Genomic DNA, 341966 nt, shown 5'->3' with positions numbered 1-341966 from the left:
ACTCCGCGATAGTATCAAGAATGCTGAAAAAGATCCCCCTGCCGACTACACCCGCCAGCAAGGCTGGGTGCTGATCGCTTTCCACAACGCCCTCTGGCAACTGCGCCATGCTCCCAACCTCGAAGAAGGTGTCGTGGATACCGTGATGCGCGGCGGTGATACCGATACGAATGCCGCGATCTGCGGCGCACTTCTGGGCGCGGTGTACGGCCTCCATGCCGTCCCCCAAACGCTGGGTGATCTGCCTGCTGCAGTGCCGCCCCCTGAGGCAGGCCGCCCAGGAGTACATCACCCCTTACCCGCAGTGTTCTTACCTGTGGATGCGATGGACCTCGCGATGCAACTGGTCTCAGATCAGGTACGGCAGGACCACACTGTACATGGGAGAGAATTCTCTCATGAATCATCTGCTGACCATATTCGAAATACCTGTCACCGTCGTTGCTCTCCCCGTTCTCACCTGAGGGGAAGGTGGAAAACAACAAACGATGGTGGCGTGCGTGTCGACGATCCCGGTCTTGTGGTATTTCGTTTACGCGCCTATACATGAGTTGAGTCACCTGCTCGCCGCGTACCTCGTTGGTGCCTGGATCCTCGATGTCAAACTCATTCCCAGCCGGCTCGGAGAAACTGCCGTGGCATGGATCGGAGCAGAGGGCTTCACGAGCGAATGGACCCGGTTGATCATGACTGCCTCGCCCTACGTTCTCGATCTCGTGAGTATCGCCGCTGGCATGTACATCCTTCAACGGAAACTCTCCCGTAACGCGTTTCGTATCGGGTTCCTGTTCATGGTGCTGTGTCTCAGACCCGCCTTTGACTTGGTATGCGAAACCATGAGCTATGCCTCAGGCTTCCGGGGCGATCTGTATCATATCGCGCTCTCCATCGGGGACCCCGCTACGTGGGCCCTCCTGACACTCTCGCTTGTGTTTTCAGCGTATGCCATTGTCATCGTTCTGGAGAGGTTCAAGGGATTTCCGCCGGCTGACGACCACCGCATCCAAACACCACTGGCCCCGACATTTATGAAGTCGACCGCGCTCCTTCTTCTTACAGCTTTGACAATTGCGCCACTGCATGCGCAAACCACCTCGATCGATTCTCCTGATCGTCACTTCGGGATCTCGCTGCACAACGGGAACAGCGCCGCCGCCGGGTCGTGGTTCCTGACGGTGTGCGACAAACGTTCCGACCGGCAAACCGTCATCATCCCCCGCATCGCCCTTGGCCTCTCGCGTAGCGACGAGGACTTCTCCAAGGACCTTCGCCTCGTGTCCACGACCGCGCCGAAGACGATCACCGAGGATTACACCGCCCTCCACGGCAAACGCTCGCACTGCACGAACGCGGCAACGCAGATCGTGGCGACGTTCGAGAATTCATAGAGGTCGCGCATGGAGGTCCGCATCCGCGCGTACAACGACGGGATCGCCTTCCGCTACGAATTCCGAAAGGAAAGACCACCCCGACCGTTCTCGATGAACTCACGTCCTACGAGATCCCCCTACAACGTCCTCCGCTGGCTGGAACCCTGGACGCAAGCGAACGAGAATCTCTACTCTGCCCTCCACGGCGATTCGGTGCAACGCGACTGGGGCCTCCCCGCTCTCTTCTGCACCGCCGATACGGCATGCTGGTTCCTCATCCACGAAGCGGATGTGGATCGGAACTACTGCGCCACAAAACTGAGCAACGCGGCCGAACGCTCGCGCTACAAGGTGACCTTCCCGGATCCACGGGACGGCAGGGGCGCCTCCACCCCCACGATCACACTCCCATGGCACTCACCCTGGCGCACGGTGATCATGGGCTCGCTCGCGGATGTGACGGCCTCCACGCTCATCGATGATGTATCGAGGCCTTCTCTACTCAAGAAGACGGATTGGATCCGCCCGGGCCTGGCGTCCTGGAACTACTGGTCGCACAACCACGGCACGCGCGATTTCAAGATCGTTTGCGAGTTCGCAGATCTCGCCGTGACGATGGGCTGGCCCTATACGCTCCTCGACTGGGAATGGGACACGATGACCAACGGCGGCACCCTCGAGGATGCGGTGAAGTACATCCGCACGCGCGGGGTGACCCCCCTGATGTGGTACAACTCAGGCGTGGAACCGTGGGCAACGATGACCCCGATCGACCGCATGCTCACGCACGAGAGCCGCATGAAGCGAGTTCGCCCGGTTGAAGAAGCTGGGCGTGGCGGGCGTGAAGGTGGATTTCTTCAGCAGCGAGAAGCAGGAGATGATCCGCTACTACCTGGATATCCTCGAGGATGCCGCGCAGTTCGAGATCATGGTGTATTTCCACGGCTGCCTGGTGCCGCGCGGATGGACACGGACCTATCCGCACCTGATGACCCACGAAGGTGTGCGCGGCGCGGAATGGTATAACAACGGCTCCGATCTTACAGCGACCGCCCCTCAGCACAATGCGATCCTGCCGTTCACACGCAATGTGATCGGCCCCATGGACTATACGCCGGTGACGTTCACGAATTCACAGTACACGCATACGACGTCCTACGGACATGAACTCGCTTTCGGTGTGCTTTTTGAGTCGGGCATCCAGCATATGGCCGACCGTCCGGCGGGCTACCTCGCCCTCCCCGATACCGTCCGGAATTTCCTGAAGTCGCTTCCCAATGCATGGGACGATACGCAACTGCTCGACGGCTTCCCGGGCCGCGACCTCATCATGGCCCGCCGCCACGGAGAGGACTGGTACATCGGCGGTATCAACGCCGAACAATCGGAGAAGACGAAGTCCCTCACGTTCCCATTCCTCCCGGCAAACACGTGCTACACGCTGACCCTCATTGCGGATGGCGCGTATGGGATCCGGTCTTCGATGTTCGTACATTGACGGTCGAGCGGCCCCAGCACCGTGGATGTGCGCCTGCTGCCGGCGGCCGCCGCGCGGCTCACCCCGCTGAAGTGACGATCTCTCCGGAGAATGACACGATGGCCCTCTCAGATACAGTGAAACATCAGGTGGATGCCTTGCTCCGGGCATTCTGCGAGAAACGCATCCCTCCCCACGCCCGGCACCAGGTGCGATTGTCGTATGACTTCCATGACGACAAGGTTGTGCTCTATGAAGACCGCGTCCGCTGGAACGATCCCACGCAATGGACGCATATGCCCATCGCAAAATTCCGCCATGCCGCCAAGACCGGAGAATGGACGCTGTTCTGTGCGGACCGAAACGACCGCTGGCACCGGTATCAGGGGTGCGAACCAACCCGGCGTTTCGAGGCTCTCCTGGATGAGGTCGAGCGTGACCCGACGGGGATATTCTTCGGATGACTGCGGCAGGCACAAGAGGCGATCCCACGTATATGCAGAGTGATAATTTTCCGGCGCGCGTTGTCGTACGCGATGGATCCAGCGGCACGTGGCTGGAGTTCGCATCGCCGCGCCGGATCGTGACGACCCACCGCATCGCGGAAGTACTCCCTTTCATTCGCGACATCGAAGAGACGGTGCAGCGTGAAGGGTGGTACGCGGCCGGCTTCATTTCCTATGAAGCCTCTCCGGCATTCGACCCTTCGCTGCCGGTGAAGGAGGATGGCGCCTTCCCCCTCCTCTGGTTCGGACTCTTCGACCAGCCGAACAAGATATCGCTCCCCGTTGTACCTCCGGAGTCAGGCCCCTCGATAGCATGGCATCCGTCTGTCTCGCGCGAGGAATACGAACGGTGCATCCACGATATCCGCGAGCACATCCGGAACGGTGACACGTATCAGGTGAATTTCACGTACCGGCTCCGGGGAGTGACGGATCGCGATCCGTGGGAGCTGTTCCTCCGGATGGCCGGCGATGGACAGGCGCCGTTCGCGGCGTTCGTCGATACCGGTACATGGGCGATCTGCAGCGCATCGCCTGAACTGTTCCTCCGGATCGACGGCACGCAGATCGCTTCGCGCCCTATGAAGGGGACATCGGCGCGAGGGTTGTGGTTCGAGGACGATCAGGCGAAGAAGGAAGCACTCGTCAGCTCCGGGAAGCAACGGGCGGAGAACGATGATCGTGATTATGGTCCGCAACGATCTCGGCCGCGTGGCGGAGTACGGGAGCGTGCAGGTGCCGCACCTGTTCACGGCGGAGCAGTAACGATTGTGTGGCAGCTGACATCTACCGTGGTGGCACGGACGGATGAGCCGCTGGACCGGATCCTGCAGGCGACGTTCCCGCCGGCCTCCATCACGGGCGCCCCGAAGCGCCGCACGATGGAGATCATCGCGGAGCTTGAAACAGAGCCCAGGCGTATCTACACCGGCACGATCGGATACATCGCTCCCGGCCGTACGGTGCAACTGAATGTCGCCATTCGTACCGTGTTGATGCACCGGCCGACGGGTAGCGTGGAATACGGGGTAGGGGGCGGGGTGGTGTGGGACTCCACGGCGGCGGGCGAGTATGAAGAAAGTCTGACGAAGACGAAAGCGCTTGCACCCCTGCCGCGGGATTTCGATCTTCTGGAGACGCTCCTGTGGTCTCCGGGTACCGGGTATGCGCTTATGGAGCATCACCTGACACGCCTTTCACGGTCGGCAGCGTCCTTCAACTTTGTGTGCGATCCCGTGAAGATACGCGGCGAGCTGGCGGTGTTCGCCGGGGGCCTCGCGCCTGGGCGCCACAGGATCCGGTTGTTGGTCTCGCGTGCAGGGAATATTCGTTGCGAAGCGGTATCGATGGACCAAGCTGCACTCCAATTCGGGGATGTCGCGCTTGCAGCGGGCCCGATCGACAGGAACGATGTCTTTCTTTATCATAAGACCACGCGGCGCGCGGTGTATGAAGCCGCCATCAGGTCGTGCCCGGGCAGCAACGACGTTCTCCTGTTCAATGAGGCCGGCGAGGTCACCGAGACCACGATAGCCAACATCGCTGTAGAGATCGGTGGTGTGCTGTATACGCCACCCGTGCGATGCGGGTTGTTGCCGGGCACGCAGCGCGCCATGATGCTCGAGCAGGGACTTCTGCTTGAGAGGGTCCTGACCGTCGATGAGGTCCTCGCTGGTCCGGAAATTTGTCTGTTGAATTCCGTGAGGGGGATGCAGCGCGTGCAGGTTCGTGGGGGTGATGTCCCAGTATGAATGTGATCGCGATAGACATCTGTTGCAGTAGCAATCCCACATAGTCCTCCCGTTCCCACCAAAGATCATGAACATGACGACAACTATTCGATCCGAATCCACCTCTGATCATGCCGCGATCACCGCTGTTACCATCGCCGCATTCAAAACCATGGAGGTCAGTCAACAGACCGAGCACTTCATTGTTGACGCGCTACGCGCAGCAGGTGCTCTGACCATCTCTCTCGTCGCCGAGCAGGGCGGCGCGTCGTCGGGCACATCGCCTTCTCGCCCCTCACCGTTTCCGACGGCACAACCGACTGGTACGGCCTCGGCCCCGTGTCCGTTCTCCCGAACTTCAACGGCAGGGGATAGGCAAGGCGCTCATCAACGAAGGACTCGCGCAACTCCGGAAGCTCGGCGCAAAAGGATGCTGTCTCGTCGGACATCCGGAGTACTACCGGCAGTTCGGATTTGCGAATACGCCGGACCTCTCGCACGAGGGTGTGCCGCCGGAGGTATTCTTCGCACTCGCGTTCGAAGGGCCGGTGCCCAAAGGGACCGTTCGGTTTCACGATGCCTTCGCTGTCACAGGGCCCCAACCATGAATGACGGTATGACATTCGACCCAAGGCTCGATCCGGCGTACGGCCTCATGCGTATCGCATCGCCACGGTTGGAGCTGATCTCTGCGACGACAGCACTTCTGGAGATGGAGCTGGCATCGCCGCAGAAGCTTGGCGTTGCGCTTGGTGCGCAGGTCCCCGACGGATGGCCGCCGGGGGAATACGATGAGAACGCCATCCGGTGGCTCCTCGACCGGTTGAAGGCTCAGCCGGAAGCGGCCGGATGGTTCGCGTGGTATGCGCTCCTGAAGGCAGAGACCGGTCCCGGTGCGAAGCCGCATCTTGTCGCCGCGGGAGGTTACACTGGCCCGTCCGATGAGAACGGACAGATAGAGATCGGCTATTCGGTCGTACCGGCCTTTGGCAAGCGGGGGATCGCGACCGAGATGGTTGCCGCACTTGTACAGCACGCATTCGCTGATCCGCGCATTACGCGCGTCATCGCGCATACGTTCCCGACGAACGTCGCCTCCATCCGGGTCCTGGAGAAGAACGGGTTCACGCTTGAAGGGCCGGGCGCCGAAGAGGGGACCATACGGTATGCACGCGGACTGAAAGAGAATCGTGCCAACGGAGGATGAATGGAGCTCTTGGAGGGTGGAGAAGGAAAAGACATCGTCACAACGCGCGTTCTGCATGCCCCGCGTGCACTCGTCTTCCGCGCGTGGACAGAGCCGGAGCATCTGGCAAAGTGGTGGGGCCCCAAGGGCTTCACGAACACCTTCTCCGAGTACGATCTGCGTCCCGGCGGGAAATGGGTCTTCGTGATGCATGGCCCGGAGGGCGGCAACTACAACAACGAATGCACCTTCATCCGGATCGAACCGCCCGGCTTCATTGCGTGGGAACACGTCTCGCCGCCGTACTTCCATATCATCGTCCGCTTCGATGAGATCGCCGGCGGGGATACGCAGCTGACCTGGACGATGCGCTTCCGCACCGCAGAAGAATGCGATAAGATCCGCGCATTCGTCACAGGCAAGAATGAAGAGAACCTGGACCGCCTGGAGGTTGAACTGGCGGCGATCCGGTGATGTCCACCCCCATGGCACCTTCATGCTGTGGGAGAATGGAAAGCAATCACACATCTGCAAATGGCCACACATCCTATGAACGGTCGAAAGCTCCGTAGAACGCTCCCCGGAGTGGTTCTGCTGGCTCTGCTGCTGGTCATTTCCTACCAGCTCGTGTGGGGAAAGCTGTTTCCGTACTCTCCGGTCCGGCCAGGATTCACGCGCCACGACCTGGGACGGGCTGTTGTTTCTGTGGAAGAGGGGTCCCCGTTTGACAGGTTCGCAGAGATCGACTCCCTCATCGACGGCGTTGAACAGGCTCATGGGCTTGCCTTCAATGCGCGACCCCATATCCTGATCTTCGCCGACTCGTCGTCCTACCTCCGCCGGTCGACGACCAGGGCAAGGTTCTGTGCGTATCCGAATGGCTCGCTTGTCGTCTCGCCATGGGCCGTGCGTGAGGCGCACGAAGGGACCATCTCGATGGAGATCTACCTCAGCCATGAGCTGTCGCATACCCTCCTCTACCAACACATGGACGCAGTGAATGCGTACTGCTGCTTCCCCTCCTGGTTCATGGAGGGCGTCGCGGTGTACAATGCGCGACAGATGGGGACATCATGGTATCCATCCAGGGATGAAACTTACGCACTTATCCGGAAAGGGAATTTCGTGCCGCCGGACTGGTTCGGCACATCCCGGGAGGACAGCCTGAAGCTCACGGTCCCGTACAGAAGCACGTTCGCCTACTCGGAATTCGCCTGTCCGTCGATCACCTCATCGAACGCCATGGGAAGGAGAAGTTCAGCCGGTATATGACCGACCCTGCGCACGTATCGGCACGATGCAGTGTTCCGGGAAGTCTATGGGATGGAATTCGGGGCGTTCATTGAAGAATCAAGGCGCACGTGAACCACTGAGTTCGATCCGGAAGCGGTACTCCCGCATTGACTTTCTCATACATCTGCATATCATGTAGAGGTCTTCCCCGAACTCTCATCCACAGGATAAGGAGTGCTTCGATGGCATCCGATGCCAGTTTCGCCCAGTTCGTCGTCGATCAGATCAACGGCGCAGGTACGATCTCCATGCGCTTCATGTTCGGCGAATTCGCGATCTACTGCAACGAGAAGGTCGTTGCCCTCATCTCGCGACAACAAAGGTGTACGTAAGCAGTCGGATGCGGGCCGTGCCTATATCGGCACTCCCGTGGAAGCCCCCGCCTATACCGGCGCGAAGCCAAGCTTTGATCGAGGACAAGCTGGAAGATGCGAAGTGGCTGACGGAGCTGATCCGGATCACGGAGCGGGAAGTCGGTGCGCCACCGATCAAGAAGAGCGTGAAGAGAGGCGAAACCAAAGACGCGAAGAGTGCCACACTGGGGAGCGAAGGTCGATGCCCTACCATCGCCAACCCCAAGCCAAACCCTAAGGCCAAAACACGGCCCAAACCCCAGGCTAAAATCAAAGCCGAAACCAAGACACAAGTCCAAGCCAAAGCCAAGACCAAAGCTGGAGCTAAGGCTAAGGCCAAACCGACACCCAGGGCAAAATTGAAAGCCAAGCGGAAGCCCTCAGCACAGGTGACCAGGAAGCCCGTAAGGCCCCAGACGCAGGTGACGGCCGCGAAGAAATCATCGAAGAAATAGACACGTCAACGACCTTCACCATACCCCCGGGCGCATCAGGTCCTGAGCGAACCACGTGAACGCGAACACCCGGCGTCAGCTCCCGCGCTTCATCGCGCTCGGCATCATCGCCGTCCTCCTTGCAGGTACGGCCGTCGCCGTCTGGGTGCAACTGACCCCGGAAGAGCGAACGGTCTTCCGCACGGTGGTGACGGAGCATCCGGCGCTGATCATCTCCGCGGCATTCCTCTTTCCGATCGCCGTGGTCATCGCGGTGAACTGGGTCTTCGGGCACTACATCGAGCCACTCAGGAAGCTGGTGGATGACATCAAGGTGATGGACCTCGTCAACCCGTCGCACCGTCTCACCGTGCAGGGTGGGGGCGACATCGAGCGCCTTGCCGCCGCGGTGAACCAGGTGCTCGACCGTGCGCAATCGCTCCGGGAGCAAGCTCGGGACGCGACACAAGGCCATGGGGCACCTGCCGCGCACGACCATCACGCCGCCGCATCCGGACCATCAGGGCAGAACGATCCCGACACGCCGCTCACCCGGCTCTCATGCACCGCTTTCGATACCGAAGCCACCGGGCTGCAGCCGTCGGCGGGCGACGAGATCATCGCGATCGGGGCCGTGCGCATCGTGAACGGACGCCTTCACCATGAGGAGCGGTTCGACCAGCTTGTGGACCCGCGTCGATCGGTCCCCGAAGAATCCGTGCGCGTGCATGGGATCGATGATGATATGCTCGCCGGAGGCCCAACGATCGATGTAGTGCTTCCCCGGTTCGCCGCGTTCGCCAACGGTACGGTGCTCGTGGCACATAACGCGGCATTCGATATGCGCCTGTTCGAGATCAAACGGGAACTCACGGGGATCACGTTCGCCGGCCCGGTGCTGGATACGATGCTTCTTTCATCGGTCCTGCATCCGCATCACGAGGACCACACGCTGGAGGGACTGGCGAAGAGATTGGGGATACCGGTCGTGGGGCGTCACACGGCGCTGGGTGATGCGCTGATGACGGGTGAGGTGTTCCTGAAGCTTGTGCCGTTGCTCGCCGACAAGGGGATCGTCACGCTCCGTCAGGCGGTGGACGCCTGTGCACGCTCACCGCTCGCGGGGTTGAAGTACTGAACCACTCACCACGATCTTTCAGATGAGGCCGAGCGCATCGAGCTGGTAACGGACGCGCACGACCGTGAGCAGTTCCTTCACCGCCTCGAAGGCATCCAGAAGCCGCTTCGTCTCCTCCCGGTTCAACACCGCGGGGTCGATATACCTTCCTCGTTCATCATCCCGCGTCCCGAACACTACCCGGCAACGGATGAAGGTCTCGTAGGCTGAGAGGAGGTCGGGGCCGAGGGCACGCACCGAAGCATCGGTCTCCGTCAGCGCTATCAGCCGCTCCATCGTTCCCGTTGCGTGCAGCCCACGGTCCAGCGAAAGCACCCGCACAGCGTCCGCGAGAGGTTTGATCGCCCTGAGTTTGAGATCGAACCGGCCCTTGTGAGGGCCGTGCCGTTCCAGTTCGAGATGCTTGAGAAGCCCGGCGGGTGAGGGTGCGCGCAAAGCATTCTTTGCGAGGAGGATCAGGCCGGTCCGGTCCAACGTGAACTCATGCGAGACTTGCTCGCGCAACTCCCGTGCAATGGCCAGAGACCCATATGCAGCACGGAAGTCGAAGAACACCGCGGCGTTCAGCAGCGCCTGTTCATCCGGGACGCGGATCCACTCGTGGACATACGTGTGCCACACGCTGCGGGGCTGGCACCAGTGGGGGTTGGAAGCCATGTTGTTTCCGGAGCAGGGAGCAAACCCGCACGATGAAAGCCCACGCGTCACCTCTTCGGCAAGCCGCTGGAAATACACCGCGGCATTCTCTGTCCGACCCTCTGTCTGACTTTCCGCCCGACTCTCCGCCCGATCCTCAGGCGGGTCATCGTAGATCAACGCAGTGTCCTGATCCGTCCTCAGGAACTGCTCCTTCCTTCCATCGCTCCCGCACGTGAGCCAGCAGAAGTCCAGCCCGGGGTCCGCAACACCGGACGCATGGAGGGCCCTTTGCGCCTGCGCGATCAGTCGCGCAAGCATTGCATCGTTGATATCCGTGATCGCCTCCGACAGGGGCCGGAGCGGGGCACCTTGCCCGATCCACGCGATGGCGAGATGCTCTGCCCGGGCCCGGGCGTCCGCGATCCGGACAACGTCCCCGGCCCCGTGGATCTCTTCCACGAGGACGGCGAAGCGCTTCGCGTTCAACGAAAGCGCTTCGTCCGTGATGCTATCTGCCAGCCCGGAAGGGTGCCGGGGTGGTTGCTGATCCATGATGCATACCGGATTAGTGTTGTGCGTCTGCTCCGAAGTGGATGCGCTCTTCGACGATCGCGAACTTCTCCTCCGCGCTCTTCTCCGGCGTGAGCAGGGAGACCACGATGCCGATCAGGAACGAAGCGGGGATCGTGATCACGCCGGGGTTCTTCAACGGGAAGATCGCGGCATCGTGTTTCAGGATATCGATCTGCACGGTCGGTGAGAGATAGATGAGCAGCACCGTGGACACGGTGCCGAAGACCATGCTCCACAGTGCGCCGGCCGTGGTGAATTTCCGCCAGAAGATGGAGAGGATGAGCGCCGGGAAGTTCGCACTGGCAGCGATGGCGAATGCGAGTCCGACCATGTACGCGACGTTCTGTCCCTTGAACGTGATACCGAGGACCATGGCGAGGATCCCGAGTGCGATGGATGCACCGCGTGCGACGCGGAGCTGTTCCGCTTCCGGCGCATCGCCCTTGCGGACCACATTCACCCAGAGGTCGTGCGACAGTGCCGCAGCGCCGGAGAGCGTCAGGCCCGCCACCACCGCGAGGATCGTTGCGAATGCCACGGCCGCAATGAAGCCGAGGAAGCCGACGCCGCCGAGCGATTCAGCGAGGAGCGGTGCGGCCATGTTCCCGCCCTTGTCGATCGACGAGATGACATCCTGCCCCACGTAGTACATCGCACCAAACCCGAGAATGAACGTGAGCAGGTAGAAGAACCCGATGAAACCCGTTGCGTAGAACACGGAAGTCCGTGCTGCTTTGGAATCGGGCACCGTATAGAAGCGCATGAGGATGTGCGGAGTCCGCCGTCCCCAGCATGAGCGCGAGCCCGAGCGAGATCGCCTCCCAGGGGTTCGACACGAGTTTGCCGGGGGCGAGGACCGACTGTGCCGGGTACTTCGCCGAGGCCGCGGCGAACAGCGCGAGCGGATTCATGTTGAACGACCAGAGGGCGAGGATCGCGAGGATGAGTGCGCCGCCGAGGAGGAGCACGGCCTTGATGATCTGCACCCAGGTCGTCGCCAGCATACCCCCGAAGAGCACGTACGCCAGCATCACCGTCCCGACCACGATCACTGCGATCTCATACTCGAGTCCGAACATGAGCTTGATGAGATTGCCCGCGCCCACCATCTGCGCGATGAGATAGAACGATACCGTGGCCAGTGTGCCGATCGCCGCGGCGATGCGGGCGGGTGTCTGCCGCAGGCGGAATGCCACGACATCGGCGAACGTGTATTTGCCCAGATTGCGGAGCGGCTCGGCCACGAGGAAGACGATGATCGGCCAGCCCACGAGCCAGCCGGTGGAATAGATGAGTCCATCGAAACCGGAAAGCGAGACGAGTCCGGCGATGCCGAGGAAGCTCGCCGCGCTCATGTAGTCGCCCGCGAGGGCAAGCCCGTTCTGAAAGCCGGTGATGCCGTGCCCGGCGGCGTAGTACTGTGCGGTGCTCTTCGTGCGCCGCGGGCCCAGAAGGTGATGCCGAGCGAGATGATGATGAACACAAAGAAGAACACGATGGCTTCAACACTCACCTGTCCGAGGGTGGTCGCAGGGAGAGTGGCGGGGACCTGGGTCGGGTTCATGGGTCACTTCCTCCACTTTGCGATCTTGGTATCGTAGACCTTATTCGCCCAGAGGACATAGATGGAGGTCAGGATCCACGCCGACACGATGACCACGACGCCGAGCAGAATGCCGAGGCTGAGTCCTGAGGAGAGGAGCGTCCCCATCAACGGTTTGGCAAAGGCGATCAGCAGGACGAACCCGAAATAGACGATCAGCATACAGGCGCTCAGCATGAAGGCGATCCGCCATCGCTCCCGGGTGATCTTCCTGATGGCCTCTTCTCGCTCACTCATCACAGTCTCCTGGTGGTGGTTGGTCCTGATGTGTCGTTGTCTATGGTGGATATACCACAATGCGCGTCAGAGCGCCTGCAAGCGCAAAAGGAGGGAAAACAGCGTCCGTCGAACGAGAGGCGCGGTCGGGATGCCGGTGCAGCGTTCACGGTACATCGTCCGGTTGCCAGGGGAACCGGCCGCAGCCTCAAGCGAAGATATCAACAGGGGGAGTTGAATGCAAACAAAAATCCCGCGCCGGTGTCGTGGGGCATAACGATCGCATCTGACCCGCTGGCGATGTCATTCACGTTCACGCGTTCATGCTTATGGCGGCATATTCCCGTGTGAAAAGGATGTGGGTGGGACACCGGCTGCGGCAGGCCTGTCAGTCGTCTCGCCCGGTGGGGGAAGGAACTCTCTGCCGGCGGTTGGGGTTGGAGGGGTATCGCAGGTATGTGCCCCATGTACAGGTGACCACATGATGATCATGGATCTTTCCAAACGAAGCCGAAGAACATCGCCCATAGCCATCATCATCGCGCTTGTTCTGCCTCTTGGCAGTGTGCCGGGGTGTACCGCGCGAACGGCGGAGGGTGGGCCTGGCGGAGGACCGCCCGGGACCGTCGATTCGGCGAACGTCGGCGGGGCCTTCGAGAACGGCGAGTTCATGTATGCCGGCCTCCAGGGGCATATCACGGCCATCGATACCAGTCCCGGCTGGCAGGTGCATGGTCAGAGACTGCTCCTCACCGGAAGAGTCTTTCGATCTGATGGCACGACGCCGGCACCGGGCGTCGTCCTCTATTATTATCAGACGAACACCGAGGGGCAGTATCTGCACAAGACCGATGAGCCGCGGAGCATGGCCCCGAATGCGCAGGGTCAGACCCATGGATACATCCGGGGCTGGGTGAAGAGCGATGCGGAGGGCCGGTACTGGATCTACACGATCAGGCCCGGGACGTATCCGTCGCGGGACTTTCCGGCTCACGTTCATGTCACGGTCAAGGAGCCGAACGGGATCAACGAGTACTATATCGACGATTTCGTCTTTGACGATGATCGGTTGCTCACCTCGGCATACCGGCAACGGCAGGAGTGCCGTGGCGGGAGTGGGGTGGTGCGATTGGTACAGCGCGATGGTCTCCACATCGGCGAGCGGAACATCTTCCTGGGGCTGAACATCCCTGATCATCCCGGGAACGCCGCATCGGGACGGACGTCAGGGAAGAACATCGGCGAAGACGTTTTTTCATTCACGCCGTATCATGCATGGGGCCCGGACAAAGGATCGCGCACGTGTCCCGTGTGCAAGTACGGCTGGTTCCATGGCGTGCTGTACTTTGTCGGCAGCAATCCTGACTGGGCGGAGATCCGGCAGTGGTTGAGGTTCCTTGAAGGTGAGAGCATTACACGGGGAGACCGGCTGAAGGTGTATTTCGTCTACGGCGATCCGAACGGGTACTCCAGGCAGGCGAGGGAACGTGCTCTGGAAAAGGTCGGCAGGGGAACTCCAGCTCACGAAGGTCGCATTGACGTTCGTTCCTTCGTTCGCGGACACAGAGTCCGATGTGCACTTGAACCGGATCGACCCGGACGCGGAGAATACGTTCATCATTTTCCGGCGCAGCATGGTTGTAGGGAAATTTGTTGCTCTGAAGCCAACACAGGAGAATGTCGCGCGTATCACCCGGCGGCTGGACGCAACAACGAACGAGTATGACGATCTCCCCGGGCCGGGACGGTGCTCGCTGATCCGGGAGAGTGACAGATCCCCGGGCGACTTCATGTTCAGACTCACAAAGACAGAGCACGACAACTTGACATCGCAATTTGCGATATCAAAGCGTATGCACGGTGGACGACGCACGATGCCCTCACAGAACCGGATCCTCTTCGCCGCATTAACGCGTCACATGGCCCTTTGATCATCATTTTCTCCCGGATCACCGCATAGAATTCACCCCCATTCCGTACAATATCCTATCGGCATATCCGTCTACCACCATACCAACGCTGGTGCATAAGGCCACTTCCCGGGCAGAGGCGAACGCGGAAACAGCAATTCCACATAGTGGTACGGCAGAACAACTCGGAAGCACCGTTGAGGCGCATCGCCCCCGGCTGCTGGAGTTCATCCGCCGGCGCGTGCGCACCGACGAGGATGCGGAGGATATCCTTCAGGATGTCTTCATGCAACTCGTGGCCAACTGGAGTGTGACCGAACCGATCGACAAGATGGCGGCATGGCTCTTCACCGTTGCCCGGAACCGCATCACCGATTGGTACCGGAAGAAACGGCATGCTCCGATGCCGCGCGACCCGAACGATGAGCTCCTCCCGCTGAATCTGGAGGATGTGCTGCCCGACCCGGCAGGGACGCCTGAGAATGAATTTGTCCGCTCGCTCGTCCGGGATGCGCTGGAAGAGGCGCTGGAGGAGATGCCGCAAAAGCAGCGCGACGTCTTTGTGTGGCACGAGCTGGAAGGACGGCCATTCAAAGAGATCGCGGCGTTGACCGGGGAGCCGGTGAATACACTTATCTCGCGCAAACGGTACGCGGTGCTCTATCTGCGCGAGCGGTTACAGGATGTCTACGACGATATTGACATGGCGTAATACCTAACGAGGGATGACATGAAAACATGGTGGGCAGTACGGATACTCAAAGGACTTTTCATCGGAGCGGTGATCGGTCTCGTGGTAGGATTCGTGGTGATGGGATTGTGGAACGCACTGATACCCGAACTGTTCCATGGGCCTGTGATCACCTTCTGGCAGGCGGTCGGACTCCTGGTCCTCTCGCACATCCTGTTCCGCGGACCGGGTGGCCGGTTCGGCGGGTGGCGGCATGATCGCTGGCGGAAGAAGTTCGAAACGAAGCTCGCCGCGATGACGCCGGAGGAGCGTGAGAAGTTCAGGAACCAGTGGCACCATTGGTGCTATCCGTGGGACGATGGCGGCAAGGAACAGCCTGCCGCAGGCGAGTGATCAGCAGAACATGAGGAACGGTATGGACATCTTCGTATTCCGAACGAACATTCTCTCGGCACAGATCGTGCACCCGGTGGCGAAGCGCCTGGACCATCACCAGAGTGTGGCACGTTGGACCATCGACTACGGCGACCGGGACAAGGTGCTGCGTGTGGAAGCGGAGGGGACAGACCCTGCGGAGATCACGAAGCTCGTGGCCTCCGTGGGTTTTGAATGCGAAGAATTGCTCTAGCCCTGTCAGTTCAGAATGCCCGGAGTTCCGTCAGGATACAAGAGGGATCACATCCACACCAGGATGCAGCTGAAAGGACTCGCCTCCGGCAGTCACGACGATCACGCGGTGTAACCGGAGGTCGCTCATCGCACCGCGCATCGATGGGATGAGCCGTGGCGATCCGAGCATCAGGGCCACCGCATAGGCATTCGTGCGGCCGGGTCGGGGTGTTTGACAATGCAGAATCCCTGGCAGGTCCTTCTGTGGGAAGGCTTGACTCAGGAGCGAAAATATTCTATAGTATATACATGAAACACGTCCGACATCAGATCCTGTGTCATCTCCAGCGCGCGCAGCAGCAGCAACACCAGCAGCAGTGCGTGGTGGCAGGCCACGTTTTCGCACAGGACGGGACGGCATGATCTAAGATCATAACGAATGTTGCAACACCGAACCCTCCGGCGAAGACGCTGGAGGGTTTTTCTATTATGACCATAGACGACGGGATGCGATGACAATGGAACACGACAGGTGCAGGGTACACGAGTGCGGGAGCGGCGTGATCGCGCGGGGCATGTGCTGGAAACACTATCAGAGGCATCGGCGGCATGGGAGTGCGGACACCGCCCACCGGCGCTTTGAGGATTCGCATGAATGCCGGTACTGCGGGACGCGGAACCCGGAGGACTTCTATGCCTCGTACAAGGGGATCTGCAAGACCTGCCGGAAGATCCGGCGCATCCAGGGTGTGCAGCGCGTCCAGCACAAGGCCGCCTGATCCGTATTCCCCCCGGCAGCGGGGAGGTTAATCGACGCGGTTGAAGATATCGACCGTCAGCCGGTAGACCCCGGCGGCGTCGCGCCTCCACACGTTGGTGTACTTCGCTTTGTGCACGACCACCGAGTCCGGTGTGTCTGTTCTGATCACGTTCTGGACGACACCGATCTCGTACAGGACGTCCGGTGTGCCACTGATCTCAAGGGATTCCGAATGCATAGAAACGATCTTCTCGAGTCCATCGCTCCAGAGAGCGATGATGCTGTCGCGTCCGTGGACGGGTGCGAGGCCGGGTGCCATGAACCATGCATCCTCGAGCGTACACTCGCGCAGGAGCGCGAGGTTCTTCGTAGCGGCAACAGCATGGAGCTTCTCGTTCTGCAGGTGAATAAGGGCCTTTGCCTCTTCCAGGGAGGGCGAGTGTGTACAGCCTGTGAGCCAGAGGAGGAAGCCGCATAACAGGCCGGAGGTGATCCTGTGCATATGGATCGTCCTTTCATAAGAATGGGAATGTGCTCACGAGAATGCGTTCACGAGAACGCCTTGATGAGAGTGCCTTCATGAGAATTCGTTCATGGGAACACGCCCATGGCAGCACGATCATGGCAGCAACTTCATAGCACCACGCTCAATGTAGCCTCCTGCCATGCTGATTGCAAGCGCCGGCAAGGTACTGCGGTGACTGCCGATCCATGGTGAAGGCAGACCCGTAGATCCACGGAATTGGTTCGCCGAACCGGGCAGATTGACATTCCCCGGGGTGTACGGTATCTTGAGGTACCGCACATCCGGAAGGGGGCCCATCATGGGATATCTGCTGTTGATTTCACCCGGAACTCTTGCCGTCCATACACGCCGCCGGTCGGGGCGGTCGCTGGTCCCGCTCCACACCATCCTTTCGTATCGTTCCGTTTGTAACTTCTTGATCAATCGAGACTCGCAAAGCAGAAATCCCGTCCTCCTACGTTCGCGACACTGCTTCTCCTTTTGGCGGCACCTTTCGCGGGGATCAATGCCCAGACGGACACAGGTGTCTGGAAGCAGCTTGCCGTCCCGGCATCGCCGGGGCAGCAGTATACGCTCATCGACTTCTCTGATTCCTTGCGCGGATGGGTCATGTCGCCGGACGGTACTTCTCAACGACCACGGACGGAGGGGAGACCTGGCGGGGTCCGCGCATGGTGGGAGACTCGGGAGCCGTGCGTTGGATGAAATGGCTCGGGGGAGACACCGGGGTCGTCGCGGTCGACGTGGGGCCGTCGCTCGATAGCATGTCGCGGCTTCTGCGCACAACGGACCGTGGGCAGAATTGGAACTCCTCGTTGGCAGCTGCGGGCAAGCGGTTCCACAGTCTGGTCTCGCTCGTCAACAGATCCCTGATCGGCTATGTTGCGGTGGGACGTGAATGGGGTGACCTGTGGCTGTGCACATCGACCGATCTCGGCACCACGTGGCGGGTGGACAGTCTTCCGGATGGCAGACTCCGAAAAACGAAGGACTTCGGCATCCTCTCGGCGGGCCGGATGATCTTCTGTTCGGGTGCTGCGGGGATGGAAGGGACGGTATGATCGTTCGCAGTGCGGACTTCGGGAAGAGCTGCTCGAGCATGGTCCCCCGAGCAACCTGACCTCGAGCCGCGGGCGGTTCATGAACATGGAGTTGAGCTATTTCGACTATGGATGGGGGGACGAATATCCGAGGTCCGAATCGTTCGCATACAATGCTGTCCTCGATAGGGCGGTCTCCATCCCTGTATGGAGCATGGGGGCGCTGTTCGCGATCGAACCGTATTCTCGGTGCCGAAAAATGCGAGCATGACCGCGCGGACCATGGATCCTGTGGATTCGACATGCACGGTCGGTCCGTATATCTCCATAAACGATTGCCTGGTGGATCTCTGCATGATCTCGCCGGCGTGCGGATGGCTGTTGGATGGCCGGGGGCGGGTCTTCCGGCGTGCGGACCTGCTCACTGCGGTCCCGGGCCACCGGTCCATTGTGCCGGAGAGGTTCATTCTCTTGCAGAACTATCCCAACCCATTCAACCCGAGCACGACGGTCCGGTATGAGTTGCCCTCGGCAGGTGAGGTGGACCTCCGTGTGACGGATGTGCTGGGGAGGGAGGTGTACCGTAGTGTGGAAGGCCAAACGGCGGGCTGGAAGGCCAGGTCCCTCGACCTTTCAGGGCATGCCTCGGGCATCTATTATTGTACCATCCGGTTCGACGGGGTGGTACAGGCAGTGAAGATGGCTCTTGTCCGGTGACAGCGGTGCCGGCGCCGCAGGGGCGGAGCATGGCCCCCCTGTAGACGCTGGCAACACCATCGAGGGCGGTGCAGGCACCGCCCCTGCAAATGAAAATGCGGTACCCGGCGGCCAACGGTCGCCGGTTCTGCTAGAGCAGATGATCGAGATCGCGTGACGTATGGATGATCCGATGGATCTCGACGTGGGTGGATCGGATCAGGTAGAAGACGAGGTAGGGACCCACGACGAGAACGCGGTATCCCATGGACCTCAGGTGCGGGTGGCGTGGCATGCGCCCCGGGCGTGGTTGACCGCTGAGCGCCCCGATACGGCGATCCAGAACGTTGATGAATGTGTTGGCTCGAGAGGGGCTATCTGAAGCAATGAACTCACAGATATGCAGCAGGTCTTCCTGGGCGATAGGTAGATAGCGGAGGGGCAGTTCAGCGTGCATTGACCTTTGTCGTAATTTTGCCATCATCTGACGATGGCTCGCCCCTTTGCCCCACCGGCTGACTCTCCTGCGCCACGGCGAGCTGTGAGAACATCTCCGCCTGCGCCTTCAACCGCTCGTAGTGCTCGATCGTCGTTACTACCAGTTCCCCTCGCCATTCCGGGTCAGGTAGACAGGGATGTCCTGCTCGCGGCAGATGCGTGCGATCTCGCGGGTACGGTTCCTGAGACTTGAGATGGATTTTATCACGGTCATTGTCCGGCCTCCTTGTCGTGCAGTTCTAATGTACTGAATGTATACCAAATTCTGACACAATCAAGGACGCTCCATCATGTATTCCCAGCAAGGCACCGTTTTTACGATGGCTCGTGCGCATCGGTCAGGATCCCAATCCAGGGAAATGTCGTGTAGGGGCGGGCATGCTGCGCCCCTACAGAAGCTGGCCTCGGCATCATCGAATCCCCATCCCCGCAAGCAGGGTCCAGCGCCACTCATTATCCATTATCCATGGGTCATGGGTAATGGATAATCAAAGTGGGGAATCCGACCTTTTTGCATCCGTTATGGCGAAACCACCCACCCGCAGAATCCCCCAAAACAGCGCGTATGGCGCAAGTATAACTTGACTTTCAACCTCAATTCCGTATCTTAGGTTCCTAGCGTGGGTAAAAGTGGGTAATCGTTGGGAACCGTAGCTTCCCTCTCGCGGGTGACGAGTCGCGCCCGCACCACTATCCCATTCTCCAACTGTTCCACTCCGAACGGAGCATCAGGTGTCGTCCTTCAAAGGATCGTACGCATACTCTGCCGACAGCAAAGGGCGTGTCAACATTCCCGCCCGGCTGCGCAAGTACGTCTCGAGCGAGGCGAATGATACATTCGTCATCACGCGGGGCTTCGAGCAATGCCTGTTCGTGTATCCGCTCGATGAGTGGAACAAACTCGAGGAGAGCATCCGTCAGTTGTCGCCGACGAATGCGCAACACCGTTTCTTCATGCGTGTGCTGCTCGAGCGTGCGACCGAGTCGCAGCTCGACGGCCAGTTCCGCATTTCCATTCCGAAAGAACTCCTTCAGTTCGCAGGGATAGAGAACGAGGTCCTGATCATCGGCGTGCTCGAACACATCGAGATCTGGAACCCGCAGATGTACGAACAGTACCTGAAGACTCAGGCCCAGAGCTACGAGTCCGTCGCACAAACCGTTCTGCAAAAAACATAGCGAGTGAACGGAACGGCCTATCACACCCCGGCCCTGTGCCGGGAAGCAGTTGACCTGCTGATGGCCGATACCGGGGGATCATTTGTCGACGGAACGGTCGGCGGAGGAGGGCACGCGTGGGAGATCTGCTCGCGCCTCCAGGGCCCCGGCCGCCTGCTCTGTCTCGATGCGGACGACGAAGCACTTGCCTCTGCCCGGTCCCGGCTTGCGGGATTCGCGGACCGCACGACGTTCGTCCGGACCAACTTCCGGTTCCTCCGCGCAGCGATGCAGGAAGCGGGGTGGACCGGCGCCAGCGGGATACTCCTGGATCTGGGCATCTCGTCGCATCAGATCGATGCTGTGGAACGCGGGTTCACGTTCCGCGGCGATGAGCGTTTGGATATGCGCATGGACCGGCGTCAGCCGCTCAGCGCATGGGATATCGTGAACACGTACGATGAGCGCAAGCTCGCCGATGTCATCTATCAGTACGGCGAGGAACAGAATGCGCGCCGCATCGCACGGTCGATCGTGGGCCACCGCCCGGTGCATACCACCGGCGAGCTCCGCGATGTGGTGGCGGCGTTCACGCCGGACCGATTTTTGAACAAGTCACTTGCGCGCGTCTTCCAGGCGCTGCGCATCGAAGTGAATGGGGAACTCGACAGCCTCAAGGCTGTCCTCGCAGATGCCCGCGACCTGCTCGCACCGGGTGGCCGGATCGTGGTGATCTCGTACCATTCTCTCGAAGACCGTATCGTGAAGGAATTCTTCCGTGCGGTGTCCACGGTTCCGTTCGACCGTGATGTGCCGGTGATGCCGGGAGAGGAACCCGAACCGGAGTTCCGCCTCATCACCCGTAAACCGGTCGTACCGACAGAGCAGGAGATCAGCGACAATCCGAGGGCACGCAGCGCAAAGATGCGTGCCGCCGAACGACGATATGTGGGAACGCAAGGCATCACATAAGCGGAATGCACCGCCGCCGCCGATGGAACCGACACGGGAGAACCGCTACGTGTACGGCGGTGGGCAGCAGGGCGCCGGCTCCGCGGGGGGGAGCAGCAGCGGCACGGGCACCGGCAATGTGTCCGGCTACGCGGTGCGCCAGAACAAACACGGCGTGCGCAAGCGGATGTCGACGTTCAATTTCATCGTCGGCCTCTTCGCCCTCGGTATCCTGGTCGTCCTCTATATCAATAACACGATCGCGGTGGATGAGCTGACGGGTGAGTGCAACGGACTGCGGCGCAAGAGGCAGCGGCAGCTGGATCTCAATGCTGCGCTGCAGGCCGAAGTGAACAAGAAGTCGTCGCTCGAACGTGTCGGACGCATCGCCGTCGAGAAGCTCGGGATGCAATACCCCCGCGAGCAACCACAGGTGTTCGAAGTACCGTCGGATCTGAAAGACCGCGCCGAGGAAGTGCGTGGGGAGTTCCAGCAGTGATCGGCCAGCCTGCCGGGCCGGCACAGGCCGTTGCGCCGCTCGAGCGGCACCGCCGGCGGACGCTCGGCATCAAGATCGGTCTGCTCCTGCTCTTTGTCATACTTGCCCTGCGCCTGATACAGATCCAGGTGGTCCGGGCGTCGGAGTTCCAGGAGATCGCCCGGAAGCAATACGAAGCACCCATCGTGCTTCCCGCGGCACGCGGAGCCATCATGGACCGCAACGCCAAGGTGTTGGTCTCGAACGCCACGTCCGTGTCGTTCTGCGCCGACCCGAAGGTCGCCGGAAGTGAACGGGATGATATCGCGATCGCCCTTGCGCGGGTGTTCAAGCGGCCGAAGCAGGTGTATCTCGACCTGATGCGCGATCCGCAGAAGCGGTTCGTCGTCCTCGAACGCAATGTCGAGCCCTCGCGTGCAGCGAAGGTGCCGGTCGCCGAACTGCGCGGGCTGATCGTGATGAACGAACCACGGCGCATCTATCATTACGAGCATGTCGCCGGACAGCTCCTGGGTGTGACCGGTGTGGAGCACACGGGGCTCAGCGGACTCGAGATGCAGTACGACCGGTGGCTCCGGGGCGAGCCAGGCAGCGTCATGATGCAGCGCGACGCACTCAACCGCACGCGCGCTTCGGCCGAGTATCCGCGCATCGATCCGAAGGACGGGCTCAATCTCGAACTGACGATCGACGCCGAGTATCAGCAGGTGGCGGAAGAAGAACTCGCCAGGGGCGTGGCGAAGATGCGGGCCGAGGCCGGGCTCGTGGTGATGGTGGACCCGTCCACCGGCGAGATCCTTGCGCTGGCGCATGTGCCGCGTGTGGACCCGAACAATACGGCGACACTCGATCAGGCGACGCTGCGCAACCGATCGATCACCGACATGTTCGAACCGGGCTCCGTCTTCAAGATCGTTACGGCCACCGCCGCCCTCGAGAAGGGTGTCGTGAAGCCGGAGGAACTCTTCAACGGAGAGAAGGGACGGTACAACGCCCCGACCGGTGCCGGACGAACGATCCCGGTGACCGACACGCATCCGCTCGGCACCGTGACGTTCCGCCAGGCCGTGGAGCAGTCCAGCAATGTCGTGATGGCCAAGCTCTCGCCGCGGATCGGCGCACAGACGATGTTCGAGACGGCGCGGCGCTTCGGGTTCGGGACCCTGAGCGGCATCGAACTCCCGGGCGAAACCCCCGGCGCGCTGCCAAGGCCGGTCGATTGGTCCGGTGCAACGCTCCCGACGATGGCCTACGGGTATGGCGTCGGGGTGACGCCGCTGCAATTGGTGATGGCGTATGCAGCCCTCGCCAACAAGGGCGTCCTGATGAAGCCCTTCGTGGTGCGGAAGGTCCCGGATGAGAACGGCGAGATGAATACCATCGTGCAACCATCGGTCGTGCGGCGTGTGATGTCCGAGGAAACGGCCACCCTGCTCACCGGCATGTTTGAAGGGGTGGTACAGAAGGGGACGGCGACGCAGGCGAAAGTGGAAGGATTGCGCATCGCGGGCAAGACCGGCACCGCCCGCAAAGTGGTGAACGGGCGCTACAAGCAGGGCGACTATACGGCATCGTTCGTCGGGTTCTTCCCGGCGGACCATCCGCGGATCGTGTGTCTGGTGATGCTGGACAATCCGCGCGGCGGGTCGTACTTCGGCGGACTCGCAAGCGCTCCGATCTTCAAAGGCATCGCCGAAAAGATCTTCTCGATCGCCGGCAAGTTCCGGGAGATCGCGCCAACCGTGATGGCGAGTGCTACGGGCGTGATCGTGCCCGATGTGCGGAACATGAAGACCGACGACGCGGAAGCGACGCTGGAGGCAGGCGGGCTCGACGCGGATATCGAAGACGATGGCCCCATCGTGATCGGGCAGTCGCCCGCGCCGGGGAGCACCGTCGGGCGCGGAGCAACGGTGACATTGACGACCGTGGTGGGCAGCACGCCGGCCACCGGCGGCTTTGCCCTGGTACCGGATGTGCGCGGATTGACGATCCGCAGGGCCATGAACAGTCTGGCCGTGCAACAACTCGATGTCGTGATCATAGGTTCCGGCTCCGTGGTCGGGCAGACCCCTGCCCCCGGGGAGCGCCTGCGTCGCGGTGCAAGCGTGACGATCCGGTGCGAGGCGCGTCAGGGCGGCACACAGCCTTCATAAAGGAAGTATGGTCCTCACCAAACTCCTTGATGGTGTACGGGTGGCGAAGTTGTTCAGTACCAACTTCGGCGCCATGGCGCAGACGCAGGAGATCCATGTGTCCGCCATCCGGTACGATTCACGGATGGTGAAGCAGAACGATCTGTTCGTTGCGATACCCGGGACGGCGACCAACGGGACGAGGTTCATCAGCGATGCGATCGCCAATGGCGCGAACGTGGTGGTGATGCAGGACGACACCGCGATGCCCGATGCGATGTTCATGCATACCCGGGTCGTGAAGCTGGTGGTGGAGGATGCGCGTGTTGCGCTCGCACAGATGGCGGCGAACTTTCACGGCCAGCCGTCGCAGAAACTCCGCGTGATCGGGGTGACCGGCACCAACGGCAAGACCACCACGACGCACCTGCTGAAAGCGGCGCTCGAGGCGGCCGGCGAAACGGTGGGCATGATCGGCACGATCGCCTACGACCTCGGCAGCGAGGTGGTACCGGCGACGCACACGACACCGGAGTCGGCGGACCTGCAGAAGATGCTCGCGACGATGGTGGAACGCGGTTGCACGTACGCGGTCATGGAAGTGTCATCGCACGCACTCACGATGCGGCGTGTGCACGGGATCAGGTTCGCGGCCGGCGTCTTCACGAATCTCACGCAGGACCATCTGGACTATCATGGTTCGATGGAAGCGTACCGCGATGCGAAGAAGATGCTCTTCACCATGCTGCCGCCCGACGCGGTGGCGGTGATGAACGCGGACGATCCCGCATCGGCGACGCTGGCAGCGGAGACGAAGGCACGTCGCGTGACCTACGGTATGCAGGAAGCCGCGGATGTGACCGCCGCCGATGTGCAGATGACCGTGCGCGGGATGACGTTCTCGATCGTGCGGGGCGGGCAGCAGGTGCCTGTCACCACGCCGCTGACAGGACGGTTCAATGTTGCGAACCTCCTCGCGGCCTATACGACGCTGTGCGAACTCGGCATCGCGCCGGCAATGGCGGCAGAGGGCATCGGTTCGCTGAACGCGGTACGCGGACGGTTCGAACAGATCGCGTCGCCCACCGGGTGGACGGCCATCATCGACTACGCGCACACGCCGGATGCTCTGGAAAATACGCTCACGGCGATCCGCGCACTGCTCCCCCCGAAAGGCCAGCAGCGCATCATCACCGTGTTCGGCTGCGGAGGGAACCGCGACAAGGACAAGCGGCCCAAGATGGGCCGGATCGCATCGTCGCTCAGTACGATCACGATCCTGACGTCGGACAACCCGCGCCAGGAGGACCCGCAGTTGATCCTGAACGCGATCCAGGCGGGCGTGCTGCCGGGGAGCGCGGTGTACATGGAAGCCGACCGCCGGAGGGCCATCATCAAGGGGCTGCTGCTTGCGGAACCGGGCGACGTGGTGCTGATCGCCGGCAAAGGGCATGAGGATTATCAGGTGATCGGGACGGAGAAGACGCATCTCGATGACCGTGAAGAAGTAGAGATGTTCATCAGGAACATGAAATGAAGCTGACACGCACCGACCTGCGGTCTGTACCGCACCGCGCACTGCACGTCCCGCAAGGGCACGAGCGGTGGAGTGCAGTGGGCGTGTCGACGGATTCGCGGACGGTGGCACCCGGACAGCTCTACGTGGCGTTGCGGGGTGACACGTTCGATGGCCACCGGTTCATCGCCGACGTGCTTGCACGCGGCGCGGCAGGCGTGGTCGTGGATGCACAGGGCGCAGCGGATGTCCCGCACGACGCCGTCGCGCTCGTCGTGGAGGATACCTACGTGGCGCTCCGGCAGCTTGCGGCCGTGTACCGTCAGAAATTCACCGGCCCCGTGGTCGCCGTGGGCGGCAGCAACGGCAAGACCACGACCAAGGACATGATCGCGCGCGTGCTGGGGACGACGAAGAACGTCCTCTGCACCGAGGGGAACAACAACAATCATATCGGTGTCCCGCAGACGATCTTCCGGCTCACGAAAGAACATGATGTTGCGGTGGTGGAAGTGGGAACGAATCATCCCGGCGAAGTGGCGATGCTCCGTGATGTGCTGCAACCGACGCACGTCCTCATCACCAACGTCGGCCGCGAGCATCTGGAGTTCTTCGGGACCGTGGAAGGCGTGGCCGCGGAAGAGACATCGCTCTGGGCAAAAGTATCCGGCGGAAAAGAGCCGGTCGCGTTCGTGAACACGGACGACACATTGCTGGCGGGTGCCGCCCGCGGTCGCAAGAAGTGCGTGCGGTATGGGACGCGATCGCGCACGGCAGATGTCCGTGCGTCGCGTATAACACTGACACCCGAAGGCGGGGTGCGGTTCACGCTCGCGGGAAAAGGCATCACGAAACCTGTGGATGTGCGCCTGGGCGTGCCCGGCGAACATGCCGCGGCGAATGCACTCGCGGCGGCGGCGGTCGGACTCGCACTGCGTGTGCCCGTGCAGCGGATCGTGGAAGCGCTGACACAGTTCACCGCGAGCAGCAAGCGCATGGAGGTCGTCCATGCCAACGGCGCGGCGATCCTGAATGATACGTACAACGCCAACCCTGACTCCATGATGGCGGCACTGCGGACGCTGGCCGCGTATCCGTCGAGCGGCAAACGCATCGCCGTGCTGGCGGACATGCTGGAACTGGGTGCTGCGGCAGAGGCCGAGCATGAGAGGATCGGGCAGGCGGTGGCGGCGATGAAGATCGATCATCTGCTGACGTTTGGCCGGCTCGGAGGGCTCATCGCCCGTGCGGCGTCGATCCCCGCGGCGGTACCGTACGATCAGAAGAACATCCTCGCAGAGTATCTCCTCGAACTGCTCACCCCGGGCGATGTGGTGCTGGTGAAGGGATCGCGCGGGATGCGGATGGAGGATGTCGTCATCTTCTTACAAGAACGAGGCGCTGCAGCAGAGCGCCGCAGGAACGAGGTGAACGCGTAACCATGCTGTATATGCTCCTGGAATGGATGGAGCGGGTCTATCACCCGCCGGGATTCGGGATGGTGCGCTATCTGAGCTTTCGCTCGGCCGCGGCCGCGATCACCGCGCTCCTCATCGCGTTCTGGCTCGGGCCGAAGATCATCCGGGCGCTGCGGAAGCATCAGATCGGCGAAGCTGCCAAGGTGGAAGCACCGAAGAACCACCTTGCGAAGGCGGGAACGCCGACGATGGGCGGACTGATCGTGCTGGCGGCGATCCTGATCCCGACGCTGCTCTGGGGGAACCTCACGAACATGTATGTGGTGCTCATCATCTTCGTGACGGTGACGCTGGGTGCGGTCGGGTTCCTGGATGACTATCTGAAAGTGGTGAAGAAGAAGCCCAAGGGGCTCATCGGTCGGTACAAGATCGTCGGGCAGGTATTCGTGGGGCTGGTGGTGGGAGGCGTGATCTACTTCTTCCCGCACTGGATCGACCCGACCCTCGTGCCGCTGAACACGTCCACCACGGTGCCGTTCTTCAAGAACCTTGAACTGAACGTCGGCATCCTGTACATCCCGATGGTCGTGTTCATCATCACGGCCGAATCGAACGGCGTGAACCTGACGGACGGCCTGGACGGACTTGCCATCGGTACGGTGGCGATCGTGGCGCTGACGCTGGGCGTGATGAGCTACATCTCCGGGAATGCGGTGCTCGCGGAGTATCTCACGATCCCGTTCCTCCGCGGCAACGGCGAGCTGGTCGTGTTCTGCGCGGCGATGGCGGGTGCGGCGCTCGGCTTTCTCTGGTTCAACGCCTATCCGGCGCAGGTGTTCATGGGCGACACGGGCTCGCTGGCGCTGGGCGGCGCGATCGGTGCGTTGTGTGTCCTGATCAAGAAGGAACTGCTGCTCCCCACGCTGGGCGGCATCTTCCTCGCGGAGACGCTCTCGGTGATCATCCAGCGCGGCTATTTCAAGTATACCAAACGGAAATACGGCGAAGGGCGGCGCGTGTTCAAGATGGCGCCGCTGCATCATCATTTTGAGCTGCTCGGCTGGCCCGAGCCAAAGATCGTGACACGGTTCTACATTGTCGCCATCCTTCTGATGATCCTGAGCCTGGCGACGTTCAAGGTACGATAGGGACATGAAGCGCGAAGACGTACAGACGAAGCGGTACAGTGTGATCGGTGCGGCACGCAGCGGGCTCGCAGTGGCACGCCTGCTCGCCAGCGCCGGCGCGCGCGTCTTCGTGAGCGAATCCGCTGCACGCCCCGCGGCGGAAGAAGAATTGAAGAAGTTGCAGATCCCGTGCGAATTCGGCGGGCACACCGCGCGCCTCCTGGAAACGGACGTCCTGGTCCTGAGTCCGGGAGTGCCGTCGTCGGCACCCCCTGTACGCGATGCGCTCGCCCACGGGATCGCGGTCGTCAGCGAACTCGAAGCAGCGTCGTGGTTCTCTCCCGGTCCGATCATTGCGATCACCGGGACGAACGGCAAGACCACGACCACCACCCTGGCGGGCCGGATGTTCGAGGACGCGCGCCGGCCGGCAGTGGTCGGCGGCAATATCGGCACGGCATTTTCGGACATCGTGACGGCAATGACCCCGGACCATACGGCGGTGCTCGAAGTGAGCAGTTTCCAATTGGACCACGTGGACTCCTTCCATCCGACGGTGTCCGTGCTGCTCAACATCACACCGGACCATCTGGATCGGTACGAACATTCGATGGACCTCTACATCCGCTCCAAATGCCGGGTGTTCGCGCGGCAGGGTGCGGATGATATGCTCATTTATAATGCCGACGACGAGATCACCAGCACGGCCGTGAAACAGTACGCGCCCGCCGGTGTGACGCTTCTCCCGTTCAGCGCGCATGCGACGCTCAGCAGCGGCGCATGGCTGGCGGACGGGGTGATGACGACGATGATCCATGGCACGCAGACCGCGGTCATCCCGGTGCAGGAGATCAGCATCCGCGGCACGCACAACCTGTACAATGCGATGGCGGCGACGCTGGCGGCGCAGGCAGCGGGCATCAATGCCGGATCGCTCCGTGCGACGATGAAGAATTTCAAGGGCGTGGAGCACCGCCTGGAACACGTGCGGGTGCTGGACGGCGTGGCGTATGTGAACGACTCCAAAGCGACGAACGTCGACTCGGTATGGTATGCCCTGCAGAGCTATGAAGCACCGCTGGTGGTGTTGATCGGCGGGCGCGACAAAGGGAATGACTACAGCCGTTTGAACGATCTCGTGAAGAAGCACTGCCGCGCGGTGATCGCCATCGGCGAATCCGCGGAGAAGGTCGTGGCGGCATTCTCGTCCATCGTGCCGGTGGAGCGAGCCGCCACCATGCCCGATGCGGTACAGAAAGCGCGGGCCCGGGCGGTGAAGGGCGATGTTGTGCTGCTGTCGCCGGCCTGCGCATCGTTCGACTGGTTCGACAACTATGAGCACCGCGGGGAGGTCTTCAAAGAGATCGTCCATGCCCTCTCCGGAGGTGCCGCATGATGATCAGCAAGACACAGAAGAACCACATCGACATCGCCACGCTCGTCGTGGTGCTGATCCTGATGGTCTTCAGTGTCGGCGTGGTGTACAGCGCCAGTTCGAGCTGGGCCCAGCAGCATGTCGGGGCCAGCGGACGGATGCTCGGCAACCACGCGCTCAAGGTGCTGGTCGGGTTCTTCTTCCTGTTCGTGACGATGCAGATCGACTACCGGATACTGAAGAAGGTCTCGAAGTACCTCCTCATCGGCATCGCCGGATTGCTCGTCATCACGCTCGGTGCATCGGTGGTGAAAGGGGCCTCGCGGTGGATCTTCGGCATCCAGCCTTCGGAATTCGCGCGTCTCGCGCTGATCATCCATCTGGCGGCGCTGATCACGAAAAAGAAGGAAAAGGTCCAGGACCTGAAAGAGGGATTCTACCCGCTGATGTTCTGGGTCATGCTGATCACCGGACTGGTGTTCCTGCAGCCGGCATTCAGCACGGGTTCGATGCTCTTCATGGTGAGCATGCTCATGCTGTATGTGGGCGGTGTGCGCGGCAAGCATATCGGCCTGACGCTCGGCGCCGGGATCCCGTTGCTGGCCGGGTACATGATCAGTGCCCCGTACCGTGCGAAGCGCGTGACGGACTACATCGCGAGCGTGCTGTCCGGTAACATGAATATGAACCATCAGGTGTATCAGGGCATCCTCGGGTTCGCCAATGGCGGGATTTTCGGCCTCGGGCCCGGTGGCAGCAAGCAACGCGACCTGTTCCTGCCGGAGCCGTTCGGGGATTTCGTGTTCCCCATCATCGGCGAAGAGTACGGCCTCATCGGCACGGTCCTGGTGCTGCTGATGTTCGTGATCTTCTTCCTGCGCGGACTCGCGATCGCGAAAGCGGCGCGCGACGAGTTTGGCCGGCTCCTTGCGCTCGGGATCACGTTCACGATCACGCTCTATGCCATCATGAACGCCGGCGTGACGCTGGCATTGCTGCCGACGACGGGATTGCCGCTGCCGTTCATCAGCTACGGTGGTTCGTCCATGATCGTCTCATGCATCGCGGTGGGCATATTACTGAATATATCGGCGCAAACGGACATGCATCCGCGTCTGGCCGCCGATGGTGGCGTACGTGCGCAGGCCCCGCAGCAGGGGCCCGCGGTAGGACAGGTGTATTGACCGATGGCAGCACGCATCATGCTGGCCGGCGGCGGGACCGGCGGACATTTGTATCCCGCGATCGCGATCGCGGATGCGGTGCGGTCGATCGACAAGGATGCGGCGGTCCTGTTCATTGGAACAAAGGGAAGGATCGAAGAGCGGGTCGTGCCGGAGCGTGGCTATGACCTCGCACTGATCTGGATCAGCGGCGTGCGGCGCTCGTTCTCGTTCGCCACGGCACTGGTGCCGGTGAAGGTCGTCACCTCGCTCGTGCAGTCGTTCATGCACATCCGCCGGTTCAAACCGGATGTGGTGATCGGGACGGGTGGTTACGTGAGCGGGCCGCCGGTGTATGTGGCGACGCTGCTCGGCATACCAACGGTGTTGCAGGAGCAGAACAGCTATCCGGGCGTGACGACCAGGCTCCTGGCCACGCGCGTGCTCCAGGTGCATGTGATGTTCGAGCGCACGAAGAGATTCCTGAAGCGGCAGGACAACATCCTGATGAGCGGGAACCCGGTGCGCACGACGATCGGCTCGGTGCCGCGGGCGGATGCCGCGGCGAGGCTCGGATTGGATCCGGCGAAGCAGACGTTGCTCGTGACCGGCGGGAGCCAGGGAGCGGCATCGATGAACGCCGCGGTGCTGGAGGTGATGCCGGCGCTGGCGGAAGCGGGTGTGCAGGTGCTCTGGCTGACGGGAGCGAGAGATGCAGAGCATATCAAGGCCGCAATGAAGTCCCTGCCGGCGGCGCCGGCAGGCGTGATCCTTCCGTATCTCGAGCGGATGGAGGATGCATTTGCGGTGGCGGACCTGATGGTGTCGCGGGCGGGTGCAAGCACGCTGGCCGAGATCGCCTGCGCGGGCGTGCCATCGGTGCTGGTGCCGCTGCCGACGGCGGCGGGCGATCATCAGACGGAGAATGCGCGCGCGATGGTGGAAGCGGGTGCAGCGGTGCTGTGCACGGACGCGACCGCACGGACGGCGTTGCGCCCCCTGGTGATGGAATTGTTGAACGATGCAGCACGGCGCACCCGCATGGGCGCGGCCGCGAAGAGCATCGCAAAACCCGATGCAAGTATGACGATCGCCCGGGCGGTCCTGGGCCTTAGACGATAACGCCATGACGGCAGACGAACATGTCTTCAAATATAAGCTCGACTTCTATTACCAGTCGGCCCTGATCTATCTTATCACGCTGATCCTGTACGGCGGGATCCGCGGAAGCTTCGTGGACCAGAAGTTCGAGTATGTGCTGAACGACCCGATCACGTACATCATCATCTTCTTCGTGCTGGTCTCGTTCGTCACTCTCGGGTTGAATATGCTGCGGAACCGGCGGCTGATCATCACACAGGATGCCATCGTCTTCCGTCACCGGTGGCTGGACCGGCGGATCGCCATTGCGGAGATCGAGTGGATGCACATCGGGCGGGAGCTCGGCGTGCGTACGGGAGGGCGGTTCCAGGCGATCGTGTTCAAGATCAAAGGGAAGCGGCGGTTCATCCGCATCCGGGTCGGGCGCTACGAGCGGGAACGCGACCTCCTGCATGAGATGCACGCGATAGCGGCGCGCGTGCCCAAACGCGACAAGCGGGCCTGGCGCAGGCCGCGCATCACGGATCGTTAAGGACAGATCATGTTTCGTTCCATCAAGAAATTGCATTTCGTCGGGATCGGCGGCATCGGCATGAGCGGGATCGCCGAGATCCTCATCGACCAGGGATTCACGATCACCGGGTCCGACCGCGCCGCAAGCGACAATACCGAGCGCCTCGAGCGCATGGGTGCGCATGTGTACATCGGCCACGAAGCGAAGAACGTCGAGCCCGATGTCGACGCCGTCGTGTACTCGTCGGCGGTCAGAACCGATGAGAATCCCGAGACCCTGGAAGCGGCGCAGCGGAAGATCCCGGTCATCCGTCGTGCCGAGATGCTCGCCGAAGTGATGCGCCTCAAGTATGGTATCGGTATTGCCGGTACGCACGGGAAGACAACGACCACATCCATGGTCAGCCTGGTACTCATGGAAGGCGGCGTGGACCCGACGGTGATCGTGGGCGGGCGCCTGCACGGCCTCGCCGGTTCGAATGCGCGTTTGGGCAAAGGCGAGTTCATCGTGGTGGAGGCGGATGAATATGACCGCTCGTTCCTCTCGATCACGCCGACCATCGCCGTGCTGACGACGCTCGAGACGGACCATCTGGATTGCTACCGCGACCTGGAAGATATCAAGGGTGCGTTCATCCAGTTCGCGAACAAGGTGCCGTTCTACGGATTCGTGGTGATGAGCCTGGATGAGCCGGCATTGCAGGACATCATGCCGCGGATCAAGAAGAAGATCATCACGTACGGACTGAATGGCCAGGCCGATCTGCAGGCCGTGGACCTCATCCACAAGCAGAACAAGGTCCGGTTCACGGTGCTGCGCGGCAACACGGAGCTCGGCGAGATCGAGCTGCAGATCCCCGGAAAGCACAATGTACAGAACGCGCTCGCGGCGATCGCCGTCGGACTCGAACTGAACGTGCCGTTCGCCCGGGTGAAGGCGGGGATCGAAAAATTCACCGGCGTCTTCCGGCGCTGGGAAGTGAAGGCCGAGCTGCAGGGACTCACGATCGTGGATGATTATGCGCACCATCCCGACCGAGATCAAGGTGACGCTTGCGGGCGTGAAAGCCGGCTGGCGGCGGCGGGTGATCTGCGTGTTCCAGCCGCATCTCTACTCCCGCACGCGTGATTTCTACGAAGAATTCGGGCGGTCGTTCTTCAATGCGGATATTCTGGTCCTCACGGATGTGTACCCGGCGCGCGAAGAGCCGATCCAGGGCGTGAGCGGCGACATGATCGCGAAAGCAGCACGCGATGTCGGGCACAAGCAGGTCATCTATGAGCCGGACAAGAAGAATGTTCCGGATCTCCTGATGAAGATCAAGCAGGAGGGCGACATCATCATCACCATGGGTGCGGGCGACATCTGGCGTTTCGGGGAGCAGTTCATTGCCCTGCTGAAAGGGAAGGCCTGATCCATGGCGCAGGCACCACAGGGCGTGAGCACAAAGGTCCGGGGCATCGGGAGCATTCTCCTGTTCCTCGGGCTCATCCTGCTCACTGCCACGGTGTCCATCGGTTCGTACGTGTGGAAGTCCGATCTGCCGGCGCGCGTCGCCGCATGCGACGGTAACCTCATCGTCCCGCGTGAAACGATCCTCCGTCAGGCGGCGGTGCCGTTGACCGGGCGGATGATGGATGTCGACCTCGGGGTGATCCGCACGCGCGTGATGAAGAATCCGTACTTCAAGGACGTTTCGGTGCACCGCGATCTGCCGGACCGGATCCTCATCCGCGTCCAGGAGCGTGTGCCGGTCGCGGTGCTGGTTGCGGCAAAGACGATGTACGTGGATTCGGAAGGCGTGATGATGCCGGCCATCCGCTCGGAGCATGCGTTCGACCTGCCGGTGATCACCGGTGCTACCGCGGTGCAGGAATGCCGCCCCGGAAAAAAGGTCGTGCATCCGACGCTGCGTGAAGCGCTGCAGATCGTGCTCGCGTCGCAGAAGCTCGGCAACTCGGTCTCGCGCCGGATCTCCGAGATCCACCTGCAGCCGAATGGAGAATTGGTGTTGTATACCGCAGAATATGGTATCCCGGTGTTGTTCGGCCGGGGGAGCATTGTAGATAAACTGACGCTTCTCGAAGGCTTCTGGACCGGCGTGGTCAGCAGCCGCGGGGGACAATCGTTGCGTGCGGTGGACCTCAGGTTCGCCGACCAGGTTGTTGCACGCTGGGAGCCGTCATCGTCATCAGAATCGCACTGACACCTGTCACGGGAAGGAACGCGTATGGATAACATCATCGTAGGCCTCGATATCGGCACCACCAAGATCTGTGCGGTGGTCGCGGGGACGGATGATAACGGCAAGATCAACATCCTTGGCATCGGGCGGGCGCCGTCGGATGGGATGACGCGCGGTGTGGTGACCCACATCGACCGTACGACCGCCGCCGTATCGCATGCCATCCAGGAAGCGCAGGCCTCCTCCGGCGTCGCGATCCGTTCGGTCATCGTCGGCATCGCAGGCGACCACATCCAGAGCTTCCAGAGCCGTGGCGTGGTCGGCATCAGCGGTCCGGACCATGAGGTGACACGTGCGGACATTGACCGGCTGATCGAAGACACGAAGCGTGTGGCGCTGCCGGCCGACCGGAAGATCATCCATGTGATCCCGCAGGAGTTCATCATCGACGGGCAGGACGGCATCTACGATCCGCTCGGGATGTCGGGCGTGCGCATGGAAGCCAACGTGCACATCATCACCGGGCTCGTGAGCGCCGCGCAGAACATCTACAAATGCGTGCAGCGCGCGGGGCTCGAGATCAGCGACATGGTGCTCGAGCCGCTCGCGTCCAGCTATGCGGTGCTGGACGATGAGGAGAAGGAGGTCGGCATTGCGCTGCTGGACATCGGCGGCGGTACCACGGACCTCGCGGTGTTCGAAGAGCGCACCATCCGTCATACGGCGGTCATCGGTATCGCCGGACGGAAGGTGACGGACGACATCCGGAAGGGCCTCGGCATCCTGAACGAACAGGCCGAACGCCTCAAGAAGGACCACGGATGTGCATATGTGAATGCCGTTGTGGATAACGATCCCCTCGTCCTCCCCGGTGTGGGCGGACGGCCGCCGGTCGAGATCGACAGGCACATCCTTGCACAGATCATCCAACCGCGCATGGAAGAGATCCTCGAGATCGCGGCGCTGGAGATCAAGCGCTCGGGCTACGCGAAGCATCTTGCCGGCGGCGTGGTGCTCACCGGTGGCGGAGCGCTCATCAAGGGGACGGCAGAACTGGCGAAGGAAGTGCTCGGCATGCCGGTGAAGATCGGTATCCCGGCCGGTTTCTCGGGCGGACTCGTCCGCGAGATCGAGAACCCGGCATACGCCACGGCGGTCGGCCTGATCTATCATGGCCTGAAGCATCAAGCGTCGCCGGCAATGGATGGCAGCAACGCTGGCAGCGCATCGTCGCGCAAGGAAAGCAAGTTCACGGGCATCGTGAACAAGGCCCGCGCCTGGTTCGAAGCATTGTAGGAAGAATTCGAGAGAAGTCTGAGAACGTGTCAGTACAGAATAGTCGAGAACCCATAATCACTAAGGAGGTACTCCTGTGATCGAACTGGACAATGGTCCCGATCGTGGTGCTAAAATCCGTGTCGTTGGCGTGGGTGGGGGTGGAGGCAATGCCGTCAACAGCATGATCAAGAAGGGTCTGCACGGCGTGGACTTCTTTGCGGTCAACACCGACGTGCAGGCGCTCCAGCGCAACTCGGCGTCGAACAAGATCCAGATCGGCAAGAACCTGACCCGCGGTCTCGGCGCCGGTGCCGATCCCACGATCGGGTATCGTGCCGTGGAAGAGGACCGCGAAGAGATCGCGCGCGCGCTGACCGGGAGCGACATGGTGTTCGTGACGGCAGGCATGGGCGGCGGTACGGGTACGGGCGGTGCACCGCTCGTGGCCAACATCGCCCGCAGCCTCGGTGCCCTCGTGGTCGGGATCGTCACGCGCCCGTTCCACTGCGAAGGCAAGAAGCGTGCGTCGCATGCCGACCAGGGCCTCGATGAACTGCGCAAGCAGGTCGATACTCTGATCATCATCCCGAATCAGAAGCTGCTGGACATCGTGGAGCGCAACACGCCGCTCACCGAGGCCTTCGATATCGCCAACCAGGTGCTGTATGGCGCCACGCGTGGCATCTCGGAGCTCATCACGGTGCCCGGACTGATCAACGTGGACTTCGCCGATGTGCGCACGGTGATGCGTGAGATGGGTGATGCGGTGATGGGTACGGGCGTCGCCAGCGGCGAACACCGTGCCGTCGAGGCCGCGCACATGGCCATCTCGAGCCCGCTGCTGGAAGATATCTCCATCGCCGGCGCACAGGGTGTGCTCGTGAACATCACCGGCGGCTCGTCCCTGTCCCTTTTCGAGGTTGAGGAAGCCACAAAGATCATCCAGGAAGCATCGGGCGAAGAGGCCAACGTCATCCTTGGCGCCGTGATCGACGACCAGATGACCGACGAGATCATGGTCACCGTGATCGCGACCGGATTCAACCGCCGCGCCACGCCGACCGTCGGCTCGATCCGTCAGCCCAAGCAGGAACCGCGCCTGAACATCGAGAAGATCCCGACCGGCTATCGCGACCTCGTGTCGCTCGACGAGCCCGCATACGTCCGTCATGGCGTGGCCCTCGATACGCCCCAGCAGCGGTCGGCCCAGGCTCCTGTGAAGGAACGCATCGACAAATCGGACCATGAGAAGCCCGCATTCCTCCGGAAGGTGATGGACTGACCGGCAGTCCATCACCCCGCCGGCGCGGGGTGCATCAGGAGGTTGTTTCTTCCTCCCGAGTTTTCTACTTTGACGGTATGCGGACGATGCTCATACTCGGCCTCAGTGCCGTCCTTTGTGCGGGTGTCTGGGCCCAGCCGGAGGCGCCGTCAAGCGCTCTCCGGATCGGGCGGGTGAAGTACGCCGGGGGGGGCGACTGGTACAATGATCCTTCGGCGGAAGTGAATCTGCTGCGGTATGCCCGCACTGCAGCAGGGTTGGATGTCGATCCCGCCTACTCGGCCGTCGAGGCCGGCAGCGAACAGCTTTTCTCCTTCCCGGTGGTCTTCCTCACCGGGCATGGCAACATCGTGTTGTCGGACAGGGATGTCCGCAACCTCCGCACGTATCTGCAGAATGGCGGCTTCCTCTATGCCGATGATGACTACGGCATGGACCGGGCATTCCGCCGGGAGATGAAGAAGGTCTTCCCGGATCAGGAACTCACCGAACTGCCATTCTCCTATGGCCTGTACCACGCGCCGTTCCCCTTCCCCTCGGGCCCTCCCAAGACGCATGCACACGACGACAAACCGCCACGCGGTTACGGCCTCTTTCATAAAGGACGCCTCGTCGTGTACTATACCTTCGAGAGCAATCCGAGCGATGGCTGGGTCGATCCTGAGGTCCACGGCGACCCGGCCGAAAAGCGGGAAGAGGCCCTGCGCTTCGGCACGAACATCCTGGTGTGGGCCCTTTCGAGGTGACGAACATGAGTGAAGCGAGCCATACCGGCATCGGTGAGATCAGCGGGCGCCTGCAGAAGGTGCGCGCGGAAGAGACGCGCGTGCGCCTGCTCCACGGGCTCGTCCAGACCGCCCTCACCATCCTGGCACTGTTCATTCTCCTCCTGGTCATCGAAGCACTCCTGAACGGCTCCGCACAAACGCGTACGGTTCTTGTCGCCGGTGCCACGCTGTGCGCCGCCGCCGCGTTCCTCTTCTTTGCGGGGCGTCCTCTTGCGGAGGTCCTTCATCTTCTCCGGGGCGAGAGCGATGAGCAGACCGCCGGCCGTGTCGGTGCCGCGTTCCCCGACATCAAAGACCGTTTGCTGAATCTCTTTCAGCTCCTCCGCTCGCGGGAAGAATCCAGGAATTACTATTCCCTCGATCTTCTCGATGCATCGTTCGCGGACCTTGCGGATGCGATCCGTGCGCGTGACTTCTCCGTGGTGATCGATCGTGCGTCCCTGCGTACCTCGGCCCGGTTCCTGCCGGTGGCCGTGGCCATGGCTGCGGTCCTGCTCGCCTTGCTCCCGGGAACACTCGGCGGTGCTGCGTACCGTCTGGCGTTCTTCACACGCGAATTCACCCCGCCGCCCCAATACATCATCACCGTAACACCGGGGACCGTCGATGTCGTCAAGGGTGCCACCGTGGAGATCAGCGCGCGCATTCAGGGTGTGCTGCGGCATCCGGTGAGTCTGCTCGTTCGTCCCGAGGGCCAGGCATCGTTCCAGGAGCAACGCATCGACTCTTCCGCTGACGGCGCTTTCCGATTCGCACTCGAGAACGTCAGGTTGTCGACGCACTACGCGGTGAAGGCCGGACCCGTCGAGAGCGAGGAGTATCTTCTCCGGCTCCTCGACCGACCGGTGGTGAACACGCTCCGGCTGCACGTCACGGCACCGGCATATACCGGCATACCCCGGCGGTGGCTGGACGACAACGTCGGTGATCTGGCGGCACTGCCGGGGACGCAGATCCGTTTCGATCTGGAAGCAAGCACGCCCCTCGGTACGGCGGAGCTTGTGTTCGCCGACAGCACGAGGTTGCCGTTGCGTGTGGACGGGAAAGGTGCCGCGGGCACCATGACCCTCAGGAAGCCGGGGACGTACCATGTGCATGTGACCACGCCGCAGGGTGTCGCCAATGCCGACCCGATCGAGTACTCTCTCCGTGTCCTCACGGATGCCTACCCGACGATCGCCATCCTGTCACCAGGTGCGAACCTCGATGTTGCGGGTGATGAAACGTTGCCGTTGTTGTTCCGGCTGACAGATGACTATGGACTGTCGAAGCTGCGGCTAGCGTACAAGCTTGTGCACTCGAGGTATGAACCTGCGGCGGCAGACTTCACGTATGTCGAGATCCCGTTGACCGGAACGGGCCCCGACCGCATCGTGCCGTGGAACTGGCTTCTGAGCACGCTCCGGCTCACCCCTGAGGACGTGATCGAGTATCATGCGGAAGCCTTCGACAACGACATGGTGTCCGGCCCAAAGATGGCGATGAGCGACACCTATACGCTGCGCCTCCCGTCCATCGACGAAGTCTTTGCTGACGTCGACAAGAGCCATGAAGACAGTCACGAGGCATTGAAGGACGCCTTGCGCCAGGCAGAGGAGGCGAAGAAGGACCTGGATGCACTCGCCCGGGACCTGAAGAAGCCGCAGGAGCGGCTCTCGTGGGAGGACAAGAAGAAGGCCGAAGAGATCGCGCGGAAGTATGAAGAGGTCCAGAAGAAGCTGGAGGAGGTGCAGCGGACGATGGACCAGATGATGAACGAGATGCAGAAGAACAACACCGTATCGCGCGAGACCCTGGAGAAGTACCAGGAGCTGCAGCAGATGATGGAGCAGATGAACTCGCCGGAATTCGCTGAGGCGATGAAGAAGATGCAGGAGGCGATGCAGCAGATGACGCCCGATGCGATGAAGCAGGCGATGCAGAAGTTCTCGTTCAACGAGGAGCAGTTCCGGAAGAGCATCGAACGCACCATGAACCTGCTCAAACGCATCCAGATCGAACAGAAGATGGGGGAGGCGGTGAAGCGGGCGGAGGCGATGCAGAAGGCACAGGAGGACCTGCAGAAGCAGACCGCGGAGCAGAAGCAGGACCAGGCGCAGAACGCCGCGGAAGCGGCGAAGAGGCAGGAGGACCTGGCGAAGCAGTATGAGAAGATGCGGGAAGAGCTGAAGGAGCTGCAGAAGAAGATGGAGGAGTTCCCTTCGGAGATGCCGCTGGAAGAGATGCAGAAGATGCAGGAAGCGATGGACCGCAACAACCTGGAGAAGACGCTGGAGCAGAGCGCGCAGTCGCTGCGCCAGCAGCAGATGCAGCAGGCGATGCAGCAACAGCAGCAGGCCGCGCAGATGATGGGTCAGATGTCGCAGGATCTCAAGCAGATGCAGCAGCAGATGGCGCAGAACCAGCAGAAGCAGATCGTGCAGGAGATGCGCCGTGCGGCGAAGGACCTGCTGGAGCTCTCGCGGCGTCAGGAGGGGTTGAAGAACGCCTCGCGCGGACTCGATCCGGGCTCGCAGCAGTTCCGGGAGAACGCGCAGCAGCAGGCGGAGCTCATGAGCGACCTCAGCAATGTCACCAGCCGGCTGTCGGGACTCTCGCAGAAGACGTTCAGCATTTCGCCGGAGATGGGGAAGTCCATCGGCGAGGCGATCCGGAAGATGAGCGATGCCATGCAGTCGCTGGACCAGCGGAACGGCCAGGGGGCGTCGCAGCAACAGGGTGCCGCGATGGGGGCGCTCAACGAGACCGCGCAGCAGCTTCAATCGGCCGCGCAGGGGATGTCGCAGGGTGGTGGCCAGGGGATGGGCATGGCAGGATTCATGCAACGGTTGCAGCAGATGGGCGGACAGCAGCAGGGGATCAACGATCAGACGAAGGGGCTGACGCCGCAGCAGGCAGGAGAGATGGGGCGGCTTGCGGCGGAGCAGGGGGCCGTCCGGAAATCCCTCGAGGAGCTCGCGCGGGAAGCCGCACGTTCCGGCGAGATGAGCAAGATGCTCGGCGACCTCCAGCGCGTGGCGCGCGACATGCGCGAGGTGCAGACCGATCTGGCGGCAGGGAGCGTGGACCGGGAGACGGTGAACAAGCAGGACCGCATTCTCTCGCGGTTGTTGGATGCGCAGCGGTCGATGCGTGAACGGGATTTTGAGAAGCGGCGCAAAGCGGAGAGCGGCACAGCGAAGGCGCGCCAGAGCCCTCCGGCGGTCGACCTGACCACGGTGGAGGGGCGGAACCGGCTGCAGCGCGACCTTCTGCGGGCGATGGAGGAAGGATATGCCCGCGACTATGAGGAACTGATCAAGAAGTATTTCGAGGCATTGCAGGAATGACCCCATCCGCATTCGCAGGGATGATCGCCGATGCGTATCCCTCCTTCCGTCTTCACCATATGTTCCCAGGCAACAGTCAGTACGAACCGGTCCGGCAGGAGCTGAAGGAGCTGGTCGCCCGCAGCGGCGGCCTGTTCACGATGGAGGATGCGGGTACATCCGTGGAGGGGCGCATGCTTTCGATGGTGCGCACAGGGACAGGTCCACGGCGGGTGATGCTCTGGTCGCAGATGCACGGGGATGAACCAACGGCGACGCTGGCGTTGCTGGACATCATGAACGGTATGATCGGGTGGAGATCCGAACCGTGGTGTGCGACGATGCTGCAGGACATCTCGATCGTGATCCTTCCCCTGCTCAATCCTGATGGGGCCGAACGGCGCATGCGGCTCAATGCTGCGGGGATCAACATCAACAGAGATGCGCTTGCACTTGCGTCGCCGGAAGCACAGGTCCTGCATGCCGTGCATGAACAGTTCCGGCCCGATTTTGGGTTCAATCTGCACGACCAGGAACTGAGTTCGGTGGGCGATGCGCCGGTTGCCACGGCACTGGCGCTTCTTGCACCGCCGCCGACCGCGGACAGGCAGACGACGAGCACGCGGTTGCGTGCGATCCGTCTTGCTGCGCATATCGCGCGCACGGTCGGGCCACATGCCGAAGGCAACATCACGCGGTACGATGACGCCTTCGAACCGCGCGCGTTCGGCGATTGGTTCCAGGCGGCGGGCACGAGTACGGTCCTGATCGAGTCCGGGCACCGGGTCCATGATCCGGAGAAGGCCTTCAGCAGGAAGCTCAACGTGCTCGGGATCCTGTCGGCGCTCCGCGCCATCGGCAACCATAGTTACGTGGACACGGAGCTTGACCACTACCACCGGCTTCCCCTGAATGGCAAGAGGGTCTTTGACCTCCTCCTCCGCGGTGTGGAGCTCCAGCATCAGGGAATGTGGAGTCGGGTGGTGGATGTCGGCCTTGCGTTCCAGAAGGACCATGCAAACGTCCTCATCAAGGAGATCGGCGACCTGCACACCCATGGTGGACTCGAGACCATCGAGGTCGCCCGCCGCGCCGTGTCCACCGAGCACCTGCGCGTGAACAGCACTCTTCCGACAAAAGAGCTGTTCGATCTGCTGCAAATGTACGCGAATTTCCCGCCCGTCGCGTTTCGCCCTTGACACTCTGGAGGGAATCTCGTACCATTTTTTCTACACTTTGTCTGTTCTTTCCCCCATAGTGCATTGTCGATGAAAGCCGTCGGAAAAACGCCCAAACAGCACGAGTTTGAAACAGAGGCCCTGCCGCATGCGGACCTGCTGTACAACTATGCGCTGCGTATGACGAACAACGCGGCCGATGCGGATGACCTCGTCCAGGAGACCTTCCTCAAGGCCTTCCGGTTCTGGGACAAGTACGAGAAGGGAACGAATATCCGGGCGTGGCTGTTCCGGATCATGAAAAATTCATACATCAACCGGTACCGGCGCGAAGCGAAGGAGCCCGACACGGTTGATTATGAAGAGATCCAGAATTTTTACAACACGATCCGCGACGAGAGATCCGATTCGCATGACACACCCGAATCGGCGTTCGGGCAACTGCTGGACGATGACCTTGCCGGTGCGATATCCGCGCTCCCCGAGGATTTCCGGACGGTGGTGATCCTGTGCGACATCGAAGGGCTTACCTACGAGGAGATCGCGGAGTTCCTCGATTGTCCGCTGGGCACCGTGCGGTCGCGCCTGCACCGCGGACGCAGTCTCCTGCGGGCGCGGCTTACAAAGTACGCGAAGGACCGTGGGTACGCCGTGGAAGGGTAGTGGGCGGATCGTGTGATCGGGCACCATTTGATGATCGGGATTACGCGCGGTGAACTGCACAGAGTTCGACGAACAGATCACCCCCGCGGCCGATGAGCGGCTGCGGGCGGAAGAGGCGATCGCCTTCAACGATCACGCCAACGTCTGTCCGGGTTGCCGCCGCGCGTACGAAGCAGAACTCTTCACCAGGAACTTCATCAGGCAACGGATGCGTATGGTGCACACCCCCGGCACCGTTGCTGCTGCGATCGTGGACCGGCTCGCGTCCGAACGGACGGCAGGCCCCCCCGCGGTCTTCCGGCGCTGGTCCCCCTCCGTCTACCGCTCCGTCGTTGCTGCCGCAGCCATCATTGCTGCCGTGTACCTCCTCTCCGCACCCCGCTTTGCTGACGATGCCATGTTCCCGTCTATCAACGAGGATGTGTTCGCGCAATCCATCGTGACGTATGCTGGCGTGATGGGGGGACAGATGAAGCCGGATGTCGAGTCGGCGCGTCCCGATGTACTCCAGGCGTTCTTCTCCGGCAAGACCTCGTTCCCCGTCCGTGTACACACAGTACGCGATTTCACTCCCATCGGCGCCATGTTGCATCAGCGCGGCGGTGTGCCGCTGGCTCAGGTGCTGTACAACGGCGCGGGTACGACCGTGTATATGTATCAGACATGCTGGCAGACGGTGCAGGATGGACGGAAGCTCCAGCTTCCCGCGCACATCCTTTCGACGCTCCGTAACGGGATGACGTATGTGGAGGAGAATGCGGATGGCCAGACGATGGTGCTCTGGACCGAGGGGCGGACATTGTGCGGTGCCGTTGCGGATATGCATAAGCAGGACCTTCTCGCCCATCTGGATGTTGCTCCTGTCTCCGCCGTTCAGTGATCCTGTTGTGACACCCCCTCTCTGAAGGTCCTCCTTCCGGGGATCATCCAGAAATTGCACTTTGTCCCACTGATGACTACCTTGCGTGGGGGTAGAGAATCGTTGTCAGGGCACATCCAGATCGGCGCGAACCCGCACTTCCGCGCGAGGATATCGTCATGCAGTCCCCCCAAGATACCGTTCCTTCCGTCCCTTCGGCAGAAGAGCATGCCCGCCTGACAGATACGCGCTCACGCCACGCCGAATCGCTCCTCCGCCTTTCCCGCCGTTTTGAATCGGCGCAAACGTATCCCGAAGTGCTTGAAGCCGCCCGCGAAGAGGTCCGGTCCGCCATCGGCTATACCAATCTCTGGGTGTATCTGATCTCGGACGACCGCAAGTACGCGTACGCCCTCGTGGGTGGCGGGCCGGTGTCGGGCGACGACTGGATGAAGAGCGAGATGGGCCGGTTGACGATCGAAGGCGATGCGATGCTGGAGGAAATAGCGCGTGCCACGCATCCCGTCGTGGTAGAGGATGCGCGGACGGATCCCCGAACCGACAAGAAGGTGGTTGCCGCCCTCGGGAACCGCACGATCATCAATGTGCCCATCATCTTCTCAGAGCAGATACTCGGTACCGTGGGGACGGGGACGTTCGGCGACGAAGGTGTCCGGGCACCCTCGCCCGTGGAACTTGAGTTTCTCCAGTCACTTGCCAGCCACATGGCAGTCTCGCTGGACCGGATCCGCCTGCTCGACCGCCATCGACAGACCGAGCGGGCGCTCCGCCGGCTCAACAGGGAACTCCGCGCGATCTCGGGATGCAATCAGGCGCTCCTCAGAGCGACCGATGAGCAGGAACTCCTGAATGATATCTGCCGGATCATCCGTGATGAGGCAGGATACACGCTGGTGTGGGTTGGCCTTGCTGATCCGAACAAAAGGGATGCGTTGATCCCGGTTGCATGGTCAGGCGAGAGCGAGGAACTCGTTGAGACCGCGCGCACCCGTTGGTCCGATCTGGCCGGACAGGGTCTCGGCCTTTCGGCATCCGTGCTCAGGAGCGGAGAGATCGCGATCGTTCCTGATATCGCCACGGACGAACGGATGGAGTCGTCGCGTGATGATGCCCTGGCCGTCGGCCTGCGGTCCGGGATCGCGATACCATTGAAAGCGAGTGACAACAAAGTGTTCGGGTGCCTGACCGCGTATGCTACAGAGGCCCGCGTGGTCTCTCCGTCAGATCGGATCCTGCTGGAGGGGCTGACAGAGGACCTCGCCTTCGGGATCTCCGTCCTGCGGAACCGGAAGGCGCTCGAACAGGCCGAGCGGGAACAGGCGACCCATCTCTGGTTCCTGGGGAGCCTTGACCGTGTCAACAGGGCCATCCAGGGTGCCGGCGACCTCGACCAGATGATGCGTGACGTGCTGGATGTGCTGATCACGGTCTTTGGGTGTGACCGTGCATGGATGGTCTATCCGTGCGACCCCGATGCAAAGGAATGGCAGACGCCGATGGAACGCACACGGCCCGAGTATCCGGGCGTTCTTCCTCTCGGTGTGAACCTGCCGCTCGATCCCGAGGGGTCCGTGCTGTTCGGGTTGCTCCGGGCATCCGATGGGCCTCTGCAATTCGGCCCCGGACAGGAGCACACAGTCCCCCCTCCGATGGCGAAGGCCTTCGGTGTCCGCTCTCTGGTCGCGATGGCCCTCGATCCCCGTATCGGTGCCCGATGGGCGTTCGGCCTGCATCAATGTTCTCATGAGAGGGTGTGGTCAGACAACGAGATGCGTCTCTTCCAGGAGATCGGCCGGCGGTTGACGGACGCCCTGACGACATTGTTGACGCTGCGCGATCTGCAACGGAGCGGCGAGCAGTACCGGTCACTCGCCGAGGGTTCTCCCGACAACATCATCCGCTATGATGTCGAAGGGCGGATCACGTATCTGAACGAGAATGTGGACCGGAGTCTCGGGTATCCCATGCGTTCATTTCTCGGCATGATACCGCCGGTTGACCCGGCCAGAGAAGAGCAGGTGCGATCCATTGCCTTGATCCGCCAGGTGTGTGAGACCGGCCAACCAGCGGATATCGAAGTCGAGATCATCGATTCCGCCGGGGAGAAGCGCACCCATCATGTCCTCTGCGTTCCCGAGTTTGGCCGCGAAGGAACGATCACGGGGGTGCTTGCATTCGGCCGCGACATCACGGAACGGAAGCGTGATGAAGAAGCGCTGAAGCGTTCGCTGACCGAAAAGGAAGTTCTCCTGAAAGAGATCCACCATCGCGTGAAGAACAACCTGCAGATCATCACGAGCCTGCTGAACCTGCAGGCGCGCGACCTCGGCCCGGGCCCGGCGCGGGCAGCGCTGCAGGAATCACAGGCGCGGGTCCGTTCGATGGCATTGGTGCACGAGACGTTCTACCGTGCATCGGATTTTGCGCATGTCGACCTCCACGTGTACAGCGACACGCTTACCACTCGCATCGCCCAGGCCTCGATCCGTCCCGGCATCACCGTGCACGCGTCCGGCAGCTCCGCCCTTGTGGGCATCGATACGGCGGTTCCTGTCGGGCTGATCCTCAATGAACTTGTGACGAATGCCCTCAAGCACGGCTTCGAAGGGCGCACCGAAGGACACGTCCATGTGGACGTGCGGCGCCGTGATGAGAAGACCGTTGAGCTGACCGTTGAAGACGATGGTATCGGCCTTCCGGCCGGGACGGACGTCCGTGCTATATCATCGATGGGGATGACGCTCGTTGTCGGGCTCGTCGAACAGCTCATGGGGACCATGGCGATCGATCGGAACAACGGCACGAAGTTCACGATCGCCTTTCCTGCCTGATCGCGGCCACCCCGGGGAAACGGGAGACGGGCGAAGGGCCCGTCTGTCATCTCCTTCCTGCCAGTTTCCCTTCCTCCGCTGCGGCGAATTTGACAAACGCCCATTATCTTGGTAACTTGTCATGCTCTACCCACGATGAATGATGATCCATGGCCTCTGAACACACCATAGACCCGTCGCAGGTGACAGGGAATGCCGACAGCATCCCCGGCCGTCTTCCTGTCCTGCCCTTGCGCGATGTGGTCATTTACCCGTACATGATCTTCCCTGTCCTCGTCGGACGCGAATCATCGCTCCGCGCCGTCGGCGATGCCGTGGAACGGGACAAATACATCTTCCTTGTCGCGCAGAAGAGTTCCGTGACCGAGGACCCGGGGATCGACGATGTGTACCAGGAAGGGACCGTCGCGCGGATCATCCAGGTACTGAAGCTGCCGAACGGCTTGATGAAGATCCTTGTGGATGGCGTGATCCAGGGGCGCGTGGAGAAGTTCCTGCCGAACGCCAAGTACCTCGAGGCCGAGGTCAGCACCCTGCCGACCGCCGTACCGGTGGACCCCGAACTGGATGCGTTGCTCCGCCACACGGCGAGCCTCTTCACCGAATATGTGCACCTCAACCGGAACGTACCGAGTGAAGTGCTTGTGGCGTTCGAGAACACCCGCGAGCCGCTCCGGCGCATGTTCTACATCGCCGCGAACATCATGCAGAGCGTGGATGTGAAGCAGCGGATCCTGCAGCTGACCTCGATCCGCGAACAGCTGCATGAGTTGATCCGCATCCTGAACTCCGAGAACGACGTTCTCAAGATCGAGAAGGAGATCGACACCAAGGTCCACGACAACATCGCCAAGTCGCAGCGCAAGTTCTTCATCCAGGAGCAGATCCGCATCCTGCAGGATGAACTGGGCGACGAGGATTCCTCACCGGAGCTGATGAAGCTGCGGGAGGACATCCGGAAGGCGAAGATGCCGAAGGCCGTCGAGGAAAAGGCGCTCGAGGAATTCAACAAGCTGAAGAAGACCCCGCCTCTCTCCCCGGAATCGACGGTCATCCGCGGGTATCTGGAGACGATGGTCGGAGTGCCGTGGCACAAGCGGACGAAGGACAACCTGAACATCGACCATGTAAAGGCGATCCTCGATGAAGACCACTTCGGGTTGGAGAAGCCGAAGGAGCGCGTCCTCGAACATATCGCCGTCCTGAACCTCGTGCGCGAGATGAAGGGGCAGATCCTCTGCTTCGTCGGGCCTCCCGGCGTGGGGAAGACCTCGCTGGCGAAGTCCATTGCCCGCGCACTCGGGCGTCCGCTCGTGCGCATTTCGCTCGGCGGGGTGAGGGATGAAGCGGAGATCCGCGGCCATCGCCGGACCTACATCGGCTCCATGCCGGGCAAGATCATCCAGTCCATGCGCCGCGCCGGCGTCGTGAACCCCCTGATGCTGCTGGATGAGGTCGATAAGATGAGCATGGATTTCCGCGGCGACCCGTCCTCGGCGTTGCTGGAAGTCCTCGACCCGGAACAGAACGTTGCGTTCAACGACCACTATCTGGACGTGGACTACGATCTTTCGCGCGTGATGTTCATCACCACGGCGAACATCCGCTATGCGATCCCGCTGCCGCTGCAGGACCGTATGGAGATCATTGAACTGTCGGGCTATCTGCTTCACGACAAGGTGGAGATCGCGCAGCGGCATATCGTCCCCAAGCAGCTCAAGGAGCACGGGCTCGAGGACCGGCATGTGGACATCACGGCCGAGGCGATCACGAAGGTCATCACCGAGTACACGCGTGAGGCCGGGGTGAGGAATCTGGAGCGGGAGATCGCGTCCGTGTGCCGGAAAGTGGCAAAGGACATTGTCGGGAGGAATGCGAAGCGGGGGAAAGACAAGGACAGGGGCACGAAGATCAGCAAGGATACGGGCGCGAAAGCGGGCAAGCCGTTCATCGTCGATGCCGCACGTGTCGAGAAGTACCTTGGTGTCCCGCGGTTCAGGAACCGCAAGAAGAGCAAAGAGCACCGCGTGGGTTCGGTGACCGGGTTGGCATGGACGAGTGTGGGCGGCGACATTCTGAGCGTGGATGTGAGCGTGATGCGCGGGACGGAGCGGTTGACGCTGACCGGCCAGCTCGGCGACGTCATGAAAGAATCCGCCCAGGCCGCACTGAGCTATCTGCGGTCGCATGCCCGGGCACTCGGGCTTCCGCCGACATTCTTCAAGGGGCAGGAGATCCACATTCATCTTCCCGAAGGTGCGATCCCGAAGGACGGCCCCTCGGCCGGCATCACCATGGCGATGGCGATGTATTCGGCGCTGAGCGGACGGCCAGCACGCAGTGATGTGGCGATGACGGGCGAGATCACGCTGCGGGGCGAGGTGCTTGCCATCGGCGGGCTCAATGAGAAGCTGCTTGCGGCACAGCGGAGCGACATCACCACGGTGCTGATACCGGAAGAGAACGTGAAGGACCTGTCGGAGATCCCCGAACGCGTCAAGGAGGGGCTGAAGCTCATCCCCATCAGCCGGATCGAAGAGGCCCTGCCGCATGTGTTCGGTCCGCAGCGCGGCACACGGAAACGCACAGCACAAGCGTAACGGAAGGTTATGAGCGAGTATATCGTCACCGCCAGAAAATGGCGGCCCATGAAGTTCGAGAGCGTGGCGGGGCAGGAGCATGTGACGCGGACCCTCCGAAATGCGATCAGCTCCGACCGCCTTGCGCACGCGTACCTGTTCAGCGGCCCGCGTGGTGTCGGAAAGACCACCACGGCACGCCTTCTGGCCAAGGCCGTGAACTGCGCCAGGCCGGAGGATGCGAACCCCTGCGGGGTGTGCGAGAACTGCACGGGCATCACCGAGGGGCGGAATTTCGACGTGCAGGAGATCGACGGCGCCTCGAACCGCGGGATCGACGAGATCCGGAACCTCCGTGAGGCGGTGCGCTATCCACCGACCACGTGCACGTACAAAGTGTACATCATCGATGAAGTGCACATGCTCACGAAGGAGGCCTTCAATGCGTTGCTGAAAACGCTCGAAGAGCCGCCGCCGCACGTGCTGTTCATCTTTGCCACGACCGAACTCTCGAAGGTCCCGGCGACCATCCTGTCGCGGTGCCAGCGATTCGATTTCCGCCGCATCCCGCACGCACAGATCATGGCGAACCTGAGCGCGATCGCGCATGAGGAAGGCCTGCAGGTGGAGGACGATGCGCTGTCGCTCATCGCGCGCAAAGGCGACGGATCGCTGCGCGATGCGCAGAGCCTCTTCGACCAGGTGATCGCGTTGTGTGGCACGAACGTGACCATGGCGGGGATGCAGGAAGCGTTGAATATCGTGGGTGTGGATGTCCATTTCCGGGTCACCGATCTGATGCAGCAGCAGGATGCGACGAGCGTGCTGTTGCTGGTGGATGAGCTCATGAGCGGGGGCTTCGACCTGCGCGATTTCCTGGGCGGATTGCTCGAGCATTTGCGCAACCTGCTCATTGCGCGGGTAGTGGGGAATACATCGCTCATTGAAGCATCGGATGTGACGCGCACGCGGTACAGCGAGACCGCTGCGAAGTTCTCGGTGAGCGATCTCCTGCGGGCACAGCGCCTGGTGCACGGCACGGATCAGGCGTTGCGGTTCACCGCGCAGTCGCGTTTCCGCCTGGAGGCCGACATGGTGCAATTGGTGACCATGCCGCGCGCCGTAGACCTTGCAGGGCTGATCGATGGCATTGAAGAGTTGAAAAAGGGCGGCATCGTTGCTGCTCCCGCTCCGCTCCCCGGTCTGCGTCCGTTGCCGCCTGCGCCCGCGCCTGCTGCGCGTGCTGTGGCACCGTCCCCCGCGTCACCGCCTCCGGCTGCCCCTGCACTCTCTGCTGGATCACGCGTGACAACGCCTCCTCCTTCGCGTCCTCCTCTGCGTCCCCCGCAGGCGCCGGCCGAGAAGGCCCCGCAGCCATCGCCGCAGCCGGCCGGACAGGGCCGCACCGTGAACGAGGATGAAGTGCGTTCACGCTGGGCGGAGTTCGCGGCGGAGGTATCGCGCCGGAAGATCACGCTCGGTGCGGTGCTCAGCGGAGCGACGTTTCTGGGCGTGAGCAACGGGACCATCCGCGTCGAATGCGTGGATGAATTCCAGGTATCGTCGATCCAGCACTCCCGCGAAGTGTTGGGTGAGATCATCCAGAGCGTCTTCAGTGCGCGCGGGACGATGCAGGGTGAGCTTGCTGCCGGGCATGGTGCGCCGGCGGTGAAAGAGGAGCATCCCTTCGTTCAGACGCTGAAGCGCGAGTTGGGCGCAGAACCTCTCTAGCCTTCCCATCTTTTCTTTTTCCGGCCTTCGGAATTTTCCCCTCCACACGGTAGTCATGGGAAATAGCCTTTCACGGCCTTTCCATGATGACCCATTGCCATTGCATAACTCACTCTGATCTCACCGGTGCGGCCTCCGGATCTGGTCCGCGTCAACCAAAGGCAGCACGCTGCTGCGTAACGGTTGCGCGCCGGGGAAGAGGCGCATACCGGGGTATGGTCTGCGTCGCACGCCGTAACGGGCCGCGGTGTGGATGGAGCTGGACGGAGGGATTCGGGCGAACTCTCCGCTTCCATCATCATTCATATCCGGTCCGCCGGGCGGCACAACGACACACTGCCACGGCACGCGCTGCCGCACCGGTGGGACGGGTGGGGGAGAACAGATGAAAGTTATCACAGGGATTTCGGCGGCACTGATCAGTGCATTCCTCTTCGTCGGGGTTGCGGACAAGCTCATGCATTGGGACATGTTCGTTTTCGCGCTTGGCAAGAACCCATTGGTTCCGGCGCTCCTGCCGGGGGCGGTGGCCGGTGGTGTGATCGCCATGGAAGCGGTGGTGGCATGTGCGTTGCTGCCACCGGCGACCCGGCGGACGGGACTGTTGCTCGGCATGGTGCTGTTCGGTCTGTTTTCCGTCGTTATCGCCCTGTTGCTGTGGCTCGCTCCGGCGTCGCAATGCGGATGCTCGTTCATTGCGGGGTTCGACAAGCCCACGGTGCGGCACCTGCTTCTGAACATCTTGATCGCCCTCCTGTGCGGGTATCTGTTCGGCACAAGTGACCGACGTTCGCCCACCCTCAACGGGCTGCGTATGCCCGGCGCAGCCACAACCACTCCACCAACCACCTCTCATCAAAGGAGCGTACCATGAACGCCACACATTCCATCGTCGCCCTTGTCCTCCTTGCCGGCATTTGCTGCGTCATGCTGGTCGGCTTCCCGGCCCAGGCCGAAGCCCTGCCGCTCATTTCCTGTCCGAACTTCGGTTGCCCCGGCGGCCCCGACAACTGCATGTCGGCGAGCCTGATCATCCGCGGGGTCGCCCTCCAGATCACGTGTTATGTCAAGGCTGTGCAGGTCCAGTAGTGACCGGACCGTCGTGACACTGACCACCGACCCATCATCATGCACCGGGAGCAGCCATGAAGCGTGAGCGTCGTCTTGCCATCATCACCACGTTGATCATCATCGCCGCTGCGGTGTCTGGTGTCTTCCTGGCTCCGCGCATCGGCCCACCGGCGGTGCTCAATCCCGCCGTTGCCGATCGCGCACAGGAGGGGTCCGAAGAGATCAGGGCGCAGGAAGCCGTTGAGCGTGCGTGGGAGACTCCCGGGTTCGTGCTTGTGCATGAGCTCGGACGGTCGCCCGGAGCGACGATAGGCGATCCGATCGGCGTGCGGGTGGACAGGGAGGGGGCGGTGTACGTGCTCGATTGGGGCGCGCGGTGCGTGCGGAAATTTTCTCCGGCCGGTGATCAGGTGATGGTGTTCGGCGGGCAGGCCGGCCGTGGGCCGGGAGAATTCTCGAACCTCACGGACATCGATGTTGATGAAGAGGGGGCGGTATGGACATGTGATCCGGTGAACGGCCTCGTGACGGTCTTTGCGAACGATGGGAGTGTGCGGACGACGGTGCGGACCGGAAGGCCTCCGCACAGGCTTGCGCTCATCGGCGGAGGTGCCTTCATGGTCATGCCCTCTCCGGCCGGGAAGTACTTGTTCCACAGGTACGACGGCCAGGGAACGGTCGTGGACACCTGTGGGACCGTGGTGCGTGACCAGGAGATGATGAGTGTGATCCTGGATGGCCGCTGTGCGGGCTCGCTTGATGGGCGTTTCGCCTACGCCGGGTACCGTGCGGGGATCCTCGGACTGTTCAACGTTCACCGGACACCCTCGTTGTTCTTCGTGAATACGGTGGAACATCCCGGGCTTCCCAAAGTTGTCGCGCAGCAGGCCGGTGATGTCCGCTATGTCCGGGTCTCTCCCGACGCCCCGATGGTGTCCCGCTCCGTCAGCATCGTTGGTCGGGAGGTGCACGTCCTTGCCGGTTCCATTTCGGCGAGCAGGAATGGTATCATGGACGTGTATGACCATGACACCGGCGCGTATGAGCGTTCGTATGAGATACCGGTGCAGGCCGTGGCGGCATGCCGGACGAAGGGGATGTTGTACGCCGTTGCGGACACGACGGTACGAGTTTGGAGTATCACGGAAGTTCCATCCATACATGCGGGGTTACAATGAGAACGAGGATCGTTGTCGCGGTCATTTTGTTGCTCCTTGCGGGGACGGTAACGGGATGGGAGAGGGTTGCACAGGCAAAGGGGCAGAAGCTCTGCTTCGATTGTGCAATGGATGGCGGTTGTATTCCCGGGCCGGATTGTTGTATCACGATCGAGTGCTCGAATGGGCCTGCGTATTCGTGTCTGGGGGTGGGAAGAAGTAGTGACCCAGCGCGGAATCATTTGTCGGGGTTGTGTCGGGGTCATGTCTGGGTCATGTCTGGGTCGTGTCTGGGTCGTGTCTGGGTCGTGTCTGGGTCGTGTCTGGGTCGTGTCTGGGTCATGTCTGGGTCGTGTCTGGGTCGTGTCTGGGTCGTGTCTGGGTCGTGTCTGGGTCATGACTGGGTTCTTGTGTAGTGGCCGAGCATGCTCGGCCACTACAACGGCCACTACAACGGCCACTACACGAAAATGGCGAAAATCAGCCCCCTACCGGGTCCCGGCGCCGCCCGGACACAGGCCGCCTTGCTTCTCTGTCCGGATTTTGAGATGTTTGTGTTGTAAGTGGTGATATGGAACCGACGCCGGGTGTGCTATGCGCAGAATGAAGATGCTGTGTGTGCTGATGGGGATCCCCGTTCTGATGGCCGTTGCCCAGACCGGGGTCGCGAAATATGCAGGCGAATTCATTTCGCTCGGCGTGGGTGGGAGGGCTCTCGGGCTCGGTGGGGCATACGTCGCCCTTGCGAATGACGTCACTGCCGGCTACTGGAACCCCGCGGGGCTGGCGCGCATCAATTATCCACAGATCGCGCTCATGCATGACGAACAGTTCGGTTCGCTCGTCAACCATGACTACGGTGCCGTCGCATTCCCCGTGGGTGCCTCGACGAGCATCGGCATCAGCCTTATCCGCCTGGGTGTGGATGATATTCCTGACACGCGCAATGCGGGTGTGGACATCAACGGGAACCTGACCTACGACCCGGCACAATTCAGCCGCATCGATCCCAACCGTGTGACGTATTTCAATGCCGCGGACTATGCCCTGTACTTCACCTATGCGCGCCGCCATTCGGACAACTTCACCTACGGGGCCAACGTGAAGCTGATCCGCCGCGATCTTGGCGATGCGAGTGCAACAGGGATCGGGTTCGACCTCGGTGTGTGGTACGCCCCCTTCGAGCGGCTGGTCGTTGGTGCCAACGTGCAGGACATCACCACGACGTTCCTGGCGTGGAGCACCGGGCGCAATGAATTGATCTCACCGACGATGAAAGTGGGGACGGCATATTTCATCGACCTTCTCGGTGGCCGGTTCGCTCCTGCGCTTGATGTGGACATCCGGTTCGAAGGGCGCAAGTATGCTTCCACTGCATCGGTGGGACCGGTGAGCCTGGACCTGCACGGCGGGCTGGAATTCATGTTCAAGGACCTGATCGCGATCCGGGCGGGGTACAGCGATGTGAAGCAGTTGACGATGGGTGTTGGCGTGCATCTGCCGAAGCTGAATATCGACTACTCGCTTGCGAAGTTCGATGGCACCGGCCAGCTCGGGAACACGCACCGGATATCGCTGATGTTCACGTTGGAAACCGAGCAGTTCAAGAGAGCAGAATAGGGAAGAGTCCCTTCTCCCCTTTTATTTTGATTTGAAAACGAACACCCCGTTCCAGTTCTCCGGCGGGGGCGTGTGCTTGAACACCTCGATGCGCTGAAGGTGGAGGAGCGATGGCCGGTCGTCCGGCTGAACGGCCAGAGCCCTCCTGAATGCCTGCTCTGCCTTCACCCACTCCCGCGCGTGGTAGAACCTTTTTCCCTCTTCGTACGCACCGATCATCTCCTGGGTCTCCGGAGGCATCTCGGCAGACCGGACCGCGATGAGCTCGTACGTCGTTACCGGTTCCGAACGCCCCATGACCGCGATCCGGTCCAACTCCCGTCCGAGGATCTCTTCACAGGCAAGATCGTAGGTCCGCTGACTCACCATGACGCCGGTACCATACTCCCGGTTCGCACCCTCGAGCCGGGACGCAAGGTTCACGCTGTCGCCGATAACGGTATAGGCGAATTTTCCGACGGCTCCCATGTTTCCCACGACCATATCGCCGGTATTGATCCCGATCCGGATGCGGATCGGCGGCCGGCCCGCCTCCTGCCAGGCGGCATTCAGCCCGACAAGAGCTTCCTGCATCTCGAGAGCTGCCCTGCACGCCCGTAGCGCGTGGTCCTTCTGAGGGATCGGGGCTCCCCAGAACGCCATCACTGCATCCCCCTCATATTTGTCGAGCGTTCCATCATTCCGGAAGATGATCCCGGACATCACTTCCAGATACTCGTTCAGGATGCTGACGAGCTCTTCCGGCGAGAGGTTCTCGGAGATGGCGGTGAACCCGACGATATCGCTGAAGAGCACCGTGAGCTCTTCCCGCTGGCCGCCGAGGACGAGTTTCTCGGGATGGGCAACGAGTTCATCCACCAGAGAAGGGTTGACGTACGTGCTGAACATGGATTTGATGAGCATGCGCTCTTTGCGCTCGGTCACCATGTGATAGGTGGTACTCATCGAGTAGCCACCGACGATGGCCAGGACCGCATTCACGACGCCCATTACATAGTTGAACTTGCTGAACATGAAGAGGGCAAGCGCGCCGGTGAGGAGGATCATGGAAAGCGCAAAAAGGAACCCCAGAAGTCCGATGACCAGGTGATGCCGCGTCTTCACCTCGCGCAGCTGGGAGGTCACAATGAAGGTGATGAGCACCAGGATGAATGTGGTGGTGGCCGATGCCGCCGGGCTCTCCATGCGCAGGAAATCGCCACGGATCACGTTCTCCACCGCATTGGCGTGGATCTCGACCCCGTACATCATGTTCTCGCGCTTCCGTTCGCCGCGCGCGATGGCCACCGGGAACAGGTCCTTGTATTCGGGAACGGTGACACCGACGAGGACGATCTTGTCCTTGAACGTGCCATCGTGCAGATAGCCGAAGGAGGGATCGCTGAAGGTATTGATCTCTTCGCCGCTCTCGGACTCTTCCCTCGTCTGCAACGTCTCGTCATCCAGCACATCATGGAACCGGATGTGGGGAAAGGTCCCGTCCGGGCCATAGTAATTGATCATCATCGAAGCACGGTCGACCTGGGGGATCACGCGCCCGGCGTAGGTGAAATAGCCGTCCTCCACTTCGGGCACCGCCGTGGGCGGGAGGCCAAAGTACTTGTTCAGCACCGCGAAGGCGAGCGTAGGGATGCGTTGTTCGCCTCCCCCCGCGGAATCCACGGCGTACATGGTATTGTAGGACCGGAACACACCGTCGGCATCGGTGCGTACATTCACGAGTCCCATCGAGTGATCGGTGGCGTAGAAGATGTTGCCGTAGGTCTCGTCGTTGGAGGTCGTGATATACGATTCGTTGTCGGCTTCGCGCTTGCCGGAGAGGACACCGATGCCGGTGGCCGTGAGCGCGGCGCGCAGGGAATCGTCGTGGCGCGGATCGTGGATATCCGACGTGCTGAAGAGAAGATCGATGCCGACCGCGCGTGCGCCGGCGGCTTTGAGGTTGCGCAGAAGGCGGGCATAGAACGACCGCGGCCACGGGAACTGCTCGCGGAGCGAACGGAACGATTCCTCATTGATCTCCACGATGACGACATGCGACGAGTCGCGGAGGCCCGGGTTCACCCCCCGATACTGGAAGCGGTAATCCACCGAAGCCAGTTCGAGGCGCTGCAGGATGCCGAGCCGGAGGATGGACTCCTGGGTGAAGACGATGATGATGAGCGCAACGCCGAATGCCAGCGCGATGCGCATCAGCCAGCTTTGTTGCCCTGACGATAAACGCAGGCGCTGGTTCATGGTCAGATGGTGTACCTGTACCGCAGACTCATGACGCTCTCGTTCGGTACATCGGAGTTCTTGAAGAAACTGAACTGCAGGAGCAGTTGCATATCCGGCCGCGCGGTCCATTCCACCCCGGTGTCGAACGCGATCCGGTGATAGTCGCCGAAGGCCGGCGCGACGGTGGCGGCGACCGTCAGGAGGTTCTTCATGAAGCCATACCGGGCGGCGAACGTCACCACACCGTAGTTCAGGTTCTGTGTCTGGCCGCGGAAGCCGGACAGCGGAAGCGTGTTGAGGAACATCGCCGCAGAGACCGTGGTGCGCAGCGGTGCCTGATACAGGGTCGTGAGTCCGAGCTCCGCGCTGACGTTCTGCACGTCGTAGGCACGGACGGACTCGTCGTCGCGGTTCGATGTCGAAAGGCTCACCGTGGCCGTATGGCGGGCGCCCGCGCTGAATTCGTACGAGCTCTGCATATACAGGCGGAGTGTTGCGTCGCTGATCGCCGCCAGACTGTCGCGCCCGTTCACCGACAGGCCGTTGTCGTTGTCGTACACCGAAAGACCAACGGTGAACGTCGGCAGGTCCGACCGCGACATGTAGGTCGCCGCCACATTCACGTTGTTGAACATCGTGGTGCCGACCTTGGTGGCACTGGTATTATCCTCGAGGCGTTCATATCCCAGCGTCAGGAAGACCTGATTGTCGATCAGGCGGGCCCGGTCGACGATCGAGAAGCCTTTGATGTCGGTCTGCAGGAAGGACTGCCCGAAGGACGTGTAATCGTTCCCGTGGTACAGATAGGTGAACTTGAGATAGTTGTTGAAGTAATTCAGCCCGAGGCCGACCTCATAGGCGATCGTGGGGAGCTTGTCCACGTTCAGGGGACGGAAGTTATCGTTCACCGTGATGTACGGACTGAGGATGTCGCGCACCTTCTTGATACCTTCCGCGCCTGACGCATAGATCCTGTCGATGTCCTCGTCGGTGAAATCGTCCTTGGAGATGTCCATGTTGTACGCACTCGCCGCGGCCGAGCCGGTGACCTCGATGCGGCTGTTATCCATTCGCGCCACGAAGTCCGTCCCGACAACGATGTTCTCTCTCGGTGCAATGCCATAGTGGATGGAATTCTTGTCGTCACCCGCGCTCAACCATGAGAAGCCGACCTCCCAGGTCTCGCGGTCGCCGACGCTCGGGCGGATCGCGAACAGGTCCCGGGAATACGTGCCGTAGTTGAACCGCCCGAAGGTCCCCGGGCTCACCAGTCCATACGCCGCGGTCGAGTCGCGGTGGAATTCAACGCTGAAACTGTCTGCGGAGAACTGGCGGACCAGTTTGCCTTCGACGCTCCGGGTGATCTGGCCAAGGGTCATATCGACCCCGAAGATGCCGTACTGTGCGGAACTCGAGAGGCCGCGGACGCGCTTGCCACTCAGGATCAGTTCGGGGAGGACGGGATAGTGGTCGCCGTAGCCGACCTGCACCCACGGTGTTTCGACCTCTGCGAAGAAGCGGTGCTGCGGCTGCCGGTCGGACCGTTCGTCGGAGGTGAGGAAGATGTTCGAGTTGAAGCCCCAGATCCCGGTCTTGCCCCGGAACGTGGCGCCCGCCCTGTTGTACCACGTACCTTCGCTCCGGATCTGTTCGTGGCGGGATTCCACATTCACATCCAGCTTGTAGTCGAAGCCTCTCACGGGCGTCGGGGTTGCGTAGACATCGCGTCCCACGCTCCGCACCGTGAATGAGAGCTCGGCGGTGCCATGGAGCTGTCCCTTGCGGTTGAAGAGCCCGATCTTCACGGTGTGGACGCCGGGAGACAGGGTCATCCCCTGATTGTCCGGTGCATACACGATGAGGTCCTCGCTGAACACCGCTCCGGTGGTCACGTTGATGTCGTCCAGTTTGATCTGTGTTGCCTTGCGGACCACCGCGGAATCGGCGCGGAGGAGCGAAATCGAGATCAGGACGTCATCCGGTTCGAGAACGGCATCGGGTTCCGGACTGAGAAAGAGCACCTGTTCTTTGTCCTCGTCCACGATCGACACGCGGAGGGGTTGGGCCGGAGGGGCCTTGATGGGGTCATCGCCTGTAGCGGCCGGATAGGAGGTCCGCTTTCCCGACCCTTCCGTCAGGATGAGGTAGTACTCGAAGAACGGCGCGAGGGCATATTCTTTGGTCACCGTGAATCGGGCCGTGTTGCCGCGGAGGTCCATCTCCGCCTTCCGCCAGTTCGATGAACCGAACGGCCGGTAGAGGATCTGGACATCGGTGATCCGGTGTCCCTGCTGGAGTTCCACCGTGACCGGCACCGGTTTGCGCGGTGGTGCGGAAGCCGGGGATGTGGACGACACATAGGTAGACAGCTGCGCGAACATGACCGCCGGAAGAAGCAGCATTCCTCCGGCGGTGCACAGGGTTCGAAGGGTCATGGGGAGCGGCGGCCGTTCGTTAGTCGTTGAATTCGATCTTCAGGCGATTGGTCTTGCCCTGCGGGTCACGCAGTTCGATGTCCAGCCGGCGGCGGGCATCATCCCGGAGAGCATTGAGTGCAGCCTGGCGTTCCTGTTCGGTGGTGGTGCGGCTTACGATGGAGCCATTCTTTCCCGAGATCCCTGTGAAGCCGGCACCGACATCGACGGTGCGTGAGGAGACACGGTTGAACAATTGCACGAGGCCTTCGGTCACGGTCAGCGTATCGGACTGCGCCGAGCTGTTGAAGACCCCGGCGGTTCCGCGGATCGAAGCGACAGAGGTCGGTGATGTGAAGCGGAACTCTTCGCTGGACCGTTGCTTTGCGACGTTGAATCCGACGACGCCGGTCTGGACCTCGACGGACTTCGAGAGGTTATTGCCGTTCTGCGTTCCGGTGATGGTCATGACGGAACGTTCACGCAGGCGGACGAGACTGTTGTCCTTGAACTTGATGATCGCCAGCGCTCCTTCGCCCGTGCGCACCATGTCGCCGGATGCGAGGGTCTGTCCGCGTGTGGCCTTCGCCCACTCCTTGCCGGATTCCTTCTTGAGGACATCGAGGATGACCTTGCTGAGGAGGGCGACCGGGGTGCCGGGAGGCGCGGCGAAGACCGGCGCAGCGATGCTCAGGGTGATCAGGAGACAGACGACGTTTCTGATATGTCGGTTCATGGGGAGCTCCGGAAGGAGGCGCTATTCGAGATCGGTGGAGATGACGTGGCTCGGGTTGGACCGGAACTGATTGATGAGCTTCACGAGGTCGCTCACCGTGATCGTCTTCCCATCCACCCGCATCTGTCCGGTCGGCGACAACAGACTGCTCCGGATCTTGTCGAACACCGGCTTGTGAGCCGGCCCGAGAGCCTTCTCGAGGTCCGCGAGAAGGTTCTCCATCACCATGTTGGACCCGCCCGCGGAGACGGTGAAGGCGCGGAGTTGGCTCTTCACCGTGTTGCTCGGGCCGCTGGTGTTGCCGTAGATCCCTTCCACGAACCAGACGTAGGTCCTTCCTGGCTCGAGGGGGCGCACACCGGCCGACGGGTACAGGAACGAGGTCGTGCTGACCTCGGTGGAGAGGTGCGGCACGCCGTTGACGGCTTCTTCCAGGGATGACTGGTTGGGGAGTTTCTCAAACACCGACAGCCGCGAACGCGGGCCGTCGAACGTCCACTGGAACAGCGGGAATTCGTTCACGGTACGATCGTTCTGCATCGGCATCACCAGATCGAGCCGCGAGGGGTTGGTCAGCACGAAGCGGAATTTCGCGACATAGGTCGTGTTGTAGCGGGCGAGCATGACCTCGATGCTGAAGGTATAGATGCCTGCGGGCATATATCCTGTGGGCAGGGCGAGCTGTTCCATTCTCTTCTTCGCGACGTCATCGATCACATACTCGGCCTTGACCGCCGGGCTGGCGAGGTCGAGATTGCTGAACGAACGGGTTCCGGGTATCTCGAACTGCTTGGTGGAGTATGATGAGACACGCGTGAAGGATTCGCCGGTCGCCATCTGGACGTCGAGCGTGATCGCCATGGATGCATTCACTGATGCAGGAACGCCGCCGCGGATCCGAAGGTCGATGGAGAACAGCCACTTCGGGGACAACGCGTTGATGAAATCGACATCCTGAATGGTGAGGACATCCACGGGCGCTGTCGATGTGCTGATGTCGATGACCGGCGATTGCGCCACTGCTGCGGGCATCGCAACAACAACGATGGCGATGAAGAAGAGAAGAGCTCTCATGGTATCGCCCCGAGGATAAGTGGAAGAACTGCGTGTAGTGAGGTATGATAAGAATTTGGCGGGTGCCAAGCAATACGGTGGGAGGGCGTGTCGGGAGAGTGTAGGGGCGGTGCATGCACCGCCCCTACACAGGCACCTCCCCGGAGGGGTTAGAACTGCCGAATATCGTTATAAAGTACGAACGCCATGAACGCCAGCAACAGGACGAACCCTGCCTTCTGCAGCGCCATGCGCACCTTGACCGGCACTTCGCGCTTGAAGATGGCCTCGTACACAAGGAAGACCATGTGTCCGCCGTCCAACGCCGGGAACGGGAGGAAATTGAGAATGGCCAGGCTCATGCTGAGCAGGGCCATGAAGCCGAGGTAGGTCAGGAGTCCCATCTCCGCCGTCTGCGTCGCCATCTGAGCGATCTTGATGGGGCCGCCCACGGATTGGGCGAACGCCACCTTGCCGACGATGATCTGCCAGACCTGCTTCACGAACAACACGCTCACATCCACGACATTCGTCAGGGCGTGGGGCAGGGCACCGAAGAACGAATACTCCACCTTGCGCGTCGGCCCGGTGTAGCGCAAGCCGAAACCGATCCCGATGCGGCCATCGTCCGTCGGCGTGACCGTCCCTTTCATGATCGCGGCATCGCGGCGCCACTCTATGGCAATGGGCTTGCCGGCATGCTGCTGCACGACCGCTTTCACCTGTGCATCGGTGACGAGCTTCTCGCCGCCGATCGCCGTCAATACGTCACCCGGCTTCAGTCCGATGGCGTCGGCGGGCATGCCCCCCTGCACCGTGCCGACGAGGATCTCGGTCTGGTCGGGGATGATCCCGAATGCCGTCTCGTTCGGTTCGGGGATCGCGGAGCGCGGGATCGTGATGTCCATCTCGGATCCGGCGCGGTTCACCGTGAATTGCACATCCTCACCGGCCTGATCGATGTACACGCTGTTCAGGATCTCATCCCAATGCGTGATCGCGGTACCGTTGATGCGGACGATCCTGTCGCCCCCCAGGAGTCCGCTCTTCTGCGCCACGCTTCCTTCTGCCACCATCCCGATCGTGGTCGTCTCGCGGATGACCGTTCCCTGGACGAAGTTGATGCCCCAGAAGATGACGATTGCGAGGAGGATGTTCATGATCACGCCGCCCGAGATGACGAGCATCTTCTGCCAGACGGGCTTTGCGCGGAATTCCCACGGCTGGGGTGCCTGCGCGAGATAGTCGGTGTCGAAGCTCTCATCGATCATCCCGGCGATCTTCACGTAGCCGCCGATCGGGATCCAGGAGATACAGTAGTCGGTCTCGCCGATCTGCTTGCCGAATGCCCGGGGAGGAAAGCCGATCGAGAAACGGTCCACCTTCATGCCGGAAAGTTTCGCGGTGATGAAGTGCCCGAATTCGTGCACGAAGACCAGCACGCCGAGCGTGAGGATGAAATACATCGCTGTTTGGAGGAACTCCATGGGCCAACCGTCCGTCAGTGTGAGAATACCGCAGCCGCCTGCGCGACGAACGCCCGCGCATCACGATCTGCTCGATCTATCAACTCCAGTGTCACAGCGCCCGACGGTGGAAGTGCATCCATCGTCTGCGCGATCAGTTCGGGGATGGCGGTGAAGCCGATCTTCCCGTCGAGGAAGAGGGCTACCGCTGCTTCATTGGCTGCATTCAGGACCGCCGGTGCCGTGCCGCCTTCACGCATCGCCCGGAAGGCAAGGGAAAGGCAGGGGAACCGTTCGGTGTCGGGGTCCTGGAAGGTCAGCCGCCCGAGCGCCGCAAAATCCACCCGCTTGAAACCGGACGGCGGGCGTTCGGGATAGGTGAGCGCATATTGAATGGGCAACTTCATGTCCGGGATGCCCAGTTGCGCCTTCACCGACCCGTCCACGAATTCCACCATCGAGTGGATGATGGATTGCGGGTGGACGATCACTTCGATCCGTTCTGCCGGGAGCCCGAACAGCCACTGCGCCTCGATCACTTCCAGCCCCTTGTTCATCAGCGTGGCGGAATCGATCGTGATCTTGGCCCCCATCGTCCAGGTCGGATGCTTCAGCGCCCGCGCCGGGGTGATGTCTGCCATCTCCTCGCGCGGCGTGTTCAGGAACGGGCCACCCGACGCGGTGAGGATCAACCGGTTGACGCTGTGAGGGTCCTCGCCCTGCAGGCACTGGAGGATCGCGCTGTGCTCGCTGTCGACCGGGAGGAGGCGGACCTTGTGCTCCCGCACCTTCGCCATGACCAGCTCGCCGCCGACGACAAGGGTTTCCTTGTTCGCGAGGGCGATGTCCTTGCCCGCTTCGATGGCGCGTAACGTGGGATGGAGCCCCGCGAAACCGACAAGCGCGCTGATGACGATATCCACATCCTCCCGTGCCACCACATCGAGGAGGGCACTGTCGCCACTCAACACCTCCGTCGCACCATCCACCCGTGCGCGCAGATCTCCGGCGCGGGAGGGATCGGTCACAACGACCGCCCGGGGCTTGAACCGGCGTACCTGTTCGGCAAGAATGTCGGTATTACGGTGTGCAGTAAGACAGGTAACGCGGAAGCGGTCCGGCATTGCCTCGATCACCTCGAGACTGCTGCGGCCGATCGAGCCAGTGGAGCCGAGTATGGCAATGTTGGTGGGACGTTTCACAGCACTCCAGGAATGTCATCAAGGTACATAAACGGTGCTTGTATATCAAGCCGGAGGAAGGTACATTTCCTTCGTATGCGCAATATCTATGCGGCTTTTTGCCTCATTCTGATGCTGCTCGTCCCGGCTGGCACACGTAGTCAAACGCCGGACCTGCAGGCAAAGTTTCGTTTAGCCCAGGGCCTCGAGCAGGCCGGTGAGCATGAACGGGCGGCGGAAGTGTATCGCGACCTCTTCCGGCGCGATCCGCAGAACTACGCCTTCTTTGACGGTGTCCACCGCACCGCCATGGCCCTGAAGCGGTACGAAGAGGCCGTGGCGGTCATCAAGGCCCGTCTGCAATTCTTTCCCTCCGATGTCGCCCTCCATGCAATGCTCGGTACCGCCTACTATCGGTCCGGCGATGAGCACCTGGCCACCGCGGCATGGGATCAGGCCATGTCGCTTGCCCCGGCGGCACAGCAGACATACCGCACGCTCGCATCGACGTTCGTGGAGAACAGGCTGCTGGACAGGGCAGCAGAAGCCTACCGCAAAGGGCGGATAGGGTGCAAGGATCCCGGGCTTTTCACCCTTGAACTGGCGCAATTGCTCTCGGCGACCATGGAGTACGCCGGGGCGACGCGGGAATACCTCCAGTGGCTCAGCGCGAATCCCTCCCAGATCGCGTTCGTGCAATCACGCATGGGCATGTACAGTTGGAAAGAGGAGGGGCGGAGCGCGTCCATCGCGGCGGTGCGTGAGGCCCTGCGCAATGGGGAGAACCTCCGCCTGTACGAACTCCTGGGCTGGCTCTACCTCGAAGGGAAGGACTTCCCGCAGGCCTTCGATGTCTACCGCCACATCGACGAGCTCTCGTCCGCCCGCGGCGTTGCGATCCTCGATTTTGCGGAGCGCGTGTACCGTGAGCATGCCTACGATGTAGCGTCGAATGCGTACCGCGAGGCGTTGGACCGCGACCTTCCTGCCCCGCGCATCCCGCAGGCCCGGTACGGTGCTGCCTGCGCCGCAATGGAGTTGCAGATCGCGCGCGATAGCCTGCAGGTGACCGGCACGCCGGACCTCCGGCCGGCATCGGAATCGCGGACACGGTTCGCCGGCGCCCTGGCGTCGTTCGACGCGATCGTCACGGAGTTTCCCAACACGGAATTCGCGGCACGGGCCCTCTATCAGAGCGGGACGATCCACCTCCGCCAGTATTTCGATCTGGACCAGTCGCTCCAGACGTTCCAGCGTATCCTCGCCTCGCCCGCGGCGTCCCAGATGCTGCGCACCGACGTGCAACTCCGCCTGGGCGAGATCCAATTATGCCGCGCCGATACCACCGCGGCCGCCACGGCATTCCGGGGCGTAGCGGTTGTGCCCGGCGCCACGCCCGACCAGCTGGACGAAGCGCGGCTCCGCCTTGCCGGAATCGCCTTCTACAACGGCCGTATCCCGGATGCCATGGCCCTGCTGGACAGCATCTCGAGCAACACCGAGCACGATTTCGCCAACGATGCGCTGGACCTTCGCGCGCTGCTCGAAGAGAATGCACAGGCAGCACCGGCCGCTCTCACGCTGTTCGGCAAGGCCGAATTCCTCGCACACCAGAGAAAGAATACCGAAGCGATCGCCGTGCTCGCGGAACTCGTGTCGCGGTATCCGCGCACGCCGATCGTGGATGATGCGGTCCTGCGTTCGGCGACACTGTCTCTGCGTGCTGGCATGGCCAGGGAGGCTGTTGCGGCATGTGACCGGCTCCTCACCGACCTGCGCGAGCAGTGCCGTGTGCCGGACCGTGCACTCTTTCTGAAGGCCACCGTCCAGCAGTTCGGGCTTCATGCCAGGGAGGATGCCATCGCATCATACGAACGGCTCCTGGTGGAGTTCCCGACATCGGTGTTCGCGGGTGAGGCACGCAAACGGATCCGCCAGTTACGGGGGGATGCTCTGTGAGAACCCGCATCCGTACCTCTGCCACCGCAGCGCTCCGGGCGGTCGCGGGAGGACTGCTTCCCCCGCATGCTGTTGCTGCTGCACTGCTCATTCTTGCAGGTGGCATGCTGACCCCGCGTGCCGTTGCCGCCGACAAACTGTTGATCCCGATGGATCTCGAGCAGACCGATCATCTGAAGGCGTACGGCATCGCCTACTGGGCGTTGACGAAGAACATCGAGGTGGACTGGCTGCTGAACTATCGCGGCGGCTCGTTCATGATGGACAGCAACCCGCTGCTGGTCACCGAGTGCCGTGTGCGCGGCATTGCCGCGCAGAGCATTGGCGGTGGGCAGGCGGCCGGGATCTATGAGGAGGTCCAGCGCGACGACAACAATATGGATGTGGTGAGGCTCGAGAAGGCCCCGCGCATTGCGGTGTACGTGCCGCCCGGGTTCCAGCCGTGGGACGATGCCGTAACACTTGCCCTCGAGTATGCGGAGATCACGTATGAGAAGTTGTGGGACACGGAAGTGCTCGGTGGAAAGCTGAACGAGTACGACTGGCTGCATCTGCATCACGAGGACTTCACCGGTCAGTACGGGAAATTCTACGCATCCTTCGCGGGCGCGAGCTGGTATATCGAACAGCAGGTGATGCAGGAAGCAGAAGCGAAGAAGCTCGGCTTCCGGAAGGTGTCGGAGTTGAAGAAGGCCGTGGTGCGGACGATACGCGACTACGTGGCGAACGGAGGGTTCCTCTTCGCGATGTGCTCGGCAGCGGACTCGTACGACATCGCGCTGGCCGCGGAGAACACCGACATCTGCGACGTGATGTATGACGGTGATCCTCCGGACCGTGACGCGCAGTCGAGGCTGGATTACTCCAGGACCTTTGCGTTCACCGATTTCAGCCTTGAGAGGAATCCGCTGCGCTACGAGTACTCCGACATCGACCAGCCGCCGAGCGATGTGCTTGCGCTGCAGGATCCGGAGACGGACTACTTCACACTGTTTGAGTTCTCGGCAAAGTTCGATCCGGTGCCGACCATGCTCACGCAATGCCATGTGAACGTGCTCAAAGGGTTCCTCGGGCAGACGACGAACTTCAAGAAGTCGCTGGTGAAGCGCTCCTGCATCATCCTTGCGGAGCGCGACGGGATGGATCAGGTGCGGTACCTGCACGGGAACGTGGGGCGCGGCACGTTCACGTTCTACGGCGGGCACGATCCGGAGGATTACCAGCATGCGGTCGGCGACCCGCCCACCAACCTTTCCCTGCACAAGAATTCGCCGGGGTACCGGCTGATCCTGAACAACATTCTGTTTCCGGCAGCAAAGAAGAAGCAACAAAAAACATGAACAACATCAACAAGCGGAGGTCCTGTATGAAGAAGTCTCTACTCCTCGTTACGGTGCTCGTGGTGGCTGCATCGATCTCCTTTGCTCAGATGCCGTCGGTAAAGTTCGGGGTCCAGGGCAATATCGGGTCCATCAATGTCGCCGAACCTATGAAGAGTGTCTATGGTTCGGGATTGGGAGGGGGAGCGCACCTTGATATCTCGTTCGCGATCCTTTCCCTGCGGGTCTCCGGCGATTATATCTCGTTCGCGCCGGACAACGGGAAGTATCAGGAAGCGCTTGCGAAGCTGACCGGGTCTGCGGCATCGATGTTCAGCATCGATGGCGGACGCATCAACATCCTGTCGGGTAATGTGAACCTGAAGTGGGCGATCCTTCCGTTGCCGATCGTGACGCCCTACATGACCGGCGGTATCGGGCTGGCGAGCATCTCCGTGAACGATGCGACGATCAAGATGAACGGGATCCAGCAGGGAACGATCGCCGGCGTGAAAGGTGAGACCAAGACCGCATTCAATGTGGGCGCCGGCGTCGATCTGAAGGTCGGCATCACGCTCTTCATCGAAGGCAAGTACACGTGGATCATGACGGAAGGGGAAACGAGCACGTACATCCCGATCTCGATCGGGATCACCTTCTAGGGTAGCAAGGACCACGGACGAAGGAAGAAGGAAGAAGAGTGTTGTGCCTCTTCTTCCTTCTTCTTTGTTGGGGACGCTCCTCATTCGTGCGTCGCCGCTATCTCCCTCTTACGTCCATCTTCTCTCCTCCCGGCTCCGGAGTTCCAGCAGCCCCATTTCCTCCATTGCTGTCAGCTTCATCTCCTTGTTCAGCCCATGCGCGCGTATCTCCCGGATGATCGCCGGTTCATGGGGGGGTGGGATGTCGCGTGCCAATGCGTAGACCTTCCGTGCGAGACGGCGATCATGCGTGACCCGGGCATACGCAAGAGCAGCGGGAACCAGAGCATTCATCATGATGATCGCGATGCGGTCCCGCCCGAGACGTATGCCGCGATCCTTCCACCGGTCCCGGAAATGCAGATGGTGCGACCAGTACCCCTCCGGAGCGATGGCGCAGGCGCACTGCAGCCGGCGCAGCCGCGCACGGACCGGTCCAACCCCGTACACCGCATCACGCATGATGGCGCACAGGCGCCGGTCTGCGAAGAGCACCGGCAGAAGATATGCGACGGCAGCGATCCGCGCGGTGGGGAAGTTCGCCGGCCGCAACCGGAAGAAGACCCAGTCGGCCCCGGTGAGGCGTGAATGGTCCAACGACGCTGCGGCCGTGTGCCAGTGGCGCCGGAGCCGGCGGACACACACGGCAGCATCAGGATCATCCAGTGTTTCCGGGGCCGGCAGCAGTCCTGCTGCGCCGAAGAGCATCCCCATGACCCCATCGACATCGGTGAGTCCACGACCCCGCAGCATGCGCAAGGTGATCGTCCGCGACAGGAGCAGGAACGCGGCACTGTTCCGCGCGTACCCCATCGATTCCATCATGCCTTCGTAGGCGAGTTGCTCCCAGAGGTGCGGCTCGCGCAGCGTGCGTAGTGGCCACGCATATGCCGGGTGCGGACCGATGCGCTCCCGGGTTGCGTAGGAGGGTTCCGGTTCGGCGACGATGCCGTGTTCTTCTGCGACGAGTTGCCGGAGTCGGTGTTCGAACCGGCGTGCCTTCCGCCGGAGCCGTGCCCGGCCAAGGCGGGCAAGCATCGCCCGCGGATCGCCGTTGCTTTGCAGCCGCGTCACACACGAAGTAACGATGCGATCCCTATCGGATGCATGGACGGCTGTATGGGGAACGATGGCGGGGAGGATGAGGACTGGCAGACGCCGTCCGGATGCCGTGCATGCGGCCGGGCTGGTGTCCGGGTCTTCGGCCACGACATGGAGGATCACGCGGTTATACCGCGGGTCGGTATGGTGATGGTGGTGATGCCATCCCGTGGAGGTCGTATGGATCTCCACATCGCCGCGGAACGTCGTAGCGCCGATGCGGAGAACGGCCCCGAGAAAATCGGGGCCGCTGTCGGGGTTCGGTGTGCCGGCGCGGATGATCCTGACCGCGCGGCCATCGCGGGTGCGCAGGCGGGGGAGGAGAACGCTGTGCCGTTCCCAGATCCGGTGGAGGGCCGATTCCGGGAGGCGCGTCATCTACCCGAAGTACTGTTCGCGGTAACGGTTGATCTCATCGCGGAGTGCGTGCGCCGCGGTCCGTGCCGCATCGGCGAAGTCCTCGCCCGCGGAAGCGAACAGGATGCTGCGTGAGGCATTGAGCAGCGCCAGGGCACCCGTGGCATCGCAGCCATACTGCACCGCCTTACGAACATCGCCCCCCTGTGCGCCGATGCCGGGGATGAGCAACGGCATCTTCGGTGCGAGTGCACGGATCTGCTTCAACTGTGCCGGACGCGTGGCGCCTACCACAAGTCCGAAGTTGCCCGCGGTGTTCCACTTCTTCACCTTGCGGACCACGTGTTCATAGAGCGGTGTGCCGGCGATCTTCAGGTACTGCAGGTCCTTTGCGCCCGGGTTCGACGTGAGCGCAAGAACGAAGACCCCCCGGGAAGGATCCTTCGCGAACGGCTCCACCGAATCGAATCCCATGTACGGATGCACCGTGGCGGAATCGAAGCAGAGATCGGTCATGATCGATCGAGCATACATTGCCGAAGAATTGCCGATATCGCCGCGCTTGCCGTCGGCGATCGTGATGGTATCCTTCGGTATCAGTGCGAGCGTCTTCCGGAGCATCTGGGGCCCGGAGTCGCCCATCGCCTCGAAGAAAGCAAGATTCAGCTTGTAGGCGCAGGCCACTTCTTTCGTTGCCTCGATGATGCCGTGGCTGAACCGCAGCATGCCCTCGTCCTTTCCCTGGAGATGGCGGGGGAGTTTCAAGGGATCGGGATCGAGTCCGACACACACCAGTGAGTTATGGTTCTCCTGGCTGAGGCGAAGACGGTCTGTGAAGTTCATGGTCGTGTTCCCGGGGGACTGATGAGTATACACGCGGAAATTCAAAATTGCGAGTTCGGAATTCAGAACTCATATCAGATATCTGAATTCAGATATCAGACATCTGAATTTACTTGAGCCCTAACACTTCATTCATTGCGCCGGTGCGATACCCCTGCAGATCCAATGTTACATAGATGAATCCCAATGCTTTCAGGTGATTCACCAATGCCGACCGCAGCGGCTCGGCAACGAGGCGCGGCAGTTCGAGCGGTCCGACCTCGATGCGCGCCGTGCTCGCATCATGGAACCGCACACGGAACGAACGGAAGCCGTTCTCACGCAGGAACGTCTCGGCCGCATCCACACGGGTGAGGTTCTCCTTCGTGATGCCGGTGCCGTACGGGAAGCGCGACGACAGGCAGGCGAACGACTGCTTGTCCCAGGTGGAGAGCCCGAGCTCGTGCGAGATCTCGCGGACCTCGGCTTTGTTCAATCCGGCCTCGAGGAGCGGGGAACGGACGTTCTTCTCGTCCTTCGCCTTCATGCCCGGCCGGAAATCGCCGAGGTCATCGGTGATCGTGCCATCGGCGATCCACGGGATGTTCTCCTGTTCCGCGATGCCGCCCAGCTTGCCGAACAATTCCGTCTTGCAGTAGTAGCAGCGGTCCGGCGGGTTCTCGCGGAACTTGATCTCGTCCGTCTCTTCGGTCCTGATCACCATGTACCGCGCATGCATCTCCTCGGCGAGGGCCACCGCCTCCTCGAACTCCTTCGTCGGGTAGGTCTCGGACCGCCCGATCACCGCGAGGGCCTTCGCCCCGATCGTGTCGGCTGCCACCCGGAGGAGCAGTGTGCTGTCCACACCGCCCGAGTATCCGATCACCACGCTTCCCATCTCGCGCAGGATCGTCTTCAGCTTCTCATATTTGACCGTCGTCTCTGCTGACAGCATCTCCGCCTCATTGTATGATATGGAACGGCCTCACCCCGCGGGTGCGGAGCAAGGCCGTTCGGCTGACATCCTTCCTGCCCCTACTTGCGCAGCAGGTTCTTGAACTCTTTGATCGACTTCACACCGGGATACTCGCGCTCGAATTCCTTCCGCTTCTGCGGGTCAAGATAGAAAGAACTCTTCAGAGATTCCACCGCCTCATAGTTCCGGTTGAGGACCAGAAGCACCTTCGCCCGGAGGTAGTAGGAGTCGGCGGAGTGCGGATTGGCATCCACCGATCGGTCGAATGCCTTGAGCGCCTGGCGGAAATAGCCGAGCTCGAAGAGGGTCTCGCCATAGTCCAGCCATGCCTCGGCATTCCCGGGTTCGAGACGCGTCACCATCCGGTAGCTGAGGAGTGACTCGCGGACCTTTCCCATATTATAGAGGAGGTCAGCCTTCGCATACCAGAGCTCGGGGTATTCGCCGGCAAGCTCGATCGCCTTGTTGTAATCCGCCAGTGCGTGGCGGTTATCCTCGAGGGCGTCGTAGCAGCTGCCGCGGCCGAAGTACGACTCGTAATGGTTCGGGTCAAGCTTCACCGATTGGGTGAAGCACAGGATGGCTTCCTTGAACTCGCTCAGTTCCTCGTACGCGTTCCCGAGGTTGTGCCAGGCGGGAAGGTCCTTCGGCTCCAGCCGGATGGTTTCCCTGTAGCATTCCACGGCGTCGTGAAGGCGGCCGAGGTTGGCGTACGCGTTCCCCTTGTTATACCAGGCCGCGGGGAAGTTCTCGTTGACGGCAAGCGAGAGGTCGTAACTTTCCAGGGCCCGGTGGTACTGTCCGAGCCGGCTGAGGACGATGCCTCTATTATACCATGCGTTGTGGTTGTACGGATCGCGGTCCAGATGCTCGTCGTAGCACCGGAGCGAATCCTCGAGCTGGTCGAGGTAGTCGTAGCAGTAACCGAGTTCGTACCAGGCTTCGCGGTGGTCCGGGTTCCCCTCGAGGATGAAGCGGAAGATCTGCGCCGACTCTTCGTACTTCTCCATCTTCTCAAGGGTCACGGCCTTGTTGAAAAGTCCGTCCTCATGGGTGGGCTCGATCGACAGGGCCTGTTCAAAAGTGGCCAGCGCCTCTTCAAGGCGTCCGAGGTCGTCAAGGGTGATCCCGCGGTTGACAAGGATATCCGGATCCACGGGGTTGAGCCCGAGGGCCGTCGTGAACGCGGCCAGCGCCTCCTCAAAGCGGTACAAATTGCTCAGGATGAGCCCTTTGCGCTGCCATGCGTCGGCGCTATAGGGGACGAATGTGAGAAGGCGCTCCACCATCTTGAGCGCTTCCTCGAACCGCTCGTGATCGAAGAAGTAGTTGACCAGTTCTTCCAGGGCCTCGATGCTCGTGATCTCCGAGGTACCGTCCCCGTACAGGTCTTTGTACTTCTTCAGCTCATCTTCGAAGCGGTCCTTCTTCCCCTCTTCGCTATCGTCATCTTCAAAACCGTTGAAATCCAGTTTGCTCATTCCCGCTCCGGAAAGACTCCAACCCATGATAAATCAAAAAGGGGGGGAAGTCAAGGGTTTGATTTTGAGGAGGGTAGGACGTATATTTACACCTTACGTTTTTACATGATTTCAGCCAATATTGACAGGGTTCGGGCCGGGATCGCCGCTGCCTGCCGGAGGGTAGCCCGCCGTCCGGAGGATGTAACGCTGATAGCGGTGACCAAGACCTTTCCGGCAGCACAGATACGGGAGGCGGTCCGCGCCGGGGTCGCGGACGTCGGGGAGAATTATGTCCAGGAACTCCTCCCCAAACACGACGAGCTGTCCGGTGAGGCCATCCGATGGCACTTCATCGGACATCTTCAGTCAAATAAGGTGAAGTACCTCGCGCCATGGGTGACGATGGTGCAGGCCCTGGACAACCGCTCGCTCGCGGAGGAGTTGGATCGACGGGCGAAGCAACATGGGCGGGTCATCGACGTTCTTGTCGAGGTGAATACGACGGCGGAGCCATCGAAGTTCGGTGTGAAACCGGAGGACGTGCTCCCGTTCGTGCGGTCGCTGGCCGACCTGCAGGCGATACGGATCAGCGGGTTGATGACGATCGGCCCATTCCTTCCCGACCCGGAAGGATCACGGCCGATGTTCCGGCAGCTCCGGGGACTCCGCGATGAGCTCGGCGGGATCTCGCAGGCGAACCTGCACCCGGTCCATCTGTCGATGGGGATGACCGGCGACTACGAAGTGGCGGTGGAAGAAGGGGCGACATTCATACGGATCGGGACGGCGTTGTTCGGGACCCGACCGAAAAAGCAGTAGGTACGGCCGGACGACCGGAGGGCATGATCATGAAACTGACACCACTCGATATTCGCAAACAAGAGTTCAAGCGCACGATGCGCGGGTACGATCCCGTGGAGATCGATACCTTCCTGGAAATGGTCGCGGCGGAGTTCGAAGAGGTCCTGAAGTCGCAGAAGGACATGCGCGACCGGGCGATCGAGCTGGAGGTGCAGCTCAAGGATTACCGCCAGATCGAGAAGACGCTCCAGCAGACCCTCCTGCAGGCGCAGGAGACCACGGGCAAGACGTACGAGGCGGCGCGCAAGGAAGCGGAACTCATCGTCCGCGAAGCCGAGGTGAGGGCGACCTCGACCCTGACCCAGGCGCAGTCGGACCTTTCGGCGCTGAAGCGCGAGATCGATGAGTTGGGAATGCGGAAGGCATCGCTGATCCAGCAGCTGCGCGTGATCCTGAGCGCGGAGCTGGATCTGCTCAAAACGCTTGAACTCGGTACGGCACGCGGACTCGTCGAGCCTTCCACGGCGGGGACCGGCAAGGCCGCGATCGACCTGGACTCTGTGGCACGGGCATTGAACTATGACGGACCAACGGAAACACATTAACGACGCGCTCGCGTTCCTGCGGACGAAGACCGCGGCAACGCCCGGCGTCGGCATCATCCTCGGCACCGGCCTTGGCGGGCTGGTGAAGGACATCGTGGTGGAGACGGTGATCGATTACAGTGAGATCCCGCACTTCCCGGTGTCGACGGTGGAATCGCACAAGGGCAAACTCATCTTCGGCACGCTCGCGGGCAAGAGCGTCGTCGCGATGCAGGGGCGCTTCCATTATTACGAAGGCTACACCATGCGGCAGGTGACGTTCCCTGTGCGCGTGATGAAGTTTCTCGGCGTGAAGACGCTGCTCATCTCCAACGCCGCGGGCGGGATGAACCCCGGCTTCCACAGGGGAAGCGTCATGCTGATCACGGATCACATCAATCTGCTCGGTGACAACCCGCTGATCGGCGCGAACGATCCGGAGCTCGGGCCGCGGTTCCCCGATATGTCGGAACCGTACAGCAAACGCCTGCAGGCGATCGCGGAGGATGTGGCCCTCGAGAGCAAGATCCGCCTCGAACGCGGTGTGTTCGTTGCGGTGCCGGGCCCGAACCTCGAGACCCGCGCGGAGTACCGGTTCCTCCGCCTGATCGGCGCTGATGCCGTCGGGATGTCCACCGTCCCGGAGAATATCGTGGCCGTGCACATGGGCATGGAAGTGATGGGAATGTCGATCATCACGGACGAATGCTTTCCCGATGCACTCGTACCGGCGAATGTGGAAGAGATCATTGCTGTGGCGGGAGCAACGGAACCGAAACTCACCGCCATCATGAAGGGCGTCGTCGCACGCCTCTGAGAAGGGTTGTCAGGAACACTATGCGCGCATTCAAAGAACTCACGGAACGTATCTCCTATCCTGCGGTCGAACAGGAGATCCTGGCGTATTGGAAAGAGCACAGGATCTTCGAGCAGAGCATCTCGTCGCGTGAAGGGAAACCGGGCTTCACGTTCTACGAGGGGCCGCCGACGGCCAACGGCCGACCGGGCATCCACCATGTGATGAGCCGGACGCTGAAGGACCTCACGTGCCGCTACCAGACGATGCGCGGCAAGCAGGTGCACCGCAAGGCCGGATGGGATACGCACGGCCTGCCGGTGGAGATCGAGGTCGAGAAGGAACTCGGCTTCAAGCACAAAGAGGACATCGTCCGCTACGGCGTAGCGGAGTTCAACAAGAAATGCCGCGAATCCGTATGGAAGTACAAAGCGGACTGGGAGAGGATGACGGAGCTGATGGGGTACTGGGTGGACCTCACCCGCCCCTACGTCACCTTCGAGAACGAGTACATCGAATCCATCTGGTGGGCGCTCAAGCGCTTCTTCGATGAGGGGATGATCTACAAGGGGCACAAGATCCAGCCGTATTGCCCGCGCTGCGAAACGCCGCTCTCCTCACATGAAGTGTCGCTCGGCTATCAGGATGTGAAGGACCAGAGCGTGTACGTCCGGATGCGCCTCACGGACGAGCCGGACACGAGTTTCCTGGTGTGGACGACCACACCGTGGACGCTCATCTCGAACGTTGCCCTTGCCGTTGCCGCGAATGTGACGTACGTGAAGGTCGAGCAGAACGGCGAGAAGCTCATCCTTGCCGAACCGCGGCTGGGCGTGCTCGAAGGCGAGTACACCGTGCTCGAGAAGTTCCCCGGCAGCGCGCTTGCCGGCAAAGAGTATCACCGCATCTACGATTTTCACCCGGTCACCGCGAAAGCATTCTACGTCGTCACGGCGGGCTTCGTCACGACCGGCGACGGTACCGGTATCGTGCATATGGCGCCGGCGTATGGCGAGGACGACAACCAGGTCGGCAAGAAGTACGGCCTCCCGACGATCCATCCGGTGAACCGGAGCGGCGCGTTCGGCCCCGATGTACCTCCGTTCGCGGGCAAGTTCGTGCGCGATGCGGACACGGACATCATCCGCGAGTTGAAAGAGCGGAAGATCCTCTACAAGAAAGAGACCATCACCCACAGCTACCCGCACTGCTGGCGCTGCAAGACCCCGCTGCTGTATTACGCGCGTGAGTCCTGGTACATCAGCACGACGAAGTATGCGGACAGGATGATCGCGCTGAACAAGACGATCAACTGGTATCCGCCGGAAGTGGGCGAGGGGCGTTTCGGCAACTGGCTCGAAGAGAACAAGGACTGGGCGCTGTCGCGCGACCGGTTCTGGGGTACGCCGCTGCCCATCTGGGTCTGTCCCGCCTGCAAGAAGCAGAAATGCGTTGGCAGCGTTGCGGAATTGCGTGAGGGTACGGGGCTGGCCGAGCCGCTGGACCTGCACAAGCCGTTCGTGGATGCCGTCACGTTCCCCTGTTCCTGCGGCGGCACCATGACGCGCACGCCGGAACTCATCGACGTGTGGTTCGATTCGGGCGCGATGTCGTTCGCCCAGTGGCACTACCCGTTCGAGAACAAAGAACTCATCGATTCCGGCGAGCAGTATCCGGCCGATTTCATCTGCGAAGGCGTGGACCAGACGCGCGGGTGGTTCTATTCGCTCCACGCGATCGGCACATTCCTGTTCGGCAAGCCGGCGTACAAGAACCTGCTCGTGAACGACCTGATCCTCGACAAGGACGGACAGAAGATGTCCAAGTCCAAGGGGAACACGGTCAACCCGTTCGACATCATGGCGAAGTACGGCGCCGATGCCACGCGCTGGTACCTCGTCACGAACAGTCCGCCCTGGCGGCCGACGATGTTCGACGAGGAAGGCGTGCTGGAGGTCCAGAGGAAGTTCTTCGGGACGCTGGTGAATACGTATGCGTTCTTCGCGATGTACGCGAACATCGATAAGGTGGATTGGAAGGCTGCGGCGGTGCCTGTTGCCGAGCGGCAGGAGATCGATCGGTGGATCCTGTCGGAATTGCAGTCGCTCATTCAGCGGTACACGGGGTACATGGACGTGTACGACGTGACCAAGGCCGCGCGGAGCATCAGCGAGTTCACGATCGACCAGCTTTCGAACTGGTATGTGCGCCGGAACCGCCGCCGTTTCTGGAAGAGCGAGATGGGGCCGGACAAGCGGGCGGCGTATCAGACGCTGTACGAGTGCCTCGATACGGTCGCGAAGTTGATGGCGCCATTCGCGCCATTCCTTGCCGACGAGATCTACCGGAACCTCAACGCCGTCACCGGGCTCGACCCGGCCGCGTCGGTGCATCTGTCGTATCTGCCCGTGGCGGATGCGTTGCGGATCGAGCCTGCTCTGGAAGCGCGCATGGAGCGGGCACAGAAGATCGTGGTACTCGTGCGTGCGATGCGCATGAAAGCGAACCTGAAGGTGCGTCAGCCGCTACGGCGCATCATCCTGCCGATCGCGGATGAGGCGGGGCGTGCCGACGTGCGCACGATGCAGGACATCATCCTGGACGAGATCAACGTCAAGGAGATCGAGTACGTGAACGATGCTTCGGGCATCGTGCGGAAAAAAGCGAAGGGGAACTTCAAGGCCATCGGGCCGAAGTTCGGCAAATCCGTGCAGCAGGTATCGGCGCGCATCAAGGAGATGACCGGCGCCGAGATCGCCACGATGGAGCAGAACGGCAGCGTCACGGTGACGTCCGGCGATCAGGCGTGGACCATCGCTGTGGAGGATGTCGAGATCATGCGTGAGGACATCCAGGGGTGGTTGGTGGAGACGGATGGCGGGTTGATGGTGGCGTTGGACACCACGCTGGATGATGCGCTGGTCGCCGAAGGGGCAGCGCGCGAGCTTGTGAACCGCATCCAGAACATGCGGAAGGATGCAGGATTCGAGATCACGGACCGTATCGCGATCGTGTACCAGGCGGGTGCCGCGCTTGTCGAGCGTCTGACATCGCAGCAGCGGTACATCGTGACCGAAACACTGGCAGAGAGCTGGACGGCCGGCTCCCCGTCAGGGGAGCATACGGAGACACTGGAACTCAATGGCGAATCCATCACCATCGCCATCACGCGTATGAAGCGCGGTTAACCAACCAACGGACGGAGAGGTAGAAGCATGGCAAAGAAGGCCCCCAAGACCGCTGCGGCAAAGACACCGGCAAAGAAGAAGCCGGCGAAGGCTGTGGCACCGAAGGCAGTGGCACCGAAGAAGACCGCGTCCCGTGCGGCCAAGCCCGCTCCGAAGAAGGCAGTGGAGAAGCAGTTGACCCGTGCAGCCCTCGGGCCGCATGCCTATTCCGAGACCGAGCTCAAGAAGTTCAAAGAGATGATCCTCATCAAGAGGCAGGAGACGCTCGAGGAGCTGGACACGCTCAAAGAGACCATCATGGACACGACCACCGGCGAATATGTGAGCGAGAGTTCGAATTACTCGCTGCACATGGAGCAGGGGACGGACGCGATGGAGCGCGAGAAGACATTCCTGTTCGCTTCGCGCAGCGGGAAGTTCGTGAACCAGCTCGACGAAGCGCTCATGCGCATCGAGAACAAGAGCTACGGTGTGTGCAAGTCGTGCGGCCTGCTCGTTCCCAAGGAGCGCCTTGATGCGGTGCCGACCGCGACCACGTGCGCCGAGTTCAAGAACACCGGCATCCCGTGCGAGCGGGGCCGGGCAGCCCTCGCCCGCCAGAAGCAGGGCAAGTAGCGCGTGCGCGTCCTGTTCCTTACGGCTGCGATCGTCATCGCCGATCAGGTGACGAAGCTGCTTGTCCGCGGCATTCAGATCCCATCGCTGGGCATTGCGTGGGAAGGGATGCCGTATGGGATGAGCCGGCCGCTGATCGGGGACTTCATGCGGCTGACCTACATCGAGAATCCGGGGATGGCGTTCGGCATCGGCACGGGCGGAACGCCATACTTCGCCATCTTCTCGCTGATCGCAAGCATCGCCCTCATCGCCTACCTGTACCATCTGCGCACCGGTCCGCTGGGATTCCGGCTTGCGCTTGCCGCCGTGCTCGGAGGAGCCGTCGGCAACCTGATCGACCGGGTGTTCTACGGGGTCATCTTCGGCTACGGTCCGCTCTTCCGCGGCCGCGTGGTGGACTTCTTCGATATGGATTTCTTCGACTTCACCGTGTTCGGATATCATATGTCGCGTTTCGCGATCTTCAACATCGCGGATGCGAGCGTCACGGTGGGGATCGTCCTTCTCCTGTATATGCAATATGCCGAAAGCCGCGTTGCGGCTCCTCCGCCTCCCCCGGCCCCGCCGGCGGAGCCTTCCTGAGCACATCCTAACATCCCATGCGCCCGCAGATGGAGATCATCGTTCCCTCAGGAAAGAAAAGGGAACGTCTGGACGTCTTCCTCACGCACCATGTGGAGAATGCCACCCGCACGAAAGTACAGGCGGCCATCAAAGCCGGCTGCGTCCTGGTGAACGGCACCGCCGAACGGGTCAGCTATGCGGTGTCACCCCACGATGTGATACACATCACACTTCCTGAATCCCCCGCTCCCGACGTTACTGCTGAAGATATTCCCCTGACCATCATCTATGAAGATGCCCAGCTGCTGGTGGTGAACAAGCCCGCCGGGATGGTGACCCATCCGGCATACGGCAACTACACCGGCACGTTGGTGAATGCCCTGCTGCACCACAGCGCCTCGCTTTCGGCGGTGAACGATCGAACGCGTCCGGGGATCGTGCACCGGCTCGACAAGGATACCTCCGGGCTCCTGGTGGTGGCCAAGACCGATGCGGCACATGCGCATCTGGCGCGGCAGTTCGCGCGCCGGACGATCAGGCGCGAGTATCAGGCGATCGTCTGGGGGGCGTTCCCTGTGGAAAAGGGGATCATTGAAGCGAACCTCGGGCGGAGCAAGTCGGACCGCAAGAAGATGGCGGTCGTCGAGGATGGCAAAGTTGCGGTGACCGAGTATACGGTCATGGAGCGGTTCGCCTGGCTCTCGTTGATCCGGTTGAAGCTGCAGACGGGGCGGACGCATCAGATCCGTGTCCATCTGGCGCATGTGGGCCATCCGGTCTTCGGCGATCCGACCTACAACGGCCGGAGGATCCTGTTCGGGCCGGGGACCCCGCGGCAGAAGGCGGAAGTGCAGCGTATGCTCGATATCCTGACCCGCCAGGCGCTGCATGCCAGGACGATCGGGTTCAAGCACCCGGCGACCGGTGCAGAGATGTCATTCGAGTGCCCTCTCCCCGAAGATATGACCGCGGTTCTGGCGCTGCTGCGGGAGGCATAACGGGTCGTTTCGCTTGTCAGTGAGGGCCTGATGTCGTATATTAACCATGTTGCTACCCACCCACATTCAGGAGAGAGGGATGAACACTTCGCGTGAACGCCTGTTGAAGTTGCTGTGTGTGCTGATGGGAGGCCTCTTCCTGTTCGCACCGGTGACCAACGCCCAGACGGAGCTGGAAAAAGCCATCCAGCAGTATAATGCCACATCCATTGGCGGTTATCTTCAGCCGATCGCCGATCTTGTCGGCGCGAACATGCATGCGGGATATTATCACTCGGCCTACATTCCCCAAAGTGGTTTTTCCATTGGTGTTGATATCATCGCCATGGGCTCGCTGGTGAAGGATGATCAAAAATCGTATATGGCGGCGGCGCCGGCCGGTTTCACGCCGGGCACCTTCCAGACCGCCACGATCTTCGGCGGCAAAGGAGGATCCGTCACCCATCAGACGAATACGAGCCTGCAGTACAAAGGAAGCGATGGTATCTTCAACACATCGATCTTCCCGATGGCAGCACCGCAGCTCCGGATCGGGTCGATCTACGGTACCGAGTTCGTTGTTCGCTTCCTTGCGACACCCTCGCTGGGTGACAACAAGCTTCCGGTGCTCACGTTCTGGGGTGCGGGTGCCCGCCACAGCATCAGCCAGTACATTCCGTACTGTCCGGTGGACATCGCCGCGAGTTTCTTCTACTCGAAATTCTCCTTTGGCGATCTGATCAAAGCCAACGGCGTCGCCTTCGGCGTCCAGGCCAGCAAGAGCATCAAGATCCTCATGCTGTACGGTGGCCTGTCCTATGAGAAGAGCACGATGGATCTGGCATTCAAGACCACGGATCCGACCTCGACACCCCTGGTCGACGTCTCCCTCGACGGCGCGAACAAGTTCCGCGGCACCATCGGCGTTGGCGTGAATTTCGGCATCTTCAAGATCTTCGCTGATGCCAACTTCGGTACGGTGACGAACTATTCGGGCGGTATCGGTTTCGGCCGGTAAGGCCAGCCGGACTCAGAGCATGAGATCGAAATCACTGGAGAGATGAGAATGAAAACGAAAGCGCTGCTCCTGCTCCTTATCGGAATCCTGGCGACGACCGGTTCCACGTGCATCCAGGACGGGTTCCTGGTCTCCGTCAACGTTCCGATCAAGGCCACGTTCCCCATCACTGCCGGCCCGAACCTCGTGTTCTCCGGCTCGCAGGTCATCAAGCTGTCGGATCTTATTGATGCGTCCTATATCGACAATCTGAAGAGCATCCGCTACTTCGATGTCCGCATCAGCACCACGGGCACGTACAACGGTACCGTGTTCGTCACGGGCAGTATCGACGGCAGTGAGCTGATCAAGACGAAGAACACACCGACGCCCTGGAGTGATCTTGCCACCCCGCAGTCGCTCCTCACGGGGACGACCAAGTTCGACTTCCAGACGGCTGGCCTGACCCAGCTCATGACCAAGCTGAATCAGTTCAAGTCGAATCCGAACACCACCGTCACTCTCTCGGCCAACGGTACGCTGAGCGGGCAGACCCCGGTGCCGGACGGGCTCGCCCTGGTCGTTGAGATCTATGCACAGGCTGATTCTGAAGTGAAGTAACAGTTCATTGCTGCATCCGCGGTGGCCACGCAGCAGGACGGCTCGATGATGACGGGGGAACCGGTGAACATCCTCGGCATGAGCCGGGAAGAATTACGGTCGTTCGCAGTTGAACTCGGCGAACGGCCCTACCGCGGTGACCAGGTGTACCAGTGGCTCTACGCCAGAGGTGCCACCGGGTTCGATGTGATGACCGATTGCGGACGGGCATTCAGGGAGACCCTGCATGCCCGTGCGCGTATCGCAGGTGTCGTCCACGTGAAGAACCAACTCTCACCGGCCGACGGCACCACCAAGTTTCTCTTCGCTCTTTCTGATGGCTTGCAGATCGAAAGCGTCCTGATCCCACCCTCCTCGGCCTTCGAGGGGGATGACCCCGGGGATGATGAACCCCGGTCGTCCCGTGAACGCCTCACCCTTTGCGTCTCTACCCAGGTCGGCTGCCCACTTGATTGTGCCTTCTGTGCGACAGGCACCATGGGGTATCTCCGCAATCTGACGTCCGGCGAGATCATCGACCAGGTGCTGACGGTCCGCCGCCTCACCGGCCGCACGATCACCAATGTGGTGTTCATGGGGATGGGTGAACCGATGCTGAACTACGAATCGGTGATGCGGGCCGGGATGTTGATGACCGACGGGGCGGGCATCGCCGCGCGGCGCATCACGATATCGACCGCGGGATGGTCCGATGGCATCCGGCGCATGGCCGATGACGGCACACGCATGAAGCTCGCGGTCTCGCTGCACAGTGCCGTGGCCGCGACACGCGAAGCCCTGATGCCGGTCACGCGCCGTTTCCCGCTGGACGGCCTCCGCGAGGCGCTCCAGTACTATTATACGCGGACCAGGGTCCGCGTGACATACGAGTACATATTCTTCGACGGTATCAACGATACGCCCCTTGAGGTGCGCCGGTTGATCGCTTTTGCGCGCGCGATCCCGTGCAAGCTCAATGTGATCCCGTATCATGCGATCGACTTCGCGGAGCCGGAGGGAATCGGCGCATCGCTGCGCCCCTCGCCCCGCATGCATGAGATCGTCGAAGAACTCCGCCGCGCCAACCTGACGGTCATCGTCCGCAGCAGCGCCGGCGAGGATATCGCCGCAGCCTGCGGGCAACTTGCCGTGCAGGGTCTGCGCCGGTCACGGTCCGGACGTAACGCACAGGGCTCTCCCGATGCGGAACACGGTCCGCGCAGTATCGTCACCCAACACAGAAACGACAGGCGTCCATGAAACTTCTACTCTTCGGTGCCCCGGGCGTGGGGAAGGGCACCCAGGCAAAGCTTCTCGCAGACTACTATTCCATCCCGCATTTTTCCACCGGCGATATGCTCCGCGCCGCCGTCACGGCGCAGACGTATCTCGGCGTGCAGGCGAAGCAGCATATGGACGGCGGACGGCTCGTTCCCGACGAACTGATGATCGCGATGATCCGCGATGCGCTGGTCGGGCCGACCGCGAAGAATGGGTTCATTCTCGACGGTTTCCCGCGCACCGTGCCCCAGGCCGAGACGCTGACGGTGATCTTCCATGACATCGGCGCACAGGTGTTCACGGTCGTGAACATCGATGTCGACCCTGAACTCATCATCCAACGCCTGAGCAGCCGGTTGATGTGCCCGAACGACGGCAAGATCTTCAGCAGCGAATTGACGGATGTGCGCCAGAACGGCCCCTGCCCGGCATGCGGTACCCCGCTCATCCAGCGCGTGGACGACCGGCCCGAGACCGTGCGCGAACGGCTCGAGGTGTACAAGGCCAAGACCGCTCCGGTGCTCACCTTCTATGAGAAGCTCGGTGTCGTGATCTCGGTCGAGGGGAACGACACCGTCGAGGCCGTCAACCAGAATATCCGCAACAAGCTCAGAGCGTTGAAGCGATGATGCTCGTGGCCGCACATCGAGGTGCTTCGGGACATGCGCCCGAGAACACGATGGCGGCGTTTCACGCGGCCGTGGCCGCCGGAGCGGACCTCATAGAGCTCGATGTCCGCTTCACGCTCGACCTTGTCCCCGTTGTGATCCACGACCGAACGCTCGCCCGCACCGCGGGCGGGCGTGGCCCGGTCGCCGCACTCTCCTTCGCTGACCTTTCCCGCCACGATGCCGGCCGATGGTTCCACCCCGGATTCTCCGGCGAACGTGTGCCCTCTCTCGCCGCCGTCCTGCGCGACCTTCCTCCGGATATGGGGATCAACATTGAAGTGAAGCCTGACGGCGACAGGAGGCCTCTTGCGGTACTGGCGGCACGCCTGCGGGAAGTGATCCATGCCGGCCGCGGGGCACGGCAGGTGCTGGTCTCCTCCTTTCACCATCGATTCCTCCATGCCTACCGGCATGGTGCTCCCCGCGATCCCGTCGGGGTGCTTCTGCACCCGGTCCGCGACCTTATCCGGCGCCCCGTGGCCATTGCACGAAGGCTGGATGCGGCGTATATTTTCTGCAGCCGTTCACTTGTCCGCCGATCCATGATCGATGCCGCCCATGAGAAGGGGATCGGCATTGGCGTCTACACCGTGAACCACACGGCCATGATCCCCCGGCTCGGCCGCTACGGGATCGATCTGGTCTTTACGAATTTCCCGGCGGAGATCCGGGCCGCACTGGAGCGCACTTGAGGAGGAGACCATGACCCGACCGATGCTGTTCCCGCTGGTGACCGTCGTGGCCGCTGCGCTGATCCTCGCACTGGGGGGATGTGGCGGAGAGGCCGGGGACACCGCAACGCTGGACAGTGTCATCACGCGCACGGAATCTCTTGTTGAGGCCGGCAAGGACCGCGAAGCGCGGCGATATCTGCGGGCCGCACTGGAAACGAGGCAGGGCATTCGCGAAGGGAAGGCCGTGGCGGCGGGATCGCGGATGCTTGCCGAGTTGTACGCGGCATCGGCATTCTACGACAGTGCGCATGTGTTCTACGACAGAGCAGCGGATGCCTACAGGGGCCTCGCCCAACGCGGAAACGCCTATGACATGGCGATCGCAGCGGGAGAACTGGATATCCGCTCCGGCAGGCCCGGCCGCGCACGGCTGCAGTATGAGGAAGCGTTGCGCCTCGCACAGGTGTTCGGTGATAGTGGGTCCGCACATACCATCCGTCTGGCGCTGATCCCTGTGTATGCGGCGCTGGAAGACCGCGACGCAGAGCGTGACGCGCTGTCGCGATTGTATGCCACGGCACGCGCGCGTCAGGACCGCGCCGGAGAAGCGCAGATCGAATATGCCGCGGGTCTTGCCAGTGCCGGGCGCGGCGCGCATGATGACGCTGCCGCCGCATTCCTCCGTACCGTGACCCTTGCCGATGGGGCAGGGGACTCGCTGCTCGCCACGAAGGCCTTGATGCAGGTGGGCATCACGCTGGACCGGACGGGGCAGACGCGTGAAGCGTTGGCCACGTTCGGCAGCGCGCTCTCCCGCTCCGGCTTGCTGCGCTACCATACCGACCTTGCCACCGAGCTGCTGGTCCGCGTCGGCAATCTGTACCTCCGTACCCGCGACTTCGCGCAGGCAGCGCGCTTCCTCCGGTCGGCCGAGAAGATCGCCAATGCATCGCAGGATGCACTCCTTGAAGCGTATCTGATGGTGCAACTCGGCCATGCCGGATATGCCACGGACAAAGCCGCGGCGATGCAAAGCTACCGTTCGGCATATGATCAGTTCCGGTCATTCCGGTATGCACCCGGGATCGCCTATGCGCTCTCCACCCTTGCCGCCATCGCGGAACAGGAGAACCGGCTCACCGATGCGTTGCAGCTCTTCACGGCGGCCGTTGCCGAACAGGAGAAGTGTCTCACCGTGCGCGCGCCATCGTCACTCTATCGTGATTGTGAGATGTCCGGTGCGTGATCCCGGGGAAGACCCATCGCAGGGGCTCGTTGCGCTTCTCCTCCAGCTCAGCCGTACCGATGAAGCATTCCTGGCACAGCAGCGGCGCACCGTCCGGGCAATGATGCTCCGGCTGAGCCCGGGTGTCTTCAGGATCGGGGAAGCGGACCCGGATTCCGTGCTGTCGTTCTGTGCGGACCAGCAGGCGCTCCATCGCGGGGCGGAATATCAGCAGGAACGTGTGCTGGCGAGAGCGTCCTCGCATGTCCCGGTGCGCGAAGACATCCTTGGCGTGATGGAACGTGCGACCATTGGTATCGCGGAAGCCGCGGAAGACATCGCGCGTCTCGCGCCCGAGTTCCTTCCGCTTGCCCGCTTGCCGGAGGAACTGCCATCCGATGTTCAGAAACGGGTTCCAGCGAACAGCGCACTGCTCACGTTCATTCAGGGAAGGCGTTCGGTCTCGGTTGCGGTCATCACCTCCGCGGGCAGCACGGTCCGTGTATCCGTGCAACCACCGGACAGGATCGCGCAAGCGATCGATGCGTATCTTGCCGCACTGCGTGCGCAGACTGTGGATGGAGAAGAGGGAGGGAAACCCAGGCCTCCGCAGGGTGTTGAGGTTCAGACGCTGACCCGGACGCTGTACGAAGCGTTGCTTCTGCCGGTGGAGCCGCTGCTGAAGCCGGGGATGCGGTTGTTCGTGCTGTTCCCCGAGGGGATGCAGCCGTTCCCGATCCACGCCCTGCGCCGTGCGCCTGTTCCGGGTTCGCCCTATCTTATTGAGCGATCCCCGGTGCAGTACCTCACCGGTCTGCGATTTCCCTCCACGAGTACGCCGGGAGTTCCTGCGTTCGTGACCTGTGCAGGCTTTGCCGGAACGTCGCCGTGGGATGTGGAGTATGAACTCCGTGATATCCGCTTCTTCTTCAAAGATGCACGGATGCTCTTCCACCGGGATGCGACGCTGGATTCTCTCCGTGCGGTCCGGTCGGATGTGCTGCATCTGACGCTGCCGATGGACTTCGGGGTCCGTTCCCCGCTCGCCGGCCGGTTCCTCCTGTCGGATGGAGAATCGCGGGAAGGGAGCCGGTCCATTCCCCTGAGCATGCTGACGACATTCCCTGCGGTGCGGATCGTCGTGGTCTCGTCGCTCAGCACGGGGATCCCGTCGTTCGATGCCCTGGTGCCGTTCGCGCTCGGTGCGAATGGTTCCGGGACGATCGTGATGAACGTGTTCATGCCGACGCGCGGGGCGAAGAAAGCATTCGGGGAGTTGTTCTATACGGCGTTGCTGCAGGGGGTGTCTGCGGAGGTTGCCGTGCAGAAGGCTCAGGTGGAGATGATCAGGGGGAAACAGTTTTCCACGCCGGCGGCGTGGGGAGCGTACATGGCGTGGACCATGAACTAAGAATTACGAACCAAGAATTCTTAGTTCTTAATTCAGCTTTCCTAGCGGCGTCGCACTTTGATGCTGCCGAGTCCGGAGTCGATGTTGATGTTCATCCGGCCCTGGGCCTTGTGGTAGTTCGTGGAGATGTACTGGTTCTCGCCCTCGGGCTGGAAGTCGTGGTCGCAGTCGAGGCGTGACACCCAGCTGTTCTCGTAGATCACCCGGGCACCGATCTCTTCCGGGATGATGATCGTGACCAGCCCCAGCCCCACTTCGATGTCCACATCCACTTCGTTCTTGAGTGCCCCGCCGAAATCCAGCGTGTAGGACCCCATCCCGCCCTGGAATCGCAAATGGCGGAAGTTGGCGTTGCCGAGGTTGCGCGCGTCGAACTTGCTCACCCCCGACTCGATGTTCATGTTCTCGATCGTCCCGCTGTTCTCCTGGTCGAAGGCGAGCGTGACATCACTGGCACCGGTGGAGAGGTTGAAGTCCTTCACCTGCAGGCCGGACAGATTGAAATCGCCACGGCCCACGCCCAGTTCGATATCGAAGGAGATGGGGATCGCATCCGTGAACTTGAGGAACCACTTCCCCTTGTCGAACCGTTCGAGGTTGAAGGAGTAGTGGTTGCCGTTCTTCTCCATCTTCTGCTCGCCGAGCGTCATGTCCAGGAACCCGACCCGGTTCCGTATGGCATATTCCACATCCACGACATTGCTTTCCTCCTTGTCGGAGGACGCCTCGGCGATGAGGATCTTGCCTGATTCCCCGCGTCCGATCAGCACCGTGCCGAAGGCTGAAGAGAGATTGACCTTCAGTTCCTTCTCCGTGGTCCGGCCGATCTCACGGTTGACGCCTCCGTTCTCTCCGGAGGCGGCGGTGGCCGCCGCGACGAGGGCCGTACAGGCCAGCACTATGATGGGTGATGTACGCATGGTCTTCTTTACAATGGTACGGCAGCGTGCCGGGGAATGTTACGTGGTCTGCAGAGCGGGCGCCCGCAGCGGTGATGGCCCGTCAGGAATGCCGCCAGGAGGGCTCGTGCAAACGATGACATGCCGGGGGGCCGGCAGGGTCAATAATGCCTGATCTGGTGGCGGAGTTGCTTGTACAACAGCTCGCGGGCCCGAAAGATGTGGGCTTTGACGGTCCCGATCGGGAGTTTCAGCATATCCGCGATCTCTTCGTACGACCGTTCGTCGCTGTGGCGGAGCATGATCACACGGCGGTACTTCTCGGGGAGCTGGTCGATGGCCGACTTCAGCATCACCGCACGCTGGTCGCTGATCAGCTCCTTGTCTGCTTCGTAGGAATCGTCGGGGAGTTCGAAGGTATAGTCGCTGTCCTTCGATTCTATCGGCTTGTCGATGGAATACATCTGCAGCTTGCGCTTGCGGATGAAATCGATGGAGTTGTTCGTGGCGATCTTGTACAACCACGTGGAGAACGCGAACTCCTCGTTGAAATTCTTGAGCGACCCGAACGCCTTGATGAAGGCCTCCTGGGTCAGGTCCTCCACCTGTTCCCGGTCGTGCACCATGCGGAAGATGAAACTGAAGATCGCGTCGTGGTACTTCTTCATCAGCCGCGTGTACGCCGCATCATCACCCGCGAGGGCATCTTTGATGAGCTGGGAGTCCTCGGAGCGCGAATCCAGCCTTCTCTGTTCCTTGGGATCAATGGACGGAGCGGGTGCCGGACGGGACTTCTGGGATGTGGATCGGGTGCGGGGCATAGTATCGGAAAAAGTTACAGAAAAGGGTCATAAGGTGCAAGGAGACCCGTTGCTTCGCTTGGTGAAAATCCGTACGTTATTTCATGTTTCTGACACTGGAAGGCATAGATTTCTCAGGAAAAAGCACACAGGCGAAGATGCTTGTGGATGCCCTCTCCGGCGAGAGGGCTGTCTGCTTTTTGCGAGAACCCGGGGGGACGCCCATTTCCGAACGCATCCGGGACATCCTCCTCGACAAAAAGAACCTGGAACTGACGGACCGGGCGGAACTGCTCCTTTTTTCGGCCAGCCGCGCGCAGCTTGTCGCAAGCGTCATCAGACCGGCCCTCGCGAAAGGGGAGATCGTCATTTGCGACCGGTATTACGACTCCACGACGGCATACCAGGGTGCCGGGCGGGGGCTTCCGATGGATGCGGTCCGTACCATCAACACGTTCGCAACAGGCGGCCTTGCTCCGGATCTGACGCTCTTCATCGACATTCCCGTGGATGAGATCGAACGGCGCCGTGCGGCGGCAGGCAAAGGCTTCGACCGCATGGAAGCGGCGGGCCGGGAGTTCTTTCAGCGGGTCCGCGATGGGTATTTCGCCCTTGCGGCCGCCGAGCCGGGCCGGTTCGTGCGCATCGACGGCACGCGCCCACCCGAAGACGTGCACGCAGGGGTCATGGCGGCGCTCAGAGCGTCACCACGATATCAGGTACACACTCCATGATGAGGGATCGAATGAAGGTGGCAACGAGGAAGACCGGAGACCAGCGCATCGCAGCGGCAGGCATCATCGCCGCCGTACTCCTCTTCACGGGTTTCATGATGGCACCGGACAGCGACATGCTCCTGAAGATCAGCAAGAGCATCGACGTGTTCGGGCGCGTGTACAAGGAAGTGGCCACAAGCTATGTGGATGAGATCGACCCCGAGAAGTTCATGGAGGCCGGTATTGAAGGGATGCTCGGCACGCTCGATCCCTATACCGTGTACATCGGCAAGGACGACGGCGATGAAGTGGATCTCATGACGAGTGGCAAGTACGGCGGCATCGGCGTGACGATCGGGACACGTGACGGCTTCGTGCGCGTCATCTCGGTGATGGATGGGTACTCCGCGCAGCGGCAGGGGATCGTACCCGGCGACCGGTTCATCGAGATCGGCGGTACGAAGGTCGACGGCCTGAAGCCGGACGAGATCCGCAACCTCACGCGCGGCGATCCGGGCAGCGAGGTGAAGGTGCTGATCGAGCGTGACGGTGAAGCGAAACCTCTGGACTTCGTCCTCATCCGCGAAGAGATCCAGGTGAAGAACGTCACCTACAGCGGGATGCTTGAGAATGGTATCGGCTACGTGCGCCTCGAACGGTTCTCGCGCCGGGCCGGCGATGAGGTGCGTCAGGCGATCAAGGAACTGAAACTGAACGGTGAATTGAAGGGGTTCGTCCTCGACCTGCGTGGGAATCCCGGCGGGCTTCTCGATGCCGCCGTCGATGTCGTGAGCAAATTCGTCCCGCGTGGCAGCCTCGTTGTCAGTACGCACGGACGCCGTCAGGAAGCCGACAAGAAATACGCTTCCACCGAAGAGCCGTTACTGTCCTCGATACCGCTGGTGGTCCTCACGGACCGGAACAGTGCGAGCGCGAGTGAGATCGTGGCCGGCAGCCTGCAGGACCTGGACCGCGCGCTCATCGTTGGGACGCGCTCGTTCGGCAAGGGGCTTGTCCAGACGATCGTGCCGCTGAACTACGGGGCACAGTTGAAGATCACGACCGCACGGTATTACATCCCGAGCGGACGCAGCATCCAGGAGATCGATTACATGCACCGCGACAAGAACGGGGTCTTTGCGGTGACGCCGGACAGTCTGCGCCGCGAATTCAAGACCGTGCACGGGCGGAAGGTGTATGAGCACGGCGGCATCTCTCCCGACTCGACGGTGGAATTCCACCAGGGAGGCCCGATGGTGCGTGAGCTGATCCGCAAGGCGATGGTGTTCAAGTTCGCGAACCGGTATGTGAATGAGCATCCAAAGGATTCCATCACCGCGGTGACGCCGGCGATCCTCGCGGCGTTCAAGGCCTTCCTGGAGAAGGAGAAGTTCGATTTCCAGGAGGACAGCGAGAAACATGTGGGAGAGCTGAAGCGTATCGCGGACAACTCGCACTACCATGCGGACATCCTGCGCGACATCGAACAGCTCCAGAAGGCGCTGCAGAAGGAGAAGGAGCGCGGGTTCGAGCGCTATGAGAAAGAGATCACCGACGAACTGCATATCGAATTGATGGCGCGGAAGAAGGGGGAACGCGGACGCATCGAGGCCTCGTTCCGGACGGATCCGCAGATCACTGCAGCCATCGGATTGCTGCATAACAAGAAGGAATTCTCACGCCGGATCGGCGGATAGGGCCCCGTCCATGGAAATCCTCCACGTGGTCCTCCTGTTGCTCGGCGGTTGTTTCGCCGGATTCCTGGCCGGATTCTTCGGGGTCGGCGGCGGGCTCGTCCTCGTGCCGATCCTTCTGGTGTACTATCAGGCCATCAACGTGACGTCGTTGGTCTCGACGCACATGGCCCTCGCCACAAGCCTGCTGATCGTGGTGTTCGCATCGCTCTCCTCCGCGATCCAGTACCGGCGGAACGGGCATGTGGTGTGGAAGGCCGTGGTGTGGATGGGTGCGACGAGTGTTGTCGGCGGGATCATCGGCGCCATCCTTGCGGGAGGCATGCAGGGGAAGACGCTGCGCCAGATCTTCGCCGGCGTGGTGATCGTCTCGGCGTTGCGCATGCTGATCGACACGCGCAAACAGAAGTTCGAAGAGATGCCCCCGTTACAGGCACCACCTCTGCTGGGGACGGGCTTTCTGGTCGGGCTGCTGTCCGCACTTGCCGGGGTCGGAGGCGGGGTCCTGTCGATCCCCGTGATGCACTCCGTGCTGAAATTCCCGTTGAAGAAGGCCCTGGGCACGTCAAGCGCGACGATCGTCATCACCGCGTTCGCCGCGGGCATTGGCTATGTGATCAGGGGTTGGACGAACACGCTCGTGCCGGCAGGCACGCTGGGGTATGTGGACTGGCTCACGGCGCTGCCGCTCATCGTGGGTTCCATCCCGATGGCCGCCGTTGGTGCGAACGTTGCGAACAAGATGAAGGTCACCCGGCTGACACAGATCTTCGCTCTGTTCCTGCTCGTCATCGCGATGAAACTGCTGTTGTTCTAGCCCCCCGCTATCGCAGAACCACCAGGCTGCGGCTTTCCACGACACCCGCCGCCTGCAACCGGGAGAGGTACGCGCCGCCCGGGAGTCCCCGGGGCATCGAACCATACCATACCTCCCCCGCATCATCACTTTCTCTCCCAAAAAAAACAAACACAAAAAAAATTTCAAATTCCCCCCCCCGAAAAAAAACAAAACCCAAACCTCAAGAAGGAAAGAAAAAAAATCAAAAAATTCCCCCAAAACAAAAACGTCGGGGGGGGCGGGGGGAAACAAAACAACCGGCGAGTCAAAGAAAAACCCCTTACTCTCCCCCAAAGCCCAAAACCAAATCCGGTCCCGCGGGCGGGGGGGAGGCGACGACGTCCTTTCCGGGGAAGCTATTAACAGGGGGAGGAAAGGGGGGGGGAGAAAACGGGGGAGAGCTCCTTCAAAAGAAACCCCACGGAACGGGAGGCAAACCCCGGCCCCCCGGCCGGGGGAAAAGGAGGCGGGGGGAAACAAAGCCCCGGCCCCCCCTCTCCCCGGGAAGCCGGCGGGGCCCCCGCGGGCCGGGGGCGGGGGAAGGGGGGGGCCCCCGGGGGCCCCGGGGAACCGGCCCAGTCTCGACCCGATCATTGCGAGGACCGCTCGAAGGTCCTCCGGTCTGTTCACGAAGTCCAGGCCGTCCGATTCCACCACCAGCAGTTTCCCCTTCGTGTACCGTGCGATCCACGATTCGTAGTGCCCGTTGAGCTGTTCGAGGTATTCGCGGCGGATGGATTTCTCGAAGTCGCGCCCGCGCAGGGAGATCTGATGCAGCAGTGTGTCCACGTTCGCCCGCAGGTACACCAGCAGGTCCGGCGGATGCAGATACTCGGTCATCACATCATAGAGCGCGAGATAATTCTCATAGTCGCGCTTTTCCATGTTCCCGATCTCATACAGGTTCCTGGCGAAGATCTCGGCATCCTCGTAGATCACACGGTCGAGTACGACGGAATTGTTCCCTTCGGTGATCGACTTGTGCGAACGGAAGCGGTTGGAAAGGAAATACACCTGCAACTGGAACGACCACCGTTTCATGTCGGCGTAGAAATCGCTCAGGTACGGATTGTCCTCCACCGATTCGAACATCGGTGTCCATCCGTTCGCCTCGCTCAGCAGGCGGGTGAGTGAGGACTTGCCGGAGCCGATATTCCCGGCTACCGCAATGAAGGCTTTCCCAGTGGTCATGGTCTGTTCCGGTGAATGAATGACGAGAGGATCTGGAGTCCATCCACGGCCCGCGGGCCCGGACGGGAGACGATATCGGCGTCGATGCGGTGGACGCGCCCGTTCCGTACGGCGGAGAGGCGTTTCCATTCGGGGTACATCTGCACAAGGGCTTCGGGGGTCGAGAGCACATCGGACATGACGAAGATGACGTCGGGGTCGTCGTGGACGACCGCCTCGCGGTTCAGGGTCGGATAGGTCATCTTCACGCCGGCAGCGACGTTCTGCGCTCCGGCACGCGTCAGCAACTCGGTGATGAATGTCCGGTCCCCTGCGGCAATGAGCGGCTGAATGGAGACGAGCAGCAACGCACGCGGGGCGTTCGGCGTGTTCGCCCCGGCAATGGCTTTCTCCCGTGCGCGGAGTACACGGATCACCTTCGCCGCACTGTCCGCGTGTCCGCTGAGCGTCCCGAGCATGGTGAGCGAACCGTAAATGCCCTCCAGCGACCGGGGGTTGGTCACGGCAACGGGAACGCCGAGCGCGGTCAGATGGGAGAAGTCCTCCCGCAGGTTCCCTTCCATGCTGACGAGGATCAGGTCGGGCCGGAGCGCGGCGATGGTTTCGATCGATGGCGTCGTCATGCCGCCGACACGGGTCTTCAGTTTCGTTTCGGCCGGATAGTTGCAGTAATCCGTCACGCCCACCACCTGGAACCCGGCGCCGATGGCGAAGAGCGACTCGGTGATGCTGGGGGCCAGCGATACGATGCGCTGGGCGGGCGCGCGCAGGGACACGGTGCGGTGGAGGTCATCGGTGACCGCCACCTGGGCGATTGCCACGGATGAACCGAGAAGGCACAGTGCGAACGCAAGGCGGATCGGAACAGATTGCAGCATGAGGCCTACGATAGGGTGGATCACATTGGAGAGAAAAGATACGGGGAAGGAGAGCAGGAATCAATACAGAAATATCGAGGAATGGATGCTGAAAAATGGAGAACGGATGATGGAGAACGAAGAAGAGAGAATGAAGAGACGAAAAAGGAAGAACCCCAGAACGACATACAGCGGGAAATGAAGGGAGAGAACGCACTCTCCCTTCATTCCCGTTTCGATCATTGGCGTCCGTGCTTGCTAATAGCTATCTCCGGAGATCACCACTTTTCCCTTGAACGCCCTGTAGATGAAGATCGTATAGGCGATCACCAGCGGCATGCCGATGAGCGCGATCACGAGCATCGTGGTCAGGGTCGCCTCGCTCGAGGAAGCGTTATAGATGGTCAGGCTGAGGGACAGATCGTCCAGTGCGGGCACGAGCCGCGGGAAGAGGCTCAGCGCACTCAGGCCGATCATCATCGCAATGGTCACCGACGATGCGGTGAACGCCCGCCCGTACCGCCCTGCCTTCGCCGCGACCGGAATGAAGAGGCAGGCGGCAAGCAGCACGAGAAACAGGACATAGAAGAGCGGGTTCGAGAGCATCCCTTCAAAGAGGAACGGCGACTCGAACATCGTGGCCAGGGTCGCGATAAGATACAGTCCGACGGTCGACATCCACAGCGGGGAGATCCAGCGGATGATCCGGGCCTGAAGTCCGCCTTCGGTCTTCATGGCGAGATAGATCGCTCCGTGCATCGTGAACAGCACGAGGCTCAGCACGCCGATGAGGACGGCATACGGATTCAGCAGGGTGAAGAACGATCCCGTATAGTTGTGTGCGGCATCCAGCGGGATGCCGCGGAGGATGTTCCCGAAGGCGACGCCGAACAGGACGGCGGGGAGGAGACTGCCGATCCCGAAAGCGACGTCCCATGCTTTCTTCCAGCCCGGGGAGTCCACTTTGCCGCGGAACTCCATCGAGACCGCCCGGAAGATCAGCGCAACGAGCAGCAGCATCAGTGCAAGATAGAATCCGCTGAAGACGGTTGCATACACGATCGGGAACGCGGCGAACAATGCGCCGCCGCCCGTGAGCAGCCACACTTCATTCCCATCCCACACCGGGCCAATGGCGTTGATATGCACCCGGCGCTCTTCTTCGGAGCGTGCGAAGAGGTGCAGCACCCCGACGCCCAGATCGAAGCCGTCGAGGATGGCGTAGCCGATGATCAGCACGCCGACGAGGAGGAACCATATCATGTTCAGGTCCATTATGCGACGGCCTCCTTTCCGGTCAGCGGGGCGGGTCCGTGTTTCACCTTCTTCACCAGCAGGTACACATACAGCGTCCCGAGGAGAAGGTACACGGCACCGAACAGAATGATCGAGAAGAGGATCTCGCCGGCGGAGACGGTGATGGAAGCCGCTTCGCTGGTGCGGAGGAGTTTGTAGACGATCCAGGGTTGGCGTCCGACCTCCGCGGTGATCCAACCGAGCTGGCACGCGATCAGGGGAAGAGGGATCGACCAGAGGATGACCTTGAGGAGCTTCGGGCTGTTCCAGAGGGTTCCACGCCAGATCTTGTACGTGGCCACTGCGGTCAGGAGGATGAAGAACATGCCGAGCACCACCATATTGTGGAACGACACGAAGGTCAGCCACAGGGGCGGGATCTCGTCCGGGGGGAACTCGTTGATCCCTTTGATCGGGGCCTTCGGATCGCCGAACGCGAGCCAGCTGAGCAATCCCGGGATCTCGATCGTACCGTGCAGGGTGGGTGGCACCGTGGTCGGAACAGCGAAGAGGACCATGGGTGCACCGTCCGCCGACGTGTAGAGGCCTTCGATGGCAGCGAACTTCTCGGGCTGGGTTTGGGCCACCTGGCGTGCGTGTTCGTGGCCGAGCGGCATCAGTTCCAGGACCGATGCGACGAGTCCGAACACCATGGCGACGGTCATCGCCTTCTTCGCGAACGCCGTCTCGCGGTTCTTCAGCAGGTAATAGGCGGCGATACCCGCCATCATGAACGCGCCGCTGATCAGTGCGGCGTCGACGGTATGGAAGTACCGGATCATGGTGGAGGGATTGAAGACCGCTTCGGCGAAGCTGGTGAGTTCGGCGCGGCCGTTGCGGAGGACGTACCCTGCGGGTGTCTGTTGCCAGGAATTTGCGACGATGATCCAGAAGGCCGACAGGGTGGAGCCGAGGGCGACCATCAGCGCGGAGAACCAGTGCACGCCTTTGGAGACGCGGTTGCGGCCGAACAGATAGAGGCCGAGGAAGCCGGACTCGAGGAAGAACGCGAAGACGCCTTCCGCGGCGAGCGGTGCACCGAAGATATCGCCGACGAACTTGGAATACTGCGCCCAGTTCGTGCCGAACTGGAATTCCATGACGATCCCCGTGGCCACGCCGACGGCGAAGGTCAATCCGAGTACTTTGCCGAAGAAGATGCCGATGCGGGTGTAGACCTCATCTTTCTTCCTCCAGCCAAGGGTCTCCACGACCACGAGGAGCCAGGCAAGGCCGATCGTGATCGGGGGGAACAGAAAATGGAACCCGACCGTCAGTGCGAACTGCAGGCGGGCCAGAAGTACTGCATCCATACAGGGCCTCCTTACGAGGGATTGGGTTAGAAAAGGATGGAGCCGCTGCGGGGAACCGCAGGCGGACATCCGTGTGGCGATGATCCGGCAAGATCGGCCAGCGTTCGAGCGGCCAGGATCTCACGGAGTTTTTGCTGCGCTTCACACCAGACAGAATGAACTGCGCACGTCGGGACGCGATGGCATACCCCGGGATCGGCGATGCATGCGTTGAGTGTAAGGGTCCCCTCGATGCACTCGATCACGTGGAGCAACGTGATGGTGTTCGCCGCCCGTCCGAGAGCGACACCACCGCGATTTCCTCGATACGATGCAACCAGACCACCATGAGAGAGTTGCGAGATGATCTTGCGCAGGAATGTCTCGGGGACTTCCCAGTCGCGGGCAATGTCCGCGATCTGTGCGGTCGCGTCTGGGGGCAGTGTGGCGAGATGGATCATTGCCCGCACTGCATATTCGCCGGTCATCGTGAGCTGGAGCATGGGGATAAGCATGTATAGGCAAATCACATGCCAAACAAGACAATACTTGTCCTATTTGAGGGTCGATCAGAAATCTGTCAATTGCCTTGCCCGGTGGATCGCAAGGAGCAGGAGGGCCCGGTTCATTTTCAAAAATGGGAAACCGCTGCAGAATCGTTCGCACGATTGAGAAATCCCGGCGGGCGGTGACGACCGCTCCTTGACCGCGCGCGGAGGATCGGGTTTTCTGCAATGAACGTCACCCCCGTGCAGACGCGAACCCATGCCACTCTCATCCACTCACCGGATACCATCCGGTGTGCGGTCCCCCGTGTGAGGCCCGCTGCCTCACGTACGTTGCTCTTCGAAGCTGATTCGTTGCCTCAGATGAGTTTCTATTCATCATTTTGGTGATTTGGGCCCCCGCTGGTGGGGAGTGTGGTTGACAATCCCCCACATAATTCCGTACCATTGAACACCCTATGGACAAATTCGTGATCCGGGGCGGCAAGCCCCTTACCGGCACCGTCAGCATCAGCGGCGCCAAGAATTCTACGCTCGCATTGATGCCCGCCGCACTTCTCGCGGGCGGCACATTCCACTTGAAGAACACTCCCGCCCTGCGGGATGTTCATACCATGGCCGCATTGCTGCGGTCGATGGGCGCCCATGCCGAGCTGAAGGACCACCTCCTGACGCTCGACACCACCGGCGTGAACGTGTACGAGGCTCCTTACGAGCACGTGAAGAAGATGCGGGCATCGATCTATGTGCTCGGTCCGCTCATCGCACGGTTCGGCCGCGCGCGCGTCTCGCTCCCCGGCGGCTGCGCCTGGGGCCCCCGCCCTGTGAATCTTCACATCGAAGCGATGAAGAAGCTCGGCGCGGAGATCGATCTGCATGAGGGGTATATCCATGCACGTGCGGGGCGGTTGACCGGCGCGCGCGTCCACTTCGACGTGTCCAGCGTCGGGGCGACGGGCAACACGATGATGGCCGCGGTGCTTGCCCGCGGGACCACGCTCATCGACAATGCTGCCATCGAGCCCGAGATCACCCAGCTTGCGGAATTCCTTGTGTCCATGGGAGCGAAGATCAACGGCGTCGGCACCAGCCGCCTCGAGATCCAGGGCGTGGATGCACTGCACGCTGCCGACATCGAGACGATCCCGGACCGCATCGAGGCCGGCACGTTCCTGGTGGCAGCGGCACTCTGCGGCGGCACCATCACCCTCACGGGCGTCGAACCCCTGCACCTCGATGCCGTCATCGGAAAACTGGAAGATGCCGGTGCCCGTGTCACGATCGAGGGCAGAACCATCACGCTCTCCGCACCGCGTACGCTCACTGCGGTGGATGTGACGGCGAATATCTATCCGGGTTTTCCCACCGATATGCAGGCGCAATGGACCGCGCTCATGGCGCTGACGGACGGGACCTCCGTGGTGACCGACACGATCTATTTCGATCGTTTCAAGCATATCCCTGAAATGATCCGCCTTGGCGCCGACATCGAAGTGAAGGACAACGCGGCCATTGTCCGCGGTGTCCGGCGGCTCACCGGCGCCAAGGTGATGTCCACCGACCTGCGTGCTTCGGCATCGCTCATCCTTGCCGGCCTTGTCGCCGAAGGGACCACCGAGGTCCTGCGCGTGTACCATCTGGATCGAGGCTACGAAACGATCGAGAGGAAACTCCGTGCCCTCGGAGCCGACATCGAACGCGTTGCCGGGGAAGAATTCTGACCCGGCACGCTCCATGACCGCATCACCGCCGCACCGTCGCATCCTGTTCGTTGCGGCAGGGATCTATGCGGCCCTTGCCGTCCTCTGCACGCTGATCCCGCTGTTCGACCATCCCGGCTTCGAGTTCGCCTTCGTGTTCGCGATCGCCGGGCCTCTCGTCGCGGGCTGCATCACCATCATGCGTGCCTCCCGGCGCTACCACGCCGCAGAAGGAGCACTGCCGTTCTCCGTCCTGCGCGAGTTCTCCGCCGCGCTCGGCATCAATCTCGCCCTGCTCATTGTCCCGCTGACGATCATCTTCCTCAACGGACTCCGTGTGCCGCTGTGTGATGTCGGGGAGGGGATCGCATTCTTCTTCCTTCTGCCGGTGGCCGGGGTGTGCTTCGCGGTTGCCCTCGGACTCTTCTGCACCGTCCACTACCGCTGGCCGAAGGCCATGTTCGCCGCGGTGTTCCTCCTCTCGATCGCGTATGCGGGGTATCTCGGGTACGCAACGCCCGCGATCTTCTCCTACAACCTCTTCTACGGCTACTTCCCCGGACTGTCCTACGACGAGCTTCTGCCGCTGGAATGGCCACTCATTGCCTACCGGGTCTTCACTCTCGGCGTGGCAGCGCTGCTGGTATGGCTGACGGCGCTCATCGTCGAGCACAGCCGGCCGGGCGACAGTGTGGTACGCAAGGGATACACGCTGGTGCGCACGTTGTGGAAGGAGTACCTGCACGTGGCGCTGGGCATCCTGGCCCTCCTGTTCCTGCTTGTCGTGTTCCGTTGTGAGCTCCGATGGGAATCCACCGCGGGCGTCATCCGTGCGCGCCTCGGTGGCCTCACAGAGACACAGCATTTTTCGATCTACTACGATGTAGCCACGGTGACCCCTGCTGCTGCCGAGCGGTTGGGGGCCGAACACGAATTCCAGCTTGCGCGCATTCAGGAACAGTTCGTGCTGCCGCACGTCGAACGTATCGCCTCGTATGTGTATCCATCCGCGGAAGCGAAGCGGCGCGCGATCGGTGCAGGCCAGACCGAACTTGCGAAGCCCTGGCTCCGTGAGGTGCATATCACCGCGCAGAGTGTGGACGCAACATTGAAGCACGAACTGGTGCATGTCGTGGCGGCGCCGTTCGGGATGCCGCTCATCCATGCGAGTACCAGCCCGGGGCTCACCGAAGGCCTTGCCATCGCTGTGGAAGGGACATGGGGTGGCAGAACGCTCGCGGAACATGCAGCCCTTCTGCGGCGGGCGGGGTTGATGCCGCCGATGGAACACATGCTCGGCGCAACGGGCTTCATCGCACAATCGTCCTCTGTGAGTTATGTCCTCGCGGGTGCATTCGCGAAGCATCTCATCGACCGCTACGGGATGCGCCGCTTCCTCCTGGTCTACGGCAGGCCCTCCTATGAGGAGATCTATGGCCACGCTCTTCCCGATCTGATCGCCGGCTGGCATCGTTCGTTGGACAGCATCGCGTACGACCCCGCAGATTCGTTGACGGCCGATGTCCTCTTCCGGCGTCCGCCCCTGCTCGGCAAGGTCTGCGTGCGTCTGTACGCACGCCGGTTGCGGGAAGCGCAGCGCCTCGTGGCAGATCACGACTATGACGGTGCGCTGCCCTTGTACCGGGACCTCGCAGCCGTGGGCGGGTACGAGGCCCTTGCCGGACTCATGAACCTGCGTGCGCGCCGGCAGGAGTACAACGCCGTGATCGACCTCTATGACTCCCTGCGGGCGCATGACCGTCGTCCATCGCGGTATCTCCCGCTGGCGATCGTTGCGGGTGATGCAGCATGGGCTCTCGGCGATCCGTTCCGCGCCCGTGCGCTGTATGCAACCGTCCGGACAGCGCATATCACCCCATCGCTCACCGAGACTGCGGCGATCCGGCTGCTTGCGATCGGGGACAGTGCGGCCGGTCCCGGGCTTCGCACGTTCTTCCTGTCCGATGCGTCGGACACCGCCCGTGTCCAGATGCTGATCGCGCCCACGAACACTCCCGGAGATTCGCTCCGGTGGTACCTGCGCGGGCGGCTGCTGTTCCGCATGCAGCGATACGACGAGGCGCGTCATTTCTTTGAGAGCGCCAGCTTCCGGGGCGCCGATCCCGTGCTCGAGAGGGCGCGCTGTGTTGCCCTCGGCGATGCCGAACTCCGTTCGGGCCGTCTGCAGTCCGCGCGTGCATCGTACTGGTCGGCCCTCAATTCTGATAGCCGTGCGGCCGCCGTCCTCGAGATCGACGAGCGGATCGCACGGTGTGAGTTCCTGGAGCACGACCAATGACGGCACCGTTCCGCCCGCAGCGTATCCTCATCACCCGTATGAAGTTCATCGGCGATGTCGTGCTGACGACACCGGTCATCCGTTCGCTCCGCCACGCGATCCCGGATGCCTACATCGCCTATATGGGTGATGCCGGTGCGGTGTCGCTCCTCGAGCAGAACCCCTCTCTCAACGAGATCATCCCGTTCGATTTCTCCGCGCCGACCCTTCGGGAGCAGCCGCGTGTGGCATGGCTCCTGCGCCGGAGGAAGTTCGACATGGTGATCGATCTCTTCGGCAATCCGCGCAGTGCGCTTCTCACGCGGCTTTCGGGTGCGCCCGTGCGGGTGGGGCTCGATCGTCCCGGCCGCGGACGCTTCTATACCGTGCGTGTGCAGGATGCCCCCCGCAGGAAGACCGCGGTGGAATTTCACGAACAGTTCCTGCAGGCGGTGGGCATCGAGCCCGTGTACCACACGCCGGAGATCTTTCTTTCGGATGGCGAGCGGCGTGCGGGCGAGGAAGTGTTGGGCGGAGGCGGACGCGTCGTTCTTCTTCACCCGGGGGCGACATGGCCGGCGAAGAGGTGGACGCCGGAAGGGTTCGCCGGGGTGGCGGCGCGGCTGCAGAAGGAGTTCAACGTTGAGGTCGTGCTGACGGGTGGCCCGAAGGACGTTGAGGTGGTTCAGAAGGTCGGTACGCTGGCGGGTGGCTCACTCCGGACGTTCATCGGGCTTCCGCTCCGGCAGCTTGCCGCCCTGTATGCTGCTGCGGCCGTGGTGGTGTCGAACGATGCCGGTTCGATGCACATCGCAGCGGCGGTTGGCACTCCCACGATCGGGCTTTTTGGCCCCGGGGAGGAGGATATCTGGTTCCCGTACGACCCGGCGTTGGGCCACAAGGCACTCCGCAGGGATGTGCCATGCCACCCATGTCACCTTGATCTCTGCACCCGTGAAGGGGACGGATACATGGAGTGCATGAAGTTGCTCACCGTGGATGAGGTCACGGGTGCGGTGGAAGGGGCGTTGAACCGTTCCATCCGTTGATTTTGTAATGTCTTTTGCCGTTCTTTTCAGGTCATACCATGACGTTCGAACCCAAGGAGAAGAGAAATAATGAAGACTACGATCATTGATGCCATTGCCCGCGAGATCCTGGATTCCCGCGGAAACCCCACCATCGAGGTGGATGTCGAGCTTGAAAGCGGTATCATCGGCCGGGCAGCGGTGCCGAGCGGTGCCTCCACCGGCGAAAATGAGGCCGTGGAGCTGCGTGACGGCGACAAGTCGCGCTACCTCGGCAAGGGCGTGTTGAATGCCGTTGAGAATGTGAACAATATCATTGCCACCGAGATCACCGGCCTCGATGTATTTGACCAGATCGGGATCGACACCCTGATGATCCAGCTGGACGGGACGCCGACCAAGGCCAAACTGGGCGCGAATGCGCTTCTGGGCGTCTCCCTGGCGGTTGCCAAAGCCGGCGCGTTGGCCACGGGCATGCCGCTCTATAAATATATCGGCGGCACGAATGCCAAGACCCTGCCGGTCCCGATGATGAACATCCTGAACGGCGGCAAGCACGCCGACAACAACGTGGACTGCCAGGAATTCATGATCGTGCCGGTAAAGGCCGACCGTTTCTCTGAAGGCCTTCGCATGGGCGTTGAAGTGTTCCATGCCCTGAAGGCTGTGCTCTCGAAGAAGGGTCTCAACACCGCGGTCGGGGACGAAGGCGGGTTCGCACCGACCCTCAAGTCGAACGACGAAGCCATCGAAGTGATCCTCGAAGCCATCACCAAGGCGGGCTACAAGCCGGGCGAGGACCTCTTCATCGCGCTGGACGTGGCCTCGTCGGAAATGATGGACAACGGCAAGTATCTCTTCTATAAGTCCGACAAGTCCACGAAGACCTCCGCCCAGATGGTCGCGTTCTACGAGAACTGGGTGAAGCAGTACCCGATCATCTCGATCGAGGACGGCATGGCCGAGGGCGATTGGGAAGGCTGGAAGCTGCTGACCGAAGCGCTGGGCAAGAAGGTCCAGCTGGTTGGCGACGATCTGTTCGTGACGAACACCCAGTTCCTGAAGAAGGGCATCGATATGGGTGTGGCGAATTCGATCCTGGTGAAGGTGAACCAGATCGGCACGCTCACCGAGACGCTCGATGCGATCGAGATGGCGAAGCGCGCAGGGTACACCACGGTCATCAGCCATCGTTCGGGCGAGACCGAGGATGCGACCATTGCGGACATCGCCGTGGCGACGAATGCCGGACAGATCAAGACCGGCTCGGCGAGCCGCACGGACCGCATCGCGAAGTACAACCAACTCATCCGGATCGAAGAGGCGCTGGGCGACACCGCCATCTATCCGGGTCTTGCTGCATTCACCAAAAAGTAAAAGACGATCATGGCGCAGGTCATCAAGTTTGGAACCGACGGATGGCGAGCGGTCATCGCCGACGATTTCACATTCGCCAATCTCGAGCGTGTGGCCCTGGCAACAGCGCGGTACTACAAGGGGCACAAGAAGATCCGCAACGGCATTGTGATCGGGTATGATGCCCGGTTCATGTCGAGGGAGTTCGCGGAAAAGAGCGCGGAAGTGATCGCCAATGCCGGCATCCTGGTGAAGTTGGCGGACGGTATCGTTACGACCCCGATGATCTCCTTACTGACGAAGATGGAGAACGCCGCGGGCGGCGTGGTCATCACGGCCAGCCACAATCCGTCGCGCTACAACGGCTTCAAGATCAAGGGCGATTTCGGCGGCCCGGCCCATCCGGAGATGATCGCGAAGGTGGAGAAGGAACTCGCGAAGGTCATGAAGTTGAAGACCGTCCCCGCGGGCAAGTTCTCCTTCAAGCAGCTGGTGGAGAAGAAGAAGATCGTTCCCATCAGCATGAAGAAGCGGTACCTTGATGACCTGGCCACGAAGATCAATATCGGTGCGATCCGCAGTGCGGGCATCCGGATCCTCTATGATGCGATGTACGGCGCCGCGCAGTCGGCGGCGCTGGACCTCGTACCCGAGATCACGATGATGCACGAGACATTCAACCCGTCGTTCGAGGGTGTGAACCCCGAACCGCTGGCCCACAACCTGGGCACACTGATGGCACGGGTGAAGAAGGAAGGATTCGGGATCGGCATCGCCACCGACGGCGATGCCGACCGGATCGGCGCGGTGGATGAGAACGGGAACTTCGTGGATTCGCACCGCATCTTCTCACTCCTCCTGAAGTACTTCGTGGAGCAGAAGGGGATGAGGGGCGAAGTGGTGAAGTCGTTCTCGGTCACCCAGATGGTGAATGACCAGTGTGCGAAGTACGGCCTCGTGATGCACGAGACCCCGGTCGGGTTCAAGCACATCTGCCGGCTGATGACGGAGAAGGATGTGTTGATCGGCGGCGAGGAGAGCGGCGGCCTGGGCGTGAAGGGACATATCCCCGAGCGCGATGGGATCTTCCTGGGCCTGATGTTGTGCGAGATGATGGCGGTGCGCAAGAAGCCGCTCGGTGCCCTGGTGCAGGAGCTCATGGACGAGTTCGGCCAGCACGAGTTCAAGCGTATCGACCTGCATACGACCGAGAAGGAAAAGGTCGCGATCATGAAGAAGTACACGCGCGGCGTGAAAGAGATCGCGGGGTATCCGGTGACGGGGCGGCTGGACACCGACGGGTTCAAGTTCTTCGTGGACCACGGATGGGTGTTGGTGCGCGCATCGGGGACCGAGCCGTTGATCCGCTTCTATGCGGAAGCGGACAGTATGGCGAAGGTGGACGCCCTGCTGGCCGCAGCGACGAAGATCTAGAATTCGGAAGACAGTGTGGTTCGGTCTGGTGCCCCCCGCGCCACGAAACCGCCGGGGGAAGCGCATTCATCAGACAGGTTTCGTGGCACAGGGGGCACGGACGGGGCCACACCCCCTGAAAGATCGTCGTGGTGTGCGAGAAGCTTCGGCATAGCGGGGACATGAGAAGGAAGAGTCGATGTCATCCATGATGTACTATACGATCATGCCCGACGGTACCGTGAAGCAGTTGAATCCCTTCACGGGCACCGAGGTGTGGGCTGTTGCCGGCCGGCGCAGCAAGCCGATCACCAATGAAGCCCCGGTGACCGCGAAACCGGTCGAGAAACACTCTCCCGAGGACTATTGCAGTTTCTGTCCGCCCCGGTATTACGAGACCGCCCCCGAAAAATCGCGCCTCATCTGCACCAACGGGCGGTGGGAGCGGATCGATCTGCTGGCGCCGGACCGGTATTTCGAGAGCACCGCCGAGTTCCGCCGCACCGGGAACATGTTCGAGATCGTGACGCTGGACTACTGGCGGAAGAATTATGCGTACAAGATGCCGGCATCGCGCGTGAAGTGGCGCGAGGACTATCTTGCCACCCCTGCCGGCCTGAAGCACATCACGGACATCGTGCATTACAAGCTGCACCGCGAGGGGAAGACCGACGAGCAGATGGAGAAGATGCCGCTGGCGGACAAGCTGGCGATCGCCGATGCGTTCTTCGGCGGCGGGCACGAGATGGTGATCGCGAAGCGGCACTTCAAGGATGATGCGAAGCTGGATTCGGACCTGTACTCTTCCGGCGAGATGACGGAGGATGAGCACTACTGGTATTTCAAGCTGACGATCGATTCGATCCGCGACATCACGATGAACAACCGCTATGTGCGGTACATCAGCGTGTTCCAGAACTGGCTCCGCCCTGCGGGGGCATCGTTCGACCACCTGCACAAGCAGCTGGTGTCGCTGGACGAATGGGGTGCATCGATCGGCGACCAGATCAAGATGGTGCGCGACGATGCGAATGTGTTCAATGAGTTCGGCGTGAACTTCGCCGCCCACCACAATCTGGTGTTCGCCGAGAACGATTATGCGATCGCGTATGCAGGCATCGGCCACCGCTACCCGACCATCGAGATCTACTCGCGGTCGCAGGCCGGGCGGCCGTACGAACATACGGATGAAGAGATCCGCGGGATGAGCAATCTCGTGCATGCCGTGCATGCGGCCATGGGGAGCGGGATCTCGTGCAACGAGGAATGGTACTATACGCCCATCGACGCGGTCTACAAGATGCCATGGCATGTGCTGATCAAGTGGCGCGTGAATGTGCCGGCCGGCTTCGAGGGGGGGACCAGCATCTTCATCAATCCGATGACGCCCATCGACCTGCGCGACAGAATGGTGCCGCGTCTCTACAAGTTGCGTGATGAAGGGAAGATCGGCTGGGCCCGTATCGCCGAAGAGTGCCGCGTCGATCCTAATCCGCTCAAGTACTATCTGAAGTGACCGGAGGCGGCGCATCCCGGCACCTCCTGCGGTTGCCGGCACTGCCTCCGGACTTGCCCTGCGTACACAACCATGATCGCTGCCGTCAATATCGCGCTGCAGTTCGGGGAGCGGTGTCTCCTCGACGACGTGACGTTCCATATCGGACCCCACGACCGTATCGGTCTCGTCGGCTCCAATGGCGCGGGCAAGTCCACGCTCCTCCGTATCCTTCTCGGCGAGAACACCCCTGATACCGGTGTCGTCACACGGGCGAAGTACGTGACGGTGGGGTACCTCCCCCAGGAAGGCCCCGCGCTCACCGGCCGCACGCTGTACACCGAAGTGGAATCCGTCTTCGCGGACATCATTCAGACCCAGCGCGACCTCACCGCGGTGCAGGAGGCGATGGCGAAGGAGCCGCCGGAGAGCGACGCTGCGCGCGAATTGCTCGAGATCTACGGCGAACTGCAGCACAAGCTGGAAGCTTCCGATAGTTTCCGCATCCAGTCGGCGATCGAGAAGGTCCTCATCGGCCTCGGGTTCACCGCTACGGACTTCCCGCGCCTGACCGAGGAGTTCAGTGGCGGCTGGCAGATGCGCATCGCGCTGGCGAAGCTCCTGCTGCAGCAGCCCTCCCTGTTGCTGCTGGATGAGCCCACGAACCATCTGGACCTCGACTCGCTGGAGTGGCTGGAAGAGTATCTCCAGACGTACGAAGGCGCGGTCATGATCGTGTCGCACGACCGCCGCTTCCTCGATACGATGACGAAACGGACGTTCGAACTCACCGGCGGAGAACTCATCGAGTACGCCGGGAACTATACGTTCTCGATGAAGGCGCGCGAGGAGCGCCGCATCCACCTCGAAGCGGCCTGGCGCAATCAGCAACAGCAGATCAAGCAGACCGAGCGGTTCATCGAGCGGTTCCGGTACAAGGCAACGAAGGCACGGCAGGTACAGAGCCGCATCAAGGCGCTCGACAAGATCGAACGCGTCGAGCTGGAAGACGACGAGAACGAGATCCGCTTCTCCTTCCCGCCGGCGCCGTCCTCCGGACGCGTCGTGATGACGCTGAAGGGGATCGTGAAGCATTACGATGCGCTGGAGGTCTTCAACGGGGTGGACTTCGAGGTCGACCGCGGCGACCGGATCGCGTTCGTTGGCGTCAACGGCGCGGGCAAGTCGACGCTCGCACGCATCATCGCCGGCGTGGAGCCGTACGACAGCGGCGAACGCCTGCCCGGCCATAACGTGTCCGTTTCGTACTTCGCCCAGCATCAGGCCGAAGAGCTGAACCCGTCCTTCGATGTGCTGCAGACCGTCGAGTCCGTTGCCACCGGGGATATCCGCACACGCCTCCGCTCGCTCCTCGGGTCGTTCCTGTTCACGGGCGATGATGTGTTCAAAAAGGTGAGCGTCCTGTCCGGCGGCGAGAAGAGCCGCCTGGCCCTTGCCAAGATGCTTCTCGTGCCATCCAATCTGATCGTGCTGGACGAACCGACGAACCATCTGGACATGCGCTCGAAGGCCGTTCTGCAGGAAGCCCTTGCCGCGTTCGAAGGGTGTCTGATCGTCGTGTCGCACGATCGCGATTTTCTGGATCCCCTGGTGACGAAGGTCGTGGAGTTCCGGAGCGGCAGTATCCGCACGTATCTGGGATCGGTGAGCGAGTACCTCGCGTCGCGGCACCGTGAGGCCACCGCGGCAGCATCGTCAGCAGCGGCGCAGCAACCGCAGGCTCTGACGGCGGCCGTCTCGGACCGTGACCGGAAGCGGCGTGAGGCCGAGATCCGGCAGGAGCGTTACAAGAAGGTCGGCCCGCTCCAGAAGAAGCTGGCGGTCGTGGAAAAGGCCATCGCCGCCCTCGAAGCCGAGAAAGCCGTGCTCGAAGAGACCATGGCGGACGTGGATCTGTACAAAGGCCCCGAGAAGATCCGCGAGGTGAATGCCGCGTACAAATCGGTCGGCGACAAACTGCAGGACCGCTATCACGAATGGGGCAAGGTGTCCGAAGAGCTCGAGCGCCTGATGGCACACTACGATGCGGAGATGGCGCGGATATGATGAAACGAGGTGATGCGATCACGCTCACGGTGGAGCGTTTCGGTGCGGAAGGGAAGAGTGTTGCCCGCGTGGAAGGGTTCGTCGTCTTCATCCCGGGAGGCATTCCCGGAGATACCGTGACGGCGCGCATCACGCGTGTCAGCAAGAACTTTGCCGAGGCACAGGTGATGGCGGTCCAGGTGCCGTCAGCGCTCCGCACGCAGCCCCGGTGTGCGTACTACGGGACGTGTGGTGGGTGTTCCTGGCAGCATCTGTCGTATGCCGGGCAGTGCGAGTTCAAGCGCCAGCAGGTCGTGGACGCTCTGGAGCGCATCGGTGGATTCACGGAGCCTGCGGTGCACCCCACGCTCGGCGCGGCGAACGAGTATTACTATCGCAACAAGATGGAGTTCTCGTTCGGCGTGCGGTGGCTCACCGCGGAGGAAATGACGCACCTCAAGGCGGAAGGGACGCAGAGCACGCCGGCCGATCAGTTCGCCCTCGGCCTGCATATCCCGCGGCGGTTCGACAGGGTGTTGGACCTGCGCGAATGTCACCTGCAGTCGGTGGAGAGCGCGACGATCCTGAATGCGGTCCGCGACTGGGCCCTCGCGAAGGAGCTCACGATCTACTCGACGTTCACGCACACCGGCTATCTGCGCAACCTGGTGATCAGGGAAACACGGCACACGGACCAGCGCATGGTGAACCTTGTGACGTCGGAAGAACGGCCCGCGTTGATGGACGAGTTCCGCGCCATGCTCCTCGACCGTTTCCCGTCCACGACCACGATCGTGAACAACATCACCGATCGGAAATCCCAGGTGGCGCTGGGCGACCGGGAGGTCGTGCTGCACGGGCCGGGATGGATCACCGAACGGATCGGAACGCGCTCGTACCGGGTGTCGGCGAATTCCTTCTTCCAGACCAACACCCTGCAGGCCGAGCGGCTCTATGACACGGTCCGTGCCTTTGCCGCGCTGAAGCCGCACGAGACCGCGTTCGATCTGTACTCCGGCACGGGGACCATCGCGCTGCATGTCGCTGATGATGCAGGGCAGGTGATCGGCGTCGAAGCCGTTGCTTCTGCCGTGGAGGATGCGCGCAGGAATGCCGAAACGCATGGCGTCACCAACTGCCGGTTCGTGCTCGGCGACCTGAAGGACCGTGTGCTCGACCGGGGTGTGGAAGCGGAGTTGCATGTGAAGCCGGATGTGGTGATCTGCGACCCGCCGCGTGCCGGAATGCACCCGGGGGTCGTCGCATCGATCCGTGCGCTTGCGCCGGCGCGGATCGTGTACGTCAGCTGCAACCCGGCCACGCAGGCGCGCGATCTGAAGCTCCTGTGCGATGAGGGGCTGTACGATCTGCGGGAATCGCAACCCGTGGACATGTTCCCGCATACCAATCATGTTGAGAACGTCGCGTCTCTGACCCTTCACGGAGGATCCTGATGCGGGTTGCGGGGGCAACGATCGCATTGAGTCTGCTGCTGCTGACGGCCGCTCTGGGGGGGGAAGGCGACCGGAAGATCATCTTTGCCGTGCGTACCACGCTGACCCCCGACGTGGATGGATGGCTGAACGATCCGTGCTGGCGCAAGGCGGTGCCGGTCACCGACTTCATCCAATACGATCCTGTCGAGGGTGAAGAACCTTCCGAACCCACCACCGTCCGCCTCCTCTACGATGACCATGCCCTCTATGTGGGCGTCGAATGCAACGACAGCGAGCCTGCGGGAGTTGTGAAGCGGCTCAGCCGCCGCGACCGCACCACGGAGGCCGATCGCTTCACCGTGATGATCGACTCCTACATGGATCACCAGACGGGTTTCGTTTTCTCCACGAACGTTTCCGGCGTCCAGAGCGACGGGATCCTGTCGCAGGGAGGGAGCGTCTACGATCTGACCTGGGATGCCGTCTGGTCGGTGCAGACCCGCCGCCACCGCAACGGATGGTCCGCGGAGTTCGCCATACCATGGAATGCCCTTCGCTTCGCCAGCAATGCATATCACTGGGGCATCAACTTCCGCCGGTACATCAGCCGCAAGAAGGAGACCCTTGAATGGGCGATGGTGCCCAGGAGCGAAACCTATGCGATCCCCCGCTGGGGGATGGTCCAGGGGCTCGATGGTATCCAGCCACCATTGCATCTTGAAGTGACGCCCTATGTGTCGGCCACCCGCACCATGACGACGGGTCAGACGCCGGGTGGCGCCCCGGCGGGCACCGAGTACGGGTATGGCGCCGACATCAAGTACGGGCTCTCCCGGAACTTCACACTCGACGCGACGTTCAATCCCGATTTCGGTCAGGTGGAAGTGGACCAGTCCGTCCTGAATCTCACCGTCTTTGAGACCCGATTCCCGGAGAAGCGGCCGTTCTTCGTGGAAGGGGCGCAGATGTTCACATTCGGCGGGAGTGTGGACAACACGCCGCTCACGCTCTTCTTCAGCAGGCGCCTCGGGAGGCAGCCCCGCTTCGCGAACACGGTGCCGTTCGCATACGGGAATACGGTTCAGGAGAATCCGCAACTGACAACGATCCTCGGTGCGGTGAAGGTGACAGGCCGGACGGCCGATGGGCTTTCGGTTGCGGCGCTCTCGTCGGTGACCGATGAGGAGTTTGCGCGCATCACCCCTCCGGGGCAGCCGGGGTTCGCGGTTCGCACGGAGCCGCGGGCGACGTATACTGTGGCGCGGGTGAAGCAGGAGTGGCACGATGGCAGTTGGTTGGGGGGCATGGCGACCGTCGCGGCGTTCCACCATGGGCGTCCCGCGCTCTCGGGTGGCGTCGACTGGAATGCCCGGGTGTTCGACGGTTCCTATACGGTGGACGGCTATCTTGCCGGTGTGCGTGCGGCGAGCGGCGACGGAGCGGCAGGCCGTATGCTGGTCTCACGGTTGAATGCGGAACATTGGATCACGACCGCCTCGTACGATTTCTCTGGTAAGCATTTCAATCCGAACGATCTCGGGTTCTTCGCCCAACCCCATGACCACGGGGGGTACGTTCAGGCGGTGTACCGCGAGAATCTTGCGGAGGGGTTGTTCCGGCGATACACCTTCGCCCTGAATCCGGAGATGCGCTGGAATTGGGCCGGCATCCGCACGCATGCGTTGGTGCGCGGCGATGCCGTGGGGGAATTCAGCAATTTCTGGTTCGGCATGGTGACCGTGGAGCGTGCGCTCCCGGCGTTTGATGACGAAGAGCGCGGCATCATCGGCCTGTACCGCAGGCCGGGCAATACGATGGTCTCCGCCACTGTCGAAACAGACGACCGTCATGCGTTGAGTGCGACGGCCGTCGCCGGATACAAGCATGAGGACGACGGCGCGTGGACCTGGTACGGCAGCGCCGCGCTCACGATCCGCCCGTCGGCATGGATGGAGTTGAATCCGGGCATCTCCTATCAACGCACGCGTGATGAACGTGCCTGGGTCTATCCGGATGGGAGCGTGCTCGACGCAGCGGTCGCCCCCGCGCGCTTCAGTGTCTTCGGCACGCGGGACCTGCAGCTCCTGGACCTTTCGCTGCACGGGATCATAACATTCACGCGCACGCTCAGCGTGCAGTTCTTCACGCAGGTATTCCTGACGCGTGGCGGGTACGGGGAATTCTTCCGGCTCCTGCCATCGGGCGTGCTGACGCCCTACGGTTATCGGGGCGATGCGTCCTACTACAGCCATGACTTCAATGCGGTGACGCTCAACGCGAACGTCCTGTTGCGGTGGGAGTATCTTCCTGGCAGCACGGTCTATCTGGTGTGGACCCAGGCGCGATATGGTAACAACGGGTTGTACGGCCTGGGGTTGATGCAGGGGTTCAAAGAGGTGTTGCAGTTGCCGCGTGAAGATGTGCTTCTGCTCAAAGGCAGTTACTGGTTCTCGTTGTAGCCCGTTAAGAAGTATGAACTACGAATTCTAAGTTCTTATTTCTTAAGTGTTCTCTCGAAGAATTCCACGATCCGCCGGAAGTATTCCTCTCCCCCCACCTCCGCCATGTTATTGTGGCGTGCCCCCTGGATGAGCCAGAGTTCCTTCGGTTCGTTCGCGTTCGCGTAGACACGCTCCGTATAGGTGTGCCTGATCAGATTGTCCGTGGTGCCATGCATGAAGAGGATCGGCACCCGCACGTTGCGTACTGCTTCGAGGGGTGACACGGCCGAGGCCTTGAAGTGTGCGATGTGTTCCGAACGCTTGATGACGATGTTGCGGAGGTAATGCCAGGGGACCTTCACGATCCGTTTCTGGTATTCGTCGTACACCGTGCGGAGGGTTGCGAAGCCGCTTTCGGCCAGAACGCTGGACACCCGTGGATCGAGTGCGGCGACCTGAATGGCCACCGCTGCGCCCATCGACGAGCCCATCAGCCCGATCTTGCCGATCTGTATGTCTTTCCTGTCCTCCAGATACGAGATCACGGTCGAGGTGTCGTGCTTCTCGTAGAAGCCGTAGGTACAGAAACGCCCGCCGCTGTCGCCATGCCTGCGCGAATCGTACAGAAAGACATTGAATCCGGCATCGTGGAGACGGCGGGCGACGGGGAGTCCGACGATCACGCATTCGCTCACCCCATGCAGGAAGATCACCGTGCCGCGGGGCGTGCCCCCGGCGGGGATGAACCAGCAGTGCAGCGGGATGCCTTCGGCGCTGGTGATGGTCAGTTCTTCGTGCGCCAGTCCGAGGTCGGAGGGGTGGAGGACCGTTGTGAGCCTCCGGTAGTATTCGATGGTGCGCCGGTGGGGTTGCAGCAGCATCACCGGGCCGATCACCAGGAGCACCATGGAGATGAACACCATGAAGAGGACAACGAACAGCAGTATGGCGGCGAGAACGGTCATACGTCAATATACGTAGCACCCCGTGTCGAAGCAACAAACTCTTTGCTTCTCGGGACTCTCCTTCGTATGTTGACTGCCAGACACTATGAAGACATCGTCCTCTCCCCGCCGTGTCGCGATCGTCCACGAATGGTTCACCTCCATGCGTGGCGGTGAGAAATGCGTTGAAGCCCTCTGTGAGGTCTATCCGGACGCCACGCTCTTCGTCCTCCTGCACACCAGGGGTACGGTATCCCCCATCATCGAACGGATGCCGATCCGTACATCGTGGATAGCGAAGCTCCCGTTCGCGCGTGAGCGCTACCGTCATTACCTCCCGTTGTTTCCCGCTGCTGTCCAGGCACACGACCTGAGCGGATTCGATCTGGTGATCAGTTCGCATCATTGCGTAGCGAAGGGTGTGCGCGTTCCGGCGGGGGCGCTGCACATCTGCTATTGCTATACACCGATGCGGTACATCTGGACGCAGTACGAGGATTATTTCGATCCCGAACGTTCGGGGCTGCTCACGCGGATCGGCATGAGGTTGTTCGTGAACCGGCTTCGTGCGTGGGACCTTGCGACGGCCGGGAACCCCCACAAGTATATCGCGATCTCCCGGAACATCCGGGACCGGATCACAACGATCTATAACCGTGACTCGGATGTGATCTATCCGCCCGTCGAGACCGCTGTGTTGCCGGTGTCGAAGCAGAACGATGGCTTCGCGCTTGTGGTGAGTGCCCTTGTTCCGTACAAACGGGTGGATCTCGCCGTGGAGGCATGCACCAGGCTCGGCCGGCAGCTTGTTGTGATCGGCGATGGGCCGGATCTCGGAAGGTTGCAGCGGCTTGGCGGGCCGACTGTCCGGTTTCTCGGGTGGCAGAACGATGACGTGGTCCGCGACCATTTCGCCCGGTGTTCGTGTGTGCTGTTCCCCGGCGAGGAGGATTTTGGGATCGTCCCCGTTGAAGCCATGGCGTGTGGCAAACCCGTGGTTGCCTATGCCCGGGGAGGGGCGCTGGAGACCGTCCTGGTTGGCTCCGATCGTCGGACAGGGGTTCTGTTCGAGGAGCAGACATCGGTGGCGCTTGCGGCAGCGATCCAGGAGTGCGACGGTCAGCGCTTCGATCCGGATGTCCTGCACGCCTGGGCTCTGGAGTTCGACAGGGAGTTGTACAAGAAGCGTATGGCCGACTTCATCGAGAAGGCGTGGGTGGAATTCAAGGGTGGAAGTCCGCAACCATAAGCCGTGAAACATGTTACCGGAATGGTCGCGTTGACTTTCGGACGGGCTTTTTGTATCTTTCTGTTCATTATAAGAAGAAGGCATGCAGGGACAGGAAGCGAAACGCAAGCATACCACCCGTCTGTATGATGTTCTTGTTGTGCCATCGGGCGACAAGAGCAAGCCGCTGCAGTTCACGGCGGGATGGTGGAAGATCGGCACTGCGGCAGCGGGTGTCTTCGCGGTCTGTGCCGCGATCGTACTGGCGATCCTGATGTTCACGCCTGCCATGGAATATCTGCCCATCCCGAATCCGGCCCTCGAGGCGCGGTACGGGCGGCAGTTGGTTGAAACACAGCAGCAGCTCCACTCGCTCGCAGAGGATGTGATCCTTCTGCGCGAATACAATACGAACCTGCGCCGGGCACTCGGACAGGAGGGGACGGCGGGCCCCGTGGTGGAGTTGCGCGATTCGGCATCGCACAGGCAGAATGTGGCGGGGTCCGATCCCGGGCCGCACAACGGGCCGACGCACACGCTGCCGATGGGTGCGGACGATCTGGTCGATGTCCAGCAGCAGCCGCAGAGTGTGCATCAGGCTCTGCAGGCCGCATCGATGTCCGATCACAGCGTGGCACCGCAGGCGCGGCGGCTTGAACTCCCGCTCCTGCTGCCCGTGGAAGGGTTTGTGTCGCAGGGGTATGATCTTGCCCGGCGGCATTTCGGTCTGGACATCGCGGCGAAGCGCGGCTCTCCCGTGCAGTCGCCCGCGGATGGCCACGTGGTGTATGCAGGTTGGACGTACGAGGATGGGAACACGCTGGTCATCTCGCACGGATCGGGATACCTGACGGTGTTCAAGCACAATCAGACGCTGCTGACATCGGTCGCAAGCCCGGTGAAACGCGGCGAAGTGATCGCGCTTCTCGGGTCATCAGGCAAGACGAGCCAGGGTCCTCATCTGCATTTTGAGGTGTGGAAAGACGGGATCCCGCGCGATCCCAACGAGTTGTTGATGACACCCGCGCGCTTGCAGTAGCGGGTGCTTTCCCGGGAACGGGATCAGGAAATTTCGTACAAGACAGAGGCGGAGTGCCATGGCAGACAAGCAGAGCGGCGGCGAGTTGAGCCTCCTCGGAACGGGGACGGTTGTGGAGGGAAAGATCCGGACGGAAGGAAGCATACGGATCGATGGGAAGCTTGTAGGCGATCTCAATGCGAAGGCGAATGTCGCCGTTGGCCTCGGCGGTGCGGTGGAGGGCAACCTGAGTGGCAAGAATGTCTCGCTCGCAGGAAAGGTCACCGGCACCGTGACGGCTATCGAGAAGCTGGTGCTCGAAAGCAAGTCGGTGGTGAAGGGCGACATCCGTGCGACCCGCCTTGTCGTGGATGAAGGCGCGGCGTTCGACGGTCAGTGTGTGATGACGACGGGTGCAATGCCTGCGCCGAAGCACGGCGCCTGACGGGTGAGCACGCCGGGCTCAAACGGGCCTGAGACCAGCGGGCCCGGTGGGTGGCTTGGTGCCACGGGGCCGTATCTGACCATGGGTATGGAGCTGGCGATCGCGGTCGTCGGCATGTTCTTCATCGGGCGATGGATCGACGCGGCGTGGAACACTGCGCCGTGGGGCATGTTCACCGGCCTTGCGATCGGCGTCGTGGGCGGTTTCATCCGGTTCATCCGCAGGGCATTGGCCCTGGGGCGGGCGGAGGACGATGTCGACGGAACAAAGGGCGGGCAACGGTAACGTGAGTGCGATGAAACGTTTTGCGCTGCAGGTGGCGGTGACGCTCGGAGTGACCGCGTCGATCGCCGTGTGGCCGCTGATGCGGTACGCGTCGGAGGACGTGGTCGTTGCGGTGGTGACCGGGGCGGTGCTGAGCACGGTGAATGTGCTGGCAGGTTTCCTGGCGATCCAGCTCACGTTCCAGGGATCGTACACCCGGTTCCTGAAGGCCGTGCTGGGAGGGATGGGGATCAGGATGGCGGTCATGCTCGGCATGCTGCTCGTGCTGATCCTGGTGGCGCATATGCATGCGGTGGCATTGACCGTGACGCTTGTGGGTTGCTCGATGATCTATCTGGTGCTGGAGATCTTCGCGCTCCAGAAAATGATGGAAGTCAAGAACCAAGGATAACGACACGTGATGTTCACAGGGTCGGAAGCATCAGCAGATACCGTCCACGCCGTGGCGGACACGCTTCATGCGGCGGCAGGACACGCGGCAGCCGGACATGCGGCGGCGGGAGGTGAACATGGCGGCAACCTGTTCACCACGCTGTTGCATCACGTTCAGGATTCACATGTGCTGGAGCTCCCGTTCATACATTATGAGCTCCCCCACCTGCCTTCCTTCACCGTGGCAGGGATCACGTTCGATATGTCGATCACGAAACACGTGGTCTTCATGTGGGTCGCAGCGGTCCTGCTCATTGCGGTGGGAACGATCGTCGCACGCCGCAACAGCACACGCAAGGTGCCGACCGGGTTCGGCAACCTCATCGAGGTCTTCGTGGTGTTCGTCCGGGATGATATCGTTGTCCCGAACATGGGCACGGCCGGCATCACGTACATGCCGTACCTGCTGACCACATTCTTCTACATCCTGTTGATGAATCTGCTCGGGATCATCCCGTACGGCGCATCGTCCACCGGCAACGTGAATGTGACGGCAGGGCTTGCCATCATCGCCTTCGTGATGATCCAGGCGTCCGCCATCCGTGCGCAGGGATTCGGGCATTATCTGAAACACCTCACGGGTGGAGTGCACTGGGCACTCTGGCCGATCATGGTCCCGATCGAGATCCTCGGACTCTTCACCAAGCCGTTCGCGCTCTGCATCCGTCTCTTCGCGAACATGACCGGCGGACACATCGTGATCGTATCGCTCATCGGGTTGATCTTCATCTTCAAGAGTTATGTCATTGCGATAGCCCCTGCCGGGTTCGTGGTGGGGATCACGTTCCTGGAGTTGTTCGTTGCGTTCCTGCAGGCGTATATCTTTACGATGTTAACGTCGTTGTTCATGGGCCTTGGCATGCAGTCGGAAGAGCACGCCCCGGCCGAAGGTCACGGTCACTGATCGCTCACTCACACACTCTCTCTCTGGAGGATTTTCCCATGGAAGCAAATGCACTCGGTTATCTGGCAGCAGGCCTCGGCGCAGCCCTCACCGTCATCGGCGCAGGCCTCGGTATCGGCAAGCTGGCCGCGGCGGCCATGGAAGCAAGCGGTCGCCAGCCGGAAGTCGCGGGCCAGGTCCGGACGTCCATGCTGATCGCCGCCGCCCTCATCGAAGGTGCGACGTTCTTCGCCCTCGCGATCTGCATCATTCTCGCAACCAAGTAACCCGGACGGAACAGACCGATGCTCGATATCAACCCCGGACTCATCCTCTGGACGATCCTGACGTTCGTGATCGTTCTGGTGATCCTGCGACGCACGGCATGGAAGCCGCTGCTCACAGCGCTGAAGGAACGTGAGGACTCGATCCGCACGTCCCTGCACGACGCCGAAGAGGCGCGGAACCAGGCGCAGAAGCTTCTGGACGAGAACAAGAAGCTGATGGCCACCGCCGAAACGCAGTCGCAGAAGATCATCAAGGAAGGTCGTGACATGGCCGAGCGGCTGAAGGCCGAGATCCTGGAGAAAGCCAACGCGTCGTCGCAGCAGATGGTGCTGCAGGCGCGTGAGGAGATCCAGCGTGAGAAGGAAAGCGCCCTGACCCAGCTCCGTTCCGAGGTGGCCGATCTTGCCATCACGGCGGCCGGGAAGATCCTGGACGCGAACCTCGATCCCGCAAAGCAGCGTGCGATCGTGGACGCCGCGATACGCGATATCAACAAAGGATAACACCCGATGCGCTCCACACGCGTGGCCCGACGGTATGCACAGGCACTGATGAGTGCGGCGGAAGAACGCCATATCCTCGAGACGACCACGGCCGATCTGACGAAGATCGCCGGTGTCATCCAGGGGTCGCGTGAGTTCCGCGCGTTCCTCAACAGTCCCGTCGTGTCCGTTCCCCGCAAGAAAGGTGTTATGCGGGAGGTCTTCGGCACGACCGTCGGACCGGAGACGCTCGCGTTCCTGGATATGCTGGTCACGAAGCAGCGCGAAGGTGAACTTGCGGGGATCATTGAACAGTTCCATGCGCTCCATGATATCAAGATGGGGATCGCGAACGTCGATGTGACGGCCGCAGTGGAATTGACGGCACAGCAACAGAAGGCGCTCCAGAAGGAATTGGAGCAGCGGACGGGAAAGTCCGTGCGCCTGCGGGTGGCAGTGGATACTTCCATCCGGGGTGGATTGGTGGTGCGGATCGGCGACACCGTGCTGGATGCGAGCCTCTCGCATCAGCTCGAACGCCTCCGCGAACGATTTGCCCGGGGAGCTGCGCTCCCCCACTGAGAACGATCATCTGAAGGACCTGGCAATGGCAGAAGTACGACCGGAAGAAGTCTCCGCTATCCTGCGGAAACAGCTGGCGGGATTTGAGAAAGAGACCGACATCTATGACGTCGGGACGGTGCTGCAGGTAGGCGACGGCGTTGCGCGCGTCTACGGCCTCACCAAAGCGCTCATGAGCGAACTCGTGGAGTTCCCGCACGGTGTGTTCGGCATGGTGCTGAACCTCGAGGAGGACAACGTCGGTTGCATCCTCTTCGGCGAAAGCTCGGAGATCAAGGAAGGCGACACGGTCAAGCGTACCGGCCGCGTCGCGTCGATGCCCGTCGGGGAACAGATGCTCGGACGCGTGTTCAACGCGCTCGGCCAGCCCACCGATGGCCGTGGGCCGATCCACACCGACAAGTTCCTTCCGATCGAACGCAAGGCACTCGGCGTCATGCAGCGCTCGAAGGTCAACCAGCCTCTCCAGACCGGCATCAAGGCGGTGGATGGCATGATCCCGATCGGATGCGGACAGCGTGAGTTGATCATCGGCGACCGTCAGACCGGCAAGACCGCGGTGGCGCTCGATGCGATCATCAACCAGCGCTTCACCCACACGCCCGAGGCGAAGGCGCTTGGCATCGAGCCGGTGTATTGCATCTACGTTGCCATCGGCCAGAAGAGTTCGACCGTCGCACAGGTGGTGGACAAGTTGCAGCAGGAAGGGGCGATGGCGTACACAGCGGTGATCGCCGCTACGGCCAGTGATCCGGCCCCGTTGCAGTACATCGCCCCGTATTCCGGCGCCACGCTCGGCGAACACTTCCGCGACAGCGGACGCCATGCGCTCGTGGTGTATGATGATCTTACGAAACAGGCACAGGCCTATCGCCAGGTGTCGCTCCTCCTGCGCCGTCCGCCGGGACGCGAAGCGTATCCGGGCGACGTGTTCTATCTCCATTCGCGCCTGCTGGAGCGCTCGTCCAAACTGAACGCCGACCTGGGCGGTGGCAGCCTCACGGCGTTCCCGATCATTGAAACGCAGGCCGGCGACGTGTCCGCCTACATCCCGACGAACGTCATCTCGATCACCGACGGCCAGATCTACCTCGAGCCCGGCATGTTCAACGCCGGTATCCGTCCGGCCATCAACGTCGGTATCTCGGTCTCCCGCGTCGGTGGCACGGCGCAGATCAAGGCCATGCGCAAGGTGGCCGGGCGTCTGCGCCTGGAACTCGCGCAGTATGCGGAACTCGAAGCCTTCGCAAAGTTCGGTTCCGATCTGGACAAGGCGACGTTGCAGCAGCTCCGCCGCGGCGCGCGTCTGGTCGAACTGCTGAAGCAGGGACAGTATGTCCCGATGACGGTCGAGAAGCAGGTGGTCAGCCTCTTCGCCGGCACGAACGGCTATCTGGATGAGATCCCGGTAAGCGAGGTGCAGCGGTTCGAGCGCGAGTTGCTGGAACTGCTCGAGCTGAAGCACCCCGAGGTGCTCACGGGGATCGCGTCGAAGAAGGACCTCACGGACGAGATCACGGCATCGTTGAAGAAGATCCTCGGTGAGTTCACGGCTTCATTCAAGGCATCGGTGAAGGCATAAGGGAGCGACGGCAGTATGCCCACATTGCGAGAGGTACGCAGCCGCATCGTCGGTGTCAAGAAGACGCAGAAGATCACGCGTGCGATGAAGATGGTGGCCGCGGCGAAGTTGCGCCGGGCCCAGGGTGCCGTGATCGCCGCGCGTCCGTACGCCCGCGGCATGAAGGCGCTTCTGCAGCATCTGTTGCCATCGATGGAACCAGGCACCGAACCGCTGCTCACCGCGCGTCCGGTGAAGACGCTGGCGGTCGTGGTGATCACATCGGACCGTGGTATGTGCGGTGCGTTCAACACGAACATCATGCGTGCGGCACAGGCACACATGGCATCGGCGATGCCGGATTTCCGCACGAGCAAGTCGGCGCGGCTCTTCCTGCTTGGCAAGAAGGGGAGCGACTTCTTCTCGAAGCAGCAGCTGCCGATCATTGAGAAGCATCCCGGGTTCTTCAGCCATTTGAACAGTGGCGAAGCGGCGGCGATCGTGCGCAGGTTGATCGACCTCTACCTGCGCGGGGAGGTGGACCGAGTGGACCTCGTGTTCAACGAGTTCAAGTCGGTTGCCCAGCAGCGGGTGGTCATCGAGCAATTCCTGCCGATGGTCCCCGAGGCCGCTCCCGTTGCAGGGTCCGCCCATAGGAGTGTCGATTATATCTACGAACCTTCGCAAAAAGACATACTTTCAGCACTCTTGCCGCGATATCTGAATTTCACGTTCTGGAAGGCACTTCTGGAATCGAATGCAGCGGAGCAGGGGGCGCGGATGTCGGCCATGGAGAATGCCACCGAAAATGCCCGCGAAATGATCGAAACACTCCAGCTCCAGTACAATAAGGCCCGTCAGGCGGCCATTACGAAGGAGTTGCTGGAGGTCGTTTCTGGCGCCGAGGCCCAGAAGGCATAGCCGAAGCGTAGCCTTTGGGCGGCCGGCGTGGCGCCCTGTTCGAATAGTGCGTGTTTTCAGGAGTTGAGTTCGGCGATCTGCTCGTTCCCAATTGACCGGCCCACCCGGGGCGCACACGCGCCCGCCGCTGCCCTGATCCCCGGCGTCCAACCATTCTGTAGTTGCATAACTTCTGTATTTTCAGTATCTTATACATCCTTGCCACAAAACCGCCCGAATTGGGCGGTTGGTGTGCTTATGGATGATCCATGTTCGAAGACCTTAGTAGAAAACTTGACGGTGTCCTGAAGCGCCTGCGCGGGCAGGGGAAGATCTCCGAAGCGAACGTTGCGGAGACCCTGCGTGAGGTGCGGCGTGTGCTATTGGACGCCGACGTGAACTACAAGGTCGCGCGTCAGTTCGTTGATGATGTGTTGCGCCGTGCGGTGGGGCAGGACGTGTTGCAGAGCATCACCCCCGGGCAGCTCATCATCAAGATCATCTTTGATGAACTGAACCGCCTGCTGGGGACGCAGAACGTCGGGATCACGTTCGCCCCGATGCCGCCGACCGTCATCATGGTCGCAGGCCTTCAGGGGTCCGGCAAGACAACTTTTTGCGCGAAACTTGCGTTGCATCTGAAGGGGCAGGGACGCTTCCCGCTCCTCGCGGCAGCGGACGTGCACCGTCCCGCGGCCATCGACCAGCTCGAGGTGCTCGGCAAGCAGATCGGGATCCCGGTGTATGCCGATCGTGGTGCCGGGGCGGTGGATGTTGCGCGTGGAGCGCTGGAGCATGCGCGGCAGAGTGCGCGCGACGTTGTTATCGTCGACACCGCCGGCCGTCTGCATGTGGATGAAGATATGATGCGTGAGGCGGAAGCGGTGAAGACCGCGGTCCAGCCTCACGAGATCCTGTTCGTTGTCGACGCGATGACCGGTCAGGATGCCGTGAACACGGCACTGGCGTTCCATCAGCGATTGCAGTACAGCGGTGCGGTGCTCACCAAGATGGACGGTGATGCACGCGGCGGCGCGGCGATCTCGCTGCGCGCCACCGTCGGTGTCCCGATCAAGTTCATCGGCACCGGCGAGAAGCCGGAGGCGCTCGAGAAATTCCATCCCGACCGTCTCGCATCGCGCATCCTCGGCATGGGCGATATCGTCACGCTCGTCGAGAAGGCGCAGGAGCAGTTCGATGAAGAGAAGGCCGTCGCGCTCGAGTCGAAACTCCGCAAGGCGCAGTTCACCCTGGAAGATTTCATGGATCAGCTCCAGGAAGTGAAGAAGATGGGGCCGCTGAATCAGGTGATGGGCATGTTGCCCGGCATGCAGCGGCTTCCGGAGAACGTGACGGTGGACGAGAAGGCGCTGGGAAGGATCGAAGCGATGATCCGTTCCATGACGCCGGAAGAGCGGCGCAAGCCGCAGATCCTGAACGGCAGCAGGCGCAAGCGCATCGCGGCCGGCAGCGGGTGCACCGTGCAGGACCTGAACAGGTTGATCAAACAGTATGAACAGATGCAGCGCATGATGAAGACCCTGAGCAAGGGCGGCAATTTCGGCCGCATGGCACGGGGGATGCGTATTCACCCATAGCAGCAGAACAAAGGAGAACGACGTTGGCAGTACGACTGCGTTTGCGGCGCATCGGCAAGAAGAAGATGCCGATGTATCAGATCGTGGCGGCGGATTCGCGCACGGCCCGGAACGGGCGGTTCCTCGAAGTGGTCGGCCGGTATGAACCCCGGCATGAGCCGCTGTTGATCGAGACCAAAGAGACGCGGGTCTTCCATTGGCTGAAGAACGGCGCGCGTCCTACGGATACCGTGCGCAGCCTCTTCCAGCGCAACGGGCTCTGGCTCAAGTGGAACCTGACCCGTATCGGCAAGGATGCTGCTACCATCGCTGGTGTGATGGAGAAGTGGCAGGCCCAGCAGGCCGGGCGCCCGGAACGTGATGCGGCCCGCAAGGTCCGTCGCGCCGAGGCCAAGAGGAAGGCAAGCAAGGGTGGAGCCGAGGCTCCGGCACCCGCGGCAGCTGCGGCTCCGGAAGCCGGCGCGTGATCTGCGGTGTCCCGTTCGGCGGGACACCAGGTGGGGAAGGGCGGACCTTGACGGTCCGGGGACAGTGAAGGCGAAGGTGTGCGCGTAGGGTGGACTGTTGTCCCGAGGAGGACGTATGCAGGAGTTACTCGAATTCATCGCCAGACGGCTCGTGGAACGTCCGGAGAGCGTCGTGGTCCATTGTGTGCCCGGTGAAACGAAGATCGTCTTCCGGCTCGAAGTGGCCGAGGAAGACATCGGCAAGGTGATCGGGCGCAACGGGCGGACCGCACAGTCGCTCCGGGTCCTTCTCGCAGCGGTCGCGGCGCGCGAAGGCAAACGGGCGATCCTGGAAATATCGAATTGAGTGTTGGTGTTGAAGGATTGATCGCCATCGGCCGCATCGTGAAGGCCTTTGGCGTGCGCGGTGATCTGATCGTCCGCCCGATGACGGATGAACCGGAACGCTTCTCCGCAACACGCCGGGTGTTCCTTGGAAGACAGGCCGATGTCCTCGCGGGTACAGGGACCGTGGTGGAAGAGACCACGATCGAGGAATCCCAGATCGACGGCCGCGGTGTACGGCTGCACCTGGCCTCCGTCCCCGACCGCACCGCCGCAGAGAAGAGTGTGGGGCTCCTCGTCCTGATCCCGAAGGAGGAGCGCCTTTCTCTCGAGGACGGGCGGTACTATGTGGACGACCTGATCGGGCTGACCGTGCAGAGTGTGTCCGGCGAACGGTTCGGTACCCTCGCCGATGTGATGAGGCTGCCGGGGCACGATGTGTATGTGGTCCGCGACAACGGGACCGAATTCATGATCCCCGCCGTCAAAGAGTTCATCAAAGTCGTGGACCTTGCGGCGCGGACGGTGACGGTGGAGTTGATCGAAGGGATGCGCGGGTGATACGGATCGACGTGGTGACCGGGTTCCCCCGACTCGTCGAAGGCCCGTTGCAGGAAAGCATGCTCAAGCGGGCGCGCGAACTCGGATTCGCGGAGATCGTGGTGCACGATCTGCGCGATGCGACGTCCGACAAGCACCGCACGATCGACGACGCTCCCTTCGGGGGCGGCGCCGGGATGGTGCTGAAGCCCGAACCGATGTTCACCTGCGTGGAGCGGTTGCAGGCGGAGCGGATGTATGATGAAGTGATCTATCTCTCGGCGGACGGTGAGAAGTTGACCCAGCCGCTGGCGAATGCGCTCTCGCTGCGCCACAACATTCTGTTGCTGTGCGGCCACTACAAAGGGATCGACGAGCGTATCCGCGAGCGGCTTGTGACACGGGAGATATCGATCGGCGATTATGTGCTCACGGGAGGCGAACTCCCGGCACTGGTGGTGATCGATGCTGTGGTCCGGCTCATCCCCGGCGTGCTCCACGATGGCACGTCGGCGTTGAACGACTCGTTCCAGGACCCGTTGCTCGATGCCCCGCAGTATACACGGCCCGCAGTGTTCCGGGACATGGCCGTACCCGATGTACTCCTTTCCGGCGACCATGCCGCGATCGAGCGGTGGCGGGAGGAACAGCGTTTGCGGCGCACGGAGCAGCGCCGCCCGGATCTGCTAAACGAACAGTGACACTGTCCATCTTTGGAGATGATCATGGAGAAGATCAAGCTGGTTGAAGCAACACAGTTGAAGAGCGGCATCCCCGCATTCAACTCGGGCGACACGTTGAACGTGCACGTCCGCGTCATCGAAGGCGACAAGGAGCGCATCCAGCAGTTCCAGGGTGTCGTGATCGCCCGCCACGGTGCCGGGATGAACGCCACGTTCACCATCCGCAAGGTCTCCGACGGCGTCGGTGTGGAGCGCATCTTCCCGGTGCATTCCCCGCGCCTCGCGAAGATCGAGAAGGTCAAGGAAGGCTCCGTCCGCCGCGCAAAGCTCTACTACCTGCGGAAGCTGGCAGCCAAGGCCATCCGCCAGAAGACCAACGCATAACACGGACGTCTCTTCCGTGTCGTGCCGGCCTGCTCCCGATCGTCGTCCCGGCGTGTTGCGCACCCGTGCGCCCCACGCCGTGATGCCTCTGCGTCAGCGCAGGGTGCCGCGGAGCGCCCGATGACCCTCCACAGCCTCCGTCTCGGCGTCCCTGTCGATTTCTACACCGCGCCGCTGGTGGTCCCGCTCGCAGCGTCCGAGGCGTTCGTACGTCACGCAGATACCCCTGCGCGCCTTGCCCTCGCATTGCGCGAGAAGAAACTGGATGCCGCCTTCCTGTCGCCCCTGGAGTACGCACGCGACAGCTCCCTGTTCGAGGTCATCCCCGGTGCCGGAGCGAGTTCATCCGTCAGCACCGGGACCGTCTCCCTCATCTTCCGCGACGAACATCTCCATTCGGTCTCGACCATCGCCATCGATCCAGCATTCCCGTCCGAGATCGTCCTCGCCCGTATCATCCTTGCGGAAGAGTACGAACTGTCGCCGAAGTTCGTTCCGGCGACGGGGTCTGTCGACGATATGCTCGCACGCGCCGATGCGGTCCTCCTCGCCGGCGATGCGTCGCTGCGTGCGGTGGATGTGCATCCGAACAGGATCGATCTTGTGGAAGCATGGACCGAGTTGACCGATCTGCCGTATGTCCACGGGATGTGGGTCGTCCCGACCGGCGGAGGCAGCCCGGAGCTCGCACAGATCCTGCAGGACGCGGCGCGGAAAGCCTATGACACCGTGGACACGATCACCGGCAGCGCACCGCCGGCGCTCTTCCCCGGGCAGAATCAAGCATCCCTCGCAGACTACCTCAACGCGTTCGCCTACGACCTCACGGAAGAGGACCTGGACAGCGTTCAGGAGTTCATGCGCTTCGCCTACTATCACGGCGTCCTTCCGGACGTTGGTGACCTCAATATGTACTCGCCCGACACGCCCGATCGCCCGAACGACGACGAATAGCGTCGCGTTGAATCTTTCTCAAAAGATGGGTAGATTGACCGCATGCTTAAGTCGCTGCAGATCAGGAATTACGCCCTCATCGAGGAACTCAGCGTTCCCTTCTCCAGTGGTCTCGTGATCATCACCGGCGAGACCGGTGCAGGCAAATCCATCATTGTTGATGCCCTCGGACTCGTGCTCGGCGAACGCGCGAGCAGTGAAGCCGTGCGCACGGGGTGCGACAAAGCCATCGTGGAGGGCATCTTCGATGTGACGGGCAACGCGCGCGTCACGGAGCTCCTCCAGGCGAATGAACTCGATACCTCCGAGGAAATGATCGTCCGCCGCGAAGTATCCGCCAGAGGCCAGAGCCGCTGCTTCATCAATGATTCTCCGGTCACCCTTGCGCTCCTCAAGCAGGCGGGAGAGATGCTCGTCGACCTCCACGGGCAGCATGAGCATCAGTCCCTCCTGCGCGTCGATACGCATTGTGGCATGGTCGACGATTTTGGCGGGCTGGACGGGATGGTGCGGGAGTATCGTGAATCGTTCCACACGCTGAAAGCGGTCGCCGCCGAGGTCCAGGAATTGCGCGACCGGGAACAGCAACTCCGCGAGAAGCGCGACTTCTGCCTCTTCCAGGCGCAGGAGATCGATGCCGTCTCTCCGCAGGCCGGCGAAGAAGAACGCCTCGAGACCGACCTCCGCATCCTCGAGAACAGCGAGAAGCTGCACACGGCCACCGCCGACCTTCACACGGCGCTCTACGAAGGCGACCGGTCGGCGCACGATCTGCTCGTCATCGCCCGCAATCAACTGCACACCCTGTCCGCCATCGATCCGCAATTCGCGGATGCCGCACGGGAATGCGCTTCCGCCGCGGCGATCGTGAATGAACTCGCGAAGTTCATCCAGGGGTACAATGCCCGGGTCGAGTTCGCCCCGGACAGGCTCGAAGAACTGCGCGACCGGCTCGGCCGCATCGCGTTCCTCAAGAAGAAATATGGCGGATCGATCGAAGCCGTCATCGCCCACCGCGAAGCCATCGGACGTGACCTGGAGCTCGCCGACAACTTCGACGGGGTGCTCCAGAAGATGCAGAAGGACCTGGACGCGGCACGCGCCGAATGCGCCCTCCGGGCCGAGCGGCTTTCGGTGAAGCGGCATGAGGTCGGGAAGAAGATCGACAAAGCCATCGTGCAGGAACTCGCGAAGCTCGGCATCGCCCATGCACGCTTCACCACGCACGTCGATCAGGCGGCGATCGAGAATGGCCGTGGCGCCAGGGCCGTGCTGCCCGATGACGCCGTCCTGCGCGGGAAGACGCCCGTCCGCCTGAATGCCCGCGGCTATGATGATGTGGAGTTCTATATTTCCACGAATGCAGGCGAGGACGAGAAGCCGCTGACGAAGGTCGCCTCCGGCGGTGAGATCTCCCGGATCATGCTTGCGCTCAAGAGCATCCTCGCGCGCACGGACCGTTTGCCCGTGCTGATCTTCGATGAGATCGACGTCGGCGTCAGCGGCCGCATCGCGCAGGCGGTGGGGGCCAGCATGAAGAGCCTTGCAGGCTTCCATCAGGTCATCGCCATCACACACCTTCCGCAGATCGCGGGCTTTGCGGATACGCATTGTGTTGTCACCAAGAAAGAACAGAACGGACGCGCCTCCACGTCGCTCCGCCGCCTCACCCTCGATGAGCAGGTCCGCGAAGTCGCCCGGCTCATGAGCGGTGCCGAGGTGACGGAAGCCGGCCTCGCAGGTGCCCGTGAACTCATGGGGTTACGGTAATGGGCCTTTCCGTCTACAATACACTCTCACGCTCGCTGGAAGAATTTCACCCGCTGGAAGAAGGCACCGTCCGCATGTATGTGTGCGGCCCCACGGTCTATGGCCACTCCCATCTCGGACATGCGAAAAGCTATGTTTCGTTCGATGTGATCGTGCGATGGCTGCGCGTCCTGGGGTATCGCGTCCTGTACGTGCAGAACATCACGGATGTCGGCCATCTCACGGACGATGCGGACGAGGGCGAAGACAAGCTCCTCAGGCAGTCGCAGAAGGATCGTGTCCATCCCATGCAGGTGGCGGAGATGTATACGCGCAGCTACTTTGAGGATATGGACAGGATGCATGTGCTCCGTCCGGACATTGCGCCTCGTGCGACCGGGCACATCACCGAGCAGATCACGCTCGTCGAGAAGCTCATCGCGTTGAAGCTGGCCTATCATGTGAACGGCTCCGTGTATTTCGACGTGAACGCCTTTGCGGAGTATGGCAAGCTCTCGCACCGCGCCACGGACGAGCTCACGGCGGGAGCGCGTGTGGATGTGAATGTGGAGAAGCGGAACCCGGCGGACTTCGCCGTCTGGAAGAAGGCCGGTCCCGGCCACATCATGCGCTGGCCCAGCCCCTGGGGTGAAGGTTTCCCGGGCTGGCATCTGGAGTGCTCGGCAATGTCGATGAAGTACCTCGGCGAGAGCTTCGATATCCATGGGGGAGGCCTCGAGAACCAGTTCCCGCATCACGAATGTGAGATCGCGCAGAGCGAAGGGGCCACGGGCAAGCCGTTCGTGAAGTACTGGCTGCACAATAATATGGTCACGGTCGACGGCCGGAAGATGGGGAAGTCGCTGGGCAATTTCATCACCCTGAAGGATGCCTTCGCGCGATGGTCCCCTGCGATGGTGCGCTTCTTCATTCTCCAGAGCCACTACCGCAGCACCCTGGACTTCAGTGCGGAAGCTGTGGTCGGGGCAGGCAAGGGTCTCGAGAAGTTGCACAACACGATCCGTTCCATCCGCGACCGCATCGCCACCGCGCCCGAAACGGGCGACCCCTCGGGCATCGATCTCGCACCCTTCGAACAGGCATTCCGCGCGGCGATGAACGAAGACTTCAATGCGCCCCAGGCGATCGGCGTCCTCTTCGATCTGTCGCGCGAGGTGAACACGGTGCTGGCACGGCCGGGAACGATCGGGAAGCACGCCCTGCTGGAGATCGAAGCGTTCTACACCAGGTTCGCAGGCGATGCGCTTGGCATCATGCCTGACGAATCGGGTGCGCGCGGTCAGGAAGCGAGTCTCGAACCGGGGCTCATGGACCTGTTGATCTCCTTGCGTGCCGACCTCCGCAAGGAGAAGCTCTGGGCATTGTCGGACAGGATCCGTGACGGGCTCATAGCGACCGGGGTCGTGTTGGAGGACAAGAAGGAAGGGACTTCGTGGAAACGCGCACCGCGCACATGAAGCTCGTGGCCACGGCGTTCCTGCTCCTCACGTGCTTCCAGAACGCCACAGCGCAGGGAGCCGCAGGGTCCGGCGGCGGGCTTGAGCCGCGCTTCCTTGTCGACGTGCCCACGGCGGGCATGCTGGACAAGGGGACCTTCGCGCTTGATGTCGACTTCTACCAGGAAGGCGGGGTCCTGTTCGGGATGAGTGCGGGGATCCTCGAGCGCCTCAGCTTCGGCATCTCGTACGGCGGCATGCGCCTCATCGGTGCGGAGTCGCCCGTCATGAATGACATACCCGGGGTCAATCTCCGGATCCGCATCATCGAAGAGAACATGGCATTCCCCGCGATCGTGATCGGGTTCGATTCGCAGGGGAAGGACGGCTACATCAAGGGACAGGACCGGTACCGCATCAAATCGCCCGGTCTGTTTGCCGTGGCCAGCAAGAACTATTTGTTGCTCGGGTACTTCAGCCTTCATGGCGGCGTGAACTACAGTTTTGAGAGAGCCGACGGCGACCGGGACATCAATCTGTTCATCGGCGCGGAGAAGACGATCGGTCCGATCATCTCCGTCGTTGCGGAGTACAACTTCGGCCTGAATGATAACAGTGGGAGTGCGATCGGGAAGGGGAGGGGATACGTCAATGCAGGGTTGAAGGTCTCGATCGGCAATGGGCTCACGCTCGGCGTGAATATGAAGGACATCATCAAGAACGGCCGCGACATTTCGGTTGCCAACCGGACGGTGCGTTTGGAATATGCCCGGGCGTTCTGATGTGCTGTGTGGTTTAGTGGACGGTGGCCACACGTTTGAGCAGTACCCCCCCCTCCGACCCCTCAATTTCCCCCAATTTCGCCATATCGCTCATCCTTGCACCATGGCACCAATATTGTGATATTGTCTGGTACGTAGAGGAGGAACCATTCATGAAAACCTTGACACTTCGCCTGATGCTGCCTGCGGCAGCGCTCTTGCTGCTGCTGGTACCCGGCTGCTATACGCAGCTCGGAACCGTACACGACGACCATCAGTACGTGTACAACGAAGAAGACGAATACATTCCTGAGGACACCGTCTCACAGGAAGACTACGAAGAAGCACGCTCCCAATTCTATGATGACACGTACGGGTACTACCCGCAGACCGTCATCGGGGTTGGGTACGGAGCACCGTGGGGGTATGGCGGGTATTACGATCCGTTCTGGGGGTGGTGCGGAACGGGGTACTACTCACCCTACCACTATTCCGGCTGGCCGTATTATGGGGGGTATGGATATCTTCCGTACGGTTACTCGCATCATGGTGGCGGAGGCGGGTACGTGACACGCGGCACCAGCCACGGGACGACGCGCAACTTCGGTTCGACGCGTTCCTCGGGTAGCGTGCGCGGTGGTACGGCAGGATCGTACGCTCCGTCGGGTTCCCGCTCTGCTTCAGGCGGGTCGGGTGGTTCAACGGTTCTGCCGACAGGGCGGACGAACACCGGTGCGCGTGGTGCAGCGGTGGGAGGCACCACGTCCCGTAATTCGGGCAATCGCAATGGCTCGGTCGGTGGGGCCACAACGCGCTCTGCCCCGCGTCCCTCAGGCAGCACGCGGTCGGGGCGTCGCGAAGAGCGATATAACCCGCCGCCAAGCTACGGCGGATCGTCAGGCTCTTCGTCATCGGGAAGCAGTGGCAGCAATGGTGGCGGCCGGTCATCGACGCCCGCTCCATCGTCGCCGCCGTCGTCACCTCCGCCCAGCAGCGGTGGCAGTGCTCCGACGAATACGGGCGATCGCGGCGGCAGGAGCCGCTGATATACCAACGAGGAAACTATGAACCAGCATCGGATGAGCATACTTCAACAGTGGACAGCAGCGGTGATGCTGCTGGTGGTTTCGACAGGTGCAATGAGGGCACAATACCCTGAAGATGCATTGCGCCTGGGAATGTCCGGCATCGGCGTTGGCGCACGTGCGATCGCCATGGGAGGGGCCTACACGGGCGTTGCCAGTGATTACAGCGCGATCTATTGGAATCCTGCCGGCCTTGCGCAGATGCAGTACAGTGAGTTCTCTGCTGGCCTCTCCTATCTCAGTATGAAGAACACCAGCACCTTCTTCGGCAGCTCGCAGGGCTATACCAATTCCAGCACCGCACTGAACAGCCTCGGCCTTGTGCACAAAGTGCCGACGCTCCGTGGCAATCTGGTGCTCGGATTCGGGTTCCACCGGCAGGCGAATTTCCTGTCGGGACTGTCGTTCACCGGCTTCAATCCGAACAGCAGTATCATTCAAACGTATGCGCGGAATGGCGCCCAGTACCCATCCGATATCTCCGGCAACATCGCGTATCAATTGTATCTGGCGGACATCGACACGGTGAGCGGTACGTTCGTCAGCCCGATCACGAGCAGGGTCACACAGCTCGCCAGTGTGCTCGAAGCCGGCGGCTTGAACAACTGGTCTGTCAGTGGCGCTCTGGATGTCGCGAAAGAAGTTTCTCTCGGCCTGACCCTCACCTACGTGTCCGGAACGTACCGCTACGATCGCACGTATGACGAGCAGGACCGTGCCAACGTGTATCAGTCGTTCCCGTTTGATTTCGACAGGTATACGCTCGAAGAGTATGTTGATGGTGATATCTCCGGGTTCAATGCCAAGTTCGGCCTCATGTACAGGGTTCCGGACCGGTTCCGGGTGGGCCTGACGGTGAAGACCCCGACGGCCTTCACTGTGAAGGAGAATTTCGGTTCCTATGCCCGTGCATACTACGACAATGGCGACATCAAGCCGAACGACAGGCCGTTCGAAGACCTGGCTTCCGGCGACTACGGTGTCCGTACGCCCTGGGTCTTCAGTGCGGGTGCATCGGTCATGTTCGGCGACCTGGTCCTCTCCGGCGATGTGGAATACACGGATTGGACGCAGATGGAGTTCAAGGATGCCAGCAATGATGTGATGGCCCAGAACAGGGATTTCAAGACCCTGTTCCGTCCTACGGCCGACCTCCGGGCAGGTGCGGAGTATCAGTTCCCGGGCGGGTTGCGTCTCCGTGGCGGGTTCATGATGAACCGTTCGCCGTATGAGGGCGATCCGAGCTCATTCGACCAGAAGTATCTCACCGGCGGTCTCGGTATCCCGCTCGGCGGATCCACGATGCTGGATCTCACCTACGCCCGGGGCTGGTGGGACACGTTCAGGACGAATTACAACAGCACGTCGCGGGTGAACGAAAGCATCACCACCAACACCATCCTGGCGACCTTCTCGCACCGGTTCTAGGGCCGGATTGCATCACTCCCAGCCTTTCAATATATTCGTGTGGCGACGCTCATCATGAGCGTCGCCACACGTCCATGACCCATTTCCCCGTCCCCTTTTCTCTTGCGTGCCCATGACACGGCGCCTGCGCATCCTCGTTGGCATCCTCGTTGTCACCGGTATCTTGATCGTCGCGTTCCTCATTTTCGCACGGTACGAACTCACAGCATCATTCCCGCCGGCCTCCGGCTCTGTTGGGATGCCGGGCCTCATCGATGAGGTCCGTGTCCGACGCGATGCCTACGGCGTCCCCCATATCATTGCCACGAACGAACACGATGCGTTGTACGCGCTGGGGGTCGTCCATGCACAGGACCGCCTCTGGCAGATGGATATGCAGCGGCGGGCCGCGATGGGAGAGCTGTCCGAGGTCGTCGGTGCCCCTACGATCCCCTTCGACAAGATGTTCCGGATCATCGGGCTCCGCAGGACGGCAGAGCGCATTGAGAAGCAACTTCCGGATGATACGCGCCGGAAGCTTCAATGGTACGCCGATGGTGTGAATGCATGGATCCATCACCAGAAGGGTTCGTATCCGGTGGAGTTCGACATCCTCCGGTATGAACCGCGGGATTGGACGCCCTTGCATTCGATCCTGGTGGCGAGGCTCATTGCGTGGGAACTCAATCTCTCATGGTGGACTGACGTTACGTATGGCGCTCTGGAAGAGAAGTTGGGTGCCGATCGTGTCCGGGACATCCTGCCGACATACGAATATGATCCGACGGCCCCGACGGCCCCGGTAGTACCGGCGGCCACCAGCACAGGGGGCACTGCCGCGCTCTCGTATCTTCATACCGCACAGGAGTACCGGGCATTCATGGGCAGGCCTCTGGCGCCCGGAGGCAGCAATGCGTGGGCCGTGGCACCTTCGCGCTCGCTCACCGGTGCCGCGATCCTTGCGAATGATACCCATCTCCATCTCACCTCACCTTCGCAGTGGTACGAAGTGCAGTACGATATCCCCGGCCTCCTGGTCTGCGGCATGTCCATTCCCGGAGTGCCCGGGGTCGTGACCGGGCGGAATGACTCCATTGCGTGGGGGGTGACCAACCTCATGGCCGATGATGCCGATTTCTTCATCGAGGAGATCAATGACTCGGCGAAGACCTACCGGCGCGGCGATGCATGGGTGCCCCTGCAGTTCATCGAAGAAGAGATACCCGTACGCAACGACACGGCCGTGACCATTCAGGTCCGGTTGACATCGCACGGACCCATCGTCACCGACATCGCCACGTCCCTGAACCGCACGCGGCCCCGCTTTACGGCCAGCATGCGTTGGGTGGGATACGAACCCGATGATCAGGTCGGGACCTTCCTGCGTTTGAACCGTGCCCGTTCATGGGGCGAGTTCACGAAAGCGCTGAGCACCTTCAGTGTGCCGGGACAGAATTTCGTGTATGCGGATGTCAAAGGGCACATCGGGTATGTGTGTGCCGCGCGGCTGCCGATCCGCGGGCGTGGACGCGGCCTGCTCCCTGTGCCGGGATGGGAACCGGGTTCTGGGTGGACCGGGTTCGTACCGTTCGAATCGTTGCCGCGCCAGCTGGATCCGGCGGAAGGCTTCATCGCCAGTGCGAACAACAAGATCGGTGCGGATGCCGCTCCCTCTGTGATCGGTGATCTCTGGGAGCCGTCGTCGCGCATACGGCGCCTGCGTGGGGTCCTCGGAGAACCGGGCGCGAAGTTCAGCGTCCGCGCATTCGAAGATCTTCAGAATGATACATACTCGCAGTATGCCCGCGACCTCGCGCCCATGGTGGAAGCAGCATTTGCGGACAGCGTTGTCGGCACTGCGTATGCGGCAAAGGTCGGGCCCTACTTCCGGAACTGGAACCATCGGTTCGACAGATCGGACATTGCGACGGCCATCTATCAGGTCTTCCTCAATCATTTGCTGCGCAACATCTATCTGGACGAGATGGGCGACGACATCTTCCATGACTGGTGCATGCTGGTGAACATTCCTCTGCGCGTGACCGCGCGGCTGCTCCGCGAGAACACGTCACCCTGGTTCGACGATGTGCGCACGGCGCAGTCCGAAACGCGCGACATGATCGTGGCGCGCAGCGCCCGTGAAACGCTCGAGGATCTTACGGCGCGTTTCGGGCCGGCAACGAAGGAATGGCGGTGGGAGGCGCTGCATACGGTGACACTGCACCATCCGTTCGGCATGCAGAAGCCATTGGACCGCCTCTTTGATATCGGCCCGTTCCCGTATCCGGGTGGATCGACGAGCATGATGAGCGGAGAGTACAGTATCACGGAACCGTACGAAGTGACCGTTGGAGCGTCCTATCGGCAGATCTTCGATCTTGGCGACCGGCGGGAGTACCGCTCGGTCCTGCCATCGGGGGAATCCGGCCAGGTGTTACACCGTCACTACGACGATCAGACCCCGCTCTGGCTGTCGGGGCGCTATCGCATCGTGCGGATGGATGCGGCCGGCGATGGGGTTGAGGAGCTGTTGCTCAAGCCTGGAAAGGCCGACTGATGGACATTCCTGATGCATTGCGGAATGCGTTGAAGACCGCTTCGATGGTGACGGCATTCACCGGTGCCGGGATCTCGGCGGAGAGTGGCGTGCCGACATTTCGCAGTGCAGGCGGACTGTGGAAGAAGATGCGGCCGGAGGAACTCGCAAGCATGGATGGGTTTCTCCGCAATCCGGCCCTGGTGTGGGAGTGGTATGCGGAGCGCAAGCGTATCATTGCCGACGTTCAGCCGAACCCGGGACATCGGGCGCTCGCGCAGATGCAGGACCTCTTTCCGCGATTCGAGGTGGTGACGCAGAATATCGACAACCTTCACCGCAGGGCCGGCAGCCGTGTGGTGCATGAGTTGCATGGCAACATCGAGCGGAACTACTGCATGGAGTGCGGCCGCACCTACAGCAACGAATCGGTCCTTGCTATGGAAGGCGTGCCTTCGTGCACCGACTGCAAGGGGCGTATCCGCCCCGATGTCGTCTGGTTCGGCGAGAGCCTGCCCGAGGACGAATGGGAAGCGGGCGTGCACGCCGCGGAATATGCCGATATCTTCTTCTCCATCGGAACCTCCGCCGTGGTCTATCCTGCCGCATCGCTGCCTGTGATGGCGAGACGGGCGGGGGCAGTACTTGTCGAAGTGAATCCCGAGCCAACCCCCCTCACACCGGATGTCGACGTGTTTCTTCAGGGGGCTGCCGGCGCAGTGATGCCGGCAGTGTACGAATGCGCATTGCGTGAACGAAAGGGAAAACGATGAGGATCATTCCGGGCAAAGCCCGCATAGTGTGTACCCTGGGGCCTGCGTCGCACGATGCGGCCGTCCTGATGCGGATGATCGAGGTGGGGATGGACGTTGCACGGTTGAATTTTTCGCATGGATCGCATGCAGACCACGCGAAGCTGATCGCGACGGTCCGCGAGGCCGCGGATCAATGCGGGGCTGCCGTGGCCTTGATGCAGGACCTTCAGGGGCCCAAGATCCGGATCGGTCAACTCTCCACGCCGTCGATCGATGTCCCGTCGGGCAGTACCCTGGTGATCACCACCGAACCTATCGTCGGCGGTCCCGGACGGGTGTCGACCGTTTTCACGCCGCTCCCCTCGGAGGTCCATCAGGGTGACACCATCCTTCTGGATGACGGCAAGATCCGGCTCGCGGTGAACCGTGTCGAGGGGAAAGAGGTCATCTGCGATGTCATTGCCGGCGGCACACTCAGTCCGCGTAAAGGCATGAACCTCCCCGGTGTCGCACTCACCATTCCTGCCTTCACACCGAAAGATCTTGAAGATCTTGCGTTCGGGATCGCGAACGGCGTGGACTATACGGCACTGTCGTTCGTGCGCTCGGCCGAGGACATCCGCGCCCTGCGCGCCGCGATCACGGCCCTGCCAGGCGGGTCCGGCACCCACCCCATCATCGCCAAGATCGAGAAACCACAGGCGCTCCGGAACATCGACAGCATCATTGCAGAGGCTGATGGGATCATGGTGGCGCGTGGCGACCTGGGAGTGGAAGTTCCGCCGGAGGAGGTGCCTCTCCATCAGAAGAGCATCATCAACCGGTGTATCCGGGCCGGTAAGCCCGTCATCGTTGCCACGCAGATGTTCGAATCCATGATCACGAATCCCACGCCGACGCGGGCGGAGGCAAGCGACGTTGCCAACGCGATCCTGGATGGGGCGGATGCCGTGATGCTCAGTGGTGAGACCTCGGTGGGTGCGTATCCGGTGGACGCCGTGGCGATGATGACGCGGATCATCAACAATATTGAGACCCATGCATCGAGTACGCGCATGGACGACCGGTACGTCGTGCACGAAGACCGCGGGCATCAGGCGGCGCTCGGCAGAGCGGCATGCGTCCTTGCGGAGCAGATCGGTGCAGCGGCCATCGTTGCGGTCACCCAGACCGGCTCCACCGCGCGCATCGTTGCCCGGTACCGGCCGCGCACTCCGCTCGTAGCGGTGACCACCTCCGCGGCGACGCTACGGCGTCTGAACCTGGTGTGGGGCGTGCAGGGCGTGATGGCGGACCCTGTGCAACAGGATTCCGACAGGACGTTGCGGGCGGTGGAAGCGAAGTTGCTGGATGAAGGCATCCTGCGGAGCGGCGATCCGTACGTCCTCATCGCCGGCCAGCCGCTGTTCGCGGGGGGGAGTACGAATATGATCAAGGTGGAGAAGATGGGATAGGGGAACAACGGTAGGAGTGGTGCACATGCACAGGGGCGGTCCCGCAAGCGGGACCGCCCCTGTCGTCGTTCATGGACTCTCTCCAGGGTGGGCGCTGGAAGAAGTCCTCCCGCCCTGCTGCGCATGCCTTACTTCTTCTTCGCCGGCGCCTTCGCCGGCTTCTTCTCCGGCTTCTTTTCCGGCGCCTTCTCCGGCTTCTTCGCCGCGGGCTTCGGGGGTTCGGTGAATTCGAAGAGCCGGTCCAGCATGGAGATCTTCAGGAGACTCATCACCTTCTGATTCGCGTTCAGCAAACGCACCGTGCCGCCGTGCTCCTTCATCTTCCTTTCGGCGATGAGGAGTGCGCTCAGCCCGCTGCTATCGCAGAACTCGACCTCCTTGAGATCGATGATCAGGTGGTCGATCTTTGGCTTTGCGATGATCAGGAACTCGCCTTTGAGTTCCGATGCCATGGTGGAATCCAGCTTCTTCTCGTGCAGCGTCAGGGTCACCGACGTGCCATCATTCTGTACTTCGAACTTCATGGTCTCTCTCCTCCGCGGCAAGTCCCGCGCCGCGCGTGCATGCTCAGAACATCTTCAGACAGGATGCGAGACGCTCGTACACGCCGGGTCCGCGCGTGTTGCCGGTCTGCACCTGCAGGTTGTAGAAGGTATCCGCGCCGGGTTTCGTGAAGCCGACACGCACGCGAGCGCCGCTTGCCTTACAAATATACCCCGAGGGGAGAAGGAAGTCAAGATTCAGATCGATCGCGATATCGAAGGGCTTGCCCGCGATCCGTTGCAGCAATGCCCCGGGGGGATGAAAGAATCGCGTCACCTGCTGTGCGCTGATCCGCAGGATCTCGCTATGCGGCATCAACGCCGTGATGCCGTTGTCCAGGGCATCGGCGATGACGGTGATGTGATCGTCACCGTACCGTGACCGCACCAGCTCGATGATAGCAGCCGTGGACTGCTGTGTGGGAGCGAGCGGCAGGACGAGCAGGACGCGCTTCCCGGCCGAGAGGGCACCGGTAAAGGTCATGGCCTGATCGGGTTTGGAACGGAACGAGAATCGTGCAAGGTGCAGGCCAATGGAACGGCGTGTGGATTCGAACATGGGATCTCAGGATATCATGCGCAGCAGTTCGGCTTCGCTGAGCAGCGGGACGCCGAGTTCGCGAGCGCGTGTGAGTTTGGAGCCGGCATCTTCGCCGACCAGGACGTACGAGACGGTCTTGCTGACGCCGGATGCAACCTTTCCCCCGTGGTGTTCAATGAGCTTGCGTGCTTCATCGCGTGCGTAGGTCGGCAGCGTACCGGTGATCACGAAGGTCTTGCCGGTCAGTGTGCCTCCTGACGCGGTTGCGGCACCCGCGAATTGCAGGCCGGCCTTCTTCAGGGCCTTGAGTGTTGCGCGATTGTGGGTATCGCCGAAGAAATGGATGATGCTTGCTGCGATCTTGGGGCCGATGGCCGGCGTCTCGCGCAGCGATGTCTCCGTGGCCGCCTGCAGCGCCTCGATCGATGTGAATGCGTCGGCGAGCGTGCGCGCGACACCCGCGCCGACATGGCGAATGCCGAGAGCGAACAGGACCCGGTGGAACGGCTGGTGTTTGCTGCGTTCGATGGCGTCCAGCAGGTTCCCGGCGCTCTTCTCTCCCCAGCGCTCGAGTGCTGTCAATGCGGCACGGTGCTTCTCCAGGGAGTACAGGTCCCCGATGTTCTTCACGATCCCCTGTGCGACAAGCTGATCCACCGCCGCTTCTCCCAGCCCTTCGATATCCATGGCCCCGCGTGACGCGAAGTGCTCGATGCGCCCGCGCACCTGCGCAGGGCAATCGGCGTTCTCGCAATAGTAGTTCACCTCTTCTTCACCCCGGTAAATGGGTGAGCCACACACGGGGCAGATCCCTGGCATCGTGAACGGTGTGGATCCTCCGGGGCGCCGGGTGAGGACCACGTCGCTGACTTTCGGGATCACATCGCCACCCTTCTCGACCACCACCGTATCGCCGATGCGGATGTCGAGCTCGGTGATGTAGTCCACATTGTGCAGCGTGGCCCGGGACACGGTGGATCCACCGACGAAGACCGGGGTGAGTTCTGCCACAGGAGTGACGGCACCGGTCCTGCCCACCTGGAGCGTGATACCCTGCAGGACCGTCTCCTCCTTGCGCGCGCGGAACTTGAATGCGATCGCCCAGCGGGGGCTCCTGGCGATGGTCCCGAGTTCCTCCTGCTGCGCAAGGGCATCGACCTTGATCACCACGCCATCGATGTCGTAGGGGAGTTCATCGCGATGTTCCTCCCAATGCTGCCAGAAGGCAATGATGTCGTCCACGGACGTGCAGCGCCGGGCGTGTGGATTCACCGGGAAGCCGAATGTTCGCAGTTGCTCCAGGTTCTCGCTATGGGCCCTGAGGCGCGCGGCAGGGGCATACAGAGCGTACATGAAGCAGTGGATCGGACGTTCCGCGACGATCGCCGGGTCCTGCAGTTTCAGCGTTCCTGCCGCGGCATTGCGGGGATTGATGAAGGTCTTTTCGTCCGCCGCGGCACGCTGCTTGTTCAACTCCGCGAAGCCTTCACGCGGCAGGTAGGCCTCACCGCGGACCACAATGTCATCGAATCCCTTTCCCGCTGTGCGCAACCGCAGGGGGAGGGAGCGCACGGTGCGGAGGTTGTTGGTGATGTCGTCGCCTTGAACGCCATCACCGCGTGTCGCTCCCTGTGCGAAGGATCCGTTGCGATACCGCAGGGTGATCGCTACCCCGTCGATCTTGAGTTCCGCCATATAGACCGGGGTTGCCGTGCCCAGAAGCTCGCGCACCCGGCGGTCGAAGTCCCGGATCTCCTCTTCAGAATAGGAATTGGCGAGACTCAACATCGGCGGGTCGTGCACAACCGTTGCGAACTCCTTGCTGGGCGCACCGCCGACACGCTGCGAAGGCGAATCGGGTGTCACCAGTGACGGGTAGGCGGCTTCGAGGTCCTGCAATTCCCGCATCATTGCATCGTACGCCTCATCGGCGATGACCGGTTCTGCGAGGACGTAGTACCGATGATCGTGATCGCGGATCTCCTCGCGGAGGGCCTCGGCGCGCTTCTGCGCTGCAGCGGGAGTGCGCTTCATGGCTGCGGGTCTGTCTGGATGGGCGAGGTGAGGGCCTCGCGTGTGAGTTCAACATCGCGCAGCACGGCACCGCGTTTCCCGAGCGTGCCGAGATCACGTGCATTCAGGTGGAACTGCACACCGCCGGCGTTGCCGAGCGTGATGGTGAAGCGGTCGCGTGCACGCCACTTCCGGCGGCTGCCCGGCGCGAACAAATGGTCCACCGGGGGATTGGCATCGATCGCGATCTGGATCCACACGGAATCGGTGACCGCAGCATGCAAGGTGAGACTGTCGCGTGCGTTGCCCGGCAGTGGTACGGCCACTGCCACGGCACTGTCCTTCGGCATCAGGCGCTGCTCCGTTTCACGCAGGATCGCTCCGATGGGTACTTCGCCGGTGCCGCCTTGTTCCGGGTCCGGCTGTGTGAGATAGATGATCATGGCGATACCGAGGAGGACGACCGCCGTCACACCCCACGAGCGTACGCCGGGGCGGGAAAGGAACGGTGTTGCTTCCGGTTCGGCGTCGGCCGCCGGTGTCGGCCGGACGGGTGCAGGAGGTGGAGGCGGTTCGGGAGTACCGCTCTTGCCTTCGAACCGGCGCATGACATACGCAGGGTCGAGGCCGACGCTGGCCGCGTACGCCCGCAGGAACGCGCGCACGTAGGCAGCGGGAAGAATGTCCGTTTCGCCGGCCTCGATCGCCTTCAGAAAATCGATGTTGATCAGCGTGCTCTGCGCGATGTCGTCCAGCGACATGCCGCGCGCCTCGCGCGCTGCCCGGAGTTCGGTAAAGAGGTCGGCCTTGGTCATGGGGTCGTTGCAGGGTCCTGTTGGAACGTTCGCTGATCGAGAACTTTGCGCACCTTGAAGGCGAGGGTATCGAGCTGGAAGGGCTTCTGCACGAAGCCGTTCACCTCACTGGCGAATCGTGGCGTATCGATGATGCCTTTGCCATACCCTGAAACGATGATGACGCGCAGGTTGGGATTCACGGCGCGGAGGTGTTCGAATGCCTCGATGCCCGACATCACGGGCATATTGATATCCAGCAGCACGAGGTCGATCGAAGCCTGACGCGTCTTGTAGAACTCCAACCCCTCCTGTCCGTTGCTCGCGATGTAGACCGTGTAGCCGAGATTCGTCAGGATATCCCGTGCCACTTCACAGAGGTATGCTTCGTCGTCAATGACAAGGATGTGTTCCGTACCGTGGGGAAGACGGGGCCGCCGTTTGCGCGCCTCGGCCTGAATGCCTGCGGTATGCGGAAGGGAGATGGTGAAGGTGGTACCGACGGCGTCCACGCTCTCGAGATTGATGAACCCCTTGTGATTCTGCACGACGCCATAGACCACCGAAAGGCCGAGTCCGGTGCCGTTATCCTTGGTCGTGAAGAACGGTTCGAAGATCCTGTCCTGGATCTCTTTGGGGATGCCCCGGCCGGTATCGTTCACGCGGATCTCCACGAATGGTCCCGGCCGTGTGGAAGAGAATCTGCTGCCGGTGAGAGTGTCCGCGGTGACGAGTTGTGTCGTCACCGTCAATGTCCCCGCCCCATTCATTGCATCGCGGGCATTCAGGAACAGGTTGAGAAGCGCCTGCTGGATCTGTCCGTCGTCGCCGTTCACGGTGAGCGGTGTATCCGCGAGATTCGTTCGGACCGTGATATCCTTGGACACACTGCGCTGGTAGAGGTCGAGGGTCTCCTGCACAAGGGAGTTGATGTCCACCGGAGCGGTGATCGTCTCCGTCTTCCGTGCGAAGGTCAGGAGTTGACGGGTGAGTGATGAGCCGCGGCGTGCGGAGGATTCGATGATCTCGACATACTTCGTGAGTTTGTTCCGTTCGCTGATGTGGCGGCGCATGATGGAGGCGGAGCCAAGGATCGCCGCGAGGATGTTGTTGAAGTCGTGTGCGATGCCGCCTGCCAGGTTCCCGATGCTGTCGATCTTCTGTGCGTGGAGGAGCGCATCTTCCATACGCTTGCGTTCGGTGATGTCGCGTGCCACGATGCGGGCGGTGACCGTGTGCCCGGTCTCGTCGAAGACCATGGTGGTGTTCAGGAGGACGAAGAATGCGCGGCCTCCGAGCGTCACCATCTGCTCCTCCACCTCCTTCAGCGCCTTGCCTTCCGTGAACATCTGGAGGAGCATGGCATCCACCGAGGGCCGGCGTTCGGGCGAACAGAGTGTACTGAAGGGCCTGCCGATGATCTGCGCCGGTGTCGATTCCAGGAGTGATGCGCCATGACGGTTGCATCCGACAATGATATGCTGCCGGTTCACACTCAGATAGATGTCGGGTGCGTTCTCGAAGAGATCCGCATAGCGGTGTTCGGATTGCCGGACGCGTTCGAACAGGCGGGCATTGTGGATGGCGACGCTGATGTGGTTGCCGAAGGTCTCGGCGAGCTCGGCCTGCTTCGAGCTGAGCATACCGTACGACGGTCCGGCAACGACGAGGACCCCGGCGATGGCGTCCTTGGTGCGCAGAGGCATCGAGGCCCAGAACTGGACCCCCTGGATCTTGAGGGATTCCGGGATGCGGCCCCGTTCGAGGCGGCTTTCCCGTTCCACGCGTGGCTGGTTCAACCACATGCGAGGCGACCGGGGGAAGGGTTCCACCGCTGCGAGGATGTCGATATCGCTCCCTTCGGCGCAGCGCAACGTCAGGAGCGTTCCTTCATCAATGTAGATCCACGCATAGGGGGTGTTGAGGACCTCGGTGATCCTGGTCAGAGCGGTGCGGAGGACGTAGTCGAGGTCAACGACCCTGTTCACCGCTTCAGCAACGGCATTCAGCGCGAGGAGCTGGCGGCGTTGTTCATCGAGCCGGCGGCTATTCAGGAGAGAGAAATAGACGCTGGTGAAGCCGAAGATCCCGACGGTGACGATGCTGACGAAATCCATGAACCGGGGCTGGGCGCCCGTTGCCGCCATCACGCTGATGATCGTTGCCATACTGACGACCACCGCGGTGGAAGCCACCATCTGGGCCTGCTCGACGGGGCCGAGGCTGCTCAGAAAGAACCGGAGGGCTTTAACGGGGTTCAACATGAAGAAATGTACGAAATGCAGGGATGAGTGCAAAGTGCGCGGCATCAGGAAAAAAGAAGTCCCGCCGAGATGCCGGCGGGACTCTTGTCCTACAACCTTGAAATGAAGATCTTAGCGCTTGCTGGAGAGAACGGATTCCTTGCAGGCCTTTGCAACGCGGAACTTCACGACGGTCTTTGCCGGGATCGTGATGGTTTCGCCGGTCTTCGGGTTGCGGCCGAGGCGCTCTTTGCGATGGACAAGCACGAGCTTGCCGATGCCAGGCAGGGTGAACGTGTTCTTTGCTTCTTTGTATGCCAGATTCGCGAGCTCTTCGAACACCGCCACGACATCCTTCTTCTTCATATCAAACTTGTTGGCAAAGTGGGCGATGATCGCCGTCTTGGACATTGCCTTAGCAGTTGCTTTCGCCATTGATCCTCCTTAGAGTGGTTGAAGATACACGTAGGTACGGGGTGAAGATAGCATAATCCCCTGTAAATTCAAACAAAATAATGATCTCCGCGCCGCCGTCATATGTCGCGTTCGAGCGGCCGGGAGTCACCCGATCGCGAGATGAGGTCCACCGGGCACCGTGGCAGCGAATCAAGGAGCATCTTTCCGTATCCTCGCCGGAGAATGCGCGAGTCGAGGATACTCACCACGCCGCGGTCTTCCACCGATCGGATGAGCCGGCCTGCGCCCTGGCGGAGTTTGAGGGCTGCCTCCGGAAGCGAATAGGCGAAAAACGCCCGTTCTCCACGACTTTCAACATCTTCGAGGCGTGCTTCGATCAGCGGATGGGTGGGCACGGAGAACGGCAGGCGGGTGATGATGACATGTTCCAGCGCCTCGCCCGGCACATCCACCCCCATCCAGAAGCTGTCCAACCCGAAGAGCACGGAGTGGATGTCGCGCTTGAACTCATCCAGCAGGTCGTGCCTTGAGTACTCGGACCCCTGTACAAGCAAACGGATGCCATCGCCCGCGAGGTCCTCGCTCACTGCACGTGCTGCGGCCTGCATGGAAGCTGCGCTCGTGAAGAGGACCAGGGCCTTTCCCTGGCTCCGGCGAATGAAGGAGAGCAGTGTCGCGGGAAGTTCGCGCGCATAGTCCGGCGAGTCGGGTTCGGGCATATCCTCCGCGATCCATATGCGCATCTGACGATAGAGGTCGAACGGGGAATCCAGGGTGAGGGTGCGTGCGGACACGCCGCCCAGCCGTTCCTGGACGTACCGCATGTCGCCGTCCACGGAAAGGGTGGCACTCGTGAGGATCACCGGGCCATGCGGTCCGAACAATTGTTCTTCGAGCGAGGGCCCGACGTGGAATGGCACCATGCAGAGCGTGACATTGTCCTGTGGCGGCCTCCGCACCTCCACCCAGTAGGCATGGCGGTCGCTGGCGAAGGTGAGAAAATCTTCGAGCGTGCGGAGATCTTCCTCCAGCGATTCCCGTGCGGCAGCGATCTCCCGCGCCCGGATGGCGTCATCGATACTGGATTCAACGCCAGCGAGCGTCTGCACAAGGTCGGAGAGGGGCATGGAGAGGACGTCGGCGACGAGGCCGGGCGTTTTGATCCGTACCTGAAGCGAATCGCGTGATGCTCCTGCGCGGGATGTCGTGACCGGCGGGAGTGACCTCGCCACGGTATCGAAGAACGCGTCGACAAGTTCTTCCATCCCTTTGAATGCGGTCTTCACATTGCGCTTCGCATCAGAGAGAAGTCCGCGCTTCGAACGGGGGTTGTACAGGCGATGGAGTGTTGCAATGACCCCGCGCCGTGACAGCCGCCGGCCCAGTCCCTCAGCGGCGATCGCCTCGAGCGTGTGGGCCTCATCGAAGATGACAAAATCTCCCGGGAACAGGAACTGGTCTTCGGTACGCAGGTACGGGAGCAACGAAAAGAAGAGCGAATGGTTCACGATCAGCAATTGGGACTTGCGTGCGCGCTCCTTCGCTCGTTGAAAGAAGCACCGTCCGCCGCATGTCTGCGATGTGCACACGCCAGGTTCTGAACACACAGCATTCCATACGGTGGCGGAAGGAATGAATCCGAGTCCGCTGACGTCGCCATCGGGTGTTCCTTCTGCCCAGACCGCGATGCGGCTGAGTTCGTCGGATTCTTCCGGAGGGAACATCGAGCCGCGTGATGCCAGAGCTGCATCGAGCCGCGTCGTGCAGAGATAGTTGCGCCGGCCCTTCAGGAGGACCGCGGAGAATTCCGCCCCGAGCAGCTGCCGGCAGAGCGGGATATCCTTGTAGAGCAATTGTTCCTGAAGGTTCTTGGTGTGCGTCGAGATGATCGCTTTTCGCTCGTTCTGCATCGCGTAGGCGATCGACGGCATCAGATAGGCGAGGGTCTTGCCGACGCCTGTTGGCGCTTCGATGAAGAGGTGGTGCTGCTCCGACAATGCCTCGAGCACCGCATGAGCCATTGCGTGTTGCTGGGGGCGGTGCGCGAACCCCGAGATCTGCTCGAGTGTTCCGTCCTGACCGAGGATCGAGTCTATTGTTGCTGCGGGGTCGTGCATGATGAGCAAGGTACGGAAAACGGTGGCCCCTTGCCACCCATCTGTATTTTCACCCGATTTTGTACTATCATAGAGACATGCGAATTGTCGGAATGCTCCTGGTTGTGGTGATGGTCTGTCACGCGGGCGGTGCTGCTCAGACCGACAGCACGCATACGTCCGGCCGACTGGATGCCACCGTCCTGCAGGATGCCGGTACGTTCTGGAGTGCATTCCTCTTCATCGGAAGTGCGCCCTCACGGTGGAACGGCCAGGACATCGGGCTCGCCGGTGGCATTGTTGCGAGCACCGGAGTGGTTGCCTTCGGTGATGATGCGGTCTCGGGCGGCTTCCGGGCCTTCAAGGGCCGGACAGGCGACCGTCTGGAATCTGTTGTGCGCATGTACGGCGAAGTGTGGGTGCTTGCTGTACTCTGCGGCAGCTCCTACGCCGCGGGTTTGTTCACAGGCGACCGATGGGTGCGGGAGACCGCATTCCTTGCCGGCACAGGGCTCATCCTGACGGCAGGCGCCACACAGGTGTTGAAATACACTGCCGGCCGTGCACGACCGTACACCCTCGAGGGACCCGGGCAGTTCCGGATGCTCTCTCCGGATGATGACCACCACTCCTTCCCCTCCGGCCATACAGCCGCAGCCTTCTCCCTCTCCACGGTACTCGCGCATCAGATCGGCAATGACTGGGCTACCGCCGGCCTCTATACGCTGGCTGCCATGACCTCGCTGTCCAGAGTATACGCGGGTGAGCACTGGTTTTCCGATTGTGTGTTCAGTGCCATACTCTCCACAGCGATCACACATTCGCTGTTGCAGTGGTATGATACCCGCATGGCTCCGGAACGGGAAAGGGGATTGCACATCGTCCCTGGCCCGGCCGGCGTGTCGTTCGTCTATAATTTTTAGAACAGGGAACGCGGGCTTCGCGGATCGTCCGTTCTTCCCGGGGGTGCATTGCCATGGTGGTGCCACACAAGGATCCCTCCGGGGATGTCCGGTGGTGGTCCGGACTCTTCGGGTATGCCGGCGCACCCCCATGGCGTCTGCGATCCTGCATCAGCAGGTCGAGGTGATCCAGCGCCTCACAGCGGACCCTCGAATGGCTCCCTTCTCCGACCAGGTCCGGGCCTGTGGCCTCGGCTCATCCGTATCCCTTCCTGTGCAGGTGTCCGGGATGTTCAACGGGTGTCTGGACGTCTATGCTGCGGAGATCGACTATTTCGATGCTGAGGAGATGGCCGTCCTGCATGAGATCCGCGGCGATCTGATCTTTGCGTTGGGCAATCTGGCGCGCGATGGGCAGCCACGCGCACCTGAATAGCTTCACACCGTATCCGGCGGCCCGGTTCGCTCCTGAACTCCCCCGTGAGGCATGTGGCCATAGTTGTTCACGCGAGATCAGGGATCGATGTGGTGGATCGCGGGTCCTACCTGAGAGTCCTGCTAAAACTTCGTCGCACAATGCATTGGCACCCTCTTCCTGCCGCCCCCCCCGCATCCTCGTGGTATGATGTTTGTTACATCCATTCGTGAGGGGAAAACGCGCTGCTCCGGCGTGCTATGCAGGCATAGAACGCCGGGTCACTCATTGTCTATCCGGCCACCATCGAATGAGGCCCTCTGTGCGACGCTTCTGGAACATTCTTACGCAATCGAGCATCATGTCCAAATTCATCATTCCCACCGCTCTCATCATACTGGGGGCTGTAGGGGTGTGTGCATGGCTCCTCTCGAACTATGTGAGTGAGCAGATACAGACAAGTACGACCGAACTCGTCCATGCGAGGTCGGAACAGGCACTGAACGTTCTCGCATCCACGCATAGCCTGATGAAGCAGCGTGTTGAGGTTGCGATGGGGATCCTCCGTTCCGAAGGGGATCGGCTCGGTACGCCCGGACTCGGTGGGATGACCCGTGTGGGAGCAGAGTCCGTGCCGTCACTCCTCCTGGCGGAAGCAGTCAGGCCAATGCATTCGGTCTCGTTGACCGTGTGAAGTCGTTGACCGGCAGCACGGCAACTCTCTTCGTCCGCAGGGGTGAGAGTTTCATCCGGGTCTCGACGAACGTCCAGAAGCAAGATGGATCACGGGCGATCGGCACATTGCTGGATCCGAACGGAAAGGCCATCGTGGCCATTCGAGAGGGGCGGTCATTTTCCGGCGTGGTGGACATCCTGGGGGAGCCATATTTCACTTCCTATGAACCGATGCGCGCGCGCACCGGAGAAGTCGTCGGCATCTGGTATGTGGGATATCCTATCTCCACACTGAAGGAGCTGGGCAAGGCGATCGAGCAGACCCACATCCTCCAGGGCGGCTTTGTCGCTCTGGTCGACGCAAAGAACAAAACGCGCTTTTCCACGAAAGGGGTTCCGGTTGAGACCATCGAGAAACTTGCTGTCGCCGATGCGTCCCTGTCCACCGATTGGGTCGTCGAGCACAACAAATTCGATCCCTGGGGGTACGGCGTCGTTATCGGCTATCCGCGGACCGATGTTGATGCGATCATCTCATCGGCCCGGACGAGCATTCTCATTGTCGGTGGTGTGATCGCGGTGCTCATCTGCGGTTTGATCGCGATGCTGGTCCGCCGCTCCATCGTCCGCCCGGTCGGGATCCTGGTGCATGCTGCAGATGCGCTTGCACAGGGAGATGTGTCGATCTCGATCCCGGAAATGGGCCATGACGAAATGGGCAGCCTCTCACGGTCGTTCGCCGCTATCGTTGATGCATCGCGTGATCGCGCCGAAGCTGCACGCCGGATCTCCGAAGGGGATCTTTCGATCACCGTAACGCAGAGGACGGACCGCGATGTGCTGGGTCTTGCCCTCGCACGCGCACTCACCGAGTTGCAGAACCTCGTGCGTGAATCGGAACGGCTCTCCGGTGCCGCCATTGCAGGACAACTGTCGGTCCGGAGCGAAGCGGACAAGTTTCAGGGCGGGTATCGTGCGATCCTCAGCGGTTTCAACAACACCCTGGATGCGGTCGTTGGCCCGCTCAACATGGCCGCGGAGTACGTGGACCGCATCTCGAAGGGCGACATCCCGGCGAAGATCACCGACACCTACAACGGTGATTTCAACGAGATCAAGAACAACCTGAACCTGGCCATCGATGCGGTGAACGCCCTCGTGGCCGATGCCGGCATGCTGTCCAGGGCAGCGGTGGAAGGCAAACTCGCTGCGCGCGCCGATGCGACGAAGCACGGCGGTGATTTCCGGAAGATCGTGCAGGGGGTGAATGACACGCTGGATGCGGTGATCGGACCGCTGAATGTGGCCGCCGAGTACGTGGACCGGATCTCCAAGGGTGACGTCCCGGCGAAGATCACGGACAACTACAACGGCGATTTCAACGAGATCAAGAACAACCTGAATCAGGCGATCAACGCCGTGAGCATGCTGGTCGCGGATGCGCATCTGCTGTCGCGTGCCGCCGTGGAAGGCAAACTTGCCACGCGTGCCGATGCCACGAAGCATCAGGGCGACTTCCGGAAGATCGTGCAGGGCGTGAACGAAACGCTCGATTCCGTCATTGGCCCGTTGAACGTTGCGGCGGAGTACGTGGACCGGATCTCCAAGGGCGACATCCCGGCGAAGATCACGGACAGCTACAACGGCGATTTCAACGAGATCAAGAACAACCTGAACCAGGCGATCGGCGCGGTGAACGCGCTGGTGGCCGATGCGGTGCTGCTGTCGCAGGCGGCGGTGGAAGGCCGTCTGGCCACGCGTGCCGATGCGTCGAAGCATCAGGGTGATTTCCGGAAGATCGTCCAGGGGGTGAACGACACGCTGGATGCGGTGATCAAACCGGTGCAGGAAGGGTCGAACACGCTGGCGGTGATGGCGACGGGCGATATGACGGCGCGGATGAACGGGGACTACCGCGGCGATCTGCAGCTCATCAAGGAGAGCATCAACAAGGTGGGCGGCTCCCTGCAGGAAGCCTTGCGGAAGGTGAGCGAGGCCGTGAGCGCGACGGCGAGTGCCTCGAGCCAGATCAGCTCGAGCACGGAGGAGATGGCTGCCGGGGCACAGGAACAGACGAGCCAGGCGGGAGAAGTGGCGAGCGCAGTGGAGGAGATGACCAAGACCATCCTGGAGAACTCCAAGAACGCGAGCGCAGCGGCCGAGACGGCGAAGCTCGCGCGTGTGAGTGCGGAGCATGGTGGCGAGGTCGTTGGTGAGACGGTCGAAGGGATGAAGCGCATCGCCGGCGTGGTGAACAAGAGCGCCGAAACGGTGAAGGAGCTCGGGAAGTCGAGCGATCAGATCGGTGAGATCATCGGCGTGATCGACGACATCGCGGACCAGACGAACCTGCTGGCTCTGAACGCGGCCATTGAAGCAGCCCGCGCAGGGGACCAGGGGCGCGGGTTTGCGGTCGTGGCGGACGAGGTCAGGAAGCTGGCCGAGCGGACGACGAAGGCGACGAAAGAGATCGCCGGGATGATCAAGAAGATCCAGTCGGATACCACGGGTGCTGTCCGGTCGATGGAAGAGGGGACGCACGAGGTGGAACGCGGGATCGAGCTGGCCGACAAGGCAGGCGCGAGCCTGAAGGAGATCGTGGGGGTGAGCCAGAAGGTGACGGACATGGTCACGCAGATCGCGGCCGCAAGCGAGGAGCAGTCGAGTGCGAGCGAGCAGATCTCGAAGAACGTCGAGGGCATCTCGCAAGGTGACGAGCGAAACAGGCGCAGGGGACGCAGCAGATCGCGCGTGCCGCGGAGGATCTCAACCGGCTCACGGAGAATCTGCAACGTCTCATCGGCGACTTCAAGCTCGGCCGCAATGACGGTATGCGGAGCGACGGTGCGCGCAGCGGCGTTGCCGTACGGGAGAACGGCGCGCTGGTGGCCGGATGAATGCCGACATCAGATATCTGAATTGTCTGAATGAACAGCCGGCGCCAGGGAAGGATCGGCGGGCCACGGGCCCCGCCCTTCCCTCGTGACTGGCGCTACAGCCGCTCGCGGATCGCTTTCGAGATCTTGTCGACCGCATCCTGAGCGGCTTTCGTGAGGCCATCGAGGTCCTCGCGGAGTTGCGGCCCGACCGTGTCCTGAAAATGCTGCTTCTCGATCTCGAGAATGAACGTCCCGAGCTTCCGCCGGTCGTCCTTCGATAGTGCCTGTATCTCGGCTTTCAGCTGGTCCAGCGTCATCGTACCCTCTCGTTCGATCTTCGCGTTCTGTCCTTCGGTGAGCTCTTCCTTGATAGGAACGGAAGATCAGGCGGGATGTTGCACGGCCTCTCCGATCCGGTGCCTGTATCCCACCACCCGTACCTTTTCCATTGTCACCAGCCCCTCGGTCACATGCGCGTCGATGAAGGGCATCAGCAGCGCGAGCCGCTCTTCGGTGTCGACGATCTCGATCACCACCGGAAGGTCCACGGACAGGTCAAGGAGTTTTGCGGAGTGGATGCGGCTGCTGGCGCCGTAGCCGAGCACGCCGCGGAGCACCGTGGCGCCGGCCAGATTCAGTTCGCGCGCCCTGGTGACGATGGCCTCGTACAACGGTACGCCATGGTGCTTGTCGTTGATGCCCACGTAGACCCTGAGCAGGAGCGCTTCATCGGGAAGTTTCATCATGCCTCCATGTGTCAGTGAACGATCTTCGAAAGGAGACGGAACCCGTAGATGCCGAGGACGACCGCGAGCAAGCCAACGACAACGCTGAGGAGAATGTTCGCTGCGGCAAGCCGGATCTCGCCGCCGCGCAGCAAATGGAATGATTCGAGCGAAAAGGTCGAGAACGTGGTGTAGGCCCCCAGGAACCCGATCGTCAGGAAGCTGCGCCACTCGGCGGATGCCAGCGATGTTTCGAACAGCTCGGCAAGGAAGCCGATCGCGAACGAACCGGTCAGGTTGATGATCAACGTTCCCCAGGGAAAGGACGTCCCGGTCTGCCCATGGATCCATGTTGCCAGGCCGTAGCGGGCAACAGCTCCGAGGGAGCCACCGAGAGCGATGAGGAGCACATTCTGCATACGTGATGACCTTTCGTGGCCGTTGAGGGTCCGGGCGACACCGGAAGATAGCGATACCGGATGAGAAGCGAAAGCCGCGGGGGGATTTCTGCTTGGATTCCTCATGGTGCGTTCGTACATTGACAGATCACTCCCACGAATGCGGGCGTCCTTTGGGTTTCACTCTCCTCGATTACACTATCGTCATCGTCTATCTTGCGGGTGTCACGGTCGCAGGTATCCTGGTGGCCGGCAAGCAGAAGACCTCGCGGGACTACTTCCTTGGCGGCAAGAGCATGTCGTGGTGGTCTGTCGGTTTTTCGATCGTGGCGAGTGAGACGAGCACCCTGACCTTCATCAGCATACCCGGGCTCGCGTACCGGTCGGATATGCATTTCCTCCAGCTGGTGTTCGGCTATTTCATCGGCCGGTTGCTGGTGAGCGTGTTCTTCATCCCTGCGTATTATGCCGGTGACCTTGAGACGGCATACGACTTTCTCGGGAAGCGTTTCGGCATCCCCCTGCGGAAGTTCACGTCGAGCGTCTTCATCACGACCCGGGTCCTTGCCTCGGGCGTCCGCCTTTTTGCCACGGCGATACCTGTGCACCTCATCACCGGCCTGGATTACGGCACGAGCATCCTGATCATCGGCGTCTTCACGTTGATCTACACGTATCTCGGCGGCCTCAAGGCGGTCGTTGCCATGGATGTCGTGCAAATGGGGATCTATCTGAGCGGTGCCATCGCGTCGATGGTGCTCATTCTGTATGCGTTGCCGAACGGCTGGCAGGATGTGGTGTTCTATGCCACACGGAACGGCCTGAACAAATTTGAGATCATCAATACCGGCGGCGGATCGGATCTGATGTCGTTCCTTGCATCGCCGTACACACTGGCGGGCGGGTTACTGGGCGGCACATTCCTGACCATGGCCTCCCACGGGACGGACCAGTTGCTCGTCCAGCGGTTGCTGGGGTGCCGTACCCGATGGGAAAGCCAGAAAGCATTGATGCTCGACGCCACCTTCATCGTGATCCAGTTCGCATTCTTCCTGACGCTCGGGTTGTGCCTGTACGCCTTCTATCAGGGCGTACCGTTTCAGGACCTGGGGCTCCGATCGTCGGATGAGATCTTCCCGCGCTTCATCGTGACCCAGCTTCCGTCGGGCCTCTCCGGACTTCTCATCGCCGGTGTTCTCGCATCGGCCATGGGGACGCTCTCCTCGTCCATCAGTTCGCTCGCGTCGTCGACCTTCCTGGACATCTTCAAGATGACCGCGAAGGGGCGCTCACTGGACAGCGCGGCAGAGCTGCGGTGGTCGCGGGCCCTGACCCTCGTGTGGGGGATCGTCCTGATCGGTGGAGCGATGCTGTTCACCGACACCACGAATCCGGTCGTGGAGATCGGGCTCAAGATCGCATCGTTCACGTATGGCGGGCTTCTCGGTACGTTCTTCCTCGGTCTCTTGTTCCGCCGGCTCATTGAACGGGATGCGTTCATCGGGTTCATGACGGGGATCGCGGCGATGGTCGCGGTCATGACCTTCACACGGATAGATTACACCTGGCACACCCTCATCGGATGCGGTGCCACGATCGCCGGCGGGAATTGCGCTGCGTACATCCGGAGGTGGATGGCAGGGCCGCCGACCCAGGACACGACAGTACACTAAACATCTTCATCTGTTCACAGCGACGGAGGATCCGACGTGCATATCACACTCCTCGATTGGGTTGTCATCGGTATCACCCTGCTCGTGTGCTTCGGGCCAGCGCTCTTCTTCGGAAAGCGTGCAGGGAAGAGCACGGCGGAGTTCTTCGCCTCGGGGCGTTCCGTGCCGTGGTGGTTGGCGGGGCTCTCGATGGTGGCGACCACCTTCAGCAGCGATACGCCGAACCTCGTCACTGACATCGTCCGCCGGCAGGGTGTTGCGGGCAACTGGGTGTGGTGGGCATTCGTGCTGACGGGTGTTGCGACGGTCTTCTTCTACGCGCGCCTCTGGCGGCGTTCGGGGGTGATGACCGACCTGGAGTTCTATGAGATCCGCTACTCCGGCAAGGCTGCGAGCGTGGTGCGCGGGTTCCGGTCGGTGTATCTCGGCCTCTTCTTCAACTGTATGATCATGGCAACGGTGAACCTTGCCGCGTGCAAGATCGCCGGCATCCTGTTCGGCATGGACCGGTGGCAGACGCTGCTGATCGTCGGGACGCTCAACGTCGTGTTCGCCACGCACTCGGGGTTGTGGGGCGTGCTGGTGATCGACATGATCCAGTTCTTCATCAAGATGACCGCCGTGATCGCCGCGGCGTACTTCGCCCTGCAGCTTCCGCAGGTCGGCGGGCTGTCCGGGCTGGTGGACAAGCTCTCCACGGCGACGGGACCGAACGGCATCAACTATCTGAACATGCTCCCCGATTTCAGCAACAACTGGGACATCGCGGTCGCGATCTTCATCATGCCGATCGCCGTGCAGTGGTGGGCGGTCTGGTATCCGGGTGCGGAGCCGGGCGGCGGCAGTTACATTGCGCAGCGTATGCTCGCCTCGAAGTCGGAACGCGATGCCCTCGGCGCAGTGCTGTTCTTCAATGTGGCACATTACGTCCTCCGCCCCTGGCCGTGGATCCTCGTCGGCCTTGCATCGATCATCGTGTATCCGCAGCTCTCGGACATCCAGGCGGCGTTCCCGAACCTGGATCCGGGTCTTCTCGGGCACGACATCGCATATCCTGCCATGCTCAAGTTCCTGCCGGTCGGCTTCGTCGGTTTGATGGTCGGCGGTCTGATCGCCGCGAATTCGAGCACGATCCTGACCCATCTGAACTGGGGCGCGTCATATCTGGTGCACGATTTCTACCGCAGGTTCATCAAGAAGAACGAGACCGAGCATCACTACGTGACGGCCGGGCGGGTGGTCACGATCATCCTGTTCTTCGCATCGTCGGGGGCGGTCTACCTTCTGGACACTGCGAAAGACGCCTTCGATATCATCCTGCAGGTTGGTGCGGGCACGGGGTTGTTGTATCTCGTGCGTTGGTTCTGGTGGCGGGTGAATGCCTGGAGCGAGATCGTTGCGATGGCGAGTTCGTTCCTGGTCTCGATCGGCTTCCTCATTCTCAAGAAGGAAGACATCGTGTTCAGCACGCATGTGGCGTTGTTGCTCACGATCGGCATTACCACGGTATGCTGGGTGGCGACGGCGCTGTTCGGTCCGGAGACCGAGCGTGAAGTGCTGATCGCGTTCTACAAGAAGGTACGCCCGTTCGGTCCGGGATGGAAGGTGATCCGGGAAGCGGCCGGCCTGCCGGAAGAGACATCGAAGCTGGCGGGTGACAATATTCCCCTCGCGTTGTTGGGATGGGTGGCAGGGTGTTCGCTGGTGTGGTCTGCCCTGTTCACGGTCGGCAATTTCCTGTACGGGCGGATGATGCTTGCGGGGATCCTGTTCGGGGTCTTCCTCGTTGCCGGTGTCGCATTGCTGTACGTCGTGAACAAATTGTGGACGGAGAAGGGGGCGGGGGCGTCGTAGGCGCCGTCGGGGGTTGTCGTGATTGCCCGTGGTTAGGTGGGCAGCACCACCCCCCCTGCCTCCATGGGTCGATGCATTGCTGTTGTAGGGGCCGAGCATGCTCGGCCCCCCTACACGGGTCTTGCACCGCCCCCCGCCTCCGGGCACAATGAAACGAGGCCCCACCGTATGGTGGAGCCTCGTTTTTGCTGTCGGAGCGGGGGGATTTGAACCCCCGACCCCTTGAACCCCATTCAAGTGCGCTACCGGGCTGCGCTACGCTCCGAATGACAGCAAGATAATGTACGGACATCCCTCGAGAAACGCAACCGCGCCCTGCGTACAATTCAGGTGAATTTCAGCGCTGATTTTCCTATCTTCCTCCAAAGAATCCTGTCCCCTGTGCTTCCTTTGTCATGGCAACATCCCGCGGCACATCGCCCGCTCCCGATACAGCCGTCTGCGTCCACTGTGGCGATCCCGTTCGGGGCGAAGGGGTTGTCAGTGGCGACCTGCAGTTCTGCTGCTCCGGTTGCAAGGCCGTCTACGACGTGCTCTCACATGCAGCGTCCTGCCCTGTGCCGGCACCACGACCGGTCGGCGATGACCGCTTTGCGTATCTCGACGACCCCGCAGTCGCCGAACGACTGTGTGATTTCTCCGATGGCTCCATCACCGCAGTGACGTTCTTCGTGCCCCAGATGCACTGCGCATCGTGTATCTGGCTGCTCGAGAACCTCTTCCGGTTCGATCCCGGCATCCTCTATTCGCGTGCGGATTTCCTCGGGAAGTCGATCGTTGTACGCTATGCGAATGAAAAGACCGGCCTGCGCAAGGTCGTGGAACTCCTGACGTCGCTCGGCTACGAGCCAACGATCACGCTGGAGTCCGCACAGCGCACGCCCCGCCGCGAAGCGGACCGCTCCCTGTACGCGCGGATCGGCATCGCCGGGTTCTGTTTCGGGAACACGATGATCCTCGCGTTCCCCGAGTACCTGTCGGGCGGCGACTTCGAGCCGTTCCTGCGCTCGCTGTTCGCGTACGTGAGCCTGGTCCTGTCCCTGCCGGTCACGTTCTACAGCGCCACCGTCTTCTTCCGTGGCGCACTGGCCGGGCTCCGGTCGCGTGTCGTGAACCTGGACCTGCCGATCGCGCTCGGGGTCGCGATCCTGTTCCTGCGCAGCGCGGTGGAGATCCTCACGGGCACGGGGTTCGGGTATGTGGATTCGCTGTGCGGGCTCGTGTTCTTCCTGCTGCTCGGACGGTTGTTCCAGCAGCGGACCTATGACAGCCTGAATTTTGACAGGACCTACGCGTCCTACTTCCCGCTCGCCGTCACGCTGAAGAAGAAGGACGGAGAGTCGACGGTGCCTGTCACGTCGCTCGAACCCGGTGCGAGGGTGATCATCCGGAACAACGAGATCGTTCCGGCCGATGCGATCCTGATGAGCGATGCCGGCGCGATCGATTACAGCTTTGTGACGGGTGAATCCACACCCATCCCTGCGAAGCAGGGTGATCTCGTGCATGCCGGCGGCCGGCAGGTCGGCAGCGCGATCGAACTCGAGGTCGTGAAGACCGTCTCCCAGAGCTATCTCACGCAACTCTGGAACGAAGCGGCATTCAGGACGGACCGGCCCGGCAATCTGACGCGGCTCACGAACATCGCGGGGAAGTATTTCACGGCGGCGCTGTTCGTGGTTGCAGCAGGCGCCGCCGCGTACTGGTTCCCCCGCGACACCGCGATCGCATGGAATGCCCTCACCGCCGTGCTCATCGTCGCCTGTCCATGCGCCCTGTCGCTGTCGACGCCCTTCGCCTTCGGCACGGCACTCCGCGTGTTCGGGCGCGGCAAGTTCTATGCGAAGCATGCGGACGTCGTGGAATGGATGGGCCGCATCCGCACCGTGATCTTTGACAAGACCGGGACACTCACCCATGCCCGGGGATCGGGCGTGCGGTTCGTCGGCGAGCCGCTCTCGCCAACGGAGCGGTCCGCGGTGCGTTCGCTGGTGCGCAATTCGCACCACCCGCTGAGCCGGGCGGTGTTCGATGCCCTGAGCGATGATCCGGTGCTTCCGGTGACGGGTTTCAGCGAAGAGATTGGTGGCGGTATCCAGGGCACTGTGACAGGGATCGCCGTGCGCGCCGGATCGCGCTCGTTCTGCGGCCTGCCCCCCGCAGACGATGCTGAAGCACAGGACGCCGATGGCTCACCGTTGCGGGTCTTCGTTGCCCTGAACGGTGTTCCACGGGGGCAGTTCGCTCTGGCCGGGCAGTATCGCGATGGCGTGGCACCGCTGGTGCGGGAACTCCGGAAACACTACAAGGTCGTGCTCCTTTCGGGCGATAGTGACCGGGAAAAGGGGAAATTGGGACGTCTCTTTGGTGAGGACGTACCGTTGCATTTTCATCAGACCCCGGCGGACAAGCTGGCATTCGTGGCCAGAGTGCAGGCACAGGGTGAAGCCGTGCTCATGGTTGGCGATGGACTGAATGACGCCGGTGCCCTGAAACAGGCGGATGTCGGGGTGGCGCTCACGGATGATACATCGGCCTTCTCACCGGCCTGTGATGTGATCCTGGATGGGAGCCGGTTGGCCTCTCTGGACCGTTTTCTGCGTTTTGCGAGGTCCAGCCGGAGCGTGGTTCTTGTGGCATATGCCATTTCCGTGCTGTATAATGTAGTCGGCCTGTCGTTCGCGGTCCGCGGTGCGCTCTCTCCGGTCATTGCCGCGGTCCTGATGCCCGCCAGTTCCATCACGGTCGTGGCGTTCACATCGCTCAGTCTGCGGCTGCTGGCACGGAAGAGGGGTCTGCTATGAGCGTGATCGCTGTGTTGCTGGGATTCAGTATGCTGCTCGCGGGGCTCTTCCTCGCGGCGTTTCTCTGGGCGGTGCGGTCCGGCCAATTCTCCGACCGTCACACGCCTTCGCTCCGGATGTTACAGGATGACGACCGTCCGGGTCGTCACGGATCGTCCACTCACAAACCAACGTAACTCGAGGCACCATGGAGATACAGACCTTCTCGTACGACAACCGGATCGTGCGTAATTTCGCCATCGCGTCGGTCGGATGGGGTTTCATCGGGATGCTCGTGGGGTTGCTCGTCGCGTTCGACCTCGTCTTCCCGTCCTGGAACCTGTCGCTTCCGTATACGACCTTCGGCCGCATACGTCCCATCCACACGAATGCCGTCATCTTTGCGTTCGTCGGGAATGCGATCTTCATGGGCGTCTACTACTCGCTGCCCCGCCTGTGCAAGACACCGATGTTCAGCCCGCTCCTCAGCAAGATCCACTTCTGGGGGTGGCAATCGATCATCCTGCTTGCTGCCGTCACGCTCGCCCTGGGGATCACGACCTCCAAAGAGTACGCCGAGCTCGAGTGGCCGATCGACATCCTCATTGCGCTGATATGGGTGGTGTTCATCATCAATATGTTCGGCACGATCTTCAAACGCCGTGAACGGCATATGTATGTGGGCATCTGGTTCTACATCGCCACGGTCGTCACGGTCGCCGTTCTGCATATCGTGAACTCCTTCGAGAACCCGGTCTCGCTCTTCAAGAGTTACTCGCTGTACGCCGGTGTCCAGGATGCCCTCGTACAGTGGTGGTATGGCCACAATGCCGTCGCCTTCTTCCTGACGACACCGTACCTCGGACTGATGTACTACTTCCTGCCCAAAGCGGCGAACCGGCCGGTCTATTCGTATCGCCTGTCGATCGTCCACTTCTGGTCGCTGATCTTCCTGTACATATGGGCCGGACCGCACCACCTGCTCTACACATCATTGCCTGATTGGGCACAATCGCTCGGGACGGTCTTCTCTATCATGCTCATCGCTCCGTCCTGGGGCGGCATGATCAACGGCCTTCTGACGCTCCGCGGTGCGTGGGACAAGGTGCGTGAGGATGCGGTGCTCAAGTTCATGGTCGTTGCCGTGACCGCGTACGGCATGGCGACGTTCGAAGGGCCGATGCTCTCCCTGAAGAACGTGAATGCCATCATGCATTACACCGACTGGATCGTCGCCCACGTGCATGTCGGCGCGCTCGGTTGGAATGGGTTCCTCACGTTCGGCATCCTGTACTGGCTGGTCCCGAAGATGTGGAACACGCAACTCTATTCAAAGAAGCTTGCGAACGTCCATTTCTGGATCGCCACCCTCGGCATCGTGTTCTATGCCGTGGCCATGTACACCTCCGGCCTGACCCAGTCGCTGCTCTGGAAACAGTTCACCGCCATCGGCACGTTGCAGTATCCGAACTTCCTGGAGACCGTGCTGCGCATCTCTCCGCTCTATGCCGTCCGGGCGGTCGGCGGGACACTGTACCTCACGGGCTTCGTGATCATGGCGTACAACCTGGTCAAGACCGCGAAGCAGGGTGCCTTCATCGCAGAAGAGCAGGTCCAGGCTCCGGCACTTGCACCCGAGGACCCGCAGCACAAGGAGTCGAAACACCGTTGGATCGAGAAGAAACCGATCCAGTTCGCGGTGCTCGCGCTTGTGCTCGTGCTCATTGGCGGGCTTGTTGAGATCATCCCGACCTTCATCGTGAAGAGCAATGTGCCCACCATCGCGAGTGTGAAGCCATACACACCGCTCGAGGTGGAAGGGCGGGACATCTACATCCGGGAAGGGTGCAACAATTGCCACTCCCAGATGGTCCGGCCGTTCCGTTCCGAAACGGAGCGTTATGGCGAATATTCCAAAGCGGGTGAGTATGTGTACGACCATCCGTTCCTGTGGGGATCCAAGCGCACGGGCCCGGATCTCCACCGTGTGGGGGGCAAGTACCCGCATTTCTGGCATTATCTCCATATGAACGATCCGACGTCGATGTCGCCGGGTTCCCTGATGCCGCCGTATCCATGGCTGCTGACGGACGATCTCGATGTCTCGAGCCTCGAGGCCAAGATCTCGGCATTGCGTGGTGTCGGTGTCCCGTACCCTGCCGGCTACGAACAGCGCGCTCCGGAAGAGTTGCGCCTGCAGGCAGAGCAGATCGCGGCTGAACTCATGAAGTCCGGCGCGCCGGCAGAACCGAACAAAGAGATCATCGCGCTGATCGCATACCTCCAACGGCTGGGGACGGATATCAAAGTCCCCACCAAACAATAGGGAGGGACGCACATGATCGCTGAATATCTGAGATCGTTCGAGGCCGCCGTGCCCATGGGCATCGTGTCGCTGTTCTCGTCCATCGCATTGTTCGTTTACATTCTCTGGCGTGCACTCCGGATGCCGGCCGCTTCGGTCCGTGCCATGGAGCACATGCCGCTCGATCCCCTGGAGCCAGCCACCGGGCAATCCCACGAGGTGACACGATGACACTCACTGTACTTCTCCTGCTGTCCGCGACAGGCACAGAAACCGCGCTGCTGCTGACCGGCATGATCACCGCGCTCGCCGTGTTGATCGTCCTCCTCTCGCTCATCCTGCCCGAGGAGGACCGCGTGATCCTGGGTGCGGCCTATGCCCGGATGCGGCAGTACCTGCTCACGGGCAGCACCGGCGAGGTCGAGGAGTTCGACCACCAGTTCGATGGGATCCGTGAACTTGACAACCGCATTCCCCCGTGGTTCACGACGCTGTTCCTGGCAACCATTGTGTGGGGTGTCGTCTACCTGTTGGATTATCATGTGTTCTCGTCGTCGCCCCTGATGGTGGCCGAGTACAATGCGGAGCTGGCTGCCGCAGATGTCCAACGGCGGGTGTTCCTCGCATCAGAAGGGACCATCGATGAGAATGCCCTGGCCCCGATCAAGGACCCCGAGGTCCTGAAGCATGCCGCCGGGGAGTTTCAGAAGTACTGCGTCTCCTGTCACGGCCCCACCGGCGGAGGTATCGTCGGACCGAACCTCACCGACCAGTACTGGATCAATGGGGGCGGGATCAAGAATGTCTACACGACGATCAAGATGGGCGTCCCTGCCAAAGGGATGATCAGCTGGCAACTGGTGTTCACGCCGAAGCAGATCCAGGAGATCGCCAGTTACGTGCTTTCGTTGGAGGGGACGAATCCCGCCAACGCAAAGAAGCCGGAAGGCACCCTCTATGTGCCGCCGGCCGATACGACCAAAGCGGCATCTGATCCCACCAAAGCTCCCGTATGACATCATCAGAACAGAGCGGTCCCGGACCCGAAGGGAGTTTCCGGGACTCGCTCGGCATCGTCAGTCAGGAGGGCAAACGGCGCTGGTTGTTCCCGAAGGCGCCGTCGGGAAGGTTTCACCGGGCGCGTATCGCGATGAGCGCCCTGCTCCTTCTCATTCTCTTCGGCATTCCTTTCATCAAGATCGGCAACCATCCCTTCTTCCTCTTCAACTTCCTCCAGCGAAAACTCATCCTGTTCGGCACGGTGTTCGGGCCGCACGACTTCTATCTCGTCGGGCTTTCGGTCATCACGGGCATCATCTTCATCATCCTCTTCACCGTGGTGTTCGGACGCCTGTTCTGCGGGTGGATCTGCCCGCAAACCGTGTTCATGGAGATGGTCTTCCGCAAGATCGACTATTTTGTTGAAGGGGATCACCGCGAACAGGCACGCCTTCGCGCCTCGTCCTGGAACGGCAAGAAGCTCTTCCGGAAGTCCGTGAAATATGCCATCTATGCTGCGGTCTCCTTCCTGATCGCGAATACCCTTCTCGCGTATGTCGTGGGGATCGACGAACTCGGCAAGCTGGTCAGCGAGCCTCCGGCGAACAATATCGGCCTCTTCACTGCGGTCGTCGGCTTCTCGGTGGTGTTCTACTGGATATTCTCCTGGTTCCGCGAGCAGGCGTGCATCCTGGTCTGTCCGTATGGCCGGCTGCAGGGGGTGTTGCTCGACCGGAACTCGATCGTTATCGCGTATGACCATGTGCGTGGAGAACCGCGTGGGAAGTTGCGCCGCGATCAGGTGCGTCAGGAGGGCGATTGCATCGATTGCCATCAGTGCGTGGATGTGTGTCCGACGGGCATCGACATCCGGAACGGTACGCAGCTTGAATGCGTCAATTGCACGGCATGCATCGATGCCTGCGACACCATCATGGACGGCATCAAGAAGCCGCGCGGGCTGATACGGTACGCCTCGGCGAACGGGATCACGCAGGGGGCAGGGTTCCGATGGACCGCGCGTGTCATCGGCTACACGGCCGTCCTGGCCGTGCTCATTGCCGTGCTCACGATCCTGCTCATCCGGCGCACGCCGCTGGACGTGACCGTCCTGCGAACGCCGGGGATGATGTTCCAGGAACTTCCCGACGACCGCATCAGCAACGTGTACGACCTGAAGGTACTGAACAAGATGTTCAATGATGTACCGGTCACGCTCCGCCTGCTGGAACCGGCAGGCGAGGTGGAGATCGTCGGTGGGCCGCTGGTGGCACCGTCGCAGGGCGTGATGCAGAGCAAGGTCCTTGTCGTCCTTCCGCAGGACGGGATCCGCAGGATGTCCACGCCCATCACCATCGGTATCTTCGCCGATACGGTGCTTATCCAGAGGATCGCGACAACGTTCCTCGGTCCGGTGAAGCACAAGAAGGATGCTGACCATGAGCATGAAGGCGGTCATGAGTAAGACAACCAAGAACCGCTGGCCGCTCGGCATCGTCCTGGTGATCGCCGTCTTTCTGGTGGTGATGCTCAGCGTGACGGGCTATCTGATGACGCAGGATGTGAATCTGGTGACGGACACGTACTACGAGAAAGAGCTCGGGTACCAGACGCGGATCAAGGCGATGGAGCGGACACGCGCGCTGGGCCGGGATGCCGGTTTCGTCACCACACCCGGAGCGATCATCGTGCAGTATCCCCGCGCTATGGCATCGATGGCGGGGGAAGGGCATGTACTGCTGTACCGTCCTTCCGACCGGTCGGCGGATCGTTCTCTGCCGATCGTGGCCGACAGCGCCGCACAGCAGGCGATGCCGTTCACGCACCTCTCGTCCGGCCTGTGGCGCATCCAGGTCCAGTGGACCATGCGAGGCGAAGAATACTACATGGAACAACCATTCATGGTGCCGTGATGGAGATCCTCGCAGGATTGATGGTGGGCCTTGTTGGCAGTCTGCATTGTGCCGGGATGTGCGGTCCATTGGCGCTGGCATTGCCCGTGCCACCGGACGCGCGGCTACGGTACATCACCGGCCGTCTGCTCTATAATGTCGGGCGCACGGTGACGTACATGGCCCTTGGTGCGATCGCGGGGGCTGTCGGACGGAAGCTCTTCCTGGCGGGTGCGCAGCAGACCGTCTCGATCGTGCTTGGCGTCCTCTTGCTCCTCTTCGCACTGGTGCCGTCGGTCGCACGGTGGATCCCCGGCGGGTCATCCCTTCTCGATCGTCTCACCGGTCCCGTCCGCCGGGCCATCGGCTCGCTTCTTCAACGATCGTCGCTGCTCGCGATGTTTCTGTTGGGGTTGGTGAACGGACTGTTGCCGTGCGGACTGGTGTATATGGCCGTTGCCGCGGCGATGACCACCGGGACGATGATGCAGGGTGTGATGTTCATGGCGGGGTTCGGCATGGGAACCGTGCCGATGATGCTGACGATCTCACTTCTGGGCAAGCAGCTCCAGGGAGGCCTGCGGAAACGGCTTCATGCGGTGCTGCCGGTCTTCAGCGTCGTGGTCGCGGTGTTGATCCTGCTGCGCGGATTGAACCTGGGCATCCCCTATGTGAGCCCGAAGGTCGTGGAGGAGCCGCAGCACGAACGGATGGAGTGTTGCGAACCGGAGTGACGGTCAGTTCAGTTTCTTGAGGAGATCTTCGAGGAACTGCTTTGTTTCGAGGACATCGGCGCGGAGTTGTTCATCCTTGATCTTCGTCCGCTGCTTCGGCGGATCGATCAGCTCGAGTTGCTCACCGGTGTCCACTTCCGGCGTGAACGTCTTCAGGACCTGCTTTGCCCCTTCGATGGTGTACCGCTCATCGCGCAGGAGCTTCTTGATGTAGAGGATAAGCTTGATGTCGCGGTTCGTGTAGATGCGGTTTCCCGCCCGGTTCTTGGCCGGCTTCAGCTGGTCGAACTCCGACTCCCAGTAGCGCAGAACGTACTGCTCCAGATCGGTGATCTTGCTCACCTCACTGATGGAGTAGTACAGCTTTTTTATGCCGAGAGATTTCATATGCGGTCCGTCTGGAGAAAGTATACATAATCCGGCGGAGAGAAGCAACGAACCTACTACCGGGTGCCCCGGGTGCGGGAAAGGTTCTCGTCCAGCTCCTTGAGTTTCTGGACCTGTCCCTTGGCGGCGACGACCTCCCGCTCCATGTCCTGGAGGCGGCGTGTCTGCGACAGGATCGTGCCGGATTGCCGGCGTATCACCCTCTGGAGGCTGTCCACAATAGCCCTGTGGCGGCGCATCTCGGCGGTTTGCAGGGCAAGCCGGTCGATCAGGGCAAGGGGGACTTCGGTCTGGAGGCGCTGGTCGGTGGAGCGTGTCCGCGCCAGGGCCTTCCGGAACCACACTGCGCCGACGGAATCGCTCCGTGCGGGATTGCGCAGGGTCGTCATGACCAGGCCGGCCATCTGGGTTGCCGTTGCCCCTGCAGGGGACAGCGGATTGTCGTCGGCCACCATGGTGTAGATGTGCAGGGCCCGTTTGAAGTCGCCCCCCTGAACGAACGAACTCGCCAGTGCAAGCTGCCGGTCCGCATCCGACACCGCCGGAAGAGCACTCAGACTCGTATCCGTCGGGGGAACGCAGCTTACCGAACACAGGGAGAGGAGGGCGGCGGCTGAAAGGAGAAGGATGCCACGCGTCGACATTGTCATGTACTCCGGGGCTGGACTGTCGCGCCAGCGGCTGCAACCGTGGTGGGTTCGGTGGGGAGTTCCACAGTGAACGTGGATCCCTGGCCGACCGCGCTCGCGGCGAAGACCCTGCCGCCATGGCCATCCACAATGGCTTTGACGAGCGCGAGACCAACGCCGGTGCCTTTGACATTGATCTGTGAGACGTTCTTTGCCTGGAAGAATTTCGTGAAGAGGCGGGGGACATCCTCGGGGTCGATCCCGATCCCCGAGTCCTTCACGGCGATCCGTGCTCCGTCCTCGCATGGACTGAGCGTCACCGTGATGTTCCCGCCCTGGGGCGTGAACTTGACCGCATTGCTCAACAGGTTGTTCAGGACCGTCACCACCTTCTCCGGATCCGCCGAGATCTTGGGTACCGCCTGCGCGGCGAGTCCGATGTTGATCTCCTTCTGTGAAGCGATCAGGCGCGCATTGTTGATGACGGGGGTGATGACCGAGAGGAGGTCGACCGGCTGGCGGTGGAACTGCATCATGCCGGCTTCGATCTTCGCGAGGTCCAGGAACTGATTGCTGAAGGTGGAGAGCAGGTCGATGTTGTCGCGGATCGCGGTGAGCAACGATCTCTGGCGGTCGTTCAGAGGGCCCGCCACCTGTTCCGCCAGCATATAGTAGATGGCGTACATCGCCTGCAGCGGCGTCCGGAGCTCGTGGGAGATCTGCTGCATCACATCGGCCTTGTATTCATCGATCCGGCGCAGGCGTTCGCTCATCGTGTTGAAGGATTGCACCAGCATGCCGAAGTCGTCGCGTGAGCGCACCGGCAACGTATGGAAATCCCCCCGGGCGATCCGTTCGGTACTCTTGCGCAGGCGCGTGAGGGGTCCCGAGATGGAGATGGTAATGAAGAAGGCGACGATGATCGTGATCGCGAGGACGGCGAGGAGCAGGACCGTGCTCTTCTCCAGGATCGTTGCAGTATGCTTTTCCACGGCGGCCACCGATCGGGCGATCGCATTCTGGTTCAGGACCACCAGGAGATCGAGTCCGCTGTGCGCGATGTCGAGGCTGTCCATGATCTGACCGTTGCGCAGCTGCGGGTGCCGGGTGCGGGCAGGGACGGCCACGTCGAGCCAGGAATGCACGCGGCGGATCTCCTCGAGCGTGGCAAACTCGATGGTATCGTTCAGGACCGTCTCAAGGGAATCCAGCCGGTCCAGGGCCAGGAGGCGTGTCCGTGCGTAGATGCGGAGATAGGCCGGGTCGCGCGTGAGGAGGAATTTCTGGGCGTTCCGCTCTTCTTCGTTCAGCAGTTCATGGAGGCCACGTGCCTTATCGATCGTGGCGACGTCCGCGGCAAGCGTCGTGGTGACGGCCGTGGAGACGGAATCGAGGCTGATGAGGAGGAAGCCGGTGACGAGGAGGATGGCTGCGGCGATGAGTCCGAAGCCGAGTGCCATCTTCCAGGAGAGAGAAACCTTCATGGTGTCTCCTCGATGACTGCCATGGCGACCACGTGATTGTCGGCATGGGACAGCGAGATCTGGATACGTGCAGAGCCGATATGCTCACGGAGCTGGCCGTGGAGGGAGATACGGGGTTGCCCGGTCGGGTCGTTCGTAACCTCCACGTCCTTCCATCGAAAATCGCCCGCCCATCCTGTGGCGAGCGCTTTGCTGACCGCTTCCTTTGCGGCGAAACGTGCGGCGAAATGCTGGTGCCGGCGTGCCTTGCCGTTGCAGTACGCGATCTCCGTGCTGGTGAAGACCTTGTTGAGGAACCGATCGCCCTCAGCGTCCACGAGGGCGCGTACACGCTCGATATCGACGATATCCACGCCGATGCCGCGGATCATGCGTCCCTCTCGCGGGCGATGGCATTCTCCCGGTCGATCACGTCCAGCAGCTCCGAAACGTCATTCAATTCATAGCGTGCATGGGAGTCGACCGTTCCGAACGTGTCACCGTACCGTGCGAAGACCGTGGTGATCCCGAGTTGCGCTGCGCCCACCATATCGCGTTCGGCCCAATCGCCCACCATGATCGTTTCTTCCGGCGTGACCTTCAGCATCGTGAGGGCGCGGAGGAAGGGGGCGGGGCTGGGTTTCCGCTCGCCGGTGTCTTCAAAGGTGACAACACCGTCGAACAGGTGATGAAAATCCAGGTAACAGAGCCGGAGCCACGCCTCGCGGCCCGGGGCATCGGACACCACGGCGAGGCGGATGCCGCGCTTGATGAGCGCGACGAGCGTCATGGTCACATGGGGATAGGGGACAAGAGCGGCTTCCCGGGCACGCCGGTAGGCGATGATGCCGGCGGACAGGATCTTGTAGTCCACCTTCTGGAAGATATCATAGAGGAGTTGATCGAAGACGTTCTGGAACTCGATCCCACGCTCTTTGTAGATCGCATCGATGCGTGCCTGGACCTGCGTCATGGACAGGCCGAGTCCTGCGTCGATCATGGCATTGATGGCGGCCGTGACGGCCTGCCGTTTCATGCTCATAAAATCGACGAGCGTGTTGTCGAGATCAAAAATGACCGCTTTGATCATGGTGTTAGTGCGCGATCCGTGCGCTTCTCGCTGCTTCGTCTTCCACGAACTCGCGGACTGCGGGTTTCAGGTAGACGTTATCCAGACCGATACCGTGCAGGGCCGTGGCAAGCACGGCGGCCTTACGGACAGGCATCAACCTCTTGTTGATAAGCAAGATCTTCTGGTCGCGCAGGATACAATACCCGCCTTCGAAATCACCGCGCTCCCAACGCACGGTGATGCCGATCTGCGCGGCCGCTGTCTGCAATTCCTGGATGAGGTCTTCGTGTTTCATGCGGGGCGACCGTGCTGTTTGCGGAACGGTTGCACCGCGGCAAGGATGATGATCGTATAATAACACAGTTGGGCGATCAGTGGTGCACCGGCCAGCGCCTGCATGCGGGCCAGGAAGATCTCCCGGAATTCTCCCAGCTGACCGTTTCCGAAGAACTCCAAGAGCACCATACGGACATCCAGCACCATCGTGAACGCCTCCACCGGGACGAACAGAAAGAGGAGAATGGCGCTCATCATGAGCCATCCGTGCTCCCGGGGCCGGTAGGGTGACCGCGCGAGAAAAACGATGCTGCCCACGAGCACGAGCAGGTATCCCGGGATCATCGGCAGCGCTTGAACCGTGAGCTGATGGTAGATATGACGTTCGACCTCGGGAGTGACCGTCGGGTCCATCTCCAGCGATCCCGGCACAAGGAGATCGTTGGCGATCAGCGCCCGTGCGTGCACCGAGCCGAGCCACAGCACCGCACCCATGGCGATCGCGATGAGTGCTGCGCGCCAGAGGGCCGAAGGCCGTGCGCCCGCCCGTGGACGGGTATCCAGCAACCAGTTCTTGTACCAGCCCAGATCGGAACACAGGGCGAGGATGTTCTGCAGCGCGTCGGGCGTGAGCTGGAAGTACGTCGCCTCAAAATGCTGCCGGTCCCCTTCACTCCCCTCCTGAAGCAACTCCCCCGCCTGCGCCCTGACCTTCTCCAGGCCGTTCTGCATCTCGGCAGCAAGGGCGGAGGCGCCGGTACCTTCCGGGCCGATCCGCTGGAGAGTTCGGGAGGTCCCGGTGACAACCTTGGCATGGAAACTCAGATCGGCAAGAAGATCCTGGCGGCGCGAACGAAGCGCGAGCGCGATCAACGTTTCCGTATCCCGATGCCGGGTCAGCTTGCCGCCGGAAATGGTTTCCAGGGCACGCAGAACATCGGCAGGAGAGTTATAGTGGTCCATGAAGTGGGGGATTCCTCGTGCGGAATATACAAAACCTTAGCGGTATTTTCAATTCATTGCTTCTCTTTTCCAGATTTTGGATATTGAATCACAACCTGTGCTCCGATTCGATCTCACACATGGACATTTCCGGTCCCGCCTGGACCGGGTTCTGGAGTTCCTGAAGATCCCGGGAACCCTGGCGGCGCGGGTCCTGCTTGTCGCAGGGCTCCTGATCGCCCTTGCCCTCATGTTCCCGCGTGGCGAATCGCTGGAGCTTGAGTTCAAGGTCGGCGCCATATGGGCTCAGAAGGACCTGATCGCCCCCTTTGCCTTCCCGATCTTCCGCGATGACCGCGAGTATGGCCGGGATGTTGCCGAAGCGAAGCGGAAGGTCCTTCACGTCTTCGAACGTGACACCCTCGTTGCCACCCGCCAGCTCCAGCGGCTGAACGAATTCTTCCGCCGCACCACCGAGGCCGTGAAGGTCTCCCGGCAATATCAGCAGGATGTCCGCCGCGGCGATGCCGCCGCGATCGAAGACTCCATCCTTTTCGACCGCCTTTCGACCTCGCTGGACATCCCGTTCACCCCCCGGGAATGGGACCTGCTGTCGGCGGTCGATGCCAACGGCGGGCTCGGCCGGATGCACGATCGGATCGCCACGGTGCTCCGCGAACTGTACACCGTGGGCATCGTGGACCGCAGCAAAGGGACCGTCGTTCCGGCGGAGATCGCGCTCCGTCGCGGTACCAGCGAGGAGATCCAGAACGTCGCGCGCCTGTACGATCACAACGATGTGGTCAGTCTGCTGGAGACCCGCCTCCTGCAGCACTATCGTACCAACAACGACTCTCTCAGCCTCTCCTACAAGATCGCCGTCGTGCATGCCATGCCGAACGTCCGCTTCAGCGAGGCGGCGACGGTGCAGGCGATGACGACCGCGATCGACGCGATCCCGCGCACCATCGGGTACGTCCAGGAGAATGAACGCGTCGTCAGCAAGCATGAGCGGATCACCGCCGAGACCCGCCTGAAACTCGAATCCCTCCGGCGCATCAAAGCGGAACGCGGACCGGCGTCGGACAATGTGTTCCAGTTGATCGGCACGACGCTCCACGTCACGATCGTCATCGTCCTGTACGGCATCTATCTGTATCTCTTCCGGAAGCGCATCTTCACCAATAACCGGAAACTCGCCCTGATCGCCCTCCTGATCCTGATGGAGGGGTCGTTCGCCTATCTGTCGCGCGAGCTGGATGTGACGACGCCGATCGAATATCTGATCGCCGTACCGGCGGCAGCGATGCTCCTCACGATCATCTTCGACTCGCGCGTGGGGTTTTACGGCACCGTCATCATCGCCTTCGTCGTCGCCGGCATCCGGGGCAACGATTACTCCATCGCCCTCGCATCGATGGTGGCCGGCGCACTCTCGGTGTACTCGGTGCGCGACATGAAGAACCGGACCCAGCTCTTCCGGTCGCTCGGGTTCATCTTCACCGGCTATGCAACCGCGATCATCGCGCTCGGGATGGAACGGTATGAACCGGCGTCGGTCATCATCGAGCAATTGACGTTCGCGCTGGCGAACGCCGTCGTCTCGCCGGTGCTCACCTACGGGCTCCTTATCTTCCTGGAGCGCGTCTTCAAGGTCACGACCGACCTTACCCTGATGGAACTGGCGCATTTCAACCATCCGCTCCTGCGCATGCTCGCGGAAAAGACCCCGGGGACCTACCATCACTCCATGTCGATCGCCAGTCTGGCGGAGGCCGCCGCGGCGTCGGTGGGCGCGAATGAAGTGCTCGTCCGTGTGGGCGCGTACTTCCACGACATCGGCAAGGTGGAGAAACCGACCTACTTCGTGGAGAATCAGAAGGGGTCGCGCAGCCGGCACGATAAGTTGTCGCCCCGCATGAGCTCGCTCATCATCGCGGCCCACGTGAAGGATGGCATCGCGCTGGGGCGCGAGTACAAGCTTCCCGAGGAGGTGATCGATTTCATCCCGATGCATCATGGGACCACGCGCATCGACTACTTCTATAATAAGGCGCTGAAGCTGGCGGAGAGCTCGGAGGACGAGACCAAGCTCGACGAGATCAACGAGCAGGATTACCGCTACCCCGGCCCGAAGCCGCAGACCCGCGAGACCGGCATCATGATGCTGGCGGATGCGGTCGAAGCGGCGGTCCGCACGATCGAAGAGCCCACACCGCAGCGGCTTGCCGATGCGATCGATGAACTGGTCAAGCGCCGCCTGGATGAAGGCGAACTCGATGAGTGTCCGCTCACTCTCAGCGACCTGACGAAGGTCAAGGCGGCATTCCTCGGCGTCCTCGTCGGTATCTATCATACCCGCGTGAAGTATCCGGAAGCAGCGAAGCCGCCGCGCATTCGGAAGCCCAGGCCCAAACCGCTTCCTCCGGCACCCGAAGAGATGTCGCCTCCGGAGGTTCCCACGCCGGACCGTGGTGGCGAGCAATGACCGGCCGGGTGGGAGAATACCTCCACTACCTTGCGCTCGAAAAGAACGCTTCCCCCAACACCATCGCTTCCTACAGGCGCGACCTCGAACGGTATATGCGTTTCCTGAAGACAGAAGGCATCGCAACGCCTGACGGGATCACCGTGGATGTCACCGCACGCTTCCTGCAGTCGCTGCAGGCCGATGGCCTCGCACCACGTTCCGTGACGCGTTCGCTGTCCGCGCTGCGGGGATTCCACCGGTTCCTGCTTGCCGACGGTATCGTTGCCACCGACCCGACCGAAACGCTGGAGTCGCCGCGGAAGAGCCGGACGCTGCCGGGGGTGCTCACGCGTGAAGAGGTGGAGATGATCCTGGAACAGCCGGCCCCGGCGAAAGGCGACCGGAAGAACCTGTGGGTCCGCGACCGCGCGATCCTTGAAGTGCTGTATGCGACAGGGATCCGGGTCACCGAACTCGTCACCCTGCGACAGGCAGAAGTGTACGCCGGGGACGGCATCATCCGTGTGTTCGGCAAGGGGTCCAAGGAACGGCTCGTGCCCATCGGCCCGTCGGCACTCACGTGGATCGCGCGGTACCGGTCGGAGACGCGCATCCTGCTCGTGCGCCGCACGGCGGCGCAGGATGCCCTCTTCCTGAACATGCGGGGGTCTCCGCTCACGCGCGTCGCCATCTGGAACCTTGTGCAACAGTACGCGCGGAAAGCAGGCGTCACCCGTGAGGTGCATCCGCACACATTCCGGCATTCTTTTGCAACGCACCTGCTCGAGGGAGGAGCGGACCTCCGGGCCGTGCAGGAGATGCTCGGGCACGCGGACATTTCCACGACACAGGTGTACACGCACATCGATCGATCGTACCTGAAACAGGAATACGATAAATATCATCCGCGCAGCGGCGCGGGTGACGGCCCATCCCATAGCAGAAGCAAGAACCATGTTCAGACACATTGACGACACCGCACCGTTGACGCTCGCCGACCTCCGCGCAGATATCGTGGGCATCGATACGCCGGTGCCATTGCTGGACGGGACCGAGCGCCCGTATATCTTCCTGGACAATGCTGCCAGCACGCCATCGTTCCGGCGCGTCCTCCGATGCATCGAGGACTTCCTCCCCTGGTACTCGGGCGTCCATCGTGGCACGGGGTTCAAATCCGTCCTTGCCACAGAGATCTTCGACGCCGCACACGATGCCGTGGGACGGTTCGTGGGGGCCGACCTGGCGACCAACACCGTGATCTTCCTGAAGAACACCACCGAATGTGTGAACAAGCTGGCCAACCGGGCCGGGCTCGGGCCGGACGACATCGTCATCACCACCGCCATGGAGCATCATTCCAACGATCTGCCGTGGCGCAAACATTGCCGTGTCATCCATTGCGGCGTGTTGCCCGACGGCCATCTGGACCTCGCGCAGCTCCGTGCAGCACTGAAGGAGCATCGCGGCCGGGTCAAACTGGTGGCGGTGACCGGTGCATCGAACATCACAGGATTCGTCTCGCCGGTGTACGACATCGCGGTCTGGGCACACGAAGCCGGTGCGCAGATCTTCGTGGATGCCGCGCAGCTTGCCCCCCACCGGAAGGTGGCGATGCTGCCGGAGAGCGATCCGCGGCACATCGATTTCGTTGCGCTCTCGGCCCATAAGATGTATGCGCCGTTCGGTACCGGTGCGCTCATCGGTCCGAAAGCGTTCTTCGCGCAGGGTGAACCGGACATGGTGGGCGGTGGTGTGGTGGAGATCGTGACGCTGGAGAGTGTGCGATGGAACGATCCACCGCATAAGGATGAAGCAGGCACGCCCAACGTCATCGGCGGCGTTGCGCTTGCTGCCGCCATAGGGGTCCTTGAAGCGGTGGGCATGGATACGATCGCGCGCCATGAGACGGAGCTGCTGCGGTATTCCTATGATGCCCTCGAACGGGTGCCGGGGATCATCCTGTACGGCAGACCGGCCGATTTCGGACAGAAGGTCGGGGCCATCACGTTCAATCTGGACGGCAAGCACAACAGCCTGGTGTCCGCCATCCTCGGCATCGAAGGGGGGATCGGGGTCCGCAACGGTTGCTTCTGCGCACATCCGTATGTGAAGCATATGCTGGGGGTGACCGCGGAAGAGGACCGTATCTTCACGGAAGAAGTGATCGCCGGGAACAAGAGCCGCATGCCGGGTATGGTGCGAGCCAGCCTCGGCTGTTATTCGAACGAGGCGGACATCGACGCGCTCGTTGCCATGCTCCAGCGCATCCAGCGTGGCGAGTACCGCGGCACCTACCGGCAGAACATGGCGTCGGGTGCATTCCATGCCGATGGCTATGCACCTGACTTTTCGCGATATTTCCGCTATCATCTCTGAAAAGGAAACAACGACCGTGAGCGTGTACGGATATCGTGACAGGAAGTTCTTCGTCGAGGATGTCTCCTTCGATGCACTTGCCGCGGCATACGGCACGCCGCTGTATGTCTACAGCAGAAAGGCGATCCTCGACGACATCCGGAGGATCGAACAGGCATTCCGTGGCCTCCCGCACCTGACGTACTACGCGGTCAAGGCGAACGCCAACCCCGCGCTGCTGCGTCTGATCGCGGCGGAGGGTCTCGGTGCCGATGTGGGTTCGCGTGGAGAGCTCTGGCGCGCGTTGCAGGAAGGGTTCCCGCCCAACCGGTGCACCTTCAGCGGCGTGGGGAAGCGGGACGATGAGATCCTGTACGCACTCGAGCAGGGCATCCTCGCCTTCAACGTTGAGTCCACGCAGGAGATCGAGGTCATCAACGAGCTCGCCGCGAAGGTCAACCGCCGAGCGCGGATCCTCCTCCGCGTGAACCTGGACATCGATGCGGGTGGACATGCGTACGTTTCGACCAGCCTGCGCCACAACAAGTTCGGCATGCCCCACGCGCGCGCGCTGGAGGTCCTCCGCCATGCGGCAACATTGTCCAACATCGATGTCGGCGGCGTGCATAGCCACATTGGCTCCCAGATCACCAAGCCGGCGGTCTTCGAGAAGGCGGCAGAAGCGATCGCCGGCCTCGTGGGCGATCTGCGTGCCGCGGGTTTGCCTATCCATGATGTGGATTTCGGCGGTGGATTCGGTATCCAGTATCATGGGTTCGTGCATCACCGATCCCTGCCGGCCGAACATGCAGAGGAAGCACACCTCAGCACCGCAGAACTCCTGGAACCGGCGGTGGAGGTCCTGCGCTCGCTCGGATGCACGGTGTCCATCCAGCCCGGGCGTTCGATCGTTGCCCACGGAGGCGTACTGCTGACACGCGTGTTGTACAGGAAGGAGACAGCGGAGAAGATCTTCCTGATCCAGGATGGTGCGATGAACGACCTGATCCGTCCGGCGCTGTATCATTCCCACCATCAGATCGTCCCCGTGGAGCTGGTCGGACCGCCATTCGAGACCGTGGATGTGGTTGGCCCGGTGTGCGAGTCGGGCGACTTCTTCGCGCACGACCGGCGCATCCAGGTGTTGAAGCGCGGCGACCTGATGGCGCTCATGTGCGCGGGTGCATACGGGTTCGTGCAGTCGTCGACCTACAACGCACGTCCGCGCCCTGCCGAAGTGCTGGTCGACGGCAGCACACACACGGTCATCCGGCCACGTCAGTCCGTGGAAGAACTCTAAGAGGATACGCCCATGCCGACCTGCCGCTTCCGGACAGTTGCTGCCCCGCTCCTCGTGCTCGCCGTGCTGATGATCGTTCCCGGCTGCATCCTGATCCGTACGACCGAGCACCGGATCTCGGTGAATGAGGATGGATCGGGTGAGGCCGTCCTCCGGCTCGCCGATCTCCGCTCGGATGAGCTGGCAGACTCCCTGGTGCAACGCGACTTCCGGATCATGATGTCCTCCTATGAAAAGGAGGGAGCGGAGCAGTTCTCCCGTCAGGGCCGGACGATCACGGAGAAGAAGCTGTTCACGATCGCCGACACGTTGTACGCGGAGATCGGGTACACGTTCGGACAGCTTGGTGCCCTTGAAGGGATGCACGTGACCGACGAAGAGATCTATGTGGTGGTGCCGTCTACGCGGCGTGTGGTGCGGACCAACGGCAAGGTGCAGCCCTGGAGCAGTGAGGCTGTTCGCATCGTATGGAAGCGTGATGCACGGCGGTTGCTGTACCAGATCACCGAGAATTCATTGCCGCCCAGCACCTCCCTGGCGCGGTTCTATCGCGCACTGGAATAGGACGTGGCATCCATGGCACAGGGAAGGATCCGCATTGCGGTCATGTTCGGCGGCCGGTCGGGTGAGCATGAGGTTTCACTCGTCTCCGCAGCATCCGTCATCAGCACCCTCGATCCGGCGCGGTACGAGGTCGTGCCTGTGGGCGTGACCCGTGCGGGCCGCTGGTACAGTGCACCGGATGTGCTCATGCAGTTGCGTGAGAACAGGATCCCTGACCCGTCGTGTGAGTGCGTGCTGGTGCCGGAGCCGGGACGGCCGGGCCTGTTGTTCCTTGCGAACGGTGGCCAGCGCATGGAGCCCCTCGACGTGGTATTCCCGTTGATCCATGGCACGTACGGCGAGGACGGCACGCTCCAGGGGCTTCTCGAGCTTGCCGAGGTCCCGTATGTCGGCGCCGGAGTGCTCGGATCATCCGTGGGCATGGACAAGGTCGTGCAGAAGCAATTGTTCGCGCATGCCGGACTGCATATCGCGAAGTACACGTGGGCACTGGCGCAGCGGTGCCAGGAAGCACCCCGGGCCGTCGTTGCGGAGGTTGAGAAGGCGTTGCGCTATCCGGTCTTTGTGAAGCCCGCGAACACGGGATCGAGTGTCGGGATCACGAAAGCGCACACGCGGAAAGAGTTGATCGCCGGTATGGAGCTCGCGGCATCGTACGACCGGAAGGTCGTGTTCGAGCAGGGGATCGCACACGCACGCGAGATCGAGTGCAGCGTGCTCGGAAACGACATGCCGGAGGCATCGTTGCCAGGAGAGATCGTGCCGTCGAATGAGTTCTACGATTACGACGCGAAGTACGTGGACGGGAAGTCGGCGATCTTCATCCCTGCTCCGCTGCCCCGTGCGGCAATAACAGCGATCAAGAAACTTGCCGTGCAGGCCTATCGCGCGATCGACTGCGCCGGCATGGCGCGCGCGGACTTCTTCTATGTTGCGCGGACGAAGAAGGTGTATATCAACGAACTGAACACCATTCCGGGATTCACCTCCATCAGTATGTATCCCAAGATGTGGGAGGCCAGCGGACTGCCATTTTCGGGGCTTCTGGACCGGTTGGTGGATCTTGCGCGGGAGCGGCATGCCGCAAAAATGGCCCTCCGGCGCACGTATGACCCCAGCAAAGAATGGTACCGTCCGTGAACTGAGGACACCCGTCCCGCATTTCTGCATTCCGTCGCACCCCACCACGCATTCATCGCACTTCCCCAACCCCTCACGGAGGTTGTCGTATCAGAAAGCAGATACGACAACCAACGGTTTCACAATCAACGTAGAGGGAGGAAGCAATGAAGACAACAGTCGCTATTCTTGCCGCGGTTGTTCTGGTGCTGATGACCGCTTCCATCGCAACGGCCACCGATACATCGAACGGCCTCACCCCCGGGCAGTATGCGAGTGCGGAGGAGAATCTTCTCATTGGGCTTGCATCGGACAATCAGGGTCTGGTCGAAGGTTCGGCAAACATGCTTGGTGAGTTGAAGAGCAGCAAGGCCGTCATTCCTTTGATGAAGCTGCTCCGTGACGGCGAGCAGGAATCCACGCGGATCGTAGCGGCGCTGGCGCTGTGCCAGATCGGTGACGAGCGCGGGCTGTACGCGGTGAAGCGTGCAACGCAGTTCGACGACAGCGAGCGGGTCGCCCAGCGGTGCGCATGGTTCTACAACTCCTATGCGAAGGCAGGGACGTTCGGATTCGCTTCCGCCGGTGCAGCGGATGGGCCGACGGTTGCAACGAAGTGAACGTCCGTTCCGCGGTGGGTGGAACGGATCTCGCAGTGCAGTGAGCGGGGATAGAGGAAGAGGTGGGCACGACACGGAGCAGCCAGGACGGCTGCTCCGTTGTTTTTGTACGATACAGTCCCGCTGTTCCTCCTGGAGCGGGAATCCCCGATCCAGGTGTTCCTGCTCCTCATCGTAAGAGCATCATCTTTCTGGTCTCGACACGTCTCTCCGTTTGCAGCCGATAGAAGTACACCCCGCTGGATAATGACGATCCATCAAACCTCACCTGATACGTTCCCGGAGCTTTCGTTTCGTTCACCAGCACTGCGACTTCCCGGCCGAGGATGTCGTAGACAGCAAGCACCACATTGCTGTATTCAGAGATCTGATATCTGATATTCGATTCCGGGTTGAATGGATTGGGGTAGTTCTGATCCAGATGAAACGCCGTTGGAACGTACGGAGCACCGCCGACATCCGTCAGGCCGGGTATTTCTGTCCAGGCCAGTCTGCGCAGATCACCGATACCGAGGTAGAAGTGATCGTTGTCCGCAATGATCGACCCGCGCGTGAATCGCATGTCACTTGAGCTGCCGTACGTGACGTTCTGCCACATGCCCGGGCCGTCGACGCAGGCGAACACGGAATCATCGGAGACCGCTGCAAGCCGAGCGCCGGAAGGTGTTCCGTTCAACGAAACAACATCGAAGCCGCGAATGAATGTTGCGTGCAGATTCCCGGTGATGTCTTGCCAGGACAGACCTTCATCCATCGACCGAAAGACCCGCGCGCTGTCATAGATACTGACGGGATCGCCCTCATTCGTATACTCGACCCTGACCCTTCCATTATTGGCAAGGTAGAGGGCATTGCCGGCTTTGCGGATCAGTTTCCGTCCATGGCTCGTAATGCCGGCCATGGATGACGTCCATGTGCTCCCGAGGTCGGTGGAGCGGAAGAGCATGTCGTATGAACCTGAGAAGAGGATCTTCTGTCCGGAACTGCCGGACAGGAGGGTGAGATCGGTGATGCCGGAATCCGAGGGGGCACCCCATTGGGCCTTTGTCCATGAAGTCCCGGCATCCGATGACACGTAGACTCCGGCAACGGTATCTCCCGGGACGGCCTGCAGCATGCCGGAAATCGCGGCCGCGAATACCAGGGAATCGGAGCCGGTCACACTGATACACCTTTCGCCTTCGAACGTGAGGATCCTTTTCCAGTTGGTCCCGCCATCGATCGACCGATGGACCGAAGCGATATTGGTGTATCCAGGGTAGGATCCGGTGAGCAAAAGGTGAGACGATGGGAGGGAGGAGGTTTCGGGGGTGAAGAGACACGCGATCGCGCCCCGCTCATCGTTCGTAAAGATCTTCTGCCATGTACCACCCTTGTCCGTCGAACGGAATAGGGAGCTGTCGATGGCCGTGTACATGGTTTGCCAGTCTGCATTGCCGCCAGATGGATCCCTCCACAGTTCCTGCGCAAAGGTGTTTACGGGGACGGGAATCCAGGTGGCCCCCCGATCGGAGGAAGTGGAGACGACGTACGGGGAGACGGTGATCAAGAGCGAATCGATGGCGGCCAATCCGCTCGAGAAGATGTCGTACGGTGGTGTCCCTTCTTCCCGGATCTTCGTCCACGCGGCTTCTCCGTCGTCGACCCGGTACATACCTCCGCTCCCGTAGGCGAACACGGTCGGTGGTGCACCATCCCGTCTGATGAACGTAAGATTCGCGACCGTCGATGGGGCCGGTGAAGGGCCGACGGCCAGCCATGTGGCCCCGTTGTTCGTGGATCGGAACACAGCGTTGTCACAAGCGGCATACAGCACACGATCGAAAACGGCAAGAAGGGTCACCGTTGTATCGGCAAGTCCGGTGTTGCAGAGTGTCCACGTCGTTCCATGGTCCGAAGTCCTGGCCACACCGCTTCCCGTGGTCCCCGCGAACAAGAACGTATCCGTTGCTGCGGCTGCATTCAACGGGGACGATGGGACCGGTGAACCGGTTGGTACCCACTGCTGGCCGCCATCGGTGGAAATGTATGCGCCCGTGAGGGTTGCTGCAATGAGACAACCGTTGGTGCCGGTTCCGGGTGAGTACGCTATCGCCTTCACTTCCTGTTGATCGAGCCCGATATCGCTGGGTACCCACGTGAAGCCTCCATTGGTAGAGCGAAGGAGCACGGTGCTACCGATACAGGCGGTCATGAACACCGTCGTATCCGGTCCCGCCGGAGCACTGCAGAATCTGTGTGCGCAGCTTCCCACAAGCTGGGGCGTAGAGATCCATGACCGGCCCCGGTCCGTTGACACAGAAAGATGGGTCCAGGTTGGACCTCCACTGGCAAGGTACACGCGTCCGTGCACCACACCCACGGAATTGAAGAACATACCATTGACTCCTCCGACCCATTCCCATTGGCTTACAGCGACGGAGGAAGACAGAAGTAGGAGAGAACCGAGAAGGGAAAACCAGGCGAACGATTTCATCGTAGTGACTTCTCCGGAGATCGTGGCACTCTACACCGGTTTACGCCGGGGGTCAAGAATGAAAAACGCTTCCTGACATGAGAGGTCAAGAAGCGTACGTGCAGATGCCAGACCCCCCGGATCTGGTATCATGATACTGATTCGTTTCTGGAACAGCAAGCCAGGACGGATCAGTTCCGGTGCATGGCACTCTTGTGTGCATCCGGTTCATGTTTCAGGCGCGACTTCGGCGGAGGGCTTACAGGGCGCGCCCGCGTAGTTCTTCGGTTGGGTTCCCGGCGTCGGGTACGGATCGGGTCCTACGACGACCCCGTGTCGCTCGTGCAGGCATTCCAGGGGGGGGCTCCCCCCCGCGGGGTCGCGCGGAACGGCGGGGTCGTCGTTGTGTATACCAGCCGAGGAAAAGCCCCCCCGTGGGAGCTCGCGGCCACCCCCCCCCCCTCGGGGAGGGCCCCGGTGAGCGTTGCGCAGTTCGAAGACCGCTCTGGGGTGGAAGTGACCGGAGAGGTCACACCACGCTTCTGATGCAGTATTGACAAACCCATTCCCCCGAGGTACATTGATATCAGACCGGGGGAGTTGAAGAGCGGCTTCCCGGCCTCTCCGCTGTTCGCGGAGAGGCCGTTGCGTTCCGTGACCCATGGTATGGAGACGCTGTCATGATGGAGAAGGTAGCCGAAGGCCTGTTGTGGTATGTTGCCTTCCTGTTCTCAACGACATTGCACGAGGCATCGCATGCCTTCGTTGCATGGCGGCTCGGTGACTCCACGGCATACGAAGGCGGACAGGTCACCCTGGACCCCATCCCCCACATCCGGCGGGAGCCCATCGGTACCGTGCTCGTGCCGATCGTGTCCTTCGTGCTCGGTGGTTGGATGATCGGGTGGGCCAGCGTGCCGTACGATCCCCGGTGGGCCCATGAGTATCCCCGCTCATCGGCAAAGATGTCCGCCGCCGGGCCCGCAGCCAATCTGCTCCTGGCGCTGCTTGCGGCGCTGGCCATCCGTCTGGGCATCGCTGCCGGCATCTTCAACCCGCCCGACTCCATCGACTTCGCGCACGTGATCGAATCCACCGAGGCCGGCGTCCTGACGACCGTGGCGGCATTCATCAACGTGTTCTTCTCTCTGAACCTGCTCCTGTTCATCTTCAATCTTCTCCCGCTGCCTCCGCTGGACGGCAGCGGCATCATTCCGTTGTTCCTGAGCACGGAGCGCGCCCGGAAGTATCTCGAGGTGGTCCATAGCGGCGCCTTCTCCCTTATCGGGATCCTGGTGGCGTGGAACGTGTTCGACTATATCTACGATCCGCTCCATCTGGTCTTCATCAATATTCTGTTTTATCCGATCGCCCAGTATCACTGATCCCCTGGAGTACACCCTGGCGGGGTTGCGACAAACACGTGCGCAGCATCCTCGTACCAACGTCCACCACGCATGCCGATGGAACCGGAACAACGCAAGCTCTGCCCCAAAGTGATCCTCGAGGGTACACGACTGACCTTCAAGACCGACATCGCTTTCGCGCTGAATGAACATCCGCGCATCGTCGGCCCGCGCAAGTACCGCTATCATTCCCCGATCATCTCCGCCGAATGGTGTGCCTTCACCAACTTCCCCTGGGGGAGGGGGTTGATCAATTTCGAGCCGCACGAAGAAGAGATGGCGATGGAGACGTACCGGACCTGGGTGCGTCTCTTCGAACTCCAGCGGTACTATTCGTGGATCATCGACCGGTTCCATATCTCGACGCAGATGCATCAGTACCTTGCGTACGGGAAGAAGTACGATCTCGGGTGGTTGGAGGACCAGCTGCTCCCCCTGGGCTTCCGCCTCGTCTTCTGCACCCGGTCCGCCGATTCGTTCGGAGCAGCCAGGGCAGAGCGGTTGAAGGTCTCGGGAAATCCGAAACAATACGCTGATCTGAGCGTGTTCAAGCGGGAACAGGAGCTGATGGAGGAATTGGTCGCCGTGTCGCGGCTTCCGGTCCTGGTCCTGGATATATCCGACAATGACGTTCCCCGGGCCGTGGAGTCGATCGCCGATTGGCTGGAGGCGACCGGGGGGTTGTACGCGCCCAACGGGGATCCGGGCCACACCGCCTTTTGAGTTTTCCCCGATTTCCTCGTACATTGATGTATCATGGAAGACCTGTTCTACAGAAAGGCCCGGAAGCAGTTCGCCCCCCGCGAGCTGCTGCGCCGCGCTGTGCGCAACAAGCGCCTCACCGCCGTAGTGATCGTCGGCGCGGTGATCCTCGGATTTGCGCTCTTCGGCAAGCAGGGCGTGCGGGCGCGGTTTCAGCTTGAACAGGAAAAATCCTACCTCGAGCAGGAGATACGCAAGGCGGAGTCCGAGTACAAGGCGCTCCAGCAACGCTCCCGTGACCTCGACTCCAACTACAAAGAGATAGAACGGGCCGCACGTGAGAAGTACGGACTCAGCCGTTCCGGCGAGACCGTGTACAGGACCGCCCCGGCCCGCTGATGGATCTCTTCGGCACGGAAACCCCCGACCAGCGCAGGCGGGACGACGTCCCTCTCGCGGAACGAGTCAGGCCTCGTACCCTCGATGAGTTCGCCGGACAGGAGCATCTCCTCGGCGAAGGGAAACCTCTCCGCGTCCTGATCGGCACCGATCGATTGCCCTCCATGATCCTCTGGGGTCCGCCGGGAAGTGGCAAGACCACGCTCGCGCGCCTCGTTGCCGGTACCACCGAGGGCGCTTTCGTTCAGTTGAGTGCCGTCACCGCGGGTGTCAAGGATGTGCGCGCCGTTCTCGAACAGGCATCACGTCGCACCGGCAAACGCACCGTCCTCTTCATCGATGAGATCCACCGCTTCAACAAGGCGCAGCAGGACGCGCTCCTGCACAGCGTCGAAGAGGGGATCGTCACGCTCATCGGCGCCACCACCGAGAATCCTTCTTTCGAAGTGATCTCGCCGCTGCTCTCCCGCTGTCGCGTGTATACACTGGCCCCGCTGGATGAGGCACACCTCCGGTCGATCCTGGACCATGCTGTAAAGACAGATTCCTGGCTTGCATCGAAGCAGGTGCAGGTCGAGGATGTGCGGCGACTGCTCTTCCTTTCCGGTGGGGATGCCCGCATGTTGCTCAACGGACTTGAGACGGCCGTCCAGCTTGCCGAGGGACGGGGCAGCACCGCGCCGGTGACCGTGTCCACGCAGGACCTCGACGAAGCATTCCAGCGCCGCGGCCAGCGCTACGACCAGGCCGGCGAAGAGCACTACAACATCATCTCCGCATTCATCAAGAGCATGCGCGGGAGCGATCCCGATGCCGCGGTCTACTGGCTCGCACGGATGATCGACGGCGGCGAGGATCCGAAATTCATCGCGCGGCGCATGGTCGTGTTGGCCGCGGAGGATGTGGGCAACGCCGACCCGTACGGACTCACGCTCGCGATCTCGGCGTTCAACGCCATCGATGTGATCGGTATGCCGGAAGGCCGCATCGTTCTGGCGCAGTGCGCCACCTATCTTGCGTGCGCGCCCAAGAGTAATGCCTCCTATCTGGCGATCAGCGAAGCCCAGGAGGATGTGCGCCGCGGGCCCGATACCGTGGTGCCGTTGCATCTCCGCAACGCCCCGACCGGCATGATGAAGAGCATGGGATACGGCGATGGATACAAGTACGTGCATGACTTCGACGGCCACTTCGTGCAGCAGCAATACCTCCCCGATCCCCTGAAGGGGAAGGTCTACTACCGTCCGGCCACCACAGGGCGGGAAAAAGACATCCGTGACCGTCTCCTTCGCATGTGGCCGGGAAAGAAACGCCCGTGACGGCATACGGTGGTGGTCCATATCGCCCGGTGCGGCTTCTCTTCCTCGCTGCCTTCTGCTGCGCCGCCCTGACCATGCTCGGCGTGCAGCCGGCCGGTGCGCAATCGCGGCCCGATACCGTCCGGGCACCCGTCGACAGTCTGCGCCTTGCGGCGGACACACTCCGGGCGATGGCCGACACCCTGGCGCTCAAGTCCGATTCAGCCGCGACCTCCTCCGGCATCGATTCCGTTGTGACGTACACCGCAACAGACTCCATCGTCTATGATGTGGCCCACCGCGTCATGCGGTCGCGCGGCAAAGCCACGATCGACTACAAAGAACTCGGGCTCAAGGCGGACCAGATCGACATTCACTGGACGACCTCCCAGCTCTTCGCCCGCGGTTCCGTGGACACGACGGACACCACCGGGCATGGTATGAAAGGCATACCCGACCTCATCGATGGCGGTGAGACCTACCACGGCAGCGAGATCGCGTACAATTTCAAATCGAAAAAGGGGCGTGTGGATCTCGGGAAGACCGCGATGGAGAACGGCTTCTACTACGGGGATGCCATCAAGAAGGCCGAGCCCGATGTCCTGTATGTGGACCACGGACGGTTCACCACCTGCGACCTCGACCATCCACACTATTACTTTGCCAGTCCCACGATGAAGGTCCAGCTGCGGGACAAGGTCATCGCACGTCCGATCTATCTGTACATCGCCGATGTCCCGGTCTTCGCGCTCCCCTTCGGGGTGTTCCCGAGCGACCGCGGGAGGCGGTCGGGGCTCATCGCTCCGGCGTACGGCCAGAGCGCCCGCGGGCGGTATATGCTCCATCTCGGCTACTACTGGGCGATCAATGACTACATGGACTGGAGTGTCCGGGCGGATGGGTACACGAAAGGGAGTTACACGTTCTACTCGGACCTCCGGTATGCGGTGAGGTATCTGTTCAGCGGATCGATCAGCGGGTCGTACGGGCACGTGGTCGGTGTGAACTCAGAGAAGAACGATCCCACGTACACCGTGCAGGATGTGTTCAATGTCCACATCGGACACGCACAGGATTTCAATCCGACCACACGGTTCACGGTCGACTTCACCTTCATGAGCGGGTCGTACTTCCAGAACACCAGCAACTCACTCAACGACCTGTTGCGGCAGAACGTGGTGTCCAATGCGACCCTGACGAAATACTGGGAAGGGACGCAGAACAGCATGACGGTGAACCTGCACCGTGACCAGAACCTGGTTCCCACGGCGGGGAGTGTGGAGCTGAGTGAGGTCCTTCCCAGCATCAGCTTCAATAGAAGTCAGAGCTTTCCCTTCCGTTCGGCGTCATCCGGCGGGAGTGGGGATCTCAAGTGGTACGAGCTGATCGGGTATTCCTACAGCGGCCAGCTGACCAACAACCGCATCACCACACGGCTCGATACGTCCGGGACCACATCGGTCGACGAGCGACGCGGGGTTCAGCACGTTGTCACGGTCAACGCCTCCCCGAAGGTCGGCTATTTCACCCTTGCGCCGTTCTTCAACTATTATGAGAAGTGGTACGACAAGTCGATCAACCGGCAGTTCAATGCCGCGGACAGCAGCATTGCCACCAATGATGTAAAGTCGTTCCGTGCCGTGCGGTATTTCGACATGGGGATCTCGGCGAGCACGCGGTTCGTCGGCATCTTCCAGCCGAACATGTTCGGCATCAAGGGCATACGCCACCAGGTGCTGCCCAGCGTGTCCTATACGTATCAACCGGACTTCTCGAAAGATTCCTACGGATACTATGGATCGTACGTGGATGCATCGGGCGTGCGGCAGCGGTACAGTAAGTTCGAGAAAGAAGTGTACGGCGGCGCGCCGACAGAAGAGCGGCAGGCGCTCTCCTTCCGCATCGGCAACGTCTTTGAAATGAAGACCGCGGCCGATGATACATCCGACCGGACGAACAAATATACGCTCCTGAACCTGGACATTTCCTCGGGGTACAACTTCGCGCGAGACAGCCTCCGGTTTGACGAGGTCTCGACGTCGTTCCGTACGAACATCGGCCAGTATCTGAACATCGGCGGCAGCGCGCGGTACAACCTGTACAAATTCCAGGCCGACACCAACTCCTTCCTGGGTGGCAGGCGCGTGAACAAGCTTCTGCTTGCGGAGTCCGGGCGTTTTGGCGACCTCACCGGATTCTCGATCAGTCTGGGCACCCGGCTCAGCGGCGAAAAGAAGAAGACCACTGCAGGGCCGGTCCGTTCTGCCGAGGACTCTCTTGCGGAGCGGGAGCGTGCGGGGTTCGTGGGGTTGTACGATCAGCAGGCGCCGGATTTCAGCATTCCGTGGAACCTGGACCTCACGTGGAACTATTCGGAAAGCCGGCCCGGCGACCCGCGGTTGTTGTACAGGAGCTCGACGGTCGGCGGAGCCCTCGGGTTCAACCTGACGGAGTACTGGAAGATCACGATGACGGCGAGTTACGATCTGATCAACAAGACCATCGCCGCGCCACAGATCACGGTGTACCGCGACCTGCATTGCTGGGAGATGGACTTTTCCTGGGTGCCGACCGGATTCTACCGGAATTTCAAGCTCGAGATCCGGCTGAAGGCGCCGCAGCTGCAGGACGTGAAGGTGACGAAGCAGGAGAGTGCGAGGGAGATCTTCTAGGAACGGGGGACGTCAGGGTATCACAGCAGGAACTGGACCAGGAGGCGCGGGCAACCGCGCCTTTCTGCTTTTCAGGGTGTCCACTCGGCAAGACAGGTCGGACGGAAAAGGGGACACCGCGTTAGCCTTTTCACGCTGGAATTGACGGTCTCGTGATGGCACAGGAGATGTACAAGCTGAGGCAAGAACCAGGAGGGATCCATCATGAGAATGCTCGTGCGTAACATCCTGATGCTCTCGGTGGGCATCGCCTGTGTGGTGGGTATGACCGGATGCATCATGGTCATTCCCGCGCAGGAAGAGGAGCGGGTCATCATCTACGAGCCCGTACCTCCTCCGCCGCGTCCACCGCGGCCCCATCCGGGACCCGGACATCCACTACCGCCGCCGGCTCCGGCACCTACACCTCATGACCCTCATCCGGGCCGCGGTCCATCAACACCGCCACCGGCAGAATCACCACGGAGGGAGATGGGAAACCGGCGCGACAGTACGCCACCGCCTCAACCCGCGCAGCCGCCGGCAGGCACACGAACCGAAGGGAGGACGCGATGACCATGCGCCCGGCCGCAAGACTCGCGTGTCTTGTCGTTTGTTTCCTGACCCTTCCTGGATGTGCCGCGATCCAATTGTCGTCAACGTATACGCCGCCGACCCACAACGTGCAGGAGACCCGTCCCCTTGAGGTGGACAAGTCGCTTGACTCGGTGTGGATCCAGTTGATCCGCGGCCTGGCAACCAGTCCCTTTGACATCGTCACGATGGACAGACAGACAGGGTTCGTCAGTGCCACATGCATGGGTGATCCGGAGGAGTATGTTGACGGTGGGACCCTCTCCTACGTTGTGATGCACGGTCCCTCCGTGCTGCGCAGCTACAGGTATCCTGCCACGAAGGCGGATACGGCGTGGACGGAGACATATCTTGGGAGTACCTGTCGCGCTGAACGGCAGGTCTATCTCGACGGAAAGGTGAACATTGTACTGCAAGACGCCGGGCCCCATCGGACGCGCGTGACCGTCAACGTACGCTATACCCTCACCATCAATGAGCACTCCCAGCAACCGGGCGGAGAACCGTCGACATCGCAGGAGGTCATTTCATTCACCACGGGTCAACCAGGGCAGTCCCGATCCGGGACGATCTTCCGGTCGACACGCCGATGGGAGGATGCGATCGCTGCCTTGGTACGGTGAAGATTGAAAAGGGATCACTCAGTATAGGCTTTAGGGGTTTGCTACGCAGGTGGTGGCAGGAGGTGGAGGCTCCCTGGCGAGGTTTCTCCACTCCGTGGACGACTGACAGCAATCGTGGTGTATGCCGCTGATCGAAGAATTTGGAGAAACCGAGACGGGGACCTCCGCCTCCTGCGTTTTTCCCGATGCCTCCTGCGTTCCCGATGCCTTCAAAGGCCCGGAGAGACCGAGACGGGGACCTCCGCCCGCTGCTCTCCGATGACAAAGAGAAACCGCCCGACTCGTATGAGCCGGGCGGTCCATTGAGATGCCTATCTGTGCTGCGTATCAGGCCGACTGCTTCTGCTCCTCGTACTTGTAGAGCGGCTCCTTCTTCTTCAGGATCGTATCCTTGGTGATCGTGCAGCTGCTCACGTTCCGCTTCTCGGGGAGGCCGTACATGATCTCCATCATGACCTCTTCCAGGATCGACCGCAGCGCGCGTGCACCGGTTCCCCGTTCCATCGCCTTTGTCACCACCGCCTTCAGTGCGGGCTCTTCGAAGATCAGCTCCACGCCTTCCATGCGGAAGAGGCGCTTGTACTGCTTCACGATGGCGTTCTTCGGCTCGGTGAGGATGTTCATCAGCGCTTCTTCGCTCAGTGCATGCAGCGAGGAGATGAGCGGCAGGCGGCCGACGAATTCGGGGATGAGCCCGAACTTGATGAGGTCCTCCGGCTGCACGAGCTGCAGGAACTCATCCGGGTGCGAATCCTTCTTTCCCTTGATGTCGGCACCGAACCCGACCGGGTTCTTGTTCACACGCCGTGCGACGATCTTATCCAACCCCTCGAACGCCCCGCCGCAGATGAACAGGATGTTCTTGGTGTTGATGTTGATCAGGCTCTGCTCGGGATGCTTGCGTCCGCCCTTCGGCGGCACGCCGGCGATGGTCCCTTCGAGGATCTTCAGGAGCGCCTGCTGCACGCCTTCGCCCGACACATCGCGCGTGATCGACGCACTCTCGCTCTTGCGGGAGATCTTGTCGATCTCATCGATGTACACGATCCCGCGCTCCGCCTTCTCCACGTTGTACTCGGCGTTCTGCAGGAGGTGCACCAGGATGGTCTCGACGTCGTCGCCCACATACCCCGCTTCGGTCAACGTGGTCGCGTCGGCGATCGCGAAGGGCAGGTCCAGGATCCGCGCCAGCGTCTGCGCCAGCAGCGTCTTGCCAGTGCCCGTCGGACCGATGAGCAAGATGTTCGTCTTCTCGATGTCGACGTCGTCCAGCTCGAACAGATGGTCCTTCGCATCGATGCGCTTGTAGTGATTGTACACGGCCACGGCCAGCGACTTCTTCGCGTGCTCCTGTCCGATCACATACTCATCGAGTGCATTCTTGATCTGCACGGGCGTGAGCCCGGCCTTCTGTCCCCTGCGCGCCGTGAAAGCGGCAAGATTGTTCCGGATGATATCCACGGAACTCGACACGCAGATGTCGCAGATATAAACATCGGGCCCGGCGATGATGCTCTGGACCTCCTCGGGCGTACGGCCGCAGAAGGAACAGTGGATCTTATCGCCGTTCTTGGTGCGCTGGCTCATGTGCAGTACCCGGTGGGTCTCCTACTTCTTGATGTCCCGGTCCTTCTTGACGTACACATTGTCAATGAGACCGTAGGTCTTGGACTCCTCTGACGACATGTAGCGGTCGCGGTCGGTGTCGCGTTCGATGTTCTCGATCGGCTGGCCGCAGTGCATGGCCAGGATCTCGTTGAGCTTCTTCTTCGTGCGCAGGATCTCTTCGGCCTGGATGCTGATGTCCGACGCCGTGCCCTGCACGCCGCCCCACGGCTGGTGGATCATGATGCGCGAATTCGGGAGCGCGGAGCGCTTGCCTTTTGCGCCGCCCGCGAGCAGCACCGCACCCATGCTTGCCGCCATACCGATGCAGATCGTGGCGACGTCCGGACGGATGTACTGCATGGTGTCATAGATCGCGAGTCCGGAGGAGACGCTGCCGCCCGGGCTGTTGATGTAGATGTTCACGTCCTTGTCCGGGTCCTCGGATTCGAGGAACAGGAGCTGGGCGATGGTGAGGCTGGCGACGGTGTCGTCGATCGCCGTGCCGATGAAGACGATGCGTTCCTTCAGCAGGCGGGAGAAGATATCATAGGCCCGCTCGCCGCGGCCGGTCTGCTCGACCACCATCGGGACCAGCTGATTGTAGAGTTCATACGGTTTCGTCGTGATGTCCTTGCGGATCATGCTTATGCCCCTTCGGTAAGGATCTTATCCGTGATCTTTGCGTTCTGTTTGAGGAACGCCATGATCTTGTCCGAGAGGATCCGGTCCTTCACCGCTTCCGACTTCTGGTAGTGCGGGAGGAGCTTCTCCTTCTCCAGGCCGATGCGAACGGCCTCCTCGGCGGCGACCTTCTCGATATCCTCATCGGTCACCGTGATCTTCTCTGCATCCGCGATCGCTTCTTTGACCATCATCCACTTCGCCTGCCAGATGGCCTGCGTGCGGCGTTCCTCGCGATACTTCTTCTCGTCGAATCCACGCGGCAGCGCTTTGTCGCGCGACCGCTCGCGGACCTCTTCCACGAACGAGTCGAGCAGCGCTTCCGTGAAGGCATCGGGCACCGTCACCTCGTGCGTGCGCACGATCTCGGAGGAGATGTCATCCGCGACCTTCGCTTCCGAGCGCTCGTTCCAGTAGCGCTCGATGTCGGCGCGCATGGACGCCTTGAATTCGTCCGGCGAGCTCACCTTGTCGCGTGTGATCTTCTTCACCAGTTCCTCGTCAAAGGCGGGGAGCTGCAGCTTTTCGATGCTCTTCGGCGTGATGGCCAACCGGACCTTGTGGCTGTGGTCGCCGTGCTGGTTCTCGTAGCTCGCTTCGAGCGGCGTGCCGACCGCGGCGCCGCGCAGGGCATCGCGCAATTCGGGGGCGATCGTGTGATCGGCCAGATAGAATCGGACGCCGTTGGACTTGCGGCCAACGAGCGGCGTGCCGGCCTCATCCAGTTCCTGCACATCGGCAGTGATGACATGCTCATCGTCGGCTGCCGACTCTGCGGGCGCGGAGGTGCTGTTCGCCTTGAGGATCTGCTGCACTTCCTCGTTCACTTCCTCATCCGTGACCGTGTGCACCGGGCGTTCGACCGCGATGCCCTTGTAGGTCTTCAGTGCCACGGGCGGTTTCAGTTCGTATTCGACGCGGAATTGGAACTTCTCGCCGCGCTTGTAGTCCATGTCCACCATCGAGGGGCGGCCAATGGGGTTGATGTTCTTCTCGTCCATCGCCTGGTGGAAGAACGTGTTGGCGATATCGTCGAGCGACTCATGCTCGATCGCTTCGCCGTAGATCTTCTTGATCATCTCAAGGGGTGCTTTCCCCTTGCGGAACCCCTTTCAGTTCCACTTTGGTGCGGTACTTGGCGTACGCGGCTTCGAAGTGGGGCTGGAGCTCGACGGGTGTGAGCTCGATGGTGGCTTCCTGCTTGACATCGGAGAGTGTGTTGATCGAGACCTGCAACGGACAACCTCGTGACGTTATGAACGGAGTAGTGGAACCTGTTGATTGTCTGTGGGCACAGGGGGACTCGAACCCTCATGGATTACTCCACCAGATCCTAAGTCTGGCGCGTCTACCAATTCCGCCATGTGCCCGTACACCAAGGGAACACTTCCCGGACGCGTCGAATTCCCGCGGCGGGCAGTTCCTCCTTAATACAGTAATGTACAGAAAAGTGCCACGACTTCCAAGTTGGGAAACGGAGGGGGAGGGAGGCTAGAGTGGGAAAAACAGGCGGAAAATGGTGCCTTTGCCGATCGTGGAGTCGACCTCGACGCGGCCACGGTGCTCGTCCATGATCTTCTTAACGATCGACAGGCCCAGCCCTGTGCCGTGCCGTTTGCCGTGCGTGAAGAAGGGCTCGAACAGTCTGCTCCGCACCTCTTCCGGTATCCCGGGCCCGGTGTCGCCGATCCCGATGACCATGTACCCGTTCGTAGAGGCCGTGCTGAGCGTCAGCGTGCCGCCGTCCGGCATCACATCCACGGCGTTACTTGTAAGGTTATAGACCGCGCGGGCAAGTTTATCCACGTCGAGCTGGCATGTGCCGTTGTACTGAATGTCGCGGACCAGAACGATCTTGTGCGACGCGAGGTCGGTTTCGATGAAGCGGACGAGAGGATCGAGGACCTCACCCAATGCGACGCTTTCGATCGAGATCTCGCTCACCCCGTGGGCGAAGTCCAGGATCTCCTCCGCCATATCGTTGAACCGGTCGATCTGCCGTATCATCTGGTCGGCAAGCTGCGCCGGGTCCTGGGTGTGGCTTCCGCGCCGGATGATGTCGGCATAGAGCCGCATCGTTGCCAGCGGGTTCTTGATATCGTGCAGGATCGACGACGCCATGCGTCCCACAGCGCTCAGCCGTTCTCCTTCTACCATTCGCTGGGCGAGTTGCGCGTTCTCCAGCGCCATGGCTGCGTGCACCGAGAGGGCATCGATGAATGCCTCATCTTCGGGCCCGAAGTGGCCTGTGCGCTTGTTCAGCAGCTGAAAGACGCCGATGATCACGCCTTCACGATTGCGCATCGGCATGCAGAGCACCGTTTGCGTCGAGTAGCCGCTCTTCTTGTCGATCTCCGGATTGAAGCGTGCGTCCTGGTACGCATTGGTGATGTTCACGATCTCGCCGGTGCGCGCCACATAGCCCGCGAGCCCCTTCCCGACCGGCAGGCGGATCTCGACCATGTCCACGCCCTGTGCAACCTTCGACCAGAGTTCATCGGTCGCTCGGTCGATGAGATACAGCGTGCCGCGGTCTGCACTGATGCTCCGCGTCGCCACGTCCATGATCAATCCGAGCAGCGAGTCGATGTTGAGCACAGAGTTGACGATCTTGGTCGCCTCGATCAGGAGGCTGAGCTTATCCAGCTTGTTCTTGGAGGCCAGCGCATTCCGGCCCAGTTCCATCACGAAGGTCTGGTCCATGGTGCGCAGGCGGACGCCCAGGTTGTGCAGCAGGTTCAGGGCGATCTGCTGGTTCTTGGCGACAAGTTCGCGGAATGCGTCGGCCGTGATCGTGAGGACGATGCATTCGTCCATGGCGTCGGCGCGTGCGGAGCGGGGGAGGCCATCGATGAGGGACAGTTCGCCGAAAAAGTCGCCGGGGTGCAGCACGGCAAGCAACGATTCAACGCCGAATTTCGTATATTTCTTTATCCGCACCCGCCCCGAACACAGCAGATAGAGCTCACGGCCCTTCGAGTATTCGTCGAAGATCAGATCCCCGGCCGGGATCGTCTGGCGCGTGAAATGGCTGAGGGTCTTCTTGATGACGCGTGGCTGCACGTCGCGGAACAGGATGTTCCGCTCGAGCGCCGCCAGGATCTGGTCGGGTTGCTCCCCCGTACGGCGCGCGGGTGCGCGACGGGTCGTTTTCGCTTTTACGGTGCGGGAGGTGCGATTTTTTTTCATTGAACGACCGGATGATAGGGCTGGGATCCCTGTCACACTAGTGGTCAAAAGTAGCCAAAACCTCTCCCAGAGTCAAGACACCCTCTCGAGCTAGCGGGGATCGCGGCATGTCTTCCGATATCATTCTGCAGACCTTCGGTCTGGGCAAGCGATATGGCAAACGTTGGGCCGTTCGCGACCTTGACCTCACTGTCCACCGCGGCGATGTGTTTGGCTTCCTCGGCCCCAATGGGGCCGGGAAGAGTACCACGATCCGCATGCTTCTCTCCCTGATCAAGCCGACGGCCGGACACGTCGACCTTTTCGGGCGTTCGCTCCAGCGCCATCGCTCGGCCGCGCTCCGGCGGGTGGGCGGACTTGTCGAGCGTGCGGATTTCTACCTGTATCTTTCCGCGCGCAGGAACCTGGAGATCGTTGCGTCGCTCCGGGGGGACGATTCGCACAAGGACATCGACCGTGTGCTGGACATCGTCGGCCTCACCGCCCGCGCCGGCGACCGGGTGAAGGCGTATTCGCACGGCATGAAGCAGAGGCTCGGGATCGCGCAGGCACTCCTCGGTGCGCCGGAGTTCGTCATCCTGGATGAACCGACGACCGGCCTCGACCCGCAGGGCATCAAAGAAGTGCGCGAACTCATCAAACAACTCTCGCAGTCCGGCACGGTCACCATCTTCCTCTCGTCGCACCTCCTTGCAGAGATCGAACAGACCGCCACGCACATGGCCATCATCAACAAGGGCACGCTTGCCGTGCAGGGACGCGTTGCGGACCTCCTCGCCGCGGGCCCGCATCTTGTGCGTATCGATGCGCGCCCGCTCGACCGTGCACTCGAACTCCTGCAAGGTATCCCCGGCGTGGAACGTGCGGAGATCGTCGATGCCTGGATCGAATGCGCCGTGCATCCGGACAGTACGCCGGTGCTCACGCGGACACTCCTGGAAGGCGGGACGGACGTCCATGCGGTGATCCCGCGCCGTTCGCTCGAGGAATATTTCCTCGCCATCACCGAAGGCGCATCGGATGTCCATGTTCCGGCCGGACCCGGCACGCGGAAGGAGGCCTGACCATGAAGAGCATCCTCGGCAATGAGATCGTCAAGACCGCGCTCAAGTGGCGGTCGTACATCTCCTTTATCACGATCGCGCTGATCATCCCGCTCATCGACATCGGGCTGCTGTTCGAAAAGGGCGGCTGGGCACGGGGGATGACGCGCGGGCTGGCGTCCGATTTTCTGATCGTCGGGAACATCAAGAACGGGTACTTCATCACGTACTTCATTCTGAATGCGTTGTGGATCCATGTCCCGTTCCTCATCACGCTGGGGGCGGGTGATCAACTCGCCGGCGAGGCCACCGGCGGCACGTTCCGGTTGTTGCTCACGCGGCCGGTCTCGCGATCCTACATCCTGTTCGCGAAGTATGTGACCACGCTGGCCTATGCAGGCGCGCTGGTCGTGTTCATGGGGGTGCTTTCGCTGGCACTGGGGACGGCGCTCTTCGGAACGGGCGACCTGCTGGTGCCGGGCCGCGACCTCACGATCCTTGCGGAGAGCGACGTGCTCTGGCGGATGGCGGCGGGGATCGCCCTTGCCACGTGGGGCATGTGCACCGTGGCGTCCCTGGCGTTCCTGTTCTCCTCGCTGGTCGAGAATGGCATCGGGCCGATCATTGGCACGATGGCCGTGATCATCGTGTCGTACATCATCGGCAATCTTCCGGTAGAGCTGTTCGCGTCCATGAAGCCGTACCTGTTCACCACGTACCTCGACCTCTGGGCGAAGGTCTTTGAAGACCCCGTGCCGTGGGAGACGATACGGCATTCCATGCTGGTGCTGGGCGGATTCAGTGTTGGTTTTTATGCTGTTACGTGGTATATTTTTCAGAAGAAAGATGTGCTGAGTTGATCGTCCTTCCTCCATCACTCCAGGGTTCCCGCCATGGATCTGCAGCGTATACAAAAGGCACTCAAAGACCGAAAGATCGACGGCTGGCTGTTCTGCGATTTTCACAACCGTGATCATCTTGCCATCCGCATCCTCGGGCTGGACCCGAACCGGATGACCACGCGCCGCTGGTTCTACTTCATCCCCGCGAAGGGAGAACCGAAGAGGCTGGTGCACAGTGTGGAAAAGGGGAAACTGGATTCTCTTCCGGGGAGCAAGACCGTGTATCTCCCGTGGGAACAGTTGCATGCATCGCTGAAGAAGATGCTCGGACCGAAGAAGAAGATCGCGATGCAGTACTCACCGAAGAACAACATCCCCGCGGTGTCGATGGTGGATGCGGGGACGATCGAGCTGGTGAAGAGCTTTGGCCACAAGATCGTGTCGTCCGCCGATCTCGTGCAATTGTTCGAAGCGGTGATCGACGAGAAGGGCTATGCCTCGCACAAGGAAGCCGCGGCGCTTGTGGATGGCGTGCGTGCGGAAGCGTTCATGCGCATCAGCGACGGCATCCGTCACGGCACTGGCGTGTCCGAACTCGATGTCACGAAGTTCATCCTGCAGCGCTTCACGGAGCTCGGCCTCACCACCGGCGATGCCCCGATCGTCGGCTCGAACGAGCATCCCGCGGACCCGCATTTCGAATCCACGCCAGCGAACAACCGTCCGTTCAAGATGGGCGACACCGTGCTGATCGATCTCTGGGCAAAAAAGAACGAGCCGGGTGCCATCTATTATGATATCACCTGGAGCGGCTTCATCGGCAAGGAGCCGCCCGCCGAGTATCGGAAGATCTTCGATGTCGTCATGAACGCGCGTGACGCGGCCGTGGTCTTCGTGAAGGAACGCTTCGCGAAGAAGAAGCCGGTGGCCGGGTGGGAAGTGGACGAAGTGTGCCGCAACGTGGTGAAGAAGGCCGGCTACGGAAAGTACTTCGTGCACCGCACCGGGCATTCGATCGGTGAGGAGACGCACGGGAACGGCGGCAACATCGACAATCTCGAGACGCGCGACGACCGGCAGTTGATGCCGGGGTGCTGCTTCTCGATCGAGCCGGGCATCTATCTCGAGCAGAAGAAGATGGCGGTGCGCACGGAGATCAATATGTTCATCCGTCATGACGGCGTGGCGGAAGTGACGGGCGAGATCCAGCGCGAATTGTTGCTGCTTTGAAGCCATTTTGATCCCGATCATCGGCGTAGGCCCGCCTGAGGGCCCCCTGGAAAAAACACGGATCCCGGGGAAACTGCACCGGAGATGCGAAGCTTTGCGGGGTACTCACAACGTATTTTTCCCAGGGGGCCCTCAGGCGGGCCTCATCACCGGGGTGCTCCCTTCGCAGGAAGGCAGCACCGGGCCGACGCAGTAGCCGAACGTTTCTCTCACCAATCACCTACGGGATACCGCATGGCCGCATCATTCAGCCTCGCAACGTTGCGCAAGGAGTTCCACCCGACTTTCTGGGTGGCCAATATCATGGAGTTGTTCGAGCGGCTCGCCTATTACGGACAGCAGATCGTGTTCATGGTGTATCTGCGCGACGTGCTCGGGTATTCAGAATCGCAGGCGGGCGGCTTCTCCAGCGTGTTCGGGGGGGTGATGTGGCTCTTCCCGATCGTGGCGGGGACGCTGGCGGACAAGTGGGGGTTCCGGCGGGCGTTCATGATCGCGTTCACGATGCTTGCCTTCGGCTACTTCCTGATCGGTTCGCTCGGCATGGCGATGTTCGCGGGACTCTACGGCACGGAGCAACATCCGGTGCTGCTCATGCTGTTCCTCCTCTTCACTGCCATCGGCGGCTCGTTCATCAAACCCTCCGTGCTCGGCACGGTGGCTGTTACCAGCACCGAGGACGGCCGCTCGCTGGGCTTCGCGATCTACTACTGGCTGGTGAACGCCGGGGCGATGATCGGTCCGACCATCGCGTTCTTCGTGCGCGACAGCTTCGGCTACGAGTTCGTGTACCTGGTGTCGGCGGTGAGCTGTGCAGCCATGGTGGTGGTGAACTTCTTCATGTACAAGGAAGTGAAGCCCGAGTCCGGCACACCCGTCGAAACCCTTGCCAAAAAGTTCGTGAACCTGGTCGTCGTCCTCAAGAATTTCCGGTTCATGATCTTCCTCCTGATCTACTCGCTCTACTGGATCATCTTCTGGCAGGAGTTCATAGCGATCCCGTACTACGTGACGGACTACATCGGCAAGGATGCTCCGTATGAGATCTGGCAATCGTGGTCCGGCGCAGGAGCGATCGTGCTCCTGCAGATCCCGCTCAACTGGTACACGAAACACTGGCCCACGCACAAGGCGATCCTCGTTGGTTTCGCGATCTCCTCGCTCATCTGGGTGATCATCGGCATCAATCCCAGTCTGCCCACGATCGTTGCGGGCATCATCGCGTTCGCCATCGGCGAGATGATCCAGGCACCGCGGTACTACGAATACATCTCCGCGATCGCGCCGCCCGGACAGCAGGGGCTGTTCCAGGGGTACGGCTTCCTGCCCATCGCGATCGCCCGCTTTGCCGGCGACCCGATCGGCGGGTGGGTCTATCAGACCGCGAAGGCGAACAACACGCCCGAAATGATCTGGATATCGCTCATCGCCATTGGCGCACTTGCAACGTTGCTCATGGCGCTCTACAACAAGTTCCTGCTTCCGGCATCGCATACGACAGGTTCCGCACAAGCCTGAGGCCGTGTCATGACACACAGAGTCCCTATGGTCTGGTTGCCGATCGTCGCATCGCTTGCGATCGGGTTTGCCCCCGGCGATCCTTCCGGCACGGATATCCTCCGCCGTGTTGAACAGCAGGTTGCCGGCGTCAGGGACTACACCGTGACCCTGGATGTCGTGGCCGACATCGAGCACCTGAAGGTGCCGCCGATGCACGCGACGCTGTACTACAAACAGCCGGACAAGGTGCACATTGCTTCGAAAGGCTTCGCCATGCTGCCGCGTGAGAGCATGGGGATGCAGTTCAGCAGGCTCAATGAGCGGTATGTGGTGGACAGTGTCGCGACGGACCGTAAAGCGTCGCCGGTGATCCACCGGCTGGTGATGCGCCCGCGTGATGAACGGTCTTCGATCCGCAAGATCCTTGTGTTCGTGCACGGGGAACGGTGGACGCCGGAACGCATCGAGATCCCGCAGCCGGGTGGCGCGATGATGAAGGCGGCGTTCGTGTATCAGAAAGTGAATGACTTCTGGTTGCCCCTGCAACTGACGGTGACGTTCGCAACGGGGGCGACGGACAGCGTGGCGGCGGTGCCGGCGAACCCGTTCGGGAGCGGACCAGGCGTGCGCACGGCATCGCGCGGTGCCGGACGCAACGGGACGATCACCGTGAAGTACTCGGATTACCGCGTCAATACCGGTCTCGGGGATGAAGTCTTTGTTGAGACCGGAGAACCAAAATAACGGGTTTTGCGTTGCTTGACTATGGCGGGGGGGACCGTTATATTGGGACCCCAGTTCTTTTCAACGATGGTGCCGGAAAAGGGAATTCCGTCGAATCGGAAGCTGCCCCGCAACTGTGCGTGACAAGCGTTGCACAACCACTGATCGTTCACTGATCGGGAAGGATGCGCAAGCGGTACGAGTCACAAGCCAGGAAACCTTGCCGGCATCGGTATCACGATCACCTTCGCGGGAAGGTAACGGATCCATACGGGTGAGCGGTCGTCCCCCCATCGCACCCGTATCCGCCCCCTGTGTTCCCGAACAAGTGGGGTTTTTCATTTCAGGAGTGTCACACCATGGTCCTTCAGGAGATGTTCGCCCTCCGGGGTAAGACGGCCCGTCGCATCGGCGAAGACCGTACGGCGATCTATGAACAGGTGTACCAAGACCTGAGCACCAAGGTCACCAACGGGACCCTGCCGAGCCATCCGGATTATCTGGGCGGCAACGAGCTCGCGTCGAACATCTACCGGAAGAAGTACTTCGTGAAGGACCTTGCGGGGCGTACGGTGGAACAGCGCCCCGAGGATGTCTTCATCCGTCTCGCGTCGTTCCTGGCTTCCACGGAAGAGAGCGCGGAACTCCGCGCACGGTGGAGTGAGCGCTTCTACTCGATGCTCTACGACGGGCGATTCATCTCCGGTGGGCGCGTGCTTGCCGGCGCCGGCGATCTGTACCGCATGAAGACCCTTGCGAACTGCTTCGTCACGACCATCAAAGAAGACAACATCGAGTCGATCTACCAGGCCGCCTATGAATGCGCGCGCACGTACTCGTACGGCGGCGGCATCGGGGTGGATATCAGCTGCCTGCGGCCCAAGGACTCCGTCGTGCACAATGCCGCCGACCGTTCCACCGGTTCCGTGTCGTTCATGGACCTGTTCTCGATGACCACCGGGCTCATCGGACAGAGCGGCCGGCGTGGTGCGCTCATGCTCACCATTGATATCAAGCATCCCGACGTGCTCGACTTCATCCGCGTGAAGAAGGTCCCGAACTGGGTCACGCACCAGATCGTGGAGCAGTGCCAGTGGTCCGGCGCGTTCGACGAGAACCAGCTCCGCGAGATCGAGCGCCAGGTGCGCGAGAACACGCAGGTCCGGTTCGCGAACATCAGCATCAAAGCCACGGATGAATTCATGCAGGCCGTGGACGAGCAGACGCACTACGGGCCGTCCACGCTGCTCGCGTACAGGAAATTCTCACGTCCGACCGTCCGCACGGGATTCCAGGATGCCGATCATCATTATTCGTACGGCATTCCGTCCAAGGACATCGGTACGTACGAGTTCGCCGGCGATTTCGCATCGCTCGACGACCTCAACGCATGGGTCGTGAAGCAGGGCGGGGATGCCGTGACACCGGAGAAGCTGTCCGACGCCGTCCACCGTGATGTCTACGGTGATGTGGTCATCGAACTCGCCTCCCAGAAATTCGATCTGGCCGTGCGCTATGCCGGCGACTTCATGCTGTATTTCGCCTCCGAGCAGACGGGCGAGATCCGCCGCCTCACGAAGGCGCGCGAGATCTGGGACACGTTCGTGGAGAGCAACTATCATGCGGCCGAACCGGGCTTGATCCTGTGGACCGCCATGAGCAAGTACAGCCCGTCGAACTATGTCGGTCGGCCGATCGCGTGCACCAATCCGTGCGCCGAAGTACCGCTCGAAGAGGGCGGTGCCTGTAACCTCGGGTCCATCAATCTCAGCAGGTTCGTGATCGATGGGTACACCGACCGGGCACGCATCGATTGGGACGCACTGTGGGAGGTGACGCAGCATGCAGTCCGTTTCCTGGATAATGTCGTCTACTGGAACGAGAAGCTGAACCCGCTCGAGAAGCAGCGGCGGGCGGCATCCGAGACGCGGCGCCTCGGCCTGGGGGTGATGGGCATCGCGGATATGGTGAACCAGCTCGGGAAGATGTATGACAGCGACGAGGCGGTGGCGCTCATGGAGAAGGTCATGGAGACCCTCACCAACGCCGCCTATCAATCGTCGGCGCTGATCGCGGCGGAGAAGGGCGCGTCCCCCATCTTCACGTACGACAACTACGCGCGTTGCCCGTTCTTCCAGGAAGCCCTCAGCGACGATACGCGGGCGCTCATCAAGAAGAACGGCGTCCGGAACATCGCCATCATGTCCATCGCGCCGACCGGCAGCATCTCCAATATCGTGCTCGGGTTCCAGCACAACGGCAAGAACTACATCGGCGTGTCGGGCGGTGTCGAGCCGGTGTTCGCCTTGTTCTACTCCCGCCGGTCGGAATCGTTCGGCAATCAGATCTTCCGTGTGTTCCACAGCACCGTGTACGCCTATCTGGATATGTACAACCTTGCCGACGAGGCGCAGAAGAAGCCGCTCGAGGAGCTCCTCCCGGCGCACTTCTTCCGCACGGCGCATGTGATCGGCCCGGATATGCGCGTGCAGGTGCAGGCGACGTGTCAGAAGTACGTGGACCATTCGATCTCGTCCACCGTGAACCTTGCCGAGGACATCGAGCCCGAAGTGATCTCACGCATCTATCTGCAGGCGTGGAAGAAGGGGTTGAAAGGCATCACCATCTATCGCGATGGCAGCCGGTATCCGATCCTGAGTGTGGACGGCAAGAGCACGCCGTTCCAGGAGATGAAGAACAAGAAATACTCGCTCCGCATCCCGCATGCCGATGGGGATCCGGAGAAGGCGCATGTGCAGGAGGTCGCGGGCGATGAGGTCATCCGTATGCCCGATGGCCGACTGACCACCGTCTATCATTTGATCAGGCGCAAGGAGCATGCGCCGGCGGATGCGCCGCGGGTCTCCGAAACGCTGGTGAACAAGAACTAACAATCCGTCCCCCATGGCGGGACGGATCGCACGACCAAGAGTACAGTGAGGAAGACATGATCACGCTGCCATCTGGCACCTACGATGTCGAAGAGATCAAGCGGGAAAAGGCACTGATCCCGCGTCAGGACCCCGGCGAGACGGTCATCGGCAGCAGGCCGGATGTGACGGAGGCGCGGGTGTACCGGTTGCGTTCCGGGTTCGTGAACAACAGCGTGTTCATCACGCTCGGGTACATCCATGAGGATGGCCGGAACAGGCCGATCGAGATCTTCATCAACAGCAAGGATCTCACGCGCGCCGCGGAGTACGCGGTGCTCACGCGCCTGATCTCGGCGATCTTCCGGAAGTCGACCGACCCGACCTTCATCCTGGAGGAACTCCGCGGCATCTATGATCCGAACGGGGGGTACTTCAAGGACGGGAAGTACATCCATTCGTTCTATGCCGAGATCGCGAAGGTCATCGAGCAGTTCTTCGAGGACATCGGGGTCACGGCCCCGAAATCGCCCGCCCCGCGCGTGCAGGTGGAAGAGCAGGCGACGAGCAGCGGGGACGCGACCGCCAACATGAAGATCTGCCCGAAATGTGGCGACCGCTCCGTGAAGATCGAGAACGGGTGCATGTCCTGCGTGAACGTTGACTGCGGTTACAGCAAGTGTGACGATTGATCCCGCTCTTTTGACTTCTTCCCATGGAACCGCTATCATAGGAGCATGTGGAACCTCCTGGAACCACGCGTGTTATAGTAGGTAGCCATGGACTACACAGTATTCTTCATTTTGACGGGCCTGTTGCTTGCCGCACCGGCGTTGCTCGTGCCGGCGTGGCGGCGGCGTTTCTTCGCGCGCTTCACGCGGGCGCGGAGCGAAACGGCACGTACGGCCATGGAGGATGCGCTCAAGCATGCGTTCGACTGCCGCACGCGCAACGTCGCGTGCACGATCGAAAGCATCGCCGGCACCCTGCAGACCACCACCGCGCTTGCCACCCGGCTTGTGATGCGCCTCGAAGCGATGGGGTTGCTTGTTCCCGAAGAGCGCGGCTTCCGCCTCACGGAAGAAGGCACGGCGTACGCACTGCGCGTGATCCGCATCCACCGGTTGTGGGAGCGGTACCTTGCCGACGAGACCAGCGTGCGCGAGGCCGACTGGCATCGCGTGGCCGAGTTCGAAGAGCACCGGATGACCGCGGCCGATGCCGATGCCCTTGCCGCCCGGCTTTCCAATCCCCAGTTCGATCCCCATGGCGACCCGATCCCGTCGGCGTCCGGCGAGATGCCGGAGGTCCCGGGTGAAGTGCTCACCGCATTTCCGGCGGGCTCCTACGTGCGCATCGTCCATGTGGAAGATGAACCTCCCGCGATGTACGACCGCCTCGTCGCCATCGGCATGCATCATGGCCTGTACCTCGAGGTCCTGGAGAATACTCCTGCGCGCGTCCGTATCGAAGCACAGGGTGAAGAGCATGTGATCGAGCCCGCGCTTGCGCGGCTCATCACGGCGCTGCGGGCCCGGCCGATCAGCGTAAGCCGGGTTCGTATATGGCACTCTCGGCATTGGGGCCCGGCGATGTGGCACAGGTCTCATCCATCTCGCGGTTGTGCCGTGGACAGCAGCGGCGCCGCCTCATGGACCTCGGGATCGTTCCGGGGACGCGCATCACCCCTGAGCTCGACAGTCTTACCGGCAACCCGCGCGCCTATCTGGTGCGCGGCACACTCGTTGCGCTCCGGCGCGAGCAGGCGGACCAGATCTTCGTGACACCGGTGCGGGGTGCCGCATGAGCGAGCAGACCGTTCAGGCGGCCGGAACACCGGAAGCGTGCGCCACCTGTCCGGCGTTCAATGCCGGGCACCTCACGCGCCTCGGGATCGACACCGGGAACGTGGACCACATCCTGGCGCTTGCCGGCAATCCGAACACCGGCAAGAGCACGGTGTTCAATGCGCTCACAGGCCTCCATCAGCATACCGGCAATTGGCCGGGGAAGACCGTCACGCGTGCCGAAGGCGCCTTCGCCTATGCCGACAAGCGGTACCGCATCGTGGACCTGCCGGGCACGTACTCGCTCCTCTCCACGAGCAGCGATGAAGAGGTCGCACGCGATTTCATCCTGTTCGGCAAACCCGATGTCACCGTCATCGTCGTCGATGGTACACGCCTCGAGCGCAATCTGAATCTCGTCCTCCAGGTCCTGGAGATCACCGACCGCGCCGTCCTGTGCGTGAACCTGATGGATGAAGCGCGACGGCACAAACTCACCATCGACGACAGGATGCTCTCCCGTGACCTCGGGATCCCGGTGGTGCTGACCGCCGCTCGTCAGCGCGAGGGGATCGATCAGTTATTGAAGACCATCGCGGATGTCGCTTCGGGGACGATCGTCTGCAAGCCCCACCGGGTGGCGAGCATCCCGGCCACCGTTCTCGGCATCGTCGAGAAGATGACCGCGCGTGTGACGGCGGCGATCTCCGGGCTGCCGAATGCACGGTGGGTCGCGCTGCGCCTGCTGGAGGGTGACCAGCGCATGATCGATGCGGTGAGCAGCGGCGAGCTGCTCGATCTTCTCGGGCGTCCGCGCGAGGAGGGCGATGCGGCTCGTGAGGTCCGGGCCGGGCTCCTGCGGGAAGCGAACACGCTCCGCCTGGAGATGGGCGAAGGGTATCACGACGCCCTGATGGAAGGGATCTACGAGGATGCGGCACGCATCGCGGACCGTGCGGTGACGCGCCAGGGTGAACAGAGCCGCTTCTCGGTGGACCGCACGATCGACCGACTGGTCACGAGCAAGTGGACCGGGTTCCCGATCATGTTCCTGCTGCTGGCCGCGGTGTTCTGGTTGACCGTGGAAGGAGCGAACGTCCCATCGGCATTCCTTTCCTACCTGCTCGTCGACAACCTGCATCCGATGGTGAAGGCGTGGATGATCGCGCTCGGATCGCCTTCGTGGCTCACGGGTGTCCTCATCGATGGCGCGTATCTCGCGGGTGCCTGGGTGGTGAGCGTCATGCTTCCGCCGATGATGATCTTCTTTCCGGTGTTCACGTTGCTCGAGGACTTCGGCTATCTGCCGCGCGTGGCGTTCAATATGGATGCGCTCTACCGATCGGCGGGTGCGCACGGCAAGCAGGCACTGACGATGACGATGGGGTTCGGATGCAATGCTGCCGGCGTGGTGGCGACGCGCATCATCGACAGTCCGCGCGAGCGGCTCATCGCCATCATCACCAATAATTTTTCGCTCTGCAACGGGCGGTGGCCCACGCAGATCCTGATCGCCTCGATCTTCCTCGGTGCGCTCGCGCCGCCGGAATTCGCGGGCTTTGTTGCAGCGGGTGGCGTGGTCATCGTTGCGTTGCTGGGGGTCGGGCTCAGCCTTGCTGTCTCGTGGTCACTCTCCAGGTCCGTGCTCCGGGGAGAGGCCTCGGCGTTCAGTCTGGAACTGCCGCCGTACAGGCCGCCGCGCATTCTGCAGACATTGTACACATCGCTCATTGACCGGACGATGTTCGTTCTCTGGCGTGCGATCGTGTTCGCCGTTCCGGCGGGTGTGGTGATCTGGGCGGTATCGAATATCACCGTGGGCGGTGTCACGCTTGCCGAGCACTTCATCCATTGGTCCAACCCGTTCGGCCTTCTCCTGGGATTGAACGGCGTCATCCTGCTGGCCTACATCATCGCCATCCCGGCGAACGAGATCGTGATCCCGACCGTGCTCATGCTGACCGTGCTGACGAGCACATTGAACGGTGTCGGTGCCGGGGCGGGGGTGATGTTTGATGCGGATTCAGCAACGGCGACCGCGGAGATCCTCCGGGCGGGGGGGTGGACCTCATTGACCGGGATCTGTCTCATGCTGTTCAGTCTCCTGCACAACCCCTGTTCCACGACCATTTTCACTATTTACAAAGAGACCCGGAGCGCCAAGTGGACGGCGGTAGCGACCCTTCTTCCCCTGGGGATGGGGTTTGCGACGTGCTTTGCCGTGGCGCAGATCTGGCATATGCTGGGCGGCGGCTGACGTCCGTTTTGGACGATATCTGATTCCCACTTTCTCCCCCGCTTTTCCCAATTCTCGGAATTTCACCCCCTCCGTTGCCCCATTTTTGCGTATTTTGCCGGTATTTCTGGCATGCTATTCGCAAGGATACAATGGACTTCTTACGTTTGAACGCCAATGAAGTGTTCCCTGTAACTGTCAAGGAAGAGCAATGAAACGACAAATGGTCACGATTGACGGCAATGAAGCGGCAGCCTATGTAGCGCACAAGCTGAACGAGGTCATTGCCATCTATCCCATCACCCCCTCCTCGAATATGGGCGAGTGGGCTGATGAATGGTCCTCCCAGGGCCGGAAGAACCTCTGGGGAACCGTTCCGTCGGTCACAGAAATGCAGAGTGAAGGTGGAGCAGCGGGTGCCGTGCATGGCGCGCTGCAGACGGGCGCACTCTCGACGACCTTCACTGCGTCGCAGGGTCTGCTCCTGATGATCCCGAACATGTTCAAGATCGCCGGCGAACTCACCTCGACCGTGTTCCACGTGTCGGCCCGCGCTCTTGCCCACAATGCGCTGTCGATCTTCGGTGACCACAGCGACGTCATGTCCACCCGTTCGACGGGCTGGGGCATGCTGGCCTCCAATAGTGTGCAGGAAGTGATGGACTTCGCCCTGATCGCACAGGCGGCCACACTTGAAGCACGCGTGCCGTTCATCCACTTCTTCGATGGTTTCCGCACCTCGCACGAAGTGCAGAAGATCGAGCAGCTCAATGACGAGGATCTGCGCGCGCTGATCAGCGACGATCTCGTGCATGCGCACCGGCTCCGTGGCCTGACCCCGGACAATCCGGTGATGCGCGGCACCGCCCAGAACCCGGACGTGTACTTCCAGGGGCGTGAGAGCTGCAATCCGTACTACGACGCCTGCCCGGACATCGTCCAGAAGGCGATGGACACATTCGCGAAGGTCGTTGGCCGCTCGTACAAGCTGTTCGACTACGTCGGATCGCCGACGGCGGAACGCGTCGTCATCATCATGGGCTCCGGTGCTGAAACGGCGCAGGAAGCCATCGAATATCTGAACGCGAAGGGCGCGAACCTCGGCCTCTTGAAGGTCCACCTGTTCCGTCCGTTCTCCGTGAAGCACTTCCTCGGCGCATTGCCGGCAACGGTGAAAGCGATCGCCGTGCTCGACCGCACGAAGGAACCGGGTTCGCTTGGCGAGCCGCTGTACATGGACGTTCTGAGTGCGTTGAGCGAAGGGCTGATGGAAGGCACGGCACCGGTGAAGACCATGCCGCGTGTCATCGGCGGCCGGTACGGACTCTCTTCGAAGGAATTCACGCCGGCCATGGTGAAGGCGGTGTTCGACGAGCTCGGGAAGCCGAAGCCGAAGAACCACTTCACGCTGGGCATCATCGACGACGTCACGCATTCGAGTCTCGAGTACGATGCAAACCTCTCCACCGAGCCCGACGATGTGTTCCGCGGGTTGTTCTACGGCCTGGGCGCCGACGGCACGGTGGGTGCGAACAAGAACTCCATCAAGATCATCGGCGAGGACACCGACTTCTTCGCGCAGGGCTACTTCGTGTACGACTCGAAGAAGTCCGGTTCGACGACCACGTCGCACCTGCGCTTCGGCCCGCGGCCGATCCGTTCCACGTATCTGATCACGACGGCGAAGTTCATCGCCTGCCACCAGTGGTTCTTCCTCGAGAAGTTCGACGTGTTGAAGACCGCGTTGCCGGGCGCCACGTTCCTGCTGAACAGCATGTACGGTCCGGACGAGGTGTGGCAGCATCTGCCGCGCCACATCCAGGAACAGATGATCTCCAAGAAGATCAAGTTCTATGTGATCGATGCGTACAAGGTCGGCACGGCGACCGGTATGGGTGGCCGCGTGAACACGATCATGCAGACCTGCTTCTTCGCCATCTCGGGCGTTCTGCCGAAGGACGTGGCGATCGAGGCGATCAAGAAGGCGATCAAGAAGACCTACGGGAAGAAGGGCGATCAGATCGTCCAGCAGAACTACCAGGCCGTGGATGCGACCATCGCCAATCTGCATGAAGTGAAGGTGCCTGCGACCGCGAGCAGCACGATCGTGATGCCGCCGGTCGTTCCCAACACCGCGCCGGAATTCATCAAGAGCGTCACGGCACAGATCATCGCCGGTTTCGGCGACGACCTGCCGGTGAGCAAGATGCCGGTGGACGGTACATTCCCGACGGGGACCACGCAATGGGAGAAGCGCAACATCGCGCTCGAGATCCCGGTGTGGGATCCGGTCACCTGCATCCAGTGCAACAAGTGCGCGATGGTCTGTCCGCACGCAGCGATCCGTACGAAGGTCTATGATGCGGCCCTGCTTGCGAAGGCACCTGCCACGTACAAGGGCGTGGACTACAAGGGGCCGGAGTACAAGGGCATGAAGTACACCGTGCAGGTTGCACCGGAAGATTGCACCGGGTGCGAGCTGTGCGTGGATGTGTGTCCGGCGAAGAACAAGAGTGAAGTGAAGCTGAAGGCCATCAACATGGCCCCGCAGCCGGCGATCCGCGAGACCGAGCATGCGAACTTCAACTTCTTCCTGAACCTCCCCGAGGCCGACCGTACAACGGTGAAGGTGGACTCGGTGAAGGGTGCGCAGTTCCTGGAACCGCTGTTCGAGTTCTCCGGTGCCTGCTCCGGGTGCGGCGAAACGCCGTACGTGAAGCTCGTGTCGCAGCTCTTCGGCGACCGCACCATCGTGGCGAACGCCACGGGCTGCTCCTCGATCTACGGCGGCAACCTGCCGACGACACCGTGGTCGAAGAACAAGGACGGGCGCGGACCGGCGTGGTCCAACTCGCTGTTCGAAGACAACGCGGAATTCGGCCTGGGCATGCGGTTGACGGTCGACAAGCATCAGGTGATGGCGCAGGAGCTTCTGCAGGGCCTTGCGGCACAGGTCGGCGACGACCTGGCGAAGGGTATCCTGGATGCGAAGCAGACGGACGAAGCCGGCATCAAGGCGCAGCGCGACCGTGTTGCAGTGTTGAAGCAGAAGCTGGCCGGTATCAACACGCCGGAAGCGAAGAGCCTGACGACGCTTGCCGACACGCTGGTGAAGCGCAGCATCTGGATCATCGGTGGTGACGGCTGGGCATACGACATCGGGTTCGGCGGATTGGATCACGTGCTGGCCTCCGGGAAGAACGTCAACATCCTGGTGCTGGACACCGAAGTGTACTCCAACACCGGCGGTCAGATGTCCAAGTCGACCCCGCGCTCCGCGGTGGCGAAGTTCGCTGCCGGCGGCAAGCCGCTCCCCAAGAAGGACCTCGGCCGCATCGCGATGACCTATGGCGGTGTGTACGTTGCCCAGGTGGCGATGGGGCAGAACGATCTCCAGACCATCCGTGCCTTCCTCGAAGCCGACGCCTATGAGGGCCCCGCGATCATCATCGCGTACAGCCATTGCATCGCGCACGGCATCGACATGGGCCGGGGTATGGTGAACCAGAAGGCCGCGGTGGAAAGCGGACACTGGCCGCTGTACAGGTTCAACCCGTTGACGCTGGCGGAAGGGAAGAATCCGTTGAAGCTGGACTCCAAGCCGCCGAAGATGCGGTTCGATGAGTACGCGTACATGGAGACCCGGTACAAGATGCTCACGAAGAGCAATCCGGAAGAGGCGAAGCGTCTCATGGCGATCGCCGATGAGGATGCGAAGGCGCGCTGGAAGTGGTTCGAAGAAGCCGCCAGGGAGTGGGAGACCGGTGCAAAGACCGGATCGAACTAAGTCTACGTGAATTACAATACCTGACAGGAATAGCGAACCATGGATCTTTCAACCTCATATCTCGGCCTGAAGCTGAAGAATCCGCTCGTGCCGTCCGCCAGTCCGCTCTCCCGTACTATCGACGGGGTGAAGCGGATGGAGGATGCCGGCGCGGCAGCGATCGTGATGTACTCTCTGTTCGAAGAACAGATCCACCACGAAGCAGCGGAACTCGACCACTATCTTTCGTACGGCACCCAGAGCTTTGCGGAAGCGCTCTCGTATTTTCCCGAGACCGGAGAATACAACCTCGGTCCCGATGAGTACATCGAGCACATCCGGAAGGCGAAGGAAGCCGTCGACATCCCCATCATCGGCAGCCTGAACGGCATTTCCACCGGCGGCTGGATCCAGTATGCAAAGAAGATCCAGGAAGCCGGCGCGGATGCCCTCGAGCTGAACGTGTATTACATCCCGACGGACCCGAAGCTGAGCGGCGCGGCCGTGGAACAGCGCTACCTCGAAGTCCTGAAAGCGGTCAAGAGCACCGTCACGATCCCCGTGGCGATGAAGCTCAGCCCGTTCTTCAGCTCGATGGCGCACATGGCGGCACAGCTTGATGCGGCGGGTGCGGATGGACTGGTGATGTTCAACCGGTTCTACCAGCCCGATCTCGACATCGAACAGCTCGAAGTGGTCCCGAACGTCACGCTCAGCACGTCGCAGGCGATCCGTCTGCCCCTGCGCTGGGTCGCGGTGCTGTATGGCCGTGTGAAGGCAAGCCTCGCGGCGACCAGCGGCGTGCACAGCGCCCAGGACGTCGTGAAGCTGCTGATGGCGGGTGCGGATGTGACGCAGCTCTGCTCGTCGCTCCTTCTGCACGGGCCCGGCCGCATCGCCGAGATCCTCCAGGAACTCGACCGCTGGCTGCTGGAGCACGAATACACGTCGGTGAAGCAGATGCGGGGGAGCATGAGCCAGAAGTCGGTGGCCGATCCGTCCGCGTTCGAGCGCGCCAACTACATGAAGGCGCTCAACCGCTTCAAGTGATCTGCGGTAGCGTTGCGATGCACCACAAGGCCGTCCCGCACACCGGGACGGCCTGTGCGTTCCAGGATGCAGATGATAGGCATTGCTCCGGGGGAGGGGCCCCTGTTCCACGAAACCTGTCTGATGAATGCGCTTCCCCCGGCGGTTTCGCGGAACAGGGGCCCCTCCCCCGGAGTCACATCGCTTCATGCTTTCCATGCACGAACACCAGCGCAGAGAGGTGATCATGTCCAGCAAAGCAGATGTTGATGCATTTTTCGACTCGCCGGCGTATGCGGTCGTCGGAGTTTCTGCCGACCGAAAGAAGTTCGGCAATACGGTCTTCCGCACGATGAAGGAAAAGGGGCTGACGGTCTATCCCGTGCATCCATCGCACGAGACGGTAGAAGGGGAGAAGTGTTACAAGGATGTGCAGTCGTTGCCCGCCGGTGTGGCGTCGGTCGTGACCGTGGTCCCGCCCGCCATAACGAAACTGGTCGTTGAGGATGCGCTGGCGCGCGGGATGAAGCACATCTGGATGCAGCCGGGCTCCAATTCCACCGTTGCGGCAGACGCAGCGCGCAAGGCCGGTGCCTCGGTGGTGGACGGCGAGTGCATCCTGATGTTCCTCGAACCGGTGGGGTCGGTGCACAAAGTGCACCGGTTCGTGAACAAGGTGTTTGGGAAGATGCCGAAGTAATTACACGAGCTTCTCTACTTCCAGCATCGCCCGCTCCATCTTCCGTATCAAGGCCGAGAACGGGTCGCTGGTGGTCATGTCCACACCGGCCTTTCGCAGGAGCTCGATGGGGTAGTCCGAACCGCCCGCGGAGAGCAGTTCCAGGTACCGCCGCGTCGCGGCCCTGTCGCCCGAGAGGACCTGCTCGGACAGTGCCGCTGATGCCGTGAGCGATGTGGCGTACTGGAACACATAGAAGTTGTAAAAGAAGTGTGGGATCCCTGCCCATTCCGCATCGACACAGGGGTCCACGATGCACACCCCCGCGTCATGCCCGTAGTATGCCCGCGTCAGCTCCCCGTAGAGCGCATTCAATGAATCGCCTGTGAGCGACTCGCCCTTCTCTGCCTGTTCGTGGATGCGCAATTCGAACTCCGCGAACTTGGTCTGCCGGAACATCGTGGCGCGGATCCCGTCCAGATAGTCCATGAGCAGCGACAGCCGCACGTTCCTGTCGGTGACATTCTTCAGCACGTGGTCCAGCAGGAGCGCTTCATTGAACGTCGAGGCGACCTCGGCGACAAAGATCGAATAGCGCGACGTTGCATACGGCTGGGCCGCGTTGGACAGGTAGCTGTGCATCGTGTGCCCGAGTTCGTGCGTCACGGTACTCACATCATCATAGCGTCCGTTGTAATTGAGCAGGATGTACGGATGCACATCGTACACGGCGCCATTGGAGTATCCGCCGCCGATCTTCCCTTCGCTCGGGAACACATCCATCCAGCGTTCGGTGAATGCGCGTGCCGCTACCTTCTGGTACTCGCCACCGAGTGGGGCAACGGATGCGAGAATGGCGTCCTGTGCTTCCTCAAAGGAGTACTGCAGTGTGACATCAGGGACGACATGGGCGTACAGGTCGTAGTAATGCAAGTGCTCCACCCCCACGAGGCGCCGGCGCAGGTCCAGGTACTTATGGAAGACCGGGAAGGCGCTGCGTACATTGGCGATCAGGGCGTGATAGACGTCGACCGGGATATTGTTGCCGTGCAGCGCGCTATGGAGGCACGATGGGTACTTTCGTGCCCGCTGATAGAAGAGGTTCTTCTTCACCTCGCTGTACAGCTGCGTGCCGATCGTGCGGCGGTAGTCGTGCATCTTCCCGAAGTATCCTTCAAACACCTTCTTGCGGTCCTCACGGCTGGGCAGGGTGCGGTACAGCGGGAATGCAGCCCGGTCCAACTTCACCGTTGTTCCATCGCCCAGGGTGACATCGGCGAAGGGGAAGTCGGCGTTCGAGAAGACGGTGTAGATGGCACCCGGCGTCTCGGCCATGAGTCCGGCTTCAGCAATGATCCGTTCTTCGGCCTCGGTGCCGGTGTGTTCCTTCCGGCGGAGGACGTCGTCGATCGCCATCCGGTGGATGGCCAGGCCGGGCTCTTCGGAAAAGAATCGTTCGATCAGTGCCCTCTCCAGCGAGAGGATCTCGGGTTCGATGAATGCCGTCCGGGAGCCGAGGTCGGTCCCGATCTGTCCGATCTCCTGTTGCAGGGACAGGAATCCCGAATCTCTTGTATCGATGTCGGCCTGAGCGGAGACGAACGTATAGAGACGCGAGAAATCTTTCCCGATGTCGCTGGTCAGGTCGAGGCACGCGCGCAGCCGCGCGGCAGATGACCCGAGGGTTCCGCGGAACGCATCGATCTCCGGGAAGCGGGCAACGAAGGCATCCTTCGCGCTTCGCCAGGCATCGATGGAGGGATAGACAGGACTCAGGTCCCACGTATAGGCCGCCGGGATCTTCGACCGGTCCCGTTCGGTGGCAAGGGGTGCTTCAGACACAAGGACTCCTTATTCGTCGAGGAATTTTCTGATCATCATCTTCCACCAGCGCCAATCATGTTGCGTATGGTCCCCCCAGATATCGAGCCAGTGGCGCACGTGCTTGGCGTCGAGAAGCCGGGAGAGCTGGAGGCTGGATTCGAGATGGATATCCGATTCCCCCGCGGCGATGATGAACCTGACCTTCGTGCGGTAGAGGTTGAGGAACCAGGGATCCGTGAGCCGGGGAAGGTATTCAACGGGATTGTTGAAGTAGCAGTCGTCGTCGAAATGGCCGTCGAGCAGCGGCCGGATGTTGTAGATGCCGCTCAGGGCGATGCACATATCCACAAGGTCGGGGTGGCGCAACGAGAAGTTCACGGCATGGTAGGCGCCGAACCCACATCCCGTCACCGTGAGTTTCTCGAGGGGGTTGCGTTCACGAATGAGCGGGAGGATCTCTTCAATGACATACCGCTCATAGGCGACATGGCGGAGGACCCGTTCGCGTGGCGACAGGGCCTGGTTGTACCACGACTCGGTGTCGATGCCATCCACACAGAACACCTGGACGATCCCGTCATGCAGGAGTTCACCGATGGCCCCGATCATGCCGCGGTCCTCGTACTCGGAATATCTTCCCTTCGCCGTCGGAAACACCAGGACCGGGGTTCCTGCGTGCCCGAACACGAGCATCTCCATCTCCGTACCGAGAACTACGCTGTGCGTGCGAAGATATTCTCTCTCCATGCCGGAAATGATAGGGAAATCCCTCCCGAGAGTCAAGAATTGTCAATTTGTTCAGAAAAGTTCGTATAATGGGGTGCAGAGGACGACATTCACACAGCATGGGACTGTCATGAAGCCCTTCAGGGAGCGGCTGCACAACGAAGTGATCGTGTTCGATGGTGGTGTTGGCACCTACCTGTACGAAAAGGGGGTGTACATCAACACGTGCTTCGATGAGCTGAACCTCACGAATGCGGACCTTGTTGCGGAGATCCACAAGGACTACATCCAGGCAGGGGCGGATGTGATCGAGACCAATACGTTCGGTGCGAATCGCGTCAAGCTTGCGCCGCACGGGCTGGAGACGAGGGTCTACGACATCAACAAGAAGGGTGCAGAGATCGCGCGGAAGGTTGCGGGTGATTCCACCTACGTTGCGGGATCCATCGGTCCGCTCGGGGTGCAGATCGAGCCTATCGGGAAGCTGTCGTTTGGTGAGGTGCGCGACATTTTCAAGGAGCAGATCAAGGGGTTATTGGACGGAGGGGTGGACCTGATCGTCCTTGAGACGTTCAGCCTGGTGAGCGAATTGCTGCAGGCCGTCAAGGCCGTGCGGGAACTCAACCCCACCATCCCGCTCATGGCCCAGATGACCGTGAACGATGACGGGGTGCTTCTCAGCGGTGCGCCGTTGGAGTCCTTCATCCGGGAGACCGCGGACTGTGCGATCGACATCGTCGGGTTGAACTGTTCGGTCGGTCCCAAGGCGATGCTGGATGCGCTGGAAGACCTGAAGGCGATGACGAAGCTGCCGATCTCGGTGCAGCCGAATGCCGGTGTCCCGCAGAATGTCGGTGGCCGCAACATCTACATGACCTCTCCCGAATACATTGCGGAGTATGCGAAGCGGTTCATCCAGACCGGCGCAACGATCGTGGGCGGCTGCTGTGGCACCAACCCGGACCATATCCGGGCGATCCGCCGGGCGGTGCAGGCACTGCAACCGGCCAAGCGGATGGACAAGCCCACGGTCGAGATGAAGATCGTCGCCCCTGAGGCCGTGAAGGTCGTCCCGCAGAAGGAAAAATCACGCCTCAGCAACAAGATCGTGAAGAAGCAGTTCGTCACCCTGGTGGAACTGGTGTCACCCAAGGGTGTAACGCCATCGGCACAGGTGGACCGGGCCCGCAAGCTGCATCATTTCGGGATCGATGCGATCAATATCCCGGATGGCCCCCGGGCCTCGGCGCGCATGTCGGCCCTTGCGCTTGCCGCCATCCTGCAGCGGGAGGTCGGGATCGAGACGGTGCTGCATTTTGCCTGTCGCGACAGGAATGTGATCGGGATGCAGTCGGATCTGCTCGGTGCCTGGGCGCTGGGGTTGAGGAATGTCCTTGCCATCACCGGGGACCCGCCGAAGCTGGGGAATTATCCGCAGGCCACGGCCGTGTTCGATGTGGACGCGATCGGGTTGACCAACATCATCACGAGGCTGAATCACGGGCTGGATCTGGCGGGGAATCCGATCGGGGACCCGACCGGATTCAGCGTTGGTGTGGGCGTGAACCCCGGCGCGATCAACCTGGATGAAGAGGTGCGTCGACTGGATTGGAAGATCGAGGCGGGTGCGGAGTACATGATCACGCAGCCGGTGTTCGACCTGCGTATCCTGGACAATTTCATCAAGCGTATCGGGCACGTCAAGATCCCGTTGATCTGCGGCATCTGGCCGTTGGTCTCGTACCGGAATGCCGAATTCATGAACAATGAGGTGCCCGGGGCCTCCGTGCCCGCGGAGATCCTGGACCGGATGCGGAAGACAACGACGAAGGAAGAAGGGTTCCTGGAAGGTGTTGCCATCGCGCGGGAAACGTACCAGTATGTCCGTTCGTCGGTCGCCGGTGTGCAGCTTTCCGCACCCATGGGGCGCATTGAAGGTATCTTCATGATGCTTGAGTAGTGGAGGCGGTCGATTTGTCCTAACCTTTGCAACTCCTACAATCTCCCCGCGTTTTTTAGCCACCCATTTGGCTGATTTTTTCCCTTTCTGGCCACCCTCCTCCCGGCATGCTCTTTGCCCCTCTTCAGCGTGAAGCAATGACAACGGGAAGAGGCACCAATGGGATCTGGAAATACACTGTTGACGCTCGCGGCGTTCATGCTCTTGTCGTCAGTGATCGTGAACTTCTACGAACTGACGGGGAATGCTGGTGATGCCATCAGCAGCGGCCAGGATGGTATCTTCCTCTCTACGTTGACCACGTCGTATATCGAAATGGCACAGGGGATGGCGTACGACAACATCACCGATACGTCGCACGTCGCCATCGCCAATGCATACGTCCTCACCTCACCGACATGCCTCGGTCCGGAGTATGGCGAGGATTCGCTGGCTGAGTACAACGACTTTGATGATTTCAATGGCCTCACCCTCAACAAGGAAGCGGGTACATCCAACCGCCGCTACCGCACCGAGTTCAAGGTCTTCTACGTGGACGTGACCGATCTCGAGAAGGTGATGAATTCGCGCACATTCGCAAAGCGGATGGATATGAAAACGTACCGCACGTTCCCGGCGAGCCAGGATCCGGTGGACACACTGCGGGCCTCGTTCGTGATGGGTTACTTTCACTTCGACTGACGGGATGAAGCTATGGCGGACTCAATAGATATGTTATTCTCGATCGTCCTGGGCAGTATGCTCATGATCAACATCCTGACGGTGAACGACATTGCCTCCGAGACGTACTCGGTCTATTCGGGCGATATGAGCGTGCAGGAGATCCTGGTGACGACCGTGCAGGTCCTCGAGGGCGAATTCCGCAATATGGGCTTCGGCGTTCCGGAAAATGAGCGGACCGTGCTCGCGGCCGACAGTTCCAGCATCACCTTCCTGATCGATCTGGACCGTAATGGTGCCGGACTGGATACGGTGCGGTACTTCTCCGGGGATTCCACGGAACTGAACTACACCGACAATCAGCGCGACCGCTTCGTCTACAGGACCGTGAATGGCACGAATGGGTTGAAGGTTGGCGTGGTGACCACGTTCCGTCTGCGCTACCTTGCGATGTCGGGCGAGCAGCTTGCCGTGCCGGTGACGTCGGACCGATTGTCCGAGATCCATGAGGTCGAGATCACTCTTGAAGTACAGAATCCGTATGCCGTCCATTCGGCCGGGACGAGCGGCGTAGGCCCGACCAATTCCTTGCATTCGAGTTCCTACTGGCAGCAGACGCGCCTTGCGTCACAGAATTCCCGGAGGTAATGGTCATGGGCGGAAAAGCTGGGCTCATTCTCGTCATCGGATTCTCGGCCATCCTGGGCTACATCGCCATGAACGTTGCCAATGTCTCCACGCAGGCAGTGACGAACATGTCGATGTACACCTCCATGACCTCGTCCCACAACGTCGCCCTTGCCGGCGCCAACGCACGGCTTGCGCAGTTCTATCAGGATACGTCGGACTGGTCGTCGGTCAACAAGACATTCACGGGCAAGAATTTCGTCGGTTCCTATACTGCCGGCATCGAGGCGATCAGTGCCTCACGCCTCCGCATGCGCTGTGTCTCCACCTTTCCGCTGGGGAGCGCATCGCTCCATGATACCGTCGAGGTCTTCTTCGACCGCAACAAGAAGAACAGTTTCTCCCTGTTCGCCTGGATGACCGATTTCGAGGGCAACGTCTTCTGGATCACGAAGGACACCGTGTGGGGCCGTGTGCATTCGAATGGCAACCTGCATATCAGCGGCAGTCCGGTCTTCATGCAGAAGGCCACCACCGCGAAGGGATTCGATCCGCCCAAGGTCGGCAGCGGCACGAACAAGGCGATCTTCAAGGATGGGTATGAGACAGGCATCGCACCGATCGAGTTCCCGAACAGTCTGGCAGAGATCAACACGGCCAGTGTCAGCGGTGGCAGGCGGTACGCCACGGACATCTTCGTGACCCTCTCGCCCGGTACCGGGGCGAACAACGACGGTGTGGCATACATCCGTGGTGGCACGTTGCCGACAAGCCCGATCATTGATTCAGTTTCCCTGAGCGATCCCGGATTCAACGGTGTGATCCTCGGGACCAATACGGTTGGCGTGGAAGGGACGCTCGATGGCAAGTTGACGCTCACGTCGCAGACCACCCTGAACATCCACAATGACGTCCTGTACGAGCGCAACCCCCGCTTCACGACGAGCGATGACGTCCTCGGCCTTGTCGCCGAAGGAAATGTGGTGGTCAAGAACAATGCAGCGAACAATTCGAACTGCGAGATCCACGGCAGCATCTTCTCGCGTGCCGGATCCTTTACGGCAGAGAATTACAACTCACGTCCGGTGAGCGGTGAGCTCCGTGTCCTTGGATCCATCGTGCAGGACACCCGGGGTGCCATCGGACAGTTCTCCGGTTCCACGATCACGTCCGGATTCTCGAAGCGGTACCGGTACGACGACCGGCTCAGTGAGCAGTCCTTCCGGCCGCCGTTCTATCCGGGCTACTACGTATCGACGTATGCGATCACGAACTGGTGGGAAAGTTACCGGGTGATGGAGTTCCAGTGAGCCACACCCGCGCGGCGCGCGTTGCTTTTCGGCCCTTATTTAGCGTTCTTTAGGCAACCGAAAACCAACGCGCGTTCCCATGTCCACTCCCTTGATGCAACAGTACGCCCAGGTCAAATCCCGGTATCCGGATACGATCCTGTTGTTCCGCATGGGCGACTTCTTCGAGACCTTCGATGACGATGCAAAGGTCACCGCGCGTGTTCTCGGCATCACGCTCACCCGCAGGGGGAACGGAGCTTCCGGCGAGACCCCCCTGGCCGGATTCCCGCACCACGCACTCGACGCATATCTTCCCAAGCTCCTCAAAGCAGGGCACCGTGTCGCGATCTGCGAGCAGCTCGAGGACCCCAAGCTGGCCAAAGGGATCGTCAAGCGCGATGTGATCGAAGTGGTCACGCCGGGTGTGTCCTTCTCCGATAAAGTGCTGGACCAGAAGCGGAACAACTTTCTTACGGCGATCGCGCTGCCCGGTCCGCTTACCACGGGAATGGATACCTGCGGGCTGGCTTTCGTGGATGTGTCAACGGCGGAATTCCGTGTGGCGGAGTTGCCTTTGCGGCAGCTCGCCGAGCATATCGGAGCACTGGAACCTGCCGAGATCCTCGTCCAACGCCGGGATGCTCAGACCGTGGAGCACCTGCTCCGCGCCACCTTTCGTGGGCTCTACACCAGGATCGATGATTGGATCTTCAACGACGACTATGCGCGCGATCTCCTCACCGGGCACTTCCACACGCAGTCGCTGAAAGGATTTGGCCTCCACGATCACACGATCGGTGTGAATGCGGCCGGTGTGATCCTGCACTATCTGCAGGAGACCCAGAAGGCCAACCTGCTGCACATCCGCAAGATCGTCCCGTTCGATGTAGGCGATCACATCGTCCTCGATCCGGCGACGAAGCGGAATCTCGAGATCACCTCCTCGATCGCAGGCGACCATGCGGTGACGCTCTTTGCGGTCCTGGACCGGACCCGGACGGCGATGGGTGGCCGGCTCCTGCAGCGGTGGATCCACCAGCCCTTGAACCGGCTGGAGGCGATCCAGTCGCGCCTGCATGCTGTTTCCGAGCTTCGCACCGGGAGTGAGCCGCGAAAGGCCATCGCCGATCATCTCTCGAGGATCGGGGATCTCGAGCGTCTTTCAGGAAGGATCTGCACCGGTCGGTCCGGCCCACGCGACCTGAATGCGCTCATGCGCATCCTGTCGGAAGTGGACCGCTTGCGGTCGACCACCGTGCACCTGAAGAGTCCGGCATTGGCCGCGCTGCATGGCGCCCTTCACCCGCTCCCCGATATGGTCACGCTCATCGCGGACTCGATCGAACACGATCCGCCCGCCACCCTCGCCGAGGGGGGCGTGATCCGCAAAGGGTTCAGTCCCCCGCTGGATGAGTTGCGCGAGCTGACCACGACGGGCAAGCAGTGGATCGCGGATCTCCAGGCGAAGGAACGGGAGCGGAGCGGGATCTCCTCGCTCAAGGTGGGGTTCCACGAATACCCATAAGGAGCGTGTTCCACAGGACTACATCCGCAAGCAGACCCTGACAAATGCCGAGCGCTACATCACTCCGGCGCTGAAGGAATACGAGGAGAAGATCCTTCACGCGGAAGAGCGCATCCTGGCGCTGGAGACGGAGTTGTTCACCGAGATCCGCCTGAAGGTGTCCGCGGAAGCGGATGCGATCCAGGCGAATGCCACCGCGGTGGCGCATCTCGATTGCTACACCTCGTTGGCCGAAGTGGCGGAGGAATGTGGCTACGTGTGTCCGGAGGTGAACGACGGTACACAGCTGGAGATCATCGACGGCCGTCATCCGGTGATCGAGCGGCTGTTGCCCGCCGGAGAACATTTTGAGCCGAATTCCGTCCACCTGGATACCGCCACGGACCAGATCCTGATCATCACCGGCCCGAACATGAGCGGCAAGTCCAGTTTTCTGCGCCAGACGGGCTTGATCGTTCTGCTTGCGCAGATCGGATGCCATGTGCCGGCCCGGAAGGCCGTGGTCGGCATCGTGGACAAGATCTTCACGCGTGTCGGTGCCAGCGACAACATCTCGTCAGGGGAGAGCACGTTCCTCGTCGAGATGCATGAGGCCGCGCACATTGTGAACACTGCGACGGCACGCAGCCTCATCCTCCTGGATGAGGTCGGCCGGGGGACGAGTACGTTCGATGGGATCAGCATCGCGTGGGCGCTGACCGAGTATCTTCACGAGCGCGTCGGGGCACGCACGCTCTTCGCGACCCACTATCACGAGTTGAACGAGCTTGCCGACCTCTTTCCCCGCATCCGGAACTACAAGGTGGATGTGCGGGAGTACGGCGACAAGATCGTCTTCCTGCACAAGGTCACGGAGGGATTCGCGGACCACTCGTACGGTATCCAGGTGGCGCAGATGGCCGGGCTGCCCGATGAGATCACGGACCGGGCGAAGGTGCTTCTGAAGAACCTTGAGGGGACGGGCCTGACGATCAACGACCAGGTCCGGGAGACCGTCCGCGCAGCGAATGCGCGTGGTGGGCCGGCGGACCTCCAGCTCACGCTGTTCGAAGTGAAGGATGAGGAACTCCGCGACAAGATCCGGAAATTGGATGTGAATGCCATGACCCCGATCGAAGCCCTGAAGGTGCTCGCCGCTCTGAAGGACCAGGTGTCCTGACCCGGCCATGCGCACCATCATTCTCACGTTCCGGTGTCTGGTCGCCGCCTATTTCGTCTACGTTCTGTACGTCCTTGCCATGCGGTATGCTCCCGGCGATCGTCCGTTCGACCCGCCGTTCCTCCTCTTCGTCATGGATACGATCAACCTGTTCATCCACGAAGCGGGACATCTCTTCACACGTCCGTTCGGGCGATTCATCTGCGTCCTCGGCGGTTCGCTCGTCCAGGTTCTCCTCCCCCTTGCGCTTCTCATCGTGACGTGGCGGAAGGACGTCCGTCAGACGCCGCCGGTGGCGTTCTGGGTGGGCGAGAGCATGATCAACGTGAGCGTCTATATCGCCGATGCACCCTACCGGAAGCTCAAGCTCATCGCGTCAGGCCTGATCCACGATTGGTGGTGGTTGTTGGACGGGGACGCCGACATCGCGGAGCCGCTCTCGTGGGGGGTGTACGGGCTGGGGTACCTGCTCTGCACCGCTGCTGTGGTTGCGTTCGTGGTGTGGGGTGTGATGGCATACCGCGAGGCCGGCGCAGGCGGGACTCCGCTCGCCCTCCGCTGACCTCCCGCGGCCTCATCATGACATCGCGTCCACCGCTGACCTTTGGAATTCCCTTCCGCAATCCGTACCTTGGTATATTCGTGGCACGGGCCCGTCGCCCGGATGCACGATAGCCGATCATGCGCATCCTACTGACCAACAGCACAACGATCTTCGCCGGGGGGGAGGACTACGTCCTCATTCTGGCGAAATACCTGCGCGCACGCGGACACGCCGTGCACATTTCCGCGATCCCCGGGCATCTGCTTCTGGAGAAAGCCGCGGAGGCCGGCATCCCCACGGTGCCGATCCCGTACGGCGCAATGAACAAGGTCTTCCAGGTCTCCCGCATGTTGCGCGGGCCGGTGCGTGCGCTGGGCATCGACATCGTGCACAGCAACGCCAACTATGACCGGACCTGTGCGGCGATCGCCGCAGCGTGGACCCCGGCGCGCCATGTGGCAGGCATCCACAGCACGCACTCCATCCAGCACAACATCACCCATCTGTTGAGGAACACGTACGGTACGGCGCATTTCATCACCGATGCCGATGCCGGCCGCGAGGTCCTGATCAAGGAGGACCACATCCCGGCCGATCGCATCACGACAGTTCCCATCGGTATCGAAGAAGATCCGCCGGAGGTGCGTGCGGCGATGCGCGTGAAGACCCGCCAGCGCCTCGGTGTGGCGGATGACGTCGTGGTCATCGGCAATGTTGCCCGGCTTGTTCCCTTCAAGGGCCATCGTGTGCTTCTTGATGCGATCGCGATCGTGGTCCGTGAACATCCGAAGGTGCTCTTTCCGATCATTGGCGATGGGGAATTGCAGGACGATCTGAGCGCGCAGGCGCGGACCCTCGGGATCGAGGCGCAGGTCCGCTTCCTCGGGTTCCAGGATCATCTCGAGGAGTGGTATCCGGCATTCGACATCTACACGCACTCGTCGCTGGAGTTGGCCGCGGAAATGTTCCCGATCGCCATTCTCCGGGCACTCGCGGCGGCGCTCCCGGTGGTCTGTACGCGTGTCGGCGGCATCGCACTCATGCTGGAAGAGGGGGTCACCGGGCACCTTGTGCAGCCCGACGATCCACCGGCACTGGCGGCGGCACTGAACCGTGTCGTGCATGATCCTGCGCTCCGGAGCGCGATGGGTGCGGCGGCGGGCGTCCGATTCAAGAAGAATTTCCATGCTGCGGCGATGGCCGAAAGGGTCGAGCAGGTGTATCTCCGTGCGTTGCAGGAAAGATGATATGAAGATCCCGTTCCACGTACCGGCCTATGATGATACCGACGCCGCAGCTCTGGCGCAGAGCATTGCGTCCGGCAGTCTCGTCGGCGACGGCCCCGCGACGCGACGCGCCACCGCGGCGCTCGCGCGGGACCTTGAGGTGCGGCACGCACTGCTGACCCCGTCGTGTACGCATGCCCTCGAACTCGCGATGATGGTCCTGGCCCTGGACCCCGGGGATGAAGTGATCGTTCCGAGCTTCACGTTCGTGTCGAGCACCAATGCCATCCTTCGGCGCGGCGCCCGTGTGGTCTTTGCAGACGTCGATCCCGCCACCCTGACGCTCACTCCGGACGAGGTGCGCGCGCGGATGACCCCGCGCACCCGGGCGATCATGCCGGTGGTGTATGCGGGCGTGTCGCCCGACCTCGATCCCATCATGGCGCTGGCCGCCCCTCGTTCCATTACCGTCATCGAGGATGCCGCACAGGGTATCGCCGCCCGGTACCGTGGGAAGCCTGCGGGGACCACCGGCCATATGGGATGTTACAGTTTCCATGAGACGAAGAATTTCTCCACCGGCGAGGGCGGGGCGTTCGTCACGAATGACGATGCGCTCATCCAGCGGGCAGAGATCATGAGGGAGAAGGGGACCAACCGGAAGCAGTTCATGCTCGGCCTGATCGACAAGTACACCTGGGTGGATGTGGGCAGCAGTTTTCTGCCGCCCGACACGATGGCGGCGCTGCTGGAGAGCCAGATGGCGAAGCGGGAGTGGATCCAGGCGCGCCGCAGGGCGATCTTTGAACACTACACCGAGGCCTTCACGCCTCTCGCACAGGAGGGACGCCTCAGCGTACCGGTGATCCCATCCTACGTGGGGTCCAATCATCATATCTATCATGTGCAGATGGAGAATGAATCCACGCGCAACCGGGCGCTGGCGTTCTTCCGTGAGAGGGGGATCGGCACCACCTTCCATTACCTTCCTCTGCATCTCTCGCCGATGGGACGGGCGATGGGATACGCCGAGGGTGATCTCCCGGTCACCGAATCCGCCAGCGGGCGGCTGTTGCGCCTTCCGATCTACCCCTCCCTGACCGAAGCGCAGCAGGAGACCGTGATCGGTGCGATGAAGGAATTCTTTGCATGATGCGTCCCGCCATGATCGCCGTTGTTGTCCTCAGTATCATTGCCGGTTGTGCACAGGACCATCGGTCTCTCCGCCTGCCGGTGATCTCAACCGCAGACAGCATTGCCTGTGTGCAGGAGAATCTGGCGCATCGTGCCCGTGTGGATGACGAATTCCGGAATGGTCCTGGATCGCCGTTCCGGCGGGACACATCGGTCGCATTCACCGGACTTCACTGGTTCCCGGTCGATGTGCGGTTTCGTGCGGCCGTCCGGTTGCACCGGTATCCCGATCCCGAGATGGTACGCGTGATGGGGACGAAGGGCGAGCCCCGGGAGCAGTTGCGTTACGGGTACTTCGATCTGATCCTGCCCGATAGTGCCGGGGCACCCGTGCGGGTCCGGTTGAACGTGTACAAGTTCACACCGTCGGATTCGTTGCGCTACGCCAGGTACAGGGACCATCTGAGCATGTGGTTCACCGACCTGACCACCGGCAACGAGACGTATCATGTCGGACGGTATATCGAACTCGGCAAAGAGCAGTCGGACCCCGACGCAGAGTATGTCGTAGACCTGAACAAAGCATTCAACCCGTACTGCGCATATAGCGCGCTGTATTCATGTGCGATCCCCACGGACGAGGATCGCATCCCCCTTGCGCTCCGCGTCGGGGAAATGAAGTATCACGAGTGATATGGACCAACACAAACTTTACCGGACAATTCAGACGCTGGCCGAGGCGGAATTCCGCACCGAGGAGCAGTTGCTCAGCCACGTTCTCGAAAGCATCATCAAGAGCGAGCATATTCCGATCCGCGGTGGGCGGATCTGGAAGCTGGAGGTCAGCACCGGGACGTACCGGCTGATCCACCAGAGCGGAGAGATGGAAGCGATCGACAAGAACTTCCGCATCCGCGTGCAGGAATACCCGCTCTTCCAGCAGTTGCCCAAAAAGGCGACGGTGATCGGCCGTGAGACGAACCCGTATCTCCTGCAGAAGGGGATCAAGGTGTTCTCCGCCACCGGCGTGGGCGAAAAGCTGACGTGGAAGACCTTCACCTTGTATCAATACGTCATCGGCATCACTGCGGCGTACGTGAAGCAGGAGATGACATTTGCGCTCAACATCATCAGTACCGCCCTGACCTCGGTCCTGAAGAACCGGAAGGCGGAGAAGAAGGCGCATCTTCTGGAAGCCGATCTGGACAAGGCGCGGGACATCCAGAAAAGTATCCTTCCTGCCCACGAGCTCAGGTTCCACAATTACGACCTGTACGGCATTTCCATGCCCGACCGTGTGGTCGGAGGCGACTTCTTCGATTATCTGCAGGCGGCGGGTGACAAAGAGCGGCTCGGTGTGGTGATCGGGGATGCTGCAAGCAAGGGGCTCTCTGCGGCATCGCAGGCCCTGTATGTCTCCGGTGCGCTCCGCATGGGTGTGGAGTACCAGACGAAGATCGGGTCGCTCATCACGCGCCTGAACGGCCTCGTCAACAAGGCGTTCTCGGCAGAGCGCTTCATCTCCATGGTCTATGCAGAGCTGAATTCATCCGACCGCGGGCTTGTCATCTATGTGAACGCCGGCCATTCCAACCCCGTCGTACTGCGCGCGAATTCGAACGACATGGAGAAGTTGCCCGCCACCGGGCAGATCGTCGGGCCGTTTCCGCGCGAGGTGTATCATTCGGATTTTACCATCCTGAACAGGGGCGACATCATGCTGTTGTACACGGATGGCATGGTGGAAGCATCGAATGAACGGGGTGAGATGTACGGCGAAGGACGCCTGACGCATGCCTTGCGGCAGCACAGGAAGCGGACGGCGAAGGAGATCTGCGCGCTTCTGCTGGAGGAGGTGCAGGTGTTCAGCCGGATGACCGACTACTCCGACGACAAGACCATTGTGGTGATCAAGCGCTCGCGCTGAGGTGCGTGGTCAACGTGCGATGACCATCTTCTTCGTTTCGAACACTCCCGGCGCCTGGAGGCGGTAGAAGTACACGCCGCTCGGCAATTTGAGCCGTGCGAACGGCACATCATAGGCGCCTTCCTGCTGGTTCCCCTCGAACACCTTCACGATCTCCTGCCCCAGAAGGTTGAACACCGATAGCCGCACATGACCTGCGTGTCGCACGGTATACGAAATGCCCGCGGAGGGAGGGAACGGATTCGGGTCCCCCTGCTCCTCTGTCGGTGTTTCGATCACGGTGGTGCGTTGTGGACGTTCGTGTGGCGGGGTAATGTACGAGATCGAGATCCGTCCCGATGACGGTTCCGCGGTTGTGGACAGACTCCCGTCGCTTGCGATGACACGCCAGTAGTACACCGATGACGAACGCGGGAGCCGGACATGGATCGAATCGGCACCTTCCGCAAGGAAGAGATAGGCGCGTGTCTGGAAACCCGCCACGGTATCCACTTCGACGATATACTGCAGGGAGTCATTGTCCGGGTCGATCGAGCGATTCCAATGAAGCGTGATCTCGGGATCGCTGCCGGAAAAACTCAGAACCTCGCGGTCCGCCGGCGGTGCCGGGGAGAACGGGCCCGGCGGATCGTTCGTGTTCGCAACCTGGATCGTTGCGCGTTGTTCGGCGGTGCCGCTGCCATTGCGTGCTTCCACGACGACGGTCACTGTGCCTTTCATCGCCTGTGCATTCGTTGGGATCCACGCAAGAGTTCCCGTCCGGTCGTCGCAACTCATGCCTTCCGGGCCGGACAGCAACCGGATCACTGATGGTGTGCCGCTATACGCCGGTGTGTAGGACCAGGGGGTTCCCTGTATCGCCGTTGCCGGTGGTTCCGTTGTGAAGACGGGCGCCACGGGAGCGATCCGGAGGATCTTGCTGGAGATATACGGGCCGTTCGTCAAATAGAGGAATCCATCAGCACCGACCTGCATGTCGGCGAATCCGGTAGGATAGGTAAGAAGCTGCTTCGCGAGAAGGGAGTCCCGGCCTTCCGAGAGGACCCCGCCCCAAACCGCGGGTTGCGCATTCGAGCAGAAGAGGATGTGGCCTTTCAGTTGCGGGAATGCGTCGCTGTTGTAGACGGCGATGCCGGTGAGTGCCGGCTGTTTTCCTTCGGGGAATTGATACAAGGCGCGGGCGGTGACCGGAGAATGTGACCGGTCGGATGCCGGCCAGCCGAAGTTATCTCCTTTGCGGATACGGAAAACGGCATTCACCCCATCGGACCCGCCATCCGTGCAATACAGATCTCCTGTTATCCGATCGAATGTCAACCCTTGTGGATTACGCAGTCCCCACGCCCAGAATGGCCGGCGCGGATCCGGATTGTCCGGCGGCATGCTGCCATCAGGTTCGATCCGCAGGATCTTTCCCCATACCGCCGAGCGGTTCGTTGTATCCTGGGTCCAGGCACGCTGGGTGCGGTGGTCGCCGACGCCGATATAGAGTCTTCCGTCGGGTCCGAATGCGAGGACACCGCCGTTGTGTTCGGTCGCATCGTTCATCCGCGGGATCACCATGATCAGAGCGGGGCGGACGCCAAACCCGGCTGAATCAACATATCTCTCAACGATCCCCAGTCGGTCCGTGGCGCGGACGTAATAGATGAATACGTGCGGAGTGTCGGGGTACGCGGGATGCAGAGCGATCCCGAGAAGTCCATCCTCGCCTTCGCTTTCCACGGGGACGGTGAGGAATGGTTCCCGGCGGAGTTTTCGGTCGAAAAGGCGTACCCGTCCGCTGTTCTTCTCTGTGAAGAAGAACCGTGCACCCCCATGCGGGTCCACAGCGATCCCCGACGGATATTGGGCCTCGGGCGCACGTGCAAGCGTATCGATGCGATACTGCTGCTGTGCAAACGAGGGCAGGGTGAGGGTGAAGAGAAGGAAGAAAGAGATCGAACGTAGTAGCAAAACGATCTATACATTCCTTTCGTGACTGACAAGATCGTGGCTTGATGTCCTTTGCAGCGGGAGGCGGCAGGCCTCGTATGTAAAGTACCAATTCGCAGCGAGACCCGCAACGCCGGGCGCTTGACCCGCAGGCACCCTCTCAGTATATTCGTGTCATGCCTCCACCCCCCCGGAAAACGTGCTATCTCCTGTATAAGCCCTACGGTGTCGTCTCCCGCTTCACACCGGAAGCTGCCTGGCTTTCCCTCAAGGTGTTCGGGCCGTTCAAGGAGGGAGTCTATCCCATCGGCCGGTTGGACGCTGACAGTGAGGGGTTGCTTTTCCTGACCGACGACAGGTTCCTGACCCATCGCCTTACCGACCCCGCATTCGAGCATCCGAAGACCTACGTGGTGCAGGTCGACCGGATCCCTGATGAAGAGGACCTTGCGCGGCTGCGCGGGGGTGTCTTGATCGAGGGAAAGATGACCAGGCCTGCGGAGGTGCGTCTGCTTCCCGAAGAACCGGTCTTTCCGCCGCGCCCCGTGCCTGTCCGTTTCCGGAAGAACGTCCCGACCGCATGGATCGAGCTCGTACTGCGTGAGGGGCGGAACCGCCAGGTCCGCAAGATGACCGCAGCCGTTGGCCATCCGACGCTGCGGCTGATCCGTACCCGTGTTGGGGAATTTACGCTCGACGGTCTGGAGCCGGGGCAGAGCAGGGAATTGTCTCCTGACGAGTACCAACGGCTTCGCCGGTGGGCTGGCGGTACACCAGAGCGCCACGAACAGAACGATGCCGGGCCTTCGTAGGAAGGACCGGCATCATGCCATTCTTAGTGCGGTTTCTTGCCGGTATGAGGCGGCGGCGGCACTCCCGCTTCCGGCACGGGTGGGGGTTGCGGCGGGTCCGACGCACTCTCCCTGTACAGCGTGATCCCCCAGTACTCCCGGTCGTCCGGTGGGTCGACGTTCCAATCCGCATACGAATGGGAATCGTCGGAACGGAAGTGAAGGACATACTCGCCCTTATCCAGAACGATGGACGTATTGACCATCCGGTTCTTCCTTCCGCCACCGGCATGGAACGTCATGCCGTAGGTCATCTCCCAGACCACTGTTCCCGTGCGTGCGTCCTGGATCCACCCGTAATCGTACAGGTCACGGCCCTGGCCTTCGCCGATCGCGTACACCCTGATCCGTGTCGTGCGGTCGAGCGCAAAGCGCGTTGAACGGTCCTCCTCATCGCGCATGCGTATGAGTTGTGCGATGATATTTCTGTCCTTCTCCTCGACGTACTTTGTCACGATGCCGGCGGGGTTCCAACCGCCCGCGGCAGTGATCGTGATCCCGTAGTTCTCTTTGTCGAACGGCGGATTGTCGTTCCAGTCGGTGTAGGCGTGGGAATCGTCCGTGACGTAGTTCACGATGTAGTTGCCGCGTGCCAGGGAGACCACCTCATCCACATATCTGTTCTTGGCGGCACCACCCGCATGGCTGGTGCGGTCCACATCCATGGTCCATACGCGGTCGCGCGTCTTCGCATCGATGATGGTGGCGTAGTCTGCCATCGAGCGGCTGGTGTTGTCCCGTTCGCCAAAGGCATAGATGTGTACCTTTGCATCCTGCTTGAGCGTAAAGCCTTCCGTGCGGCTCTCGTTGTCCTTTACCTTCGTGATGCGAACGATCACCGGTTCTTCCGCCCTGGGTGTGGCCAGTGAGAATGCCCGGCGTTCCGTCTCGTCGGGGATCGAAACCGTCATGCCCCAGCTATACGGATCGTACGGAGGCGAGTCGTTCCAGTCCGCGTTCGAGTGACTGTCGTCGGTGATGGCGTAGAGCATATACGTGCCGGGCTCCAGTTCCACCTCGGATTCGGTGGTGAGGTTCTTTCGGCCGCCGCCGGCGGGCTCTGCGTCATCCCAGGACGCCGACCAGACCCGTTCCCGGGTCTTCGCGTTCACGATCCAACCGCAATCCACACACTCGGCACCCTGCATACCTTCGCCGATGGCGCGGACGATGACCGTTGCCGGAGCATTCAGAGAGAATTCGTGATGCACGTATGCATCATCACCGAGTTTCGTTGCCGAGAGGACGACGGCCGGGCTCACAGCAGGAGGCGTGAACGAACCGATGGACCGCACCGTGGATTCGTCGGCGGCCAGATCCATCCCCCAGCCACCGGCACGGTGATTCCATTCGTCGGTGATGTCATCGCTCCACCAATCCGTGATCCATGAGAAGAAATGACGTCCGTTGTTCCCGCCCATGGGCCCGAAGAGCGGCTTCTCGCGATGATCAACGTTGATGTTGAAATGTGTGAATGTGGTGTGATAGGCGAACGTCGTCGCCGCGAAGTACGCCTCGTACTTTCCCGGCTCCAGCGTGACGTTGCCATCGAAGGAGCGATCGTTGCGGGATCTTTGTGTGTTGCGGACCGTCATTTCCCAGACCGGGCGCCGCGTGCTGGCATCGATGATCCATCCGTACGCGAACATCCTGTCGCTTTTGTAGGACCATCCCTGATTGCCGCCGCCGCCGAGTGCGGTGATATGGATCGTCGACGGCCTCCGGAGTTCAAAACCCGCAGATCTCAGTTCCTGGTCCTTGAAGTTGCGCAGGGACACGAACGTCTTTTCGCCGGCAACGCCTGTAACGATCCCGCCAACGACGGCGGTGATCCCGATGATGGTACGAATGTTCATGGTGACTCTCCAAGTCTGGTGCCTGCCATCGCTGGCTTCGGGATCCTCCCTGTAACCTATACGAAAAAAAAGGGTTGGCGGTTTCACGCCCTTGACACTCCACGGGGTTCTTCCGTACATTGACCCATGCCTTCTGGTACTCCCATAGCGGTCCGGGCACAGGACCTGGTCAAGACCTACCACCCGGGGTCAGACCATCCCGTCCGCGCCCTTGATGGACTGAGCCTGGAGATCGAAAAAGGGGAGATTTTCGGCCTTTTGGGCAGAAATGGTGCCGGAAAGACGACCCTTCTGAGGATCCTGACGACCCTGGTCAGGCCGACCAGTGGCCTGGCGGAAGTATGTGGCTTTGATGTCACAGCCCACCCCCTCCGTGTTCGGGAATCCATCTGCGCCGTCCTCCAAGAGAACGCCGTTGAGGTCTTTCTTTCGGTGGCCGACAATCTGGCTACCTACGCCCGGTTCCACTCCATTCCCGGCCATCAGATCAAGTCGCGGGCCGACGCCGTGATGGAGCAATTCGGGCTCATCGAGCATCGCAACCAGAAGGTGATCGACCTGAGCGGCGGCCTCAAGCGCAGGGTCCAGGTCGCCAAGGTCTTCATGGTCGACAAGCCTGTGGTGTTCCTCGATGAGGCCACCACGGGGATGGATCCGGTGAACAAACGCGCCACTCTGGACGCCATCCGCGACCACGCCCGTCAGGGCAGGACCATCCTCCTGACCACGCACATCCTGCAGGAGGCCGAAGAGCTGTGTGACCGGATCGCGATCATCGATCACGGGCGGACGATCGCAAGCGGAGATCTGCAGAAGATCAAGGCGATGGCGGGCGAAGTGTACGACGTGAACGTCACATTCACATCGATGCGCCCGGAGATCCTTGAGGTTGCACGTTCCTTCCCGTTGCTGAAACTCACGACGACGCATACCACGCTGACGATGAGCATGCAGGGGACCAACGGCGCCACGTTCGCGCTGCTCGATGCATTGTCCCGGTGCGAACCGATCGTGCATTTCGAAGTGAACAGCGCTTCCCTGGAGGATGTCTTCATAGAATTGCTGGGAGGGAGCGGGAGCGTGGGGGAGGGGCCGCAGCCATGAGGATGATCCTTGCGGTGATGTACCGCGAATACCGGATCCGCATGACGAGCATGACATGGGGATTCTACGATCTCCTGATGCCGCTGGCCTATCTGCTGATCTTCGGCATCGGCCTCAACAGCGCGTTGTCGACGGGTGTTGATGTCGGTGGCACACGGGTCGCCTACAATGCATTCTTCCTCGCCGGTGTGCTTTCCATGGCGAGCTTTGGTATCGCGATCAATACGTCGTACGGTTTCTTTGTCGACCGCGACAACGGGATCTTCTACGAATTCCTCACCTATCCGATGTCCAGGGCCGAGTTCCTCATCGGCAAGATCCTGTTCAATACATTGCTCTCGCTCGTGCAGGCGGCCCTCACGATCGTTGCCGCCGCGGTGATCCTTGGTGCTCCGATCCTGTGGACCGGTTTATTGCTCGTTGCTGTCGTCCAGGTGCTCGGCACCGCCGGCTGGTTCTTCTTTCTGACCACGTTCGCCATCAGGATCAGAAGGAATGACATGTTCAATACCTTCCTGAATGTCGCCTACTTCCTCCTGATGTTCGGGAGCTCCATGTTCTATCCGGTGGATGGGCTGCCCGATTGGCTCAGATATTTCTCCTACGCGAATCCACTGACGTGGCACACCGACGTTCTGCGCTTTGCCACCGTGGGAGCTGGTGCACCGGGAGTTGTCCTTTGTGAGGCAGGTGCCTTTCTGGTCTTCCTCGGTATTTCGTTCGCACTGGCCGTGCAGACGATCCGCAACCCGATGCGCGCCTGAACGCTGTTGGTTGCATTTCGGCCCTCTTTTTGGTACCCTTTTCGACACACGGACACTGAACGGCAGCCTTTCCTATGCAAGTCTATCTTGATCTCGTGGAACGCGTCCTCGCCAATGGCGTGCGCAAGACCAACCGCACCGGCGTGGACACGATCTCCAGTTTTGCGGAGCACTACACCGTGGACCTGTCCGCGGGCTATCCGCTCCTGACCACCAAGAAGGTGAACTTCCCATCGATGCTGTACGAGGTACTGTGGTATCTTTCGGGTGAAGACCATATCAGGAATTTGCGCCAGCACACGAAGATCTGGGACGCCTGGGCGGATGAGAACGGGAACCTGGACACGGCATACGGGCGGTACTGGCGGCGTTTCCCGAGTGCCCGCTGGAACCCGGACACGAAGGCGTATGAAGTGGAAGAGATCGATCAGATCGGCAAGGTGGTGGAGTTGATGAAGAACGATCCGCATTCCCGCCGCATGGTCGTCACAGCGTGGGAACCGGGCAACGCCTTTGGCAGCAAACTCCCCCCGTGCCACTACTCGTTCGTCTTCAATGTGTCGGGAGGGAAGGTGAACTGCCACCTGACCCAGCGTTCGGGCGACATCGCGCTCGGGATCCCCTTCAACCTGGCCGCGTATTCGCTGATCACGCATATCCTTGCCCGCGAAGCAGGGCTGAGGGTCGGTCTGTTCAGTCACACGATCGTTGATGCCCACGTGTACGTGAATCATGTGGACGGGCTGCGTGAGCAGTTGAAGCGCTCGCCCCGTGCGCTGCCGTCCATCGAGATCGCCGCGAAGCCGATGCATGAACTCACGTTCGAAGACTTCACGCTCTCCGGATACGACCCCCATCCCGGCATCAAATTCGCGGTGGCGGTGTGAAACTGGCTCTCATCGCAGCCGTTGGCCGGAACCGCGCCATCGGCAAGAACGGCATCATGCCGTGGCACATCTCCGAAGACCTCAAGCGGTTCAAGCGGATCACAAAAGGGCACACCGTGCTCATGGGGCGGAAGACATGGGACTCCCTTGGCAAACCTCTGGTCGACCGGCGGAATGTCGTGATCACGCGCAGGAACATCCCCGGAGTCGAGACCTATGCATCCGTTGACGCGGCCCTGGAAGCGTTGAAGGGTGAGGGTGTGGTATTCGTGATCGGCGGGGGCGAGGTGTACAGGCAGCTGCTGCCGAAAGCGGACCGGCTCTACCTGACGGTGGTGGACCAGGAACCGGATGCCGACACGTATTTTCCCGCCTATGCCCATCTGCTGGGCACCGTCTTCACTCTTGTGTCCCGTGAAGAGCATGAGGGGTACAGGTTTGAGGACTACGTGAGAGGGTGAAGAGGAGGAGCAACGAAGAGCGGAAGATGTGGGGGAAGAGAGGCACAAGGCTGAGCCGGAAAATGGCAAAGGGAAAAAAGGCAGGAGATCGATATCCCGCTCTGCCTTCTTTCCCTTTTGCTTTTGTCGCTGCCCTGAGAGACTATCTGCTCTTATCGGGGTACGGCGGCGGCGGCGGTATCACCACCGGATGTTTCTTCATCTCTTCCTTCACCACCGCGATCGCCCGGTCGAGCTGCTCATCCTGACCGGCATATTCTTTCGCCGGATCGTTGTCCACGATGATGTCCGGATCCACGCCGTGCCCTTCCATGATCCATTCCTTGCCCGCCACATCGTAGCGTGAGAATTCGGGCCTGTTCAGCGTTCCTCCATCGAGCAACGGAAGCGATCCGCGAATGCCCACCACACCGCCCCAGGACCGCTTGCCGATCACCGGTCCGAGTTTGTGGGTCTTGAACCGGTACGCGACGATGTCCCCGTCCGACGCGGAGAATTCATTCAGCAGAAGGACCTTCGGGCCGGGAATGATACCGCCCGGATCGAATGATGGGCTGCCGTTGCGTGCGATATCGATCATGGCGATCTCGCGGCGGAGCCGTTCGATGATCTGCGGCGAGACGTTGCCACCGCCGTTGCCACGCGCGTCCACGATGAGCGCCTCTTTGCCGACCTGCGGATAAAAATACTTCGCGAACTCATTGAGTCCGGGCACGCCCATGTCGGGGATGTGCACATAGCCCACCTTGCCATCCGTGGACGCCGACACCGTTTCGATATTCTTCTGGACCCAGTTGTAATAGTACAGCTGCTGTTCGCTGGCCGTAGGAACGACAACGGTGGTCCAGCTTCCTTCGGTGGACGGTTTGCTGTTGAGCGTAAGGGTGACCTGCTTGTCGGCCGTGTTGATGAGCGACTCGTAGATGTCCTTCATGTCGCGCGTGGACCGACCGTTCACCGCGATGATGAAGTCGCCTTCGTGCGCACGGACGCCGATCTCGGTGAGCGGGGATCGCAGCGCACGGTCCCAATTCTGGCCTTTCAGGATCCTGACGATCTTCGGGTACCCCGAGGCGCCGTCGCGTTCGAGCGTTGCACCAAGCAGACCGGTCGGGATGCGCTCGGGCTTCGGGTAGTCGCCCCCCCCGACGTACGCATGCCCGATGTTCAGCTCACCGATCATCTCGCCGATGATGTACGTCAGGTCCGTCCGGTGATTCACGTATGGCAGCAATTGCTCATAGGTCTTGCGGATCCCTGCCCAATCGACCCCGTGGAGGTTGGGCGCGAACAGGAAGTCGCGCATCTGGCGCCAGCTCTCGGCGAAGATCTGGTTCCATTCCGCCCGGCGGTCGAGCCGTACCTTCATGTCGCCGAGGTTGAGCCGCTCCTTCATATCGATCTTGGCAGACGGGAGGTCGATGATCGCATAGCCACCATCGGCACCGACGATCATCTTCTTGCCATCCGCCGAGATCTCGAATCCACCGACCGTGCCCAGTTCTGTTTCCTTCTCCTTCTCGAAATTGTACACGAGCAGGACCGGGCGTTCATCCCTGCGGCCGGCACGGACATAGAACAACTTGTCGCCGACGGACTGCAGGTTGCGGTAGTTGGCGGCCTTGACGGGCAGAACGGCGATGCGCGTGCCGATCCCGTCGGGGTCGACCTTCACCACCACGGCGGAGTCTTTCTTTTTCTTGTCGGCTTCCTCTTTCTTTGCCGGTTCCTTCTTCTCTTCCTTGATCTTCACTTCGTCGCTTTTCGGTGCGAAGGGCGATGGGGTGTCGGCGGCGAGGGTCACCAGATAGATCTGGGACATGTCGAGGTAGACGTGGTTGAATTCGGTCTGCCCGTACGTCGGGTTGAATGTGCGTGCCGAGACGAAGAAGAGGTATTTGCCATCGGCGCTGAAGACCGGCTCGCCGGAGCTGAACCAGCCGTCCGTCACTTCGTGCGTCGTCCCTTTCTCAACGGAATAGAGCTGGATGGTCGTCATCCGTTTCTCTTCGGGACGTGCGAATGCGATCCATTTGCTGTCGGGCGACCAGGAGTAGTCTGTGAATTCCCAGTCCTTCGATCGGGCGACGACCGTCACGGCTTTGGTATCGACGTCCACGAACTGGAGCCGCTGTTTCTTGTCGGCCCAGAGGATCTTCTTGCTGTCGGGTGACCATGCGATCTGGTACTTGTACGTATCGCCGCCTTTGGAGAGCTGGATGGCCGGGCCGCTGCCGTCCTGCGGCACGATATAGATCTCATCCTCACCTGTCGCATCGCTTACGTACGCGATCCACCTGCCGTCGGGCGACCATTTCGAGTTACGTTCGTGAACACCCGGTGTGGCGGTCAGGTTGCGGGTGGGACCGTGTTCCGCAGGCACCGTGAAGACATCACCGCGCGCACCGAAGAGTCCGCGGCTGCCGTCCGGTGCGATCTCGAAATTCGTGACCTCTTTGCTGACATCGCGGAGGCCGCCGCGGCCGCTGTCGAAGTCTTCTTTGATCGCGACCGGAACCTTCTTGACGGCTTCCGTCGCGAGGTCCAGCGTGTAGAGGGAGCCTCCGTTCTCGAAGACGATGGCGGTGTTCCCCAATGACGGGAACTTCACGTCGAATTCTGTGAACTGTGTCAGCTTCTTCGTCTCGCGTGTGGCGGTATCATACACATAGAGGTTCAGCCGTTTGCGTTCGTCGCGATCCGAAGCAAAATAGATCCTGGTCCCCGACCACATCGGGATGATGTCCTGGGCCGGATCATTGGTGACGTTCGTTGTGGTCTTTGTTGCAAAGTCGTGGATCCAGATATCGTCCGCCTGTCCACCGCGGTAGCGTTTCCATGTGCGGAACTCGCGGAACACCCGGTTGTAGGCCATGCTCTTGCCATCGGGGGAGAACGAACAGAACCCTCCGCGGGGAAGCGGGAGTTGTGTTGAGGGGCCGCCGGTGCGGCTGACGCTGAAGAGCTGGCCGATGAAGTCGTTGGGTTCGATCATGCGTGAACGGTAGACGACGGTATTGTTGTCGCGCCAGGCCATCACGATGTTGTTGGGGCCCATCCGGTCGGAGACGTCGTCGCGTCCGAGGGTGGCGGTCACGGTCAGACGCCGCGGGATCCCTCCCTCGGCCGGCATGAGATACACTTCGGTGTTGCCGTCATATTGTCCCGTGAAGGCGATCTCCTTCCCATCGGGGGAGAAACGGGCGAACATCTCGTACCCGATGTCCGATGTGAGGCGGCGTGCAACGCCGCCAGCCGCAGGCACGGTGAACAGGTCGCCGCCGTACGTGAAGACGATGCGGTCGTTGTGGATCGCCGGGAAGCGAAGCAAGCGGGTCTCATCCTGTGCGACCGTCAGAGAGACGCAGAGTGTGAGGACGCCGGAAAGGAGGAAGAGTATGCGGGACATACGGTGGTCCTTATACCGTGAGTACGACGGATAGTAAAATGCTGTGGTTCCCCCCGAAACCGGACACATCAAATGAGGCAACATATATGTACGGGCGGAAGGGGGGGAAAGTTGCGGAAACGGCAGCGCCGTGGAGCCCGGGGGGGCGTCCACGGCGCAGATCTATAATAGAAGAGCGATGTTACTTCTTCTTCGGGGCCTTTGCTGCTTTTGTGGGCCGTGCGGCCTGTGCTGCTTTGGTCGGGCTCAGGGCTGCACGAACGCTCTCATTCGCGATCGCGCCCTCCCGCGTGATGCATGCGCCAACGGTCACCTCATCCTCGAAGTTCGGCGTGGACGCCCCTTTCGGGAACAGGGTGGCGAAGAGATTCGTGACGTTCTTGGAGTACATCAAGCTGGCATCGGACGGGATGGTCGCGGGGAGGTTCACTGCTCCGACGATCGCGACACCCTGGTGATGGACGACTTCGCCGGCCTGTGTGAGTTCGCAGTTGCCGCCCTGCTCCGCGGCCAGGTCCACGATCACCGTGCCGGGGCGCATCGCGCCAAGCATCGCCTTTGTGATCAGGAGTGGTGCGCGCTTGCCGAAGACCTGGGCCGTACAGATCACCACATCCACTTTCGGGAGGCGTGCGGCGATCGCTTCCTGTTCCTTTTTGAGGAACTCGGCTGACATTTCCTTCGCGTAACCGCCCTTCGTCTCCGCATCCGCGGGCATCTCCATCTCCACGAATGTTGCGCCGAGGCTCTTCACCTGATCCTTCACGGCGGGGCGGGGGTCGAAGGCTTCCACTTTTGCGCCGAGACGTTTCGCCGTAGCGATCGCCTGAAGGCCCGCGACGCCGGCACCGAGGATGAGCACCGTTGCCGGCGGGATCGTGCCGGCGGCGGTCATAAGGAGCGGGAACATCTTCCCGAGGTGTTCGGTCGCAAGGAGGACCGCTTTGTACCCGGCGATCGTCGCCATCGAGCTGAGGGCATCCATGCTCTGGGCACGGGTGATGCGCGGAACGTATTCCATGGCGAAGGCGGTGATCTTCTTCTTCTCGAAGGCCTTGACCAGGTCCGGATTCGCCAGCGGGGCCATGTAACCGATGTATGTCGTGCCCTCGCGGAGGAGATCCGCCTCGCTCTTGCCCCGCGCGCCGGTTGTGGCCGGGGGTTGGACCTTGAAGATGATGTCCGCCTCTTTGTACACCGATGCAGCCGTCTTTACGACCCTGGCTCCGGCTTTTGCATACAGATCGTCCGCCAGCCCGGAAGCGGTTCCGGCGCCTGTTTCGAAGATGACCTCGTGCGTATCCCGAATAAGAGCAGGGAGGAGGGCCGGGATGAGAGCCACCCGTGTTTCACCTGGGCGGGTTTCCTTCAGGATACCGATTTTCATGCGCCTCGCTGCCTTTCCGGATATGAAACGGTGTGTTGGATCGCATGGAGAGAGTGGGGCATGGTACAAAAAAAACTGCTCTTCGGCAAGCAAAGGCAGGAACCAGGACGGCCCGGCGGCGGTTTGATAAGTGTGACGGTTTCGGTATATTGCTTATGCTTTGGAGAGCACGTATGGCAAAACAGGTACAACGGCCTCAAAAAACCTTCTGTACGGAATGCGGGACGGACCTCGACGATTTCTGGCTTTCCCCCGGGTCAGCCAACTACGAGGACATCCTGAAGCACCACCTTGAATGCCAGCGCGAAGGTCGGTTCAAAGGAACCATGTGTTCAAAATTGTTCATCGTTGACGGCGGTACTCCGGACACGACCAAAGCAACGCCCCCGGTATCGCCCCGGAAGCGCTCCGCCTTGAAGAAGTCCATCCTGAGCAAGATCGCCAAAGAGGAGAAAAAGAACGGCGGCCAGTGACCCTAGCGTGTCGTATGCCAATGGGTGACCTTCCACTCCCCGCCCTTTTCGCGGCTCCAGGCGATCGTATGCCAGCGCTGCCCTCCCTTTTTCGCATCCCCTGTCCCGAGAACAAGCAGTGCTGATGTCCCATCATCCGCGATCGTTGCCTTCATGAACGACCGCTGACGCTTCGTTTCCCCTGCAAAACACTTCCCCTTTTCCTTCCCGAACAACGCTTCATGCAGGCTCACGAACCGGGCACCATCCACGAGATAGGCTTCCGGATGGATCGTTGCCCGGGCCGACTGGTCGCCGGAGAAGATCATGTCCACCTTTTTCAAGAACTCCTCGGCCTGGTGGGATCCTTGGGGCGCGCCACGCTGTGACCGGTCCGTGCCTTCCTTATCGGCCAATTTGAACTTGAAGGGCAGCGTGATCCAGACGGCCACAGGTCTGCCGTCCTTCAGTGCTGGAGAGAAGACCCATTGGCGTGCTGCCGTGATGCTGGCCTGATCGAAGTACTCGTTCTCTGACTGCAGGATCTCCACCTGGGCTGGCCGCCCCGCAGTGTCCACCAGGATCTTGACCCACACCTTCCCTTCGCTTCCTTTTGCCAGTGCATCGTGCGGATAGACGGGCTCCACTCGTTTGATGACGGCGGGTTGTACATCGACAAGGACATTGTCCGGGACCTGCTGCTGTCCCGTTGTCTTTCCACCCGGCGCAACGACCTGGGCGACATCCTGGGCACCTTCCTGGGCGATCCCGACCGATGAGCAGGCGATGATGCTTGCTCCGATGAGGCCGATGATGATCTTCATGGTAGTTTCCTTCTATTGAACACGTGAAGAGGAATGATCCGGCACGCCTTCCACTTCCACTGCCGGCATGCTCATGATATACATGACCTGTTGTTCTCCGGCGGTCGCCGGTGTTGTTTTCAGCCACAGAACGGATGCAAGGATCGTTATGGAGGCGATCAGCAGCGCAAGAGCGAATGCCGGGGCCGGTATGGTGAAGCGCTGCGTCCAGACCGTTCGCAACCGCGATACCCGCGCAGCCGGCGCAGCATGAAGCCGGCGAATGCGGCGGTCCAGGCGCTCGGGCACCTCCGGTGCAGGTGCCGCGGCAAGGCGGGTCCGGATCAGGGACATCGCCGCGAAGGACCGTCTGCATGATGCGCATGCGCCAAGGTGCGCGAAGAGTTCTGCGCATGCAGTATCGCTCAGCGCGCCGTCGATGTAGGCACTCAATGCTTCTTCATAATGCTCACAGGTGTTCATCGTATCCGCTCCTTCTGCGATCCGGCCATCAGCCCTGCCAGTGCCTGCCGTGCTTTGAACAATCTTGACTTCACCGCACTCTCCGTGGACCCGGTGATCATGGCGATCTCTGCGTAGTGCATCTCTTCAAACTCCCGGAGCATGAGGACCTCCCGGTACTCCGGCCGGAGCGCCTCCAGCATCAGGTGAACAACGGTATCGCGTTCGGCCCGTTCGAGGATGTCATGTGGCGTTGATGGGTCCAGGACCTCCTCCGCCTCCGCCAGAGGCATCGGTGCTGCCCGGCGCGTCACCATGTAGATCTCGTTGCGGGCAACCCGGAACAGCCACGGCTTGAGCGATTCCGGCCTCAGGATACCGGTGTGCTGGCGGGCGAGCTTGACGAAGGTATCATGGACGGCATCTTCGGCGCGGGCAGTATCCCTGACCATACGCAGACAGAATCTGAAGAGGGGGACACGGTAGCGAACGTAGATCTCGCCCAGCGACCGCGTATCGCCCCGGAGGAGCCGCTCCAGAAGCTGTGCGTCTGTTGCCATATCCATGGGCATATCCGTGGCCTGAGATCCGTGCTTTCCTTTAAGATGCACAAGCATCCGGAAAGTTGCTGAGGGGGCAATAAAAAAACCGGGGCCGTGGGCCCCGGTTTCATGAACGATCCCGGCTGGTTGGAAGCTACTTGCGCTTCGACCCTTCGGGCAGGTACATCTTCTGTGTATAGTCCACCACCATCCGGTCCGTATTGAAGACCGGGACAAGGGAGGCCATGGCATGGCGGACGCGTTTCAGCCAATTGTGGGGAATGCCGTCCTTCCCGCGGTCGTAGAAGAGCGGGATGACCTGGTTCTCGAGCACGGCGCGCAGCGAAGCGGCATCGAGATCGTCCTGCAGTTGGTCCGAACTCGCTGTTGTATCCTCGCCGATCTTCCAGCCATTCTCTCCATCGTACGCTTCACGCCACCATCCGTCCATGGTGCTGAGGTTCAGGCCTCCATGCATCATGACCTTCATGCCGCTGGTACCGCAGGCTTCCATCGGCCGGCGCGGTGTGTTGAGCCAGACGTCGGCGCCTGATACGAGGTATTTCGCGACGTTGATGTCGTAGTCCTCGACGAACACCACACGGCCGAAGAGGTCCACGCGTTTCGTGATGTTGATGATCTCCTGGATGAAATGCTTGCCGGCATCATCCCGTGGATGTGCCTTTCCTGCGAAGATGATCTGGACCGGCTTCTCTTTATCCGTGAGCACCTTGATGGCCCAGCCGAGGTCCCTGAACAGGAGGGGCGCACGCTTGTATGTGGCGAAGCGGCGTGCGAACCCGATCGTGAACACATCCGGCGACAGGATGTTGTCGTACATTGCCACGTCATTCGTGTTGTGGCGCAGGTTCTGTTCCCGCAGGCGCCGGCGTGCGAATTCCACGAGCTCGCGGCGCAATGCCGTGCGCAGCCCCCACAGTTCTGCGTCGGAGAGCTTCTTGGATTCGAGGGTCTCCTTCCAGTATTTTCCGTCGCGGAACTTCTCGATCCACTTCGGGCCGAGCTGGGTGGACCAGAACTGCGATGCGGTCGGAGATGTCCAGCCGGTGATGTGGACGCCATTGGTGACCGCCCCGATCGGCACCTTACTGACCTGGATGTCGGGGTACAGGTCTTTCCACATCTCCTGGCTCACCCGGCCATGCAACTCGCTCACGCCGTTCGCCACGCGGCACATCTTGAGCGCGAGGACCGTCATCGTGAACCCTTCGCCGGGGCTTTCCTGGTGGACGCGGCCATAGGCCATCATATCGTCGATGGACATTCCCATGCTGGACGCGAACGGGCCGAGATGCGCTTCCATCAGTCCGCGGTCGAACTTGTCGTGGCCGGCCGGTACAGGAGTGTGGGTCGTGAACACGCAGTGCTTCTTGACGAACGCCTGTGCTTCCACGAGGGGCTTTTTCGCCTGCAGTTGCTCGCGCAAGAGTTCCAGCGTCAGGAATGCTGAGTGTCCCTCGTTCATGTGGAAGATCGAGGGGTTGATACCGAGTTTGCGCATCAGCCGCACACCGCCGATGCCGAGCAGGATCTCCTGCCCGATGCGGTTCACCTGATCGCCCCCGTAGACGTGGGCGGAGAGATCGCGGTAGAACTGGCTGTTCTGCGGCAGGTTGGTGTCGAGCAGAAAGAGTGTCACGCGTCCGACCCCAACTGCCCAGGCCTGGAAGTCAACATTTGTATTGCCGATCGGCACGCTGCAGATGATCCGGTTCCCCTTCTTGTCGTTCACCGGGCGGAGCGGCAGCCGGGCAGGATCGAAGGTCGGGTAGAATTCCTGCTGCCACCCCTCGTTGCTGGTCTGCTGGCGGAAGTATCCCTGACGGTAGAAGATGCTGATGCCGTAGAGGGGGAGGCCGAGGTCGCTGGCGGATTTCGCGTGGTCGCCGGCAAGGATGCCGAGGCCGCCGGAGTAAATGCGGAGGCTTTCATGCAAGCCGAACTCGGCGCTGAAATACGCAACGGGGGCATGCTTCAGGGCTGTTGCGTGTTTGTCGGCCCAGGTGCCCTTGGGTTTCATGTAATCACGGTAACTTTTGCAGACCGCTGCAACCCGGGTAAAGAAATCCGGATTCTGCAGTCGACCTTTGAGCTCCGGTCCGGAGATCCAGTTCATCACCTCCACGGCATTGTGGTTGGTGTCTTCCCAGAAGAAGGGGGAGAGCTCCTGAAATATCCGCTGTGCGGCTGGATTCCATGAATGCCACAGGTTGTAGGCGAGTTCATGAAGATCCTGGATCGCTTGATCGATCTGCTTCTCGGATACCTTTTTGAGTGCCACGGGCTGTCTGACTCCTCAGTTGTGAAGAAGGAAAAATATAGGGAATTGGCCCAAAAAATTCAATGATGACACCTGGGTGACAGTCAGCAATATTGACTGAAGCTGGAACATTGCACAATAATAGCCAGAGTCAGACGTAGAAAGATTCCCGATTTCTGGTTGAACTGGCCAAATTTCAATCATTTTGGCGATTCTCGCCGCGTGTTTCTTCCCGGGGCGTCGAATCTTGATGTAGTATTGCAAAGGGTATGCCGCATGATGGGATACACAGCGTGGGCTGTTGGCGAAGCAGTCTTGGAAGCGATTCCAAAAGGCACACCCGGGAGGCCGTCTCCTTTTCCGTTCCCCTGCCTCCCGGGTGTCCTGCTCACAGCTTCCCCCCGATCGGTGCTACCGCAGTCTGAAGTTGAAGGGTACGGTGATCCATACGGCAACGGGGCCGTTGTTCATGTACGCGGGAGTGAACAGGAAGCCGCGGGCTGCTTCGAGAGCAGCATCGTTCAAACAGTCGGCCGACGACCGCACGACCGCTGCCTCATGCACATGGCCATCCTTCCCGATGAGCATCTGCACAACGACACGTCCTTCGATCCCTGCCCTGACAGCAAGGGGCGGGTACGTCGGTGTGACGCGTGTGATGATCTCAGGGATCTTCTCCACCGCTTCGAACGGCACCGGTGTCTCGTCGCCCGGACCCGGCATTGTGATGATGCCTGTTCCTGCTCCTGAGCCCTCACCCGCTCCGTTGGCGATCGGGTCCACCTGCAACGCCATCTGCTCCTGGGTCGCAAGCTCTTTCTCCGGATCTGCCTTCTCATCCGGGACTGCAACAGGATTCGCGCGCTCGCTGTGAATACGCGGTGTCCCAGCCGTGGCAGGTGGAGGCGTCGTGATACCCGGGATCCGCGGGTCAAGACGGATCCGCGGATCGATCGTGAGAGGACGCATGGTGATATTCCTCACGTCGGTCCCGACATGGAACAGATCCAGGTGGAACGCACTGAGGATCATTGAGTGGATCGCGAGCGAGATGATGAACCCGGTGACCCAGAACCGCTGGGCCGATTCCTTCAGTTCGATCGCTCCGTACCGGATAGCCGTGGCAGCCATGATCGCCTCCTGAGTTGTGTGGGATTCTCACCCATGCAGAGTACAAAGGACGTGCCATGACAGAACGCAGATATCCCACGCTGTTCGCACAGCAGGGACCGTCACATCATGCAGAATTCCATCGGCAGGTTATCATAAAGCGGGGAAGAGGACGCAAGTGCAGGATCGTTGCGAAGATACGCGGCCGTGCAGAATGCACGGTGCACAACGGGAAACGTGCAGGATGCTCACTCCAGCAACGGTCCTGCCTGCGCTTCGTTTGGAACGCTCTCTGGTACCGGCACTACAGGATGCGGACAACACCCAGTGTGATGCGCACAGGCCGGGGTTCGTTGAGCCGCCAGGAAAGATCGGCACGCAGAATGTCGAAGATCCGATTGAACCCGAAGCCGATCTCCGAGAACCAGCCGGTCCTGAACGGATTCACGGTACGGCCGGTCGACCAAGTCCGTGCGGCGCCACCATGCATCAGGAACTCGATGTTATTCTCGTACAGGAACGGAATGCCCAGGGCAAGGAATGGCAACGCACGGAAGTTGTGCTCGGCGTGCACAGCGAGATAGCCGGTTCCGCCGTACTCTTTCACGTCCATGCTGCGCATGACCCCTGACGGTCCGTAGCCGCTGGACGAAGATTCGATGTTGAACAGGCGCTGGATGGGTACCTGTGTTCCGCGGAGATCGCCTGCGGAGACCATCAGCGTGAGGTCCGGACGGAAGAGAAGGCCCGGTGCGAACGTCGGGATCACCAGTGTGCCATGTGCTTCGTAGCGCGTGAAGTCGTACGAACTCGAGAGGAGTGCCGGGGTCGAATGTTCGACGGACAATTCCAGCGCGTTGGTTCTGATCATGTCAAGCGGCACGGGCGGGTTACCGATGCGTGCCCGGACCTGGAATCCCCGGAGGGTACCCTCCGGCACACGGGGGTTTTCCCGGTAGGAACGCGAGCGCGCGAACAGCGAAAACGATGTCCTGTTCCCCACGGCGCGATGGTCCTCATTGATGAGGGAAAGCTGCGCCGTCAGCCTTCGTCCGGAGGAAAACCGTACGAAGCCCTTCCATCCTTCGGCTTCGTGATAGTCATGGTAATCGTTCCGTGAGAGGAGGGACGTGACCGAGTTTGCGATCGTGCCATAGTCGTCGCCGCCAGGGCGGTGGTCCGTCGTCCGGTAGATCTCCGCGCCGAACCCGAGATGGTGTGCGGCGGAGGTAAATACCGTTACGCCCAGGCGATACTTCGTGCGTTTGTCCGAGAGCCCGTACGCGAATCCAGCGTCGATCCCGAGGAGTGGCAGGATGCGCTCGTTCTCGTACTTCACGCCGAGGTGGAATCCCTCCACACGGTTGAAGGAGAGATCCAGGAATGAGAGCACGGAAGCCGCGGTTCCGCCATCGCCGCCGATGGTGGCCGAGATACCGCCCGGCCGGAACTGAACGGCCAGTGTCCTGGTGCTGTCCAGCGATGCGTAGGCGATCTTTTCTTCGGGGGAGAGAGGGAGGACGTCGTTCGCTTTCCAGAACGTCGAATCGAGTCGGACAGCCGATGAATCCACGGTAAGGCGTGGGCGGCGGAAGATGCTGTCCGGCAGGGATGGATTGATGGCATAGTCGGACAGGATCGAGGACTGTTGGAAGCCGATGGCCGGGAAGGAGAAGCCGGCAACACTGATCTTCGCGTGTCCATCGATCCGGATATCCGCCGGCAACCAGAACTCTTCCTGTTCCAGGGAGAACTGCTGACGATAGCGGACCTTCAGCGACTTGACGAACGGGATCGCGAACACTTCATTGGGGACCACATCGACGCCCATCAGAGCATAGGAAACATCGGCGATGCGGATGGTGCCGTTGAACATCGGCGTGGTGCGGCTCCGGGGTGTCATCTGGATGACATAGATATCGTGCCCCCGGTTCTTCTCCGTGCGCAGGAGCTTGTACGCGTAGTAGTCGAGCGCATCGACGGAAGTGGGGCCGACAAAGGTATAGCCGAGGAAACGGACGTCATCCTCGTTGAAATTGACGATCTGGCCGACAGAGGCGAAGTTGAAGGAGCTTTTCACGTTCTCGGTTTGTCGCCGTTGTTTCACCACCTCGCGAAGCGTATCGCCCTGTTGCCAGTACACGGTGGTGAAGGACTCGGTGATACTGGCGATGCTGGTATCGCGGAGAAGGACCTGCCGTGTGAATCCGTTGGACTGGAACGAGGTGAGCCGGCTGATCCATGCCCTCTTTGCGGCGATAGCCCGCCGGATGATCTCCACCGCCGGATCCTCCGATGTGACGAGGACCTCGGGGAGGACGATATCGGAGGGATCGAGCAGAACGTCGTGGCGGATGTCGCCGTGGATAGAGACCAGGGATGTATCGGGGCGGTACCCGAGCATGCGGACGACCACCCGATAGTTGCCCGGTTCGAGCTGCAGTGCATAGCCGCCGGCGCTGCCGGTGATGGTGCCGCGCGATGAATTCAGGATACGGACATGAGCAGCGGGAAGGGGTTCACCCGTTGTGCGGTCGGCGATCCGCCCGTGCAACGCATGACGTTCTTCGCCCGTGGCAGACACGGTGATACAGAGAAGGAGCAGGGATATCTGCCACGTCACGGGCGTACCGTTATCGCTTTCCGTTCAGTGGTGTGCCCGGGGGATTCGACGTGCGTGCCGGGCCGGATGCCTGGTCCCACATGCGCCGCTCGATGGCAGTGCGTGTTGCATCGCGTTCTGCCTTCAGCCGGGCAAGGCGGTCCTCGTCGCTCATCCGTTGAGGTGTTCTGGCGACAGCAGCGATGCCATCCGTGCGGTATTTCTCCCATGCAGGGAGGACCGATTGTTCGCACGAGATCACGCGTGGGTCGAGAGGGTCGATGAGATACGCCTCCATGAGGGAGTCGAAGGCGAGAGCACTCTGTCCGTTCGTGAGGTACTGCTGTGCAGCGGTGGTGAGTTTCGCGATGAGCGAACCTTGATCGCCATAGAGCGGCGAGCCGGCCCGTGCGGTCGGCGGCGGTGCGAAATTCGATCCGATGGTCACGCCCAGCGGATTCTTGTTCAGTGATCCGTCTCTGCTCTTCATTCCTGTTCTCCCTACGGATGTGCTCTTCACCAAGATACAACCATGGGCATGGGAAGTCAAGGGCAGACATCACCCTTCTTGGACATCAAGGAAGAGTTGAGTACCTTGATACCATGACACCTCCCATAGTCATTATCGGCGCCGGCGGCGCCGGCATTATAGCTGCATGGAAAGCATCTGCATGTGGCGCATCTGTGATCATACTCGAGCGGAATGGCCGCGCGGGGACCAAGATCCTCATTTCCGGCGGCGGAAAATGCAATATCACGCATGCAGGCACGCGGGATGATGTTCTTCGTGCATTCATTCCTGCCGAAGCACGCTTCCTGAAGCCGGCGATGCACCGCTTCACGAATGATGATATTGTCAAACTGCTGAACGATAAGGGGATTAGCACAGAGACCAGAGAAAATGGTCGAGTGTTCCCCATGTATGGTATGGCAAAAGACGTCATGCGTGTTCTCAATGGATTGCTTGACCACGAGCGCATTCGCGTGCGGCACCATACGCGCGTCAACGGCATCCAGGCCGTGGATGGCGCAGTTACCGGTGTCCTCTGCGACGATGGCGTGATCCCGGCCAGCCAGGTCATCCTTGCAACGGGGGGATCGTCCTACCCGAAGACCGGCACGACAGGCGACGGATATCGATGGGCCGCATCCCTGGGTCACACGGTCGTGCCCCTGCGGGCTGCATTGGCGCCGATACAGGTGCAGCCGGCTCTTCCCCGGGCCTGGCAGGGGATCTCGTTCCGTGACTGCCGTCTTTCCGCGGTGCAGAACGGAAAGCGTCTCGCCGCATGGGACGGCGACGTCCTCTTCACCCACGAAGGGTTGTCGGGGCCGTGCGCGCTGGAGATCAGCAGGGCAGCCGCGGCAGCGCAGGAGAAGGCACCCGTCTCGATCGTGGCAGACCTCTTTCCCGGCCTTGAGTTCGAACACCTGGACCATGAATTGGGCCGCGTCGTGCAGGAGCACAGGCAGCGTGCCATTGGTACGGTCCTGGATGCATGGCTTCCGAACCGCCTTGTGGATGCATTCCTGGGGGGATCGATGTAGACCCTCAGACGCGTGGCCACGTGCTCACACGGGATGCGCGAAGGGCGATCGTACGAAGGTTGAAGGAGTGGCCGCTGGGCCGGGTAGCACATGTGCCGATCGAGCGGGGAGAGGTCACGGCGGGCGGGATCGCATTGAACGAAGTGGATCCCCGCACGATGCGGTCACGGATCGTGAAAGGACTGTATCCCTGTGGCGAGGTGCTCGACATCGCCGGGCCGATCGGGGGATACAACCTGCAGGCGGCGTTCTCGACCGGCTACGTTGCCGGAGAGACCGCCGCCCTTGATCACAACGAATTCTGATATCAGATATCTGATATCTGAATTGCTTTTACCTCAGGAGAAGCATCCTGCCTGTGCTCGTATAGTTGCTGCCGCCCCGGGCACGGAGGACATAGTAGTACACACCGCTCGACAATCCCGCCGCATCGAATTGCACGTTGTACGACCCCGCCGGATGAACCCCCTGGGCAAGCCGCGTGACCTCACGGCCGAGCACGTCATAGACCGAGAGGCTGATCTCGGACTGTGCGGCGAGGTCGAAGCGGATCGTCGTTGAAGGATTGAACGGGTTCGGGTAATTCGCAAAGAGCCTCGAGTGTTGCGGCACGCCTGTCCCTTCTTCGACCCCCGTCGGGAATGAACCGGTGAGGATGAAGTCCACGTTGTCGACCGCGTAGGTGGAGTATGGAACGGTGACGGGCGACTGTACCAGATTGAACCGGAATCTGTCCACGAACAGCGTCAGTGTTCCGGCGGACAACGCATCGATGGCATAGTGTCCGGCCGGATCGCTCAGGCCGTATCCCGCAAGGCGTCCGTCACCCATGCGCGCGGTGATCCGCACACCGGCCAGCGGCGCCTGACTGGCATTCACAACGCGCCCGCTGATACGTGTGAGGCCATCGCCCTGCAATTGTGCCAGCGTGATGCGCAGGGAGACAGGCGCACCGTTCACCACGACCGTATCGGCGTCCACCCATGACACGACACCGGTGGTGTTGGCCTTGTAGTACGCCGAACCATAGTCGCTGTACGGGACCGCAAGCACCGTGTACGTGTCGGCCGGTACGAAGTTATACATGAATCCACCGACGGAATCCGAGTACACGAACACCGGCGCGACTTCGTTGCCGGATTTCGGACGGGGGAAGAGGATGATGCGTGCGGGGATCTGGCTCCCGCTTTCATCCGTGATCGTCCCCTGGATGGTGCCGGCGCTGTTCCCGCGAGGGGCAAGACTGAAATTGATCCCGGTGGTGTCGTCCTGCACGTACAGGATCGTTGCCTGCGTGGGGTCGGTCGTATTGCTGAAGATCTCAGGAATGTAGCCGTCCTTCGCGGCCAGCGCCATGTAGGGCCGTCCGCTGAGGACCTGCGCGAAATACTTTCCCTGGAGGTTGGTGTTTCCCATCCACACCACGCCCCGGGCGTAGCCGATACCGGGGATGTTCCGTGCTTCATCGCCTATGCCGGGTGTTGCGCCGGTGATCGCACCGGCCGCGTTCATCTCCTGGATCGGACGCACCAGTGCAACCGCGGCGCCCGCGAGCGGGGTCCCGCTGGCATCGGTCACGATGCCACTGACATAGGAAAAGGACTGTCCACCGAGAGCGGCAAGGGTAAAATTCGCCCGGATGGTGTCGCCCGCGACGAGTTGTACGGGATTCGCATTCTCCGGCAGGATGGCATCGTCATACCATTCAGGCTGATGCTGGGGGCCCGCGATGGATATCGATGCCTCTTCAGCCCGGATCAGGTAGGTGCCGGTGTCGAGCGGCGCGGCATACTGACCCGTGGCATCGGTCCCCGTCTCCAACAGCCTGTTCGTTGCCAGAAGGACCTTGAAGAAACGGATGCGCACTTTGGGGATGGGCAGGCCGGTGTTCTGATCCACCACCTTGCCGGTGATCACACCGCGTGCGACGGTCGGCAGTGCGTATGCGCGGACGGCCGCCACGTTGCTTCTTCCGCTTTCCCTGAGGGTGCTATCGACGAAGACGGTAGAGGTGACGTAGTACTGGTACTGCGTTCCCGGGGTGACCGCCCGGTCTTCGAACTTGTTCCCCTGGGTCACGCCGATCCATTGGAACGACAGCGTGTCGCCGATGGAGCGGTACACCCGGAAGAATGTGGAAGAAGTGGTCGAGGACGCGTTCCAGAAAAGCAGGATGCGGCTCGGGATCTCTGCGGGGGACTGTGCCACAAGGTTCGCAGGCGTGACCGGACTCTGCGCAAGGGTCAGGGCACTTGCCGCGGTTGCCAGCAGGAGGATGGCGAAGAGTCTTCTCATGGCACGATCTCCACAGAGTCGGTATACTTCTCGTGTGCAACAGGATCAACCCGCCAGAAGGCCGGGAACGCGCGAGGATGTATCAAGGTACGGAAAACAGTGACGCAAAGGGTGGTGGTCCACCCTTTGCGCCTCTCCCGCACTGCATCCTCTCCTCTTCCTGCATCTCTCTCGTAACGTCCGTGTTCGTTCCTTGCCGGGCGGACGAGCGGCGTCACCTCACCAACAGCATTTTCTGCACCGAACGATACGTCGACCGTCCATCGGCCGCATGCACGGTCAACTGGTAGAAATACACCCCGCTCGCAACGCTCACGCCGGTGCGGTCGGTGGCATTCCAGACAATGGATGCCCGGCCGGAGGCCATGGTGCCGTTCACCAGTGTCGCGATCTCCTGCCCGAGCATAGTGAAGACGGACAGTTTCACGTGTCCGGCCTGCGGCATATCGAACGAGATCGTTGTGCTGGGGTTGAACGGGTTCGGATAGTTCTGATGCAGGGCGAACGCCGATGGCATCGATGTGGATCCGCTCACGTCCGTCGGGGTCTCGGTCTGCATCGTGAAGTCCACATTGTTCACTTCGAAAGAACTCACCGGCAGACTCACGCTCTTGTCTGCGCCGGTGTAACCGGCCGCATCCACCGTCAACGTTGTCACACCGGACGGAACTCCCTCGATGGTGTAGGAACCAAGGTTGTCCGTGAGTGTGCTGCCGACCACGACGCCGGCCATGGTCGCAAGGATGCGTGCGCCGGGAAGGGGTTTGCCGCCCGCGAAGATATGGCCACGGACACGGACCAGCCCGATGGAATTCACCTGGACGACGCCGATGTCGATCCCCGACACGTCACCGCTCACCGTTACGGTATCGGCCTTTGCCATATGCATCACGCCATACGCGCCTGCTTTGTAGAAGGCCGGTGCGAATTTCCCGAGTGGCACGGCCAGGACGAAATACTTTCCGGCACGCACGTTCCCGATCGTGTATGCCCCCATCGAGTCCGTATGGCCAACGCGGTGCAGGGGGAGTACCGGCAGGAACCGGTGGGCGGGGAAGAGGACGATGATCGATGGAACACCGGTGCCCGCGGAATCGCGGACCACGCCGCTGATGCTGTTGTGAATGACGGGATTCGGCGTCAGCGAGAAATCGATGCCGGTGACATTGCCCGTGACCTTGATGATGTCTGCAAGGAGCGGGGTTGGTTGATCGTTGTAGTACTCGTTGATGTATCCCCACTTCGCAGCCATGACGATATACGCCCGGCCGGCGATCACCTGCGCCGCATACCGCCCCAGAGAATCCGTGAGGCCTTTCCACATGACACCGCGGCAGTACCCGATGCCTTCCACATCCATGGATTCGTTGTCGTTGAGTCCTGCACCGAGTGTGAGCGAGGATGCGCTCGTGAGATCCTGCAGGGTACGCATGATCACCACGGTTGCACGGCGCAGGGGAGCGCCCATGGTATCGGTGACCGTTCCTTCAATGCTCGCGAAGGTTGGCGGGACGGGTTTGGCGAGCTGGAAGTTCGCTTCGACCGTTGCACCATCCGCGACCACGACCGGTGTGGCCATGGAGGCATCGGTGACATTGTCGTACCACTCCATGATGTAGTCGATCACGGACATGCGGAGCGACTCGGTCTTCAGAAGATACGTTCCGGTATCGACCTTCATCGCATACACGCCGAGCGAGTCCGTCATGGCCACTGGCATCAGTTTCGTGATGCTGTTCCCTTTGCGAAAGGAGCGGACCATCATACCCGCGAGCGGCTTCCCTGTCGTCTCGTCGGTGATCTTGCCGGTAATGATGCCCTTCGGCACCGTCGGGATCAGGACCCGGCTGAGTCCGAAGTTCGCTTCCGTTGAAGCATTGGCGGTCACCTGCACCGGATTCGCGGTGGAGAAATCCTTCTTGTTGTCGTACCATTCACCGGCGTACGGCGGGGGTGAGGGCGGCATCCACGGTGCAGGTTCCACGCGGAGTTTGTATGATCCAGTATCCAGTTTCACGATGTAGGTCCCGAGGCTGTCTGTCACCGCGAAGGGCAGGGCGATCGTTGCCTGGATCGTCGGACGGAGCGGCGTGATGAGGATGCGTGCGCCGGGGATCGGTGCGCCGGTGGAGTCGTCCGTGACCTTTCCCGCGATAGCGCCCACCGGGCGGTCGATCGTGCCACCGATCTTGATCATAGCAATGTTGCTCGGTGCGCTCTGCAGCGGGTTCGTGCTGTTGCTCATCCCGAGCGACGTCACGTAGTAATAGTAGACATGTCCGGTGCGGACGGCATGGTCCACATAGATGGTGGCATTGACCATTGCCAGTTTCTGGAAATGTGTCGAGTCATCGACGGACCGATAGATCAGGAAGCCCCACGTGCCGGAAGGCACGCCCCATGCGAGTTTGACAGCCGGAGCCGCATCGGGGGTCAACGATGCAGTGAGATTCGTCGGGACCGGCGGCGTGGCGACCTGGCCGAAGCCGGACGCGAGCATCGCGAGCACCAGCACTGCAGTATAGAGTATGCGAGACGTCATCTTTCCCTCCTCATGATAGCCTGTCTGAACGAACGTCCGCGGGCCCTCGCCCGTCAGCGTGGGAATAATATAGGGGCGGGGTGAGGGAACGACAATACCACAAATATGGTATTTGTTAAGAATGAGCCAAGAATGACATGTGAGAGGTGAATGCGGGTTGAGGTATGCAACGAAAAGCGGGAACATGTCTGCGAAGCGATGGTGTGCGAAACGGAGGCCTGATCGAGGACAGAACGATTGGCGGGGTAATGGTCCCCGCGGTGTAGCGGGAGATGGGTGACAATGCCGCGGCTCCGGGGTTGCCGGAGCCGGGCTTGCGATGTGCTATTTCAGGGCTGTTTTGACCTTTGCAGGGGCGTCCTTACCGCAATGGGTCATTTCACGAGAGTCATGCGCACCATTTTCTGGAAACCGTCGGCGTTCATCCGGCACACGTAGATGCCCGATGAGAGCATGCGTCCATCGATGCTGATGGAGTGTTGCCCGGCATCTCTCATGTCGTCCGCGAGAACAGCCACAGCCCTGCCGAGCAGGTCGTACAGCATGATGCGGACGTGAGACCGTTCGGGCACGGCGAACCGCAGGGTGGTCGTCGGATTGAACGGATTCGGAAAGTTCTGTTCGAGTGCATAGGCAACAGGCGGCGGCTGAGCGATCACATCTGTCACGCTGCCTACCGTCACCGCATCACTGAACCACTCCGCGCCATTGAGGTCCACCTGACGCAGCCGGTACTCCCACTGCCCATCACCGGGCAGCGCCTCGCTGAAGGAGTACGTGTGCTCTTCCAGTGTTGTGCCGTTCCCCTGGATGAATGCGCCGGGGATATCGGTGAATGTACCATTGCCCGCGGCACGGCGCTGGACATGGAATCCGTAGTTATTGATCTCGCTGACGGTCCTCCAGGCAAGGGTAATGCCGGCGTCGGAGGAGGTTGCCGTGAAGGAAGAAAGCTGCACCGGAAGGACATCGGCCTCGCCGCCGGTGAAGTCGCCGAGAGAATTCAGGCCGGAGATGGTCATGGTGTTCGTTGCCGGGTTGGTGGCGTTCCCCGGCACCCAGGCAGATCCGGTGTACTGCGCGCAAACGATCCCGGACTCCACGCCATTGACATCGGCATTGGTATAGGTGAACGACAGGTCATAGGTGGGCGATGTGATCCCTCCTGCCGAGAGGGTCCATACACGCGTCAGAAAGTTCGATGGACTCGAGTTCGAAGCGTGTTTGGCGCCGGCCATGGTGACGTCCAGATGCGGTGCCGTATAGGCGGATGCTGTGACGGTCACGGAGACAGGACTGTACGCACCGGGAGTGCCGACCGGGAGCGTCACCGTCCCCGCCCCGGTGAAATACCGTACGAATTTCCCCGAGCCATCAAGAGCGACGTAACTCGAACCACTGAGGGATGCTCCTGTTCCGAGCGTGAGCGTGTTCCCGCCGGAGGTCCCAACCTGGACCGGGCTGGTGAGGACGAGAGCGCTGCTCACCGTGACGGCCTTCTCCATCTGAAGGGTACCGCCGGTGTTGGCTGATGTCAGCCCGTTCACGGTCGACGGGATACCGTCCCCGGAGTACGACATGCTGGAAGGATGGTTGTAGACGTAATACCCTTCACCCGAGTACGACCGGGTCGTTGTCTGGATGCTGCCGGATGCCGTGGGGGCAGCAGAGATGCCATTGTCGTTTCCCGTTGAAAGAATGGCATTAGGGCTCATATAGAAGGCTGCACCGGAGAGCACATACTGACCGCAGTTGAAGGTTGAACCTCCCTCGACGTACAGGGCGGCGACATCGATGTTCGAGTTCTGGGTCAGGGTCACGATGGAGCCAGGCCACACATAATAGTCCACGTCATTCGCTGTGGTGTGGCCGCTGTTGACGCCGAAGTTCTGGGACGTGGATCCCGTGAAGCGGATATACGACGACGACGCTGACCCGGTCTCGGTCAACGTTCCACCCAGGAGAGACACGGCGCCTTCAATGTTGAGATTGGTTGCAGCGCTGCTGGAGGCGAGATCGATGGTTCCCCCGGACTGAACAAAGCCGCCGTTCATCGACCACGACTTGCTTCCGGTGGTGTTGTTGAAGACCAATGAGCCGCTGCCGGTGGATGTCACGGTGAGCGTTCCCGTCAGATTGTCGAATTGGGACGGCGCGTTGATGGCATTTTGTTGTGACGGACAGTTCCATGTGATATTCAGGAATGTCTGTGCCCCGACACTCATGTTCCCCGTTGCCGTCGTGTACCCGATCACTTCACACGTCGAGCTGCCATACCAGGCAGCCGCCGGGATGTATCCAATGGTGGAGGTGTAGTTGTGCTGGTAGCGTCCTGATGCGTAGTACCACGCTGCCCCGTTGATGGTCCCCGAATTTCTTACTGTTCCGAACACCTTGAACCCACCCCCGCCACCGTTGAACTGCAGGGTTCCGACGACATCGAGCATGCCCGTGACATACAGATCGTCACCCGTGCCATCCGCTATGGTGAAGGTGACGCCCGATTCGACGGTCACTGTTCCACCCTCATTGATCACCAGTTGGTCGATGGTCGCATCGAACTGCACCGAGACGCTATGCCCGGTGAGTATCGTCACCGTCGCATCGGAAGTGGTTGGCGGGTTCTCCGCATCGATCCATGTGGTGCCGTTGTAGCGCTCCCAGATGGATGGTGAACTCCATTCGCCGGATCCTTTGGTGCGGTGGTCGTTGGTGGCTGCGCTGAGTTCTGACTGCGCGGTGAGCGCAAGCAAGCAAAGCATGAGCAGAAGCGTACGCATGGTCCTGATCCTCCATAGTGACAGAGCTATCCGTACAAGTGTGGACAATGTGTATGCCACGCGGTAGGATCAGAATTCGCGCAAACCGGGGTATACACATCCGCTCCCGGAGAGGAAGTGGTCACTATTGACCAGATTCCCGGTATTGCTCAGGAGGGGATCATTCGAAGAGTCGGTACTTCAGTGCTTTTGAGACCGCAGCAGATTTGGAGTGGACCTGCAATTTCTCGTAGACCTTCTTGATATGCGATTGGACGGTGAGAGGGCTGATAAACAGCTTCTCCGCGATCTTCTTATAGCTCAGCCCTTCCACAAGCCATTGCAGGATCTCCATCTCGCGTGGGGTGAGGTTGAGTGCATCGGTGGGCTTTGCTTCCTTGCCCCGCATCATCGCCAGCATCCGACGGGCAATGGACGCGCTCATGGGCGCACCCACGCGGATCTCGCGGATGGCGCGGATGAGCTCGTCGGCCTCGGCATTCTTCAACACGTAGCCCGATGCGCCGGCGAGGATCGACTGGAAGATCTTCTCGTCATCATCGAACACGGTATGCATGAGGATGTCCACGTCGGGAAAGCGCGCCTTCACGGCCTTCACCCCATCGATGCCCGACATGCCGGGAAGTCCGATGTCCATAAGGATGACATCTGGTACCTCGTCTGCCAGGCGTTCAAGCAGAGCTTCGCAGGAGCCGTATGAGCCGGCACAACGGAGTCCGTCGGTCTCGTTGATCAGATCGACGATGGTCTCGCGGATGCGCGTGCGGTCCTCGACGACGATGACGGTGGTTTCGCTCTTTGCGGTCATGGTATGCCTACATGCAAGGTCACGGTGGTGCCCAGCCCCGGCGTGGAGGTGATCGACAATGCGCCGCCGATCGAGCGGGCCCGTGTCTGCATATTGTGCAGGCCGTTGCCCCTGCCGCCTTTTCCGGGATCGAAACCGGTCCCATTGTCCACGATGCTCATGGTCAGCATGCGCCCTTCGCGCCGGAGGGCCAGGGAGACGCGGGATGCCTGCGCATGGCGGAGGACGTTATTGATCGCTTCTTTATAGATGAGGAACAGGCGCCGGCGCGATGCCAGGGGAAGCCGGAGGGATGCGAGAGACGCGGGGATATCGATGTCGTAGTTGATCCCTTTGGCCTCCAGCATCTTCGTGGCGTGCATCCGGATACGCAGCAGCAGGAATTCGAAGGAGTCGTTCCGCGGATCGATGGACCAGACGATATCGTTCATGGCATCGATCAGCGAGCGCGATGTCGTTCCGATCTCTCCCAGGAGGGAGGAGAGTTTGGCGCGTTCCTCATCGGTCAACGGGGCGCCTTCGTGGTGCTGCCGGAGCGAGCGGAGTCCCACATCGCTGTACAGCGCGATCTCGGTGAGTGTTGAGCCGATGTCATCATGGAGATCGGAAGCGATGGAGGTCCGGATGCGTTCGATCTCCAGGAGCTTGTTGACGCGGTAGCGGTACATGAAGAAGAGCAGTCCGCCCAGGGTCACGACCGCGAGAATGCGGAACCACCAGGTCTTCCAGTACGGGGGAACGATGGTGATGGTCAGGGACGTGCCAGCGGTGTTCCAGACGCCATCGTTGTTGGAGCCGCGGACGCGGAGGATATACGTGTCGGGCTCGAGGTTCGTGTAGCTGACGTAGCGGCGCGTGCCGGCATCGATCCAATCGCCATCGAGCCCTTCGAGCATGTACGCGTAGCGGTTCTTGGCGGGAGAGGTGTAATTGAGTGCGACGAACTCGAACGAGAGGAAATTCCGGTCGTGGTTCAGTTCCACGGTACGTGTCACGGCCAGGGCCGCCGGCAGCGATGCTTCCTTGTCGAACACCCTGAAGGTGGTGAGGTAAACGGGTGGGACGAAATGGTTGTCGGTGATGCTGTCCGGAAAGAATGCATTGAACCCGTTGATCCCACCCAGGAAGAACTCCCCGTGCCGTGTCTGGTGGTACGCACCCTGATTGAATTCATTGCCCTGCAGCCCGTCGGTCATATCGAACGCGCGGACGGCACCGGTGGCAGGGGTGTATCGTGCCAGTCCTTTGTTCGTCGGGAGCCACAGGTTCCCCCGCGCGTCGGGCATGATCCCGTAGATGACATCGTTCGGCAAGCCCTGTTGTTCCGTCACCGATCGCCAGGTGTCGGTCTGCCTGTCGAATCGATTCAACCCGCCCCCGTAGGTACCGACCCACAGGATGCCCGAGGGATCTTCATAGAGCGAAAGAACGGTGCTATTGTTGATCCCGTTCGTTCGGGACGGTTCGAACATATACTGTGTGATCTCGCCTGTCCGTGGGTCGAGTCTCGCCACGCCGCCGCCGTACATGCCGACCCAGAGCGCGCCCGCGCGGTCTTCCAGAAGGGCGAGGATGGATCCCGCCGGCAGGGCGTGTGGATCCTTCTCGTCGGGTGCAAAGTGGGTGATGTGGCCGGTCGCCGGTTCGAGGCGGTCCAATCCTGAACCGTTCGTCCCCACCCAGAGTGCGCCGCGCCGGTCCTCAAGGATCACCGTCACTTCATCCTGCGCTATCGAGTTCGGGTTGCGAGGATCATGCCTGAACGCAGAGAATTTTCCGGAGCGGGCATCGAACCGATTGAGCCCACCGCCTTCCGTGCCGCAGTAGAGGACCCCGGCGCGGGTTTCGCAGAGCGAAATGACGTAATTGCTGCTGATGGACCCCGGCTTGCCGGGTGCATGGACGAAGTGTGTGAACGTCCCTGACCGCCTGTCGAACCTGTTCAGTCCATCGCCGTACGTTCCGATCCAGAGCGATCCATCCTGGCCTTCGAGCAGCGCCCAGACGTCCTTGCCCGAGAGGTCATCGGGGTCGTTCGCGTTGTCGCGGTAATGTTCGAAGCGGTTCTTCATCCGGTCGAACCTGTTGACCCCGCCTGCGGCGGTGCCGATCCAGAGTGCGCCGGCATTGTCTTCGAACAGGGAGCTGATGATGCCGTTGTTCAGGGCAAGCGGGGACGAGGGGTCGGGCACGAAGTGCCGCGCGGTACCACTCACGGGATCGAGCAGATCGAGTCCGGCGTCGTTGGTGCCCACCCAGATCGCTCCGGTCCGGTCCTCATGGAGTGACAGGACCAGGTTGCTTGCAAGGGAGTGCGGGTCGTTTGCAGCATGTGCGAAATGTGTGAACACACCGGTGCGCGGGTCGAGGCGGTCGAGTCCGTGTCCCCAGGTGCCGATCCAGATGGTTCCCCGCCGGTCGACCATCAGTGTGCGGATATTGTTGCCTGCAGGTGAGGACCGTGTCGAGGAGGAGCGTTTGAACCGGATGAACGACCCATGTCCTTGTGCGGAGTCCGCCCCTGCCGCCGGTGGCACGAAGCGGCAGAGGCCGCCCCAGGTTGCGATCCAGAGGGTACCGGAACTGTCCTCGGCGACCGCCCAGACGGAGTTGTCGGCGAGCGACGAGGAGTCGGCGGGGTCGAACTGATACCGGTGAACATGTCCGCTTGCCGGGTCGAGGCGATTCAGTCCGCTGGTGAGGGTGCCGGCCCAGATGGTGCCGCGGGAATCCTGGAAGACCGCCGTGACATTGTCTTCGCTGATGGTGCCGGGGTCGCCCGGGGAGTGCCTGTAGTGGCGGAAGGTCCCGGTGCGGATGTAATACCGGCTGAGGCCCCCGCGCATCGTTCCGATCCAGAGGTCGCCGTCACGGTCGCGGCAGAGGGACCATATCCCGTTATCGGAGACCGACTGCGGATCGCGCGCATTGTGCTTGAAGACCGTGATGCCATAGCCATCGTACCGGTTCAGGCCATCCTGGGTGCCGAACCAGAGGAACCCGAGGCCATCCTGTGCGATGGCGTTGACCGTGGATTGCGAGAGGCCGTTCTCGAGAGAGATGTGGTCGAACTTCACCATCCCCGTCTGAGCGAGTGATGAAGTGCCGCAGAGACAGGACACGACGGCCAGGGCGATATGGAGAACCAGGCGGCGCACGGAAGAAGGTAGGAAATAGGAAGGCAAAAGGAAAAGGGAAAAAGGAGGGGACCAGGATCGGCGATCGTCGCATGCATGTGAAAGGGGCAACCAGGTGGTCGTGTCGCATCACCTTGTTGCCCCTTGCGTTGTTCTCATCCGCAGGCAGCTAGCGCACCAGGACCATTGCCCTCACCGTCATGTTCTCTCCGGTGCGCAGACGATACAGGTAGACACCGGACGCCAGGCCGGCGGCGTCGAAGACCACCGTATGCCTGCCGGGAGACCGCATCTCGTTCACCGGAGTGGCGACCGTACGCCCGAGCGGATCGCACACCTCGAGCCGTACCATCCCACGGGTGGGCAAATCGAACACTATGGTCGTTGAAGGGTTGAACGGATTGGGATAGTTTTGCATCAACGCAAATGCGCGCGGTTGCGCGGCCTCTTCCATGCCGGTCGTGGCCTCGCACCGCACTTCACCCGTGGTGTGCTCTGCCCCGTTCAGATCGATCTGCCGCAGGCGGTAGGAGCATTCACCCGGGAACGGGTTACGGTCGATGAAACTGTACTCCTGTGCTTCGATGGTTGTGCCGTGACCGGGCAGGAAGCCATCCGCAAGATCCACAAAGCCGGCAGCGGCGTTCTCCTTGCGTTGGACATGGAATCCATAGTTGTTCACTTCGCTCAGGGTGCGCCAACCCACATGGGCCACCCCCTTCAGAGCGCCACGCGCGCAGTGCCGCCAATTGCACGGGGAGCGAACCCGACTCGCCACCCGTCCGCACCGAACCCGGTCTGATCCTGGATGGTCATGGTGTTCGTACCGGTCGTTGTCTGCCCGCCCAGGAGCCATTCGGATCCGGTGTACCGGCCACAGTAGATATTCGCTTCGGTCCCTTCAACATCGTCGCTGGCATACGTGAATGCCCCGTCATACGAAAGGCCGGAGAATCCATTCCCGCTCAATGACCAATAGCGTGTGAGATAGCTGCTCGCGCTGGTGTTGAATGGATGGGCGGAGGCATGCACGTTCACATCGATGGATGCGGACGAGAATCCGGAAGCGGTGATATTCAGTGTGAAGGGAGAAGCCCCGTTCTCCGAGCCGACAGGGAAGAGGTAGGTCCCGTTGGCCGAGATCATCCGGGTGAATGTGCCGCTATTGTCGGCACCCAGATACGCCGAGCCTGCCACCGTTGCGTCCTGGCGCAAGACAAGATCGTAGGAACCGAGGTGGACGGGGCTGGTCAAGGTCAGGGAGTTATCGACGGTCACGCTCTTTTCGAGGTGCAACGCTCCGCCGGTGTTCGCGGACGTGAGCCTATAGACGACCGATGGCAGGCCGTCGCCGCTGTAGCTGTCTCCTGAAGTATATTCATAGATGTAACACGTCATATCCTGCAACCCGCGCGATGTCGTCTGGATGTTGCCTTCTGCGGCGCTCGCCGCGATGCCGTGTTCGTCGCCGATACCAAGGGTACTCCAGACGGTACTCATAGAGAACGAAGCCCCACGAACGATCGCCGTGCCGCAATGCAGCGTGCCCGCCACCTCCAGTTCGCCGTCATCGATGTCGCAGTCCTGCGTCAGGGAGGCTTCGGCCCCGCCATAGACAACGATGCCGACATTGTTCGAGAATGTGTACGCATCCGCTACGGTGAGATCCACCAGCGCGTGAGCGTCGTTCTGAACGAGGATGATCTTGGATCGTTCCGTCGCCGGACCTGTTTCGGTCAGGGTTCCTCCGGAGAGCGCGACATTGCCTTCCACCCAGAACACCGTACTCTCGCTCCCGGTACTCAGGTTGAGGGTTCCGCCGGACTGCACGAAGTTGCCGGTGACCCAGTACGAGTGATGGTTCGATGTTGTGTTCGTGACGATGCTGCCCGAACCTGTCGATGCGATCGTGAATGTCCCAAGGATCGTCCCGAAGTCCGTTGGGAAGGGGATCGCGCCGGTCTGGCTGGGGCAGTTCCACGTCAGGTTCTGAAGTTCCGGGTTCTTCAGCAGGGAGAGCTCTTCCGTATTGCTCGTATATCCCGAGATCAGTAATGTCGATCCGGCCTCCCATGAGCACCCGGGGACCGTTCCGGCGGTGGTCGCAATCTCGTGCTCGTAGGTCCCTCCGGTGCGGATCCAGGTGCTGTTATCTGCTGTGGTCACGCTTCCGGAATTCCGCAGGGTCCCGTAGACCAGCAGGGCTCCACCTTGCACGAGAGTTCCCGTATTCGACAGCGTCCCGTTCAGCGTGCAGATCGTCGTTCCCAGCGTCAGGGTGTTGCTGTTGTTGACCGTCCCCCCCGCGTCGATCGTCAGGTCGTCCACCGTGAGGGCAGAGGTCACCGAGAGCGTAGACCCGCTCCGGACGGTGATGTTGTGCGTATTCGCATCGGTGGGGTAGGTCCCTGCGTTGACCCAGGACGAGCCGTTGTACCGCTCCCATGATGCGGCATTCTTCCACGATCCTGTGAGAGGCGTTTTTGAACGATAGTCGTCCAGGCTCTGTCCGTTTGCCGATGAGGTGTAAACGAACGTTATTGCCAGGCAAAGCGCCGGCAAGGATATCGATCGCACACTCTGTTTCATATCGGGCTCCAGGTTTGTGCTGTCAGGTACCAACCTACGGACAAGACCTGTGCCACGTGAGAAACGGAGCAACGTGTGAAACTGTTCAGATTCAGAGGTTAACGGCGAGGAAGGGATGATGGCTGGAGTAGATGTGGGCAGATGGTTGCTGGTGAACAGAGGAGATCCGAAGGGGGCAGAGGGAGAACGCGTGGGACGGAGGACCATCCGGATGCGGCCCTGTTCCCTCTGCCCAGGTAATGCCTCTCAGGTCAACGTCTCCTTGATCCACTCAAGCCGTTCCAGAGGGATGAATCCGTAGTTGTAGAAATTGAACGACGTGATGCCGCGTTCGCGGGCGAGGTTCATGCGGTCGATGAATTCGGTCTTCCCTCCGCTTTCAGGCATACCGACCTGCATACCCACAGTGATCGAACGTTCTGCCAGCGCTCCCTGCAGCCGGGCAAGGACCGGGCGGAGTGCTGCCGCATCCTTCACGTAGCCGGGCATCAGGACACCACCGGTGATCGCGGCGATCGCGCGGACGTCCACGCCGACCATCATACGCCACTCGGGATCGTAGTTGACGATCGGGCGGAGAAGGGCATCGTCCGCGTACGCCGAGAGTTCTTCGATGAGCGTGGTGATGACGAGGCATCGCCAATCGAGGAATTTCTGGAGCACGTCGGCCGGTAGGGAGAGGAGCATGGGGTACCGCTCTTCGACCTTCTCCGGATGCTGGAAATACTCTTCCAGGGTGGCGCGCGTGAATCTCTGCACTGCATCGATGTCGATCTTCGCTTTCCTTGCGGCCTGTGTGCATGCATCGCAGAAGCAGAGGCCGAGAAGGAACCGCGGAATGGAGCCGAGGGCGATCCCCTCCCGTTCGTGATGCTCGCCGTGTGCGTACCCCTGGAACTGTAGAGCCTCCAGTTCGATCGTGGTGACGCCATGGGAAGCGATATCCTTGACCATCGCCCGGAGGTAGGCACGGACATCCTCATTCGATGGACAGAGGTTATGATAGAGCGGATCGCCGAAGGCGGTACGGCACACCGTGTCGGGATACGCGCGGCCGAGCGGGGTGTTGTGGCAGCAGACCACCCAGCTCCGTGTCTCCAGCCCGACCTTGTCCGCGTGTGCCTTCACAGCTTTCAGGTCGTGACCTGCCTTCACGAGGGAATTCACCCGGGGCGAGATGCGCTTGTATCGCTTCGGGTCGGGGCGGAAATAGACGGTGCCATCTTCGAGGAAGACGACCTTGCGCTTCGGGTTGTGCGGCGCGAGGAACTTGCCCGCGTGGTATGCCGTGGCGAGGCTCACCGCCGACAGATGGTTCTCCTTCAGGCGGGCCATCACGGTGTCGTATCCTTCATCGACGATATCCCAGAGGTAGATCCACATGGATCCTTTGAGACGGGATTCGTCAGCAAGAAGGGAAGCGAGAATGGTGTCGGAGGCGCCAACCGCAAGGGGGATCCCGGCGAGGGTCCGGAGGACAGATCGTCGTGTTGTCATGGCTGCACTTACTCTTCGTCGATGACCCAGGTATCCAGCAGGTTCTCCGGAAGTCCCGCGATGAAGCGCGAGGGCTTGGAGAGGACCAGACCGGAATCACGGTCATAGATGTTGATGGGATAGGTGATGAACAGATGTTCTTTTGCACGTGTACACGCAACATACATCAGGCGGCGCTCTTCTTCCATCGATTCTTCGGACAGCGCCGCACGTGTGGAAGGAAAGCGTCCGTCGAGCGCGTAGATGACGAAGACCGAATTCCACTCCAGCCCTTTTGCGCTGTGGATCGTGGAGAGGATCAGCTTTTCTTCGTCGGCTTCGGTCGGCGCGATATCGGTGACGCTCTCATTCGCAGGTTCGAGGGTCAGGTCGCTGAGGAACGGCCCGAGTGCCCGGTATCGTTCAGCGATCTGCTGGAACATTTCGAGGTCCTTCTTCCGCTTGTTCCAGTCGTCGTACCGCTTTGCAAAGATCGGCTCGTAATACGGAAGGAGCTGCTGGATCTTGTCGGCCGGTGCAAGGTGTTGCGGTGCGATATCCTTGAGCTTCGCGAACAGGTCGCGGACCTTGTCCGGATAGCTGCTGAACTGTGACCAGAAAGCCGGGAGCGTCGTGCCTGTCGCGTCCTGTTCTGCCGGAGCGCGGCGCGCCACGATATCGTCGATCACCTTCTCTGCCGTGCGCGGCCCGACGCCGTCCACGAGCAGCAGGATCCGGTTCCACGCAACGGCGTCGCGCGGGTTCTCGATGACGCGCAGATACGCAACCAGGTCCTTGATATGTGCGGTCTCGATGAACTTGAACCCTCCGAACTTGACGAACGGGATATCAGCTTTGTTCAGTTCGATCTCCAGGTCGAAGGACAGATAGCTGGAGCGGAACAGGATGGCGATATCCTGGAGGGGGATGCCCTGTTCGCGGAGATCCAGGATCTTCTGGATGACAAACCGGGATTGCAGGTTCTCGGTCTGCGCGACGACAATGCTCGGGAGTTCGCCGCCGGGCTTCTGCGTGAAGAGGTGTTTGGCGTATTTATGCCGGGTCGTCACGCCGGCCCTCCGTGCGTGGGCCGTGTCCTGAACGCCGCGAGCGCATCGCGGACCGCGGCGATGTATTCCGGGGTCGTGCCGCAGCACCCGCCGATGATGCGTGCACCATGGCCGGCCCAGGATGCCGCCAGCGCGCCATAGTCGGCCGGGGACACCTCGGTCACGAACTCCCCATCCACCTCGCCACCTTCCCGTCCGACGTTGCCGTAGACCGCCAGGTGATCAAGGCCATCCTTCCGGTGCGTGGCCATAGCGACCCGGAGATCATCGACAAGCCGTGTGAGGGAGCGTGCCGGGGCGCAGTTGATGCTGAGTGCGGAGACGGGAAGCGCGGAGGTTGCCTGCACCGCATCGGCAAGGGACTCGCCGCTGTACAGACGTCCGTCGCCGCGGCAGAGGAAACTGATGATGACCTCCTTGCCTGTAGCGAGTGCCGCCTCGCCGGCGATACGCGCTTCGCGGATCGTCCCGAAGGTCTCCAGCATGAGCAGATCGACCCCGGCAGACGCAAGGCGGTCGGCGTGCAGTGTGTGTTCCGCGCGGAGTTCGGCATCAGAGGGGACGAGGTCGGGCCGGTAGCAGTCCTCGAGAGGGGACATGGATCCAGCGACGAGGATCGTGCGTTCCGGAGAGAACGTGCGGGCGTGGTGTGCGATCGCGACCGACTGCCGGGTCAGTTCGGCGGAGCGGTCCGGCAGTCCCGCCCGCCGGAATGTCCTCGGGGTTGTGCGCCAGCTGTTCGCCGCGATGATATCGGCGCCGGCATCAAGATGGCCGCGGTGGATCTGCAGCAGCACGTCGGGAGCGTCGAGGAGCACACGTGCTGACCAGAGCGGAAGGCTGGTGTCCACACCCAGGCGCTCCAACTCCGTGCCGATCGCACCGTCCAGGATGAGTACACCGCGCTGTGCGAGCAGCGATGCAAGAGGCCGTCCGCTCATTCGCGCGCCCTCCGGAGGATCTCGTTGGTCAGGTCGAGGATCGGCTGGGTACTGCGGTAGTTCTCTTCGAGTTTGATGATCGTGCACCCGGGGTACTGTTCGGGGAATTCGAGGATGTTGCGTACGGTGGCGCCGCGGAATGCGTATATGGACTGAGCATCATCGCCCACCACCAGCACGTTGCCGTATTTGTGTCCGAGGAGCCAGACGATCTCCGCCTGCACACGGTTGGTGTCCTGGTATTCATCCACCATGATATATTTGTAGCGGTCGGAGAGCGTTTCGCGGACCCGCTCGTGGTCGCGGAGCAGCGTGCGCAGGTGGACGAGCAGATCGTCGTAGTCCATGAGATCATGGCCGGCCTTGTACGCCGTGTATGCCTTCATCAGCGACTCGATCTCCGGCAGGAGTTCCTCGAAATGCGGATAGTCCTCCTTGAGCACATCGCGGAGCGGCACGCCGGTGTTCACCACGCGCGAGAAGATATCGAAGAGCGTCTGCTTGCGGGGAAAGCGGCGCTCGCGCGAGTCGAGTTTCAGCCGTGTGCGGAGCAGGTTCACGACATCCTCGGCATCGGATTGGTCCAGGATGCTGAAGGATGACTGGAAGCCGATGAGTGAAGCGTACTGGCGGAGGACGAGATTTGCGAAGGAGTGGAAGGTACCGCCGGCAACGCGCTCGCAGCGTGCATCGAGGAGCATGGTGGCCCGGCGGAGCATTTCCTGCGCAGCACGGCGGGTGAAGGTGAGGAGGAGGATGCTTTCGGGTTTCACCCCCAGTTCGACAAGATAGGCCACACGGAACGTGATCGTGCGGGTCTTTCCGGTGCCGGCGCCCGCGACGATGAGGTGCGGGCCGTTCACGGAGGTTGCGGCGGCATACTGGGCCGGATTCAGTTCCTTTTGGTAATCGATAAGGAACTTCCGGTCCGTTGCGGCCGGTGCAACCTCGGTGGGGCTCTTCCGGAGGACGTACGTCTTCACTGCGGTGTCCCCGGCTTCTCGAAGAGCACCTCGGCGCCATTCCGTTCCACCAGCTCGCGGATCCGGTCCTCCGCGCTTGTGCGCACATCGTTCAGGATGCCGGAGGCCTCCGCCTTGCTTCGTGCGAGCGATTGCAGCGTCGTCACTGCCTGCGACCGGTCCTCTTCGGTAAGGCGGTTCCACCATCCACTTTCATCCGCGACCACAGCGAATGAGTCCATCTGTACGGATAGAAGCCGGGGTCGGGGAGACTGGCGGTGACCCTCATCGGGTCGCGTGTGATGGTAATGGCGAACGGTTCCTTCAGGTTGTAGCCTGCTTTCGCAGTGAATGTGCCGCGGACGTGTATGAACTTCGTGCTGCCAAGCCAGGAATGCGACCACTGGTGGTCGATCATCATCTGTCGCGAGACGGTGGCGATCTCGAGGATCGGCGATGCCTGTTCGATGATGATCGTCTGGTTGACGGTCACCTGTGGCGTGACCTGGAAGATCGAGCGGATGCCGTCGGCGGTGGCGCGGGCGAGTTCCGCCGGTGCCTGGACGAAGAGCCGGTAGGCAACGAGGCTTGCGCCGATCAACAGGACCGCGGCGATGATACCGAGGATCGCTACGGCCTGGATGCTGCGGGGCTGTCCGTTCGCCGGGGTCATCGCGTGCCCCCGAGTGAACGCAGTCCGGCAACGGTCAGCAGGATCGTGCCAACGGCGGTGCCCATGACCGGTGTGGGGATGGCGGCAAGGGCGCCGAGGACGAATGCGACGCCGAGTGCATGCATCACCGGGCTCTTCGCGAGAAAGCGCTGGATGAGAAATGTGGGGACGCCGACCGCGAGGAAACAGAGCGGGATCGTGAGGATCCAGGCGAATGCCGCCATGTCCGGGATGGACCAGAGGGCATCCACGGCGATCAGCAGGAGAGCCGAGACGGGATGGACCAGCTGGCGCGCAGGGGGATGGGGTGTCCCGCTCTGCTCAGAGTTTTTCGTAGGGGTACTGGGCAAGGATGTCAAGAATGGCCTCGATGGTCTTGGGTGAATTGCCTTCTACCCGGTTATTGACGTACGCGTACAGCTTCTTGTCCTCTTTCATACAACGCACAACGGTGTCCGCAAGTGCCTGCCGGATGGCAGGGATGGGTTCCTGGATCCGGTCGTAGGGCTGGAATGTATCCACCGCATCCTGATACGTGCGTCCCGGTTTCAGCAGGGCACGAACGGCCGAGAACGGCGCGGGGAGGCTGCCCGGCGCCGCGAGCTGTTCGTCCAGCGGTGGCATCCGGCTCCAGCTGTTCAGGACGTGCGCCACCCCGTGTGCCTGCAGCAGGTGAAGATAGTCCGGCGTCAGGAAATCGGCGTTGCGGACCTCCACCGCGAATCTGTACGACGACGGCAGCCGGGCAAGGAACGGATCCAGCAGCGACAGGAACACCGGCAGCGAGATGCCCGTCGACGGATGGAAGGTCGAGAACTCGAAGATGATCACGCCGACCTTGCCTTTGAGTTCTTCGAGGGGGCGGAGGAACGCCTCCTCGAAGAGCGCGAAGTTCAGGAAGTCGGGATTGACCGTGCCGGCGTTCGAGCCATGTCGCGGCAGATCCGGGTAGCGTTTGATCGTGATGCGATCCGTCACCTTGAACGAGACCGTGAACTCTTCCGGCGTGCTCTCGTGGAACGCGCGCATCTGCAGCGGCTTCGGGAAATCATAGAGCGCGAAATCGGCGCACACCGTCGGGAAGATCGAAGCGTATTCCGCAAGGCATTCCTGTTCGAAGTCGCGTTTGGAGGGATAGCTCCGTGTGTACACCATCCCCTTCCATCCCGGGTACTTCCATGAGGATGTGCCGAAGAAAATGCCGCGGGCCGCCCATTGCCGGAGCCTGCCCGCATTCGTCGCGGCGTACGGCCCGGGCCCCGCGATCGGGGCCGTCTCCTCTGCGAACAGCGGGAGCGTCTCTCCGGTCCTGTGCTTGCGCGTCTTTCCCACGACCTCTCCTCCTGCTGTCAGACCAGACGGATGCCGACGATGATCGTTGCGGCGGACCAGACGATCCAGAGGGTGAACACGATCACCGCCACCTTGGGGAGGTCGCGCTGGAAGAGTCGCGCGAGTCCGAGGCTCATGAGCGTCAGGTCCCAGATCCGGAACGGGTTGGCGAGCGTGAGGGCCAGAAAGGTGCCGCTTTCCGGATCGAGGGACGGCGCAACGAGTGCGAGGCTTGGCGTTGCCGTCACGGACCCGGTCGTATTCATCACCACCGCCGTGACGACCGCTTCGATCGTGTTCACAAAGAACGTGATGCCGACCAGTTCGACCACTTTTGCATACGGTGCTTCGCTGCCCATGCTCAGCCGGCCAAGCAGCCAGTAGATCAGTGAGAGTCCGAACAGGAGGAGCGGTGCTGCGACGGACATCAGGAATGCCAGGAAGATCTCGAACAGCGTGTTGCCGGGCGTGGCGAAGGTGCGGGCCTGATCGGCCTCTTCCTGCGACATCTGGCTTGTGGTGACCGCGGTGTTGATCTCGTCGGCGATCTTCGTCTGCATCTGGCCCACCAGGGTGGGGTTCGTGAGCATGATCTGCCGGAGTACGAGCGTCACCACCACGAAGGTCGTGATGGGGATCCGCCAGTTGATCTCGAGGTAGGGCGAGTCGCAGATATCCGCAAAGAACCGTGCGGGTGCAATGAAGAACGCAACCAATCTTTCGCGGGTAGACATCTGTTCCTGTGGTTCGTACGCCGGTGTGCGATCGTGTGCCGTAGGTGCAACGGACCCTCGCATCAAGATAGGAAATGCGGGTTCCAGAAGCAATTTGCGATACGACATTTTTGTTACTTTGCTCTTGACAGCATGACAAATATGTCGTATCGTTCTGCGGGGTTCTGCTGTCCGGCAGTCCCGCAGAGAAGAGGCCCAGGAGAACGGTGACCATGTCTTTGAGCATTGTAGAACAATTCCGTGCGGCACCGCCGGGGACGTTGTATGGCGTGCACGGCGATAGCAGTGTCTTCCGGCTTGCGCTGATCGCGGCCGGTTACACGTTGTTGCAGGGCGTTCCGGTGACGCTGGTGGATGGCAGCAACCGGTTCGATCTGTACGGGCTTGCAGAGTTCGCGCGGCGGACGGCAGGGGGGCGGTGTACGCCGGACGAGTTGCTCCGCAATATCTTCATTTCCCGGGCGTTCACCTGCTATCAGATGGAAGCGGTCATCGCCGAGCGGTTGCGGGGGTTCGTGCGCGACCGCAAGTCGCCGGTGGTGCTCATCTTCGGGTTGCTGGACACGTTCTATGACGAGCAGGCACCGCTGCGCGATGTGCGCCTCGGTGTGCAGCGGATGATGCAGGCATTGCAGGGGTTGAAGCGGGATGGGGTCTCGGTGCTGGTGGCGTCCACCGATGTGGGGCCCGTGCCTCCTGCCCGCCGCGGCCTTCTGCCGGGGGTGATGGGGGGGATGGATAAGGTGTTCGATATGGGAAAGCAAGGAAGAGGGCAGAAGGAAGAAGGAAAGAGTCTTCCTGCCGCACAGAGTGCGGTGAAAGCAGCAGGGCACAGCGACAAGGACAAGACGCAACTCAGCTGGACAGGACCGCCGCCCCCCCTTCCTTCTTCCTTTCTTTGAAGGTTCTATGGGTCGTACCGTACCGACATTCACGATGGTCCTGCAGCAGGAGATGGACAGTTGGTCCAAGTTCCGGCGCGGGTTGCGCAAAGAGGACCAGGAAGCGCTGGACGATCTCTTCCGCACTGCGCGTCTGCAACTGGCCGGCAGTGCCTATGCCGCCCGCCCCATCCCGTTCGAAAGCATCGTGATGGCGATGCTGGTGGCGCAGCAGCGCAGGATCGCGGAGCTTGAAAAGGCACGTATGAAAGAAGAGAGAAGAGAGGCATGAGGTGTTATGCTCACTGCCTGGCTCTTCGACCTCTATCCGTCCGCCGACGGCATCACGCTCTGGTTCGTGGATGCCGAGGGGCGCAAGCACCGTGCCTATGCACGGTTCACCCCCTCATTGTATCTGCATCTTGATGTCGGGCACGCCGGCCGCATCGCGGGCCTCCTGCGCGCCTTTCCGGCCACGGTCCGGCCCGCCACGAAACGCGAGATCTACAGCAACACCGACTGGCATGTGCTCGAGGTGACGGTCGGTGGTACCGCGCACTTCAAGAATGTGGTCCGGCTGCTGGAACAGCATCTCCCGCACTACGTCTTCTTCAATTCCGATATCCCCATTGCCCAGTTGTTCCTGTATGACACCGGCCTCTTTCCGCTGGCCTTCGGCATGTACGAGTTCGATACCGACGGGCGTCTCCTCTCGTGGCAGTTGCAGGACACCAATGATGCGATGGAATACACGTTCCCGCCGCTGACGATCCTCACGCTCAAGAACCGTCCGGACGTCGTTTCGCCGAAGTTCCGGAAGAACCTGCAGCTCGAGCTCAGCTATGATGGCTCGACGTATGCCCTCGAGAGCAGCGACCCGCAGGACGTGCTTTTCTCGCTGGAGCGTCATCTGCGGCGGTGCGACCCGGATGTGATCCTGACCGAGTACGGCGATGCGGTCCTGCTGCCGATGCTCACGCGCCTTGCCGCCGAGCATCAGGCGCCGCTCTCGCTCAACCGGGATGCCGGCAGCGGGTACATCACCTCGCATGCCTCCAGCTACTTCGCCTACGGCAAGATCGTGCACAAGGACGGTGCCTTTGAACTTGCCGGGCGGTGGCATCTGGACATCGAGAACTCGTTCATGATGGGGGAGGCGAGCCTGGACGGTGTGACGGAGATCGCGCGCCTCACCCAGCTTCCCGTGCAGCACCAGTCGCGTGCCACCATCGGCACCGCGCTCTCCAGCATGCAGCTCTCCTGGGCCTACCGCCACGGCTATCTTATCCCCGCGCACAAACGCGAGCCGGAGGATTTCAAATCGGCGGATATCCTGCTCCTTGCCGACCGTGGCGGACTGATCTTCCAGCCGGAGATGGGGTACCATGAAGAAGTTGCGGAGATGGATTTCGTCTCGATGTACCCCACGATCATGGTCACGCACAATGTGTCGCCCGAGACCGTCAACTGCCGCTGCTGCAAGAACAGCGCGGTGCCGGAGCTGGGCTACACCATCTGCGAGAAGCGTGAGGGGATCGTTGCGGCCACGCTGCGCACCGTGGTGCGCAAACGGGGCATCTATAAGAAAGAGAAGAAGCGGCTGAAGGCGTTGAAGGACCCGCGGTGGACGCTTTACGATCACCGGCAGACCGCGCTCAAGTGGATGCTGGTCACCTGTTTCGGCTATCTCGGGTATAAGAACGCGCGGTTCGGGCGGATCGAAGCGCATGAATCGGTGAATGCCTTCTCACGCGACGCCATCCTGCAGGCAAAGGAGATCGCCGAGGGGCACGGGTTCCATTTCATCCACGCCATCGTGGACTGCATGTGGCTGAAGCGTCCCGGTGCGACGGAGGCGGATTACGAGGCTCTCGCAGTGGAAGTGAGCGAGAAGGTCGGCATCGACATTTCGCTGGAGGGGATCTACAACTGGATCCTGTATCCGCCCTCCAAGATGGACCCGCGCATCCCGACGGCGAACCGGTATGTGGGATGGTACACGAACAACGAGATCAAGATCCGCGGGATCGAGATCAGGCGTCGCGACACGCCGGTCTTCATCAAGCGGGTGCAGGGCGAGTTGCTGAAGATCCTCGGAGAGGGGAAGACCGTGGCGGACCTGCACGGGCTGTTGCCGGCGGTGCTGGCGAAGGCGAAGGAGTCACTGGACCTGCTGCGGTCGGGCAAGGCCGATCCGCTCGATCTTGTCGTCCGCCGGCACCTGTCGCAGGAGGCCGATGAGTATACGAACCGGAGTGCGAACGCCATCGTGGCGCAGGCGCTCGCCGAGGCTGGTGTACACCTTGCGCCGGGCGAGTCAGTGGAGTACATCATCATCGATGCCACGGGCAAGCGGCATCCGGAGAAGGCGAAGGCCGTGGCGTTGTACTCGCTCGATGATGGATACGACATCGCGAAATACACGGAGATGACGCTGAAGGCCGTGGAGACGCTGCTCTTCCCGTTCGGCTACGATGCGGAGACGCTCAAGAACATGTGGTATCCCGTGCCGCCGAAGCTCAAACGGCCGGTCGTACGGCGGCACGTGCGCGAACAGGGCGAGCTGTTTAATTCAGATAGCTGATATCGGATATCTGAATTCTGAACTTACTGCGGAACAGCGAACAGACTGTCCCATGCCGCGAGGCGGCTGTAGTAATCGGGAGGGATCTGTTCCGGTGCGGTGAAGCCGGACAGGTAGGGATACGACGACAGGCCGAGTTCGTCGATGAACGGAAAATCCGCGAAGTCCGTTGCGACTTCTCCCATGGTACCGTCCTGTGCCAGCGGAGGAGGAGTGTTGCTGGTGCAGGGTCCCTTCGGCGGCCCGCACGTTCTTATATGTTGTTCCCCAGAGCCGAAGGCAGGCGCGGCGATGCGAGCAGGTCTTCGAAGACCGCCCAGCGCCGTTGCGGGTCGTTCACGGTACCGCCGTGCGATTCGATGTATGTGCGCACGAGGTCCTGGCCCAGATTGTAGTTGATGACGTAACTCCGGTACGCATCGAAGAATTTCGTCCGTTGCCATGCGCGGTCGGCCGACATCATGGCATAGGTCTCGAGCCAGTGTGCCGCTGCTTCGCGCGTCATGGTGCCGTTCAGATAACCGCGTGCTGCTTCATTGCCTGCGTACGCCAGGCGCTGCACGAAACCGTTCACGAACGCGTACATCTCCGCCTTTGCGGGGTCGAGTCCGGCGAGGGGGAAGAGGATCTCCCGCTCGAAGGCCAGGCGTTCCTTCCCGGGGAAAGCCATCTCGATGCCGAAGTTCGCCGTCCCTTCCGCGATGAGCGATTGCGGGCTGTAGAGCGGATAAACGGAGTATTCCCACCATCCACGCTTGCGCACCAGCTCGTGTTCGAGCAGGCTGTTGTACACGTGATGCCCGGGATATCCTTCATGACAGGCGAGGTCGATGGCGCGGTCGATCGTGATGGGGAAATCCACGTTCATCTGGATCACGCTGGTGTTCGCGCCACGGTACCAGTTGTAGCCGCTCCACGACTTTCCGGTGACATACTCCACCGTGAAGCTTTCGTTCTCCGGCAGGCGGATGTGTCCGGCTGATCGTTTCCGTCCTTCCGCGATCGCCGCAAGGAACACGGCATCGAGCCGTTCGCGCGGGATGATGAAGTCGGCAAGGAACGTGTGGTACCGCTCCTGGATCGTTCCCGTCCCCGGCATCGACCTGTCGATGTCCTGGAGGAGCGCATCGAAGTGGTCGGGTCCATGGGTGGGAGCGACAGCATCGTACAATGCCATGGATTCTTCGTCGAACGACGGCACCCAGCCTTCGAGCATACGGCACCGTGCGATCAGCGATTCCGTCTGGCGGACAAGGAAGATGTGACGCCGGACCACGGCCGGGTCCGTGCCGGATGGAGCGAGATCCTGTAGTGTCGCAAGGAGCGATTCGCCCTCTGCGCGGACAGCCGGAACGGGAAGCGCAGCGGCATCGACGGCTGCCTTCCATTCTGCCGGGCCGTAGTAGGCGTCGACATAGTCAGGGTCGTGACGGCCGAGTGCAAGAACGGCGTGGACGTATCGTTCGGCTGCGGCATCGAGCTGCCGGAGGGGGGCATTGGGTGTCATTCTTGAGGCCTCATGATCCTGAAATATCATGAGGGGTGGACACAAATGCAATGGTGAATCACGCCGGTCGGATCAGTCGTAGGGGCGGTGCATGCACTGGTCCGGATACGCCGGGCATTGCTCCTGGGACCCCCGGGCAGGTGCCCGCTCCGTTTCTCCAAATTCTTCGATAAGCGGTATGGGGAACGATTCCACTGTGGTGTCCACGGAGTGGAGAAACGTCGCGAACACCTGCCCATGGGTCCCTCCACCATTCGATTGTCGCTGCGGGGATCACCGGACGTCGTACCGGTGGAAGCCCACAACGGCGAGGGCCAGGGATGCGAGGGCGAACAGGAACAGCAGCAGGCCATCCCACCCGGCATCAGCCATGAGTCGATCGGCAGGAGCCGGCATGCTCTGGTATCGCGGGAGGTCGCTGATATCCAGCGTCCCGCGCTCGCGCGGCGCACTGAACGAAAACCCCTTTTCTGAATCCACCGTGATCCTGAAGCCGCCCGTGCCGCCCGATTCCTGCTGCTTCCGGTCCACGTGAGCAGTGAAGATCTTGCGGTACTCCTCCATGGACGCTTCGGTCGTGCTCTTCAGACCGACGGATGTGCGTGCTATCTCCATGGCAGCAAGTTGATAGACCGCGGCGGGGGAGGATCGTGCGAGCGTCAGCGCAACACGCTCCTGCGCGGCGCGTTTGTTGCGCACTTCCTCCTGAAGGCGCAGGCCGTAGGCATCGATCTCCGCCTGGACCTTCTTCCGTCCTGCATCCTCCTCCTGCATCCACTGCCACATGTGTTCGTCGCGGTATGCATCGCGCTGTTCTTTGGAGAAGCCCTGCATCGCCACTTCCCGTTCCTTCCAGCGGTCGCCCATCCCGGCCATCTGTTTCTCCCATGCCGCCTTCTCAAAGCCATCCTTTTGCGCATCCACCTCCGCGACGGTCGGGACCCCGATCATCTGTTCGGCGGCGAGGACGCCGATCCTGGGAAGGATAAGAACCGTGCAGATCCAGAGGACCAGGCATGCCATGAATGAGGCGGACGGCGTGCGGGTCCATGTAGAGATGGCGACCCCCGCTGCCACCCAGACAGAAAAGTACAGCAACGAACCTATCAGCAGCGCACCAATGCGCAGCCAGTCGGAGGCCGAGAGGGGCACTCCGGCGAGTGAAACGATGAGAAGACCCAGGATCATGGGGATGGAGAGTGACAGCAGCAAACCTGTCCAGATCCCGGTCGCTTTTGCAAGAATGTAGATCCGTCGGGGGAGCGGATTCGCAAGCGAAAGCTGGAGTGTTCCGCTCTCGCGTTCACCCGTGATCGCATCATACGTGAACAGGATCGCGAACAGCGACAGCACGACCTGGACGATGAACATGAGGTCCAGGGAGCGGAACACGGCAAAGATGGGGTCGTCGGCGTAGACGCTGTGCAGAAGCTTCACAGTCTCCCGTCCGTTGATCCCGGAGAGCCGGCCGATATCGTTGTGGATCCCGCTGACGAAGACCAGCAGCGGGTCGGGCGGACGCAGGGCGCGGGCGTTGATGGACATCCAGTTCGAGGCCTCGCGGAGTTCCTGCTCGGCGAGTTGCACGGCGGTGTCGTACTGCCGTGCCCCGGCCGAATATTCACTGATCCCGGCGGCGATGCTCATCAGGATGAGCACCGCAACGACGCCGAAGGTCAGCGTGAATTTCTGGCTGAGCAGGATGCCCTTCAGTTCCTTCATGACTACGGTGGTGAACATACGCCTATTCTCCAGAATGATTGCCGCCCGACCCTGCCCTGGTGACGCGAACGTTGCCGTGCCCGAGGTGCACGGGCGCAGCGCTGCGCCCCACAAGTTCGGTGCCTCTGCCTATGGGACGCGAATCGTTGCCGTGCCCGATGGTTGCACGGGCGCAGCATGCTGCGCCCCTACAAGGGTTCGGTGCCTCTGCCTATGGTGACGCGAATCGTTGCCGTGCCCGATGGTTGCACGGGCGCAGCATGCTGCGCCCCTACAAGGGTTCGGTGCCTCTGCCTATGGTGACGCGAATCGTTGCCGTGCCCGATGGTTGCACGGGCGCAGCTGCTGCGCCCCTACAAGGGTTCGGTGCCTCTGCCTATGGTGACGCGAATCGTTGCCGTGCCCGATGGTTGCATGGGCGCAGCATGCTGCGCCCCTACAAGGGTTCGGTGCCTCTGCCTCTGGTGACACGAATCGTTGCCGTGCCCGATGGTTGCACGGGCGCAGCATGCTGCGCCCCTACAAGGGTTCGGTGCCTCTGCCTATGGTGACGCGAATCGTTGCCGTGCCCGATGGTTGCATGGGCGCAGCATGCTGCGCCCCTACAAGGGTTCGGTGCCTCTGCCTATGGTGACGCGAATCGTTGCCGTGCCCGATGGTTGCATGGGCGCAGCATGCTGCGACCCTGCGTGTGCTACCCTCACCGCACGTCGTACCGGAGGAAGGCCGCCACGGCGCCGACGATGAACAGGAGGTTCACGGCGAGAAGCAGGATGATATCCAGCGCCGTGCCCCCGGCAACATCCGCGTACTGCATGGGTGTATAGGAAAAAGCCGGGATCTCGTTCGTGTTGATCGGTTCGGGCTTCTTCTCGTCGTCCACCACGACGCGCATCACCACCATCCGTCCACCCGGATTCATGCCGGTCTTTGCGACCATGAATCCGGCGAATGCTTTTTGATACCGCTCCGTTGCCGCCAGGAAATGCTGCTTCATCTCGAAGGATGTCCCCGCCAATCGCGTGGCGGCGAGCGTGAAACACGCCGCGGGTGACAGCCGGGCGATGCTGAAGGCCACGGCTTCCTGCACATCCTGACGATTGCGCCGATCTTCATTCACCCTCGAAGCAAATTCCCGCATCTTCCTATCGCGCTCGTCCGCGATCTTCTGCATCATCTGCTGGAATTCCTGCATCATCGCCTGCATGTCACCGCTCTTCGACGGCCGGAACGCCGCCATTGCGGCGCGGTCCTCGCCCCAGAGTCCGGCGCTGAACTTTGCCTTCTGAGCGGCCACGGCGTCGACCGAGGGGACATCCACAGCCCGGCCGGCGAAGAGCACTGCCGCACGGGGAACGATGAGCACCGCCACGATCCAGACGACCAGAAGGACGAGGAACGAGGTTGTGGAACGGGTGGTCATGGCGGAGACTAAGACCGAAAGAGACAGGAACACGCCGAGATACAGGAACCCTGCGCCGATGATGAAGGCAAGGCGAACCCAATCGTCCCCTGTCATCGGCACGCCGAGTACCGTGAGGAGAGCGGACCCGGCGGCCAGAGGCAGAAGGAGGGAGACGACCAGTGTGAGATAGGATCCCAACAGCTTGCCTGCAATGAACGTGCGTCGTGGGACCGGGGAAGCGAACGTGAGCCGCAGCGTGCCGCGCTCCTTTTCGCCGCTGACCGCGTCGAAAGAGAACAGGATCGCGAACAGCGAAAGAACGACCGTAAAGAGGAACTCGAGGTCGAACTGACGGAACACCGCGAGCATCGGTTCGTCGCCGTAGCGGCTGTCGTGCGCGGTCAGCTCCCCGCGCCCTTCCACGGTCACGGTGCGACCGATATCATTCGCCACGCCGGCGACGATCGCCGAAAGCGGCTGTGGAGGAAGGTACACGTTCATATCACGAACCTGTATCCAATCGGTGATCCCCTCCATCCGGCGGAGGTTCTCCCGTTTGGCAGCTTCATGTTGTCCGACCGCCGTATGATACGACCGGGCACCGACCACGAAGACCAGCAGGACGAGGACGGAGCACACCCCGAATGTGACGGCGAATTTTGTGGATCCGATGATATCGCGGATCTCTTTGATGATCAGGAGACGCAGCATGATGACAGTGTCCGGTGCTGTGGATCGATGGTCAGGCCGCGTGGCCGGCGATATGCTCGAGATAGAGTTGTTCCAGATTGGCGCCGCCGAGTTCGGTGGCGGACCGTTGCATCACCAGGCGTCCACGGTTCAGGATCCCGACGGTGCTGGCGATCTCCCGTGCGCGGAAGATATCGTGGGTGGACATGAGGATCGCCTTCCCTTCATCCCGCAACGAGGTCAGGAGTTGGGTGAATTCATATCCCGCCTGCGGGTCGAGTCCGGAGGTCGGCTCGTCCAGAACGATGGCCGGAGCGTTCTTGAGGATGGCGATCGCCAGCCCGCATTTCTGCCGCATCCCTTTCGAGAATCCACGCAGTTTCTTGTCGTGCGCCTCCGGTTGCAGCCCCACCCGTTCCAACACCCGGTGGTAGTCGTCCTGTGTGTGCAAATTCCTTCCGCCCAACCGTGTGAAGTAGTCCAGATTCTGCATGGCCGTGAATGCAGGATACAGCATCACGTTCTCCGACACGTATGCGATCTGCGCCTTCGCCATGAGGGGTTCGGTGTGGGTGCAGATACCGTTGATGCGCGCTTCGCCTTCCGTGGGCTCGAGGAAGTTGAGGAAGATGTTGATCGTCGTGGTCTTCCCGGCCCCATTCGCTCCCAGCATGGCGTAGATCTGTCCCGGATGTACTTCAAACGACACGTGGTCCAGGGCCAGGACCCCATCCTCGTATCTCTTGGTGAGGTTGACGGCTTCAAATGTTGGCTGCGACATGGTTGCTCCCGAATAGTGAACAGATCGTCCCGTGTGTGTCATCGCCGTGAAAGTCGTATGCCGAACACCACGATCCCTGTGACCAAGCCCAGTATCACGACGATCAGCACGATCGTCATGAGCATATTGCTCCCTCCCTGGACCTCGATGGTGACGGTCTTGTCCTCGGCGTTCACGGGCTGGTTGTCGGAGAGTCCGCTGGTGCGGAGACGGATCTCATACCGGCCGGCTGAAATGCCGGCCGGGGGGTGGACCACGATCTGGCTGCGCTCCTCCGACGAAACTTCCAGGCGTGGGATGATCGCCGGTGTGATCTCCCTGGTCCAGAGCGGCGGCAGGTCCAATTTGATCTCGACATTGTCCAGCCTGCGCGTCCCTTCATTCACCAGTTCCACCGGGAACGCGATCTGGTCCGATGCACCGATCGTATGATAGAGCTGCGCCAGGCGGACGAGCAGGCGTCCTTTCCCCCGGGGGACGAGTTCCAGGCGGGCATAGCCCACCTGAAGTTGTTCGATCTCGCGCTGTGTCCAGGTCTTCCCGCCGGCGGACGCGATCAGACCCGCCTGGCTCTGCGGCAGAACGAGGACATAGAAGACGATCGGTTTGTCCATGAGCACATCGTCGGTGGGACGGTCGGGAAGCGAGACGTCGAGCGCGACCTTCCGTGTGTTCGTTGCCTCGGTGAAGCGGAACTGGCTGAGCCGGGAACGGTTCACCGGGTCTTTGAAGACCGCGAGGAGTTGTGCGGGCAGGTTGACGGTGGCGAGCGTGAACGTATTCTGCTCCTTGCTGAACAGTTCGAGGCGCAGATCGAAGACCGCAGAAGATCCGAGTTCGCCCTCCAGCGAGAACTGCTCGGCCTGCACCATCACACGGTTCACGGAGACATCCTTCTGCAGGAAGATCTTCATGCTCCGCTGCGTGCCATTGCCGTAGATCATGTTCACGGTCACTGCGTCGAGGTCCTGCAGGATCGTGAATTCCAGATCGCGGGGATGGCCGTACTTGAGCTGATCGAGTTTTGCTTCATATGGCTGGCTGATGATGGCGCTCTCGTTGTTCAGCAGGGAGATGTAGACATTGCTGATCAGGTCGGGCTGCAGCGACCGGAAGAGTTTGTCGTCCAGGTTCAGGAGTTTCCGGAACTCCTCGGTCCCTCCCGAAGCGTTCTCGAGGCGGAGGCGGACACGTCGTGTCCCGTCGGCCGTCTGGTACTTCACCGCGCGGGTGATCGACACGTACTGCTGTTCGAAGAGGACCGCCAGGAGCGACTGCTGGAAGTTCACTTCCGCGTCCGCGAAATTGCCTTTCGCGCGGTCGAGTTCCGATTGCGCGATCAGGCCGCGGCTGAAGAGTTCCTGTTGACGATCGAAGTCCTTCTTTGCGACCTCATACGCTTCTTTGGCACGTTTCAGGCCCAGAACGCGATACTTGTCGTCACGCTGGTTATAAAACGTTCCTGTCTGTGCGGCAAGGTCACCGAGTCCGAGTGCCAGGACGAGGACACCGAGGGCGAGGGTGCGGAACCGAGGAAGGAGTGTCATCAGTTGTTCTTCTTGATCACGATCTTGCGGTCCCGGGGCATATCCTTCGGGTCCGCTTTGAGGAAGGAGGCAAGATGCATTGCCTCACCCCGTTTGATCCCCAGCGTGATGGTGTCGCCGGGTGCGAGGGACTCGTAGAGCGTCTTGAAAGCCGCGGCGGTCTTGAGGGTTTTGGCATTGACCATGAGGATCAGGTCGTTCGCCTGCACGTCGATGCCGGCGTACGCCTTCGGGCGGTTCGCACCGGGCATGGCATGGAGGACCTTGACCTGTTTCCCCTCGTCACCCAGGACGCAGCCGAGCTCGGGAATGAACGCCCCGCCCTCGATGCGGATCATCGTCCGGCCACCCTCGGTCTTCTTCTCCATGGTCTGGCCGCCGGTGGTCGTCGTGACGACGGTTTGTCCGCCCTCCGTCTTTTTGATCACGGTCTGGCCATTCGTCACCGTGGCAGCAATAAGGATGAGTGCAGAGACAACGATCGAACGCATGAATCCTCCGGGATGAGAGTGATATCGGTGTGACGGCAACATACGGCATCTGTTGCGTCGGTCATAGTTAAACTGTGTTATCGAGTGTTAATGAACGTTAACGGGGAAGCATGTTTTCCTCCGGCATCGTATCTTGAGGCATGGCGCAGACGCGGACATACCGGTTCCTGGTGGCGGGCACCATCATCGCGGTGATCGGACTCCTGACGATCCAGGTCGTGCTGATCGATATGGCGTATCGTGCAGCAGACAGGGCGTTCCAGCAGAATGTGAATGCTGCGCTGCAGACCGTGGCCCAGGGGCTCGAAGCGCAGGAGATCGTGATGACCGTCGTGTGGGCCAATGACGACACAACGAACGATGTGCAGGTTGGCCCGTCGCAGCGACCGTCGCGGGTGTTGATGCGATTCGTGAAGGCCGCGAGGGGTGATTCGGGCGTGCAGCACCAGTCGGCGGTCTCTGTCCCGGATACACCAGGGCAGGGTCCTCTCCCCCACACGGTGCATATCCTGCGGTCGGAGCGGGGAGTGCTGCATGAAGAGATGATCCTCGATACCATATGTCGCGGTGCTGTGCGCACCGGGAGCAATGCCGGCACAAGCACGGGTGCGCAACAGTACAGCTTCAGCTATCAGACGGACGGTGATTCGCTACGCCTTCACATGACAGGGACGGGAAGCACTGCGACCACGGTCTCCACGTCGGGGCCAGGGGTACGGAGGGCGCTTGTTTCGCGCGTGATCGACCGTCTGGCGACCGCGGATCACCAGCCCATCCAGAAACGGATCACTGCCGGGCAGCTGGACACATTGCTCCGCCGCGAGCTGCGGGAGAACGGTATCACGCTGGATCCCACCTTCGGGGTGATGTCGGCAGGAGAGGATACGCTGCGCATCGCAGGCCCGGGTGCCGACCGTGCGGAGCTCGTCGTGTCGCCGTTGCGCACGCGGTTGTTCCCTGCGGATGTCCTCGCGTCCCGCGCTGATCTCCTTGTGAGTTTTCCCGGGCAACGATGGTATCTCCTCGCCCAGGTCGGGCCGTACGCCTTCGCGACCGTGGTATTCGCCGCGTTCATCATCGCCGGCTTCGTGTACGCGTTCCGGACCATCGCGCGGCAGCAGCGCTTGAGTATGCACGTGCGTGACTTCATCAACAACATGGTCCACGAATTCAAGACACCCCTTTCCACGATCACTCTTGCTGCCGAGGCGGTCGTCCGCCCCGATGTGATCGGCCAGCGTACGCGTATCCGCCGGTACGTGCATGTGATCGGTGAGGAGACGGAGCGCATGCGCAACGGCGTGAGCAAGATCCTGCAGATGGCGGTGGTGGAAGAGGGCGACTATGAACTTTCGCTCGTTCCGCTCGATGTGCACGTCCTCCTCGAGAAGGCCGCGTCGGCGTTCGCCGTCCAGGTGGAGAGCCGGGGTGGGACGTTGACGCTGCATACGGGGACTTCACCAGCGCACGCGACCGCGGATGCGCTGCATCTCACGAACATCGTGCACAACATCCTCGAGAACGCGGTGAAGTACACCGCCGGCGTTCCGGAGATCATCATCCGGACAGAGGCGGCAGCAGGCATGGTCACGATTCGCATCAGCGACAACGGGATCGGCATGGCGCCGGGAGAAGCCGGCCGCGTGTTCGACAAGTACTATCGCGTGTCCACCGGAAACCTGCACGACGTGAAGGGTTTCGGGCTTGGCCTTGCCTACGTGCGGCTGATGGTCACGGCGATGAAGGGGACCGTCGCCATCGAGAGCGATCCGGGGAAGGGGACGACAGTGATCGTGTCGCTTCCCGGCGCGCGGGAGGGGGCAGCATGAGCCGGCTCCGCGTCCTTCTGGTGGAGGATGATCCCAATCTTGGCTTCATTCTGAAGGAGCATCTCGAACTGCAGGGTTACGATGTCGACCTGGCGGTCAACGGGGCCGAAGGAATGGATCGTTTTCGTCGGGGAGGTTTTGCCCTCTGTCTGGCTGATGTGATGATGCCGAAGAAGGATGGCTTCTCGTTCGCGAAGGAAGTACGGGCGCAGGACGAGGCCATCCCGTTGATCTTTCTGACGGCACGTTCGTTGAAGGAAGACCGTGTTGAGGGATTGAGGATCGGTGCGGACGATTACATCACCAAGCCGTTCAGCATGGAAGAGTTGATGCTCCGCATCCGTGCGGTGCTCAAGCGTGCGCATCCGCCGGTCGATGCGGTGCCGGCGCACGGCCAGTATACCATCGGGACGTTCAGCTTTGATGCCGGTACGCGAACGCTGGTCCGGGAGGGGACGTCCGAGGAACTCACGACACGGGAGGCGGAGCTGCTGACGATGTTCTGTCAGCGAGAGCAGGGATTACTGGAGCGGTCGGCGGCGCTCCGCGAGATCTGGGGGGACGACACCTTCTTTGCGGGGAGGAGCATGGACGTGTTCATCAGCCGGCTGCGCAAACGGTTTTCCGCGGATCCCGCGGTGCAGATCGTGAACGTGCACGGGAAAGGATTTCGCCTTGTGGTTTCGCCGGTTGCCGCGATCGGCCGGACCGGCCTCCCCGCGCCCCGTCGAACATCGCCATCACCACGCCGGCGGTCGCGCTCCGCCGGCGGCCCCACGACAAAAAGAAAGCGCGGGTAACCTCACCCGCGCTTTCCCAAGAGCATCGCCCTCCCGTCTTCCTCGCCTCTCCGCGTTGCTCTCTTTAATACTTCACTCCGCAGCCATAGGGCTTTGACACGGTCACGGCTACTGCTTTGCCCGCGAGGAGTGCATCGAGTGCATCCTTCACGTACACCGTGCGATCGGCATTTCCGCCTCGGGGATCGTCATCGACCGCCCCATTGTAGGCGAGAGATCCGCTCCGGTCGATGATGAACATGTGGGGCGTGGTCTTTGCGCCGAATGCCCGCCCCACGGCCCCTTCGCCGTCGAGCAGTTGTGCGGTTGGTGATGCCTTCCAGGCCGCATAGCGTTCCTTCTGAGCCGCCGGTGTTTCATTCTCGCCGTGCTGAGGGTTGGTGGAGTTGACCGTGAGCCATACCACGCCGCGGGCGGTAAATTCTTTCTGGAGGGCATTCATGATGCCACTGCCATAGGTGCGCCGCACGACAGGGCAGTTGGGGTTCGTCCACTCGAGGACGACGATCTTTCCTGCGAAATCGGACAGGGATGTCGTCTTTCCCTCGAGATCCGTCAGGGTGAAACCTGGCGCGGGCTTTCCTATTTCTGCGGCCGGAGTTCCTGCCCTTCCCGCGCCGGCGATGGTGATGATCGCGAACGCAACGATCAGTGCGCTGTTCTTCACACGTGTGAGCATGCTGCCTCCTGTGAAATGTTCATGGACATGATGACTGATCAATTCGCATAGCGTACGGGAAGATCGATGGTGTATGCCTTCGTACCGACAACGAGTATTCCTCGCAAACGGCTGACGACCGCCTGTGGTCCGGAGGGATGCACGCGAAGAGCGACCCCCGCGGCATCCACATGGATGCTTGCATGGTCCACGACGGCATTCCCGACGAGATCGGGATAGAAGTCATCCACGTGCATGCCCGGATCGAACCGGAGTGCCAGCCCTCCGTCAGAGCGGCTGGCCGAAACGAACAGAGTGTCTTGCGTGGTCTTCCTCCATGGCACGGGAGCGGTGCGTGCGAACCGTTCCAACAACCGGAGGGAGCTATCAGTGTCCTTGCCGGTGCCGGCACACGGAAGAGAGATCGTGCTGCCTCCGGGAAGACAGCTCTCCCTGCAGACCAGCCATTCGATCTCGGCGTGGATGGAGTCCCGCGGATCCTGTTGATAGTCAGCAGGTGGCGTGATGGTGGTAACGAGGATCAATTCATTGAAGTATCCATAGGACAGAAGGCCATCGGCAGCGATCTTCGTTGGAACCGGGAATTGGAGAGGTCCGGCCCGGAAGCCCGACGGCATTCTCCAGCGGATGGCCGGTGGCAGGCCGGCATCGCCCGGGTTTGACCAGTACAGATGCCAGTGCGGTTCGATCCTGAAGCGGATCACCGCCTGCGCCGGGCCATCCCACGTGGTCGATGCAATATTCAGGGACGCAGTGACGGATGGGGGTGCGGGTTCGCCCGCGCGAAGAGAGGGTGATACGGCGCAGGCCAGCAGTGCGGCCGCGATCATGGTTGTCGTGAACAGGGAACGGTCCATTTCTTCCATGAACGCAGATGACCCGCGGGAGGTTCCGCGGTCACAGGTGTCTACATGATCCCCGCCGGGTCGATGTCCACGACGATATGGGTGTGGCGGCCGCTGCTGCGGACAGCCTCGACAGCCTGGCGCAACCGCGCGTTGGTGAGCGAGCCGGACGGGTCGACCGTTTTCGCGGTTTTCACAACGATGTGCCACCGGAAATTCTTGTTGATCTTGCCGATCACCGCGGGGGCGGGGCCGAGGATCTGGAATGGCGGGGCATTGCGGTGCAATGCAGCGCCGATCTTCTCAGCGAGTGTGCGAACCTCTTCTTCGTTCTCTCCGCGCGTTTCCACGAGTGCAAGGCGGGAGAACGGAGGATACGACAACTCTTCGCGCTCCTTGATCTCTTCCTCGAAGAACGCGAGGTAATTGTGATCGAGGAGATGGACGAGTGTACGGTGGCCCGGCTGGGATGTCTGCACGATCACCTCGCCGAGGAGAGTACTGCGCCCTGCGCGGCCCGCGACCTGCGTGAGGAGCTGGAACGTCCGTTCGGACGAACGGAAATCCGGCAGGAGCATCTGCGTATCGGCGCTGATCACGCCCACGAGGGTCACATGCGGGAAGTCGAGTCCTTTGGCGACCATCTGTGTTCCGAGCAGGATGTCCGCCTCGCGGTCGCCGAATTGCCGGAGGATGCGATCGTGTGCCCCGCGCCGGGCGGTGGTATCCAGGTCCATGCGCACGATGCGCGCATCAGGGAACAGCGTCTGCAGTTCCTCTTCCACGCGTTGCGTACCGACGCCATGCATCCGCATATCGGCGCCGCCGCATTGCGGACAGAGCAACGCCGGCCTGCGGACGAGTCCGCAGTAGTGACAGCGGAGATGCTTCTTCGTTGCGTGGTAGGTCATGGACACATGACAGTTGTCGCACATCTCCACATGGCCGCATTCCTGACACTCCACGAACGGAGCGAAGCCACGCCGGTTCTGGAGGAGGATGATGCCTTCCTTCTTTGCGATGCGGTCAGCGATCTTCTCCTGCAGGATGCGTGACAACGAAGAATGTTTGAACTCCTTCATCTTGCCGCGCTGCTCGTAGGGGAGAGCCTCCTTCGCGGCGGTGTAGACCTGCTTGCGCTCACGGGTCATGTCCACCACGTGCACCGTAGGCATGACGGCACTGTCGATCCGGTCGGGCAGCGACAGGAGCTCGAACTTGCCCGAGCGCGCATTGGCAAACGATTCGACCGATGGTGTGGCCGATCCCAGTACCACCACCGCGCCGGCAAAGCGTCCGCGCATGATGGCAACATCGCGTGCATGGTACCGCGGGGTGGCATCGTACTGTTTGTATGTCGCCTCATGTTCCTCATCCACCACGATGAGCCCCAGGTTCTGCAAGGGAGCGAACACCGCGGAGCGCGGGCCGATCACCACCCGGCATTCGCCCGCAAGCGCGAGGCGCCAGACATCGTAGCGTTCGCCCGCGGACATCCTGCTGTGGACGACCAGGACGTGGTCGCCGAAGTGGCTTTTGAACCGGCGGACGATCTGGGGCGTCAGAGATATCTCGGGCACGAGGACGATCGCCGAACGGCCGGAATCCACGCAGTATTTGATCGCTTCGATGTACACCTGCGTCTTGCCGGAGCCCGTGACGCCGTGGAGGAGGAAGGTACTCGCCTTCTGCTCATCCAGGGCTGCTGCGATCCGGTTGCGCACCCCGTCCTGCGCAGGGTTGAGCCGGATCGCGAGTGTTTGTGCTTCCGTACCATAGTCCTGCTGACGGGTGACTTCCCGGCGCGTCACGGAAAGTGATCCGTTCTCAAGGAATGGCTTCACGGTGGAGCTGGCCGTCCGGGTCCGTTTCATGAACTCGAGAAGATCGATCTCGGGGCCTGGGCTTTCCGCGAGGGCGAGAAGTGCCGTCAGGAATTCCCGTGCCTTCTTCTGGCGGGCGGGGAGGGCGTCGCGTGTGTTCTGGATCGCGAGGTGGTCGAGCCGTTCCACCGCGATGAACTCGCGGACCTTTGCTTTTGCTTTCGGTCCCGGGATGATCTCTTCCGTGCCGAGGACGCCGTCGCGTTCGAGTTCGGCGATCACGGCGTGGATGCTTGTCAGTGCTGTCCTCTTCCGGAGTTCCGTGGCAAGCATCGGGCCGTGATCAGCGAGCAGGTCGATCAGCTTCCCGCGTTTCGGGGAACGTTTGCGGGCATCGGCGAGTCGCGGATCATCTGCGGGGACGAGGAGGCGCACCCGGCGTTTGCTCGTTTGTCCGAGTCCCGCGGGCATTGCCGCGCGCACGATATCGCCCATGGCTGCCATGTAGTACTGTGCCATCCAGGAGCACAGCTGGAGCAGGTGGTCCTGCAGCACCGGCGATGCATCGAGGACATCCGCGATGGGGCGGACGTTCGGCACGGTCGTGCTTTCAGGCAAGGCCACGATGATGCCGACGACCGTTTTCCTTCCGAAGGGGACGAGCACGCGCACGCCGGTCCGGGCAGTAGGGACGAGGGGATCGGGGATCAGATACGTGAATGTCTTGTCGACACCGGTGGGGATGGCGACGTCGGCGTAGTGAGGCATGGAAGAAATATCAACAGAAACGGGCAGGAGTGCAAGAGCACCCTGCCCGACATTGGTTCAAGCGTCCCGCTGCACCGTGTCCGGAGAGAATGCAGGGATGCACACAGCGATGTAGTCCGCGCCGCCGGGTGCGGGGGAGCTGTAGCGGATCCACTCACCCTTTAGTACCTGGATGCCCTGTCCCGCCTGCACGTCGATGGTGCCTCCACGGTGCTCGACGCGCAGCGCCCCGCGCAGGACGTAGGTATACTCGTCGAACGACGGTGTCTGGCCCGGTTCCACCCACCCTTCGGGGCTGGTCATATGGGCGATGCTCACGGCGGTGTCGCCGGAGTTCACGCGTCCAAAGACCTCGCGGATGATCTTCGGCTTGTTACCGGCGGCGCTGATGATGGATGGTTGGGCAAGAAGACGGGGCATGGGGCGTTCCTTATGGATTCTGCGGAGGCGCGGGTTTCAGGCGCGCGTTGACGAACGAGCGGATGGCGAGCAACAGAAAGACGACGCAGGTCACGGCCATGACCGCCTGGGCGATGGCTGCCTGAGGGCGTTCCACCACTGCACCGCCGAGCATTGTGACCGCGGCGACCGTGCCTTTGAATGAGCCGATGATGCCGAGTAGGGACAGGAGAGCGGCGCCGTGCATCGCGTGACGGCGCATCGACTCCTTGCGTGCGAGGTATCCGAGCACGATGAAGAGGATGCCGAATGCCGCGGGAATGAGTGCCGTGGGGCTGACCCCGCCACTGAATGCGTAGCCACCCAGGCCAAGGACCGTGAGTATGATGCCGGTCCCTATCGAAAGCTTGGACATGAAGAACTCCTTTTCCGGTTGTTGTATACTACTGAACAGCCGGCAGGGGAGAGGGGTTCCGCCCTGTCAGATGGTCACCCCGAGTGCTGCAAGGTCGGCCTGCATCCCTTCCGCGGTGGTGAACAGACGGGCCTGCATGCCTGCCCGGGTTCCCGCATCCACGTTCTCCTGGATATCATCGAAATACACGCAGGCATCCGCCGGGACGCGAAGCTTCTTCAGCATGTCCTCGTAGATCACCGATGCCGGTTTCATCGCTCCCACTTCATAGGAGAGCGTCACGGCATCGAACAGAGGGAACACTGCGACGGGGCGGATGGAGTGGATGAAGTGCCATTCATTCGTATTGGAGAGCAGGCCGAGCCGGTACCGGCCTGTGAGGCGCCGGATCGCATCGAACGTCCCGTCGATCGGCGTGAAGATGTTCGTGTAGGACGTGATGAACTCCTCTTCGGTGACCGAGATCCGGGCGAGCGCCGAGAAGTCGCGGAAGAACTGTTGCGATGTCATCCGTCCCGATTCATACTCGATCGCAAGATGGGAGATCTCGGGCATCAGCCCCTGCAGTTGGTCCACGGTGCATGTGCTACGACGTGCAAGATGCTCGAAGAATGATGTCACGCGGAACGAACAGAGCACGTTCCCGAAATCGTAGATGACGGCCTGGATCATGATCATAGCTCCGGAGAGACAACGACGGGTTCGATGGAGAGGAAGATCCCGAAGAGACGGGAGACGGCATCCTGGATCTCGGTGGCAAGCGCGAGGAGTTCCTTGGTGGTGCCGCCACGATTCACAAGGGCAAGGGCGTGCTTCGTTGAGACCCCCATGTTCCCACGGTTCGTCCCCCGCGGGAAGCCGGCATGCTCCACCAGCCAGGCAGCGGGGATCTTCACGCCACCGGCGCTTTGATAGTAGGGGATGGGATCGCTGTTCCCCTCTCCGGTCCATCGCCTCTGGATATCCGTGAACTTTTCCGGAGACACGAACGGGTTCATGAAGAACGACCCTGCGGACCGGCTTTCGCTGTCGGCATGATCCACGACCATGCCTTTGGAACGGCGCAAGCGCATGACCGTTTTACGCACGCGGCCCAGGGCCGGTTGACCGGGCGCGAGTTCGCTGATGGGGCCATCGGCGGCCACTGCTTTGGCGAGTTCAGGATAGCGGAGGGCGGGACGCGCTTCCGGCTGGAGGCGGAAGGAGACACCCGTGATGAGGAAGCGCCCCCGGTCGGCCTCTTTGAATCTGCTGGTGCGGTACCCGAAGCCACACTCCGTGTTTGTGAAGCTGCGTTCTTCCAGTGTCTCCAGTTCGAGGGCATCGACCCGGGTGATGGTCTCGCGCACTTCCTGTCCGTACGCCCCGATGTTCTGGATGGGAGCTGCGCCGGCCGTGCCGGGGATACCGGCCAGGCACTCGATGCCGCCGAAGCCACGGGCGACGGCACTCGTGACGACATCATCCCACTGTTCACCAGCGCCGACGTCCAGCGCGACCCCGCCCTGGACCGTCGTCACCGTGAGGCCGGAGATGCACACCTGGATCACCACCCCGGGGAATCCTTCATCGAGGAAGACGGTGTTGCTGCCGCCACCGAGGATATGGATCGGGAGGCGGTGTGTCCGGGCGAACCCGATCGCCGAACGGCATTCTTCGATCGAAGAGCACATGGCGAAATACCGCGCAGATCCGCCGAGACCTATGGTGGTCAGCGGTGCAAGCGGGTGGTTCTCAAGCATAGCACGAGAGGAGGTCATGGGTGGCGGGGATCGTGGGTACGCAAGTGAGGGAGCTGGAAGCCTCTGTATGTATCGAAGCGCGAATCGTAGAAGATAAGGTTGAAGGAGGAATCACGCAAGGTGCCGCCGGACGGATACAGATAGAATTCCTCGATGGTGGATGTCACGCGGTTCACCGGTTTCCCGTTCTCCGTATAGAAGCGCAGGGTATAGAATCCCAGGGTGAAGGGGGCGGTATTCACCTGGGCCGCGAGGTTCTCGTCGTTGAACAACAGGATATCCGTCATACGGGTGTTCCCTGGATGCGGCGTGAAGAGATACCATGGAAGGGCGGTGCATGCACCGCCCCTACACGAGAATACGTGTCCGCCACGCCGGGGGTGACGCGACCACCTCTACACGAGAATACGTGTCCGCCACGCCGGGGGCGACGCGACCGCCTCTACACGAGAATGCGTGTCCGCCACGCCGGGGGCGACGCGACCGCCTCTCACCCCCTGTGGACGTGGTAGACCGATGCCTGGTCCACCGGCATGACGATGATCTCCGGCAGGTCGACATGCGCCGGCCGCATGGCGGCGAAGAGGACGATCTCTGCGATGTCGTTGGCGGTGAGCGGCTTCATGTTCTCGTAGGTCTTTGCTGCGCGCTGTTCATCCCCGTGATACCGCACCATGCTGAATTCGGTCTCCACCATGCCGGGCGAGATGGCGCAGACGCGCACGCCGGTGCCGAGCAGGTCCATCCTGAGTCCTTCCGTGATGGCGCGGACGGCGGCCTTGCTGCCGCAGTACACATTGCCGCCGGGGTACGTCTGGTGTGCCGCTATGGAGCTGATGTTGATGACGTGTCCGCGTTTGCGTGCCGCCATTCCGGGGACAACCGCACGCGACACGTACAGGAGCCCCTTCACATTCGTATCGATCATCTCCTCCCAATCTTCCACCTGTGCCTCGTGCAGTTTGCTCATTCCGCGCGAGAGTCCGGCGTTGTTGACGAGGATGTCGATGTCGGCCCACTCATCGGGGAGCTCGGCGATGGCGGCTTCGACCGCATTCCGGCTGCGCACGTCCAGTTCCATGGTGAGCGTGCGGATGCCGTGTGCGGTGCGGAGTTCGCCGGCCAATGCGCTGATCCGGTCCATGCGTCGTGCGGCGAGGATCAACGCGCATCCTTCGCGGGCGAAGAGCCGTGCACTGGCTTCGCCGATGCCGCTGCTGGCGCCGGTGATGAGGACGATGGTGTCTTTGAGGGATGGCATTCGTATGGTGTCTTTAGTGTGTTGCGTCGTGGTGATGCGCACGGGCGGTGCATGCACCGCGCGTACACCGATGCTGCAATGTCAGCGGCCAGGTGGCATGCGCCGCGCCTACAACGATCAGAACACCGGAACGATATCCACCGGGATGGCCTCGAGTTTCTTCATGGCATTCTCCATCGGCGGACGCATCACGGCATAGGTCTCGAGGAGTTCTTTGGCCCTGGCATAGTTGCCTTCGGCCTGGACGGTCATGATCAGGGCCGTCAGGTCGCGGACCGCAGGCTTGATCTTGTTCATGTCCACCTTGAACGTGCCGGACTTCTCGTCGTAGACGAACCCGCCCGCATCTGCGAGATAGTTGAATTGGAATGCCATACCGCGGCCATGGGCTTCCTTGATGCCGAAACGGACCGACCGGAACACGCCGGCCAGATACGTGATGTACATCTGGTGTTCGGCGGACCGGTCGATGACCCCTTTGTCCATCAGGTACTGCAACGCCCACAGTGCAGAGATATCGGCTTTCGCTTCTTCGAACGCCGAGCTGAGTTCCTTCATCGCCTGGCGCACGGTGGTCTTCTTGCCGTCGGCCATGATGGTGTGCGGCCCGAGGCCGTGCATCAGTTCATGGGCGAGAATATGCGTGAAGAACGGCTCGAAGGCGAGGGAATCCTTCTGCGACGGATCGAGGACGATCGCAGCGATAGGGGTGAGGATCTTCGAGAACTTCGCTTCCTGGACGTTCTTCAGCATCACACGTTTGCTCCCCTTTTCGGCGGTGACGCGTTCGTCGTTGGGGAGATTGAACGCCGCGGTCTGCACGCCGGCACGCGACTCGCCGCCGGTCATCACCTCATCCACGACCCGGATCGGTGCGAGGGCGCCAAGTTTCGGATTGCGGTACTTCGGGTCGATCGGCAGGTTGTTCTCGATATCCTGCAGGAGGCCGGAGAACTTCGCGAGCTTTGCGGACTCCTCGTCGTTGCGCAGCGTGATGAACGCTTCGAACGCCGCCTTATAGTTGAACAGGTCGTCCATGTATACTTCGTAGGGCCCGATGGTGACATCGATCGGGCTATCGAGGTCCATCCATGCCACGTCACTATCATAGTAGTCGTTGCTCAGGAACGCATCGGCGCGCTTGAGGAGATAGATCTTCAGCGACGCGTTGTCCGTGGCTGCCGCGGCGGACCGCAGGAGTCCGGCAGCACGGCCGAGCTCCGCGGCATATTCCACGTTGTACGGGACGATCTTCAGCGAGCTGTCGGCGTTGCGGCGGATGACGGTGAAGAATCCTGTTGCCTGCTGCTGTTCGGCTTCCGGCAGGCGGGACAGCCAGCTCTGGAACTCTTCCTTCGTCATGTCCCCGGGGTAGTAGTTCGCCATCGGTGGACGGGGGTTGGGTACGCCGTCGATGAACGGCTCATTGTGGTCCAATTGCGACCACGGACTCTGATTGATGTGGAAGTAGGCGAGACGCGTCTTCCCTTCCGGGGTGGTGTCCTCCTCGAGTTTCTTCAGGAGAGCTTCGTTCCCGCTCCAGACCTGACGGCGGTAGAGCGTATCCATCACGCGTGCCGCTTCGATCACCAGGCGGAGTGCCTCGCGGTTGCCGGGGGAGAGCCTGGTGGTGTCGCTGGTGATCGGGGCGGGCACGAATCGCGCCGCCTTCTGTGCCAGTGGGTCCATGGCCTTCTGTTCCTGATGTGAGGTGCAGGAGAATGCAACGAGTGCGGCCAGCAGCAGGCCTGTGAGTGTCCGGGTGAGCATCATGCGTGTGGCTCCTCAAATGTGGGTGGTGATGAGCGGAGTTCTGTATTGACGATGCGCATCACTTCCGCGAGGGGCATATTCCGCTCGCCGGCGATGCGCTTGCATTCTTCGTATTCGGCGGTGACCACCGTGGTGCCGTCGCGTTCCACCGCCTTCGCTTTCACCGGCCCGAAGGAGGTCGTCACGGTCAGCGGTGTGCGCGAGAGCTTCCTCCTTCCGACGGTCTGCACGCGCAGGCCGATGGAGGATGTCTCCCGGAAGATCACATTGCTGATCTCCTCCGTGCGTGAGGGATCCGTCAATACCGACAGCAGTATGCCCGGCCGGCCCTTCTTCATGACCACCGGGATGAGATACGCGTCGTGTGCGCCGGCGGCCAGCAGGCGGTCGATGATGTACGGGTAGAGCTGCGGATTCATATCGTCGATATTCGTCTCGAGCACCACCGAGCCGTCGCGGTGGTGGTCATCCGCGAGTTCGCCCACCACCACACGCAGGAGGTTGGGGAGCCCTTCGAATTCCTTCGTGCCCGCCCCATAGCCCACGGCATGGATCCGGAACGGTTCGTCGGTGAGGATGCCGCGCGACAGCGCCTTGATGATCGCTGCGCCTGTGGGTGTCGTCAATTCTTCCGGCACGGACGTCAGGACCACGGGATAGTCCTGCAGGATCTCCGCCGTGGCCGGTGTGGGGGTGGGCATCATGCCGTGCTGGGTCTTGACGATGCCGCCGCTGCCGAGGCGCACGGGTGACGAGTAGACTGCTTCGATGCTGAGCTTTTCCAGGCAGATGCAGGTGCCGACGATATCCACGATGGAATCCAGGGCACCCACTTCATGGAAGTGGATCTTCTCGATCGTCGAATTGTGTACTTTGGCTTCCGCATGGGCGAGCACGGTGAAGATCGCCGATGCCCGTTCCTTCACTCCGGCGGAGAGGGAGGAGTTCCCGATGATCGCGAGGATGTCCTTCAGGTGACGGTGGTAGTGCGGCGCGTGCGTGATCACCACGTCGCAATGGACCGCATCGATCGCGCTCCGGCGGACATGCTGGGCGGTGAGTTCGAAGCCCGGGACGTTGAGTTTCTTCAGTTCTTCGACGAGTTCGTCGAACGGGACCCCTGCTGCGATCAGCGAGGCCATGGTCATGTCGCCGGCGATGCCGGCGATGGTATCAAAGTAAGCGATCCTCATCGCGGGGTTCCGTTGCTCCGTGTGGTGAGAAGTGGCTCGATGAACGTGAGTATCTGTTCTGTGGCACCGAGATGCGACCGGACGAACGATGATGCCCGGTCCCCGGCCGTGGTCCGGATCCGGTCATCGCGCAGCAGATTCCCCGCCGTCGTCCGGAATTCTTCCTCGTTCGTCACGATGAATGCGCCGCCGCGCTCAACGAGCATCAGCGGTTCGTGCGAGTTCCTGTGTTTGGGGCCGAAGAGGACCGGGATGCCGTAGACGGCGGCTTCGAGAACATTGTGGATCCCCTGGCGGAAACTGCCGCCCACATACGCAAGGTGTGCGCTTGCATACAGTACGAGCAGGATGCCAATGCTGTCCACGATGATCACATCCTGTCCGTCGTATTCATTCAACGCCGAGAAGCGGATGGTGGTGGCGCGTCCGGCAAGTTCGCGCTCGATCCCTTCGATATGTTCCAGTGTGGGCTCGTGCGGGGTGAGGATCAGCAGCAGGTCCGCCCGTTCCTCGCGAAGGCCGAGGAACGCCGGGAGGAGGACTGCTTCGTCCTCGGGCCAGGTGCTTCCCGCAACGATCACGTTCTTCCCCGCGACCACTGCGGGCGGGACGATGTGGCGTTTCCGTGCCTCGGCACTGCGGGTGGCGACCTGATCGTACCGTGTATCGCCGATGGCTTTGACCGTGGGCCGTTTCAGGCGGAATGCCCTGAATGCCGCGACGTCGCTTTCCGCGACGGTCAGGATGCTGTCGATGCAGTTGTACACGGACTGATGCATCGATCGGAGGAGCGGCAGGCGACGAAGGGTGCGCCGGCTCATGGTGGCATTGGCGATGATCACCGGGATCGAGCGGGCACGGAGTTCCCAGATGTGGTTCGGCCAGATATCGTAGCGGACCATCACGGCCACATCCGGCCGCATGAGTTCGATGAAGCGGCGCGCGCCTCCCGGAGAATCAAAGGGGATGTACACGATCGCATCCGCAAGGGTGTACTTGCGTGAATGCTCGTACCCCGACGGCGAGAAGAACGACGCGATGATGCGGACATCGGGGTGCCGTGCTTTCAGGGCGGCGATGATGGGCTTCGCCTGTTCGAACTCTCCCATGGACGAGGCATGCACCCAGACACGCGGACCCGCCGGCATGGCCGCGATGGTCTTCTCAAGATCGGCGAACAGTGTCTTTCGTCCGGCGATACCGCGCGCGACCTTCCGGTTGAAGAGTCCGAGGATGTGGAGTGCCGTCCAGAACGGTGGAATGAAGATCACATTGTACAGGAGGCGCCAGATGGTGTGCATACGGTATCCGGGATCAATGGAGAAGTGAGCGCGCCGCCTCGATCACACGCGGTGGCTCGATATCGTTCATGCAACGGAAATGCCTCTTCGGACATGTCGCCCCGCCGATCGCCGAACACGGGCGGCAGGAGAGTGCCTGGTGTTCAATGACGATGCTGTGTTCCCCGTGCGGGAAGAAGCCGAACTGACGGACGGTCGGCCCGAACACCGCCACGATCGGACACGTGCGAGCAGCGGCGAGGTGCATCAGTCCGGTGTCGTTGGTCAGCACCACGGCGCAGCGGTCCATGGCCGCGGCGGTTTCGAGCAGCGTGCACAGTCCGGCCATGTTGATGACCTGTGTCGATGCCGGGTCTGTACGGATCGTTTGCGCGATCTGTTCGCACCGGCCACGTTCTTCCTGTGACCCGAAGAGCAGGACGGGCAGCCCGCGTTCCTGTGCGAGGGTTGATGCCGCGGCCGCGAAGCGGCCTGCGTCCCACATCTTGGTCGCGTGTCGTGCCGACGGGCAGACGCCGATCGCCCGTTGCATGGGAGGGAGGCCGGCGGCGGCAAGGATCGCCGTGGCAGACGCCTCGATCTCGCCGGTCACGAACACCTCCGGGCCGGCCCCATCGTCCACCACGCCATACGGCGCAAGAGGTTCGAGGTACCGCTGGTGCATCGGCGGTGCGCCTCCGGTCCAGCGGTACAGATCGAGATGTGCGTTGATGAGCATGAACCGGGCGAACCGCCGCTTGTTGTACCGCACGACCGGAGTTGGCCCGAGCGTCAGGAACCGGCTGCGGAGGTTGTCGTGCATATCGAGGATCAGATCATAGCGGGACGACCGGATCTGCGTGCGGATGCGACGCAATTCCGTCAGACCGCTTCCCTTCGGCAGGAGCAGCGTCTGTGAGAGATGCGGGTTGTGCCGGATGAGGTCGGCGTGATCCTCTTTGACCAGGAAGTCAATGCGGCAGTGCGGAAAGCGGGTACGCAACGTCCGAATGAGCGGTGACGTGAGGATGATATCGCCGACGGAACTAAACCGGATAATCAATGTTGTAGTCAGTAAGCGATCCATGCCGGCTCTTTCCCATTGTACCATTTTTCCGCGGTAATTGCAATGAACTCACAGGCACAGCACGTTCACGCCGGCGACCGGTGGCCCGCCGGGAAGCCGGAAACACTGGGTGGTTTGCGGGCGAGCGGCTATGCCGTCCGGCCGGTCCGCGACGAACTCCGCGAGAATCTCATTGCCCGCCTCCGTTCGGGGGCGCCGTTGTTCCCCGAGATCATCGGCTACGAACACACCGTCATTCCTGCGCTGACCAACGCCCTGCTGGCCCGGCACGACATCATCCTGCTCGGGCTTCGCGGGCAGGCGAAGACCCGCATCGTCCGGCTCCTGTACACGCTCCTGGATGAATACGTTCCCGTGGTGAAGGGGAGCGAGATCAACGATGATCCCTTTGCGCCTGTCAGCAAGTATGCCGTGGACCTCATCCGGGAGAAGGGCGACGATGCCCCGATCGAATGGCTTCACCGGTCGCGCCGGTATGGAGAGAAGCTCGCGACCCCCGATGTGACGATCGCTGACCTCATCGGCGATATCGATCCGATCAAGGCGGCATCGCAACGTTTGCATTATGCGCACGAAGGGGCGATCCACTTTGGCATCATCCCGCGCACCAATCGCGGGATCTTTGCGATCAATGAATTGCCGGATCTGCAGCCGCGCATCCAGGTCGGGCTCTTCAACATCCTGGAAGAGAAGGACATCCAGATCCGCGGGTTCAACATCCGGATCCCGCTGGATGTGATGCTGGTCTTCACCGCGAATCCGGAGGATTACACCAATCGCGGCAACATCATCACGCCGCTGAAGGACCGCATCGACTCCCAGATCCTGACGCACTATCCGCGGTCGATGGACGACGCGATCCGCATCACGGAGCAGGAGGCGCACATCGCACGGGACGGTCGCGAGGTGCGCGTGCCGCATTTCTTCAAAGAGATCATCGAGCAGGTCGCATTTGAAGCCCGGACGAACGAGTTCGTCGATCAGAAGTCCGGTGTAAGCGCGCGCCTCACCATTGCGGCGATGGAAAACCTCGTCAGCAATGCGGAGCGGCGCGCCATTGTGACCGGCGACGCCGTGGTGATGCCGCGGATCTGCGATCTGCCGCACATCCTGCCCGGGCTCACCGGTAAAGTGGAACTCGTGTTCGAAGGCGAACAGGAGGGGAGCGTCAAGGTCAGCCGTGCGCTTGTCGGCAAGGCCGTGCGTGAGATCTTCTCGCGCTACTTCCCCGACCCCCTGCGCAAGCGTCAGCGCAAGAGCGGAGAGCAGGAAGCCCCCCCGCCGAAAGCCGCCGAAGGTGACTATGGCGCGATCGTTCACTGGTTCGAGGCCGGCAACCGGCTGGAGTTGAGCGACGATATGCCTGCGGCGGAGTACCGGAAGGCGCTGGAGGCGGTGAAAGGGTTGCGGGATCTTGTGGAACGGCTGAAGCCGGGGCTTGATCCGGCCCTGGACCGGCCGGCGATGATGGAGTTCGTTCTGGATGGGCTGCATCAGCACTCGCGTATCGCGCGCGATGAGGTGGACCATGTGATCTCGTACAAGGACATGGTGGGAAGCATCTTTCCCGTGGACAGGCACATGAGGGACGAAGAGTAATGCGGTTCATCTACAGCCGCTGGCGGCCCGACGCGGCCACCGACGACCAGCGGCTTCAACAACTCGTGTCGCTCTTCAACTACCTGGTGACCGGCACCAGTGGGGATGTTGAAGAGGCGCTGGCATGGCTCCGCCAGCTTGCGGAGGAGCACGGGGTGTTCGATGAGAACCTCACGATGGACGATCTCATCGACAAGCTGCGTGCGATGGGCCTCATCGCCGATGCGGAGAGCGGCCTGACCCTCACGCCGTCGGGCATCAAGCGCATCCGGCAGGACGCGCTGAACGAGATCTTCACATCATTGAAGAAGGCTCCGAGCGGTACCCATGAGACGCCGTTCTCCGGGCGTGGCGTGGAACGTCTCAACGAAACGCGCAAGTTCATGTTCGGCGATCAGCCGACGGACATCGACCTCACCTCCACGCTCACCAACGCATTCCGCCGCGACGGGATCGAGAACTTCAATCTCGCCGAGGAGGATGTGGAGGTCTATGAGACCGAGCATCAGACCGGCTGTGCGACGGTCCTCATGATCGATATCAGTCACAGCATGATCCTGTACGGCGAGGACCGGATCACCCCTGCGAAGCAGGTTGCGATGGCGCTTGCCGAGCTCATCATGACGCGCTTTCCGAACGACTATCTTGCACTGGTGTGTTTCGGAGATGACGCGAAGCTCGTGAGCATCGCGGAGTTGCCGTTCCTGACGGTGGGTCCGTTCCACACGAACACGCGGGCGGGCCTGCAGCTTGCGCGTGACCTCTTGCGCCGGCGGGGGAATGTGAACAAGCAGATCTTCATGGTCACCGACGGCAAGGCCTCGGCGATCACGATGCCCGGTGGGCGGTTGTACAAGAACTCCTTCGGGCTCGATCCGAAGATCGTGAACAAGACACTCGATGAAGCTGTGGCGTGCCGCCGCGAGCACATCCCGATCACGACGTTCATGATCGCGCAGGATCCGTACCTCGTCAACTTCGTGGAAGAACTCACCAAAGCAAATCAGGGACGAGCATACTACTCGTCCCTGAGCACCCTGGGTCAATTCCTCTTTGTGGATTACATCCGCAACAGGCGCAAGCGTTTCAACGCCTGACCTTTGCTGGGCCGGCAGAACGGTTCAGCGCTTCGAGCAATACCCGCCCCTCACGCAACGGAGTGAATTCCACGCCTGTCAGGGCCGACAATGTCGGCGCGATGTCCGCCGGGCTTGCATCCGCGTCGTAGGTCCCTGGCCTGATCCCCGGTCCCCGGAAGATCACCGGCACGTGGGCATCCGATTCGATCGGATCGCCATGCGACGCGCCGTGTTCGTCCGGGTTGTCCTTGTAGAACGGACTGTAGACGATGATCGCATCGCCGCTGCGTTCATCATTGAAGCTGTTCCGCAGGCGTTGCTCCAATCGGGAACCATCGGTCAGCGCAAGGATCTGTCCTCGCGTGAACGCGGCCACGACTTCGGGTCTGCGGCGCATATCGTCGCAGACGACACCGGCGGCGACCTCTGCGGTGACCCCGGCGTGTGCCAGGGCTGCAGGCGCGATGAAGAGGGAGCCGGCAGAGAGGCTCTCGACCCATTTGCCGGAACCCGGTGTACCGAATCTTGCGGTAAGGAGCGATTCGGCACGGGCTCTGATCGCTTTGCCGTCCAGCTTCTGGAAGATCGCGCGCCCGATAGTGTGGCTCACGTAAGCGGGGATGGTGGACACGCCATGGTCTGCCGTGAGCACGATGACGCACTGCGAGAGACCCACCTGCTTATCCAGGAACCGGAAGAAGTCCGCGAGGATCCGGTCCATCTGAACATTCATCTCCAGCATCTCCTGGCTGTTCGGGCCGTACTCGTGCCCGACGTAGTCGGGTGACGAAAAGCTCACGCTGAGCATATCCGTCACGCCGCGGGTGCCGAGTTGTTCGCCGATCACCGCTTCGCGGGCGAGGGCAGCAAGGACTTCGGCGCCGTAGGGACTGCCGAGCAGCGAACCGTAGTATGATGATGTGATATGGGAAGCGGAATCACCCACGATCGGATGCGGGAACGTGCGACCCTGACCGGCAGGGAAGCCTTCGTAGGGTGCGTCATCCCTATCCACCAGGGCGAATGCTGCTGGTGGCAGGGTGCGTTCCCATGTCTTTCCGAAGAAGGAGTTGACCATGCCGGAGGCATTGAACTTTTTCACCCAGGGCGGAAGTTCCTTGACGTAGTAGGTCGAGGAAACGAACGCCGAATCCACCTGCCAGAGGGCGATGTTGGCGAGCTTGCCGCCGGGCAGGATGGCGGCGCGGTCCTTGTTCGAGATCGCGATGGACTTCGCCTTGAACGCTGTCCCGATGCGGAGCATGTCTCCATAGGTGTAGGTCTTGTAATTCACCGGGGAGCGGCCCTCTGCCTTCGCACCGAGGATCTCCACGGACCGGTCTTCGACGCAGTACATGCTCCGTCCGAGGTTCCGGTCGTACCAGGAGTTGCGGGAGATGCCATTCGTCCTGGCGTACGTTCCGCTCAGGATCACGGCGTGGCCGGGGCCGGTGGAGGTATTGGCGTGTTTGTAGGATGCGTTCGTGAACACGGCGCCGTCCAGCAGGTACCGGAACCCACCCTGGCCGTAGAATTGCTGGTACCGGGCGAGGTAGTCGTAGGGGAACTGATCCAGGGTGACAATGACCACCAGTCGGGGTGTGGCAACAGGTGATGCCGCATTACCCGCATTGATCGAGAGAACGAGAGTCGTTGCCAGCATGATACTGGCGAGATGGAAGAGGCGCATGTCTCGTGATATCCGTACTGTGAGAGTATGAGCATATGGTACACAGGGATAGCGACAGAAAAAAGGGGTGGCTTGAAAATCAGGCAGATTTTACGCAAGTTTAACATATGATCCTCGTTATTCCTGCTATTGAGATACGTGGCGGGCGCTCCGTCCAGATGGTCCAGGGGGTTGAAGGATTCGCGTATTCCGATGCCCCCGAGGATATGGCCCGTCTCTGCCGTCTTGAGAACGCCAAGTCCCTCCACGTCACCGACATCGATGGTGCGCGCGCCGGTCACCTTGTGAACACCGACACCATCAAGCGTATGGTGGAGAAGGTGGACATCCCCATTGCTCTTGGTGGCGGATTGCGCGATGCTGAGGAAGTCAAGAAGGCGTTCGATCTCGGGGTCTACCGTGTTCGAGTCGGCACGATGGTGATCCAGAATCCCGACGAAGCGCGGTCGCTGATCGAGACGTACACGGCGAGCCGGATCATACTCGGCATCGATGCGATGGATGGCATCGTGGCGACGAATGGTTGGGAGGAGTCGTCGGGGCTCACCGCGATGACCGTGGCGCTCAATGCAAAGGCGCTCGGGTTCACGCGCATGGTCTACACGGACATCCGGATGGATGGCACCATGCGTGGCATGAACCTTCCCAGGATCAAAGAGCTCGCCGAGAAAACGGGATTGCGTATCACGGCATCGGGGGGTGTCGGTGGGCTTGAAGACCTCCTGCGCATTCAGGAACTGGAGCCGTACGGCGTCGATTCGGTCGTGATCGGGCGCGCGCTCTATCAGAACAGATTTGCCTGTCAGGCACTCTGGCGCATGTGTGAAGCCAGAGACTATCCCTATACAGCGAAGGTGTGACATGAAGAAGGTCGCCGTCCTGCTGGGCAGCACCTCCGATGAAGAGGTCATGAAGGGGTGCACGGACTATCTCACGAAATTCGGCATACCGTGGGACCTCAAGATCCTCTCGGCGCACCGCACGCCGGACGCCACCGCGGCATTCGTGAAGTCGGCGGAGGAGAACGGGTATGCGCTGATCATCGCGGCAGCCGGCATGGCCGCCCATCTCCCCGGTGTCGCCGCGGCATACACGACGCTTCCGGTGATCGGCGTGCCGCTTGCCGGCTCGGAACTGCGGGGTGTGGATGCGCTGTACGCGATCGTGCAGATGCCGGCGGGGATCCCTGTGGCAACGGTAGCGATCGGCTCTGCCGGTGCAAAGAATGCCGCGGTGCTTGCCGCCGAGATCCTTGCGCTGGGCGAGCCCGTGCTCACGACACGGTTGCGTGAGTTCCGGGCCGCCGGTGCCAGGTTCTGAAGGTGCCTCCCACGCATAACTCTCCGGTACGTTCATGAAATTGCTGATCATCGGTCACCTCTCGATGGACGTGTTCCACACGCCCGACGGTGTTGAGCGCGAAGAGGCTGGCGGGATCCTGCGCGGGCTCGGTGCAATGTCGGCCCTTGCGGGCCGTGGCGATGGGTTCACGCCGGTGGCCGGCGTTTCGCGGAAGGAACTCCCGGCGATGCGCGAGCGCCTCGAAGCGTTGCAGGGCGTTCAGACCGATGGCCTGTACGTCCACGAGACCCCCGTTCACCGTGTGCATTACTATTATCGGAATGAGCACGATCACGTGGCATGCACGCACGATCTTGCCCCGCCCATTCCGTTCGCGAAGATCAAACCGCACCTTGACGTGCACGGCATCCTGATCAACATGATCTCGGGTGCGGACATCACGCTCGACACCCTGGATGAGATCCGCATGGCGGTGCGTCATGAGGGGATCCCGGTGCACCTGGACCTGCACAGCCTGACGCTTGGCGTGAATGAGCGTCACGAGCGGTTCCGCCGGCCGTTGCCGGACTGGCGCCGCTGGGCATTCATGATCGATACGATACAGATGAATGAGGAAGAGGTGGCGGGTCTGACGGTGGAAGGGATGGAGGAAGAGCGTGCCGTCGGCCACATCCTGATGCTGGGGGTGAAGGGCGTCCTGATCACACGGGGCGCACGCGGGGTACGTGTGTATCTGAACGAACAGAAGAAGGTGATCCGGACCGACCTTGCCGTGCCGTCTGTCGATCCTGCCGGCTCTCCGGTCGGGCGCGGTGACAAGTTCGGCGCGGCGTTCCTGTATCATTATGTGAAGAATCACAACGTGCTTGCCGCCGCCGAATCGGCGCAGGCGAGTGCGACAGGCGGAGGGGCAGCATGAACACTCTTGAGGTCGAACGCGTCCTGGTGGTCGGGAGCAACGGATTGCTCGGGCAGAAGGTGGCCGAGCAACTGATCCGCGGGTTCAATTATCACGTCACGCTGACCTCGATCGAGTCGGCCCCTGTCCGCGATATGCCTGCCGCGCCGTACATGCAGGCGGACATCACGAACAGGAAGACCGTAAAGGATCTTGTCGGTTCGGTGAATCCGGATGTCATCATCAATTGTGCGGCGATGACGAACGTGGATGCGTGCGAGACCGAACGGGAGATCGCCTGGAAGATCAATGTCGGCGGCGTGGAACATCTGATCGACGCCGCCCGGAAGCGGCCGGCAACGATCATCCACGTCTCCAGTGACTACGTCTTCGACGGCAAGAATGGCCCGTACCATGAAGAGGACAGGCCTGAGCCGCTGAGCTACTACGGGAAATCGAAACTTGCGAGCGAGAATGCGCTGCGGACGTCGGATGTCCCGTATTTCGTTGCGCGCACGATGGTGCTCTACGGGTATGCGGAAGGTGTGAAAGCGAATTTCGCGCTCTGGCTGGTGAACAGTCTGCGCGAACGGCAGACGGTCCGCATCGTCGACGATCAGATCGGCAATCCGACGCTGGTGGACGACCTCGCGTTCGGCCTGATCCGTGCGATGGAAATGAAGCGGAGAGGCATCTATAATATAGCCGGCAAGGACATTGTCAGCCGGTTCGATTTTGCCGTAGCGCTGGCGAAGGCCTTCGGGCTGGATGCGTCGCTGATCCAGCCGATCAAGACCGCGCAGCTGAACCAACCCGCGGCACGTCCGCTCAGATCCGGCCTGATCACCTTGAAGGCCGAAGTGGACCTCGGGCTGAAACTCTCCGGTGTCGACCAGGGGCTTGCGCTGCTGAAGAGCCAGCTTGTCCGGGCCGGAAAATAGGACCGTACCTCATCCATTGGAAAGCGTTGACCCATGCTTGATATCAAACTCCTCCGTGAACAGCCCGATGTGGTCCGTGCAGGCATCCTCCGCAAGGGCGAAGACCCTGCGAACGTGGACAAAGCCATCGGGCTCGATCTGCGCCGTCGTACGATCGTGCAGCAGGGCGAGGCGCTCAAGAGCCGGAAGAACACCGTCTCGCAGCAGGTGGCCGCGATGAAGGCGAAGAAGGAGGATGCCACGGCGGTGATCGCGGAGATGCGCGGGGTTGCGGACGAGATCAAGGCGCTGGACGATGAGTTGAAGACCATTGAGGAGGAGTTGCGCAGCGTGATGCTGCAGATCCCGAATCTGCCTGATGCATCGGTGCCCGACGGCAGGACGCCGGAGGACAACAAGCCCATCGCACATTGGGGTGCGCCGCCCGTCATAGACTTTACGCCGAAGCCGCACTGGGAGCTCATCAAATCGCTCGGCCTGATCGATTTCGACCGCGGGACGAAGATCACCGGTGCCGGATTCCCGGTGTATGTCGGCAAGGGAGCGAAGCTCGAGCGTGCGTTGATCTCGTTCTTCCTGGACCATGCCGAGGCGTCGGGATATACCGAATTGCTCCCGCCGCTGATGGTGAATGCTGACAGTGCGACGGGGACCGGCCAGTTGCCGGACAAGGAAGGGCAGATGTACGTGGCCCCGCTGGATGGGTTCTATATGGTACCGACCGCCGAGGTGCCGGTCACGAATTTCTACCGTGATGAGATCCTTGGTGAGGAGCAGCTTCCGGTGAAGTTGTGCGCGTACACACCGTGTTTCCGCCGGGAGGCCGGGTCGTACGGGAAGGACGTGCGGGGACTCAACCGGTTGCACCAGTTCGACAAGGTGGAACTCGTGAATCTGGTGCATCCTGCGCGGTCCATGCAGGCCCTGGAAGATATGCGCGCCACGGCGGAACAACTGTTGCAGAAACTGGGTTTGCATTACCGTACCCTGCTGATGTGTGCCGGCGACCTGGGGTTCACGCAGGTGAAGAAGTACGATCTTGAGGTCTGGTCCGTCGGTCAGCAGCGCTGGCTGGAGGTCTCATCGGTCAGCAATTTTGAATCGTATCAGGCGCGCCGTCTGAACATCCGGTACCGTCCTGCGGGAGGCGGCAAGCCCGAGATGGTCCATACGCTCAACGGATCGTCGCTGGCATTGCCGCGCATCGTCGCTGCGCTGCTCGAACAGTACCAGACCCCCGAGGGGAAGGTCATTGTTCCTGCCGTGCTCCATTCGTACACCGGTTTTGAAGTGATAGGCTGATCCGTTGAAACCACTGCTGCGCCTGCTGCCGTACCTGAACCGCCACCGTCGCCTTCTGGTGACCGGGGCCATCGCCGTCGTGTGCAGCAATCTGTTCACGGTCGTCCAGCCATTGCTCATCGGCCGCGCCATCGATGTCCTGAACGCCGTGCTGCTCAAGAGCGACAGGGCGACAGGGAGTCTTGCGTTGTACGCCGCGGCGGTCGTCGGCACTTCGGTGATCGCCGGCATCTTCTCGTTCCTCACGCGGCAGACCCTGATCGTTGCGTCGCGGCACATCGAATTCGATCTGCGGAACGACTTCCTCTCGCACATGCAGAAGTTGTCCCTCTCGTTCTTCCAGAACACACCCACCGGCGACCTGATGGCGCATGCCACCAACGACATCGGTGCGGTGCGCAATGTGGTCGGTCCCGGCATCATGTATCCCGCGGACACCCTTGTGACCTTCGTGATGGTGATCTCGGTGATGCTCACGCTCGACTGGCAGCTCACCCTGTTCGCCCTGGTCCCGCTGCCGTTCGTCTCGTATGCCGTGTACCGGCTTGGCAAGATCGTGCATCAGAAGTTCGAGGCGCGGCAGGCGACGTACTCTGAATTGACCACGCGTGCGCAGGAGAACCTCTCCGGCATCAGGGTGGTGAAAGCGTATGTCCGCGAGCAGTACGAGATCGGGCTGTTCCGTGCGCTGAGCCTCGATTATCTCAAGAAGAACCTCGTCCTGGCCCGCGTGCAGTCGATCATGTGGCCGCTGATGTTCCTTCTGGTCGGCTTCTCGCTCATCCTCACGATGTACTTCGGCGGCATGCGTGTGATCAGTGGTGAGATCACGACGGGCACCTGGACGGCATTCTTCGTGTATCTTGGCATGCTCATCTGGCCGATGATCGCGTTCGGGTGGGTCATCAACATGCTGCAGCAGGGTTCGGCGTCGATGGGGCGGCTGATGAAGATCATGGACACGCCGGCGGACATCACGGACGGCCCGGGCACCGACCGGAGCGTGACCACGATCCAGGGCGGGCTGGAATTCCGGAATGTTTCGTTCCGCCACAAGGGTGCGGACCGGGATACGCTGTCGGACATTTCCCTGACCGTGCCGGCGGGTACCACGCTTGCCATCGTGGGATACACCGGATCGGGGAAGAGCACGCTTGTGAACCTCCTCCCGCGGCTGATGGACGTGACGGCCGGAGAGCTGTTGGTGGACGGCCACGATATACGGACGATCCCGCTGGAGGTCCTCCGGACGAACATCGGGTATGTACCGCAGGAGACGTTCCTGTTCTCCGAGACCATTGCGGAGAACATCCGGTACGGCGTGGACGGTGGGAGCGATGCGGGGGTGCGGGAGGTGGCGGACATCGCCCAGCTGGGGAAGGATGTCACGGAATTCCCGCACGGGTATGAGACCATTCTCGGCGAGCGAGGCATCACGTTGTCGGGTGGACAGAAGCAGCGGACGAGCATCGCGCGGGCGCTGATGCGTCAGCCCAGGGTCCTCATCCTGGACGATGCCCTGTCGGCGGTGGACACCTATACCGAAGAAGAGATCCTGAAGCGCCTCCGGGGCGTGATGAAAGGGCGCACGAGCATCATCATCAGTCATCGTATCTCGACCGTGAAAGAAGCAGACATGATCATCGTGCTGCATGAAGGCCGGATCACGGAACGTGGCACGCATGACCAGCTTGTGGGGCTGGGCGGCATCTATGCCGAACTCCACAGGAAACAATTGCTGGAAGACGAGATCGAGCACCTCTGATGCAAGAAGACGAAATCCTTGGCAAGGCATACGACGGCACCCTGATGCGCCGGCTTCTGAAGTACCTGAAGCCGTACCGCTGGTATGTCGTCACGGGCATCGTGCTCAGCATCGCCGTGTCGGGGATGGAGGCCGTGCGTCCGTACTTCATCAAGCAGGCCGTGGATGTGGACATCAAGGCGAGCGACCCGCACGGGTTGCTCATGACCACGCTGGGGTTCTGTGCCCTGATGCTCGCGCGCGGCTTCATCCAGTACCTGAACGCCTACCTCACGCAGTGGATCGGGCAGAAGACCATCTTCGATCTCCGCATGGAGATCTTCGAGCACCTGCAGTACCTCGGATCGAAGTATTTCGACAGGAATCCGATCGGGCGGCTCATCACGCGCGTCACCAACGACATCGAGGTGCTCAACGAGATGTTCTCGTCGGGCATCGTGATGGTGTTCAGCGACATCTTCACGATCATCGGGATCCTGGCGTTCATGTTCTCCATGGACTGGCGCCTGGCGCTGATCTCGCTCAGTGTGTTGCCGTTGCTGTTCTACGGGACATTCCTGTTCCGCCGGAAGGCACGGGAGGCGTACCGTGAGGTGCGTCTGTACATCGCGCGCATCAACACGTTCATGCAGGAACACATCACCGGCATGCTCGTGGATCAGGTGTTCAACCGGGAGAAGAAAGCGTACGCGCAGTTCTCGGAGATCAACGGCCAGCATCGCGATGCGAACATCAAGTCGATCCTGTACTACGCGATCTTCTATCCCGGCGTGGAACTCATCGGGGCGATCGCGGTCGGCCTCATCGTCTGGTATGCCGGTGTCGAGGCATTGGACGGTGTCGTGACGGTCGGTACCGTGATGGCGTTCCTGCAGTTCAATGAGATGTTCTGGCGTCCGATCCGCGATCTGTCCGAGAAGTACAATATCATGCAGACGGCGATGGCGAGTTCCGAGCGCGTGTTCCGCCTGCTCGACGACACGACGAAGATCGCCGACCCGGCGGAGCCGGTGGCGCTCGGCACCATACGCGGCGACATCGAGTTCCGGAACGTCTGGTTCACGTACAACGAACCGAAGGATGGCAGCGAGCCGGAATGGGTGCTGCGCAACGTCTCGTTCACGATCCGGGCCGGTGAAAGCGTCGCCATCGTTGGCCACACGGGTGCCGGCAAGACCACGATCATCAGTTTGCTCGCACGCTTCTATGATATTCAGAAGGGTCAGATCCTGGTGGATGGTGTCGACATCCGGCAGGTGACGCAGGCGGATCTCCGCAGCCATATGGCCGTGGTGCTGCAGGATGTGTTCCTTTTCTCGGGAACGATCGCAGGGAACATCGGGTTGGGCAACGAGACGATCCCGGAGGACCGGCTTCGGGCCGCTGCGCGGGTCGTTGGTGCCCACCGGTTCATCGAGAACCTGCCCGGCCAGTACCACGCGGTGGTGAAGGAGCGCGGGGCGACGTTATCGGTGGGGCAGAAGCAATTGATCTCGTTCGCGCGTGCGCTCGCATATCATCCGCGCATCCTGGTGCTGGACGAAGCCACATCGAGTGTGGATACCGAGACCGAACTCGTGATCCAGGAGGCGATCAAGAAGCTGTTGCACGGGCGCACGTCGATCGTCATCGCGCACCGGTTGTCCACGATCCAGTCGGCGAACAAGATCCTGGTCATGCACAAGGGTGAGATCCGGGAGATGGGGACGCACCAGGAGTTGCTGACGATAGGAGGGTTGTACTTCAAGTTGTATCAGTTGCAGTACAAGGACCAGGAAGTGCCGGGCAAGAAGTAAGGACCCCGGCGCAGCAAGACCCGCCGTACCCCGGCAGCCTCCCCACTTGCCGCCCAGCAGGCGGTCGTGCGCCCGCGTGGTGCGAAACGAAAAGGCACGCGGCCAGGCCGGTCGCGTTGCGGGAGTCCCTCATGAGCACCGCCGACCGTCTGGTAACCCTCGAACGGCACATCATTGAAGGTGAACGGAATCATCCGGGTGCCACCGGCGAATTCTCCAGTCTGCTGCACGGCCTCTCGCTCGCCGCGAAGCTGATCTGGCGGGAGGTCACGAAGGCCGGGTTGGTGAACATCCTTGGGAAGACCGACCGGATGAACATCAGCGGCGACGTCGTGAAGAAGCTCGATGTCTTCGCGGATGAGACCATCTACCGGGCGATGGACCATCTCGGGCACCTGTGTGTGATGGCGTCCGAAGAGAACGAAGACCTGCTCCACATTCCTTCGCATTATCCCAACGGCAAGTACGTCCTGCTGTACGATCCCCTGGATGGTTCATCCAACATCGATGCCAACGCAACGATCGGCACGATCTTCTCCGTGTACCGGCGCGTGTCGAGTGAAGGTCCCGGGACGATGGCGGACATTCTCCAGGCCGGGAACAAGCAGGTCGCGGCCGGGTACATCCTTTTCGGATCCAGCATGATGTTCGTGTACACCACGGGACACGGTGTGCATGGCTTCACGCTCGATCCGAGCGTCGGGGAATTCCTGTTGTCGCATGAGAACATCCGTATCCCGCAGAAGGGGACCATTTACAGCGTCAATGAAGGGAATGCCGGGCGTTGGAGTGCGGGGATGCAGCGGTATGTCCACTGGTTGAAGGAAGAGGATGGGGCGACGGGGCGTCCGTACACTTCCCGGTACATCGGATCGATGGTGGCGGACGTGCACCGGACGATGCTGTACGGTGGGATCTACTGTTATCCGGGCGACACGAAGAATCCGCGCGGGAAGCTGCGGTTGATGTACGAGAACAACCCGCTGGCGTACGTCATCGAAGAGGCCGGCGGTGCGTGCAGCAACGGTGAGCAGCGCATGCTGGACCTCATCCCGAACAGTCTGCACGAGCGGTGCCCGATGTTCATCGGGAGTGTGGAAGATGTGCGCATCGCAACGGAGTTCGTGACGGGCAAGCGGACGTAGCCGGACATTCCGGAGGTGAGAAAAGCAACGACCCCCTGGTTCCGTCGTCGGGACCAGGGGGTCGTGCTGTTACAGCCTGAGGTTGGTTCAGGGCAGCTTCGTCAGCTTGGCCTTTGCTTTTTCGACAAGAGCGCTGGTCGGGAAGTCGGCGACGACCTTCTGGAATGCTTCCTTCGCGGCCGTCTTGTTGCCGAGTGCGAGCTGGCAATTGCCGATCATGAACGTTGCATCAGCTTTCTTGCCGGAGCGCGGGAGTTCGGTGATGTTCTGGAATGTGCTGAGCGCGCTCTTGAAATGCTTCTGGGCGTACTCGGATTCGCCGATCCAGTAGTGGCAGTTGTCTGCGAGACTGGCTTCGATGCCGCTGTCCAGAAGGGCCTTGAAGTCCACGATCGCGCCCGCATAATCCTTTGCCTGGAACTTCGCGAGTGCGCCGTCATAGCCACCGGGCACGCTGGGGGCTTTTTCTTCCGGAGTTGTTGCCTGCGGAGCAGCCATCGCTTCGGTGAGTTTCGTTTCGAGTTCGGCATTCCGTGCGGTCAGCTTGCGGTTCTCGGATGCCACCGCTTCGATCTGATCCTGCAGTCGGCGGTTCTCGTTCTGGAGGCTATCGACGCGGTATTCCAGCATCGCAGTGGGGGATACGGCCGGGGCACTCTCCCACTCTTCCATCGACTCCTCGGACGATCCGCAGCCGAACACGGAGAGCGAGAGTACCAGTGCTGCCACCGGCATGAGACCTGCCAGAATGTTGAACCTTCTGTCGTTGCTGCTCATTGAGGCTTCCTCCTTAAAGGATTAGGTGTTCGGTATGGCGTAAATGTATCAAACAAGGTATGCAATGTCAAGTTGACTCTGAGATCCTGCCCGTCCTGTGCATGGCGTGGGTCCCCCGGTGTCGACCCCGGAACCCTCCGTGGCGCTGCTTGTTATTCACTATGGCAATGGGTATATTTTTTGTTGCAGAAGTACAGACGGCCGGAGGAGAATGTTGTCATGAAGAATGCGTTGTTCTTGCTCATGTTTTTCGGAGCGCTCCTGCTCCTGGGAGGGTGCTCCGGGGGGGGACAATCGGGCAAACCGGACGGGGAAACCGCGTCCGCCAAGGGCCCGAGTACGGATGATGCCTCCCGGCGTCTGGGAATGCAGCATTTCGTCGATGGCTCTGTGTACGAATTGAAGGGGGACCTCCCCCAGGCCATCCTGGAGTATCAGGATGCGTTGCGGTTCGACAAGGATCCGGCCATCTATTTTGCCATTTCCAAGTGCTATTCGCAGCTCTCCAAGCACTCGCTCGCCATCGAGAATGCCCGGGAGGCGGTCCGCCTCTCCCCCGACCAGTTGACCTACCGGCGTAATTACGCCGACATCCTTGCGGCAGCATTCGATTTTGATGCCGCCGCCGGGCAGTTCGAGGAGTTGATCAAGCGTGATTCCTCGCAGGTGGAGGCGTGGTACAATCTTGCACGCATCTCCCAGCAGCGGAAGCCTCTCCGCGCGCTGGAGGTCTACGAACGCATCATCGATCGTTTTGGCCCCGATTGGGATGTCTTCCTCCAGATCGCTGACCTGAACAACCGGATGGGCAGGTTCGACAAGGCAGGCGAAGCCCTGCACGAGATGACGCTGCTCGATCCGAGCAACAAAGAGCTCAAGAAGACGCTCGCACAGACGTATGCCCGTGCCGGGAAATTCGATGAAGCGCTCAAGGTGTACGACGATCTTCGCGACATCCATCCCGATGATCTGGAGATCCAGGCGGAAGTGGCGGGGCTGTATCTTGCACGGGGCGAGTATGCGCGGGCCGCGAAGGAATTCGACACGCTCCTTGCACGCGATACGGTGTCCGTTGAGGTGAAGGTGCACATTGGCGAGATGTATTTTGCGCAGATGGCGAAGGACTCCACGCTCGCTCCGGTGACACGACGTCTCTTTGAGCAGATCGCAGCGAAGCATCCGGACGATTGGCGCTCCTTCTGGTTCCTCGGCGCCATCGGCAGCGTCACGCACGACGACACCCTGTCGCTGCGCAGCTTCCGCCGCGTCACCGAACTTGCGAGTTGGAACGCCGATGCGTGGGTGTACATGTCGGGGGTCTTCCTCGGCAAGAACAATTTCTCCGAGGTGGCCCACATCCTCGAATCGGCGGTGAAGATCCTGCCGGATGATTTCCGTGTGAATTTTTTCCTCGGGCTTTCGTACAGCCGGTTGAACCGCAACATCGATGCGGCGCGTGTGCTCGAACATGCGCGGCAGTTGAACCCCAAGGACCTGGATGCGATCGCACAGCTTGCGCTGGTCTACGACGCCATGCGCCGCTTCGAGGATTCCGATGCGCTGTATGAGGAAGCGCTGAAGATCGATCCGGAGAATCATCTTGTCCTGAACAATTTTGCCTACAGCCTCGCCGACCGGGATCTCCAACTCGAGCGTGCCCTGGAGATGTCGCGCAAAGCGGTCGACCAGCAACCGGACAATGCATCGTATCTCGACACGATCGGTTGGATCTATTACCGGCTCGGGCGCTATCCGGAAGCGGAGACCTGGACCAAGAAGGCCATCAGCAAGGGTGAGGTCAATGCTGTCGTGTATGAGCATCTGGGCGATATCTATTTCCGCATGAACCAGAGGGATCTCGCGATCGAACACTGGAACATGGCGTTGAAGCTGGACGAGCAGAATGCGCAATTGCGCGACAAGATCTCACGCGGATCCCTATGACGTCCGGTCCGACGCGTACCCTCGCTGTCCTTCTTCTGGGTGCGATGCTCGCCGGGTGCTCGCCCAGAGCGGCGGAGCTGGTGCTTGATACGCAGAAGGTCCCGCCCGCAACCGTGGTGTCGCGCGTGACAGCCAACGGCTCGCGTATCACCTCGCTCACCGGTTCCGGGACGGTCTCGTTCGAAGGCCCGGGCATGGGTGGGTCGGCGTTCTTCACGCTCTCGCTCAAAAAACCGGATTCGTTGCTTATCCGGTTCGAGGGGCCGTTCGGGCTCGACGCCGGCTTCCTCTTCCTCAGCCGTACGCAGTATGTGATGTTCAACCGGCTCGAGAACACGGTCTATGCGGGCGACCCATCCACGGGAGAGATCCGTTGGGCCATTCCCTTCGCATTGACCGTGGAACAGGTGTTGGATGCGTTCACCGGAGCCTTCCGTTTTCCCGCCGGGGCTGTTCCCGCACGGTATGCCGTCGACGATGAGCACTTCGTGTTGTCGTACACGGCGCAGCGCGATACCCAGACCTTCTGGGTGGACCCTGCAACGGCGCTGGTGAGCAGATATTCGCGGAACGGCAATGGGATGTCGGTCTGGGCGGAAACGTCGCGTCCGATGGAAGAGGATGGAATGCGGATGCCCCGTGAGATCTCGTTGTCATTTCCGACCGAGGGTCGGCAGCTCTCGGTCTACTATAACGACCTGACATTGAATCCGTCGGAACTCTCGTTCCGGTATGCGGTCCCGCGTACAGCGCAGATCCGGTCATCGAAACCATGAATCGCCGTTCACGTCTGATCGTTGTCCTCATCATGTGTCTGGTGCTGGGCGGTGCCCATGCCCTTCCGCAGGGGGATATCCAGCGCAAGCAGGATGAACTGGAGACGCTCCGCGAGCAGATCCGGGAGCTGGAAGCGAAGGTCAAGGTCCAGCAGCAGAACGAGACGGAGACCCTCGAGTTGCTGGACACGTACGACAACAAGGCGACGCTGGTGCGGAAGTTGATCACCCGACTCAAGGCCGCGGAACGGCAGTTGCAGGCGCGGATCGACACCACGCGTCGGAGCACGCGGTCCTTTGAAGCCCAGCTTGCCTTCCTGAAAGCGCATTATGCAAAGCACGTCCGGTCCGTGTACAAGACCGGCCGGACGCGTGACATGGAGATCCTGTTCGCATCGTCGTCCGTGGAGGAGTTCATTGCGCGGAATGAATACCTTCACCGGTTCAGCGAACAGCGGCGGAGTGATGCGCGGCGGATCCAGCGGAAACAGGTGCAGTTGTCTGAGATCCAGGTGCGCGCGGAAAAGGAATTGAGTGAGGAGCGGCGTTTGCTGGCGGAGAAGAGCGCTGAAGAGGACAGGCTCGCCGTCCTCACGGGGGAGCGCCGCGAGGCGTTGAACAGGATCCGCAAGGACAAGAATATGATGGCGCGGCAGATCCAGCGCCAGATCAAGGCTGCCCGGGATATGGAGGACATGATCGCGCGGCTGATCGAAGAGGAGCGCGAGCGGGCCGAGCATGAACGGGAGACGTCCACGGCGAAAAAGCTTCCTCCGACGCCGGAGGCTCCGGTCGTGCCGGGCGAATTCGAATTGAAGAAGGGGCGGCTCCGTTGGCCGGTGACGGAGGGGAACATTGTTGCCCGCTTCGGGCCGTACCGCCATCCGACGCTTCGTACCGTGACCACGAACACCGGCATCGATATTGCCGTGCAGCCGGGCAGTTCGGTCACGGCGGTCGCGTCCGGCAAGGTCGCAATGATCTCGTTCATCCCGTCGTATGGCAACCTCGTCATCCTGAATCATCACGACGGCTACCGGACGATCTATACGCATCTTGCCGAGATCGATGTCCTCGAAGGGCAGGTCATCAACGAGGGTGATGTGATCGGTAGCAGCGGCGATTCGGTGGATGGCCCGCGCCTGCACTTTGAGGTCTGGAAAGACCGCGACAAACAGAACCCCGAACAATGGCTCATGCGTCAATGAATCCTCGCGCCGCGGCCACCGTGAGCGGTGCCGCCGTCCTTGCACTCCTGCTGACGGTCATACTGCACGGCCTCTTTGCGTCGCTGGAAGAGGGTGTGACGGCGGGCCGGTATGCATTGCGCGGGGACCGCATGGCGGACACGAACATCGTCGTGGTGTATATCGACGATGAGGCGATCGGGGTGATGGGCTGGCCCGTTCCACGCAACTTTCATGCGCTCATGCTGCAAACGCTCACGGACCTTCATGTGCGGGCCGTTGGTATCGAGCCGGTGCTGGATGACCGGCGGGATGAGTATCCGGAGTACGATCAGGTGCTGGCATCGGTGATGAGGTCATCGGTGCCGGTCGTCATGACATGTTATCTCGATTCCGTGGTGCGATCGCACCCCGGGGACAGTGCTGCAGCACCTGCGGGGCTGTTCTCATATCCCGGCGTCTCTGAGCCGCAGGTGTACGGGCGTGGCCTCCACCTTCCGCTGGCGCCATTCCGAGATGGTTCCGCCGGTCTCGGGCATGTGAATTTCTCCGGCCGGGGTGCGATCCCCGTGTTCGTCGCGTATGGCACCGGGGTCATACCTTCCTTTGCGACCGAGCTCGCGCGGGTCAGTGCGGGCGTTTCCCGTGATGGTGTGCAGTATGATGGTGGCACGCTGACGATCCGCAGCCGGTCCGCACGGATCGTGCATGATGTTCCGGTCAGCGGTTCCGTCTCGCTCCTGTATCCCGGTCCGCTCTCCTCGTTCACGGCGATGCCGTTCCTTCAGGTCCTGCGGGAGTACGACCGTGTACGGGCGGGGGAGGGATCATCATCCGGGCTACTCCGGCTGAAGGACAAGATCGTGCTTATCGGACCGATCTCCAGTGGCCGCGGTTTCTTCGTGCATACGCCCGTGGATCCCCGGTTGCCCTCTGTCCTCGTTCATGCCAGTGCCCTTGACAACGCGCTCGCCGGTGAATATCTCACGGAGATGCCGGGATGGATGATGGCCCTGATCGGGCTCCTGTTCGGTGTGCTGTGCGGAGCATGCGTGCTGCAGTTGCCATCGCCGTGGGACCGTGTCGGGCCCGTCGTCCTGGCCATGGTGTTGCTCGTCGTATCGCAGGCGGCGTTCCGTTGGGCGGCGATCGTGGTCCCGGTCCTTGCACCACTCTTCGTGGGGATCGTGGCGACGGTCACTGCCGTGGTCGTGCGGCACCGTATCACCAGCGGACAGGTGGATGCACTTGCCGCGGAGAAGAATGCGGTCCTGGGCGAGCTCCGTGACCGGGAAGCCCGTCTGGCGGTGCTCGAGCGTGAGCTTCTGGATTATCAGACCGCGCGTCCGCCTGACCGCACCGAGGAGTTGCTTGAAGAGATCCGGAAGAACAAAGCGGAGATCCGCACACTCTCCTCGCGTGCCGATGATATGGAAGAGTATGCAGGATCGGGAGAGGATGACGAGCGGCTGGAATTCGAGGGGATGATCTACCGCAAGAACGGCCCCATGCGGGCCGTCGTGGATTTCATCGGCAAGATCGCCAGCAGCGATGCACCGGTACTTATTCTGGGCGAGAGCGGGACGGGGAAAGAGCGTGTGGCCCGCGCGATCCATGTGCGGAGCCAGCGGGCTGCTGCGCCGTTCATTGCGGTGAACTGCGGGGCATTGTCGGAGTCGCTCCTGGAAAGCGAACTCTTCGGCCACGACAAGGGCGCCTTCACCGGTGCGGTGAAGGACAAACTCGGAAGGTTCGAGCTGGCGGATGGCGGGACGATCTTCCTCGATGAGATCGGCGAGGTGTCGGAGGGATTTCAGTTGAAGCTCCTTCGTGTGTTGCAGGAAGGCGAGCTGGAACGTGTCGGCGGTACGCGCACGATCAAGCTCAACGTGCGCGTGGTCGCGGCAACGAACAAGGAGCTGCGCGAACTTGTGAAGGTCCGGAAGTTCCGCGAGGACCTGTACTACCGTCTCAATGTGCTGTCGGTATCGCTTCCGCCGTTGCGGGAGCGGCATGAGGACATTCCGGTGCTGGTGGAGCACTTCCTCGCGAAGGAGCAGGGTGGACTGCGTATCTCCCGGAACGTGATGGATGTGTTGCAGCAGCACCGGTGGCCGGGCAATGTGCGGGAACTGGAGAGCGCGATCCGCCGGGGTGCGGTGTTGGCGAGATCGGAGAGCCGGTCCCTCATACATCTCAGGGATCTTCCTGAGGAACTTGCCGAAGCTGCACGAAAGAGCGTACCCGTTCAGGAGCAGGTCCTGGATATGGTCCGGGAATTCGGTTTTTCCCGCAGTGCGATCACGGACACAGCGTCTGCGCTCGGCGGGTTGAACCGGGGCACCGTTGCCGAGTATCTCCGGGGTGAATTCCTGAGGGTCTTTGTGGAGCATCAATTCGACCTCGAGCAGGCCATAAGCCACATTTCCTTGTCCGGAGATACGGCGATCAATGATCGGGTCAGGAAACGCTACGTCGAGTACCTCAGCAATATCGTCGAAGGGATCGACATCTCCCTCCCATGGGATGCAGCCCGTCCGCGTCTCCGCACCAAGGCCAAGAACTTGCCGCAGCGCTATCATGGGTACCTGGAGCAGGCTGCTGAGGCGCATTTCCGGAAACTCTGGACCCTCCCTCCCAGCGCCTGAATTCCTCACTTCCCGCACTTCGTATGCAGAATCCCGCACTTCCCGCAGAAGCGTTCGACACTCCTGCTGATGGGCCGTGCCGGTAATTGCTTGTCATCCATACAGTTACGCCGCTGTTGTCCTCTTCCGTGAAATCTGGCATGCCGGTTGAAATGTCCTGAGCAGTGCAACGAAGCCAATGCAGTCAGGACAGATCCACCAACAACAACATTCCTTGAGGAGGAGACAATGAAACGAACCACGATGGTGCTGATGGCAGCGGTCATGCTGACCGGTGTGCTTGTGACGGGCTGCAAGAAGGACAATGGGCCGGACGAGGCCGCTCCGGTAGGGGTGACGAATGAAGAGCAGGCGATGCAGTACTTTGCCAAGAGCGATGAGTTCGTAGCGAATGATGAAGAGACCTTTGCGGACAAGTCGATCGAGAGCTTCGACTATGGTACATTCGGCAAGGTTGATGCGGCGATCACCCCGCTCCGCTGGGGCCGGTTCGTTACGAGCGTAACGCGGACGGTGACCACGACCATCCAGCCGGGCGATACGATCGCCATTGCGATGGTCGACAAGAGCATCAGCGGAACGCTGAAGATCCGTGGCGTCAACGGGACGGGTGACACGGTCACGATCGAGAAGCCGTTCAACGACCTGTCCAAGCGGAACGTCATCTTCAAGCGTGTGAACCGCAGCACCGACAGGTTCTGGCTGAACTGGGTACCGGTTGCCACGTCGCTGGTGGAAGGTGGCACGGCATCACCGAACAACCAGATCGAGATCACGAAGCTGGTGCTGTACGTGTCCACGACGGACACCATCACCATCACCGATCCGAATGCGTACTTCCTGCGGTATCGCTGGCTCAAGCTGTTCAACGGCGGGCGGAAGGATGTGCCGGAGTACCTTGCGGGGCAGGGGTTGAAGCTCCAGGTGACGGTGGTGTCGGCCTCTGCGGACACGGATCTCGTCGCCCTGCGGTACGGGGTGAGCGGGAACAACCACAAGCGGGTCCGTCTGGCCCTGGCGTCTGAGGTCAATAACGGCGATGGGACATACACCCGGGTGTTTGAGATCGCCCGTACGGCACCACAGTTCGTTCATTTCCACCGGGGCTGGTTCCATATGGGCATCGATGCGGTCACCCGTGCGACCCTGATGGATGATGCCGCACCGTACTCCGTGAGCTGGTGGGGTGTTCCGTACCGGGTGTTCTAGATCGTGTGTGGTGGGAGAACGTCCCCCGGTGGCTTGACGGCCCCGGGGGGCGGCTGTTCATGCAAATGTGTGGGAATGTGCTATATTATTTCACAGGGAATACGGATCGATGACATCGGATGGATGATCCGTGTGCCGAAGGACGCCTTCGGCATTGCCTGTCGGAAGTGTGATGCACAGCGTCAACGGTTCTCGCAGGCGATCGAAGTTCAGATGTTCACGCATCTTCGATCGATCTGCGACAACCCCGGAATTGCGAAAGAAATTGGCCGCCGTGCACGTGCACGGATCACAACGGAATGCCGTCCGGAGGGTCGTTCGGCCGCACCTGAACGCATCCACCGCGAGGGTCTGTCGCCGGAGAGGGTTGCCATGAAGCGCCTGCTGGTCGTGTTGAGCTTGTTCGCCCTGGTCATCGGGGGATGCAAGCATCCTTCGGAGGTCGAGCTCGTCGATGAGACGGCCGTGACGAACCTCGAAGCGTTCGCCGTCTCGCTGCCGGATTCGAACATTGCCACGGCATCGGTGGATTCCACCGGTGTACTGCCTGATGAAGAGGTCAAGGCTGCCGCCGCGTTCCTGATCAATGCGGTCACGTGGGATGCCGGGTCGGTCAAGAGATCCATTGCGTACAGCCGCGTGTTCTTTGCGGACAGTGTTGCACGCCTCTCGAGTACCGCGGTGGGTTTTGTGGGGAGGGACGTCGGATCGGTCGTTCTGGACGGGGCACTGATGGTCAAGGTGCCGCACCGGATCCCGATACTGCGTCCGATCCTGTCCGACTCCGCGATCGTACGCGGCGTTGAATACCTCGCCGACCTCTCCAGTTCTTACCAGCACGATCATGCGTACACCTGGACGGTGATCAACCGTTTACAGCCGGTGCTGATCGTTGGTGAGCGGACCCCCGAGGCACTCACTGTGCTGTCCCCGCGCGGGGGTGCGATCCACCCGCGCTCCTCGAACATGCCGATCGTCTGGAATGGCGGGAAGGGGAAGATGACCGTCATCATCAGCTATTATGACGTCCTGAAGAAGCGGACGCGCCCGCTGATCGAGCTCCGTGTACGAACCAACAATGGCCGCGGGGTGATCCCGTCGAAACTTCTCTCGCAGCTTCCCGCGGGGACGACATTTGTTCTCACCTTTGTGCTGGCGAACAAGACCGTGACGACGGTGACGCAGCCCGTTGCAGGAAAGGTCCTGAGTCAGGCTGCCGCGGTGTACAATGTTTTTGTCGAGCTGCGTTGACCGTGATGCGCTGCCGGGCCGGCATACTCATGATCGGGGCATTCGCTTGCAGCGGACAGTTGTGGGCGCAGTCGTTCGCAGATGCGCGTTCGCTTGCCATCGGCTTCCAGCCGGCGGCGGTACGCGATACAAGGGAGTTCTCCACCAACCCCGCGGGTTTGGTAGCGCTCCGTGACTGGGACCTGAGTTTCGGTGCCTACAGCGACCCGTCGACGGCGAAGAACGGGTTCGTCTTCCATGGGCTTGCGATCGGGAAGCGCTTTCTGGAGGATGATGCTGCTGCATTCCGCTACACCCCCGGATCGGAAGTCTCGTTCGTGATACCTCCCGTGTTGACGATCGGCGGGTCCAATATCCCCGAATCCGCGGATCGTGAGATCACCTACCGTGAAGCATATGCACTCGCTTATGCTCACAGGTTCTCTCCACAGTTCTCCGTCGGCATCGGTGCCCGCAACCGGTACGAGCGTGTCATCGATACGCGGTATCAGATCATCATCCGCGACACGATCTCGTATCCTGCCGTGTCCAAGGAGACCTACAGCAGAACGACGTGGTGTGCGGACCTCGGACTCCATTGGAAGCCGTCCGACGTCTGGTCCGTTGCACTTGTCGCCCGGAACCTCATGAGTTCCTCGTCAGGCGACGTGAACAGTGTCCTCGATCCCTACCGGCTTCCTTCGAAGGTGTTCCTCGAAGCAGGCCTGAGCGCACGGCCCGTGCGAACGTTGAGCCTCTACGCGTCGGCGAGCACTGCAGGCATCGGTGCCCTGGGTGCCGAGTGGATGCCCGGGGGAGGATTCGCCATCCGCGGCAGCACGACGGTCAATACCGCCGAGCAGTCGCCACTGACGGCTGTTGGGGCTGGGATCGGATGGTCCTATCAGTTCTTTGATGTGGATGCGGGATTCTTCCATTTCCTGCATGCCGGCGGGCATCGCGGCAGCACATCGGCGTTGAGTTTCGATCCGGGTGATATCGTGAACCTCGACATGCATCCGTACAGCCGCGACCGCATCACATTGTCCGTGCGGGCGATCTTCGGGCATATCCGCGAGAGTCTCGCGCGCATCGAGGGTGTCACCATTGCCGCGGGTGTCTATCCGGCTGCCCGGGAGGTGTTCGCGTACAAACCGATCGGCATGGCGAAGGTGCGCAATATCTCCGACCGGCCGATCCATGCACGCGTGAGTTTCTTCGTGGAGCGATTGATGGATGCTCCGACGGAGTCGCAGCCGGTGTATCTGGCTCCAGGGACCGAGGCCGATGTGCCGGTGATGGCGGTTTTCAACGATCAGGTGAACCGTGTCTCCACGCAGAGCATCCGCGAGGGAAATGTGTTCGTGAATGCGACGCCGGCGGAAGAATATGACGACCGATTCCAGACGCGTCTGTTGTTCCATGGGCGCAATGCGTGGGACGGGGATGTTTTGACGCTCCGGTATTTCGTCACCCCGGACGATCCGGCGGTGTTGAAGTACTCGCGCGACGTGTTGTTGGGGCGGCGGGACTCTCTTGTGGGACAGGCAGGCATGCCCGATCAGTTCGTGAAGGCGCGCACGCTCATTGCAGCCTTTGCCGGCAAGCTGCAATACGTGAACGACCCGAGGCTCAGCGCGGATGTTGTGCAGTACCCATCCGAAACGCTTGAACAACGGGGTGGGGATTGCGACGATATGACCGTCTGTTTTGCGTCGCTGCTGAGCAGTATCGGGGTACCCACGGCGTTCGTGGATGTTGTTCCGCCGGCCAATCCCGATCAGGCGCACATCTATCTGTTGTTCGATAGTGGTGTGGAGCCGCGGTTCGGCTCCTCGATAGCCGGCAATCCCAAGCGGTATGTCGTCCGGCGGAACGCGCAGGGGAAGGAGACGGTCTGGATCCCCATCGAGACCACCGTCATCGTGCGCGGGTTCGATGAGGCATGGTCTTCGGGAGCGCAGAGGTATTTTGATGATGTGGAGATCGGGCTCGGGCTCGCACACGGGTGGGTCCGTATCGTGGATGTGAACTGAAGGAGGAGATCATGAGACTGACAGGCGTATTTGTGCTGCTGCTGTCGGGTGTGATGGCGGCGCATGCGGGATCGATCACGATCCAGAAGATGAACGGTGAGGTCACGGTACGGCACGGGGTCACGGAAGAGTGGACGACGGTCGCGGCGGGCGATGTGCTCCGCCCGAATGATTCCATGCGGACGGGGAAGACCGGATCGGCGACGTTGCTCGTGCAGGAGGGATCGGGGGGGAGCGTGCGTCGACTGGCGTTACCGGCGGACGTCATTGTGGACATGTCGGATGTGCGTGAGCTGACGCAGGAGGAGTTGATGTTGAAGCTGACGATGCAGAAGGTACGTGCGACGCCGGAGCCGGACCGCAACGGTGGCCCTCAGATCTCCAATGCTGCCGTGATGCACGGGACGGATGCGGGCCGTGGCGCGATCGCGGAGAACGATCCGCAGGTTGGCCGCTCGTTGCTGAACGGTGCGAAGGTGTTGCTGGAGAACGGGTTCTCGGCGACCGCCGTGCTGCGCACGATGGAGGTATTCCGGTTGTTCCCGTCGCTGGCGGGCATTGTGGACAACCGGTTGGCGCTTGCGGCGGCGATGGAGAAGGCGAACCTGAGGGGAGAGGCCGTGACAGAATACCACGCCATCAAGAGGATGGATGGGCTTTCCTCATCGCAGGCGGCGGTGGTGAATGCGAGGATCGAGGCGTTGAGGAGGAACAATTAGCAATGGGGAATGGACAACGGACAATGGATCATGCAATGGGGAATGGATAGCGGACAATGGATCATGCAATGGGGAATGGATAACGGACAATGGATCATGCAATGGGGAATGGATAGCGGACAATGGATCATGCAATGGGGAATGGACAACGGACAATGGATCATGCAATGGGGAATGGATAGCGGACCATGGATCATGCAATGGGGAATGGATAACGGACCAACATGCAATGGGAATGGACAACGGACAATGGATCATGCAATGGGGAATGGATAGCGGACCATGGATCATGCAATGGGGAATGGACAACGGACAATGGATCATGCAATGACAATAACGGACAACGGACAATGGATACTGTAAAGAAAAAGAGGAGAGGCCACCGGGCACTCTCCTCTTTTCGCTTCTGGATCTTCCTTCCGACCTAGCGGATCAGGCGCTTGTATTTGATGCGGTGTGGCCGATCGGCCTCGATGCCGAGCCGCTTCTTCCTGTCGGCTTCATATTCCGAGTAGTTCCCATCGTACCAGGCAACAACGCTTTCCCCTTCGAAGGCCAGGATGTGCGTCGCGATGCGATCCAGGAACCACCGGTCGTGGGAAATGACCACCGCGCAGCCGGCGAAGTTCATCAGTGCTTCTTCCAGCGCGCGGAGCGTGTGCACGTCCAGATCGTTCGTGGGCTCATCGAGCAGGAGCACGTTCGCGCCTTCCTTCAGCATCTTGGCGAGATGCACGCGGTTCCGCTCGCCGCCGGAGAGCGCGCTGGTCTTCTTCTGCTGGTCGGTGCCGCTGAAATTGAACCGGGCCACATAGGCGCGTGAATTCACCTCGCGGTGACCGAGCTGGAGCAGGTCCTGTTCGCCTGAGATCTCCTGCCAGATGGTCTTCTCGCCGTCGAGCGGGCGGTTCTGGTCCACGTAGCCGAGCTTCACCGTCTCACCGATCTTGAACGACCCGCCATCCGGTGTCGCCAGGCCCGTGATCATTTTGAAGAGTGTTGTCTTGCCGGCGCCGTTCGGGCCGATCACCCCGATGATGCCGCCCGGGGGGAGCTGGAAGCTGAGGTTCTCGAACAGCACGTTCTCGCCGTAGGCCTTCGACACTCCCTGTGCTTCGATCACGACGGTGCCCAACCGCGGCCCCGGCGGGATGAAGATCTCCATTTCTTCGTTGCGCTTCTCGGATTCTTCGCTGAGCATCTTCTCATACGCGGAGATTCGGGCCTTGCTCTTGTTGTGCTGTCCCTTCGGGTTCAGCCGGATCCATTCGAGTTCCTGCTGGAGGGTCTTCTGGCGTTTTGATTCCTGCTTCTCTTCGATCGCAAGGCGTGCACGCTTCTGATCCAGCCAGGAGGAGTAGTTCCCCTCGAACGGGATCCCTTCGCCGCGGTCGAGTTCGAGGATCCAGCCTGCGACGTTGTCGAGGAAATAGCGGTCGTGGGTGACGGCGAGGACCGTTCCCGGGTACTGGCCGAGGAAGTGTTCGAGCCACGCCACTGATTCGGCATCGAGGTGGTTCGTCGGTTCGTCGAGCAGCAGGACGTCCGGGTTCTGGAGGAGGAGCCGGCAGAGGGCGACGCGGCGGCGTTCGCCGCCCGACAGGATCTTCACCGGTGTATCGCCGGGGGGGCAGCGCAGGGCATCCATCGCCTGTTCGAGGCGGCTCTCGAGGTCCCATGCATTCGCATGGTCGATCTTTTCCTGCAGTGCCGCCTGCTTCTCGAGGAGCGTGTCGAAGTCCGCATCGGGATCGGAGAGCTTGTTGCTCACATCCTCATACTGCTTGAGGAGGGCGGCCGTTTCGGCGACGCCTTCCTCCACGATGTCTTTGACCGTCTTGGCCACATCCAGTTCCGGTTCCTGCGGCAGGTATCCGAACGTGATGCCTTTCTGGATGGTGATATCGCCGAGATAGTCCTTATCCAGTCCGGCGATGATGCGGAGGAGGGAGCTCTTGCCGGAGCCGTTGAGGCCGAGCACGCCGATCTTGGCGCCGTAGAAGAACGACAGATAGATCCCTTTGAGGACCTGGCGGTTGGGCGGGTAGACCTTGCCCACGCCGACCATGGAGAAGATGATCTTGTTATCGCTCATACGAGATATTCGTTACAGGTTGGAGATCTGTGAGGAGTTGTTCGTCTTTATAATAGACGCGTTCCAGGAACAGTCCGGAGGGCGGCGCCGTGAGTTGTGCAGGAAGATCCGATTCTTCGTGGAGCAGGCGGGGGACGGCGGCACCGGGGAGTGCACCGCGGCCCACCTCGGCGAGAACGCCGACGACCCTGCGGACCATCTTCCAGACGAAGTGGGAGCCGCGCATACGTACGATGATAAGGTCGCCGCGTTCTTCCACGCGGAGTTCCTCGACCTCGACCTTCGTTGATTTTTCTTCCGGATCATCATCCGTGAAGGACCGGAAGTCATGCATACCGACAAAGTGTTTCGCTGCTGTTTGCATCGCGCGAACGTTCAGCGGGTCCTTCACCCACCAGACGAAGCGTTTGCCGAGGGCGGTGCGCCGGCGGCAGATCTGGTAGAGATAGCTGCGCGAGACGGCGTGGTGCCGGGCGTGGAAGCGGGCATCTGCGCGCACGAGGTCGAGGATCGAGATATCGGCCGGGAGGAGATCGTTCAGCTTCATTCGCAGAATATCGGGAGCGAGTTGGGTCGCGATCTCGAGATGAGCCACCTGTCCGAGGGCATGGACGCCTGCATCGGTACGTCCGGACCCCTGGAACTCAAACGTCGGGGTCTTGCAGACGTCGTGGATAGCGCGTTGTATCTCGCCGCCCACGGTCCGGACGTTCTTCTGGGGCTGCCACCCGCGGTAGCGCGTCCCCTCATATTCGACTGTCAGTTTATACCGGGCCATCAAAAGGAGAGGGGATCATGGTCTACATGATCCCCTCGCTCGTCTCTCCTGTGAACGGATCAGTGTTTCTTCTTGCCGGCGTTGGCGATCACCATGTCCGCCGCGACCTCATGTTTCGCAATGGCGTCCAGTGCGGCCAACCGTGCTTCCGCGAACTGCTTTTCCATGGCGATGAGTTCGTCCTTCTGGACGTTCAATCCGGCGAGCACGCCATCATGCTTCGCATCGGGGTCATACGGTTTGAACCCCCGCATCCAGGCATCCATGGCGGCCTTGGCGGCGGTGATCTTTTCCTGGGCCGCGACCAGATCGGCGGTTGTGTGGCCGGAGGCGAGGGCCGGGTACTTCTTGACCAGGGAATCGTGCTTTGCCATCACGGCAGAGATGTGCGTCGTGAGGCCATCCAATTCCGGGACAAGCTTCATGATCACATCGTGCTTGTCCATCACTTCTGTGTTCAATGCAGCTTCGATCTTCTTCATTTCGTCGGATTTGCCACATCCGGCGACAAGGCAGGCGACAAGCACCACCAGGGACAGAGCGAGGGGCATCTGCTTCATGGGAACCTCCGCAACGTGAGGAGCTCGTGGGTTGGACGCAGAAGTGCCTCCTAATATAGAAGAATTTCGAGCTTTGTCAAACGGGTGCGGCTTGCATGTGACCGGGAAAGTTCGCACCATGCGTCTAATCCAACCTGCGGATTACGTTCACCGTTCTTGCACATAGGCGCCCATGGACCGACGAACTGTACTCGGCGGCATGCTTGATGCTGCCCTGGCCGATCCTTCCGCGCACGCGAATCAATCCGATCCCCTCGCGTTCGCCAACACCGAACTCCCCGAAAACGCCCCGCGCACTCAGCGGCCTCGAGCCTTACACCGGGCTCTGGGGCAGGGAGCAGATCTTCCATCTGCTCCGGCGTACCACTTTCGGGCCCTCGCCTGCCGACCTGCAGGCATTTCAAACCATGAATATGACAGCGGCACTGGACATGATCCTGTCCACCTCGGCCGTCGATAGCAAGCCTCTTGCTACGGACACCCGGGAGATGGTCGCCGTTGGCGACACATGGGTCTACTCCAACGCGAAGGACCCGGCTTCCACCTTCGATCCGACGGGTGCGCGGTACGTCTCGTTGAAATCGTGGTGGACCGGCCTGATGCTTCAGCAGTCGCCGTCGGTCATGGAGAAAATGGTCCTGTTCTGGCACAACCATTTCGTGACGCAGAGGAATGTCGTGAACGAGCCGCGCTTTCAGTGGCGGTACACGGATCTTCTGCGGCAGCATGCGCTCGGGAACTGGAAGGACCTTGCCCGGGCGATGACGATTTCCGGCGCGATGTTGCGCTATCTGAACGGGAATGCGAATACCAAGACGAATCCGAACGAGAACTACGGGCGTGAGTTGCAGGAGCTCTTCACGATCGGGAAGGGGCCCCTTGCGGGTCCGGGCGACTACACCACGTATACCGAAGCCGATGTGAAGGCGGCCGCCAAAGTTCTGACCGGCTGGCAGGAGGACTCGACGGTGCTGCCGCAGCCAGGGGCGACGCCGTCGAAATTCACGCTCACACGGCACGACACAACGACCAAGCAATTCTCCGCGAGGTACGGGAACCGGACGATCGCGCCATCGACCGACGGCATCACGGAGGTCAATGCGTTACTGGACATGATCTTCGAACAGGAGGAGACGGCGAAATATCTTTGCCGGAGACTCTACCGCTGGTTCGTGTACTACGTGATCGACGAGGCCGTGGAGGCCAACGTCATCGTGCCGATGGCGAACATCCTCCGGCAGAACAACTACAATGTGTTGCCCGTGCTGCGCGCGCTGTTCCAGAGCGCGCACTTCTACGATCCCCTCAATGTGGGTTGCATGATCAAGAGTCCGCTGGAATTTGCCGTCGGCATCCCGCGGGTCTTCAGTTTGCCGTATCCGGCGGATGTCGCCACGCGATACAAGGTCTACTACTATATCGCGACCCAGGCCGGGGCCATGCAGCAGGACATCGCTGATCCACCGTCCGTTGCGGGTTGGCCGGCATATTATCAGTCGCCGCAGTTCTATGAATTGTGGATCAACTCGGACACGTTGCCGCGCCGTGCGACGCTCAGCAATCTGCTGTTGAAGAACGGCTACAGCACATCCGGGTTCAAGTTCGCGGCGGATGTCATCACCTTCACGGCGAACCTTCCTGATTCGCGCAACATCGACGCGCTCATCGAGGAAAGCGCGCGCATCATCTTCGCGGTCCCCCTCACAGCGGCACAGAAGGCCTTCCTCAAGCAGACGCTCATACCCGGCTTGCCCGATTACGAGTGGACGCTTGAATGGGATCTGTATCTTGCCGACCCGGGCAATGCGACCAAACGGAACGCGGTCCTGACGAAGCTGCAGGTACTCTACGCGTTCATGCTGTCCATGCCTGAATTCCAGTTACAATAGGAGGGGAGACCATGAAGAGAAGAACATTCTTACGACGTGCCATACCCGTGAGCACGATACCATTCCTGCTGGGCGGACAGACGTTGCAGGCATTCGGCCGCTCGCCGTTCCTTGACGGGCTCGCATCGCTTGCGGCAGCGACCGACCGGGTGTTGATCCTGATCCAGCTCAATGGCGGGAACGATGGGTTGAATATGGTCATTCCGCGCGACCAGTATTCCGCGCTCGCCGCGGCGCGGTCGAACATCATGATCGCGGAGTCGAAGGTGCTGGCGCTGACCGCTGGGACCGGGTTGCATCCGGCCATGACCGGGCTTCACGCGCTGTACAATGAAGGGAAGGTCGCGGTCGTGCAGAGTGTCGGGTATCCGAGTCCGAACTTCTCGCATTTCCGGGCAACGGACATCTGGCTCACGGGATCGGACTCGAACCAGATCCTGCCGAGCGGATGGATGGGTCGGTATCTGGATCAGGCGTATCCGGGATTCCCGGCAGGATATCCGACGCCGGAGGTGCCGGACCCGCTCGCGATCCAGATCGGATCGGTGGTATCGCCGGGACTTCAGGGGCCGTCCGGTTCCATGGGGCTTGCCATCACCAATCCCAATACCACGTATATCCTGCCGGGTGCTGAGGACACGCCTCCGAACACGCCGGCCGGGCACGAGCTCACGTTCGTGCGTGAGGTGGCCGAGCAGACATCGCTGTACGGTGCTGCGATCCGGGCTGCGGCGGCGAAGGGAAAGACCCTTTCCACGCTCTGGCCCACAGCGGGATCCAACTCGCTCGCGGACCAGATGAAGATCGTGGCACAGCTCATGTCGGGCGGGTTGCGTACGGGGATCTATGTGGTGAGTCTGGGCGGGTTCGACACGCATGCAGGGCAGGCGGCAGGTGGTGCGACCGACACCGGTACGCACGCCACGTTACTCAGCCGCGTGTCGGTAGCGATCTCGGCGTTCATGAACGATGCGGCGTTGCAGGGATTCCAGGACCGGGTGGTGGGGTTGACGTTCTCGGAGTTCGGGCGGCGGATCAAGTCGAATGCGAGCACCGGTACGGACCATGGCGCTGCGGCGCCGTTGTTCGTGTTCGGCACGAATGTGTATGGCGGGGTCGTGGGGAACAATCCGGCATTACCGGCGGCGGCGGGTTCGAATGACAACATTGCGATGCAGTTTGATTATCGCCGGGTGTATGCGGCGATCGTGAAGGACTGGTTCGGTGCCACGGCGACGCAGCTTGCGGCCATCCTTCCCGGGCAGCAGCCGTTGTCGTTGATCAAGGGTGGAGGCGCGACGGGAGTGGAAGACATGTCGTTGCCCGTCTCATTCGAACTCCGGCAGAATTATCCGAACCCCTTCAATGGTGAGACGCGCATCGGCTTCGCGGTGCCTGCGGATGCGGGGAACGTGCCGGTGCGGTTGGTGGTCTATGACATGACCGGGCGTGAAGTTGCGGTGCTGGTGGATCGTGCGGTCGGGGCTGGTGTCCATGAAGTGGCGTTCCCGGCATCGCAGTTGGCGAGTGGTGCATACGTGTACCGGCTGCAGGCGGGCGCGCACGTCGAGGCGCGGAAGATGGTCCTGGTCCGCTAGGTCCTGCAGGCGTGCATCACCGGCGATCAGCCACGGACATCGTGGAGGGATTCCGGACCTGGGGTCATTCCGGGAGTACTCCAAATCGCAGCGAGCGTGGGGGGGTATCAGCCGAGGTTCGTCACACGCATCCGTGACCGGAGGGCCGCCAAGAGGCGGTCCTCCGAGCGGAACGTGCGTTTATCCCCGTCGATGAAGAAGAATGCGCGCTCGCGCGGCTGGAAGAGGAACGTCCACCGGCGGGTCATGACCTGTTTCTGGATCCCGAGAGCGTCATCCCTGTAGATCACGCAGTGGTGTTTGGGAAGATAGACGCTGGAGGAATATTTCCAGGTGGGGGTCGTATCGACCGCCTGTTCGAGCCTGGTTTGTGGATTCAGCATGTGCATAATGTGTGCGAGTAGTGTGTGTGTTTAATATACAACCCGGGGCCCCATATCGTTCGTGACCGGGCGCACAGGGGGGGGAGTTGAATGGGGGGGAGAAGTTGAGTATATTGTAGGGCAATTTGTACGGCATTTCGGGGCGTAGCTCAGCTCCGTTGCCGCTGAAGCTGCGTTCTTCCGTCTCGGCGGGCGGACCCGGCCAAAGCGGCACATCGAAGTTGATCGTGGAACATCGGGGCGTAGCTCAGCCCGGCTAGAGCGCTTGCTTTGGGAGCAAGAAGTCGCTGGTTCGAATCCAGTCGCCCCGACAGAAGTGGTCGCTGGTCCCGCTATGCGGAATCCAGTCGCCCCGACAAAATATGGGTCCTGTCTTCACAATGTTGAAGACGGGACCCTTTCACGTTGTGCCCGTGGGGCAGAGGCGGGTGGATCCGACAACGGATCCGTGGCTCCGGATGTGCAGATCGAAAGACGAACTGATGAAAACTATCGTGTCGATACTCTTGCTGGCGGCATTGCAGGCCGGTTGTTCGCCCTGCGATCTGGATTCTGTCGCGCATAACGAACAAGAGAAGAAGGCGGTGTTCTGCATCGTGTTCGGCGAAGGGGGCGGCATCAGTGGCACCTGGACGGGTCATACCATCACGGGGGATGGAGCGGTCCTCTCGTGGAACGGACGCGGTGCGCGCGAGAACGAACGTGAAGTTGGGCGGTTGCCGTCGGACACCATGTGCGTGCTCTGGGATGCGGCAAAAGCGCTGACAGCAGCCCAGAATGTTGATTCATCGGGTTCGCTTGTGCGGTACCTCAGTGTGACCACCGGGGATTCGACGCGGAAGCATACATGGAGGCCGCGGCTTGGCATGGGCCAAACGCTGCCATCGTATCAAGAATTCTTTGACAGGTGCAGCGCTGCGATACGCACATCGATGACGCAGGCCACCACCACGACAACATCAACCAGGTGAGATGCATGATCCGATCCTTCGTTGTCACCGTCTGTAGTCTGGCAGTCCTGTCTCATGGTTCTGCGATCGCCGGCGGGAGCAAGACACCTTCTGCGGCCGGTACCAGCCGTCATTTTGCTGCAAAGAATGCCGTGCAGCGCATTGCCTCCGCCGATGAACGCGCCCGGATGGCGGCGGATGCCCAAGCCTTCACGGCCCGATACCTGGGGGCTTCGGCAGGACAGAACATGACGATCCAGTGGGATGGTCAGCAGGGAGTTCCGCTCTTCCTCCGTGTGCCCCAACCGTCGCAGGTGCGCGGCGCCGGTGGTAATGCCGTGAGTGCCATGCATGCCCGTTCCAGCGCTGCGGAGTTCCTGAAGACCAACGCAGCGCTCCTTCGCGTCACGGATCCGGTGGCAGAGTTCCACGAGACTGCCATGGAGGCTGACGAGATGGGATTCACGCATCTCCGGTACGAACAGCGGTACCGCGGGGTAGAGGTGTGGGGCCGGGAGATCCTCGTCCATGTAAGGCCCGATGGGACTGTTGAGAGTCTCAATGGGCGGTACGTTCCCACACCGGTCAACCGGCCGGCGGACGTTGCCGCGGTCTCCGTCGAGCGTGCGCGGAGCGTCGCCCTGGACCATTGTGGTCCGTGGGGAAATGTGACGGCGGAGCGGACGGCGTATCTTCCGGATGATGCCGGTGGTTTGACGTACTGCCGGGTGATCAGTGTGGCCGGGGGGCTCGACCAGAGGAAGGACATCTTTGTTGACGCGGCCACGGGTGCGGTGGTAAAAGAGTACAATCGTGTGGTCATGGACGGTCCCGTCACGGGGAGTGGGGTGGATGTGAAAGGTGCGACGCGGCCGCTGAATCTCTATCAGATCGGCACGCAGTATTTCATGATCGATGCGAGCAAGCCGATGTACATAGCGGCGCAGTCGCAGTTCCCGAATGATGGGAAGGGGGTGTTGTACGCGTTCGATGCGAAGAATGGTGAGACCAGCCTGTATCAGATCACCTCGGCCAACCAGAATTCCTGGGCCGTCAGTCCCGGCGTGTCGGCGTTGTATACCAGCGGGAAGGTCTACGACTACTACAAGAGCGTTCATAACCGTAACGCCATTGACAACAAGGGCGGCACGATGAACGTGGTGGTCAATTTCAAGTCGGGATACAACAACGCGTTCTGGAATGGCCAGTACATGGTCTTCGGGAACGGTGACGGTTCGACGTTCAGCGACCTGACCGGTTCGGCGGATGTGACCGCGCACGAGATGGCGCACGGGATCACGGAATGGTCCGCGAATCTGCTCTATGAGAATCAGTCCGGCGCGTTGAACGAATCCTTCTCGGACATCTTCGGCACGTTGTTCGAGTTCTGGTTGGAAGGTGCGGGCGGGGACTGGTTGATGGGAGAGGATGTGTTCACGCCCGGTACTGCCGGCGATGCCTTGAGGAGTATGTCGAATCCTGGTGGGGCGGAGGTTCCGTCGGGGTCGCGTCAGCCATCCACGATGGCGCAGTACATCAACCTGCCAAATACGGAGGCCGGTGACTTTGGCGGAGTGCATGTGAATAGCGGCATCCCGAACAAGGCGTTCTATCTGTTTGCGACGTCCGCGGGTGTGACGAAGGAGGATGCGGGAAAGGTCTATTACCGGGCGTTGACCACGTACCTGACGAAGAACGCGCAGTTCGTTGACTGCCGTCTGGCTGTCATCAAGTCGGCGGAAGATCTGTTCGGCGGGCCGGGCAACGCGAAGGCGCTTGCCGCAGCGGCAGCGTTCGATGCGGTCGGGATCACGGCGGGTGCGGGCACGGGCCAGCCGCCGGTGGACCCTCCGGTGCAGGGCACACGATACGTTGCGCTCATCGATGCGCAGACCGGTCAGCTGTTCCGGTGGACCATTGGAACGAACACGTTCGCACAGCTCACAGCGGGTGCGTTGTGGAGCCGTCCGGCCGTGACAGACAACGGCGGTTCGCTGTTCTACGTTGATGCGCAGAACAACGTCCACACCGTGAAGTCGGATGGGACGGGTGACCAGGCGCTCTCCACCAGTGGAGGGTTCAACAATATCGCCGTATCGCGGAGCGGGCGGTATCTGGCAGCGACGACGGTCTATTCCGAGCCGAAGATCTACGTCTTCGATCTGCAGAACAGTGCAGGGAACAAGGTGCTTGCGTTGAGCACGCCCGTGTACCAGCAGGGAGAAACGGGAGGGAGTATCCGGTATCCGGACAGGATCGACTGGTCGTCGGACGAGACCAGGATCATGTACGATGCCTACAATACAGCGGTGGTGAGCGGTGGGGATACGGTCGGTTCCTGGGACATCAACGTTGTGCGTGTGGCCGATGGGTCGATCGCGCGGCTCTTTCCGTCGCAGCCGCGCGGCACCGATATCGGGAATGCGGTCTATGCTTCCAACACGGACAACCTGATCGCGATGGACTACAGTGATGCGAGCGGGCAGGTGCAGGTGCTTGCGGTGAACTTGAACACCGGCGATGCGGGTGTTGTCACGAACAACTACTCATCGTTGGGATCGCCGTCGTTCTCGGTAGATGACAAGAAGGTGTATTATCATTACATCGATGAACTCTCCGACAAGTTTCAGGTCTGGTCCGTGAGTCTGGGTACCGACGGGATCACCGGCACGGGGGACGACAAGATGGAAGTGGATGGTGGGGTATATCCGCTGGCGTTCGCGATCGGCACAAGGGCGACGGACGTGGTTGTGGGTGCGGAGTTGCCGCTGGCGTTCGGTCTTGATCAGAACTACCCGAATCCGTTCAATCCGACCACATCGATCGGGTACCGGGTGCCGGCGTCGGGAGCCGGGCATGTGCGGCTTGCGGTCTATGACATGCTTGGCCGGGAGGTAGCGGTGCTGGTGGATGCGTGGAAGGAGCCCGGGGATCACGCGGTGGTATTGAATGCGGCCGGGCTTTCCAGCGGGGTATATTTCTACAGGCTGACGGCAGGTGGGGCATCGGCGCAGGGGCAGGGGAATACGCTGACGCGCAGACTTGTTTTGGTGCGGTAGGGCACCCCGACATTTTTTTTGCCTTTTTGGAATGGATTCATTATATTTACAGACTCACAAAGCCGGAGCGAGGTGGAATGTCGGCTTGTGAGGGCCCCGTCGTTTATTGTCGCCGTGAGGCGGCAGGACAGCGGCAGCGGAATGGCCCCGTAGCTCAACTGGATAGAGCAACAGCCTTCTAAGCTGTAGGTTCCGCGTTCAAGTCGCGGCGGGGTCACAGTCCCGGAAAGCGGGACAGTTAAGAATGAAGAATCAAGAGTGAAGAAGGAATGCAAATTCGCCTCTCTCTTTATTCTTCTCTCTGAACTCTTCATTGTTCCTGCCCCCATCGTCTAGAGGCCTAGGACACGGGCTTTTCAAGCCTGTAACACGAGTTCGAATCTCGTTGGGGGCACACGACTTACAGCCGCTGCAGTTCGCCTGCTAACAAATCTGCTAACACGTTTTTAGCAGAGAGGCAGGCATGCCCACCCTCTTCAAGCGTTCCAACGGTATCTATTATAGTATAGTCACTGACCCTCCGGCCAGCGCAAATGGCAGAGTACAGGCAAACGCACCAAAGGTGCGGCATTGGAGAGCCTGCGAACCCGTCCTACCGGCGTGACTCTCCCGATCCCCAGGAAGAGTCTCAGCGAATTCAGGGATGAGTTCCTGGAGTACGCCCGCCAGCTCTACACACCAGGGAATCTTGATGTCTACCGGCGATCATTCGATCTCACCTCTTCCATGTCGACGTCTTGCCACTGGAGATTGATGATCTCTCGCGGCGAGTGAACGCGCTGGAGAAGAAGCGCTCGACCTTCGAGTGGATCGGAGCAGCATGAATGCGAACTGGCGTACAACGATATCGAAGAACTAATCAAGGAGGCACAACGTGCAAATCGATAAACGCTACAAGATCGAAAAGGCGGTGTCAACCGACAGTAACCGAGAAAGCCTGCAGAACGTGTTCGTGAGCAAGCGGCATGCTCTCGCCACAGACGGACGGATTCTGGCGATCGTTCCTGTCTCAACGGACGGCGAAGACGAAGCTGGTTGGATGTCTCCCGACGCATTGAAACACGCTCGAAAGGTCTCCGGAAAGGGACTGGATTCGATCCGCATAGGTCTCAATGGGGCTCAGATATTGCCCGACGGGACGACCATGCAGAGGCCCGAGAAGCACAATCCTCCGAGAGTATTCAGCTTGCTTCGGAAGGCTCATCAGGGGAAGTATTACAGGATCGGTATCAATGCCGCATACCTCAAGAACCTTGCGGATGCACTGGGTTCAGAGGAGCTTGTCCTCAGCTGCGGACAACCCACCGAAGCAGTCCTGGTGAAACCGATCAAGGGCGATACGGGTACAGTAGGTCTGATCTACGCACATGTCGGCGAGGAACACCTGAGGATCGCCATCGAGAAGTTTCGTACCGAAGGATCGCTCGGTTCAGGAGATCTGGGTCGAACCAATCCAAGAGCTCATCCGGGTGTTGAAGGCGGGGTGATTGCAGCCCGTTGTGAACAACGATGGAGGCAACACTACAACTCGGTTAGGCCCCACAGCTCACTGGGATACCGACCACCGGCACCAGAAACGTGTGCCTTTCTCCAGGTTGCCAATGTCTAAAGAAAGGCAAGAACTAACTCAACATTGGCATCGACACTGTGGTCTGGTCACGACCAATGCGATCGAAGCACTGGACAGCCGCGTGCGCGAGACCGTCCAGATCCGGGGACACTTCCTGAGCGACGAAGCAGCGACAAATCTGATCTGGCTCGAGTTGCGCAACGTTGCAGCCAACTGGAAGAGTCCACCGCCGCTGTGGCACCGGGTGAGACAGCACCAGATTCAGTTCGTGGACGTGTCATTGTCACCAGCCAACTGCAACGGCTCACACACAAAATCTCTGACGGTACCGCGTAAACATTTCTCGCCGATATTGTGGGTCGAAGAAATCCCTACGCCGGATTTGACACTATTGAGGAATCGATGTATCATTGGTCAAACGCACGGACCATACCCGTCACCCATGTCGCTTCGCACAAAGCTTGGAAGGAATTGCTGCGACCCTTCGATTAACGCTCCGCCTCTCTTGTCACACACTACTTACGACAAGTTCAAACATGAAGGGGACCGACAATGGCTTCCATAAAAGCACCTTCCTGCTTATTCCTCCTGGCACTCGTCCTTGCGATTGGTTGGTCCATGGGAAATGCACAATCGCTAAGACTTGGATTGAAAGGGGGATTCCTTCATCCCGTTTCGACGGAATCCTTTGTCTCGCCGACGGAATCCTCTCACTATCCAGACGTATACACTAGTTCCAATGGCGGATTCGGATTTAACCACTGGGAGCCTACCGTGGGCCTTGAAGTCCGGTATTCGCCGACTCCGGGAGGCCTCGCGTTTGCAGCTGATGCTTCTTACTCAAAGCTCGCCGGCACCGGCGTGATGAGTCTGCGTCCGTGGGATCCCGATCCTCCAACGCGAATTGACATTTCAAGCCATCTTTACACAATATCGGCGGGAGCACAATGGTCTTTTCTTTCAGGGCCCGTTCGTCCTTACATCGGGGCGCGAGCCTTGTGGACTCGATTCAGGCTTATAGGGGTCCATGAAAGTGAAATCCCAAATTTCGGGTTTAACTACTGGGGCCTTGCCGTGCTCGGAGGCGCAACGATCGACCTCACCTCACTTCTGGCGCTGGACATCGGCGCTCGATACAATTTCACCAGGATCGGCAATCACCAAGAAGACAATCCCTGGTTCAATACGTACTTCAATGGGGTCTGCCTTGATGTAGGCTTGTTCTTCAACCTGCTTTGAGACTATCCTCTCAAGGAACTCAAGGGGGTGTTGGCATCCCGGGTACGTACGGCACGTTCCTTGTATTGTTGTTCGTAGTAGAGTTCGCCGAGATCGTAACAATCAGAATAGTAGCCAATGTCGCTGCCAAGAAAGCCCCTTGAGCTCTACGACGAAGGACAAATTCTGCAATTATCTTGGTTGCTCGCACACCTCTGAGGACGCGCAGTATCCGGACAATCCGTATTGCTCTTCCTAGCCGCAGAGGCTCGATAACCGGTATGCTTGAAATGAGATCAATCCAGCCCCAACTCAATAGATAGCGTTTGCGGTCCTTTGCCCGGTAGGTACTGACCAGGAAATCAATGAAGAAGAGCATGCATAGGAATGTATCTAAATCTTGTAGGATTGATTTTGTATCCGGATCAACGCTAACAACAACTTCAATGGCCAGCAATGCGATCGGTCAGGCACCAAAGGAAGCATTGATCTATGACGGTGACAATGAGCAGGAAGCGGTGGCGGAAATGCAGAAGAAACAGCTCGAGAAGCAAAAGAAAGGGTACGTCATCGTTGGGCCCAGTGGGGTAAGTTCTCCGGCCCCGGTTCAAAAAAAAAGACCGATCTCCCGGTAATATGGCCCATGAACGCACAGGGAACAAGGAATGACGCTCATTTGCAGAGCCTTCTGGACGACCCCTGCTACATCGCCCAGGAGAAATTGGACGGGATGCGGGCTATCGTCCATGTGACCCCATCCGGACTGAGGGTATTCTCCCGCTCTGCCGGTGTCGAGGATCCACAGCGTTTGCTCTTCCGCTCGACATGACAATCAGCCGCAATTGATCCGGACTTGACTCGTTCGGGGAAATCGGTTATCATCTGTGGTAGCCAACGCAGATTGTCGCAGGGCGACTGCTAACAAAACTGCTAACAAACCGGCTGAATTTAGCCCCAAAAGTTGCGAAAGCGATACGGTTTCGGGCATGTGAACGGCTTTTCAAGCCTGTAACACGAGTTCGAATCTCGTTGGGGGCACGAGCCGTCCCGCAAAGCGGGACGGCAGGAAAGAAGGAAGACGGCAAGATCCCGGGCGTTGCGAGCAACGTCCGGTGAGAGATGAGTAAACAAGCGCCCGACGGGAATCCGTCGGGCGCTTGTCTTTGGTGCCGGTCCATCCCCTGTCTGCGGGAAGAGCGAGGCCTCGCCGAAGCCTGAGCATAGGCCGAGGGAACACTGACAGACGGCCGCGCAGCACACAACCTACCGCGCGGCGATGGTATTCATTTCACCGGAGGTGCCGCGATGCAACCACGTACCACGGTCGGTTCCGCTGTGGGCGCCGTCCGCCGTCCTCTATCCCTGCCGGCGACGATACAGCCGATGCACTTCCAGCTGGTGCTTCAGGGTGATCGCCACCTTCTTCTTCAATTGATCGACGAGATCCGGGCCCAGGGTGAAGATGTCCTCTTCTGCCTTGGTCGGTGCCGTGAACACGAGAGGCACACGGCTCGTCTCCAGCAGCCGGATCAGTTCGAGCGTGTTGTCGACGTCGCGCCGCGTCACGATCTGGATCTCCCGCAGCTTCTGATCGCCGTCCATGGGATAGATGTTCTCTTCCACGGGCGCGTGCGTGTAATCTGAGCGGTCCAGGATGTCCTGATACTGACAGGTGTAGAGCGCATTGCGATAGAAGCAGATAAGTGTCCGCACCCTATGCTGCAGCACACCCCATTGATCGTCCGGCGACTTCGTCACCTTTGCAAGATCGTCGATCGCTGATTGCAGCAGCCCGATCGCCATGGTGAACTGGGTGCCGGCGATCATCGTTCCCGAGAAGCCGTTGATCACTTCGAAGCCCTGCAGGTTCATCAGGTCCGCTGCTTCTTCCTCCGAGTTCGCCTGGAACTGGTACTTGCGGTAGTAGTCTTTCTCTTCCGGCGTCAGCTCCATGGGGAAGGGCACCAGCGGGCGGGTGATCCAGCGCTGGTTCACAGTGGCGACGAGCATGACCGGGTCGCCGGAGAGCCAGCGCACGATCTCTGCCGCGCGGCTGATCTTCTCCCATGCCAGCATCACGTGATGTGCATTGTCCGGGCCGGCGAAATGTTCGGCCGTACGCAGGATGTTCTGCATGCGTCCGATCATCGTTGTGGCCGGATTGGCACGGAATTGCTTCACCAGCTCGAAGTATTCCGGCACGTTCGGTTCATCGAGCATGAACGTCCGGTTCGTCTTCTGGTCGCCCCATGCATCCTGCAACTGCTCCGCGACGCGGAAGACATGCGGGATACCGAGGACGGGGCCCACGCCGTTATCGTAGAAATTGTAGCCGATGAAGCGCGTCGGTACCGATTCGTCCCTGGTCTTGAAATTGAGAGCCTGGCCGGGTTTCAGCTGCGGGATCACGGAGCCCACTTCGGCCTGAGAGATAAGGCCGGCTCCGTAGTTCATGGAGACCTCAGCCTGGAGGCCGGCGTCATGGGCGCCGTCCTGGATCGTCGACATGAATCCGATGACACGATCGGCATAGGAGCGCTTCTCGCAGAATGACGGACCGTTCTGGCCGGGGTAGAGGCTCACGCTCCAGCAGATACCACCGCCGGAATCGTTTGTGAGCAGGGAGAAGACCTCGATGGGTGCCTGGCGGCACAGTTCGGCCACCGCCTTGCGATACATGGCCAGCACTTCGGGCTGGTCGATGCACGGGGCGTAGTAGGTGTGGCGTGCGCGGCGCGGATGTTCGCAGCGCGGACCGCGCCAATCCGGATGGGCCTGGTAGACCGCTTCCGGCAGCCATGCCGGTTCTTTGCCGAAGAACGCCGCTTTCAACCCCAGCTCTTTCAGAATGGCGCAGCGTTCCTTCACGATCTGCAGGTTCTTCTTCGCATAGTCGGCGGGCAGGAAGGGTTTCAGTTCGTCCGGCACCACTACCTTAAAGATCGACGTGACGAGCATACCCCAGTTGGGATACGGATCGTCCATGTCCAGTTCCCACTGCCACCGGCTTTTGGGGAGGTCGCTGATCGACACGTGGGTAGCGCCGAGTTCGGCCGCATGTTGAGCCAACCGGCGGAACTCCTCGATAGTACTGGTGGGGCAGGTGAAGATCACCTTCTGCTTTGCATCCATTCTAACGGCTCCTTGGTTATTGACTTCTGCCACGGCGGACAGCGGGAACAACAGAGACAGGACATACAGTGAGATGGTGATCATCGGGATCCTGACGGGGCCCATGGTATTTCCCTTCAATGGGGATATCGGTGGTGCGATCAAAGGAATCCCGCGTCGTTCGGGAACAGGTGTCGGCCGGGCACGTTCGTACGCGTCGCGATGCCACGGGCTGGTTCTCGTTGGATGCCAGAGTGATGACACATTTGTGAGGCCGGATCCTTCTGGAGTTCGGTGACAGGTGTGCCGGAAACGTGGGACGTGCTACTTGGAAGAACCGGGAGCTCGTTGCCACTGGATCGCAACGCAGAAAGATACTTGGAACGGGGGAGAAACGCAAAGGCAAAAGGCGGCTCTCTTTGCACGGATCTTCTCTGATGTGCGTCTTCCTTATGTGAAACACGCCGTTTTTGTGGTCAGCTGTTTCATGAAGTGAACAGCCGTCAGCACGTACTGACTCACTCTCCGGGACGCACGCGGGCAATGTCACAGACGTTCGTCTTCGGTGTCTTCTCGTTCTGTTTGGGGCAACGGGAATGCCCAGTCGACTATCCGGGTGAGCAGTGTGGAACAGTGCAGAGGGGGACACATAGTATACAGCTGGTCCCTGGAGGAAGCAATCAGGCGCCAGGCAGAGATGTGGTATCCATTGTGGCAGAACGTCCGGTTTTCGCAGGTGGTGGGTGAATGTCCCCGTTGCCTCATCAATAAATCGAGTTCAACGCTGCCTTGACAAGCCGATGAGGCATCGCTATATTAAGCCATCTGCCAGTTGTCGCGTTCTTTTCGATGAGTGGCCGCACCTTCCCTGGGGGGAACTTCCCGCACAACCAATCCACACCTCCTCATGGCTCATCGAGAGGGCTTCGGACCGAGAGTCCGCCCTTCGTGAGAACGTGGGTATAGATCATTGTTGTCCGGACGTTGCTGTGACCCAGAAGTTCCTGGACGGTGCGGATATCATAGCCCACTTCCAGCAATCGGGTTGCGAACGAGTGCCGGAACGTGTGACAGCTTCCGTTCTTTGTGATCCCCGAGCGCAGGATAGCGGTTTTCACTGCACGTTGGAGAACGCTTTCGTCGATATGATGGCGGCGTTCCCCACTCGAGCGGGGGTCGGTGGTGCGTCGTGAAGCGGGGAAGAGGTACTGCCAGGCGAGTTGTTTGGGGGCGGAGGGATATTTTCGCTCGAGGGATTCGGGGAATGTCGCTCCGGCGTAGTGCGCGATCAGATCTTTCCGATGGGTTTCGCGCACGAGTACGATCTGTCGGCGCAGGTGGGGGATGATGTTCTGGGGGAGCATTGTGACCCGATCTTTGGCTCCTTTGGCTTCGCGGACATAGATCAGGTTTTGATTGAAGTCGAGGTCTTTGATCCTGAGGGTGGTACATTCGGTGAGTCGGAGTCCGGTGCCATAGAGGATGCTTGCCATGAGGAGTTCGGTGCCGTGGAGGTGGGTGAGGACGAGTTTGGCTTCGGCGCGGGAGAAGACGACGGGGAGGCGTTTGGGGCGTTTCGCGCGGGGGATCTCACCGATCTCGCCGAGATCGAGTTGGAGGACTTGTTGGTAGAGGAAGGCGATGGCATTGAGGGCCTGATTCTGGGTAGAGGCGGAGACATTAAGCGATTGTGCGAGGTAGGCGAGGAAGGTATAGACTTCCGGGGCGCCCATAGTAGAGGGGTGGCGTTTCTTGTGGAAGAGGATGAAGCGTTTGATCCAGGAGGTATAGGCTTCGATGGTTCTGGGGCTCAGGTGGCGGAGGGCGGCGAGGGTGTGGACCTGGTCGAGGAGATTGGGTTGTGACATGGTGTGCTCATCGCTGTGATCACGGATGCAGCCCATCGTCCTTAGCTGTTACGCTACATTGCATCCGCGCAGCATTGCATGTGGGGCTGTAACACTACATTCACATATAGTACTCATGCAATTTGTGTTTTACGATAGGATGTACAGTCTAATAGATGTTAG

General features: G+C 61.1%; 287 protein-coding genes, 6 tRNA genes, 7 pseudogenes and 1 riboswitch. Of the genes and pseudogenes, 193 read left to right on the top strand and 107 right to left on the bottom strand.

Features of this window, described 5'->3' with window-relative positions; all coding sequences use genetic code 11:
* From IPI01_14540 to IPI01_14500, 9 genes and pseudogenes are all read left to right on the top strand, one after another.
* On the top strand, positions 1 to 550 hold a 550-nt coding region (locus IPI01_14540; GenBank protein ID MBK7258984.1), incomplete at its 5' end, for an ADP-ribosylglycohydrolase family protein.
* A 478-nt stretch (positions 551 to 1028) separates the two neighbouring features.
* Positions 1029 to 2868 (top strand): annotated as a pseudogene (locus IPI01_14535) (glycoside hydrolase family 97 catalytic domain-containing protein).
* 98 nt (positions 2869 to 2966) lie between these two features.
* Positions 2967 to 3311: a DUF3024 domain-containing protein gene (locus tag IPI01_14530; protein MBK7258983.1), complete on the top strand. Its 345-nt coding sequence runs from the start codon at positions 2967 to 2969 to the stop codon at positions 3309 to 3311.
* 32 nt (positions 3312 to 3343) lie between these two features.
* Positions 3344 to 5104 carry a chorismate-binding protein gene (locus tag IPI01_14525; GenBank protein ID MBK7258982.1) on the top strand — a complete coding sequence of 587 codons (1761 nt, stop codon included), beginning with the start codon at positions 3344 to 3346 and terminating at the stop codon, positions 5102 to 5104.
* 595 nt (positions 5105 to 5699) lie between these two features.
* Positions 5700 to 6290 (top strand): GNAT family N-acetyltransferase, encoded by a 591-nt coding sequence (locus IPI01_14520; GenBank protein MBK7258981.1) that lies wholly within the window; start codon positions 5700 to 5702, stop codon positions 6288 to 6290.
* Positions 6291 to 6743: an SRPBCC family protein gene (locus IPI01_14515; GenBank protein MBK7258980.1), complete on the top strand. Its 453-nt coding sequence runs from the start codon at positions 6291 to 6293 to the stop codon at positions 6741 to 6743.
* A gap of 111 nt (positions 6744 to 6854) precedes the next feature.
* The gene (locus IPI01_14510; GenBank protein ID MBK7258979.1) at positions 6855 to 7541 is read left to right on the top strand and encodes a hypothetical protein; all 687 of its coding nucleotides are present in this window, start codon (positions 6855 to 6857) and stop codon (positions 7539 to 7541) included.
* Between the two features lie 203 nt (positions 7542 to 7744).
* A pseudogene (locus IPI01_14505) lies at positions 7745 to 8055 on the top strand (TfoX/Sxy family protein).
* Between the two features lie 631 nt (positions 8056 to 8686).
* The gene (locus IPI01_14500) at positions 8687 to 9487 is read left to right on the top strand and encodes a 3'-5' exonuclease (protein ID MBK7258978.1); all 801 of its coding nucleotides are present in this window, start codon (positions 8687 to 8689) and stop codon (positions 9485 to 9487) included.
* 18 nt (positions 9488 to 9505) lie between these two features.
* On the opposite strand, the gene IPI01_14495 is transcribed toward IPI01_14500, so the two are convergent.
* From IPI01_14495 to IPI01_14485, 3 genes and pseudogenes are all read right to left on the bottom strand, one after another.
* Entirely contained in the window at positions 9506 to 10678 is a 1173-nt protein-coding gene (locus IPI01_14495) for a hypothetical protein (GenBank protein ID MBK7258977.1), read from the bottom strand.
* A gap of 13 nt (positions 10679 to 10691) precedes the next feature.
* Positions 10692 to 12263: pseudogene (gene actP, locus IPI01_14490) on the bottom strand (cation/acetate symporter ActP).
* 3 nt (positions 12264 to 12266) lie between these two features.
* Positions 12267 to 12539 (bottom strand): DUF485 domain-containing protein, encoded by a 273-nt coding sequence (locus IPI01_14485; GenBank protein ID MBK7258976.1) that lies wholly within the window; start codon positions 12537 to 12539, stop codon positions 12267 to 12269.
* Between the two features lie 460 nt (positions 12540 to 12999).
* On the opposite strand from IPI01_14485, the gene IPI01_14480 reads away from it, so the two are divergent.
* From IPI01_14480 to IPI01_14465, 4 genes are all read left to right on the top strand, one after another.
* A complete protein-coding gene (locus IPI01_14480; GenBank protein ID MBK7258975.1) occupies positions 13000 to 14244 on the top strand; it encodes a hypothetical protein in 1245 nt (414 codons plus the stop codon).
* 341 nt (positions 14245 to 14585) lie between these two features.
* Complete coding sequence (locus IPI01_14475; GenBank protein ID MBK7258974.1) at positions 14586 to 15140, top strand: sigma-70 family RNA polymerase sigma factor; 555 nt, start codon at positions 14586 to 14588, stop codon at positions 15138 to 15140.
* 18 nt (positions 15141 to 15158) lie between these two features.
* Positions 15159 to 15512: a hypothetical protein gene (locus IPI01_14470; GenBank protein MBK7258973.1), complete on the top strand. Its 354-nt coding sequence runs from the start codon at positions 15159 to 15161 to the stop codon at positions 15510 to 15512.
* A 22-nt stretch (positions 15513 to 15534) separates the two neighbouring features.
* Entirely contained in the window at positions 15535 to 15747 is a 213-nt protein-coding gene (locus IPI01_14465) for a hypothetical protein (protein MBK7258972.1), read from the top strand.
* 30 nt (positions 15748 to 15777) lie between these two features.
* Here IPI01_14465 and IPI01_14460 read toward each other — a convergent pair whose 3' ends face one another.
* Positions 15778 to 15918, bottom strand: coding sequence for a hypothetical protein (locus tag IPI01_14460; protein ID MBK7258971.1), 141 nt, complete (start codon positions 15916 to 15918; stop codon positions 15778 to 15780).
* A gap of 328 nt (positions 15919 to 16246) precedes the next feature.
* On the opposite strand from IPI01_14460, the gene IPI01_14455 reads away from it, so the two are divergent.
* Positions 16247 to 16507, top strand: a complete 261-nt coding sequence (locus IPI01_14455; GenBank protein ID MBK7258970.1) for a hypothetical protein — start codon at positions 16247 to 16249, stop codon at positions 16505 to 16507.
* A 27-nt stretch (positions 16508 to 16534) separates the two neighbouring features.
* On the opposite strand, the gene IPI01_14450 is transcribed toward IPI01_14455, so the two are convergent.
* Positions 16535 to 16990, bottom strand: coding sequence for a nuclear transport factor 2 family protein (locus IPI01_14450; GenBank protein MBK7258969.1), 456 nt, complete (start codon positions 16988 to 16990; stop codon positions 16535 to 16537).
* Between the two features lie 716 nt (positions 16991 to 17706).
* On the opposite strand from IPI01_14450, the gene IPI01_14445 reads away from it, so the two are divergent.
* Together IPI01_14445 and IPI01_14440 are read left to right on the top strand one after the other, a co-directional pair.
* On the top strand, positions 17707 to 18075 hold the full coding sequence (locus IPI01_14445) for a hypothetical protein (GenBank protein ID MBK7258968.1): 369 nt from the start codon (positions 17707 to 17709) through the stop codon (positions 18073 to 18075).
* A gap of 246 nt (positions 18076 to 18321) precedes the next feature.
* Positions 18322 to 18771 carry a T9SS type A sorting domain-containing protein gene (locus IPI01_14440; protein ID MBK7258967.1) on the top strand — a complete coding sequence of 150 codons (450 nt, stop codon included), beginning with the start codon at positions 18322 to 18324 and terminating at the stop codon, positions 18769 to 18771.
* Positions 18772 to 18901: 130 nt separating this feature from the next.
* Here IPI01_14440 and IPI01_14435 read toward each other — a convergent pair whose 3' ends face one another.
* A complete protein-coding gene (locus IPI01_14435; protein ID MBK7258966.1) occupies positions 18902 to 19207 on the bottom strand; it encodes a type II toxin-antitoxin system RelE/ParE family toxin in 306 nt (101 codons plus the stop codon).
* A gap of 773 nt (positions 19208 to 19980) precedes the next feature.
* Between IPI01_14435 and mraZ the strand changes: the two genes are divergently transcribed.
* The 27 genes and pseudogenes from mraZ (at position 19981) to IPI01_14300 (ending at position 54756) form a co-directional block, all read left to right on the top strand.
* Positions 19981 to 20427 (top strand): division/cell wall cluster transcriptional repressor MraZ, encoded by a 447-nt coding sequence (gene mraZ, locus IPI01_14430; protein MBK7258965.1) that lies wholly within the window; start codon positions 19981 to 19983, stop codon positions 20425 to 20427.
* Positions 20428 to 20487: 60 nt separating this feature from the next.
* Complete coding sequence (gene rsmH / locus IPI01_14425) at positions 20488 to 21378, top strand: 16S rRNA (cytosine(1402)-N(4))-methyltransferase RsmH (GenBank protein ID MBK7258964.1); 891 nt, start codon at positions 20488 to 20490, stop codon at positions 21376 to 21378.
* Positions 21379 to 21400: 22 nt separating this feature from the next.
* Complete coding sequence (locus IPI01_14420) at positions 21401 to 21856, top strand: hypothetical protein (protein MBK7258963.1); 456 nt, start codon at positions 21401 to 21403, stop codon at positions 21854 to 21856.
* Positions 21853 to 24012 (top strand): PASTA domain-containing protein, encoded by a 2160-nt coding sequence (locus IPI01_14415; GenBank protein MBK7258962.1) that lies wholly within the window; start codon positions 21853 to 21855, stop codon positions 24010 to 24012. The genes IPI01_14420 and IPI01_14415 overlap by 4 nt, the downstream gene beginning before the upstream one ends.
* A 73-nt stretch (positions 24013 to 24085) precedes the next feature.
* Positions 24086 to 25528, top strand: coding sequence for a UDP-N-acetylmuramoyl-L-alanyl-D-glutamate--2,6-diaminopimelate ligase (locus IPI01_14410; protein MBK7258961.1), 1443 nt, complete (start codon positions 24086 to 24088; stop codon positions 25526 to 25528).
* On the top strand, positions 25525 to 26946 hold the full coding sequence (locus IPI01_14405) for a UDP-N-acetylmuramoyl-tripeptide--D-alanyl-D-alanine ligase (protein ID MBK7258960.1): 1422 nt from the start codon (positions 25525 to 25527) through the stop codon (positions 26944 to 26946). The genes IPI01_14410 and IPI01_14405 overlap by 4 nt, the downstream gene beginning before the upstream one ends.
* Positions 26947 to 26948: 2 nt before the next feature.
* Positions 26949 to 28073, top strand: a complete 1125-nt coding sequence (locus IPI01_14400; GenBank protein ID MBK7258959.1) for a phospho-N-acetylmuramoyl-pentapeptide-transferase — start codon at positions 26949 to 26951, stop codon at positions 28071 to 28073.
* A 4-nt stretch (positions 28074 to 28077) separates the two neighbouring features.
* Entirely contained in the window at positions 28078 to 29448 is a 1371-nt protein-coding gene (gene murD, locus IPI01_14395) for a UDP-N-acetylmuramoyl-L-alanine--D-glutamate ligase (GenBank protein MBK7258958.1), read from the top strand.
* Entirely contained in the window at positions 29445 to 30611 is a 1167-nt protein-coding gene (locus IPI01_14390) for a cell division protein FtsW (protein ID MBK7258957.1), read from the top strand. Before murD ends, IPI01_14390 begins: the two co-directional genes overlap by 4 nt.
* Positions 30612 to 30614: 3 nt before the next feature.
* Positions 30615 to 31712, top strand: a complete 1098-nt coding sequence (gene murG / locus IPI01_14385; GenBank protein MBK7258956.1) for an undecaprenyldiphospho-muramoylpentapeptide beta-N-acetylglucosaminyltransferase — start codon at positions 30615 to 30617, stop codon at positions 31710 to 31712.
* A 4-nt stretch (positions 31713 to 31716) separates the two neighbouring features.
* A complete protein-coding gene (locus IPI01_14380) occupies positions 31717 to 32223 on the top strand; it encodes a hypothetical protein (GenBank protein MBK7258955.1) in 507 nt (168 codons plus the stop codon).
* Between the two features lie 9 nt (positions 32224 to 32232).
* A pseudogene (locus tag IPI01_14375) lies at positions 32233 to 33619 on the top strand (UDP-N-acetylmuramate--L-alanine ligase).
* 3 nt (positions 33620 to 33622) lie between these two features.
* On the top strand, positions 33623 to 34411 hold the full coding sequence (locus IPI01_14370) for an FtsQ-type POTRA domain-containing protein (protein MBK7258954.1): 789 nt from the start codon (positions 33623 to 33625) through the stop codon (positions 34409 to 34411).
* Between the two features lie 24 nt (positions 34412 to 34435).
* Positions 34436 to 35686 (top strand): cell division protein FtsA, encoded by a 1251-nt coding sequence (gene ftsA, locus IPI01_14365; protein ID MBK7258953.1) that lies wholly within the window; start codon positions 34436 to 34438, stop codon positions 35684 to 35686.
* A gap of 76 nt (positions 35687 to 35762) precedes the next feature.
* Complete coding sequence (ftsZ, locus tag IPI01_14360) at positions 35763 to 36950, top strand: cell division protein FtsZ (protein ID MBK7258952.1); 1188 nt, start codon at positions 35763 to 35765, stop codon at positions 36948 to 36950.
* Positions 36951 to 37027: 77 nt separating this feature from the next.
* Positions 37028 to 37696: a DUF4159 domain-containing protein gene (locus IPI01_14355; protein MBK7258951.1), complete on the top strand. Its 669-nt coding sequence runs from the start codon at positions 37028 to 37030 to the stop codon at positions 37694 to 37696.
* 5 nt (positions 37697 to 37701) lie between these two features.
* Positions 37702 to 41067 carry a hypothetical protein gene (locus IPI01_14350; GenBank protein MBK7258950.1) on the top strand — a complete coding sequence of 1122 codons (3366 nt, stop codon included), beginning with the start codon at positions 37702 to 37704 and terminating at the stop codon, positions 41065 to 41067.
* Positions 41064 to 42245 (top strand): peptidase M14, encoded by a 1182-nt coding sequence (locus IPI01_14345; protein MBK7258949.1) that lies wholly within the window; start codon positions 41064 to 41066, stop codon positions 42243 to 42245. Before IPI01_14350 ends, IPI01_14345 begins: the two co-directional genes overlap by 4 nt.
* 69 nt (positions 42246 to 42314) lie before the next feature.
* Positions 42315 to 42887 carry a sigma-70 family RNA polymerase sigma factor gene (locus IPI01_14340; GenBank protein ID MBK7258948.1) on the top strand — a complete coding sequence of 191 codons (573 nt, stop codon included), beginning with the start codon at positions 42315 to 42317 and terminating at the stop codon, positions 42885 to 42887.
* 49 nt (positions 42888 to 42936) lie between these two features.
* Positions 42937 to 43767 (top strand): hypothetical protein, encoded by an 831-nt coding sequence (locus IPI01_14335; protein MBK7258947.1) that lies wholly within the window; start codon positions 42937 to 42939, stop codon positions 43765 to 43767.
* 158 nt (positions 43768 to 43925) lie between these two features.
* Positions 43926 to 46598: a GAF domain-containing protein gene (locus IPI01_14330; protein MBK7258946.1), complete on the top strand. Its 2673-nt coding sequence runs from the start codon at positions 43926 to 43928 to the stop codon at positions 46596 to 46598.
* Between the two features lie 149 nt (positions 46599 to 46747).
* Positions 46748 to 49198, top strand: coding sequence for an endopeptidase La (lon, locus tag IPI01_14325; protein MBK7258945.1), 2451 nt, complete (start codon positions 46748 to 46750; stop codon positions 49196 to 49198).
* 9 nt (positions 49199 to 49207) lie between these two features.
* A complete protein-coding gene (gene dnaX / locus IPI01_14320; protein ID MBK7258944.1) occupies positions 49208 to 50908 on the top strand; it encodes a DNA polymerase III subunit gamma/tau in 1701 nt (566 codons plus the stop codon).
* A gap of 385 nt (positions 50909 to 51293) precedes the next feature.
* Complete coding sequence (locus IPI01_14315; protein MBK7258943.1) at positions 51294 to 51782, top strand: hypothetical protein; 489 nt, start codon at positions 51294 to 51296, stop codon at positions 51780 to 51782.
* Positions 51779 to 51997: a hypothetical protein gene (locus IPI01_14310; GenBank protein ID MBK7258942.1), complete on the top strand. Its 219-nt coding sequence runs from the start codon at positions 51779 to 51781 to the stop codon at positions 51995 to 51997. The genes IPI01_14315 and IPI01_14310 overlap by 4 nt, the downstream gene beginning before the upstream one ends.
* Positions 51998 to 52053: 56 nt before the next feature.
* Positions 52054 to 53157, top strand: a complete 1104-nt coding sequence (locus IPI01_14305; protein MBK7258941.1) for a hypothetical protein — start codon at positions 52054 to 52056, stop codon at positions 53155 to 53157.
* A gap of 573 nt (positions 53158 to 53730) precedes the next feature.
* A complete protein-coding gene (locus IPI01_14300; GenBank protein ID MBK7258940.1) occupies positions 53731 to 54756 on the top strand; it encodes a PorV/PorQ family protein in 1026 nt (341 codons plus the stop codon).
* A gap of 21 nt (positions 54757 to 54777) precedes the next feature.
* On the opposite strand, the gene IPI01_14295 is transcribed toward IPI01_14300, so the two are convergent.
* From IPI01_14295 to IPI01_14270, 6 genes are all read right to left on the bottom strand, one after another.
* A complete protein-coding gene (locus IPI01_14295; protein ID MBK7258939.1) occupies positions 54778 to 56994 on the bottom strand; it encodes a CHASE2 domain-containing protein in 2217 nt (738 codons plus the stop codon).
* A 2-nt stretch (positions 56995 to 56996) separates the two neighbouring features.
* Positions 56997 to 59378: a hypothetical protein gene (locus tag IPI01_14290; GenBank protein MBK7258938.1), complete on the bottom strand. Its 2382-nt coding sequence runs from the start codon at positions 59376 to 59378 to the stop codon at positions 56997 to 56999.
* Between the two features lie 52 nt (positions 59379 to 59430).
* Positions 59431 to 60126, bottom strand: a complete 696-nt coding sequence (locus IPI01_14285) for a FecR domain-containing protein (protein MBK7258937.1) — start codon at positions 60124 to 60126, stop codon at positions 59431 to 59433.
* 21 nt (positions 60127 to 60147) lie between these two features.
* Positions 60148 to 61200: a hypothetical protein gene (locus IPI01_14280; protein ID MBK7258936.1), complete on the bottom strand. Its 1053-nt coding sequence runs from the start codon at positions 61198 to 61200 to the stop codon at positions 60148 to 60150.
* A gap of 149 nt (positions 61201 to 61349) precedes the next feature.
* On the bottom strand, positions 61350 to 62666 hold the full coding sequence (gene rseP, locus IPI01_14275; GenBank protein ID MBK7258935.1) for an RIP metalloprotease RseP: 1317 nt from the start codon (positions 62664 to 62666) through the stop codon (positions 61350 to 61352).
* A gap of 14 nt (positions 62667 to 62680) precedes the next feature.
* On the bottom strand, positions 62681 to 63847 hold the full coding sequence (locus IPI01_14270) for a 1-deoxy-D-xylulose-5-phosphate reductoisomerase (GenBank protein ID MBK7258934.1): 1167 nt from the start codon (positions 63845 to 63847) through the stop codon (positions 62681 to 62683).
* A gap of 75 nt (positions 63848 to 63922) precedes the next feature.
* Between IPI01_14270 and IPI01_14265 the strand changes: the two genes are divergently transcribed.
* The 3 genes from IPI01_14265 (at position 63923) to IPI01_14255 (ending at position 67766) form a co-directional block, all read left to right on the top strand.
* Positions 63923 to 65785, top strand: coding sequence for a hypothetical protein (locus IPI01_14265; GenBank protein ID MBK7258933.1), 1863 nt, complete (start codon positions 63923 to 63925; stop codon positions 65783 to 65785).
* A gap of 104 nt (positions 65786 to 65889) precedes the next feature.
* Positions 65890 to 67125, top strand: coding sequence for an asparagine synthetase B (locus IPI01_14260; protein ID MBK7258932.1), 1236 nt, complete (start codon positions 65890 to 65892; stop codon positions 67123 to 67125).
* Positions 67126 to 67151: 26 nt separating this feature from the next.
* Entirely contained in the window at positions 67152 to 67766 is a 615-nt protein-coding gene (locus tag IPI01_14255; protein MBK7258931.1) for an outer membrane beta-barrel protein, read from the top strand.
* 108 nt (positions 67767 to 67874) lie between these two features.
* Here IPI01_14255 and IPI01_14250 read toward each other — a convergent pair whose 3' ends face one another.
* From IPI01_14250 to IPI01_14235, 4 genes are all read right to left on the bottom strand, one after another.
* Positions 67875 to 69284, bottom strand: a complete 1410-nt coding sequence (locus IPI01_14250; GenBank protein MBK7258930.1) for a DUF2851 family protein — start codon at positions 69282 to 69284, stop codon at positions 67875 to 67877.
* Entirely contained in the window at positions 69285 to 70106 is an 822-nt protein-coding gene (pyrF, locus tag IPI01_14245; protein MBK7258929.1) for an orotidine-5'-phosphate decarboxylase, read from the bottom strand.
* 109 nt (positions 70107 to 70215) lie between these two features.
* Positions 70216 to 71040, bottom strand: coding sequence for an ATP-dependent sacrificial sulfur transferase LarE (gene larE / locus IPI01_14240; protein MBK7258928.1), 825 nt, complete (start codon positions 71038 to 71040; stop codon positions 70216 to 70218).
* A gap of 80 nt (positions 71041 to 71120) precedes the next feature.
* On the bottom strand, positions 71121 to 72542 hold the full coding sequence (locus IPI01_14235; GenBank protein MBK7258927.1) for a tetratricopeptide repeat protein: 1422 nt from the start codon (positions 72540 to 72542) through the stop codon (positions 71121 to 71123).
* A gap of 105 nt (positions 72543 to 72647) precedes the next feature.
* On the opposite strand from IPI01_14235, the gene IPI01_14230 reads away from it, so the two are divergent.
* The 14 genes from IPI01_14230 to IPI01_14165 all read left to right on the top strand — a co-directional run bounded on the left by IPI01_14230 (position 72648) and on the right by IPI01_14165 (position 86911).
* The gene (locus IPI01_14230) at positions 72648 to 73343 is read left to right on the top strand and encodes a YggS family pyridoxal phosphate-dependent enzyme (GenBank protein MBK7258926.1); all 696 of its coding nucleotides are present in this window, start codon (positions 72648 to 72650) and stop codon (positions 73341 to 73343) included.
* Between the two features lie 29 nt (positions 73344 to 73372).
* Positions 73373 to 73930, top strand: a complete 558-nt coding sequence (locus IPI01_14225; GenBank protein ID MBK7258925.1) for a DivIVA domain-containing protein — start codon at positions 73373 to 73375, stop codon at positions 73928 to 73930.
* Complete coding sequence (locus tag IPI01_14220) at positions 73905 to 74726, top strand: purine-nucleoside phosphorylase (protein ID MBK7258924.1); 822 nt, start codon at positions 73905 to 73907, stop codon at positions 74724 to 74726. Before IPI01_14225 ends, IPI01_14220 begins: the two co-directional genes overlap by 26 nt.
* Positions 74727 to 74746: 20 nt before the next feature.
* The gene (locus IPI01_14215) at positions 74747 to 77893 is read left to right on the top strand and encodes an isoleucine--tRNA ligase (GenBank protein ID MBK7258923.1); all 3147 of its coding nucleotides are present in this window, start codon (positions 74747 to 74749) and stop codon (positions 77891 to 77893) included.
* 27 nt (positions 77894 to 77920) lie between these two features.
* Positions 77921 to 78508 (top strand): TraR/DksA C4-type zinc finger protein, encoded by a 588-nt coding sequence (locus IPI01_14210; protein MBK7258922.1) that lies wholly within the window; start codon positions 77921 to 77923, stop codon positions 78506 to 78508.
* Positions 78509 to 78511: 3 nt separating this feature from the next.
* Complete coding sequence (locus IPI01_14205) at positions 78512 to 79093, top strand: signal peptidase II (protein ID MBK7258921.1); 582 nt, start codon at positions 78512 to 78514, stop codon at positions 79091 to 79093.
* Between the two features lie 17 nt (positions 79094 to 79110).
* Complete coding sequence (locus IPI01_14200; protein MBK7258920.1) at positions 79111 to 80073, top strand: RluA family pseudouridine synthase; 963 nt, start codon at positions 79111 to 79113, stop codon at positions 80071 to 80073.
* Positions 80074 to 80152: 79 nt separating this feature from the next.
* Positions 80153 to 81070, top strand: a complete 918-nt coding sequence (locus IPI01_14195; protein ID MBK7258919.1) for a hypothetical protein — start codon at positions 80153 to 80155, stop codon at positions 81068 to 81070.
* A 48-nt stretch (positions 81071 to 81118) separates the two neighbouring features.
* Positions 81119 to 81670: a hypothetical protein gene (locus IPI01_14190; protein ID MBK7258918.1), complete on the top strand. Its 552-nt coding sequence runs from the start codon at positions 81119 to 81121 to the stop codon at positions 81668 to 81670.
* Positions 81671 to 81715: 45 nt separating this feature from the next.
* Positions 81716 to 82909, top strand: coding sequence for a 23S rRNA (adenine(2503)-C(2))-methyltransferase RlmN (gene rlmN / locus IPI01_14185; GenBank protein MBK7258917.1), 1194 nt, complete (start codon positions 81716 to 81718; stop codon positions 82907 to 82909).
* Positions 82906 to 83559 carry an adenylate kinase gene (locus tag IPI01_14180; GenBank protein ID MBK7258916.1) on the top strand — a complete coding sequence of 218 codons (654 nt, stop codon included), beginning with the start codon at positions 82906 to 82908 and terminating at the stop codon, positions 83557 to 83559. The genes rlmN and IPI01_14180 overlap by 4 nt, the downstream gene beginning before the upstream one ends.
* A gap of 5 nt (positions 83560 to 83564) precedes the next feature.
* Complete coding sequence (locus IPI01_14175) at positions 83565 to 84293, top strand: hypothetical protein (protein ID MBK7258915.1); 729 nt, start codon at positions 83565 to 83567, stop codon at positions 84291 to 84293.
* Between the two features lie 10 nt (positions 84294 to 84303).
* Positions 84304 to 85521, top strand: a complete 1218-nt coding sequence (locus IPI01_14170) for a hypothetical protein (GenBank protein MBK7258914.1) — start codon at positions 84304 to 84306, stop codon at positions 85519 to 85521.
* Positions 85514 to 86911 (top strand): CHAT domain-containing protein, encoded by a 1398-nt coding sequence (locus IPI01_14165; protein MBK7258913.1) that lies wholly within the window; start codon positions 85514 to 85516, stop codon positions 86909 to 86911. The genes IPI01_14170 and IPI01_14165 overlap by 8 nt, the downstream gene beginning before the upstream one ends.
* 41 nt (positions 86912 to 86952) lie before the next feature.
* Here the strand turns inward: IPI01_14165 and IPI01_14160 are convergent, their stop codons facing one another.
* Both IPI01_14160 and IPI01_14155 read right to left on the bottom strand, forming a co-directional pair.
* Positions 86953 to 87831 carry a hypothetical protein gene (locus IPI01_14160; protein MBK7258912.1) on the bottom strand — a complete coding sequence of 293 codons (879 nt, stop codon included), beginning with the start codon at positions 87829 to 87831 and terminating at the stop codon, positions 86953 to 86955.
* A 140-nt stretch (positions 87832 to 87971) separates the two neighbouring features.
* On the bottom strand, positions 87972 to 88631 hold the full coding sequence (locus IPI01_14155; protein ID MBK7258911.1) for a sigma-70 family RNA polymerase sigma factor: 660 nt from the start codon (positions 88629 to 88631) through the stop codon (positions 87972 to 87974).
* An 83-nt stretch (positions 88632 to 88714) separates the two neighbouring features.
* Between IPI01_14155 and tmk the strand changes: the two genes are divergently transcribed.
* From tmk to IPI01_14140, 3 genes are read left to right on the top strand one after another with little or no spacing between them, the layout of a single operon-like run.
* The gene (gene tmk / locus IPI01_14150; protein MBK7258910.1) at positions 88715 to 89344 is read left to right on the top strand and encodes a dTMP kinase; all 630 of its coding nucleotides are present in this window, start codon (positions 88715 to 88717) and stop codon (positions 89342 to 89344) included.
* Positions 89345 to 89355: 11 nt separating this feature from the next.
* Entirely contained in the window at positions 89356 to 91023 is a 1668-nt protein-coding gene (locus tag IPI01_14145) for a PDZ domain-containing protein (protein ID MBK7258909.1), read from the top strand.
* 10 nt (positions 91024 to 91033) lie between these two features.
* The gene (locus IPI01_14140) at positions 91034 to 91837 is read left to right on the top strand and encodes a sulfite exporter TauE/SafE family protein (GenBank protein ID MBK7258908.1); all 804 of its coding nucleotides are present in this window, start codon (positions 91034 to 91036) and stop codon (positions 91835 to 91837) included.
* A 588-nt stretch (positions 91838 to 92425) separates the two neighbouring features.
* Here IPI01_14140 and IPI01_14135 read toward each other — a convergent pair.
* Together IPI01_14135 and IPI01_14130 are read right to left on the bottom strand one after the other, a co-directional pair.
* A pseudogene (locus IPI01_14135) lies at positions 92426 to 93049 on the bottom strand (deoxynucleoside kinase).
* Complete coding sequence (locus IPI01_14130; protein MBK7258907.1) at positions 93046 to 93927, bottom strand: cobalamin-binding protein; 882 nt, start codon at positions 93925 to 93927, stop codon at positions 93046 to 93048. Before IPI01_14130 ends, IPI01_14135 begins: the two are co-directional and overlap by 4 nt.
* Between IPI01_14130 and IPI01_14125 the strand changes: the two genes are divergently transcribed.
* Positions 93926 to 94108 carry a hypothetical protein gene (locus IPI01_14125; protein MBK7258906.1) on the top strand — a complete coding sequence of 61 codons (183 nt, stop codon included), beginning with the start codon at positions 93926 to 93928 and terminating at the stop codon, positions 94106 to 94108. The genes IPI01_14130 and IPI01_14125 overlap by 2 nt on opposite strands.
* A gap of 56 nt (positions 94109 to 94164) precedes the next feature.
* Here the strand turns inward: IPI01_14125 and cydB are convergent, their stop codons facing one another.
* From cydB to IPI01_14110, 3 genes are read right to left on the bottom strand one after another with little or no spacing between them, the layout of a single operon-like run.
* Positions 94165 to 95181: a cytochrome d ubiquinol oxidase subunit II gene (gene cydB / locus IPI01_14120; GenBank protein MBK7258905.1), complete on the bottom strand. Its 1017-nt coding sequence runs from the start codon at positions 95179 to 95181 to the stop codon at positions 94165 to 94167.
* Positions 95181 to 96515 carry a cytochrome ubiquinol oxidase subunit I gene (locus IPI01_14115; GenBank protein ID MBK7258904.1) on the bottom strand — a complete coding sequence of 445 codons (1335 nt, stop codon included), beginning with the start codon at positions 96513 to 96515 and terminating at the stop codon, positions 95181 to 95183. Before IPI01_14115 ends, cydB begins: the two co-directional genes overlap by 1 nt.
* Positions 96516 to 96541: 26 nt before the next feature.
* The gene (locus IPI01_14110) at positions 96542 to 97009 is read right to left on the bottom strand and encodes an Rrf2 family transcriptional regulator (protein MBK7258903.1); all 468 of its coding nucleotides are present in this window, start codon (positions 97007 to 97009) and stop codon (positions 96542 to 96544) included.
* A 449-nt stretch (positions 97010 to 97458) separates the two neighbouring features.
* On the opposite strand from IPI01_14110, the gene murA reads away from it, so the two are divergent.
* The 9 genes from murA to IPI01_14065 all read left to right on the top strand — a co-directional run bounded on the left by murA (position 97459) and on the right by IPI01_14065 (position 112211).
* On the top strand, positions 97459 to 98721 hold the full coding sequence (murA, locus tag IPI01_14105; GenBank protein MBK7258902.1) for a UDP-N-acetylglucosamine 1-carboxyvinyltransferase: 1263 nt from the start codon (positions 97459 to 97461) through the stop codon (positions 98719 to 98721).
* Complete coding sequence (locus IPI01_14100; protein ID MBK7258901.1) at positions 98675 to 100999, top strand: hypothetical protein; 2325 nt, start codon at positions 98675 to 98677, stop codon at positions 100997 to 100999. The genes murA and IPI01_14100 overlap by 47 nt, the downstream gene beginning before the upstream one ends.
* On the top strand, positions 100996 to 102027 hold the full coding sequence (locus IPI01_14095; GenBank protein ID MBK7258900.1) for a glycosyltransferase family 9 protein: 1032 nt from the start codon (positions 100996 to 100998) through the stop codon (positions 102025 to 102027). The genes IPI01_14100 and IPI01_14095 overlap by 4 nt, the downstream gene beginning before the upstream one ends.
* Positions 102028 to 102096: 69 nt before the next feature.
* Positions 102097 to 103383 carry a phosphopyruvate hydratase gene (eno, locus tag IPI01_14090; protein MBK7258899.1) on the top strand — a complete coding sequence of 429 codons (1287 nt, stop codon included), beginning with the start codon at positions 102097 to 102099 and terminating at the stop codon, positions 103381 to 103383.
* Positions 103384 to 103392: 9 nt separating this feature from the next.
* Positions 103393 to 104796, top strand: coding sequence for a phosphoglucomutase/phosphomannomutase family protein (locus IPI01_14085; GenBank protein MBK7258898.1), 1404 nt, complete (start codon positions 103393 to 103395; stop codon positions 104794 to 104796).
* 178 nt (positions 104797 to 104974) lie between these two features.
* Positions 104975 to 106291 (top strand): DUF4921 family protein, encoded by a 1317-nt coding sequence (locus tag IPI01_14080; GenBank protein ID MBK7258897.1) that lies wholly within the window; start codon positions 104975 to 104977, stop codon positions 106289 to 106291.
* Positions 106292 to 106363: 72 nt separating this feature from the next.
* Positions 106364 to 108337, top strand: a complete 1974-nt coding sequence (locus IPI01_14075; GenBank protein MBK7258896.1) for an ABC-F family ATP-binding cassette domain-containing protein — start codon at positions 106364 to 106366, stop codon at positions 108335 to 108337.
* Complete coding sequence (gene rlmD / locus IPI01_14070) at positions 108334 to 109770, top strand: 23S rRNA (uracil(1939)-C(5))-methyltransferase RlmD (protein ID MBK7258895.1); 1437 nt, start codon at positions 108334 to 108336, stop codon at positions 109768 to 109770. The genes IPI01_14075 and rlmD overlap by 4 nt, the downstream gene beginning before the upstream one ends.
* Positions 109770 to 112211, top strand: a complete 2442-nt coding sequence (locus IPI01_14065) for a carbohydrate binding family 9 domain-containing protein (GenBank protein MBK7258894.1) — start codon at positions 109770 to 109772, stop codon at positions 112209 to 112211. The genes rlmD and IPI01_14065 overlap by 1 nt, the downstream gene beginning before the upstream one ends.
* A 35-nt stretch (positions 112212 to 112246) precedes the next feature.
* On the opposite strand, the gene IPI01_14060 is transcribed toward IPI01_14065, so the two are convergent.
* Entirely contained in the window at positions 112247 to 113158 is a 912-nt protein-coding gene (locus IPI01_14060; protein MBK7258893.1) for an alpha/beta fold hydrolase, read from the bottom strand.
* An 85-nt stretch (positions 113159 to 113243) separates the two neighbouring features.
* Here IPI01_14060 and IPI01_14055 point away from each other — a divergent pair, with 85 nt between their 5' ends.
* The 26 genes from IPI01_14055 (at position 113244) to pyk (ending at position 137395) form a co-directional block, all read left to right on the top strand.
* A complete protein-coding gene (locus IPI01_14055) occupies positions 113244 to 114386 on the top strand; it encodes a glycosyltransferase (protein ID MBK7258892.1) in 1143 nt (380 codons plus the stop codon).
* A gap of 82 nt (positions 114387 to 114468) precedes the next feature.
* Positions 114469 to 115404, top strand: coding sequence for a M23 family metallopeptidase (locus IPI01_14050; GenBank protein MBK7258891.1), 936 nt, complete (start codon positions 114469 to 114471; stop codon positions 115402 to 115404).
* Positions 115405 to 115462: 58 nt separating this feature from the next.
* Positions 115463 to 115828 (top strand): polymer-forming cytoskeletal protein, encoded by a 366-nt coding sequence (locus IPI01_14045; GenBank protein ID MBK7258890.1) that lies wholly within the window; start codon positions 115463 to 115465, stop codon positions 115826 to 115828.
* An 81-nt stretch (positions 115829 to 115909) separates the two neighbouring features.
* Positions 115910 to 116113, top strand: a complete 204-nt coding sequence (locus tag IPI01_14040) for an AtpZ/AtpI family protein (GenBank protein ID MBK7258889.1) — start codon at positions 115910 to 115912, stop codon at positions 116111 to 116113.
* Entirely contained in the window at positions 116082 to 116504 is a 423-nt protein-coding gene (locus tag IPI01_14035) for a hypothetical protein (protein ID MBK7258888.1), read from the top strand. Before IPI01_14040 ends, IPI01_14035 begins: the two co-directional genes overlap by 32 nt.
* A gap of 6 nt (positions 116505 to 116510) precedes the next feature.
* Complete coding sequence (atpB, locus tag IPI01_14030) at positions 116511 to 117449, top strand: F0F1 ATP synthase subunit A (GenBank protein ID MBK7258887.1); 939 nt, start codon at positions 116511 to 116513, stop codon at positions 117447 to 117449.
* A gap of 38 nt (positions 117450 to 117487) precedes the next feature.
* Positions 117488 to 117715: an ATP synthase F0 subunit C gene (gene atpE, locus IPI01_14025; GenBank protein ID MBK7258886.1), complete on the top strand. Its 228-nt coding sequence runs from the start codon at positions 117488 to 117490 to the stop codon at positions 117713 to 117715.
* An 18-nt stretch (positions 117716 to 117733) separates the two neighbouring features.
* The gene (gene atpF / locus IPI01_14020) at positions 117734 to 118219 is read left to right on the top strand and encodes a F0F1 ATP synthase subunit B (GenBank protein MBK7258885.1); all 486 of its coding nucleotides are present in this window, start codon (positions 117734 to 117736) and stop codon (positions 118217 to 118219) included.
* Between the two features lie 6 nt (positions 118220 to 118225).
* Positions 118226 to 118780 carry a F0F1 ATP synthase subunit delta gene (locus IPI01_14015; protein MBK7258884.1) on the top strand — a complete coding sequence of 185 codons (555 nt, stop codon included), beginning with the start codon at positions 118226 to 118228 and terminating at the stop codon, positions 118778 to 118780.
* A gap of 25 nt (positions 118781 to 118805) precedes the next feature.
* Complete coding sequence (locus tag IPI01_14010) at positions 118806 to 120362, top strand: F0F1 ATP synthase subunit alpha (GenBank protein MBK7258883.1); 1557 nt, start codon at positions 118806 to 118808, stop codon at positions 120360 to 120362.
* 15 nt (positions 120363 to 120377) lie between these two features.
* Positions 120378 to 121262, top strand: coding sequence for an ATP synthase F1 subunit gamma (atpG, locus tag IPI01_14005; GenBank protein MBK7258882.1), 885 nt, complete (start codon positions 120378 to 120380; stop codon positions 121260 to 121262).
* A 248-nt stretch (positions 121263 to 121510) separates the two neighbouring features.
* Positions 121511 to 122839 carry a signal recognition particle protein gene (ffh, locus tag IPI01_14000; protein ID MBK7258881.1) on the top strand — a complete coding sequence of 443 codons (1329 nt, stop codon included), beginning with the start codon at positions 121511 to 121513 and terminating at the stop codon, positions 122837 to 122839.
* A 23-nt stretch (positions 122840 to 122862) separates the two neighbouring features.
* Positions 122863 to 123306, top strand: a complete 444-nt coding sequence (gene rpsP, locus IPI01_13995; GenBank protein MBK7258880.1) for a 30S ribosomal protein S16 — start codon at positions 122863 to 122865, stop codon at positions 123304 to 123306.
* Positions 123307 to 123421: 115 nt separating this feature from the next.
* On the top strand, positions 123422 to 123652 hold the full coding sequence (locus IPI01_13990) for a KH domain-containing protein (protein MBK7258879.1): 231 nt from the start codon (positions 123422 to 123424) through the stop codon (positions 123650 to 123652).
* Complete coding sequence (gene rimM / locus IPI01_13985) at positions 123649 to 124191, top strand: 16S rRNA processing protein RimM (GenBank protein MBK7258878.1); 543 nt, start codon at positions 123649 to 123651, stop codon at positions 124189 to 124191. Before IPI01_13990 ends, rimM begins: the two co-directional genes overlap by 4 nt.
* Positions 124191 to 124871 (top strand): tRNA (guanosine(37)-N1)-methyltransferase TrmD, encoded by a 681-nt coding sequence (gene trmD / locus IPI01_13980; GenBank protein MBK7258877.1) that lies wholly within the window; start codon positions 124191 to 124193, stop codon positions 124869 to 124871. Before rimM ends, trmD begins: the two co-directional genes overlap by 1 nt.
* Positions 124872 to 124889: 18 nt before the next feature.
* Positions 124890 to 125237, top strand: a complete 348-nt coding sequence (gene rplS, locus IPI01_13975) for a 50S ribosomal protein L19 (GenBank protein ID MBK7258876.1) — start codon at positions 124890 to 124892, stop codon at positions 125235 to 125237.
* Positions 125238 to 125357: 120 nt separating this feature from the next.
* Complete coding sequence (locus IPI01_13970; GenBank protein MBK7258875.1) at positions 125358 to 126191, top strand: hypothetical protein; 834 nt, start codon at positions 125358 to 125360, stop codon at positions 126189 to 126191.
* Positions 126192 to 126233: 42 nt separating this feature from the next.
* Positions 126234 to 127961, top strand: coding sequence for a DNA repair protein RecN (recN, locus tag IPI01_13965; protein MBK7258874.1), 1728 nt, complete (start codon positions 126234 to 126236; stop codon positions 127959 to 127961).
* Positions 127961 to 129418, top strand: coding sequence for a cysteine--tRNA ligase (locus IPI01_13960; GenBank protein MBK7258873.1), 1458 nt, complete (start codon positions 127961 to 127963; stop codon positions 129416 to 129418). Before recN ends, IPI01_13960 begins: the two co-directional genes overlap by 1 nt.
* Positions 129394 to 130179 carry a YjbH domain-containing protein gene (locus tag IPI01_13955; GenBank protein ID MBK7258872.1) on the top strand — a complete coding sequence of 262 codons (786 nt, stop codon included), beginning with the start codon at positions 129394 to 129396 and terminating at the stop codon, positions 130177 to 130179. The genes IPI01_13960 and IPI01_13955 overlap by 25 nt, the downstream gene beginning before the upstream one ends.
* Before the next feature lie 152 nt (positions 130180 to 130331).
* On the top strand, positions 130332 to 131204 hold the full coding sequence (locus tag IPI01_13950; protein ID MBK7258871.1) for a hypothetical protein: 873 nt from the start codon (positions 130332 to 130334) through the stop codon (positions 131202 to 131204).
* 18 nt (positions 131205 to 131222) lie between these two features.
* Entirely contained in the window at positions 131223 to 132671 is a 1449-nt protein-coding gene (locus tag IPI01_13945) for an outer membrane protein transport protein (protein MBK7258870.1), read from the top strand.
* 112 nt (positions 132672 to 132783) lie between these two features.
* Positions 132784 to 135207 (top strand): penicillin acylase family protein, encoded by a 2424-nt coding sequence (locus IPI01_13940; protein ID MBK7258869.1) that lies wholly within the window; start codon positions 132784 to 132786, stop codon positions 135205 to 135207.
* A complete protein-coding gene (locus IPI01_13935) occupies positions 135207 to 135959 on the top strand; it encodes an NAD-dependent deacylase (GenBank protein MBK7258868.1) in 753 nt (250 codons plus the stop codon). Before IPI01_13940 ends, IPI01_13935 begins: the two co-directional genes overlap by 1 nt.
* Complete coding sequence (gene pyk, locus IPI01_13930) at positions 135956 to 137395, top strand: pyruvate kinase (protein MBK7258867.1); 1440 nt, start codon at positions 135956 to 135958, stop codon at positions 137393 to 137395. The genes IPI01_13935 and pyk overlap by 4 nt, the downstream gene beginning before the upstream one ends.
* 128 nt (positions 137396 to 137523) lie before the next feature.
* On the opposite strand, the gene IPI01_13925 is transcribed toward pyk, so the two are convergent.
* The 7 genes from IPI01_13925 to IPI01_13895 form a co-directional block, all read right to left on the bottom strand.
* Positions 137524 to 137919: an STAS domain-containing protein gene (locus IPI01_13925; GenBank protein ID MBK7258866.1), complete on the bottom strand. Its 396-nt coding sequence runs from the start codon at positions 137917 to 137919 to the stop codon at positions 137524 to 137526.
* 43 nt (positions 137920 to 137962) lie between these two features.
* A complete protein-coding gene (locus tag IPI01_13920; protein MBK7258865.1) occupies positions 137963 to 138496 on the bottom strand; it encodes a hypothetical protein in 534 nt (177 codons plus the stop codon).
* A gap of 6 nt (positions 138497 to 138502) precedes the next feature.
* Positions 138503 to 140512: an NAD-dependent DNA ligase LigA gene (ligA, locus tag IPI01_13915; GenBank protein ID MBK7258864.1), complete on the bottom strand. Its 2010-nt coding sequence runs from the start codon at positions 140510 to 140512 to the stop codon at positions 138503 to 138505.
* A complete protein-coding gene (locus IPI01_13910; GenBank protein MBK7258863.1) occupies positions 140509 to 141306 on the bottom strand; it encodes a DUF4115 domain-containing protein in 798 nt (265 codons plus the stop codon). The genes ligA and IPI01_13910 overlap by 4 nt, the downstream gene beginning before the upstream one ends.
* Positions 141303 to 143549, bottom strand: coding sequence for a response regulator (locus IPI01_13905; GenBank protein ID MBK7258862.1), 2247 nt, complete (start codon positions 143547 to 143549; stop codon positions 141303 to 141305). The genes IPI01_13910 and IPI01_13905 overlap by 4 nt, the downstream gene beginning before the upstream one ends.
* 111 nt (positions 143550 to 143660) lie before the next feature.
* Positions 143661 to 143963: an HU family DNA-binding protein gene (locus IPI01_13900; protein ID MBK7258861.1), complete on the bottom strand. Its 303-nt coding sequence runs from the start codon at positions 143961 to 143963 to the stop codon at positions 143661 to 143663.
* A 98-nt stretch (positions 143964 to 144061) separates the two neighbouring features.
* Positions 144062 to 146062: a DEAD/DEAH box helicase gene (locus IPI01_13895; GenBank protein MBK7258860.1), complete on the bottom strand. Its 2001-nt coding sequence runs from the start codon at positions 146060 to 146062 to the stop codon at positions 144062 to 144064.
* A 77-nt stretch (positions 146063 to 146139) separates the two neighbouring features.
* Between IPI01_13895 and IPI01_13890 the strand changes: the two genes are divergently transcribed.
* The 4 genes from IPI01_13890 (at position 146140) to IPI01_13875 (ending at position 150964) form a co-directional block, all read left to right on the top strand.
* Positions 146140 to 146964: a phosphatase PAP2 family protein gene (locus tag IPI01_13890; GenBank protein MBK7258859.1), complete on the top strand. Its 825-nt coding sequence runs from the start codon at positions 146140 to 146142 to the stop codon at positions 146962 to 146964.
* A 130-nt stretch (positions 146965 to 147094) separates the two neighbouring features.
* Positions 147095 to 147379: a GAF domain-containing protein gene (locus IPI01_13885; protein MBK7258858.1), complete on the top strand. Its 285-nt coding sequence runs from the start codon at positions 147095 to 147097 to the stop codon at positions 147377 to 147379.
* Positions 147380 to 147680: 301 nt separating this feature from the next.
* The gene (locus IPI01_13880; GenBank protein MBK7258857.1) at positions 147681 to 148052 is read left to right on the top strand and encodes a hypothetical protein; all 372 of its coding nucleotides are present in this window, start codon (positions 147681 to 147683) and stop codon (positions 148050 to 148052) included.
* Complete coding sequence (locus IPI01_13875) at positions 148049 to 150964, top strand: Cache 3/Cache 2 fusion domain-containing protein (GenBank protein MBK7258856.1); 2916 nt, start codon at positions 148049 to 148051, stop codon at positions 150962 to 150964. The genes IPI01_13880 and IPI01_13875 overlap by 4 nt, the downstream gene beginning before the upstream one ends.
* A 61-nt stretch (positions 150965 to 151025) precedes the next feature.
* Here IPI01_13875 and IPI01_13870 read toward each other — a convergent pair whose 3' ends face one another.
* From IPI01_13870 to crcB, 3 genes are all read right to left on the bottom strand, one after another.
* Positions 151026 to 151229: a hypothetical protein gene (locus tag IPI01_13870; protein MBK7258855.1), complete on the bottom strand. Its 204-nt coding sequence runs from the start codon at positions 151227 to 151229 to the stop codon at positions 151026 to 151028.
* A gap of 66 nt (positions 151230 to 151295) precedes the next feature.
* The gene (locus tag IPI01_13865) at positions 151296 to 151655 is read right to left on the bottom strand and encodes a DUF190 domain-containing protein (GenBank protein MBK7258854.1); all 360 of its coding nucleotides are present in this window, start codon (positions 151653 to 151655) and stop codon (positions 151296 to 151298) included.
* A 14-nt stretch (positions 151656 to 151669) separates the two neighbouring features.
* Positions 151670 to 152056 carry a fluoride efflux transporter CrcB gene (gene crcB / locus IPI01_13860; protein ID MBK7258853.1) on the bottom strand — a complete coding sequence of 129 codons (387 nt, stop codon included), beginning with the start codon at positions 152054 to 152056 and terminating at the stop codon, positions 151670 to 151672.
* Positions 152057 to 152208: 152 nt separating this feature from the next.
* Between crcB and IPI01_13855 the strand changes: the two genes are divergently transcribed.
* A complete protein-coding gene (locus IPI01_13855; GenBank protein ID MBK7258852.1) occupies positions 152209 to 153708 on the top strand; it encodes a sodium/solute symporter in 1500 nt (499 codons plus the stop codon).
* A gap of 36 nt (positions 153709 to 153744) precedes the next feature.
* On the top strand, positions 153745 to 155562 hold the full coding sequence (locus IPI01_13850; protein MBK7258851.1) for a Na+:solute symporter: 1818 nt from the start codon (positions 153745 to 153747) through the stop codon (positions 155560 to 155562).
* 191 nt (positions 155563 to 155753) lie between these two features.
* Here IPI01_13850 and IPI01_13845 read toward each other — a convergent pair.
* Positions 155754 to 155827: transfer RNA gene (locus tag IPI01_13845), tRNA-Pro, on the bottom strand.
* Between the two features lie 130 nt (positions 155828 to 155957).
* On the opposite strand from IPI01_13845, the gene IPI01_13840 reads away from it, so the two are divergent.
* From IPI01_13840 to IPI01_13805, 8 genes are read left to right on the top strand one after another with little or no spacing between them, the layout of a single operon-like run.
* A complete protein-coding gene (locus tag IPI01_13840) occupies positions 155958 to 158366 on the top strand; it encodes an HAD-IC family P-type ATPase (GenBank protein ID MBK7258850.1) in 2409 nt (802 codons plus the stop codon).
* Positions 158363 to 158542, top strand: a complete 180-nt coding sequence (gene ccoS, locus IPI01_13835) for a cbb3-type cytochrome oxidase assembly protein CcoS (GenBank protein MBK7258849.1) — start codon at positions 158363 to 158365, stop codon at positions 158540 to 158542. Before IPI01_13840 ends, ccoS begins: the two co-directional genes overlap by 4 nt.
* Positions 158543 to 158553: 11 nt before the next feature.
* Positions 158554 to 160671, top strand: coding sequence for a cytochrome-c oxidase, cbb3-type subunit I (gene ccoN / locus IPI01_13830; protein MBK7258848.1), 2118 nt, complete (start codon positions 158554 to 158556; stop codon positions 160669 to 160671).
* A gap of 12 nt (positions 160672 to 160683) precedes the next feature.
* The gene (locus IPI01_13825) at positions 160684 to 160881 is read left to right on the top strand and encodes a hypothetical protein (protein ID MBK7258847.1); all 198 of its coding nucleotides are present in this window, start codon (positions 160684 to 160686) and stop codon (positions 160879 to 160881) included.
* Positions 160878 to 161666, top strand: a complete 789-nt coding sequence (locus IPI01_13820) for a c-type cytochrome (GenBank protein ID MBK7258846.1) — start codon at positions 160878 to 160880, stop codon at positions 161664 to 161666. The genes IPI01_13825 and IPI01_13820 overlap by 4 nt, the downstream gene beginning before the upstream one ends.
* On the top strand, positions 161663 to 163114 hold the full coding sequence (gene ccoG / locus IPI01_13815) for a cytochrome c oxidase accessory protein CcoG (protein MBK7258845.1): 1452 nt from the start codon (positions 161663 to 161665) through the stop codon (positions 163112 to 163114). Before IPI01_13820 ends, ccoG begins: the two co-directional genes overlap by 4 nt.
* On the top strand, positions 163107 to 163562 hold the full coding sequence (locus IPI01_13810) for a FixH family protein (GenBank protein MBK7258844.1): 456 nt from the start codon (positions 163107 to 163109) through the stop codon (positions 163560 to 163562). The genes ccoG and IPI01_13810 overlap by 8 nt, the downstream gene beginning before the upstream one ends.
* Positions 163562 to 164275, top strand: coding sequence for a sulfite exporter TauE/SafE family protein (locus tag IPI01_13805; GenBank protein MBK7258843.1), 714 nt, complete (start codon positions 163562 to 163564; stop codon positions 164273 to 164275). Before IPI01_13810 ends, IPI01_13805 begins: the two co-directional genes overlap by 1 nt.
* A 3-nt stretch (positions 164276 to 164278) precedes the next feature.
* On the opposite strand, the gene IPI01_13800 is transcribed toward IPI01_13805, so the two are convergent.
* From IPI01_13800 to IPI01_13770, 7 genes are read right to left on the bottom strand one after another with little or no spacing between them, the layout of a single operon-like run.
* Positions 164279 to 164662: a MerR family transcriptional regulator gene (locus IPI01_13800; protein MBK7258842.1), complete on the bottom strand. Its 384-nt coding sequence runs from the start codon at positions 164660 to 164662 to the stop codon at positions 164279 to 164281.
* Between the two features lie 56 nt (positions 164663 to 164718).
* On the bottom strand, positions 164719 to 165312 hold the full coding sequence (locus IPI01_13795; protein ID MBK7258841.1) for a hypothetical protein: 594 nt from the start codon (positions 165310 to 165312) through the stop codon (positions 164719 to 164721).
* A complete protein-coding gene (locus tag IPI01_13790) occupies positions 165309 to 166775 on the bottom strand; it encodes a HAMP domain-containing protein (GenBank protein ID MBK7258840.1) in 1467 nt (488 codons plus the stop codon). The genes IPI01_13795 and IPI01_13790 overlap by 4 nt, the downstream gene beginning before the upstream one ends.
* Positions 166772 to 167146, bottom strand: coding sequence for a holo-ACP synthase (gene acpS / locus IPI01_13785; GenBank protein MBK7258839.1), 375 nt, complete (start codon positions 167144 to 167146; stop codon positions 166772 to 166774). The genes IPI01_13790 and acpS overlap by 4 nt, the downstream gene beginning before the upstream one ends.
* The gene (locus tag IPI01_13780) at positions 167143 to 167844 is read right to left on the bottom strand and encodes an HAD-IA family hydrolase (GenBank protein ID MBK7258838.1); all 702 of its coding nucleotides are present in this window, start codon (positions 167842 to 167844) and stop codon (positions 167143 to 167145) included. Before IPI01_13780 ends, acpS begins: the two co-directional genes overlap by 4 nt.
* Before the next feature lie 4 nt (positions 167845 to 167848).
* The gene (locus tag IPI01_13775; protein MBK7258837.1) at positions 167849 to 168121 is read right to left on the bottom strand and encodes a hypothetical protein; all 273 of its coding nucleotides are present in this window, start codon (positions 168119 to 168121) and stop codon (positions 167849 to 167851) included.
* Complete coding sequence (locus IPI01_13770) at positions 168118 to 169065, bottom strand: hypothetical protein (GenBank protein MBK7258836.1); 948 nt, start codon at positions 169063 to 169065, stop codon at positions 168118 to 168120. Before IPI01_13770 ends, IPI01_13775 begins: the two co-directional genes overlap by 4 nt.
* Before the next feature lie 97 nt (positions 169066 to 169162).
* On the opposite strand from IPI01_13770, the gene IPI01_13765 reads away from it, so the two are divergent.
* The 7 genes from IPI01_13765 to IPI01_13735 all read left to right on the top strand — a co-directional run bounded on the left by IPI01_13765 (position 169163) and on the right by IPI01_13735 (position 177472).
* A complete protein-coding gene (locus IPI01_13765) occupies positions 169163 to 171532 on the top strand; it encodes an HDIG domain-containing protein (protein ID MBK7258835.1) in 2370 nt (789 codons plus the stop codon).
* Positions 171529 to 172485 (top strand): site-specific tyrosine recombinase XerD, encoded by a 957-nt coding sequence (gene xerD, locus IPI01_13760; GenBank protein ID MBK7258834.1) that lies wholly within the window; start codon positions 171529 to 171531, stop codon positions 172483 to 172485. The genes IPI01_13765 and xerD overlap by 4 nt, the downstream gene beginning before the upstream one ends.
* Positions 172469 to 173890 carry an aminotransferase class V-fold PLP-dependent enzyme gene (locus tag IPI01_13755; GenBank protein ID MBK7258833.1) on the top strand — a complete coding sequence of 474 codons (1422 nt, stop codon included), beginning with the start codon at positions 172469 to 172471 and terminating at the stop codon, positions 173888 to 173890. Before xerD ends, IPI01_13755 begins: the two co-directional genes overlap by 17 nt.
* Entirely contained in the window at positions 173850 to 175169 is a 1320-nt protein-coding gene (gene lysA / locus IPI01_13750; protein MBK7258832.1) for a diaminopimelate decarboxylase, read from the top strand. Before IPI01_13755 ends, lysA begins: the two co-directional genes overlap by 41 nt.
* Positions 175170 to 175181: 12 nt before the next feature.
* A complete protein-coding gene (locus IPI01_13745; GenBank protein MBK7258831.1) occupies positions 175182 to 175733 on the top strand; it encodes a hypothetical protein in 552 nt (183 codons plus the stop codon).
* A gap of 12 nt (positions 175734 to 175745) precedes the next feature.
* A complete protein-coding gene (locus IPI01_13740; protein ID MBK7258830.1) occupies positions 175746 to 176873 on the top strand; it encodes a D-alanine--D-alanine ligase in 1128 nt (375 codons plus the stop codon).
* 146 nt (positions 176874 to 177019) lie between these two features.
* Positions 177020 to 177472: a hypothetical protein gene (locus IPI01_13735; GenBank protein ID MBK7258829.1), complete on the top strand. Its 453-nt coding sequence runs from the start codon at positions 177020 to 177022 to the stop codon at positions 177470 to 177472.
* A gap of 169 nt (positions 177473 to 177641) precedes the next feature.
* Here the strand turns inward: IPI01_13735 and IPI01_13730 are convergent, their stop codons facing one another.
* Positions 177642 to 179666: a T9SS type A sorting domain-containing protein gene (locus tag IPI01_13730; protein ID MBK7258828.1), complete on the bottom strand. Its 2025-nt coding sequence runs from the start codon at positions 179664 to 179666 to the stop codon at positions 177642 to 177644.
* A gap of 941 nt (positions 179667 to 180607) precedes the next feature.
* Here IPI01_13730 and IPI01_13725 point away from each other — a divergent pair.
* The 6 genes from IPI01_13725 (at position 180608) to IPI01_13700 (ending at position 187600) form a co-directional block, all read left to right on the top strand.
* Positions 180608 to 181312, top strand: a complete 705-nt coding sequence (locus tag IPI01_13725) for a site-2 protease family protein (protein MBK7258827.1) — start codon at positions 180608 to 180610, stop codon at positions 181310 to 181312.
* A gap of 78 nt (positions 181313 to 181390) precedes the next feature.
* Complete coding sequence (locus IPI01_13720) at positions 181391 to 182056, top strand: hypothetical protein (GenBank protein MBK7258826.1); 666 nt, start codon at positions 181391 to 181393, stop codon at positions 182054 to 182056.
* Positions 182057 to 182089: 33 nt separating this feature from the next.
* Positions 182090 to 182434, top strand: coding sequence for a septum formation initiator family protein (locus IPI01_13715; protein MBK7258825.1), 345 nt, complete (start codon positions 182090 to 182092; stop codon positions 182432 to 182434).
* On the top strand, positions 182434 to 183753 hold the full coding sequence (locus IPI01_13710; protein ID MBK7258824.1) for a replication-associated recombination protein A: 1320 nt from the start codon (positions 182434 to 182436) through the stop codon (positions 183751 to 183753). The genes IPI01_13715 and IPI01_13710 overlap by 1 nt, the downstream gene beginning before the upstream one ends.
* Positions 183750 to 186404 carry an LPS-assembly protein LptD gene (locus IPI01_13705; protein MBK7258823.1) on the top strand — a complete coding sequence of 885 codons (2655 nt, stop codon included), beginning with the start codon at positions 183750 to 183752 and terminating at the stop codon, positions 186402 to 186404. Before IPI01_13710 ends, IPI01_13705 begins: the two co-directional genes overlap by 4 nt.
* Before the next feature lie 551 nt (positions 186405 to 186955).
* On the top strand, positions 186956 to 187600 hold the full coding sequence (locus IPI01_13700) for a hypothetical protein (GenBank protein ID MBK7258822.1): 645 nt from the start codon (positions 186956 to 186958) through the stop codon (positions 187598 to 187600).
* Between the two features lie 327 nt (positions 187601 to 187927).
* Here IPI01_13700 and clpX read toward each other — a convergent pair whose 3' ends face one another.
* From clpX to IPI01_13670, 6 genes are all read right to left on the bottom strand, one after another.
* Entirely contained in the window at positions 187928 to 189187 is a 1260-nt protein-coding gene (gene clpX / locus IPI01_13695; protein MBK7258821.1) for an ATP-dependent Clp protease ATP-binding subunit ClpX, read from the bottom strand.
* A 21-nt stretch (positions 189188 to 189208) separates the two neighbouring features.
* On the bottom strand, positions 189209 to 189850 hold the full coding sequence (gene clpP / locus IPI01_13690) for an ATP-dependent Clp endopeptidase proteolytic subunit ClpP (GenBank protein MBK7258820.1): 642 nt from the start codon (positions 189848 to 189850) through the stop codon (positions 189209 to 189211).
* A 2-nt stretch (positions 189851 to 189852) separates the two neighbouring features.
* Positions 189853 to 190968 carry a trigger factor gene (tig, locus tag IPI01_13685; GenBank protein MBK7258819.1) on the bottom strand — a complete coding sequence of 372 codons (1116 nt, stop codon included), beginning with the start codon at positions 190966 to 190968 and terminating at the stop codon, positions 189853 to 189855.
* A 1-nt stretch (position 190969) separates the two neighbouring features.
* Positions 190970 to 191125 carry a hypothetical protein gene (locus IPI01_13680; protein ID MBK7258818.1) on the bottom strand — a complete coding sequence of 52 codons (156 nt, stop codon included), beginning with the start codon at positions 191123 to 191125 and terminating at the stop codon, positions 190970 to 190972.
* Positions 191126 to 191177: 52 nt separating this feature from the next.
* A tRNA-Leu gene (locus tag IPI01_13675) sits at positions 191178 to 191259 on the bottom strand.
* Positions 191260 to 191380: 121 nt separating this feature from the next.
* Positions 191381 to 193078, bottom strand: coding sequence for a cyclic nucleotide-binding domain-containing protein (locus IPI01_13670; GenBank protein MBK7258817.1), 1698 nt, complete (start codon positions 193076 to 193078; stop codon positions 191381 to 191383).
* Positions 193079 to 193185: 107 nt separating this feature from the next.
* Between IPI01_13670 and IPI01_13665 the strand changes: the two genes are divergently transcribed.
* The 12 genes from IPI01_13665 to IPI01_13610 all read left to right on the top strand — a co-directional run bounded on the left by IPI01_13665 (position 193186) and on the right by IPI01_13610 (position 210804).
* Positions 193186 to 194142, top strand: a complete 957-nt coding sequence (locus IPI01_13665; GenBank protein MBK7258816.1) for an ATP-binding cassette domain-containing protein — start codon at positions 193186 to 193188, stop codon at positions 194140 to 194142.
* Positions 194143 to 194144: 2 nt separating this feature from the next.
* Entirely contained in the window at positions 194145 to 194981 is an 837-nt protein-coding gene (locus IPI01_13660) for an ABC transporter permease subunit (protein MBK7258815.1), read from the top strand.
* 33 nt (positions 194982 to 195014) lie between these two features.
* Complete coding sequence (locus IPI01_13655; GenBank protein ID MBK7258814.1) at positions 195015 to 196193, top strand: aminopeptidase P family protein; 1179 nt, start codon at positions 195015 to 195017, stop codon at positions 196191 to 196193.
* A 234-nt stretch (positions 196194 to 196427) separates the two neighbouring features.
* The gene (locus IPI01_13650; protein MBK7258813.1) at positions 196428 to 197711 is read left to right on the top strand and encodes an MFS transporter; all 1284 of its coding nucleotides are present in this window, start codon (positions 196428 to 196430) and stop codon (positions 197709 to 197711) included.
* 9 nt (positions 197712 to 197720) lie between these two features.
* On the top strand, positions 197721 to 198437 hold the full coding sequence (locus tag IPI01_13645; protein ID MBK7258812.1) for a hypothetical protein: 717 nt from the start codon (positions 197721 to 197723) through the stop codon (positions 198435 to 198437).
* 34 nt (positions 198438 to 198471) lie between these two features.
* A riboswitch (cobalamin riboswitch) is annotated at positions 198472 to 198659 on the top strand.
* A 131-nt stretch (positions 198660 to 198790) separates the two neighbouring features.
* The gene (locus IPI01_13640) at positions 198791 to 201307 is read left to right on the top strand and encodes an adenosylcobalamin-dependent ribonucleoside-diphosphate reductase (GenBank protein MBK7258811.1); all 2517 of its coding nucleotides are present in this window, start codon (positions 198791 to 198793) and stop codon (positions 201305 to 201307) included.
* A 56-nt stretch (positions 201308 to 201363) separates the two neighbouring features.
* Positions 201364 to 201978 carry a hypothetical protein gene (locus tag IPI01_13635; GenBank protein ID MBK7258810.1) on the top strand — a complete coding sequence of 205 codons (615 nt, stop codon included), beginning with the start codon at positions 201364 to 201366 and terminating at the stop codon, positions 201976 to 201978.
* 872 nt (positions 201979 to 202850) lie between these two features.
* Positions 202851 to 203093, top strand: coding sequence for a ferrous iron transport protein A (locus IPI01_13630; protein MBK7258809.1), 243 nt, complete (start codon positions 202851 to 202853; stop codon positions 203091 to 203093).
* Entirely contained in the window at positions 203090 to 205330 is a 2241-nt protein-coding gene (feoB, locus tag IPI01_13625; protein MBK7258808.1) for a ferrous iron transport protein B, read from the top strand. Before IPI01_13630 ends, feoB begins: the two co-directional genes overlap by 4 nt.
* A gap of 190 nt (positions 205331 to 205520) precedes the next feature.
* Positions 205521 to 209096, top strand: a complete 3576-nt coding sequence (nifJ, locus tag IPI01_13620) for a pyruvate:ferredoxin (flavodoxin) oxidoreductase (GenBank protein MBK7258807.1) — start codon at positions 205521 to 205523, stop codon at positions 209094 to 209096.
* Between the two features lie 39 nt (positions 209097 to 209135).
* Positions 209136 to 210125 carry a dihydroorotate dehydrogenase-like protein gene (locus tag IPI01_13615; GenBank protein MBK7258806.1) on the top strand — a complete coding sequence of 330 codons (990 nt, stop codon included), beginning with the start codon at positions 209136 to 209138 and terminating at the stop codon, positions 210123 to 210125.
* A 226-nt stretch (positions 210126 to 210351) separates the two neighbouring features.
* Positions 210352 to 210804 (top strand): CoA-binding protein, encoded by a 453-nt coding sequence (locus IPI01_13610; protein MBK7258805.1) that lies wholly within the window; start codon positions 210352 to 210354, stop codon positions 210802 to 210804.
* On the opposite strand, the gene pepF is transcribed toward IPI01_13610, so the two are convergent.
* Positions 210805 to 212625 carry an oligoendopeptidase F gene (pepF, locus tag IPI01_13605; GenBank protein ID MBK7258804.1) on the bottom strand — a complete coding sequence of 607 codons (1821 nt, stop codon included), beginning with the start codon at positions 212623 to 212625 and terminating at the stop codon, positions 210805 to 210807. It abuts the gene before it with no gap.
* Between the two features lie 9 nt (positions 212626 to 212634).
* The gene (locus IPI01_13600) at positions 212635 to 213300 is read right to left on the bottom strand and encodes an esterase family protein (protein MBK7258803.1); all 666 of its coding nucleotides are present in this window, start codon (positions 213298 to 213300) and stop codon (positions 212635 to 212637) included.
* A 163-nt stretch (positions 213301 to 213463) separates the two neighbouring features.
* Between IPI01_13600 and IPI01_13595 the strand changes: the two genes are divergently transcribed.
* The 10 genes and pseudogenes from IPI01_13595 (at position 213464) to IPI01_13550 (ending at position 225387) form a co-directional block, all read left to right on the top strand.
* On the top strand, positions 213464 to 215293 hold the full coding sequence (locus tag IPI01_13595; GenBank protein MBK7258802.1) for a bifunctional homocysteine S-methyltransferase/methylenetetrahydrofolate reductase: 1830 nt from the start codon (positions 213464 to 213466) through the stop codon (positions 215291 to 215293).
* A 159-nt stretch (positions 215294 to 215452) separates the two neighbouring features.
* Positions 215453 to 215974 carry a hypothetical protein gene (locus IPI01_13590; protein ID MBK7258801.1) on the top strand — a complete coding sequence of 174 codons (522 nt, stop codon included), beginning with the start codon at positions 215453 to 215455 and terminating at the stop codon, positions 215972 to 215974.
* Between the two features lie 12 nt (positions 215975 to 215986).
* Positions 215987 to 216601: a hypothetical protein gene (locus IPI01_13585; protein MBK7258800.1), complete on the top strand. Its 615-nt coding sequence runs from the start codon at positions 215987 to 215989 to the stop codon at positions 216599 to 216601.
* 5 nt (positions 216602 to 216606) lie between these two features.
* Positions 216607 to 217890, top strand: coding sequence for a hypothetical protein (locus IPI01_13580; GenBank protein MBK7258799.1), 1284 nt, complete (start codon positions 216607 to 216609; stop codon positions 217888 to 217890).
* A gap of 94 nt (positions 217891 to 217984) precedes the next feature.
* A pseudogene (gene mutS / locus IPI01_13575) lies at positions 217985 to 220556 on the top strand (DNA mismatch repair protein MutS).
* Between the two features lie 7 nt (positions 220557 to 220563).
* Positions 220564 to 221118, top strand: a complete 555-nt coding sequence (locus IPI01_13570) for a hypothetical protein (GenBank protein MBK7258798.1) — start codon at positions 220564 to 220566, stop codon at positions 221116 to 221118.
* A gap of 119 nt (positions 221119 to 221237) precedes the next feature.
* A complete protein-coding gene (locus IPI01_13565; GenBank protein ID MBK7258797.1) occupies positions 221238 to 222347 on the top strand; it encodes a glycosyltransferase family 4 protein in 1110 nt (369 codons plus the stop codon).
* 1 nt (position 222348) lies between these two features.
* Entirely contained in the window at positions 222349 to 223479 is a 1131-nt protein-coding gene (gene rffA, locus IPI01_13560) for a dTDP-4-amino-4,6-dideoxygalactose transaminase (protein ID MBK7258796.1), read from the top strand.
* A complete protein-coding gene (locus IPI01_13555) occupies positions 223476 to 224153 on the top strand; it encodes a DUF1684 domain-containing protein (GenBank protein MBK7258795.1) in 678 nt (225 codons plus the stop codon). The genes rffA and IPI01_13555 overlap by 4 nt, the downstream gene beginning before the upstream one ends.
* Position 224154: 1 nt before the next feature.
* Complete coding sequence (locus IPI01_13550) at positions 224155 to 225387, top strand: serine/threonine-protein phosphatase (protein MBK7258794.1); 1233 nt, start codon at positions 224155 to 224157, stop codon at positions 225385 to 225387.
* Positions 225388 to 225396: 9 nt separating this feature from the next.
* Here the strand turns inward: IPI01_13550 and IPI01_13545 are convergent, their stop codons facing one another.
* Positions 225397 to 227343, bottom strand: a complete 1947-nt coding sequence (locus IPI01_13545) for a PQQ-dependent sugar dehydrogenase (protein ID MBK7258793.1) — start codon at positions 227341 to 227343, stop codon at positions 225397 to 225399.
* Between the two features lie 155 nt (positions 227344 to 227498).
* Between IPI01_13545 and IPI01_13540 the strand changes: the two genes are divergently transcribed.
* The gene (locus IPI01_13540; GenBank protein ID MBK7258792.1) at positions 227499 to 228134 is read left to right on the top strand and encodes an rRNA pseudouridine synthase; all 636 of its coding nucleotides are present in this window, start codon (positions 227499 to 227501) and stop codon (positions 228132 to 228134) included.
* A gap of 23 nt (positions 228135 to 228157) precedes the next feature.
* On the opposite strand, the gene IPI01_13535 is transcribed toward IPI01_13540, so the two are convergent.
* Positions 228158 to 230029: a hypothetical protein gene (locus IPI01_13535; protein ID MBK7258791.1), complete on the bottom strand. Its 1872-nt coding sequence runs from the start codon at positions 230027 to 230029 to the stop codon at positions 228158 to 228160.
* 126 nt (positions 230030 to 230155) lie between these two features.
* On the opposite strand from IPI01_13535, the gene IPI01_13530 reads away from it, so the two are divergent.
* The 4 genes from IPI01_13530 (at position 230156) to IPI01_13515 (ending at position 233245) form a co-directional block, all read left to right on the top strand.
* Complete coding sequence (locus IPI01_13530; GenBank protein ID MBK7258790.1) at positions 230156 to 231133, top strand: ABC transporter ATP-binding protein; 978 nt, start codon at positions 230156 to 230158, stop codon at positions 231131 to 231133.
* Positions 231130 to 231897, top strand: coding sequence for an ABC transporter permease (locus IPI01_13525; GenBank protein MBK7258789.1), 768 nt, complete (start codon positions 231130 to 231132; stop codon positions 231895 to 231897). The genes IPI01_13530 and IPI01_13525 overlap by 4 nt, the downstream gene beginning before the upstream one ends.
* Before the next feature lie 74 nt (positions 231898 to 231971).
* On the top strand, positions 231972 to 232784 hold the full coding sequence (thyA, locus tag IPI01_13520; GenBank protein MBK7258788.1) for a thymidylate synthase: 813 nt from the start codon (positions 231972 to 231974) through the stop codon (positions 232782 to 232784).
* A complete protein-coding gene (locus IPI01_13515) occupies positions 232781 to 233245 on the top strand; it encodes a dihydrofolate reductase (protein ID MBK7258787.1) in 465 nt (154 codons plus the stop codon). Before thyA ends, IPI01_13515 begins: the two co-directional genes overlap by 4 nt.
* Positions 233246 to 233387: 142 nt before the next feature.
* On the opposite strand, the gene IPI01_13510 is transcribed toward IPI01_13515, so the two are convergent.
* Both IPI01_13510 and IPI01_13505 read right to left on the bottom strand, forming a co-directional pair.
* Positions 233388 to 236654: a PD40 domain-containing protein gene (locus tag IPI01_13510; protein MBK7258786.1), complete on the bottom strand. Its 3267-nt coding sequence runs from the start codon at positions 236652 to 236654 to the stop codon at positions 233388 to 233390.
* Positions 236655 to 236835: 181 nt separating this feature from the next.
* A complete protein-coding gene (locus IPI01_13505; GenBank protein ID MBK7258785.1) occupies positions 236836 to 238041 on the bottom strand; it encodes a Re/Si-specific NAD(P)(+) transhydrogenase subunit alpha in 1206 nt (401 codons plus the stop codon).
* Between the two features lie 173 nt (positions 238042 to 238214).
* Between IPI01_13505 and IPI01_13500 the strand changes: the two genes are divergently transcribed.
* Positions 238215 to 238514, top strand: a complete 300-nt coding sequence (locus IPI01_13500; protein ID MBK7258784.1) for a hypothetical protein — start codon at positions 238215 to 238217, stop codon at positions 238512 to 238514.
* A gap of 2 nt (positions 238515 to 238516) precedes the next feature.
* Here the strand turns inward: IPI01_13500 and IPI01_13495 are convergent, their stop codons facing one another.
* From IPI01_13495 to IPI01_13465, 7 genes are all read right to left on the bottom strand, one after another.
* Entirely contained in the window at positions 238517 to 239317 is an 801-nt protein-coding gene (locus IPI01_13495; GenBank protein ID MBK7258783.1) for an energy transducer TonB, read from the bottom strand.
* Positions 239318 to 239329: 12 nt separating this feature from the next.
* Positions 239330 to 239779: a zf-HC2 domain-containing protein gene (locus IPI01_13490; protein ID MBK7258782.1), complete on the bottom strand. Its 450-nt coding sequence runs from the start codon at positions 239777 to 239779 to the stop codon at positions 239330 to 239332.
* Positions 239776 to 240324 (bottom strand): RNA polymerase sigma factor, encoded by a 549-nt coding sequence (locus tag IPI01_13485; protein ID MBK7258781.1) that lies wholly within the window; start codon positions 240322 to 240324, stop codon positions 239776 to 239778. Before IPI01_13485 ends, IPI01_13490 begins: the two co-directional genes overlap by 4 nt.
* Before the next feature lie 130 nt (positions 240325 to 240454).
* Positions 240455 to 242572 (bottom strand): alpha-glucan family phosphorylase, encoded by a 2118-nt coding sequence (gene glgP, locus IPI01_13480; protein MBK7258780.1) that lies wholly within the window; start codon positions 242570 to 242572, stop codon positions 240455 to 240457.
* A 420-nt stretch (positions 242573 to 242992) separates the two neighbouring features.
* Positions 242993 to 243712, bottom strand: coding sequence for an energy transducer TonB (locus IPI01_13475; GenBank protein MBK7258779.1), 720 nt, complete (start codon positions 243710 to 243712; stop codon positions 242993 to 242995).
* A 283-nt stretch (positions 243713 to 243995) separates the two neighbouring features.
* Positions 243996 to 246314, bottom strand: a complete 2319-nt coding sequence (locus IPI01_13470; protein ID MBK7258778.1) for a carboxypeptidase-like regulatory domain-containing protein — start codon at positions 246312 to 246314, stop codon at positions 243996 to 243998.
* Positions 246315 to 246324: 10 nt separating this feature from the next.
* Positions 246325 to 246783, bottom strand: coding sequence for a hypothetical protein (locus IPI01_13465; protein ID MBK7258777.1), 459 nt, complete (start codon positions 246781 to 246783; stop codon positions 246325 to 246327).
* A 113-nt stretch (positions 246784 to 246896) separates the two neighbouring features.
* Between IPI01_13465 and IPI01_13460 the strand changes: the two genes are divergently transcribed.
* Both IPI01_13460 and IPI01_13455 read left to right on the top strand, forming a co-directional pair.
* Positions 246897 to 247841, top strand: a complete 945-nt coding sequence (locus IPI01_13460) for an aminoacetone oxidase family FAD-binding enzyme (GenBank protein MBK7258776.1) — start codon at positions 246897 to 246899, stop codon at positions 247839 to 247841.
* Positions 247842 to 247861: 20 nt separating this feature from the next.
* The gene (locus IPI01_13455; GenBank protein MBK7258775.1) at positions 247862 to 248146 is read left to right on the top strand and encodes an NAD(P)/FAD-dependent oxidoreductase; all 285 of its coding nucleotides are present in this window, start codon (positions 247862 to 247864) and stop codon (positions 248144 to 248146) included.
* 28 nt (positions 248147 to 248174) lie between these two features.
* Here IPI01_13455 and IPI01_13450 read toward each other — a convergent pair whose 3' ends face one another.
* The 16 genes from IPI01_13450 to IPI01_13375 all read right to left on the bottom strand — a co-directional run bounded on the left by IPI01_13450 (position 248175) and on the right by IPI01_13375 (position 269180).
* Positions 248175 to 250136 (bottom strand): carboxypeptidase regulatory-like domain-containing protein, encoded by a 1962-nt coding sequence (locus IPI01_13450; protein ID MBK7258774.1) that lies wholly within the window; start codon positions 250134 to 250136, stop codon positions 248175 to 248177.
* Between the two features lie 214 nt (positions 250137 to 250350).
* Complete coding sequence (locus tag IPI01_13445; protein MBK7258773.1) at positions 250351 to 252678, bottom strand: carboxypeptidase regulatory-like domain-containing protein; 2328 nt, start codon at positions 252676 to 252678, stop codon at positions 250351 to 250353.
* A 374-nt stretch (positions 252679 to 253052) separates the two neighbouring features.
* On the bottom strand, positions 253053 to 255458 hold the full coding sequence (locus tag IPI01_13440; GenBank protein ID MBK7258772.1) for a T9SS type A sorting domain-containing protein: 2406 nt from the start codon (positions 255456 to 255458) through the stop codon (positions 253053 to 253055).
* Between the two features lie 160 nt (positions 255459 to 255618).
* Entirely contained in the window at positions 255619 to 256266 is a 648-nt protein-coding gene (locus IPI01_13435; GenBank protein ID MBK7258771.1) for a response regulator transcription factor, read from the bottom strand.
* Positions 256263 to 259346: a hypothetical protein gene (locus IPI01_13430; GenBank protein ID MBK7258770.1), complete on the bottom strand. Its 3084-nt coding sequence runs from the start codon at positions 259344 to 259346 to the stop codon at positions 256263 to 256265. Before IPI01_13430 ends, IPI01_13435 begins: the two co-directional genes overlap by 4 nt.
* Before the next feature lie 226 nt (positions 259347 to 259572).
* Complete coding sequence (locus tag IPI01_13425; protein ID MBK7258769.1) at positions 259573 to 260109, bottom strand: T9SS type A sorting domain-containing protein; 537 nt, start codon at positions 260107 to 260109, stop codon at positions 259573 to 259575.
* Between the two features lie 14 nt (positions 260110 to 260123).
* Positions 260124 to 261992, bottom strand: a complete 1869-nt coding sequence (locus tag IPI01_13420; protein ID MBK7258768.1) for a hypothetical protein — start codon at positions 261990 to 261992, stop codon at positions 260124 to 260126.
* A 246-nt stretch (positions 261993 to 262238) separates the two neighbouring features.
* The gene (locus tag IPI01_13415; GenBank protein ID MBK7258767.1) at positions 262239 to 263489 is read right to left on the bottom strand and encodes a hypothetical protein; all 1251 of its coding nucleotides are present in this window, start codon (positions 263487 to 263489) and stop codon (positions 262239 to 262241) included.
* Positions 263490 to 263497: 8 nt separating this feature from the next.
* Positions 263498 to 264538 carry an ATP-dependent helicase gene (locus tag IPI01_13410; GenBank protein ID MBK7258766.1) on the bottom strand — a complete coding sequence of 347 codons (1041 nt, stop codon included), beginning with the start codon at positions 264536 to 264538 and terminating at the stop codon, positions 263498 to 263500.
* Positions 264535 to 265479: a homocysteine S-methyltransferase family protein gene (locus IPI01_13405; GenBank protein ID MBK7258765.1), complete on the bottom strand. Its 945-nt coding sequence runs from the start codon at positions 265477 to 265479 to the stop codon at positions 264535 to 264537. Before IPI01_13405 ends, IPI01_13410 begins: the two co-directional genes overlap by 4 nt.
* Positions 265476 to 266462, bottom strand: a complete 987-nt coding sequence (locus tag IPI01_13400; GenBank protein ID MBK7258764.1) for an ATP-dependent helicase — start codon at positions 266460 to 266462, stop codon at positions 265476 to 265478. The genes IPI01_13405 and IPI01_13400 overlap by 4 nt, the downstream gene beginning before the upstream one ends.
* Complete coding sequence (locus tag IPI01_13395; protein MBK7258763.1) at positions 266459 to 266683, bottom strand: hypothetical protein; 225 nt, start codon at positions 266681 to 266683, stop codon at positions 266459 to 266461. Before IPI01_13395 ends, IPI01_13400 begins: the two co-directional genes overlap by 4 nt.
* Positions 266605 to 267114, bottom strand: a complete 510-nt coding sequence (locus tag IPI01_13390) for a hypothetical protein (GenBank protein MBK7258762.1) — start codon at positions 267112 to 267114, stop codon at positions 266605 to 266607. The genes IPI01_13395 and IPI01_13390 overlap by 79 nt, the downstream gene beginning before the upstream one ends.
* Positions 267111 to 267464, bottom strand: a complete 354-nt coding sequence (locus IPI01_13385; protein MBK7258761.1) for a hypothetical protein — start codon at positions 267462 to 267464, stop codon at positions 267111 to 267113. The genes IPI01_13390 and IPI01_13385 overlap by 4 nt, the downstream gene beginning before the upstream one ends.
* A complete protein-coding gene (locus tag IPI01_13380; protein MBK7258760.1) occupies positions 267436 to 268446 on the bottom strand; it encodes a DUF72 domain-containing protein in 1011 nt (336 codons plus the stop codon). Before IPI01_13380 ends, IPI01_13385 begins: the two co-directional genes overlap by 29 nt.
* Before the next feature lie 17 nt (positions 268447 to 268463).
* Positions 268464 to 269180: a YIP1 family protein gene (locus IPI01_13375; GenBank protein MBK7258759.1), complete on the bottom strand. Its 717-nt coding sequence runs from the start codon at positions 269178 to 269180 to the stop codon at positions 268464 to 268466.
* Positions 269181 to 269392: 212 nt separating this feature from the next.
* Here IPI01_13375 and IPI01_13370 point away from each other — a divergent pair, with 212 nt between their 5' ends.
* Genes IPI01_13370 through IPI01_13360 form a run of 3 tightly spaced genes read left to right on the top strand, consistent with a single transcriptional unit; the run spans position 269393 to position 272645 of the window.
* Positions 269393 to 270082, top strand: a complete 690-nt coding sequence (locus IPI01_13370; GenBank protein ID MBK7258758.1) for a hypothetical protein — start codon at positions 269393 to 269395, stop codon at positions 270080 to 270082.
* 7 nt (positions 270083 to 270089) lie between these two features.
* Positions 270090 to 270353: a hypothetical protein gene (locus IPI01_13365; GenBank protein MBK7258757.1), complete on the top strand. Its 264-nt coding sequence runs from the start codon at positions 270090 to 270092 to the stop codon at positions 270351 to 270353.
* A 6-nt stretch (positions 270354 to 270359) separates the two neighbouring features.
* Positions 270360 to 272645 carry a hypothetical protein gene (locus IPI01_13360; protein MBK7258756.1) on the top strand — a complete coding sequence of 762 codons (2286 nt, stop codon included), beginning with the start codon at positions 270360 to 270362 and terminating at the stop codon, positions 272643 to 272645.
* Between the two features lie 23 nt (positions 272646 to 272668).
* Here IPI01_13360 and IPI01_13355 read toward each other — a convergent pair whose 3' ends face one another.
* From IPI01_13355 to IPI01_13325, 7 genes are all read right to left on the bottom strand, one after another.
* On the bottom strand, positions 272669 to 272830 hold the full coding sequence (locus tag IPI01_13355; GenBank protein MBK7258755.1) for a hypothetical protein: 162 nt from the start codon (positions 272828 to 272830) through the stop codon (positions 272669 to 272671).
* A 68-nt stretch (positions 272831 to 272898) separates the two neighbouring features.
* Entirely contained in the window at positions 272899 to 273861 is a 963-nt protein-coding gene (locus tag IPI01_13350) for a hypothetical protein (protein MBK7258754.1), read from the bottom strand.
* 564 nt (positions 273862 to 274425) lie between these two features.
* Positions 274426 to 275892, bottom strand: a complete 1467-nt coding sequence (locus tag IPI01_13345; GenBank protein MBK7258753.1) for an ABC transporter permease — start codon at positions 275890 to 275892, stop codon at positions 274426 to 274428.
* Between the two features lie 682 nt (positions 275893 to 276574).
* On the bottom strand, positions 276575 to 277990 hold the full coding sequence (locus tag IPI01_13340) for an ABC transporter permease subunit (GenBank protein ID MBK7258752.1): 1416 nt from the start codon (positions 277988 to 277990) through the stop codon (positions 276575 to 276577).
* Positions 277991 to 278021: 31 nt separating this feature from the next.
* A complete protein-coding gene (locus IPI01_13335; GenBank protein ID MBK7258751.1) occupies positions 278022 to 278750 on the bottom strand; it encodes an ABC transporter ATP-binding protein in 729 nt (242 codons plus the stop codon).
* Between the two features lie 38 nt (positions 278751 to 278788).
* Entirely contained in the window at positions 278789 to 280297 is a 1509-nt protein-coding gene (locus IPI01_13330) for a hypothetical protein (protein ID MBK7258750.1), read from the bottom strand.
* A complete protein-coding gene (locus IPI01_13325; protein MBK7258749.1) occupies positions 280297 to 280788 on the bottom strand; it encodes a PDZ domain-containing protein in 492 nt (163 codons plus the stop codon). The genes IPI01_13330 and IPI01_13325 overlap by 1 nt, the downstream gene beginning before the upstream one ends.
* 140 nt (positions 280789 to 280928) lie before the next feature.
* Here IPI01_13325 and IPI01_13320 point away from each other — a divergent pair, with 140 nt between their 5' ends.
* Together IPI01_13320 and IPI01_13315 are read left to right on the top strand one after the other, a co-directional pair.
* The gene (locus tag IPI01_13320) at positions 280929 to 282617 is read left to right on the top strand and encodes a HAMP domain-containing histidine kinase (GenBank protein MBK7258748.1); all 1689 of its coding nucleotides are present in this window, start codon (positions 280929 to 280931) and stop codon (positions 282615 to 282617) included.
* Positions 282614 to 283417 carry a response regulator transcription factor gene (locus IPI01_13315; protein ID MBK7258747.1) on the top strand — a complete coding sequence of 268 codons (804 nt, stop codon included), beginning with the start codon at positions 282614 to 282616 and terminating at the stop codon, positions 283415 to 283417. Before IPI01_13320 ends, IPI01_13315 begins: the two co-directional genes overlap by 4 nt.
* Before the next feature lie 64 nt (positions 283418 to 283481).
* Here the strand turns inward: IPI01_13315 and IPI01_13310 are convergent, their stop codons facing one another.
* The 13 genes from IPI01_13310 to waaF all read right to left on the bottom strand — a co-directional run bounded on the left by IPI01_13310 (position 283482) and on the right by waaF (position 296682).
* Positions 283482 to 284096, bottom strand: a complete 615-nt coding sequence (locus IPI01_13310; GenBank protein ID MBK7258746.1) for a thioredoxin family protein — start codon at positions 284094 to 284096, stop codon at positions 283482 to 283484.
* A gap of 38 nt (positions 284097 to 284134) precedes the next feature.
* Positions 284135 to 284953: a hypothetical protein gene (locus IPI01_13305; GenBank protein ID MBK7258745.1), complete on the bottom strand. Its 819-nt coding sequence runs from the start codon at positions 284951 to 284953 to the stop codon at positions 284135 to 284137.
* Positions 284954 to 285003: 50 nt separating this feature from the next.
* Positions 285004 to 287532 carry a primosomal protein N' gene (priA, locus tag IPI01_13300; protein MBK7258744.1) on the bottom strand — a complete coding sequence of 843 codons (2529 nt, stop codon included), beginning with the start codon at positions 287530 to 287532 and terminating at the stop codon, positions 285004 to 285006.
* 57 nt (positions 287533 to 287589) lie between these two features.
* Positions 287590 to 287952 (bottom strand): cupin, encoded by a 363-nt coding sequence (locus IPI01_13295; GenBank protein ID MBK7258743.1) that lies wholly within the window; start codon positions 287950 to 287952, stop codon positions 287590 to 287592.
* Between the two features lie 10 nt (positions 287953 to 287962).
* The gene (locus IPI01_13290) at positions 287963 to 288346 is read right to left on the bottom strand and encodes a hypothetical protein (GenBank protein ID MBK7258742.1); all 384 of its coding nucleotides are present in this window, start codon (positions 288344 to 288346) and stop codon (positions 287963 to 287965) included.
* A 66-nt stretch (positions 288347 to 288412) separates the two neighbouring features.
* Entirely contained in the window at positions 288413 to 289018 is a 606-nt protein-coding gene (locus tag IPI01_13285) for an HAD family phosphatase (protein ID MBK7258741.1), read from the bottom strand.
* Between the two features lie 2 nt (positions 289019 to 289020).
* Complete coding sequence (locus IPI01_13280; protein MBK7258740.1) at positions 289021 to 290088, bottom strand: UDP-N-acetylmuramate dehydrogenase; 1068 nt, start codon at positions 290086 to 290088, stop codon at positions 289021 to 289023.
* Between the two features lie 14 nt (positions 290089 to 290102).
* Entirely contained in the window at positions 290103 to 290375 is a 273-nt protein-coding gene (locus IPI01_13275) for a hypothetical protein (GenBank protein ID MBK7258739.1), read from the bottom strand.
* 203 nt (positions 290376 to 290578) lie between these two features.
* The gene (locus IPI01_13270; protein MBK7258738.1) at positions 290579 to 291349 is read right to left on the bottom strand and encodes an SDR family oxidoreductase; all 771 of its coding nucleotides are present in this window, start codon (positions 291347 to 291349) and stop codon (positions 290579 to 290581) included.
* 117 nt (positions 291350 to 291466) lie between these two features.
* Positions 291467 to 293122 carry a hypothetical protein gene (locus IPI01_13265; protein ID MBK7258737.1) on the bottom strand — a complete coding sequence of 552 codons (1656 nt, stop codon included), beginning with the start codon at positions 293120 to 293122 and terminating at the stop codon, positions 291467 to 291469.
* On the bottom strand, positions 293119 to 294315 hold the full coding sequence (gene larC / locus IPI01_13260; protein MBK7258736.1) for a nickel pincer cofactor biosynthesis protein LarC: 1197 nt from the start codon (positions 294313 to 294315) through the stop codon (positions 293119 to 293121). Before larC ends, IPI01_13265 begins: the two co-directional genes overlap by 4 nt.
* Complete coding sequence (locus tag IPI01_13255) at positions 294312 to 295616, bottom strand: 3-deoxy-D-manno-octulosonic acid transferase (GenBank protein ID MBK7258735.1); 1305 nt, start codon at positions 295614 to 295616, stop codon at positions 294312 to 294314. Before IPI01_13255 ends, larC begins: the two co-directional genes overlap by 4 nt.
* A 13-nt stretch (positions 295617 to 295629) precedes the next feature.
* Positions 295630 to 296682: a lipopolysaccharide heptosyltransferase II gene (waaF, locus tag IPI01_13250; GenBank protein ID MBK7258734.1), complete on the bottom strand. Its 1053-nt coding sequence runs from the start codon at positions 296680 to 296682 to the stop codon at positions 295630 to 295632.
* Positions 296683 to 296724: 42 nt separating this feature from the next.
* Here waaF and IPI01_13245 point away from each other — a divergent pair, with 42 nt between their 5' ends.
* Both IPI01_13245 and IPI01_13240 read left to right on the top strand, forming a co-directional pair.
* Positions 296725 to 298281 carry a sigma 54-interacting transcriptional regulator gene (locus IPI01_13245; protein MBK7258733.1) on the top strand — a complete coding sequence of 519 codons (1557 nt, stop codon included), beginning with the start codon at positions 296725 to 296727 and terminating at the stop codon, positions 298279 to 298281.
* On the top strand, positions 298281 to 299378 hold the full coding sequence (locus IPI01_13240; protein MBK7258732.1) for a VWA domain-containing protein: 1098 nt from the start codon (positions 298281 to 298283) through the stop codon (positions 299376 to 299378). Before IPI01_13245 ends, IPI01_13240 begins: the two co-directional genes overlap by 1 nt.
* Here IPI01_13240 and IPI01_13235 read toward each other — a convergent pair.
* Positions 299368 to 301050: an alkaline phosphatase family protein gene (locus IPI01_13235; GenBank protein MBK7258731.1), complete on the bottom strand. Its 1683-nt coding sequence runs from the start codon at positions 301048 to 301050 to the stop codon at positions 299368 to 299370. The genes IPI01_13240 and IPI01_13235 overlap by 11 nt on opposite strands.
* A gap of 107 nt (positions 301051 to 301157) precedes the next feature.
* Here IPI01_13235 and IPI01_13230 point away from each other — a divergent pair, with 107 nt between their 5' ends.
* The 8 genes from IPI01_13230 (at position 301158) to fbp (ending at position 310199) form a co-directional block, all read left to right on the top strand.
* Positions 301158 to 301910: a 1-(5-phosphoribosyl)-5-[(5-phosphoribosylamino)methylideneamino] imidazole-4-carboxamide isomerase gene (locus IPI01_13230; protein ID MBK7258730.1), complete on the top strand. Its 753-nt coding sequence runs from the start codon at positions 301158 to 301160 to the stop codon at positions 301908 to 301910.
* 1 nt (position 301911) lies between these two features.
* Complete coding sequence (purE, locus tag IPI01_13225; GenBank protein ID MBK7258729.1) at positions 301912 to 302370, top strand: 5-(carboxyamino)imidazole ribonucleotide mutase; 459 nt, start codon at positions 301912 to 301914, stop codon at positions 302368 to 302370.
* Between the two features lie 34 nt (positions 302371 to 302404).
* The gene (locus IPI01_13220; GenBank protein MBK7258728.1) at positions 302405 to 303271 is read left to right on the top strand and encodes a carbohydrate kinase family protein; all 867 of its coding nucleotides are present in this window, start codon (positions 302405 to 302407) and stop codon (positions 303269 to 303271) included.
* Positions 303268 to 304191, top strand: coding sequence for a dTDP-4-dehydrorhamnose reductase (rfbD, locus tag IPI01_13215; protein MBK7258727.1), 924 nt, complete (start codon positions 303268 to 303270; stop codon positions 304189 to 304191). The genes IPI01_13220 and rfbD overlap by 4 nt, the downstream gene beginning before the upstream one ends.
* A 33-nt stretch (positions 304192 to 304224) precedes the next feature.
* The gene (gene serS, locus IPI01_13210; protein ID MBK7258726.1) at positions 304225 to 305493 is read left to right on the top strand and encodes a serine--tRNA ligase; all 1269 of its coding nucleotides are present in this window, start codon (positions 304225 to 304227) and stop codon (positions 305491 to 305493) included.
* A 4-nt stretch (positions 305494 to 305497) separates the two neighbouring features.
* Entirely contained in the window at positions 305498 to 307258 is a 1761-nt protein-coding gene (locus IPI01_13205; protein MBK7258725.1) for an ABC transporter ATP-binding protein, read from the top strand.
* The gene (locus IPI01_13200) at positions 307258 to 309054 is read left to right on the top strand and encodes an ABC transporter ATP-binding protein (protein ID MBK7258724.1); all 1797 of its coding nucleotides are present in this window, start codon (positions 307258 to 307260) and stop codon (positions 309052 to 309054) included. Before IPI01_13205 ends, IPI01_13200 begins: the two co-directional genes overlap by 1 nt.
* Positions 309055 to 309185: 131 nt before the next feature.
* Positions 309186 to 310199 carry a class 1 fructose-bisphosphatase gene (fbp, locus tag IPI01_13195; protein ID MBK7258723.1) on the top strand — a complete coding sequence of 338 codons (1014 nt, stop codon included), beginning with the start codon at positions 309186 to 309188 and terminating at the stop codon, positions 310197 to 310199.
* An 87-nt stretch (positions 310200 to 310286) separates the two neighbouring features.
* On the opposite strand, the gene IPI01_13190 is transcribed toward fbp, so the two are convergent.
* Entirely contained in the window at positions 310287 to 310976 is a 690-nt protein-coding gene (locus tag IPI01_13190) for a tetratricopeptide repeat protein (protein ID MBK7258722.1), read from the bottom strand.
* Positions 310977 to 311195: 219 nt separating this feature from the next.
* On the opposite strand from IPI01_13190, the gene IPI01_13185 reads away from it, so the two are divergent.
* The 9 genes from IPI01_13185 (at position 311196) to IPI01_13145 (ending at position 323001) form a co-directional block, all read left to right on the top strand.
* Positions 311196 to 312920: a tetratricopeptide repeat protein gene (locus tag IPI01_13185; protein ID MBK7258721.1), complete on the top strand. Its 1725-nt coding sequence runs from the start codon at positions 311196 to 311198 to the stop codon at positions 312918 to 312920.
* A complete protein-coding gene (locus IPI01_13180; GenBank protein MBK7258720.1) occupies positions 312917 to 313696 on the top strand; it encodes a DUF4292 domain-containing protein in 780 nt (259 codons plus the stop codon). Before IPI01_13185 ends, IPI01_13180 begins: the two co-directional genes overlap by 4 nt.
* The gene (locus IPI01_13175) at positions 313693 to 314904 is read left to right on the top strand and encodes a peptidoglycan DD-metalloendopeptidase family protein (GenBank protein ID MBK7258719.1); all 1212 of its coding nucleotides are present in this window, start codon (positions 313693 to 313695) and stop codon (positions 314902 to 314904) included. The genes IPI01_13180 and IPI01_13175 overlap by 4 nt, the downstream gene beginning before the upstream one ends.
* Complete coding sequence (locus tag IPI01_13170; protein ID MBK7258718.1) at positions 314886 to 317531, top strand: sigma 54-interacting transcriptional regulator; 2646 nt, start codon at positions 314886 to 314888, stop codon at positions 317529 to 317531. Before IPI01_13175 ends, IPI01_13170 begins: the two co-directional genes overlap by 19 nt.
* 228 nt (positions 317532 to 317759) lie before the next feature.
* Positions 317760 to 318740, top strand: a complete 981-nt coding sequence (locus IPI01_13165; protein ID MBK7258717.1) for a hypothetical protein — start codon at positions 317760 to 317762, stop codon at positions 318738 to 318740.
* Between the two features lie 372 nt (positions 318741 to 319112).
* Positions 319113 to 319991: a hypothetical protein gene (locus IPI01_13160; GenBank protein MBK7258716.1), complete on the top strand. Its 879-nt coding sequence runs from the start codon at positions 319113 to 319115 to the stop codon at positions 319989 to 319991.
* On the top strand, positions 319988 to 322006 hold the full coding sequence (locus IPI01_13155; protein ID MBK7258715.1) for a transglutaminase domain-containing protein: 2019 nt from the start codon (positions 319988 to 319990) through the stop codon (positions 322004 to 322006). The genes IPI01_13160 and IPI01_13155 overlap by 4 nt, the downstream gene beginning before the upstream one ends.
* 11 nt (positions 322007 to 322017) lie before the next feature.
* On the top strand, positions 322018 to 322725 hold the full coding sequence (locus IPI01_13150; protein ID MBK7258714.1) for a hypothetical protein: 708 nt from the start codon (positions 322018 to 322020) through the stop codon (positions 322723 to 322725).
* Between the two features lie 9 nt (positions 322726 to 322734).
* Complete coding sequence (locus IPI01_13145; protein ID MBK7258713.1) at positions 322735 to 323001, top strand: hypothetical protein; 267 nt, start codon at positions 322735 to 322737, stop codon at positions 322999 to 323001.
* A 148-nt stretch (positions 323002 to 323149) separates the two neighbouring features.
* Here IPI01_13145 and ettA read toward each other — a convergent pair whose 3' ends face one another.
* The 3 genes from ettA to IPI01_13130 are packed head-to-tail and all read right to left on the bottom strand — an operon-like array spanning position 323150 to position 326158.
* A complete protein-coding gene (ettA, locus tag IPI01_13140) occupies positions 323150 to 324820 on the bottom strand; it encodes an energy-dependent translational throttle protein EttA (GenBank protein ID MBK7258712.1) in 1671 nt (556 codons plus the stop codon).
* A complete protein-coding gene (truA, locus tag IPI01_13135) occupies positions 324810 to 325598 on the bottom strand; it encodes a tRNA pseudouridine(38-40) synthase TruA (protein MBK7258711.1) in 789 nt (262 codons plus the stop codon). The genes ettA and truA overlap by 11 nt, the downstream gene beginning before the upstream one ends.
* 59 nt (positions 325599 to 325657) lie before the next feature.
* The gene (locus tag IPI01_13130; GenBank protein ID MBK7258710.1) at positions 325658 to 326158 is read right to left on the bottom strand and encodes a hypothetical protein; all 501 of its coding nucleotides are present in this window, start codon (positions 326156 to 326158) and stop codon (positions 325658 to 325660) included.
* A gap of 206 nt (positions 326159 to 326364) precedes the next feature.
* Here IPI01_13130 and IPI01_13125 point away from each other — a divergent pair, with 206 nt between their 5' ends.
* Positions 326365 to 328047, top strand: coding sequence for a DUF1800 domain-containing protein (locus IPI01_13125; protein ID MBK7258709.1), 1683 nt, complete (start codon positions 326365 to 326367; stop codon positions 328045 to 328047).
* Positions 328048 to 328058: 11 nt separating this feature from the next.
* On the top strand, positions 328059 to 329645 hold the full coding sequence (locus IPI01_13120) for a DUF1501 domain-containing protein (protein ID MBK7258708.1): 1587 nt from the start codon (positions 328059 to 328061) through the stop codon (positions 329643 to 329645).
* Between the two features lie 107 nt (positions 329646 to 329752).
* On the opposite strand, the gene IPI01_13115 is transcribed toward IPI01_13120, so the two are convergent.
* Positions 329753 to 330028, bottom strand: coding sequence for a hypothetical protein (locus IPI01_13115; protein MBK7258707.1), 276 nt, complete (start codon positions 330026 to 330028; stop codon positions 329753 to 329755).
* Between the two features lie 236 nt (positions 330029 to 330264).
* Here IPI01_13115 and IPI01_13110 point away from each other — a divergent pair.
* The 8 genes and pseudogenes from IPI01_13110 to IPI01_13075 all read left to right on the top strand — a co-directional run bounded on the left by IPI01_13110 (position 330265) and on the right by IPI01_13075 (position 336846).
* Positions 330265 to 330339 (top strand) — tRNA-Pro (locus IPI01_13110).
* Positions 330340 to 330510: 171 nt separating this feature from the next.
* Positions 330511 to 330999, top strand: coding sequence for a hypothetical protein (locus tag IPI01_13105; GenBank protein ID MBK7258706.1), 489 nt, complete (start codon positions 330511 to 330513; stop codon positions 330997 to 330999).
* Between the two features lie 5 nt (positions 331000 to 331004).
* A complete protein-coding gene (locus IPI01_13100) occupies positions 331005 to 334037 on the top strand; it encodes a M4 family metallopeptidase (protein ID MBK7258705.1) in 3033 nt (1010 codons plus the stop codon).
* A gap of 143 nt (positions 334038 to 334180) precedes the next feature.
* Positions 334181 to 334254 (top strand) — tRNA-Arg (locus IPI01_13095).
* A 104-nt stretch (positions 334255 to 334358) separates the two neighbouring features.
* Positions 334359 to 334431 (top strand) — tRNA-Glu (locus IPI01_13090).
* 1116 nt (positions 334432 to 335547) lie between these two features.
* Positions 335548 to 335646, top strand: a pseudogene (locus tag IPI01_13085) (transposase).
* Entirely contained in the window at positions 335639 to 336172 is a 534-nt protein-coding gene (locus IPI01_13080) for a transposase (GenBank protein ID MBK7258704.1), read from the top strand. The pseudogene IPI01_13085 and the gene IPI01_13080 overlap by 8 nt, the downstream one beginning before the upstream one ends.
* A complete protein-coding gene (locus IPI01_13075; GenBank protein ID MBK7258703.1) occupies positions 336160 to 336846 on the top strand; it encodes an outer membrane beta-barrel protein in 687 nt (228 codons plus the stop codon). The genes IPI01_13080 and IPI01_13075 overlap by 13 nt, the downstream gene beginning before the upstream one ends.
* 19 nt (positions 336847 to 336865) lie before the next feature.
* On the opposite strand, the gene IPI01_13070 is transcribed toward IPI01_13075, so the two are convergent.
* Positions 336866 to 337282: an ion transporter gene (locus tag IPI01_13070; GenBank protein ID MBK7258702.1), complete on the bottom strand. Its 417-nt coding sequence runs from the start codon at positions 337280 to 337282 to the stop codon at positions 336866 to 336868.
* Here IPI01_13070 and IPI01_13065 point away from each other — a divergent pair.
* From IPI01_13065 to IPI01_13055, 3 genes are all read left to right on the top strand, one after another.
* Positions 337191 to 337460, top strand: a complete 270-nt coding sequence (locus IPI01_13065) for a hypothetical protein (GenBank protein MBK7258701.1) — start codon at positions 337191 to 337193, stop codon at positions 337458 to 337460. The two genes, IPI01_13070 and IPI01_13065, sit on opposite strands and share 92 nt — an antisense overlap.
* An 8-nt stretch (positions 337461 to 337468) precedes the next feature.
* On the top strand, positions 337469 to 337654 hold the full coding sequence (locus IPI01_13060) for a hypothetical protein (GenBank protein ID MBK7258700.1): 186 nt from the start codon (positions 337469 to 337471) through the stop codon (positions 337652 to 337654).
* Positions 337655 to 337776: 122 nt separating this feature from the next.
* Positions 337777 to 337863, top strand: a tRNA-Ser gene (locus IPI01_13055).
* 318 nt (positions 337864 to 338181) lie between these two features.
* Here the strand turns inward: IPI01_13055 and IPI01_13050 are convergent.
* Positions 338182 to 339957 (bottom strand): hypothetical protein, encoded by a 1776-nt coding sequence (locus IPI01_13050; protein MBK7258699.1) that lies wholly within the window; start codon positions 339955 to 339957, stop codon positions 338182 to 338184.
* 884 nt (positions 339958 to 340841) lie between these two features.
* Positions 340842 to 341804 carry an integron integrase gene (locus IPI01_13045; GenBank protein ID MBK7258698.1) on the bottom strand — a complete coding sequence of 321 codons (963 nt, stop codon included), beginning with the start codon at positions 341802 to 341804 and terminating at the stop codon, positions 340842 to 340844.
* Positions 341805 to 341966 lie beyond the last annotated feature (162 nt).

This window comes from Ignavibacteriota bacterium (assembly GCA_016707525.1).
In the GTDB taxonomy this organism is placed as follows: Bacteria; Bacteroidota; Ignavibacteria; order UBA10030; family UBA6906; genus JAGDMK01.
The sequence above is the reverse complement of the archived record's forward strand: the minus strand, read 5'-3'. Positions and strand labels throughout refer to the sequence as shown.

Excerpts from the sequence above, each read along its gene's own strand:
- IPI01_13285 (MBK7258741.1), bottom strand. The coding sequence starts at position 289,018 with ATGATCCAGGCCGTCATCTACGATTTCGGGAACGTGCTCTGTTCGTTC.
- IPI01_13075 (MBK7258703.1), top strand. The coding sequence starts at position 336,160 with ATGGCTTCCATAAAAGCACCTTCCTGCTTATTCCTCCTGGCACTCGTC.
- IPI01_14050 (MBK7258891.1), top strand. The coding sequence starts at position 114,469 with ATGCAGGGACAGGAAGCGAAACGCAAGCATACCACCCGTCTGTATGAT.
- IPI01_14460 (MBK7258971.1), bottom strand. The coding sequence starts at position 15,918 with ATGCTCGGATCGCCACGGCTCATCCCATCGATGCGCGGTGCGATGAGC.
- IPI01_14300 (MBK7258940.1), top strand. The coding sequence starts at position 53,731 with ATGCGCAGAATGAAGATGCTGTGTGTGCTGATGGGGATCCCCGTTCTG.
- IPI01_14085 (MBK7258898.1), top strand. The coding sequence starts at position 103,393 with ATGGCGCAGGTCATCAAGTTTGGAACCGACGGATGGCGAGCGGTCATC.
- IPI01_13350 (MBK7258754.1), bottom strand. The coding sequence starts at position 273,861 with ATGCTCGAAGGCTGGGTGCCGTCGTTCGACGAAGAATCCATGGCATTG.
- IPI01_14370 (MBK7258954.1), top strand. The coding sequence starts at position 33,623 with ATGGCGCAGGCACCACAGGGCGTGAGCACAAAGGTCCGGGGCATCGGG.
- waaF (MBK7258734.1), bottom strand. The coding sequence starts at position 296,682 with ATGGATCGCTTACTGACTACAACATTGATTATCCGGTTTAGTTCCGTC.
- IPI01_14530 (MBK7258983.1), top strand. The coding sequence starts at position 2,967 with ATGGCCCTCTCAGATACAGTGAAACATCAGGTGGATGCCTTGCTCCGG.
- IPI01_13970 (MBK7258875.1), top strand. The coding sequence starts at position 125,358 with ATGACCCTCCACAGCCTCCGTCTCGGCGTCCCTGTCGATTTCTACACC.
- IPI01_13475 (MBK7258779.1), bottom strand. The coding sequence starts at position 243,712 with ATGGCTGCCACGGCTATCCGGTACGGAGCGATCGAACTGAAGGAATCG.
- IPI01_13340 (MBK7258752.1), bottom strand. The coding sequence starts at position 277,990 with ATGCTGCGTCTCCTGATCATCAAAGAGATCCGCGATATCATCGGATCC.
- IPI01_14110 (MBK7258903.1), bottom strand. The coding sequence starts at position 97,009 with ATGCTTATCCCCATGCTCCAGCTCACGATGACCGGCGAATATGCAGTG.
- IPI01_13280 (MBK7258740.1), bottom strand. The coding sequence starts at position 290,088 with ATGCTTGAGAACCACCCGCTTGCACCGCTGACCACCATAGGTCTCGGC.
- IPI01_14420 (MBK7258963.1), top strand. The coding sequence starts at position 21,401 with ATGGAACCGACACGGGAGAACCGCTACGTGTACGGCGGTGGGCAGCAG.
- IPI01_14115 (MBK7258904.1), bottom strand. The coding sequence starts at position 96,515 with ATGGATGCAGTACTTCTGGCCCGCCTGCAGTTCGCACTGACGGTCGGG.
- IPI01_13165 (MBK7258717.1), top strand. The coding sequence starts at position 317,760 with ATGAAACGAACCACGATGGTGCTGATGGCAGCGGTCATGCTGACCGGT.
- IPI01_14040 (MBK7258889.1), top strand. The coding sequence starts at position 115,910 with ATGGGTATGGAGCTGGCGATCGCGGTCGTCGGCATGTTCTTCATCGGG.
- IPI01_13060 (MBK7258700.1), top strand. The coding sequence starts at position 337,469 with ATGAACGCACAGGGAACAAGGAATGACGCTCATTTGCAGAGCCTTCTG.
- IPI01_14065 (MBK7258894.1), top strand. The coding sequence starts at position 109,770 with ATGCGGGTTGCGGGGGCAACGATCGCATTGAGTCTGCTGCTGCTGACG.
- IPI01_13530 (MBK7258790.1), top strand. The coding sequence starts at position 230,156 with ATGCCTTCTGGTACTCCCATAGCGGTCCGGGCACAGGACCTGGTCAAG.
- IPI01_13590 (MBK7258801.1), top strand. The coding sequence starts at position 215,453 with ATGGGATCTGGAAATACACTGTTGACGCTCGCGGCGTTCATGCTCTTG.
- IPI01_14080 (MBK7258897.1), top strand. The coding sequence starts at position 104,975 with ATGTCATCCATGATGTACTATACGATCATGCCCGACGGTACCGTGAAG.
- IPI01_13115 (MBK7258707.1), bottom strand. The coding sequence starts at position 330,028 with ATGCTGAATCCACAAACCAGGCTCGAACAGGCGGTCGATACGACCCCC.
- fbp (MBK7258723.1), top strand. The coding sequence starts at position 309,186 with ATGAGCACCGCCGACCGTCTGGTAACCCTCGAACGGCACATCATTGAA.
- rseP (MBK7258935.1), bottom strand. The coding sequence starts at position 62,666 with ATGGAGTTCCTCCAAACAGCGATGTATTTCATCCTCACGCTCGGCGTG.
- IPI01_13370 (MBK7258758.1), top strand. The coding sequence starts at position 269,393 with ATGTCTTTGAGCATTGTAGAACAATTCCGTGCGGCACCGCCGGGGACG.
- feoB (MBK7258808.1), top strand. The coding sequence starts at position 203,090 with ATGAGCGAGCAGACCGTTCAGGCGGCCGGAACACCGGAAGCGTGCGCC.
- IPI01_13780 (MBK7258838.1), bottom strand. The coding sequence starts at position 167,844 with ATGATCAAAGCGGTCATTTTTGATCTCGACAACACGCTCGTCGATTTT.
- IPI01_13990 (MBK7258879.1), top strand. The coding sequence starts at position 123,422 with ATGCAGGAGTTACTCGAATTCATCGCCAGACGGCTCGTGGAACGTCCG.
- tig (MBK7258819.1), bottom strand. The coding sequence starts at position 190,968 with ATGATCAAGAAGATCTACGGCGAAGCGATCGAGCATGAGTCGCTCGAC.
- dnaX (MBK7258944.1), top strand. The coding sequence starts at position 49,208 with ATGAGCGAGTATATCGTCACCGCCAGAAAATGGCGGCCCATGAAGTTC.
- IPI01_13185 (MBK7258721.1), top strand. The coding sequence starts at position 311,196 with ATGAAGAATGCGTTGTTCTTGCTCATGTTTTTCGGAGCGCTCCTGCTC.
- IPI01_13505 (MBK7258785.1), bottom strand. The coding sequence starts at position 238,041 with ATGAAAATCGGTATCCTGAAGGAAACCCGCCCAGGTGAAACACGGGTG.
- IPI01_14305 (MBK7258941.1), top strand. The coding sequence starts at position 52,054 with ATGAAGCGTGAGCGTCGTCTTGCCATCATCACCACGTTGATCATCATC.
- IPI01_13665 (MBK7258816.1), top strand. The coding sequence starts at position 193,186 with ATGTCTTCCGATATCATTCTGCAGACCTTCGGTCTGGGCAAGCGATAT.
- IPI01_14010 (MBK7258883.1), top strand. The coding sequence starts at position 118,806 with ATGGCAGAAGTACGACCGGAAGAAGTCTCCGCTATCCTGCGGAAACAG.
- IPI01_13335 (MBK7258751.1), bottom strand. The coding sequence starts at position 278,750 with ATGTCGCAGCCAACATTTGAAGCCGTCAACCTCACCAAGAGATACGAG.
- IPI01_14215 (MBK7258923.1), top strand. The coding sequence starts at position 74,747 with ATGCGCGCATTCAAAGAACTCACGGAACGTATCTCCTATCCTGCGGTC.
- lon (MBK7258945.1), top strand. The coding sequence starts at position 46,748 with ATGGCCTCTGAACACACCATAGACCCGTCGCAGGTGACAGGGAATGCC.
- IPI01_13490 (MBK7258782.1), bottom strand. The coding sequence starts at position 239,779 with ATGAACACCTGTGAGCATTATGAAGAAGCATTGAGTGCCTACATCGAC.
- IPI01_13170 (MBK7258718.1), top strand. The coding sequence starts at position 314,886 with ATGGCTCATGCGTCAATGAATCCTCGCGCCGCGGCCACCGTGAGCGGT.
- IPI01_13315 (MBK7258747.1), top strand. The coding sequence starts at position 282,614 with ATGAGCCGGCTCCGCGTCCTTCTGGTGGAGGATGATCCCAATCTTGGC.
- IPI01_13045 (MBK7258698.1), bottom strand. The coding sequence starts at position 341,804 with ATGTCACAACCCAATCTCCTCGACCAGGTCCACACCCTCGCCGCCCTC.
- IPI01_13885 (MBK7258858.1), top strand. The coding sequence starts at position 147,095 with ATGGCGTCTGCGATCCTGCATCAGCAGGTCGAGGTGATCCAGCGCCTC.
- IPI01_13405 (MBK7258765.1), bottom strand. The coding sequence starts at position 265,479 with ATGAGCGGACGGCCTCTTGCATCGCTGCTCGCACAGCGCGGTGTACTC.
- IPI01_14515 (MBK7258980.1), top strand. The coding sequence starts at position 6,291 with ATGGAGCTCTTGGAGGGTGGAGAAGGAAAAGACATCGTCACAACGCGC.
- IPI01_13640 (MBK7258811.1), top strand. The coding sequence starts at position 198,791 with ATGTTCGCCCTCCGGGGTAAGACGGCCCGTCGCATCGGCGAAGACCGT.
- IPI01_13415 (MBK7258767.1), bottom strand. The coding sequence starts at position 263,489 with ATGACAACACGACGATCTGTCCTCCGGACCCTCGCCGGGATCCCCCTT.
- IPI01_13305 (MBK7258745.1), bottom strand. The coding sequence starts at position 284,953 with ATGGACCGTTCCCTGTTCACGACAACCATGATCGCGGCCGCACTGCTG.
- IPI01_14160 (MBK7258912.1), bottom strand. The coding sequence starts at position 87,831 with ATGCGTACATCACCCATCATAGTGCTGGCCTGTACGGCCCTCGTCGCG.
- IPI01_13235 (MBK7258731.1), bottom strand. The coding sequence starts at position 301,050 with ATGCGCCTCTTCCATCTCGCCAGTATCATGCTGGCAACGACTCTCGTT.
- IPI01_13145 (MBK7258713.1), top strand. The coding sequence starts at position 322,735 with ATGGACAACGGACAATGGATCATGCAATGGGGAATGGATAGCGGACAA.
- thyA (MBK7258788.1), top strand. The coding sequence starts at position 231,972 with ATGCAAGTCTATCTTGATCTCGTGGAACGCGTCCTCGCCAATGGCGTG.
- IPI01_13220 (MBK7258728.1), top strand. The coding sequence starts at position 302,405 with ATGAAATTGCTGATCATCGGTCACCTCTCGATGGACGTGTTCCACACG.
- IPI01_13310 (MBK7258746.1), bottom strand. The coding sequence starts at position 284,096 with ATGCTCACACGTGTGAAGAACAGCGCACTGATCGTTGCGTTCGCGATC.
- IPI01_14095 (MBK7258900.1), top strand. The coding sequence starts at position 100,996 with ATGACGGCACCGTTCCGCCCGCAGCGTATCCTCATCACCCGTATGAAG.
- IPI01_13150 (MBK7258714.1), top strand. The coding sequence starts at position 322,018 with ATGAGACTGACAGGCGTATTTGTGCTGCTGCTGTCGGGTGTGATGGCG.
- IPI01_14265 (MBK7258933.1), top strand. The coding sequence starts at position 63,923 with ATGCGCAATATCTATGCGGCTTTTTGCCTCATTCTGATGCTGCTCGTC.
- rffA (MBK7258796.1), top strand. The coding sequence starts at position 222,349 with ATGAAGATCCCGTTCCACGTACCGGCCTATGATGATACCGACGCCGCA.
- IPI01_14390 (MBK7258957.1), top strand. The coding sequence starts at position 29,445 with ATGATGATCAGCAAGACACAGAAGAACCACATCGACATCGCCACGCTC.
- truA (MBK7258711.1), bottom strand. The coding sequence starts at position 325,598 with ATGGCCCGGTATAAACTGACAGTCGAATATGAGGGGACGCGCTACCGC.
- IPI01_14455 (MBK7258970.1), top strand. The coding sequence starts at position 16,247 with ATGGAACACGACAGGTGCAGGGTACACGAGTGCGGGAGCGGCGTGATC.
- purE (MBK7258729.1), top strand. The coding sequence starts at position 301,912 with ATGAAGAAGGTCGCCGTCCTGCTGGGCAGCACCTCCGATGAAGAGGTC.
- tmk (MBK7258910.1), top strand. The coding sequence starts at position 88,715 with ATGTTTCTGACACTGGAAGGCATAGATTTCTCAGGAAAAAGCACACAG.
- IPI01_13555 (MBK7258795.1), top strand. The coding sequence starts at position 223,476 with ATGATGCGTCCCGCCATGATCGCCGTTGTTGTCCTCAGTATCATTGCC.
- IPI01_13900 (MBK7258861.1), bottom strand. The coding sequence starts at position 143,963 with ATGGCGAAAGCAACTGCTAAGGCAATGTCCAAGACGGCGATCATCGCC.
- IPI01_13940 (MBK7258869.1), top strand. The coding sequence starts at position 132,784 with ATGACACGGCGCCTGCGCATCCTCGTTGGCATCCTCGTTGTCACCGGT.
- atpG (MBK7258882.1), top strand. The coding sequence starts at position 120,378 with ATGCCCACATTGCGAGAGGTACGCAGCCGCATCGTCGGTGTCAAGAAG.
- rplS (MBK7258876.1), top strand. The coding sequence starts at position 124,890 with ATGATCATGGAGAAGATCAAGCTGGTTGAAGCAACACAGTTGAAGAGC.
- IPI01_14210 (MBK7258922.1), top strand. The coding sequence starts at position 77,921 with ATGGCAAAGAAGGCCCCCAAGACCGCTGCGGCAAAGACACCGGCAAAG.
- IPI01_14330 (MBK7258946.1), top strand. The coding sequence starts at position 43,926 with ATGCAGTCCCCCCAAGATACCGTTCCTTCCGTCCCTTCGGCAGAAGAG.
- IPI01_13190 (MBK7258722.1), bottom strand. The coding sequence starts at position 310,976 with ATGAGCAGCAACGACAGAAGGTTCAACATTCTGGCAGGTCTCATGCCG.
- IPI01_13320 (MBK7258748.1), top strand. The coding sequence starts at position 280,929 with ATGGCGCAGACGCGGACATACCGGTTCCTGGTGGCGGGCACCATCATC.
- IPI01_13360 (MBK7258756.1), top strand. The coding sequence starts at position 270,360 with ATGCTCACTGCCTGGCTCTTCGACCTCTATCCGTCCGCCGACGGCATC.
- crcB (MBK7258853.1), bottom strand. The coding sequence starts at position 152,056 with ATGCAGAATGTGCTCCTCATCGCTCTCGGTGGCTCCCTCGGAGCTGTT.
- murD (MBK7258958.1), top strand. The coding sequence starts at position 28,078 with ATGAAGCGCGAAGACGTACAGACGAAGCGGTACAGTGTGATCGGTGCG.
- IPI01_13430 (MBK7258770.1), bottom strand. The coding sequence starts at position 259,346 with ATGGTGAAGTTCGACCACATCTCTCTCGAGAACGGCCTCTCGCAATCC.
- IPI01_13755 (MBK7258833.1), top strand. The coding sequence starts at position 172,469 with ATGTTCAGACACATTGACGACACCGCACCGTTGACGCTCGCCGACCTC.
- IPI01_13325 (MBK7258749.1), bottom strand. The coding sequence starts at position 280,788 with ATGCGTTCGATCGTTGTCTCTGCACTCATCCTTATTGCTGCCACGGTG.
- IPI01_13330 (MBK7258750.1), bottom strand. The coding sequence starts at position 280,297 with ATGACACTCCTTCCTCGGTTCCGCACCCTCGCCCTCGGTGTCCTCGTC.
- priA (MBK7258744.1), bottom strand. The coding sequence starts at position 287,532 with ATGCCTCACTACGCCGACGTCGCCATCCCCACCGGTGTCGACAAGACA.
- ccoG (MBK7258845.1), top strand. The coding sequence starts at position 161,663 with ATGACATCATCAGAACAGAGCGGTCCCGGACCCGAAGGGAGTTTCCGG.
- IPI01_13910 (MBK7258863.1), bottom strand. The coding sequence starts at position 141,306 with ATGACCAAGGCCGACCTCTTTACCGAACTCCGGGCAGCGCGCGAGGCG.
- IPI01_13580 (MBK7258799.1), top strand. The coding sequence starts at position 216,607 with ATGGGCGGAAAAGCTGGGCTCATTCTCGTCATCGGATTCTCGGCCATC.
- IPI01_13390 (MBK7258762.1), bottom strand. The coding sequence starts at position 267,114 with ATGACCCCGGCGAACGGACAGCCCCGCAGCATCCAGGCCGTAGCGATC.
- IPI01_13655 (MBK7258814.1), top strand. The coding sequence starts at position 195,015 with ATGGATCTGCAGCGTATACAAAAGGCACTCAAAGACCGAAAGATCGAC.
- IPI01_13710 (MBK7258824.1), top strand. The coding sequence starts at position 182,434 with ATGGATCTCTTCGGCACGGAAACCCCCGACCAGCGCAGGCGGGACGAC.
- IPI01_14230 (MBK7258926.1), top strand. The coding sequence starts at position 72,648 with ATGATTTCAGCCAATATTGACAGGGTTCGGGCCGGGATCGCCGCTGCC.
- IPI01_14435 (MBK7258966.1), bottom strand. The coding sequence starts at position 19,207 with ATGCACGCTGAACTGCCCCTCCGCTATCTACCTATCGCCCAGGAAGAC.
- IPI01_14180 (MBK7258916.1), top strand. The coding sequence starts at position 82,906 with ATGAAACTTCTACTCTTCGGTGCCCCGGGCGTGGGGAAGGGCACCCAG.
- rlmN (MBK7258917.1), top strand. The coding sequence starts at position 81,716 with ATGATGACGGGGGAACCGGTGAACATCCTCGGCATGAGCCGGGAAGAA.
- IPI01_14315 (MBK7258943.1), top strand. The coding sequence starts at position 51,294 with ATGAAAGTTATCACAGGGATTTCGGCGGCACTGATCAGTGCATTCCTC.
- IPI01_14280 (MBK7258936.1), bottom strand. The coding sequence starts at position 61,200 with ATGAGAGCTCTTCTCTTCTTCATCGCCATCGTTGTTGTTGCGATGCCC.
- ligA (MBK7258864.1), bottom strand. The coding sequence starts at position 140,512 with ATGAAGCGCACTCCCGCTGCAGCGCAGAAGCGCGCCGAGGCCCTCCGC.
- IPI01_13630 (MBK7258809.1), top strand. The coding sequence starts at position 202,851 with ATGGCACTCTCGGCATTGGGGCCCGGCGATGTGGCACAGGTCTCATCC.
- IPI01_13585 (MBK7258800.1), top strand. The coding sequence starts at position 215,987 with ATGGCGGACTCAATAGATATGTTATTCTCGATCGTCCTGGGCAGTATG.
- murA (MBK7258902.1), top strand. The coding sequence starts at position 97,459 with ATGGACAAATTCGTGATCCGGGGCGGCAAGCCCCTTACCGGCACCGTC.
- IPI01_13720 (MBK7258826.1), top strand. The coding sequence starts at position 181,391 with ATGGAACCGGAACAACGCAAGCTCTGCCCCAAAGTGATCCTCGAGGGT.
- IPI01_14500 (MBK7258978.1), top strand. The coding sequence starts at position 8,687 with ATGGACCTCGTCAACCCGTCGCACCGTCTCACCGTGCAGGGTGGGGGC.
- IPI01_13570 (MBK7258798.1), top strand. The coding sequence starts at position 220,564 with ATGCGCACCATCATTCTCACGTTCCGGTGTCTGGTCGCCGCCTATTTC.
- IPI01_14235 (MBK7258927.1), bottom strand. The coding sequence starts at position 72,542 with ATGAGCAAACTGGATTTCAACGGTTTTGAAGATGACGATAGCGAAGAG.
- ccoS (MBK7258849.1), top strand. The coding sequence starts at position 158,363 with ATGAGCGTGATCGCTGTGTTGCTGGGATTCAGTATGCTGCTCGCGGGG.
- IPI01_14225 (MBK7258925.1), top strand. The coding sequence starts at position 73,373 with ATGAAACTGACACCACTCGATATTCGCAAACAAGAGTTCAAGCGCACG.
- IPI01_13445 (MBK7258773.1), bottom strand. The coding sequence starts at position 252,678 with ATGACGTCTCGCATACTCTATACTGCAGTGCTGGTGCTCGCGATGCTC.
- IPI01_14035 (MBK7258888.1), top strand. The coding sequence starts at position 116,082 with ATGTCGACGGAACAAAGGGCGGGCAACGGTAACGTGAGTGCGATGAAA.
- IPI01_14260 (MBK7258932.1), top strand. The coding sequence starts at position 65,890 with ATGCTGACCCCGCGTGCCGTTGCCGCCGACAAACTGTTGATCCCGATG.
- IPI01_14285 (MBK7258937.1), bottom strand. The coding sequence starts at position 60,126 with ATGAACCGACATATCAGAAACGTCGTCTGTCTCCTGATCACCCTGAGC.
- IPI01_13105 (MBK7258706.1), top strand. The coding sequence starts at position 330,511 with ATGAAAACTATCGTGTCGATACTCTTGCTGGCGGCATTGCAGGCCGGT.
- IPI01_14525 (MBK7258982.1), top strand. The coding sequence starts at position 3,344 with ATGCAGAGTGATAATTTTCCGGCGCGCGTTGTCGTACGCGATGGATCC.
- IPI01_13800 (MBK7258842.1), bottom strand. The coding sequence starts at position 164,662 with ATGAAATCTCTCGGCATAAAAAAGCTGTACTACTCCATCAGTGAGGTG.
- acpS (MBK7258839.1), bottom strand. The coding sequence starts at position 167,146 with ATGATCCGCGGCATCGGCGTGGATATCGTCGATATCGAGCGTGTACGC.
- murG (MBK7258956.1), top strand. The coding sequence starts at position 30,615 with ATGGCAGCACGCATCATGCTGGCCGGCGGCGGGACCGGCGGACATTTG.
- IPI01_14190 (MBK7258918.1), top strand. The coding sequence starts at position 81,119 with ATGAAAACGAAAGCGCTGCTCCTGCTCCTTATCGGAATCCTGGCGACG.
- IPI01_13465 (MBK7258777.1), bottom strand. The coding sequence starts at position 246,783 with ATGAAGAGCAGAGACGGATCACTGAACAAGAATCCGCTGGGCGTGACC.
- eno (MBK7258899.1), top strand. The coding sequence starts at position 102,097 with ATGAAGACTACGATCATTGATGCCATTGCCCGCGAGATCCTGGATTCC.
- IPI01_14345 (MBK7258949.1), top strand. The coding sequence starts at position 41,064 with ATGACCCCATCCGCATTCGCAGGGATGATCGCCGATGCGTATCCCTCC.
- ftsA (MBK7258953.1), top strand. The coding sequence starts at position 34,436 with ATGGATAACATCATCGTAGGCCTCGATATCGGCACCACCAAGATCTGT.
- IPI01_14015 (MBK7258884.1), top strand. The coding sequence starts at position 118,226 with ATGCGCTCCACACGCGTGGCCCGACGGTATGCACAGGCACTGATGAGT.
- IPI01_13645 (MBK7258812.1), top strand. The coding sequence starts at position 197,721 with ATGACACACAGAGTCCCTATGGTCTGGTTGCCGATCGTCGCATCGCTT.
- IPI01_14310 (MBK7258942.1), top strand. The coding sequence starts at position 51,779 with ATGAACGCCACACATTCCATCGTCGCCCTTGTCCTCCTTGCCGGCATT.
- atpF (MBK7258885.1), top strand. The coding sequence starts at position 117,734 with ATGCTCGATATCAACCCCGGACTCATCCTCTGGACGATCCTGACGTTC.
- clpX (MBK7258821.1), bottom strand. The coding sequence starts at position 189,187 with ATGAGCCAGCGCACCAAGAACGGCGATAAGATCCACTGTTCCTTCTGC.
- IPI01_13870 (MBK7258855.1), bottom strand. The coding sequence starts at position 151,229 with ATGACGCTGGACCAGCTGAAAGCCGAGATACAGGCACTATCGAAGGAC.
- IPI01_13355 (MBK7258755.1), bottom strand. The coding sequence starts at position 272,830 with ATGGGAGAAGTCGCAACGGACTTCGCGGATTTTCCGTTCATCGACGAA.
- IPI01_13160 (MBK7258716.1), top strand. The coding sequence starts at position 319,113 with ATGAAGCGCCTGCTGGTCGTGTTGAGCTTGTTCGCCCTGGTCATCGGG.
- IPI01_13080 (MBK7258704.1), top strand. The coding sequence starts at position 335,639 with ATGTCTAAAGAAAGGCAAGAACTAACTCAACATTGGCATCGACACTGT.
- IPI01_13935 (MBK7258868.1), top strand. The coding sequence starts at position 135,207 with ATGGACATTCCTGATGCATTGCGGAATGCGTTGAAGACCGCTTCGATG.
- IPI01_13245 (MBK7258733.1), top strand. The coding sequence starts at position 296,725 with ATGAACTCACAGGCACAGCACGTTCACGCCGGCGACCGGTGGCCCGCC.
- IPI01_14130 (MBK7258907.1), bottom strand. The coding sequence starts at position 93,927 with ATGCTGCAATCTGTTCCGATCCGCCTTGCGTTCGCACTGTGCCTTCTC.
- IPI01_14195 (MBK7258919.1), top strand. The coding sequence starts at position 80,153 with ATGAACACTTCGCGTGAACGCCTGTTGAAGTTGCTGTGTGTGCTGATG.
- IPI01_13740 (MBK7258830.1), top strand. The coding sequence starts at position 175,746 with ATGGCACAGGGAAGGATCCGCATTGCGGTCATGTTCGGCGGCCGGTCG.
- IPI01_13775 (MBK7258837.1), bottom strand. The coding sequence starts at position 168,121 with ATGAAACACGAAGACCTCATCCAGGAATTGCAGACAGCGGCCGCGCAG.
- IPI01_13525 (MBK7258789.1), top strand. The coding sequence starts at position 231,130 with ATGAGGATGATCCTTGCGGTGATGTACCGCGAATACCGGATCCGCATG.
- IPI01_13805 (MBK7258843.1), top strand. The coding sequence starts at position 163,562 with ATGGAGATCCTCGCAGGATTGATGGTGGGCCTTGTTGGCAGTCTGCAT.
- IPI01_14350 (MBK7258950.1), top strand. The coding sequence starts at position 37,702 with ATGAGTGAAGCGAGCCATACCGGCATCGGTGAGATCAGCGGGCGCCTG.
- IPI01_13375 (MBK7258759.1), bottom strand. The coding sequence starts at position 269,180 with ATGTCTACCCGCGAAAGATTGGTTGCGTTCTTCATTGCACCCGCACGG.
- IPI01_13345 (MBK7258753.1), bottom strand. The coding sequence starts at position 275,892 with ATGTTCACCACCGTAGTCATGAAGGAACTGAAGGGCATCCTGCTCAGC.
- IPI01_14480 (MBK7258975.1), top strand. The coding sequence starts at position 13,000 with ATGATGATCATGGATCTTTCCAAACGAAGCCGAAGAACATCGCCCATA.
- IPI01_13635 (MBK7258810.1), top strand. The coding sequence starts at position 201,364 with ATGATCACGCTGCCATCTGGCACCTACGATGTCGAAGAGATCAAGCGG.
- IPI01_14220 (MBK7258924.1), top strand. The coding sequence starts at position 73,905 with ATGACGGACCAACGGAAACACATTAACGACGCGCTCGCGTTCCTGCGG.
- IPI01_13255 (MBK7258735.1), bottom strand. The coding sequence starts at position 295,616 with ATGCACACCATCTGGCGCCTCCTGTACAATGTGATCTTCATTCCACCG.
- pyrF (MBK7258929.1), bottom strand. The coding sequence starts at position 70,106 with ATGAACTTCACAGACCGTCTTCGCCTCAGCCAGGAGAACCATAACTCA.
- atpE (MBK7258886.1), top strand. The coding sequence starts at position 117,488 with ATGGAAGCAAATGCACTCGGTTATCTGGCAGCAGGCCTCGGCGCAGCC.
- IPI01_14495 (MBK7258977.1), bottom strand. The coding sequence starts at position 10,678 with ATGGATCAGCAACCACCCCGGCACCCTTCCGGGCTGGCAGATAGCATC.
- IPI01_13715 (MBK7258825.1), top strand. The coding sequence starts at position 182,090 with ATGGAAGACCTGTTCTACAGAAAGGCCCGGAAGCAGTTCGCCCCCCGC.
- IPI01_13100 (MBK7258705.1), top strand. The coding sequence starts at position 331,005 with ATGATCCGATCCTTCGTTGTCACCGTCTGTAGTCTGGCAGTCCTGTCT.
- IPI01_13950 (MBK7258871.1), top strand. The coding sequence starts at position 130,332 with ATGAAAACCTTGACACTTCGCCTGATGCTGCCTGCGGCAGCGCTCTTG.
- IPI01_14295 (MBK7258939.1), bottom strand. The coding sequence starts at position 56,994 with ATGAACCAGCGCCTGCGTTTATCGTCAGGGCAACAAAGCTGGCTGATG.
- IPI01_13865 (MBK7258854.1), bottom strand. The coding sequence starts at position 151,655 with ATGAAACTTCCCGATGAAGCGCTCCTGCTCAGGGTCTACGTGGGCATC.
- IPI01_14060 (MBK7258893.1), bottom strand. The coding sequence starts at position 113,158 with ATGACCGTTCTCGCCGCCATACTGCTGTTCGTTGTCCTCTTCATGGTG.
- IPI01_13050 (MBK7258699.1), bottom strand. The coding sequence starts at position 339,957 with ATGGATGCAAAGCAGAAGGTGATCTTCACCTGCCCCACCAGTACTATC.
- ccoN (MBK7258848.1), top strand. The coding sequence starts at position 158,554 with ATGGAGATACAGACCTTCTCGTACGACAACCGGATCGTGCGTAATTTC.
- IPI01_14340 (MBK7258948.1), top strand. The coding sequence starts at position 42,315 with ATGAAAGCCGTCGGAAAAACGCCCAAACAGCACGAGTTTGAAACAGAG.
- IPI01_13895 (MBK7258860.1), bottom strand. The coding sequence starts at position 146,062 with ATGCACGACCCCGCAGCAACAATAGACTCGATCCTCGGTCAGGACGGA.
- IPI01_13745 (MBK7258831.1), top strand. The coding sequence starts at position 175,182 with ATGCCGACCTGCCGCTTCCGGACAGTTGCTGCCCCGCTCCTCGTGCTC.
- cydB (MBK7258905.1), bottom strand. The coding sequence starts at position 95,181 with ATGGACCTGAACATGATATGGTTCCTCCTCGTCGGCGTGCTGATCATC.
- IPI01_13945 (MBK7258870.1), top strand. The coding sequence starts at position 131,223 with ATGAACCAGCATCGGATGAGCATACTTCAACAGTGGACAGCAGCGGTG.
- IPI01_14155 (MBK7258911.1), bottom strand. The coding sequence starts at position 88,631 with ATGCCCCGCACCCGATCCACATCCCAGAAGTCCCGTCCGGCACCCGCT.
- IPI01_13290 (MBK7258742.1), bottom strand. The coding sequence starts at position 288,346 with ATGTCCAAGCTTTCGATAGGGACCGGCATCATACTCACGGTCCTTGGC.
- IPI01_14200 (MBK7258920.1), top strand. The coding sequence starts at position 79,111 with ATGCGCCCGCAGATGGAGATCATCGTTCCCTCAGGAAAGAAAAGGGAA.
- IPI01_13365 (MBK7258757.1), top strand. The coding sequence starts at position 270,090 with ATGGGTCGTACCGTACCGACATTCACGATGGTCCTGCAGCAGGAGATG.
- IPI01_13295 (MBK7258743.1), bottom strand. The coding sequence starts at position 287,952 with ATGCCCCGTCTTCTTGCCCAACCATCCATCATCAGCGCCGCCGGTAAC.
- IPI01_13615 (MBK7258806.1), top strand. The coding sequence starts at position 209,136 with ATGGATCTTTCAACCTCATATCTCGGCCTGAAGCTGAAGAATCCGCTC.
- ffh (MBK7258881.1), top strand. The coding sequence starts at position 121,511 with ATGTTCGAAGACCTTAGTAGAAAACTTGACGGTGTCCTGAAGCGCCTG.
- IPI01_13700 (MBK7258822.1), top strand. The coding sequence starts at position 186,956 with ATGACCATGCGCCCGGCCGCAAGACTCGCGTGTCTTGTCGTTTGTTTC.
- IPI01_13920 (MBK7258865.1), bottom strand. The coding sequence starts at position 138,496 with ATGTTCGAATCCACACGCCGTTCCATTGGCCTGCACCTTGCACGATTC.
- IPI01_14405 (MBK7258960.1), top strand. The coding sequence starts at position 25,525 with ATGAAGCTGACACGCACCGACCTGCGGTCTGTACCGCACCGCGCACTG.
- rlmD (MBK7258895.1), top strand. The coding sequence starts at position 108,334 with ATGATGAAACGAGGTGATGCGATCACGCTCACGGTGGAGCGTTTCGGT.
- IPI01_13065 (MBK7258701.1), top strand. The coding sequence starts at position 337,191 with ATGAAGAAGAGCATGCATAGGAATGTATCTAAATCTTGTAGGATTGAT.
- IPI01_14045 (MBK7258890.1), top strand. The coding sequence starts at position 115,463 with ATGGCAGACAAGCAGAGCGGCGGCGAGTTGAGCCTCCTCGGAACGGGG.
- IPI01_13435 (MBK7258771.1), bottom strand. The coding sequence starts at position 256,266 with ATGACCGCAAAGAGCGAAACCACCGTCATCGTCGTCGAGGACCGCACG.
- IPI01_13660 (MBK7258815.1), top strand. The coding sequence starts at position 194,145 with ATGAAGAGCATCCTCGGCAATGAGATCGTCAAGACCGCGCTCAAGTGG.
- clpP (MBK7258820.1), bottom strand. The coding sequence starts at position 189,850 with ATGATCCGCAAGGACATCACGACGAAACCGTATGAACTCTACAATCAG.
- IPI01_13890 (MBK7258859.1), top strand. The coding sequence starts at position 146,140 with ATGCGAATTGTCGGAATGCTCCTGGTTGTGGTGATGGTCTGTCACGCG.
- IPI01_13270 (MBK7258738.1), bottom strand. The coding sequence starts at position 291,349 with ATGCCATCCCTCAAAGACACCATCGTCCTCATCACCGGCGCCAGCAGC.
- larC (MBK7258736.1), bottom strand. The coding sequence starts at position 294,315 with ATGAGGATCGCTTACTTTGATACCATCGCCGGCATCGCCGGCGACATG.
- IPI01_14145 (MBK7258909.1), top strand. The coding sequence starts at position 89,356 with ATGAAGGTGGCAACGAGGAAGACCGGAGACCAGCGCATCGCAGCGGCA.
- IPI01_13550 (MBK7258794.1), top strand. The coding sequence starts at position 224,155 with ATGGACCAACACAAACTTTACCGGACAATTCAGACGCTGGCCGAGGCG.
- IPI01_14485 (MBK7258976.1), bottom strand. The coding sequence starts at position 12,539 with ATGAGTGAGCGAGAAGAGGCCATCAGGAAGATCACCCGGGAGCGATGG.
- IPI01_14250 (MBK7258930.1), bottom strand. The coding sequence starts at position 69,284 with ATGACGCGCCTCCCGGAATCGGCCCTCCACCGGATCTGGGAACGGCAC.
- IPI01_13535 (MBK7258791.1), bottom strand. The coding sequence starts at position 230,029 with ATGAACATTCGTACCATCATCGGGATCACCGCCGTCGTTGGCGGGATC.
- IPI01_13230 (MBK7258730.1), top strand. The coding sequence starts at position 301,158 with ATGATCCTCGTTATTCCTGCTATTGAGATACGTGGCGGGCGCTCCGTC.
- IPI01_13790 (MBK7258840.1), bottom strand. The coding sequence starts at position 166,775 with ATGAAGGTTTCTCTCTCCTGGAAGATGGCACTCGGCTTCGGACTCATC.
- IPI01_13670 (MBK7258817.1), bottom strand. The coding sequence starts at position 193,078 with ATGAAAAAAAATCGCACCTCCCGCACCGTAAAAGCGAAAACGACCCGT.
- IPI01_14470 (MBK7258973.1), top strand. The coding sequence starts at position 15,159 with ATGAAAACATGGTGGGCAGTACGGATACTCAAAGGACTTTTCATCGGA.
- IPI01_14520 (MBK7258981.1), top strand. The coding sequence starts at position 5,700 with ATGACATTCGACCCAAGGCTCGATCCGGCGTACGGCCTCATGCGTATC.
- rfbD (MBK7258727.1), top strand. The coding sequence starts at position 303,268 with ATGAACACTCTTGAGGTCGAACGCGTCCTGGTGGTCGGGAGCAACGGA.
- IPI01_13200 (MBK7258724.1), top strand. The coding sequence starts at position 307,258 with ATGCAAGAAGACGAAATCCTTGGCAAGGCATACGACGGCACCCTGATG.
- IPI01_13440 (MBK7258772.1), bottom strand. The coding sequence starts at position 255,458 with ATGCGTACGCTTCTGCTCATGCTTTGCTTGCTTGCGCTCACCGCGCAG.
- rsmH (MBK7258964.1), top strand. The coding sequence starts at position 20,488 with ATGGCCGATACCGGGGGATCATTTGTCGACGGAACGGTCGGCGGAGGA.
- IPI01_14255 (MBK7258931.1), top strand. The coding sequence starts at position 67,152 with ATGAAGAAGTCTCTACTCCTCGTTACGGTGCTCGTGGTGGCTGCATCG.
- IPI01_14440 (MBK7258967.1), top strand. The coding sequence starts at position 18,322 with ATGACCGCGCGGACCATGGATCCTGTGGATTCGACATGCACGGTCGGT.
- IPI01_14075 (MBK7258896.1), top strand. The coding sequence starts at position 106,364 with ATGATCGCTGCCGTCAATATCGCGCTGCAGTTCGGGGAGCGGTGTCTC.
- ettA (MBK7258712.1), bottom strand. The coding sequence starts at position 324,820 with ATGAGCGATAACAAGATCATCTTCTCCATGGTCGGCGTGGGCAAGGTC.
- IPI01_13725 (MBK7258827.1), top strand. The coding sequence starts at position 180,608 with ATGATGGAGAAGGTAGCCGAAGGCCTGTTGTGGTATGTTGCCTTCCTG.
- recN (MBK7258874.1), top strand. The coding sequence starts at position 126,234 with ATGCTTAAGTCGCTGCAGATCAGGAATTACGCCCTCATCGAGGAACTC.
- IPI01_13500 (MBK7258784.1), top strand. The coding sequence starts at position 238,215 with ATGGCAAAACAGGTACAACGGCCTCAAAAAACCTTCTGTACGGAATGC.
- IPI01_13175 (MBK7258719.1), top strand. The coding sequence starts at position 313,693 with ATGAATCGCCGTTCACGTCTGATCGTTGTCCTCATCATGTGTCTGGTG.
- IPI01_14055 (MBK7258892.1), top strand. The coding sequence starts at position 113,244 with ATGAAGACATCGTCCTCTCCCCGCCGTGTCGCGATCGTCCACGAATGG.
- IPI01_13450 (MBK7258774.1), bottom strand. The coding sequence starts at position 250,136 with ATGAGAAGACTCTTCGCCATCCTCCTGCTGGCAACCGCGGCAAGTGCC.
- IPI01_13485 (MBK7258781.1), bottom strand. The coding sequence starts at position 240,324 with ATGGATATGGCAACAGACGCACAGCTTCTGGAGCGGCTCCTCCGGGGC.
- IPI01_13795 (MBK7258841.1), bottom strand. The coding sequence starts at position 165,312 with ATGACAATGTCGACGCGTGGCATCCTTCTCCTTTCAGCCGCCGCCCTC.
- IPI01_13540 (MBK7258792.1), top strand. The coding sequence starts at position 227,499 with ATGCCTCCACCCCCCCGGAAAACGTGCTATCTCCTGTATAAGCCCTAC.
- IPI01_13810 (MBK7258844.1), top strand. The coding sequence starts at position 163,107 with ATGAGTAAGACAACCAAGAACCGCTGGCCGCTCGGCATCGTCCTGGTG.
- pyk (MBK7258867.1), top strand. The coding sequence starts at position 135,956 with ATGAGGATCATTCCGGGCAAAGCCCGCATAGTGTGTACCCTGGGGCCT.
- IPI01_13770 (MBK7258836.1), bottom strand. The coding sequence starts at position 169,065 with ATGGACCACTATAACTCTCCTGCCGATGTTCTGCGTGCCCTGGAAACC.
- IPI01_13265 (MBK7258737.1), bottom strand. The coding sequence starts at position 293,122 with ATGATGCTCACCCGGACACTCACAGGCCTGCTGCTGGCCGCACTCGTT.
- IPI01_13925 (MBK7258866.1), bottom strand. The coding sequence starts at position 137,919 with ATGAAGTTCGAAGTACAGAATGATGGCACGTCGGTGACCCTGACGCTG.
- IPI01_13650 (MBK7258813.1), top strand. The coding sequence starts at position 196,428 with ATGGCCGCATCATTCAGCCTCGCAACGTTGCGCAAGGAGTTCCACCCG.
- IPI01_13595 (MBK7258802.1), top strand. The coding sequence starts at position 213,464 with ATGAAGCCCTTCAGGGAGCGGCTGCACAACGAAGTGATCGTGTTCGAT.
- IPI01_13600 (MBK7258803.1), bottom strand. The coding sequence starts at position 213,300 with ATGCTCGTGTTCGGGCACGCAGGAACCCCGGTCCTGGTGTTTCCGACG.
- IPI01_13420 (MBK7258768.1), bottom strand. The coding sequence starts at position 261,992 with ATGAAACAGAGTGTGCGATCGATATCCTTGCCGGCGCTTTGCCTGGCA.
- nifJ (MBK7258807.1), top strand. The coding sequence starts at position 205,521 with ATGAAACGACAAATGGTCACGATTGACGGCAATGAAGCGGCAGCCTAT.
- IPI01_14380 (MBK7258955.1), top strand. The coding sequence starts at position 31,717 with ATGACGGCAGACGAACATGTCTTCAAATATAAGCTCGACTTCTATTAC.
- IPI01_14125 (MBK7258906.1), top strand. The coding sequence starts at position 93,926 with ATGAGGCCTACGATAGGGTGGATCACATTGGAGAGAAAAGATACGGGG.
- IPI01_13395 (MBK7258763.1), bottom strand. The coding sequence starts at position 266,683 with ATGGACTCATTCGCTGTGGTCGCGGATGAAAGTGGATGGTGGAACCGC.
- IPI01_13905 (MBK7258862.1), bottom strand. The coding sequence starts at position 143,549 with ATGTTGAACCCCGTTAAAGCCCTCCGGTTCTTTCTGAGCAGCCTCGGC.
- IPI01_13820 (MBK7258846.1), top strand. The coding sequence starts at position 160,878 with ATGACACTCACTGTACTTCTCCTGCTGTCCGCGACAGGCACAGAAACC.
- IPI01_14400 (MBK7258959.1), top strand. The coding sequence starts at position 26,949 with ATGCTGTATATGCTCCTGGAATGGATGGAGCGGGTCTATCACCCGCCG.
- IPI01_13460 (MBK7258776.1), top strand. The coding sequence starts at position 246,897 with ATGACACCTCCCATAGTCATTATCGGCGCCGGCGGCGCCGGCATTATA.
- IPI01_13730 (MBK7258828.1), bottom strand. The coding sequence starts at position 179,666 with ATGACCGCCTGTATCGGTAGCACCGTGCTCCTTCGCTCTACCAATGGA.
- lysA (MBK7258832.1), top strand. The coding sequence starts at position 173,850 with ATGCACCTGACTTTTCGCGATATTTCCGCTATCATCTCTGAAAAGGAA.
- IPI01_14170 (MBK7258914.1), top strand. The coding sequence starts at position 84,304 with ATGACCCGACCGATGCTGTTCCCGCTGGTGACCGTCGTGGCCGCTGCG.
- IPI01_13960 (MBK7258873.1), top strand. The coding sequence starts at position 127,961 with ATGGGCCTTTCCGTCTACAATACACTCTCACGCTCGCTGGAAGAATTT.
- larE (MBK7258928.1), bottom strand. The coding sequence starts at position 71,040 with ATGCTGTCAGCAGAGACGACGGTCAAATATGAGAAGCTGAAGACGATC.
- IPI01_14465 (MBK7258972.1), top strand. The coding sequence starts at position 15,535 with ATGGACATCTTCGTATTCCGAACGAACATTCTCTCGGCACAGATCGTG.
- IPI01_13180 (MBK7258720.1), top strand. The coding sequence starts at position 312,917 with ATGACGTCCGGTCCGACGCGTACCCTCGCTGTCCTTCTTCTGGGTGCG.
- IPI01_13495 (MBK7258783.1), bottom strand. The coding sequence starts at position 239,317 with ATGAAGATCATCATCGGCCTCATCGGAGCAAGCATCATCGCCTGCTCA.
- IPI01_14355 (MBK7258951.1), top strand. The coding sequence starts at position 37,028 with ATGCGGACGATGCTCATACTCGGCCTCAGTGCCGTCCTTTGTGCGGGT.
- IPI01_13130 (MBK7258710.1), bottom strand. The coding sequence starts at position 326,158 with ATGAAGCAGATGCCCCTCGCTCTGTCCCTGGTGGTGCTTGTCGCCTGC.
- serS (MBK7258726.1), top strand. The coding sequence starts at position 304,225 with ATGCTTGATATCAAACTCCTCCGTGAACAGCCCGATGTGGTCCGTGCA.
- IPI01_13275 (MBK7258739.1), bottom strand. The coding sequence starts at position 290,375 with ATGACGGATATCCTGTTGTTCAACGACGAGAACCTCGCGGCCCAGGTG.
- IPI01_13120 (MBK7258708.1), top strand. The coding sequence starts at position 328,059 with ATGAAGAGAAGAACATTCTTACGACGTGCCATACCCGTGAGCACGATA.
- IPI01_13610 (MBK7258805.1), top strand. The coding sequence starts at position 210,352 with ATGTCCAGCAAAGCAGATGTTGATGCATTTTTCGACTCGCCGGCGTAT.
- IPI01_14140 (MBK7258908.1), top strand. The coding sequence starts at position 91,034 with ATGGAAATCCTCCACGTGGTCCTCCTGTTGCTCGGCGGTTGTTTCGCC.
- IPI01_13735 (MBK7258829.1), top strand. The coding sequence starts at position 177,020 with ATGAAGACAACAGTCGCTATTCTTGCCGCGGTTGTTCTGGTGCTGATG.
- IPI01_13825 (MBK7258847.1), top strand. The coding sequence starts at position 160,684 with ATGATCGCTGAATATCTGAGATCGTTCGAGGCCGCCGTGCCCATGGGC.
- IPI01_14410 (MBK7258961.1), top strand. The coding sequence starts at position 24,086 with ATGGCGCAGACGCAGGAGATCCATGTGTCCGCCATCCGGTACGATTCA.
- IPI01_13125 (MBK7258709.1), top strand. The coding sequence starts at position 326,365 with ATGCTGCCCTGGCCGATCCTTCCGCGCACGCGAATCAATCCGATCCCC.
- xerD (MBK7258834.1), top strand. The coding sequence starts at position 171,529 with ATGACCGGCCGGGTGGGAGAATACCTCCACTACCTTGCGCTCGAAAAG.
- IPI01_13510 (MBK7258786.1), bottom strand. The coding sequence starts at position 236,654 with ATGTCCCGCATACTCTTCCTCCTTTCCGGCGTCCTCACACTCTGCGTC.
- IPI01_13840 (MBK7258850.1), top strand. The coding sequence starts at position 155,958 with ATGGCAACATCCCGCGGCACATCGCCCGCTCCCGATACAGCCGTCTGC.
- IPI01_13565 (MBK7258797.1), top strand. The coding sequence starts at position 221,238 with ATGCGCATCCTACTGACCAACAGCACAACGATCTTCGCCGGGGGGGAG.
- IPI01_14450 (MBK7258969.1), bottom strand. The coding sequence starts at position 16,990 with ATGCACAGGATCACCTCCGGCCTGTTATGCGGCTTCCTCCTCTGGCTC.
- IPI01_13240 (MBK7258732.1), top strand. The coding sequence starts at position 298,281 with ATGCGGTTCATCTACAGCCGCTGGCGGCCCGACGCGGCCACCGACGAC.
- IPI01_14290 (MBK7258938.1), bottom strand. The coding sequence starts at position 59,378 with ATGCTGCTTCTTCCGGCGGTCATGTTCGCGCAGCTGTCTACCTATGTG.